Below are 461,373 nucleotides of genomic sequence, written 5' to 3' on the forward strand. Positions count from 1 at the left end.
GCCTTGTCCGGCAAGAACCTGTCGCCGATGTAACGTGCCGACAGCTCCACCGCAGCGGTGATCGCCTCGTCGGTGTAGTGGACCTTGTGGTGATCCTCGTACCGACTGCGCAGTCCGCTCAAGATGGCGATCGCGTCCTCGATCGACGGCTCTCCGACCTGTACGGGCTGGAAGCGCCGCTCGAGCGCGGGATCCTTCTCGATGTTCTTGCGGTATTCGTCGAGCGTGGTGGCGCCGACGATGTGCAGTTCACCGCGAGCGAGCTTGGGCTTGAGGATGTTTCCGGCATCCATCGCACCTTCGGCGCCGCCTCCGGCACCGGCGATGGTGTGCATCTCGTCGATGAAGACGATCAGCTCGTCCTTGTGTGCGGTGATCTCGTCGATCACCTTGGTCAGCCGTTCCTCGAAGTCTCCGCGGTAGCGAGTACCCGAGACCATGCTCGAGAGTTCGAGCTGGACTATCCTCTTGCCCACCAACGATTCCGGGACATCCCCGTCGACGATGCGCTGGGCGAGACCTTCGACGATGGCAGTCTTGCCGACGCCGGCCTCACCCACCAGGACGGGGTTGTTCTTGGTGCGGCGGGAGAGGATCTCGATGGTCTGTTCGATCTCGTCGGCGCGGCCGATCACCGGATCGACGCCGCCGTTGCGTGCGCGATCGGTGAGATCGACGCCGTACTTGTCGAGCGTCGGTGTGGTGGACTCGTCTTCGACTGGACCGGCTGCAGGATTCTGAACCGCTGCCTGCAGCTTCTCCGGCGTGATGCCGGCCGAAGCGAGCAGACGACCCGGAACATGATCGGGGTCACCAGCCAATGCGATGAAGAGGTGTTCGGGATCGATGTACGTCGATCCCAGGGCTCGGGCCAGTTGATGAGCCTCGAGTAGAGCGGTTTTCACGGCGCTGCTGAGCGCAGGAGCAGAGTAGGCCCCCTGCTCACGGCCTTGTGGCAGCCGCAGGTCGACGGCGTCGACCACGGATTTCGGGTCGGCTCCGGCGCGCTGCATGAGCGTGCGGACCGGATCCTGCTCCGCCATGACGCGGAGAACGTGCAGTGCATCGAGATCCGAATCACCGCGAGCAGCCGCTACACGTGCAGCGTCAGCCATGAGTTGCTGGGTGGCCCTGCTCATGAGCCGGGAAATATCGATGCGACCGGGACCCTCGGGCCCGAAGAATGCTGGCATTCCGAAGCCTCCTTGCAGAAAGTTGAGCGTTACTGACTCAATTAACGTGCATGGGGCTCGATCAATTCCCGCGGGCTCAGATTTGTTTCAACACCTTCGGGCCACAGATCGTTCTCAACTACCGAAGGATCCGGTAGATCGACCGACCGGGTACGCCTCGACGTGCATGATCACCGATCCCTCGCAGGGACCACTCGCGATGTCGGTACGCCACGAACCTTTCAGACTGCCATCGGGCTGAGGTGTGTAATACGCCTCGGAGTGCGCCGGTGCCCACACCTTGGGCACGCCTTCCCCCTGGTAGCAATCCCACTCCCAGTCATAGGGGTGCACCCAACTGGTTCCGTCCCAGGTGTATCGCGCAGGCTGCGGCAACGTCGGATTGGCGGGAGCCGGACCGCCGACCACTGTGGCGATACAGACTCCGCTCGAGCAATCCGTCTCGAACGTGTATGTATCGGAGAAATCCGGCTCCCACTGGCTGGCGGCCAGACTTGTGCCCGTCTTGGTCGCGGCGAAACGCTTGAGCGAGTAATCACCGGACCAGTTCGCATCCGCAGCCCCCGCGGGCATCGCTCCGGCGACAAACCACGTAGCAACGAGAGCAACCACAAGCAATGACTTTCGCATGCGTGAAGTGAATCACAAGCTATGTCCGAATTGTCGGATACTGACCACAAGAACACCGACGACGATCAGCACCAGCGAAACCAACGGCAACGCTCCCGCACCCCTGTCCGCCAAGATCAGCCCGCCCACGACGCCGCCCGCTGCGATCGCCGCATTGAAGATCGTCACGAAAACCGATTGCGCAGTGTCCACAGCGTCGCCCGTCGTGTCGGCGAGCGCAGTCTGAAGGAGAGTGGGAGCGCCTCCGAATGCCACGCCCCATACCGCAACGCTGAGTGCGATCACTGCGAAGCTGTCACCGCCGACGCCCAACGCCGTCAAAGCTGCGGCAAAGACCACCAAGCTCAGCACGGTGAGACTTCGAAGGGCCCGGTCGACAAACACCCCGACCACACCGATGCCCACGAAGGCGAAAAGTCCGAACACGAACAAAACGATTCCCAACCGATCGCCGAAACCGATGCGATCCAGAAACGCCGCCAGATACGTGTACACGATGTTGTGCGCGAAGATCCACAAGAACGCGACAAACAGAATCGGTCGTACGCCCGGCAGGACCAGGACTTTCCGCACCAACAGCTGCCGATCCGCTTGTTGCCCGGGAAAGTCCGGCATCACCGTGAGTATCCACACGACCAGAAGTAGCGCAGCAACCGACATTACGGCGAAGACTACGCGCCAATCGGCCAGGGTCCCGAGCAATGCACCCATCGGAACGCCGATTGCCAGCGCGATCGGCTGTCCGACGGAGGCAACCGCAACGGCCCGCCCCTGCAGACGAGGGGGCGCCATCCTGCGTGCGTACCCAGCAAGCAACCCCCACACCACACCTGCTGCCATGCCCGCCAGAAACCGAACACCCAAGGTGAGAACAAGATTCGACGACAGCGCTGTCACCAGATTGAAGACACCGAATCCAACAGTCGCCGACACCAGGACAGCACGCCGTCGCAGTCCTCGGGTCAATGCGATCAGTGGTACCGCCCCGACGACGGAGCCCAACGCGTATGCAGTGACCAATTGCCCGGCGCCGGAGACAGATACGGACAGTCCTGACCCGATCTGCACCAGTAGTCCGGCCGGCATGGTTTCGGTTGTGATTGCTATGAAACCTGCCATTGCGAGTGCCGACAACCCGGCCAGCGGTAGCGTCCGGACGGAATCGGTCTCCGCCAGTGCCGAAGTCGCAGTCCCGTCCGAGTTCGCGCTCACCTCGTCGGTGTTTCGGGACTGCCTTCACCCGCCTGGCCGGAACGGACCAGTTCTGCAATCGACGCCCAGTCCATCTCGCCCTGACCGTTCGCCAGAGCCTGAGCGAGCACGCCTCGAAGTACGCCGCCGAACGGCAAATCCAGATCGACGCTGTCGGCGGCGTCGAGCGCAAGCCTCAAATCCTTGAGGCCCAGAGCGGTGGTGAATCCTGCAGGCTCGTACTGACGCGTCGCGACGAGGTTCCCGTAGCTCGAGTAGACCGGCCCCGGGAAGATCGTCGAGGTCAGCAGTTCTACGAGTTGGCTTCCGTCCACACCTGACCTCTCCCCCAATGTGATTGCCTCACCCAAGGATTGAATCGCGGCGAGGATGAGGTAGTTACCGATGATCTTGACGATGTTGGCCTGCTCCGGACGCTCACCTTGTGGCCACGTACGAGCCCCGATGACGTCGAGGAAGGGTTGCACTCGCTCGAGGAGGGAACTGTCGCCGCCGGCGATGATGTTCAACTGGCCAGCCTGAGCAACAGAAACGCGTCCGAATACCGGCGCCGCGATGTACCCGATGCCGTACTCGGCGTGCAGTGCTGCGGCGCGCTTGGCAAGGCCGACGCTGACGGTGGCCATGTTGACGTGCACGGTTCCAGTCGGAACGGATGCGAGTACGGCGGGATCCAGAATGGCCGCAGACACGGCCGAATCATCCGCCAACATCGACAGCACAACACCGGACTGGAATGCCTCGGCAACGGTTTTCGCGCCGGTCGCCCCTTCCGCGACCAATTCGGCTACCGCTTCAGGGCTGCGATTCCACACCGTCACGTCGAAGCCTGCACCCATCAGATTTCGAGCGATGGGACGACCCATCGCACCCAAACCGACCACGGAAACAGAAGTCATGGATTTCCCTCTCGAAAATGTTGAACCATCTAAGACGGTTCAACACTCTCACACAGGTACAGTTGCTGTCGAACCGGTTGAGATGGTTCGCTACAAAGGAGGATGAAAGTGAACGAAGCAGGAGCTGATCAATCCGCTCGGGACGTGTTTCGACTCGACAACGACACGCTCGCCTTCCGCTTCACCGCCACCCTCACCAATCGGAACGGCTCGAGGTTCGAACGACTCACGAGCCCGCAGCGACTCGAATTATGGTTACGCGCCAACGATCTGATGGACACCCCAGCAACCGCGACAGACGACGACCTCCGCGGCGCGCAGGATTTACGTGAGGCCATTCATCGCATCGGAACCGCCGTATGCGAGGACCGCCGCGCCTCACGCGCCGATGTCGGGATCGTCAACACCGCATCCGAACTCGGTGATGCCCACCTCGTCCTCGAGAGTGGCCGGGCCCTCTGGAAATCAGCCGGAGACAATCCGATCCGCGACGCTTTGTCGATAGTGGCTGCCGACGCGATCGCGGTGCTCGGTGGACCCGACCACGACCGCGTCAAAGCCTGCCAGGGCGACGGGTGCACCGGCCTCTACGTCGACACCAGCCGCGGCAACAACCGACGCTGGTGCTCCATGAACATCTGCGGAAACAAAGCCAAGAAATCCGCGATGACCGCTCGCGCCGACTAGCTCATCTCACCTTCACCGCGACTCCATTTCGCCGCCACTCGGTTCCACAGCTTCTCGATCGGCGTCGACAGCAGGAGAAGAAACAGCGGGAAGTACGACGTCACCGGAACGAGCACACTGACGAGCAGCGCCACCACCATGATCAGGAAAGTGACGATTTCAGCGGTGAAATGCGGCTTCGCATTCTCTTCGCTCAACGAAGGGTTGCGAACCAGACCCCACGCGACCACCGCCAGGCACGCAGCACTGGCTGCCATTGTCCCGATGTAGAGAGCCCTGGTTCCGAGATCCTGCGACGGCGCTGCAACGAGCGCAGTCGGGAACGGCAAGAACACGATGGTCATCACCCACAACCCCAGCCCGCGCACAACCACCTTGTCTCCGTCGACCACGAAACGAAGCAGCCGATGCTGCGACCACCAGAGACGGAAGATCACCAGAAAGCTCAGGGCGAACGAATAGAACTGCGCAGCGTGATCGCGCAGGAGTTCCGACGTGGTGCCGTGGTGGTCACTGGTGAGTTCGACCAGCGGCAGGACGAGCAGCGTGATCGCAATGGCGACAATCGCGTCGACGAAAGTGACGTAGCGCTCGAAGTAGCGGGTGCGTTCCGCAATCTCAGCCATTGCGGAAGCATAAGCCTCACAACAAGAAACAGACCGGCGACGCCACTTTGCGGGAGGCGGTATCCCGAAACATACAATTAACGAATCAAATTCGTTATACCCCTTGACCGAGGCAGGGCCCATCCCCATACTTAACGAATCACATTCATTAAGTGACTCGCATCACGCCATCAGGGGTCGGTTCCGCCACCCCCTTCAGGACATGGGGTTGCCCTAGTGCCAATCAACGCTTCTGCGATTACGCAGTCCGACCGGGTTCCACTCACCGCCAACCGCGGTATTGCCGTCTTCAGCATCGGTGTCATGGGATTCATCACCGCGAACCTCATCCCCCTGATGATCGTGGCAATGGTCGAGGACCTCGGTGTCACCGAATCCGCCGCCGGTGCCGTCCTGACCGCATCGCTGCTGGTCTGCGCGTTCACCTGCCTCGCCACCACTCGTATCGCATCGGGTCGGCATCGTCATCTCCTCGGCCGCGTCAGCCTGATGGCAATGGCAGCCGCATTCGGCGTTGCGGCCATCGCACCGTCCACGATGATCGCGTGTACCGCGATCATCGTCGGCGGCATCGGCGCTGGTGGATCTGCATCCGTTGGTGGAGCGGCACTGGCCGCGCTCACGAACCCGGACCGGGCGTCAAGCATCAGCGGCCTCGTGAACCGTGTCGTCGTCACAGCCGTCCTCGCTCTCATACCCATCCTCGGCACACACATGACCAACGCATTCGGCATCGTCGCAGTCCTGGCACTGGCTACCGCAGCAACGGTCACCTGGTTGCCGTCATCCCCGGTGAAAGAGGCGCCGGAGACGGCGAAGTCCGCCAAGACGACCACCACTCTCCCCGCCGGGGTAAGCGCGAAACGACTCACTTTTGCCGGAACCGCATTTCTCGCGATGCTTGCAGTCTGGGCGATCAGCGAAGACTCACTGTGGGCAGTACTCGGCATCATGGGTTCCGAGCACGCCGGACTCTCGGATCAACAAATGAGTCTCGCGCTGAGCGCATCAACGGCGGGTGGCGTGCTCGCGGCTGTTACTTTGACCGCGTTGGGTTCTCGGGTCAGTCGGACAGTATCGATCTCCGTGCTACTGATACTCGGGGCAATCCTGAAGCTGTCTGCCAGCCTCACCACCGATCCCACGATCTACCTGGTACTGGTCATCGCCTGGAACACTGTCTACGCGGCCACGTTCATCGTCTTGGTTGCCATCTCGGCCGCGCTCGACGCCGCCGGCCGATGGTCGGCCCCACTACTGGGCACCTACCTCATCGGCTCCGCGTTCGCGCCACTGTTCGGCACTTCGGTGACGGCCAGCCTCGGGTATCCGACCTTCGGAGTCATCATCTCCGGGATCAGCTTCGTTCTATTAGTCCCGTTCGCCTTGGTTTCCCGACTCTCCGCACGTACCGAGGGTGCGTATCGTCACCACAGCGCCGCCATCACTACTACCGTCATCGCGTAAGGATCACGTAGAAGTCATGAATGACAGCATCACTCACTACCGCAACGGAAAGATCTTCACGGCTGCCGACGACGGATGGGCCGAATCGATAGTCGTCGAGAACCACAAGCTCAGATTCGTGGGCGAAACCGTCTATGCCGATATCCTGGCTCCCGACGCCGAGGTGATCGATCTCCAAGGCGCCGTCGTGCTACCCGGTTTCGTCGACGCCCATACACATTTGGTCATGATGGGATTCGCGCTGCAGAAGTTGGATCTGCGTGATGCCACCGATCTCGCCGACATTCAGTCCAGCATCAAGCAATTCGCGGAATCGAACCCGGACGCACCACGCCTGCTGGGTCGCAGTTGGTTGTTCTCCGCGCTGGATGGAGGGCACCCGACGCGAGAGATGATCGACGCCGTCGTGCCCGATCGCCCGGTGTACCTCGACGCCAACGACGTACATTCGGTCTGGGTGAACACTGCAGCACTGCGAGAACTCGGCATCGACGCGGACACGCCCGATCCGATCGGCGGTCGTATCGGCCGGGATCCGGACACCGGAGAAGCCACCGGAATGCTGTACGAGACGGCCATGATGCTCTACGTCTGGCCGAAACTGGCGGAGCTCGCATCCGACGAGGACCGGGACGCCGCCCTCGCGCTCGCGTTCCGCCACTATCTCGAGGACGGCGTGACCGGCGCGGTCGACATGGCTCTCGGCGCGGACGAATTAGCTTCGCTGGAAAGAGCATTGGATGCAGGAGACGGCACATTGCCGCTGCGCGTCGCGGCTCACTGGCTGATGACCCGCGAGGACAACGAGGCTGACAACGTCCGACAAGTTCACGACGTGATCGAACTCCACGAGCGCGTCCAAGGTCCGTGGCTCCGTATCGCCGGAATCAAGATCATCATCGACGGTGTGATCGACAGCTGCACTGCCGCAATGAAAGAGCCGTACTCTGACGGCACCAACGCCGAGCCCATCTGGGATCTCGAGTCCTTGATCCCCGTCGTGACAGCCGCTGACGCCGCAGGCCTGCAGATCGCGATGCACGCGATCGGCGACGAGGCGTCGGAGATCGGATTGACGGCACTCGAGTACGCGATCGCCGCCAACGGAGACATTCCCCGCAGGCACCGAATGGAACACTTGGAGTCCATCACCCGGGACAACGTCGAAAGGCTTGCCCGCCTGGGAATCATCGCCTCGATGCAACCGGTTCACGCTGACCCTGCTATCCAAGAGAACTGGCAGGCGATGCTCGGCGACTACCGGGTGAATCGCGCGTACCCCTGGCCCGAATTCACCGAGGCCGGAGCGGTTCTGGCGTTGGGTTCGGACGCTCCGACGGCGCCCCACCCGCCGCTGCCGAACATGTTCATCGCCACCACCCGTCGATCCGCAATCGATCCGTCACTGGCACCCAACCTGCCGGGGTACGCACTCCCCCTCGCGGACGCGCTGGCTCACGCAACCCGCGACGCTGCCTACTCGTGCCGGTGGGAAGATGTGACCGGCCAACTGGTTCGGGGAAAAGCAGCCGATTTTGTCGTACTGAAACAAGATCCGTTCGCCGAAGGGGTCGATTCTCTCCTGACCACGGAAATCGCGATGACCGTGGTTGCCGGATCCGTGCGATACGACTCCGCTCGAGCCACAAACACCGAAGCCGTCAACACCGAAGCCCGATAGCTGATCGTTATCAGTTGTTCGATAACGCACGCATGCGGCCCAGCGACAGAACGAGGGAGGGACTTGAACACGTGAACCCACACTCTCTGGAGGACGCATGCGCAGGAAAGCTCCGATTTCGGCCGCCGTCGCTGTCTCGGCACTGGTGACGGCCACTGCCCTGATGGTCGCCGGTTGCGGGTCGACCGAAGGAACACCCGAGGCGGCGGCTAGTTCAACAGCGTCAAGCTCAACGGCGTCGGCGACCTCAACGGCGTCGGCGACCTCGACGGCAAACGAATCCGGGACGACGGTAACGAGTTCTCCCCCGCCGCAATCGGGCACCCCAGCAAGCGAATCCGTGCCGGCGACGACGCCTGCAGTCCCGGCTTCAGGTCCCTGTGTCGACGTCGACTCCCCGGTCGTCACGGACGCAATCGGCACCTTGGGAACCGACGTCAACGGCGGCAGCTGGATACCGAGATCCGCGAGCGAGGAGCAGATCGGTAATTGTCCTGACCTGCTCTGGGTTTCGGTCGATGGTGACGGCGTGGGCGATGCGACGTATCAGTCACACGTCCTGTTCTTCCACGACGGGACTTACCTGGGCACGGCTACCAGCAAGCCGTACTCGTACACACACGTCATCGACAGCAACAGGAATTCGGTGTCCGTCCAATACCGATGGTTGCTCGACGACGACGCATTCTGCTGCCCTCAAGGCGGACCGAATATCGTGAATTTCACGTGGAACGGCAGCGCTGTGGTCGCCGACGGCCAGTTCCCGCCCTCCTGAACCCGTTTCCGTACGATACAGCTCTGAATACAACTGTGCCCCAGCGACAACGGTCGCTGGGGCACAGTCTTCTTCGATCTACTCGCTGACGCTCCTACTCACCGATACCGAGTTCGCGCAGGCGAGTCTTGTACAGCTCGATGTTGCCGAGCTTGATGTCCTCGTAGCCGCGAACCACGTCCGGCAGCGCCGCGATCTCGACGGCGCGATCGTATCCGTCGGTTGCGAGCGTACGAGAGAGATCAGCGATCATGGCCTCGTACTCGGCGAGCAGTTCACGCTCGACCTTGCGGACGTGCATGTAGCCGAAGGGATCGAGCTTGGTACCGCGCAGCTTCTTGCCCTTGGCCAGAACCTTCAGTGCAACATGCGACTTGGGCCCGAGGCCGATCTTCTTCTTGCGGCCCATCACTCGGAGGATCGGGGGGTGGAGCTTGTAGGTCAGGTTCTCCCCGGCCGGCACCTGCGACTTGACGTCTTCGATGAAGGCAGGATCGACCAGCATGCGAGCAACTTCGTACTCGTCCTTGTACGCGGTGAACTTGAACAGGCCGCGGGCGACCGCTTCACTGAAATCGGTCCGCTCGGTTGCGGCACGTTCAGCAGTCCAGACTGCCTGAACCTGATCGATGTAGCGCTGGGCGATCTTGACGGACTGGAACTCGATGAGCTGTGCCGCACGCAGTTCGACCAGTCGCAGGGTTTCACCGGTGAAGGTGGTTCCGGCGAACATGTGAGCCGGTGCGACGACGGGTTCGCGGACGGACTTGGCCGGCGTGGTGACGGCCGAGAACGCTGCAGTGTCGGCAATTGCTGCACGGCCCCAACGGAATGCCGCGATGTTCGCTTCCACGGCAACGCCGTTGATGCCGATCGCTTCTTCGATGGCCTCGGCCGGCAGACGAAGTCCACCGCTCTGGTAGGCAGCACCGATCAGCAGGAAGTTGGCGGCTGCGGTGTTACCGAACAACTCCTGTGCCGCGGCGAGTGCGTCGAACGAGCGCAGGGTGCGCGACACCTTGTCGAGACGGGCGAGGAGTGACGTCTCCTCGGGGTAGCGAACAGCCTTGTCGTAGACCATGTCTCCGGTCGGCGTCTGCGACGTCGATGCGATGGAGACCGTCTTCTCGGCGTTGCCGTAGTCGAGGTTCTTGTTGTCCGTCGCGGTCAGCAGGTCGAAGGCGACGATGCAATCCGCGCTGCCCGGGGTGAGGCGGTTGGACGGCTCGAGCGCGCTGGAGCTGAAACGCAGGTGCGAGACAACCGGTCCGGCCTTCTGGCTCAGTCCGATCTGGTCAAGGCTCTCCACCTCGAGGCCGGCGCGCAGTGCCGCCGTTGCGAGCACCTGGTTGACGGTCACGATACCGGTGCCGCCGATGCCCGCGAGGAACACGTTCTGCGTGCTGGTGAGCGGTCCGAAATCGGGATCTGCGACGACGGGCGGGACGGGACGTGCGGCCTTGGGAGCCTTCTTGCCCGGCACCAGTTCGACGGTCACGAATGAGGGGCAATCGCCGTCCATGCAGGTGTAGTCCGTGTTGCAGGACGTCTGGTCGATCTTCGTCTTGCGACCGTACTCGGTGTCCACAGGCTGGACCGAGAGGCAGTTCGACTTCACACCGCAGTCACCGCAGCCCTCGCACACTGCCTCGTTGATGACGACGCGAGTGTTGCGAGTGGGCAGCGTGCCACGCTTGCGCTGGCGACGAGCGTCGGCCGCACAGTGCTGGTCGTAGATCAGTACGGTGACGCCCTTGATCTCGCGAAGCTCCTTCTGAGCCTCGTCGAGGCGATCGCGGTGCCAGAGCTTGGTGCCCTTGGCCAGGGCGCGCTTGTTGTGGCGCGAAGGCTCGTCGGCGCAGATGATGATCTGCTTGACGCCCTCGGTGGTCAGCTTGTGGCTGAGTTGAGCAACGGAGAGGGCCCCTTCTGCGTCCTGTGCACCGGTCATCGCCACTACTTCGTTGTAGAGCAACTTGTAGGTGATGTTCACGCCTGCGGCGATGCATGCCTGGACAGCCAACTGACCGGAGTGGAAGAAGGTGCCGTCGCCGATGTTCTGGAACAGGTGAGGCACGTCGGTGAACGGTGCCTGCCCGATCCACTGGCTGCCCTCGCCGCCCATCTGCGTCAGGCCGGTGACAGCGCTGTCCTCACGGCCGGACATGGTGACGAGTGTGTGGCAACCGATTCCGCCGCCGCCGATTGAACCCTCGGGGATAGCGGTGGAACGGTTGTGGGGGCACCCACTGCAGAAGTACGCGGTTCGCTTGGCGGAGAGCACGTTCAGTGACAGCGGTGCCGGGAGGGTGCGCTTGAGCTCGACGTGCGGCTTCAGTACGCGCCGCAACGGGGCGAGCAGCCGGCCTGCGGTCAGTTCACCACTGGCAGGCATGAGCAGACGGCCCTGGCCGTCACGCTTGCCGATGATGCGAGGAGCATCGTCGGTGCCGTACAGGACTTCCCGGATCTGAGCTTCGATGAACGCGGTCTTGTCCTCGACCACGACGATCTGCTCGAGACCTTCGGCGAACTCCCTGATCTTCTCGCCCACGACGGGGTAGCACATTCCGATGCGAAGGAGACGGATCCCGGCGCGGTGCAGCGCCGCATCATCGACGCCGAGGTCTGCCAGAGCTTGGCGGACGGAGTCGAAAGTTGTACCGGTGGCGGCGATACCGATCTTCGCACCGGAGGGGTTGACCTCGATCACATCGAGATTGTTGGCAGTTCCGTACGCGTGAACAAGATCCCATCGCGGGCCGTACAGATCTGCCTCGGCGATGACACTGTCCGGCGGCGCAGCCATCTGACGCTGCTTGTAGACGAAGGGCTTGCCCTCGAACTGAACTTCCGGAACCACGATGTCGAAGTCCGCGATGCTGCCGTCGATCGTCCAGGCACCGTCGGCGACGTCGGCGACGATCTTCAGCGCTACGACGCAACCGGACACCCGCGAGAGTGCAACGGCGTGCATACCCATCGTGATGATCTCTTCGGCATTGCGCGGAAAGAGAACCGGCACACCCATCGCGGCAAGCGAGCGCTCGCTGACGGCCGGCACCGTGGAGGACTTCGACGCCGGGTCGTCGCCCACCAGCAGGACGACGCCGCCCTTGGGGTTCACGCCGTACATGTTGGCGTGGCGAATGGTGTCGGTAGCGCGGTCGACGCCGGGGCCCTTGCCGTACCAGACGCCGGTCACGCCGTCGTGGGTCGCGGTTCCGGCGGGGAGATCCGTCTGGCTTCCCCATACCGCGGTGGCAGCGAGCTCCTCGTTGAAACCGGGGATGAAGGTGATGTCGTGTTCCGCGAGAACCTTGGGCATGCCGTGGAGCATCTTGTCGACGCCGCCGAGGGGGCTGCCCTGGTAACCGGAGACAAAAGTGGCAATACGCTTACCCGCCCGGATGTCGCGAACGTGCTGCTCGACGAAACCGCGTGCGATTGCCTGAACACCGGTCAGCAACACCGGTCCCGATCCCGACCGGTACCGATCATCGAGGTCATAGGGCTTGGCCTGGGCTACGCCCGACACCAGTTCAGTCATCGTGGACCACCGTTCCGTCTGCAGTGCATTTCAACTACCGTGCGTTTTCAACAACCGCGTAACTCGATCTGTTCAGATGATCGTGGTCGAGGTATGTGAAAGCGTCAACAGAGGCTTGTCCAACTATTCAAATTGGCAATTTGTGAGCCAAATCACGTGACCTAGGTCATCGAATCAATCAGTTGGAGACCCGTTCGTGGCGATACGGCGAAACGGACATAAAACGTTCCCGACAATGCACACCGAGAACTTTCTTGACATTGACGCAACGTCAACTTGCATGCTGAATGAGCACAACCGATCCGAGAGTAGGAACTCCACGTGAGCGAATGGTCCATCCAAGAACTCGCCAAATCCGCCGGTACCACCAGCAGAACGCTGCGCCATTACGGCGATCTCGGACTCCTGGAACCAAGCCGCATCGGCGCCAACGGCTACCGCTTCTACGACGAAGACGCCCTGGTGCGACTGCAACGCATCCTGCTGCTTCGGGAACTCGGACTCGGATTGCCGGCCATCGCCGAAGTCCTCACCGGTGAACGCGACACGGCCGCCGCGCTGCGTACGCACCTCGAACTCCTCGAGCAAGAGCGCACGCGGATCTCGAGACAGATCGAATCGGTCAACAGGACGTTGAACAAGACGAAGAAAGGTGAATCACTCATGCCGGAAGATGTTTTCGACGGGTTCGACCACACCCGATACAAGGACGAGGTCATCGAGCGTTGGGGCAAGGACGCCTATACCAGCGGCGACAACTGGTGGCGGTCGATGTCCGAGCAGGACCGGAAAGCACATCTGCAAGCTCAAGCCGACATCGCAGCGGCATTCGGAAAAGCACTGACAGCGGGCCTACCCGCGAAAAGCGACGACGTCCAGACGATTACCCAGAGACAGTTCGAGTGGATAAAAATCGGTTGGCAGGGAAGGACTCCCAGCGCCGACGCCTTCACCGGACTCGGCCAGATGTACGTCGACGATCCCCGCTTCACTGCAAACTACGACAAGTACGGAGAAGGCACCGCTTCGCTGGTCCGTGACGCGATGAAGATCTACTCCGAGCGCAATTTGCACTGACGTCGATCAGTCCTGCCCACTGCCGAGGAGGTTGTGTCGGTGCGCTGCCGCGACGGCCTCTTCGCGGGAATGCGCACCGAGTTTGCGATACAGGGCTCGCAGGTGACTCTTCAATGTGTTGTTGGATACGAACAACTTTCGCGCTATCTCGCCGATCGGAATGCCGAGACCCAGTTCCACGAGAACGTCCATCTCCCGCTTCGTCAATTGGACTTGAACGATAGCCGCCGGATACATCTGCGGCACTTCGGATTCGAGAAAGCTTGCGACGGCACTGCTCGGGCCCTCGGCCCGCTCTTCCAGTTGCCTGATCAGATCACGCGGTATGGTCGCCAGCGCCGACAGGACACCTGAGGTTTCGAGCAGTCCGCGAGCCTCCTCCCACGGACTGGCGGCAGCGGGGATTCTCCCCAGTTCGCACAGCGCAGCGCATTCGATCAGCAGGGACTCGAGCCGAAACCTCGTGAGATACTGCTCGCTCCAGTCAATTTCGCGACACAATTCCAATGCCTGTGACGGAGCCCCCGTCAGGAGATGCGCACGAGCGACAGAAACCGTGACAACAGCAAACGTATGTGACGCAGCGACTGATTCCTCCAGCGCCTTGGTACCCTCCCCGGACGCCAACAGAAGATCGATACGCGCCGCGGCGAGAAGTGCGTCACCGAGTGATCGTTCACACGGATTCACGTGCCCGTGCGTTGCCACTGCGCGCTGGAGCGAAATCAGCCCCGAGAACGGATCCGATTGCAGCAGTGCGAATCTGGTGTACGTGTAGGCCGCGAACGCCCACAGGTCGCCCGGCGGTGTGATCTCGGCGAGCGCGTCCATCGCGGCAGCGCCGGCATTCAGGTCCACGCGATCGCACGCCACCAGTGCCCGCGCGATCGCTCCCCCCATGTGCGAGGGCGGTCCCAACCATCCCGAAACGTCCGGGTGTGTGCTTTCGAGGTGAAGCCAGTCTGTCGCGTGCGCGACGTCCCCGATCAGCGCGGAGTTGAGCGCGGCATTGCCAGCGGCGTGCCGCAGGACGAACTCCGGACCGTGTTCCATCGCACCCTGATAGGCGAGTCGCAATTCCACCGCGGCATCACCGAGGTCACCGGTCAGTTGATGCGAAACACCCCAGATCAGGCGCAGGGCGGGCAGTTGAGACCCCAACGCGCCCAACGACTCGTCACCGAGTCCGTACACGACGTGAGCCAACTTGCGCGTGATCTCGGTAGAGCGTTGGTACTTACCGGATGTTCTCAGCACAACCGATTGGACCGTCCCGACGTTCAACAAGCTGTGCGCATGCGAACTACCACCTATCGCACGCAATTCCGCCGGTTCCGTCGGCAACGAATCGCCGTTGACCAACTGCGGCCGTAGGCGTGATTCGAGCAGGTCACGGCCCACCAGAATCGAAGAGTTCGAACTGAGTACGTCGCCGGGTATGGATTGCAACGCAGTCCGGACCAATCCGGTGTGATCGACCAGAAGATCGGCCCAGTGACGCTCGAGTATGTCGAGCACCCTGGTCCAATGGCGTCCGTCCAAGGCGTAGTGAACGGCACCGGCTATATCCGAAGTCCCGAGAGCGTGATCGACGAGAACCTGGAAGGGATCGTCGAATCCATCCCCTTGTTCGGTCCGTATCTGCATGAATGCCAGTCGAACTGACGGCGCAAAGTACCAGGATGCTTCTCCCTCGGGACCGTCCCGAAAGATCAGACCGAAAGACTCGAGCAAGTCCAGTTTGCCCTCCACGTCAAGATCGTCGGACAAGACACGAGCGATCTCTGGTGTGACGGTGCGGGCGGCGGCGATCGTAGTCGCGAAGTCGAACAACTCGAGCGACTTGCCCGATCGAGGAGCGGTCCGACTGACGTACGCGTGGATCGCCTGGTCCACTCGCTGCTGAACGCGTTCGCGCCCACGACTCGGTTCACTCAGCCCCGCAACCGCACTCAGAGCAACCTTCATCAGCACAGGAACGCCGGCAACACGCTCGCAGATCGAATGGACGATGCCCGAGGGAAGGTGGATCCCTGCCTCCGCGAACAGAACTGTGGACTCGTCGAGCGTGTACCTGAGGTCGTTCGCGCACAGGTACTCGTCCACGCGGACGTCCTCGAGTAAGTCCGTCGCAGACCGATCCTGCAGCGTGACGATTACTTTCAATCCGGGAAGCCGCACGATCAGATCCACGATTCGGCGTCCCACCTCGTCACCCTCAACCAGGTCGATGCGGTTGAACACCAACACGAATGGAGTGGGCGACGAGTCGAGTAGTGATTCGATTGCCCCCACCGGATCCTCGCGCATTCGTGGCGGGGCCTCGAGTGATTCCAGAGAATCTTGAATCACTGCGAGCGCAGTGTTCCAGTACTCGAGGGGGGTCATCCGATTCGATGGCGCCGGCACCCAGACAACTGGTCTGATGGGCATGTGCCCGAGAGTCGTGAGCCACAACGCGGCGAGGTCCGTCTTCCCGAACCCCCGCGGCGAATCGATGACCGTCAAGCCCGCCGAGCGTTCCATCAACCCGAGCAGACGAGGACGAATCGCCGTGGCTCCACGCCCGGCGAGCCGTCTTTGCAGCGTGCCCCTTCCTCGAGGATTTCGCTTTGCTCGAGATAGCTGCGACCGATTCGAAGTGGATGTCATGATGGCCGACAAACGAGCAGTCGATCCCCGCCGAACTCGAGATTTCGTTCGAGCATCGAACTCCCAACCTGTCCACCCATAACGAACAACATAGACAGAATCACCGCGACACGCGAGCACTGGCCGTCTCACAAATACGCCCGATTTGTCTCATTATGTGGGCTCGGTCACTATTGACATTTATTTGCGGGAGAGTGACTGCGACCTGCGGGATCTGACATATCATGCCCGCGTGCCGATGAATTCCGCCCGCATTCGCGTGTCGACTCGATCGGTGGACCCTGCGGACGCCAACGACTTCTGGCGTGTCGTCACGCGTCCGTTCTTCGTCACCGAGCCGATAGGCGCCGACACGCCCCTCCAAGGCTCGATCTCCGCCCTGCCTATCGGGACCTCGCTGATCGGTGAAACGACCTTCAACGCGCAGAAGTACCACCGCAGCAAAGTTGTGATCGCCGAGAGCGGACTCGACGATCAGTACATGATCCAGGTCGTTCTCGGCGGACAGGTCAGTGGTGACGCCGACGGAGTGGATTTTGTCGCCCGCCCGGGGGACATCGCGTTCTTCGACCTCGGGCGAACCTGGACTGCTGACGTCGAAACCGAGGCGACCGGACGCACCATCACACTCCTGGCACCGCGCTCCCTCGTCGAAGCGGAGTCGAAGGGTCGTTCTCTACACGGGACGGTACTGCGCGGAGTTCCTGCCGTCGTGCTCGCTCAGTGCATGCAATCGGTCGTACTCGCGCTACCGCATCTCGATCCCGATGCTGCGGCCGGCTACGAGGACGTCGTCGCTTCCCTCCTGCGTGTCAGTTTGGGTATCGCCGAACCTGATCTGTCGCCGCGGCCCGATCACTCTCTCCGCGATCGTGCGTACGCCTACATCGCCGAGCATCTCTCGGAGACCTGGCTCGGCCCGACGAGCATGTGCGCAGCATTGTCGGTCTCCCGAGCACAGCTCTACCGCGCATTCGCATCCGACGGCGGAATTGCTCTTGTCATACGGCGCAAGCGCCTCGAACTCGTCTACCGCGAGTTGACCAGAGCCGAGATGTCGAACGAAACGACCGACGCGTTGGCCCTGCGATGTGGCTTCACCTCGAAATCCCAATTGGCGCGCGCGTTCAAAGACTTCTACGGGATGACTCCGAGCCAAGCTCGTACCGATGGCAGGCGCACGATCGGGGACCCGTCGATCGCACGGCTGCACCGTCGACTCGAGTTCTTCAGCCCCTGAATCCGAAATACTCCACAGCCTCGGGATCGCGCCTGTGTTCTAGTTGATCCATGAGCTGGGTCGACAAGGATTTCCGACGTCCTTGATCGTACTGGCGGTCATCGCCGCAGTTACGTACGTGTTCTCCTACCTGCTCGCCCCCGCCCAGGCCTCCCAGACCCCGTAAGAACCTCTGCTTCATCACGATTCGGCCTCCGAACCGCGGTGGAGATCAATAACTCCTTGCCAGGCAGCGAGCTCAGATCACTTCAGCTGGAAATGAACCGGAGAACAAACTGCTCGATGCCTTCCGAAATGACTTTGGTCAGCGCAGTGAAGTCGTTCGACCAACGTTGAATATCCAAGCTGCTCATTACTTTCCTCCGGTCTACGACCCGGTGCCTGTGACCGCACAACGTATGCGAGGCATCGGTCGTGCATTAGAACTATCTGCGAAAATGCGGTTTCCGTTACCGCTGGACCGACCGAACAGCGACGCAGGTTCACTCGAACCTGATATTGCAAATTCGTCGAACGGTTGCAACAACGCCGAGCAGAGTTCGAGCGAAAAGCACTATCCACCAAAAGTATTAGCTTGAAAGAACTACGATTCACTCGATCCCTGGACACACGACACTCGACGCGCCGACTTGCGATAGGGGCGAGTTGGCAGGCAACAACCGGGACAAAGCCATCCGACGATCATGCACGAAATACGGCCACGCCACTCCAGGAATTATTCGAAGTCTCCCAAGGGATCGGCTCTGCTCACTCACTTCGCTGATTTCGCCTGGCGACGATGGCGAAGTTCAAAGGGATCCGCGGAGAGTGGCTCGGCAGAGTCCATCCGTTGGCGCATGGAACGAGTTCGGGGAAGGCCGGCCAGTCCATGTAGGGAAGTTCCGAAACTGATTCGATATGAAGACCCACATCCAGCAAGGAACCAATGACCTCGCCTAGGTCGTGGCGCCATTCGTGGTTGGCGGTGTGCGCTATCTGTCCGTCGGAGTTCCCGGTATAGGTCGCCGAGTCTTCGTACGATCGCATGCCGCCTCCGGAGAGGTAGTCGTCGGTGATCATCCACGGCTCGAATGCCATTGCGCCGAGGATCGGATGATCGTCCCGGATCTGAAACACCCCACCCGGCTCGAGGAGGTCGTGGATCGACTGGGCCCAGGTGGCGAGTTCCGGCAACCAGACGATTGTCCCGGCGCTGGTGACGATCGTGTCGAAACGTCGGTCGATCAGCGTCGAGGCGAATCGCGCATCACCTTCCACCCACGTGATCTCGCGGTCGTCGGCCTTCGCGATACGCGCTGCGTGGCGCAGAGAGTTGGGCGAAAGATCGAGCCCGTGCACCTCCACCGCACCAAGGCGCGCCCAGGAAATGGTGTCGATACCAATGTGACACTGCAAGTGCAGGAGCGAGCGATCCCGCACTCCCGACGCCGGCAGATGCGTAGACAGACTCGACAGATCGTTCTGCACGACTCTGGAAATGGCCGCTCTGTCGGCGAGAAACCCTCCGACGTCATACATTTCGGAGCGCACATGCACCTCGGCGCGATCGTCCCAATTCGACCGGTTGCCGGCGATGGCTTCTGCCTCGTGCTTCGCTTGGCCCTCGTGCACCATTGACCCTCCGCCATCGACTTGAAGTGTCTTTTTAACACGTCTGTGTTCGTGTTCGCGTTCCAGTTTTCGAAGGGCTGTGGTTTTCGAATCAGACGGTCACTTCTTCGGCAGGTTTCCCCTCGTGGCTCGCCGCGCCGAAGACGGCTACGGCGACGGCGCCCGCGATCGCTCCGACGAATCCGACGATGGCAAGCCATTCCAGGCCCGGTCGCGACGCATCGCCGAGCACCACGACGCCGACGATTCCCGGAACGACCGTCTCGCCTACAACCAGTGCCGCTGTCGCTCCGTTGACGGATCCCAGTTGCAACGCCACCGTGTGCAGATAGAAACCGCCCAGGCCCGAGACGAGGATTGCCCAGCCGGCCGGATCGCGGAGCATCGTGCCGATTTCGAACGGATCGATTCCGTAGACCACGCGTACGGCAATGGCCAGACAGCCGAACAACACACCCGAGATCAACCCGGCGACAACTGCTGCGCGTGAGCCCAACCATCGGATCAAACCGATACCGATCGACAAGATCAACGCCGAGCCCACCAGGACACCCCAGTGGACGACGTCGTTGGAACTCCCGCCGCCCGCGTGACCCGAAGACAAACCGAGCAGCAGGAGCGATCCGATCACCGCGGCGATCGCGAACCAGTCGCGACGATGCAACTGGATGCCCAGGACCACGGTCCCCAGCACTGCCGTGATGACGAGATTGGCACTGACCACTGTCTGCGACAAGAACAGTGGAATGAGCCGCGCGGAGATGGCACTACCGGCGAATCCGACCGCATCGAGCACGGTGCCCAGGATGAACGACGCCGTCAGCGCTGCGGCGAACGTCGAACGCAAGGTCGGGCCACCCGTCGCCGTCACGTGTCCGGCCTCGCCTCGCTGCTCGGCGGCCGCTGCCGACTTGCGCGCGCCGTACGCCTGCAACACCGACGCCACGCCGTATCCGACGCACGCCACGATCGCGGCAATCAGTCCGATCAGCATCGAAATTCCACACGAAGTTCATGGGCAATGGTCATAGAGATAGACCCTGCCCTATTTTCCCAGGCCTGACATCACCCTCAGGTATTCGAACAAGTGCTACCCGAGAAGTACACCGACCGACCCTGACCGGTACCTGGGGACACCCCGACCCCTAGTGGAATTGCTTGAGAGCCCTGATCTTGTTCATGACGTCGAGCGCCGCCACCTTGTACGCCTCGGACAGTGTCGGATAGTTGAAGACGGCGTCGACAAGGTATTCGACGGTCCCGCCGCACCCCATCACCGCTTGGCCGATATGCACGAGATCCGTTGCACCCGAGCCGAAGATATGAACGCCGAGCAGTTTCAGGTCATCCGTCGACACCAGGATCTTGAGCATCCCGTAGGTGTCGCCTGCGATCTGCCCGCGCGCGAGTTCACGGTATCGGGAAACCCCGACCTCGTACGGCACCGATTCCTTGGTCAGATCGACCTCGGTGGCGCCTACGTACGACACCTCGGGAATCGAGTAGATGCCGATCGGCTGCAGATCCATCAGCTTCGCGCCTGGTTCGTCGAAGGCGTGGTAGGCCGCGAGTCGACCTTGATCCATCGACGTCGCCGCCAACGCCGGGAAGCCGATGACGTCACCGACGGCGTAGATGTGTTCGACCTTGGTGCGGAAATTGTCGTCGACGTAGATGCGGCCACGTTCGTCGGCTTCGAGCCCGGCGTTCTCCAGCGCGAGTGGCGCTGTGAGGCCTTGCCGTCCCGCCGAGTACATCACGGTCTCGGTGGGAATCTGCTTGCCGCTGCGCAGCGTCGTAAGTGTTCCGTTCGCTCCGACGTCGACGGCCGTCACTTCTTCACCGAATCGGAAAGTGACCGCCAGATCGCGTAAATGGAACCGAAGCGATTCGATGACCTCGGGGTCACAGAAGTCCAGCATCGACGTTCTCTTCTCGACGACGGTGACCTTGGTGCCGAGTGCCGCGAACATCGACGCGTACTCGATACCGATCACTCCCGCGCCCACCACGACCATGGTGGTCGGGATGGAGGTCAGATCGAGGATTCCGTCGGAGTCGAGCACCCGGTGACTGTCGAAGGACACCCCCGCCGGGCGGGCAGGCAACGTTCCGGTCGCGATCACAACGAATTTTGCCGTGATCGTCATCTTGTCTCCGCGCGAGGCGTCCTCGACGAGGATGGTGTGCTCGTCGACGAACGAGCCGACCCCTACCAACAATTCGACGCGGTTACGCAGGAGCTGAGATCGCACGACTTCGATTTCTTTGGTGATGACATGCTGGGTTCGCGCCAGCAGGTCGGCCGGAGTGATGTTCTCCTTGACGCGGTAACTTGCGCCGTACAGTTCGCGTTGGTTCATCCCGGTGAGGTAGAGAACCGCCTCGCGCAACGTCTTCGACGGAATGGTGCCGGTGTTGACGCACACTCCCCCGAGCATGTTGCCCTTCTCGACCATCGCTACCCGTTTACCCAGCTTGGCCGCCGCGATGGCAGCCTTCTGACCACCCGGGCCGGAGCCGATCACAACCAGGTCGTATTCCATCGGATCAGTCATCGCTTACAAATACCGTCTGCATACGACCGGCAGATGCCGAGCATGTCAATACTCGGTGAACAATCCGCGCGCCGAACGGGCACGACGGCTGTACACGAACCCTGTTGCAATTAAAAGAGATACAGTCAAACCCATACGAAAATTGCTACACACAAACATATTCCGACATTCGCATGCGCACATTCTTCGCCGTCCGACGGAGTTCACAACGGTCTGTTGAAATTTGTTTCACCCCAGAGTGATTGATCGATCAACTGACAGGTGACCAGGGTCGTAAACCGGATGTCCAGTATTCGAATTGTCCGAAATAACGAGCAGAATGTTCCTCGTCACATCCCGCACCGAAGCAGTTGCGCGGAGCCTCAGGTCGCGTTCTACTTGCCTTGACTAATCATCTGTCACTCTCGGTTACAAACATCCGCCCCGTTCACGATCCCCACCTTTCGCCATCTCGAGAGATCAGGTTTCCCAATGGAATTCACGGAACTTGCCGACTATCCCCTACCTCCTGGGACCGTCACCGAGTGGACTCCTGCCGCAGTGAATCCGCCCGAGCTGTGGCCTGTCGACCAGCGTCCCGCCAGCTACATACACGAGGCACACTTGAAACATGCCGAGCAGGCGAAACGGCAGGCGCACCATCACAACGACGGATGCACTCCGTCGTGGCTGGGTACCTCGTTTCGTATCCACGACCGACTCGACCGAAGGATCTGGGCGGCCACTCTCGATCACTGGATCGATCGCCACGAAGTGCTCCGAACACGAGTCGCCATGGAGGGCGAAGCGATAGTCCGACGCACCGCGGGTCCTGGAGACGTCCGAATTCTGGGTAACGAAGTCGGACATCTTGCGTCCTCGATGTCCGTCTTCACGCATCTGCAGCAACTGCTCGACCGGTCGACCGATCCACTTGTGTGGCCTGCGTACCAGTTCGCGACAATTGAAGGTCCCAACCATTTCACCGTGGTCTTTGCCGCTGATCATGCTCTGCTGGACGGATATTCGGTGGCGTTGACCGCGCACGAACTGCAGACGATCTACCGTTCGTCGAGCGAGGGAAGCCCTCCCTCGCCGCCGGAGACCGGAAGCTACATCGACTTCGGCACCAGGGAACGAGATCTCGTGGGACACGCGGACTGCTCTCACCCGGCGGTGCAGACGTGGCGCGAGTTCTACGCGCAGGGCGAGGCTCCGCTCTTTCCAGCGCTGCCCGAACCGGTCGCCGGACGCCGAGGCCCTCAGCAGAGCCTGTCCGCCTGGCTTCTGAGCGCCCGGGGAGCCGAACGCCTGGCAGAAGCGAGCAAGCGCAGCAACCAAGGATTCCTGGCCGCGATACTCGCGTGCGCGGCCAAGGTGACCGGCGATCTCACCGGTGCAGACGAATTCCGCGTCGTGGTGCCGCAACACACCCGTTCGGAGCTTCGATGGGCCGCGTCGCTGGGATGGTTCATCGGTGTTGTGCCGGTGAGGATCCCGATTGCTCCCGCAGCAACCGTGAGCGATCTGGCCAAGGTTGCCGGCACGGAGATGCGACGCGTCCGCCCCGCAGCGGCCCTGCCGTACTCGAAAGTGTGCGAGCTGATCGACTCCCCGCAGCACCTGCCGTTCGTGCTCTCGTACATGGACGTTCGTCACGTTCCTGGTGCCGAGCAATGGACGAGCTGGCAGACCAGAGGCCTTCGTAGTCGCGATCATTCGGGAACCGACGTCTACATCTGGCTCACACGGACTCCCGAAGGGCTCAATCTGGCCATACGCCACCCAGGCAACGCGCGCACAAGCCGCCACATCCATCAGTTCGCGGGACTCCTACGCCGCGAAATGGAGGACTTTGCCTTCTCGACCGACACATGCACACCTCCGACCAACACCGCTGTACCGATCAACACCGCTGTACCGATCAATACCGCTGCACCGATCGAGGAGAACTCTCATGGAAATGACACCCATCGATCTCTGGGCACCGAAAGCCGGGACGCTCACCGAGTTCAGGCCTACTGAGCAGTCCCTGACGGCAGCATCTCGAGCACCACTGAGCGACCAACCTCTCTCGTTCCTCCAAGAGGGACACATTCGTACCGCCGATCACAAGCGCGCACAAGGCGTCGACTGGTCACCGTGGATCGGATTCACGTTCACTCTGCCCGGTGATCTCGATCGGGAGGCACTGCGTCGGGCTGTCCAGGCGTTTGTCTTGCGGCACAACACACTTCACAGTTGGTTCGAGGTGAGACCATCCGAAGATCCTGGCGGCAGCGGGGTCATCGACCGTCATGTGGTGGATGAATCGACGATCGAACTCGCGCCGCACAGCGTCGGTTCCCTGAACACGACCGATGCGGTTCGCGAGCATGTCAGCCGAAGTTTCGCAGGCGATACCAGCCCACTGCAATGGCCTTCGTTCACCAGTGGCGCCGTCGAGCACGGCACCGGCGCCGGTTTCACCATCTACTACGGCGTCGATCACTCGCACACCGACGGCCTGTCGCTGATGCTGGGCGTCGAAGAACTTCGTGCGCTGTACATCGCCGAAAGCGCCGGCATCGACGCTCAACTTCCCTCTCCCGGTAGCTACGTCGAGTACAGCGGCGAAGAACGGGCAGCGGCGAAGAACCTCGACCTAGCCGCAGAACCTGTGCAGCAATGGATTTCGATTCTCGCCGCCAACGCCGGACAACTCCCGACGTTCCCCCTCGACCTCGGCGTCGCGCAGGGCGAACAGACCCGGTCGACCCGCACACATATCGACGTTCTCGACAGCGACGAGTCAGCCGCGTTCGCAGCGCTGTGCAAGTCCAATGGCGTCGGATTCTCCACGGGGATCTTCGCAGCCCTCGCCCTCACCGAGATCGAAGTTGCTGACAGAGCGAACTACTTCGCGCTCAACGCAGTCGGTACTCGTTCCGATCCGAGATACCTGTTTTCTCAAGGCTGGTTCATCAATCTCGTCCCGGTCTCGTTCACGCTGAGTGGTGTCACCACCTTCACCGATGCACTCCCCCTTGCTCACGCTGCTCGCGCAGCCGTGAAGGGACTCGCGGACGTGTCTATTCACTCGGTGATCGCCCAGGTGTCGAAGTTGACCGGATCCGACATCGGCGGAACCTCGGTCCCGCCGATGGTGTCGTACATCGACATGCGCCTGATTCCAGGTGCCGAGCACCACGACGAACTCGAAGCGCGCGCACTCGGTGGGCCAGGAACGACGGGTGATCTGTCGATGTGGATCAACCGGAAGGAAGACCGTACGTACGTGATGGTCAGTTTCCCCGATACCGAGCAAGCGCACACATCGGTGGATCGGTACCTTCGACACCTCCGCAACGTCCTGAGAACGGTCGCCGATACCGGCGACTACCGTGTCGTTCGTCAGGCGGATGCACGTCAGGAAGTGGAGACCGCCTGATGCACATCACCTTTCTCGACAGGTTCGAGGCACGGCCGGGCCGCATCCTGCAGTGGACGCCGAGCGAAATCTCCACCGGATCGACGTATCCGGTTCCTCCGACCTCGAATCAGCAGCTGCATCTTGCCGGGAGCCGCGGCGATACGACTTGGCTCGCCGCCACTTTCGACGTTCCCGGCCCGATCGACACGGACGCACTCCGGGCCAGCTTCGAGGAATGGACGTCCCGTCACGACGCCCTGTCGTGCTCGTTCTCCCAGGCCGAAGAAGCGGATGAATCCTCGGCGCTGTTCGTCGACGTCGCCGATGTCGTCGATCTGCGCCTCCGTGAGGAAACAGTGGCGGACGCGCGAACGCCGGAACAGGTGCGAGAACTCTTGGGCGAGCGCTTGGATCGATGGTGCAATCCTTTTGCGTTTCCCGCCTACTTTCTCGGGGCCATCACCCGCGAGGACCAGTCGACAGTGATCTGCGGATTCGACCATGCCATCTGCGACGGCTGGTCCATGAGCATCGCAATTACCGAGATCAGCACTCTGTATCGTGAATACACGCGGGCGGAACGTAATCCGATCGCGTCGGATCTCTTGCCCGAGCCCGGGAGTTTCCTCAACTACTGCTTCCGTGAATCGGCAACCGCGGATCCAGAGCCCGGCGACCACCGCATTTCGGGGTGGCGGTCTTTCCTTCGATCTTGCGGGGGTGACACTCCCCATTTTCCCGTAGATCTGGGGCTGCCCGCCGGGACCATGTCGCCCCAGGGCACAGACACCCGAATGCTCCTCGACGCCGACGAAGCAGAGCTGTTCGACCAGAACTGCGCCGATCATCGACACTCGTCGTTCGGTGCGATTCTTGCGTCGATCGGTTTGGCCACAACACAATTGACCGACAAGAGAGACACACGCCTTCTGTTCCCTGTTCACACGCGTCGGGAACCGCGGCACAACCACACCTTCGGCTGGCTGGTGGCCAATGCACCCATCACCGTGACGAGCATGGATGATCTTCACAGCACGGCTCGGGCAGTCAATCTCGCTTTCCACGAGTCACTTTCACTGTCGTCCGTGTCGTCGAGACAAGTGTTGAGGAGCTTGGGACCCGAGGTTTCGCCCACTCGCCGAGACATCTTCTCGGTGTCCTACGCCGACTACCGGACCATGCCCGGTGGATCTCGCCCTCGCGAATCACGGCCCGGCGACTCACAACCTGCGCCGATCAATCCGCAGCAACTCAGTCGCGTGTCGAGCGCCGACGACGTTCAGTTCTGGTTTTCGCGCACCCACGACGGGCTGGCAGTGCGCACCCGATTTCCGGCACCCGCGGCCCAGGCAGTGCTCACCTTCCTCGAGTGCGTATCCGAGATTCTGTCGACGCCGTAACCAGACGGCTGTGCATCCGCAGATCTATTTGACACTTCTTTGTTGTGCACAACTTAACTGTGCGCTACAGTTGTTCTCGTGACCAACCCACTCGCTCTCGAACGCCAGGTCTGCTTCGCCCTCTATTCGGCGTCGCGGGCCACTACGGCCGCGTACCGGGCAATGCTCGACGACCTGGGAATCACGTATCCCCAGTACCTCGTCCTGTTGACACTCTGGGAACGAGACGGCCGGGGCGTGCGTGAGATCTGTGAGGCACTCGATCTCGATACCGGAACTCTGTCGCCGCTGCTCAAGAGGCTGGAGGGTCTGGGATTCATCGAGCGCCGACGCCTCACCACGGACGAGCGTCGCGTCGAGATTCACCTGACCGAGGCGGGTTCCACCTTGCGCAGCAAGGCCGAGGACATCCCGGCCAAGCTCGCAGGCGCCACTGGTCTGAGTAACGACGAACTCACCGAACTCCGAGACGTTCTCACTCGTCTCGGTGAGTCACTTCAAGCATCCAACGCCCACTCCGACGGAAAGAAGAAGTCATGAATATCGTCTACACCGCAGAAGCACTTGCCACCGGCGAAGGCCGCAACGGTCACGCTCGCACTTCGGACGGACGCCTCGATCTCGGCCTCGCCATTCCCAAGGAAATGGGTGGCAGTGGCGAAGGCACCAACCCCGAGCAGCTCTTTGCCGCCGGATACGCAGCATGCTTCCACTCCGCTCTGCAGATGGTCGCCCGCGCCGAGAAGGCCAACGTGGCTGATTCCGCAGTCGGCGCGCGGGTCGGCATCGGCCCCAACGGTGCAGGAGGCTTCGGACTCGCTGTGACGCTGGAGGTTTCACTCCCCCATCTGCCCCATGATCAGGCCGTCGAGTTGACGGAGAAGGCGCACCAGGTGTGCCCGTACTCCAATGCAACTCGCGGCAACATCGAGGTCACCCTCGAAGTAAGTAAGGACGACGAATGAGCACCACCACTGTCAGCCGGGAAATCCGTCTCGCTTCACGCCCGAACGGTTGGCCCACCTCGGAGAACTTCGCCACCGCCGAAGTAGAACTCCCCGAACTCGAAGACGGCCAGATCCTGGTCCGCAACATCGCCATCTCCGTCGACCCGTACATGCGCGGCCGAATGAACGACGTGAAGTCCTACCTTCCGCCGTTCCAGGTCGGTGCGCCGCTCGACGGTGGTGCTGTCGGCGAGGTCGTCGAATCCAAGTCGGCTGATCGCGCTGTGGGCGACGTTGTCGTCCACGGCCTCGGATGGCGTGAATACGCCATCCTCGACGGATCCGCAGTGACTCCGGCCGACACGTCCATCGCGCCGGCGACGGCCTACCTGGGTGCCCTCGGCATGACTGGCCTCACCGCGTATGCCGGCCTAACCGCGGTTGCGGAGTTCAAGGAAGGCGATACCGTATTCGTCTCCGGCGCAGCCGGTGCCGTCGGATCGCTCGTCGGTCAGATCGCCAAGTTGCTCGGAGCGAAGCGAGTAATCGGTAGCGCCGGTTCACCGGCGAAGGTTGCCCGACTTCTCGAACTCGGATTCGATGCGGCATTCGACTACCACGACGGCCCGATCACCGAACTGCTCGCCGCTGCCGCCCCTGACGGCATCGACGTGTACTTCGACAACGTCGGTGGCGAGCATCTCGAAGCCGCCATCGATGCCATGAACCAGGGTGGCCGGATTGCCCTGTGCGGAGCCATCGCTCAGTACAACACCACCGAGAAGCCCACCGCTCCCCACAACCTGGCACTGGTGATCGGCAAGCAGCTCACACTGCGCGGATTCCTTGTGGGCGGCTACCGTCACCTCGGTGGCGAATTCCGCACCCACATGGCAGGGTGGCTCGCCGACAACAAGATTCAGTGGGACGAGACCATCGTCGAAGGCCTGGAGAATGCACCGCAAGCGTTCATCGACCTGATGCGCGGCGCAAACACCGGCAAGATGGTTGTCACGCTGTAACCCGAACAACATCTGGCTCGAACGAATATGAAGGTGGCCGCGAACTTCTCGAAGTTCGCGGCCACCTTCATATCTGAATCAGATCCCGAACGAGACTCCGGTCAACTTCTCCGACAGCGTCCACAAGCCCGAGGCTGTCTTCGAATCGTGTGACTTCTTGTTCGACCCCACGACCTTCGGATAACCTCGCTGCTCGAACGGACCGTCCGGTCCGATGTAACTGCCGCCGAAGGCATCCGGCGCGGTTGCCGCCCACAGTTCGGGAAGGGCACCCATCTCCGCAGACTGCGCGAAGATCGAATTGCCGATTCCCATCAGCTTGTCCTGGATCGACTCGGTGTGCCCCTGCAGGTTCGTCGACGCGTATCCCGGATGCGAAGCAAGCGCTTTGAGCGAAGATCCCGAGGCCGCAAGCCTGCGTTGAAGTTCGTACGTGAACAACAAATTGGCAAGTTTGGACTGCCCGTAGGCCAACCAGCGGTTGTACTTCCGACGCTCGAAATTGAGATCGTCCAGATCGACAGTTCCGAGCTGATGCAGGGCACTGGACATCGTCACGACACGGTCGGTGAGCTTGTCCTTCAGCAATCCGGTCAACGCGAAGTGCCCGAGATGGTTTGTGCCGATCTGCATTTCGAATCCGTCGACAGTCCGGCGAAACGGAACCGCCATCACGCCGGCGTTGTTCACCAGGACGTCGACCTTCTCCGTTGCGTCGGCAAAGGCTCGTACCGACGACAGATCCGAGAGGTCCAATTTACGGACAACCGCGTTGCGTCCGATCTCGGCGGCTACGGCGTCGGCCTTCGTGGTGTCACGACAGGCGAGGACGACGTCGGCCCCGGCTTTGCCAAGCGCCCGTGCGACTACCTCACCCAGTCCGCTGTTCGCCCCCGTGACGACAAATGTGCGGCCGGTCTGATCGACTACGTCTTCTGCGGTCCATTTGGTCATGTATTCCAGCGTACGTGCCTTACCCGCCGGTAGGGAGGGGTCGATTTTCTGTCATCGCTTGCGTTTGGCGCGGATCGGCTTTGCACCCGGCAGCGGCGGTGCTGCAGCCACCCTGGGCGACGGGGGCGCAGTCACTCCGGGTGTCGGCGACGATTCAGCTTCCTTCTGCTCCGCCGCGATCCGGCCGTAGACCAAATGCTGTTGTCCCAGCGTCCAGCAGTTGTTACTCACGAAATACAGCAGGATCGCCACGGGCGCGAAAGCACCGAAAGCGATCACACCCACCGGAAACACCCACAATGCGAGCTTGTTCATGATCGCTGTTTGAGGGTTGACGGTTCCGGTGTCCACTTGGCGCGCGATGGACGCCCGCGACGTGAAATGTGTAGCGACGGCGGCGAAGATCATCAGCGGTACGGCAACCAGAATGATGGAGATACGGCTGACGTCGCCGAACGCTTCCAGTTGCGCTGCCGGACTCGAAATCATGGCAGACAACGGCGCGCCGAACAGTTTGGCGTCGAGAAACGACTGCACGTCCGAGGCACTGAAGAAGTAGTTGGCCGTATTCGCGTTGTCCGCCACCGACATCGGTTCGGTCGGGCTCAGAAACGGGACGTGCGATGCCGCTCCAGTCCGATTGAACGATCGCAGGACGTGATAAAGGCCGATGAACACCGGTGCCTGAACGAGCATCGGCAGACAGCCGAGCAACGGACTGTAGTTGTGTTCCTTCTGCAGCTTGGCCATCTCGACAGTGAGTTTCTGCCGGTCACCCGAATACTTCTTCTGCAACGCCTTGATCTGAGGTTGCAGCTTCTGCATCACCAGTTGGGTGCGGACCTGCTTGACGAAGGGTTTGAACAGCAAAGCCTTGAGCGTGAAGACCAGAAATACGACCGACAACGCCCATACGACGCCGTTGTCGGGTGATCCGGAGATCAGTGAAAAGACCTTGTGCCAGAACCAGAGGATTCCGGACACGGGGTAGTAGACAAAATCGAGCATGACGAATGAACCTCACCGAGAGGCACGCTCACAGGAGATGAGAGCGCGGGAATGGTCGTGGACGCAAGACGTCTGACCGACCTACGACGAGTTCACTCCCGCCGACGGCCGATCTACAGACCGATTCCCGGAGCTCGAGGCTGTGGACGGCCGGGCGCGTCCGGGCTGCTCTGCCTGCGGAAAGCGCCACGCAGGCAGCGTTCGTCATCAGAGGGGCCAGTGGCCGAAACCGCGCACAGCTGCAGAAGTTCGTACTTCGACGACGTTGCGAGGGCTGCGACCACGAAGACGGCAATCGCAGTTCCCAGCACCGCGGCGCTACCCGACGATCCAAGCGGAGGCACGGCGAGAAGAGCGATGAACGGCAGCAGAAGCAGCAACAGTGACCGTGTCACCGTTCCCGTGCTCCGCTGTTGCATGACTGCGAGAGTACAGAACATCTGCCGAATCCAGCTAGACGCTTGCCTCACGTACTTGTTCGCGCAGCCATTTGTGTGCTGGATCATGGTCCAGCCGACCGTGCCACTGTTGGTGGATGGTGACGGCCGGTAGTTCGGTCGGCACCGCAAACCAGGCGACATCGAGGCGAGCGGCAAAGTATCGGGCAAGCCTTTCCGGCACCAGTGCAACGAGATCGCTGTCGGCCGCCATGAGCGCCGCCGCAACGGGCGAGGCAACCACCGCGATCACCCGCCGGCGCATTCCGACTGCGGACAACGCGTCGTCGATCGGTCCGTGTGTCCGGCCACGTCTGGATGTCGAGACATGTGGATGCTCACACAACTGCGCGAGTGTCGGCTGAGCCGTGCGGGCCAACGGCGACGACTTCGATACCAAGCCCACATGACCCTCTCGGTAGAGAATCTCACTGCACACATCAGAGGACGGCAACGGATCAGCGCCGATATCGAGATCGATCGAACCGTTCCGCAGCGACTCGACGTCCTCGTTTCCCTCTCCGACACAACGGATTACAGCGTTCGGCGCTTCCGCCGCGAAACGCCTGACCAGAGCCGGGGTGAGGCTGGCCGCCGTGCCCTCGTTGATTCGGATCACGAAAGTCCGCTCGAGCTCTGCTGGTTCGAAGTTCTTGCGGTCGATCAACAGGCCTTGCGCCCCTTCCAGGAGCGATCGGACCTGAGGTGCTGCACGCAACGCAAAGGGCGTCGGTACCAACCCACGCCCGGCACGAACAAAGATCGGGTCATCCATCGCACGCCGGAGACGCCCCAAAGCCCTACTGGTTGCCGGTATCGACAAGTTCAATCGCTCGGCCGCGCCGGTGACACTGCCCTCCGCCACCAGAGCGTCGAACACTCTCAAAAGATTGAGGTCCATATCCATCGCCATAGTTGCACCATACGCAACTATCTACTGCAATCTTTGCAGTAGACGCACGTTACCGAGATCCCTACTGTCGTTTCAGTAGCCGAATTGGCTGTCGATCAACAACTCCCGCAATAGAACAAATTTCCGCAAAGAGGTGCGTCTTGTCCACAAATACTTCGATACCGACGGAGAGTCGGGCGAACTCGGACGCGCGACAAGGATTGGTGCTCGCAACGTTGTGCGCGGTCACCGTCCTCGTTATTGCGTTCGTCGCTGCCATCAACCTGGCAGTTCCGCTCCTGACGTCCGGGTCTCTGCATCCTTCCTCGACGCAGCTTCTATGGATCGTCGATTCCTACGTCACGGTCTTCGCCTGTCTGGTGATCCCCTGCGGGGCACTCGGTGATCGCTTCGGACGCAAAGGGGTGCTGACCATCGGGTTGATCCTCTTCGCAGCAGGCGCCGCCGTGTCCGCGAGTTCCCCCACAGTGGCGGTGATGCTGATCGGCCGCTGCGTCACCGGAGTCGGAGCCGCCTGTGTTCTGTCGAACAGCCTCGCAATCCTCATGCACGCGACTCCCCCACAGAAGCGTCCTCGCGCAATTGCCATTTGGGCATCGTCGACCGGATTCGGCGGCGTGGCAGGGAATGTCGGTGGTGGCGCGCTTCTGCAGACCGGGTCCTGGCGCTGGTTGTTCGTCGCCGTCGTACCCATCGCGTTGGCAGGTGCTGCCGCAGTCGCCTATCTCGCTCCTCGCACCCCTCGAAATCACCGCGGTCTCGACCCTGTCGGAACCGTCTTGCTGACGGCGGCGACGTTCGGGTTGCTGGTCGGTGTCATCGAAGGACCCGAAAGTGGTTGGGGCAGCATCACGGTGATCTCAGCATTCGTCGCGTCGGCGGCGCTTTATGCGGCATGGATCATCGTCGAGCTCCGCGTCGAGCAGCCCTTGCTGGATCCGCGGTTGTTCCGCCTTCCTCTGCTGCGCGCGGGATGCCTGGGAATGACCGTCGCGTTCTTCGGTCTGTTCGCACTGTTCTACGTCAACGCATCATTTCTGCAGTACGCCAAGGGATTCAGCGTTCTCACCACCGGCCTGGCGGTGATACCGCTGACCATTCCACTGCTGTTCGGTGCTCGCTTCGTGCCGCTGATCTCGGCTCGTCTGGGTTCCACCATCACCGTGGCGGCAGCGTTCGCGTTCATCGGGGTCGGCATGTTCGGGCTGTCGACCAGCACAGCCCACACTCCCTATTTCGCCTACGCGTTGTGGCTCGTCGTCATCGGCATCGGCGCGGCAGCCGCGCTCCCCGTATTGACTCACGACATCGCGGACTCGCTGCCCCTCGAACAGGCAGGCGTCGGTTCAGGACTGCAGGCGACGGCACGAGAATTCGGCAGCGCCTTGGGCGTCGCCGTCATCGGCACCATCTTGACCAGCCGTTTCATCAGCGCATTGCCCGACTCGATGCGCGACGGAGACGGCGCCGCGCCACGCACGGTCGCAGACGGACTCGAGATGGCCGACACTCCCCTCGCTCACGACGCCGTCCTGAGTGCCTTCACCACCGGCGCGGACAGCGCCGTGTGCGTCATCGCGATCATCACCCTGATCGCCGGCTGCCTGGTCACTGCGCAATCCGCGTGGTCGAACAGAACACGAACGAAGGAGACAGAACAGGTGCACTGACAGCTCGTCCGGCCTGTGATTCCGTCAACACCTGGCCGAACAACTCCGCATCGTCGATAAGCCAATTGTGATTGCCAGGAACCTCGCGAACCTCGGGATCACCCAAGGCGGCGCAGACAGCATGAAAACTCGTTCGCGGAATCACATGATCATCAGCTCCCCACAACACGACAACAGGCATCGCGCGGACTGCGATCTCTTCGAGTGCATCGATGAGATCCGCAGTCCGCGCGAGGTTGCCCGTTTGCCACACTCCATGGGCGTTGCGTAGCGCGTTGAACGCGAACTCGTCGAGTCGAAACTGTGGGATTCTGCGAGCGTGTACCGACTCGGCAGCCTCGACCATCGCCGACACACACCAGTTCCACCACGGACGTTCGCGAATCGGGCGCTCCTGACCACCAGCACTCGACCACACGCCACCACCAACCGAGTTCACCAGATCCAAGCGCGAGACTCGCGTGGGGAAGTCCCGCGCCACTGCAGTTCAGGTGAGGTTTTTCTCCGGGTGAAGTATCGAACTCGATATTGCCGCGCACGCACCGGCGCGGCGACATAATCCGCGAGCAGATCCGGATCCGACAGCTCCCCCAACTCCACCAACCAGGTACCGTCGCTGAACACCCGCTGCAGCGCACCCGCAAGCCGGATCGCCAGACGCGTCTTGCCCACGCCCCCAACGCCGGTCAGCGTCAACAAACGGGACGACTCGAACAATCTTCTGGCGTCGGCCAACTCACGCCGCCGACCGACAAAACTCGTCAACTCCAACGGCAAGTTGCCGACAACCCGATGATCGGCTTCTGCACGCACAGCGGATGCCATCGACCGACTCGCTTTCTGCGATTCCACTCCAAAAGCAACGCTACCCCCGCGAACTGCACCCGAGAAGCGCTAACCACTGCCTGCGATCTCAGCCTCGGGAGTCGGTCTCCTGCTCGGTCGACACGAACCACGCCGCGATCTGCGCTCTGGAGGTGAAACCCAATTTGGTCAGCACATGCTCCACATGCCCCTGAGCCGTGCGAAGCGAGATCACGAGATGTTCCGCGATAGCGCGATTGGTCAGGCCCCGCGCAACCAGTTCCGCAACTTGCTGCTCACGACGAGTGAGGTGAGGTGCCTCAGTTGACGATGAACCCGGAACACTGCGACGCTCGTCGAGCGCATACGCGACAGCTTCACCCTCGGACATCACAAATCCGTTGCGAAACGACTTGTCGAAAGCACTCTTACCCATAGCCCTACGAGCAGTCTCTGCCGCAGTTTCGTGATGAGGCGACAAACCCGGCAGGCCCGCCAGCCGACCCCCGACCTTCTGCCAATACATGGCTGCCGCGCCGAGCAGAACCGCGGAATTCTTCCAATCACGTTGCGCTGCAGCAATCCACGCCAGTGGTTCGATACACCACGCCGAGTTCATCGGGGCATCGAGAATTCTCAGACTTCGCGTCAAATAATCACGTGCGTCATCTAATTCACCTCGGAGCCAGCCCACGAGCCCGAGGGTTCCCAACGCAAAAGCCTGGAACATGACTTCGTTGGCGGGCACGGTGATCGCGAGAGTCTCTTCGTTGCACTCCACCGAGCGATCGAGGGCCCCGGAAAGAAAGTACGCGATCCCCAGGGTGTCCAGGCCGATCACCACATGCAGCAGATTTTCGTCCAATCGAAACAGCGTCAACGCGGATTCCAACTTGGCTGTAGCGGTATCGAAGTTGCCTCTGAACGTATCGACGTATCCGTCACCCCATGCCGCGAGACCGCGTGAGCGCACGTCCGCCAAGGCATTCGCCAGGTGCCAACTCTCGTCGACCAGCGCTTGTGCCCGTTCGAGTTCCCCCTGCATCGCGTGATTCACAGCGTCGATGGCCAAGACATCAACGCGGAACGGGTCGAGCTCCCGATCCTCTGTATTCAGAGCTCGATCCGTCCAATACCGTGCCTGCACAAGCAATCCACCAGAAAGCCAGAATCTGTACAACCCACCGACCATTCGCGTCGCAGATCGCGCCTCTCCGGTAGTGGAAATCGAAAACTCCAGCGCGTCGTAAACGTTGTGCTGTTCGCGACCCAGCCGTGCGATCCACGCCGCTTGCCGGTCACTGATCCACTCGGCTTCCGCACGAACAACCAGCGCTTCGAACCAATCACGGTGGCGCCGTCGAAGTTCCACGTAGTCGTTCGAGAACTCGGCCTTCTCCCGTCCGTACTCCCGCAGGAGGTCGAGCAGGTGATAGCGAACGGTGCCGTCGATCTCCTCACGAATGAGGATGGACTTCTCGACCAACGCAGTGACGAGATCGAGCACTTCCGTCGAACTCGAATCCTGCCCGCACACTCCCTCGGCAGCGTCCAGCTCGAACCCGCCGGAAAATACTGTCAGCCGACCCCACAGCTGCTGCTCCGGAGGCGAGCACAAGTCGTAACTCCAATCGATCGACAATCGGAGAGTCTGCTGACGACTCGGTACGTCGCGTCCACCAGAAGTCAACAGGCGGTAACGATCCGAGAGCCGATCCATGATCTGCTCCGCCGACATACCGCGCAGGCGAGCGGCCGCCAACTCGATCGGAAGTGGGAGTCCATCCAGGTCGTGACAGATATGAGCAACGGCGCGCTTGTTCTCCTCAGTGAGGGTGAAGCCGGGGACGACTGAAGCCGCACGCTCGGTGAACAACGACACGGATTCGTACTGGGCAAGTCCCTCGAATTCGCGCGGCTGTTGCTGCGGCGTGGTGAGCGAGGGAACGCGCATCGTCACCTCACCGCCCATTCCCAGCGATTCTCTGCTCGTCGCCAAGATCTTGACACCGGCACATCGCCGTAGGACCGCACCGGCAAACAGAGCGACGGCATCGACCAGATGTTCGCAGTTGTCGAGTACCAACAGCAGACTGCGATCGGAGCAGTAGTCGATCACAGTGTGCAGCGGGTCCGACGAGGACACCGGCCGCACCCCCAAAATCACGGCGACATAATCCTCGAGGAGTTCTGGATCCGTCTGCTCCCCCAACTCCACCAACCACGCGCCGTCTCGGAACACCCGCTGGAGCGCACTCGCAAGCCGGATCGCGAGCCGCGTCTTGCCGACACCTCCGATACCGGTGAGCGTCAATAAACGGGACGACTCGAACAATCTTCTGGCTTCGGCCAACTCACGCCGTCGGCCGACAAAACTCGTCAACTCCAAGGGCAAGTTGCCGACAACTCGCTGGTCGGCTTCTGATCGCACAACGGATGCCATCGACCGACTCGCTTTCTGCCAACCACTACAAATCAACGCTACCCCCGCGTTCGTCGCCCTGAGCAGCGCTCACTTGTGCTTCGTCATCGCAGTCGAAATGTCGGCCCTCACGCATGCGATTCACGACGGCCATGCCGGTGTCACGCGCCCGAAACAACGGATTTCTACCCTGGCAGCGACGAGAAGGGAGACCGACATGCCACCGCGCCGTAGATCGGTACTACTGACGCAACTGGTAATCGATGCTCCCGGCAGTCCACAACAAACGATCCTCGACGAACTGCGCCGAGTGATTCTGTCGGGTTCGGCGCCTCCGGGTACCCCGATCCCTCTCGGCGACGTGGCTGATGTGTTCGGGGTCAGCCGAATACCAGTGCGGGAATCGCTGAAGACCCTGGTCGGAGAGTCGTTGGTCGACCACCGCCACCAATTCGGCTACACCGTTGCTCAGTTGACGCCGGCAGAACTGCGCGAGATGTACATCGTCCGCGAAACTCTCGAATCAGCTGCATTGGCCGTCGCCGTCGAGCGGGCCACCGAAGAGGATCACGAACACGCCGTCGAGGTGAATTCCCGTCTGGAGATCGCGTTGCGCTACGACGACTCTCAGTCCTATCACTGTGAGAGCCGAAACTTTCACCTCGCACTGACCCGACCGTCGCAAATGCTTCGACTTCTGCACATGTTCGAAGCTGCCTGGAACATCACCGAACCGGTACAGCCGATGGTCCATGTTGCCGGCGTCGATCGCCGGGTTCTGCACTCCGATCACACCGCGATGCTGGACGCATTCCTGCGTCGGGACGCAGCCGCTCTTCTGAGTGCTTCCGAAATCCATCATCGCCGACTCAACACCGTGATCGCGACTCTGCCGACAGACACCGGCCTACTGGCCGAGAAAGATATACCGATTGCGCAATAGCTGTGCAACACAGCGTCGATACCTTTCTCTCAACACAGTTTTCATCACTGACGCTGAGAGCTCGTGCACTGTCCGCTGATTTCCTGCACTGATGCACAGGAGCTGTCATGACCGACATTCTTCCGTCCCGAACGACCACTGCCCCAACTCCCCCAAAGGAAACCGGCTCGGCCGACCTCGTCGAAGCCGCGGGCCACCCGGTCGGCGGCGGACTGATCAAACCGGGCTACGACCCTCGTTTGACCAACGAGGATCTGGCGCCGCTTCGCAAGCAGACCTGGTCGTCGTACAACATCTTCGCCTTCTGGATGTCCGACGTACACAGCGTCGGCGGATATGTCACTGCCGGTAGTCTTTTCGCACTGGGATTGGCCAGCTGGCAAGTACTCGTCGCCCTGCTGGTCGGTATCACGATCGTTTACTTCTTCTGCAATCTCGTCGCCAAACCCAGCCAAGTTACCGGCGTACCGTATCCGGTGATCTGCCGCAGCGTGTTCGGTGTTCTCGGCGCGAACATCCCGGCAATCATTCGTGGCCTGATTGCCGTGGCCTGGTACGGGATTCAAACCTTCCTCGCTTCGGCAGCCCTCGATGTCGTACTGATCAAACTCTTTCCGTCACTCGCACCGTATGCCGTCGTCGAAGACTACGGATTCGCCGGACTCTCCGCACTGGGCTGGGGAAGTTTCATGCTCCTGTGGGTACTTCAGGCCTGCGTCTTCTGGCGAGGCATGGAATCGATCCGCCGCTTCATCGACTTCTGCGGGCCGGCTGTGTATGTCGTGATGTTCATGCTGTGCGGGTACCTCATCTACCAGGCAGGCTGGAGCGCTGTCGATCTCACACTCGGCGACGTCAAGTACTCCGGTTTCGACGCCGTGCCGGTCATGCTCGGTGCGATCGCTCTGGTTGTCTCGTACTTCTCCGGACCGATGCTCAACTTCGGTGACTTCTCCCGCTACGGGAAGTCGTTCACTGCAGTCAAGAAGGGCAACTTCCTCGGTTTGCCGTTGAACTTCCTCGTATTCTCGGTGTTGGTCGTCGTCACGGCGTCGTTGACACTGCCGGTGTACGGCGAACTGATCACCGATCCCGTCGCAACAGTGGCACGAATCGACAGCACCTTCGCCATCGTCCTCGGCGCACTCACCTTCACCATCGCCACGATCGGCATCAACATCGTGGCCAACTTCATTTCCCCCGCCTTCGACTTCTCCAACGTGAGCCCGCAGAAGATCAGCTGGCGCGCCGGCGGGATGATCGCGGCGATCGGCTCGATCCTCATCACCCCGTGGAACCTCTACAACAATCCCGACGTCATCCACTACACGCTCGAAACCCTCGGAGCCTTCATCGGTCCGCTGTTCGGAATCCTGATTGCCGACTACTACCTCGTGCGCAAGCAGAAGGTGATCGTCGACGAACTGTTCAGCATGTCGCCGACCGGAACCTACTGGTACAGCAAGGGATACAATCCTGCTGCAGTGATCGCCACCGTGGTGGGAGCCGTCGTCGCAATGGTCCCGATCCTGGGCAAGGACCTCACCGGGATGTACACCGCAGCGCAGTACAGCTGGTTCATCGGTTGCGGGCTCGGATTCGCCGTCTACTACCTACTCGCCACGCGCACTTCCCTGGCTGTCCGGAATGCTTCTTCTCCCGACACTGTGACGGTCGACTGATCGTCATGAGAATCAAGGTGATCAACCCCAACACCACGTGGGCGATGACCGCCAAGATCGAGGAATGTGCCCGGGCCGTCGCGGGCTCGGGCACATTCGTCGAGGCCGTCAGCCCTGCGATGGGTCCCGCGTCGATCGAAAGCCACTACGACGAAGCTCTCAGCATCCCCGGAATCCTGGCCGAGATCGCCGCCGGAGAAAAGAACGAAGTCGACGGCTACGTCATTGCTTGCTTCGGTGACCCAGGCCTAGATGCAGCCAGAGAGCTGGCCAAGGGCCCCGTCGTAGCTGTCGCCGAAGCGGCAATGAACTACGCAAGTTTCCTGGGACGCGGATTCAGCATCGTGACCACCCTCGGTCGAACCCGCGGCCGCGCAGCCGATCTGGTGGACCGGTACGGCATGCAGGCTCGGTGCCGGGGTATCCACTCCTGCGAGATTCCGGTTCTGGAACTCGATCGTGATCCCGACGCGCGAAAGGTGATCTTGGAAGCCTGTTTCGACGCATTGGAGCAAGACGACTCGGACGTCCTCGTGCTGGGTTGCGCCGGCATGGCGGACCTGTGCCAGGATTTGTCCGACGAACTCGGTGTCCCGGTAGTCGACGGCGTTGCCGCTGGGGTCACGATGGTTCAATCGTTGGTCACCCTCGGACTGTCGACCAGTGCGCGCGGCGAGTTCACACGGCCACTGCCCAAAATCTACACCGGCACACTGACACCGTTCTCGCTGTGAACGTGCCCGAGCGAGAGTCGAGCACCGATCGTCACCAGTGCCAGGACCGAGAACAATACTCCGGCCCAGACTAATTGGCGGGTTTCGAAATGCGCGAGAAACAGTCCACCGACCGCAGTTCCGAGCGTGATCCCCAAGTTGGAGAACGAGATGAAAAGGCTGTTGCCGAATTCAGGCGCGTCGACTGCGTCTCGCCCCATCCAACTCTGCGAAACCACCAGACCACCGGAATGCACTACACCCCAAACCAACACGGCTACAACCATCGCACCGAAGTACGGGCCTGCCAGATAGAGCATCACGTAGACGACGATGTACAGCAAGGGAAAAGCCACAACCGTGCGCACCACACTCTTGGCGAGCACCGCCCCGAAGACGAAGTTGCCGAAGATCATCACGACACCGAAAGCCAAGAGCATCGCGCTGATCCACGATCCGCTCATGCCCGTCACTCCGCCGAGGTATTCGGCGAAGTATCCGTACACCGAGAACATGGCTGCGAAGACGAAGGTGACGGAAAGGATGGTCAACCACACGCGCGGCCGGCGAAGGATCCCGACCTGTGCGCCGTACGACAGGCGTTGTGTCACCGGAGCCGAGGGCAGAAGTACGACAATCCCGAGAAACGCGAGAACATTGACCACGGCACCGAAAACGAAAGCCGTGGACACCGAGAAGTTCTCGGCCAGATACGACGTCAGCGGTACACCGAATGCGAATCCTACTGTGACACCCGCAAATACTTTCGTCACAGCTGCAGTTGCTTCCTCCGGTGGCACCAGTCGAACTGCACTCGCGAGTGCGAGCGCGAAGAAGACCGGGTGAACCACGGCGGGAATGATCCGAAATACAAACATCACCTCGAAACTCGACGTGCTCGCGTACACCATGTTGGAGACCGCAAAGACTGCAATCGCCACCAACAGAACGGTTTTCCTGTTGATTCCCGAGGTGATCAGCGTCGTGAACGGACCGGTCACCGCCACGACGAGCGCAAACACACCGACCAACCATCCGGCAGTGGACGCGGTGATACCGAACTTTTCGCTGACCTGAGGCAGAACCCCGATAATGCCCATCTCCGTAGTGATGATTCCGAATACACCCAACGCCAGAACCGGTATCAACAATTTCGACTTCACGACACACTCCTTACTACTACGCCACACAAGACAGATACATATCTAGATATATAGATATGTTTGATTGAGCAAAACCGGCCGACGAGGGCAATCCGACCGCTACAGCTTTTCGCGAACGAATTCCCTGAACTCGCCGATCACGGTTTCGTTTCGTCGGTAGTACGTCCACTTCCCGATGCGCTCGGACTCGAGCAGACCCACATCTTTCATGCCCTGCAGGTACCCCGAGATCACCGACTGGGCAAGTCCCGATCGCCCCTGAATGTCACCGACACAGACTCCGATGTGAAACCCGAGATCCTGTTGCGTGTACGAGTCCTCGTCGAAATACTTCGCCGGATGCGCGAGCCACTCCAAGATCTGCAGACGAGTCGGGTTGGACAGCGCCTTGAAGATCGCCAAAGCATCCATGGACCGCACCCCTTCTCTCCGCCAACCGGAACGCATCTACTTTTGTGGATATGTTTGGCGAAGTCAAGCCCGATTCGGACGCAAAGCTACGTACGTCACATCGACGCATTTGAAGTGAGCTGTGCCACTTACGTTTCGACGACCTGCGGAAATCTCAGCGCCGACTTTCTATCTGTGACGACTTGTTTATAGTTATCGCCAACAACGAATTGCCGGAAGTTTCCGGTTCGCCCGAGAATGCTCGCGGGTGAACACAATTCGCTCAACACCAGCCGTACCCGGCTAGTCATTCGGGAGTCGAACCATGAACACACCGCATCAGTTCAGGGCCGTCCCCACATGGTGATGTCGAAGCTCGCCAAGTGGCAGCTGGTCGCCCTCGTCGTGGTTGCACTCCTGGGTTTGATCTACGTCGGAGCGAAATACGTACGGCTGGACAATCTTCTGGGATTCGGCCAATACACGGTCAAAACCGAACTGGCGACGTCCGGTGGCATCTTCACCAACGCCGAAGTGACCTATCGCGGTGTACCCGTCGGACGCGTCGGCGACATGTCGCTCACGTCCGACGGAATCGAAGTCGACCTGTTGATCGACAGCAATGCTCCACAGATTCCCGCATCCGCGCGAGCCGTGGTGGCCAATCGCTCAGCCATCGGTGAACAGTACGTCGACCTTCAGCCCGATACCGACCAGGGCCCGTTCCTCGAAGACGGCTCGGTGATCGCCGTGGGCGACACCACCACGCCGATCCCCATCGAGAACGTCTTGACCAGCGCCAACGGTCTGGTGCACTCCGTTCCGGTCGACGCACTCCACACCGTCGCGAAGGAACTCGGCGCGGCATTCAACGGCAAGGGCGAAGATCTGCAAGTCCTTGCCGACTCGCTGTCGGGGATTTCCCAGTCGGGCCTCGACACCCTTCCCCAGACCCTCGGACTGATCCGCGACAGCCAGACGGTACTCACGACCCAGTCCGATCAATCGTCGGCGATCAAGCAGTTCAGCACCGACCTCGACGCACTGACTGCGCAATTGCGCACCAGCGACCCCGACATCCGACGCGTGATCGACAACGGCATACCGGCCAGCGAACAAGTCGGCTCTCTCGTCACCGAAGCCGGCCCCGCGCTCACGACCAACCTCTCCAACGTCTCCGCCGTTGCAGCGGCAGCCGCCCCGACACTGCCCTCGCTGCAGCCCTTCCTGCTCTTCCTGCCTGCCCTCGCCGGGGCGGCGCCCACCGTTGCACCGGGAGACGGCACAGTACATCTGGGCTTGGTACTCGAGACCAACAACCCGCTCTCGTGCACCGTCGGTTACGAAGGGACCATGGCGATCCTCGACGAGATGAAGCGCAAGGACCCGAACTTCGACGACACGACGCAGAACTTCCCGTTGAACACAGCCGCCAACTGCCAGGCACCTCAGGGCAGCGAAACGGGAGTTCGGAGCGCCAACCGCATCGCGTTCGCCGACCCGAACACCTCGCAACCGTGGGACAGCAAGCCCAAGGTGGACCCGGACAAGCTGAACCTGAACCCGATTGCCACTCAACTCGCACCGATGCTCGGTGCGACCCCGAAGTAGCCGTAAACAACTGGCACCGTCGACGCTCCGCGACGATGATGATGTGATGTCGCAAGGAACGCCTGAAGGCGAGTCACAGAGCATGTCACGAAGTTTCGAGGAACTTGTCGCCGAAGCCGAATCCGCCTCCGTCGACGGGTGGGACTTCTCGTGGCTCGACGGGCGCGCCACGGAGCAGCGTCCGTCGTGGGGGTATCAGAGGTTGATGGGTGAACGTCTCGGTGGCGCCGGCGCTGCGCTGGACATCCAGACCGGCGGCGGCGAAGTCCTCGCCGCTGCACCGACACTCCCGCCGGTGATGGCGGCAACCGAATCCTGGCCACCGAACGTAACCAAGGCCACCGCGCTTCTGCGTCCCCGAGGTGTGGTGGTGGTCGCGGATCCGGACGAGCCACCGCTACCGTTTGCCGATTCGGCTTTCGATCTGGTGACCAGTCGACACCCTGCGACGGTGTGGTGGGCCGAGATCGCTCGGGTACTCGAACCGGGAGGAACGTACTTCGCTCAACATGTCGGTCACGCCAGCGTGTTCGAACTCGTCGAGTTCTTCCTCGGTCCTCAGCCGCAGGCTCGTCGCGGACGGCACTACGAGGACGAAAGCGCCGACGCGATTTCGGCCGGGCTCACCGTCGTCGACCTTCGTTTCGAGCGTCTGCGCATGGAATTCTTCGATATCGGCGCCGTTGTCTACTTCTTACGCAAGGTGATCTGGATGGTTCCGGGATTCACCGTCGCGCAGTATCTGGACCGGCTCCGGGAACTCGATCAGCAGATCCGTCGAGACGGATCTTTTGTCGCGTACTCGAGTCGATTTCTGATCGAGGCGCGCAAATAGCCCCGCATTACGCGGGGTGAATGGTCTTCCAGTGCTCGGCGATGTCGATTCGCCGCGAGATCCAGACCTTTTCGTGTGACTGCACATGGTCCAGGAAACGCTCGAGGGCGGCAGCTCGGGCAGGGCGTCCGACTATGCGGCAGTGCAACCCGACGGAGAGCATCTTCGGTGATCCGGCCGTTCCCTCCGCATACAGCACGTCGAAGGCGTCACGTAGGTGCGCAAAGAACTGATCGCCGCTGGGAAATCCTGCTGGAGAGGCGAAACGCATGTCGTTGGTATCGAGCGTGTACGGAACGACGAGATGCTTCACCGACTCTGTGCCACGCGGAACGTCTACCCAGTACGGCAGATCGTCGGCGTACGAATCGGAGTCGTAGACGAAGCCGCCGTGCTCGACCACCAATTCGCGGGTGTTCGGTGAATCGCGTCCGGTATACCAACCGAGAGGCGCCGAACCCGTCAGATCTTGCAGAATCTGGACTGCCTCGGCCATGTCGGCGCGTTCACGCTCGATGTCCACGGATTGGTAAGACTTCCAACGTAATCCGTGACACGCGATCTCGTGACCCAACTCCTGAAAAGCACTGACTGCTTCCGGGTTACGCTGCATTGCCCGCGCCACCGCAAAGACCGTGAGAGGCAGGTTTCGCCGCTCGAAGGTCCGCAGGACACGCCACAACCCGGCCCGGGAGCCGTACTCGTACAGCGATTCCATGCTCATGTGTCGATTCGGAAATGCCTCCGCCGGAGTCATTTCCGACAGAAAAGTCTCCGAAGCCGCGTCCCCGTCGAGGACGTTGTTCTCGGCTCCCTCTTCGTAGTTGAGTACGAACTGAACCGCTATCCGCGCGTCGCCGGGCCAGTGCGGATGCGGCGGATGAGGGCCGTACCCCACCATGTCCCGGGGATAGTCGTCGCGCGGATAGTCGCTCATGGCAACAACTTTACCGTCAGCGCCCGGAGATCACAGCGCGAGCAGCGTCGGTGAGTACGCCGAATACTCTCAGCCGCGCCAGGCCACCGTCCGGGAAGATGTCCAGACGGACATCGGTGACCGGAACTTCGGAATCGATCGGAAAGCGATGGCGCGTGTCCGGACGCAGCGTCGTACGCGGCAACAGTTCGATCCACTCCCCTTCCGGAGTTCGGCCGGTCAGAGCGCCCTCACCTGGACTGTTTCCGAGGAAGTACGAGGTGTCGATCTCGACGAAACTCAACACGCCTTCACCCGCGAGTTGTACTTGCACCCAGTCGTTTCCGTCGTCGCGGCGCCTGGCGGTCTCCCACCCGTCCCCCATCGAAGCAGCGCGTCCGGGGAACAGAATGTTCTGCGGTGAGCTGTAGAACATGTTGGAGCAATCGGTCACGCGGCCACCGTTTTCGAGTGCTGCGAGGTCCAACGGCCCGGCATCGAGGAAACGCGGGTCTGGCCGTGCTTCACCGTGAACACGGAATCTCGCAACGCCGCCGTCCGGATAAATGGTCAGCTTGACGTGCGTCCATCGATCCTCCGAAACCACCGAGAACGGATTCTCCGAGTCACCGTGCACGGTCGAGCGTTCGACGATGGTTGTCCACTCGCCGGATCCGGCCAGGTCGACGGGATCCGGATACCCGTCGACGGAGATTGCTTCCACCGAGATCTCGGGCGGGTAATTGCCCTTGAACCACGCGGTGTCGACCACGACGCCTCGCACCACTCCAGGAACACCGAGGCGCACGATCGCCTCGTCATGACCTGCCACACGGCGACGACGCGTCTCCCAACCGTCGTACACCTGCCCCTTGTGTCCGAACGTCGCCGGCTGGTATCCGGCTTTACCTGGTCGGATCAGGGCCTCGCGCTCGGCGAATGCCTCGTCGTTCGCCCAGATGACGGCTCCGCCGAGGGTGCGCAGTGCCAGGTCGGGCAGCAAGGTGAATTCGGTGGTGCTCATCGGTCAGTGTTCTCCTGTGATCGGTGTGGTGCGTCCTACGAGGTGGTGGAGTGCGTTGGTGTCCGCGCTCGGGGCGAGCCGGAGAACGTCGGATTCTGGATAAGCCCCCGCGTCGAGCCCACGCAGTACCACCGCTGCCAGCGCCTGGGCAGTTGCAGGTTCGTCCATCACATCGCCACCTTGGCGCCCCAGGTACGACTGGATGCGCGGGGCAGCGGCGCCGAGCGCGTTGCGGTAGAAGCCGAACGTGGCGAGCCAGCGGGTGACCAGATGCCCGGGGTGCATGTCCCACCCCTGGTAGTAACCGCGTTCCAGGGACCGCGTGACGAGGCGGTGGTGCCGAGTGATCGCGTCGCGGATCGCCGTGGCGCTCCCGACGGGCGCGACCTGAGTTGACCCGTCGCACACCCAGACGCCGGTCTGCGCGGCAGCAGCCAACATGAGAGCCTTTGCGTGGTCTGCCACCGGATGTTCGAGCGACTGATGACGCGATGCAATTCCGCAAGCCGCACTGTAATCGTAAGTGCCGTAATGCAAACCGGTCAGACGGCCGGCACCGCGATGGATGGCCTGAGCAACTGCCACAGTTCCGTCGGCAGCGATGACCGCCTGCGGGCTCTCGATCTGCAGCTCGAACCGAAGCGAACCGGTCTCGAGTCCGTGCGCCTTCTCCAGTTCTTCGCAGAGCACCACCGTCGCCGTGACCTGCTCCACCGCGCGCAGTTTGGGAACGGTGAAGACAAATCCGTCCGGCACTCCGCCGGCCGCGTCGAGCACAAGCTCGAGCGTCCTGATCGAGCGTCGACGCTCACCGGCCGGCAGCCCTTTGAACCTGATGCCGCCCCAGTTCGGCCCGGCAGGATCAGCGCTCAACGCTGCAAGTGTCCGCCCGGCCGACGTCGCTGCTGCGTCTTCTTCTTCGTCGCTGCGGCGTCCGTACCCGTCCTCGAAATCGATCCGAAAGTCTTGGACCGGCTTGCGGCCGAGTTGAACTCGCACAGCTGCGAGCGCATTCTCCGTGTCGAGATCGGCGAACACATGCGCATGGGAATCGAGCAGCGCGATCGCCTGCTCACCCCAGAGACGAGGGGTGTCGACGGTTGCATCCGCGGCACTGACGTAAATCGTGTGCACGGGCTGGATCTCGTCACGGTTTCCCGGGTACTGGGCCGCGAGCCGCTCGTCCACCGGATCCAGAAGTCCGTCCAGACGATCGTGGACGGCGGCGGAGAGTCGGGATTCTGTCATCGGACGATCTTCGCAGAACGTCCGCGAGCCCGCAGGTTCTCACGCCGCCGATCCAGTCCGGGTCAGCGACCCCCGACGAACGGAACGTTGACGAAGCTCGGCCGATCCGCAGCCAATTCGATGTGCTGCGGCTTCAGTTGGCTGTCGGCAAGCATCGGCCCGAGCGCCAGGTATCGCGGCACGCTGGCAGCGTAGACGTCGACGCGGAGCCGGTGACCGGGTTGTAGCACTGCGTCCGTCGGGAGCATGTTGATGTCGACGGCGGTGACCTCACCGGGAACCACCGGCTGACGCGTGTCGATCGTCAGATAGTGGTGCGGTTCACTGTAGTCACCGTTGGCCGAGCGAGTGCTCTTGGAATCGTCGACCGCCCGGAGCGACGCAGTCAGAGCGCCGTTCGTGATCGGTGTCGATGTTCCGTCCGGCGCTACGTCGTTGACCGTCGCTGCCCAGAATCCGTCCGTCGCGTCCAGGACTGTCTCGAGGTGGACGTTGATCGGGCCCGAGAGTGAGGTCGGCTCCGTGACTGCCTCACCGGTGAACGTCAGACCCTCCGCTTCCTGGAATCGGGAATCCTTGGAACACGACGCACCGAGCACCACGGAGATCCCGGCAGTGCCCTGAGTTCCGTCACCGGAGCAGAAGCCTCGCAGTCCGGGTGCGACTGTCAATCGCGCTGCGGCACTGGGCTGGTCACTGGTCAGTGAACCGTCGTAGGCCGCATGGGCGGCAGTTCCGCTGGGCGCGGAGTTCAGATACATACGTTCGTACGTCGCGCCCGCTCGCGGGAACTGATCATCCGTGATCCATCCGCCACCTTGCTGGAACATCGTCACCGGACCGTATCGCTCGATTCCGTTGTCGATGCCCTTGAGCCACTTGTCGAACCACGCGCGTTCGAGTACGTCGAGGCGCGGCGGCGCACCGTCCTTGCCGAATCCTCCACCGGGAGTGACGTGATAGCCGTTGCCCATGATCAACTGCTTCTGCCCGGCCGGCAGATCGATTCCGTTGTAGATCCGCGGCTCGCTGTTGGCGAAGATGTCGTGCCAACCGCCGTAGACCATCGTCGGAACAGTGATGTTGCCGACGTCAGCGGATCGGTCCTGATAGAACTGACCGTCCTGTGCGACTTGCAGAGTCGACGGTGACACGTCCTCGATTCTCTGGGCCGTCATCGCTTGTACCAGTTCAGGAATCAGGGTGCCGGGATCCTCGAGGCGGCTCGCCAACCACAGTGGATCGAAGTTGCCTTGCAGGATGTCCTGAACGTTCGGAATGAGTTTGAGCCCGTTGACCGCGGTCAGCCACAACGGCATGAACCCGACTCCGAGTCCTCCACCGGTTCCGACGATGTCGCGTAGCAGATCGTTGCCTGGTTCGACCGGGAAGATTGCCTTCAACGCAGGCGGATTGTTACTCGCGGCCTGTACGGAGTTGATCGCGGAGTACGAGATTCCGGCCATCCCCACTTTGCCGTCGGACCACCCCTGCTTGCTCATCCAATCGATGACTTCGACCGAATCCTGTTGCTCGCGCTTGCCGAGCACGTCCCAATTACCTTGGGAGAAGCCGGTTCCACGTGCGTCGACCACTACCTGCGTGTATCCGTTCTGGACCAGATCACGGTTGACGCCGAGAACCCTGGCGCCTCCGCCGGCAATGACGCCCGTCAACTCCGAGACTCCGTCGAACGGCGCCGCGAGGTCGAGCGAGTTCGCCACGTCCATCAACGTCTCACCCACCTGCGGGATCGACAGAGCTGAATCCACCAACGTGTCCAGCAGTTTCGTGTACGGAGTTATGTTGAGAACCGAAGGCGCCTTCGATTCCACAGCGCGCCCGGACGCATCCGCCGGTCGGTACACATTTGCCTGCAGAACCGTGCCGTCACTCATCGTGATGGGTACGTCCCACTCGACGGAGACGCCCGGATACTGCGGCGCAGTCTCCGTGGCCGCGAGCCAGGTCTGTCCGTCCGACCCTCCCGTCGGATCCGCGGAAGCGACGGCGCTCGGCACCGTCAATCCCACGACGCACAGCCCCACCGCAATCGTTGTCGACCTTCGACGTAGAAGTCGTGTCCTCACGAAAACCCCAATTTTCTGTTGTGATGACCCAGCCCTGCCCCCACGACAGTGACCGGCGTCACGAACTTACCGGATAGTAACTTCCGTCCCATATGTCGTCAATAGGTCTCGATGCCGCCCGGACGGCTAGCTTTGAAGATGTGTCACGATCTCCCCTTCCCGTCCGCGACGGCCTGAACCCGAGTCGCATCCGTCAGCCAGACGACGGCATGTGGGCGACGACGCTCGACTACCTGCTCGAACGGTTTCCCCAGGACGCCGTCCGCCTACGGGAGAAAGTCGCAGCCGGGGAGGTCGTCGACGAGAAGGGCGTCGCGATCACCGAGACGAGCGGTTTCGCCCCCCGGCGTTTCGTCTACCTGTACCGCGACGCTCCCGTCGAAGCGCGGGTGCCGTTCGAGATCGACATCCTCTACCGGGACGAAAACATCCTGGTCGTGGACAAGCCGCACTTTCTCGCGAGCACGCCCCGCGGGCGATACATCGCCGAATCGGCCTTGGTGCGGTTGCGTCGGGATCTCGATCTGCCGGAGTTGAGTCCAGCGCATCGCCTCGACCGCGTCACGGCAGGACTGCTGCTGTTCACCGTGCATCAGGCGGCCCGGCGCGGCTATCAGACCATGTTCGCCGAGCGCCGCGTCACCAAGGAATACGAGGCCATCGCGCGTTACGACGCGCAGGTGAGCACTCCCGTGATCGTGCGCAGTCGCATCGTGAAAGAACGCGGCGTGCTCAAGGCCGCGGAGATCGAGGGCGAACCCAACAGCGAGTCGCGGATCGAACTGATCGAGACGCGAGACGGCTTCGCGCGGTACCGGTTGACTCCCCATACCGGCAAGACCCATCAACTTCGCCTGCACATGACCTCGCTCGGGCTCCCGATCCACGGCGACAACTTCTATCCCGACTTCTACGACGTTGCCGCAGAGGATTATTCGAACCCGCTGCGCCTGCTGTCGAAGGTTCTCGAGTTCGAGGATCCCACGACCGGCCGGCTGCAACGGTTCGAAAGTCGGCGGACCCTGTCCTGGCCGGACGAATCAGGCCGTGGCGACTCGCCGTAGGGACCCCGGACCCTTCCACTGCGCCTCCGATACCGGGAGGATGGAAGCGCAGACCGCACCGCAAGAGGAGACCAGATGAGCAAGACCGCCGTCGTACCCGAAGCCGTACGGGAGATCGAGCGCAAGTACGAGGCGCCGGCCGAGCAGGAAGTTCCCGCGCTGGGTGGACTTCCCGGTGTCGTCGGCGAACCGGTCCACGACTCGATACAGCTCTCTGCCACCTACTTCGACACCGCCGACTACCGGTTACTCGCCGAGAAGATCACGCTGCGCAAGCGTGAGGGCGGCGACGACGCGGGGTGGCACATGAAACTTCCCGCAGGCGAGGACACTAGAACCGAAATCCAGCTTCCCCCGGACGAGAGCACCGATGTGCCCTCGCCGCTGGCGAGTCTGATCCGGGCGGTCATCCGCGGTCACGATCTGGTGCCGGTCGCCCTGATCATCACCGATCGGGAGCGCACCAGACTCAACGGCGAAAACGGTGTTCTGCTTGCCGAAGTGGTCTCCGACACCGTCATCGCCTGCAAGGCAGACGGTTCCGGTGAGTCGACGTGGCAGGAAGTCGAGGTCGAACAAGGCGCAGGCGGGCAAGCCCTGGCCGATGCAATCGAGTCGGTTCTACTGGACGCGGGGCTCGAGCGTTCTGCGAGTCCGTCCAAACTCAAACGAGCACTGGGCACTTCGGTCACTCCATACGTCGGCCACGAGGTCACCACTGGCAAAGCGTCGAATCCGCGAATTCTGTTGCGTAATTACCTCATCGAACAACTGCGCGCACTGGTCGCCGCGGATCTCGGCACGCGCCGCGCCGACGACGAAGCCGTTCACGACTTCCGGGTCGCAGCACGTCGTATCCGCAGCGCTCTACAGTCGTACGCCGGTCACTCCCCCAAGACCGACGATCTCATCACGGATCTTCGGTGGATCGGTGGAAAGTTCGGTGACGCCCGCGACGTCGAGGTCCAGTGGGAGCGTCTCGTGGAACGACTCGGTGAAATCGACGAGATGCCCGAGCGAGAAGCAGTGCGCGCTCGAATCGACGAGTACTTCTCGGCCAGCGGTGAAACCGCACAGGAAACCGCCCTCGAAGCGCTCGATTCCGAGCGCTACACCACACTGCTCGATCGACTCGACGAGTACGTCGGCGACCTCGAATTCGACACTGCCGCCCACCGTGTAGGAAAAAAGGCGTCGGCACGAGAGCTGGCGCATACCCTGCGCCATCTAGCTCACAAGGTCGGTAAGCGAGTCGATCACGTCTTCGATGCCGATACCCGCACCGAGCGTGACGAGCGAATGCACCGCGCACGCAAGGGCGCCAAGCGGATGAAGTACGCGATCGAGGTCATGGAACCGGTGTCGAAGAGCCGGGCCAAGCGCGCCTTGAAGCATTTCAGCCACTTCCAGGATGTTCTCGGCGAGCATCAGGATTCCGTTGTAGCCCAACATCACCTGCTCGAAATTGCTGCGGAGCAGGAGCACACCTCGCTCACCAGTTTCGGATTGGGCATGGCCTACCGACGAGAACTGGAAATCGCCGACGGGCAATCAACACTGCTCCGCAAGACGTGGAAGGAAGCCGTCAAATCAGCGTCGTCACTCTGGTGACCAGGCTGCAACCAGTCGACCGATCTCGATCATTTCAGAGGAGTAGACATGAACACACTTGCAGGACACCAGGACGTCGTCGCCGGTATCGACGGATCCGAGGCCTCGACGGCGGCGGCCCGGTGGGCAGCCTCGGTCGCGAACGCGGTGAACTCACGACTGATTCTGGCGCATGCCCTGCCGCAGGAGGGCCCGATCTACAGTCCCGCTGCAGTGATGTTGCAGTCGCAGTTCCTCAGCCAGATCCGCGAAGACGGCGAAGCGATCATCGATGCCGCCGCCGCGGTGATTTCAGCTGAATTCCCGGAACTGACCATCGAATCCGAGATCGCACCGGGCCCGGCGTCGACGCACATCCTCGAATCCTCGGGTACCGCACGCCTGATCGTGATGGGGTCGACCGGATCCGGTGCACTGCGCTCGCGGCTGCTCGGATCGACCGCACTGAAGGTGGCAAATCACGCAACCTGTCCGGTCACCGTCTGGCGTGGTTCGGCGGAGAATCCCGGTCCGGATCAACGTCCCGTCATCGTCGGAGTCGACGGAAGTGCGTTGAGCAAGAAGGCCGTCGAGTACGCGTTTCGTTATGCCGATCAGTTCGACGCGCCGCTTATCGCGGTCCACACCTGGCAGGGTTCGTCCACCTTCCGCGAGGGCGGAGCGGGAATCCTCATCGACTGGGAGGCCGTCGAGCAGGAGGAATCGGCACTGCTGGCAGAGAACCTGGCCGGCATGGCCGATCAGTACCCGGACGTGCCGGTCACCCGCATCAGTGAACCCGGCGCCGCCGCCCCCGTCATGCTCAAGTACGCCGACGACGCGCAGTTGATAGTTGTCGGAAGCCATGGCCGCAGTGCGATGGCCGCCGCCGTGATGGGCTCGACCAGCCAGAATCTGCTGCACCATGCGCCAGGGCCGGTCATGATCTGTCGCGCCTGAATTGCTGTGCGCCTTTATTAACCCCCCGCGGTTAATAAAGGCGCACAGCAGGGGTCAGGCGAGGCCCGTCCCCACCAGCTGACCTACTCCGTAGGTCACAGCCATCGCGAGCGCGCCGCCGATCACCACTCGTAGCACCGCTCTGGTCTTGCGGGCTCCGCCGAGCGTCGCGCTGATCGTCCCGGTCAGTGCAAGTGCGATCAGCACTGCGAAGAAGGCGATGGGGACGCGGATACCCGTCGGCGGCAACAGGATTGCGACCAACGGGATCGCCGCGCCGATCGTGAACGAGATTGCCGACGAAATCGCCGCATGCCATGGATTGGTGAGATCGTCCGGGTCGATACCCAATTCGACTTCGACGTGTGCCGCAAAAGCATCGTGCTCGGTCAATTCTTCGGCGACGCGGCGGGCCGTCTCCGGACTCAATCCCTTGTTCTCGTAGATCTCGGTCAGTTCCTGGAGTTCCGCCTCCGGTGTCTCGAGGAGTTCCTTCTTCTCCTTCTGCAGGAGTGCGCGTTCGGTGTCTCGCTGAGCGCTGACCGAGACGTACTCACCCAACGCCATGGACACAGCGCCGGCAACCAGGCCAGCGAAACCGGCCGTGAAGATCGCGGAGCGCTCGGTTGTGGCTGCCGCAACACCGACCACGAGGCCTGCGGTCGAGACGATTCCGTCGTTTGCCCCCAGAACACCTGCACGCAGCCAATTCAGGCGATTGTTCAAACTCGGTGCGTGAGGTTCCGATTCCCCACCGGGCGCCCCGTCGGTCAACTGCACACTGTCTCCGGACATGGCAACAGATTAGGACGATCAGTCCGGTTGCGATAGCAATCTGAGCCTGTCCTTCGCGTACTGATATATTCCCAGACAGAACCCAACCAAGCATTTGCTAGGTTATGAACGGCACACCTCTGGAGGCATTGTGAGCGCAGCACGCACCGCTTTTGTCAGCGGCGGAACCGGTGGAATCGGGTCGGCGATCGCCCTTACTCTCGCCGAACGCGGGCACGACGTCGCCTTCACCTACCGAAACAACAAGGACGCTGCCGAGCAACTGAGCGAGCAGATTCGAGCGCATGGCGTGCTCGTCCACTCGTATTCTCTCGACTTGACCGACGAGCTGTCGATCAGCGCCGCCGTCCGCGATGCGGTCAGTGATCTGGGCGCATTGACGACCCTCGTCCACGCTGCGGGACCGCACGTCCCGATGACGCACCTCTCGCGCGTGACGCCGGCGTTCTTCACCGAACAACTGAACCAGGAAGCCGCGGCATTCTTCACACTCGTCCACACCGCCCTGCCTGCGCTGCGTGCATCCTCGGGTTCGGTGGTAGCGGTGACAACCGCGGCAACGGATCGTTTTCCCGTGCGCGACGGACTCTCCGCAGGCACCAAAGGGGCTGTCGAACAACTTGTTCGCGGATTCGCCGCAGAGGAAGGACGCTACGGCGTTCGGTTCAACGCGGTAGGACCAGGCATGTTGACGGACGGAATGGCGGAGCGACTGATCAACTCCGCCGAACTCGACCAGAGCGCACTCGACGTGACAATGAGCCGAATTCCGTTGAAGCGCTTCGGATCAGCTGCCGACATCGCCGAAGCAGTATGTTTCCTCGCAAGCGACGCGGCCGGATTCATCAGCGGTCAAAAGCTCAACGTCGACGGCGGCTACACCGTCTGAGCGCTATCCACCCAACTTGCGAAAGACCAGTCGCACGGCAAGTTCGAGGTGCGCCATCACCTCGTCCGTCGTCATCCGGCCGGCAACCCACGAGACCAGACTCGACATCCAGACGTCGTCGATGACCTTCACCGCATCCATCTGCTGTTGCGAGACTTCCTCGACGCCGATCGCCTTCGCGAACATCTCGGTCACGACCCCACCGAGCGCGTTGAGTTCCGGAGTCGCCGACGCGTCCGCGAACATGTACGCCCGAACCAACGCTTCGTAACGGAGGTGATCGGTCTCGAGGACCTCCGTATTCTTGCGCAGCACAAACAGAATCCGGTCCGACGGAGTCTCGCCCGGGATTACAAAGTCCTGGAATCTGTCACGCAAACCCTCGAACATCCACAACAATGCGACGACGAGCATGTGGTTCTTGGACGGGAAATACCGGTAAACAGTGCCGATCGCGACGCCGGCGCGATCGGCGACCGATCGCATCTGCACCGCGTCGTAGCCGCCTTCGGAGGCGGATTCCATTGCGGCGTCGACAATCCGGCGAAAACGCGCTCGTTGCGACGGCGTCGTACGACGTCCGGTCACCGAGCTACGTTCGACCACCGACTGGTCTGCCTTGTCGCCACCTGCCATGTCCACAACCCTAATTAGACGTCGTTTTGCCGACTCCCAATGTAGCCGCCCAACGCAATCGTCGGGTGCATGACTGCCCGCTTCCGAGCTGGCCGCCAGTAGGACTGGCCGAGATCAGGAAGCGCGCCGCGGCCGATCGGATCGGCCGCGTCTACGTGGATCTTCCGACCAGTCGCGCGACGGTGCGCGTCGGCCCGGCGCTTGAGTCCGGCGCCTGTCGGGTTGCGGCGCCCGTCGCTCCGGTCGGCGTTGACCAGTCGGGGCCGGCTGGGCGCGGCGAGCAGGCGGCCTACGTCGATCAGTCTGTGGCTTCTTGGCAATGCCGAACCGAGGCTTGCCGAAGACCAGCGGGATCCAACCGCGACCGCTGCTCTCGGCCGAGGCGACAGCCTCGGGCTCACGGAAGGCTGCGTGCGCGATGAGCCCGAACATCAGCAAGGTGGTGATCATCGACGTTCCGCCCGCCGAGATGAGCGGTAGTTGCAGACCGGTCACCGGAATCAGGCCAACGACGTAGGCGATGTTGATGAACGCCTGCACGACGATCAACGTCGTTGCCGTCGCCGTCATGACCTTGAGGAACGGATCGGTGGACCGCTTCGCGATTCGCAGTCCGACGATCAGAACCGCGGCGAAGAGAGCAACGACGATCAGCGCACCGACCAGACCCAACTCTTCACCGATCACGGCAAAAATGAAGTCGTTGTGCGCCTGAGGGAGGTAACTCCATTTGGCGTCGGACTGCCCCAGACCGCGACCGAAGATGCCGCCGTTCGCCAAGGCGTACTTGGCCTGAGTGCTCTGGAAGTTCAAGCCTTGCGGGTCGAGATCAGGATTGAGGAAAGCCTTGATGCGATCCGAGCGGTAACCAGCAGTAAGCCCGAGCACGAGAAATGCGACTGCGGAACCGAGCGTGAGGCTGATGAACGTCTTCATCCGGAACAGCCCGAACCACAACACCGACATGAAGATGATGCCGATCGTGATCGTGGTTCCGAGGTCCTTCTCCAACACCACCAGAACCAGAACCAGCAGCGTCGTACCGCCGATCACCGGCAGCGCACGGTTGACATCCATCCGCGCGTTCATGAACGACGCAACCGTCGCCGCGGACCAGATCGCCAGAGCAAGTTTGGCCAGCTCCGACGGCTGGAAAGAAATACCCGCGATCACAAACCAGCTGCGAGCACCCATCTGCTCCGAGCCGATACCTGGAATCAGCACCAGGACAAGCAGAACAAGACACAGGATCAGCAGCCATGGTGAGGCTCTACGCATCGTTTCGGTCGGCAGCCGCACGACCGCCACGAACATCACCAAACCGATCGCTGCGAACATGCACTGCGGCCAGAAGCGGGCGTAGGACGTCCCGGACAGAACATAGGATTCGACGCCCGAAGACGACAGCACCATCAGCAGTCCGAACGCGACGATCAGCACGACCAGACCGACGATCATATGGAAATCGAACAGTGGCCGATTCGTCCACATCGCCGTTCGAGCGCGGAAGGGTGTCGATGTGCGGTCACGTTTGTCCGACGATCCACGGGGTGAGTTAACTGGCTCTCCACTCCCGCGACCGTTGGGCTTGTCTTCACTGCGACCGGTCACCACACAAGTATCGTCCCACGACTCCTAACCCATGGGTAACACAAGTCCCATGAGTCACACGGGCTCGGCCTCCCGAGGTCCATGGAGACCCACGAAATACCAGGTCACGTCCTTCGCCGGCGTCGGTCTGCCACCGCCCCCGCCAACGAGAGCGTCAACATGACCACGCAGACGGCAAGCGCGATCCCGAACGCACGTCCGTATCCGTCGGGCGACGATCCGAGTACACCGAGATACAACCCCGATACCGCGGCCAGCGAGATGGTCGCTGACAGGCGCTGAGACAGTTGAAGGAAACCCGCCGCAACACCGTTCGCGCCCGGCGGTGCATATTCGAGAGTCAGCACCCGATTGGGCGCGTCGACCAAACCGCTGGCAACTCCCGACAACACCGCCAGGACCACCAGCACCGGGATCAGATGTTCCCGCGGAATCAGATTGACCGCTGCGATGTACCCGAGGATGACAAGGATCTCGCCGACTATGGCAAAAACCACTGCACTTCGGCCAAACCTGGCAACCAGCCGCCATCCGAGAGCCGACGTCAATGCCATCGCGAGTGAGCTACCGGTCATGATCAACGCCGCACTCAGCGGGGCGAAGCCCAAACCTTCGATCAGATAGAGGCTGAGCACCGCGTTGACGGCGAGGATGGATCCGAACCAGAAGAGTGCAACCGTCGTACCCAACCGGAAGCCCCGTGAGGCGATCAACGACGGAAGCAGTACCGGCGTCCCGCCGCGCTCGGCGTACCGACGTTCCCAGAACCAGAAGGCAACGGCAGCGCCGAACGCACCGATCAGGAAAGCCGCAGCCACAGTGACACTGGTTCGGGTCACGATGGGCCACAACAGGAGCCCGGTCGTAGTCGCCAGCAGACACAGCCCAACCGGATCGATCGATGCGCCTGATCGGGTAGTTCGATCACGGCGCAGAAAGCGAAACGCCAAAATCAGAGTGATCACGGCAAACGGCACGTTGAGAACGAGAAGCAACCGCCATCCGAAGTCGGAGTCGGAATACTTCAGCAGAACGCCACCGAGGATCGGTCCGGAAACGCCGGCCAGACCACCCGCGGTGCTGTACGCGCCTAACGCCTTCGCCCGAGCCTTTCCGGACACCCGGTCGGTGATGATGCCGAGCACCTGCGAACTGATGGTGCCTGCGCCGATCCCCTGCCCAAGACGAGCCAACACGATCATCGACGGATCCGACGCACATGCTCCGAGGATTCCCATCACAGCGAAAATGCTCAGCCCCGCCAAGAACAAGCGTCGACGCCCGACGACGTCACCGAGTCGGCCCGCCGGCACAAGGGCCAAGCCGAAAGTCAGCGAATAGCTCGCAAGGATCCACTGCACCTCGGAGGTCGACGCGCCCAGCGACGCCCGGATCGACGGAACCCCGATTCCGAGCACCGCCGAATCGAGAAGAGTGGTGAAGCCCGCGGCTACGCAGACGATGATCTCCCAGCGGACGGCCGAATCGAGCTTGGTGGATTCGGCCGCCGCTGTGACCGTGTGGGACAGGACCCGTTACCCCGCAGCTTCAGACGCGGCCCGACGCGTGAGCGGCGGTCGCAACCCCAAGTGCTCTCGCAGCGTCGACGTGGAGTACTCGGTGCGGTACGCCCCACGCTCCTGCAGTTCCGGGATCAACCAGTCGACGATCTCGTCGAGCCCGGTCGGCACCAGGTACGGCGAGATGTTGAAGCCGTCCGAAGCTCCGTTGCGCACCCAATGAACCAACTGATCTGCGACCTGCCCCGGAGTGCCCGCAAAACCCGAACGCTGCGAGGTCTCGATGGCGACCTGACGTAGGGACAGATTCTTTGCCTCGGCGAGAGCCCGCCATTCACGTGCAACCGCAATGGGGTCGTTGCCGTCTCGTGCGGAACCGCGCGTCTCGGACACCGGGCGGGCAACCGGATCTTCCTCCGGTAGTGGACCGTCCGGGTCTCGGTCGGAAAGGTCCTTCCCCCACACCAATCCGACGAGGGACAGTGCGGTTTGACCGGTGAACTGACCTTCGAGGACCCACCGCGCCTTCTCCTCGACCTCGGACTCGTTCTCCGCCAACACGATCTGCGTGCTGGGCAGGATCTTGACGTCGTCCTCCGGTCGCCCGACGCTACGCAACCGAGCCCGAATGTCGTCGGCGAAGTCGAGCGCGCCGTCGAAATGCGTCCCGTGTCGCGAGAAGATGACGTCGGCGTGCGTCGCCGCGAAATCGCGTCCAGTCGGCGAATCGCCCGCTTGAAAGATGACCGGATGTCCCTGTCTGCTGCGGGGAAGCGTCGGCGTCACGGTGATGTCGAACTGCGAAGTCTGGCGGCGTACGTCGCTCACGGCTCCCGGAGTCGACCAGTTCTCGGACGTGCGAGAGTCCGAGATCGCGTCGTCGGCCCACGAATCCCACAGTGCCCGCGCGGTTTCGATGAACTGCCCGGCACGCTCGTAGCGCAGGGCGTGGTCGAGGAAACCACCGCGACGGAAATTCTCTCCCGTCCAAGCGTTGTCGGTGGTCACCGCGTTCCAGCCGGCCCGTCCGTCGGAAAGTAGATCGAGGCCGGAGAGTCGACGGGCGAGGTCGGCCGGTTCGTTGTACGTGGTGTTCTGTGTCGCGACCAGCCCGATCTTGTCGGTGATACCGGCGAGGGCGGCCAACTGCGCAATGGCGTCGGGGCGGCCGGCGATATCCAGATCGAGAATCTTGCCGTTCTGCTCGCGAAGGCGAAGGCCCTCACCGAGGAAGAAGGCGTCGAACAGGCCTCGCTCGGCGGTGAGTACCAACCGCCGAAACGTCTCGAAGTCGATCTGGGATCCGCTCGAGGAATCGGACCAGATGGTGGTGTGGTTGACCCCTTGGAAGAAGACGCCGAAGTGAACGTGAGCGTCGGGTCGAGGTACGGCGGAGCGTGATGCAGTCATAGCCGAAATGTCCTTAGCGCGAAGTCAAGTCAGGAGGAGTGGACGAATCGATTTGCGGGCCGCTGCAGGCCGAGGTTGCCCCTCAGAGTCGATCCCGGAACCGGGCGTCGCGTCAACCCGGACTTCGACAGCGCCGGAAGCACGAATTTGGCCAGCACCGGAAGGTCCTCGTCGATCACGAGAGGGTGAAAATGAACACCGTCGAGGTGCCGGCCCAGCTCTTCGACAACTGCGGCCGCTTCCCCCGGATCTGCAGCCAGGTGCAGTCGGCCAGTGACGACGGCATTCCCGTACGAGTTCAGCTCGATCAACCGCTGCGCCGCAGACAGATTCGGCGTATCGAATGCCACATCGACCTCGGCGACCACCAATGACGCGCCCTCATCGCGCGCCTTGGCAGCCGACTGTGCAATGGCCTCCACCGAATCACCGGAAACGAGAACAACATCGGCCTGGTGTGGTTCGATGGCGCCGTAGCGGCCGAACACCACCAACTGGCCTTGCGGCGGCCGCGGAACGATTGACGGCCCCTTCACCGAGAAGGTGTCGCCCTCGAAATTGACGTAATGCAGACGATCACGCTCGAGGAAACGCCCACTGAGATAGTCACGGACGACGGCGTCGTCCTCCCACGAATCCCAGAGATCTGTCACGACGGTAACCGAATCCCGCTGCTCCTGCTGACGCGCCGACTCCGTCGTTACCGGAGCCCTCCCCCACGCCCTCGCCGCGGCATCGTCTTCGACCGGAACAGCAAGCCAGCCGCCACGCCCACGCGAGGAGTAGTCCAATGTCGCCAATTGCGAAGAGGTGTGGAACGGTTCGGCGTACGTGGTCCCGACGACGGGGACCAGTCCGATCGTGCTGGTCGTCGCCGCCACGTATGACGCCCTGGAGACGGCATCGATGCGGCCGACAACGTCACCACTCGGAGGGAGGATGGAATCGTCGAACGTCGCGAAGGTGAAGCCCGCATTCTCGGCAGCCGCGACGCGATCGCGCACAGCCTTACCCGTGAGCAACTGATCCGGGCGATGTGAGCTTCGGCGCCAGGCAGCGGGGTGAGTGCCCTCGCCGTCCAGTTCGATACCCACGGCAAATACAGTCATGTGTCCTCCATCGGTCCTGGCGGTAGCACCCACACTGCGGTTAGGTAGCGGGTTGCTGCGGCATCATCGAGCCAGGTCTCTCAGCCACTCTGGATGGTGGATGCAATCTATGCGGGCGACGCTGAACAAGTCAAATCGCACTTTACGAATCATATTGACCTACAACATATTTCAATACAATCATCCTGATCGAAAGGGTTGCGCAACGCTAGCCGACGTAGACACCAAAGAGCCCCGCCCGACTCGCGTCGGACGGGGCTCTCGGTGTGCGCTGGAACGCTACTTCGCGCCCATCCATGCCTGATCGAACAGCATGATGCCGGTTGCAGTCGGAACCACACCGTGCACGTTCTTCTGCCAAGCCCAGAACGACGTGAGCCCGCCGATCGGCGCCGACGGAACCGTCTCGTTCCACAGCGTCTGAATCTTGCCGATGATCGCCAGGGTCGACGAATTATCCTTGGCTTGTTGTAGATCTGCGATCAGCTGATCCATCGCCGGGTTCGCATATCCAGCAGTATTCGCCATCGAGGTGCTGTTGGTCGTGGAGAACAATCCGAGATCGAGAATCGACTCGTACATTCCGATGCCCGCGTGCGCCAGGTCGAAATCGTGCTTGACGTAGACGTTCTGCACGATGTCGCCGGCGTTGTTGGCCAAGATCAAGTTCACCTCGAACCCGACGGCCTGCAACAGTGACTGCACGGCGAGGCCGATCGCGTGGTCCTTGGGCTCACTGAGCACGACGTAGTCGAGAGTGCCGTCGTATCCGTCTGCCTTCGCCTGATTCAGAAGTTCCTTGGCCTTTTCGGGGTCGTAGGCAATACCCGGTGTGTCTACGTGCCATTGCGACGTCGGACCGAACAACTCCGAGCCAGGCAGTCCCTCACCGTTTTCCACGCGCTGATCGATCAATGTCGTGTCCAGCGCGTAGCCGATAGCCTGGCGAACGCGAACATCCGAGCCCGGTCGGCCTTCACGATTGTTGACAATCTCGGCACTACCGGCGTTGAGCACGTCGATGTAACCGGGGTAACCAGCGGACTTGGCGGAATTGATCGCCGAAGTAAGGCCGCGAATGTAGGCAACATCGAGCTGACCACTGTTCAATGATTCGAGATTGGCCTGCGGACCGTTAAGTGCAACCATCCGCAGTTTGTCCAGCTTGGGAGCGCCGCCGTAGTAGGACGGGTTGGCCTTGAAGATTCGCTCGACGCTCGGCGTGAAGAGATCTTCGGTAAAGGGTCCGGCACCCACCGCGGTGAACTTGTCGCCTTGCTGCGAACTCGGGGCGACGATCATCCCGTGCCCGAGAGCGAGCATCGACGGAAAGCGCATCCACGGCGTCTTCAGCTTGAAGTCGACCGTCGTGGGGCCGCTTGCCTGCGCCGATTCCACCGAAGCCAGCCACAACTCGGCGCCATTGCCCTTGCCCGCGTTGTACCGATCGATGCTTGCAATCACGGCGTTGGCGTCGAGCGCGGAACCGTCGCTGAACTTCACACCGTCGCGAAGTTTCAACGTCCACGTGCTTCCGTCGTCGCTGGTATCGAGCGATTCAGCCAACTTGGGCTCGAACTCGCCGCTCGCAGTGTCGTAACTCATCAGGACGTCGTACACCGCAGCGAAGGCCTCACCGCCGGAACCGCCGCGCGCTGCCGTCTTGGTCGGGTCAAGTGAGGGAACGAGAACCTGCACGCCGTACGTCATGGTCCCGCCGGCGACCGCGTCGCCTGGGTCCGGTTGCTCGTTGACCATGCCGGTCACGACGTCCCCCGACGTGTTCGTCGTATCGGTCCCGCTGTCGTCACCGTTGCTCGCGCAGCCCACCAACAGAACCCCGGTACCGAGCAACGCGACGGCGACCCGGCTGACTTTCCCGATGCGCCAAGATCTCGAGTGCGACACGGAGATTCCACCTCACTTCCAGTAGACGCAGCCACGGATCGGCCGCAATCGGCTAATAGTGATGTCCTCTGTGGAGTGACGCCCAGCACGTTCCCGGTGACCGGAAACATTCACGGAGACAAAGGATGCGCACAACTGAGATGATCGGGCCGAGTGGTTGACGGCGACTGACATCCGAACACGAAAAAGCTCCAACCTTATGTTCGAAGAACATGAGATTGGAGCTTGTCGATAAGAATTATGGTGGCCAGGGCCGGGATCGAACCGGCGACCTTCCGCTTTTCAGGCGGACGCTCGTACCAACTGAGCTACCTGGCCGGACGGCACCCGAACCGAATGCCTATCGCATTGCTTTGTTCTCAACCAATTGATTGAGAACAAAGCTTTGCGACCCTGACGGGACTCGAACCCGCGACCTCCGCCGTGACAGGGCGGCGCGCTAACCAACTGCGCCACAGGGCCTTGCTTTTTCCTTGCTGTGAAACCGTACTACATCTTCGAGCCGCTCCCAAACCACTGTCCTGGCCTGGCATTTGTGCATCTCAAAGCGTGTCGTGCGGGTCAAACCATACTGCATCGTTTCGCTTTCGCAAAACGTACCCCCTACGGGATTCGAACCCGCGCTACCGCCTTGAAAGGGCGGCGTCCTAGGCCGCTAGACGAAGGGGGCCCGCCGGATCTCTCCGAACTAGTACCCCAACGGCGTTCCGTTGGGAGCTTGGATAGCTTATGGCACAGCGTTCGGAAATCACAAATCGCCTGGTCATGGGCGAAAAGTGGACTATTCCGCGTCGGGGAACTCCACTTGTGGCCAGCCGTCGCGATGAAACTTCTCCAACCACTCCGGTGTGGCCATGGCTTCGAGCACCACTTCGAGGGACTCCTCGAACCACACACCCAGATCGCCACTCGAGGCAATCAGGTCCGCCATGTACCGCTGGCCGGCAAGGCTAGCTGCCAGTACGCGCGTGAATTTCTCCGGGTCCACGTCTTCGCGGAGCAAACCGTCGTCCTTGGCGCGCAATGCCAACTCGTAGGCGGTCTTTCCCCAGACCTGCCCGCCACCAGATTGCACATCCTTGTAGAACTCCGGCTCGATGATCAGCCGGAATTCCGCCTGCACGATTACCTCGGTACGGAAGACCTCGGCAATGTCGAGCACGAGCCCGTGCAATGCGACGAATGGATCGAGGTCTGTTCTCTTGGCCCAACGATCAGTGATTCCAGTGAAGGTTTCGATAGCCGAGGTCAGAACCGCTCGCGCCAACTCTTCCTTGGACTGGAAATGGAAATACATGGCGCCTTTGGTGGCGCGGGAGCCCTCGAGGATCGTGTTCACCGACGCAGCTGCATAGCCGCGCTTGGCGAATTCGACTGCAGCCGCTTCGACCAGGGCGGCGCGGGTACGCCGCGCACGCTCTTGTTGACGTGCCATTTACGGTGTTGTGCCTCTCGCAGAGTTGGTACGCAGAATCGCCGTGATCGGCGCCTGTCATCCCCCGAAACCTCACAATATCCCCTCCAACACACCCTACGTAAGGACTAGAGCGATACCCGCCAAAAGTACTAGAGGCAATCCGCTGTTCGGGGGACAACAACCGACTTTATGCTCAAAAGACACCAAGTGGTATGGTTTTGGCCGCTCGGGTGCGCTGCAGGGGGTGCGCATCCGAGCTTTTTCGTGTCCGAGATTCCGATAATCCGACCTCGCAGACGGAACTGCTTCACCGACGGATGAACGGCAATCCCAAGGTTTTAAACAACTAATGCGATTGTTTATTCCCCAGTTTTTGTCGAAACCGTGCTGGCAGCATCGAAATAACACAGTTAGACTGTCTAAATGAACGATGGCGAGGGTCGCAGCAAGACTCGTGACGAGATCGACGTACTTTGGGACGATCTGGGTGCCTTCGTCCGGCGTCTTCGCACCAAACGCCACGACCACAAACTCACGCCGAGCCAGATCCAAGCTCTCGGCCACCTCGACCGACAAGGTCCGTTGACCGCAAAAGCGTTGGCGAAATTCGAGCGCGTCACACCGCAATCCATCGCCAAGACCGTGGCCGCGCTCGAGGAACAGGGCATGGTGACGCGAAGGGCGGATCCATCGGACGGCCGCGCGGCCCTGGTCACGATGACCGAACTAGGCACATCGACCCTTCACGAAGACCGAACGAAACGCACGCAGTGGCTGGCCGAGGTCATCGACGCCGAGTGCACCGAAGCCGAGCGTGACTTGCTGCTGATCGCCGGCCGCATCCTGCGCACACTAGGCCAGGACGCTTCCCCGCCATCAGCATCGACACCGATATCAGAGGAGTCACTGATGAACCCGTGACCGCCGTCGCCGAAACGTCGACACCCCAAGCCTCCGTTCCCCTGAAACTGAGTCTTGCTCTCGGTTCGGGAACCGTCCTTCAGGCACTGAACTCGTCGATGATTGCGGTGGCAATCGTCCCGATCGCTACATACTTCGGTTCCAGTTCGGGCACAGCGTGGGTCATCTCGGCTCTCTACATCGCGACTGCAGTCACGGCACCGGCGGCTGGCCGACTCGGATCGATCCTCGGCGCCAAACGCGTCTATCTGGCGGGATTGGGTCTGATCGCTGCCGGATCGATCCTCGGCTCGCTCGCCCCGTCGCTGGGTTGGCTTATCGCGGCGCGGATTCTGCTCGGAATCGGCACGGCGACACAGTATCCGAATGCGATGACCGTCATCCGCGAATACGCTGACCGTCACCGGGCTCAAACCCGTTCAGCTATAGCAACACTCACCATTTGCGCTCAATCGGTCGTCGCGCTGGGGCCTACTCTCGGCGGGTTGCTGGTCGGCACACTCGGTTGGCAGTCGATCATGTGGGTGAACCTCCCGCTTGTCGTCGTCACTGCCATATGGGTCTTCTTCGCCGCTCCGAGCGACTCCGCCCTGCCCGACCGGGCCGGCGCCGCTGCGTTGTTCAAGTCACTCGACCCACTCGGTATCACGCTGTTTCTGGCCCTGACGACGTCGACGATGCTCTTCCTCCTGTCTCTCGCCGAGCACGCGAAGTGGTATCTCGTCCCGTCGACGGCCCTCTTCGTGTTCCTGTTCGTCTGGTGGGAACGTCGAACCACCTCGGCGTTCATCGACGTCCGTGCCATCGCCCGAAACCGCGCACTGAGCATGACTCTCGGCCGGACCCTGCTGACTTACACAGCGTTCTACTGCATCTTCTTCGGACTCCCCCAGTGGCTACAGGTAGCCCGCGGAATGTCACCGATCAGCGCCGGGCTCTTCATGCTGCCCGTCGCTGCGGTCGGGATCTTCGCGACCATGTCCGCGTCCAGGGTGTACGGGAAATTCGGCGCACGAATCACCCTCCTGATCGGCACCGCCGCGTTGGCTGTCGGCGGGATTCTGATCGCCTTTGTCGAATCTAGTTCGACTCCCCTTGTGGCACTCCTGCTGATAGCGGCGATCCTGGGCATCCCCAACGGCTTCAACAACATGGGAAACCAGAACCTGATCAACTCGGTGACCACCTCCGCCGACGTCGGGACCGCGATCGGCCTGTACCGAACAATCCAGTACATCGGCGCCAACCTTGCGGCCGTCGTCATCGAGCTGACCATGCGCGGAACCATCGACGACGCGGGTCTGCATCGCACGGGCGGGACCATCGCCGTCATCGGAATCGCCCTTCTGGTGGGGGTGGTGTTTTCACGGACTCTGCGGTCCCGTTAGACTCTGCGCCGCGCCCCTATAGCTCAGTTGGTAGAGCTACGGACTTTTAATCCGCAGGTCGTAGGTTCGAGTCCTACTGGGGGCACAAACACAGACCCGGCGCCTCATTCGGAGGCGCCGGGTCTTGTGCGTTCGTGCCACATCAATCCGTGCCACGTGAATGCATCAGCAGGTCATCGAAGCAGGAACTCGAGGGTCACGCGCTCGAATGCCTCCTTGGCTTCGATCATCACCCAGTGCCCGCAGTTCGGGAATACATGCAGTTCGGCGTTCGGAATCAGTCGCATCGGAATCATCGGCATGTCCGGTGGACACTGCCTGTCGTCGAGCCCCCATGTCAGCAAGGTCGGGCATTGCACCTTGTGCATCATCGACCAGTACGGCGGCACATCCGAGTTGGACATCATCTGCTGCTGAGCGGCAAAGGCTTTGGATCCGTACATCGCGGTCAATGCCTGGTGCGAGGCCGGATCGTTGGCCGTTTCCCATCGTTCCTCGATCCGCGCCTCGGTGACGACAGTCTTGTCGTACACCATGCATTCGAGCCATCGAACCAACTTCTCACGGCTGGGAGCGTCGGCGAAGTCCTGGAGGAGACGGGTACCTTCACTTGGGTTCTGACTGAAGATGTTCGGGCCGACGCCACCGATGGTGACCAGCCTGCAGACACGCTCCGGGAACCTCATCGCGACGTTGACGCCGACTACCCCACCCATCGAATTGCCGATCATCGCAGCCGATTCGATTCCCAGCGCGTCCATGAATCGGATCACCGACGACGCTGCCGTGATCACCGGATGGCCGTCGACGGGATCGCTCACGCCGAAACCCGGGAACTCGAGGATGTAGCAGTGGAAATGCTTCGCGAATACCTCGAGGTTCCCCCGATAGTTCCGCCAACCACTCACACCGATCCCTGAGCCGTGCAACAGGATCAACGGCGGACCATCGCCCGCCTCGTGATAGCGCAAAGTCCCCTTGTCGGTAGCGACTTCGCGTTTGGTCCCCTCATAGGTCACGTCCATCACGCAAGATTAGAACGTGTTACAGATTCAGGACGGCTGATTGCGGAACTTCGCAACCACGTCAGAAGCATCCCCCGCTACCTCGACGCCCACTGCGATTCGCGGACTTCTGCTCGCTCGGTTTCGACTTCCCCGGCCCAGCCTTCACACATCGGTTCGGGCGCCGCACTTGCTCGAAGTGTCCGGCGCTCACAACATGACCGGCCACACTCACCCGGACAGGCGTGTCTGCGCGGGCGGTTCCGACTTCCCCCGAACCCAACGTCAACGCGAATGCAGCCACCAGCACCAGGGCTACCTTCTTCGAGATCTTCATTGGCACGGCCACTGAGACACGGTTCCACTCCAGATACTGAACAGGTGCGCGCGCCGAAGGAACACGCTGAGTGTCGACGATATTCAGTACGGGTGGCCGGCCGCGATCCTTTAGCTCACCAGTATCTGAACAGTCGACAACAAAAGTTTGGGCGGCACGTCAACATCCCGAGGGCGTCAACGAGCCAACGACCAAGCTACGCACCAATACTGAGAATCACGTAAACATCGTGCAGACGCCGGGGCCGGCGCCTTTCGAAAATCCCCCAAAGCGATGTCCAGGTTCACGTCCTGCCTGAATCGTTCTGTTTGATACTTTTACCCCCTGAGGCGCACTCCTCAGATTCGCTGTCGACCCAGCACAAACGGCGTGCAGTACAAATCGGATACTGCGGCCCGCGAACGCCTTACCAAGCACTCACGAAAGCCCGGGCAAACATGACCGAAACGGAAACCACAGTGCGGGACGACCCGCCGCGGACGCCATTCGAACCCGAGGATCGCTGGGTTCCCGTCGACCGTAGATGGTTCGGCCTGGACCGAGTGACCATCATCCCGGCAGCGATAGTGCTGGCCGTTGCGATAGTCATGAGCATCATCATCCCGGCCGTCAACAACTCTGTCGCCTACGACGACGAAGTCGTGGCCGGGGATGTCATGGAACTCAAAGACGGCATCACCTTCGTTCCCGCCGTCGGCTGGGGAATCACAGACGGGGTCCGCGAAACTGATGCTCCCGTCTCCGGTTCGTTCCCGCAGCGCGCAACTCTGGTGAACAGCGGTGCACTGTTCACCGTCTACACGGCACCCTTCGCCGGTGACGCGAACGCTCTACTCGAACAGATCAAGAAGACCTCGGACGCCCTGGCAACAGCAGAGTCTTTGCGCGTCAGCGGCGACTCTTCCTCGATCACCACGGCGAGCGGCATTCGTGGTGTCATCACCAGCTACTCGAACTCGACTGCCGACGGCGTGATCGCAGCATTTGTCGTCGACGGAAAAGGCATCGAAGTTGTCTCCACCGGGCCGAGCGATGTGGCTCCGACCATCACGGACGACATTGCTCACATGATCGTGAGCATCAGCCACCGAGCCGGAGAGGGTTCCTGATGAGCACTCCCACAACACAACCCGCAAACGATCTCCTCACCCGCGCCGGTGCGATCGAGAACTCCGGTTGGGGTAGGTCGTTCACGTTCTACCAGCCGCGCAACGCCGCTTTCTGGGTTTACCTCGCTTTGGTGGTGAGCGGCGCCTTCAAATTCTTCTCGCTGCTGTCGTCGTCCGCCGGCGCTTACGGAGAAGCCATCGCGCTTTCGCTGGTGCTGTTCGGTGTGTACGGCGCCATCTTCTGGTGGTTCACGCAGCACATCGACAGGTACGCGCGCCAACCGGTCAAACTGATCGTCGTTGCGTTCCTGTGGGGCAGCTTCGCCGCTACATGGGTGATGGCCGCAAACGCCAACGACGCCATCTTGTCCTTGTACGCCAAGACATTCGGACAGGCGTGGGCATCGGACTGGGGCCCCGGCCTGACAGCTCCGTTCACCGAAGAAATCGCCAAGGGCATCGGGTTGCTCCTGCTCATCGCACTGGCATCTCGATTGGTGCGCACCGCATTCGACGGATTCATCCTCGGCGCCTTCATCGGACTCGGCTTCCAGATCTTCGAAGACGTTCTGTACGCCTTGAACTCGGCCGCGTCGCAGTTCGGAGCCGATCCGGTCGGCGCTGCAATGCCGACGATCATCCTCCGCATGGTATTCGGAGTGGCCGCACACACTCTGTACAGTGCGATCTTCGGTGCCGGACTCGTCTATCTACTGGGACGGCCGGCGGAACCGCGTCGTGTGGGGCGCGGACTCGCGCTGATGGCGACCGCGATGCTGCTCCACGGCCTGTGGGATTCCGCCGGTGCCTTGACACAAGGCAAGAATGCACTCCGCTTTCCGCTCTTCTTTGTCATGGTCGCCGCTGCATTGACCCTCGTGGTCCGCGTGTTTCGAATGACGGTTCCACGTGAACGCCAGTTCCTGAGCGACATCCTGGCACCGGAAGTCGACCGTGGTGTCATCACGGACGAAGAATTCGTCGCTCTGTGCGGCGACCACAAGGCACGCAGGGCTTTCCGCAAATCTGCAGGCGGACACGCGGCCCGTAAACGCGCCGAATACGTCCTCGAAGCCGCGGCAGACCTCGCCGACGCTCTGGCAGACTCCCACGGAACCAACACCGGCCGAGTCGAATTCGCTCGATCCGAGGTAAGTCGTATCAGGAGTGGTCAGCCGTCGGTCAAGCTCTGACCCGCTCCGAACTGGAATTCAACGCCGCGTCCCCTCGTGCGAGAGCACAAGGGAACGCGGCGTTGGCCATTGATCACGTTGCACATCCGGTTCGTCACGTCGCGATCAACCGCTGAACCGCCCCGACCGCAGCCTCGCGACGCTGAGCGACGGGACGGGACGACTTGAGCGCGAACATCCGGGCGATGTCGGTGATCAACAGAATCAACTCCGCGGGATTCCACTCGGGGTCGATGTGTCCCTCGAGTTGACCTTTGCGAATCTCGGCTACCTTCGGCCGGAACGTCTTGCTTCGTATGTCGTCCTCGCTCATGACGTCCGGTGCTTCGAGATCCGCCCATTGCTGCAATCGAGCGTTCTCGGGATGCGCGACGTAGTTGTCGAAGAGTCGACCTGCATACCCCGGCAGATCATCACCTCGTAGCGCTGTCTCCGCTGTGGTTTCGGACGTCCATTGCTCAGTGACGGCAGAAAACAACTCTTCCTTGCTCGCGAAGTACGCGTAGAGACGGTCCTTGCTGGCACGCGCTTGCGCGGCGATCCGATTGATCCGCGCGCCGGCCAGGCCGTACGTCGCAAATTCGTCCTTTGCGGCCGCCAGAATGCGGTCTCTCGTGGCTTCCCCTGCTGAGCGCATGTTCACAGCCTAGAACGAATCGACCGTTGCCGAACCATCCGGTTCGGCGTAGCGTGCAGAGTTGACGAACAATTTGGTTCGCGAACTTCGGCCAACTCACCCGCCGACGCAAGGAGAGACATGAATCTCGATGACGCTCGAACCGCATTCACCCGGCTCCGTGGATCGGAAAGTGGTGTTTCACCAGCAGAACTCGACGAAGTGTGGGCCGCGCTGGAAACCGTTGCCGCCGAAGAAATCCTCGGCGAATGGAAGGGCGACGACTTCGCCACCGGTCATCGTCTGCACGAAAAACTGTTCGCGAGCCGCTGGTACGGCAAGACTTTCAATTCCGTCGAGGATGCCAAGCCGTTGATCTGCCGAGACGAAGACGGCAACCTCTACTCCGACGTCAAGAGCGGCAATGGCGAGGCAAGTCTGTGGAACATCGAGTTTCGTGGCGAAGTCACGGCGACGATGGTCTACGACGGCGCGCCGATCTTCGACCATTTCAAGAAAGTCGACGATTCGACGCTCATGGGCATCATGAACGGAAAATCGGCGTTGGTTCTCGACGGCGGACAGCACTACTACTTCCTGCTCGAGCGAGCGTGATTCGCGCCGAACAGAATTCGACGTCCGCCATGCAGATGACAGCGGCGCTCTCACACGGCCCGCACTCCCTCTTCACACTCGACACCGTCGAGATCGACGAACCCCGCGCAGACGAGATCCTGGTTCGCATCGTCGCGACAGGCCTGTGCCACACGGATCTGTTCACGAAGACGGTGCTACCGGAAAAGCTCGGGCCCTGCGTGTTCGGACACGAAGGCGCCGGCGTGGTGCAAGCCGTTGGCTCGTCGATCGACAACATCGCGGCTGGTGATCACGTATTGCTGAGCTACCGCAGTTGCGGTGTATGCAGGCAATGCCTCAACGGCCATCGGGCGTACTGCGAAAGCTCACACGGGCTCAACAGCTCTGGCGCACGCACCGACGGCTCGACGCCGGTCCGGCGAAACGGAACTCCGATACGGTCCGCATTCTTCGGCCAGTCCAGCTTCGCGGAATACGTCATCGCCTCTGCCGACAACACCGTCGTCGTCGATCCTGCGGTGGACCTGACCGTCGCGGCTCCGCTCGGCTGCGGGTTTCAAACCGGCGCGGGTGCCGTGCTGAATCTACTTCGCCCCGAGCCCGACTCGACGTTTGCCGTTTTCGGGGCAGGCAGCGTCGGACTCGCAGCGCTGCTGGCGGCGAGGGCTGCCGGCGTTTCCACCCTGGTCGCCGTGGACCCCGTTGCGCAGCGGCGCGAACTCGCCGAGGAATTCGGCGCCGTCACTGTCGATCCCTCGAATGAAGATGCGCTCGACGCGGTCCGCGCCGCCACCGACGGAGGTTCGACGCATTCCCTCGACACCACCGGAATCGGCTCCGTGATCAATCAAGCCGTCACATCACTTCGAGCACGGGGAACACTGGCGGTAGTCGGACTCGGAGCATCCACGGTCGAGGTGAACATGGCCGACATCATGCTGAGCGGAAAGACAATTCGAGGATGCATCGAAGGAGAGTCGGAAGTCTCGACGTTCATCCCCGAACTCGTCGAACTCTTCACTGGTGGCCGGTTTCCGATCGACCGCTTGGTGACGCGCTACGCCTTCTCCGACATCAACAAAGCCGTCGAAGATCAAGCGTCGGGGCGCGTCATCAAACCCGTTCTCGTGTGGTGAGGGGCGAAATGTCTCATTCGTCGACCCGACGGAATTCGCCCTAGACTGCGCTCCTGCACTAGACGTCGGAGCAAGGTGGGGACGATGACAGAACACACCAGTACAGGCGCGGGCCACGGCCGGGCCGTTATGCCGATCATCCGGATGCGCGCACGCAGCCGCGACGAGAACCATCGCGCATCGACGCCACTCGAACTGTTCTTCGACCTGTGTTTCGTGGTTGCGGCCGCACAGGCCGGAGTTCAACTGGTGCATGCTGTTGCCGAGGGCCACTACGTCGACGGCATCGCCGGTTATATGTTCGTCTTCTTCGCGCTGTGGTGGGCGTGGGTGAACTTCACCTGGTTCGCGTCTGCCTACGACACGGACGACGTCCCCTACCGGGTCGCGACCTTCGTACAGATTTGTGGCGTGCTCGTCTTCGCCGCCGGAATCCCCGACGCATTCGACGGAACCGACCGTACGACGGCCATCGTCGGCTACCTCATCATGCGAATTGCGCTCACCTGCCAATGGCTTCGAGCCGCCAGCGGTGAATCCGGTGCAGCGCGAACCACTGCTCTGCAATACGCCGCCGGGCTCGTGATCGTCCAGGCCGGCTGGATCGTGCTGCTCCTGATGCCGGCGTCGGCGTGGATACCCGGCTTCTTCGTTCTCATGATCGCCGAACTCGCGGTGCCGGCAATCGCCGAGCGCAACCATCAGACTCCGTGGCACCCGCAACACATCGCCGAACGCTACGGCCTCTTCACCATCATCATGCTCGGCGAAACCATTGCTGCCGCCACCATCGCGGTCCAATCCGGCATTCGTGATTTCGACGCCGCCGACCTACTGATTCCGATTGCTGTCGGCGGAGTTCTGATCGTGTTCTCCGCGTTGTGGATCTACTTCGCCGTCCCGATCCACGAGTACCTCGCAGACCAGGGCAATCGCGCCGTCCTGTTGTGGGGATACGGGCACTACTTCGTATTCGGATCCGCTGCGGCCATCGGCGCCGGCATCGAAGTAGCCGTCGAGGAAGCAGTTGGCGAGGCGCACATTTCGACGTTCGCAGCATCTGCCGCGGTCACGATCCCCGCCGCGATGTTCCTGATCTTCGTGTGGCTCATGCACTCACGACACTTCAAGCGTGACAGGATCGAGCAGGCTGTTCTACCGGTGAGCGCAATCCTGGTTCTCGCCTGCACATTTGCCGGACACTGGGCGGTCCCGCTCGCCGGACTGGTGGCGGCGGGAACCGTCGGAGTCGGTGTCGGCCTGAGTACTCGGTCGAAGAGCTGACTCAGATTTCCGGGGCTGGAGCCTCGCCCTTACTCTGCGGCTCGTGTTGCTTGAGCTCACCGCGCATCTTGTCGAGATCCTTGCCACGCTTTTTGTACATATAGCCGAGCGCAACAAGACCCAGGAACAACGCAACGCCCAGGACTGCACCGACAACGGAGGCTCCGCGGAAACCGGGGCCGTCGACGTCGAGGATCCGCTCGCCCGCATGCGCTGCATTGTTGTTGCCGAGAACAACTGTCAGAGAGAGCAGGTTCGGCAGCGCGAAGATCACACCCAACGCGAGAGCCGTGATCTGGATGATTCGAGCATGCTTGCGCTTGCGCACCTGCCAGACCGCTCGGAAGAAGATGAGCGGGACCAGGGTGCAGACGAGACCGAACAGCAGTCCCCACGCGATTCCGGCGCTGAAGCTGCCGTTCGCCAACGACGCAATTCGCTGCGCCCACCAACGCGGAAGGAAGGCGGCAAGGATGAAGTAAGCGATGACCAGGACCACCGCCATCACTGCGATCCCGATGGCCTTCTTCGCCCACGGCGGCATGCCCGGTTTTTCGGTGGCCGGTGAAGTTTCCGGTGTCGTCATGACAAATCCTCGTCTAGTCGGCGTCTGTACTGACGAATCTATCCGTTACGGGCGTTCCTCATCCGCATCGAGAACGATCCGGGCAAGCCGCTTCGGAGCAACGAGGGTGAACGAGGTGTAGATCCACTCCTCCAGTTGCGACCATTTCTCCTCGGAAACGTCGGTGCCGATGTCGAGCGCAACCCACCCGTGTCGACCGAGACCGTAGCCGGCAGCGCTTGCACCTGGTTCGGTGGCCACCACCGCTTCGGCTTCCTCCTTGCTCAACTTGACGGTCAAGGAGGTGGCTTCGACGTTGCAGAACACGAAGTTCTTGCCGCGGACCCGGAAGGTCGGGTGACCGTCCCACGCTTCGATGTCGACGCGCTCCGCCTCCGGCAGGGACAACGAGATCTCTTCGAGTCGACGCATGTTGTCGGGCATGGAGACGATTCTGCACGCTCGATACCGAGCTTGACACCCGCGACACAGCTAGGCTCGGCGACGACCGCGTTACCGAACTCCGAACACAGGGAGAGTGGCATGCGCACGTTAGTTCATCTGGTTCTGCTCATTTGTGGAATCGCCGTTGCCGTCGGCTCGTTCATGTACGTACTGGCCGGGGTCAAACCCAACAACGTTCGCCTCGAGGACCTGCGGGACGGTTTTCCGGCCGGGTGGGCAATCGAGCAACTCGGCGATCAGTCCGTGACCTTCTACCGTTCGATGGCGATACTTCTGCTCGCTGCAGCCGTATTGATTCTGATCGCCGCTTTGTTCGGTTCTCGTATTTCAGCGTGGATCGGAATCATCGTGGGATTGGGAACTCTGGGCACGTTCTACTACCGAGTGAACGATCAATTCGACAATGTCATCAGGGAAAACTACTCCACGATCCTGACAAATCAGACAGGATTCATCTTGACGGCCGGCGGACTGATTCTCGCTCTCCTAGCGTGTCTGGTCCCCCGCGAGAAGACCCGAGCCTGACCGCTCGGCAACCGGAGGGTTACCGTCGACGCCGACATTCACTAGTGTCTGCAACAGCCGGGTACTGACGAGTAGTACCCCAGAAGAGGTAGGGCATCAATGGCATCGCTTGACGACCTTCTATCCCAGATCCCCATCGACCAGATCGCGCAGCAACTCGGCGTGGACCAGGCAACTGCCGAATCGGCGGTCAAGACTGCACTTCCGACCCTCGTCGGTGGCCTCGGCGCCAACGCTCAGGATCCCGCAGGCGCAGCCTCACTCGAAAGTGCGCTGCAGTCGCACGCCGACACCAGCCTTCTCGACGACGGCGTCGACATCAGCAAAGTCGACACCGCTGACGGTCAGAAGATCGTCTCGAACATCTTCGGCGGCAACACCGATCAGGTCGCCAGCGCACTGGGCGGTGTCGGTGGCGGCGGTGGAAACGATCTGGTGAAGCAGTTGCTGCCGATCCTCGCTCCCATCGTCCTGGCCTACCTCGCCAAGCAGTTCACCGGTGGCGGCGCCGGCGCGCAGACCCAGGCCTCCGGTGGCGGCGGGCTCGGGGATCTCCTCGGCGGAATTCTCGGCGGTGGCGGCAATTCCGGCGGCGGCATCGGCGGCGCACTCGGCGGCATCCTGGGTGGATCCGGTGGCGGCGGCCTCGGAGACCTGCTCGGAGGCCTCCTCGGCGGCGGCAAGAAGTAAGACGCTAGACAGAACGCACTGCGGCGATCCCGTTCGGGGTCGCCGCAGTGCTCTGTCATTCGACCGTCGAAGATCGAAACATCTTCAGCGACAATGCAAACGCAACCAACAGCAGCGCGCCCACAAAGGCACTGACCCCACCCCAACCGCCGCCCGCGTATGCGAGACCAGCGAGGGCGCCCGCCACGGACGAACCCGCATAGTAGGCAAACAGATACAACGCCGACGCCTCGGCCCGGTGATCGGTCGCGATCAGCCCCACCCAACCGCTGGCCACCGAATGTGCCGCGAAGAATCCTCCGGTGAAGAGCAGCATCCCCACGAGAGTCAACGCCAGATTGTCCGGAACGGTCAGTGCCAGACCGATACCGATGACAACAACCGAGCCGAGCAGAACACTGCGCCTACCCAGCCGGTCCGAGGCCCCGCCGGCTACCGTTGAGGTGAAAGTTCCGGCGAGGTAGAAGAGAAAGACCAGGCCGACAAGTGCTTCAGGAAGTCCGAAAGGAGCTGCCGTGAGCCGAAACCCGAGGAAGTTGTAGATCGAGACGAATCCGCCCATGAGGATGAACCCCAAGGCGAAAAGCGTGCGCAGCGACGGGTTCGCAAGGTGGCGTCGTAGATTCGACGCGATCGCACGCACCGACACCGGTTGCGGGCGAAAGAACTTCGACGCGGGGAGCTTCCGGATCATGTTGAGCGCGAACAACGCTGACAGCAAGGCCGCAGTCACCAATGCCCAGCGCCACGTACTGAAATCGACGACGGCCGACGGAACCAGCCGTCCGATCAGCCCACCGATCGTCGTGCCGGCGACGTACCTTCCCATTGCTGCACCGAGGTCCTTGCGATCGACCTCCTCGGCCAGATAGGCCATCGCCACCGCCGGGACCCCCGCCAGAGCCAAGCCTTGCGCCGCGCGTCCGATCAGCAGAACCTCGATCGTCGGACTGAGTGGCAGAAGCAAACCGATCACACAGGATGCCGACGCCGACGCGATCATCACCCGTGTGCGACCGAACCGCTCGGAGAGCGCACTGGCCGGAATGATCGCCAACGCCAACATGCCCGTCGTCGCCGAGACCGAAAGTGCAGACACCGCGGGCGAGACGTCGAAGCCTTCGGCGAACGCAGGCAGCAATGCCTGTGCCGCGTACATCGAGATGAATGTCGACAGCCCGGCCGCGAACAACGCAACGGTCACCGTGCGATACCCCGGTGTTCCGCGGCGAAGCGGCACCACTTCGGATTCGATCACATTCTCGACAGTCACCACATACCTCCAGGCATCGCTTACCTCCGGTAAGAATCCTCCCGCCGCGCTTCGACAAAAGAAAATGCATAAACTTGGAGTTCTATATGCGTCATAGGTATATAGATTGGGTTCGTGATGCTGACCGAAGACCTCGAATGGTTTGTCGTTCTCGCCGAAACCCAACAGGTGACCGCTACCGCGGATCTGACTCACCTGTCGCAGCCGACACTCTCGCGCAAACTCGCACGCCTCGAACGACAGATCGGAGTGACGCTCTTCGACCGTCAGGGACGCCGGCTCGAACTGAACCGGTACGGCGAGATCCTCTACCGACACGCTCGCACCGCTCTTCACTCACTCGACGCGGCGCAGAGCGAAATCCAGTCGCTGGCGAGCCCCGAAAGCGGCACGGTCCGGCTCGACTTCCTCCACTCGTTCGGCACCTGGTTGGTGCCGCACATGCTGCGCGGATACCGCGTCGAGCATCCCGGAGTGCGATTCGAACTGCATCAGGACAGTGCGCAGTTCCTGGTCGACAGAATTGCCGCCGGCACGTCCGACCTGGCCGTCGTCTCGCCGCAGCCGCGTGATCCGCAGGTGGCATGGATGCAGATCGCCCAGCAGTCACTGGCATTGGCTGTTCCGGCTGATCATCGCTTTGCGAAGTTGCATTCGGTCGAGCTTGCGGACGCGGCCGACGAACCGTTCATCGGTATGCATCCGAACTTCGGGATGCGAAGAATTCTCGATGAACTGTGCGCGGCCGCAGGATTCACGCCGAATTTCGTCTTCGAGAGCAGCGAGCTGGCAACGGTCGGCGGACTGGTCTCCGCGTCCTTCGGTGTCTCGGTCATGCCGGTTCAGGATCCACCGATCTGGGCCGAAGGAGTCGTCTACGTACCGATCGAAGGAGCCCAGCGAAAAATAGGGCTGATCTGGTCGAAGAGCCGCGAGCTGTCCGATCCCGCCCGGACGTTCCGCGACTACGTCGAAAGAACGACTTGGTAGTGAAAGTGCCCCCGGATAACTACGGATCGGTAACATCCCTCGAGGGGAGCAATTTTCATGCCATTCTTTTCAAACCTACGGTGCCGTAGGCTGGGGCGAAGTCGCGCATTCACTCAACATGGAGGCAAGAAATGACGAGGATTCTGACGCAGCTGGAGCTGCTACAAGAGCTGCAGCCGGTTGCCGAGGAGAACGTCAACCGCCACATCTCCATGGCCAAGGAATGGCATCCACACGACTACGTTCCGTGGGACGAGGGTCGTAACTTCGCAGCCATGGGCGGCGAAGACTGGAGTCTCGAGCAGTCACAGCTCGGCGAGGTAGCTCGCGCCGCGATGATCACCAACCTGCTCACCGAGGACAACCTGCCCTCGTACCACCGCGAGATCGCCGAGAACTTTTCGCAGGACGGCGCCTGGGGAACGTGGGTCGGCCGGTGGACCGCCGAGGAGAACCGTCACGGCATCGTGATGCGTGACTACCTCGTCGTCACGCGCGCAGTCGACCCCGTTGAGCTCGAGCGCTTCCGCATGGAACACATGACAAACGGTTACAGCGCACCCATCGACGAGGGCGACGCCGGCCTGCTGCACTCGGTCGCCTACGTGACCTTCCAGGAACTCGCGACGCGCGTCAGCCACCGCAACACCGGCAAGGCTTGCGACGAGCCGATTGCCGACAAGATGCTTCAGCGCATCGCCGCTGATGAGAACCTGCACATGATCTTCTACCGCAACATCTGCGCCGCCGCGCTCGATCTTGCTCCCGATCAGGCTCTCAAGGCTGTGGCGAACATCGTCCAGAACTTCCAGATGCCGGGCGCCGGCATGCCTAACTTCCGTCGTAACGGCGCTCTCATGGCCAAGCACGGCATCTACGACCTTCGCCAGCACCTCGACGAGGTCGTCTGGCCCGTCTTGCGCAAGTGGAACATCTTCGAGCGCAACGATTTCAGTGCCGAAGGCGAGAACACGCGCGAAGAGTTGGCGGCCTTCCTCGAGACCCTTGCCGCCAACGCGACGAAGTTCGAGGAACAGCGCGATCGCATGCTCGCACGCGAAGCCGCCAAGCGCGAACAGCAGGCTTCTTAGTTTCACCAGCTATTCTGTGCCCGGTACCGGATTCGGTACCGGGCACTTCCAATTGTCACAAGTATTTGTTCAGAGGTAGACATGTCATCCCTACGTATCGGTTCACTCGAGCTGCACAGCCCCGTGGTCCTCGCCCCCATGGCGGGCGTCACCAACGTCGCCTTCCGCACGCTGTGCCGTGAACTCGAACTCGAACGTGCAGGCAGCACGTCCGGCCTCTACGTCTGCGAGATGGTCACGGCACGTGCGCTCGTCGAGCGCCAGCCGGCCACGATGCACATGACCACGTTCGGCCCGACCGAAACGCCCCGGTCGCTGCAGTTGTACACAGTCGACCCGGATACGACCTACGCCGCGGCCAAGATGATCGTCGACGAGAACATGGCCGATCACATCGACATGAACTTCGGCTGCCCCGTCCCGAAGGTGACCCGCAAGGGCGGTGGCTCCGCGCTGCCGTACAAGCGTCGGCTGTTCGGACAGATCGTCGCGGCTGCTGTGCGCGCGACCGAGGGCACCGATATTCCGGTCACTGTGAAGATGCGCGTCGGCATCGACCCCGAACATCACACGCACCTCGACGCCGGCCGGATCGCCGCAGCTGAAGGCGCTGCTGCCGTCGCACTTCACGCACGTACCGCGTCGCAGCGCTACTCCGGCACTGCTGACTGGAACGAGATCACGCGTCTCAAGGAACACGTCACCGACGTTCCGATCCTCGGCAACGGTGACATCTTCGATGCTTCGGATGCTGCCCGGATGATGAACGAGACCGGCTGCGACGGCGTCGTCGTCGGACGTGGCTGCCTCGGACGGCCATGGCTGTTCGCGGAACTCAGCGCAGCTCTCAACGGACAACAGATCGCCACGCCGCCGACGCTCGGCGAAGTCACCAAGATCATCGCCCGTCACGCCCAGCTGCTCGCCGCACACCACGGCGAGATGAAGGGCTTGCGCGAACTTCGCAAGCACGTCTCCTGGTACATGCGTGGGTTCCCGGTCGGATCGGATCTGCGGGTCTCGATGGCGTTGGTCAGCACGTTGTCCGAACTGGACGACCTGCTCGGACAGCTCGATCACGACGTCCCGTTCCCCAAGGACGCCGAAGGTCCGCGGGGTCGCCAAGGCTCGCCCGGTCAGGTAGCACTTCCGGAAGGTTGGCTCGACGATCCCGAGGACGATCTTGTGCCGGTCGGGGCTGACATGATGCACTCCGGTGGCTAGCGAGAACACGCCGTCGGATTACTCTCATCACTTTCTGAGTGAAGCACTCAGGATTCACCAGTAATATGGCTCCAGCTTCGTCGACAACCGGTTGACGCCGGCATCTGAATGACGAGTTACTGACAGTCGACGACGGGACAGGTTGCATCGGTGGGTGATGATCACGATTCGGGCCCACCTCCGCCCGAGAGCCGCGCCCCCTGGGAACGTCCGCTCGCAGACAAGCGCTTCCGCAACGCCCGACCGGACCAACCGGCAACGCCCCAGCGCCCTGCCACACCCCAGCGACGACCAGCACCGCAACCACCCAGTCCCCCGGAGCGTCGCAGCAGTGGACGGACCGGCCGCCGGGATTCGCCTCCGACCGACGACTCTGTTTCGGTCGCCGAGTTGGTCCGACGGGTAGGCGACAAGAAGCCGCCACCTGCCCCGGCTGCGCCGCCCAAGGCAGCGCCGACCAAATCCGCGCCACCCAGGACTCCACCTCCATCAGCGTCCGCGCCGCCCCCGGCCCGGCCGATTCCCGCGCGCCCGACCGTCCCGCCTGCCGCTGCGGACTGGATCACCGAAGAACATCCCGTCACCTCCGCAGTGCCGCGGGTAGTCGGTGACACCGGCGCTACCCGTCTGGCGCAAAGCAAGATTCGCCGCCGCCATCGCGCAAAAGTGATCGGCCGATCGGCAGTAGCGTTCCTGGCCGTCATGTCTCTCGCGTTGACCGGCGTCGTCTGGGGTTATCTGCGGTCGGTCGAAGGCGGTTTCGATCAGATTGCGGCACTCGACACCGAGTCCGACGACATCATCGACGCCGGGGGCCAGCTCGGCGACGAGACGTACTTGATCATCGGCACCGATACCCGCGCCGGCGCGAGCGGTGAGATCGGCGCCGGAACCGTCGAAGACGCCGAAGGCGCCCGAGCCGACACGGTCATGCTGGTGAACATTCCCGCCGACCGAAGCCGCGTCGTCGCCGTCTCCTTCCCGCGTGACCTCGACGTCGAACGTCCGATCTGCCAGGGTTGGGACAACGACGCCGGCAAGTACACCAGCGAAACCTTCCCGGCTGCCAGTGGCGACAAGCTCAATGCGACGTACGCACTCGGTGGTCCCAAGTGCCTGGTCAAGGTCATCCAGAAGATGTCCGGCCTGAAAATCGGGCACTTCGTCGGAATGGACTTCGCCGGTTTCGAGCGCATGGTCGACACCGTCGGCGGCGTGAACGTCTGCTCCCCCGGACCGATCGAGGACGGCATCCTCGGAACCGTCCTCGCATCCGGCGGAACGCAGATGCTCGACGGCCGTACCGCCCTCAACTATGTGCGTGCGCGCCACGTCGAAGCCGAGGGTAACGGCGACTACGGACGCATCACCCGTCAGCAGAAGTTCCTGTCGGCGCTGCTCCGCTCGGCCCTGTCCAACCAGGTCCTCCTGAATCCGAGCAAGCTCAACGGATTCATCAACGCCTTCACCAGCGACACGTTCGTCGAGAACATCGACACGAAGTCGCTGGTCACCCTCGGCCGTTCGCTGCAGAACGTCGACGCGGGCGCGGTGACGTTCTTGACGGTCCCCACGGACGGCACCAACGACTGGGGAAACGAGATTCCTCGCACCGACGAGATCAAGTCCCTCTTCCAGGCGATCATCGACGACGAACCGCTTCCGGGTGAAGAGCGCGAGGACACCACACCGTCGTCGACCAGTTCCACGACAACCGCTCCTACGTCCAGCACGCCGCCCGCCGCCACTTCCGTCGAAGCGATGAGCGCCTACAACATCTCGGTCGACGTCTCCAACGCGTCGGGAATCGCCGGGCAGGCCGCGACGATCGCCGACAGCCTCGCAGCCTACGGTTTCCAGATCTCCACGGTCGGCAACTTCAGCGCAGCCACCGGCCTGGCGAATGCTCAAGCCTCGACCACCGTCGTGCGTTACGCAGCAGGTTACGAGGCTGAAGCGGTCACTGTCGCGTCGTCGATTCCCGGTGCGGTTCTCGTTCTCGCTCCGAGCATGGGAGACATGATCGAGGTCGTCGTCGGAAGCAATTTCGCCGGCACCGTCGTCGCCCCCGCGGACCCGGGGACCATCCTGGCGGCAAATCCGACATCGGTCGACACCAGCACCTCGACGGCTCTGCCCGCCGACATCGCCAGCGTCAACGCAGGCGACACCACCTGCGACTGACACGCGTTCATTCACCTTGCGTTCACCTGGTGCTTGTGACTTGGTCTTTCACGGCACGTAGGCTCTGACCTCATGCGCGTGGCTTACAACGAACAGATGACCGAGCTTGCAGACACGCTCGGCGAGATGGCAGGACTGGCAGGTGCCGCTATGGAGCGCGCCACCCAGTCCCTGCTCCAGGCAGACCTGTCCCTGGCAGAACAAGTAATCGGCGAACACGACAAGATCACCGAACTCAGCACCATTTGCGAGGAGCGCGCGTTTGCGCTGCTCGCCCTGCAGGCTCCCGTTGCCGGAGATCTGCGCTCGGTGGTCAGCGGAATCCAGATCGTCGCCGACATCGACCGCATGGGTGCACTCGCCCTGCACGTCGCGAAGATCGCGCGCCGCCGACATCCCAACCACGTACTTCCCGAAGAGGTCAACGGCTACTTCGCCGAGATGGGACGCATCGCTGTCTCCATCGGTGCGGCCGCCAAGGTCGTCCTCGAGACCCGCGACCCCGAGCGCGCTGCCCGCCTGCGCGAAGAAGACGAAGCGATGGACGACCTCCACCGCCACCTCTTCACCGTCCTCATGGACCGCGAGTGGAAGCACGGCGTTGCCGCCGCAGTCGACGTCACGCTGCTCGGCCGCTTCTACGAGCGGTTCGCCGACCACGCCGTCGAGGTCGGCCGACGCGTCATCTTCCTGGTGACCGGCAAGCTGCCCGAAGAGCCGGAAACCACCGAGAAGGTCGACAACCTCACCTCGTACCCGGATCTCTGAACCCAACCGTCCACGTGAGTAAAAGGCGGCCGCGCACTTGCGCGGCCGCCTTTCCTATTCAGTTCTCGTGTAACCAGGTCTTCAACGTGGGTCCTGCAGTTGTGGATCCCGGCCCGGGCAGCAGCGCCCCACCCTTCATCGCCTTACCCGCTCCCGGCATCGAGATCGGGATCAGCCACTTGCGTCGGCCACGGTATTTCAAAATCTCACGCGTCATGGCCGGGATCTCGAGGACCTCAGGCCCGGCGAGATCTGGAGCCCTCCCGGTCGGACCGTTCTGAGCGCACGTCACCAGAGCCTCGGCGACGGTCTTCGCCGCTATCGGTTGGGAGCGCATCCGGGGAACCATCGCGACCGGCCCCAGTCCGAAGAGCGCGATGGTCTTCTCGCCGAACTCGAACCACTGAGTGGATCGCAGAATCGTGAAGGGAATGCCCGACGCTTCCACCGCGCGTTCCTGCGCGGCCTTTCCCTGGTAGTACCCGAAGGACTCCAACTGCGGATCGTCGCAGTTCACGATCGAGAGCAGCACGTGATGCTTAACGCCTGCTCTGGCTTCGGCCGCGGCGATGTTCTTCGCTGCCGTCTCGAAGAACTCGATCGCCTTCTTGGCACTGTTGGTGACGTGATCACTCACGTCGATGACAACGTCGGCACCGACAAATGCTTCGTCCAACCCCGCACCCGTGGAGATGTCGACTCCCGTCGATCGAGCGGCGGCGACGACGTCATGGCCCCCGATTTTCGCCTGCTCGACGACCAGCTTTCCCATCTGGCCGGTTCCGCCCAGAACAACAATCTGCATGATGCCTCCGTCAAACCCGTGCGCCCGGCTCTCTTCGGCCTGGTCACATACTGGACGACGCAGCCTCCCGAAGTGTGACGGTCGGGCGAATCAGTCGCTGTACTGCTGCGAAACCCGCCCACGCCACTGCGACCAGATCGGATCCAACGCTGCGCTCGCCTCGTGTGCGTGATCGGCCACGGCCCGTGCCAGCATCCCTGCTCCCGCCAGCGGCGTCACGTGCCCTTCGACGTCGTCGGAAGTCTTGATCCCCAACAGCATGGTCGTACCGAGCACGCGATGGCCACCGAGAATTCCCGGCAGCGAACGGCCCGGCACGCTACGCAGGTCGAGTGTTTCCACGAGCAGCGCGTCACCGTCGACGGTAATGCGCTGATCCGAGCGAAGGGCACCGCCGGTTTCGCCGGTCCGGCCGAACACGATCATCTCGTCGAGCAGCGCAACCGCATCGGATTCCAGTGAAATATCCACGCGCCTGGTCACATCCGCGCCGCCCGCGACGACAAACGGTGCCGCGCGCCAGATCAGCGCCGCACCGGCGCCGACGCTCGCCGAAGCCGACCACGACGCCCGGCCGCCACGCGCGTTGTACGCGACGGTCCCCGACGGCTCGATCACCTCGAGGCACGTACCCGGAGCGACTACGAATTCGATACACAGGTCGTCGCCGGCCAGCAGCGTTGCACTGTGCCCTACCAAGGCAATTCGCACGGTGAGCCCGCGAGCGTCGACGAACCGCGGGGCCAGGAAGTCGCCCGAGATCAGCTCTCGCGCAACAGCGGTGTCACCCACTCTCTCGACGACGACCCGCGTAGCTCCGGTGCGCATCAGTGAGCGTGAGAGTGGCTGTGCCCGTGACCGTGTCCGTGGTCTTCTTCATCGGCATGGAAGTGCGGCGCCATCGGCCCCGGATCCTGCGGGGTGTGACTACCCGCGCGGTGAGCTGCGATGACCTGGCGAAGCCACGCACTGAGCTGGTCGATCGTCGCGTGATCCTTCTGGCTGAGCGCGAGAACAGGAAGTCCGTCTCGCGCGGCCGTGGCATCGGCCACCATCTGGACCGCGTCGACGTCGACGTACGGGGCCAGGTCGATCTTGTTGACCACCAACAGATCTGCCCGCTCGATTCCGGGACCACCCTTACGTGCGACGTCTCCGCCGCCCGCGACGTCGATGCAGAAGATCTGGGCGTCGACCAGTGCCGGGCTGAACGTGGCGGTCAGGTTGTCACCGCCGCTTTCCACGATCACCATGTCGAGGGGATGGAACTGACGCTCGAGGTCTTCGACCGCAATGAGGTTCGGCGTCACGTCGTCACGGATGGCCGTGTGCGGGCACGCTCCGGTCTCGACTGCGACGATGCGCTCGATCGGAAGTACGTTGGCCGCGCGCAACAGTCGCGCGTCCTCGTCGGTGTAGATGTCGTTGGTGACCACCGCGATCTCGTACTCCGACGCGAGCTCGCGGCAGATGGTGGCGATGAGGGTACTTTTGCCGGTGCCGACGGGGCCGGCAACGCCGAGCCTCAAACCTCTTGCAGCAGTGGTGGTGTTGTTCAGGTTGTCAAGCACGGAAAATCCTCCTGGATCGAGCGTGGTGTTCGAGTGACCATTGTTCGACCAACGGTCCTGTTGTTGCGGGTATATCTGTGACGCCCTCGACTGCTACGGCAGCCGCGGCGACGGTTTCGATGGTCGGGGTTGCTCGGAGCAACCATTCGACCGGTTCTGCCGGATCCACCGGCAGTAGCTTCAGTGCCGCCGACGCCACCGTTTGAGCGTCGTCGTACAAACAAGATCTAGCTGCCTGTAGGTCGTCCATCCCGGAGATCGCCGTGAAGACTCCCAACGCGAGCGGACGCATCGGATGCCCAGGCAGCGCCATGAGCATCTGCACCGCGGGGTGCTGCGGCCACAATCGCGACGCCAGCCTGGCCAGCCCACGTCCGAGCTGAATCGACGCCTCACGCAGCGGCGCGCTGGGCGTCCGAGCGAGCAGTTCCCTCGAGATGTCCTCGAGTTCGCCTGCACCACCGGCACTTACGGCCCAGCGGCGCGTGACCACCGTTGCAGCGGCCTCGACAAGTCCCACTGTTTCGAGTCGACCGCGAATGAAGTCGGGGACCTGACTCTGTAGGAGTCCGCCCGCCAGTGCCGGTTCCAACCCCGACGAGTGAGCGTGACCGCCGGTAGGCAGACGCCCGTCTGCCAAGAGCATCGATGCTATCTCGGCAGACGCCATCTCGATTGACATGGTTTCAGAACAGCATGTAGCGCTGAGCCATCGGCACTACGTCAACGGGGTTGGGAGCAATCAGGTCGCCGTTGACCTTGATGGCAAACGTCTCCGGATCGACGTCGATGGACGGCAGTGCCGTGTTGTTCGGCATATCCGCCTTGGTGAGGTGCCGCGTCGGACGAACACCGGTAAGGGTGCGCGTGAGACCGAGACGACCGGCCAGACCGTCCTCGATCGCCATCGGCGAGACGAACGTCGTGGACAGGTGCGGGGCTGATCCCGGAGTTGCCGCGATGGCCGGCCGAACGAACACCGGCTGCGGGGTCGGGATAGCAGCGTTCGGATCACCCAGCGGCGCAGCAACTATCGCCCCACCCTTGATCACGGCAGAAGGACGGACACCGAAGAACGCGGGATCCCACAGCACCAGGTCCGCCATCTTCCCGGCCTCGACCGATCCGATCTCGTGATCGATACCGTGAGCCACCGCGGGGCAGATCGTGTACTTGGCGACGTAACGCCGCGCACGCTCGTTGTCGGCCGGCATGCTGGTACCCAGCTTGCCGTACTGAGCCTTCATGACGTGGGCGACCTGCCACGTCCGCAGGGTCACCTCTCCGATACGGCCCATCGCCTGGGCGTCGGACGAGGTGATGGAGATGGCACCGATGTCGTGCAGAAAGTCTTCCGCTGCAATCGTTGTCGGCCGGATCCGGGACTCGGCAAAGGCAAGATCCTCCGGAACCCGGGGATTGAGCGCATGACACACGATGAGCATGTCGAGGTGCTCGGCAACCGTGTTGACGGTGTGCGGCAACGTCGGATTGGTCGATGCCGGAAGAACGTTCGGCTCACCTGCCGTCACGATGATGTCCGGAGCGTGCCCGCCGCCGGCGCCTTCCGCATGGAACACGTGGATCCCGCGTCCGGCGATCGCGTCCAAAGTGTGCTGTACGTAGCCGGTTTCGTTGAGGCTGTCGGCGTGCAGCGCAACCTGGAGCCCGAACTCGTCGGCTGCTCGCAGAGCTGCGTCGATTGCGGCCGGAGTGGAACCCCAGTCCTCGTGGACCTTGAATCCACCTGCGCCGGCGAGAGCTTCCTGACGCATGGCCTCATGGCTGACGGTGCTGCCCTTGCCGAGGAGAAGAACGTTGAGCGGGATGTGGTCGAGGGCCCGGTGCATCATCGTCAGCGACCAGGCGCCGGGCGTGACGGTGGTTGCCTTGCTTCCCTCGGTTGGGCCCGTTCCGCCGCCCGCCACCGTCGTCGTACCGGTCGCGAGCGCTTCCATCATCTCGATTTCACTGAGGAAGTGCACGTGAGTGTCGATCGCACCCGCGGTGAGGATCTTCCCCTCGCCGGCGATCACGTCGGTGCTCGGCCCGATGAGCAACTTGGGGTGCACGCCATCCATGATGTCGGGGTTACCGGACTTGCCGATCGCAACGATGCGTCCGTCGCGAATTCCGACGTCTGCCCGGACGATTCCCCAGTGATCGAGGATCACCGTGTTGGTGATGACGACGTCGAGAGCGCCCTGATCGCGAGTGGTCAGGCCCTGGCCCATCGACTCGCGGATGCTCTTGCCGCCGCCGAAGACCATCTCGTCGCCGGTCGCGGTGTAGTCGTGCTCGATCTCGATCCACAGATCTGTGTCGGCCAAACGGATCTGGTCGCCAGCGGTCGGGCCGTACAAGGAGGCGTAACCGCGTCGATCGATCCGGCTCATTCGGCTGTCCTCTCAACTGGCGTCGCGGCGTCATCCGGTGAATCCGCTTCGACTGGAACATCACTCACACGAACGTTCACCGAGGACGCTCGCAAAGGTTCTTCGACCTCGACACCGGGCGTGCCGAACGGCATCACGGTCTTGGGCTCACGCGCATGCGTCGGTAGGTCTTCGTCCGGCACGATCTGCAGGCCCGGAACCCTTTTGAGTCCGCCGAGCGCGATCAGTGTCACCGTCCTGCTTACCCCGGGTTCGAACCGAACCGACGTTCCCGAGGGGATGTCGAGCCGGAAGCCGTCTGCCGCTTCGCGATCGAAGGTCAGCGCCGGGTTGGCCGCTGGAAGGTGGAGATGTGAACCGATCTGAATGGGGCGGTCGCCGTCGTTGACGACGACCATCGTGATCTTTTCCGCGTCAGTACCGAACTCGAGCGGTTCGGTGGACACACGTACCTCACCGGGGATCATCGAATGGGCTCCGTCACGGTGACCAGCTTGCGACCGTCCGGGAAAGTGGCCTCCACCTGGACATTTGCAATCATCTCGGGTACCCCTTCCATCACGTCGTCGCGGGTGAGCACTTGCCGACCGGCGTTCATCAGTTCCGCAACCGTCATTCCGTCACGCGCACGCTCGAGAATCCAACACGAGATCAGGGCCATCGCTTCGGGGTAGTTCAGCAGTACCCCGCGCTCGCGGCGGTCGCGGGCGACCATGCCCGCAACGCTCAGGAGGAGCTTTTCGGTATCTGAAGGGGTGAGGTGCACTGACAAGCCCTTCCGGTTGTGAAACGACATCGATCGACAGCGTGCTGTCGGGCCGAGATTAGCATTGCCCGAAGCGTCGTCAGTATCCACGAGATTCACATCGGCGGCTACTTCAGCGCCCACTCGGCGCACTTACGCTGCTCATCGAATTATTCGGGCGCCCAACGACGCTCAGCTCTGCGCCCCGGAGTGGGAACTATCACCACAACCAAAAAGTTTCACCCCCGTCTCCTGTTGGAAACGGGGGTGAAACATCATCGTGCAGTGTGCAATCCCAGGGGCTATCCGAAGCGGCCGGAGATATAGTCCTCGGTGGCCTTCTGCGTCGGGTTCGAGAAGATCTTCTCGGTGTCGTCGATCTCGACGAGCTGCCCGGGCTTACCGGTTGCCTCGAGGTTGAAGAATGCCGTCTGGTCACTCACACGCGCAGCCTGCTGCATGTTGTGCGTGACGATGACGATCGTGAAGTCCTTCTTCAGCTCGGTGATCAGGTCCTCGATCGCGAGAGTCGAGATCGGGTCGAGCGCGGAGCACGGCTCGTCCATGAGCAGAACGTCGGGCGAGACCGCGATGGCACGCGCGATGCACAGACGCTGCTGCTGACCGCCTGAGAGGCCGCCACCGGGCTTGTCGAGGCGATCCTTGACCTCGGTCCACAGGTTGGCACCGCGCAGCGAACGCTCGGCCACCTCGTCGAGCTTCTTCTTGCTGCGCTCGCCCTGCAACTTCAAGCCCGCGACGACGTTGTCCTTGATGGACATGGTCGGGAAGGGGTTGGGTCGCTGGAACACCATGCCGATGGTCTTGCGGACGCCGACAGGATCGACGTTCGAGCCGTAGATGTCCTCGCCGTCGAGCAGGACCGAACCCTCGACGCGCGCACCGGGAATCACTTCGTGCATGCGGTTGAGTGAACGGAGAACGGTGGACTTGCCGCAACCGGACGGGCCGATGAAGGCGGTGACGCTCCGGGGCGGGACGGACAGGCCCACATCGGCGACGGCGTGGAACTTGCCGTAGTAGATGTTGACGTCCTTGAGATCCAGACGCTTGGCCATTACCGGCTCCCTACTGAGTTGTTGACGCTGTTGAGTACGAACATGTTCCGAGGCCGCATCACTTGCTTCTGACCTGTGAGAAGTGACCGATCAGCTTCGCGACGATGTTGAGGATCGCGATCAGCAGGATCAGGGTCAGTGCTGCACCCCAGATGCGGTTGGTGCCGGCGTCGGTGGGGTTGTTCATCTCGGCGACCATGACGGAAGGCAGAGTGCCCATTTCGCCGTTGAACAGGTCGAAGTTGATGAACGGCGCGTAGCCGACGAGGATCAGCAGCGGCGCGGTCTCACCGAGCACGCGGGCCAGGGCCAGCATGACGCCGGTGATGATGCCGGGAAGCGCCGTCGGCAGAACGATTTTCGAGATGGTCTTCCACTTCGGCACACCGAGCGCGTACGACGCCTCGCGCAGATCCATCGGGACGATGCGCAGCATTTCCTCGGTGGAGCGGATGACGACCGGGACCATGAGAAGGACCAGAGCCAGCGACACGGCGAACGCGGACTTGGGGAAGCCGAAGGTCGCGATCCACAGTGCGTAGATGAACAGCGCAGCCACGATCGACGGAACACCGCTGAGGATGTCGACCATGAACGTGGTGAGCTTGCCCAGCTTCGACTTCCGGTCGGCGTACTCCACCAGGTAGATCGCGACGAAGATACCGAGCGGGATGGAGAAGACCGCACACACGATGCCTTGCAGCAGGGTGCCGATCAATGCGTGATAGATACCGCCGCCGTCGGCCGACGCCGTCAATCCGCTCAGCGAGTTGGTGAACCACGTGGGCGACGTCAGAGCGGGCAGGCCCTTGGCGATGACCGTGAAGAGCACCCAGACCAACGGGATGAGCGCGATGACGACTGCCAGGCTCACCAGGATGGTCGCGATGACGTCCTTGGCACGACGACGGGCGCCGACGCCTTGGAAAGTGGGGGCCTTGACCGGCCGGTCCAGAGTGGAGGTCATGGGTCAGTCCTTCTTTCCGGCGATCACTGCGCGGGCAGCCGCGTTGACGACGAAGGTCAGTACGAACAGCACCAGTCCGGCCGCGATGTACGCGCCTGCCTGGATGTCGTTGTTGAACTCCGCGTAGCCGAGGGCGATCTTGGAGGCGATGGTCGAGCCGCCGTCGAACAGCGACCAGCCGAAGGCCTGAGAGGTGGTGCGCAGGATCAGGTACAGCGCCATCGTCTCGCCGAGTGCGCGTCCGAGACCGAGCATCGAGCCGCTGATGTAGCCGGACTTACCGAACGGGATGACCGTGGTGCGCACAACTTCCCAGCGCGTGGCGCCGAGAGCGAGTGCAGCTTCGATCTGTGAGCGCGGGGTCTGGATGAACACCTCGCGGGTCACTGCGGTGATGACCGGAAGGATCATCACGGCGAGGACGATGCCTGCGGTGAAGATGGTGCCGCCGCCGGTGATCGATCCGCTGCCGTCGGCGAAGAGCGGGAACCAGCCGAGAGTGTCGTTGAGCCACACCGCGACCGGGGTGATCGCCGGAGCGAACACGAGAAGTCCCCACAGGCCGTAGACGATGGACGGCACGGCCGCGAGGAGGTCGATCGTGTACGACAGTGGCCGCGTGAGCCACTTGGGTGAGTACGAAGTCAGGAAGATCGCGATGCCCAGTGCGATCGGCATCGCGAGCACCAGCGCGAACAGCGAGACCAACACAGTGACCTGGAAAAGATCGAGGACACCGAACGCCATCGCGTTAATGTTCTGCGTCACCCATTCACGGCTGGTCAGGAAGTTGACCTGGTTCCGGCTCAAAGCAGGAACAGCACGCCAGATCAGGAACGCGCCGATCGCCGCGATGACAACCGTGATGAAGATTGCCGAACCGGATGCGAGCGAGCTGAAGATGCGGTCACCCGGACGGGTCACCGTCTTGCTGTTGCCGCTTCCCGGACCGTCACCCTTCGGAGGATGCTCGGTTTCTGGAGCCTTGGTGGAAGTAATCGTGTCCTCCGTGGTGCCGTTCGGACCGCCCACCCCGGCCCCGCTGGTTGCGGGGCCGGGAGAACGAGATGTCGAGGTGATGGGCGCGTCACTCATGTGCGCTCACTTCCTTCACGTCTGAATGTAGATCCATGAGCTTGTCCGCACGAGTCTCTAGGTCAGCTGATTGCCGTGATGGACGCGTTGAGGCGATCCTGGACGTTGGCCGGCAGCGGGACGTAACCCTGCTCGGCCAGGTTGGCCTGACCCTCGTTGGCCGCGCTCGTCAGGAACGACTTCACTGCTGCGGTGGTGTCCGCGTCGTAGCCCTTGGAGCAGACGATCGAGTACGTGGCGAGAACCAGCGGGTATGCGCCGGCTTCGTTGGTCTTGAAGATCGACGCGAGGTCGAGCGTCAGGTCGCCGGTTGCGTCGGACTTGAACTTCGCGCCTGCGATCGACTTTGCGGCCGAGTCGTTGGTCAGTGCGACTGCCTCGGAGCCGGTGTTGATTTCTGCAACCGAGAGCTTGTTCTGATCGGCGAACGACTTCTCGACGTAGGTGATCGAACCCGGTGCCGTGGCAACTGCCTGTGCAACGCCCGCCGAACCCTTGGCGCCCTCACCGACGCCACCGGTGAAGTCGGACCCTGCGCCCGACGTCCAAGCACCGTTCGATGCCGCGTCGAGGTACTTCTGGAAGTTGTCGGTGGTGCCCGAGGAATCGGAGCGGATCACGGTGGTGATCTTCTCGTCGGGAAGCGAAGCACCGGAGTTGAGCGCGGCGATTGCCGGATCGTTCCACTTGGTGATGCCACCGTTGAAGATCTTCGCGAGAACCTCTGCGTTGAGAACGAGCTTGTCGACGCCGTCGAGGTTGTATGCAACTGCGATCGGGCCGAAGACGAGGGGAAGGTTCCAGGCTTCGCCGCCGACGCAACGCTCCTTGGCCTTGTCGGCCTGCTCGTCCTTGATGGCCGAGTCGGAGCCGGCGAAGTCGATCTGGCCGGCGATGAACTGCGTGCGACCGTCGCCCGAACCGCTGGGGTTGTAGGCGACGTTGACGGTCTTGCCCTTTTCCTGGCACACGGAGATGTAGGTGGCGACGAACTGGTCCATGGCATTCTTCTGTGCCGAGGAACCAGCGGCAGAGAGGTTGCTCTTGCCTTCGCACGTTGCGTTCGATGCGGACGCGTCCACACCCGTCGACGACGAGTTGTTGTCGCTGCCACATGCGGCCAAGGTCATGGCGCCCACGGCCACTACACCGAGCAGGGCACCACTGCGCTTGAGATTCACCAAGATCCTCCGGAAATCGCTACCGCCACGCCCACGATCGGGCGGCGACATGAGATGCAAAATGATTGAAATCTGCATCAGGCAACACGGCGCTGCCCACAGAGAAAAGTAGGCGGGCGCGGTGTCCGGTTGGACCACACATGGTTAACAGAGAATGAACAGACTGGACATTTCTGCGTGTTCGACTGTGACGTCAGAGCGCGCGAGCGTAAGCCATGTCCACGTGGAACCGATCGAAGCCGAGTCGCTCGTACGTGTGGAGGGCGGCAGTGTTGTCACCTTCGACGTACAGAAGGACCGTTCCGAGGCCGCGATCGCGCAGGTAATGCATGCCTGCGAGAGTCAGCACTCGGCCGAGACCACGTCCCTGCGCCGCGGGATCGATACCCACGACGTACACCTCCCCCAACTCCGGATCGTCACCTTCGGGTGCGTGCACCTTGGTCCAGTGAAAGCCGAGAAGAGTATCGGGATCGGTGTCCGCGAACGCCATGAACAGACCGGCCGGGTCGAACCAGCCTTCGGCCGTTCTCTCGTCGATCTCCGCCTGGGTCCAGCCACCCTGCTCGGGATGCCAGGAGAAGGCCGCATTGTTGACGCGAAGGATCTCGGAATCGTCTTCGGGCCCACGGTACGTCCGCATCGTTACACCTTCGGGCACAACGATTTCCGGAAGCTGCGGAGCATCGAGCGGTCGACGCAGCTGGAGGAGTTCACGAACGCTGACCAAATCGAGGCTCTTGGCGAATTCCACTGCGGCGTCGATGTTTCCGTGCGCCCAGACTCGCGTGCCCGGCCGACCTTCGTCGAATACCGCTGCGGCAAGCCTGGTTCCGATACCGCGGCGCCGCGCCTGCGGGTCGACCACCAACTCGGCCATGTCGGGATGCTCGTCCGAACCGGCTTGCAGCTGTGCATAACCGACGACCGTATCGCCGTCGAGTTCGAGAAAGTGTCGTGCTGCGCCGCGCCCGGCAACGGCATGGCGCCCCTGTTCCGACACGGGCGCCTTGCCGTCGAACTCGGTTGCGCGATCGAGAAGCGCGGAAACCTGCTCGGCGGATCCGGCCGGCAGTGAATCTGTCCAACCCACGTCAGACCACCGATCCGTCGGCCGCGTCGTAGTCGACGTCTTCGTCGTCCTCGAACTGAACGGGAGCAGCTGCGCCGCCCTTGGCCCTGGTCGGACGCACTGCCTTGTATCCGACATTTCGGACTGTACCGATCAAGGACTCGTATTCGGTGCCGAGTTTCGCCCGCAGACGACGCACGTGGACGTCGACCGTCCTGGTGCCGCCGAAGAAGTCGTAGCCCCACACTTCCTGCAACAGCTGTGCCCGGGTGAATACCCGACCGGCATGCTGCGCGAGGTACTTGAGCAGCTCGAATTCCTTGTAAGTCAAATCAAGGGGCCGTCCACGCAGTCGTGCCGTGTACGTCCCCTCGTCGATAACCAGTTCGCCCAGCGTGATCTTTCCCGACGCTTCCGGACTGGCAACACCGCCGCTGCGGGCGACCAACAACCGCAATCGGGCGTCCACCTCAGCCGGACCGGTACCGGGAAGCAGGATGTCGTCCAACCCCCAGTCGGCGTTGACGGCAACGAGTCCGCCTTCGGTGAGGACGGCGACCACAGGTACTGCGGATCCTGTGCTTCCGAGCAATCGACACAACCCGCGTGCGGCAGCTAGATCAGTGCGCGCATCCACCAATGCCACGTCCGCGGAACTTGCCTCGAGTAGCGAGGAAACCTCTGTGGGGGCAGGCCGAACCGAGTGCGCCAGCAACGCCAACGCCGGTAGTACAGCTTCCGGGTTGGGGTCGGAGGTGAGGAGGAGCAGTTCCACACGGCCTCCTATCTAGTAGCCCGCGCAACCCCTGAGGGCAACGCTCGAGTAGTTCGACGCTTTTGGTCGGTCCCTACATTAGCGTGCCTGGTACCGGGGCCGTCGCATCGAACCCCGACCGGAGTCCGTCACAATGGTGCGGTGCGCAAACTGATCATCGGCATCGTCTTTCTCCTCGGCCTCGGACTGGTGGCCGATTTCGGCGCTGCCGCGTACGCCGAGTACCGGGTTTCCCGCGAGCTCCGAACCGGCGCATCACTCGAGTCGGATCCGGAGGTCACCTTCAACGGGTTCCCCTTCCTCACCCAAGCACTCGGCGGGAAATACAAGGACGTCTACGTCAGGGCTACCGGCGTCCAGAGCGACGTGGTCGGCGAAGTGACCGTCGAAGCCAACCTGCGCGGGGTCACCGTTCCCTTCTCCGACATCGTGAACGGCAATGTCACCCAGCTCCCCGTCGACAAACTCGACGGCCGGATGGGAATCAACGCCACCGACCTCGGAAAGCTGCTCAACATCCCTGACCTGCAGGTATCTTCGCCGCCGGCCAACAAGTCGGATGGCACCGGGGGCAGCGGTGGAACGGGCGCGAGCACCGCGGGGGCCGTCGTGCTGACCGGAACGGTTGCCGTCGGTCCGGTCGAGACTGCAGTGAGCGTCCAGGCCAACCTGGTTCTGGAAGGTGGGCAGGTCAAGATCGTCGCCAGCAACCTGTACTTCGGTCCGGAGGGCAAAGCCGATTTCTCGATCCCCGCAGCACTCGAACCCGTGGTCCTCGGATTGTTCAGCTACACGATCGATCCGCAGGCACTCCCCTACGGAATTCAGCCGAGCCTGGTCTACGCGGAAGGCGGAAGAATCGTGATCGAAGGCAGCGCCGAAAACACGACGATCGATCTCGCAGAGCTGCAGAACCGATGACCGGGATCACAATTCTGCTGGTCGCGCTTGTCGCCGTCGTCTCGGTCGGGCTCTTTCTCAAGTCACGCAACGGAGCAGTCCGAGCCACCACCGCGGCATCCGGCACCACCAACAGCCGCCTCGAACTGCTGAGTTCTGCCGGAGTCTCTTCGCCGAACGGCGGACCCGTCGTACTGCATTTCTCCGCCGACTGGTGCGGACCGTGCGCGGCAGTACGCCGCGTCGTCGGCCAGGTTGTGGTTTCGATGGCGGACGCTCCCCGTCCGCCGGTGGAGATCGAGCTCGACATCGACAAAGAACCGGCTCTGGCACGCGAAATGAGCGTCCTGTCGCTGCCCACCACGTTCATCCTCGACGGTGGCCTGGAGGAACAGTTCCGAGTGTCCGGTGTGCCGTCCGCAGCCGATCTGAAAGCTGCGCTCGTACCACTATCCGGACCCCACGAGCCAAAATCCGAGAATTCGGGGTAAACTCGCCGACGTGCAAACCCGCCACGAGCTGATGCTCACCCGACGCCGCGCAGTAGACCTGTGCCGCCTCGGGGGCTGTTGCTGTACCTGTTGCTGATCACCACATCCGTCAGATCTCTCTGACCTTCGAGCTTTCGCTCACGTGATCAATCCACCGAGTGGGACTTTTGCGTCCCCTTTTCTCGGTCCAGGCAAGCACCATGCAATCCAGCGCAGGAGCACTCCCGATGTCCACAACCACAGCCCAGCTCGAGCAAGTCGACGTCCGCGGACCTCGGTTCGCCGCGTGGGTCACCACCGGCGTTCTCGTTCTCACGCTCATCCTCTCGACCTTCTCTCTGCCCGCCGCCACCGTCGTTCTCGCATTGCAGGCGATCGTCTTCGCAGTCGGAGCGGTACTCGGCCCCAAGCGCAGCCCGTACGGCCAGATCTTCGGCAAGTTCGTCGCCCCGCGACTCTCGCCGGTCAGCGAACGCGAACCCGTGGCGCCGCTGCGCTTCGCTCAGTTCGTCGGCTTCGTCTTCGCCTTGGCAGGCACGGTCGGTTTCCTGGCCGGGTCGACGATCGTCGGCACCGTTGCCACCGGCTTCGCCCTGTTCGCGGCCTTGCTCAACGCCGCGTTCGGCATCTGCCTCGGCTGCCAGATCTACCCACTCGTCGCCAGGCTGCGAAATACCGGCCGCGCGACCACCGCATGAAAACGCTTGCCACACAACCCCGCTGAACCCCTGCTAGATATCGACCGATGCAAGACCACATCGAAAGGAACACCATGGCTCGCTCCGACGTCCTAGTCTCCGCTGACTGGGCTGAGCAGAACCTCAACACCCCCAAGACCGTTTTTGTCGAGGTGGACGAGGACACCAGCGCATACGACGGCGGCCACATCGAGGGTGCAGTCAAGCTCGACTGGCGCAAGGACCTCCAGGACGGCGTCCGACGCGACTTCCTGAACCAGGAGCAGTTCTCGGACCTGCTCTCCGCCAAGGGCATTACGAACGACGACACCGTCGTTCTCTACGGTGGCAACAACAACTGGTTCGCCGCTTACGCGTACTGGTACTTCAAGCTGTACGGCCACCAGGACATCAAGCTGATCGACGGCGGCCGCAAGAAGTGGGAACTCGACGGACGCCCGCTCTCCAAGGACGCAGTCAACCGCGAAGCCACGCAGTACAAGGCCGAGACCCCCGACTTCTCGATCCGCGCATTCCGCGACGAGGTCATCGACGCCATCGGCAGCAAGAACCTCGTCGACGTTCGTAGCCCTGACGAGTTCTCCGGCAAGATCCTCGCTCCCGCCCACCTTCCTCAGGAGCAGGCGCAGCAGCGTGGCCACGTACCCGGAGCCATCAACATTCCGTGGAGCACCACCGCCAACGAGGACGGCACCTTCAAGTCGGACGACGACCTCACCAAGCTGTACGCGGAGAAGGGCTTCGACGACACCAAGGAAACGATCGCCTACTGCCGCATCGGCGAGCGCTCGAGCCACACCTGGTTCGTACTGCAGGAGATCCTCGGCAAGAACAACGTCAAGAACTACGACGGCAGCTGGGTCGAATACGGCTCACTCGTCGGCGCACCGATCGAATTGGGAGCCTGATCATGTGTGGAGCACCTACCCAGGGGCAGACCCTGCCTGCCGGCGTCGACGTCGAGAAGGAAACGGTCATCACCGGCCGCGTTCTCGCCGCTGACGGCCAGCCCATCGGCGGCGCATTCGTGCGTCTGCTCGACGGCTCCGGAGAGTTCACGGCCGAGGTCGTGGCATCGGGAACCGGCGATTTCCGCTTCTTCGCCGCTCCGGGCGAGTGGACCGTGCGTGCACTGTCCAGCTCGGGCAACGGCACATCCACCGTCGCTCCCGAGGGCTCGGGCGTGCACAACGTGGACGTAACCGTCAGCAAGTAATTCCTGCTTTTTCAGGCGGCCCCGCACCCCTTCGGTGCGGGGCCTTCTGCATTCCGGCTCCCGATTTTTCCGGTCGGTCGCCGAGGTCTAAGATGTACCCGTGGTCATTTTCTTCGAGGTACTCCTCGCACTCGCATCCGTCATGATCGCTTGGTTCTCCGTGTACGTCGTGTACCGCTTGGTCACCGACGAGTCGTGAGTCAGGCTCCGGATTCAGGGTCCGACGCGACCGCTGACGATTCCGCCGCTGCAGGTGCCGTAAGGCGCGGCAGCGGGGACGAAGCTGTCGCCATCGCCGTCGAGCGCTCCAAGTCGACGGCATCGCTCAACATTCCGACCCTGCCGGACCTTCCGTTGCCCGAGGACACCGCAAACCTGCGCCTCGGCCCGGACATCAATCCCGAACTCCTCGCACTGCTCCCCCTCGTCGGTGTCTGGCGCGGCGAAGGTGAAGGGCACGACGAGACCGGCGACTACGCCTTCGGTCAGCAGATCGTCATCTCTCACGACGGCGGCCCCTACCTCAATTGGGAGTCCAGATCTTGGCGTCTCGACGCCGAGGGCAAGTACGTGAGCCCTGATCTGCGCGAGAGCGGTTACTGGCGCATGGGCGGCGACGGCATCCCGGGCAGCGTCAACCAGGAAGTCGTCGAGCTCCTGCTCAGCCACAGCTCCGGCGTCGTCGAAATGTACTACGGCCGTGCGCTTACCCAGGCGTCGTGGGAACTTGCCACCGACGTGGTGATCCGCAGCCAGTCCGGTGCACTGTACGGCGGCGCGAAGCGCCTCTACGGCATCGTCGAAGGCGGCGACCTCGCGTACGTCGAAGAGCGGATCATGTCTGACGGTGGCCTGGAACCGCGCCTCTCGGCGCGGCTGACCCGCTACATCGGCTAGTTCTGCTGTGCGCCTTTATTAACCCCCGGCGGTTAATAAAGGCGCACAGCAGATCCATCCACAGGCACCGACAAATTCCACAGGCGGGCTCTGGAGCGGCAGTTTCGACCGATTCCTGTCGGACCGCGATCTCACGGTATTCGCATGAACTGCGACTACATCGATCCTGATCTCCGAAGACTCTTCGACTTCCAGCACGGGCTCGCGACCAATAAACAGCTGCGCCCTTTCGGCTATTCACCGCGGCGCATCGAACATCTGGTCGAATCGGGTCAATGGACTTCCGTCCTCCACGGCGTTCAATCCAGCACCAACGGCCCACTCAACCGAGCAATGATTCTCGAGGCCGCCCTTCTCTTCGGCGGCGGAGAGACCTACCTGAGTCACCGGACTGCAGCTGAAGAGTGGGGGCTCACGCACATCGAGTCCGAACTGCCGGTCCACATCACGGTCCGATACGGCAGATCCTCACGCTGTCAGAGGCCGACGGTCAGACCCGAACGCTCCCCGGCGCGCCCCGTTCCGTTGGGGTGGCCCACTGCCCATCCCGGAGTGATCGTTCATCGTTCACGCGCTCAGGCCCACATCGGCGTTGCCACTCAGCCTGCTCGTACTTCGCTGGCCGACACCGCAATTGACCTGGCGGTTGCAGAGCCGTCGGCTCGCGACGCCGCTCGTTCTCTGGTCCGATCGGCCACGGCGTGCAAGGTGTCCCGGATGGAACTACGCACCCGAATGGAATGCCGCCGGCCGAGGCGATATGTCAAAGCGCTGTCCTCGACGTTGGACCTCTTGGATCGCGGCGTCCAGTCGGTACTCGAACATCGCTACGCAATCGAAGTCGAGCGCGCACACGGTTTACCGGAAGCGCGACGGCAATCGCCGGTCCTCGTCGATGGGAGAACTCTCTACGAGGACGTCGACTACCGCAATTGCGGTGTCGCACTGATCGTTCGACTCGACGGTTTTGCCTTCCACTCTTCTCGGGCGACTGCACTGCGGGATCGGCGGCGAGGTAACGCATCCGAACTGTCAGGCAACGCCACACTGGTCTTCGGTTGGGAGGAGGTGGAGGGGGCCTCGTGCCGAACTGCAGCCGAGGTCAGAGCGATCCTCGAGCGCAGTGGATGGTGGGGGCCTAATCCTTGTCCACGCTGTGCGCCTTTATTAACCGCCGGGGGTTAATAAAGGCGCACAGCACGAAGCGACCCCCGAGCCACACCCACGCTTTCGCGCGGATCCCGGTCGGACTGATCGGGGGCTCGGGGGTCGGGTGGCTGCCTGGGATTCGCCGGCCGCTCACGCGGTAAGTGAATTCCATCAGCGATTGCGGCTAGCTGGCAGCCACCTCACGCGTCCGTCTGTACTTCAATTTCAGACCACCTCCTTCCTTGTGTAAAGGAGAAAGTACGCCCACTTCACGACGACGGCAACGTATTTTCCACAGAAACTTTTCCGACGCATATCACCTGGTCAGCTGCTGCGCCGTCCGGAAGTTGGTGGGTGACGACAACAACGGTTCGCGAAGAATCGACCAGCGTTGCGTCGCGACTGAGCAACTCGCGGAGCAACTGAGCGCCTGCCTCCGCGTCCATGTGCTCGGTCGGCTCGTCGAGCAGCAGCACCTCCGCAGGCGAGACGATCGCGCGTGCCAACAGCAACCGACGACGCTCACCGCCCGAAACCGCTCGCATACCGCCGACCAGGTAGGTATCGAGCCCTTCCGGCAGTTCCGACAACCAGTCGCCGAGACCAACTGCGGCAAGTGCCTTCTCCGCGTCCTCGGCGGTGAGGTCACCCCGCGCAACGCGCAGGTTCTCGAGTACCGACGTCTCGAAGAGGTGTGCGTCTTCGGCGAAGTACCCGACGTGCCTGCGCAGTTCGGCCGGATCGATATCCGAAATATCCACTGCGCCAACGCGAACTGTTCCCGCGACGGGCGGCAGCAACCCCGCCGTCGTCATCAGCGCGGTGGTCTTTCCGGATCCACTCTCCCCGACGACGGCAACGCGGGCACCGCGAGGAAGATCCACGGAGAGCGGTTCGGTCACTTTTCCCCCGGGCCAACCCGCCTGCAATGCATGCACGCTGAGAATCCCGTTCTCCGGCCACGCACGATTTCCTTCGACGTGTTCCGCGTCGGCTCGATCGAGTACCGCCATGATGCGAGCCGACGCCAGCCGCGCCTTGGTCAGTGCCACCGCCGCGCTGGGCAGTATCGCGGTTCCCTCGAAAGCCGACAGCGGAAGCAGTACAAGGATTCCCATGGACATCGGTGACATGTCGGTGGTTCCGTACAGCGCAATTCCGATCAGCAGGGCACCGAGGACGCTCACGCCGATTGCCAGGGGCGTCGCAGCGGCGGCAAAGGCACTCGGTACCGCCGCGCGATCGGTTGCATCGACCACCTCGTTCTCGGCGGACACAGCCTCGCTCACCGCCTGATCCAAGCGACCTGATACTCGAAGCTCAGCGGAATGGTCGAGCGCGGTAACCGCCGACGCACTGAATCGCGCTGCGGCAGCTGAACTGTCGGCCTCCGCAAGTCGAGCAGCTCGCGCCGACAGCCAGGGCGCCGCAATCCCGGACACCGCCAGCGCAACAGCCAGAATGAGTGCGGCCGGAACCGAGATGAACAACAGGATTCCCACCGCGGCGAAGGCGAGGGCAACCGAAACAGCAATCGGGATCAGCGCTTTGACGACGACGTCGCCCAGCGCGTCCACGTCGGAGCCCGTACGGGAGAGCAGGTCACCGCGTCGTAGTCCGGCGGCGGCCGCGGGATCTCCCGCTGCCAACTGCTGGTAGATCCTCGACCGCGCTGCGGTGGTGCCGCGCAATGCGACGTCGTGCGTCGTCAATCGTTCGAGATAGCGGAAGACACCACGTGAGATTCCCAACGCGCGTACGGCAACCACGGCGACGCTGAGATCGAGAACGGGAGGCATCTCCCACGCGCGCGTGATCAACCATGCGGACAGCGCCGCCAAGGCGAGTGCGCTACCGAGTGTTGCCACACCGGCGGCCACCGCCGTCAGTACGCGTCGTGGTCGAAGTTCCAGTAGCCGAAGAGCACGCAGAAGCGGATCGTGAGCGTCACTTCTCATGAGCGCGCACCTCGACGATCCGGTCAGCTGCGGCGAGCACACTCGGACGGTGGCCGATCACGACAACAGTGTCGCCGCGCTCCGCCCGTGCTCTCAGAGAAGCCAACACTGTCCCTTCCGAATCGGAATCGAGGTGAGCGGTGGGTTCGTCCAGGACAAGAACTGCGCGGTCGGAGGCGAGCACGCGTGTCAGCGCCAGTCGTTGTCGCTGCCCCAGCGACAAACCTGTGCCGCCGACGCCGATAACGGTCTCGACACCCGCAGGCAGCTCGGCCAATACCGCGTCGAATCCCGTCGCAGCAGCGGCGCGAGCCAATGCTTGCGCATCGACGACCCCGGTGAGATCGAGATTTTCACGAACGGTGCCGGGTAGGAGGACCGGATGTTGGGGAAGCCATGCCAACTGACTCCACCACGCGTGCTCGTCCAGGTCTCGGACATCGACGCCGGCGACCGTCACGCGGCCACTGCTCGGTTCGATCAGTCCGAGCAGCGCGTGCACTGCCGTCGACTTGCCGCAGCCGTTGGGACCGGTGAGCACGGTGATCGCCCCTGGTGACGCCACGGCGGAAAGTTGAGACGGTGCGACTCCCCCACGAGAGGTCACGCCGAGTCCGTCGAAGACGATGTCGGCGCCGCAAGCGACCACCGTCGTGCTACCACCCTCCGGTGCCGCAGAATCCGCCTCGATCACCTCGAATGCCTTGTCGGCTGCTGCCATTCCGTCCTCGGCGGCGTGGAACTGGGTTCCCACCATCCGAAGTGGCAGATACACCTCGGGCGCGAGGATCAACGCGACTATCCCCGGCTCGAGTGACATGTCCCCGTACACGAGTCGCAAGCCGATGCTCACGGCCACCAATGCGACGCAGAGTGTTGCGAGCAGTTCAAGCACCATCGAGGACAGGAACGCTACGCGCAGAGCAGACATGGTCGTCCGTCGATGGGCGTCACCGAGTTCACGGACACGCTCGGCAGGGCCTTGCTGACGACCGAGCGCTCGCAGCGTCGGCAGTCCGGCAAGTAGATCGAGCAGCTGCGAAGACAGCGTGGTCATCGCTGCCAACGTCTTCTCCGACTTACCCTTCGTCAGCAAGCCGATCAGAATCATGAAGATCGGGATCAGCGGCAGCGTCACGAAAATGATGACCGCGGACGTCATGTCCTGCACCGCAATGACTATCAGGGTGATAGGCGTCAGTGTCACCGACAGAACCAGAGCCGGAAGGTATCCCGTCAGGTACGGGCCGAGGCCGTCGACACCGCGGGTGACCACGGTCGCGATCTCGTCACGCCGAGGATCCAGATCGCGCGGACTCATCGCCGTCGCCGACGTCAGCACGCCGTTCTTGATCTCGGCAACGACGCGAGTCGACGCCCGGTGCGCATACCTGGTCTGCAACCAGGTCCCCAGAACCCTGACCGTCACAGCTGCGGCCAGAACAACCAATTCGGTTGTCCACGAAGAAACATCCACAGTTCGAGTGGTGATCACTCCGGCCAAGACTCGGCCGATCATGAGCGCCGCGACGATGACCATCACGACGTTCACCATCGACAGAGCGACCGTCAGGATCAGATAGCCGCGCGCAGAAGCGGAATGGCGCCACAGTCGCGGGTCGATCGGCCCCCGGCGACGCTCCCGAGTGGTGGGAGCGTCGCCTACTTCGATAGTCACGTGAATTCGACCGTCAGTTCTTTCGTGTTTCGAATCTTTTGTGATTGCGGGTTTGCCACTACCACGTCTTCTCCTTGAATCGCAGACCGATCGACGCCGGAATCTGCTTGGAGGAGATGCGCTGTCGGAACACCCAGTACGTCCAACCCTGGTAGATGATCACCACCGGCGTCATGAATGCCGCGGCCCACGTCATCACCTTGAGCGTGTACGGACTCGACGACGCGTTCTCGATGGTCAGGCTGTACGCCGGATCGAGCGTCGACGGCATGACGTTCGGGAACAGCGAGGCGAACAGCAGCACGACGGTGGCGATGACGGCCACACAGGTGAGAACGAAAGCCCAGCCTTCTCGCTCGGCCCGCGTCAGGAAGACGACGCCGATCAGTGCAGCAGCAGCGGCGGCTACCAGAATCCACGTCCATCCCTTGCCGTAGGCGAGCTGCGTCCACAGGACGAATCCGCCGGCGACAGGAATAGCCGGAATTGCGAGTCGTGCAGCAATTTTCACTGCGTCTTCACGAACCTCGTCTGCACTCTTGAGCGCCAGGAACACAGCGCCGTGGAGAGCGAACACCAGTGCGGTGGTCAGACCGCCGAGCAGTGCGTACGGATTGAGCAGATCGAAGAATCCCGACTCGACCTGCTTGTCGGCGTTGATCGCCACGCCCCGAACGATGTTCGCGAAAGCCACGCCCCAGAGAACTGCCGGGACCCAGGAGCCGAAGATGATGCCCCAGTCGCAGCGCTGACGCCATTTGTCGTCGTCGATCTTGCTTCGCCATTCGATGGCACAGATTCGAACGATCAAGGCCACCAGGATGATCAGCAGCGGTAGATAGAACCCGGAGAACAATGTCGCGTACCACTCCGGGAATGCCGCGAACATCGCGCCACCGGCGGTGATCAGCCACACCTCGTTGCCGTCCCACACCGGGCCGATCGTGTTGAGCGCCACCCGTCGACGCGTATCTGCCGGGAGGTCACTGCCTCTGCCGACAATCGGCATGAGCATTCCGACACCGAAGTCGAATCCTTCGAGGACGAAGTAACCGATGAACAGTACTGCGACGAGCACGAACCATACTTCTTGAAGTCCCATGATCGCCTCCTAGTACGCGAACGACAGTTGTTTGGGCTTGTCCGGATCTTCCGGCTCGTCATGATCCGTATCGCCCGGTGGATGCATGTCGTGCTCCAACGGACCTTCCTTCGCGTACCGCACGATCAGCTTGAACCAGACGACACCCAGCGCTCCGTACAGGAGGGTGAAGGTGATCAGCGAAGCCCAGACGGTAGCCGACGCGTGGTCCGAAACACCTTGGTCGACAGTCAGTCTGATCATGTCGACGCCGGTTGGATTGGGATGCACCACCCAGGGCTGACGGCCCATCTCGGTGAAGATCCAGCCCGCGCTGTTCGCCATGAACGGAGTGGGAATCGCGACGAGACTGAGGATTCCGAACCACTTCTGGTCCGGGACCCGCCCCTTACGTGTGACCCACAGTCCCGCGAGAGCCAGTGCTGCCGAACCGGCGGCGAGGCCGATCATGGCGCGGAAAGACCAGTACGTGACAAAGAGATTCGGTCGGTAGTTGCCCGGTCCGAAGTCCTGCTCCGCCTGCTCCTGCAGTTGGTTCACGCCTTGCAGTTCGACGCCGGTGAACTTGCCCTCGGCCAACCACGGTAGAACGAACGGCACCTTCAGAACGTGCGTCACGCTGTCACAGTTGTTGTGTGTACCGATGGTGAGAATCGAGAAATCCGGATCCATCTCGGTGTCGCACAGCGATTCTGCCGACGCCATCTTCATGGGTTGCTGCTGGAACATGAGCTTGCCTTGGACGTCACCGGTGTAGATGATGCCGATCCCGGCCACGATCATGACGAGCAAGGCGAATCGTGTTGCCGGGCGGTACATCGTTCGCGCGTCGGTTTCGAGACGCTCGGCCTCGGCGGCCTCAGCCTGCTTGGCGCGGCGCATGTTCCGCACCATCCACCAACCACTGATGCCGGCAACAAACGTCGCCGCCGTCAGGAAGGCGCCGGCAACCGCGTGCGGGAAGGCAGCAAGAGCGGTGTTGTTGGTCAACAGCTCCCAGATGCTGGTGAGTTCGGCACGACCCGTTTCAGGGTTGTACGTCGCACCGACCGGATGCTGCATGAACGAGTTGGCCGCGATGATGAAGAACGCCGACGCGTTGACGCCGATCGCCACGAGCCAAATGCACGCCAGGTGTACAAGTTTGGGAAGCCTGCCCCAACCGAAGATCCAGAGTCCGATGAAGACGGACTCCATGAAGAAGGCGACAAGGCCTTCCAACGCGAGTGGAGCTCCGAAGACGTCACCGACGAATCGCGAGTACTCGCTCCAGTTCATGCCGAACTGGAACTCCTGCACGATGCCGGTGGCTACACCGAGTGCGAAGTTGATGAGGAAAAGCTTGCCGAAAAACTTGGTGAGCCGATACCAGTGGTCCTTTTTGGTGACCACCCACATCGTCTGCATGATCGCGATCATCGGTGCAAGTCCGATGGTCAGCGGAACAAGGATGAAGTGGTAGACGGTAGTGATACCGAACTGCCACCTGGAGACGTCCAAAGTATCCATTGGCTACTCCGAGAGTAGGGCCCTGGGACAGGCTTCGGGGTTCGAGACGCGGGCAGTCGCTCGGCCCCTGCGGACACGGTACTGCTGTCCGGTTTGGACCGCAGGACTTTGCTACTACCAAATGTAGTAGAGACCTGTCGCGATTCCTATTCGCCTATCGCCCTGCTGAATCCGAATCAATTGCACGTTCAACCAATTCCGCGAATTCCTCGGAGACCTTCGGCTCTGGCAATGCGAGCCCGTCGAGTGTATTGACGCGTGCGGCCAGCGTGACGCTCGAAACCATCCACACTCCGTCGGCCGCAATCAAATCCGCAGGTCGGAGGGTTTCGTATCGGCAATCGAAGCGAGCACTGCCGGCAACGTCGAAGAGGGCACGCTGCGTCGTACCCATCAAAATGCCCTGTGCGGGAGGCGGTGTGATCAAAGTCCTGTCCCGAACGATCACCACCGTCGAGCGTGGCCCCTCCAACACATTGCCCTCGGAACTGACGAAGATCACATCGTCGGCACCCAAATTCGCCGCATATCGGAGCGCTGCCATGTTGGTTGCGTAGGACAACGTCTTCGCGCCCAGTAGCTGCCAGGGTGCCCGGGCAGAGAGATCGACCGAGAAACCTCGCTCGAGAGTCATCACCGACAGCCCCGATTCGCGGACCTGTCTGACCCGATCGGCCACCGGACCGACCATCACGAAGGCTGTCGGCTTGTCGCCGCTCTCACGGCCGCGGGTCAGAACAAGACGAAGAGCGCCTTCCTTCTCTGTCCCCCACTCCTCGGCTGCAATCTCGATCGCCAGACGCCAGTCATCGAGAACGGGGGCGGGCAGACCCAGTGCCCGCGCGCTCAGAACCAGTCGACTCAGATGTCCCTCGACCACCCGCGCCCTACCGTCGCGTACCAACAGCGTCTCGAAGACTCCGTCGCCGCGCACCACCGCCAGGTCGTCGGCGTGCAGAAACGGTGCGTCAGCATCGAGCACCTCATGGTCGAGAGTCACCAATACGCGATCAGGCATGCCATCAACCCTAACGATCCGCCAAGCCGCCGGGGCCGCCCTGTAACCGCGATCCCGCCCACACTCCTAGACTGGTCTTGTGGTCGACAACGCTCTTGTGCCCAACAGCCCACTTCTGACTTCCCCCGGCGCGGTCACCGCACCGGACGGTTCGGCCGACATCGGTGTCGCATGGCACTACGGCGATCCCCTCGGTGAACAGCGAACCGCGCAGCGCGCAGCAGTGGTGGTCGACCGCAGTCACAGATTCGTGATCGCCATTCCCGGCGACGAACGCCTCACGTGGCTGCACACGATTTCGAGCCAGCACATCGCCGCGCTCCCCGACGGCAAGAGTGCCGAGAACCTGAGCCTGGATGTCAACGGACGCGTCGAGCACCACTTCGTGCAGACGGACCTGGCCGGTGTCACCTGGATCGACACCGAAGCCGACCGCGGACCCGACCTCCTCTCCTTCTTGAAGAAGATGGTGTTCTGGTCCAAGGCCGAACCTCGAGACGGCAACGAACTCGCGGTATTGAGCCTGGTCGGTCCCGAATCCCCGGCTGTCCTCTCCGCGATCGGCGTGCAGACACCAGCCGATGCCTACGACGCTCTCGCGCTGGCCGACGGCGGGTTCGTCCGCCGCATGCCGTGGCCCACCGAGGACTCTTTCGATCTGCTCGTCCCACGTGAGCAACTAGCGGCGTGGTGGACCAAGCTGACCGATGCCGGTGCCAAGCCCGCCGGAAGTTGGGCCTTCGAGGCGCTCCGCGTCGAAGCGAGGAGGCCTCGCCTAGGACTGGACACCGACGAGCGGACGATCCCGCACGAGGTCCACTGGATCGGCGGGCCGGCCGAACACGGCGCCGTCCACCTCGACAAGGGCTGCTACCGCGGTCAGGAAACCGTCGCCCGGGTTCACAATCTCGGCAAGCCCCCGCGCCATCTCGTCATGTTGCACCTCGACGGCAGCGCCGAAGCGGTCCCGGAACCGGGTGACCCGATCACGGCGGGCGGACGAGCAGTCGGACGTGTCGGGACCGTCGTCAATCATCACGAACTCGGCCCCATCGCGCTCGCTCTGATCAAGCGCAACATTCCGGTCGACACCGAACTGATGGCCGGCCCCAGCGCTGCGTCCATCGATCCGGATTCGATCGTCGCGGACGACGCACCCCAGGCCGGACGTGAGGCTGTCAACCGATTGCGCGGAAAGTGACGGGCATGGTCGACGCGGTCTGCGTCGTCCACACCGAACGTGACAGTGGCGTCAGGCGAGTCCCCCGGACCGCGATCGACAAGCGTCCCGTCGACGGCCGCGTAGCGGTCGGCCGACTCGGCCTGGGTGGCGACTACGTCTGCGACACCGAGTTCCACGGCGGCGCCTTCCAAGCTGTCTACGCGTATCAGCGCGACGAAGCGCAGCGATGGTCGGACGAGTTGGGCCGACCGCTCGCCCCGGGGTGGTTCGGCGAGAACCTCCACATCAGCGGAATGCTCGTCACGGACGCCGTGATCGGCGAGCGTTGGCACATCACCGGAGCCGAGGCGTCGGACGTTCTCGAACTCGAGGTAACCGCTCCCCGCGTCCCGTGCGGCACCTTCGGCATCTGGGCCGCGGAAAAGGGCTGGGTCAAAAGATTCACCGAGCGGACCGACGTCGGCGCCTACCTTCGCGTCAACCGGACCGGCACGATCGCCGCGGGCGACTCGGTCACCCGAGTCCACGTACCGGATCACGGAGTGACTGTTCGAGAAGTCTTTGCCGGAACCGACCCCGAGAGACTCCGACGGCTCCTCGCAGAACACACCGATCTTGCACCGAACGTCGCCGCGCGCGTCCAGAGGTTCGTCGAACAAGCAGAAGCGCAGGTGCACTCGTGAGTATCGAATTGGTGGAAGTGGTCCGCTCCGGATTCCGCGAATGCGTGCATCGCGGATCGGCCGTCATTCTCGGCGCAGACGGCGAGGTCGTTGTCGGACTTGGGGAAATTCACACACCCATCTACCCGCGCTCGGCGAACAAGCCGCTGCAAGCCGTCGCTGCGCTTCGTAACGGCTTTGCACCCACCAGTCCGGAAGAGTTGGCCGTCGCGTCGTCCTCACATGCGGGCGAGGCCGATCACATCGAACTGGTCGCCGCGCTTCTCGCTCGCTACCAACTCGGTGTCGACCAGTTGCAGTGCCCCTCCGATCTGCCGGGCAACGAACTGGCCCGAGCCGAACTGATCGCAGCGGGCGAGCTTCCCAGTCCGATCTACATGACCTGCTCGGGCAAGCACTCCGCGATGCTCGCGACGTGCGTCGTGAACGACTGGCCACTCGAGACGTACATGGAGCCGACCCATCCCCTCCAACTCGCGATCCAGGAGACGATCTTCGATCTCAGCGGCGAGGAAGAGCAGGAACTCGGCATCGACGGTTGTGGTCTCCCGATCGTCCCGCTTTCGCTCACGAACCTGGCTCGGGCATTCGGACGCCTGCCCTCGGCTGAGCCGGACTCCCCCGAACGGGCTGTGGCCGACGCGGTCCGCGAAAACCCCTTCCTCGTCTCGGGCACGGGCCGCAACGATCAGCGCCTGATGTCCGCCGTGCCGGGGCTGTTCTCCAAGACCGGATACGACGGCATCTACGCCGGAGCGCTTCCCGACGGTTCCGCTTTTGCCCTCAAGATCGACGACGGCCACGAGCGGGCGCTCCTGCCATTGGCGGCAGCTCTGCTCAAGCGAATGAACACCGAGTGGACCGAGGAATTGGCGGCTCTCGCATCCGCTCCGGTCTTCGGCGGCGACGCCCGAGTGGGGACGATTCGCGCAATTCCCGGAAACTTCTGAGCAGTTCTCACAAAGTTCTGACGAGTTCTTTCAGCATCCTGGCAGCTCGCGGCCATAGTGAGAGCAATCAGACACGGCGGTGAGGCGTTCGTGGAAGCGGAAGCGACTTTTCCACGCTAGAGTGTGTGTCAGGAAACTTACACACTCAAACGGGGCCGCCAAATTCCCCAGGCCGCCCCGCGAAAGCGCGAGGGGGTCAGCCATGGGCCGCGGCCGGGCTAAGGCAAAGCAGACCAAGGTTGCACGCGAATTGAAGTACAGCGTACCGACCACGGATTTCGACAGCCTGCAAAGAGAGCTCGCAGGTGGATCGACCAACTCGCATCGGAGCAGTGTCCGATCGGACCAGACTTCCGATAGGGAAGGGCATGCGCGAGAGGACGACTACGACGACTGGCGGCGTTGACCGCGCACTGCCACCGCGCAGACTGTGAAATGAGGAAGAGCTGATCGCTCTTCCTCATTTTTGCGTTCCATTTTCTGCCCCGCGCCTGCTTGTACGGACACACAAAACTGCCCCACCGGATCTCTCCGATGGGGCAGCTGACGTTGCGGCCTAGAAGCGCGGGTGGTCTCCGGCCAGGAACGCACGCTCTGCAGCGGCGTCCGACGCCTTCTTGACGCTACCGAGCGTCCAGCAGTCGATGTGGCGTGCAGTCAGGACGGCAAGTGCGCGGTCGACGTCCTCGGGCGCCACGACGGCAACCATGCCGACACCCATGTTGAAGGTCTGCTCCATCTCGGCGCGCTCGACGCGTCCGCGCTGCGCGATCATCGCGAACACCGGAGCGGGGCTCCAGGTTCCGCGATCGAGTTCGGCGACCAAGCCCTTGGGCATGACGCGTGCAAGGTTGTTGGCGAGGCCGCCACCGGTGACGTGGCAGAAGGTGCGCACGTCGGTCTCGGCAGCGAGTGCCAGGCAGTCCTTGGCGTAGATCTTCGTGGGCTCGAGCAGTTCCTCACCGAGCGTGCGGCCGAACTCGTCGACGTGTGCGCTCAGGTTCATGCGGTCGATCTCGAGCAGGACCTTGCGGGCCAGCGAGTAACCGTTGGAGTGCAGTCCCGACGAGCCCATGGCGATGACGACGTCGCCGGGGCGAACGCGGTCCGGTCCGAGCAGCTTCTCGGCCTCCACGACACCGACGCCGGTGGCGGAGAGGTCGTAGTCACCGTCAGCCATGATGCCGGGGTGCTCGGCGGTCTCGCCACCGAGGAGAGCGCAACCGGCCTGGATGCAGCCCTCGGCGATGCCGCTGACCAATTCCGCGACGCGCTCGGGGATGACCCGGCCGACAGCGATGTAGTCCTGAAGGAACAGCGGCTCGGCGCCACAGACGACGAGGTCGTCGACAACCATGGCGACGAGGTCGAGTCCGACCGTGTCGTGCTTGTCCATCGCCTGCGCGACAGCGAGCTTGGTTCCGACGCCGTCGGTCGATGCGGCGAGCAGCGGCTCCTTGTAGTCACCCTTGAGGGAGAACAAGCCGGCGAAACCACCGAGGCCACCCATGACCTCGGGGCGGCTGGCCTTCTTGGCCAGAGGGGCGAAGAGTTCCACCGCCCGGTCGCCTGCGGCGATATCGACTCCTGCTGCCGCGTAGGAGGCGCCTGCGGTGCGGTGACTGTCCTCGGTCATCGGGTTACTACTCCAGCCTTGTATTTCTCGCGAGCACGTATTGCTCGTGCACAGGTAAGTGGTCTTGCAATGTGAAGTGTTTGCAATCCTCGTGACGCGAGATGGATCGTTCGACTCGAGACCCAGAGCGCGCACACAAATACCGACGATTACGCCCATACGCTACCGGACCGGCCCCCTCGGTGAGACCTCGCGTACCCCGAGACGTCAGTTCTGCAGCCGCGCACCGATCGAGGAGTGCAGCGCTCGCAGACTGTTCTGCCCGAGTGCAACGGTCTCGGATTCGATGTGTTTGAGGAGGTGCCCGTCGTGGACGACCTTCTCGCTCGACTGGATCAGCACCGTGCCGGCTCCGGTGAAATCGAACTGGCGTTCTTCACCGGTATTCGCGCCGAACATGCTTCCCCGAACCGCGCCCAGGAAGCTCTGCATCCAGTCCGCATCGAAGTGATGGGACGGCGACGGGCAGTCGGCCCAACCCACCAACGCCTGCGGGTCGATGCGCAGCGGCGGCTCCGCGAACATGACCGGGCCGTTGGACGACGCCAGGAACTTGCCCGTTCCCAGCAGCGTCAAAAAGCCTGGGACGATGGACTGTTTGAGGTCCAGGCTCGTCTCGAAGGCGAGGAGATTGGCCGCGCGAATCGTGAGGTTGCCGTCGTCGAGGTCGTAGGAATTGATGTTGAATCCGCGGTCGCCGAGGATCAACTTGCCCTGCCCCTGGGCGAGCACCCAGTCGTCCGCGTAGAGCGGCGAAGAGAACCTGGCCGCGACGATCGCCGTCATGCTCGTGCGCCCGAGCGGCTCGAAGTTGATGCTTCCGTAGTACGCGATCATCGCGCCCTTGGACGTGAACCACGGTTGTCCGGCCATCTCGACGCAGAAGGCGTAGTCGTTGCCCGGGACGTTGTCGTTGGCGGGCAGAGTTGCCGGATTGTGAATTTCGATACCCATGCTCGTTGCCCTCTCAGAACTTCTGCTCGGACGCCTGGACCCAGACGGTGCCGGCGCCGGTCATCTTCAGCTGGATGGACTCCCCCGAGCCCTTGCCGACGGCCTCGCGCCAGCCGACGTTCGCGGAGATGTCGACGTTGATCTGACCGATGTGGCACACGTATGCCTGCGGGTCGACGACGACCTGAGGATTGTTCGGACCGACCTGCAACGGAATCGCGCCCCCGTGCGAGAGAACCGCGACGCTTCCCTGGCCGTGCAACTGCGTCGTGAACAGTCCTTGACCGGTCATCGCTCCGCGTACCGCTCCGCGCACACCGCCCTGCGACGTGAGAGCGACTATCGAACTCTGGAGGTAACCGTCGTGTGCGAGGAGTCGGTCGGCTTCGACCGTGAGCATCGACGAACCGTCGAGGTGGATGACCTCGACATACAAGCCGGCATGCCCGTAGAAGACCTCACCGTTTCCCTCGGCCGCCATCATGCGTGCATGCTCGCCGGACATCATGCGGCCGGCCATCCCGGCGATACCGCCCATGTTCGGCATGGCGCCTGGCCCACCGCCCATGCTGTGCGGGATGAAGCGGACGTCACCGGTGTAGTAGAGCATCGACCCGGTGCGGGCGAGCACGTTCTGGCCAGGCGCGAGGGTCGACTTGACGACCTTGCTGTTCACCAATTCCAACGGCATGGTTCAGCGCTCCTCGGGCTGGATGTAGACGACTCCGGATCCGTCGAATCGCAGCGAGAACGCTTCACCGCTGCCACCGCCGATCGCGGAGCGCCAGGTGACGTCGGTGACGAAGCTCTGGTTGAGCTGGCCGCGGTGAGCGACGAATGCGTCGGGATCGGCAACCAGCGGATACTGCGGGCTGACTTCGAGCGCGATGATCGGTCCGCCCTTCGACAGCACGGCCACCAGACCGGTGCCGCTGACGACCGTCGTGAACAAGCCCTGTCCGGAACCTGCGCCGCGGAGGCCGGCAAATTTCACATCGGTTCGCAGCTGTCCGACCAGTGCGAGCAACTGTGACGCTTCCACGTGCAGAGCGTCGTTGTTGAGTTCGATGATCGTGATGTCCTGGGCGTCGACCGCGAAGTAGACGGTGCCTTGTCCGCTGACTTCCATCAGGGACAGTGATTCACCTGCCGCCTTCTGTTTCAGCGCGGCACGTAACCCTCCGCCACCGCCCATACCGGCGTTCTTGAAGGTGATCGCCCCCTCGTACGCCACCATCGAACCGTTGATCGCTTTGATGGTGTCCCCCACCAGGTCTGCGACCAGTACCCGGTGCCCATCCATTCTCAGTTGCGCCACGGAGGGCACTATGCCAGATGCTCACGACGTATGCCGTGTCGTCGAACGGAAAGTCGTGGAACAGAAAATCTGCCGCCCACATGTTGTGGACGGCAGATTCTCGGCTATCGATTTTCGGCGCTTTGCAGCTTTCGGTGTTCAGGGGCGGCTGAGCGCGCTCGCGTTGTCGTTGTCGCGAGTGGCCGTCGAACCTGCGGTGCTCTCGAGCATCCCCTCGAGGACGTTCTTGCCGATCGACGTTTCCTTGGGAAGCGCGATCGGGTAGGTCCCGTCGAAGCATGCGGCGCACAGACGGCTGGCCGGCTGCTCGGTCGCGGCGATCATGCCTTCGGTGGAGATGTATCCGAGCGTGTCCGCTCCGATGGAACGACGCACACCGTCGAGCATTTCCTCGAACGTCGCATCCTGTCCGCCTGCGCCGTTGGCAATCAATTCGGCCGGTGAGGCGAAGTCGATGCCGTAGAAGCAGGGCCACTTGACCGGCGGCGAGGCGATACGGACGTGAATTTCAAGGGCGCCGGCTTCGCGGAGCATCCGGATGAGCGCACGCTGAGTGTTACCGCGGACGATCGAATCATCCACCACCACAAGCCGCTTGCCGCGGATGACTTCCTTGAGCGGGTTGAGCTTGAGCCTGATACCGAGCTGACGGATCGTCTGCGACGGCTGGATGAAGGTACGGCCGACGTAAGCGTTCTTCATCAAACCCTGGCCGTAAGGAATGCCCGAACCCTGGGCATACCCGACGGCGGCGGGGGTGCCGGACTCGGGAACGGGGATGACCAGATCGCCTTCGGCGGGGTGCTCGCTGGCGAGCAGACGGCCGATCTCGACGCGGGTCGAGTGGACCGAACGGCCACCGATGACGCTGTCGGGACGTGCGAGGTAGACGTACTCGAAGACACAACCCTTGGGAGTCGGGTTCGCGAAACGCGAGGAGCGGACGCCGTCTGCGTCGATCGCGAGAAGCTCACCGGGTTCGATGTCGCGAACGAACGACGCGCCGACGATGTCGAGGGCTGCGGTCTCGCTGGCGACTACCCAACCGCGGTCGAGTCGACCGAGGCAGAGCGGGCGGATGCCGTGCGGATCGCGCGCTGCGTACAGCGTGTGCTCGTCCATGAAGGTGAGGCAGAACGCGCCCTCCAACGTGGGAAGCAATTCCATCGCGGCCTGTTCGATGGTGCTGTCGCCGGCAGCGTGTGCCAGGAGACCACCGATGAGGTCGGAGTCGGAAGTCGCGGCATTGGGGCGCTTGTCGTTGACCAGGCCGGCTGCACGGGTGCGGCTCGCGAGTTCAGCGGTGTTGACCAGGTTGCCGTTGTGGCCGAGCGCGATGCCGGTACCGGCAGTGGTCGTACGGAAGATGGGCTGCGCGTTCTCCCACGTCGTGGAACCGGTGGTGGAGTAACGGCAATGTCCGACGGCGACATGTCCTGGCATCGCTGCGAGAGTCTGCTCGTCGAATACCTGGCTGACCAGGCCGAGATCCTTGAACACCAACACCTGGGAGCCGTCGGCTACCGCAATGCCGGCAGCTTCTTGACCACGGTGCTGAAGTGCGTACAGGCCGTAATAAGTGAGCTTCGCCACATCCTCTCCCGGCGCCCAGACGCCGAATACACCGCATTCTTCGCGGGGCTCGTTCTCGTCCTCGTCGGACGGGTTCGAAGCGAGGAGATTTGGACTGTTGACCGACAGATCGGCACGAGTCACCGGGCGCTCCCTTTGTGGGCAGGGGTTGGGGGGCATCCACAGTCTACGGCCATTTTGGGACACACTTCCCCTGAGGGCAGCCTTGGGCCTCAGATCACGCCGAAGCGAACCGGATGGTCTCTGTCACTACGCCAACCGGAGCAGTGGGAGCCAGTGCGCAATTTCGGGGGCGCGGCTACCTGATGCGTCGACTCGTCCGTCACCTGCGGCCTCGGAGAACTCGAGCAATCCGGTGACCATCTGCAACCACGTGCGAGCGTCCGTCTCGACGACGTTGGGCGGGGTTCCGCGCGTATGACGTGGACCTTCGATGCATTGCACGGCGACAAACGGCGGCACCCGCACCTCGACGCTCGATCCGGGGGCGATCTGTTCGAGAGTGCGCGCACTCATCTTCACTGCGGCGCCGAGTTCAGCGCGAGAAGGCTTCGGAAGTTCCGGATCGCGAAGCCACGGGCCGACAGCCAGGACTGCGGCACGGAATTCGGCGGGGTCGACGGCGCGGCGGGGCGGCATCAGTTCACTCCCTGTCTTCGAGTAGCGATACGAACGGCAAGTGCGCCACCGGCATTGGTCGCGAGGTGCAGCAATGCCGGTGCGAGGACGCTGCCACCCCTGCGATGCAGCCACTCGAACAGCAGTGCCGACGCGCCGGTGAATGCCACTGCAGCGGGAACGTTGTCGCCGGCACCGCGGGCCGGGGCGACGTGCCACAACCCAAAAGTCAGTGCATGAACAGCCTGCGCGGTGGGACGGTTCAGCTCACGATTCCAGACTGCGGACATCGCGCTACGGAACAACAGTTCCTCGGAAAGCACCGTGCCGAAGGGGATGTGCAAGATGATCCATTCGAGGAAGTCCTCACGGCCGTCTGCTCGCTCGTCGGCAGCGAGTGTCGCACGCAAGGACGGGACAACCAGAGCGGCGCTGTAGCCGGTGAGGACCGCCCCGGCCGCGGCTCCGCCGAACTGGGCACCACCACGAATTCCGGTGTGTGCCAATCCGAGTTCCTCGCGGGTGTAACCACGTGCGAGTAAGACTCCGATGGCCGACAGACCGGCCGCGGTGTTGACCACGGCGCGAGCGCGAGGCGAAAGACCGAATGCCGGAAGCACGACGTTGCTCCAGGTGATCGCGGCGGCGGAGAGCGCGATCGAGGCGACTCCCCTCACTTCTCGGGGCCCTCGGATTTCACGGCGACAACCAACGCCGACCGCACCCGCTCGGTTTCTGCGGCCGTCCATCCCTCGGGCTGGGCGACGCTGATCCAGGCGTCCAGAACGGAGGTTCCGTAATTGTGACCGTGACCGTCCGGAACTCCCGCGGCGTTACCGAGGTCTGCAGACACCTGCCAGAACGTCACGACCGGGAACCATTTCATCGACGGTGAGCGGTCGAATCCCGGTACTTCCTTGAGCCACTCGGGCCGGTTGAACATGAGGTCGGGTGACCACCACACCACCGGATCGGAAGGATGCTGGACAAACAGAACTCGCGGCTGCGGCCACGTCATACCGTCGGTCGGAATGTCTGCGGAGCGATCCGCGAACCGGACTCCGGCCAGACCGTCCGCGTACACGGGCGCCACTTCGGGAGTGCCGGGATCGCGCCTCTTCTCGATCGAACGCCACAACTGCGTCGCGTTCGGTGGACCTACCCACAGAATTCCGTCGGCGGTATCGCGCGCCGCTTGCAGTGTGTCGAATGCCCCCGCGCCAGCCATGACGCCGAGGCTCTCGCCGTAGACCATGAACTTCGGCCTGGTGGCTTCCGGTTCCTGAAGCCATCTTTCGTGTACCCGCTCGATCAACAGACGACCGGCAGCTTGCGCCTTCTCCTGGTCTGCGAGGAACGAGATCCAACTCGGCAGGTACGAGTACTGGCTGGCGACGAGAGCAGTGTCGCCGCCATGTACAAGCTCGATTGCCTGTGCCGCAGTGGGATTGACCCACCCTGTACCTGTCGTCGGAATGACCACGAGGACCTTGCGTTGGAAGGCGCCGGTTCGCTCCAGTTCCTTGATGACCAGATCCATACGCTCTTCGGGATCTTCGGCGCTTTCGAGTCCGGCATACACGCGAATCGGATCCATCGCAGGGTTACCGGTTGCCGCTTCGAGTTCCTGGGCGTCCAGTCCACGCGAGACGAAGTTGCGCCCCTCGAACCCCAATGTGTCCCAGGGAGCAGCAGATTCGGGGCTGCCCGATTTCATCGGATCCTGCGGTTCGACGACGCCGTCTCGAGTGGTCGAGTTCTGCAGACTGAAGATCGAGTTGGTCGCGGCATAGATTCCGCGGACGAGGACGCCGTCGACCAACATGAAGAACAGAACGGTGACAACCAGGACGCCGACACCATTGGCCACAGACCGCGACCAGTGGAACCGCCGCATCAGCTGTCGGGCAATCAGTTTCACCAGATCGTGGAGGACCCGCCAGATCGAGATGAGCAGGCCGCCGATGAAGAGGCTCAATCCGAGGGTTCGGATGTAGCCGGAGGTGGTCGTGCCTTCGGCGTCGGTCAGCGCCGCAATTTCGCGTTGCCACCCGGCGGCGTAGACCAACATGATGATCGCCGCGACGATGGATGCGACCGGTACGAAGACCTTGATCGCGGAAGGCACCGGCTCGGGGAGGGGCCACCACCGTCGACCGCTGAGCAGGTATCGCTCCACAGCCCAACCGATCGCGGTGCCGACGCCGTAGCCGATGGCCGAGTTGATGCCGCCGATCAGACCCTGGAAGAGCCAATCGCGCGGCAGCAACGACGGCGTCAGAGACCAGCAGAAGAAGAACGCGGCAAACGCGATGCCGGTGAAGTCGAGTTTGAGGAGCCCCCACGCCCACTCGGTGAAGCGGTTGTCGAACTTCTCGAGAGATGCGGGAACAGCCAGCCGCAGGTGGTGTTCCTGCGGCTGGCTGTCAGACGAAGTAAGTTCTCCGGAATCGACCATCTATCACCCGAACAGTGCGGGCAGCGTTCCCTCGAAGGCCTCACGGAGCTTAGCCATCGTGACGGAGAAGTGTCCCTGGACCTCGACGGAGTCGCTGCCCTCGTCGACGACCCCGATACGCGTCCACGGCAAGCCGCGAGCGGTGCACATACCGGTGAAGCGGGTCTCCTCGGTGCGAGGAACCGCAACCAGGACGCGTCCGGACGATTCCGAGAACAGGGTCACGAACGGATCTGCGCCCTCGGGAATCAGGATGCGGCAACCGGTTTCACCGGCCAGCGCGGCTTCGACGACAGCCTGGGCCAGTCCACCCTCGGAGAGGTCGTGAGCTGCGGTGACCAGTCCGTCACGCGAGGAGGCGAGCAGGATGTCCGCAAGCAGCTGCTCCCGGGCGAGGTCGACCTTCGGCGGCACGCCACCGAGGTGACCGTGCTCGACCTGCGACCAGATGGAACCGTCGAACTCGTCGTGGGTGTCGCCGAGCAGGATCAGCGTCTCGCCAGGCTCGAGTCCGAGGCCCGTCGGGATACGGCGGTGAACGTCGTCGATCACACCGAGGACGGCAACCACCGGCGTCGGCAGGATGGCCGTGGATCCGGTCTGGTTGTAGAAGCTGACGTTGCCGCCGGTGACGGGGATGCCGAGGGTGGCGCAGCCGTCGGCGAGGCCGCGAACGGCCTGCTGGAACTGCCACATGACACCCGGGTCCTCGGGCGAACCGAAGTTCAAGCAGTTGGAGACGGCCTTGGGCGTTGCGCCCGTGACTGCCACGTTGCGGAAAGCCTCGGCCAACGCGAGCTGCGCACCGGTGTACGGATCGAGCGCGGTGTAGCGGCCCGAAGCGTCGGTGGACAGTGCGATTCCGCGTCCGGTCTTCTCGTCGATGCGGATGACACCGCCGTCGGCGTTCTCGGCCAGGACGGTGTTACCGCGGACGTAGCGGTCGTACTGCTCGGTGATCCACTTGCGGCTGCACAGGGCAGGCGAGGCGATCATCTTCAGCAGGGTCGCTTCGAGCTCGGCGTCGGTTTCGGGACGCTTCAGTCCGGCGGTCGTGTTCGCGATCAACGCGTCCTGGCTTGCCGGGCGCTCTACGGGACGGTTGTAGACCGGGCCTTCGTGAGCGACGGTGCGCGGGGGAACGTCGACGACGGTCTCGCCGTGCCAGGAGATGGTGAGGTGCTCACCGTCGGTGACCTCGCCGATGTCGGTGGCCAGGACGTCCCACTTCTTGCAGACCTCCATGAACGCATCGACGTTCTCGGGCGTGACCACGGCGCACATGCGCTCCTGCGATTCGCTGGAGAGCACCTCGGCGGGGGTCATGCCGGTGGCGCGCATCGGAACCTTCTCGAGGTTGATGTGCATGCCGCCGTCACCGGCTGCAGCCAGCTCGGAGGTGGCGCAGGACAGTCCGGCGCCGCCGAGGTCCTGGATACCGACAACGAGGCCGGCCTTGTAAAGGTCGAGACAGCACTCGATGAGCACCTTCTCGGTGAAGGGGTCGCCGACCTGAACCGCAGGGAGCTTCTTACGTCCGCCGGTGTCTCCACCCTCGTCGTCGAACGTCGCCGACGCGAGGACCGAGACGCCGCCGATGCCGTCGAGACCGGTGCGTGCGCCGAACAGGATGATCTTGTTGCCTGCACCCGAAGCGAAGGCCAGATGCAGATCCTCGACGCGCATGACGCCGGCTGCCAGTGCGTTGACCAGCGGGTTGCCTGCGTAGGACTCGTCGAAGACCGTCTCGCCGCCGATGTTGGGGAGGCCGAGGGAGTTTCCGTATCCACCGACACCACGCACGACACCGTCGACGACGCGACGGGTATCGGGGGCGTCGGCAGCACCGAACCGAAGCTGATCCATGACGGCGATCGGACGAGCACCCATGGCCATGATGTCGCGGACGATGCCACCGACACCGGTTGCCGCACCCTGGTAGGGCTCGACGTACGAGGGGTGGTTGTGGCTCTCGACCTTGAACGTGACTGCCCAGCCGTCACCGATGTCGACGACGCCGGCGTTCTCGCCGATACCGGCCAGCATGTTGGCGCGCATCTCGTCGGTGGTGGTCTTGCCGAAGTATCCGAGGTGGACCTTCGAGGACTTGTACGAGCAGTGCTCGCTCCACATCACCGAGTACATCGCCAGTTCGGCGTCCGTGGGACGGCGGCCCAGGATCTCCTTGATGCGTGCGTATTCGTCGTCCTTGAGACCGAGCTCCTTGAACGGCTGAGCGGCATCGGGATCAGCCGATGCGTGCGTGACGGTATCGACCTGGTGAGCAGACACTGGAGAGTGGTCCCTTCCCTACGGGAGTCAAGAGGCAAGCCGGCGCGGAGCGGGACACCACGAATGTGCCCAACGAAAGAACGTGCCGGGGGACAGTCTATCGGTGTGGGCCGACGACTTCCGCAGACGGCAGCACCCGCAACACCTCCGGGCCTGCGAAGTATCGCCCGTCACACCCGCCCCGGTTTGGGTAATCCGGTCGGTTTTCTTAAGGTCAGGCCGGTTCATTCTTTCCCTCGAAAGGTCTCGCATGCCCCAGGATGTTCGTCAAGCCGACCTCACGGCACAGTCCCAGTCGGTGACCACTCCCCTCACTCCGGCTGCAATTTTCCTGGTCGCGACCGTGAGTCCGGGTGGCGAGAACACCACACGAGAACTGCTCGCCGATGTCGCCGGTCTGCAGCGGGCTGTGGGGCTGCGCGTCCCTGGATCGGGTTTGGACGTCGTGACGAGCATCGGTTCGCTGGCCTGGGATCGACTGTTCGCCGGTCAGCGCCCTGCGCTGCTGCACCCCTTCACCGCTTTGCAGGGTGACGTTCACTCGGCGCCGTCGACTCCCGGTGATCTGCTCTTCCACATCCGCGCGATGAGTATGGACGCGTGTTTCGAGGTGGCTCGGCAGATCACGAAGCGACTGCACGGCGCGGCCACGGTGGTCGACGAGGTTCACGGCTTCCAGTACTTCGAGAACCGCGACCTCATCGGCTTCGTCGACGGCACCGAGAATCCGGTCGGCCGCGACGCCGTCGCCGCAGTGACCGTCGGCGACGAGGATCCTGCGTTCACCGGCGGCAGCTACGTCCATATCCAGCGCTACATCCACAAGATGCGCGATTGGGAAGCAATCACCGTCGACGAGCAGGAGCGTGTGATCGGGCGCAGCAAGCTCGAGGACATCGAGATGACGTCCGACGTGAAGCCGGCCAACTCGCACGTCGCGCTCAACGCGATCAAGGACGAGAACGGCAAGGCTCTAGAGATCCTGCGTGCCAACATGCCGTACGGGCGCCTCGGTGACGACGAGATCGGCACCTTTTTCATCGGCTACTGCCGCACGCCTGCGATCACCGAACGGATGCTGGAGAACATGTTTCTCGGCGACCCCCGCGGCAACTACGACCGACTACTCGACTTCTCGACGGCCGTGACGGGCTCGATGTTCTTCACACCGAGCGCCGACTTCTTCGAGGGTCTCCCGGCCGCACCCGCCGGGCTCTCAGCACTTTAACTACGCGACCTCTAACTTCGAGGCGTGAGGAAGGCACCGAGCGCGTCGGCATACATGCGGACGTCTGCCGCGCCCATCAACTCGCGGGCCGAGTGCATCGCGAGCTGGGGCGCGCCGACGTCGACGGTGGACAGTCCGGTCCGTGATGCCGTGATGGGTCCGATGGTGGAGCCGCACGGCAGATCGGCGCGGTGGACGTAGCGCTGCATCGGCACTCCCGCCTGATCACACGCGAGCGCGAATTCGCCTGCACCGGCCGCATCGGTGGCGTATCGCAGGTTCTGGTTCACCTTGAGTACAGGCCCACCGTTGATCTCGATCCGATGAGCGGGCTCATGGCGGTCCGGGTAGTTGGGGTGCGTCGCGTGAGCCATGTCGCCCGACGCACACACCGAGCCCGCCATCGCCTGCAGGAATTCTTCGCGGCCACCACCGCGCCCCAACACGATCCGTTCGAGCACGGTGTTCAGCAGATCTGAGAAAGCTCCACGGTCGGACATGCTGCCGACCTCTTCATGATCGAAGAGTGCGAGCACCGGGACCTGCTGACCGGGCGACTCGACTGCGGCCAGAAGTGCTTGTGTCCCTGCATAACACGTGCCCTGATTGTCCAGCCGAGGGGCGCTGACCAATTCCTTGTCCACCCCCACGACTGCGCTGGGCGCAAGATCGTGTGTCATCAATTCCCAGCCGAGAACCGACGACGCGGCTACACCCGCACGCTCGGCGACAAATCCGATGAACGACTTGGGTTTCGAACCCACTCCCCAGATTCCGTTGACGTGCCGCTGCGGATCCAGCGTCACGCCCTTGCGATCTTCGGACAGGTGGATAGCCAACTGCGGAACACGCAGAATCGGGTCGTCGATGCGAACCAGCTTCTGCTCCACCGTGTTTCCCACCCGGACACTCAATCGGCCGGAGATACCGAGATCGCGGTCGAGCCAAGAGTTCAGCCACGCACCGCCATACGGTTCGAGGCCCACCATCTGCCACCCGGCCGAAGTGAGGTCGGGATGCTGTTTGACCCGCAGATTCGGGCTGTCGGTGTGACCTCCGACGATCCGGAACGGAGCGGTGTTTCCCACGCCCTCGGTGCTCCAGGCAATCAGCGAACCACCGCGCACGAGGAAGTACCGTCCGGGCTCGGCGGGCCACGACTGCGTTTCGTGGACTTCGACGAACCCGCCGGCCGTCAGCTCGGTCGCCACCGTCGCGCACACATGGAACGGCGACGGTGACGAATCGACGAAGCTGCACAGGCCGACTGCGTCGGCCCCGGTCCGAGAAGTCTGAGAAGTCATGCCCCTCATCATGCCCGAATCGGTGCCCGCGAAATCAGTGGGCACGAAATCAGTGGGCGCGAATCGGGTGAGCTCAGAACCTGTCAGCTCAGGCGTGAGGACCGGACACGCAGAACTGGTTCCCATCAGGATCGAGGAGCGTCACCCAACGGAAACCGTCCATGTTCTCGCGGTGGTGCTCGGTTGCTCCGGCCTCGACGAGCCGCGCCACCTCGGCGTCGAGATCCGGACTCCCCAAATCGAGATGGATGCGATTCTTGCCGGCAGTGGGGTCCGGGACCTTCTGGAATGCGAAGTTGGTGGCGCTGTCAGGGACCGCGACGATGTAGAACCAACCGTCGTTCTCCTCGACGATGTTTCCGCCCAACTGCGCCGCCCACCACGTTGCGAGCGGACCGGGATCGAGACTGTCGAAAGTGATCATGCCGAGTGTGAGAGTCATGCGCACAAGCTAATGCAAGCCACCGACAAAGACTCTCGATCTCGGGCTGAGATGAGACGATCCTCGAATGCGATTCACAACGCTGCGCGACCGTGTTGCAGAACCACTCTTCGCAGTTTTCATCGCGACCGGATTACTCCTGAGCGTCCTGATCACCTTCACCGCAACAGGTCTTGCCGTCGGCCTTCTCGCGGCCGCCCTGCTTTATGTCCGGAACTACTCGCTCACACGAACGAACTAGCGGGCGCGGAGATCACTCGACCGCTTCGAGTTCCGCGACGCTCCCGTCCGAGATCACTCGGACGTGGCGGGTGATCTTCTCGATCGGCCAGTCCCACCATGCAATTCGCACCAACTTCTCGATGTCTTCAGCGCTGAAGCGGCGCTTGATCTCCATTGCCGGGTTGCCGCCGACAATTGCGTAGTCCGGGACGTCGCGTGTTACGACGGCGCCAGTGGACACGATCGACCCGTGGCCGATCCGGACACCGGGCATGACTGTCACGTTCCCGCCGAACCACACGTCGTTCCCCACGACGGTGTCACCGCGCGACGGCAAATCCTGCACCAAATCAATGTGCCTGGCCCAATCGCCGCCCATGATCGGGAACGGGTAGGTGGAGACACCGTTCATACGATGGTTCGCGCCGTTCATGATGAAGGTGACACCGGTGGCCAGGGCGCAGAACTTTCCGATCACCAGTTTGTCGGGACCGTAGTGATGCAACACGTTTCGAGTCTCGAACTCTTCGGCGAACTCCGGATCGTCGTAGTAGGTGTACTCCCCTACCTCGATCAACGGGTTGTCGATCAACGGCTTCAGCAACACCACTCGTGGTTGCCCGGCCATCGGATGAACATTTGTGGGATCTGGCGCGTTCACTGCTTACTCCGATCCGTCGGCGCGGTGTCGCCGACCGCAGCAAGACTATCCGGTTCCTGCTGCGGTCGACCGACCAGCGAAAACGTTCCGGTATCAGCCCAGGAGGCCCTTGGCGATATGGGTGACCTGAATTTCGTTGCTGCCCGCATAGATCATGAGCGACTTGGCATCACGCGCCAACTGCTCCACTCGGTACTCGGCCATGTAGCCGTTTCCACCGAACAGCTGCACGGCTTCCATCGCGACCTCGGTCGCTGCGCGCGACGAGTACAGCTTCATCGCCGACGCCTCCGCCAGGCTCACTTTGTCTCCGGCCGCGGTGCGTTCGATCGCGTTGAAGACCATGTTCTGCACGTTGATTCGAGCGACCTCCATCTCGGCGAGCTTGAGCTGGATGAGCTGGAACTGCCCGATCTCACGTCCCCACAGTTTGCGGGACTTCGCGTATTCGATGCTCAGACGGTGGCATTCGTTGATGATGCCCAGCGAGAGCGATGCGATGCCGATGCGTTCGGCGGCAAAGCTCTCCTTGGCGCTGGACTTTCCGTCGGACTTTCCGCTGTCCTCGGTTTCGCCGAGCAGACGATCCTTGGTGATGCGGACGTTGTCGAAGAACAGCTCACCGGTGGGCGAGGAGTTCATTCCCATCTTCTTGAACGGCGGGCTCTGCGTGAGCCCCTCCATGCCCTTGTCGAGGATGAAGGCGAGCACCTTGCGGTCACGACGATCAACCGACGCGTCCCCCTCGTCGAGCTTTGCGTAGACGATCATCACGTCGGCGTACGGACCGTTGGTGATGAAGGTCTTGTTGCCGTTGAGGATGTAGTCGTCACCGTCGCGGCGTACGTAGGACTTCATACCGCCGAAAGCATCCGAGCCGGAGTCCGGTTCGGTGATCGCCCATGCACCGACGGTTTCGAAAGTCACCAAGCCGGGGAGCCAGCGTTCCTTCTGCGCGAGTGTGCCGCGGCTGCGGATAGTTCCGGCGGCCAATCCGAGGCTGACACCCAACGACGCGACAAGACCGAGGCTGACGCCGGCCAATTCGCTGTTGAGCACAACGCCCATGCTGCCTGCGCCGCTGAAGGCGCTCGACTTCTCACCGTCACCGGACGGAGTATCGCCGCGCTCGCGTGCGAGCGACTTCTCGAGGCCCTCGCGTGCCATGTCGGCCAGACCGAAGGTCGAGTACAGCTTGCGAATGATGTCGAACGGCGGCAGCGCACCACTTTCGAGCTCGTCGACGTGAGGTCGCACCTCTTTGTCGATAAAGCCCCGCAAGGCGTCGCGGAACATCAGGTCGGTGTCGGACCACTCGTACATGTGCCTGAACTCCAGTCGGTGAACGATCGAGAGACTGCCGAACGGCAGCCACACACCGAATATAGAACACGTTCCAAAACCGGAACAGGATTCAGCTGATCAGACCCATTCGCTGCGAGATCCACGTCAGCTCCTGCTCGACGCCGGCCGACCACACCGAAAAGCTGTGACCACCGGGAAGCTCGAGATATCTGGCGTCCATTCCGGCCGCTTTGGCCGCTTCGTACACCTTTTGCTGGCCGGGCTTGAACTCGTTGTCATCTGTTCCGACCACAAACACTCCGCCCGAGTTCGGGAACTTCCGGGTCGCCAGCAGGTCCATCGGATTCACCTTCACGAATGCCGCCTCGTCGCCGCCGAATATCTCGTCGACGGTTCGCTGTCGGTCACCGAGCGAGGGCTCCAACTGACCGGAGAGATCGAGGAACGTCGGATACACGTCGGGGTAGTTGGTAGCCATCTGCAGTGAGCAAGTACCACCGTAAGAGAGGCCACCGATGGCCCACGCCCTCGGGTTCGTGTCGATCTGGAACGCATTCGCCACCGCAGCGGGCAAGTCCTTTGCCAGGTACGTGCCGACCTTGCCCTGCGACGAGTCGGTGCACAGCGGATTGGCCATCTGCGAACCTGTTCCGTCGGCAATGACTACGACCGGAGCCAACCCCTCGTGATCCCGGGCAAAAGCATCCATTGTCGCGGTGAGCTTTCCGCCCTGAAGCCAGTCCTCCGGCTTGCCAGGCTGACCGGCCATGAGCACCAGGACCGGCAGTAGTGGACGCGGATTGGTGAAGTACGACGGCGGCAGATACACCTGGGCGTCGCGTGCGGAGAATCCCGAAATCGTTCCGGGAACAGGCAAAGTCGTGACTCGTCCGCGAATCGGCATGCCTTCCGGCGCTTTCCACACCGTGTCGGTGGGATCGCCGGTGACAACAGGATCCGTCGGACCGGGAACTTCGCTGAGTGAAATGCGGTCGAAATCGTCGTGTCCGAACGCAATTCCCACAGTCGGGTAGGCAGCGAACACCAGGTTGATCTGCGTCGCGGCGGTGACGATGACCAGCAAAGTCGCAACGACGGACACCACCGCCTTCGCGATCGTTCCGCCCGCCTTGATTCGCGGCCCGAGAAGTAGCAACGCGTAGATACCGATTCCGATCCACACGTAGATCGACATCTCGATGGGATCCGGGAACGGCACGATCACCTTTTCGACGGTGATCCAGACGGCGATCATGATCACCAGCGCGATCAGCCCCGCGATCGGCACCGCTCTGCGGTAGTACCAGCGAACGCTCGAACCGAGCAGCCACACACCACCCAGGACCCCGAGCACAGTCAGGATCACCGGCAGTGGTCCCGAGATCAAACTGATTCGGTAGAGCCAGTCCACGTCAAGCCTCTCGCACGTAGAAATGTCGCACGCACGAGGCTAGACGACGACGCTGGTACGGCGACGACGCTAGTACTGTGTATCAGGTGACATTCATCAAGGTCTGTGGGCTGCGGGACGCTGACACGGTCGACCTCGCGGTGGGCCTGGGCGTCGACGCCATCGGTTTCGTCTTCGCCGAGAGCGTCCGCAAAGTCGACCCCGCACTCGCAGTCGATCTTCTTGCACGAATCCCCGAACACATCCGGGCAATCGGAGTATTTCTCGGCAACCCGATCGATCAGGTCCTCGAGATCGCCGAGATCACCGGTCTTCGTACCGTGCAGATTCACGATCTGGTCGACGCCGAGCAAGTGCAGCGCTTGCACGACGCCGGCCTCACTGTCATCCGCGCTGTTGTCTCCAGCAACGTCCGCGACGGTTACAACCTCGACCTCGGTGAGGACGAGCTCCTGATCGACGGCGCCGACGCCGGATCCGGGGTGCCGTGGAACTGGGCACAACAGCAATCACGCCCGCACGGCCAGTGGATCCTGGCGGGCGGACTGTCCCCGGAGAACGTGCGCGACGCGCTGGATGCCACCGGTGCCTGGGGCGTCGATGTCTCCAGCGGCGTCGAATCGTCGAGGGGCGTCAAGGACCACGCTTTGATCGAGAAGTTCGTCAGCGCTGTCCGGCAGACCGATCACTCGAAATAGGACGCGTAGTCACTGAAGGCGACTTGACCGGTGGGACTCGCCTTCACGGCGTCGGCAACGGCAGGCGGAATGGGAGCCCAGTGCGCAGGCATGGCCGCCGCCAGTGACGGCTTCAAGATGTAGAGCAATGCGAAGTTCACTATCCAGAGCGGCGGCGCCATCGACATGCCGACTTCCGAACTCACATCGCCTTTGGTGTTGGTCACCAGCTGCGCTGCTCCCGAAATCTGTTGCGCTGCAAATCCGTAGACTGCCTGCACCGTGTATGCCGACTGATAGAGCGCAATCAGAGTGTGCGTCGCACCGTTGTTGCGCAACCAGGTGCCCACAAAACCGCCAGGGGCGATCAGCGTATTCACCTGTCGCGTCGGCGCATCCGCGTTGGCCGGACTCTCCAGCAATCCGTCGGGATTCACGTACAACCCGTAACTGGCCAGAACCGACGGCGTAGTGCCGGAATAGAGGGGCCGCCCGTTCGTATTGGTGAGAATCCGGGCGCATTCGTCGATCACCTCGGCATCCTCGAGATTGCCACCGACCCCACCGCCGGCCATGAGGTCGCGATACTGCTCCTCGGTCAAAGCGTCGGCTGGCTCGAGTCCGATCTGCGCGGCAATCTTTTCCGCAGTCTGCTGACCGAGCGGCTGGTTGAGTTGATCCGGAGTAGTCATCTGCGTGGGCGCGACGCTCTCGTAGACCGGTGCCCCGGCAAAAGGGATCACGAACCCGGTATCGACATTCTCTGCAACCGGTTGCGCGCCGGCCATCTGAGTGGTGGCAAACGAAAGTACGCACACCCCAAACAAAGCCAGAACCGAGACGGTCCCGCGATGAGACCTTGCTCGGTGAGATTCTTGTCCACGTCTACAGCCCTCGCCTGAGAAAGCCTTGCCTGCAATTCCATTGCCGCGCATAGGTCAACCTCCCGGGACACAGTCCGGCGAATCAACTCGAGCTTGCATCTCAGTCAAACGCTGTGACCAGCGCCGTGTCAAGACACTGGTCAGGTCGAGGCACCTACGGCGACAGCTCGCTCGATACAGTCGACAGCTCGCCCGCTACAGTGATGCTTCCATCTGAAGTGACCTCACCCCATTTGAATTGCAGGACATCTCTGGAGGCGAGCAGTGTCTGACAAGCGCGGGACCGTGTTGATCACCGGCGTCGGCCGGAGCAAGTCGATCGGAGCAAGCCTCGCATTGGGTCTCGCCGAGGATGGTTGGGATCTGACGATCGGCTACTGGGCGCCTTATGACGAACGCGTCGGGTTCGTCCGCGGAGCGCACGATCCGCAGGACGTTGCCGAGAAGTGTCGCGCACTCGGGAGCCGTGTCGACCTGGTTCCCGGAGATCTGGCCTCGCCGGATGCGGCCGCACAGCTCGTTGACGCTGCCGCATCGCGGAATGACCTTCGTGGGCTGGTGCTCTCGCACTGCGAAAGCGTCGACAGCTCGATCCTCGATACCACCGTCGAGAGCTGGGAACGACATTTCGCGGTCAACGCCCGCGCCTCTTGGCTGCTGATCAAAGCGTTCGCTGAACGCCTTCCGGAGCAGCGCGACGTCAGTCAGGTGACCGGGCGGATCATCGCACTCACCAGCGACCATGCGGCCCACAATCTTCCGTACGGGGCCAGCAAGGGCGCTCTCGACCGCATCGTCATCGCCGCCGCAGTCGAACTTGGGTCACGCGGTGTAAGGGCAAACGTCATCAACCCAGGACCGATCGACACAGGGTGGATGACACCGGAGATCAGACGGGCCGCAACCCTCCAGACCCCTGCCGGCCGGCTGGGTACTCCCGGCGACACTGCAGACCTCGTTCGATTTCTGATGTCCGACGCCGGAGGCTGGATAACAGGGCAACTCCTTCACTCCAACGGTGGATTCCGCACCAGCTGAGCAGGCAGACTGGGCCCGCGCCCGGACTCAGGTCAGGCCTTGTAGGTCGGTAGCGTCTGCCCGAGCCTCTTGCCCATCTCGGCAGCCAATGCGGCGAGCCCGCTGGCCGGACGCACCATGACCTCGAAATCGACGATCTTGCCGTCCTCGTCGAATTCGACCATGTCGATTCCCTTGAGGCTCTTGTCTCCGATGTTCGCACTGAATTCGAGAACGACCTGCCGACCGTTGGCTCCGGCGAACTGACGGTGGTACTCGAAATTCTCGAACACCTGGATCACCGTATTGAGAATGAGCACAACGGCATCCGCGGACTGGTACGGCTTGAATCCGGTGGGCGATCGGAACTGCGCGTCGGGCGCGACAATGGTCGGTAGTGCCGACAGGTCACCGGTTTCGATCATGTTGTGCCACAACTGCAGTGCAGCTTCAACTTTCGGTTCGAGCGTCAATTCCGTGCTCATGCTTCTACCCTTTCCTCGATGTTACCTGCCGCTTGATTTACCGGCACTTGACTTGCGACGGCCCACGCACTCAACACAGTTCGCACCCCGGTCACGAGTTGCAACGGCTGATCGATCATGACGTGATGGCCGGCTTCGGGAATCTCCGCCACGATGGCCTCCGGTCCGAACAGTCCGCGCATGTGCTCCATGAGTCGATCGGACACGATACCGTTCTCAGATCGGAAATAGGCTACGCGGCAACGCGGTTCACTGTCGAGAACATCTTCGGCGCCAACTCGGAGAAAGAAGTTCGGATCGAATTTCCATGACCAACCGCCATCGACTTCCTCCATGGACGTGGCTGCCACATGGTCACGCACCGCAGGCAGTCCCGAATCCTGGGGCGGAACGAAGCGGAATCGACCCATCGCGTCTTCCCTGGTGGGATAAACTTTCTTGGGGCCGAACGCATTCTGGCGTCGAGCTGCCTCCTCTTCGGGCGTCCGCGCCTTGAGTGGCGAATCGATGATGACAACGCCGTCCAACAGTTCGCCGTGCAGATGCGAGGCCACGAAGGAAACAATCCCACCCATACTGTGCCCCACCAGAATCGGCTTGCCGTCGATTCCCCCGGCCTCGGCCGCCGCCAGCACCTCGCGAGCCCACTGGGATATCGCGTAGGCATCGCGAGTGTCACTGTCTCCGTGGCCCGTCAAGTCGAGAGCGACGACGCGCCGCCCCTCGGCGAACTGCGGCGCGATGTGATCCCACCAGCGACTGTGGGCTGCGCCGCCGTGGATCAGCACAATTCCCGGCCCCGCCGACCCCCAAGCCCGAAAATGCACCGAAGCGCCCTCGACCTCCACCGACCCCGTCTCGACCGGCGCTTCCAGCGCCCGAGTGAACCAACCAGGCGCGTCTTCGACGACATTGCTCATCGATCGAACATACATAGTCGTCAATCGGTTCATCCAACTCTTCCCAGTTCGTGATCCATCACCTATATTGAATCCGGCCTCAAGTTCAATTCGTTTCGCCGAAGGGGAGAGATGACCAACCGCCAAGTACGCCTCGCCGCCCGCCCGACAGGACTTCCCGACGCTTCCACCTGGGAATATGTCGACGCCGAGATCCCGTCCGCCGGGCCGGGTGAGTTTGTCGTCAAGGTCGAATACCTCTCCCTCGACCCCGCGATGCGCGGTTGGCTCAACGACGTCAAGTCGTACGTTCCGCCGGTCAAGCTCGGTTCCGTCATGCGCGCCCACGGCGTCGGACGCATCACCGAATCCCAACACCCCGATTACCAGGTCGGGGACATCGTGGCGGGATCGTTCGGCGCTTCCGAGTACGGAGTGTCCGACGGAACAGATGTGACCCGGGTCGACGAATCGATCGCTCCCCTACCGACCTGGCTCGGAGCTCTCGGATTCCCCGGCGTCACCGCATATTTCGGACTGCTCGACGTCGGAAAGCTGAAAGACGGTGACACCGTCGTCGTATCCGGTGCTGCGGGCGCGGTCGGCAGCCTGGTCGGTCAGATCGCAAAGCTCCACGGATGCAAGGTCATCGGCATCGCCGGCGGTCCGGAGAAGTGCGCGTGGCTCACCGAGGACCTCGGCTTCGATGTCGCCATCGACTACAAGAACGAATCCGTCTACAAGGCGCTCAAGTCCAACGCTCCCGACGGTATCGACGTGTACTTCGACAACGTCGGCGGAGAAATTCTCGACGCTGCTCTCTCCCGTTTGCGCCTGGGCGCTCGGGTGGTCATCTGCGGCGCCATCGCGGGTTACAACGCCACCGAGCCTCAGCCAGGCCCCGCGCACTACCTGTCACTTCTCGTCAATCGGGCCACGATGGCCGGCTTCGTGGTCTTCGACTACCTCGATCGCTACGCAGAAGCGCAGGAGCAGATCGGAAGGTGGATCAAGAGTGGCGAATTGACTGCCCGCGAGCACGTCGTCGACGGGGGTATCGACGCGTTCGGCGACAGCCTCAACCTTCTCTTCGCCGGTGCGAACACCGGAAAGCTGGTCCTGAAGGTCAGCTGAGTCACCCACACACGCAGATCGGCCACCGGGTATTCCGGTGGCCGATTCGCTTGGGTCAACTGATTCCCGACGGAGTGGGAACGCTGTCCTCCCCCAACCGCGGCGGGGCCGACCGATAGGTTGCCGGTGTGCCGCTCATCCGAATCGGATTGGCTACCTGCCGGGTCGGTGCATCGCGACGCAGGTCGTCGATGGACACCACCGGATCGAGATTCAGTCGCTCCGCCAGCGCTATCGCGTCGGCGATGTCGTTGAGAGGTCCACACGGGACACCTCGCTCGGTCAGCGCCTCGAACCACGAGTCTGCAGTGCCCTTGGCCAATGCAGCAGTGACGGCATCGAACAACTCTTCTCGATGCGCGACCCGATCCCGGTTCGAGATGAACCGCACATCCGCGGCAAGTTCGGGAACTCCGAGAACCTCTGTCAACGAACCGAATTGCCGGTCATTGCCGACAGCGAGGACCAGCGGACGGTCCGCGGTGTCGAATACCTCATATGGTGCGATGCTCGGATGTCGATTGCCCATTGCCTGAGGCACCACGCCCGCGGCAACGTAGCCGGACGACTGGTTGGCGAGCGCGGAGAGCAACGAGGACAACAGATTGACCTCGACGTGCTGTCCTTCGCCCGTTCGATCGCGATGGCGCAGCGCTGCAAGGATTCCCACGCTGGCGTGTAGGCCCGTGATGACGTCGACCACCGCGACGCCGACCTTGGTGGGAGTCTTGGAATCGGGGCCGGTGATACTCATCAATCCGCCCACCGCCTGGATCAACAGGTCGTATCCCGGCAGAGAGTTGTTGCTACCGAAGCCACTGATCGAGCAGTAGACCGCACGCGGATTCATTTCTCGCACAGAGTCGTAGCCCAATCCGAGCCGGTCCATCGTTCCCGGCAGGAAGTTCTGAACCACTACATCCGCGCCGCGAACCAACTCACGCGCACTCTCCAGATCCTCCTGCTCGCGCAGATCCAGAGTGACCGACTTCTTGTTGCGGTTCACCGACAGGAAGTAACTCGACTCGTCCCCGACCCATGGCGGACCCCAACTACGAGTGTCGTCGCCGACACCCGGACGTTCGATCTTGACTACCTCCGCGCCGAGGTCGGCGAGAATCATCGTGGCGTACGGGCCGGCGAGGACGCGACCGAAATCAGCGATCACCAGCCCGTCGAGTGCTCCGACAGCGTCGACCGTCACCGGAACGCTTCTTCACCGGTGAGAGCGCGACCGATCACGAGCTGGTGAACCTCGGAGGTGCCCTCGTAGGTGAGAACGGATTCGAGGTTGTTGGCGTGCCGAATCACGGGGTACTCGAGCGTGATGCCGTTGGCGCCCAAAATGGTGCGGCATTCACGGGCGATCTTGATGGCCTCGCGGACATTGTTGAGCTTGCCGGTGCTGACCTGCTCGGGGCGAACCGTCCCGGCGTCCTTGAGGCGTCCGAGGTGGATGGCAAGCAACTGCCCCTTGCCCAATTCGACTGCCATGTCGGCGATCTTGGCCTGGGTGATCTGGTACGCAGCGAGCGACTTGTCGAAGACCTTGCGATCACGCGCGTAGGAAATCGCGGTCTCGAGGCAGTCATGTGCGGCGCCCATCGCGCCGAAGATGATGCCGAAGCGTGCCTCGTTGAGGCAGCCGAGGGGCCCGGAAAGTCCGCGTGCCTTGGGCAGCATCGCCGAGGCAGGAAGACGCACGTCCTCGAGCACCAGTTCCGAGGTGACCGACGCGCGCAGCGACATCTTGTTCTTGATCTCGGGGGCGGAGAATCCCGGAGTGTCGGTGGGAACGACAAATCCGCGCACGCCGTCTTCGGTTCGCGCCCAGACCACGGCGACGTCCGCGATGGAGCCGTTGGTGATCCACATCTTGGTGCCGTTGAGGATCCAGTCGTCGCCGTCGCGCTTGGCGTTGGTTCGCATACCGCCGGGGTTGGATCCGAAATCGGGTTCCGTGAGACCGAAGCAGCCGATGGCTTCACCCGCCGCCATCCGCGGGAGCCATTCTTCCTTCTGCTCTTCACTTCCGTTGTGGTGGATCGCGAACATGGCCAGTGAGCCCTGGACCGAGACGAGGCTGCGAATGCCCGAATCGACAGCTTCGAGTTCCTGGCAGGCCAACCCGTACGCCGTGGCACTCATTCCGGCACAGCCGTAGCCCTCGAGATGCATGCCCAGAACGCCGAGCGCGCCCAGTTCCTTGGCCAGCTCACGCGCCGGCAGTGCTGCCGCTTCGAACCATTCACCTATGTGCGGGCGAATGCGATCGTCGACCATCTTGCGGACCGTGTCGCGGATCGCGATCTCCTCGGCGTCCAGCAGGGTGTCGATGGCAAAAAGCTCGGACAGGGACTGCGGCGTGGTCACGGGGCCTCCAGTGTTCTCGGGCGCAATCCTTTGCGAGAACGATTGCGCAATCGTTTGCATCGCCTAGAGTAGAGCCCGGTTGCACACCCGTCAATCCCCGGACGGCCAACCGACTCAGAACCAGCTCAGAACCGACGCACACCAGGAGCCCCGACGCAGATGACGCCCGATCCGTCGAACCGCAGCAACGGCCGTCCGCCAACGCTGCGCGAAATCGCCGACCAGGCCGGGGTCCACATCTCGACGGCGTCGCGGGTCCTCCGTCAGCCCGAGCCCGCCGACGGTTGGTCCGACTCCGCACTCCGAGTTCGTCAGGTTGCCGAGGAACTCGGTTACCAACCGAACCTGTGGGCGGCCAGCCTGCGTACCCGCAAGACCACCACCATCGGCGTCGTGATGCCGAGGCTGACGGACGTCGTGGTGGCCACGATGTTCCAAGGCATCGAGGAAGCCGCCACCGCAGCCGGGTACTCCGTCCTTCTCTCCAGCCCACCCGACGATCTGGACGCGCAGCGCAAAGCGGTCGAGTTCCTGGTCAGCCGACAGGTCGACGGTCTCATGCTGAGCAGCATCCACCTGCCGGGTACCGATTTCGTCGACTCGCTCCCCCTGCGCTCACTCCCGATCCTGCTGCTGAACCGGCACATCGACTCGGCGACGTCGTCTCCGAACCGAGGTCTTCCCTTTGTCAGCGGCGACGACCGCCTCGGCGGCTACCTCGCGGGGAAGCATCTTCTGGACTGCGGCTATCGCGATCTCGGAGTGATCGCGGGGCCGGATCACGCCAGCACGTCGCGGGAACGCGTCGCGGGTTTCCGCGATGCCCTGACCGAAGCCGGTCTGGAACTGCCGCCGAACCGAATAGTGGCGTCCGAGTTCGAAGTTCAAGGGGGTGTCGATGCGGCGGCCACATTGCTCGGTGGGGATTCACGCCCCGACGCCGTCTTCACGGTGAGCGACACCATCGCGATCGGCGTACTCGGTGTGGCCCGTGATCTCGGGTTGAGCATTCCCGACGATCTTGCGCTGGTCGGCTACAACGACATTCCGGTTGTCTCGCAACTCCCGGTGCCCCTGACAACGGTGAGGTCCCCCGCCCGAAAGATTGGCGCGACCGGGCTCGAGCACCTACTCGCACTTATCTCCGGCAAGAACGTCGAATCCGTGAAACTTCCCGTCGAACTGATCGTGCGAGCCTCCACCAGAAAGCCTGCCAGTCGCAAACTCTGAGCAGCTACCAAACCTGAGATTCGTCGATGCCCAACTGTCGCGCGTAACCGGAGTTGAGTGCGTCCCAGCCGTACTCGCGCGCCCGTTCGCCCACGATCGGTCCGAAGGGCTCGCCTGCCAGAAGGGCATCGAGTACGTCGAAGCACAAATGCCATCCGGCAGCGAGTGCCGACGCCATCCCCTCGGCGCGCGACCTCTGCGTAAGTGCGACGCGGGTGCCGCCCTCGACCGAGGTCAGGTCCCACACCAATTCGTCCGGGCCCCACTCGTGTTCGAGCCGCCGAGTGGTCTCCACAACGTGAACGGTGACCGGCAGCGACATTTCGGGGGCACCGTCCTCGGTGAGCATGGTGATCACGGCGTCACCGGTACGGCTCAGATTCCGATCGGCGGTGTACGGCGTCCATTGCGCCAACATCTCCGGGTCGGTGATCGCCTCCCACACCTTCTCGACGGGATACGGCAGCACCCGAGGGAAGCTGACGACTGTGTCGTCCCCGTCGACGCTCACCGTGACGTCGGACAGGGCACTGGGCTGATACGGCTGGGCACTCATGATTCGATCTCACCAGGAACCACCGACACGGGCAACTGCCCGCTCGGCGTTCAGAACACGAACAAAGCCGATACGGCCGCGACTGTCGCCTCCACCACCGGAAATTTCACCACGGACAAGTCGTGTCGCGCTCCTTCGAACTCCACCAGACGTGTCGCGGCGGGAACCAGGTCGAGTGCTGCCTGTATCTCCTCCGTCGTCGCGAACTCGTCCTTCGATCCGTGGACGACAACGGCGGGTGTGTTCAGGTCGGGCAGGTGTTCGGTTCTGAGCTTCTCGGGCTTCTTCGGTGGATGCAGTGGATAGGACAGCAGGACCAGGCCGTCGACAAGTCCCGGGTTTTCCGCTGCCAGCATCGACGCCTGCCGACCGCCGTACGAATGTCCGCCGAGCAGAACGGGTCCGGGCACCGAGTAGTCCGAGCGAACAGCGGCAATCACCTCGGCAATGCCCGCACGATCCTCCGCAGCACGCGACGGATGCGGCGGCCCCGAAGCTCGACGCACCCGAAACGCGAGATCGAAGCGCAGAACTTGCACTCCTGCTGCAGCAAAGCCGTCGGCGACAGCACGCAACAGCACAGTGTCGCAATTACTTCCGGCGCCGTGGGTCAATGCCAGGGTTGCGACGGGCACTGACTCGGGGCGGTGCAGGAAACCGTGCACCGCGCCTTCGTCGACCGTTTCGACAGTACTCATGGACGCATCCTTGTCCGGCCCGCTCGGGCCTGTTCGACTGCGGCAGCCAAGCTGCCTTCGTAGACCGGCCCGTGTCCGGGAAACAGCGCGCCGGCGGGCGCAGCGGCAATATTGTCCAACGCCTGGTCCGTCGCTCCACGGTCATGGTTGAAGGGGCACACCAGAAATTGTGGTCCGGCGACGCTCGACGTCGCATGTCCGGTCACCAGAGCGTCACCCGACGCGATGACTCCTGCCTCGGGGACAAGGTAAGCGCTGTGGCCGTCGGTATGCCCGTGGGTAGGAATCGGTACGATCCGACCGGGAACGTCCAGCGCACCACCTGCCGCAAAGGCCTGTGCGCGAGGCAGTTCCGCGCCTCTCAATGCGCCTGCTCCGATCACGTCGAGTAGCCACTTCGGAGCGCCTCGCCGCCACAACAGCAACGGAACTTTGGCCGGCGACAACTGCTGCAGGTACTCCCGCTTCGCGTGGGGCACTTCCAACGGATCCATCAGGACCGGAACCTGGAGCCGAGTCACGATGTCCGCGATTCCACCGATGTGATCGACATGCGCGTGAGTGACGAGGATTGCCCGAACATCCCCGAGCTGGTGACCGATCTGCTCGATCGAGCGTTCGACGTCGGCGCCGTTGGCCGGGTATCCGCCGTCGATCAACGTCAGATCGGCCCCCTCTTCGACCAGGACCCAATTGGCGTGACCGCACCGAACCAGATGTGTGTTCTCGATCTGCGTGAGCGACAGTGCCGCAGTAGTCATGCTTGGTAGTCTGCGCCACGTGTCGGAATCCGTGAAGCAGGCCAGCAGCCGCAGCATTCGAGATCGCGCCGAAGCGTCCTTGGTAGCAGCCGCATTCGCGCTGCCCAGCGCGGTGAAACGTCGAATCACCGGGCCACCCGTCGTCATCGAGGGCAACACGCTCGACGCCGACGCACACCTGCTGCTCACGCTTGCGAAGACGCGGCCACTCCCCTCACATTCCACCGATCCCCAGTCACTCGCCGCTGCTCGCGCCAATCTCACCCGAACCGCGATCATGATGGGCGGCCGACCCGCGCAGGTCCGCACCGAAGAGATCTCCGTTTCGGGCTCCGACGGCCCGCTCCGCGCCCGGCTCTACGTTCCGACTGCCGACTCCGGCGCTCTGCTCGCCTACTTCCACGGCGGCGGCTGGGTACAGGGCGGCATCGAATCCCACGACGCTCCGTGTCGCCTGTTGGCCGAGACCTCCGGCGCACGGGTCATCTCGGTCGACTACCGGCTTTCACCCGAATTCGCTTTCCCCACACCGGTAAACGACGCCTATTCCGCGTACCAGGATATCGTCGACCGCGCCGAAGAGTTCGGGGCAGACCCGACACGCATCGCTGTCGGAGGAGACAGTGCGGGCGGGCACCTGTCCGCGACGGTGGCGTTGCGTGCCCGCGACGACGGCAAGACCCCACCGGCAGCACAGCTGTTGATCTACCCCGCGACCGACTTTCACGAGAAGGCTCCCTCGAGAACGACGTTCGGTGAAGGCTTCTTCCTGACCGAGGCCAATATGAACTTCTACGAGTCCAGCTTCCTCGGCAAGGATGCCGATCGACTCGACCCGTTGGTGTCGCCGCTACGCGCCCCCGACGTGGCCGGACTGCCACCAGCCATCGTGATCACGGCGGGATTCGATCCACTCCGAGACGAAGGCGAAGCGTACGCAGCACGATTGCGAGACAACGGTGTTCATGTCACGGATCGACGCTATCCCGGCTTCATCCACGGCTTCGTCAACATTCTGGGGCCCAGTGCCGGATCCCGTGCAGCGGTCGCCGAGATCGGCGGCATGCTCCGCGCACTCCTCAGCCGCCCGACAGAATCTCCCGCACCGTATCCACCAGCGGATCGACGGGAAGCTCTGGGCTGATTGCGCGCTGTAGCCCCAAACCGATTCCGACGCTGAGCATTCGCAGCGCGGCTGCGTCCGGATCCAGCGTCGGCGTCACCCCGTTGGATTCCGTGAGGTGTTGGACCAATCCGGCGATCAGTCCCCGCACCTGGTCTGCACCCGCCGCGATCTTCTCCCGAATGTCCTCGCTGTGCCGCGATCTCACCGAGAACTCGACCTCGAGCAGCGTCCACCTCTGGTCCCCGATTGTTCGCTCGGCCCACCGCGCGAATTCAGCCACCGCATCGTCGAGGGTTGATTTCGCCCCGAGTTGCGCAGTGATCTCACCGACCTTGGTCAGCCTGATCCGGCCGAGAACTTCGGCACACAATTCATCCTTGTTCTTGAAATTCGAGTACACCGCCCCCTTGGAGTACCCGGCGTCCTCGGCGATCTGATCGAGAGAGGCCGCGGCGTATCCGCGATCGAGAAAGTGCTCGACGGCCGTCGCCAACAGGGTCTCGCGGGTCAGCGCCTGCGCTTCCTGCCTGGTCAATCGCGCCATCGGAACCTCCCAGTGGTCCTCGGTATCGAGATTCCCACGGTAGCCGAATACCGCGAACGGTTGTCGAGTGGAGTACTGAAACCAATTTTGGGGTACCAACGTTATTCGGATACTGATAGTCTCCGAAACATGACTTCAGATGTGACCGGTACCACCGTGCGCCAAAACAGCGCACCGAGACGCGGCTTGGCCATCGGCTGCGGCGGCACTCTCGGTTTTGCCTGGACTGTTGCCGCGCTCGCCTCGGTCCGGGATGCACTCGACTGGGACCCACGGGAAGCCACAGCCATCATCGGGACGTCCGCCGGCGCCGAGTTCGTGACGATGCTCGGCAGCGGAGTCGGTGTCGACGAGTTGGTTGCCATGCAACTCGGCAACGCCGCCGCACGCCCCGAGCTCCTCACCCACATCGCGTCGGCGCCCGGAAAGCTCCCGCCACTTCCGAGACTGGGCGTCGGCAATCCACGACTCCTCACGCGTCGAGACCTTCCGGTTCTGAGCCGGATGAGCGGCATCGCACCGGTTGGTGGCGGCGACCCGTCCTGGCTCACTACGCTCGCCGAATCACTTGCTCCGGGCGATTCGTGGCTCCCACATCCGAACGCGTACATGGTATCCATGGACTACAGAACGGGGCGACGGGTCGCATTCGGGGCACAGGGGGCTCCGAAAGTGACCGTCGGTGAAGCGCTCCGAGCGTCATGGGCGATTCCCGGCTGGTTTCCACCCGTCACGATCGACGGCGTCAGGTACATCGACGGCGGCGCCGCATCCACGGCTTCGGTAGACCTTCTGCTCCCCCTTCAACTGGACGAGCTGGTTGTACTGGCGCCCATGGCTTCTCGAACCCTGAGGCCGGCGCGCGGCGCCGCCCGTATCGAACGCAGTGCCCTGCGCAATGCCATGTCCAAGGGGCTCGATCAGGAGATCGAACTGGTCCGCTCCGCGGGTACCAGAGTCATACGAATCGATGCCACCGACGACGACCTTGCCGTGATGGGCGCCAACTTCATGGACGGCCGCCGACGGCTCGCCACCTTCGAATCATCGCTGCGTACAACACGTGCGAGTGTCAAGCGCGAACTCGATGTGCACCCGTTCCAGCCCACTCGTTCCCACCAGTGAAAGCGCAGACTCAGTGAACAACGAATCTGACCACTTCGAGGTCGTGATCATCGGCGGTGGAATTTCCGGAATCGGCGCGGCTATCCACCTGCAGCGTCTCGGAATCGACAACTTCGCACTCCTCGAGAAGGCCGACTCCCTCGGTGGAACCTGGCGCGCCAACACCTATCCCGGGTGCGCCTGCGACGTTCCATCCGGTCTGTACTCGTACTCCTTTGCCGCCAATCCGGATTGGACGCGCTTGTTCGCGGAGCAACCGGAGATCCGCGAATACATCGAGAACACGGCGGGCACGCACGGAGTGGACAAACACGTTCGCTTCGGGGTCGAAATGCTCTCCGCGCGATGGGATGCGTCGCAATCACTGTGGAAGATAACAACTTCCAGCGGCGAACTGACTGCTCGCTTCGTGATAGCCGCTGCCGGCCCATGGAACGAGCCCCTGACACCGGCGATACCCGGACTGGAAGCGTTCGAGGGAGAGGTGTTTCATTCCTCGCAGTGGAATCACGACTACGACCTGACCGGAAAACGCGTCGCCGTCGTAGGAACCGGAGCCTCGGCAGTCCAGTTCGTTCCGCGCATCGTTTCCCAGGTCTCCGCCCTTCACCTCTACCAGCGAACCGCTCAATGGGTTCTTCCCAAACCCGATCACTACGTACCGCGGATCGAAAGGTCCGTCATGCGATTCGTGCCGGGAGCACAGAAAGCCTTGCGCAGCATCGAATACGGAATCATGGAAGCGCTCGGATTGGGATTCCGTAATCCGTGGATCCTGCGAATCGTGCAGAAACTCGGGTCAGCCCAATTGCGCCTGCAGGTACGCGATCCGAAGCTGCGCAAGGCATTGACTCCCGACTACACCCTCGGTTGCAAGCGACTGCTCATGTCGAACTCGTACTATCCGGCCCTCGGCAAACCCAACGTCAGCGTCCATGCCAACGCCGTCGAGCAGATCCGCGGTAACACCGTGATCGGCGCCGACGGAGTGGAGGCGGAGGTGGACGCCATCATCTTCGGAACGGGCTTCCACATCCTCGACATGCCCATCGCATCCAAGGTATTCGACGGAGAAGGTCGATCACTCGACGATCATTGGCAGGGAAGCCCGCAGGCGTACTTCGGTTCCGCCGTCAGTGGATTCCCCAACGCGTTCATTCTGCTGGGCCCCAGCCTCGGCACCGGGCACACATCGGCGTTCATGATCTTGGAAGCCCAACTGAACTATGTGGCGCAGGCAATCGGCCACGCCCGTCGTCACGGCTGGCAGACCATCGACGTGCGAGAGGAAGTTCAGGCAGCCTTCAACTCTCAGGTTCAGGAGGCATTGGGGACCACGGTCTACAACGCCGGTGGTTGCGAAAGCTATTTCTTCGACGTCAACGGCCGCAACAGTTTCAACTGGCCGTGGTCGTCCGGCGCCATGCGTCGACGGCTACGGGACTTCGATCCGTATGCCTACAACCACACGTCGAACCCTGAGTCAGACAACACGCCCCCTGAACCCACGCCGTCTGAACCCACCACCAGTCCGGAACCGGAGTACACCGCATGAGCCTCTTCGGCACCACCTACCCGCCGATCGATCTCGACGGAGCGGTCGTCGTCATCTCGGGCGGTGGCCGCGGAATCGGCAGGGCGACAGCCAAGTTGTTCGCTGCTCGCGGTGCACTCGTATGCGTCGGCGATCTCGACGAGGAGACGGCCGTCGACACAGCGGAGTCCATCGGCCCACGTGCCCGCGGTTACCTGCTGGACGTCACCTCGCGCGATTCCTGGGATGTGTTCGCCTCCAAGGTGATCGGCGAATTCGGCCACATCGACATTCTCGTCAACAACGCGGGAGTGATGCCGCTCGGCAGCTTCCTCGACGAGTCCGACGCCACCAGTCGAGTCACCCTCGACGTCAACATCTGGGGGCCTATTCACGGGATGCGCGCCGTGTTGCCCGGCATGGTGGATCGACGACGCGGGCACGTCGTCAACATCGCATCGATGGCAGGCAAACTTCCGGTACCCGGGATGGCCGTGTACAACGCCAGCAAGTTCGGCGCAGTGGGTCTTTCGGCTTCTGCCCGTGTCGAATTCGCAGGTTCCGGGGTCAGCGTCAGCGCGATCCTGCCCAGCGCGGTGCGGACCGGCCTCTCGTCAGGCGTGCCACTCGGAAAGGGAATGCCGACGGTTGAGCCCGAGGTAGTGGCCAAGGCCGTCGTCGACACGGTCGCGCATCGGCGAGCCGAAACTGCAGTTCCCCGTTACCTTGCGGGCTGGGATCTCGTCGACGCACTGGTCCCCGAATGGATCATCAACATCGGCCGCCGGGTGATCGACGATCGCCGCGCACTGACATCGGTAGATCCGAACGGGCGTGCGGACTACGAAAAGCGAGTGGCACGTCAGGCCGAAAATGGGGAGCACAATCCGAAGTGAACCGGGTAGTTTCGTGGCCATGTACATCCGCCGCGAAACTTCTTCCGACCGTGACGCCATCTATTCACTGCTCGGGGCGGCGTTTGGCGACCAGGCACCGCCCGGCGAGACTCCCTACGAGATCGAACTGACACGCCAACTCTTCGCCTCGGACGACTACTTACCGAAGTTGTCGCTGGTCGCCGTAGCCGGCGGTGAGATCGTCGGCTTCGTGATCGGGACACGCGGATGGGTCGGTCCCGTGGAGGCTGTTGGCCTCGGCCCGCTGGCTGTCACCCCGGGCAACCAGCGCAGCGGGGTTGGTTCGGCACTGATGCACGCGGTGGTCGGCGCGTGCGACGCCCTGGACGTGCCGCTGATCGCACTCTTGGGCAGCACCGAGTACTACCCGCGGTTCGGATTCGTCACCAGCACGGACGTCGGAGTGGAGTCTCCGGAAGCTGAGTGGGGCGCTCACTTTCAGATCAGAACGCTCACCACACATCGCGCTGATCAGACGGGGAAGTTTTCATACGCAGCGCCTTTCGGAATCGCGTGACCCGGAGCGCGATGTAAGAGTTCTTTGACATACGGCGTGCGTGAATCTACGCTCAACCCTGTCAAAGAACTCTTACATCCGGGAGGCTTCATGAGCACCACGGCACGGTGGAGCCTGGTTATCGGCATCGGCGTCGCAGTAACGCTGACCCTCGGCTTTTTCGCAGCACTGACCGCCGGCGACCAGAAGACGTTGACCTTCGTCGTCTTCGCAATCGTCATGGCGCCGGCTTGCATCGGATCGGTATGGGCCCTTTTCCCATCGGAAAAGAACAAGGCTCCCGCCTATCCCGAGGACACCGTCGAAACAGAATGGAGTCGCAAGGCCGGATTCGGCGCGTTCACAGACTTGATCACTGCCATGGGAATCGCGCTGATCGCGCACAATGTCTTCGGCGCTCCCGAACTGCCGCTCCTGATCTTCACTGCCCTCGGCCTGGTCGACTTCGGAATTCGGTACTGGGCGGTGTCGAGGGACCGCACCCCCACGATCGAGATCTGATGCGCAACAATCTTCAAGAACTCAGGACGGCGGCCGGATTGTCACAGCAAGCGTGCGCCGACGCACTCGGAATCACGCGCCAAACCGTCATCTCGATCGAGAAGGGACACTTCGACCCGCGTCTGTCGCTGGCGTTCCGAATCGCCGAGTACTTCGACAAACGCGTCGACGACGTCTTCTCCAGCTGACGCCGTCTCGGGCTGACAGAAGGTCAGTCGAACAGGGTAGGCGACCCGTTTTCGTCTTTCCCGTCGTCGACCGCCGTCGTCTTCTTGCCCGAGCCCTTGCGGACGACGGTCAACGTCGTCGTTCGACGCGACAACCTGTGCCCGTCACTGTGTTCGAGCAACGCCATGCCCTGGCGAACTTCGACTACCGTCCACGGACCCGCATGGCCGGCTGCCTGCACGAGGTCACCGGACTCCACCTCAGTTGCCATGACCACTCCTTGTTCGTCGTGTCCTGCACGTTCTCCTTCCTATTATCGACGCGGCCACCTGGTAGTCGACGCGCAGGGTACCTACGCTGCAGCAGCAACCTTGACCGCATGGCCGACTTCGGCTCGGAATGCCGCGTATTCGGGTGAGCCTCGGAGATCGTCGGGATCGACGCCGGTTCGTGGCAGATCGATTTTCAGGTCCAGTGCGACCTTGCCGGGCCGGCTTGTCAGAACTACGACGCGGGAGCCGAGAAAGGCCGCCTCGTCGGCACTGTGAGTGACGAAGACACTTGTTCGCCCCGATTCGGCACTGACACTGCGGAGGTCCTCTTGCAGACGCTCGCGAGTGAGGGCGTCCAATGCGGCAAAGGGCTCGTCCAGCAACAGCAACGACGTTTCGGCCGCCAAGGCCCGGGCAATTGCCACCCGCTGCTGCTGCCCGCCGGATATTTCCCAGATACGCCGGTCCGCTGTGCCGCCCAGACCGACGCGGTCGAGAAGCTCGTCGCGCCTTCGCCCGCGTTCGCTCTTCGTCACCCCGGCATATTTGAGTGCCAGATCGATGTTGCCGCCCACCGATTTCCACGGAAACAGTCGTGGTTGCTGAAACACCACGCCGGCACTCGACCCGGGAATCGGGTCGGATCCTGATACCTGAACTGTTCCACTGGAAGGATTTTCGAAACCCGCAATCAGCCGCAGCAACGTGCTCTTGCCGCAACCCGACGCTCCGACGAGGACCAGAAACTCACCAGGGGCGACGTCGATCGATACCGGCCCGAGTGCCGTGACGGACTCTCGACCGTGGCCGTACTTGTGCGAGACGGTGTCGATTCGGATCGCGCCCGGGCGGTCGGCAGCGAATCCTCCCGCGGCCTGCTGTGCGGTCTCGCTACTGGTCAAGGACATCGGGAAGCCCCTTCACATAGAGAGCATTCTGAAAGACCGCCAGATCAGGCACACTGTCGATCTGCTTCTGCTCGGCCAGGAATTGCGCTGCACTCTGCAGGTTCACTGCAAGATTCCCGGGAGCGCCTTCGGTGCCCAGCCATTCCGGCGAGGAGATCTGCTCGGGAGTGAGGAACACTCCCTGCTTCAGCTGCGCTGCCGCGTCTTCCTTCGAGGCACCCAATTGCGCGGCAACAGCTTCCGCTGCCGCGTCCGGGTCTGTGGCGATTGTCGTGAGCGCGCGGGCCTGAACCTTTCGCCAGGTGTCGACGATCTCGGGGTGGTCCTTGGCAAACGCGGTCGACACCACACCAAGATCGAGTGTCGGCTTTCCAGCCGTCGCGAGCTCGCGGCTGGCGATCAACTGTGTTCCGTCCTTACGGAGTTCGTCGAGCGTGGGCAACCAGGTGTAGACGGCATCGATGTCACCGCGCTGCCAGGCAGCGAGGGATGCTTGCGGCTGGAGATCCACCAACTGGACGTCGTCAGCACTGAGTCCGGCCTGGTTCAGTGCTGCCAGCAGACTGTAGTGCGCGGTCGAGGCGAATGCCGTGGCCACTTTCTTGCCACGCAGATCTGCGACGGTCTTGATTCCGGTTGCGTTGCGCGCCACCAAGGCTTCGTTGTCGCCGGCCACGTCGAGAACAAACGCGACCTGGTACGGAATGTTCAGCGGTGCCGAGAGGCCACGAGCAACCGGACTCGAACCGATTGCGCCGAAATCGATTTCACCGGCGATGAAGGCGGTGTTGATGTCGGCTCCCGAATCGAACTTCGTCCACTTCACGTTGTACTCGGGCAGTGCGTCTTCGAGCCAGCGATTGTTCTTGACTATCAAGTCGCCGCTCGGGAACGACTGGTAAGCGATACGGATCGTTTCCTTGGACGAATCCTGGCCCGAATGATCCACCGAGCACGCACCGAGAACAAGGGCAAGAACGCCGATCAGCACCGTGAACGCCGTCCGGGAAGCCCTTCCCTCGTTGCGGTTCGGATTGCTGTTGCGCTTCAGATTGCCGCTGGGCTCGGAAATGCTGCCATATATCTCATTGTCGGTCATACTTTTCCCCTCCAGGGAACGGCGCGGCGCTCAGCAGCCCGCAACAGTCCGTCGATGATCAAACCGGAGAATCCGATGGCGAAAATCCCCACCAGCACTACCGGAGTGTTGTTGTAATTGCTTGCATCCTTGACCATTCCGCCGATTCCGGGGATGCCGTTGAACAATTCGGCCGCGACAACTGACGAGTACGCCATACCCACCGACAAGCGAATGCCCGTGAAAGTTTCAGGCAGCGCCGATGGGACAACCACGTCTCGGATCACCTGCGCCCGTGAGGCTCCCAGCGCCCTGGCAGCTTCGACCAGCCCGACGGGTGCCGCGACAACAGCAGCTGTGGTGGCCACTGCTGCCGGCGGGAGCGCAGCCAGCGCCAGAAGCGTGATCTTCGGCGCCTCGTCGATTCCCAGCCAGATCACCAGCAGGAAGAAGTACGCCAAGGGCGGCAGTGCCCGCAGGAAGGTCAACCACGGTTCGAGCAGGCTCCGCAGCCATGTCACCGATCCCATTGCCAAACCTAAGATCACGCCCAATCCGACGCCGATGATCACACCGACCAGCACCCGTCGCAGCGTCATGTAGAGGTGCTCCCAGAGCAAATACCCCTGGTAGCCACGCACTCCGTCGTGCGTGGTCATCGTGTTGACGAAGGCATGCCAGACCGTGCTCGGAAAGGGCACGAAGGTCTCACTCCAGGTGCCGCTCGCCGCGGCGACCTGCCACACGGCCAAGAATGCGATCACGGAAAGCACCGGCAGTCCGACAGTGGTCACACTCGAAGTCCACGGCCGACGCGGTTCACGGTTCGGTTCCGCGACTGATGTTGGTTCTATTGCTTCGACAGGAGTCGACATCGCTGTTCTTCCTCGACGTACGGAAAATTCCGGCACACATGCAGCAACGAGCGCACATGCAGGGGCGAAGGCGCACAGAGCGGCGCCGTTCTCACTCAGGAGAGTCGGAAGGAATCAACAGCAACAGCAGTTGGCACCAAGACGGCACAGGTCGACGGCGATGCGTCGTGTCAGTGGCGTCGTGGGCATGGGGGTAATTACTACCTGTGTCTGCAATTACCCGCAAATGCGGGGGAAATAGGCGTCAGTCGGCCAAGCGAACAGACAGCGAATACATCAGCGGTATCTCTGGTCGTCCGGCCGGGACTCCCCAACGCTTGCCGCCGAGTTCTGCCATCTCCTCGAATCCTTGCCAACCGTTGGCGTACGGGTACTCGTCGAAGGACTCGAGCGTCAATCCGGCACGCCGCAGGGCGCCGAGCACCTCGGCGATGGACCAGTTGAATTCACATGAAGGGAAGGGATTTTCGAAGTTCTCGACTCCGTCTCCCTGAGCGCCCGGCAAGACGAGATCGGCTGAATCTGCCACGTAGTCGCCAACGCCACCGGGTTCGGTCACGGGAGTCCCGCCTCCGTACGGGTATGTCAGCGACCACTTCTCGTCGAAACACATGGCAAACGGATGAAACTCCACCAGAACGAATCGACCGTTCGGCGCCAGAACACCGGCAATCCCCTCGGCCCACTCGTCGAGATCGGGTAACCAGATCACCGTTCCGTACGAAGAGAAGACTCGATCGAACTTCCTCCCGGCAGCGCCGGCATCTCGGAGCCACGCAGATACATCCGCTCGCTCGAAATCAGCGGCAATGTCGGATTCCGCAGACAACGTTCGCGCGAAGTCGATCGCAGAATCCGAGATGTCGACGCCGGTCACCGCGGCACCGAGAGCAGCCAAACTCAACGAATCCTGACCGGAATTGCACTGCAGATGAAGAATCGAGGAGCCGTCGATCTCGCCGAGCAGCGCCACTTCTTCCGGAAACAAGGTCGACCCGCCGTTGCGAAGGAATTGTGCTTGGTCACCTTTGTGACTGTTGTGAGCGACGGTCGCCGCATTCCACGACAACCGATTCATCTCCGCTGCATCCATCTCTACTGCATCCACCTCTCGGCCCACAACAACTCCGCCCGAGTTCACCACGCCTCCGGTCACGTCGGCAATCGATTTACTGGGCTGGAAACCTATCCGAACGAAGATGCAACAGGTTACAGTTTTTCGACGGACCATCGAAGGAGAACCAGTGCGCTACGGACTCAGCCTGTTCACCAGTGATCGCGGCATCCGCCCTGCCGATGCAGCAAAGGCTGCGGAGGCGAATGGATTCGACGCCTTCTACGTTCCGGAGCACACTCACATCCCCGTATCGAGGGATTCCGATCACCCCGGAACCCAGTCGGCAGAATTGCCCGACGACCGTTACATGCGCACACTGGACCCCTGGGTTGCCCTCGGCACCGCCGCGTCGGTCACGAGCACCATCCGATTGGGCACCTCGGTGGCCCTCCCGCTCGAGCACGATCCGATCACTCTCGCGAAAACCATCGCATCGCTGGACCATCTTTCCGGCGGACGCGTGGTTTTCGGCGTCGGATTCGGCTGGAATGCAGAGGAACTCGCCGACCACGGCGTACCGCCCAACAAACGCCGGACCGCACTCCGGGAGTATCTCGAAGCCATGGGTGAACTGTGGTCGAAGGAAGAAGCTTCGTACGACGGCCAATTCGTGAAGTACGGGCCAAGTTGGGCCTGGCCCAAGCCCGTTCAGAAGCCCCGTCCCCCCATCTTGTTGGGCGGTGGCGGTAACGAGAAGACTTTCAAGTGGATCGCAAAGTCTGCCGACGGGTGGATCACCACACCGATCGAGCAGGAGATCGACGGAAACGTGGAACTGCTCCGAAAGATATGGGCCGAAGCAGGTAGAGTCGGCGAGCCTGAAATAACCGTCCTGGCAGGCAAACCCGATCCGGAGAAGCTCGCCCACTGGGCAGATATCGGTGTCACGGAGGCGATGTTCGGCACTCCGGACAAGAGCCCCGAAGAGGTGGTCGGATACATGGAACGTCTGGCAGCCAAGCTCGGACGGTGAGGTCCGCCACAGCACCTTGACCTCAACTGCACTCGAGGTTTTAACGTCGGTATTGCACAAGACAGTGCAACGACAGCAAAACCCGAGTCAGAAGAGGTGCTAAGTGTGACGACAAAACTGGTTGGCACCCAAACTGTTTCGGACGTCGCTGTTGATTCGGCGCCGTCCATCCGAAGCGCATTCGTCGAGGCATTCCGAAATCATCCCGCCGGCGTCTCGATCATCACCGCAACGGGCGATGACGGCCCGGCCGGCATCACGTCGTCTTCGGTGATCTCGATCAGCGCCGATCCGGCAGTTCTGGCGTTCTCCCTGCAGTCGTTGCGTGGTTCTGCGAGCGTCATTGCTTCCGCAAGCAGTTTTGTTGTTCACCTGGCAAATTCGGCGAACGAGCGACTGGCGGCCACGTTCGCGACCCGCGGCGCTGTGCGCTTCGGAGACGACATGCGCTGGTCGTTTCTGTCGACGGGTGAACCATTCCTGCACGGCACGGGCCACGCCTTGCGGGCGGTTCCCTTGAATGCCACGACGTGTGGCTCCGCAGTGATTGTCACCGCCCGCGTCGTCGACGTCATCGATCCGCAGCACGTGTCAGCGCCGCTCGTCTATCACGATCGAACCTATCGAAATCTCTCGTCTCACAACATTTCCTCAAAGGAAGGCATGTCACATGACTGAATACGTTCTCCCCGAGCTGGACTACGACTACGCCGCGCTCGAACCGCACATCTCCGGCGAGATCATGGAACTGCACCACAGCAAGCACCACGCCACGTACGTGGCGGGCGCCAACAGCGCAATCGAGCAGTTGGCTGCTGCACGCGAAGACGGCACGATCACTGCGAAGGCGCCGCTGCTCAGTAAGAACCTCGCCTTCCACCTCGGCGGCCACACCAATCACTCGATCTTCTGGAAGAACCTCTCCCCCAACGGCGGTGAGCGACCAGAAGGCGAGTTGGCAGCCGCGATCGACGAGCACTTCGGTACCTTCGACGCATTCGTCAACCACTTCTCCGCTGTAGCAACGACTTTGCAGGGGTCTGGCTGGGCGGTACTGGCCTACGACACGGTCGGGCAGCGCCTGGTCATCGAGCAACTCACCGACCAGCAAGGCAACATCAGCATCGGTATCGTTCCGTTGCTCATGCTCGACATGTGGGAGCACGCCTTCTACCTGCAGTACAAGAACGTCAAGGCCGACTACGTGAAGGCCTACTGGAACGTCATCAACTGGGAAGACGTTGCACAGCGATACGCGACGGCCACAGCCTCGACCGGCTTGATCGTCCCCGCCTGATCGTCTCCGCCTGATCGTCCCCACCTGATCACTGCCATATCACCCCGATCAGCCCAGCTCGGCACGGTGGCTCCGTTGCCGAGCTGGGTTTTTGAACCCCCGAGATCGATGTATGTGAAGGCAGGTAACATACACCGAGCGCGGCTGACTCGGCCGTCCGCCGATTCGACTCCGAGGGGAACCAGTGCTCGATATCAGTGGTTTGATCGCGACGTGGCGTCCGACGCTGGACACCGCAGCGCGCAATGCATGGGGACTCTCGTTCGGCGACGGTGTCGAAAAGGCCGAACGCACGCCGTCGGTACTGATCAGCGAAGGTCTACACCGCGATCTGTATCGCTTCGGCGCATTGTGGACGCCCAGAGGCAATCCGGTTCTCCTCGTACCTCCCCTCGCGGTTTCAGCCGACTGCTACGACCTTCGTGCAGGCCAGAGCCTCGCCGCACACCTACTGGATGGCGCAAACACGCCCTACCTCCTCGACTACGGGACCATGCGGTACTCCGACCGCGGAATGGGTTTCGAGGCCTGGGTCGACGACATCATCCCGGAAGCGATCCGTACGATCTCGGACTTACATGACGGCGCACCTGTTTCGCTGATCGGGTGGAGCCTCGGCGGGACCATGTCTCTGCTCACGGGCTCCGCTCACTCCGACCTTCCGATCGCATCGATCACGGCAATCGGCACGCCAATCGACTACACGAAGATTCCCGCTATCAGCCCGTTGAGGCTGATCGGCAAATACACGGGCGATACCCCGCTCACCTCCGCGACCAATCTGGTCGGCGGACTACCTGCTCCACTCGTTCAGGCGAGTTACAAGGTGACGGCGTTGCAGCGCGAGGTCCTCAAGCCATGGTTCATCGTCCGCAATCTTCACAACACCGAGACCCTGGCTCGCATGGAATCGATAGACAAGTTCATGGCAGCCATGCCTGGATACCCTGGCAAGGCATTTCAGCAGATCTGCGAACAACTCATGCTCGGCAACAATCTCTACAACGACGCCGTCACGCTTGCCGGACGCGAGATCAAACTGTCAGCTCTGAGCGTTCCCGTTCTCGCGGTCGGCGGCACCACTGACGTGATTGCACCCATCGCTTCGGTGGAAGCAATCACGTCGGTCCTCACCGGCGCGCCGTCGGTCCGGTTCGAGAAGGCGCCGGGAAGTCACCTCGGGCTCGTTGCCGGCCCCACCGCGAGAGACTCCACCTGGGCGCACATCGACGAATTCTTGAAAGAGAATGCACCGCAGTTGGTTTCGACCAGCTAAATCACGGCGTCGTGATGCCCGCGGCTACAGCTGCCTTGTGCCAATCCGGGAATTCACTCAGCAAACGGGTGTACAACTGGGCGTCGTCGACAGTGTCGATGTCGTCCAGCGCGAAGAATCCGGCATTGTCGACCACCCTGCCGTCGAGGTCGTCGAGCTTCTCCAGCACTCCGTAGTTGGCCTTGCCGATTCCGACGAACTGCCAAAAGGCCGGGAGCCCAGACGCTTCGCGCATCAACTTCGTGATTTCCTTGCGCTCGCTGAAGCCACCGTCGGTGAAGAACAGGACGAGCGTCGGCGCCGAACCACGTGTCAGGCCGGAGAGAATCTCAGTCATGATCGGCACTTCACGATTTGCGGCGCCGATCTTGTCATAGTTGAATCCGCCGTGCGAGCCGCGCAAGTGCAGGTAGGTATCCGACCACTCTTCCGCGTCATGGACAGAGATCTCGGGAAGCTTGACGAAGCTGACTGCATACAAGTACGGCTCGAGCTTGCCGTCGTCATCGAGTTGGATCGCAACGGGAACCATGCGTTCGACAACACGATGCACCACTCTGGTGCGGTACTGCTTGGCCATACTTCCGGTTTTGTCGATCACCAGGACCACTCGCGCCCGAATTCCGTTGCCACCCTTGGTCAGCAGGACCTTGGCCACTTCGCGCTTTCGGAGGTCCAGTTTTTCCCGCTTCACCATCGAGAGTTTGGCTTCGTCGGGCACGGTCCGAATGCCATCTGCCGATTCAGCCGAGTCGGGTCGGCTCTGCGGTTCCTCGTCGACCGAGACTCCGAATGCAGTGACCAGATCTGCCAATCCACTGTCCCAACCCGCCGAAACGTTCCGAACCTTCCAGTCCGTGCCGCGGCGATAGATCTCGACGAGGACCGCTGCCCTCTCACTCGTCAAACCCAAAGCCTGAGCCACGATAGCGGTGGAACCAGCCTGCTCCACCACGACACCAAGGCCCCCGACAGCAGAAAGGGTTCCGTTTGCCGCCGAATCAAGCGCCACGGCAACACTCAGCTGGTGGATGTCGGCGGGCAACCTCGCAATGTCGATTTCGATGACGCCGCCGGACTCCAAGCGCACCGCACCTTCGGGCGACACCGGCTGATTGAAGAAGACAAAATCTGCGTCGTTCCGCACCTGGTTCCGTTCGTCGAGCTGGAACACCATCAGGTCCACCGTGCCCGGGGCGCTACCGTTCACCGCCACCTTCAGCGAAGTTCCGTCAACGACTGTGTTCGCTCCACGCGCCAGCTCCATGCCTGAAGATTAGCGGGCCACCAAAGAATCAACGGCCCCGCGGTCGGAAGAATCACAGCACACTTTCAGCAATCGCCAGGATTCTCGAGGCAGACTGTTCGTGGAAGATTTGTCGCACGCGGGACCAAGAGCCTGAACATCGACAGAATCTTAGGGTCGATCAGGAGGTCACCAAATGCCGCACGGCCAGGCGCGCACCATCCCGATGTTGCCACTCCTGCCACCACTGACGAATTTCGACGACGCCAGTCGCTCGATCGTGTCCTACCTCGACGAATATCTTCCGCTGGCACTGTGGTCGATCACGCGGTTCGACGGGTCGAATCAAATCTTTCTCACCGTCTCACCCAACCCACTTCACATCGAAGTCGGCGAGACCCGGACTTGGCAAAACACCATGTGCAGCGAGGTAGTCCTCGGAAATGCGCCGCCAGCCTCATCGAATCGCGCACTCGTACCTGCACTTTCCCGAGATGACAGGTGGGAAGGCATAGGCGCATACGTCAGCATCCCAATCCTTCACAACGACGGCAGTCTCTTCGGCACTCTGTGTGGCGCCGACCCGATTACGGGCGACTCCGTACTCGAGGACAACCTGGCCCTCCTCACTCTCCTGTGCCGACTCCTCGGAACGATTCTCGATGTCGACTATCAGCGCGCGCAGTCAGTGCGACTGGCCGAAACTGCGCAACTCGATGCCGAGACCGACCCGTTGACAGGTCTTCTCAATCGGCGCGGGTGGAACCGCATCCTCGAGGCCGAGCAAACTCGGTACCGCCAATTCGCCGATCCGGGATCTATCATCATCGTCGATCTGGACGGCATGAAGACCATCAACGACGAACTCGGTCACGCCGCGGGTGACGAATATGTTCAACGGGCCGGCAAGATCTTGGCAGCATGCGCGCACCCTGGTGCGGTGGTTTCACGGTTGGGCGGAGACGAGTTCGGAATCGCTCTGCCCGATACACAGCCGCGCGCCGTCGACTACCTGGTCGAGTGTTTGGAGAAGGCGTTCCGGAATGCCGACGTCTGTTGTTCGATCGGTCGAGCCGACTTTTCCATGGCCCAAAGCCTTTCCGAGACTTGGGATACGGCCGATGCCGAGATGTACCGCCACAAGCGCTCGAAGCACTGATTCGACTCCCCCACGGCCTGTTGGCACCGCATCGGAGGATCCCTTCGATGCGGTGCTGGCCCGTGTTCTGTTGTGCCTGAGGTTCTTCTCAGGTTTTGAAGGTGGTGTTCGCCGGCCGCGGGTGCTGGCCGGGGTCGATCGAGGGTGGTGGGATGAACCACGGTTTGTTGTCGACGCCGATGCGGATCACCCATTTCCCGACGAACCCGGCTTTCCGGTGCATCAACCGGTGATGTGAACGGCACAGCAGGACAAGGTTGTTCATCACCGTCGGGCCACCGTTGGCCCAGTGCCGAATATGGTGCACATCGGTCCAGGCGGGCACGCACGTGCAGCCGGGGAACGCGCAGCCTTTGTCCCGGGCGATCAACGCCACTCGCTGTTCGGCGGACACCAATCGCTTTCCGGGTTTCGCATCGAGCGGCGCGCCGTGACCGTCGAGCAGCACCGTGGACAGGAAACAGTCACAGCCGAGAAGCCTTGTCTGCGAGACCGACAGTGGTCCGAGCCAGGGCATGTGCCCGACATCAAGATCCGACACAGCCACTCCACCACCATCGGGCGAGGGTGCGGCGGCGCAGTCCCGGTGCTCGGCAAGATCGCGGGCGTTGATGTGCACGTTCACGTGCGGACGTTGACCACCATCGACACCGGTTTTCGCGCAATCCAGATACCGCCGAATCAGTTCGGTGAACCCGTCCGCGGTCCGCTTCGCTGCCGACCGGGCATCGGGGGTTCCATCGGGTGCTGGGGTCGGCATCGTCAGATTCGACGGGGCGGAGAGCAGCATTTCGCCGGTGAGGGCGTCGAACTCGCCGCGCACCACCACCCGGCCGTTCAGTGTCGATGCGATCCGCAACTCGTTACGATCCACATCCTCGGCGGGCGGAATGTCATCCGATTCGAACACTCGCTCCAAGGTCGCGATCACGTTTCGCACCTTCGTCGTTGTCGCCTCCACGCCCGACGCGGCAGCCAACAACAAATCGATACAGCGAGGGAGCGCCTCCTCCGGCATTCCGTTCGGCGGTGATTCGCAGAACGCCACGATCAACACGGCATGCTCGAACGAGCAGTCCCCGACATCGAACCGGGCCGCCACCGCCGGAAACGGCCGCAGCGCCGCACCCAGGGCGGCGATCTTCTTCCCGTCCCGAACCTGCAGCATCGTGCTCGAGGCCAACCAGCAACCCACCCCGCGGCTCGCAATCACCTGATCATCAGGACGCATCGAGAGTTCGTCGACCACCGCCACACGAACAGCCTCGAGACGAAGAATCTCCGCACTCGCCCCGATAGCAGCAGCACGCAACTCAGAAGCAGACAACCGCCACAGGCGTCCGCGCAACCCCACCGCAGAACCAGACACCACATCCGACAACAGAACACTCATTGAATCCCCCGATCCCCACCCTCAACATTACTCGAACACGTGTTCGAGTCAATACCTTGCTACCAGCACAAATGAGAGCGGGGAATAGTTCGATCGATCCAGGCGTATTATTTGAGTAAGCAATACTTGCGAGCGCAAATAAATGGAGGCTGTCACCGATGACTACCGACGAACGTCGACGCGGTTCCGTCTGGCGTGACCTAGTGGTCAGCCACAGCGTCATCCTCGGCAAGATGGAGGCGGACCTTCGAACCACCACCGGGCTCACCCTTGGCCAGTACGACGTTCTGCTCCGACTGCACGAAGCGCCGGGAAACACGATCCGAATGGGCGATCTGGCCGAACTGGTCCTGGTCACCACCAGTGGCGTGACGCGCGTCGTCGATCGATTGGTCGAGGCAGGTCTGGCAGAGCGCGTTCGACCGGACAACGATCGACGCGTCGTGACGGTATCGATGACGCCTGCGGGCAAGAAGACGCTTCGAAAAGCGTCCGCCATACACACGCGAGGGATCGCCGAATACTTCTCCGATCTCATTGAAACCGAGGAGCTTCCGGTACTCGAACGCTTCTTCTCCCGACTTGCCGCACATCACACGAATCAAGGCGGCGCATGCGATGCGCACGTAGAACAACTTTCCATCACCCCCACGAACAGATAGCGAGAAACAACATGGCTTTCGAATTGGGCGTCTACCATTTCGGTGAACTCACCCCAGATCCCACTACCGGCGCGATGATGAATCCCGGTGTCCACCTTCGCCATTTGGTGGAGCAGGCAACCGTTGCCGATCAGGTTGGACTCGATGTCTTCGGCGTCGGCGAGCACCATCGCACCGACTTCGCAGTCTCAGCCCCTGCAGTTGTGCTCGCGGCAATGGCTCAGGCTACCGACAACATCAAGCTGTCCAGCGCCGTAACCGTACTCAGTTCCGACGATCCCGTACGTGTGTTCCAACAGTTCGCGACAGTTGACCTGCTTTCCGAAGGCCGTGCCGAGATCATTGCCGGCCGAGGTTCGTACACGGAGTCATTTCCGCTTTTCGGGTACGACCTGTCCCAGTACAACGAACTCTTCGCCGAAAAGCTCGATCTACTACTGAAACTGCGCGACGAGAACCCGATCAACTGGGAAGGACAACTTCGCGCACCACTGATCGACGGTGACGTGACGCCCCGCCCGGACCGTCAGATTCCGGTGTGGATCGCAGTCGGAGGTACTCCGGCCTCTGTCGTCCGTGCCGCGAAACTGGGCCTACCCCTCTCACTGGCCATCATCGGTGGAAGCTACCAACAGTTCGAACCGTTCGTCGATCTATACCGCAGGGCTGCAGCGGAGTTCGGACACGATCCGAAGAAGCTCGCTGTCTCGATTGCTTCGCCAGGATTTGTCGATACCTCGAAGCAAACAGCACTCGACACGTCGTACCCGTACTTCCAGGCCGGGTGGATGCAGAATCATCATCAGCGGGGAAACGGAGTTCCCATGCCGCGCAGGGCATACGAGGCGCAGGCAACCACCGCGGGTGCGTTCTTCCTCGGCGGCCCGCAGGAAATCATCGACAAGACGATGGCGCAGTACGAACTGTTCCATCATGACCGCATCATGATCCAGATGGGGTTCGGCAACGTGCCACAGAAGGACATGCTGCGTGCGATCGAGATCCTCGGCACCGAAGTAGCCCCCGTTGTGCGTAAGGAAATCGAATCACTGAAGTCGTCCCAAGAATAGGAGTTTCGATGAGCACACCGCTCAAAATTGTTGCCGTTGTCGGCAACCTTCAAAAACCCTCCAAGACTCGTGCCCTCGTCGACCTGATCGTCGAAACCTTGGGAGACTTCGAGCAGATCGACACACGAGTTTTCGAGATCGTGGATCTGATTCCAGGTCTTGCATCTGCTCTGGATCGCGATCACGTCGACTCAGTGACCGCCGAAGCGCTGGCAGCAGTCGAGTCCGCCGATATCGTCATCGCGGCGTCACCGGTGTTCCGCGGCTCGTACACGGGAATGTTCAAGCATTTCTTCGATCTCGTGGACCAGTACGCGCTTGCCAACACTCCGGTGATTCTTGCTGCGACAGGTGGCAGCGACCGCCACGCTCTCGTGTTGGACCATGCCCTGCGTCCACTGTTCGCTTTCTTCCAAGCGCTGACCGCTCCGGTCGGGATCTATCTCAGCTCCGGTGATTTCGACGGAACGACTATCCTCAACCCCGAGGTATTCGAGCGTATCGAGATGGCAGCAAAGGACGTCCTGCCGGTAGCGAGGATGCTCGCGGAGCGGGATCGAGTTGCGCTGACGTGAACGCCCCTCATTCGCACAACACGGCAACAGTTGCCGGTCTGAGGATGATCGAACAGCTACGTCAGGTTCACGAACCTCTACGAGCCGATATCGAGGTACTCGAGAATGCCCTGCAACTGTTGTCGGACGAAACCGCCGATCTGACTCGGATACCCGAGATGATCGACAATCTGACGATCGCGGATTTCGTCTGGCAACTACGGGTCAACTGCGACTTCTACTGCAACACGCTGACTCTGCACCACACCATCGAAGATCAACGTATGTTCCCCGTAATGACCAGGAACTTTCCCGAGTTGGCCCCTGCGGTCGAACGACTGCAGGCAGAACACAAGCTTGTCGGGGAGATCGTGTCGGAAGCCAAGCGTGCGTCACTCGCACTGAGCACCGAATCCTCCACGGTCAATCGGGCATACGCCGCAATCTCCGAATTGGCGGATCATATGCAGTCGCACCTCGATTTCGAGGAGGCCACACTCTTTCCGTACTTCCGACGGATGGATCGCGACTGGCATTACGGCTGATCGTGCACACTCAGTGATTCTTCAGCGCCATCGCAGTAGCGTCGAAAGGGCCACCTCATGTCAGGAGCCCCCAATGACCACCCCGGATCAACCCACCGTCCAGCAATCCGTTCCTCAGCACCCGATTCGACCGCCCGTCAATGCGGGTTGGGCGGTGGTCTCGCTGCTGTTCTTCTGGCCGCTCTCCTTCTCCGCTTTCACGCACGCCTTCAACGTGTATCCGCTGTGGGCCGACGGCGATGTGGCCGGGTCGCGGTACGCGTCCGATCGAGTGAAACGACTCGGTCAGATCTCGCTGTGGATCGCAGGCGGGCTACTACTCCTGGTCTGCATCCTGTACGCGATTGCGGCAATCGTGTGGTTCGCCAACGGTGGCCACGATTACGGGCCGCGACGTATGCGCTGAACAACCACCCTGAAACAACAAACTGCAACAACAACACCGCAACAACAACACCGCCGAACATCACCTCATCAATCGATCGATGAATTCCATGGTCTGGTCCATCGAAGCGACCGTCGTTTGGCCGTGGCTGATTCCGCTGAGTTCTTGATACTCGAACTGCGTTCCTCGCGAACGCATGTCGACCAGTTGCGCCCAGGTAAGGGCGACAGGAACCGTTGTGTCCGACACGCTCTGCACCACACGCAGTGACCGGCCGTAGCCGTCGACCGGCACCTGCATCATCTCGCGAAACAGATCGTGGAAGCGTGGCGTCCACACCGACCGAGAAAACAACGAGCTCAACTGGATTCGTTCGGCGCGAATGTGGCGGCCGAGATCTCCGGCGCACAGTGTCCGAGCCTTTTCCATCCACTCGATCCCCTGCGGCGAGAGAACCTCCCGAATGTTCTCTTCGGGTCGTTGATCGTCGATCCCGGCCAGAACGTACAGCGCGTATCCCACCAACCCGGTGATGCCGATGTCGGGAAACAGCGGTCCGCCCAACGGAAACAAACCTTCCATATGGGTGGGGCCGGCAACAACGACCGAGCCGCGGAAATCCAATTCCGGTGCACGAGTGGTGGCCTCGTGTCCCGCGAAGTACGCCGCATGACCGCCTTCGGACAAACCCGCAACCATCCACCGCGGACTCAGCACACTGCCGTACAACTCGTGCGCAGCCCGCACGATGTCGACCGCATTCGCGCCGGCGGCATGTCCGTCGAGATAGGCCAGCACCCCGTCGGTACCAAGTCCCGAGTAGTCGGTAGCTACTACCGCGTATCCCTCTTCCAACCAGCGTTCGATCGGTTCGATCTCGCCCGGACCGAATCCGGTCGACGAGGGTGCACACTGATCCGCACTGCCCAAAGTTCCGTGGGCATAGGAGATGACGGGCCAACCGCCCGCCGGTGGGGCACCTTCCGGCAGAAACACGGACCCTGACGACTCCCCCCATCTGTCAGCGGTACGCAGAGTTCGATACACGACCCGCTGCGTCTCACCGGCGCCGACCGGAAACACTGCGGCCGAGAGTTCGCCATAGGACTCCAGCGCGCCCGCGACTTCCGGTTCGTCCGTCGTCGCCGCGGCAGCACCTGACCCCCACCCGAGACTCGACAACAGAATGCTCGCCACCACGGCCGCAACAAAGGTTCTACCCGAACGACTCACCACGCCAACCCCTCCCGACCTGTGCAGAGCATGATGTCGATATGCAGATCATCATCACCGGTCACAGCCTGCCCGGACGTGAGTGTTCCGAAACCGCAACCTTCGAAGGGCGCAGCAACATCCACGTCGGCGTTCAGCGCCGAGGCAAGCCACACGAAATCCTCGACCTCGTACCAGGAGATACCGAGACAGTGCGATGGGAACTGACAGCGAGTCTGGAGCGAAAGTCCGGTGCCTGGGACATTCTCGGTCCACACATCCAGGGTCCACCTCGCGGACGCTTCATCTACCTGTCCTGGGTGACGGTATCCGATGACCAGACGCTCGAGATGTTTCGGCGCGCAAAGCTGATGCTCGACGCGATCCCCGAGCACATCGTCGAGCAGGCCGACGCTTCCGGTGCGCTCCACGGAGACCTCGGGCTCACCGACGCCGCAGGTAAACCACTGTGCGCGGCAATCCGACCACCAACGATCACCTGGTCCCCCTCGCCTTACTGAGCATCGTTCAGTAGTGTGGTGATCGAGCACTAACTCTGCCGGTGGCCCCACATAGTCGATACGGAGTCCGAACTGATGAGCACCGAACACCTCGATGTCCTGATCGTCGGCGCCGGCTTGTCCGGCATCGGTGCTGCTTATCGACTCCAGACCGAGCTCCCAGGAAAGTCGTACGCAATCCTCGAGGCCCGAGCGAACAGCGGCGGAACCTGGGACCTCTTCAAGTATCCCGGCATCCGATCGGATTCCGACATGTTCACGCTCGGCTACCCGTTTCGCCCGTGGACAGATGCCAAAGCAATCGCCGACGGTGATTCGATCCTCCGGTACGTGCGCGACACCGCGCGAGAGAACGGGATCGACAAGAAGATTCGGTACAACCGGAAGGTGACGGCCGCATCATGGTCGTCGGCGGACTCGACCTGGACAGTCACGGTCACGACCGGCGACGAAGACGAAACATTGACCTGTAACTTCCTCTATCTCTGCAGCGGGTACTACAGCTACGAGGGCGGATACACCCCCGACTTCCCCGGACGTGAATCGTTTGCCGGTGAGGTAGTGCACCCCCAGTTCTGGCCCGAAGAACTCGATTACTCCGACAAGAAGGTCGTTGTGATCGGAAGCGGCGCCACCGCAGTCACTTTGGTCCCCACGATGTCACGGGACGCAAGCCACGTCACGATGCTCCAGCGATCACCGACGTACATTCTGGCGCTTCCGTCCAGCGACAAATTATCGGACACCATTCGCGCGGTACTGCCGAATCAACTCGCGCACAGCATCGCTCGATGGAAGAGCGTCGTAGTGAACCTGAGTTTCTACCAACTGTGCCGACGGAGTCCGGTGCGCGCAAAGAGGATGCTGAACCTCGCGATCAGTCGTCAACTCCCGAAAGACATCCCCCTCGACCCTCACTTCACACCCTCCTACGATCCCTGGGACCAGCGCTTGTGCGTCGTACCCGACGGCGATTTGTTCAAAGCCCTCCGATCCGGCAAGGCCTCGATCGAGACCGATCACATCGACACCTTCACCGAGACCGGGATTCGTCTCGCGTCAGGTCGCGAACTCGAAGCTGACATCATCGTCACTGCAACAGGATTGAAGATGGAGGCGTGCGGCGGGATGTCCATCGAAGTGGACGGCGAACCCGTCACCCTCGGTGATCGTTACGTCTACAAGGGCATGATGATCAGCGACGTACCGAACTTCGCGATGTGCGTCGGCTACACCAACGCCTCGTGGACTCTGCGAGCAGATCTCACGTCGATGTACGTGTGCCGACTGCTGACGGAGATGGACAAGCGCGACTATTCGAAGTGCGTGCCGCACGCGACCGAAGAAATGGACCAGCGGCCGATCCTGGATCTGGCGTCGGGGTATGTCATGCGTGCCGTGGAACAGTTCCCGAAGCAGGGATCGAAGTCACCGTGGAACATGCGTCAGAACTACATCCTTGACCGTCTTCACTCCACGTTCGGGAGCATCAACGACCACATGACGTTCTCGAAGGCACCAGCTCGACATTCGACGCCGGTACCGAGCAAGAGTTGAGCGGACCACGAACAACCAGGTAGAGCAGTCTGGCGAAGCCACCAATCGATCCGACGACAAAGAACACGCCAGAACCTGCGACCACGGCACAGAGCGCACCGAGAACGATGATCGTCGACGCCTCTACCATTCGACCGGCTGACTCCGATCCCAGAACGTGTATTTCATCAACTCCTTCGTTCATAAAGCTATTTTCAGCCAACCGTCCAGCCGGTTTGTAGGGACTTTAGTCACGAGTCGGGTCGAAATGGACTCATAATTGCAGGTCAAGCGTTCAGTTGGCCACGGCCGGTCGGATGAACTGCAGACCGTTCCGTAGTGTGCGCATCACAGAAAGTGGAACCAACGCCGGGGGGAACATCATGAAGGTCGTCGTTTTCGGGGCAACAGGAATGGTCGGCAACAGCGTCCTGAGGGAATGCCTCGACGATCTACGAATCGACGAAGTCGTGACCGTCGGCCGCAATCCGTCCGGTACAACCGCCCCGAAGATCGTCGACATCGTTCACCGCGACATGCTCGACTTCTCGGCGATCGAAGCCGATCTGACCGGCGCGGACGCCTGCTTCTTCTGCCTCGGTGTCTCCTCTGCCGGCATGAACGAAGCCGACTACACCCGCATCACGCGTGACATCACGCTTGCCGCCGCCACGACACTGTCGGGTGTGAACCCTCAGATGGTGTTCGTCTACGTGTCCGGCGAAAGCGCCGACTCCACCGAGACCAGCAAGACCATGTGGAAGCGAGTACGTGGCGCGACCGAGAATGCGCTACTCGCACTCCCTCTCACGACCTACATCCTCCGGCCGGGATTCATCCGTCCGCGCCCGGGATCGCCGTCGAAGACGTGGTGGTACAAGGCCTTCTATCAAATCTCCGTGCCTCTCTACCCACTCTTGCGCAAGGTTTGGCCCAGCAGCGTGACCACCAGTGAAAACATCGGCAGGGCAATGATCACCCTCGCGGCAAACACGCCCGATCTTCCCGACCGCGTCCTTCGCAGCGACAAGATCAACGAACTCGCGCAGGCCTGACAGTCTTACCTCGAAAGACGAAGCCGCGGGCGACGAGTTCCAACGCCACGGCGACCGAGCAGGTTTGCGCCAACAGCAGCCCTGCCAGCACAAGAATTTGCACGGCACCGGCTTGAACGGCCGACCCCGTCGCGAGCAAAACGCCGACAAAAGCTCCCGGCAATGTCACGAGGCCGACGGTGCGCGTCTGGTCGACTCCCGGTAGCAGGGCGTCGGAGGCTGCGGTGCGGGCTACTTCCCACCGTGCATCGCGCTGGGAAAATCCAAGGCTCAGTGCGGCTTCGACTTCCCCGTACCGGTCGTCGACGGCGTCGAGTCCGCGTTTGGCTGCCATCGATGTTGCAGTCATCGCGCCGCCCAGAACAATTCCGCCGATCGGCACCAGAGCGATGCCTTCCAGCGGAACCACTCCGGACAGCAGCATCAGTGGCAGAACCACACCGATTCCCGACGCCAAGGCGATGGTCAGCCACGCTCCGGACGTTCCTGCGCCGCAGCGTCGTGCCGCGGTGAACGACGCCGCAGCGAACATGCCGACGAGCACGAGGAGCGCTGACCAGATGTGAGCCAAGGCTGCGGCGAGGATCAACGAAATCGCAGCCAACTGAAGAGCGCCACGAGCGAGTGCGCCTGGGACTACCCGAACGCTACCGAGAGAGGTGAATCGGTAGACGAGCGTGGCGACAAGAGCCATGACGATGCAGAGGACAGCCAGACGGATGCCGGAGTCGGCTATCGAAAGGCTCATAGGTCACAGTGTTCCCTACGAGCCGAGTCCGACTCGAATTCGAGAACCGCTCAGAAAACCCAACCGCGAAGGGCGACAAATCGCAGGCCACCGACAATTCCGCTCACTGCGATCACAAGCCCGGCTTGAAGAAGTCCGTCGGCGCCGGGGAGAAGGAAGCCGAGCGCACTGATGGCGGCCGAACTGGCGATCAACCCGACCAGAGCGAGTCCACCGCCTTCCCACTGCGCGGTGAACCAGTTGACGCGATCCGCGGCATGGAAGGTGAGCCGGCGATGCAGCTCGTTGGCCAGAATGGTGCTCAAGACTGCACCAACGGCGTTGGCGACCAGCGCTCCGTCACCGCGCAGCGCCAGAAAAGCGGCAAAGTACAAGATATTGCTGGCTCCGCCGACAAGGGCAAAACGAACGAGCTGAGCAAAGGCGCCGTCGCCGGCAAGAGCGCGAAGCCTCGTTACCGCGAAACCTGCACTCCGCGTACCCACCATCGAGATCGGATTGCTCCCGACCCAGATGTCAGACGTGCTCATATCGGCTTCTCTCATACGGACAATCGGAACCACACGTTCCGCTTAGTAATATAGCACTAACGGAATCGATCATTCCGCTTAGTGCCGTAGACTGTGAGGATGCCGACAACACACCCCGACGCTTCTCATGCGGGGACCTCGGCCGACTGCTCACAGCCGCGCCTTCGGTCCGACGCCAAGGCCAACCTCGAGCGCATCCTCAACTCCGCTCGCGAGGTGTTCGCCGCCCAAGGACTCGACGCCACGCTGGCGGACGTCGCCAAGCACGCCGGCGTCGGCGTCGGCACCGTCTATCGCCGGTTCGCCAGCAAGGACGAGCTGATCCAGGCCCTGTTCGACACACGGTGCTCCGAGATCGAAACGATTGCCGCCACCGCCCGGGAGATGCCAGACGCCTGGGAAGGTCTTGTCTACTTTCTCGACGTGATCTCCCTGCGCATGGCAGACAACCGCGGATTCGGCGATCTCCTGATGGACGGGCGCTTCGCGTCCGACACTTTCGCTCGCGCGCGCGCCGGGATCGCTCAGCACACCGCGGCACTTGTCAATCGCGCCAAGGAACAGGGCACCCTGCGGAGTGACTTCGAAGTCAACGACATTCCGCTTCTCATGCAGGTCGTCAAGATGGCCCAGAAGTTCGGCGGCGACGAGGCCCCTCAGGCTTACCGCCGCGCACTCGGCTTCATGATCGACGGACTCTGCGCGTCCCGCACCGGCCATCGCGAGTTGCCCGTCCCGGCGCTTTCCTCCGAACAACTCGATCACGTCCTTCATCGGTTTCAGGCATCGCCCGATAAGAACTGCTGACTCGATTTCGGGGTCGACGCCGCAATGGCGTCGACCCCGAAATTTGCTGTCAGTGAGCGATTACCGGTTCACCTTCCGGCGAATCCGGAAGCAGTCCACTCCGAAGAACCAGTCCGGTCAAGACCGCACCGACCGCGAATATGCCTGCGGCCCAATAGAACGTGGTGGTGTAACTCTCGACGGCAGCCTGTGCCTGGGTCAGCGGATTCATCTCGCGGCCCACCAGGTAGTTGGTGGAAGCCGAGGCTGCAATCGTGCTGAGCAGTGCAGTTCCGATCGAGCCGCCCACCTGCTGCATCGTGTTGACCGTGGCAGATGCGACGCCGGCATCTTCGTGATGCACGCCTGAAGTTGCTCCCTGCATCGACGGGGCGAAAATGCTGCCCATGCCGAGTCCGGTGACAACGAGCCCCGGCAGAATGTGGACTGCATAGGTGCTGTCCACGGAAATCTGGGCCAGCAGCGTCATTCCGATCGCCGCGATGACCATTCCGCTCACGATCAGCACTCGCGGACCGACGCGCGGTAGCAAAACCGCTGTCGAAAGCGTTGCCGCTGTCACGATTCCGAACACCATCGGCATGAATGCGAGGCCGGTCATGATCGGGCTGTACCCGAGGATCAGCTGCATGTAGTACGTCAGGAACAGGAAGACTGCGAACATGCCTGCGCCGGAAAGGAAGATCGCCAGGTACGAGCCAGCCCGGATTCGGTCGAGGACCACCCGCAGCGGAAGGAGCGGGTGCTCGGACTTGGTCTGCCAGTAGATGAACGCCGCCATGAACACGACGCCGGCAACGAGCCACGAGATGGTGGGAGTTGCACTCCACCCGTCCGATTCGGCCTTCGAGAATCCGAAGACGATGCTGAACAAGCTGATCGACACCAGGATCGTTCCCGGGATGTCGAGCTTGGGTCGCGAGTCACTGGTGTGCGGCGCGAGCAACAGGACTGCTCCAACCAGGGCGATCGCCGCGAAGAAGAGATTCACGAAGAGGCACCAGCGCCAGTCGACCCACTCGGTGAGTGCGCCGCCGAGCAGCAGTCCGATGGCGCCACCGCCGCCGGCAACGGCACCGAAGATACCGAAAGCCTTGGCACGCTCACCTGGATCCGTGAATGTCACGGACAGCAGCGACAGGGCTGCCGGGGCAAGGAGCGCACCGAATACGCCCTGGCCGGCACGAGCGGCAACAAGCATTTCGAAGTTGACGGCTGCGCCACCGATGGCGGAAGCCACTGCGAAGCCGATAAGACCGACGATGAAAGTTCGCCTGCGCCCGAACAAGTCGCTCAATCGACCGCCGAGTAGCAGCAAGCTGCCGAACGCCAATGCGTATGCCGTGATGATCCACTGGCGGTCCGAATCACCGAACTCCAGTGAGCGCTGCGCAGCAGGCAGCGCGATGTTGACGATGGTGGCATCCAAGACCACCATCAGCTGCGCAATTCCCAGAACCGCGAGAACCAGCCACCGCTTTGCGTGGTTGTCCCCTGAAGGCGCTGAGGACTGCTCGAATTCAGTCCGTTCAGCAATGTCTGACATAGTCCCTCGCCCAACCTATGCGGAGATGGCTTCTCCGGTTAGCAAAAACGCTACACGAAAACGGAGAGGCTGTCTCCACTTGGCGGGTAGAGTGGGGACATGAGTACCGCAATGGAGCGCCCCCTTCGCGCCGATGCTGCACGTAATCGGCAGTTGATCATCGACGCCGCACGTGAACTGTTCGCCGAAGAAGGGATCGACGTCACACTCGACGACGTCGCCCGGCGCGCGGGTGTCGGCGTCGGAACGGTCTATCGGCGGTTCGCCAGCAAGGAAGAATTGATCGACGGAGTCTTCCAACAGAACTTCGCCGACATGGCGGCGGCCGCGGACGCGTCACTCGCCAATCCGGATCCGTGGGACGGCCTTGTCACCTTTGCCGAATTCGCCTGCAGCCGTATGTCGGTCAACCGCGGACTCAAAGACGTCCTGAACGGAACCGACGAGGGATGCGAGCAAGTCGCATGCCAACGATCCATCATCGAACCGTCGGTCGAGAGGATCTTCTACCGGGCCCAGGAGGCCGGGATGCTGCGCCCCGACGCCGTACCGACGGACCTGTTCGGCCTCATCTTCATGGTGGGCGCAGTCACCGAATTTGCTCAGCCCGTCAACCCGACCGTGTGGCGTCGATACCTCTCGGTGATGCTCGACGGCCTACGCACGGAGGGCTTGCACCGTGACGCACTCCCCCTTCCTCCGCTGAGTTCGGAGGAATTGCACGAGGCCAAGCAATGCCTGAAAGACCGCCGCCGTTGAGCGGTTCGGTCAGATCTGCTCACGAGGAATGAAAATCCACATCACGATGTAGATCAGAAACTGCGGGCCGGGCAGCAGGCACGAGAGCACGAACAGCAAGCGGACAGTCGACGACTTCCAACCGAAGTATCGAGCGATTCCGGCGCACACCCCACCGAACATTGCTCCCGAGCGGGCGCGGGTGAGCTTGCGGGTCTTCATCGGGGAGGTCATGTGCTGTTTCCTTTCAACGGAACTCGCGGTTCATCCGCGTCGACCTCCACTATCCGCTGCCGATCCACCTGTGCGCATCAGGCCATGGACCCATCTTTTCCAACGCGGTGTGTCCTCAGGTACGAGTCCGTCCCCGCGTCTGACTCAGGGTTCTCCCCCACACCCCAGCCTCGTACCTCAGCAGGGAAACATGCGTCGAAGCCGTTTCGGAGCCGCAAAAGGTTGCCAGTTGTCCACGTCCTGCGCCAGACGATCGGCAACCGTCCACAACGCCGACGGGTTGTGGGTCAACCCCATATGACTGCCTTGCACCGCAATGCTTTCCGACAGGCCTGCCGAGGTTTCACAGCACGCTTGCCATGGAACGATACCGTCGTGCCTGGAGTAGACCGACGTGGCAGGAACGGAAATAGGCGATCCCTGTTCGGATTCGATGCCGTCGACCGGAGGCAGTATCGCGTGATTACCGGACAAACGAGCGTAGAGAGATCCGACTCTCGTCTGCTCCAGACTGGTGAGAGCGAAAGGACTTCCGAGTGTCACTACCTGACGTACGGAATCCGGCAGATCCCTCGCCAGCTTTCGAGCGTAGATACCGCCCAAACTCCAGCCGATCACCGACACCTTCTGCTCGTATCGATCAGCTACCTCGGCCAATGCGGCAGGCAATCCGTCGACCACCGTCGCCGTCGGACCGGTGTTCAGACCCAGATTCCAACCGTGAACCCGGTATCCGAGAAAGCTCAGGTACGTCCTCAAGGCGAGAGTCGACACGTCCGAAGTCAGCAATCCGGGGAGAACGAGGACCGGATGCCCGTCCCCACGCGGCGATCGAAGCAACCAAGGAGCCGCGAGAAGCAGTGAAGCGATGTCGACCAGTCCGCGCGTCGGCTCGCTCAGACACATCGCCAAGGATGGTGGCCCCGGAACGAGTGGGTCGACTTCACGAATCCGCGTCGATCGCTGCGCCCAATCGAATTCGGTCTCCGCGAAATCAATCGCCGAGACTTCCGCAACTACTGACACCTGAACTCCTGTCGGCCGGTGCCCTTGCCGGGGCGCGTGGTGGGGCGGTTCCGCGAGCTGTGTGCTCAACCCGCGGAACCTTGCCCTCATCCACCACCGGTAGCGAACCAGGACCCGTTCTGCCCACAGATTCGTGACCAAAGGCCTCTCGACCACACGAACACTGTGTGATTCAGAACACTAGTTTTGATTACGTTGCATCTACGTTGCGTACGTGTTTCGTCCCCGAAGGAGAACAGATGGCATTCACGGAAGAAGAAATCGCATACATGCAGTCGCAGCCACTGGCGCGCGTTGCGACGCTCTCACCACACGGGCAACCAGACGTCGTTCCATTGGCCTTCGAATACGACGGGGCCCACTTCTGGATCGGCGGGGGCGGCCAGAGCGTCCTGAAAACCAGGAAGTTCCGCAATATCGGGTCAGGACAACTCGAAGTAGCCCTCGTCATCGACGACATGCCGTCATTCGAGCCGTTTGTCGCGCGCGGGATCAGGATCTACGGAATCGCTGAACAGCCGATCGAAAGGGTAGGAATGGTCGGTCCCGGAATCTATTCACGCATCACGCCGACAGTCTCGTGGAGTTGGAACTTGGCGGGAGAACCGGCAGGTGACACCTGGTACGAATCTCACAAGACTGTTCACACGCAATAGGTCAGTTCGGGCAACTCTCGGGTGGCAGGTTTTCGGCGGCCCACGTTGTCAGTTCACTGAGAGCGGGGAGCAGCGCCTGCCCCGACGCCGTGAGTTCGTACTCCACAGCGATGGGCGGGCCGGCGTCGACGGTCCGCGTGACCAGGCCCGCACCAGCCAGTTCGGTCAATCGGTCCGAGAGCACGGAGTCGCTGATCTTGCCGACTGCACGCTTGAGTTCCGCAAATCCCGCCGGACCACCGAGGAGCGTCGCCAGGATCACACCGTTCCAGCGTTTGCCGAGAAAGCTGAAAGCGCGAGCCAACGCCGCGTCACAGACGCGTGGTTGGTGCTCGGCTTCACTCTTCCCAGGCATTGCTTCATCCTAGGCCCGAGGCCACGGTGGCCCGTCAACTCGCCGCAAGAGGGACTCCTGGGCGACGGTTGCAGCCAAGACGCCGTCGCGTGTCCAGAAGTGGCCGGTCGAGAATCCCCGGCCGTCAGTGGCGGAGTTGCTTTCCTGAGCGAAGAGCATCCACTCGTCGGCCCGGAAGGGTCGGTGAAACCAGATCGCGTGATCGAGTGACGCCATCAGCACTCGCGAAGGTCCGACCATCAACGACCGGTGGGGCTGGACGTCGAGTGAGGCCGTCGATGCCAAGGACAAGTCCGACGCGTAGGTGAGGACCCCGGCATGGAACAGCGGTTCGTCGGGAAAGGTGTGATTCGGTTTGAACCACACCGACTGTGCGACCGACCCCCGCTCGCACTCACCCTCGTCGGCAACGAATCTCATGTCCATCGCACGATGTGTCTTGTTGTCGCGGAACTCGTCGGCGCGCGCACTCGCCCAGCGCTCGTATGGATCGGGAAGGTCCTCCGGAGCAGGTACGACGGGCATCTCCCCCTGCCGATCGGTGCTGTCCTCCGGAAGTTTGAAGGACACGGACAGTGTGAAGATCGGCGTGCCCAGTTGCAGGGCAGTGACCTGACGGGACCAGTACGTACGTCCGTCACGAAGACGACCGACTTCGTAGGAGATGGGCTGCCGCGGATCGCCTGAGCTGAGGAAGTATCCGTGAAGGGAATGCACCACCGCAGTCGCAGGCACTGTCCGACCAGCGGCGGTCAAACCCTGCGCCGCCAGATGCCCACCGAAGATACGCCCGGGAGAACCTGCGTGACAGTAACCCTGAAATCTGTCGGAGCCGCGATCCTCCAGGCTCAGCAACGTGTGCAGGTCGAAGGACTCGAGTTCTCGCGATTCGGTGAGCGTCACGTCCACAACGTCCCTGCATCGACGGCTTCAGCGGCGGGGGCCGACGGCAGACCCGGATCGGAGCGGGAAAATCGCGGCGCCGGACGATGCTGAGTGACCCCGTCCAGTTCCACGAGCGAACCACGCTGGGCAACATGGGGATTGGATGAGGCTTCCGCAAACGTCAGAACCGGTGTCGTACACGCGTCGGTGCCGTCGAAGATCGCCGCCCACTCGTCGCGTGTCTTGGACGCGAACACATCGGCAAACACCTTCTTCGTGTGCGGCCATGCACTCTTGTCGTTCTGGCTCGGCAACGTCGCGGGATCAAGTCCCAAACCGGCCAGAAGTAGTGCATAGAACTGTGGTTCGACGGCACCGACTGCCATGTATCTGCCGTCGGATGTCTCGTAAGTGTCGTAGTACGGGGCGCCGGTGTCGAGCATGTTCACACCGCGTTCGTCAGACCAGCGTCCGAGACCCCGGAAACTCCACATCATGTGTGACAGCGCCAGCGTCCCGTCGACCATTGCGGCATCGACAACCTGACCCTGCCCGGACTTCTGTCGCTCGAAGAGCGCGGCAAGTATTCCGAACAACAGAAACATCGAGCCACCACCGAAGTCCCCCACCATGTTCAGCGGCGGAACCGGACGCTCACCGGCACGACCGATCGCGTGCAGGACGCCGGTCAGCGAGATGTAGTTGATATCATGTCCGGCAACCTGCGACAGCGGCCCCTCCTGACCCCATCCTGTCATCCGGCCGTACACCAGGGCCGGATTCCGTTCCAGCGCAACATCCGGGCCGAGACCGAGCCGCTCGGTGACCCCGGGACGGAAACCCTCGATGAGCACGTCCGCACGCTCGATCAATCCGAGAACAATGTCGACGCCGGCAGGGTCCTTGAGGTCCACCTCGCAGATACGACGCCCACGCTGGGTCTGATCCCGTGGCTGACCGGGACCGGGGATCCGACCGGCGCGCTGAACACGGACGACGTCAGCGCCGAGATCAGCGAGCAACGTCGCTGCGTGGGGACCTGGACCGATTCCGGCAAGCTCTACGACGCGAAGTCCGGCGAGCGGTCCGCGGCCTGTGGTGGTACCCATGATTGTCCCTCGGTTTTCTCTCGTCTCGAAATATTTGTGTAAGTACGGGTTTCAGCCGAGCAATGACGGCAGCGCCCGGGCGAGGTTGCGTTCGTGAATCTGGGAGGCGCCCTCGTAGATTCGCAAGGCACGCACATCCCGCCACATACGCGGTACCGGGTGATTGCCGACGATGCCGACCCCGCCGAGCACCTGCACCGCCCGGTCCCCGACCACCGACGCCATCTCGGTGCAGTACAGCTTTGCCGCGGCAATCCGATGACGCGGCGGCGTTCCGCGGTCGAACTCACGGGCGCAGTCGAGGATCATCGCTCGTCCTGCCTCGAGTTCCGCATAGCTGCGTCCGAGCATCGCCTGCACGGCACCGAACTCGGCCAAAGGTTGGTCGAACTGCTCACGAGAACCCGCGTATTTCATTGCCTCCGCGAGCATCCGAGTCGCCTGACCGACTGCGGTCGCGGCAACGTGGGTGCGAGCCTGGTTGATTCCGCGCATCGCGTGAATCATCCCCAAACCTGTTGCACCGCCGATCAACCGGTCGGCGCTCACCACAACGTCACGCAAGCTGATCTCGGCGACTGGGCCTTCGGCATGACCGTTCATCAATTCAGGCACCCGGGTCTCTACCCCCGGCGATTCCCGATCTACGAGGAAGGATGAAATCTCGCCGTCCGCGGTGCGGGCGAACACCACCAGAACATCAGCCCACGCTCCGTTGGTGATGAAGCGCTTCTCACCGTTGATGACGTAGCCGTCCGGGGTGTTGGTAGCGGTGGCGCGCACGGCGGAGGCGTCACTACCCGCCTGCTCCTCGGTGAGAGCAAACGCCATGACGCACTCCCCCGCCGCCATCGCCGGTAGATACTGTTCACGCTGAGCGTCGGTGCCGTATTCGAGGAGGATCTGCGAAGCCAGTCCGATACTGGTCGAGAATCGGGAACGGTACACCGCCGATGACCGGGTGAACTCGAAAGTCAGCAGCACCTGCTGTTCGACGGTCCACCCCAATCCGCCGACGCTCCTCGGAAGCGTGATGCCGAATAGTCCGACCTCGGCCATCCTTGTCACGAGGTCAGCGGGAACCTCACCAGCAGAGACCATTTCGTTCTCACGAGGAATGAGCTCATTGTCGGTGAAGTCGCGGATCACCTGCCGGTAGGCGTCGAAATCGAGGTCGCGAATCTGTGGGTCGATCACGGTTCTACTCCTGGAAGCATGTTGGGAAGATGGCTGTGTCACCGGTAGGTCTCACGCAGAGTGCGCTTGAGGATCTTCCCTACCGGCGACAGCGGGAGTGCGTCGACAAAATCGACCGACCGCGGCGCCTTGTACCGAGCTATACGCTCACCGACAAAATCTCGGAGTTCATCACCGCTCGAATTGTTTTCAGGTGTGCGCACCACCACTGCATGGACGCGTTCTCCCCATTTGTCGTCGGGTACTCCGATGACCGCGCAACTGCTTACACCGGGATGCTGGGACAGGGCGGCTTCGACTTCGGCACTGTAGACGTTCTCGCCGCCCGAGATGATCATGTCCTTGAGTCGGTCTACGAGAAACACGTAGCCATGCTCGTCCATGAAGCCGAGGTCACCGGTATGCATCCATCCACTGCGCACCGCGTGCGCCGTCTCCGCCTCGTTGTTCCAGTAACCCATCATGACGTTCGAACCCCGCACGACGACCTCACCGATATCGCCGCGCGGAAGCTCTGTGCCGGTTGCGTCGACAATCCGCACCTCGGTGTGTGGCGCAGCACGTCCCACTGATCGAAGTCGTTCCGGGTGATCAGGATTGCGGTGGTCGTCGTCGCGGAGAAGTGTTGCTGCCGGGGCCAACTCGGTCATTCCGTAGCCCTGGCGCAGTCGAAGATCAGGTGATCGTTCGATCAAGCGCCGAACCAGTGGTTCGGGCATCGGCGATGCGCCGTAGGTGATCGAGGTGAGACTGTCGATCGGCAGACCTGTCCGATCAGCGTATTCGAGCATCGCTTGCACCATTGTCGGCACGAGCAGAGATTGTGTAACTTCTTTCTCTGCAATGGTTTCGACGAGTTTCTCGACGGTGAAGTCCCCCATCAAAACGTGCACGGATCCGGTAACCGAGGCCTGGACCAAACCGGCGAAGGCTGCGAGGTGGAACAGGGGCGCCACGTGCAGGGAGCGGCCTGGCAGATTCGGCTCACCACTACCGGCAAGGACTCCGAGCACCGATGTCAGGATCTGGCCTGCGCTCAGCATGACACCTTTGGGGCGGCCTGTAGTTCCGCCGGTGTACATGAGCAACGCCAAGGCATCGGGATCTGCGTGAGTATCGGGAATCGGACCGTGCAGCGCCAAAGCAGAGTCGTAGTCGACCGTATCGCCGGGGAGATCCGCCGCACCGAATACGATCACGGTCTCCAGTACAGCGCACCGATCACGCAGTTCCAGCGCAGCGGGCAGACGCGGTCCGTCCACGAGAAGCACTGTGATTCCGGCATCTTCGATGTGAAATGCCATCTCGTCGGGACTCCAGCGGTTGTTCACCGGGGACGCGACCATCGACGCCCAGGCACAGGCGAAGGGGTATTCGATATACTCGAGACAGTTCGTGGCCAGTATTCCTACCCGGTCACCTCGGTCGAGCCCGTACGACGTGAACATACCGGCCAATCGCGCAACGCGACTCTCCAGTTGAGCGAACGTCAACTGGCGCTGCCCGTCAACGACGGCGATCGCGTCGGGTTCGCGCTGGACCGACCGATGTAAACCCTGAGTCAAGTACATTCTCGTTCACTCTCCTGATCCCGATAACAATGTGTTCCAGTTCTTTTCAGCGGCCCGTGAAGTGCGGTACTCGTTTCTCGAGGAATGCCGAGCGCGCTTCCTCCACGTCTTCGGAATACGCGCACGTGATCAGCCGGTCGGCTTCGTCCATCAAGAATTCGGACAGCGGCCGCGACATCGCCGAGGTTCAGCTTTGCACCACGCACTGCCAACGGTGCCGAAACAGAGAGCCGCTGAACAATTTCCGTAGTCCTCGCTTCCAGCGATTCTTCGGCGAAAGCCTCGTGAATCATTCCGAACGAGGCAGCGCGATCAGCTTTGATTCGTTCGGACAGCAGCATCAATTCCCGCGCCTTCGATGTGCCCGCTGCGCGGGTCAGCAACCACGCCATTCCCATGTCACCGGACATTCCAGCCCCCAGGAAGGCCGTGTTGAACATCGCATCGGCTCCGGCATAGCGAAGATCGCACGCCAGAGCGAGACTCAAGCCGGCGCCCGCACAGCCACCGCGAATCACCGCCACCGTAGGCTTGGGATGCTGCACCAAAGTTGGTATCACCCGTGAAACATCAAGCAAGCGAGTGCGATCCTCTTGCTGTGAATCACCCCGCACTACACGGCTCGACCGATCACCGGACTGATCGCGACCGACCGAAAAGTTCCCTCCAGCGCCCGTGAGCACGACGACTCTCACGGCCTCGTCACCGGCCGCCGACGTAAGCGCGTTCTGCAGCTCGGTGAGCAGCGTGTACGTAATCGCGTTGCGTCGATCCGGTCGGTTCAGAGTCATCGTGGCGACACCGTCATCGACGTCGTAGAGAAGCTCTGCCATGGTTTCCCTCGATTCGTTCAGAACCCGGCCGCTTTGGCGATGATCGTCTTCATCACTTCGTTGGTTCCGCCGTAGATGCGCGACACACGGGTGTCCGCGTACAGACGCGCGATGGGGTATTCCAGCATGTAGCCGTAGCCCCCGTGAAGCTGCAAGCACTTGTCGATGACCTCGGCTGCCGTCTCGGTGCAGAACAGCTTTGCCTTGGCGGCGTCGGCAACACTGAGGTCGCCGGTCTCGTGTAATTCCAGAGCCCGGTCGACCATGCACTGAGCAGCCTCCACCTTGGCGATGCACTCGGCGATGACGAACTTGGTGTTCTGGAACTCCGCCACCGCCTGGCCGAACACCTTGCGGTCACGCACGTAGGCAGAGGCGAAGTCGATGGCTCCGACGGCCGCCGCAGTTTGGGTGACTGCGATCATCAGTCGCTCTTGCGGAAGGTTGTTGGCCAGGTAGCCGAAGGCAGCCCCCTCCTCACCGAGTAGATCCTCGGCCGGCACCCGTACGTCGGTGAAGGAAAGCTCTGCCGTGTCCGAAGTGCGCATGCCGATCTTCTCGAGCTTGCGACCGACCTCGTAGCCTTCGCTCGACGTGTCCACCGCGAGGATGCTCAACCCGGCGCGACGATTCTCTACCGTCGGCGGTGACGTACGGCAGATCACGAGAACCCGATCGGCCTGAACGCCGCCGGTGATGAATGTCTTTGCGCCGTTGAGAACATAGTGAGTGCCGTCCTCGGACCGTTTGGCCGTGGTCTTGATGCCCGCCAGGTCCGAGCCGGTGCCCGGTTCGGTCATCGCGATGGCAGTCATCATGTCGCCACTGATGAAATCGGGCAGCCAACGCTGCTTCTGCTCTTCGGTTCCGTAGGTCAGGATGTATGGCAGGACCAGGCCGGTGTGTACACCGAATGCGCCAAAGCTGACTGCCGCACGAGCCGTCTCTTCGGTCAGGGCAGCCTGGAACTTGAAGCTTGTTTCACCCGCTCCGCCGTACTGCACGGGAACCGTCATTCCGAGAACGCCGAGCTTGCCGAGCTGGCGATAGAAGTCGCGGGGCACCATGCCCTCGCGCTCCCAATCGGAGAAGTTGGGCACTACCTCGGCTTCGATGAAGCTACGGATGACTTTGCGGAAATCCTCGTGCTCTTCGTTGAATACTGTGCGCTGCATTGTTTCTCCTGGATATTGTGAAATGAAAGTGAGTAGTGCTCAGCCGAGGATTCGCACCCGATCGCGGGTGGCGTTGACGGCGCAGAGCGCGATGACGGCACCGATGACAGTCGCGATTCCGAAGATCTGGAATGCGGTGGCGTATCCCTCGGCCGGGGTTGCGGCGCTGTCGACGATGACGCCGGTGAGGTAGGGAGCGATCAGACCGCCGGTGGCCATCAGAGCCATGAAAACACCCAGTACCGAGGCCATCTGCTGCGGCGGGCAGATTTCGGAGATCGCTGCGTTGAACTGCGGAATGATGACCGTCCCGATGCCGTAACCCACTGATACCACGAGCACCGCAACGATCGGAGTCTTGATGAACGGCATGCTGACGAGGGCAAGCCCACAGATCAGCAGGGCAATTCCGGGAACGATACCGCGCAGGATCCGAGAGCTGGCACCGCGCGCCATCAGCCTGTCACTGATCGACGTGCACAGGAACATGAAGAACAGTCCCGCGATGCTGGGAATGCCGAACATGGTTCCCGCCTGAACCCGCGAGTATCCAAGTCCCACTTCGAAGTACGACGGCAGCCACGTGAGCACCACCGTGATGAGAGCGTACATGGTGAACACCGCGGCAAGCGCACCGAGGAATGTCGGCGTGAAGAAGATCTTCGTCAGCGGCACCTTGGCGACAACCACCGAGTCTGTGGCCGTTGTGGTCTCCCGCTCGGACTTCCTGACCGGCCGCTGCATGTACGGCCCCTCTTTCCAGGTGAACAACCACAGGACGCACCAGACCACGCCGACCCCGGCAAGGATGATGAACGTTGCTCGCCACCCCCAACTGGCTACAGCCAAGGCCATCAGCGGCGCGATCGCAATCTTCGCGATAGAGGCACCGGAAGCCAGGAAAGCTCCTGGCAGACCACGCTTTTCCGCAGGATGCCACGAGTAGACACCCGTGTGAACCAGCGCACCCGCTGGTCCCTCGAAGAATCCGAGCATCATGCGCGTGAACAGAAGCATGCCGAAACCGGCAACCACGACGAGCGGGATCATCGACGCTGCCCACCCCAGTGAGAGCAGAACCAGCAACCACCGCAGCGACATCCACTTGTGCAGTACCCCGGCAAAGAAGCCACCGACGGTGAAGGCCAGGAAGAATGCACTGCCGACCAGTCCGATCTGTGCAGAGGTCAGTCCGAATTCCTTGGCCAGCGGCTGTGCAACCAGGCCGAAGACTGCCTTGTCAGCCCAGTTGACGACGACAAGGAGAACGAGAACTCCGGTGAGCCCCCATGCCCGCACTCGGGATTCCCCTACTTCTCGCGGTGGTGCGGCGGTGGGAAGAGCCGGCTTGCTCAACGTCATTCTCATCGATCCTCTCAGGCAAGTGCGACAACTGCGCCACGGAGTGAGCGCAATGCGAAACAGAAGCTGGGTGAACTGATCTCAGCACCGAAGTACTGGATGCGGGACTCGGAGACCGGTCCGGTGCGAACCCGATGTGGTCGATTCGTGGTCGATTCAACCGCCGGGCACCTACTCTGTGACGCACGCCACCTTGCCGCCCAGAAAGTAAATCATCAATCGACACTTCGACGCAATAGCCTCGTGAAATTGTCCACCTTCGTCGACGATCTGTCGGATATCGCGACGAAAGTACCTCGTAAATAGGCATTGTGACCCAGTAGACAAAACTCGAATCGTGGTCTTAAGTAAATCTTCATCCGATCATTTAGGAGACAATCGTGACCAGAGAAGTCCATGTTGCCGGAGTGGGAATGATCCCGTTCACCAAGCCGGGCAAGAGTGAGAACTACAACGTCATGGGAGATACGGCCGCCCGTGCCGCCCTCGACGACGCCGGTATCGACTACTCGCTGGTCCAGCAGGCCTATGCCGGCTACGTTTACGGCGACTCCACTGCCGGACAGGCCGCCGTCTACGGCCTCGGATTGACCGGCATTCCGGTCATCAACGTCAACAACAACTGCGCCACAGGATCTTCGGCCCTTTTCCTCGCACGCCAAGCCGTCGCCAGCGGCGCCGTCGAATGCGCATTGGCTGTCGGCTTCGAGCAGATGAAACCCGGCGCACTCAAGCGGGTCTGGGACGACCGCCCTGCCCCGATGTACCGTTTCGACGATCTGATGACCGAGATCCAAGGCGTCCACGACGCACCGCGCGCAGCCCAGATGTTCGGTGGCGCAGGACTTTCGCACATGGAGAAGTACGGCACCAAGCCCGAGACCTTCGCAAAGATCTCGGTCAAGGCACGTAAGCACGCGGCCAACAATCCCAACGCGGTCTTCCGTGATCTTCTCACCGAAGAGCAGGTACTGGAGTCACCGCACATCTTCGGCCCGCTCACTCGTTACCAGTGCTGCCCACCCACCTGTGGTGCCGCTGCCGCTGTCGTCTGCAGCGAAGAGTTCGCCCGCAAGCACGGGCTGGCGGCTGACGTAGTGATCGAGGCACAGGCCCTGACCACCGATACACCAAGCACTTTCGAGGACCGCGACATGATGAAGGTCGTCGGCTACGACATGACGGCTGCCGCAGCTGCGCAGGTTTACGAAGCCGCCGGCATCGGACCTGAGGACGTTCAGGTCGTGGAACTGCACGACTGCTTCTCCGCCAACGAACTCATCACGTACGAAGGTCTTGGCCTCACGCCCGAAGGTACTGCCGAGAAGTTCATCCTGGACGGCGACAACACCTACGGCGGACGAGTAGTCACCAACCCGTCGGGAGGCCTGCTGTCAAAGGGCCACCCCCTCGGCGCCACCGGTCTTGCCCAGTGCGCCGAACTGGTCTGGCAACTGCGCGGTCAGGCCGGCAAGCGGCAGGTCGAAGGAGCACGAATCGGACTGCAGCACAACCTCGGACTCGGCGGTGCGTGTGTGGTCAGCATCTTCAAGAAGGTCGGCTGACATGGCGCTCGATCCGTCCGTCGTCGGAACGATCATCCCGGGCCACGAGGCACTGGTCGAGCGCGGACGCCTGCGCTTCTTCGCCCAGGCCATCGGTGAGACCAACCCGATCTACGGAGACGTCGAGGCCGCCAAGGCTGCGGGGCATCGTGACCTGGTGGTACCGCCGACATTCCTGTTTTGCCTCGACATGGAAAAACCGGACCCGTTTGCCCTGGTCCGATCGCTGAAAATCGACATGAGGTACGTCCTGCACGGCGAGCAGTCCTTCGAATATCACGCACTCGCCTATGCCGGCGACACACTTGCCTACAACGGCAAGGTCACGGACGTGTACTCGAAGAAGAACGGCGCCTTGGACTTCCTTGTCCGGACCGCCGAGGTCACCCGCGACGGCGAGTTGATCGCCCGCCTCACCAACACCCTGGTCGTTCGAAACCCTAAGGCGCAGAAATGAAAACAGGAGACGTTCTTCCCTCCCTGGAATTGCCCGAGATCAGTCGCACCACTCTCGCGCTCTACGCCGGCGCTTCGGGTGACCACAACCCGATGCACATCGATCTCGACGTCGCTCGCTCCGGCGGAATGGACGACGTGTTCGCACACGGCATGCTCTCGATGGCCTACCTCGGTCGATTGCTGACCAATTACGTTCCGCAGGAACGCATCCGCACCTACAGTGTTCGCTTTGCCTCCATCACACCGCTGCACGCCAAGCCGACGTGCACCGGGACCGTCACCAAGGTCGAGGACGGCCTGGCCCATCTCGATATTGCCGTCACTCTCTCCGACGGCACCGTCACCCTGCGCGGCGACGCCGTCGTAGCCGCTTGAAAACTCTCTCTACCGAAAGGAACCCCGACATGGGCAAGCTCGACAACAGGACAGCACTCGTCACCGGATCCGGCCGCGGTATCGGCCGCGCCATCGCCATGAAGTTCGCCGCGGAAGGCGCGAGCGTCGTAGTCAACGATCTTGATCCGGGCCCGGCCAAGGAGACGGTCGAGGAGATCATCGCGGCCGGTGGCAAGGCAGTGGCGTGCGTCGGTTCGGTCACCGAAGAAGGTTTTGCGGATCGATTCGTCAACACCGCAATCGATACCTTCGGCGGCCTCGACATCATCGTCAACAATGCCGGGTTCACCTGGGACAACGTCATCCAGAAGATGACCGACGAGCAGTGGGACACGATTCTCGATCTGCATCTGAAGGCACCGTTCCAGATCCTGCGCGCCGCTCAGCCCTACATCAAGGCCAATCCCACCGACTACCACCGCAAGGTCGTCAACATCTCGTCCAACGCCGGAGTGGTCGGCAATGCCGGTCAGTCCAACTACGCAGCCGCCAAGGCCGGCATCATCGGCTTGAGCAAAACCCTCGCGCGTGAGTGGGGTCGTTACAAGGTCAACGTGAACGCCGTTGCGTACGGTCTGATCAACACCCGCCTGACAGAGGCGTCGGCCGACGGCAACTCCACCATCGACGTCGAGGGTCGCGAGATCAAGGTCGGAGTGAACCCGCAACTCCTGGCGGCAGCCGAGCGGACCATCCCATTTGGCCGCGCCGGACGTCCGGACGAAGCGGCCGGCGCGGTGTTCGCACTGTGCCTGCCCGAAACCGACTACGTCAGCGGCCAGTGCCTGGTGTGCGACGGCGGCAGTCGCTAACCTCACGTTTCCAGAAAGGAGCGGTCCCCATGTACTTGACTCAGTCTCTGCAACGATCAATGCAGCAACGCCCTGACCAGCCCATGACCGTGTGTGGGGACCGTATCCGCACCTGCGCCGAGGTCGGCGGGAGAGTAACCCGTCTTGCGGGCGCTTTCCGTGACCTCGGTGTGCAGGTAGGCGATCGCGTCGCGATACTGTCGCTCAACTCCGATCGCTATCACGAGTACTTTTTTGCCACCTGGTGGATGGGAGGCGCTGTCAATCCGCTCAACACCAGATGGAGCGCTGCCGAGATCGCTTTTGCGCTGGACGATTCCGATACACGAGTGCTGGTCGTCGACGACACCTTTCTGCCGCTACTCGACGAGGTACGGGTGTTGTTCCCACAGCTCGCCGTAGTGATACATGCCGGCGAACTGCCGACGCCGGCCGGCGCTCTCGACTACGAGAATCTGATCGCCTCGAGCGAACCCAAACCGGACCTGCGACTCGGCGGCGACCACTTGGCCGGAATCTTCTATACCGGCGGAACCAGCGGTCACCCCAAGGGGGTCATGCTCACCCACGCCAACCTCGTGACGTCGAGCCTCGGCGCAGTGGCCAGTAATCGAACGCCTGGTACCGACGGCCTGGCTCTGATCACCGCCCCGATGTTTCATCTTGCGTCGCTGGCAAATTGGATCGGTCGTAACACTGTCGGGGCGACGTTGGTGATTCAGCCAAGTTTCGAACCGGCCACCGCACTGCGCTTGATCGAGCAGCACAAAGTTACGTCGATGCTGTTGGTACCCACGATGATTCAAATGCTGATTCGTCATCCGGACCGGACGAACCGGGACCTGTCCAGCATCCTGGCCGTGCAGTACGGTGCTTCCCCGATCTCCGAAACCTTGCTTCGGCAAGCGCAACAGGCTTTTCCGCAGGCAGCCTTCATGCAGGGGTACGGCATGACCGAGGCCGGACCCGGACTCACCAGCCTGAGCGCAGAAGATCACGTCGACGCGACCCGCCTGAAATCTGCCGGTCGGCCGATGGGACACGTCGAGATTCAGGTGGTCGACGAGAACGGCAACGAGCTTCCTCGCGGTGAGGTCGGCGAAATCATCGCCCGCGGCGGCAACATCATGTGCGGCTACTGGAATCGGCCGGAAGAAACACGATCGGCATTGCGCGACGGTTGGCTGTACACCGGCGACGGAGGCTACATGGACGAAGCCGGGTATCTCTTCGTCGTGGATCGGCTCAAGGACATGATCATCTCGGGTGGCGAGAACGTCTATTCGACGGAGGTCGAAAACGCTCTGGCCACACATCCGGACGTGATCAGTTGCGCTGTGATCGGCGTACCCGACGATCAGTACGGCGAACGAGTCCACGCGGTCCTGGTCGTGCGTCCCGGGGTGTCTCTGACGTGCGAAGAAGTCCGCGCACACTCGAAGACGCTGATTGCCGGCTACAAGTCTCCGCGAAGTATCACCATCGTCGAGCAAATGCCCGTGTCCCCGGCTGGCAAGATACTCAAGAGAGAACTCCGCAGGCAGTTCTCCGACTTTGCAACCAGCACCATCACCTGACCACGCCACCGACCTCGAGGGCCCCATGACGATCGATACATCGGACGGCACACCTGCGGCCTCGCCGGACCGGCCGGCCACGCCGAAAACGACCCCGAAGAAGACGCTGCGCCCACGCAACCGCAAGGCGCAGATCATCACCGTGGCTCGTGAACAGTTCGGCCGCTCGGGGTACCACAACGTCAGCATGGAAGGCATCGCGTCTGCGGTGGGCATCACCGCAGGCGCGCTGTACCGCCACTTCCCGAACAAGCAGGAACTCCTCGCGCAGGCGATGCTCGACGGCTCGTCTTCGATCCTCGCGATCCTCGACGAGGTCGATCGAACCGATTCCAAGGTGGTCTTCACGGCACTGGTTCGTTACGGACTCGACAACAACTTCCGTAGTCTTCTCTTCGATCAGGAGGCCCGTAACCTGACCCCTGAGCGCAGAACGGAGGCGCGTGCCGGAGTTCGGGAAGTCACGAGCCGGGTCGCAGTCGCCCTTCGACACGAGCGTCCCGACCTGTCGGTTCCCGATTCCGTCGTTCTGGGGTGGGCACTCACCAGTATCGCGTTCAGCCCCGCTCGACACCGCACGACGCTTCCTCGAAAGCGCTTCGAGGCTCTGTTAGCCAGGTTGTTCGATGTCGTTCGTACCGCTCCGGTCCTTCCCGAGGAGCCGGCGGCACAGCCGCAGCCGACTTCGAACTTCAGCCACACTTCGCGTCGCGAAAGTTTGATGGGCGCCGCAATCACGCTGTTCGATCAACGCGGCTACCGATCCGTGACAATGGACGACATCGGCAGCGCCGCCGGTGTTCCGAGTTCGAGCATCTACACCCATTTCGGAAGTAAAGCCGAAGTGCTGCAAGCAATTCTGGCCCGCGGGAACGAAACACTCCGGCTCGGCCTGGTCCAGGCTTTGAGGAACGCAGACTCACGGGAAGACGCGATTGCCCGCGTCGTACATTCGTACACCAATTCGGTGATCTCACCTGACAGCGCGATTGCCATTCTCATCGAAGAAACAGCGAACTTGCCCGAAGAAGCGCAGGCCTCGACGCACATTGCACAACGCGAGTACATCGACGAGTGGGTACACCTGCTCGGTAACGAAACCGCGGATGCACGGGCGACGGTGTTGGCAACCATCAGCATGATCAACGACCTCACGCGCGTCCGACTCGAATCACGACAGTGCGCGATCGAGGATCTGGCGGTGAGGATTCTCGCCACCCAGACGGTCTGACTCGTCACTCCCCAGCGCTGAACCCTACGACTGGTGCTACCGTATCCAAGTACTTTCTTTTTACTAGCAACTAGCTTTACCGGGTAACGCTCGGATGAGCTACAACGGAAACGGAACCACCGATGTCACTCGACGCAGCCACCCCATTTACCGCACAGCAGCTCGACGCAGCCGGCCGTGAACTGCTCTTCACAGCAGCCCGCACGGCAAACTCCTTCTCCAACGAACCGGTCACCGACGACGAACTGACTGCGATCTGGGAGCTCGCGAAGTGGGCACCGACCGCGGCCAACACCAATCCACTGCGCGTGCTGTTCGTGCGTACGGAGGAGGGCAAAGCGCGCCTCGTCGAGCACATGTCCGACGGCAACAAGGCCAAGACCGCATCGGCGCCTGCTGTCGCGGTTCTTGCCGTTGACACCAAGTTCTACGAGCATATTCCGGCACTGTTCCCCATCCGTCCGGAGATGAAGGACTACTTCGAGTCCGACGACGCTGCCGCCACATCGAGCAGCAAGTTCAACGCCGCACTGCAGGCTGGTTACGTGATCCTCGCGATTCGGGCGCAGGGCCTGGTCGCCGGCCCGATGGCCGGCTTCGACGCCGACGGCATCGACGGCGAGTTCTTCGCGGACGGACGCTTCAAGACCACCCTGGTGGTCAACATCGGCCATCCCGGCGAGAACCCGTGGTTCGACCGTCTGCCGCGGCTGTCCAATGAGGATGCGCTCAGCTGGGCCTGAGGCCGACTCGTACAGTTCCCACAATGCGGGAGGGTTCTCCGGAGCCCTCCCGCATTGCTGTCTCGAGCGTTTGCTGTCTCCAGCACGTTTCAACTCCGCACGCAGTGGGTACGTACCCGCGTCCCGCAAAATCTCACGTCCAGAACAACATCCGACACGCTGCAATCGGAATTAGTTGCAGTATCTCAGTTTTTGGACGACAGTCGAGGGAAACCCCTCGGCCTACGGAGGCTGCGGGGAAAGCCCTTGTGCGCCGGTCGGTGTCGAGGGAAGACGTTCGAGCGAGCAGAAGTCCGAAGAAAGTGGGTTCGGAAATATGGGCGCCCTATGGGATTTTGTCGTTGCACGACGACAACAATTGATGACCGACTCGTACCTACATGTTTCAGCAGTTATCCAGTCCGTGATCATCGCGACGATTGCCGCCGTGATCATCGGCATTCTCGTCTACCGGAGCCCGGCGGGATCCTCCATCGCTACGGCGTTGGCCAGCACGATCCTGACGGTTCCTTCATTCGCTCTCCTCGGACTGCTCATTCCGATTCTCGGTCTCGGCGTCGCTCCCACGATCACCGCGTTGATCTTGTATGCCCTGCTCCCGATCATTCGGAACACGATCATCGGTCTGGATGCGGTCAACCCGGCGATCACGGACGCAGCCCGCGGTGTCGGAATGAATCGCATGCATGTTCTGAGTCGAATCGAGCTGCCGATCGCGTGGCCGTCGATCCTCACCGGCATGCGGGTCAGCACACAGATGCTCATGGGCATCCTCGCCATCGCGGCGTACGCCAAGGGTCCTGGTCTGGGAAACCTGATCTTCTCCGGACTCTCGCGTGTCGGTAGCCCGAACGCTGTTCCTCAAGCGCTGGTCGGCACCGTACTGATCGTCATTCTGGCTCTGATTCTCGACGGAATCTACGTCGTCATCGGTCGTCTCACTACTTCGAAGGGGCTGCAATGACTGAAACCATTCCGTCTGACGTATCTGCAGATCAGAAGGTATCCGGGGTCGAGATCGTTCTCGAATCCGTGACCAAGCGTTACCCGGGCCAGAAAGCTGCAGCGGTGGACAATGTTTCACTGACTGTTCCGGCCGGTGAGATCGTGGTCTTCGTCGGACCTTCGGGTTGCGGCAAGACGACGACGATGCGCATGATCAACCGTCTGATCGAACCCACCTCGGGCAAGATCACCATCGACGGCAAGGACGCGCTGTCCATCGACCCGGACAAGCTCCGCCGCGGCATCGGCTACTCGATTCAGCAGGCAGGATTGTTCCCGCACTTCACCATTGCGAAGAACGTCGCGACGGTGCCCGGCCTCATCGGTTGGGACAAGAAACGTATCGCAGCTCGCACCGACGAGATGCTCGACCTCGTCGGCCTCGATCCCGATACCTATCGCGACCGCTACCCTCGCCAGTTGTCCGGTGGCCAGCAACAGCGTGTGGGCGTGGCGCGGGCGCTGGCTGCAGATCCCCCTGTCTTGTTGATGGACGAGCCTTTCGGTGCCGTCGACCCGATCACCCGCGGCCTGCTGCAGGACGAACTGATGCGTCTGCAGTCGGAGTTGGGTAAGACCATCGTCTTCGTCACCCACGATTTCAACGAGGCAGTCAAACTCGGTGACCGTATTGCCGTGCTGGGCAATCAGTCCAGCATCATGCAGTACGACACTCCGGAGGCGATTCTCGCCAATCCCGCAAACGACATGGTCGCGGGATTTGTCGGGGCGGACGCCTCGCTCAAGCAGCTGACCCTGACACGCGTGCGCCAGATCAAACTCAAGCAGTGCCTCACCGCCCGCGAAACCGATTCGGTCGATGATTTGAGAACCGCACTCGCAGCGCGTAAGTGGAAGTGGGCCCTGATTCTCGATCAGCGTGGACGGCCGCTTCGCTGGGTCTCGCCCGGCCACCTCGCCCATGCGTCGACGCTTCGAGGTGTCGGTAACGAGATCGGCGAAGCCGTGTCCATCCAGTCCACCCTGCAGGATGCCTTGGAGGCTCTTCTCGCCGAAAGCAATGCGTCCACTGTGGTCACCGGACGGCGCGGCGAGTATGTCGGTCTCATCACCATCGACACACTGGTCAGCCATCTCTCCGAGATGCGCGAGGAGCATGCGCACGACCACGACGAAGAGCCAGACACCGAGAACGTCGAGGGTTGAACATGACTGCCACGACAGAGGAGCGCGTCTCCGCGCCTGAGATGGAACCGGACGCCCCCGATCTGGGTGCGGCCGAGAACGCCGCCACGCGCCGTGCGGAACGGATGCGACTGTATGTGCAACCGGTCATCGTCCTGATCCTGGTTGCGGGCGTGTTGATCTGGGCATTCAGCCGAGATCTCAACGCGACGCAGAAAGCGAGCATCAATCTCGACAACATCGTCACACTGACCTGGCAGCACGTACTGATCACGGCCGCCGTGGTCATCATCGTCGTCGCCATCGCGGTTCCACTCGGAACCCTGCTGACCAGGCCGAAATTCACCCGATTGGCACCGTTCTTCGTGGGAATAGCCAACATCGGAGCCGCAGCGCCGGCCATCGGCCTGCTCGTGCTGTTCTATCTCGCAACAAGAACGACGGGCTTCTGGATAGGCGTGTTTCCCATCGCGTTCTATTCGCTGCTCCCGGTGCTGCGCAACACCATCCTCGGCTACCAGCAAGTGGACAAGACCTTGATCGATGCCGGGCGCGGGCAGGGAATGTCTTCGCTCACGGTCCTGCGTCAACTCGAATTCCCGATGGCCGTCCCGTACATCCTTGCAGGACTGCGCACTTCGCTCGTTCTGGCAGTCGGCACCGCGACGCTGTGCTTCCTGGTCAGTGCCGGCGGACTCGGCATTCTGATCGACACCGGATACAAGCTCCGCGACAACGTCACCCTCGTGGTCGGTGCCGTACTGGCGGTGTCGTTGGCCTTGCTGATCGACTGGCTCGGCGCGCTCGCCGAAACTTATCTCGGGCCCAAGGGATTACGATGACCAAGACTTCGATCACCAGAACGTGGGGCTGGAAAGTCGCGGTTGCCACGATCGGCCTCACACTTGTCGCTTCGTGTGGCCTCGAGTCCGGTGGCGCACTGCCCCTGGCTGTCGGCCCCGGCAGCATCGAGCCGGTTCCCGAGCTCGAGGGTGTGAAGATGACCGTCGGCTCCAAGGACTTCACCGAGCAGATCGTGCTCGGATACGTCATCGAATTCGCGATGGCCGCTGCGGGCGCAGATGTTCGAGATCTCACGAACATCCAGGGCTCGAACAGCACCCGTGACGCACAGTTGAACGGGCAGATCGACCTTGCGTACGAGTACACCGGGACCGGCTGGATCAACTACCTCGGCAACGAGACTCCGCTTCCCGATTCGCAGGCGCAGTTCGAGGCCGTCCGTGATGCGGACCTTGCTGTGAACGACATGGTGTGGACCGATCCGGCGCCGATGAACAATACGTATGCATTGGCGATGAGCAAGGAGACCGCTGAGAAGACCGGCGTCAAGACGGTTTCCGACTACGCGAAGTTGGTCGAATCCGATCCCGGCGCCGCGGTGACGTGCGTCGAGACCGAGTTCAACGTCCGCCAGGACGGATACCCCGGCCTGGCAGCGAAATACGGTTTCGACGCCTCGCGTGCCCAGCGCCAGATCCTGCAGACCGGCATCATCTACCAGGCGACAGCCGACAGCGATCAGTGCAAGTTCGGCGAGGTGTTCACCACCGACGGTCGCATCATCGCACTCGATCTCGTTCTGCTCGAAGACGATCTGCAGTTCTTCCCGAAATACAATCCGGCGTTGGTCATGAAAAAGGACTTCGCGGAAGCACATCCGGAGGTTGCCGAAGTCATGGCGCCGATCTCGGAGAAACTGACCAACGAGGTGATGACCGAGCTCAACCGGCAGGTCGACGTCGACGGCAAGGAGCCGGCGGACGTGGCTCGCGACTGGCTGGTCTCGGAAGGTTTTGTCACCGCTGAGTGATCGGCGGACCGCAGCACAGCCGAGTAGTTACCGCTTGCGTCCCACGCAGAACACCCGCCGGAACGGAAACAGCGTTCCGGCGGCTGTTGCGGGATACGCCTCCCGCAGCAGATCCGAATACTGGCGCTCGAACTCCGGAGCGTCGGCCTCGCCGAGAACGTCCAGCACCGGCCGAAGTCCAGTCCCCCGAACCCATCCGAGCACCGGATCGGCACCGGCCAGCACGTGTACGTACGTCGTTTCCCAGGCGTCGACGTCGAATCCGTGCTCCTGCAGACGCTGCGCGTACGCAACCGGACTGTCGACGCCTTCCGGGCCGCGTAGGACGCCGCCCAGTCGCTCGCTCCATTCCGCGGACTCCGCGAGGCTTCGCATGAGCGCATGTGACGGTGCATCGAAGTTTCCCGGAACCTGCCACGCCAGCCACGACCCGGATGCCAGGGTGTCCGCCCACTGGTCGATCAGCTCACGGTGGCTCGGAACCCACTGCAATGCAGCGTTACTGACGACCACGTCGTAACCCGTGGCATCGAAGGACATGATGTCCCCCAACTCGACGGTGACGTTTCCCGGTAGGTCTGTCGGGGCCTGCGCCACCATTTCGGGAGACGAATCGAAACCGGATACCGAGGCGTCCGGCCATCGTTCCCCCAGCATCGCGGTCAAGCTACCTGATCCGCAACCGAGGTCGGCTACCCGCGTCGGGTCTTCGGTCGCCACCCGTGACACCAGGTCCACGAACGGGCGTGACCGCTCACCCGAATAGCGGCCGTAGACTTCGGGATTCCACGTGACAGTGCGCATGAACCCATCCTGCACCCAGTTCCTGAGAATTGCCGCCCTCTAGATCACCGACGCGGCACCACGGTGGACAGTACGTTCGGCAACCTCGACCAGTCCGCGGTGATGTAACTTGCGTGATCACCCGCCAACCGGTCGAGACGCTCGCTCGCCTCGGCTTCGGTGGCATGCGCACCGTCGATCTGTGGAGCGACCTTGTGCGCGTCGGTCATGACGAGCAGGTAGCCACGATCGTGGTACCACTGCGGATCCACAACGCCCGAGGTGTAATCGAGGGCGTCGCCGTCGAAGATCACGAACCACGGGCGGATGCCCGGGTCGGCGTAACGGTCGATTCGTGGGTCTCCCGGTGACGCCCGGTGAACAGCGGGAAAGGCGGCGCCGAGTTGGACGAGTCCGGCAGCGGACAGATCTCGCAAGTGTGTCGCGTACTGCCGGTCGGTCCACTCCGTGTCGAGCGGGTTTCCCTCCTCGATCGTTCCCGGAATCAGCTCGAACAGAAATTTGCCGCTCATCTCGGACATGCTCGGCCATCCACGGTCGGTGACGGCGTCATCCGGGGTCGAGTAGGACTCACCCATCAGATCGGATGGAGTGAAGACCGCGTCCCCGAGAGTCCCGAGGATCAAGGCGTCGAGATCGGCAGGTCCGCGTCCGTAGCCGGTGGTGAAACCGTCCTTGAGTTCCAACTTGATCATCACCGGAGGATGCTCGGGGTCGGCTTCGTGCCACGCCCGCATGTCTGCCAGGCATCCGCGCAGTCCCTGATCTCGCTGACCACTTCGCAACCCGGATGCGTCCTGCGCACCGACGCAGTTGCTGTCGCTCGCCACCGGATTCATGTGCGAGACACGCCAGTCCGGACTACCGCCGTCGGTCCACAGATCCAATTCGAGCAGCGAGGCCCCGGAGTCCAAAGCGTCGGCGAAGTACGGAAACGTCGCCTTCTCGTAGGAGTTGTGGACGCCGACGGACGTGGTCTCGGAGAACGAGCGAGCTCGGTCCGCAGTCGCCTCGGCACCGGCCGTGGGAGCCGAGACGACCGAGACGATGGCCGTGAATGCACTCACACCGGCTACCAGAATTCCACGCATGTTCGACACTCTCGCAGAAATCACGCCGTCGCAGGACGGAATCGGAAGAGGCAACTGGACGAACGTCCTAGACGGCATCGAGGGTGAGGCGCGGTCTCAGGCGGTGAGTGAAGGAAATTATCAGGCAAATAGCATCATGGCTGGAACTGATCCGAGTCGGAGCACTCGGCCCACACCCGCAGAAGGAATCGCATGCAGCTGACTCAATTCGTTCACCGATCCCTGCGAGCATCACCCGATGCGGTGATGACGATCTTCGACGGCCGACTGCGCACGTGCCGGGAATCGGTGGACCGGACGAGCAGACTCGCCGGAGGGTTTCAGACTTTGGGCCTGCGCACCGGTGACAGAGTCGCAATCTTGGCATCGAACTCCGACTACTACCACGAGGCACTCCTGGCCTGCTGGTGGTTCGGAGCAGTGGCCAGTCCGGTCAATTCTCGCTGGAGCACGGCGGAAATCACGTACGCCCTGGAAGATTCAGGATCGACGGTATTGCTCGTGGACGAGAACTTTGCTTCCGTCGGATCTACCCTTCGCGAGGCGTGTCCAGGCCTGACCACTGTCGTCTACTGCGGCAGCGGCCCGGTTCGCGACGGAATGCTCGACTATGAACGGGTGATCGCGGAGGCGACTCCGGTCGACGATCTGCGCGTCGGCGGCGACACGCTGGCACTACTCCTCTACACCGGCGGGACCACCGGAGTGCCGAAGGGCGTGATGATCAGTCATCAAGCGCTGATGACCTCGGCGCTTGGTACTCTCGCGGCAGGCAGCGTGGCTGTCAGCAACGGAACGAACCTCGCGATCAACCCTCTGTTTCACATCGCCGGGATAGTCGGATGGTTGGCTCAGTCGCTGATGGGTGGCACCCAAGTGTTCATGCCGAACTTCAGCCCACGCACGTTCCTCGAGGCCGTTGATCGCCATCGCCCGACAACTGTGGGTCTGGTGCCGACGATGCTTCAGATGTTGGTCGACTACGAAGACTCGACCACCTATGACTTGTCCAGCGTCAGGATCCTGAGATACGGCGCCTCGCCCATTTCGCCGACGCTTCTCGAACGAGTCATGCAAATGTTCCCCAACAGCTCGTTTGTGCAGGGCTACGGGATGACTGAAACCGCGCACATCAGCATGCTGAGCCCGGCTGATCACCTCGAAGGTGGTGACCTCCTCCGCAGCGCCGGTCGAGTACTGCCGCACTGCGAGGTGAAAATCGTCGACCCGACCGGCGCGGAACTCCCACCCGGCGAGGTGGGCGAAATCGTCACGTTCGGCAGCCACGTCATGCTCGGATACTGGAACAAACCGAAAGAGACCGCAGAAGTGCTCCGCGACGGGTGGATGCATACCGGCGACGCCGGATACCTGGACGCCCGCGGTTACCTGTTCATCGTCGATCGCATCAAGGACATGATCGTCACCGGTGGCGAGAACGTCTACTCCACCGAGGTCGAAAACGCTCTGGCACAACATGAATCCGTCGCGTCCTGTGCCGTGATCGGCCTGCCCGATACCCAGTGGGGCGAGCGTGTCCATGCCGTAGTCGTCCTTCGGCATGGTTTCGACGCCGACGCCGACGAACTGCGCGCTCACGTGAAAACGCTGATCGCCGGTTACAAATCTCCGCGTACCTTCCAATTCGTCGATGCATTGCCACTGTCGGCAGCAGGCAAGATACTGAAGCGCGATCTTCGTTGCAACGCAACGTAATCCTCTACGACAGTCAGGATTACAGCTGCAATGTCGGTTCTGGATCAGTGATCAAGCGGTGCAGTGACGGCGATGCAGCTACGGCCTCTCCCAGTTGCGTAGCGCTCGCGATTTCGTCGCCGAACTCCGATCGCCAGGCATGCAGTCGTCGGGTGAGTTGTTGCAAGCGGTATTCGCGGGTCATGCCGATCGCACCGTGTGCCTGGTGGGCGGCGCGCACGCTCGCGAGCGCATTTTGTGAAACCACCAATTTGGTTGCGCTCACTTCGAAGTCGGCGTCGCGCCGGGTGAGCGCGTGCGCCGTGCGATCCACGGCCAGTGTGGACATCGATGCCATCTGAGCGAGAGTGACGATATGCTGCTGGACGGCTTGGAACTGCGCGATGGGCCTACCGAACTGCACCCGCTCCGACACGTAGCGACGGGTCAACGTCGACACCGACTCCATGGCTCCTGCCATCTGTACCGAGCGCAAGAACGCGCCGAGCCTGTTGAGAATCCGCGGGTCGACCAAGTTGTCGCCATCGACAATCCGCGCTTCTGCGAACGTCAGGCTCTGACGCGGTTGCCCGGCAAGATCCGTCCCTCCACCGATCTCGGCGCCGGAGATGTTCAGGAGTACAACGCGATCACCGAGAACTGCTGCCAGCACTGATGCGGCGCTACCCCACGGCACATCGTGAAAGGTGCCCGACAGGAAACCGTCGTTGGTGCGACGCACATCGTCGCGCTGCGATCCCGGCGCGACGGTTGCGATTCCGGAGGGCACCGGTAGCCCGGCCGCTGCTGCCAGCCTGCCCGCTAGGTACGTCTCGGCGAGCGGCAACGGCGCAGCGTGCCTCGCCGCCGCGCGCTGGACAGTCACGGCGTCGAGGAGCGAGCCACCGGAACCACCAACGGATTCGGGAAGACCGACCAGCGGCAACCCCAGTTCGACTGCCGCGCTCCATAATCCGGTGGACAGACCGTCGATCTCCGCCTGCGCTACCACCTCGGTGCCGGACTTCTCGGCGAAAAATTGTTCTACCATCGATTCGAGGTCGGCGTCGAATGTGTACGCGTTGATCTCTGACCCCGAATTCATCGGTTCAATCCTTTCACGATCACGGTGCGGAGAATTTCGTTGGTTCCACCGCGAATCGACCACGACGGCGCCACCAGCACGGCCCGGGCGAGCAGCGACTCGTACGGATCGTCGGAGGCAAGGTCTGGAGCCCGGCCGAGGTGCCGCGCGACGGTCGCAACACAGTCCTGTTCGAAGCGTGTTGCCATCTCCTTGATCAGCGCGGCCTCCGTGACCGGCGAGCGACCGGAGTCGACCATCCGTGCAATGGACAGCGACATCCCACGAAAAGCCCAGCAGCGCGCCGTAATCGAGCCCAGATCGGCGAGGGCAGAGGGACCGCCCTGCGCCGCCTGGTTGGCTGCCCAGTTCTCGAGGACCGGCATCAGCGACATCCAGCGGTCGACGCCACCTCGCTCGAGTGCGAGTTCACCGGTGTTTTGTCCCCAGCCCGCTCCGACGTCTCCGAGGCGACGCGAGTCCGGCACGAAAACGTCCTGGAACGACACCTCGCAGAAGTCCTCGCTTCCGTCGATGAACGGAATGGGTGAGACGGTCAGGCCCTCGCTGTCGCGATCGACGATCAGCTGAGTGAGTCCGTTGTGCTTGTCTGCCGAGGTTCGAAGCAGAGCGAGTATGTGTGTGGCATGGAAGGCACCGGTGGTCCAGATCTTGGTGCCGTTGACTTTCCAGCCACCATCGACACGTTCGGCGCGAGTGCGTACCGATGCCAGGTCCGAACCCGAGTCGGGTTCACTCATCCCGATCGAGAACGAGAACTCACCGCTCGCGATACCGGGAAGGAAGTACCGCTTCTGTTCTTCCGTGCCGTTGGCGGCGATGCTCGGACCCGACTGTCTGTCTCCGATCCAGTGATAGCCGACCGGCGCTCCCCGCGCGAGAAGTTCTTCGACGACGACCAATCGATCCACTGCTGACCGTCCGCCCCCGCCGTATTCCTTCGGCAGCGACATGCCGAGCCACCCACGGCTACCGAGATCTCGCGAGAACGCCGGATCCACAGCCCCGGACATCCCGAGTCCGAGGGGGTAGCTGCCCGGGGTTAGCCGCTTGTCGAGGTACTCCCGCACTTCGGCCTGAAGCGCGAGTTCCTCGATCGTCAGTTCTGTTGCGTCGAAACGCATGGACGTACTGCGTACCACCATCGTGACTTTCTCCTTCGCGGCAGCGGACAGGCTTCAGGGTACCGAGCCGAGGAACGAATGCATGAACCGAACCGTCTGCAGCAGCGACCGACCCGCCGCACTGTTCACGAACACGGAACCCTGCTCAGGAGCAGACGAACGACTCGACCATCCGTCGTTCGTCTGCCCTGTCGGCCAGTGGCCACGCCAACAGCATCAACACGATCCGAACCACCCACTGCGACTGTTGACCTTCGGGATCCAATCCAGCAAGTTCGAGTGCAGTACGCGGTAGCAACGGAGAAGACACGAGATACTCGTCGATACCGTTGGCCCGCGCCGCCGCAAGGCCATGGCTCATGGCGGCGTCGGCTCTGATCGCGTCGACGGCGACGAGGATCGACTCCACGATCCGCTGGTCGCCACGCAGTGATTCGACGGCAGCCGCAACCTGGCTCGCCACGGACGCCGCACCTCGCGACAACAGCCCCTCACGGATCGCGGACTTGCCACCCACGTAGCGGTAGAGCGTCGCCCGCGAACAGCCTGCGCGGGAAGCGACGTCGTCGGCATTGAACCGATCGAATCCCTGTTCTCGAATCAGCTCTGCTGCAGCCGCGAAGATGCGCTCGGTTGCGAGTTCACGGCGGTTACCGCCGGCCAACCAGTCGGCGGCGCGGCGCTCGTTTGCACCGGTCACTCTCCGTCACCTCGTCTCACTCTGAGACAGATTCAATCAGAAATCTCAAGGCTACGGAAGGCCGCGAGCCTCTGACCTGGGAGAAGTACGAGGGGGTTGAAGTGCGTGAGATTTTCTCAAAATGCCAGTTCAGAGGCATTTTCCACCTGTTGACTTCTCCTCGACGGCCGTGAAATCTTCCATTCGTGACACCACCGACGCTGGACATTAACCCCTTCCTCCCGTCGAATATCGACGACCCTTACCCGCTCTACGACGTACTCCGGCGCGAGCACCCCGTGTATCGAATACCCGATACCGACTTCTATCTGGTGTCGACGTGGGAACTGGTCACCGAAGCCGTTTCCCGTACCGAGGACTTCTCCTCCAACCTCACCGGCGTACTGGTTCGAACACCGGACGGATCGGCCGTGACGTTCGACATGAACGGCGGCGGGCAAGCCGCTCATGTCCTCGCGACCGCCGACGAACCGAACCATCAGCACCATCGCAAACTTGTCCTGCCGACACTGGTCGCCAAACGAATACGAGCACTCGAGCCGACGATGCACGGGTACACGCAGCAGTTGTGGGACAACGGCTTCGACGGTCGCCACATCGACTGGGTCACGTCGATTGCGGACACCCTCCCACTGCAGATGGTTGCCGCACTGATCGGCTTGCCGACAGCCGACGTCCCCCAATTGCTGGCGTGGTCTTACGACAGCACCAAACTTCTCAGCGGCATCGTGACGGCGGAACAGTTTACGGACGTCGTCACCTCGGCGGCCGAGCTCACCGGGTACCTCTACAGCAAGTTTCGTGAGGCGCGGACAAACCCGGTCGACGATCTACTCGGAGACCTCGTCCGTTGCTGTGACGCAGGCGAACTCAGCGAAGACGTGGCCGTGCTGATGCTGGTGCAACTCGTCGGTGCAGGCGGCGAATCGACCGCCGGACTGATCGCCAACTCTGCACGGCTACTCGCCGAGCGCCCCGAGATACAGACGCAGCTGCGCGAGGACCCCCTACTCGTGAGCGCATTCCTGGAGGAGACGCTCAGACTCGAGTCGCCTTTTCGCGGACACCACCGACATGTCAATGCGGACACAACCCTCGGCGGAGTGGCGCTACCCGCCGGCAGTCATCTCATACTGCTGTGGGGCTCGGCGAACCGCGACCCGGAGTCGTTCGCCGAGCCACACGCGATGAACCTCGACCGGGCCAATCTCCGAGCGCATTTCGCCTTCGGCAAGGGAGCACATTTCTGTGTCGGGGCCGCGCTGGCCAGGCTGGAAGCAAAGACCGCCATCGCCGTACTTCTCGAAAACAGTTCGCATGTCACAGTCGATTCCGAATTCCCGCCACGTTGGGTCCCCAGCATGTTCGTACGGCGCCATCAGAGTTTGCGTCTCGCTGTCACCGGATAGTTTCACTCAGTTGTCGAAATTGTGGGCTATCCAATCGATTGTCTGCATTCCGAACAGGTCTGTCCCCCAACCGAATGGATCCGCGACTGCGCGATCCATACTGCAGTCGGTGGGCTGATAGCTCACGTCCGTCCCTCGGCTTCTGTACGTGTCCGCCAGTTCTCGCGCATCAGCTGCCGGTACAAGTGACATCGGGGAGTCGTCCTTTGCACACGAAGTTATCAATACCTTCGACGCCGGAGCACCGTGACCCAATACGTTGTCGTCGTACGCACGCTGGAAGCTGGGTTCTGTGATCGGATCGATTCCCGGCTCGAAAAGGCTTGCCAACGGCACGAACGGAAGCGTGAAGTACGCCGGCATCTGGCACTCACCCCGGTACACGTCGGCAATCGCTCGGCCCACGGGATTGAGCTTGTCGTTCAACTTCATCTCGGGATACCACGGTTCGAGACCGAGGAGCGTCGCAAATCCGAAGCCTGCGCCGACCGAGGAATCTGTTGTCTCCATGAATGTTCGGGGCTTGATCACCATGCCCTCGAGGACTGTCGAGACGATATCGAGTTCCGGCGCGTAGGACTGCGCAGATTCTGCGGCGAATGCCGAACCGACTCCACCACCAGCGATTCCGAACAACGCAATCTCCGCCTCCGGATTCAGCTCGGAATCCTGCAGGTGAAATGCTGCGCGCACTGCATCCAACTGGGCGTGCCCGGCGAACTTACCCGCGAAGACACCGTGGGGATCACGGTCTCCGTTGTTCCCGACGTCGGAAATCACTACGGCATAGCCTTTTCCGAACATCAGCGCCAGTGGACCCAAGGCCGACCAGGAGGCGCCGTCCAGCGGATCGCCGCCGGTCCAGTGTGAAGTCGGATGACAGTAGCCGCCGACGCTGTCGTTGGCCTCCTGATAGCTGATGATCTTCTTCTCCGACGCCGGCGTTCCGTCGATCGGGATCATCATGATTCCAGTGCTCACTACCGGCGTCGAACAGTCGATTCCGGTTGTGACATACATGATCTTGTAGGCGTCGAGCTGTCCCGGTTTGTATCCGGTGAACAGTACATCCACCTTCTTCGACTTCACGAGATCACCGGGACGCTCGGCGCCGGTCAACACCGGCTCGTCGTAAAACGGATCATCGGCGGTGAGAGCAGTGAAAATCTCCTCTTCGGATGCGAACTCCCCTGAACTGAGAGCACCGACGGTGAACCCGTTGAATACCTCTCCCAGTGTTGGGGTGTCGGTCCGAAACTCCTCGGATACAGGAGTTTGCACGTCTTTCGGGACATCACTGTCTGGCACCTCAGCTCCAGCCGTTGCTGGCAGGACCAGCGCAACGGTCAGCGCTACCAGCGGCGCCAACCTTCGGAATGTGGCCGACGACATCACTGAACCGTCACTTTCAACTGGAGAGGGCAGATTCGAGAGTTTGTGGGAGGGTCATCATCGGGCGGTGGCTCTCCAATTGAATTTCGTAGGGAACACTCAATGTCGCTACGAGCCGTGGCCAATCTTCTTCGACCATCGCTCGGTACTTCGGCAATAGCTGTGAGGTGATGTAGTCCCACCGGTCCCCGTACACCGACCAGTTCCAATCCGGCAGTGGCATCGTCACGTTCGCGGTGCGTCCGTCAGCAAGTGTCGTCGTGAACTCGAGGGGCCGGAACGAGCGAGGCGGGACCACGCCGGCGACCGAGGGCGAGCCGGCAACGGTCGATGCGTAGGTGATCGCTTCTCCCACATCACCTTTGTAGGCGCGCACGGTATCCCACTGGTCGCGGATGATCACCCCTTGCTCACGTTGGAGCAGCGCAACGTTCCCCAGTGCGATCCGATTCGGATCGCCGGACGCGACATCGCGCCAGGCGTCCATGACGTCGTGGCCGAACAATCCCGCGTGCTGCATTTCCTCCAGCGCCGAAAGTCCTTCATCCACGTACGCCTGATGCATCGGCATCAGATCCGAGAAGATGTTCTTCTGCATCACCAGGATCATCCCCAGCACATAATCCAAGTCGTCCGCCGTGACGTTCCTGCCCACCGCCGCGAGTGCGCGCAGCCCTGCCGGCAATTGGTTCAGCGCTTGCACGCCAACCTGATCCGTGACCTGAGAAGCTATCGAATTGGCAACCTGCTGGAGATTCGGAAACGAGTACACGTCCGCCATCAGTTCGAAGTCGATCAGTCCCCCGCCGAAGTCCGCGCCTACCTGTCCGCCCATGCCCGCCCACTGCAGTTCCGGGTGACCGAGTTGCAGATCCTCGTAGTAGCGGTACGACTTCACCAGGTTCGTGCGATTAGCCGACACTCCGGCGCGCGGATTCCACGATGAGAGATCGATTCCGGCGGCTTCCGTGGCAGCGACCAATCGATACTGAAACAGCAAGGCCGCATAGGATTCCGGACTGCGACCACTGGCGCGGGCTTCTTCCACAAGGGCCTGCAAGGTGCCGAGATCAGTCGGCAACGCGGGATGGACACCGCCCGGACCGTGTTCGGCACTGCGATTCACAAGGGGCAAATTCACATACTCGTGCAGTTCGGACGCCGACGCCGATATCTGGACCGACAGCAACGCGGACATCGCCAGCGCACATGCCGCCGTGGCTGCCAATACGTCTCGCGCCCAATGACGTCGCCGAACTACGGCCCCCAGGTTTAACCGCATATCGGTCCTCGTACTCAGGTCGGCAATCGCCCCGATCGATTGCCGACACGAAACTTACTTTGCAGTAAGATAGCTCGAGACCTGAAGGAATACCAATTCCGTACGAGCACTCTTGACACCTCTACACGTCGTCGCCACCTGCAGTTGCTTATCCCGTTCCCGAATCGCCGAAACCTCACCAGCGAGCGACCGGCCGGTTACCTGTTGCCCGACACGATCAGAGCATGCGGATCCACGCCTGTGCCCCCGGATCCGGAGACTCGGGGGCACAGGCGAGAGATCGAGTGATCAGCTGCTACGCGAAGTCAGGCATGTTCTGCCCGCTGTCCTTGTAGAACTTCCACGTGCCGTCCTGCGGCGACTCCATGATGCGGTAGACCTCGGTTGCCCCGACAATCCACAACTGGCCGTCGTACCAGTGCAGAGTGGAACCCGATTCGACACGGCCACTTGCGAGTTCGTTGCCGTTGGCGTCGACCACTGCAACCTTGTTACCACCCGCAGTCCAGCCGCCGGTGAGGCCGCCACTCTCGACTGTGTCCGTCAGAACCGGCTTCGGATCCGCCGAGGGAGTGGTCTCCGGCGACGTGGTTTCCGGGGTGGTCGGTGCCGGAGTCGTCGTGCTCGGTGCCGTCGTGGTCGTGGCCTCGGTTGTACTGGTCGGCTCGGTGGACGTTGTCGGATCGACGGTCTCGCTCGTGGACGGAGCTTGGGTAGTGGTCGTCTCCAACGCATCCGGCTCGTTCGGCACCATCGCTTCGGCCTGCATCCTGCTCAGAGGGTTCGCCCCGTTGGGTGCCGGTGTCGTCGGATTCCAGGTGGAGACGTTCTCCCAGGCTTGGTTGGCCAACTCCGGACCGGTACCACCCTGGCATTCGGTCCTGTTGGACGTGAGGTCCTTGTGGGTGATCTCGACCGACGTCTTGTATCCCGACGAGATCACGGAACCATTTACGGTGTGAACCCGGGCGTACATCAGGTTCCGATCACCATGGGTGATTCCGGTGATCGACGTCTGGCTCGCCGGCAGATTATCTACTCGAACAACATAATTGGGATCAGATTTCCGGACGAAGACCACCTTGTAGCCGGTCGCGCCTGCGACCGGAGGCCAGGAAATTGAAACTCGCCTACCTGTGATGGTGTCGTACCAGGGCGCCTCGTACCAGCAGGAGATCGGACCCGACGTCAACGGCGTCGGATAGAAGTTGCCCGTCGCCACCTGTGCACCAGTCGAATTGACCGCGTCAGTTGGATTGGCCAACGTCCCGGCGGTCTGAGCCAGGCCGAAAGCCATTGCAGCAGCGCCGCCGATGGCGATCAACGACCGCAGCGACTTCATGCGGGTGCTAGCCCGACGCATTTCAATCATTATGAGCCTCCTGAAGCTCCCCGCAGGTTTCGTCAGCATCGACGCGGGCGTCATTTGTAGTGGCGGCGCGGGCATTCTCCAGACGCCGGTCTTTAGTTCGTCCAAATGCGATGACCAGCACCGCGCCTACCAATCCGCCACCGAGGAAAGTTGCGAGCGGACTGGAAAGCCAAGCAACGACATAGCCGAGCCCACCGACACTGGTGAACACGCGGTCCGCCTCGGTGATGGTGTACGGCAGCCGATCAGCCACATTGTTGGCATCGCCCTTGAGCGTGGCGAGCACGGTGTCCGCTCCTGCCGATTCGAGTTCGACCACGCGGTGGGTGATGCGCACGCCTTGGTCGTTGTCGACGCTGATCACGTCGCCGACAGCGAGTTCAGTTGCAGGCACGGTCTTCGCCAGCGCCAGCGCACCGGTGGAGATTGCAGGTTCCATCGAACCCGAGCGGAACACCAGTGGTTTGATCCCGAATATCAGGGACGCGAGAGTGGCGATTATGCAGATGAGCCCGGCGACCGCAGCCACATTCAGGGCAATTTCCTTGCCGCGACTGCGTCCCACGGTCACCTCCTCATCGGTGCTGTCCATCGCGATGATCACTGCCCCGTTGCGGTGAAGTTGAAGCCCAGATCGGCGATCTTGAACTGCTCCGTCTGACCTGCGGTCGAATCGACGGTCACCTTGATACACACCTGCTCCGAAACACCGGCAGCGAGTGATCTGCCGGAGACGAGTGTCGGGTTGCCGGAGAACGCTTGCTGCGTCCCGATGATCGGTCCTGAACAGGTACTGCCGTCGTTGGCACCGCTCTGATGTAGAGAAACCTTGAGCTTCCCGATCAGCGCGGACGAGCCGGTGGCCGTTGCCGATACTGCCCACTGGAAGTTGGCCGTTCCGGTGTTCTGAACCGTCAATGCCCCGGCCTCACTCTGGCCTGGCAGCATGCTGTTGCGCTTGAGTTCGGTGAATTGGTGTGCGGGCCGCTGGTTGTCGACTTTCAGCTGGACCGACGAAGTGCTGAACATGCCGGTGGTCGCGGTAGCGCTGTCGGACCACGCCGCCATCGTGCCGACCGCTCCGAGGCCCAGGACCATGCCGAGAGAGAGCACGGCCCGGGTGCGTATCCAACCGGTCTCGCCCAGACGGCTTCGCATCCGCGCCCCGAGACGCGCGCCGCCGCCCGATTTCTGTTCTGTAGACATTCTGCTGTCCTATTTCGATTCGGAGTTTGGTGCCGATGGATCGGCGGGCAATACCGGCGCGCCGAGTTCAGGGCCGGAAAGAGTCGGGTCGGTGCCACTTTCGTCGTCATCGGCCTTGCCCCGCTTGTCGCGGATGCCACTGACGACCATCCACACGGCATATACAGCCAGGCCCGCAGCCACTCCCGTGGTGAGAATCGAACGCGATTGCCCGTTGATCACCGAGTTCACCCGGCCCAGATACGGCACCGAGTAGATGACCCGACCACGGATCTGCTCGGGCACCAGCGACCACGAGTCGGCGACGGGGTTGTTGTCGCCGCGAGTGTGGATGCGACGCTCCCCTTCCCCGGTGTAGTAGATGCCCTCGATGCGGTGGGTGACCACCGCTGGATCGCCGGAGACGGGCTGGAACGTGATCACGTCCCCGGTGGTCAGATCCTCGTTGGGAGTCGGCTTGACCACTATGAGCGTGCCAGGGGGCATGGTCGGTTCCATCGAGCCGGTGAGAACCGTGTACGCGGTGGAGCCGGTGAGTCGAGGGATAACGACCATCACCGCGAGAACGCCGATCATCAACAGCAACAGCACCCACGAGACGATGGTGCGAGTCCACCACCAGAGGGTGGTCTTCTCTCCTGAGTCTTGTTCGGGATCATGTTGCCGCTCAGATGTTTCCACGTGTGCGCTGTGCCGGGGTCGATACTCGGCACGTTCGCCCGCGCGCCGGCTTCTCGCGGTGACGGTCATGACTGGCTCACTGAGCTTGCGTCGAAGGTGAACGTCGCGTTGGACTGTTGGCTCGCTGCCGCGCCCTGGCCCAGCGTGGCCCGCAGGCACAACACCTGCATCTGCCCGGCCGGAACCAGCTGCTCCGAAAAGGCCGCACCGTCCATGGCACCGTTGTAGAGCTCAGTGCCCACGTCACCAGTGGCGGTGCAGGCCGCCTCGTTGGCTACCTTGGCCACGCGCAGGCTCAGCGGCGGTGGGGTGGCGCCGTTGAGTACAACATCGGAAAGCACGTAGTTCATCTGCACATTGCCGGAGTTGATCACCGGCAAGGGCATCTGAATGCTGTCGCCCGGGCCCTTGTTGTCCAACTTGAACCCATCGAGGTTGAACTGCTTGACCCCTTCACCGCCGGCAGAGATATCGAGCATGCCTGCCTGAATAGTGCCGCCGGTCGATTCTGCGGTATCGCGCCACAGCGCGCCGGTCTGCTGCACCGAGACGAACCCGATGAGCAGAACCGACGACGCTGCGATCGCCCATTTGTATTGGGTCTTCACGTGACCTTCTTCTGGTTACGGATTAACTACGGGGTGAGCGTCTGCTCGAGGAGGATCGTTCCGGCACCGATGGTGGCGGTGCCGGCGGCGCCGACCTGACCGGTCGTATCCGCCTTGAACTCCACCTCGGTGGTGAACGAGATGGGGCCGGACGCGGTAATCGGCGAGACGTTGGTGCTCGACGGGCTCACGGTGAGCAGATCCGCGTCCTTGAGCGAGCCGGTCAGGTTGCCGAGGGTGGGAGTGAGGGTGGCCTTCAGGTTGGTGCCGTTCAGGGTCACCTGGTACACCGAGGTGTAAGCGACCTTGTCGCCCGGAACCAGCTTGTCGGTGGGCGCAAACGCCTGTCCGGCCTTGCTGCCGCCGACCCACTTCCAGGTGCCGGCCGTGGTCTCGGAAACTGCCATCGATCCTGCGGTCACCGTGCCGGCGCCCGTGGTGTTGGTGGACGCGTTCCACGCGGCCATGGTTCCGGCACCGCCTGCAAGCAGAACGGCAGCCGCACCAGCGGCGATCGCACCCTTTGTGGTCTTGTTCATCTGGTATTCCTCCTGTGCAGTTCGCGGCGGGACATCCGACGCGCTTGGTTGAGCCCGGGCCGTGCGGATGTGCACTCCGGTGAAACAGCCCCAGGAAGGGGCATGGGAAATGAAGCCGCCGAGTTGAATTCGGTGACCGAGAATGCCGGCGATGCGCGGAGATGGTCGAGATCGCCCCGCGCATCGCGAGTTCTAAGTGGCCGGTTGGGGCGGAGTGGTTATCCGCCGAGGCTTCCGAAGAGGTCCAGGCTTCCGAGCGAACCGGTGCTACTGCCGAGCGAACCGCTGCTGCTGCCACCCGGATCGGTGGTTTTCGCCGTGACCTTGACCGTGACTCCCGCGGAGGCGGGGCTGGTCCCACCCGCATTTGTCGCAGTGGCGGTGATCGGATGACTGCCGGGTGTGGTGATAGTCAGGTTGCAGCTGAAGTCCCCACTCGCATCCGCGGTGGCGGTGCAGGTGGCACCCCCTCCGGTGACAGTGACGGTGCTGTTCGGCTCTGCCTTGCCGGAGACCTTGACGGGTGTACCCGCCTCTACCTCGGCGGCGCCCAGAGACAAGTCGGTCGGAGCACTGGGGGCGACCACAGCAGGCTCGCCCTCCACCAGGACCAGACCCCAGCCGGGGTTGATCTCGTATCCCTGCAGGACTTCGCTGGCCGGGATACCAATCATGAAACCGACCATCACGTTGACGTTCTGCGCGAGAGGCGTCTTCACCAACTCGATCCGAGTCGCGGAATTCGCATCCGGTCCGATCACGAATTGCTGGCCGACCTGGCTGCCGATTTTGCCCCGCACTGTCGCGGTGCCGCCGCCCGAGACGGACCAGCCCTCGCTGAAGAGTGTGAGCGTGGCGGGAAGGTCGCAGACATTGCGGACGTCGAAGGCCATCTGCGTGCCCTCATCTCCGGGGATCGGGATGTAGTCGGTTCCATTGGGCCCGAAGGCTGGCGGCTTGACCCAGGGTCCACCGTTCTGGGACATCTCCAGGCACTGGTCAGTGATGTCGTCGCCCGGGGCAGCCACGGCGCTACCGGGAGCAAGCAGCGCACCCGAGGTCGCGAGGAGCAATGCAGCCGGCAGCGCAGCCAACACAGCAGTGGCGCGCCGGGGGAGACGGGATTCGCGTCCGTCCCCGACCGGGAAAAATCGAGGCATGTGAAGACTCATTTCGTCTGTCCCGTTGCCGGGCATTGGGGTGATAAGACGACAGATCCAGGTACATCCGCCATCGGTGCCGAACATGTTGCAGAAGGCTTGCGAGCCGAACCGTGACGCTGTGCATGCCCTCGCTCATACATAGCTACTGCTCCGCTTCGGATCAATTTTTATCACACGTATCAGCTTTCGTGGCGGTTTTACTGGTCAAACGTTCAGGAGGAATTCGAACACTCCATGCGGATGAATTAAGCGCGCTGACCAGTACTGTTAGAAACAGTTAGCTGCGCTTCGTAACTTGTTCCCGAAAACCCTTTGGCGTCGAACGGGCGATTCGTTCCGCTCGATACGAGAACACGTTCTACATACTCTTGGTATGTCCGAGGATATTCACGAACGAACTCGTCGAGAACAGCGACCCTCGAGCAAACAGAAGGATCGAACCGTTTCGAGCACGTGCTGCATTTCGTTCACGAACGCCACGGACACGGGCATCATCGATCGCCGCGCCTCGCCGGATCAGACGGCCACGACAAACCCTCACACGCTCCGAAACCAGCACTCCACCAATAACTTTGTCCGACCATTGAATAGCGACTGCCCCTGGTGCGTCCAAAGCTGTGGGCCGGGAAGCAAATTCGCTACCCGGCCCACGTGCGTCTACAGTTGCGAAGCCGGTAAGGAGTTGACTACCGGCACCCAATCCCAAGGTAAAACTACGAGCACCTACACCTCGAAGACGGTCTCACCGCCGACAACCGTGCGCAGGACCGACAGTTCGTTCAATTCCTGAGAAGCGCTCCGCAACGGATCTCCTTCGAGCACAACAAAATCCGCCAAAAGTCCCACCGCTATCCGACCTTTGTCCGATGACTCACCGGTGAGACGGGCGGCAGCGCTTGTGTAACCGGCCAACGCATCGGACGCGGAAACCCGTTGCTCTGCACCCAGAACATGACCTTCTCGCGTCACACGGTGTACGGCTGTGTTCATCGTGAAGAGCGGGTTCACGGGAGTGACAGGGCAGTCGCAATGCAGCGCGTAGGCAAGCCCCGCCGCCACGACCGACGCCACGGGGCTGATCCGCTCGCCGCGACCCGGTCCGAGGAACCGATCACGGTGCCGGTCGCCCCAGTAGTAGACGTGGTTCACGAAGATCGACGCCACCACCCCGAGGTCGACCATCCGCGCGATCTGATCTTCCCGCAACGTCTGAACGTGCTCGAGTCGATGCGAAACTTCGACGTCCGGGTGTGCCGTCCGTGCCGCTGCAATTGCGTCCAGTGCAAAATCGATGGCTTGATCACCGTTGGTATGGATCGCAACCTGCCGGCCGGCAGCGTGATGTTCCGCGACGAGCACCCCGAGTGCACCTGCCGGGATTGCCATTCCGCCGCAGTGGCATCCGCCCAGATCGTGGTACGGCTCGGTCAGCGCAGCGGTGTGCAACTGAATCGACCCGTCCGAAATGAGTTTGACGCCGCCCACACGAACTCGATCTGTCGAATCGGCGAGTTCACCCAATTGATCGTGAACCCCGTGGCCGAGGTAGAGGCGCGCACGCAGCCTCAAGTCACCATCGGCGTCGAGTTGCCGGTACGCCTCGTACATCTCGGCTGTGACGTACATGTCGTGAAAACTTGTCACGCCCACCGAAGCCATGACTTCCTGCGCCCGCAGCATCGCGACCTTGGACGCATCCGGGTTCATATCCGGAACAAGTCCGTGTACCAGAGACATTGCCGGAACCTCGCACAGTTCACCGGTGGGTACACCGGCGCTGTCCCGAACGATGACACCACCCTCCGGATCGACCGTGGTGGCATCGATCCCGGCCTTCTCCAGTGCGACCGAGTTGACATAGATCCCGTGAGCAGACAAGTGCCGCACCAGAATCGGATGCTCGGTGGATGCCTTGTCCAGATCAGCTGCGGTCAGACCTCGATCCTCCGCCACGAGGCTGTCGTCGAAGCCCCACGCTCCTATGGGCTCGCCAACTGGTGTGATCGCGGCCCGCGCGGCCAACGCCGTGATCAACTGCTCGATGGTCGGGCACGCACTCGTCGTTGCGTCGACCCCACTGAGCATCAAACCCCACATCATCGGATGAAGGTGCGTCTCGATGAACCCCGGAACAACAACTGCTCCGGCAAGATCGACAACGGAGGTTTCGGAATCGGTCAGCGCCGAGATCTCGGCATCAGTTCCGAGGGCGACGAATCTGCCGTCCTTGACTGCCACAGCGGTCGCGTTATCGCCGACCGCACCGTCCATGGTCCTGATCTCGCCGTTGATGTAGATGTGGTCAGCCACCGGTGTCATACGCTTGTCTCCATTCGTTTTCCGACTACAGTCGTCGAGGACTTCTTCGCAGGTATCCGCGTCGCCACAACCACTCCGGCCAAAATCATTCCGGCACCTGCAAGTTGGACGAGAGTTGGGGTCTGCGCAAGCATCACCGCGCCGAACAGCAGTGCCGACGCCGATTGCAACACCAGGCTGGCGGCGACTGCACTGGCAGGCAGACGCTGACTGGCGCTGGCCACCAGAAGCCACCCGATCACCTGAGATACCAACGCGAGCAGCACAAGCCAGCCTTGAGCTACGAGCGAAGGGGTCAGATCCAAAGTTCCACTCACGAGGCCGTATGCACCTGCAGTGAGGGCAGTGGCTCCCGTCGAGACGAACATCGGCAGAGCCGTTCTACCCGCCGCCCGAGTAGCCAGACCCATCAGGAAGATGTAGACCGCGTAGGCGCCTGCGGCGATCACGGCAAACGACACTCCGACAGCAGGATTCGCCCCGGTGAGCGTTGTGCTCGTCCCGGCTACCAGAGCAACTCCGACGAAGAGCAACGGAAGGCTGGCGACCAGTTCCCGGCCGATCCGTTGGCGCAGAACAACGTAGCCGAGGATTGCGACGAACAGCACTTGCAAATTCAGGATCACAGTCGAAAGACCTGCCCCGATCGAATGAATCGACTCGTGCCAGAGCACAAGATCGATTCCGAGGAACGCGCCGGCAAGCAATGACTTCACGATCCAGGGCGCCGAGATCGAAGACCGGGATGACCGACGACGCTGAACGAGCACGAGTATGCCGAGAGGGATGAGCGCATAGAGACACCGAAAGAAGGCACCCGTCGACGGAGACACTCCTGAGAGTTCATAGAGCACCGAGGTCAACCCGAGGATGCATGCACCGGTGACGACTACGCGCAGGTCACGACGGCGTAGTTGATCGCCGGACGGCACGCGTGGCGATACTTCATCACTCATGGTGATAATGTATCACCGACGCAAAGCCTGTCATACAGGGAAGATGCGTGCATGAGAACTCCGGTTACCCGTGAACGCGTGATCGCTGCCGCAGCCGACCTGGTCGACAGCAAAGGCGCCGACGCTCTGGTACTGAGTCAACTCGCCGAGACCCTCGACGTCCGGCAGTCAGCCCTGTACAAACACGTCGACGGGGTCGACGACGTCCACCATCAACTCAGCCTCCTCGCACGCAACCTTCTCGCCGAACAACTGCGTGCCGCCGCGGTTGGTCTCTCGCGCGACGACGCCGTCATGGCGCTCGCAGACGCATGGCGTGCCTTCGTCCGGGTGCACCCCGGGCTCTACGCCATCACCGACCGCTACCCCACTGCTCCGCATCCCGATCTGGTCTCCGCCGTCGGCGAGGTGGTAGACGTCATCAACAAGGTGATCGCGGGATACGGTCTGAGCCCGGATGATTCGGAGCAGGCGGCGTGGTCTCTTCGTAGCGCGCTGCACGGTTTCTGCATCCTCGAATCGGTAGAGGGTCAACCGGCCGGCACCGACCCGGATCGGGTTTACCGAAGACTGGTCGAACTTCTCTGCGCCGGTATTGCTCGTATGTAAATACCGGCTCCTGTTATCGTCGGATGAAACGACACAGACCAAAAGGATCAGACATGGTTGGTGAACTCGACATCTCCGGATAAAACCGGGCATGACGGCCACCGGCAGACGCCTCGGAGCGCTGCCGTAGTGGCCATGTTGTCGTTCACTTACCCGACTTTTTGCGGAGCAGCGTTGCCGCGCCCGCACGACACCTGAGGTCTATTCATGTCCGATACCTACATCGTTTGCTCGAATCTGTCTTTTGCCTGGCCGGACGACACTCCGGTCTTCGACGAATTGTCCTTCACCGTGCCCGGTGGCCGAACCGGGCTGGTTGCCCAGAACGGCGTCGGGAAAAGCACTCTGCTCAGATTGATCGCCGGTCAACTCCGCCCACGCGCCGGCAGTGTGTCCGTCGACGGCGTTCTCGGATACCTTCCGCAAGACCTTCCACTGACGGGCGATCTGACCGTTGCCGAGGTCTTGGGCATCGCCCCGACGCTCGCTGCGCTGGACGCTGTCGAATCCGGAGACACACGAGAAGAACACTTCACGACAATCGGGTCCGACTGGGACATCGAAGAGCGGACCCGAGCCCAACTCGGCCGACTCGGTTTGGCCGACATGACGTTCGATCGTCGTCTCGACACTCTGAGCGGCGGGCAGGTCGTCTCGCTCGGACTGGTAGCTCAACTCCTGCGACGCCCCGATGTCCTTCTCCTCGACGAACCCACCAACAATCTCGACCTTGACGCGCGCCGCAGACTTTACGACGTTCTCGACGACTGGAGTGGCTGTCTGTTGGTAGTCAGCCACGATCGAGGACTACTCGACCGTATGGACCGCATCGCCGAACTTCACAGCGGCGAGATCAGCTTCTACGGTGGCAATTTCACCGACTACGAAGCTGCGGCACGCTCGGCTCGCGAGGTGGCGGAGAAGAACATCCGCAACGCCGAGCAGGAGGTCAAACGCGAGAAACGCGAACTACAGCAGGCCCGAGAACGCGCTTCACGACGCGCAAGTAACGCTGCCCGCAATCTCGGGAACGCGGGCTTGCCCAAGATCTTTGCGGGGACCCTGAAGCGCAATGCTCAGGAATCGGCCGGCAAGGCGAACGAGACACACCTCGCCCGGGTCGATGCGGCAAAGGACCGACTCGACAGAGCGGGCCGCGCTCTTCGAGACGATCAGACGATTTCGCTCGAACTGCCAGGTACTCACGTACCCGCCGGACGCATGGTGTTCTTTGGTGAGCGAATGCAATTCGCGTTCGGCGATCGTGAGATCTTCGCCGACCCCGGCATTGACCTGGCCATTCGAGGACCGGAGCGTATCGCGTTGACCGGGCCGAACGGCGTCGGAAAGTCGACGCTACTTCGCATCGTCAACGGGGATGTTGCGCCGACTTCCGGTGAGGTCAAGCGAGCCGACGGCCGGGTGGCATATCTGTCGCAGAGGCTCGACCTACTCGACCCCGCACGCACCGTCGCCGAGAACTTTGCATTGTCGGCTCCAGGCCTTCCGGCCCCGGAACGCATGAACATCCTGGCGCGCTTCCTCTTTCGGGGTGCGGGTGCTCACCTACCCGTCGCTGCACTCTCGGGCGGTGAACGGCTGCGGGCTACGTTGGCATGCGTTCTCTTCGCCGATCCGGCCCCGCAATTGCTTCTTCTCGACGAGCCGACCAACAACCTCGACTTGGTGAGCGTTGCTCAACTCGAAAGTGCCCTGAATGCATATCAGGGAGCGTTCGTGGTGGTCAGCCACGACGAGAGATTCCTGGCCGAGGTCAAGGTCGAACGCTGGCTCAGGCTCTCGGACGGCCGTTTGACCGAGGTCGCCGCACCGGACGCAGTGGGCTGACACGACCAGTGAACAGGCGAAAGGCCTTCACACACATCGTGTGTGAAGGCCTTTCGTCTGCACTACTGGTCAAGGCGTCCTGGTGTACACCGGATCGTCGAAGGATCGGCGTTGGGTCACCCAGTCAGTGGGCAGAACGTTTTCGATCACGTCTTCACGGGATTCGTCGAACACGACGATCCGATCGGCGATTCGCCACTCACCACGGCGCCTTTCGAACCTGTCGACGTAACGGCACTTGATCGTGGCAAGCGTCTGCACCGAATCCGTACCGGAACGCTCCTGCCGCAGAAAACACAAACAGTACGACTCACACTGAGCGACATCGCCGTTGACGTCGATCAGTATGTTGGAAATGCAGTGGATCGACGAGTCGATCGTCTTGTGTCTGAGCTTCATGTCTTCGATGAGCCCGTCGACGGTTCCGATGTAGCCACCGTGGTTGTCTATCGCGTCGTCGAAGTAGCAGAGAGCTACGCTGTCGAAATCTTTCCGATCCACGGCCCGAGCGTAGCGATACAGAACTTCGGTGATTTCTTGCTTATCAGCGAGGGACACAACACGTCTCCTGTTCTCCCGAGGTGATCAATCAACCTGCAGTTCAACGCCCTTGGTCTCCTTGATGAAGAAGACCGTGACGAGGGTGATCACGGCACAGAACACGAAGTATCCGGCCGGGGCGAGAGAGTTACCGGTCAAGCTGATGAGATAGGTGGCGATGAAGGGCGCGGTGCCACCGAGGAACATGTTGGTGACGTTGTTGCCCAAGGCCAGACCGCTGTACCGCACAGATGCTTTCAGCATTTCGACATAGGTCACGTACGAAGCACCGTTGACAACGGAAACGCAGATGAAGAGCACCGACTGACCGACAACCGCCTGCCAGATACCAGAACCGGCCATCATCATGAACATCGGGATTCCGAGAACCACTGCGGCGGCACTACCGGCGAACAGCACCGGCCGACGCCCGTACTTGTCTGCCATGTATCCCGAGATCGGCAACGTGATGACGCCGAGAACCAGCGCAAGAGAAGTGGAAAGGAAGGCAACGCGCGACGAGTGACCGCCGGTGGTCTGCAGGTACGTTGCGGCATACACCGAGGCGATGTAGTAGCCACCGGTGATGAGTGCGCCCAGCAGGATGATCTTGACGACGCTGCCGCCGGAGGTACTGAGCAGCTCACGGATGGGAAGCTTCTTGGTCTCACCCTTGTCCTGCAGTTCTTCGAACTGAGGAGTGTCTTCCATCTGGCTACGGATCCAGATACCGATGCCACCGATCAGCAGGCTGAGCAGGAACGGGATACGCCACGCCCACTCGAGGATCTGCTCTTGCGAGAATACCGACGTCAGGCCGAGGGCCATGAGCGAAGCAGCCAGCGAACCCAGGTAGGTGCCGGTATTGACCATCGAGGTCTGCGTTGCACGCCACCGCTTGGGAGCGGACTCGGAGACAAACGCGTTGGCACCGCCGAGTTCACCGCCGGCCGCGAAGCCCTGAAGGCAACGAGCCAGAACGAGGATGGACGTGGCCCACACACCCAGCGTGGCGTACGTCGGTAGCAAGCCCATGCCTGCTGTCGCCAGAACCATCAGAAGGATGGTCCAGGAGAGAGCATTCTTTCGGCCGTACTTGTCGCCGATGTGGCCGAAGAAGATTCCGCCGGGCACGCGTAGAAAGAAGGCCACGGCGAATGCTGCAAAGGTACCGAGCAGTGCTGCGTTCGGGTCGTGGGAAACGAAGAACAGCGCGGCGATTGTCGTGGCCATGTATCCGTAGATACCGAAGTCGTAGTACTCGACGACGGTACCGACGATGGCCGCGCGAATTACCTTCGTCGTCGACTGTCGTTCGGTTGCCACGCTGCTGCCCTCGGTGAATTCGGCTCTCGCCATGGTCTCATTCTCTGACATGTTGTTCCCTGCCTGGATTGGATACTGACTGGATTCGGTGCCGCGCAGACGTCGGACGTCAGGAGTGCGCGATGGAATGGACCGGTGCGCTCTCAGCGCTGGTCCTGGTGTAATTCGCCGCATTACGTCCCGCTACGCGGCCCATGGTCAAAGCGTTGGCAACTGCATTGCCGCCGCCCACGTATCTCAGTCCGAGGATTCCGGCGCCGGCCTCACCGGCCGCGTACAGACCCTCGATAGGTACTCCGGTGCTGCCGAGTACGGCCGCATCGGTGTTGATCTCCATTCCCGCGTGCGTGCATACGAGCTCCGCCGGAAGGATTTTCGCGGCATAGAACGGTGCTGTCGCAATAGGATCCGGGTTGCCGACGGCACCCTTGTTTCGCAGCGTGCGATGACGGAGGAAGTCGTCGTCGTGACCGCTGGGCAGTTGGTCGTTCCATCGACGCAGGGTTTGCGTCAACGTCGCAACCGGAACACCCGTAGCCACTGCGAGGTCTTCGATCGTATCCGCGCGAATCGTGCCACCGGCGGCAACTTCTTCCTCGATGCGTTCGGGATTCCAATCCGCATATCCCGGAGCCAGATTCACGCGAGCGTTCTCGTCGAAGATCATCCAACCGTATCCACCCTGATGGTCGATGATGCCGGTCGAGACGGCGTACGAGCTGTCCTCGTCCATGAATCGACGGCCGTCCTGGTTGACATAGATCCGCGACTTCGGCGGAAAACCGGCCTGCCAGTGATGGAATCGCTGGAAGTAGACCGTGGGCAGCATCAGACCCCAGCCGTCGCCCGCCACGGAAGCACCGAGGTTTTCGGCAAAACGAAGATGGTCTCCGCGACTCCCCTCCGCTGCGACGACGAACAAGGCGTCTCCGGCCTTGTTCGCGTCCGGGAAGTGGCGCGTCACCAAGCCCGGATCTTGCGCGAATCCACCGGAAGCAACAACGACGGCGCCCGCATGTACCTCGATGTCGTCGGCGACAACACCGACAACCCGACCGTCTTCCTCGATCAGCTTCTGCACCCGTGTTCCGAAGATGACCTCGATCCCGTGCTTACGACGAGCCTTGTCCAGCACCTGAATCAGTCCGTATCCCTGATCCTTGGGCACATGGCCGCGCCAGACGTCCTCGACGCCGGCCTGGGCGAGTCCCGGTTGGTGAGCGTTACCCGAGATCGCCGCTGGAATCTCGACGCCGAGTCCGATGAGCCATTCCAGTGTCGGACCGGCATTTTCGCAGAACGCACGAATCAATCCGGGTGAGAGCATCCACTGGTTGAGGTCCATGTAGTGCTGGAAGAACTTCTCTGCCGAGTCGTCGACTCCGAGTCCGGCCTGCACGCTTGTTCCGGCGGCCGTGAAGATTCCGGCCGAAAGCGCAGTGGATCCACCGAGTTCGGTTTCGGACTCGAACAGCAGAACGGATGCGCCTTCTTCAGCTGCCGACACCGCAGCGGCGAGACCGGCTCCGCCGCCACCGATGACAACGACGTCCCAGTGCTCGGTCATGAAAGTTCTCCAGTCTCCGCGATGATGCGGTGGTAAAGACCGTTCGACACCAACCCGCCGTCGACGGTGAGCTCCGTACCGGTGGTGTAGGTCGAACTGTTCGAGAGCAGGAACAGCACTGCTTCGGTGATCTCGTCGAGAGTTCCCATGCGTCCGAAGGGAACCGACTTCAGTGACGCGGCGACGAAGTCGTTTGCGCCGCCGAGCAGCGCCGTACCGACCAGTCCCGGGTGCACAGAGTTGACGCGAATCCCCCACTGCGCGAAGTTGCCCGCGGCCGACTTCGACAGACCGGTCAAACCCCACTTACTCGACGAGTAAGCCGGAGAGAAGTATCCGATCTGACCGGCGATGGACGAGATGTTGACGATCGATCCGCCACCACTCTCGCGCATCAGCGGCGCCACCGCCTTCATACCGTAGAACGGACCGAAGAGGTTGATCTTCATGGTCAGTTCCCAGATGTCGTTCGGGGTGTCCATGAATTCGAGCCGACGCGAGATGCCGGCGTTGTTGACCAGTCCCCCGAGTTCCCCACGGGTGGTGCGAATTTCGTCGACAACCCGGTCCCAGGCCTCGGCATCGGTGACGTCTAGAAGATGAGCGGACGCCGATCCGCCGGCGGAGACAATGTCGTCGACCACGCCGGATGAATCCGAAACATCGGCAATGCAGACATGCGAACCGCGCGCGGCGAGAGTGCGCGCGTGATGCGCTCCCATCCCGGCAGCACCGCCGGTAACGAGAACGACGCCGGGATATTTCGTGGACTCAGACATGCCGCGAACCACCGTCCACCGCAATGCTGTGCCCGGTGACGTAGCGCGCGCTGTCCGAGAGCAGGAACAGCAGCGGGCCGAAGACCTCCTCGGGCGAGCCCAGACGATGCAGCGGCACCGCGTCGAGTGCGTTCGCGAGCGCGATCGGATCTTCTTGAACCCACTTCGTCATCGCCGTGTCGATGTAGCCGGGCGCAATGGAGTTGACCCGAATACCCTTGTCCCCGAACTCCACTGCGAGAGACTCCGTGAGGTGCGCGACGGCAGCTTTCGACGTGCAGTAAGCGCCTCGCCCCTTCCGCACACGCAGCGCAGATACCGAGGACATGTTGACGATGGCGCCGCCGGGACCGAGGTGGCGTGCCGCAGCCTGAGCACCGTAGAGCACTCCTTCGACATTGACACTCAGCGTTGCGCCGATCTGCTCCGGGGTAATCTCCTCGGCCAGCGCGAACGGGAAGATACCCGCATTGTTGATCCAGAAATCGACCCGGCCGAACTCCTTCAACGCCAACTGCGCAAGCAGTTCGTGCTCGTCCGGCTTGGTGACGTCGACCCGAGCTCCGACGACGCGACCCGGCTTGTCCGCCAGTGCATTCGATTCCAGGTCCGTATTGATTCGTGCGGCCGTGGCGAGCATCTGCTCTTCGTTGATGTCGGCGCCGACGACATGTACGCCGCGTGTTGCCAGCCCTTCGGCGAAGGTCGCACCCATACCCTGAGCCGCGCCGGTCACCACTGCGACCTTGCCTGCCAACTCCGGGTACACCGCCGACATCTGCGTCACAACGGTGCGGCCCGGGTTCGTCTGGTCAGAGCTTTCGGTCATGATGTACTTCTCCTACTGAATATTGTTGTGCAAGAAACATTTCGGTACTTCAGCCGTGTTCGGACACTCGAGGTGCGTCGTCTCGGGAGACGGTGCGGCGGGCGATCTTCCATTCCTCACCGACCCGAACCACGCGGTCATCGACAGTCGTCATCCGCACCAGTCGCGATTCACCGCCGCGAGCGGTGGCAACTATCTGCAGGTACCCGCGCACTGCGAGAGCACTCTCGTCCACCGCCTCGACGACGAGATTGGTCAGAACGTGCCGATGCACCTCGTCGACGGCTTCCGCAGCAGCGTAAAAGCGAGCAGCAAACGCTGCAAGGTCGCCGAAACCGACCACGGGTTCCGGATAACTGGGTGAATGAAATTCACCGTTGTCCGTGAATGTCTGCGCCCAATCCTGCTGGCGCCCAGAGTCTATGCAATGACTCTGGTGGCCGTACAGCTGTTGGATTGCGACAACATCCTCCGTTGCCACGACGCGATAGTTGCTCATGAAGGTTCTCTCCGAACACGCTGCGCTGCATCCACCCGAAGGTTGTGCAGCTCCGTAAAGTGTGCGATAATCGCACACACTGTGCGATATGTTCAAAGCGTAGGTGGCATACCTCACAAACGTCAAGAAAGGGATTTGATGTCAGAGCTGAGCGAGGAACACCGTCCGCGCAAAAGCGCAGTTCAAGTGGACTCGAGCATGTCGAAAACGCTGCACCACGGACTCGAGATCTTGGAACTCCTGACGTCCTATCCGCACGGTTTGTCAGTCACGGACATTGCCGACGGAGTGGGAGTCCACCGGACTGTCGCACATCGGTTGATCCGCACACTCGAGGCTCATCACCTGTGCCGCAAGGACTCCTTCAAGCGCGTCACTCTCGGCGCCGGACTGGTCACCCTCGCCGAACCGGTGGAACAAGATTTGCGAACCCTGGCCCGCCCGATACTTCAAGAACTTGCCGAGGCCACCGAGGCGACAGCACACCTGGTGGTCCGCGAGAGCGACACCGAAGTGCGCGCACTGATGGTGGTCGAACCGCGCAGCGCCAAGGTTCACGTCGCGTTTCATCCGGGGCAGGTTGATCCGATCGACCGCGGCTCCGCCGGGCTTTCCATTCTTGCCTCACTCCCACCGGTGAGCGGGGAACGAGAGGAAGTGACGGCTGCCCGCGCACGGGGTTATGCAGTGACCGTCGGGGAGGTCATCCCGTCCGTCCTCGGAATCTCGGCAGTCATCCCCGGTAGACGCCGCGACGCCATCTCCAGCCTCGGAATTTCCGTGTTCGACTCCGAGGATCAAGCAGCCCTGGGCGCCGAGGTCATGGCAGCGGCAAAAACCCTCGGCAGCATGTTGCGCTGATCCAGACAACAGGCTGATCCGAACACCAGCCGAGCCCCGGGAATACCCGGGGCTCGACTTTGTTGACTCCGAATGAGATAGTTGAACAATCAACTACCTGACATCAGCTTCACGGATACAAGGAGTACGACATGCCTGCTGTGACAGTCGAGAACATCTTGGCCCTGCCCCGCCTCGACGAGCCGGCAGAGTCAGCAGTCGACCGCCCCGTCAAGAGCATCACCACCGCACCGGTCGGATACGAAGGTGAAGGCTTTCCCGTTCACCGCGCCTTCGCCGGAATCGACCTCTCCGCCCTCGACCCCTTCATCCACATGGACCAGATGGGCGAAGTCAACTACGCACCCGGAGAGCCCAAGGGCACTCCGTGGCACCCGCACCGCGGCTTCGAAACCGTCACCTACATGATCGACGGCATCATGGAGCACCAGGACTCCAACGGTGGCGGCGGTGTGATCGGCGGCGGCGACACCCAGTGGATGACCGCGGGTGGCGGCATCCTTCACATCGAAACTCCGCCGGAGCACCTCGTCCTCAGCGGCGGCCTGTTCCACGGCGTCCAACTGTGGGTCAACCTGCCTCGCGACAACAAGATGGCATCTCCGCGGTACCAGGACATCACGGGCAACAAGGTGGCCCTGCTTTCCTCGCCGGACGGCGGAGCCTTGGTGCGCGTCATCGCCGGAGACATCGCCGGCCACGCCGGACCCGGATCGACGTACACACCCATCGCGCTCTCCCACACCACTATTGCCCCGGGTGCGAGCCTGACTCTGCCCTGGAACCCCGAGTTCAACGCCATCGTCTACGTGCTCGCCGGCGAAGGAACGGTCGGAGCCGAGCGTCGACCCATTCGAGTAGGGCAGACGGCTGTCTTCGGACGCGGTGACTCCATCACCGTCGCCGCTTCCGATCGCCAGGATTCGCGGACCGAATCCCTCCAGGTATTCATCCTCGGTGGCAAACCGATTCGTGAGCCCATCGCGATGGCCGGGCCGTTCGTCATGAACACCAAGTCCGAGGTCATGCAGGCCTTCGAGGACTTCCAGGCCGGACGCCTCGGATCCATCCCGGCAGCACACGAAAAGCTGAGCTGACATGTCGTCGGTGGTCGTCCAACGAGCAGCCGAACGTGCGCACCTCAACTACGGCTGGCTCACCGCGCGTCACAGTTTCCCCTTCGCCGGAAACTTCGATCACGCCGCGTACGCGCACGGACTTCTGTTGGTGAACAACGACGACATCATCGAAGCCGGCTCCGGTTTCGACACTCATCAGCACCGCGATACCGAGATCGTGACGTGGGTGCTCAGCGGATCTCTGGTTCACCAGGATTCCGCTGGGCACTCCGGCGTCATCCATCGCGGACTCGCGCAGAGAATGAGCGCCGGTACCGGAATCCTGCACTCCGAGCGCAACGATCGCTTCCGGGCCGACGGCTCACGCGTCACCGAACCCGTTCACGTCGTTCAGATGTGGATACCGCCGGACGAATCCGGAGTGACCCCGAGCTATCAGGAACTCGACATCAACTCCGAACTCGACGGCGGTGGCCTGATCACCCTGGCATCGGGGATGCCTGCGCATCGCGGTCACAGCGCCATCGGCCTGCACAACAAACATGCGGCACTACATGTTGCTCGCCTCGAGACCGGCGGGTCGGTATCTCTTCCGGATGCGCCGTACGTGCACGGGTTCATCGCCAGCGGCACTGTCGACGTCGAGGGAGTCGGATTGCTGGGACCAGGAGATTCGTTGCGACTCAAGGACACTGGCGGTCAACGAGTCGAGGGAATCGACGATGCGGAGATACTCGTGTGGGAGATGCACGCGTCGACGAACTGACGACACCACCGAGTACGCCCAATGTTCGGACTACACAGCAGGTTCGTCGTAGGGTGGATGCCGGTAGTGGTGGATCCGGTAGTGATGGATCCCGGTGGCACAGAAGGAGGAGCCATGGCATCTGGTCGAGCACAGGCCCCACGGACGACACCGCACATCGATGTGCACCGCTCCGGTGATCGCTTGAAATCCCGCGTCTCCTGGCTGGATTCGAAACATTCGTTCTCGTTCGGACAGCATTACGATCCGGACAACACTCATCACGGATTGCTGCTCGTCAACAACGACGACACCGTCCTTGCGGGAACCGGTTTCGACACGCACCCGCACAAGGACATGGAAATCGTGACGTGGGTACTTCGCGGTTCGCTCGTGCACCAGGATTCCATCGGCCACACCGGCGTTATCTATCCAGGCCTCGCCCAGCGCATGAGCGCCGGTACCGGGATCATGCACAGCGAGAAGAACGATTCGTGGCGTATTGGCGGCGAACAGCATTCCGACCCCGTGCATTTCATCCAGATGTGGGTGGTACCGGACGAAGGTGGACTGACCCCCGGCTACGAACAACTCGAGATCGACGACGAACTGCTGCGCGGCGGTCTGATCCCGGTGGCCTCCGGAATGGAGCGCTACAAGGATCACTCGGCGATTCGCATCAACAACAAGAACGCCGCCATGCACGTCGCGCGGATTCTGCCCGGCACCTCCGTGAATCTTCCCAGCGCACCGTTCCTGCACGTCTTCGTTGCGCAGGGCACTGCCGAGATGGAGGGCGTCGGCACACTGTACGAGGGTGATGCCGTCCGGTTGAGCGATTCGGGTGGGCAGCAACTGACCTCCGACGCCGGGGCGGAAGTCCTCGTCTGGGAGATGCATTCACGTATCGGTGGTTGAGACCCGGTCTCGGCAGGACTGGGCGCGCTGGAGATACTCGACGGATGAGCATCGACAACTCCGCCGCACCCGTCACGCAACTTGACCCCCTCAACACCTTGATGGGTGTGCGCGCCGTATCGGTCGTGCCTGGCGACTTGGCCTTCGCGCAGGCAGTCGGCCCGCGCTTCCACGATCACCGTGGCAAGACGGTGCTCGGTTCCATCGGCGTCATGATCGACGGTGCCATGGGCGGCGCGGTGTACTCGGGACTGACCTCGGGCCATCAATCCGTGCTCGCGCAGGTCACGGTCAGCGCGGGCGCCGACATTCCCGCTCTCGCAGACGTCGGCGCCACCGGCACGCTCGTGCATCTCGACGACGGCGTCGGGCTCGCGTCCGGTCAACTTCGCGACGAGAACGGCACCCTGCTGGCCGTGATGGCCGGCCGCGCAATGGTGGTCTCGCGTCCACCCGTCGTCGGAATCGACGACTACGTGGACGGTGAGCCGCTACCGGTCCCGACGCCGGAGAAAACGAGCAACCTGAGTGGGTTGTCGGGGTCCGACGTCGTCGAAGGTATCCGAGGCGGCACGCTCGAACGCGGACCGCTCGCCGGGCTACTCGATCTTGCTGTCGTCGACGTGACGCCAGGTTCCGTCGTCGGGGAGTTCGCACCCGTCGCCTGGATGGCCAACCCGCTGGGCGCCGTGCAGGGCGGTGTCCTCATCTCGGCAGTCGACGCCGTTACGGGACTGGCAGCACAGACCCTGACCAGCGCCGATCAGGACTATCGCGTCCTCGACCACAAGATCGACTTCCTGCGCTCACCCGACATCGGTGGGCCGATCATGCGCGCCGAAGCCTCCGTGATTCGCGCCGGGCGCAGGCTCGCCCTGATCGAAACTCGCATCGTCGACGCCGGCGGGCAGGTCTACGTGCGGGCCACCTCGAGCATCCAGATGCTCTCCCAGCAAGTTCACAGCGGATAACCAGTTCCGCACCAGGTCGCCCGTCCACCATTGAGACAACAGCCCACACAATGGAGGTACAGCGGCGTGAACAAAGACATCGAAGCGAGCAGGCTACGCGTGAGCCGTCGACGGGCCCTCGCTCTCGGCGGAACCATCAGTCTCGGCGGGCTCATCGCAGCCTGTTCCGGTAACAGTGGCACCGCCACGACGACTTCGGCCGCGGCTGCATCGACGACAACCACTTCCGGCGCTTCCGCAGCGGCCACGTCCGGCGATGCCGTCACCGCACTTCTGGCCAAAGCACCGCAGTGTGTCATGAGCAAGGAAGAGACGCAGGGTCCCTACTGGTTCGACGTCGACTCCATTCGCGGCGACATCCGCGAGGACCGTCCGGGCACCACGCTGCAGGTTGCGATGCGCGTGCAGGACAACAGCCAGTGCAACGTCGACGGCAGCATCGGCGCGGTCTCCAACGCCGTCGTCGAGATCTGGCACTGCGACGCCGGCGGCGTGTACTCCGGCTTCGAATCCGGTTCGCTGAGCGCCAACGGCGGCGGCGGAACTCCCCCGGCCGGCGGGATGGGTGAACCTCCGTCAGGTGCACCCGGAGGTGGAATGGGCGAACCTCCGTCAGGCGCACCCGGAGGAATGGGCGGCGGCATGGGCGGTTCCGGAGAGACCTCCGACGGTTCGTACAGCGTCGGCGACACCGAAGCCACCACCACCGACGACGGCACCTACCTGCGCGGCGCCCAGACCACCGATGCAAACGGCATCGCGCAGTTCACCACGATCTTTCCCGGCTGGTACATGGGCCGCACCACTCACATTCACGTCAAGGTGCACATCGACAAGAAGACGGTCCTCACGTCGCAGACCTTCTTCGACGAGACCCTTCTCGACGAGGTGTACTCGCAGTCCCCGTACAGCGAGCACACCGGTCGTGAGAACAACACGAACAACGCCAGTGACGGCATCTACGACGACACCGGCCTCATGACCGTCGAGAAGCAGTCGGACGGTTCCTACCTCGCCGTCATCAACCTGGGTATCGACGCCTGAGGTAGGAGCCGACTCAGCCGCCGACGTATGCCGCGAGGTGCTTTCCGGTGAGGGTGGAGCCGTCGGCGACGAGCTCCTCGGGAGTGCCTTCGAAGACGATCCGACCGCCGTCGTGACCGGCTCCAGGGCCGAGGTCGATGATCCAGTCGGCGTGCGCCATCACGGCCTGGTGGTGCTCGATGACGATGACGGACTTACCGGAATCGACGAGTCGATCGAGTAGACCGAGCAGCTGCTCGACGTCGGCCAGGTGCAGTCCGGTGGTCGGCTCGTCGAGGACGTACACGCCACCCTTCTCGCCGAGGTGCGTCGCCAGCTTGATGCGCTGACGCTCACCGCCCGACAGCGTCGTCAGCGGCTGGCCGATCGTGAGGTACCCGAGCCCCACGTCGACCAGTCGGACGAGGATCTTGTGCGCAGCGAGCGTCTTGGCCTCACCGTCGCCGAAGAACTCCTCGGCCTCGGCCACCGACATCGTGAGAACCTCGTTGATGTCCTTGCCACCGAATTTGTATTCGAGAACTTCCGCCTGGAAGCGCTTGCCTTCGCACTCCTCGCAGAGAGTGGCAACGCCGGCCATCATCGCCAGGTCGCTGTAGATGACGCCGTTGCCGTTGCACGTCGGGCAGGCGCCTTCGGAGTTGGCACTGAAGAGCGCCGGCTTCACGCCGTTGGCCTTGGCAAATGCCTTGCGGATCGGGTCGAGCAGCCCGGTGTACGTTGCCGGGTTGCTCCGACGCGAGCCGCGGATCGCACTCTGATCGACCGACACCACGTCTTCGCGTTTCGCGAGCGAGCCGTGGATCAGCGAACTCTTACCCGATCCGGCCACACCAGTCACCACGACCAGTACGCCGAGAGGTACGTCGACGTCTACATCTTGGAGGTTGTGTGAGTTCGCTCCACGAATCTCGATTGCTCCGGTGGACTCCCGCACGGTCTCCTTGAGGGCGGCCCGGTCGTCGAAGTGACGCCCGGTGACCGTATCGCTGGCTCGCAAGCCATCGACTGTGCCCTCGAAGCAGACGTTTCCGCCGGCGCTACCCGCGCCTGGACCGAGGTCGACGATGTGATCGGCGATCACGATCGTCTCCGGCTTGTGCTCGACAACGAGCACGGTGTTGCCCTTGTCCCGCAGGCGCAGCAGAAGATCGTTCATCCTCGCGATGTCGTGCGGATGCAGGCCGGTAGTGGGCTCGTCGAATACATACGTGATGTCGGTGAGCGAGGAACCCAGGTGACGAATCATCTTGGTGCGCTGAGCTTCACCACCGGACAGCGTTCCCGACGGACGGTCGAGACTGAGGTAGCCGAGTCCGATCTCCACGAAGGAGTCGAGCGTTTCGCCGAGCGTCGTGAGCAAAGGCGCGACCGATGGTTCCTTCAGACCGCTGACCCATTCCGCGAGATCGCTGATCTGCATCGAGCAGGCGTCGGCGATATTGACGCCCTTGATCTTCGACGACCGCGCACCCTCGCTCAAACGCGTCCCATCACATTCGGGGCAGGTGGTGAACGTGATCGCCCGCTCGACGAACGCCCGGATGTGGGGCTGCATCGCGTCGACGTCCTTGGCCAGGAACGACTTCTGAATCTGCGGAATCAGACCCGTGTATGTCAGGTTGATGCCTTCGACCTTGATCTTGGTCGGCTCTTTGTAGAGCAGATCGTTCAGTTCCTTCTTGGTGTACTTCTTGATCGGCTTGTCGGGATCGAAGAAACCGCAGCCGCGGTAGATCCGGCCGTACCAACCCTCCATGCTGTAGCCGGGGACCGTGATCGCACTCTCGTTGAGCGACTTGGTGTCGTCGTACAACGCGGTCAGATCGAAATCGTTGACCGCCCCTCGTCCCTCACATCGCGGACACATGCCGCCGGTGATCTTGAAGCTACGACGCTCTTTCGTCTGACGTCCGCCGCGTTCCATCGTGACCGCGCCTGCTCCGGAGATCGAGGCCACGTTGAACGAAAACGCCTGAGGCGAACCGATGTGAGGCTTTCCGAGACGGCTGAACAAGATGCGGAGCATCGCGTTGGCGTCGGTGGCGGTTCCGACTGTCGAGCGCGGGTCGACGCCCATCCGCTGTTGATCGACGATGATCGCGGTGGTCAGGCCGTCGAGAACATCGACGTCCGGCCGCGCGAGCGTCGGCATGAATCCTTGAACGAAAGCGCTGTAGGTCTCGTTGATCATCCGCTGCGATTCCGCGGCGATCGTACTGAACACCAGCGAGCTCTTTCCCGAACCGGAGACGCCGGTGAATACCGTCAGCCTCCGCTTCGGGATCTCGACGCTGATGTCTTCGAGATTGTTCACCCGCGCGCCTTGCACGCGGATCAAATCGTGGCTGTCTGCAGTGTGCAGGGCAGTCATCGTGTCTCCATCTGTCAGTCGATCGCCGACGGTCTCAGCGCAGTTGACGGTCTCAGCGCAGTTGACGGGCTCAGCGCAGTTCTTGAATACGGATCAGGTTTCCCGCTGGGTCGCGGACGGCGCAATCGCGAACGCCGTACGGCTGCTCGGTCGGTTCCTGGACGACGTCGATGTCGCCGGCCTGAAGCCGCTCGAACGTATCGTCCAGATCTTTGGTGGCCAGAAGAAGTCCGCCGTACGTGCCCTTGGCCATCATCTCGATGATGGTGCGGCGCTCGTCGTCGGTGATTCCGGGATCGACGGCCGGAGGATGCAACACGATGGAGGTGCCGGGCTGGCCGGGCGGCCCCACCGTGATCCATCGCATCCCGTCGTATCCGACGTCGTTGCGCACCTCGAACCCAAGGGTGTCGCGGTAGAAGTTCAGGGCGGCGTCAGGGTCGTCCTGCGGAAGGAAACTCGAGTGAATGGTGATGTCCATGGCGATCACGTTAATTGCGGTTGTGGGTTCTGCGCTTCTCGATTCCTGATCGGTCTGGTGACTTGTTTGGACACACAGGACGGCATTCCGGCCGTCGACTGTTCGGCCTCGCGCCGATAGACGCTGGGCGGGACCCCTACCAATTCGGTGAACTTACTGCTGAAAGTGCCGAGAGAGCTGCAGCCGACTTCGAAGCAGACGTCCGTGACACTGAGATCTCCGCGGCGCAGCAACGCCATTGCGCGCTCGATTCGCCTGGTCATCAGGTATGCGTACGGCGGTTCGCCGTACGCCTGACGGAATTGGCGACTGAGATGCCCCGCAGACATGTTCACTCCCCGCGCGAGCGCCTCCACGTCCAGAGGCCGCGCGTACTCCCGGTCGATACGGTCACGCACGCGTCGTAGTCGCGCGAGGTCCTGCAGGTGCGGATCTGCGGCAGGTCTGCTGGTCACGTATTCGATCGTGCCATGCGGTACCGACGTTGCCCAGCACAAGAGATGAACTGGGGTGTGGAGCGATCACGCACACACCGAGCAGTTCGTCATGATCGTGTAAGGATGGAGAAATGACCACGGCTCATCGCTCAGGCATCGACCTCACCCACCTCGACGGCGACACACGGGCGCAGGACGATCTGTTCGTCCACGTCAACGGAAAATGGCTCGCCGAATACGAGATTCCGGCAGACCGCGCAGTCGACGGGGCCTTCCGGACGCTCTACGACAAGGCCGAAGAAGACGTACAGACCATCATCACCGAAGCCGCGGAGTCCAACTCTGCCGCCGGTACCGATGCACAGCGCATCGGCGACCTGTACTCGAGCTTCATGGACGCCGACGCCGTGGAGGCCGCGGGCCTCAGCCCCATCGACGACGAACTGGACGCCGTCGCCGATGCGCCGGACCGGTCGTCGTTGGCCACCGTGATCGGACGCCACCAGCGCGTCGGCGTCGGCGGTGCCATCTCGCATTACGTCGACACCGATGCCAAGAATTCCGAGCGGTACCTGATCCACTTCAGCCAGTCGGGAATCAGCCTGCCCGACGAGTCGTACTACCGCGAGGACAACTACGCGGAGATCCGCGAGAAGTACGTCGCGCACATCGACAAGATGTTCACCCTCGCCGGCGTCGGCTACGACGCACAGCGTGTGTTCGAACTCGAGAAGAAGATCGCGGCCGGGCATTGGGACGTCGTCAAGCGTCGTGACGCAGATCTGAGTTACAACCTCGTGGGCTTCGAGGAACTGACCGAGCAGAACCCCGGTTTGGACTGGGCGGCATGGTTGTCCGGTCTCGGCGCCGATTCGGAGAAGTTCGCCGAGATCGTGGTCCGTCAGCCCGATTTCCTGCACACCTTCACCGCACTCTGGGCGTCGGAGTCACTCGACGACTGGAAGGCATGGGCAGCGTGGAAGGTGCTGCACGCTCGCTCCCCCTACCTGCATTCGGCGCTGGTCGACGAGACCTTCGCTTTCTACGGAACCACGCTCTCGGGTACCGAAGAGAACCGTGAGCGCTGGAAGCGCGGAGTCAGCCTGGTGCAAGATCTGCTCGGCGAGGCCGTCGGCAAGCTCTACGTCGACCGTCACTTCCCCGCTGAGGCGAAGACCCGCATGCTGGAACTGGTCGCCAACCTGCAGGAGGCGTACCGCCGCAACATCTCCGACCTCGAGTGGATGAGCCCGCAGACTCGTGAGGCCGCGTTGGCCAAGCTCGAGAAGTTCACCCCGAAGATCGGTTACCCCGACAAGTGGCGTGACTACGCCGGTCTCGATATCTCGGCTACCGACCTGGTGGGCAACTACCGTCGTGGATACGCCGCCGAGTACGACCGTGACCTGGCCAAGCTGGGTGGCCCCGTGGACCGTGACGAGTGGTTCATGACGCCGCAGACCGTCAACGCCTACTACAACCCAGGCATGAACGAAATCGTGTTCCCCGCAGCCATTCTCCAGCCGCCGTTCTTCGACGCCGCAGCCGACGATGCCGCCAACTACGGGGGTATCGGCGCCGTCATCGGCCACGAGATCGGGCACGGCTTCGACGATCAGGGCGCCAAGTACGACGGCGACGGCAACATGGTCGACTGGTGGACCGACGAGGATCGTAGCGAATTCGGCAAGCGCACAAAGGCTCTCATCGAGCAGTACAACGAGTTCGAGCCCAACGAACTGCCGGGCCACCACGTCAACGGTGAATTCACGATCGGCGAGAACATCGGCGATCTCGGCGGGCTGTCGATCGCGATCGCGGCGTACAAGATCGCGACCGAAGGTACCGAACCTCCGGTCATCGACGGACTCACCGGTCTGCAGCGCGTGTTCTTCGGGTGGGCGCAGGTATGGCGCACGAAGGCCCGTGAGGCCGAAGCGCTTCGCCGTCTGGCCGTCGACCCGCACTCGCCGCCGGAGTTCCGGTGCAACGGCGTCGTCCGCAACCTCGACACGTTCCACGAGGAGTTCGACGTCAAGCCCGGTGACGCACTGTATTTGGAGCCGGAGAAGCGTGTGAAGATCTGGTAGCAAGGGCAAGCCCCTGTGCGCGCTTAAGGACCCCCTGGACTCCCTGAGCGCGCACGGGGCCGAAGGCCCTACCGGGCGTACATGATCACCCCGACGCCGACCAGACAGATCAGCGCACCGGCGATGTCGAAACGATCCGGGCGGAATCCGTCCATCACCACCGCCCACAGCAGTGAACCCGCTACGAAGATCCCGCCGTACGCGGCGAGGATGCGCCCGAAGTTCGCATCGGGTTGCATGGTCGCGACCAGACCGTAGAGACCGAGCGAGATGACGCCGAGCCCTACCCAGATCCAGCCCTTGTGCTCGCGAATTCCCTGCCACACCAACCACGCGCCCCCGATCTCGAGCAGCGCGGCGAGTACGAACAGCAAGAGCGAACGTGCGACGGTCATGCCGCACACAGTATCGCTACAGACGTACCCCGGTCTCCGCGGAAAAGAAGTACACCTCGCCGGCCTTGGGCAGCAGATGAAGCGACTCCCCCGGTGCCACCGACATCTTCCGATCGACGCGAATGACAATTCGGCCGGATCGGCTCTGCCACTGCGAATCCGGGGCACCCTTTGCATAGACGAACGATTCGGCGCCCAGCTCTTCAAGCAGGTCGGCATCCACGGCCAGCGAGCCCTTTCGCCACGCTCCCACCAGATCCCACGACTCGGGACGCACTCCCACGACGACCCGCTCCCGCTCGGACGCCCCGGTGGGCAGCGGAATCCGCAGGTCACCGAGCACTGCGACGGTACCCTCGACCGGCGCTTCGATCAGGTTCATGCCGGGCGATCCGATGAAGGCGGCCACAAAGGTGTTGACGGGGTTGTCGTAAAGTTCCCGCGGCTTCGCCACCTGCTGCAAACGACCGTCCAGCATCACCGCCACCCGGTCCCCCATCGTCATCGCCTCGACCTGATCGTGGGTGACGTAGACCGTCGTGGTGCCGAGTCGACGCTGTAAGGCAGCGATCTGCGACCGCGTGCTCACGCGTAGTTTGGCGTCCAGATTGCTGAGCGGCTCATCCATGCAGAACACCTTGGGATGGCGAACGATGGCCCTACCCATGGCAACTCGCTGACGTTGCCCACCGGACAACTTTGCCGGTTTACGTCCGAGCAGCGGTTCGAGTTCAAGCATCCGTGCTGCCTCGAGTACCCGCTCCCGCCGTTCGGACTTTCCCACTCCCGCGTTCTGGAGCGCAAAACCCATGTTCTGCTCGACGGTCATGTTCGGGTACAGCGCGTAACTCTGAAACACCATGGCGACGTCACGTGCTCGCGGCGCGAGATGCGTGACGTCCGTGCCGCCGATCTCGATCCGGCCGTCCGACGCGGATTCGAGACCGGCGAGCATTCGCAGGCTGGTGGACTTACCGCAACCGGAAGGCCCTACGAGTACCAGGAACTCACCGTCGGCGATGTCGAGGTCGAGACGGTCGACTGCCGGTCGATCGGTTCCTTCGTAGCGGTGCGTGACTCCCGCGAATTGCACGTTGGCCATGAGTGTTCTCTCCTACTACTTCGGCAGCTTTGGGGTGATCTGCCGGTCGATGATCTGCTGCAACTGGGTGGCAACGCCGGCGAATGTCGATGCGACGTCGGCTTTCTGGAGAGCAATCTGCTCGAGTCCGGTGCCGATGATCTGATCGCCACCCGGGACGAACACGCGTGCGTAGTCCTGCGAGCGCGTACGCGAAAGCTGATCCACAGCGGTACGGGAGTTCGGATTCGCGTCGAGGAATGCCTTCATGCTCGGCTCCGACGTTGCCGACTTGCGGACCGGCATGTAGCCGACGTTCTGCGAGAAGTACGCCGTGTTCTCACCATTGGTGATGAAGTCGATGAACTTGAGCGCGTTCTTCTTACGCTGATCGGAGATCTTGGACGGGATGGCAAGTCCGGCGCCGCCGGTGGGGCAACCGGGAGTTCCGTCCACCGCCGGGAGGAACGCGGTGCCGAAGTCGAAGTTGGCAGTCTTCTTGATGCCGGACAGGTCACCCGTCGACGCGATGGTCGACGCCAGGATGCCCGTACCGAATTCGTTTGCGATGTCAGTGGAGACCGCGGCGTACTTCTTGTCGTGAATCATGCTGGAGAGGAACTGCCCTGCGGCAATGGTCTTCTCATTGTCGAGCTGCAAATTCCACTGGTCGGAGTACGATCCGCCGAAGGTCCAGATGGGGCCTTCGTAGGTCCAGCCGAGGTAATCCTTCGCGTTGCCCCACCCGTGTGCCAACTTGCCGTTGCCCACGACCTTCTGCAGCTCAGGTCCCCACTCGTCGAACTCCTGCCACGTTGCAGGCCCACGGTCGGGAAGTCCGGCCTGCGACCAGACCGCCTTGTTGTAGTAGAACAACGGCGTCGACCGCGCATAGGGAAGTGCGTAGTGCTTGCCCTGGAACAGGTAGTCGGCGAGCAACGAGTCGACGTAGTCGGCCGAGTCGACGCCCACCTCGGAGAAGAGTCCGTCGAGCGGCTCGATTGCCCCGGCAAGTGCGTAGTTGAACCACCAGACATCCGACAGCACAACCACATCGGGAACATCTCCGCCGGAGAGAGCAGCGTTGAACTTCTGCGCCACCTCTTCGTAGTTCTTGCCGCCGTCCACCAAGTTGACCTTCAAGTCCGGGTACTTGGTCTGGAAGCGGTTGATCAATTCCTTCTCCACGTCGGTGGACTTACCCGGGTGGTTCGACCAGAAGGTGATGGTGTTGGACTCACCCGACGCACCGGATGTTCCCGCAGCATCAGCACTGGAACCACCGGATCCCGCGCACGCGGTCAGTGCTGCGCCGGCGGCGATTGCACCGCCGAGGCTCAGAAATCCGCGTCTGTTCATGTTTGCCATTACTGCTCCTCGAGAAAGAAATGTGACGGGAAAAGCTGTCAGCCCTTGACCGCACCGGAGGTGAGGCCTTTGATCATGTGTCGTTGCAGCAGAAGGAAAATCACCAGGATCGGTAGCATCGTCAGTACCGTTCCTGCCATGACGGGACCCCAGTTGGTGAGTCCGTCGTTGTTCTGCAGTTGGGTCAATCCGATCGGCAGCGGCGCCACCGAGGAATCGTCGGACATGAGGAACGGCCACAGGTACTCGTTCCATTCGTTGACCACCGTGATGATGCCGAACGCCACCATCGTGGGCCCGGAAACGGGGAGCACCACTCGCCAGAGAAGCCGCCAGTGGCCGGCGCCGTCCATCCGCGCTGCCTCGATGATCTCCGAAGGTATCGAGAGAAAATGGTTGCGCATGAGGAACGTACCGAAGGCTACACCCGCAAGCGGAACTATGATGCCCTGGAACGTGTTACGCCAGCCCCACTCTGCCACGAGCGCGTAGTTCGAGATCACGGTGATCTGGTTCGGAACCATCAATGCGGCGATGATTCCGAGAAAGACGAAGTTCTTCCCCGGGAAGCGCAGGAACACCAGCCCATAGGCGCTGAGAGTCCCCAGAACGAACTTCGCCGCGGACAGTATCGTCGTGATCACTATCGAGTTCCGCAAAAACATCCAGAACGGAACCGATGTCGTTGCTTCGGAATAGTTTTCGGGATGCAGCGATGACGGCCACCACGTTGCAGGCTGCGTGTAGATCTCCGGACGCTCCTTGAACGAGGTCATCACGATCCAGTAGAGCGGCAGGACGATGATGACCAAGGCGATCACCATTGCCGCGTAGCCGAGGATCTTCACACCGACCTCACGCCGGTCCACGTTCTTGCGATCCGGCCCGGGTCGGACGACGGAAGTCGGAGCAGCGCTTTTCTTTTCCTCTACCGCTGTCATTTCTCTTCTCCCCGATCCATGGCACGAACCTGGTAGACGGTGATGATCAGCAGGATCAAGAACATGATGGTGGCAACCGTCGCGCCGTAGCCCGCCCGGAAGTTTCGGAATGTCTCGTTGTACACCTGGTAGACCATCGTCGTCGTCCCTGTACCCAGCGGGCCACCACGGGTCATGACGTTGATGATGTCGAAGACCTGGAGCGAGTTGAGCATGACGGTGATGGAGAGGAAGAACGTCGTCGGGCGCAACTGAGGTAGGAGCACCCGGCGGAACTTGGTCCACGGCTTGGCACCGTCGATTTCGGCGGCTTCGTTCAATTCTTGCCGAACTCCTTGCAGCGCAGCGAGATAGATGACAAACGTGTAGCCGAGGTTCTTCCACATGTATGTCACCGTCACCATGAACAGCGCCCAGTGGGGGTCCTGATAGAAGTCGGGCGATTGGAGTCCGACGCGGTGCAGGAGATCCTGGATCAGACCGAAGTTGGGGTCGAAGACGAACTGAAACGCGACACCGATCGCTGCACCGGAGATCACGAACGGCGCGAAGATCGCCGACCGGACCAGGTTTCGCCCGACGAGCTTGCGATCGAGCAGCATGGCCAACGCCAGACCGATGACCATCGAACCCACCACTGTGACCAATGTGAATACCACTGTGTTGGTGACGATCTGCCAGGTGTCGCTTCGTCCGAACCACTCGCGGTAGTTGCTCAGCCCGATGAACGTCGCCTTCGGGTCCGCAATGTTCCAGTCGAAGAACGAAAGTCGGATGTTGTCCACCAGCGGGCGATAGGTGAACAAGATCAGCAACGCGAGATTGGGACCTACCAAGAGCGCAAAGAGCGCGTAATCACGCCATGGTCTGCCCCACAGACCTGGCTTGCCTGAAGTGGGCAGCGTTCTTTCCGGACTCGATCTCACTGAGGCAGTCTGACCGCTCGCAACGAATGAATGGTGAACGTACAAGACACTCGAGCTGAACGCGACACGAAAAAGGCCCTGCGCGAATACTTCTCGCGCAGGGCCTTCCTCGTCGATGTCTAGCGGTTCCAATCACCCAATCCGTCGGCGCCGCTGAGGACTCCACCTGCGGTGTTCTGCACGATCACCGGGTCACCCTTGCCTGCGTTCTCGAAGAACCACTTGGCGTCTTCGGTGCTGACATTGAGGCAGCCGTGGCTGACGTTGGTGAAACCTTGTTGCGCTACCGACCACGGAGCGGCATGGACGAAGATGCCACTGTAGGAAATTCGTGTCGCGTACTCGACGTAGGTGCGGTAACCCTCGGGAGAATCGATCGGAACGCCGTACGTGGACGAATCCATGTACATGTCGCGCAGCTGCTCGCCGACGATGTACGTGCCGTTCGGTGTTTCGTGCCCCGGCTTGCCGAACGACGTCGGCATGGTGCGCACGACCTCACCGTTGCGGGTGACGGTGACCTGCTTGGTGTTGTCGTCCGCGACGGTGACGAGTGCGTCACCGATGTTGAACGTGGAGTGCGAATCACCGGCGTCGACGGTCACGGAGATGTTCGCCGGCCAGAACTGTGCCGGCTTCCAACGGACCTGGCTGTCGTTGATCCAATAGAAGCTGCCATCGACCGGAGGATCGGTGGTCACGCGAATCGCGCGCTCGGCCGTGGCACGGTCGCCGACTGCCTCGTTGAAACGAATGATGATCGGCTGCGCGATGCCGACTGTCTCACCCGCCGACGGGTTGAGCGACGGCGCGGAGAAGTTGGGAGCGCCGATGGGAGCCTGAATCGGTGTACCCGGGATGCCCGGAACCGGAATCGCCGGATCGAGGTACGGAACGCCGGGAATGACGGGCAATGGAATGTCCGGTCCACCGGGGAAGAGAGGAACGGCCGCGGAAGGTCCGGCGAGAGCCAGGCCGGCAGCCACCGCTCCGACGATTGCCACGGCAACCCGTGACGTCCGACGACCCTGTTTGCTGCCCATGTCACTACCTTCGCTCGAATGACCACGTACTCACGTGGATTTTGCGCGGCCGGCATCGATACCCGCCTGGTCCCGATGCCGATGCACCATCCGGACGCGCCCGCCGGGCGCACACCTACACACCCGAGCACGCCAAAGAGAGCAAACCGCACATTTCCATAGTCATTAACACACAAATGCGGCAATCGAGCAATTCGGATGTTCGCCCAAACGTTGCTATCCCTCGCTGCGAGCAGCCGCCAACATCGATTCGATGGAGATGAGTTTGGTTCGCGGTCGACCGGCGGCGGCACCGGATGCTCGTTCTGCCTTGTCGATCCGCTGCCAACCTTGGTAGTCCACCTGATCCGGCGACCGATCTGCCAGCAGAACCTGCAACTTGTCAGCGTCCTCGGTCGGCGTGGCGAGGCGCCCACCAGCGAAGTCGTCGAAGATCATCGACACAGTCTCGGCGGAGCAGTACTTGTTGGTGCCGATTACGCCGGTCGGTCCGCGCTTGATCCAACCCGCGACGTAGACACCCGGGATCGGCGTGCCGGTGTGGGTGTCGATCACGCGACCGTTCTCGTTGGGGATCACGCCGCGAGCGTCGTCGAAGGGCAAGTCGGCCATCGGTGTACCGCGGTATCCGACCGACCGAAGCACCAGGGAGGTGTCGATCGTCTCCTCGGTTTCGGTAGGCCGGGCGGAGAGTTGACCGGTCGGCGTTGCCACCAACTCGTTTTTCACGATCCGCACCTGCGCGACTGCGTCGTCACCGAGGATCTCGACGGGCGAGGTGAGGAACCGGAGAACGATCCGCTTGCGGGAAGGATCTGCGGTACGGGAAGCAAATTCCTGCGCCTGCTTGACCTTGAGCAGCACGGACGGCTCCGCGGCATCGCTGTCCACGAACGCCTGACTGGCCTCGTCGAGTTCGGCTTCGATCGGGTCGACGACTACGTCCACGTTCGCCATCTGTCCGAGGGCCAACAGTTCGGGATTGGTGTACGCGGCCTGCGCCGGCCCGCGACGCCCGAGAATGACGACCTCACGAATCTTGCTGTTACGCAGCGCTTCCAATGCGTGCTCGGCGAGGTCCGTCTTCGCCAGCTGGTCAGGGTCGGTCACCAGGATGCGTGCGACGTCGAGTGCGACGTTGCCGTTTCCGACGATCACCGCTCGCTCGCCGGACAGATCGAAAGTCCGATCGGCATATCCCGGGTGCCCGTTGTACCAGGCGACGAACTCGGTGGCAGCATGACTTCCCGGCAGTTCCTCGCCGGGGATCTCGAGCTTGCGATCCCCGGCAGCGCCGACCGCGTAGATCACTGCGTGGTGATGGTCCAAGAGTTCCGAATGCGAGATGTGGGTACCCACCTCGACGTTGAAGTGGCAGCGCACGGTCTTTTTCGCGACCACGGCGCGGAACTGGTCGGTGACGCCTTTGGTTCCGGGATGATCCGGCGCCACGCCGGCGCGCACCAATCCGTAGGGAGTGGGAAGCCGATCGAACATGTCGACCTCGACGCGAGGCTTGCCGGTCAGTTCCATCGCCGCATAGCAGGCTGCGGGGCCGGAGCCGATGATCGCCACTTTCAGCGTTCCCAGTTCGGGATCGATCTTGGCCATCGTGATCGGCTCGGGCCAATCCGGGCCCATCGGATGCTTCTCGAAGTACGACGCGTTCATCTGCAGGTACGGCGCGTCGTCCTCGTCGAGTTCGTTGTCCGGGAAGATCGCCTCGACCGGGCACTCGTCCACACACGCACCACAATCGATGCAGGTGTCGGGATCGATGTAGAGCATTTCGGTGGTCGCGAACGGAGCTTCGTCCGGTGTCGGGTGAATGCAATTGACCGGACACACGTCAACACACGAGGCGTCGTTGCAGCACGGCTGCGTGATCACATACGCCATGACATTCCCCTATCCCTGAAACACGAAGCACGAACTGATTCCCAGACTATAACGTGTTCCAATTTGGCGCGAGAATCGTTTTCAGATCACCCCATTGCGCTTCAGCAGCCATACCGCCTGCACGGTGGCGTGACCTCGCCATTCCAACGCCGCGGCGGGCGAATAGCTGTCGAAATCCACCGCCCAACCGCCGTCGTCGTTTTGCCGTGCAGCGAGCGCGGACAGTTCGGAGTCGATCACCGCTGCATCGAACAACGCGCGGGTCGGACCGCCAGGAAGCGGTGAGAAATCGAGGGGCCGCATGAATTCGCCCTCGGCTCCCCCGTCCACGTGAACCAAGCCGTCAGCCGGGATACGCGAACCAAGAGTGCTCACCAACGACGACGCTTCGGGACTGTTCCGGTGAACCGCGTCGAGAAACTGCAAGGCAAAGGCGAGCTCGAGGGCATGCAGAGAATCCGCCCCGTCGATCGCGTCGAGGCAATATCGAACGGCAGAGGCGAACCACGGATGTTCGGCGACGGCCTCGTCGAATTCGGCAACGCGAGCCGCTGCAGCACACACGATGCTGGTGATCTGCAACGACGGCGCCGACGGATCCGCGCTCACCCAGAAGGGCGCACACCCGGCTGGGTCGGCAATCGGGAAGGCGAAGGGTAAACCGCCGCCTGCCAGCGAATTGGTCTGCAACCAGTCGCACAGTTCGACCGCTCTGGGCGTCGGCGTTCCGATGTCGGCAAAGGCTTCGAAGGCATGCAGCGCTCCGCCAGGTTGGCTGGTTGCCGAGCGAAGATCCGGTTCGAGTCCCCAGCCGTACCCACCGTCCGGGTTGCGATAACCGTCCACGGCCGCACAAGCCGCGGCCCGGTCACCCTGTCCAAGAATCAAATTCAGCCGATGCCGATCGAGAGTCCTGGCATGTCCCGCCATGAACCCGACGGCTGCCGCGAGATCAACACTCATGAAGAACGGTTCAGGATTCGTCGCCGTCGAGCCGGAAGCCGACCTTCAACGTGACCTGGAAATGCGCTACGGCGCCGTTCTCGATGTGGCCGCGAGTTTCCACCACCTCGAACCATTCGAGGTTGCGCACCGTCTCGTTCGCCCGGGCGATGGCGGTGCGAATTGCCGCGTCACTGCTCTCGGTGGACGAGCCGACGATCTCGGTCACCCGGTACACGTTGCTGCTCATGGCATTCCCTTCGTGTCAGATTCGACGAACCAACTCCTGCGCCTCGGCGCCGAGCCTCGCAAGGCGAAGATCACCGAGAGCTGTCACAGCACTACCCAACCTGTTGGTGGTGAAACCGAGCGAGAGTCCGCTGGACAGGTCCGCATACGCGCCTGAACCGCCGACTCCGTAGTGGCCTATCGCATTCCGCGGCTGCCGCCGCGCGGCAATGATCGGCGGGTGGTAACCGAGAGTCCAGTTGGGCCGCACCGCCAGCACGTAATCCCGATCGCGAGTCTGGATGGTCGACATCTGGTCGATGGTCGATTCCTTCAGGAACCGCTTCCCGTCGATCACGCCGCCGTTCGCGATGGCGCCGTACATCTTCGCGAGAGCACGCGCGCTGAACACTCCGTTCCAGCCCGGCATGACGGCGTCGTGGACAGCCGGGTTGCGCACCATGACGTCGAAACCGTCCGGCATCGCGGCCTCCGCGAGTCCGCGAGTCGGACCGACGTGTGAGAGCACGGTAGACGCGAAGGCCCAGTTCAAGCCCGCAGGGTTGATATGTGGGAACAGCTTCGCGATCCGTGGGCGCTCGGTTTCGGGTACGCGGTACCAGAATTCGTCGACTCCGAGGGGCTTCGCTATCTCCGCTTGTACGACGTCGATGAACGGCTGACCGGACACCCTGGCCACAAGTTCGGCTACCAACCAGCCGTAGGTCACAGCGTGATAGCCGGGGCCTCGAAGCCGACGCGGATCCGGCTTCTCGGCAGCCAGGGCGGCAACGACCGCGTCGTAGTCCATCAGGTCGAGGGGATGCGGCATCAGGCCGCGAACGCGGTGAAGGCCCGCGCGATGTGACATCAGTTCCCGGACGGTGATCTTGTCCTTGCCGGCCCCTGAGAATTCGGGCCAGTACTGAGCAACCGGAGCGTCGTAGTCGATCAGCCCGCGTTCGGCGAGTCGATGAACGACGGTGCTGGCCACGCCCTTGCCGGTCGAGAAGGAAAGCGACACCGTGTCGTGGTCCCAGCGCCTGTCGCGGTCGGCATTGCCGGCCCAGATGTCGAGAACTTTCTCGCCGCCCAGGTACACGACCAGCGCGCCGCCGCCTTGTTGCGGTTGGCGATACATCGCGAAGAAGCGGTCGGCCAAGGGAAGGAATCGCCGGTCCACATACAGCTCGGTGCGCGAAGGCACCTCCACCCGGGCGAGCGAACCCCGTCGTGCATTGGGAGCCATCGCGTCCTCCGATCCCCGCTGATTCAAGTTGTCCGGTCACCGGATCGGTGGCAGGAGCTTGACACCATTGTGACCACTGTCACGCAAGAGGCTCAGGACCGGGGTGCACTCACGGGGTGACCCACGTCGAAGTGCCGTCGCTGACACATCCCTGACCTGTGGCAAGGTTGAAAACAAGGGTGGGACCACCCGAGCAGATCGCCCCGACGTCCGCGTCACCCACCGCCGCTCTGCCGCCAGGTCCGCTGAGCACCACGGCAAAGGGTGAGGAGTCTGTGCGACCGAGTGCGAGCGAACCCGGGCCGTACGCAACGGCGGCAAGCAGCCCACCGCGCGACTCCGCTGCAGCAACGCCGCCGAAGAGTCCGACGCCCGCCGACCGGCCACCGTCTCGCGAATCGGCGACGCCGACGCCATCGCCCTCCACGTGTGAAATCGCGTAACTGGAGGGATCTGCCACCGCTCGGCATGCGGATGACCCGTCGACGATCGTCTGATCTTGGCCGCGCGCCGAACAATCCAACGTCGCGGCCGACGCTGTTCCGCTACCGAGTGACAATCCGAAGGCGGCAAGAATCACGCCACCCGCCGCTAAGCCTGCTGCTCGCATTTTCCGGCGATCCATATCCAACCCCCACAGTGCATTCGACGTGACCGTACATTCGACGTCTAATCGAATTACCCGATATGTCCGCCTCTGACGCTACCCGTCTTTGTTCTTCCGATCGCGGTCCTTGCTCGGTTGAACTCGTTTGGGTTCACCGGGCATTTTGGGATAGTTCGGCGGGTACGGCAGATCGCCAAGTCCCGCCACCAGATCCTTCTCCCACATCTCCAACAGAACGTCGAGGGCAAAGGCCTTGTCGTGCATCGCTTCCATCGGATCACCACGATCGGCGAGCAAGCCGGGAACCGTGGCGATGGTGCAGTCGTCTGGATGCACGTCCCGCAGTTCGTCCCAGGTCACCGGCGTGGACACAGTTGCGATCGGCGTCTTACGAGCCGAATACGCCGCCGCGATCGTCCGGTCTCGGGCATTCTGATTGAAGTCGATGAAGATCCGTTCACCCCGCTCTTCCTTCCACCACGCGGTTGTGGCGCGATCGGCACTACGCCGTTCGACTTCACGGGCGAGGGCGATACCCGCGTGGCGGACCTCGACAAAATCCCAGCGCGCCTCGAGCGGGATGTAGACGTGAAGGCCTCGGCCACCGGACGTCTTGGGAAATCCTTCCAATCCCAACTCGGCGAGCAGAGGGCGAAGGACCTCGTCCGCGATGGCAACGGCCTCGTCGAACCCGGTCCCCGGTTGCGGATCGAGATCGATGCGGAGTTCGTCGGGGTGGTCGGTGTCCGGGCACCGCACGGCCCAGGGATGAAACGTGACAGTCCCGAGATTGGCGGCCCACACGATGTTCGCAGCACTTCGCACTCGAAGGACGTCAGCCTTGCGACCCGACGGGAACGTGACCTCGCAGGATTCGACGTGCTCGGGCCGCTTTGCCGGCAGCCGCTTCTGGTAAACCTCTTCGCCCTCGATGCCGTCGGGGAATCGCTGAAGATGCGTTGGCCGATCTTGGAGCGCCCGCAACGCTGCACCCTGCAGCGCCACCGTTCGGTAGTACTCGACAAGATGCCGTTTGGTTCCGCCGTCCTCACCCAACTGCGGATAGTAGATCTTGTCCGGGCTCGACAACCGGACCGCGATCCCGTCGACGTCCAGTTCCTCTGCGGGACTCGCCATCACTTACCACCTGCAAGAACATCCGCGAAGTCGTATCGCACCGGAACCTCCAACTGATCGAAAGTGCATTCGTCGGGCACCCTGTCCGGACGCCAGCGCAGGAACCGTGCGGCGTGCCGAAAGCGTTCCCCTTCCATCTGGTCGTACGCCACTTCCAGCACCCGCTCAGGACGAAGCGGAATCCAGGAGCGGTCTGCGGCCGATCTCCACCGGCTGGCCTCTCCCTCTGCCACAACGTCGTCCCCGAGGCGCAAAGGTTCGAGTTCGGCCAACAACTCGATCCGCCGCGCCGCGGTGAAAGCCGAAGCGCCACCGATCATCTTCAATTCGGAACCGTCGAACAGACCCAGAAGCATCGACCCGATACCCGGCTGGCTCTTGTGTGGACGGTAGCCCAGCAGTACGACATCCGCGGTCCTGGCGTGTTTCACCTTGATCATCTCGCGTTTGTTCGGCAGGTACGGTCCCGCCAGCTTCTTGGCGACAACCCCATCGAGGCCCGCGCCTTCGAAGGTTTCGAACCAGGCCATTGCTTCGGCGCTGTCGGCCGTCGCTGCCGTGACGTGGCAACTCGGCCCGCCACCGACGCAATCGAGGAGCAACGCACGTCGCACACCGAAGTCCTCGATCGAGACGTCGCGATCCCCGAGCGCCAGTAAATCGAACCCGACAAATTGCGCGGGCGTCTGTTCCGACAACAATGCGACGCGGCTCGCGGCGGGGTGAATCCGCTCGGAGAGCGCTTCCCAACTCAGGCGCGTCACACCGTCGATCTCACGGGGAACCACCAGTTCTCCGTCCACCACACATTTTTCGGGCAATTCAGACTTGACGGCTTCCACCGCCTCGGGAAAGTACCGCGCCAAGTCCTTTCCTCCTCGCGACCCGAGCACCACTTCGTCACCGTCACGAAAGATGATTGCTCGAAATCCGTCCCATTTCGGCTCGTACGACCACGTCGGGTCACCGGACTCGGGCTGAGGCGGCACAGTGGCCGCAGCCTTCGCGAGCATCGGGGCAAGCGGCGGCATCAGGGGTAGCTCCACCTACCCATACTGACAGTCCGGTTGGCAATTCGACTACCGATGTATTGGAATAGGTCCCGAACAATCTACGAACCAACAGAATTATCCAAGAATCAACAAAGGGGTCCTTATGTCCGGAATCGTCCGGCGACTTTGCACTGCGGTGATCGCAACTTCTGCAATCGCCGCCTTCACCGTCGGTTGCGGTTCCGACATCGAGCCGAAAGCCATTGCGGAATCATCTTCCTCGGTTGCCGATTCGACCACTACGTCCGCAGCCCCGACCACCTCGAAGATCACCGGCCAGGAGGGTTCGGACGACGGCGGCGACGTCGACATCGACGTGTCGATCGGTGATTGCGTCAAGCTCGGCGGTACCACGACGGCCGCGGAAATCGACAACGCGGACTGCGGTAGCAAGGATTCCAACTACAAGGTGGTCGCCAAGGTTCCCACCTCTGATCAGTGTGCCTCCGATGTCGACTCGTACTACTACGAGACCCTCGCGGGTGACGAGCAGGGCGCTGTCTGTCTCGACGTCGACTGGGTAGTCGGCGGATGCATGGACCTCGGCAGCGGAATGGACGAGCCCGCCCGCATCGAATGCTCGGATACCAGCGGCACCAATGTAGTCGAGGTCGTCGAAATCCTGCAGAACTCCACGTCGATCGACGAATGCGGTTCGGGGGCAGACTCGGGATTCGAGCACCCGGAACGTAAGTTCACGGTCTGCGTCGCAACGCTCTGATTCGAGCGCCCTCCCGAAAAACACCTGTGCGCCTTGCCAACCGATCTCGGTTGGCAAGGCGCACAGCGCTTTCTACAGCCAGTGCCTTCTACAACCAGCGCTTTCTACAACCAGCCCCGACGTTTGAAGATCGTGTAGAGACTTCCACACGTCAAGAACATCATCGAGAGCGCAAACGGATAGCCCAAGTGCCAGTGCAGTTCCGGCATGTCGTCGAAGTTCATTCCGTACACGGTTCCGATAAGCGTCGGCGCGAAGAGAATTGCCGCCCACGCCGAGACCTTCTTGATCTCCTCGTTCTGCGCGTAGCTCGCCTGCGTCAGATTGCGCATCTCCTCGTTCTGGTTCTGCGACACCAGAGTTGCGTTCACCGTGAGGATGTTTCCGAGCAACTGACGAAAGCCGTCGGCCCGCTCCACCACAGTCGTCGCATGGTCGGTGACGTCGCGGAGGTAACGCTGGAGTTCCTCGTCCGTGTGGTACTTGTCGAACCCCGCCGACAACCCACGCAGCATTCCCAGCAGCGGACGCGTCGCCCGCTGGAATTCGATCACCTCACGGGTCAGTTCGTAGATGCGACGCGAAACTCCGGGATCGCCACTGAACACTTCGGTTTCGATCTCGTCGATGTCGTTCTGCAGGCCGGCCACCACCGGGGCGTACCCGTCGACGACTGCGTCGAGAATGGCGTAGAGAACGGCCTCGGTACCCAACCGCAACAGGTCAGGATCGTTCTCCATGCGAGTCCGCACCGCCGAGAGATCCGGCGATTCACTGTGACGGACGGTCAGAATGAAGTTCGGACCACAGAAGATGTGCAACTCGCCGAATTCGACCCGCTCGGTCTCGTCGCGGTACCGCGCAGCACGCAGGACCACGAACAGTGTCTTGCCGTAGCGCTCGAGCTTGGGACGCTGGTGCGCGACAATCGCATCCTCGACCGCCAGTTCGTGGAGGTCGAAATGTTGTGCAGCGGCATACAACTGGGCGTCGTCGGGCCGGTACATGCCGATCCACGCCATCGACTGCGAATCCGGAAGGCATGACAGCGCTTCCGCCAGCGTGGACGGCGACGCTATCCGCTCGCCGTCGCGGTACACGCCACTGTTGACGACGGTCGATTCGACGGGCGCCACCGCCTCGGGCGGGGCAGCCTTGACGACGGTGCGTGCGGCACGCGAGTGCCCGGGATGTGAGTCACCGAGACCCGCGGAACGACGTGGCAGTACCGAACGTGAACGACGAAATTCGCGCATGCTGAACAGCTTTCGAGGGAAGAGTGAACGACGACGCTTGCTTCACAGCAAAGCCGAAGCCGATGAACACACGATGAAGCTGCAGCAAAATACCGGAACAACCCGGGCGGCTACAGCTTCAGTTGGTACTCGGAGGTTGGCCACGCATTACAGCCACACCTCCTCTTCCCTGAATTCCTACGCAAGTCCGCGCACGACGCCAACATGCTACCCCGACTGTCAGAGCGGGACAAACCGAACGACAAGCCGCAGGACAGCACGAACCGGTCGGAGGAAACCCGCTCGACGAATGCAGCTTTCAGTCAGTTCGCAGCGCGCAATCCGCCGATCAAGAGTTCGACGATCTGGTCCGCCAACGACTCCGTCTCCGCCAAAGTCTGCCCTTCACGCCTTCGGTACCAGAGGTCGATGCCGTTGAGACTGCTGAGGAGTACTTTTGCCGCCATTCGCGGCGAGCTCGCACGAATGGAACCATCCGCGACACCTTCGGTCATCACGTCGACGAACAGATTCTCGTAGTCGAGTCGCAGCGAATTCAGTTCCACGAGGACTTGCTGTTGCCTCGGCTTGAGCGCGGAGTTCATCTGGCCCCGGACACCTTGGTGGATCGTGTGGTGGTACCCGAGATGTGTCATGAGATTGACCAGGTGGGCGTGCGACATCGCTTCGAGACGCGCGAGGCCGCTGTCTGCCCCGTCGATCCGAGACTCGACCTCGGCGCGGAGCAGGCTCATCCCGCGCTCGTAGATTGCCAGGTAGATGTCGAACTTCGAACGAAAGTGGTAGTAGACAAGACCTTTGGTGGCCCCGATTCGATCGGCCAGCAAATCCATGGTCGTGGCCGCGTAACCGTCTTCGGCAAAGGCGTCGGCGGCGCTGGTGATGATCGCGGATCGCACGTCCGGAAGATCACTACTCATTCGACTTCCACTCCCATTCGCACTGCCTGCCGGCCCTTGACTGTTTCCACGCTATCGCATAGTAATACTGAGTAGTATCCCAGATCAGAGAGGTTTTCCAATGTCGTTGGATTTTTCCGGCAAGGTAGCGATCATCACAGGCGCAGGCGGCGGACTCGGCCGTTCACATGCATTGGCCCTCGCCGCACGCGGCGCACGCGTCGTCGTCAACGACATGGGTGGCTCGGTCAACGGCAGTGGCGGCGCTGATACCGCAGCAGCGAAGGTAGTGGCGGAAATCGTCGAGCTGGGTGGCGAGGCCATCGCGGACCACTGCGACATCACCGACGTCGACGCCGTCGCCGCCATGGTCGCGACGGCCGTGGACAAGTGGGGCCGCGTGGACATCCTGATCAACAACGCCGGAATCCTGCGCGACAAGTCCTTCATCAAGGCCGAGCTCGACGACTTCCGCAAAGTCATCGACGTGCATCTGATCGGTTCCGTCATCTGTTCCAAGGCAGTCTGGCCGCACATGGTCGAACAGAACTACGGACGCATCCTCATGACTACGTCGGCATCGGGAATTTACGGCAACTTCGGCCAGGCAAACTACGGCGCCGCGAAGTCCGGCGTCGTCGGCCTGATGAACGTTCTCGCCATCGAGGGCGAACGCAAGGGCATCCGCGTCAACTCGCTGGCCCCGACCGCCGCGACCCGCATGACCGAAGACCTCCTCGACGAGAAGACTCTCGCTCTGCTTGCACCCGAATCGATTTCACCTGGCGCACTGTTCATGGTCTCCGATGACGCACCGACCAAGACCATCCTCAGCGCCGGTGCCGGTGTCTTCGCGATCGCTCGCATGGAAGAGTCGCAGGGCGTGTACATCCCCGAAGGCGCACTCTCCCCTGAGGTCGTCGCCGAACGGTGGTCCGAGATCAGTGACATGACCAATTCCGTCCAGGTGCCCGCGGCGTTCGATCAGACCCGCCGGTTCGTCGAGAAAGCTGTAGCCGAGCAGCCGGCCAACTGAGCTGGGCAACCAGCCGACTGATCGATCCTGCTCCCCCTAAGGTGTGGTGGTGACCACACCAACGGGAGTTTCGATCGTCGACATCGTCGACAGACTGGGAATGACGTTCCTCAGCGGAGGCGACACCGTCGACGACGCCCGCACTGTCAGCCGAGTGACCCTGCACGAAGGGTCCGGAGTCACGCAAGGCAGTGCGGGCGCCGTCGTGCTCGGCGCAGGACTGGCCGAGTCGGCCGACATTGCCACTGCAGTAAAAGAATACGGTTCGGCCGGAGCCGTCGCGCTGATCGTCAGGGAGCCATTGGCCGTCGACGAAAGCGTCGCACGGGCGGTCGCCGAAGCCGATATCGCACTACTTGGAATGGTCAAGGATGCAAGCTGGCTGCAAAGTGCGTCGCTGATCAACGAGATCCTCGAATCCGGCAACAACGGGGACCGCACGTCCGCCGCCGACGCCGACCTGTTCGATCTTGCCAACTCGATCGCTCAGGTATTGAACGGCCCGGTCACCATCGAGAATCAGTCGAGCCGGATCCTCGCGTTTTCGGCGGATCAAGCCTTCGGTGACGAGGCACGTAAGCAGAGCGTCCTCGGACATCAAGTGCCGCAGCACTATTCCGACCGGCTCAGGTCAATGGGGTACTTCAACAAGATCTACGGCTCTACCCTGCCGGTATTTCTACCGGGTATCGGGCCGGGCATCAGGCCCCGGGTCGGCATGCGAATACATGCGGCATCCCAGATCCTCGGTTCGATCTGGGTGATCTTGGACGAGGAGCCGAACGAATTGCAGGTCAAAACGCTCGTCGAGGCGGCGGGCGTAGCCGCGATGAGTTTGCTTCGCGCCAAGCTGGCCGCCGATTCCGCACGACGGCTGAGGTTGGGCGAGGTGATCACGCTACTGAGTGGCGGCACTTCGGCCAAGGAAGCGGCCGAGAGACTGGGCTACGGCCGCTCGAAAGCAAACGTACTTGCGGCCGGCTTCCGTAGCGGCGCCGGCGCATCGTTGGAGGCCGAAGCCGACGTCGATCAACTGGCCCTGACACTCAATACCTATCTCGACCAAGTATTTCCGTTGTCGGTGGCGGCAGCGATCGGCGGCACCGTCTACGCCGTCATCCCACACACCCGGCACCAGACCGACGACGACTACGTGCGTAGGATCGCGTCGGAGTTCGCAGACCGTTCCCGTTCGGAAAAGTCGGTGGTCATCGGAATCGGTGCGACAGTGGCCGACGTGATGACGCTGGAGAAGTCACGCGACGAAGCCGACCGAGCGCTTCGCGTTCTGAGGTCGACGTGGAATTCCTCGGGCCGGACCGTCGCGCGCGCCGACGACGTGCAGATCAATTCCCTACTTCTGCGCCTCTCCGACGCTCTGGCGGACGAGAACGAGACCGCGTCGGGTCCGCTCGCGGTACTGCGTGAGTACGACCGCACTCACGACATCAACCTCGTGGACACCCTTCGAGCCTGGCTCGACACGTTCGGCGACATTCCGGCGGCTGCGTCGTTGGTTCACATCCACGTCAACACGTTTCGGTACCGCCTCAAGAAACTTGCCGGGATTGCCGGAATCGATCTCGATGATCCGGAAACTCGATTCAGCCTGATGCTCCAGCTTCGTCTCTTCTATCCGACAGCGTTGTAGCGATCTACCAAGTCTCACGAAACATTCGTAAATCCGGACGATGTTCTCCTCCTTTTGTTGGGTGAGGATTCAAGCAATCGTTTTTTGCTCCTGACCCGACAGACCTCGCGTCACTCGGGCGGGACTACACCTTCCGGAGGCACCATGAAACAACGGTCCTACGCACTGCTGGCTGCGGCAACTGGCACCGTTCTTGCCCTGACCGCGTGCTCATCGGGTGGCTCGTCGGGTTCGGGTTCGGGCGGGGGTGAACCCGTCACGGACGGCACCTTCAAATTGGCTCTCGTGGCCGACCCCGGCGCTCTGAATCCGCTGATGACGGCCGCATCGCCGGCGCACCAGCTGGCGCGTCTGAGCTACGACTATCTGCTCCACCCGGATCCCGATACCGGTGTCACCAAGCCATGGCTCGCCGAGAAATGGGAAGAGACAACCACTTCCGCGTCCTTCACCATTCGCGACGGCGTCACCTGTACCGACGGATCCGCTCTGACTGCCCAGACTGTCGCCGACAACGTCAACTTCATCACCAATGCAGCAAACAAATCTGCTCTCCGCGGGGTGTACGCACCGGCAACTGCGAGCGCCACCGCCGACCCGGCGACACGGACAGTGACGGTCACGACTCCGGAGCCCTCTCCGTTCCTGCTTCTCAACCTGGCGCGAATACCGATCATGTGCGAGGCCGGGTTGAAGGATCCGACGGCGGCAAACAAGACGACCTTCGGGTCGGGCATGTTCCAGATGACAGAGGCAGTCGCGAACGATCATTACTCCTACGTTCGGCGCGACGGCTACAACTGGGGACCGGACGGCACCACCTCGGATACGGCCGGAGTACCCAAGAATGTCGTCGCGTCCATCATCACGAACAACAGCACAGCGGCCAACCAGGTGTTGTCCGGTGATCTGAATGCCGCAGCAGTTTCGGGCCCCGACCAGGATCGCATGAACGCCGCGAACCTGGATACCGTCAAGCAGCCCGCTCCGGCGGGCGAGATGTTCTTCAACCACAGTCCCGGCAATCCGACGAGCGATCCTGCCGTCCGCAAGGCTCTGGTCCAGGCTCTCAATCTCGACGACCTCGCCGAGATCTTCACGGCCGGTCGCGGAACCAGATCGACCACGATGGTGTCCATCGAACCGCGGGCCTGCATCTACGACTCTGTCGCCGGAAACCTGCCGGAATTCGACACCAGTGCAGCCGCAGCAACTCTCGAGTCTGCGGGCTGGAAGGTCGGCGCGGACGGTAAGCGCAGCAAGGACGGCACACCGCTCCGAATTCGGATGGTCTACGAGACGTTCGGTGACGCGACCGATGCTGCCGCCGACGTCGCGGTCAACGCGTGGAACGACCTGGGCGCCACCATTGAACTCACCAGCGGCGACTCGAACAAGATTCTCGATGTAGCACTCAGCGGCAAGGACAACACGGCGTGGGATGTTGTGTGGGAGCCGATCAACGTCGCGCTGCCCAGCATGCTGGTCCCCTTCCTCTCCGGTCCTGTGCCCGCTGCGGGAATGAATTTTGCGTCGATCTCCAACCCTGCCTACGACGCAGCCGTCACCAAGGCTTCCGGGCTGACGGGCGAGGACGCTTGTGCCGCTTGGGCAGACGCTGAGTCCGAGATCATCAAAGCAAACTCGGCGGTACCTTTTGCCGACAAGATCACGACTCTCTACTTCAACAATGCGGGTCTTGCATTCGGCCGCAATTTCATCGGTTCAGCCCTGCGCCTGTACCAGTAGACCGCCGGTAGCGACCGGGGAAATCGTCGTGTTTCGCAGGTCGCTGTCGGTATACGGACAGGTATTCACCGATCCAGGCGGTTTTCGTGGGAGCGGACGAAAATCGACTCGATTTTCGTGAGGATCGACAGAGATGCGCGTCACGTCATGCGCCAAGATTTAGCAGTCAACACTCAATCGCGCCCTCACGTTTTTCGCTCGGGCCCCAGCTCCATCCCGGAGGCACCATGAAACACCGCTCCTATCCAACACTTGCGGCAGCCGCAGGGCTCACGCTTGTGTTGTCTGCTTGTGGCTCGGGAGGCACGTCCTCGGGCGCCAGTGGCGGTGAACCGGCCACGGACGGGACCTTCCGGTTCGCGATGCAGGCCGATCCGGGCGCACTCAACCCGATCATGGCGGCGTCCTCGGCAACTGGCGAGATGTCGAAGTTAGCGTACGACTACCTGATCTACCAGGACCCCGATACCAGTGAAATCAAACCGTGGTTGGCAGAGAAGTGGGAGGAGACCCCTACCTCGGCGTCCTTCACCATCCGCGAAGGTGTGACCTGTACCGACGGATCAACACTGACCCCGCAGACCGTTGCCGACAACATCAATTTCGTGGCCAACCCGGACAACGGTTCACAGTTGCGCGGCCAGACCGTGCCGACTGGCGCGACTGCAACCGCCGATCCGGCAACGCGCATTGTCACGGTGACCACTGCGGCGCCGAGCCCGTTCCTTCTTCTGAACGTCGGCGCCCGTCTGGCGATCATGTGTGACGCCGGGCTCAAGGACCCGACCGCTTCGAACAAGAAGTCTCTCGGTACCGGCATGTTCGAACTCACCGAAGTTGTCCCCAACGACCACTACACGTTCCAGCGTCGTGAGGGTTACAACTGGGGCCCGGACGGAACCACCTCCGACACCCCCGGTGTCCCCAAGACCGTCGTCGCCGCCATGGCACCCAATGTCAGCACCGCCGCAAATCAGCTTCTCTCGGGTGAGCTCAATGCCGCCCCGATCGCCGGGCCGGACAAGGACCGCGTCGACGCCGCCAACCTGGACTCAGTCCTGAGGCCGAATCCCGCCGGTCAGATGTACTTCAATCAGATCGCGAGCAATCCCACCAGTGATCCCGCAGTGCGTAAGGCACTGATCCAAGCAGTCAATCTCGACGACCTCACCCAGGTCATCACTGCAGGGCGCGGTGTCCGGGCCACCAGTCTCGTCGGCGTCGAACCGCGCGCCTGTGTCTACGACTCTGTCGCAGGCAACATTCCGGACTTCGACCTCACAGCTGCAAAGGCAACACTGGACGCTGCGGGTTGGACCGCCGGTTCTGACGGCAAGCGAAGCAAGGACGGAAAGCCGCTGAACCTTCGCCTCGTGTACGACGGCACCGACGATCCGCGCAATGCAGCAGCAGAACTCGCTCAGTCGGCGTGGTCCGAACTCGGTGCAAACGTCGAGGTGACCGGGGGCGACTCGAACAAGATCATCGACGTCATCCTCAGCGGTAAGGACAACACTGCCTGGGACATCGCCTGGGTCCAGATCAACACTCCGCTCCCCAGCACCTTCGCCGCGTACTTCGCCGGGCCGGTTCCCGCAGCAGGCAAGAACTTCGCGTCGATCAGCAACCCCGCCTACGAAGCAGCAGCCACCAAGGCTTCCGGTCTGACCGGTAGCGACGCTTGTGACGCCTGGGCCGACGCCGAGTCGGAGATCACCAAGACGATCTCGGCCGTGCCCTTCGCAGATTCCGTCATGAACGTGTACTTCAACAAGGCCGGACTCGCATTCGGTAAGTCCTACACCGGTTCTGCGTTGCGTCTGTACCAGTAGGCAGCATCCCGCACTGAAGATCTTCCCGCCCCAGCATCCCGCCCTCCGGAAAGACAGCCCATGAGTCAAACTATTGAAGCCGCGAAACCAGAAGCGGCGCCTCAGGCTCGAGCAAAGTGGCTCGAGTCCGACAGCTGGCCCGCATATCTTCTGCGTCGTTTCGGCACCTTCGTGATTTCACTCTGGGCGCTGGTGACTGCGGCGTTCCTGATGCTCCAACTGATTCCGGGCGACCCGGTTCGGTTGGCTCTGGGAATGAACGCACCGGTCGAACTGGTCGAGACAACGAGGTCTCAGCTCGGTTACGACCTTCCCTTGTGGCAGCAGTACTTCCGATTCGTCGGCGGGTTGCTGAGTGGGAATCCCGGTGACTCGATCACCTTGAGGACTCCGGTCTTCGAGGTGATCGCGTCCCGCCTCCCTGCAACACTCGAACTGGCTGTACTCACAGTCGTCACGGTGCTGCTACTGGGCATTCCGATCGGCCTCATCTTCGCTGCACTGACCCGCAACGGTCGACGACGCGGAGTCGAGATCGGTTACACCGCAACGTCAGGCACTATCGCCGTGATCCCCGAGTTCATGTTCGGTACGGCGCTGGTCTACCTCTTTGCCGTCACGTTCCCGGTACTGCCCGTCGCCGGCCGAGGTGGACCGGAAAGCTACATCCTCCCGGTCGCGGCCATGTCGATCGGTGCCATCGCCTCGATGTCGCGCATCGTCCGTGCAGAGGCACTCGGTGTGTTGGACATGGACTACATCCGTACGGCGCGCGCCAAGCGAATGCCCGTGGCAAGAATCTACTTCCGTCATGCAATGCCCAACCTCATGACGTCGACGCTGACGCTCGCCGGACTCCTCCTGGGTGGTCTGATTGCCGGCACCGTGCTCATCGAGAGCATCTTCGCCTGGCCCGGTATGGGCATGGCGCTGGTCAAATCCATCACCGAGAAGGACTACCCGCTCGCCCAGACACTGGTCGTGATCTACGGCGCCATCGTCCTTCTCATCAATTTCATCGTCGACGTGGTGCTCGCTCTCATCGACCCACGATCCACAATTCGGGAGAACTGAGTTGAGCACCTCACCTACGGCCCCCACTGCGGCCCCCAAGACGCCCCCGCGACGACACTGGATCGTCGGAACGTTCCGCACCCCATTGGGAATCCTGGCCCTCACCTTCCTGACCGCTCTGATCGCCCTCGTCATCTTCGGACCGATGATCTGGGGTGACGCCGCTGTCGCAGCCAACCCGAAGGCACTGTCTCAGGGACCGAGTTCCGAGCACATCTTCGGCACCGACGCCGGCGGGCGTGACGTCTTCGCGCGCACGATGACCGCCGCGAGACTGTCGGTGCTCATGGCTCTCGGAGCCGTCGCACTCGGTGTCACAATTGGCCTGATACTCGGTACGCTCCCGACGCTCGCTCCCCGCTGGGTCGGACGCATGGTCGTGGCATTCCTCAACTTCGCCATCGCATTCCCCGGACTGCTCCTCGCGATCTTCCTGTTGGTCGTTCTCGGACAGGGTGCGGGCAGCGCGGTGATCGCCATCGGCCTCGCCCTGGCCTCGCCGTTCGCGAGGTTGACGTACGCACTGGCTTCGTCGGTCAACGGACGCGACTTCATCGACGCAGCACGCATCCTCGGGGTCACCAAGCCGGGGCTGCTGTTCCGCCACATTCTCCCCAATATCCGTGAACCACTCATCGTCAATGCCAGCATCGCTGTCGGCAGCGGCCTGGTGGTCTTCGCCGGACTCTCGTTCCTCGGCTTGGGCATTCAGCCACCTGCATTCGACTGGGGCCGGATGCTCAACGAAGGTCTGTCGAAGATCTTCGTCAACCCGGCCACCGCACTTGCCCCCGGCATCGCCGTCGTGCTCGCCGGCTTGACCTTCACGCTGCTCGGCGAGGCCATTGCTCGCGGCGCGGGAGTTCGCAGCCCGATCAGCAGTCGCCTGCCGAAGTGGAAGCCGATCAACCGGAAAACTGCTCAGGCCGATTCGGCGCCCAGCGACGAGGACGCAGTTCTCACCGTCCTCAACATGTCCGTCGCAGTCCCCGCGGGTGACGACTGGCGTCGCCCCGTCGACAACATCAGTTTTACAGTTCATCGCGGCGAAACCGTGGGCATCGTCGGTGAATCCGGCTCCGGAAAGTCACTGAGTTGCATGGCAATCGCGCAGCTGACCGACCACCCCACCGTGGTCGACGCCGGGCTCATCGAGTTCGACGGCACCGTGCTGATGAAGGACGGGAAGCGGCCGGACAACGCGGCTTCGCGCAAGGTTGCCCGCCAACTCGGCACACGTATGGCGATGGTGTTCCAGGATCCGATGTCGTCCATGAATCCGTCTCTCAAGGTCGGATACCAGGTCGCCGAGATCGGTTGGCTCCACGAAGGTATGAGCAAGGTCGACGCGAAGAAGGCGGCAGTCGAGCGACTGAACGCCGTCAAGATCCCCGACGCGCCCAGGCGTGCGAAGCAGTACCCCCACGAGTTCTCCGGCGGTATGCGTCAGCGCGCGATGATCGCCATGGGTCTGATGGGCAAGCCCGCTCTGATCATCGCGGACGAACCCACCACTGCGCTCGACGTGACCGTTCAGCGTGAGGTTCTCGGACTGCTCCACGAGGTTCGCGAAGAAACCGGCGCCGCAATCCTTCTCATCTCGCACGATATGGCCGTCATCACCGGCATGTGCACCCGTGTCCTGGTCATGTTTGCCGGCGAAATCGTCGAAGACATCGCAGTCGACGATCTGATCGCCGGTCGTGCAAAGCATCCGTACACCCGCGCGCTGATCGCCGCGGTCCCCACCATGAGCACCGATCGCGACAAGCCGCTTGCCACCGTCGACGAAGCCTGGCAGGTGGAGAGCCTCGACGCCGAGGAGAGCACCGCCGACATCGAGTTGGAAGAACTGTTGGCTGTTGCAGAGGAGATCCGATGAGCAGGCTCGAATTCCGTGACGTCAACGTCCACCTCGGTAGCGGTTCGAAAAAATTCCACGCCGTCAAGAACATCAATCTCGACATCCCCTCCGGATCGGTGGTCGGTCTCGTCGGTGAATCGGGTTCCGGAAAGTCGACACTGGCGCGAGCAACTGTCGGCTTGGCCGAGCCCAGTTCCGGCCAGATCCTTCTCGACGGTGTGGACGTCGCTCACGCCCGCGGCGCGACCGCTCGTCTGCGCCACCGGATCCAGATGGTCTTCCAAGATCCGTACTCGTGCCTCGACCCGCGAATGACCATCGGCCAGTCACTCGCCGAGGCGCTGCGGTCCACCGAGCGTCGTGACAAAGCTCGCCGCAGCCGCGGCGACCGCGCTGCCGAGGTGGCTCGACTCCTCACCACCGTCCAACTGCCGGTGGAGAAGGCGCACGAATACCCGTCGTCGTTGTCTGGTGGTCAGCGCCAACGCGTTGCCCTAGCTCGGGCTTTGGCAGCCGCACCGGCAGTTCTGCTTGCAGACGAAATCACCTCCGCTCTGGACGTGTCCGTGCAGGGCGCGGTTCTGAATCTGTTGGTGGATCTGCAGAAGCAGCTAGGTCTGACGGTTCTGTTCGTCAGTCACAACCTGGCGGTGATCCGCTATGTCTGTGACCACGTCGCAGTCATGCTCGGCGGCGAAATCGTCGAGCACGGGCCGGTTCTCGACGTGATCGATTCGCCCAAGGAGCCGTACACGGCAAAGCTGTTGTCCGCGATCCCGACCTTCGGGGAGCCGATGTTCCAATGACAACGCCGACCACTCTCGACTCCCCCGCTGCCGTAGCCCGTGCCGAAGAACGTCGTTCGGCGAGAATCCAGGATTACGCGTCCGTGGTTACACCGACCAGCATCGCCGTCTCGGCGTCGGGACGCATTGCATACGTACGTACCGAAGCGAATCCGGCCGCGGATACCAACGAGCACTCGATCTGGTTGGCTTCCCCGCAACTACAGCTCACCGCGGGACCTGCCGACACCTCGCCGGCATGGCATCCCGTTTCCACGCTGTTGGTCTTCGTTCGGCCGGATTCCTCGGGCACACCGCAACTGTGGAAGGTCGACGCCACCGGCGGGCCCGCCGTTCAGATGACCACCACGGCGCAGCTCCCGCTCGGCGCTGGGGCACCAGTGTTCTCTCCCGACGGTGCTCGAATCGCCTTCAGTGCCCCGGTCGACCGCACTGCCGCCGGATCGTCACACCTCTTGGTGGCGAAACGCCTCAACTACAAGGTCGACGGATCCGGTGTCCGGGGCAGCGTTCGGGCGCACTTGTTCGAGTTCGATCTGGCCGCCGGCTCGCTTCGGCAACTGACGGACGGCGATTGGGACGCTTCGCATCCCGCGTACAGCCCCGACGGCACCGAACTTGCTTTCACCGCGGCGATGGACGGCAATGCCGATCTGACACGGGCGAGCTCCGCGTGGACCGTATCGCTGACTGATCTCGCCTCGGCTCCGCGGATGCTGGGGCACGCACGCGGCATCGCCGGACCACTTACGTGGACACCTGTCGGCGACGCCGTCGTAGCAGTCGGTTGGCACACGCCGATCATTCACAACAACGAACTTCTTGTCCTGCACCGCGACCAGCGAGTGGAAGACCGCAGTCTGACATCCGAACTCGACCGAAACGTCATGCCTGGCGGGACCGGTTATCCCGGTGGCGCACCGTGTTTCACCGCCGACGGCGACATCGTCTTCTGCATCCGCAACCACGGCTCCACCGAACTGCACAAGGTCGATTTCGGATCAGGCTCCGTCTCACCACTTCTCACCGGAGAACAGACAGTGGTCTTCGGTCTTGCCCTGACGTCCGAGAAGGCCGTCGTCGCGCTTGCAACGGCGACGTCCTTCGGTGAGGTCGCCGTCATCGACCTCGAGACTCGTGCAGTCGAAACCGTCACCGAATTGAACACGGAACTGACAACTTCCGTCGCGTTTCCAGTCGCCTCCGAGCGTTGGTTCGACATCAGCGACGGCACCCGTGTTCAGGGTTGGATCCTGCGCGACCCGAACGTCACGGGCGCCGGTCCGCTGGTTCTGGACGTCCACGGCGGACCACACAATGCCTGGACCGGTACACCCACCCCGATGCACGCGTACCACGCGGAACTGGTCGCGCTCGGATACACGGTCTTGATGATCAATCCGCGGGGAAGCGACGGCTACGGCAACGAGTTCCTCGACGGTGTGCGTGACGGTTGGGGTGAGGCGGATCGCGCCGACCTGCTCGAACCAGTCGAAACCCTTGTCGCCGAAGGGATGGCCGATCCGAAGCAACTGGTGCTCACGGGCTACAGCTACGGCGGATTCATGACGTGCGCCCTGACGTCCGTCACCGATCGGTTTGCCGTCGCAGTCGCTGGCGGCCTTGTCTGCGACATCGCGAACACGGCGGGCCCCTCGGACGAAGGCATCTTGCTGCAGACGGTCGAATTCGACCCGCAGTCATCTCGGGTACAGGAACTTTCGCCGCTGGGGCGAGTCTCCCAGGTGACGACACCGACGCTGATACTTCACGGCGGTAGCGACGTCCGCTGCCCGGTCAACCAGGCAGAACAGTGGTTCGGTGGACTGCGTTTGGCCGGCACCCCGACCGAACTGGTGGTCTTCCCGGGCGCGTCGCATGCCTTTGTGCTGACGGGTCGACCCTCCCACCGTCTGGATTACAGCACCCGTCTCGTCGACTGGATCGAACGTCATCTCTCGCCTACGCCGGCACTGACCACGGTCGATCCCGACTACTGGCAGTACCGACTCGACACCCTGAGCGCGAAGTACGGGGTACCCGGTGCTTCGCTCGGAATTCTGACCACTACCCGCAGCGGTTTCGACCGCACCGTGGTGACGTCCGGTGTCGTCAGTACCCGCACCGGTGTCGCGGCCACTCCCGACACGTTGTTCCAGATGGGTTCGATCAGCAAGGTCTGGACGGCCACCCTGATCATGCAACTCGTCGAAGAAGGATTACTGGACCTCGACTCGCCTGTCCGGAACATTCTGCCGGGCTTCGCAGTTGCCGACGCGGTAGCCACTGAAACGGTCACCACTCGCCACCTGTTGACTCACACCAGTGGCATCGACGGTGACGTCTTCATCGACGGCGGACGCGGCGACGACTGCGTCGAGCGATACGTCGCAGCCCTGACATCTACGGTGCAGCTCTTCGCACCCGGTACCGATTGGTCGTACTGCAACACCGGCTTCGTCATCGCCGGACGAATCATCGAGGTTCTCCGAGGCAAGAGTTGGGACGCGGTTCTGCGTGAGCGGATCATCGAGCCGCTCGGCCTGACCAAGACCACGACCTTGCCCGAGGAGACGGCACTGCACCGCGCTGCGGTCGGGCATGTCGGCGGTGCCGACAATCTCGCGCAGACACCACAATTCCTCATCCCTCGCTCGATGGGCCCCGCCGGTCTCATCAACAGCACCGCCGAGGACCTTCTTCTGTTCGCGCAGGATTCGATGCGCGAGGATCCGATTCTGCTTCAGCGGTCCACCCATCTGGCGATGCTCGAGGAGCGCCGCCAGATCGGAGAGGTGTCGTCTGCAGACATCATGGGAACCACGTGGCTGCTGCACAATTGGGACGGGGTGCTTGCGCATGGTCACAACGGTGGAACCCTCGGACAGCAGTCCTTCTTGCGGGTGGTCCCGTCCTGCGGCATTGCGGTAGTCCTGATGGCCAACGGCGGTGCGATGGACGCTCTCTCGGGCGACCTTCTCACCGAAGTGATCGGTTCCATCGGCGGCGTCGCCGTGACACCGGCATTTTCGCCTGGAGACCCCGCCACCCGCACCACGTCCTCACCTGAGGAACTCGATGCGCTGTGCGGTCTGTACCGCGATGCTGCTGCCGATTTCGTCCTGGAAAGAACCGGGAGTTCCTTGACCGCCCGCCGCACTGACCACATCGACCCTTCGGTCAACGCCGAAAGCGCAGAGTCCGTCTCTCTCAGCCTGATCGAAGTTCAGCCTGGAGTATTCGCGACCCAACTACCTCAATCAGCGGGTTGGATCCGGATCACTTTCTCCGACACCGGGAGTACACAATTGCTACACGTCGGAAGCCGCGCGTATCCGCGAGTGAACAACCGATGACCATTCTCCGCGATCTGGCCGAGCGCCAACTTCCTCAGATCCTCGAGGACGCCATCGCGCTCATCGAAGTCGAGTCGCCGTCGCACGATCTCGAAGCTGTTGCCCGCAGCGCGAAGTGGACGTCAGACCTTGTCCACGAACGACTCGGAGTGACACCGGAGTCGATAGTGACGGAAGGCCGAACCCATCTGGTGACCCGTTTCGGCAGCTCACCGACGCGGCTGATGTTGCTCGGTCACCACGACACCGTGTGGCCGATCGGAACCCTGACGCGCCTACCCGCAGCGGTCACCGACGGCGCACTTCGAGGTCCGGGTGGCCTCGACATGAAACTTGGTGTCGTTCAGGCAATCCACGCCCTCGCCATCGTCCGAGAGTTGCACGGCGACGATGCACTCGACGGAATCACACTCCTGGTCACCGGTGACGAAGAAATCGGTTCGCCCACGTCGCGGTCACTGATCGAGAAACTCGCGGCGGGCGCGGTACTGGTTCTCGAGGCCGGCGGTGACGGCGGCGAACTGAAGACTGTCCGCAAGGGAGTGTCGCTGTATCGGATCCATGTTGCCGGTCGCGCCGCGCACGCCGGGCTGGAGCCGGAAAAGGGCATCAATGCTGCAGTAGAACTGGCTCGTCTCGTGATCGCGGTCAACGACTTGTCCTCGCCTGCGCAGGCAACCACCGTCACCCCGACTGTCATTTCGGCCGGAACCACCACCAACACCGTTCCGGCAGAAGCCTTTGTCGATGTGGACGTGCGCGCAACCAGCGCTGCCGAGCAGGAACGGGTCGATGCGAATATCCGAGCCCTGCAGGCAATCCACCCCGAAGCCGTAGTCACGGTCTCGGGTGGCGTCAACCGTCCACCTCTCGAAGCGACGATGTCCGCACCGTTGCTGGCGTTGGCGGAACGTGTTGCGCTCGAGCATGATCTGACTCCTCCCGTCGGGCTCGCCGTAGGCGGAGCCTCGGACGGAAACTTCACTGCCGGTATCGGTATCCCCACCCTCGACGGCCTCGGTGGCGTCGGCGGCGGTGCACACGCCGAGACCGAGCATGCGCTCGTGTCCGCGATCGCCCCGAGGACGGCGTTGGTTGCGGGCCTTATTCGTTCGATCACGTCTGAAGGGGGCCCTCGTGTCGAAAAGCAAAGCGGTTGAGTTTCGAGAGCTGGTCGACAATCGCGAAATAGCCGATCTATCCGCCGTTTTCGATGAGATCTGGGCTACCAGCCCCGGACCGGCTCATTTCGGCACGGCGATGTTGGTTGCGCTTCATCACGGTGGTCACTACGTGGTGGGAGCCTTTTCCGAAGGCGAAATGATCGGTGGTTGTGTCGGATTCTTCGTCGAGCCTCTCGGCGAGGTTCTGCACTCACACATCGCCGGAGTACTACCGGGACACGCAGGCAAGGGAATCGGCCGCGCCCTCAAGCATCATCAGCGAGACTGGTGCATCGAGCGCGGTGTCAGGACGATCCGGTGGACCTTCGATCCACTGGTCGCACGAAATGCCTATTTCAACATTCAGCGTCTCGGTGCCGCACCGACCGAATACAACCCGGATTTCTACGGTTCGATGGCAGACGGCATCAACGCAGGCGACGCCAGCGATCGTATGCTCGTCAGTTGGGATCTCGACGTCGATGGATCTCCGAGTTCTGATGTGGCCGTGAATGATACATTCAAGGTGCTTCAACCCACCGAGGACGGTACGCCTCGAATGCTCCCGATCCCGCCCGACTGCATCGATATCGCAGTCGGAATACCCCGAGACATCGAGCATCTGAGAACAGTCGACCGCGCCTCTGCCTTTGCCTGGCGACACGCGCTTCGCGAGTACCTCGAACCACTGATCGCCTCGAAGGAATGGCAATCGACCGGCTTCGACCCCAGCGGCTATTACACGTTCACGAAAATCTGCGAGACAACCGGAGAAGAGCAAGTCCATGCACATTGAGTCCGTCGAATTGCGCGAACTGCGCATCCCTCTCGTCTCCCCCTTCACCACGTCATTCAGCACCCAGCTCGAGCGCAACACCCTCGTCCTGAAGGTGAGCGGCACCACCGACGGCCCCAACGGTCCGGTGGAGACTGTCGGCTGGGGCGAGTGCGGTTCGCTCAGCGATCCGTACTACAACTCGGAGTACACCGCTGGTGCGCGGGCGATGCTTCGCGAGTATCTCGTTCCGACGCTACGTAAGTCGCAGTCGGATCAGCCGCTCTCGGCCGAGACGGTCGGCAGCGTACTTCACCACATCGTGGGCCACCAGATGTCCAAGTCGGCTATCGAAATGGCAATTCTCGATGCTGAATTGCGCGCTCGCGGACAGTCTTTCGCTCGGTACCTCGGTGCCACTCGCACGCGAGTTCCCTCGGGAGTGTCCGTCGGCATCCAGGACAGCATCCCTCAGCTGCTCGAGACCGTCGGCAACTATCTGTCGCAGGGGTACGTGCGAATCAAGCTGAAGATCAAGCCGGGCTGGGACATCGCTCCCGTGGCTGCGGTGCGCAAGGAGTTCGGCTACGACGTTCCTCTGCAGGTCGACGCAAATGCCGCGTACACCCTCGTCGACGCGCAGTTGCTCCGTCGCCTGGACGAATTCGCACTGCTCCTCATCGAACAGCCGCTGGCCGAGGACGATTTGGTGCAGCACGCCAAGCTCGCCCAGTCCCTCTCGACTCCGATCTGCCTCGACGAGTCGGTCGAGTCGGCCAAGGATGCGGCGGATGCCATCACGCTCGGTGCCGCTTCGGTCATCAACATCAAGCCGAGCCGTGTCGGTGGATATCTGGAAGCCAAGCGCATCCACGATCTCGCCTCGGCACACGGTATCGCGGTGTGGTGCGGCGGAATGCTCGAGACCGGAATCGGCCGCGCCGCCAACGCGGCCCTCGCGGCGCTGGACGGGTTCACGCTGCCCGGCGACATCTCGGCGTCCGATCGCTTCTACAAGGAAGACATCACCGAACCGTTTGTCATCGAGGACGGCCACATCGCCGTGCCGCAGGGACCGGGCTTCGGTGTGACTCCACGTGAAGACGTCATGGATCGCTTCACGGTCGGAACCGAGACTCTGTAGGTCCACACAGTCACGCAGCAGCCACCTCCACCTTCACCCGGCGGAGGTGGCTGTTCGTCGTTTCTGTCGGTAGGGAGGTGCATAGTGATTCGGACATGACGTTCTGCACCGAAAGGCCCCCGATGAGTAGCTGGTCCGATCGCCCGATCTGCGCGTTCGACCTCGAGACCACGGGGCGGGATCCGTCGACCGCTCGCATCGTCAGTGCCTGCGTCGCGGTCATCGACGGTTCGAATGTCGAAACACGCACGTGGTTACTCGATCCCGGCGTCGATATCCCCGCCGACGCTTCGGCTATTCACGGAATCAGCACCGAGTACGCGGCGCGGCACGGCCAGAACTACGCCGAGGGCTACGAAGAGATTCGCGATGCTCTGCACAATTCCTGGGCGCGCGATCACGCTGTCGTGGCGTTCAATGCCTCCTATGATCTGACGGTCATGCATGCCGAGGGTCTGCGCATCGGCAAGCCCGCATTCGTTCCCGGGTTGGTGATTGATCCGTACGTGATCGATCGGGCGATGGATACGTTCCGCAAGGGCAAGCGAACGCTTGCGGCTGTGTGCGAGCACTACGGAATTTCATTGGAGTCGGCGCACGAAGCCGAGGCCGATGCCAAAGCGGCGGCGGCGTTGGCCCGCGAGTTGGCCGTGCGGTTCCCCGACCTCCTGGGGCTCGATCTCATGGTCGATCAAGCCGATTGGCACGCCGAGCGCCAGCGTGATTTCGCCGAATACCTACTCAGCCAGGGCCGGGACGTGGGAGACGTCAACGGCCAGTGGCCGATTCGCGTTATCGCCTGACCTCACCCCGCCGCGATCCTCGTCCCGACGGTATGGACGATCTGCACGTCCGGGTTCCACGGAATCAGTGCGTCGATCGATGCCTCCAGTTCATCCAGTGGGGGAAGGGTTTCCGGGCCGAGCACATCGATGGTGGCGGTGCTGCCCTGCCAGGTGACATCGGTGACCTCGGCTCCCGGAGTGTTTGCGAGCCACTGTTGCGCCGCGCTCCCGATCTGCCTCGCCCACAACGACGACAGGGAATTGCCGACCATCGGAATCGCGACGACGATCAACAGAGCGGCAAGCACGAGGTATGCCCGCCGCCGCGACGTCTTCAAGATCCCGGCGTCGCGCGCGTACCCAGCTGCGACGAACACGCCTGTCGCAGTGATGATCATGGCAACCACGTTCGATGTGAACAGTACAAACGCGCCCACCGCCAAACTCGGTGACCCCGAGCCGAGACAGACACCTACCACCGCCAACGGTGGGACAAGCGAAATTGCAATGGCGACACCGGGAAGTACGTCGCCGACATCTTTGCGCGCGATCGCGATGGCCCCGACCAAACCGGTCGCAAGTGCCGCCGTCAAGTCCATCAACGTCGGCGAAGTACGCCCGAGCACTTGGGAATTGGTCAGCACGTTGGAGGGATTCGGCAATACCTGAGCGAACGCGACACCCAATACGACGACGAGGCAGATACCACCGACGACATAGACCAGGCTCCGCCCCACCAAAGCGCCTTGGCCAGTTGTGATGCCCAGCCCGACCCCGAGAATCGGCGTCGACAAGGGAGCGACGATCATCGCTCCGATGACGGTTGCCGTGGAATCGCCCACGACACCGGCCACGGCGATCACGGCAGACAGCGTCAGCATCACCCAGAAGGCGGATCGCTTCGAATCTCGGTCCCCCACCGAGAAATTGAGCTTTTCGTCGAGCTCCGCCAATGTGCGCCGTTGTGCTTGCGGAACCACCCCGTTCACGGTCGATACTCCATCACACGCCGATACGGCGGGTGGTCTGCGCTGACCCTGCGACCCCGGTGAGCAACGAGACGATCGCGATTCCGACGACGAAGTAGATTGCGGCGCTGGCGACTCGCGATGCGGTGGTCGCTGCGATCGTGAACGGCCACAGCGCGGTGGCGATCGTTGCGAGGATTCCGATCCACGCGAAGAAGTTCGACGCACGTGGCGTCGACACCATCAACGCATGCAGAAGTGCGGTAGCGACCAGCGCTGCGATCGCGGCACTGAGGGCAAGCGAGCCGGCTTGGGAATTCCCCGGCATGCGCTCCGGTGTGATGACCGGAGTGTCGAGGATTCCCCGCACGATCAGTAGTCCGACGACCGCGGCCAGGGCCGCGACGAGCGCAGTTGCGGCCCCGCCCGCCCACAGTCGTTTTGCATTGACGGCGGGAGTCGCCGGACTGTCTGGTTGGAACTGGCTCATCGAGAGACTCCTTCACCGATACCGGATAGGGCTGTCCTTCCGAACTGTATGCGTTTCGGGACGGCCCACATTCACCCTCGACGGGTGAAAAGTACGGTGTTCTCGACTCTTCGACGGTGCCGGGGCTACGCCGGGACGGGCGGCCACACCGGGGCAATGCTCCACGGGCGCGCCACCTCGAGCTGCGACGCAACCCGGATCAGCAAATCTTCACGCCCGAACGCACCCACCAACTGCACGCCGATAGGAACGCCGGCCGTGTCATGACCCATCGGCAAGGAAATCGCAGGCTGACCTGAACTGTTGAACGGACTGGTCAAACCGCTGTACCCGGCCGAATGCTCCCAGATCGACATGGGATTTGCCGTATCGAGCAGACCGAGCGGAGCTGCCGGTCGAGCCATCGTCGGCGTCAGCAACAGGTCGTGATCGACAAAGAACGCACCGATCACCTGGGCTGCCCGCTCGAGTTCCTGCAATGCCTTGACGACGTTCGTCGCACTTTCGGACTTCGCGCGGTCGTAGATCATCCGAGCCATCGGCTCGAGGTCGTCGTCGCGGATTGCGCGGTTCAGGGCCTCGAGTCGTTCGTCGACCTCGATCGTCATCGGAATGCCCATCAACACCGAAAGCCCGGCAGTGAGCGCATCGAGCGGAAAGTTCGGGGCACTCTCGGTGACATCGTGACCGAGGTCTTCGAGCAGGCCGGCAACACTGGTTGTGACGGCCGAGCACTGCGGGTCCACCGGGGTCCCATCAGGAAGAGTGTTACTCAGACCGATCCGCAACCGTCCGGGATCCGCACCCACTTCCTCGATGTACGGCCGCTTCGGCGCCAGGATCACGTAAGGATCACCGACAGTCGGCCCGGCGGAGAGATCGAGAAGCAGTGCAGTGTCGCGGACACTTCGGGTGAGTGCGTGATGAACACTCATCGGCGACGAGAACAGCGTGCGCGCCGGTGCCGTCGGAGTACGTCCACGGCTGGGCTTGAGGCCTACCAAGCCACAGGCCGATGCGGGAATACGGATCGATCCACCGCCGTCACTGGCATGGCCGCCGGGCACGATCCCGACGGCAACAGCTACAGCTGTGCCACCCGAAGATCCGCCGGGTGAACGATCAAGGGCATAAGGGTTGCGGGTAGGCCCGAACAGCGCAGGTTCGGTACTCGCATTCTTACCGAACTCCGGGGTGTTCGTCTTGCCGATGACAACCAGACCAGCCTCACGGTACCGCTCCACGAGCGTCGAATCTTTTTCTGCCACAGCATCGGCGAACAATCGAGATCCGTTGGTGCTCGGCAATCCTGCGACGTCCATGCCCAGGTCTTTGATCACGAACGGGACGCCGTGCAGTGGACCTTCCGGCAAGCCGCCTGATACCTCGTTGCGTGCCTCCTCGCGACGCTCACTGATCACCGCGTTGACTGCCGGGTTGCGCTCGTCGAGTCTGTCCAGGCTGAACTCGAGAACTTCCTTAGCGGAGACGTCGCCGCTCTTGATCGCTTCGGCCAGGCCGGTCATGTCGTTGTTGTCGAACAAATCCTGCATCGATGCCCTCATCACTCGTGTCGAACTCTGCCGATAGTGAGGTCCGTCATACCAACCATGGCGAAGGCGTAGCTTTGAAATTCCGCTTGGCGGGACCGGCCCACCGATTCAGCCTTACAGAATCAAGCCCTGCCGCCGCGCTTCCACAACTGCTTCGTGCCGACTGCGGACGTCGAGTTTTCCCATCAGATTCCGCATGTACGTCTTGATCGTTTCGACGCTCAGGGACAACCTCTCGGCGATCTCGGCATTGCGCAGTCCCAGAGCTACGTAGCCCATCACCTCCCGCTCGCGGGGCGACAGGACAACGGTGTTCGCGACTGGAGTGTTCGCGGAAGGTTTCGGCGACGCCAACGCCCGCAACTTTGCCTCGACGGCGAGGACCTGCGCGCTGAGAGCCATGTCCTCGAGGTTCGCCGCGATCTCGCCGAGCGCCAGGACGCTCTCGGTCAACCCTTCGGATATCTGGGCATCGCGATTCGAACCATGTTCCACCGCAGCGGTATCGAGCATCGCCACCCGACGATCCACTTCGTCGCGAATCTCGAATTCGCGGGCCAACGCGTACGACGATCGCATCATCGTCTCGGCGATCACGTCGCCGATCGGCAGGTTGGCGCGCAGTCCTCCGTAGATCGCTCCGCGAGTAACCCCGCGTACGACGATCGGGACTGCCATCAAGGATTCGATGGCTTCGGTGCCCACTTCGTAGTCGTAGTCGTGGGTGATGTGCGACGAGTTCGCGTAGTCCTGCACCGCGCCCGGTCGTTGTTCTGCGATCGCACGACCACCCAGTCCGCATTCGGCGTCGATCTTCAAATTTCGCAGGATGTTGCTACGAGTCCCGACGTAGCCGGTGATGGTCAGCGACCGGTCGTCGACACAACCGCCGAACAGAACCGGCAACTCGGTTCGAGGGTGCAGTCGACGCAGTTCGGCGCGCAACGCGTCGTCGTCGCTCGGTCTCAGTACCCTGCTCACTCTCACCTCCACATACCCAATTCAGAGGGTAGCGGCACCTTTGACTGGGCAATAGCGTGCATCCAGGCCATTTGTAGTGCCGATCACAACTACCGTGACACCAACCGTGTCACGTCGCCTTCGGAGGAACCGTGTCTGTCTCGACAGCTCTCGCAGCCAACAACACCCCGCTCAGTCCGCTGCGCTTTCTCGAGCGCAGCGCTGCGGTGTTCCCCGATCGCACCGCCGTCATTCACGGCGACCGGAGCTACACGTACCGAGAGTTCGGTGACGAGGTCGCAGCGCTGGCCCGTGTCCTGCGTCAACGCATTCAGCCCGGTGACCGCGTTGCGTACCTGGCGCCGAACGTTCCCGAGATGCTGTTCGCGCATTTTGCCGTCCCACTCGCCGGCGGAGTCCTGATCGCCCTGAACTCACGCCTCGCCGGTCCCGAACTCGAGTACATCCTCGATCACTCGGGAACCACGATCCTGTTCGTCGACTCCGAATTCGTCGGCTCGGTCACCTCGTCCAAGGCGAACGTGACGAGCCTGCGCGAGATCATCGAGATCCCGGACTCCACCGTGCCCTACCCGGAGGTTCCCACCGGAATCGTCACCGGGCAGTACGCCGATCTGATTGCCGAAGGTCAGGCTCTCGCCGATCAGCCACTGTACTGGGGCGTCGACGACGAGCAGCAGTGCATCGCCATCAACTACACCTCTGGCACCACCGGAAAACCCAAGGGCGTCATGTACTCCCACCGCGGGGCATACCTGAACTCGCTCGGCGAGACATTCCACAACGGCTTCGACGGAGCGACGAAGTATCTGTGGACACTGCCGATGTTCCACTGCAACGGGTGGTGCACGCCGTGGGCCGTCACTCAGGCCGCGGGCACACATATCTGCCTGCGCGCGGTCCGCGCCGACGCGATCTGGGACGCCATCGACAATCTGGGCGTGACGCATCTGTGCGGCGCTCCTACCGTCTGCTCCACCATCGCCGACGCGGACCAGGCCCACAAGGTCGAAGCCCTGCGCATCACCACCGCCGGCGCTCCCCCGTCACCGACGATCATCGGAAAACTCGAAGACATCGGTGTCACCGTCGTCCACGTCTACGGTCTCACCGAGGTATACGGCCCGTACACGATCTGCGAGTACCAGGAAGCCTGGGACGACAAGCCGCAGTCCGAGCGCGCCGCACTTCTTTCCCGTCAGGGAGTCGGCATGGTGCAGGCCGAAAATGCTCGCGTTGTCGATGCCGAGATGAACGACGTTCCCGCCGACGGCCAGACCATGGGTGAGATCGTGCTCCGCGGCAACAACGTGATGCTCGGTTACTACCGTGACGAGGCCGCGACCGCCGAAGCATTTGCCGGTGGTTGGTTTCATTCCGGCGACCTCGGCGTCATGCATCCCGACGGTTACATCCAGCTCAAGGACCGCGCGAAGGACATCATCATATCGGGCGGTGAGAACATCTCCACCGTCGAGGTGGAGCAGGCGATCATGAGTCACCCTGCCGTGATCGACGTGGCAGTCGTCGGCGTTCCCGACGAGAAGTGGGGCGAGCGCCCGAAGGCATTCGTGGTGCTGGGCAAGGGATTACAGGCTTCCGCCGAAGATATCGTCGAGCACACCCGTGCATTGCTGGCCGGGTACAAGGTTCCCCGCGACATCGTCTTTCCACTCGACCTTCCTCGCACCCCGACCGGCAAGGTTCTCAAGTTCCAATTGCGTGCGTCGAAGTAATTCGGCCGTAGGGTCTCAGCGCACCGAAGTGTGACGTCGGCGCAGATCGACAGGTTGCCCGTCCGAAGGGAACGGCAAGGACGTGAAGTCGAGCGGAGCGACGTAATCTGCGTCGACGTTCCAGTCGAAGCGCATGAGGAGGTGGTGCATGATTGCCTTGATCTCGGCGCCGGCAAAGTGCATTCCCAGACATTTGTGCACTCCACCGCCGAACGGTTCCCACGCGTACCGATGAACCTTGTCTTCGCGTCGATTCTCGGCGAAACGTTCGGGATCGAAACGCTCGGGATCAGGCCAGTACTGCGCCATGTGGTGCGTGAAGTGAGGGGCGACAGAAACATACGTTCCCGCAGGCACGAAGTGACCCCGTACTTGAGTGTCGCGGACCGCTCGCCGCGCCATGACCGGTACGGGAGAGACGAGTCGGAGGCATTCCTTCATCACCAGGTCAAGGCTGCTCAGGCCGTCGAGATCTGCATAGCTGGGCGTCGAGGTCCCCAGAGCGAGCGACTCGGCACGGCACCTGTCCTGCCACTTCGGATGTTGACCTAGATATTGCATCATCGTGGAAAGGGTGATCGTCGAAGTGTCGTGTGCGGCCATCAGGAGGAAGATCATATGGTCGATCACTTCGTCGTCACTGAAGCGTTGTCCTGCTTCGGATTCGATGTGACAGAGCACGGAGAACAAATCATCGGTTGCGCGAGCTCGACGCGCCGGCAGGTAGCGACGAAAGAAGTCTTCGAGGACCCGGCGGCCGTCGAGTCCTCGCTTCCATCTGGTCCCCGGCACGCGGTAGCGGACCAGAGAAGTAGCCGCCTGCACACAATCCACGAAAGCCTTTTTCACCGAAGATATTTCGCTTTCGGTACTTCCTTCCGCACCGCCCATGAAGATGTCGGTGGCGAGATCGAGGGTGAGTGTCTTCAGCGCTGTGTATGCACGAAATCCGTCAGTGGGGGTCCATGTGTCGAGCGCCGAGTCGATTGCCGGATTGAGAACGTCGACAGACTTCTCGATCCGAGTCCGAGTGAACGCCTGCTGCATGATTCGACGATGCCGTAGATGTTCTTCCGAATCGAGAAGCATCAGCCCACCGTGAAAAAAGGGGCCGATAAGCACCGACCAGCCGTCGCTGTTCACAAAAGCCCGATCTTTGTTCTGCAGCACTTCCTGGCACGCGTCGGGTCCGAGAACAGCGATCCACTGCCGACCGACCATCGAGAACCAAGAGACCTCGCCGTATCGATCCCAGTTCTCTTGCATCAATGCGAGTGGATCGCGGATGTATGCAAGAGCGTGCCCGACGAGAGGCAGCCCGGAACGGCCCGAAATCGGGTGCAACTGCGAGTTCACGGGGGGACGAGCCAGGATCTTGGACACTGCGACCTCTACTCTCGCTCAATCTGACAGTGCATCCTGTCAGATGGACTGTAGTCTGCGTCACAGTGGTTGCGTCTGTCAATATCGACCTATGACTTCTCCGACGCCGCGGCGGTATGCCGGCCTCAGCGGCGACCAGCGCTCAGCATTGCGGCGCGAGAGCTTGCTAGAGGCAGGGCTGGAACTATTCGCTGTCGCAGGCAGTCGAGGCGCCACGATGACCGCGATCTGTGCGCGAGCCAAGTTGACGGAACGCTACTTTTACGAAAGTTTTTCCAGCAGAGACGAACTGCTGAAAACAATCCTGGACGGAATTGCCGACGAGGTTCGCGACGCCGGCCTGACCGCACTACGAGCGAGCGACGGAACGCTCGAGCAGCGCGTACGAGATGCCATCACGTCGTTCGTCACCCTCCTCACCGACGATCCCCGCAAGGGGCGTGTGGCAATGATCGAATCCGCTGCATACGAGCCCCTTCGCGCACACCGGCGCGCGGTACTGCACGGCTTCGCGCAAATGGTCGCGGACGAAGCCTCGCGAATGTACGGCGACCGAGCTTGGCCATCTCATCAAGGTCAGATCAACGGACTGCTCTTCGTCGGAGGCCTTGCCGAATTGGTCACCGCGTGGCTGAACGAGGAGATCGCTATTACCCCTGACGAGATCGTCGAGGCGGCAACCTACCAATTCACGTCCACCGCACACCGTTGAGATGGAACCGATCGGCATGCGGTTGCTGCCCGCCACACCGGAATGGCGCGAACAGGCGCAATACTTGTCCCCATGAGTGAACGCGCAGACCTGCCCGGAACTGACCCCACGCAGTTTCGGGTACACGTCGCGTCTCAAGCGATCCGGTTGTTCTCGGAGAACGGGTACGAAGCCACCACCGTCGAGCAGATCGCCGCTGCCGCCGGTGTGTCGCGCCGGACGTTCTTCCGGCAGTTCCGCTCCAAGGAAGACGTGATCTTCGCCGATCACGAGTCCCTCCTCGAACACGTGGCCGAGTTCCTCGCGTCCGATTCCGCCGACCCCTGGGCGTCGGTGTGCGAGGCAGCGGGACTGGTCTTCGATTTCTTCCGCCGGAACCGTGACCTGTCGATGCGGCGATACCGCGTCGTACAGCATGTTCCGGCTCTTCGCGACCGCGAACTCGTCACCGGATTCCGCTATGAGCGCCTCTTCGTCGACTACCTGCGCAGCGCTGTTCCCCGCGAACCGGTCCTCGAGGTTGTCGGTTTTGCCGCAGCTGTCACCGCGTGCCACAACTACCTCTTGCGAAGCATGATCAAAGGCGACGAAGACGCCACAGCCGAAGCGCTGAGCCAGGCATTGCTCGACGTTCGGCGGACGTACGGCGTGGCACCCGGGTCCAAGACCAGCACGCCAGAATCGAAGTCTGTGCTGGTAGTAGCATTTCCCCCGGGCACGTCCGCCGAGGAGATCAGCAGAAAAATCCACGAACAACTCGGCTGACACCGCTCGTGCACCGGAACTTCACACTCCCATCCCTTGACCTGGCACTCAGTGCCGTGTTTGACTGGGGTCATTGGCACCGGTCTGTCCGCGAATCTCGTCGGTAACGCCGGAGCCGCACCGACCGCCTTCAAGCAACCTTCACCAAGGAGCGTTCCCATGGCAGGAAACCCGGATTTCAATCTCTTCGCACTGAACGAAGAGCACGACGAACTGCGGGCTGCTATCCGCGGACTCTCCGAGAAGGAAATCGCGCCGTACGCCAAGGACGTCGACGAGAACGCACGATTCCCCGAGGAAGCGCTCACCGCCCTCAACGCGTCTGGCTTCAACGCCATCCACGTTCCCGAGGCTTACGACGGCCAGGGCGCCGACTCCGTCGCCACCTGCATCGTCATCGAGGAAGTCGCCCGCGTCTGTGGCTCCTCCTCGCTGATCCCCGCCGTGAACAAGCTCGGCACCATGGGCCTGATCCTCAAGGGTTCCGAAGAGCTCAAGTCCAAGGTGCTCCCGGATCTGGTCAACGGCGGAATGGCGTCGTACGCGCTGTCCGAGCGTGAAGCCGGATCCGACGCGGCCTCGATGCGCACCCGTGCGAAGGCTGATGGTGACGACTGGATCCTCAACGGCTCCAAGTGCTGGATCACCAACGGCGGCAAGTCGACCTGGTACACCGTCATGGCTGTCACAGATCCCGACAAGGGTGCAAACGGCATCTCCTCCTTCATGGTCCACAAGGACGACGAGGGCTTTGTCGTCGGACCGAAGGAAAAGAAGCTCGGCATCAAGGGCTCCCCCACCGCTGAGCTGTACTTCGAGAACTGCCGCATCCCCGGCGACCGCATCATCGGCGAACCGGGCACCGGCTTCAAGACGGCACTCGAGACCCTCGACCACACGCGTCCCACCATCGGCGCTCAGGCTGTCGGCCTGGCCCAGGGCGCACTCGACGCGGCTCTGGCATACACCAAGGATCGCAAGCAGTTCGGCAAGTCCATCAGCGACTTCCAGGCTGTTCAGTTCATGCTCGCGGACATGGCAATGAAGGTCGAAGCCGCACGTCTGATGGTCTACACCTCCGCTGCTCGCGCCGAGCGCGGCGAGAAGAACCTCGGTTTCATCTCCGCTGCGGCGAAGTGCTTCGCTTCGGACGTTGCCATGGAGGTCACCACCGACGCCGTGCAGCTGTTCGGTGGCGCCGGCTACACCACCGACTTCCCGGTCGAGCGCATGATGCGCGACGCCAAGATCACGCAGATCTACGAAGGCACAAACCAGATTCAGCGCGTCGTGATGTCGCGTGCGCTACTGAAGTAGGGCCTCCGGCCCTGTGCGCGGTCAGGCAGTCCATAGACTCCTTAACCGCGCACGGGGGCTTGACCCCTGTCTGAAGAATCTTGAGGAGAATCGTGGAACTCGTAGGCGTAATCGGCGGCGGCACCATGGGTGCCGGCATTGCCGAAGTTTGTGCAAAAGCCGGTAGCTCGGTACTGGTGCTCGAAACCAAGGAAGAATTTGCCGCCGCTGCTCGCGAACGGATCGCCAAGTCGATCAACCGCGGCGTAGCCAAGGGCAAGATCACGCAGGAAGACGCCGACGCCGCCATCGCACGCGTTCGCGTCACCCTGGACATGGAAGAGTTCGCCGATCGCGACCTGGTGATCGAGGCGGCTCCCGAGATCGAAGCTCTCAAGTACGAGATCTTCGGCAAGCTCGACAAGATCGTCAAGCCTGCAGGCATTCTGGCGACCAACACCTCGTCGATCCCCGTCATCAAGATCGCCAAGGCCACCTCGCGCCCCGGCCAGGTTGTCGGCGTTCACTTCTTCAACCCCGTGCCGGTCATGCCGCTCGTGGAGATCGTGGTCAGCCTCACGACGTCCGAAGAGACCGTCCTCGCCGTCACCGACTACGCCAAGAACACCTTGCGCAAGAAGACGGTTCGCGCGGGCGACCGCTCGGGCTTCATCGTCAACGCTCTGCTCATCCCTTACCTGTGCCAGGCAGTCCGGATGCTCGAATCCGGCTACGCCACAGCAGAAGACATCGACGAGGCCATGAAGGGCGGCTGCGGCTACCCGATGGGTCCGCTGACGCTGCTCGACACCGTCGGTCTCGACATTGCCCTCGCAGCGGCAGAGTCCCTGTACGCGGAATTCGCAGAACCGCACTACGCTCCGCCGGCGCTGCTTCGCCGCATGGTCGACGCCGGTCGTCTCGGCAAGAAGACCGGTCGCGGGTTCTACGAATACGCCTGAGTCCGACCGCTTCACTCTTCCGGCCCCTCACCTGTTGCAGGTGAGGGGCCGGAGTTGTTTTTCGGACAGATCTTGTCGAATCGATTGACAAATTCGTGTAGCGCGGCAAAAGTCATCATGTGACAACAACCGTTGTCACATGATGGCAGGCGGAGGGGCACCCAGATGAGCAGCGATGCGGACACCGGTACTCGTCGGCCGAAGCCCCGGGAACTACCCAAGTCCCGAGAACTGCGAGCCGATCCGATCGGCCCCGGCTCCCTGACATGGACACACTTCGGCGACGTTCGCGGCCTGCTGTACCTCGGACGCGCAGGCACCCTGCAGAACATGCACCCCGCGGTAAGCGGAGCACTGCAAGATCATTCGAATTTCTTCGACAACCCGCTCGACCGCCTGTTCCGCTCACTGCCGCCCATCTACGGCGTCGTGTACGACCGGACCGAAGAGGGCACAGGCACGCTCGTTCGCAACTTCCACACCGATCTCAAAGGAATCGACGAAACCGGCGGGCGCTACCACGCCCTCACTCCTGACACTTTCTGGTGGACACACGTCACGTTCTTCGAGGTGATTCTCGATTTCAACGAGCGATTCGCGTACAAGAAGTTCACGCAGGAGCAGAAGGACCAACTTGTCCGTGAGGCCGTAACCTGGTGGCGCTGTTACGGACTCACCGATCGGCAGGCTTTCGACGACTACGCCAGCTTCCGCATGTACTGGGAAGACATGCTCGACAACCAGTTGATCAACACCCACACCACGAAGTGGTCGACACACATCGCCGAGCACGACATCGCACCGGCTCCGAAGGTTCCGACATGGCTGTGGCGTCTTAGCTCTCGCCCCACGATGGCCGTGGCGAACTGGATCGGCAAGGCACTGATGCCGGAGAAGGCACGCAAGACCCTTGAATGGGAATGGACTCCGCGCGACGAACGGATGTACTTCTGGTTCGCCCGCTTCCTGACATTGACAGATCGGTTCTGGCATCTGCTGCCGCTACGACTGCGGTATGCACCGCGCGCCTACTCGGGCATCCGCGCGCAGGGTCTGTGAGCACTCGTCGGTAGGCTGGAGTGCGTGCCAGCCCAACTCCCCTCCGACGCGATCAGTGTCCGCGTGGACAGCTGGACGTGGGCGGTTCGGCTGTTCAAGACACGCTCGCAGGCGGCGACCGCCTGCCGATCGGGACACGTTCGGGTCAATGGAACGTCGGCAAAGGCGGCTCAGCAGGTGAAAGCCGGCGACGAGGTGCGGGTGCGTGTATCCGGCATCGAACGCATTGTCGTCGTGGTCAAGCCGATCACGAAGCGAGTCAGCGCGGTGCTGGCCGCCGATTGCCTGCAGGACAATTCGCCACCCCCACCACCGCCCGAACTGATTGCGTCCATTCCGCGACGTGATCGCGGCGCCGGCAGACCGACCAAGCGCGAGCGACGTGACCTCGAGAAGTTGCGCGGCCTCGAGCCCTGATTGCTACCTCGAAACAGGCTGACGCAGAACCGTCTTCAGTTTCTCGGGCGGCGTCCGGCGCGCATCACTGAGGTAGATCTCGTGATGATCGCCGTTGAAACTGAAGCCGTTCGACGGGATGAACGTGTTGTGCAAGCGGTCCAGGGTGGGAGCTTCGTCGTCGTAGGAACCTACGTGAAGAATCTGGACGGACAGGCCCTCCTCCAATTCGAGGAACCTGACCTTGTCCAGAGCGGCCACGTTCTTCTTGGCCCGGACGGCTTTGGCTCGGACTGCTGCAATCGCCGCAGACAGTTCGGCCGCCGTGATCCACTCCGGTTGCGAGATCATCATCGTCCAATCCCACGACGCCTTGTCCCGTGTCACGAACACCTCGGGGTCATCTGCCCGCCACAACCCTTCCAGCGGGCCAACGACGAAGTCGCGATCCAATTCCTTCTTGCTCGCGAATTTTGCCGAGTAGGACACCGAATACAGCGCTTCGAGCGCCTCGGAGTACTCGGTGGCAGTGTTGGGGTCGCCGTGACCGTCGACGGCGAAGTAGCCGAAGCGGGGAACGGTCACGAGGGCAAAATCGCGGCGCCCAGGCGAGTAGAGATCCTTGTATGCCTTCTTGACGTCGTACTTCTCCATGCGCCACCCACCTGATCACTGGCCGAGTTTCAACGTTCGGAAACCTATCCGAGAACACCGACATCCCGATAGCGGACCACTGTCCCCTTGTTAATAGACCAGTGGACCTTTACTCTGGACGGGGTGACTACACCCCAGGCGACCGACGTCGCTCGAGTTCCGCGCCGCAGACCGTTGCGGATCGTTGCCATATCCGCGATTGTCGCGTCGATCTTGGCTCTGTTGTTCGTGTACCCGTGGTGGAGCTTGTTCATCCGGCCGGACTGGCCGACGGCGGTGGCAGTTTTCGGCACCGTTCTGTTTGCCACCCTCTTGATCGCCCTGCCTGCCAGTATGGTGCTCAGCCACGGACACACCGACCGCGATCCAGTTCGCCTGATCGGCGACGCCCTCCTCGGAATCATCTGGGTCGTGTTCGTGTGGACCCTGCTCGGCGAAGTTCTGAGGCTCGGACTGCTCGTCGGCGGCGTGGATGACCCGCTTCGATCGAGAATTGTCGCCGTTGCCGCACTGATCATCTCGGCCCTTCTGCTGATCTGGGGCTACCGGGAAGCCATGAGACTGCCACGGATCAAGCAGGTCGACGTCACCATCCCCCGCCTTGGTGCGGGGATGGACAAACTTCGGGTAGTCGCGATCACCGACACTCACTTCGGGCCGATCAATCGCGAGAAGTGGTCCGAGCGCGTGATCGCGGCAGTCAACGATCTCGACGCCGACATCGTGGCCCACGTCGGTGACATCGCCGACGGAACGGTAGAGCAGCGCCTCGGCCAAGCGACCCCCCTCGCATCGGTCGAAGCCGGGCTCGCTCGCGTCTACGTGACCGGCAATCACGAGTACTTCCACGAGGCTCAGGAGTGGCTCGACTACATGACCTCGATCGGCTGGGACGCGCTGCACAACCGCCACCTCGTCGTCACCAAGGGCGGAGACAGACTGGTCATCGCCGGAGTCGACGATGCGACAGCGTTGGGATCGAAACTGGACGGGCACGGCGCGAACTTCGACATGGCCCTGGCCGGCTCCGACCCCGAATCGCCGATCCTGATGCTCGCCCACCAACCGAAGCAGGTTACTCAGTCCGCTTCCGCGGGAGTGGATCTGCAGCTCGCCGGTCATACCCACGGCGGACAGATCTGGCCCTTCAACTTTCTGGTGAAACTCGATCAACCGTCGGTGCACGGGCTTACCAGGCACGGAGAACGTACGCAGCTGTACACCAGCCGGGGAACCGGATTCTGGGGTCCACCCTTCAGGGTGTTCGCACCGAGCGAGATAACCGTTCTGACGCTGCACAGCGCCTGATCGTTCTCAGCTCGTTCGGATTGCCGCTCGCGCCGACAACCCGACGAGCTGGTTGATCAGACCTTCACGCAGGCCGACTGCGAACATGTCGGAGGCCGGGGGCGCCTGCATCTCGTTCAGTACGACGACCATGGATTCAGTCGGCTCGGCAGTCGGCCACAAGCCGGCAACGATCACCAGGGTTACCTTGGCGAATTGAGCGGCGTCGCCCTCCGAGAGATGGGGCAGTTGCGAATGAACCAGCGACGCAAACCTTCCCGAGTTGACCGTCGCCCGCTTCTTGAAGTCACGGGCGAAGTCGACGGAGATGTTTCTTTCGAGGACACCGGCCATGACACTCATCAACTCGCACAGTAACCGCTGTGAGACAAGCGATTCCGCAACCGCGGATGCCACATAAATTTCAGCGGCAAACGGTGAGTCGCCACCGGTCGGAGTCAACGATTCGGACAACCCGTCCAGCCACGCTACCCAGTTCTCGTCGAGCACTTCGAGAAAGATGGCCTCGCGACTGTCGAAGTATCGGAGCACGTTCGACTTCGCGAGGCCGACGCTCTCACTGAGCTCACGCAGGCTGATGTCTGCGACTGGCTTGGACCCGAGCATCGCGCGAGCTGCGTCGAGAATCGCGCACCGACGTGCTTCGATCTGCTCGGGCCTGCGCGCGCGCTGGAATCCATGGGTCGCCACCATCACGCAAGATTATCAGACCATCGTTCTATTGTTTGCTGTACTGCGGGTCAATTGTCCGAAGGTGCATGCTGCGCCACGACTCCCCTCGACGCCAGTTCGCGACGCAGCGAATCGGTATCGACGGACGCGAGATCGACTTGGTGCGTGCGGGTGGCCAAAGCTCGGACCTCCACGGACAGATCTGCCACCTGCTTACGCGTCGCGACCTGCCCTGCCTCGTCCTGTTCCGCCACTCGCTCGACCAACCAGGAAGCGAGTGTGGCAGTCACGATGCCCAGCAATGCAATTCCGCCGATCATCAACGCTCCGGCGATCAGGCGCCCGGTTGTAGTGACAGGAGCCATGTCTCCGTAACCGACGGTCGTAACCGTCTCCATCGCCCACCACAACGCCGTCCCGTGCGACGTGATGGCGGCGCCCTCAGCGTGCCGCTCGGCGTCGAGCATGGCCAGTGCCGCGACACCGATCAGCAAGGCCGTGGCCCCGGTGGCGTAGACAACCACTCGCCCACGCAAGCTTTGCCCGCTCGAGCGGTGGACTATTGCAAGCAGGGTGACCAACCGAAGGAGGCGCAAGGGACGCAGCATGGGTAACACCACCATCGCCAAATCCAAGAGATGCCTGACGAACCAGCGACCGCGTGCAGGAGCCAACCACAGGCGAACTGCGTAGTCGACAGCAAATACGACCCACGCGGCCCACATGATCCATTCGGTCAGGCGATGCGGGAAGCCAGTCGGTTGCGCCAGGACTTGGTACGCGTACGCCACCAAGAACAGGCAGGCCGCAGCGGTCAAGGGGATGTCGGTGGTGAGCTGCCACCGCTTCGACGTCCACGCAGTGCGGTGGTGCACCGACCTCCTTGATTCGTTCATCCGAGAAGTCTTACACCACTGCTACCGCGTGACCGGCAGAACCAACTCAGATCCGAGTGTGCGTCAAGATGTTGAGCGCCATGGGAACTGCCTCGATCGTGATGGGCAACGGCCCCACCCGATCACCGTCCGCGTAGGCGATGATGCCCTCGGAGACCAACCGCACCTTCCTCGACCGATACGTCTGTACCGCATCCAAGGAGACGTGAGTTCCCTTGTACACCCGCGGAAACAGGCGCACCAGACGCAACCTCGAACCGTGCCCGACGACGGTCAGATCCAGCAACCCATCAGACTTCGACGCGCCCGGAGTGATGAGCATGCCGCCACCGTACGAGCGCCCGTTGCCGACAGCCACGAGCGTCGCGTCCACCGTGATGACCTCGTCGTCGAGTTCGATCCGGTACGGCAGCGGCTTCATCTTCGCCAACTCGGCGAGCATCGCCAAGTTGTAGCGCATCGGTCCCTTGGGCCACGACATCCGATTGGCCCGTTCACTGACCAGCGAATCGAATCCGCTGGCGATGATCGTTCCCGACCAGACGACGGAACCGTCGGCAAGCGTGATCTTCGCCAGGTCGGACTGCTGCACGACGCCGTCGGCGATCACATCGGCGGCTGCCTCGGGATCGCCTGTGGGAATGCCGAACTCACGGGCGTGATCGTTACCGGTGCCCGCCGGGATGAGCCCGATAGGAGTATCGGTCAACGCGGCAGCCTGCAATCCGATGCTGATGGCACCGTCACCGCCGACCACCACCAGCGCGTCGGTACCCTCCTCGATCGCACGACGCGCCAACTTCTTGGCGTCGTCGGCATCGGTTCCGATGATCTCGGTGACGGCAACTCCCCGAGCACGCAGTCGCGCAACACCTTTGCGTCCGGCTGCAGGCGCGTGACCATGTCCCGCCATCGGATTGATCAGGACGGTAACCTTCTCGATCTGACTGCGGGTTTCGGTCACGGAATCAGCTTTCCAGGATTGAGGATGCCGGCAGGGTCCACTGCATTCTTCACTGCGCGAAGGATATTCGCGCCCAATTCGCCGATCTCGTCCTTCATCCACGGGCGATGGTCAGCTCCGACTGCGTGATGATGGGTGATCGTGCCACCGGCGGCGATGATCGCATCGCCAGCGGCAGTTTTCGCCTTGTGCCACTGAGCGATCGGATCCTCGGTCTGCGCGCTGACTACTGTGAAGTACAGCGAAGCACCGGTCTTGTAGGTGTGCGAAATGTGGCACATCACGAGCGGCTGAGTCCCCTGCTCGACGAGAGCCTTGGTCAGCGCTTCGGTGACCGAGGAGCGCAGGTTCGCGAGGTTACCCCAGGTGGTTGCTGTCTCGAGGGTTTCACACAGTGCGCCGACGTCGAGAAGAGCGTCACGCAGATACGGCGCATCGAATCGCCCGTGTTCCCAACTGTTTCCGGGCTCCTCACCGAGCGAAGTCCCACCGTGAGCGGTGAGAATTGCTCGGGCCTCCGCCACCCGTTCAGCGGTGTGCGAAGCGGTGCCCTCGTAGGTGGTGATGCCGAGGCAACCACCCGTGAAAGCGTTCTCGCCGATCTTGTCGGTAGTCGCCAGATTCACGCCACTCTCGGCCTCGTCGGACAACCGCAATACTGTCGGAGCCGATCCTTCCTGGACCAGCTCACGCAATGCTGCTGCGCCGGTGGCGAAGTCGGGGAAGCTCCACCCTTCGCGCACGGTGGTCTCGGGCAGGCGGTGAACCCGCACACGCACGTGCGTGATGACGCCGAATGTCCCCTCGGAGCCGACAAAAAGCTCACCCAGATCGGGGCCTGCGGCAGATGCCGGCGCACGCCCGGTCTCGATCACACCACTCGGGGTGACAACGGTGAGGCCCTGAACCATGTCCTCGAAACGTCCGTATCCAGCCGACGCCTGCCCCGAAGAACGGGTGGCGGCAAACCCGCCCAGAGTGGCGAACAGGAAGCTCTGCGGGAAGTGCCCGACCGAGAAACCGTGCTCACGCAGAAGCTCCTCGGCGCGTGGGCCGGTGGTTCCGCCGCCGAACGTCGCGATGCCCGATTCCTCGTCCAACCCGACGAGCTGATCGAACCTGCGCAGATCGAGAGATAGAACTGCGTCGAACCCGTCACGAATGGGATCGAGCCCGCCGACGACGCTGGTGCCACCACCGAACGGGACCACTGCGATCCGGTTGGCAGAGCAGTATCGGAGAACATGCTCGACCTCTGCGTCTGTCCCTGGAGTGACGACTGCGTCCGGTGCGTCCTGCGGCTCGGCGCTACGACGGCGAAGCAGATCCGGGGTGCTCTTGCCACCGGCCCGAAGGATTCGATCCGAATCCTCGGTGCTGACGTACTCGGCCCCGACCAGCCCAGCCAGCGCCTCGACGTGCGACTGAGCCAGGGCGGACGGAGTCACCTGAACGTCTTCGATGGCGAGGCGCGAGCGAGTCGGTGCGGACACACCGAGAAATCCGGTCAACAATGATGTGACTGCGTCCGACAGTTCACGCTTCTTGGCCGGATCGCCCCAGGCGTCCCACTGCATCGGCGGTTGCAAGGCAGACTTTTCGGTGCTCATAGACACTAGTGTTACATATTTGTGTGATGTGTAAACATCCCGGTTGATCGAGCTGTCGATCAACCCATCGTCTTGGATCCGTCGATGGCTTCACGAAGCATGTCTGCGTGGCCCGCATGCTGGGCCGTCTCGGCGATGATGTGCAGCAATGCGCGCCGCGCTGACCAGCGAGCGCCGGCTTCGAACCACGGAGCGCTCGGAAGTGGATGAGAGATGTCGAGGCTGTCCAGCGAGGCCACCAACTGGTCGGTCCTGGCCGCGATCCCTTCATACTCGGAAACGATGCTTGCCAAGGTTTCACCCTCGACCATGGCAAATTCGTTCGCCCGTTCCTGTTGCATCTCTTCCGACCACTGGGTCGGGTCGAAGTCCCCGCCAAGTCCGGCCGGCCCTTCCAGAATGAAGTCGACCCAACCCTTCTCCGCCTGACCCACATGCTTGATCAATCCGCCTAGGCACAGTTCGCTCACGGTCGGCCTCGAAGCAGCCTGCTCGTCGGTGAGGTCCTTGACCGTGAAGAGAAGGAATTCACGATGTTGACGCAGGCTCTGGAGGAGATCCGCGCGCTCGCCGGTGACGGTGGTGGTCGGTGCGTTCATGATGTTTTTCCTTCGCTCGTGGGTTCTTTGCCCTGTGAGAACTACGTTAGAAGTCATTGCGGACAGAAACGGTCCTCATTAGAAAACGATCAAAGAAAAAACTCCCGGCACTCACCAATGAGGGTGAGTGCCGGGAGTTCGAGCGAGCTAGAACGAGATCAGACTGTGCGGGCCAAACGATCGGCCAGCAGGCGCGTGAAGTGCGCCGGGTCGCTCAGCTCGCCGCCCTCGGCAAGCAACGCCATGCCGTAGAGCAACTGAGCCGTCTCAGTCAGGTTCTCCGCATTGTCTTTGGCGGCCTGCGCCTCCCGAAGACCCGAGACAAGCGGGTGCTCCGGGTTGAGCTCGAGGATGCGCTTGCTGTGCGGAACAGGCTGACCCGAAGCCTTGTACATCTTCTCGAGCGTCGGAGACATGCTGAACGCGTCGCCGACGATGCAGGCAGCCGAGGTGGTCAGTCGCGTCGAGAGACGCGTTTCCTTGATGTCGTCGGACAGGGTTTCGGTCAGCCACGTCAGCAGCTCGCCGAATTCCTTCTCCTTCTCTTCGCGCTCGGCCTCGGCCGCCTTCTTCTCGTCCTCGGTGTCGAGGTCGACCTCGCCCTTGGCGATCGACTGGAAGGTCTTGCCGTCGAAGTCCGAGACAGCGTCGACCCACATCTCGTCCACCGGGTCGGTGAGAACCAGAACCTCGAGGCCCTTGGCCTTGAAAGCCTCCATGTGCGGAGAGCTTTCGATCAGGTGACGAGATTCGCCCGTCATGAAGTAGATCTGTTCCTGACCGTCCTTCATGCGCTCCACGTACTCGGCGAGAGTGGTCACGCCCTCTTCGCTGTTGGTCGAGGCAAACGAAGAGATGTCGAGCAGCGTCTTGCGGTTGTCGGCATCGGCCATCAGGCCTTCCTTGAGCGCGCGCCCGAACTCCGTCCAGAAGGTCGAGTACTTCTCGGGCTCGTTCGCCTTCATGTCCTTGATGGTCGAGAGGACCTTCTTGGTCAGACGACGACGGATGGCAGCGATCTGCCGGTCCTGCTGCAGAATCTCACGAGAGACGTTGAGCGAGAGGTCTTGTGCGTCGACCACACCCTTGACGAAGCGCAGGTAATCGGGCACCAACTCTTCGCAGTCGTCCATGATGAAGACGCGCTTGACATAGAGGTGGATGCCGGCCTTGCGCTCACGCATGAACAGATCGAACGGCGCCGTCGACGGAATGAACAGCAGCGCTTGGTATTCGAAAGTACCTTCGGCCTTCATCGGGATGACCTCGAGAGGCTCGTCCCAGGAGTGGCTGACGTGCTTGTAGAACTCCTTGTACTCGTCCTCGGACACCTCGTCCTTGGAGCGAGTCCACAGAGCCTTCATCGAGTTGATCGTCTCGGTCTCGATGGTGACCTCGGGCTCTTCGCCCTCCGCCGGCGTCGACGTACGAGCGACATCCATGCGGATGGGCCACGCGATGAAGTCGGAGTACTTCTTGACCAGTTCCTTGATCTTCCATTCCGACGTGTAGTCGTGCAGGCCGTTCTCGGAATCCTCGGGCATCAGGTGCAGGGTCACGGAGCTACCCTGAGGCGCCTCGTTCACATGCTCGAGCGTGTACGTGCCTTCGCCGGTCGACTCCCAGCGCGTCGCGTGATCTTCACCGGCGCGGCGGGTCAGCAACGTGACCTTGTCCGCCACCATGAACGTGGAGTAGAAGCCGATGCCGAACTGACCGATCAGTTCTTCCGATGCCGCTGCATCCTTGGCTTCCTTGAGCTTACGACGCACCTCGGCGGTGCCGGACTTGGCGAGCGTGCCGATCAGGTCGACGACCTCGTCACGCGACATGCCGATGCCGTTGTCGCGGATGGTCAGGGTGCGTGCCGCCTTGTCGATGTCGATCTCGATATGCAGATCGGAGACGTCGACGTCGAGGTCTTTGTCCTGGTACGACTCGAGGCGGAGTTTGTCCAGCGCGTCCGAAGCGTTGGAGATCAACTCACGAAGGAAGCTGTCCTTGTTCGTATAGATTGAATGAACCATCAGATCCAGCAGCTGACGTGTTTCTGCTTGGAACTCGAGCTGCTCGGTATGCGCGGTCACTTCGATCCCTTTCTCTTCTCGGACTGATCACAGGGATTTTACTCGACCTCGAATACCGCGGGCCGGCCCCCGCACAGACAAGGGAGGCCACGCGACCTGCGCATGACCTCCCGTTATCTTCACCCACCGATCTACTCGGTGACGTCCACCATCGAATAGTTCGAGACGCCGCCGGCCAGCACTCTGAGGTGATCGTCCGATGCGCCCAAAGTGTGTTCGATGGCCACCAGCCGCGAGACGTAGTGCCCGACCGGATACTCGGCTGTCATACCGATACCACCGTGCATTTGAATTGCTTCCTGACCGATCTGATGCGCGGCACGACCGACAGCCAGCTTCGCTCGCGACGCGATGGTCGGATCGATCACACCGTCGGCGATGGCCATGGTCGCGTACAGACTCATGCTGCTCGCCAGTTCGAGCGCCACGTACATGTCGGCCGCACGATGAGTCAGCGTCTGGAACTTCGCGAGCGGAACACCGAACTGCTTGCGCTGCTTCAGGTAATCCGTCGTCAGTCGCAGCGCCTCGGTCATGATTCCGATCGCCTCGGCGCACAGAGCTGCCTGCGCCCGGACCTCTGCGTCAACGATCGCCGCCGTGACATCGCCGCCCTCACCAAGTTGTTCGGCCGCGGCATCGGTGAACGTGAACTGCGCACCGCGACGGCCGTCGTGGGTGGCGTACGTGCTCCGTGTGACACCCGCACCTTCCGCATCCACCAGGAAGAGCCCGGTGCCGCCGCCTGGAAGTGTGGCACTGACGATCACGACGTGCGCGCTGTCGCCCTGCAGAACCGGGTTCTTGACGCCGGTGATCGTCCACCCCGATCCCGCCTTCGATGCCGCGGTCGTGACAGTGGCGACCGGCCAGCGCGTGCCAGGTTCCGTATGGGCAAAGGCCGACAACGTGGTCCCGTCGCTGAGCGCCGGCAGGAGTCGCGCCCGCTGATCTGCCGAACCGATCGCAGCAATCAACCCACCGGGGATCAGAACACCACCCAAATACGGCTCGGGTGCAAGCGCCCGGCCCAGTTCGGTCATCACCACCATGGTCTCGACCGGCCCAGCGCCCATCCCGCCATCGGCCTCCGCGAATGGCAGGCCGAGCAGCCCGAGCTCGGCGAACTGCTTCCACACCGAGGCATTCCATCCCTCGTCAGTGGCCGAGGTGGCGTTGCGCTTCTCCGCGTCGTAGCTGCGGCTGAGTAATTCGCGCGTTGTGTCGCGAAGCATCGTCTGTTCGTCGTCGAGTTCGAAATTCATGTCAGATGCTCACAATCCGAGGATCGAGGAGGCAATGATGGAGCGCTGCACCTCACTTGATCCGCTGTAGATGGAAACCTTCCGGTAGTTCAAGTAGCGCGGCGCCGCCTGCTGCGCCCACTCCGGCGAATCGATGTCGGCGATATCTACCGGCAGAGAGTCCGGTCCGGCGACATCCATCAGCAATTCCGTTGCTGCCTGCTGCAATTCGGAGCCACGGAGCTTGAGCAGCGAGGATGCCGGATTCGGCTTTCCGTCTGCCGAACTCGCCACAACTCGCAGTTGAGTCAGATCCAGTGCAAGCAATTCGTTTTCCAACTCGGCCAACCGAGCCGCGAACAACGGATCCTCGAGGAGGGTGCCGGTTCCGACGCGAACCTCCCGCGCCTTCTCTTTTGCCGTGGCGACAAGGGTTTTGGAGAACCCGACCCGTGTGACCCCCGTGCGTTCGTTGCCGAGCAGGAACTTGGCGTAGTCCCAGCCCTTGTTCTCCTCGCCGACAAGATTTTCCGCAGGAACACGGACGTTGTCGAAGAACACCTCGTTGACCTCGACGCTGCCGTCGATCAGTTTGATGGGACGAATCGTGATGCCGGGAGTCGCCAAATCGATGAGCAGGAACGAAATTCCTGCCTGACGCTTCTGGGCACTGGCATCTGTCCGAACCAGACAGAAGATCCACTCGGCGTGCTGCGCGAGAGTAGTCCACGTCTTCTGACCGTTGACGATGTAATCCGCGCCGTCACGGACAGCAGCCGTCTTGAGTGAAGCGAGATCCGAACCGGCTTCTGGTTCCGAAAAACCTTGGCACCACCAGATATCGGCGTTAGCCGTCGCCGGGAGAAACTTTTCCTTCTGCTCCTGCGAGCCGAAGGCTGCGATAACGGGCCCAACCATGCTCACGTTGAACGGCAACGGGTTGGGTACCGACGCCAACTGCATTTCCTCGGAATAGATGTGGCGCTGTACCGGAGTCCAGTCCTTGCCACCCCATTCGACCGGCCAGTGCGGAACCGCCAGTCCGTGTGCGTTCAGAATCTGTTGGCCCGCAACGATGTCTTCACGCGTCAGCTTTCCGAATCCCGCTGCACGTGCACGAAGTTCGGGCGAGAATTCGGTGGTGAAGAACTTTCGCATCTCCTCGCGGAACGCAACTTCCTCACCGGTCAATTCGAGATTCATATGGAGTCTGCTTTCTTCTGGCAGGATTTCAGAACAAGATTCGTGCGACGGTCTGCGCAACAACGGCTGGCTTGTCCACGCCTTCGATCTCGACGGTGTTGGTGATCTGACTCTGCAGCGAACCGTTCGGCAACTCTTCGATCGCAGAGAGCACTGCAGTGTTTCGAACCTTGGCTCCGACCGGCACCGGACTCGGGAATCGAACCTTGTCGGACCCGTAGTTGATGACCATCTTCGCCCCGTCGATGCGGTACACGGACTTCGACAGAAGCGGCAGGAGCGAGAGAGTCAGATACCCGTGGGCAATCGGACCGCCGAAAGGTGATTCACGCTTTGCCCTTTCGTCGTCGACGTGAATCCACTGATGGTCACCGGTCGCGTCGGCAAATTGATGGACCATCTCGCGGGTGACCTCGACCCACTCGCTCGAGCCCAGCGTTTCACCGACCGCCCCCAGGAGATCGGCCTTGTTCTCGAACACCCGCGTCATCTGATCCTCCACGTTCCCGAACACTGTTAGGTTAATTGGATAATAAACTCACGGTGTAAGGTTGTCCAGTACTTTCACACGAAAGGGTGTGCGATGGCGCGACCGCGGATTCCACTACTGAGCAAGCCGATCATCAGGGACACCGCCCTGAAACTGGTCGACGAGCACGGTTTGACCGACTTCTCGATGCGCAAACTCGCCACCGTTCTCGGCGTGCAAGCACCATCGCTGTACAGCCATTACGCCAACAAGGACGAGCTACTCGACGACGTCGCGAACGTCATCATGGAGTCCGTCGACGTGAGCGGCTTCGACTCTGACGATTGGCGCGGTGCGCTGTGCACGTGGGCGCGGTCCTACCACGCCGCCCTGGGCAAGCATCCCAATATCGTTCCCTACTTGGCCTACGGTCCGAGCGTCAGGCCCATCGCCCTTGACCGCGCCAACGCCATCCACGGCGGCCTGGTGCGGGCCGGATGGCCGCAGCGCACGGCAACGCTGATCGGCGCTTCCGTCAAGTACGTGGTCATGGGTGCTGCGACAGCGACGTTCTCCGGCGGATTCGTAGACGATCCGGCGATCTACGCCGAGCGTTACCCGCACCTCACGCGAGCACATCTGTTGCGCGAGCGTGCTACGGAAATCGACGGCGCCAGTTTCGAACTCGCGCTGGAATCCCTGCTGGACGGGCTGGAAGCCAAATATGCACTGCTGCAGACCACTTCAGAGTTATCCCTTGAAAACTGAGGGTTGCTACTTTCGGTCAAGCACGCCGAGCATCGCAACAAAGGCCGCCTGACGATCCCCGAGAGCGGCAAAGAATTCCCGATCCGATGCTTCGACCGCACGATTTGCCTTGCCTGCCAGGGCCGCACCCGCCTGGGTCACCACCACTGAACGAGCCCGAGCATCGGTCGGGTGTGGACGTCGTTCGACCAATTTCTTGGATTCGAGGGTCCGTATCACCTGTGACGTCATCATCGGATCGGTGCGCGCGTACTCGGCAAGATCGCGTTGAGTTATCGGCGTTTCCGCGTCCAGCCAGGTCAGTGCGGCGAGCAAAACGAACTGCACGTGCGTCAGGTCGAAAGGCCGCAGCGCCGCGCGAATCGAGGCCTGCCACGCGTTGGTGACACGCCACAACATCAGCCCCGGACTGTCGCCAGCATCCTCGAAGTCGGTTTCCAGTTTCTTCGCCACAGCGTCAGTGTGTCAGCTCGTTGCCGAGCGCAGAATCTCGACGTCGTTGCCATCCAACGGAATCAAGCCTCGGCGGAGCTGATACCCCCAGTTCGGTGTCGAGGTCAATGCCAATCGACTCCGTACGTCGCCGAGAGGAACGGGCGTGAACTGCTCGTATCGCACTCGCCGCCGAAACGGCTTGAAGCACCCCTCGTCCGCCTGCCAGATCTCACCCTCTTCGATCACACCGAGGGCTGTGAACTCGCGCAACGGATCTCGATCACCAATGGACTCGACCGGCGAATAGTAGACAAGCACATCGCCCGCCTTCATCCGCGCCAATCCGGACCTCTTCCCGTGCCCGATCTGCGCGATCCCAAGATCCACTGCGCGACGCACATGTTCGGCCGAGACAACCCCTAACCAGGCGTTCATCGCCGACCACCTGGCGAACCGAGCGCAAGTTCAATCATGATTTTAGTATGCGCGCTTATTATATTCCTCGCAACAGATCGACTCTTGAACGTGTTCAACTTCAGGTACGCTGAACTTGAACACGTTCAAAGAAGGGGAGCCCATGAGCAGTCGCGGGATCGAAACCAGGGAAAAGCTGGTGGCAACAGCTTTGCGGCTCTTCCGCGACGAAGGCTTCGCAGCGACGACCATGCGCAAGATCGCGACCGAAGCGGAGGTCTCCCTCGGGAATGCCTACTACTACTTCGCCAGCAAGGACGAACTGGTTCACGAGCTGTATCTCGTCATCCAACGTGATCACCGAGAGCGTGCGCTTCCACTCCTGCGGCAGGGTGGCTCACTCGCGGAAAATCTCGCGATCGTTCTGCACACCGGACTCGATGTCATGGGGCCATATCACGGGTTCGGTAGCGCGTTTCTGCACGTCACCCTGCCCACCGAATCGCCGTCCAGCCCGTTCTCGGCCGAGTCGAGTGCTGCGAGATCGATGGCCGTCGAATTGATGCGCGAAGCACTGGCGGCGTCGAAGCAGAAGACGCCGGCGTCCTCGGAGACCCAGCTCCCCACACTCTTGTGGCTCAGCTACCTGGGCGTGACGCTGCATTGGGTCACCGACTCGTCTCCGGGGCAAACTCGTACCCGATCCCTGGTCGACGGCTTGGTCCCGATCATCGCCAAAGCGCTCACCCTCGCGCGACTACCAGTGGCCCGCGGCCTGGTCGGCGACGTCGCCGCCCTGATGACCAAAGTCGTTTCTCCAGAGCGGAACAAAAAATCATGAAGACTGTCGTTGTATGTGGGGCGTCGGGTTACATAGGGCAATCTCTCCTTCGAGCGCTCGAATCGAACGGGGTCGAGATTCGGACGATCGGCCGCGGAGGAACGAGCGATGCCACCTGGTCCGACGAGCAAGGTGTCGCCGACGTACTCAGCGGCGCGGATCTGCTGATCAACCTCGCCGGACGCTCTGTGAGCTGCCGATACAACAAGCGCAATGCCGACGAAATCTTCTCCTCCCGCGTGGAAACGACCGCACTGTTGGGTCGCGCACTGGCCCGTACACCGCAGCCACCCTCGCTCTGGGCGAATGCCAGTACCGGCACGATCTACCGAGACGCGCGGGATCGACCGATGGACGAGAAGAACGGAGAGCTGGGTAAGGGATTCTCCGTCGCGGTCGCGCGGGCGTGGGAGCACGAATTGTTCTCAGCCCCAACCCCCGTTCGCAAAGTGGCGTTACGAATGCCGATCGTTCTCGGAGCCGGCGGCGGAGCAATCAACCCCTTCGTGAACCTGGCCCGAATCGGTTTTGGCGGAAGAATGGGCGACGGACGACAAATGTTCAGTTGGATACATATCGCCGATGTCGTTCGCTCGGTCATCCACATCTACGAGCATCCGGAGATCTCAGGCCCGGTCAATATCGCATCCCCGTATCCGGTAACCAACACCGACATGATGCGGATGGTACGAGCGAAACTTGGCCGACAATACGGGTTTCCGACGCCGGGCTGGATGCTCGAGTTCGGCGCACGAATCATCCGCACCGAGGCTGAACTGGTAACGAAGAGTCGCTGGGTTTTACCAGGGGTGCTCGCGGACAGCGGCTTCCAGTATCAATTTCCGACGTTGGAGTCTGCGCTGGAACAGATCGCTCAGGAGACCCCGCGAGGGCTGCTTCCGGTGACACTCGGCTGAGTATCCTGCTCTCCGGTCCGCCCGCCGTACGTCGCAATCTTGTACTCCGTCGCAGCCAAAGACAACGTGAGCTCCTTGATCTGCCGACGAACGGTGTCCCGGTGCTCGAGCAGCATGTCGAGCCTCTCCGGAACTGTCCCTTCACCGGCGTCGACCAGTTCGACGTAGTGCTGCAGGTCACGAATCGCCATGCCTGAGATACGCATGCGGGTCAGAAATACCAGCCTGCGAATAGATTCCGGCCCGTACACACGATGTCCGCTCGAATCACGATCCACCGCAACCAAGCCGATCTTCTCGTAATAACGCAGGGTATGTGCCGAAACATCCAGCAGGTCTGACACTTCGGCGATCGACATCGGGTCCTGAACATCCCCTGTATCGACGAGTCGATGGATCACCTCGATCGACATGGGCCCGTCCACTTCCCCAAGTGCCTCGAGTGCCTTGCGCATCAAGTCTTCGGTAGCCATGCTTCTCAGCCTAGAACGGACGGACGGGTCCGGCAGCATCCGCGAAGTCGGCACTGCGAGCCAGATCAGCCCAGACTGCTACCTCGGCCAGATTCTTCCGATACGACGCGGATATCCGCTCCACGGCTTCCTTTCCGAGCGGCAAGCGAAGTGGCACATTCTCGCTGTGCACCAGCGAGGTGATGATCTCTGCTGCCTTCTCCGGATCACCCTCCTGAACACCGTCTGCCGCCGCCATGTCCCGCAGAACAGGATCGAGCAAATCACGGTAGTCCGAGGATGATTCGGCGAAGCTCAGAACGCCAGGTGTGTTGAATGCTGTACGGAATCGGCTGGGCTCGACGATCATGACCCGGATGCCGAACTGCCCGACCTCACCGGCAAGGGCCTCCGACCAGCCTTCAATCGCGAATTTGGACGCCGAATACGCCCCGACGCCGGGAAACGACATGCGGCCGCCTTGACTGCTCATCTGCACGATCGTTCCGCTGCCCTGCGCTCGCATCGAAGGGAGGACGGCGCGCACCAACGCGGCGGGTCCGATCAGGTGCAGTTCCATGAGATCCCGCAAGGTCGAATCGTCCACCATCTCCGCCGCGCCGACCATCCCGCGACCGGCATTGTTGACCAGCACGTCGACACGACCGAAATGCTCGAGCGCATGTTCGACGACGCTGGGTGCCGCCGCGGTGTCGCGGACGTCGAACGTCACCGCCGAGAACCGATCCGGATGCTCCGACGCGATATCTGCAACGGACTCGGGCCTACGAACTGCCGCGACTACCGCGTCCCCGGTTCGAAGTGCGGACACTGCAAGCTCGCGGCCGAAACCCTGAGAAACTCCAGTGATGATCCAGGTTTTTGTTGTCATGGTCGGCAACGCTAGGGGTTAGAGCGCGCTCCAACGCAGGCCTTTGGTTCTACAGCCGAGCTACACGCCGGCCCAAACCGGTCGCTCGCCGCGAAGGAAACCGTCGACACCGGCTTTGAAGTCGTCACTGCTGTAGATCATGCGCATCAGATCATCGTTGTCGGTGATCGATCGGGTCCTGATGCGGCGCAGGGACTCTCGAATCGTCCACACGGTCATCGGGGCAGCCGCAAGGAGTTCCCGCGATACCTGGGCAGTCAGGCTCGCGAACTCGGTCTCTGTTGCACAGTCGCTGAGGAAGCCGTTCCGCAGAGCCTCGTCGCTCGACATGACCCCCGCCCGAGCGACCAACGACATCAGACGCGAACTGCCGATCCTGTCCGCCAGCAACGCCACGGAATGGACCGACAACGAGTTTCCGAGCGTGCGCGCGATCGGAAGGCAGAAGCGGGACCCGTGCGTCGCGATCCGCACATCGCACGCTGCCGCTAACAACAGCCCGGCTCCCGCGCACACACCGTCGATGACCGCCAGCGTGGGAACCCGCACTTTCTCGAGTTCGGTCAGCACGCCGACGAACCGACTTTCGTAGTCGAGCCCGTCGTGAAAACTCGAGAAGGTCTGAAAATGGCCTATGTCGGAACCCGCCGAGAACGCCTCTCCCCCAGCACCTCGGAGAGTGAGTAACCGGATCTCGCGGTCGGAGTCGGCGCTTCGGCAGGCTCCGGCAATGGCGTCGTACATCTGAGGAGTCAATGCGTTGTGTTTTTCCGGCCGGTTGAACACGACGTCAAGCGTGTCGCCATGACGAATGATCGAGATGTCTTCGTGCGTTTCAGTCATGACACTGACGCTATTACCGGCAAGGAACAAACGAAACACATTGCACTCGAGTATCTTTGCGAATATTCGGTGCGAAGTTGCAGATAGTGCGAACGGAGAGGCGTCGACGAGGCCAGGAGACGGTGATGCCAGAACCGAACCTCGCCGACGCAGCATTAGTGGGGTGTCATGCCACGATTGTTGAAAGCGTTATGCCACAACGGTCCGCTGCGGCACACCGGAGTACTGACTCAGCGGCCTGATCAGTGCATTCGACTGCCCCTGCTCGATGATGTGCGCCGTCCATCCGGTGATGCGGCTCATCACGAAGATCGGCGTGAACATCTCGACGTCGAAGCCCATAAGGAAATACGCAGGGCCCGTGGGGAAATCGAGATTCGGCTTGATTCCGGTGGCACTGACCATCGTCTTCTCGAGGATCTCGTACATCTGCACCCACTTCTCGCCGTCCGTCGCTGCCGCTACGTCGAGGAGCGCCTGCTTCATGGTCGGAACACGCGAATCACCGTTCTTGTAGACACGGTGCCCGAAGCCCATGACCTTCTCTTTGGCAGCCAATTTCTCCGACATCCAGGCTTCTGCGCGGTCGGGGTCGTCGATCTCGAGCATGTCGTGCATGACAGCTTCGTTTGCGCCGCCGTGCAACGAGCCCTTGAGCGTGCCGATCGCAGCCGTCACTGCGCTGTAGATGTCCGAAAGTGTGGACGTCACAACACGAGCGGCAAACGTCGAGGCGTTGAAGGAGTGCTCCGCATACAGGATCAGCGAGACCTCGAAGGCCTTTACGATCGCCGGCTCCGGAACAGCACCGAAGCACATGTTCAAGAAGTTTTCGGCGAAACCCAGGTCCGACTGCGGCGCGATGGGATCCTGGCCGCGCCGGCGGCGGAAATCGGCTGCGACGATGGTCGGAAGCACAGCCGTCATCCGCAGTGCCTTGGCCAGATTGGCCTTCTCCGAGTTGTCGTCCTCCGCCGGATCCTCGGCGCCGAGGTAGCTGATCGCCGTACGGACCACATCCATGGGGTGGCAGTTGTCCGGCATCTTGGTCAGGAGCGAGAGCAGTGATCGATCGGCACGGCGAGCCGCACGCTCACGCAGACAGAGCAATTCGAGCTGCTCGGGTGTCGGCAGTTCGCCGTACCACAGCAGGTGCGCAACTTCTTCGAAGCTACAATTCGCGGCGAGGTCCTGCACTGCGTAACCGCGATACGTCAACGAATTCGTCTCGGGCACAACCTTGGAGATAGCCGTCGTGTCGACGACAACCCCGGCCAAGCCCTTGTAGATCGTCGGAATCTGTTCGGTCATGTCCTACTCCCCTCCACGCTGAAATTGAAAATGCCACTGTCGAATTCGTTGTAACGCTCGTACTCGAGAATCTCGTACAACCTGCTGCGCTGCTGCATCTCGCCGAGCAGTCCTTCTTGCGTGCCCTCCGCAAAAATCTCGCGCAGACCCTTTTCGATAGCGAACATCGCCAGACGAAGGGTGGTCACGGGGTAGATGACGGCGTTGAAACCGATCTCTTCCAATGTCCTCGCCGAAATGAGGTTCGACTTTCCGAACTCGGTCATGTTGGCGAGCAACGGAGTGTCGACTGCTGCGCGGAACTTCTCGAAGTCGGCCTCGGTGGCAAGAGCCTCTGTGAAGATCAAATCAGCGCCGGCATCCGCGTAGGCCTTTGCTCGCTCGATCGCTGCGTCGATACCGTCGATTCCGGCAGCATCGGTACGCGCGCAGATGACGAAGTTCGGGTCACGACGTGCCGAGACTGCAGCACGAACTCGGCGAACCATGTCTTCGGTAGGCACGATCACTTTGCCGTCGAGGTGCCCACAGCGCTTGGGGTTGATCTGATCCTCCAGGTGCAGACCGGCTATACCGTCGTCCTCGAAGACCGTGACCGTGCGGGCAGCACTCATGGGTTCACCGAAACCGGTGTCGGCATCGATCAGCGTCGGGAGGTCGGTGACCCGCGCGATCTGCTTGCTGTGGGCGGCGACCTCGGTCAACGTGGTCAGCCCGATGTCGGGAAGCGCCAATCCGGCGGAATACGCACCACCCGAAACGTAGACACCTTCGAACCCGATTTCCTGAATCAGCTTGGCTGTCAGCGGATTGATGGCACCTGGCAAGCGCTGAATCTTTCCGCACGTCAGCCCCGCCCGGAAGGCAATCCGCTTGTCGGCCGCGGACGTCGATGCTGCGATGAGGCCCGACATCAGAAAAGTCCCTTGGCGACCTTGGGTGCCCGAGCAAGGACGTCTTCGGAAACGGTGAAGGTCAGCTGATCCAGTTCGCCTGCCTTCAATTCGGCGGTGCGCTGAGCCGCGTCGAGGAAGCGGTCCTGTTCGCTCGGCTCGATGACGCCCTCGGCGAGGGTGCGGAACTTCGCGACGTACTGATCGCGAGCGAACGGACGTGCGCCGAGCGGGTGTGCATCGGCCACCGCAAGCTCGTCGACGATGACCTCGCCGCTCTTCAAGGTGATCTCGGCGCGAGCACCGAAAGCCTTCTCGTCCGGATCAGTCGAGTGGTAGCGGCGTGTCCATTCGGGATCTTCGCGCGTGGAGATCTTGTTCCACAGCTCGATCGTGTCGGGGCGCTGTGCACGCTCGGGCGCGTAGGAATGCTCGTGGTGCCACGTACCGTCCTGCAGCGCAACGGCAAAGATGTACATCACCGAGTGGTCGAGGGTTTCACGCGATGCGGTGGGGTCGAACTTCTGCGGATCGCCGGAACCGGTGCCGATGACGACGTGGGTGTGGTGACTGGTATGCAGGACGATCGAGGCGATCTGATCGAGATCACCTACGCGGGCACGCATCCGACGAGCGAGGTCGATCGGTGCCTGGCTCTGGTACTCAGCGGAGTGTTCCTTGGTGTACGAGTCGAGGATGGCGCGCTTCGCCTCACCCGAACCGGGAAGCGGAACGTGGTACTCCTTGTCCGGGCCACCGAGCAGCCAGGCGATGACGCCGTCTTCGCCTTCCCAGATCGGTGACGGTGCACCTTCACCGCGCATCGCACGATCGACTGCCTCGACGGCAACCTTGCCGGCCAGCGCGGGCGCGTATGCCTTCCAACTTGAGATCTCGCCCTTGCGGGACTGACGTGTCGCCGTCGTGAGATGCAGCGCCTGACCGATTGCCTGGTAGACCGTCTCGGTGCCCAGGCCCAGCAAAGTTCCGATACCTGCCGCAGCCGAGGGGCCGAGGTGTGCGACGTGGTCGATCTTGTGCTCGTGCAGACAGATAGCCCGAACCAGGTCGATCTGAATCTCGTAGCCGGTTGCGAGACCACGAATCAGGTCCTTACCGTCACGGCCGGTGTGCTGAGCGACGGCGAGGATCGGCGGGATGTTGTCACCGGGGTGCGAGTACTCGGCGGCGAGGAACGTGTCGTGGAAGTCGAGTTCGCGAACCGCGACGCCGTTCGCCCAGGCGGCCCACTCCGGCGAGAAAGTACCCGAGATACCGAACACGGTGGACCCGGGCGTGTACGGATGTGACTGCGCCTGTGCACGCGCATTCACCACGGGTCGACGGACCAGGGAAGCTGCGGCAACTGCCGCGTTGTCGATGATCCGGTTGACGATCATGTCGGACGTGGCGTCGGTGACCTCGACGGAATCCGTCGCAACTTCCGCGATCTTCCACGCGAGGTGGTCTTCCTTGGGGAACTCTTCGGCAGAGCGGTGGGTGCGTACGAGATGCGTCTTCATCGATCCTCTTCTCACGTGCTTCGGTATCTATTTGCACGCTACGCAGCTCATTAACCTCGGGATAGGCCCTCGCAACTGCCTATTTGTGCAATAACGATCCTGCAATGTTGCGAATGTTGCGAATGGCTCCTCGGTAGGGTGAACGCGAGCGGCACCGAGGAGATTCGATGAAGAAGATGTACGCGGGAGCGCGGCTGCGACGGCTGCGGGAAGAACGAAACCTGTCACAGTCCGCACTGGCGAAGGCACTCGAACTCTCCCCCAGCTATGTCAATCAACTAGAGAACGATCAACGACCGCTGACGGTCCCCGTCCTTCTCAAGCTCAACGCCGAGTTCGATCTCGACGTGCAATTCTTCGCCTCCGATTCCGACGCACGCCTCGTGGCTGACGTTCATCACGCCTTGGCCGAAACCTCGGAATCCGGGGAGGTATCGCTGGCAGAGGTAGACGAATTGGTGGCCCGAATGCCCGCGGTCGGACGCACCCTCGTGATGTTGCACCGTCGTTTGCACGCCGCAACCGAGCAGTTGGACCAGTTCTCGACGCAATTGTCCGGCGAGGCCGCATCTGATGTGTCGCTCGTACCCATGCCCTACGAGGAGGTTCGGGACTTCTTCTACGACCGAAAGAATCACATCGCCGTTCTGGACGACGCTGCCGAGCAGATGTTCGTGGACAACGGATTGTCCGTTGGCGCAGTGGATTTGCAACTGGCACGACTACTTCGCGATCAGCACGGCGTCACCGTGACGATCCGTACCGACGAACCAGACAAGCTCGGCCCCAAGCGTTTCTACGATCCGGACAAGTCGGTACTCACCCTCGCCCGTCGTCTGTCGGCAGGGCAACGCGCGTTCCAGATCGCGATGCAGTTGGCCTTCTTCACCCAAGCCGACGTGATCGATTCTCTTGTCGCCGAGGATGAATCATTGAGTGCCGAATCCGCAGCTCTCGCCCGCATCGGACTCGCGCATTACTTCGCCGGCGCGCTACTACTGCCGTACACCCAATTCCTGGAATCCGCTGAGGCCTTGCGATACGACATCGATCTGCTGAGCCTCAAGTTCGAGGTCGGCTTCGAGACCGTCTGCCACCGGTTGTCCACACTCCAACGGCACGGCCAGCGCGGCATTCCCTTCTTCTTCGTCAGAACCGATCGCGCCGGAAACATCTCGAAGAGACAGTCCGCTACCGCTTTTCACTTCTCCAGAGTCGGCGGCAGTTGCCCGCTGTGGGTCATCCACGAGGCGTTCACGAGCCCAGGGCGCATCCTCACCCAGGTCGCGAAGATGCCCGACGGCCGGACATACCTCTGGGTGGCGCGCACTACCCACAGCGGCGGGCTCGGGTACCTCGCCCCCGAGCGGAACTTCGCCGTCGGACTCGGTTGCGACATCGGCTACGCCGATCGCATGGTCTACTCCCACGGAATCCAGACGGACGACCCCGCGACCATCGTGCCGATCGGCGCGGGGTGCAAAGTCTGTGACAGACCGGCGTGCTCTCAACGCGCCTTCCCCCAACTCGGCCGCTCGATCTCCGTCAGTCAGAACAGCAGCAGCCATCTGCCGTATCCGCAACAGTAGGGCGCAAACAATAGGGCGCACCGACTCCACCTGCGCTTCCCCGGAGCTACGGCGCCTTTCTGCTTCGATGGATGTCATGCAACCCGATACCGTGACCCCTCGTCGACTGGTTCTTCGCCGCCTTTCGGCCGTGGTTGGTGTGGCCGGAATCGTGACGGGTTTGGTTGCCTTGATCGCAACTCAGCTGGACGTCGATCACAACATCGTGATCGTTCTGGCGTCAGTGGCACCCTTGTTGATGATTGCTCCGCTGATCGGTGCCGTCGTCTCGGGTATCGGGCTTCAGTGGATCGTATGTGCCGCATCCCTTGTCGTCCTTGCACTGTTCGGATGGTCTGTGAGCCCGCTGTACATCGGCGGAACTGGGGAGTCGACGTCTGCGAACGGTCCATCGATTCGGTTGATGCAGGCCAACTTGATGGTCGGTGCAGCGGATCCGGAGTCGCTTGTGGCGATGGTCCGCGAACGCAACGTCGACGTGGTGACGGTCCAGGAGTTGACGTACCAGGAAGCCGAGGCGCTCGAAGCCGCCGGGCTTGAAGAGGTTCTGAGCCACCAGTTCCTGATCCCCTACGCCGACGGCGGTGGCGGGGCCGGAATCTACAGTCGCTTTCCTCTCTCCAATCCACGTAGCCTCGACGGGTTCTCACCCGAAACGCTGTCCGCAGAGCTGAATGTCGGCTTGGCGCAGCCAGTCACATTGTTCGCCGTGCATCCGGCACCTGCGTACATCTCGCCGGCTTCGGTGTGGGCGGCCGAGCAGCAGAAGCTTGGGTCTTACATGGACGAAGTCGCCGGGATGGACAATGTGATAGTCAGCGGCGATTTCAATGCGTCGTACTCGAACAAACAGTTCCGGAATCTCCTCAGCAACGGATACACCAGCGCCGCCGATCAATTGGGTTCCGGCCTGATCCCGACGTACCCGACCGACAAGTGGTATCCGGCGGTGGTCGGTATCGACCACATAATCACCAAAGGCGCCGTGGCGACATCCTTGGAACGGATCGAGATCAAGGGATCCGATCACCACGGCCTGATTGCCGACATCACGTTGTCTTGACTAAATCCTGGATTGAGCGAGCACCGGGGCATGGTTGTGCCCGGTGCTCGCGTCTCGAGTTATTTCACTTCAGGCTGTTGTCGGTGGGCTGTTCCCGCCGATCGGCTGCTGATACGGATCAACCGACATCGGCGGATAGAACACCGACTTCCGATCCGGGCCGATCTCCACCCGCCACTCGGTGTGGTGCACCGTCCGGTGGTGATGACCGCACAACAAGATCAGGTTGTCGAGATCTGTTGGGCCACCATCACCCCAGTGAACAATATGATGGGCATCGCACCACCCCGACGGAGTCCCACACCCCGGAAATGCACACCCGCCATCACGAACCGCCAACGCCCGCCGCTGCGGCACCGTCGCCGTTCTCGCTTCCTTACCGCAGACGAGCGGAACACCGTTCTCGTCCAGGAGGATCCGGGTGACGGTGCAGTCGCACGCCAGCATCCGGGCAGTGTCGAGACTGATCGGCCCTACCCAATCCGTCCACGCAAATCCCAGCTCCTCGGTGGACGGCAACAGGTCTTTCAGAACTTTAAGGTCCGTCATGTCTTTCGCCGATGCGGTGACCGTGATGTGTGGTTTCACCCCGCCCTCGATCGGACCCAACCCCGCCCGCTCGTACCGGCGCAACAATTCGCAAAACCCGTCCGCCCGCCGTAGCGCCGGAGTACGGGTGTCCTTCACGCCATCCTTCTCCGGCGTCGGCGCCGACAAACTCGACAACAACGTGATCAACCGCGCCCCGTTCACAGCATCTAGGTCGCCCTTCACAGTCACCCGCCCGTACAAGCCTTTCGAGGCGTAGAACTCATTCCGCTCCGAATCTTCCCCGACCGGAACGCCATCCTCGCGTTTTCCGTACTGCTTCTCGATCCGCCGAATCGCTGCCCGCACCGCATCACAATCCGCGATGTTCTTCGACGCCAACCCGAGCAGAATCCCGCGGGCCTTATCCACATCCGCCAGGGTCATGTTCTTGGGCGGATGCTGACAAAACGACGCCACCTGCCGGGCTTTCAACGCATCCACATCGCCACGGTGAAACGCATCGCCCACAACGGGTTCGAGCATCAACAACCGCGCCAACCCGACCAGCAGACTGCACTCACCGATCTCCAGATTCGTCGAACCGTGCAACCACTGCGCGATCGCCCGAAAACCCTTCCCGCCGAGAACCTCACGGGAAAACATCTCCACGATCAACAACACCATCCGCGACTGCAACTCGTGCCGGGCGCGCACCAGATCGAGAACCTCACTCTTGAGGTCCTCACCATCCAGCTGCCACGCATCCCGACTGTTCATACCGAAAGTTTAATCGAACACACTTTCGATAACCAGAGACAAAACGGACAACTTCACGAGCGCCCAGAACTCGAGACTCGTTGAAATACAGCCTCATTCAACTGCCACACGCTGCTACGTCGGCGTGACTATCGCAAAGTTCGGATCAGGCTCGTCGAGGTGCCCCGCAAGTTCTGCGAGCTTCGCCGGGTCGCCGGCCACCGTGATACTGCCATTCGCAATCTCGGCGCCCAGGTCCGCACCACCGAGCAGCACACCGAGTAAGCCGAGACGACTCAAACTGAACGTCGCATCCACAGACCCAGCATCTGCAGACCCACCTTCCACGTCGAAATGGATCAGCACTCCGTTGCTCAGTTCCGTTCGGTGCACGATGTTTTCGTCGGTGATGTTCCAATCGATGACGATGTGGGAATTCGCTGCACTCACTCCGTCCACGCGGAGCGACACAGCGTCGAACACCTGCTTCACCGACAACGCTGCGGTGATATCAGGAGCTGCAGCAACTGTGGGCGTACCCACCGAACCGTTGCGCAGTTCGTATGCACCCGTGAGGTAGAAGTTTCGCCAGGTGCCGTTCTCGGCGCCGTACCCGAGTTGCTCGAAGGTATCGGCCTGCAGGGTCTTGGCCTCCGCGTTGTCCGGTTCAGCAAAGATGACGTAGTTCACCACCTGCGCGACCCACCGAAAGTCTCCGCCCTCGTACGATTCCCGAGCTTTTCGGAGCACCTCTGCCGATCCGCCCATGAACTCCACGTGACGCTTGGCCGATTCGACGGGTGGATGCTCCCACAGGTGCGCTGGGTTGCCGTCGAACCATCCCATGTAGCGCTGGTAGATGGCTTTGACGTTGTGACTGACGGAACCGTAGTACCCGTGTGTGTGCCACGCCTGCGCCAAGGCGGTTGGCAGTTCGATGGATTCGGCGATCTCTAGACCGGTCCACCCCTGATTGATTCGACGAAGTGTCTGATCGTGAAGGTACCCGTAGAGGTCGCGCTGCAATGACAGGAACTCGGTGAGCCGTTCGGTCCCCCACGTCGGCCAATGGTGGGATGCAAACACGACGTCGGATCGTGAGGCGTAGCGATTGATCGATTCGGTCAGGTACGCCGACCACACATGCGGATCTCGCACCAACGCTCCACGAAGTGTCAGTAGGTTGTGCAGATTATGAGTTGCGTTCTCCGCCATGCACAGTGCGCGAAAGTCCGGGAAGTAGAAGTTCATCTCGGACGGCGCCTCGGTGCCTGGGGTCATCTGGAACTCGATCCGAACGCCGTCGATCGTCTCTGTATGACCAGTCTTCGAGATCGACACCGTCGGTGAAATCAGCGTCGGTGTACCGGTGGAGGTGGTCTGGCCCAATCCTGCACCGACGCCACCTCGAGGACCTCGAGGCAATGCCGCCCCGTACATGTATGCCGCACGTCGAGCCATTGCCGTTCCCGCATAGACGTTTTCCTCGACGGCATGCTCTACGAACCCCGTTGGCGCAAAGATCACGCATCGCCCGGCAGCGACGTCGTCTTCGGTGGTCACCCCCTTGACCCCACCGAAACGGTCGATATGCGAATGCGTGTAGATCACCGCGACAACCGGTCGATCACCACGATGCGCCCGATACAACGCAAGACCGGCGGCCGCGGTTTCCCGAGAAATCAGTGGATCGATGACGATGATCCCGCTCTCCCCCTCGATAAGGGTCATATTCGACAGATCGAGGCCGCGTATCTGATAGATCGAATCCGTCACCGCAAATAGTCCTTGCTTGGCCACCAACCTCGATTGACGCCACAAGCTCGGATTGACGGTCGGCGGGCACTCTTCATCCAGGAATGAGTACGAGTCGTTGTCCCACAGCACTTTTCCGTCGGGTCCGGTTACCACGCCGGGATCGAGCGCGCCGATGAACCCGCGCTCGGCATCGGTGGAATCGGTCTTGTCGGAGAACGGCAGGGTCTCGGTGACTCGGGAGTTCGCCGCTTCGATTGCGGCCGATGCTGCGCGTGGGTCGATCATAGATCAGCCTTTCATGCTCAATTGCCTGGTGTGGTAAACCCGTTCAAGGCTTCAAGAACCAGCGGGGACTAGCTCAGCAACTGCGACTTTGCCGCGGCGAACTCCGCGTCGGTCAACACGCCGGACTGATGAAGCTGACCCAGCTCCTGCAGCTTGGAGACCAGATCGTCAGCGCCAGAAGGGGGAACGGACTGCACGGGTGCGACCTGCGGCGGCGGCTGTTGCTGCTGGTACTCCTGCTGGTATTCCTGCTGCTGCTCGCTGGCCTTCCGTTGACTCCGTCTATCCATGGCGTTGGACGTCGCTTTTGCGGTTCCAGCCACTACCGCAGTGCGCGCCACCGTGCCGAGCAACCCCGGCCGCCCTCTGCGTCCACCTCGAAAAACCATGCCGAACTCCTTGGGTAATTGTCGCTACTGAAATGCTGCTTCGACCGCTGCGACGACTACCTCGCGCGGTATCTGAACGTGAAGGACTACATCGCCGCCGCCACCGCGAACCGTCGACGCGAGCTCACGCGCCCACGTCTGCTCGTAGACGATGACTGCGGCGGACGTTCCTGGTTCGAGTGACTCACGGACCACGTCCAGATCCTCGTCACTGATCAATGCCTTGGCTTCGATGGACAGAATCGCCAGTCCGATCTCTGTGAGATCTTCGTCGACGTCGATCTGTGACACCTGTCCGTCGGCGTCCTTGGCGATGTACACGAGGTCGAGCAGGGTGACAAAACCTCGTTCCACCACGTTTTGCAGCGCGGCGACGGCTTCAGGATCCACAGTGGAACCTGGGAATGCCAGCACCACGAGCTCGACCGGTCCGATGTTCATTGCGTCGTTCATCCATCAAGCCTGGTGGCTCGGACGCTTGGGAACCTCACCCGCAGGGGATGAATTACCCGATGCGATCGAGTTATTTGTTGCGACGAATGACTTCGCGAATCGGCCGTACGTGTACGCCTTCTGCCGCGAGGGCTCGCCGGGCTTTGCCTCGAGTGACGAGCACACCGACGATGCCGAGAATCCAGACCGGATATTGCACCATCCAGGCGACGCGGAATCCGTCGAACGTGTACCCGCCCATGTGTCCGAGGATTACGCCCATCACTTGAATCACGATGAGGGAAGCGAGGAATCCACCGATGTTGACCATGCCCTGTGCGGTGCCCATCGCCGAACTCGGGTTGGACGTACGCGCGTAGTCGAAGCCGATCACCGAACCCGGCCCACCCACCGAGATGACGACCACCAGGATCGTCAACAACCAGAGCGGAGACGGTTCGCTTCGTGAAAGCACGATCGTCCACATGAGCGCGCTGGCCACCATGATGGTGAGAACCAACCACGATCGACGCATGGGATAGCGACCGGTGAGAATGCCGAGGATCGGGCCGGCCACGATTGCCGAGATGACCGACAGCGTCAGCAGCGAGCCGACCGTCGTGGAGTCGAGGCCTTGAGCCGATTTCAGGTACGGCACACCCCACAGCAGCGCGAACGTCGTAATCGAGAACTGAGTCCCCATGTGACTGAAGAACCCGAGACGGGTGCCGGGCCGCATCCACACCGTCTTGATCTGTCGCCCGATCTCCTTGGCGCCGGCCGGCACGGCGACCACGTCGGCACCGGGCGGCGCGTCGCGGATGACACTCAACGCCAGTGCAAACGCCAACAGTCCGACAGCGGCAGCGCTGCCGTAGGCAAAAGTCCAGCCCGGCCCGGACAACAGCAACATGAACGGGAGCGCAGACATCACCTGGCCCAGCTGACCGAGGATGCCCGTGAACTGCGAGACCAACGGCACCTGCCGGGGCGGGAACCACTGCGGTACCAACCGCAACACCGAGATGAAGGTGAGTGCATCCCCGGCACCGACGGCAATACGTGCACCGATCGCGACGGGCAGCGATTCGGTGAAGGCGAGAGCCAACTGCGCGGACATCATGATGAACGCACCGACTGCGATCATGATCCGCGAACCGTAGCGGTCGAGGAGAACTCCCGCCGGAATCTGCATACCGGCGTACACAACGATCTGCAGCACGACGAAGCTCGACAGAACGCTGGGTGAGATCGAGAACCGATCAGCAGCAGACAGACCCGAGACACCGAACGAAGTGCGGTGAAGCACGGCGATCACGTAGGCAAAAACACCGACACCCCAGACCAACCACACTTTTTTCATCGGGTCTGTATGTTACTCCTGTCTTTCGCAAGGCTCAGGACATGATTATTCGCGGCCCTGAGAGACCCAATTCAAATCAGCCGAACGGAAGCCTTCGGTAATCGCGGCGAGGGAGTCGAGGCGAGCGATCTGGTCTTCGCTCAGAACGATGTCCAACGCTCCGGCGTTTTCCGTGACTCGTGCAGCGAACCGCGTGCCGGGAATCGAAACGGAAGGCAACCCGTACTGACGGCCCTTGGCATCGAGCCATGCCAGGGAAACCTGTGCAGGCGTCGCGCCGAGCTCCTCACCGACGGCGCGGACCACGTCGAGAACCTTCTGATTAGCAGGGAGCGCGGAGTCCGAGAAGCGTGGGAAGCGTCGGCGTAGGTCGTTGTCACCGAGCGTCTCCGCATCGAACGATCCCGCCAGGAAGCCTCGGCCCACAGGTGAGAAGGGCACGAATCCGACTCCGAGTTCCGCGGCGGTGGGTACTACCTTGTTCTCGACGTCCCGACTCCAGATGCTCCATTCGGACTGGATCGCCGCGATCGGATGCACCCCGTACGCACGACGCAGTTCATCGCCGGTCGCCTCGGACAGGCCGATGTTGCGGACCTTGCCCGCCTTCACCTGCTCTGCGATCGCGCCGACGGTGTCTTCGATCGGAACGTTCGGGTCGACCCGGTGCAAGTAGTAGAGGTCGACATGATCGACGCCGAGTCGTCCCAGAGACTCGTCGAGTGCCTGCGGTACGTAGGCCGGGTCTCCGTTGATCCCGCGCTGACCGTTGGCGATGTTGCCGACCAGACCGAACTTCGTCGCCAACTGCACTTCGTCCCGGCGGTCTTTGAGAAGCTCTCCCACCGCACGCTCGCTCGAGCCCTCCCCGTACACGTTGGCGGTGTCGATGAACGTGATCCCGATGTCCACCGCATGGTGCAATGTGGCAAGCGCCTCGGCCGGATCCACCGGGCCGTAGACAGGGGCGACGGACATCGCGCCGTATCCCTGAGCGCTGACAGTGAGACCTTCGGCCAGAGTGACGGTGGGGACGGTCATGAAAACTCCTCGATTCGACTAAGCGACAACCTCGACAGTCTTCACCGAATCGAAGCCTCACGCACCGATTAACGTCACGCTGATCGGGTTACCCTCGAGTGATGGCATTCGATTGGCTCGAACTCGTGCTCACCGCCCACCGCGAATTCGGTTCACGACTCGCCGCAGTCGAGGACTGGAACGCACCCACGCCCGACTCCGACTGGCACGTCGAACACCTCGTCCGCCACGTCATCGAGGAGCAGCAGTGGGTACCGCCGCTCCTGGCCGGACTGACGGTCGGCGAGGCGACACCGGACATCGTTCCCGTCGGGGACGACCTGTGGACCGAATGGCAGAAGTACTCCGATGCCGCCATCAAAGCGTGGAAATCGACGGACCTCAGTGCCCACGTTCACCTCTCGTACGGCACAGTGAAGGTGGAACCCTATCTGCGCCAGCAGACCTCGGACGTCACGATCCACACCTGGGATCTCGCGCGAGCGGTCGGAGCAGACGAGCGACTCGATCCAGACCTCGTCGAGGCCGTCTGGTCCGACCTCGACGGGCAGCGCGACATGCTCGCCGAGAGCGGCCTGTTCTCCGCTCCCGTCGATCTTCCTGACGATGCGTCGTTGCAGGACAAGCTGATTGCCCTGACCGGCCGCGATCCTCGTTAGACGTTCAGCGTCACGCCCGTCGTGCGGGCGACGCCGTCCCAGCCGCCGGCAGGTGCACCGAGGCCGAGCAGAGCCGCAACCGTCGGCGCGACGTCGATCGTGCGAGCCTGCGTGTCGATCTTCCGTCCACCGTCGAGAGCGGGATGCCCGCCGCTGAGGAAGAACGGGATGGGCAGTGTCACGAAATGGCCGTGGTTGCCGGGAATCGGGTTGGACAGTGGAGTCGGATCACTGAACCGCCAGCCCTGAGCGCAAAACGCAACGACGTCACCGGCATTGGTGCCGAGATCGAATTCGGCGGGGAGGTGGCTGGATTCGACGCCGTCCACACCATCCACGATCTGCTGAATCCGGCTGACGGCTTCCGCCCGTTCGCCATCGGGTCCGACGAAGTAGATCAGGTGTGCGCCACCGTTCTGGGCGATTCGAATCTTGCCTGCCAGCAACGGGTCCGCGTTCAGCGGTCGATCGAGTCCGATGAGCCGCGCGGGCTCCGACCAGTCCATGGAGTGGTCGGCCAACACGATCAGAATGCTCCGATTCCAACGACCCGTGTCATGAAGGAAGTCGACGAAGCGGCGAACCTGGTTGTCGGTGTTCTGAAGTGCGGCCGTGCGAGCGATCCGGATGGACGGACCGGACAGATCCAGGTGCCCAACCCGATCGACGTCACCGAGGTTGGTGAACGAGAGCCGCGGCGAGTTCCCGCCGACGATACGGATCAAGGCGTCGATCGTGAAGTTGTCCGGCGCGTGCTCCGTGCCGGGAACGAGCGGCTGGGGATCCCACACCAGTGAGGCGCGGTCACCGAACAACCCGTGAAGGTAGCGCTTCGACAGCACACTCGCAGTGGTCAATCCGAGTTCGGCGCGCACCCGATCCAGAACCGTCGATGCCTGCAGGTCGGAAGGCCGATCGAGGTCACGCTTCTTGTCGATGGACGGATCGTAGACGGAGTTTGCAGGCACTCCCGAACGCGCCGGCAGCACTCCCGTCATCATCGCCGTGTGATTCGGCAGCGTTTCCGCGATCGTGATGGCGCTGGCGTCCGGGTAGTGAATACCGCCGGCCGCAAGCCCGGTCAGCGTCGGGGTGAGCTCCGATCGCAGCTCGTCCGGACGCATGCCGTCGACGACGATGACATGCACGTCCAGGTCTGGGATGCCTGCGCTGGTGGGAACGCTCGCGCGAGCGGGCGTTCCGAGCAATGCCGTTCCGGCGACAACACTTCCACCGATCAGAACGCTACGACGCGAAACTTCGATACTCACTGGTCGACTCCTGGTCGGTACGAGGCCTGATCGAGGGCGGCCGAGGTGGGTGAGACTCTACTGCCCGCGCCTGCCGGAAGACGGTAGCTCACGGCGTAGTGCGCATTGCTCTGCGGATTGGTCAGATCATCGACGTAGTACCAATCCATCTGAGTACCTTCGCGGGCGATTTCGAATACGCCGTAGCCGTGCGAATCCAGTTCGACGTACCGCACGTGCCGGTTCACGGCCTTGAATGCTTCTTCTGCCGCAACGGTTACCGTGCGCGGCGGCACTTTCAGCATGTCGTCGATGTTGGGCGACGTCACCGACGGGACGACGAACTCAGCGCCGACAGTCGGCCCGCCTGGGTAATTCGCGGCATTGGTCGGTAGGTCGCAAGCCCACGACGTGTGGATGTCACCGGTGATGAAGACGGTGTTGTCCACACCGTTCGAGGTGATCGCATCGAAAAGCCTGGTGCGGTCGGCGGTGTACCCGTCCCACTGATCCGTGTTGTACGGGACACCGGCCTGCGGCACTCCCACCAGTTCGGTCAACGCCGCGGTGGTCGCCGGTTCCAGCGGCGGGAACACGCAGGGCGTGATCATGACCGGATTGCCGACGATCTTCCACTGCGTCGGGGAGGTGACGATTCCGCTGGTCAACCAATCCATCTGTGCGCGTCCGGTAATGGTGCGTGACGGATCGTCGACCTGCTTCATCGTCGGCTGCTCGTCGCGGTAGGTACGCAGGTCGAGCATCGAGATCTCGGCCAGATTCCCGAAGCGGAACCGTCGATACAGCTGAACGCTCGAACCACTACCCGACGGGCGGACAGGCATCCACTCGAAATATGCCTTGGCCGAGTTCGCCTTTCGATCTGCCCAATCGCCTTCGATACCGGGAGTGTGATTTTCGGCGCCGTCCCGGTACGCGTTGTCGGCCGATTCGTGATCGTCCCACGTAGTGATGAACGGGAGTTTCAGGTGAAGAGCAGCCAGATCCGGGTCGGTCTTGTACTGCGCGTGCCGAATTCGGTAGTCGGCCAGCGAAATGATCTCGTGGGCCGGCTCGTGAAGGCGAACGGATCCGTTCCGCGCGCCGTACTCCCCCTGCCCGTACTCGTAGATGTAGTCACCGAGATGAATGATCGCGTCGAGGTCTTCGCGGAATGCGAGGTGGCGATAAGCACCGAAATATCCTGCTTCCCAGTTGGAGCAGGACACGACGCCGAAGCGGAGACGATCGAGATCTGCCGAGTTCGACGGAGCCGTGCGGGTGCGTCCCACCGGAGAAACAGCCGAACCCGCAGTGAATCGGTACCAGTACGTCGTCGACGAATCGAGTCCGGTGACGTCGACCTTCGCGGTGTGATCGGATTCTGCCGAAGCAGCAACACTTCCCGACGCCACAACGCTCGCGAACCCCTCATCGGTCGCGACCTGCCAGTTGAGCGTCACCGCCGCCCCGACGCCCGAACCTGGCGTTGCGTCTGCCGTTGGGGTGATGCGGGTCCAGATGATCACGGCATCCGGCAACGGGTCACCGGATGCCACGCCGTGCGCGAATCCCGGGCTGCCACCCGGAACCTCGGCACCGGCGTGGCTCGCCGAAGCGACACCGAGACCTACTGCGCCGGCGAGAGCCGCCGATCCCTGCAGTAGGCCACGTCTGGATATTCGATCGAAGGCATTCGTGTGCACGCTAGGAGTGAACCCGCACCTGAACGGCCGTTCAAGAGAGCTTCGGGATGTTCACCCAGGCTTCGCCTGCGATTCTCTGAAAGTTTGACCGAGTCGATCCCGATCACAACCGGTAGTCGAGGGCCGAGCCTCGAACCACACCGACCTTGACTCCGATGTAACCGCCGAGTGCACCCCCGGCCGCGATCAGGATCCAGAACGCCGGCGGAATCAGAGCCTCGGACCCGTCGATCTCGGAGAACGCGGAATAGCCGGCGATCAACGCACCGAACAGCACAGGCAGTATCAGCAGTGCGGCAAAGAAAGTCACCCACACCGATACGAAGCGGCCCTTCCACCGGGCAATCTCGTGCAGAACCGTCAGAACAACCAGGAAGACACCACTACCGGTCAAGACGGCCGCCAGAACTGCAAACCCGAAAGCTGAAATCAGTTCCGACTCCACCTGAATCCCCCTGTACGTCAATCACCTGCACACTCAGCCCCGACTGCGATGCGACGAGTCTATTCACGACGGACGACGTCTGTTGGCAACTCGAGTCGCTCGTCTGCCGGAAAGACATCCTGCTGACGCCTATGCTTGGAAAATGACCGAACCCGACATCAAGCCCAGAAGTCGTGACGTCACCGACGGACTCGAAAAGACCGCAGCGCGCGGCATGTTGCGTGCAGTAGGAATGGGTGACGACGACTGGGTCAAGTCGCAGATCGGCGTCGCCTCGTCCTGGAACGAGATCACACCGTGCAACCTGTCCCTCGATCGCCTGGCCAAGGCCGTCAAGGAAGGTGTCCGGGAGGCCGGTGGATTCCCCCTCGAATTCGGCACCATCTCCGTTTCCGACGGCATTTCGATGGGTCACGAGGGCATGCACTTCTCCCTCGTCTCCCGTGAAGTGATCGCGGACAGCGTCGAGACCGTCATGCAGGCCGAGCGCCTCGACGGATCGGTTCTTCTCGCCGGCTGCGACAAGTCGTTGCCCGGCATGATGATGGCGGCGGCCCGCCTCGACCTCGCCAGCGTGTTCCTCTACGCCGGTTCCACCCTCCCCGGCGTCGCCAAACTTTCCGACGGCAGCGAGCGGGAAGTCACCGTCATCGACGCGTTCGAGGCTGTGGGCGCCTGCTCGCGCGGACTGATGAGCCGCGCCGACGTCGACACCATCGAACGGGCGATCTGCCCGGGCGAAGGCGCGTGCGGCGGCATGTACACCGCAAACACGATGGCCAGCGCCGCCGAGGCCATGGGAATGTCGCTGCCCGGCAGCGCTTCACCGCCCGCGCCGGACCGTCGCCGCGACGGATTCGCCCGCGAGAGCGGCAAAGCCGTTGTCGAACTCCTTCGTCGGGGCATCACCGCCAGGGACATCCTCACCAAGGAAGCGTTCGAGAACGCCATCGCGGTGGTCATGGCGTTCGGCGGATCCACCAATGCGGTGCTCCATCTCCTCGCGATCGCGCACGAAGCGTACGTTCCGCTGACGCTCGACGATTTCGCTCGCGTCGGCGCGAAGGTCCCGCACCTCGCCGACGTCAAGCCCTTCGGAAAGCACGTCATGACGGACGTCGACCGTATCGGCGGCGTCCCCGTCATCATGAAGGCATTGCTCGACGCGGGACTCATGCACGGAGATTGCCTGACCGTCACCGGCAAGACTGTTGCGGAGAACCTGGCGCACATCACCCCGCCCGATCCGGACGGCAAGGTCCTGCGGGCGATGAACAAGCCGATTCACCCGACCGGAGGCATCACGATCCTGAAGGGGTCACTTGCGCCCGGCGGCGCGGTGGTCAAGTCGGCAGGATTCGAGTCTGATGTATTCGTCGGCACTGCACGGGTTTTCGAACGTGAACGTGCCGCAATGGACGCGCTCGAAGACGGGACCATCACTGGTGGCGACGTCGTTGTCATCCGCTACGAGGGCCCGAAGGGCGGTCCCGGAATGCGTGAGATGCTGGCCATCACGGGCGCGATCAAGGGTGCGGGTCTCGGCAAGGACGTCCTGCTGCTGACGGACGGACGATTCTCGGGCGGCACCACCGGCCTGTGTGTCGGACACGTTGCGCCCGAGGCCGTCGACGGCGGTCCCATCGCGTTCGTTCGCGACGGCGACCAGATCCGGCTCGACGTGGGTACCGGACAACTCGAGTTGTTGGTCGACGACTCCGAATTGGAAGTCCGCAAGAAGGGCTGGGAGCCGTTGCCGCCTCGCTACACACGTGGTGTGTTGGCCAAGTACTCCAAGCTCGTGGGATCAGCCTCGGGTGGAGCAGTGTGCGGCTGATCCCAGCTCGCAGCTAGATGGGCCGGTACCCGGCGCCGACGCCTCCGTGGGCATTGATCGTGTCCACGATGGAGGTCATGTTGGTGCCGAGTTCCGGCCCCAGGCACGGTACCCAGAGGTAGGCGTTGACCATCGCGACCAGCGTCGTGCCGACCGTGACCGGGGCTCCCGAATCACCGTGGTCGACGCAGATCTGAGTCCAGGTGGATGCGTCGGCGCTCAGGTCTCCCCAGACGACGCCGCAGGTGGTGCCCGTCGTACGGCCTTCCTTGCAGGCTGTAGCCGGGAAGCTGGCCGGAGCGCCGATCGAGGTGATGGTTGCCGCGCCCACCGTTCGAACTGGTGTGACCTTGCCCGGATCGAACTGGATGACCCCGTAGTCCAGGTCCGGGTTCGACTCGACGAACGTGCCGACCACGCCTGCGTCCTCGTTGCTTTCCGGGATCACGAACGATCCAGGACCACCGCAGTGACCTGCGGTGATACCCACGAGTCTGCCGCCGTTGTCGTGCCCGATAGTGGTCAACGTGCAGACCAGCTGATTGTCGATGATGATGCCCGAACCACCACCCATGGGCGTGGGTGCAGCAACCGCGTTGCTGCTGACGATGAACCCGAGTCCGAGTGCCAAGACCAACGCTGCCAGAGCCGAAACAATTCGCTGCAACATCACAATCTCTCCGCCGGTAATCTCCCCGCTGCAAAAAACGCATACCCCGGAAAGTGCGGACCTACGCAGCGTTTCTAGTCGGTAGCTCCGAGCGCTTCGAGCATCTTGCGTGCCTCCTCGAGTTGACGACTCAACTCGTCGACTCGCGCTGCAGCCATGTCCCGTGCAGCGACGATGATGGACTCGACAGCTTCGATGGCGGTGGGCTCACCCAACTCGCGGACAGCTCGCTCGACTGCATCGGGTGCGACCGGAACTGCTTTGCCCGGACGCTTGGCGCCCTGTGTGACCGTCACGCTCCAGTCGTTGTCCGCGCCCGCATGGATGGTGACGCTGATTCCGGCCGGCAGTTTCTTCGCACGCTTGACGGCCGGACGAGGTGTCGCGGCAGGGGCAGCAGTGGTAGTCGGTACCGGAGCGGGTGCAGGCTGCGCACGCGGCTTCGGTCGAACAGGCTCTACGAGTGGCTCCATCAGGGGCTCGGACTCCACAACTGGTTTGGGCCGTGGCGCCGGTTTGGCCGGTGCCGCGGAGACGCGGTTGATGCGCAATTCTTCTGCCTCGAAAGGTAATTCGTCGTTCACGCCCTTGGGGCGGATCATCACGGTGTTGCCGTCCACCGACACGACTTTCGCCGAGGTACCGGCTTCGATCCCCAGGCTGGGAGTCGCCTCGCGCAGATAGACGGTGGCGCGCTTGCCTTCGGCGACAGCCGTGGCGAGCGCTGCCAGATTGTCCGCAGTGAGGTGATCCGGCGTTGATGCGGCAGCGCCGGAACGTCTACGGGGTGGCATGCGCAGGTCCTTTCAGAAGTATCTCGTGCATTTCAGTATCGACAGTGCTTTTCTCGGGGCAACTCTTGCACAAGCCACCGACGTGTTGACTCTCACCGCCCGCCTGGGCCCGAGGATCCGTAGCCGGTTCGGCCAATTCAGTACTGTTCTCGGGGCACCGCGTGGAAGATGGTGGACAGAAATTCGTTGCGGCAAGAAGGAGCACGGTGAGCAGTTCGGAGTCAGAGTGGATCGACGAGGTCACCGAACCCGCCCCTGCTGAATCTCACGCTGCTGAACCTCACCCTGCTGAGCCGGTCGATGTCGATGCGCATCTGCTCAGCCGGATTCAAGCCGACATCGAGGAGTCCCTCCTCGGCGGACCGCGCTGCTTCACACAGTCGCAGATCGCGGAATTCGCCGGGGTGACACGCGAGCGCGCCGATCGTCTGTGGGTGGCGATGGGCTTTGCCGTCGACGAGGATCCCGACGCGGTCATGTTCACGCAGCAAGACGCCGACGCCCTCAAGACCATCACCGACATGGTCAATCGAGGCGTCATCTCGCAGAACAGTGAGGTGGCAGCTGCCCGTTCTCTCGGACAGTCGATGTCGAGGTTGGCGGAGTGGCAGGTATCGCTGATCAGCACACACATCATCGATCAGCTTGCGGACTCGGTGGATCACGAACCCGACGCCATCAGAAATGTCGTTCTGAGCCTCGGCGCCGAGATCATTCCCGCTGTCGAATCTCTGCAGACGTACGTATGGAAGCGTCACGTCGCGTCGTCGACGGGCCGCAACGTGGGAAACCCGGGCGAAGAAGTCGCGAGTCGTGTTCTGGTGGTGGGTTTCGCCGACATCGTCGGGTACACCTCGCTGACTCGCGGACTCGACTCCGCCGAACTCAACGATCTGCTCGAGCGGTTCGAGTCCGCGTCCACCGAAATCATCGGACGCAACTACGGCTGGGTGGTCAAGACCGTCGGTGACGAGGTCATGTTTGCCGCCGAGAGTCCTCATCACGCCGCCGAGATCGCCTTGCAGATCCAGCAGGCGGTCCTCGCCGATCACGACGATCCACAGCTTCGGGTAGGTCTGGCCATGGGTCCGACGTTGGTTCGCTTCGGAGATCTCTACGGTTCGGTGGTCAACAAGGCCGCGCGCCTGACCAGCTCCGCTCGCCCCGGCACCGTGCTGATCGACTCCGAGCTGGCCACCCAGCTCGGCTCGGACGCCAATTTCAAACTGCGACACCTTCGTCCGCGACGAGTGCGCGGCATCGACCGCCTCGAGCAGTACGTGCTACGACGCAATCTGGAGCCGTGAGCTGTCAGCTCGACACTCCGCGTGCAGCCAGAAAATCGTCCACGATCTGCTCACACGCGGCCTCCCCGAGAGGCGTCAGCGTGGCCAGCTTGGTGAGCACCAAAGGTCCGACCAACTGAGCAAGTGCGACGTCGTAGTCGTACTCCCCCAACGCTTCGATCGCATCCGGTGAGCGCAGGATCCGATCGAACGCGTGACGGTACTGCTCGAAGACCGTCTGGCGCAGCGATCGCAATTCGGGCTTGTCCGTCGACAGCGCGTCGACGCTCGAGTAGCCCTTCAGCTCCGGCCCCAAGCCGAGCCAGCACATCGCCGTCACCTGGATCGGTGCGCTTTCGATGGCCTTGGCCTGACTGGTCAACAACTCGAGCAATTGCGCGCGGAGGTCACCTTCCCCGGACATCTCGGGCACCGGCGGTAAGAGGCGAGCAAATGCCGCGGCGAGTAACTCCGTGCCGCTGTCGAAATGCCGATACAGCGTCGCACGTGCGACGTTGGCCAATTTGGTGACGGCATCGATCGTCACCGCGTCCACGCCGCCTTCTGCCAGCAGCTTGGTCGCCGCGTCGAGCAACCTGGACCTGGAACGCTGTTTACGCGGATCCTCGTCGCTGACCTGCTTGTCGATTTCCTGCTTGTCGATTCCCGCCGTCACAACCTCAGTTATACCCACTTGGGGGTTGTGGAACTGCTGTTCTTGTAACGATACTGATGGTCTTGTTTCTATCGGGAGGTTTCGTGAGTAGCGATACGACGCTCGAACAGTCCACGTGGACCATCCGACAGATCTGGATGCTGACGGTCGCGTGCTGCGCCGTCGCGCTGGTCGTCGCAGCGATGGCCGCTCTCAACACGGCCCTTCCCGACTTGGCCCGTGATACCGGTGCAACACAGAGCCAGCTCACGTGGATCGTGGACGGGTACACGCTCACGCTGGCTTGTCTCTTGTTGCCGGCGGGCGCACTCGGCGATCGATACGGTCGACGAGAACTGCTCATGTTCGGACTACTCGTTTTTGCTGCCGGCTCGTCGATTCCGGTCTTCGCGGACGAACCGTCGTGGATCATCGTCTCCCGCGTGATCTCCGGCGTCGGCGCCGCATTTGTCATGCCGGCGACGCTGTCTCTACTCACTGCAGGTTTCCCGCCGGCGCAGCGTGCCCGTGCCGTCGGAGTCTGGTCCGGCGTCGCAGGGTCCGGTGCAATCGCCGGACTCGTCGTCTCCGGGCTACTCCTCGAAAAATGGTCCTGGCATTCGATTTTCGTCAGCCTGGCCGTCGTCTCGGTCCTCATCCTCGTGGTGTCGTTCACGATCGTGACGTCGAAGGACACGGAGGCAACTCCACTCGATCTACCTGGTACAGCGCTGATCGCCGGCTCGATCGGACTGTTCGTCCTGGGGATGATCGAGGCGCCGGCCCGTGGTTGGCTCGATCCGGTAGTTCTCGCGTTGCTGGTCGGCGGAATTGCCATGGCCGCGGTATTCAGCTGGGTCGAATTACGTACTCGCCATCCACTTCTGGACGTGAGACTGTTCGCCAATCGCGCATTCGGCAGCGGCGCAGCGTCACTGACCCTGCAATTCCTGGCGACTTTCGGCTTGTTCTTCCTGATCGTGCAGTATCTCCAACTGGTGCTCGACTACTCCCCCCTGCAATCGGCGCTCGCCCTCATGCCGATCGCTGTGCCGGTGATGGCGCTGTCCGTGGTTGCTCCCCTACTGATTCCGCGTATCGGCCTTCGCGCTCTCACCGCCACCGGTGTTGCCTTCCTCGGAACCGGAATTGCACTCTTGACGCGCTTGGACGCCAGTTCGACCTACGCCGAAGTCTGTGTCCCCTTGGTAGTAGCCGCTATCGGATTGGGCTTGTCGACAACCCCCGCCACTGCTGCGATCGTCTCCAACGCACCAGACTCCAAACAGGGTGTTGCCTCAGCAGTCAACGACGCAACCCGTGAGATCGGCTCTGCCATCGGCGTTGCACTGGCGGGAAGTATCCTCGCCGCCGGCTACGGCAATCACGTCCAGCCCGCGGTCGACTTGCTGCCCGAACCCGCCAAGGAACCGGTATCCGGTTCTCTGGCCGCCGCTCTCCATGTCGCCGAAGCAGCCGGGCCGCAGGGTGCCCAGTTGGCCGAATTCGCCCGTGAAGCCTTCATCAAAGGCATGGATCAAGGAGCACTCACGCTCGCCGCGATCATGTGGGTATCCGCGATCGTTCTGGGATTCTGGGCTCCGGGTCGTCAGCGAGACTGACCGCCTCGTCGGTACGCCGGGGCCTTGGTCGTCTGCTCCGATTGCAGAGTCTGCAGTAGGGGCATCGACCGGAGCGGCACCACAACCGAGAGAACCATGACGCTGGTCGACCGGGTGGCTATCCCCGACCGATTCAGTTCGAGCAGCGTCGCTTGCAAATCCTCGTGCGACGCAGCGGCAATCCGGCACAGCACGTCGCCGGAGCCGGTGGTGGCAAAGGCTTCGAGCACACCGGGGATTGCCTCGAGTTCCGCGGTGACGGTGTCGAGCGCCCCCTGGGCGATCTGCAAAGTCACGAATGCTTGTACTCCGAAACCCGCTGCAGCCAAATTGATGTGCGGCGCGTATCCGGCGATGACGCCCGCATCTTCCATCCTTTTCAATCTCGCCTGCACTGTCGCCCGCGCAACCTTGACCTGACGCGAAAGCTCCAACGCACCGGCTCTCGGGTGCTTGTTCATCGCGTCCAACAGAGCCAGATCCACTGCGTCGAGATTCACGTCTGCTCCACTCGTCGTTTAACTATGCAAATTGCCTACAAAACAGTGCCACCATCTTCGCATTCCGGCGCTGTGTCTACTTTCAACTACCTCCGTTGACTACCCAACCTCTGAAGGACTTATCTGTTTGTACTGGCAGTGCCGAACATAACTCGAGCACCGCGCTGTGTACATCGCACTCAGAGGGGACTCATCATGACCGTCGAACAGACTCTCACCGACGACGAACAGCTGGCCGGCCTGGATCTGGAGCAATTGCGCCAGTTGGTCGGCTTGGTCGAGTACGACAGCGATCACGATCCCTTCCCCGTGAGCGGTTGGGACGGCCTCGAATGGATCGTCGGAAATGCCACGCAGACTTCACATTTCTTCCAGTCCGCGTTCGGCATGGAATTGGTGGCCTATTCAGGCCCGTCGACGGGAAACCGCGACCACCACGCGTTTGTACTCAAGAGTGGGGCGGTGCGGTTTGTCGTCAAGGGCGCTGTGGATCCGGCAAGTCCGCTGATCGAACATCACAGCCGTCACGGCGACGGTATCCGCGACATCGCGCTCAGCGTCCCTGACGTGGACAAGTGCATCGCACACGCCATCACCCAAGGCGCGACGGTGTTGAGCGAACCGCACGACGTCACCGACGAGCACGGCACCGTTCGCCTGGCCAGCATCGCGACGTACGGCGAGACTCGGCACACCCTCGTCGACCGTTCCCGCTACACCGGCCCTTACCTTCCCGGATACGTTGAACGGACGTCGTCGTACCGCAAGCGTGACGGCGCGCCCAAGCGAATCTTCCAGGCCCTCGACCACGTCGTCGGCAATGTCGAACTCGGCAAGATGGACCAGTGGGTCGACTTCTACAACCGGGTCATGGGATTCACCAACATGGCCGAGTTCGTGGGCGGCGACATAGCCACCGACTACTCCGCGCTGATGAGCAAGGTCGTCTCGAGCGGCAATCACCGAGTCAAGTTCCCACTCAACGAACCTGCCATCGCGAAGAAGCGGTCACAGATCGACGAGTACCTCGAGTTCTACCAAGGTCCCGGCGCTCAGCATCTCGCGCTTGCGACCAACGACATCCTCGGAGCAGTCGATGCTCTGGTCGACGAAGGAATCGAGTTTCTCTCTACTCCTGCTTCGTATTACGAGGATCCCGAATTGCGCGCGCGTATCGGAGAGGTTCGAGTTCCGATCGAGGAATTGCAGAAGCGAGGCATCCTCGTCGACCGCGACGAGGACGGCTATCTTCTTCAGATCTTCACCAAGCCGATCGGAGATCGTCCCACCGTGTTCTTCGAGATCATCGAACGCCACGGCTCACTGGGATTCGGGCTGGGAAACTTCAAAGCCCTGTTCGAAGCGATCGAGCGTGAGCAGGCCGCGCGGGGCAACTTCTGAGGTAGGTCAGCTGTTTTCGGTCCACGCCCAGACCACCGCGGGTCGCCCGGTGGCACTGACCCGGACTCGTTCGTCCGTACGTTCCAGCCCTGGCAACGCTTTGAGCGTCCGGTTCAAGTTGCCCGGGTCCGGACGCACACCGGAAAGCTCCTCCGCCACGGCCAGTGCGTACGACGCCGGAAACGACGGACCCAGTAGTGCCCGCGTGAAAGCCTGATCTCGCCACAACAGGGTGTCAGCAAGGATCGGGCGGGTATCGGCGACTATCCGATTGTGGTCGAACGCAAGGTCCCCCGGGTTGTCCCAGCTCACCCATTCGGCCGAACCCGGCACCTCGTCCGACGAGATCACTGCCCACATGGTCACCGAGAGCGTCGGACCGCGGGGGTCTCGATTGGGTTCGTCGAACACGGTCAATTGACCGCTGACGAGGATCTTCTCGTCGGGAATTCCGAGCTTGGTGGTCACGGCTCGCCTGGCGGCGTCCTGCAACCGCTCACCGGCGCCCAGCAGTACACCGGGCAGCGCCAACTGCCCGGTGTACGGCTCCGCTTGCCGCGGAGTGACGGCAAATCGCAACATCCCGGGTTCCGGATTGCCGAACCGGAGCGCGATGACATCGATCGAGACAAGTGACTGGTCCACACCGTCCATCATGCAGGCACTGGGCATCGCACCTGACGATCGACCCGGTCGGCACCGTTCGCGGTCAGCACTACCGGCGCACCCATTTCCTCGCTCAGATACCGGGCGAAATCCTCCGGGTCGGCCGGAAGTTCCTTCGGCACGACCCCTACGGCTTTCAGGGAATCTGTCAGCGCCTGCTGGTGATCGAGATCCTTCCACTCTCCGGCGGGAACGAACGGCAATCCTTCGTACGCGTGCACCCCGTGGATCGGGATGCTTGCAGCCCGCGCGCGATCCATCGCATCGAGATGAGTAAGCGCTAAGCCGTCGACGCCACCGCTCACCTCGATTGCGTAGTGCAACAACAACTCGTCGAGGTGGCCCGTCCGGAATCCGCCTTGATACTCACCCGTCCCGTTGTGCAGCTCGGGCAACACCTTCGCCAGCTCCGGATCCTCCGTCGGGAACGGCCCAGCTCCGTGTCGTGTCATGTAGGTGCGGGTGACGCCGAGTACGTAACTGTCCCGGCCCAACTCGTCGATCATCGCTCGCGCGTTGGACGGCTCGACCGTCGACCACGTGGTGTGCGGGTGAAACCCCCGCCACTCGTCGAGAAGGACACCTTGTGCCCCCTCGAACACCAGACGACCACCGGCACCCAACGCGCCCAGCGCATCCGGGTCGGAGATGTCCACGACGGCACCGAATTCGGCGTACATGTCGACCATGTCGTCGATCGGCGGAAACCCGTGGCGACTCTCCGCGATCAACGGTCCGTAGAATGTGGCCAACGCCGACAACTTACGACGCAAGGAATCAGGTCGCCGGCAGTCTCCCACCGTAGGCGCACTCGCAACTTCGAGCGCATACGCCGCGGTCTCACCGATCCCCTTGCCACACGAGCCGTGTCGGTTACCGCCGCGAGCATCCTCGCGGGCCCTGTTGGCGGCCACGTGGATCGGTGTCGTCAACAATGCGCGCGCGTCGATCCGTATCAGATCGAACGGATTTCGAACTCCGAGCGCTTCCAGTGCACGCGCTTCCCGTGCGAGCGCGATGGGTTCGACCAACACGAATCTCGAGAGAAACGTCGGGACGCCGGACAGCGTTCCCGAGCCGAACTGCGAAAACGTGTGGTGGCGCTCGCCGACCGTCACGTTGTGCGCTGCCTGTGCCCCACCGTTGAAGCGGACCACTGCGGCCACATTCAGATCGGCTCGATCGGAGCAAAGCCAATCGACGGTTGCCCCCTTCCCTGCATCTCCGAACCCGAGGTCTACGACGACGATATCGCGGTCTTCGAACGGCTCCATCATGTTCTCCTTCTAGGCGAAATCGACATCGTCCGTGCCGGTTCCGAGATCGCGGGGCAACCCGGCCACCGTCGCGGTGCTGCGCCCTGGGATCAGGGCGAGAGCCTTGCCGACAGTCTCGGCTTCAGCTCTTGAACCGATGTCGCGGAGATCCGCCAGTCCGTCACGCAGGTCGATGCGGTCCTCGCCGATTCCGACCGTCAGCGCGATCAGTTCGCACACCGCGGCGGGATCGTCGAGTTTGACGAAGCGTTCACCGAGCAACGTCTTCCAGTGATCCGCGATTTCCGGATCGTTGAAGTACGACGACTGATCCGGCAGAACGAAGTAGACGTTCCATCTTTCTTCGAGTTCACTGTAGATCGACGGCACCGACACGTCCTGACGTACCTTGTCCCCGATCACCGAACGGATGTGACGAGCCGAGAGCCGCGGCTTGTTCAGCTCGTCGCCGATGATGAAGAGGTAGCCTTTCCTTCCGCGCTTCTCCCAGGCATCCGTACTGGTGTGACGTGCCATGAAATATGCTGCCAATTCATAGCTTTCCGATTTCTGACCACCACCGTTGCCCTCGAGGAAGATGGCCCGAAGCTGCTCGTCCATCGCGTTTCCCGACTCGAACTGGCCGACTTGTAGTGGCACCTGATCGGAATCGGCGTCGCCGATACCACCGAACAGAATCTGCGGATCATCCGCATATCCCTTGCGTTGCAGCAGCCCGTGCAGCTTTCCGAGCTTGTCCTGCATTATTCGAGGAACAGCGCCCATCGAGCCGGTGACATCGAAAAGCACTGCTATCGGGAGAGAATCGGGGTGCCCGTCCGAGTCTCGGCATTCACGCTTGTCGACGCCGAAGGGGTCGAGGGTCGGGTCCGCTTTCCAACTGCTTCGCGGACGCGACCGAAGCGAATCGGTGTAACCGAAATCGTCGACACCGCGTGCGGCACGAAAAGTCTTGCCCGCCAAATAGGTGTTGTCGTCCCAGTATCCGTAGCCCATGACAATCACTGTCCTTTCGTGGATGGAACGGCGAACGGACGAAATGTCCGCTGGCCATAGAGAAGATCGAGGAGTTCGTCGAACTCGCCAAGTAGGTCGACCGCGTCGGGACGCAATCTCGGGTTGTCCTGCATGCAGCCGTCGGCAAACGCCTTCATCCGTTCGTGGGTCTGCTCGCCCAGCATTCGGAGCATCAAATGATGAGCCATGTAGACGTCCCAGGCCGGAGACGCTCCTTCGCCGAGTTCCGGTGGGTACGAATCACGATCGGAACCGATCGTCGCCACCGGGCGACTGCCCGTACGGGTGGCAAAGGACCAGCCGACCAGCACCACCCCGTGCCGGTCAGGCTCGATAAGCACGTTATCCGCGGTAATCGCGGTGTGCACCCAACCAGTCGTATGCGCTGCTGCCAGAGCCCGAAGTAGCCGTCGGTGCATCCACGCCCAGTCCCGTGGATCGAGGCCACCTGGATACGCCTCACGGACGTCGGCGAGACTCACAAAACCTTCGGTCAGATCGTCCAGCACATCGATCTGACGTCTCGTGCCGCTGCCCACATGGGTGAGTTGATCGATCAATCGCGGGAAGTACGAGACTGCCCAACCGGCTTCGCACGAATTCTCGATGTCCGTCAACACATTCCGTTCGGCCTCGATCATCGAGTTCGCCCGAGGGTTTCGCGGAATCTTCAGTACGACACCGGCATCGGACCGGTACAGGTTAGCGACCGAGCCGCGCGCTACCAGTCCACCCAACGTGTACTCACCCCGCTCGCCGACATAAACGGGTCGAGAATCTGCCGGTTCGAACTCCGCTGCCCAACTGCGGTAAAGCTCGTTCAACCGAGATGTTGCGGCCGAGTATCGCACCCGATCTTCGGGCTTCGCCCGGTCCGGATGGATGGCGGAGGCGAGCCGATGAAAACGACGCTTTGCAGCGCGACGGGTGTCGAGATCGCTGGAGTCTCCCCCGAACACATCGGCCGAAACTCGTGCCGCCTCGACGATTTCAAGTGCCGTGCTGATCGTTTTCATGGTTTTAGTCTAACTGACTAAAACGAAGACGGCAAGAATGCGTATTTCATCCGAGTACATGCGCATCACATCAGGACACGGCAATCACCTGGCGGCACCGAGGGCTGAAACAGCTTTGCGTAGCTCGATCACTGCCGGACTGCTGTCGCCCTCGCGGGTACACAGATCGATCGAACACTGCTCGATGTCGGAAATGCGCACGAAACTGATATCCGAGCGGGTGTAGTACTCGGCAATGGTTGCTGCCGTTATCACCACCGCCCGACCGTTGGCGACAACCTCGAGTGCTTCGTCCATCGTGCGGACCGAGGGACCGTACCGGACGGGTACACCACTCGGGCGCGGGTCCACCGACCACCATTTCACCCATTCGGGTGGTGCGCCGTCACTCGAAACCTGCACAGTCCCATCTATTTCAGAAATCTCGATGCTCGCGCGACCCGCCAGTTGGTGCCCTCGAGGCAGAGCCACCACCCGCGGTTCGACGCCTATCCGTTCGAGCACCACACCGTCGAGCACCGGCAGTGGCGGTCGCACAAAGGCGGCATCGACGGTCGCGCTCGCCACCGCCGAAACCTGTTGGGACCAGTCCAATTGGACGAGCTCCACCTCCGCATGCAACGAATCGATCACCGCACGCCCCAAACTCCCGGCAGCCCCGTTGATGAATCCGATCCGCAACCGCCTGGCCCGCCGACGCTCGAGTGCGTCGAGACCGTTCATCGCGCGAACGGCAAACTCGAGAGCGGGCCGCGCATCCGCGACGAACACCTCACCCGCGGCGGTGAGCACCACCGGATGCGAACTGCGATCGACCAACTCGACTCCCACCTGCTCCTCGAGTCGACGAATCTGCTGACTGAGGGCGGGCGCGGTGACGAACAGCCGGTCTGCCGCTCGCCCGAAGTGCCCTTCCGCCACGACGACGAGCAACGAGGACACCAAACGCAGATTCAGATCTTCGCCTCTTCTCGCCTTCTTCATTACCGTCCATTCGGTTGTTTTCGGCCCGCCGCTCGACTTAAAGTGACGACCATCACGGTATCTGAACAGCGGAGTTAAGCAAACTGGCAATTCTCGAACGAAGATCTACATGTACAGCGAATGCCTCGCCAGGTCACAGTTGTCGCAGATCCGGACAGCCCGCCGAATCTGCGAAACCAGGAGATGTGATGAGCAAGTACGAGCACGAATTCGTCCACATGATGGATGGCGTCGAAAAGCAATTGGAAACCATCGACAATCCGCGGCACCAGAAGATCCTCCGTAACTACCGACGCCACGCCTTGCTCGAGGTCTCCGGTCGCTACAAGGAAATCCTCTCGCCGGACATGACCGTCGAAGAACCCGTCTACCGGTTGTTCGAAGACGGTCAGTCGATTGTCCTCGACGGCATGGACGCCGTCACCAACTTCTACCAGTCACTCGCCGAGACGGACACCCTTGTCATGTGGACCGGGAAGTCCGACTTCGCGGTATCGGACAGCGGGTTCTCGGGTGAGACACTCTTCAGTCAATTCGTTCCTGGATCGATCCTCGGAGACGGGGTGTTCGGCGCGGTGCACGAATCGGGCGGATCCACGTCCGCAGCCCCTGAACAGTCGTCGGGCATCGACTCCGACGGTTGGTATCTCGTGCGTCGGACCTTGGCATTCGTCTGGCCGTACGACGAGCACGGTCGACTCATCGGTGAGCACGTCTACGAAGATTCTGCTTCGAAAGTCGTCACCAAGGTGGATCCGAGCGAGGTCATCACGGCAGCGCGCGCAGCCGAACTGCTTGCCCCACTGCTCGAAACGCACCTGCCGTGAGCGCGCCCGTAGCCATTGTCACCGGCGCAGCGGCCGGGTTGGGCGCCGCTATTGCCGAGCGGCTTGCCGAGGACTTCGGCACCCTGCTTCTACTCGACATCGAAGAGGCTGCACTCGCCGACACCGCAGCACGCCTGGAAAGCCTTGGCGTCGATCGGTGCCCGCTTGGGCGGTGACATGCTCGCGCACTACGGGCCGTCGAAGGCCGCCGTGATCGAGATGAGTCACAGCGTCGCCCGGATCGGCGCGACTCGAGGGCTCCGTTCGAACACGGTCATGCCCGGGCTGATCCTCACCGACATGTGGCTGCGAACCATCAAGGAACTGCGTCGGCGCGATGCTGCACTAGCGGGCGTTTCCGATGCTGATGTCTTCGATTCTTTTGTTGCCCAAATGGTTCCGATGGGTCGAGCCCAGACGCCCGGAGACATCGCCGAGATGGTCGCGTTTTTGCTCAGCGACAAGGCTCGCAACGTCACCGGGCAGACGATTGCCGTCGACGGCGGCGCCGTGATGACCTGATCGGGTCGATGGCGGTCAGCCCCAGCGCGACTGACCGCCGTCGAGCGGGATCGTGGCACCCGTCAGATAACCGGCGTCTTCACTGACGAGGAAGACGACGGCACGACCGATGTCGGTCTCGGGATCTCCGACGCGTCCCAGCGGGATACCCGCGACAAAAGCCGCCGCCTCTTCCGGATTCTTGTCCATCCACCACTGCAACGCGGGGGTCTTGGCGTGCGGGGCGACGTTGAGAACGCGGATGTTGTCCTTGCCCCATTCGCAGGCGGCAGCGCGGGTCAACGAGCGCATGCCTTCCTTGATGGAACCGTAAGCGCCGTAGTTACTGGCATCCCAGCGCACGGCTGCCGAGGTGACCATGTTGATGATGACGCCACCGCCACGACTGTTCATGTGCGGGTACGACGCCTGCATCATGCGCAGGGTGGCGAGTGGGCCCGTCGCGAAAGAACGCTCGAAGTCTTCGTCCAGCACGCTCAAGAGCGGGCCGGGCTTGCAGTCGTTGGCGTTGTTGACCAGGATGTCGATTCCGCCGAACAGTTCGACGGTTCGGTCCACGGCCGCCGTGATGTCGTCCTTCTTGCTGACGTCACAAACCACGGCCTCACCGCGCGCACCGATGTCAGCGAGTAGTCCGCAGGTGGTGTGCAACTTGGATTCGGTGCGACCGGCAACGGCGATCACGGCGCCCTCTTTGGCCAAGGCCAGGGCAATCCCCTGCCCGATTCCCTGACCCGCACCCGTGATGAGTGCAACTTTGCCTTCGAGCTTGCCCATGTGACTACTCCAATGTCTGTCGACGCAGAGGTCCCTTTGCGGGAAGGACCGGTCGATTCTGGTGACTGCCGCCGTTTGTCGTCTACACTCGACCTACAAAACAACCAAGCACTTGCTTGACCCTAAGGTGTGCGACCACGTCGCGTCAATCACATTGGGCGGCAATTCAGCTCGGCACCGCACCAGGAAGGCTCCACCGTGACACTGCCCAACCCCGTCGATTTCAGCGGACGCTCGGTGATCGTCACCGGCGGCACCAAAGGCATCGGCTACGTCATCGCCGAAACCTTCCTCGCCGCGGGTGCGAACGTGCTGGTCTGTGGCCGTAACGAGCCCGAAAACCTACCCACCGCCGACGGCCGTAGCGCAGCCTTTCGCGCCACTGACGTCCGCGATCCCGCCGACGCCGCAGCCCTCGTCCAGGATGCCGTCGAGCGCTTCGGCCGTCTGGACGTCCTGGTCAACAACGCCGGCGGCTCCCCCGATGCCGATGCTGCGACGGTGTCACCCCGCTTCGTCGAGAAGATCGTGGCCCTGAACCTGTTGGCACCCTTCAACGTTGCCCAGGCCGCCAACGCAGTGATGCAGACTCAGGACGACGGCGGTGCCATCATCAACATCGGCAGTGTCTCGGCAATCGATCCGCAGCCCGGAACCGCGGCGTACAGCGCAGCCAAGGCCGGCCTCCTCGTTCTGACCAAGGCATTGGCCCTCGAATGGGCGCCGAAGGTCCGGATCAACCACATCACCACCGGCCTGATCCGTACCGAGGCTGCCGCCGAGGTCTACGGCGCCGACGGCGGCGCGGCGGTCACCAGGACCATTCCGATGGAGCGCATGGCCGTCCCGGCCGATATCGCAAACTCCTGCCTGTTCCTGGCGAGCCCACTCTCCTCGTACGTCAACGGCGCCGACATCGCCGTTCACGGCGGCGGTGAGTACCCGGCTCGCTACATGGCGACCCATCAGGACTGAACACAAGCACAGAGCAGCCCCTGAGCGAATCGCTCAGGGGCTGCTTCTTCGTGCAAACAACTGCGGGGCGCGACAAGGGGTCAAGCACCCCGCAGTTGAGTCTGGAGGGACTAGTGAGCGGAAAAGCTCACTCGTGCACCGGTAATCGCTACCTGATCACCCTTGGTGACCTGGAAGGCCAGGTCGTCGGGAGTTCCCCACGCAACGATGGACGGCGACTCACCCGGATGGATCGCCGCAGCGAATCGGCCCTCGAGACTGACAAGATCAGCCGGATGCACTCCGGCGACCCGAGCAAGCTCGAGTGTGCTGGCGGCCAACGTGCACAGCCCGTGCATGATCGGACGCGGCTGGTTGATCCGCGCCGCAGCCTCGGGATCGATGTGGATGTGGTGTTTGTCGCCCAGGAGCCGGTACATCGCCGTCTGGTTCTTCGCTGTGGTCAGCACACCGGTCAGCGAAGGCTCACCGGTCGGCTCCGCCGGACGTGAGGGTCCACGTTCTCCGCCGAATCCACCGGCACCGGGAGCAAAAAGTGACCAGGTCGCGACGAAGTACTCGCATTCCACCTTCACTTCGAACACCGCTGCTGCGCCCTTGTCCCACACCTCGCCGACCGAAGCCTTCAACGTCACCTCACCGCTACGCGGAAGCGGAGCAAGCACTTTCAACTCTTGCGAGCCGTGCAGTGCCGTCGAGGTGTCGAAGGCGCCCGCCGAGCCCAGAGCGTCGGGAGCCCACTGTGCCAGCGTCAGAGCAAAAGTCGGCAGTACCCGAAGCTGATCCTCGAAGACGAGGTCCAGCTCGGTTGCCTTGGCGCCCACGGCGAGTGCGTACAAGATCGCGTCGCGCTCGGTGTACGCCACGGTGCGGGTACCGAGATCGGCTCCGCGCCAATCGCCGGCGGTCTTCGCAGCTTCCGAAGTTATCACTGTCATTTCCTCTCTTAAACAGCGCCTAGAACGAGACCGCTGGTGGGCACTGCCGTTCCGGCTGTGACCAAGACGTTTTCGACGCCGTCGGGCTGATTGGTCGACGTTCCTCGGACCAGTCGCACACCTTCGGCAATTCCGTTGACGCCGTGCAGGTATGCCTCGCCGACCTGACCACCGTGAGTGTTGGACGGCAAGCGTCCACCGATCTCGAGGTTGCCTTCGCGAATGAAGTCCTTGGCTTCGCCTGGCTTGCAGAAGCCCAGTTCTTCGAGCTGCGGAAGCACCAACGGGGTGAAGTGGTCGTACAGAATCGCGGCGTTGATGTCATCAGGGGTCAGGCCGCTCTGGCCGTACAACTGACGAGCAACCAGGCCCATCTCCGGGATACCCGAGATGTCAGGACGGTAGTAGCTGGTCATCATGTGCTGATCCTTGCTACTGCCCTGAGCGGCGCCCTTGATGATGACGGGCTTGTTGGCCAGATCCTTTGCGCGCTCGGCAGAGACGATGACCAATGCCTGGCCGCCGTCGGTTTCCTGGCAGCAGTCGAGCAGGTGCAGAGGCTCGGCGATCCAGCGCGAGTTCTGATGGTCCTCGAGTGTGATCGGACGCTCGTAGAACCAGGCAGCCGGGTTGTTGGCGGCATGCTTGCGCGCCACCACTGCAACTCGTCCGAAGTCCTCACTCGTCGCACCGTACTGGTGCATGTAGCGGCGGGCGAACATGGCGACCCACTGAGCGGGAGTCGACAATCCCTGCGGAGTCATCCACGCATATGCCGCGCGATCCGCGGTGCTGTCCATGGGTCGATCGTGCTGGCCAAGGCCGTAGCGCACACCGGAGCGCTCGTTGAAGGCGCGGTAACAAACCACGACGTCGGCAACACCCGTCGCAACTGCCATAGCGGCCTGCTGCACGGTGGCACACGCGGCGCCGCCACCGTAGTGAATGCGCGAGAAGAACTTAAGCTCGCCGAGGCCACAGTTGCGAGCCACGATCGCTTCGCCGTTTGTCTCCGACGTGTAGGTGGACAGACCGTCGACCTCGGACGGATCGATACCGGCGTCAGCGAGTGCCGCGACGATGGCCTCACACGCCAACTGCAGTTCGGTGCGGCCGGAGTTCTTGGAGAACTCGGTGGATCCGATGCCGACGATGGCGGCGGCTCCCGAGAGTGGGCTGATCGCCATCAGAGCCTCTCCTCTTCCTTGAAAGCGACTGCGACGGTGCCGGATGCATGGTTGCCGAGGCTGTTTGCACCCTGCACCTTGATCACGACCACTCCGTCTTCCTTGGACACGACCTCACCGGTCATCGTCATGGTGTCACCCGGGTAGTTGGGCGCGCCGAGACGAATGGCGATGCGGCGCAAGGTCGATGCAGATCCGGCCCAGTCCGTGACGTATCGACCGACAAGACCGTTGCTCGTGAGGATGTTCATGAAGACATCCTTGGATCCGCGCTCCTGGGCCAGGCTCGGATCGTGGTGCACGTCCTGAAAATCGCGAGTGGCGATTGCCGTGGCGACGATCAACGTGCGGGTCAGCGGGATCGCCAACTCGGGCAATGCCTCTCCGACAACGACGTCTGCGTAGCTACGACCGGCAAGAACGGTCATGCGAGCACCTCCACACCGGATGCGAGCTGCGCACCCAGACGCGCGAGATCGGAGCTGGAGCCGCCGAGGGTGGCAGCAATCTGCTTGCCCCACAAGAGGTGACGGTGAACCGGGTAGTCGGTGTCGACGCCCATACCGCCGTGGACATGCGTGGTGCGATGCACGACGCGCTGTCCGCCGTCGGTTGCCCACCACTTGGCGACCAGTACCGAGGTGCCGAGATCCAGTCCCTCGGAGATACGCCAGGCGGCCTGCCACAGTGTCACCCTCATCGCTTCGAGATCGATGTAGCAGTCAGCGAGTTGATGATTGACGGCCTGGAAGGTCGCCAGCGGACGGCCGAACTGCTTGCGGCCGTTCAGGTACGTGACAGCCTGCGCGACTGCACCCGAGCCGACACCCCATTGAATTGCGGCCAATGCCAGCTCAACTCGGTCGATCAGCCACGGAACCGTGGTGCCGTCAGCCGCACCGATCAGCTGCGCGGGGGCACCGACAAAGGTGACGTTGGCACAGATCTCCCAGTTGGTGGACTGCGTCTGTTCGAGCGTCACTCCTTCGGCATTCAGGTCCACAAGCAGCAGTGCCGTACCGGTGGAAGCGGTTGCCGAAACGAGAGCAAGGTTCGCGACGTGAGTCATCGGCACTACTGCCTTCTCACCCGTCACGGTCCAGTTGCCGTCGGCATCCTGCTCGGCCGTGGTCAGCGGGTCGCCGCCCGTGTACGGACCGAACTCTTCGAGACCGACGGTCAGGAATCGACTGCCGTCGGCAACACTCGGAAGGAGCTCGGCACGAAGGGAATCGGAGCCGAATTCATTGACAGCCAATGCCGCAAGGGTCGTTTCCCAGATCGGCACGGCGGCAACGTGACGGCCCTGCTCCTCCAGCAGTGCGTACAGCTCGGACAAGCCGAGTCCGCCGCCGCCGAACTCCTCGGGCAGGGCGATACCGAGCAGGCCGGTGGTCGCGAGTTCGCGCCACAGTTCACGGTCGACGCGCTCGGCGGAGAGTTCGATCTCCTTGGTGCGCTCGATCGTTGCCTTGCTGGTGAAGACCTCGTCGGCCAGTGAGCGAATCGCGTCCTGCTCTTCGCTGAAATTGAAGTCCATCAGTGCTCCTCGCGTACGGCCGGCCGGAACGCGGGAAGCGTCAGATCCGGGTCGGCGTCGATCCAGTCAAGTTCCACGGGCATGTCGACCACGACATCTTCGGGCGCGATACCCACCATGTTGGCGATCAATCGGGTTCCCTCTTCGAGTTCGATTACCGCAACGATGAGCGGGTAGTCGAACGCGTCGATCTTGGGGTGATGATTGACCACGAAGCTGTACACCGTGCCCCGCCCCGACGCGTCGATCGTGTCCCACTCGAGTGACTGGCACTCCCCGCACATCGGGCCGGTGGGATGACGCAACGTCTTGCAGGACGTGCAGCGTTGGATCACCAGACGGTGCTCTTTGGCCGCTTCGAACCAGAAAGCATTGTCCGCGTTGAGAGCCGGACGCGGACGCAATGCGCGCGGAGCCTCCGGAGCCTTGGCTTCCTGCGGCTTGAACCGCAGTGTCCGCCACCGCTGCGTGCCGACAACTTCGTCGTCGCCGTTGCGGTACGTCTTGAGCGTCGTCACGAAGTGTCCGACGCCGAGGCCGGTCTTCTTTTCCGGGGAAATCGACTCGATGACCTCGGTGTAGTTCACGCGATCGCCTGGGCACAGTTCGGCGAAGAACTCCTGATCGGAATCGGTGGCCACGACGGAGCTGTAGCCGGCCGCGTCGAGGGTGGCGATCAGATCGGTCCACACCTGCGACGGGTCGTTGCCCGCCATCTTGTCGGTGAACGTCCGCATGATCCAGACCTGGAGCATCTGAGCGGGAGCGACGACGCCGTCACGGCCGGTGGCGCGGGCAGCGTCGTCGTCGAGGTAAACGGGGTTGGTATCGCCCATGGTCTCGGCCCAATGCCGGATCATGGGGATGTTGACCTCGTCTGGCCCCCAGGTTGTGGGAACAAGCGTCTGGCCGACAAAAGCGTCGAGTTGCGCCGAAATGTCGCTCACTTGACCCTCTTTTCGCGAACGAGTCCCAAGCCGATTGTGCCGACCATGTCACGCAGAACCTCGTTGACGCCGCCGCCGAAGGTGTTCACGACACCCTGACGCGAGATCTGCTCGATCTGACCGGCAAGCAAAGCGCCCGGAGACTCGGGGCGGATGCGTCCGGCGGAGCCGAGAATTCCGAGCAGGGTGCGGTAGACGTCGACATGAGTCTCGGTCCCGTACGTCTTGGTAGCGCCGGCGTCGGCTCCGGAGAGCGTGTCCTGCGCGACGGCTGCCGTCATCTTCCAGTTCAGCAGTCGCATGGCCTCGAGCTTGGCGTGTGTACGAGCGAAGTCCTGCTGCACCCACGGGATGTTGATGGCACCGTTTTCCTTGGCCCAGTCCAGAACCAGGTTCCACAGACCGTAAGTGCGACCACCGATGGCCGCCAAGCCGATTCGCTCGTGATTGAGCTGAGCCGTGATGAGCTGCCAGCCGCCGTTGACCTCGCCGACAACGTCCTTCGACGGAACACGAATGCCGGAGTAGTACGTCGACGTCACCATCAAACCGCCGACGGTGTTGATCGGTGACCACTCGAAGCCTGCGTCCTCGGTGGGGACGATCAGGATCGAGATGCCCTTGTGCTTGGGGGCGTCCGCGTCGGTGCGGCAGGCCAGCCACACGTAGTCGGCGGTGTTTGCGCCACTGGTGAAGATCTTGTTGCCGTCGACGATCCACTCGTCACCGTCGAGAACCGCACGAGTCTTGAGTGATGCGAGGTCGGTGCCGGCCTCGGGCTCGGTGTAGCCGATGGCGAAGACGATGTCGCCGGCAAGAATGCCGGGCAGGAATCGTTCCTTCTGCTCTTCGGTGCCGTACTTCATCAACGTCGGTCCGACGGTATTGACCGTCACGAAAGGGAACGGCAGACCCGCGCGCTGAACCTCGTCGAAGAACACGAATTGCTCTTCGATGGAGCGTCCCTGGCCACCGAATTCCTTGGGCCAGCCGATGCCGAGCCAGCCGTCCTTACCCAGCAACTTCACGATCTCGCGGAAGTACTCGCCGCCCACACCTTGCTCGCCGGCCGCGCGACGCTTCTCTTCCGGCAGCAGCGCCGCGAAGTACGCGCGCAACTCCTTGCGGAGCTCCTGCTGCTCGGGCGATTCCCTCAGATCCATCGCTGTTTCTCCTATGGCATTCATGGCTGGCAACTCTTGGTCTGGACGCTAACCAGATGCCCAGGTGGGCGCTGTGAATGTCTCGTTGAGCGGGAAGCCGAAACATGAGCGGCGTCACATAGGGTGAGATATGCGCATGGACTCCTCGGATCGCGTCGCTCTCACCGACTTGGCCGCCAGGTATGCACAGGCCGTCGACCGCCGAAACACCACCGCGCTTGCGGCTCTCTTCACTGACGACGTGGCATTCGTCTTGCCGCCGGCATTGAACGGAACGGATGCGCCGACGGAGATACGTGGGAACACCGTCGTCAGCAGTTCGGTGGTCGATGCCGTCTCACATCTGCACTCGACCCGGCACATCGTCGAGCAGCAGATCCTCGACCTCGACAGCCCCACCACCGCGCACGGTGAGGCCTACTGCTCCGCGCACCACATCTATCCGCGGGGCGAGGGCCACCGGGACAACCGGATCGAGATTCGTTATCAGGACAGCTTCGAAAAGGTCGACGGCACCTGGCTGTTCTCGCGTCGCGAATTGGTAGTCGATTTTGCCGAGGACGTTCCGATCATCCTGCTCGGACAATAGGTACAGGAAAAAATCGCGGTGATTCTGTATCTCCTCACGGGAGGTTTACCGGGCTAGCGTTCAGCAACTGTCACGCCATCTCGGCGTGACGTTCGGCTATGTCTTGGAGATTCACATGTCACGCTCGCGCACCAGAAGATTCCTCGCTGCCTTCGCAGTGGCCGCCGTCGCAGTCGGAACCGTCGCAGCGTGCTCGAGCGACAACTCCTCCGATGAGAACGCGCCCCTTCGCATCGTCGCTTCTTCGGTTCCGCACGCCGAGATCTTGAAGTTCGTCGAAGAAAAGGGCCTGCTCGGCGACACCAAGATCGAGGTCAGCGAGATCACCGGCGACCTCGACGCCAACGAGGTGCTCGAAGCGGGCGACACCGACGCCAACTTCTTCCAGCACGTGCCGTACCAGGAATCGTGGTCGAAGGAAAAGGGTGTCGACGACCTGGTCGCCGTGGCGAAGGTCCACGTCGAGCCCCTTGGTGCATATTCCAAGAAGGTCACCAACGTGGCCGACCTGCGCCAGGGCGCAACGGTCGCTTTGTCCAACAACGTGACGAACTTCGCCCGTGGGCTGTACCTGCTGCAGCAGGCCGGTTTGATCAAGCTCGATCAGCAGTTGGGCGCCCCCGGCACCGACATCACGCAGATCAGCGAGAAGAACATCATCGACAACCCCAAGGGACTCACGTTCACCCAGGTCGATCCCCCGCAGCTTCCGCGCACTCTCGACGACGGAAATGTCGATCTCGCAATCATCAACGGCAACTACGCAATCGAAGGCGGCCTCAATCCCGCCAAGGACGCACTGGTGCTCGAGAAGGCCGAGGGCAACCCGTACGCCAACGTCCTGACGGTTCGCACCTCCCTCGAAAACGATGCGCGAGTGCAGAAGTTGGCCGAGGCGTTGACGTCCACCGACGTCGCGACGTTCATCGAGCAGACCTACCAGGGCTCGGTCATTCCGGCCAGCGCTACCTGATCGAGACCCGTCATGGTCTTCTCGATCGAATCGGTCTCCAAGGAATACGGCAGCGGCACAAAAGTTCTGCATGCACTCGATTCCGTGTCCCTGAAAATCGAAGACGGCGAAATCTTCGGCATCATCGGCAAGAGCGGCGCCGGTAAATCGACTCTGCTGCGCTGCCTCAACCTGCTCGAACGCCCGACCAGTGGCCGGATTCTGTTGGGCGACACCGATCTGACCGCGTTGAGCCCCGCGCAGTTGCGCGATGCACGCAAGCGGATCGGTGTCGTGTTCCAGCATTTCAACCTGCTGCACTCCCGCTCGGTCGCCGCCAACATCGCCTTTCCTCTCGAAGTGGCGGGGTACTCGCGGGCAGATCGCCGTGCCCGCGTCGACGAGCTGATCGAGTTGGTCGGCCTGGAAGACCGACGTGACGCCTTCCCTTCGCAACTGTCCGGCGGACAGAAACAACGGGTCGGGATCGCGAGGGCCTTGGCGGCTTCTCCCGATGTCCTCCTGTGCGACGAAGCCACGAGCGCCCTCGACTCGGATACGACCGATTCGATCCTCGACCTGCTCGCCGACCTCAATCGACGTCTGGGTGTGACCATCGTTCTGATCACCCACGAGCTCAACGTGGTTCGACGGATCTGTCACCGCGCCGCCCTGATCGACCAGGGACGCATCGTCGACGAGGGAACGCTCACCGAACTGGTTGCGGACCCGGACTCACCCCTCGGCGAGGCGCTACTGCCGACCGGAACGGTGCGAACGTCCCCGACCGGAATTCCGGCACTCCTCACCTTTGTCGATTCGCTGTCGACCTCGCCCGTGATTTCCCAACTCTCGCGTGATCTCGATGTCGACGTCACCGTGATCTCCGGCGGTATCGAGGACATCGGAGCCCATCAGGTCGGCCGCCTTCGCGTGGAGTTCGCCTCGCACACCGGACTCGCCAACGACGAAGAGACAAGAAAGTCTGTCGAAGAACATCTTTCGCAGCGCGGAGTGAAGGTGACGTTCTCATGAACAAGACGTCCTGGCAGGATTCCCTGGGCGAAGCATGGGAAGCCCTACTCGACACGCTCTACATGGTCGGCGTCTCGTTCGTGCTCACCGTGATCATCGGTATCGCCCTCGGCGTTCTGTTGCACGCGAGCGCGCCCGACGGAATCCGTCCGAACCGCGTTCTCAATTCGGTACTGGGCACCGTGGTGAACATCGGCCGTTCGCTGCCGTTCGTGATTCTGTTGGTCCTCCTCATCCCGGCGACGCGGGCGATCGTCGGAACAGCGCTCGGGGCGACGGCAGCGCTCGTCCCGCTGACCATCGGCTCGGTGCCCTTCTTCGCTCGCGTCGTCGAGAACGCACTGCGTGAGGTCGATTCCGGACGCGTCGAAGCAGCACGATCCATGGGCGCCACCGACAAGGACATCATCGTCAAAGTGCTACTGCCCGAATCAGTTCCGGGATTGGTAGCCGGAGCAACCCTGACGGCGGTGATGCTGATCGGTTTCTCGGCCATGGCAGGCGCCATCGGCGCCGGCGGTCTCGGCGACTTCGCAATCAAGTACGGCTACCAACGATTCAACACACCGGTGCTGTTCGTCGCTGTCGTGATCTTGATCGTGTTGGTTCAGGCGATCCAGTCGACCGGCGATCTCGTAGTTCGTTCGATGGCCCACAAGCGGTAACCGATCAGCTCGACACCATCGCGATCGCAGTTCGCAGGCCGCGCCGCTTACCGGTCTGCGGATCGACGCCGAAGACTTCCTTGATTCCGCCGCGGATGCGGAACTTCAACTCCGAGTGCGTCTCCGGAGCATCGTCCTGGGACGCGGAGAGAAACCTGTTGGGCAGCGACAACTTCCAGATGGTCCGCAACGTCAATCCGTACTGCTTCCACAGCGGCCCGGTGGTGTACGGGAGGTCGTACTTGTCACACAAGTCCCGCAGCGGCACCGCGATTTCCGAGTACCGATTGCTCGGCAGGTCAGGGAAGCAGTGATGCTCGATCTGGTAGCAGAGGTTGCCGCTCATGAAGGCCATGACGGGACCGGCATGAAAGTTGGCGGACCCCAGCATCTGTCGTAAGTACCACTGAGCGCGGGATTCGTTCTCGAATTCCTCGAGCGTGAACTTCTCGGCACCGTCGGGGAAGTGCCCGCAGAAGATGACGGCGTAACTCCAATAGTTGCGGATGAGATTTGCAACGGCGTTGGCCGTCAACGTGGTCTTCCACGCCGGGCCGGTCAGGGCGGGGAACAGGATGTAATCCTTCGCCACCTGACGCGCGATCTTCTTTCCGACGTCCTTGGCCATCTCCGATTTCTCGGACCACTTCACCTCGCCCTTGCGAAGCTTGTCGGTCTCGAGGTGATGCAGTGCGACGCCCCACTCGAAGAGGGTCGCCAGCACGAAATTCGTGATCGGTTGGAAGAGATAGTCGGCGTGCCACTTCTGATCGCGCGTGACGCGCATGATGCCGTAGCCGACATCGTTGTCGAGGCCGACGATGTTGGTGAACTTGTGATGAGTGAAGTTGTGCGAGTGCTTCCATCCCGAGGACGGGCAGGTGTTGTCCCACTCCCAGTTGCTCGAGTGAATCTCGGGATCGTTCATCCAGTCCCACTGACCGTGGATGATGTTGTGGCCGAGTTCCATGTTCTCGATGATCTTGCCGACCCCAAGCAGCGCAGTCCCCAGAATCCAGGCAGGCTTCTTCTTGCTGGCGAACAAGACGATGCGGCCGGCCACCATCAGAGAGCGTTGAAACGCGATCGTCCGCTGGATGTATCGAGCATCGTGCGCGCCGCGCTTCTCCTCGATGTCGAGCCGAATGGCGTCCAACTCGCGCCCGAGCGCTTCGACGTCTTCCTCGGTGAGATGGGCATATTCCTTGATGTCGGTGATCGCCACAGTGTTTCTCCGTATCGGTTTTCTCCGTGCCGCAGGACTGGTCCGTCGGGCGGTACCCCTGGGAGCCGGTGCGGAAACGTCAGCCCCGATATTCATGTGCGTCTTCACGCAATCTATGCCAAAGTCGATATACGTGAGCCCCGAAAACAAGATCACCATCCGCACCGCTACCGAGAGCGACTGGCCGGCTCTCCAACTACTCGACTCGGTGGGGTTCGGTTTTCACCCGTCTCCCGCGGTCAGCGAACTGACGAAGGCGCTCTACAAGCCCGAGGACATCATCCTCGCCGTCGACGGTGACCTACCCGTCGGCGTGGCCATCGAAATCGACATGGAATTCACCGTGCCCGGCGGACACCAGCTCCCCACGCGCGGGATCACCTGGGTATCCGTCGCACCGACTCACCGTCGCCGTGGCGTCCTACGCTCGATGTTCACTGCACTTCACGCCCACATCGAGTCGACCGGAGCACCACTTGCCGCCCTGACGGCCAGCGAGGCCGGCATCTACAACCGCTTCGGATACGGCCCGGCCACCTTCAGCGAGGGCATCACCCTCGATCGCCGCTTCGCGCGGTTCCGCCCCGAGGTGCCCGACAACGGTGGCGTGTCGATCGTCGACGTCAAAGCTGCCTCGACGCTTCTACCCGAGATCTACGATCGCTGGCGACTGCTGACACCCGGCGCTCAATTGCGTCCGCAACCGCTCTGGGACCATATGTTCGCCGACCCGTCCGAGGATCGTGACGGCGCCTCCGGACTGTTCTTTCTGACACACGCGGACGGATACATCGCTTACCGGCACACGAGCGAGGGCCGCGACAGCATCGCCCGGATCGACGAGTTCGTGACGATCACCGAAGACGCGCACGCGGCGCTGTGGCGCACGATCTGCGGCCTCGACCTCGTCACCCGGATCGAGACACGCCAACATCCTGCCGGTCCACTCCGGCTGATGCTGACGGACTACCGTCTTGCCCGGACGACGACGCGCTCCGATCGACTGTGGCTGCGCATCATGGACGTGCCCGCGGCTCTCGAGGCTCGTGAATATGCTGCTGACCTGGACACCGTCATCAAGGTCGAAGATCCGTTCCTGAAGGCCGGCGGAACTTTTGCACTTCAGGTCAAGGGTGGCAAGGCCACCTGTACGGCCACTGACGCGGAGCCCGCGATCACGATGCCCTCTGATGTCCTGAGCAGCTTGTACCTGGGCGAGCACCAGGCCAAGACCTTCGCGGCGGCGCACCGACTCCACGCGTCCGATCCGCGGGAGATCCGGAATTTCGACTTCGCTTTCAACGCAGAGAAGCCCGCAATTCTCGGGTACGGATTCTGATGATCTTGCCGACACGGGCATCGACGATTTGTGCCGTCGGTCGTATTCAGGGTTAGCCTCGAACAATGGCGTTTGTCGAAAAGATGGTCAATAGGCTTCCTGAGCGGGTTCTCGTGCGCGTCCTGCCGCACGCAGAAATGCTCAAGTTCCTGGTGGTCGGCGGCATCGCCTTCATCGTCACCACGGTGCTGTTCTTCGGCATCAAGTGGACGGTTCTGCCTCAGCACCCGGTGACGGCCAACATCCTTGCGGTCCTGATCGCGACGGTTCTGTCTTACGTCCTCAACCGCGAATGGTCGTTTGCTCAGCGCGGTGGTCGACAGCGCCATCACGAGGCCGCTCTGTTCTTCATCGTCGCGGGTATCGGTTTGGCCATCAACCAGGTACCTCTCTGGACCTCCAGGTACGTGTTCCACCTGCGTCAACCCGAGGTGTCGGTATTGATGGAGAACTTCGCGGACTTCATCAGCGGATCGATCATCGGGACCCTGCTGGCGACGGCCTTCCGCTGGTGGGCCATGCGTCGGTACGTCTTCCCCGAAGAAGCCACCGACAGCCAGGTCGTTCTCGACATCGAAGCGACTCCCGGCACCAAGACGCCGACAACCGACGCCACCGCCCTCGACTGACTTCCCGGATCGACGCACCCGATCGCTCGCGCTTCGATCAGAGTTCGTCGATACCGATCAGCCCGTCCTGAAGGGCCCGTGCAAGCAGCGCCATCTTCGTCGGGGCTGTCCGGCCCACTTCGTCGTACTTCCCTCGAATACGCGCGAGATGCGTATTCACCGTCCCCTCCGCGATGTACAACTCACGGGAGACTTCGGCTTTCGAGTCGCAGCGAATCCAGGTCAACAGCACCTGTACTTCACGTCTACTGAGGCTGGGTGAGTCAGCAGTCTTCATCGGTGGTGTCCCTAACTTCCAGGCTTTTCGCGCGGTCGAACTCCCATGGAAACGGAGCATGGTCGCAGGGTCACTCCGTTTGTTGACTGAGATAACTCTCGAGCGAGAGTGAACACTCTCAGAACACCACTCGAGTGGGCCTTGACCTCGGTAGAGTCTTGTTTGCCCGTTATGTGCGGGAGAGACTGTCGAACGACCGAAGGACCGGCGATGACTGACCGCGACGCCTCCACCATGCAATTCGTCGATGCCGGCGTGACGTCTCTCGTCGAGGCCCCTCGAGACATTCTCGAACGCGGACTTCGGAGCGAACAGGTCGTCAACCAAGCCGGTGCGTCGCAGGCCACGTTCTTTCGCAAGTTCCGCACCAAATCCGAATTCATCGAGGCCGTGATCACCAGCCTCACCGAATCGACCTTGCACAGCGCAGACAAAGTGAAGCAGACCGTGCGCGCACAGCTGGCCGCAAACGACGACGCGCTTCGTCCGACGGTCACCACTCTCGTCAAAGAGGCATTCGACGCAATCGTCAACGACGCGTCGACTGCAAGAAGCCTTCTCTCACACATTTTTGCGGGCTCACACCGGCGAACCTCCACCGCTCTGGAAAACGAATATCGTCGACGCGACGAGCTCGTATCCGCGGCCTACGAGGCCCTTTTCGAGAAAACCGACGCAACACTCCGAAGGCCGTTCACCACCAAGACCTTCGCTGTCACGGTCAACGCGGTGATCGACGGCTTCCGCATTCGTAGCCGCATCGATTCCCGCTCCGTCTCACCCGACATCATGTCCGACGCACTGCTCGCGATACTGGGCGCCGTCGTCGACACGTCCGGCCTTCACCAACACCTCGATGACGTTGTCGGTCCCATCGACCAGCCCGCTGAGCCGCGTCCGCTGCCGCGTGATCCGCGAGCGGCGTTTCTCGCCGCTGCGCGTAGCGAATTCGGCAAGCGCGGATACTTCATGACGCAGATCAACGACATCGCCGACACGGCGGCAGTTCCCCGCGCCGCCGCCAACAAACTGTTTCCCACCAAGCCCCACATCTTGGTGGCAGCCCTTCAGAGCCGCGTGGACTCACTGCGAGAGACCGTTGCCGACGACATCCTGATCGGTCTCGGTGACGTCGCGATCATCGAGAACTTCCTACTCCGCTGCGCACAACTAGCCTCTGACGAAACAGAGTTCATGGATGCACTGCTGGTTGCCGTTGCCCACGACACCTACGGCGAGCCCGAGAGCCTGCTCTCGCTCAAAGAGAAACTCAACATTCCCTCGATCATCGCGCCGATTGTGCAGCGCGGCCAGGACAACGGAGCGATGTCGACCATCAGTGCTCCGATGGACATCGCCGCAGGCATCACCAACACCCTCCTACTGAGGTGCTTCACCCGCCGATCGGACAGCCCAGCCGACAACGCTGCCTTCGTCGGCGCGATGGTCCTGAACGGGCTGGCGCATCCCTGATCAGAGAAAGGACTACGCGCCGAGCCCCAGCCGCTTCGAGCATTCAGCCATTTCGTCGATGATCAATTCCAACGACGTGCCACGACGGCTCGCGGACAACACGATTCGATCGGCTCCCAACCCGCGTGCCCAGTCGAGTTTCGCTTCGTCGAGCCTGGGCAGTGTCGCACCGAGTACCAGCGATACGTCGGCAGGATCTCGATCTGCCTTCACCGCAGCCGCTTTCATCGCCGCTACAGCCTTGTCGAGATCTTCACCGGCCAGTCCCAGCGGCTGGAAACCATCACCCAACCGGCCTGCTCGCCGAGCAGCAGCGAGACTGTGTCCACCGATGTAGAGCGGAACTCCGGATTCGCGGTGCGGCTTCGGCCAGCTGTACGCACCCTTGAACGAGAAGTAATCGCCGTCGAAATCGACTGCTTCCTTGCCCTCCCAGAGTGAACGCATCACCGCGATGGCCTCATCGGCTACCTTGCCGCGGCGCTCGAAGTCACCGCCGCACGCTTCGATCTCTTCTTTCATCCAGCCCAGACCGAGACAGATGCGCAATCGCCCACCCGAAAGTCGATCCAGCGTCGCCAAGCGCTTGGCAAGCACTACCGGATTGTGGTTGGGAAGCACCAGAACTCCGGTGGACAGACCCAAAGTCGTTGTGGCGCCGGCAACAAATGACAGTAGTTCCAGTGGATCCGGGATGTCACAGTCATCGGGTAGGTGAGATTTTCCGGTCGGAGAGTACGGGTATTCGCTCGCCGTATCCGCGATGACCACCGAGTGCTCCACGGCCGAGATCTCGTCGAAACCCAACGATTCAGCCGCACGGGCGAATTGCAGAATCCAGTCGGGATCTCCACTTCGACCCAATTCGACCGGAACAACTACGCCGAGCTTCATACCGTTTCCTCCAGTGTCGCCATCAATTTCGGACCGTCCACGACGCGACCGAGGAACCGGTCCGCATCCGGATCTGTTGCAAGCCACACCGCAGCAGCGGCGGGCACGGATGCCGGTGTGGCCGCAAATCCGGCTTCCACTATCGCGTCCGCGCCACCACGGGCTTTCCCTGATTCCGTGATGACAAATCCCGGACTCAGGTTGAACGCTTTGATTCCGGCGCCTCGATACTCCGAGTTGATCGCTCCGGCGATACGTCCGAACGACGCCTTCGACGCGGCGTACGACAAACCCCAACCACCCTCGCCGGGAGGCGCAGGCGGATCCAGGGTCGCCGAACCAGATGCGAGGTTGACGACCACCCCGTTGCCGCTCTTGATCATCGACGGCAGTATCACCTGAATCAACGCAAGCTGGTGCAGATAGTTGCCGATCGCCATCGCCTGGGCGTCGTCGATCTCGATGTCGAGCACCCGGTCCATGTTTCCGACCGTCTGTGCGTAGGCGTTGTTCACCAACACGTCGACATGTCCCCACTCCGCCAGCACCCGTTCACCGGCGCCGCGGACGGAGGCCAGATCGAGCAGGTTCATCGGAACGGCCAAGGCGCGCACACCGAAGGACTCGATCTCGGCAACCGTCGTCTCCAGACTGCCGGGTACCGGAATGACCTGCTCCCCCTGCCTCGTTCGCGGGGCCGCCCGCCCTTCGCCTTCACGAACGGTGCGAGCAGTGATTGCAACGTCGAATCCGGCGCGCGCGAATGCCAGCGCGCACTCACGGCCGATCCCCCGGGAAGCGCCGGTAACCAGCGCAACACCACTCATAGGAACCGCGTGCGGCCGTGTCATAGGAACCGCGTGCGGCCGTGCGTCTCGAACTCCTTCTCCAGGTCCACCACGTCAGCTTCGGTCATCAACGTGTATTCGGGAGTACCGCGGCCCACCCAGTGGAACACTGGTTCGTCGGTCCGCCAGCGGTCGGCTTGAAGTTCACGTTTGAGTACCTTGTTGGAGCCCGTGACGGGCAGATCAGTCGAAACACGAACAAATCGCGGCGCTGCCTTGGTACCCAAATCCGCCTGCGCGGCAAGATAGGCGGCGAACTCGGCCGGATCGAAATCGGCAAAGTCGGCGACCTCGACAGCTGCCATCACCTGATCGCCCGAACGCGGATCCGGTACCGCGAAGACACCCGTGGCAATCACTTTGGGGTGCCGACGCAAGATGTGCTCGATCATCAAAGCCGAGGTGTTCTCACCGTCGACGCGGATCCAGTCACCCTTACGTCCGGCGAAGTAGATGAACCCGGCCTCGTCGACGTAGCCGAGATCGCCTGTCCAGTACCAACCGTGGCGAATCTTCTCGGCAATTGCGTCTTCGTTCTTGTAGTACCCCTCGAACTTCTTCGATCCGGCCTTGTCGACCATCTCGCCGATGGATTCGTCGGGGTTCAGCACGTGACCGTGCTCGTCGAGAATTGCGCGGGGTCGCTCTTCGCGGGTATCGGGATCGACGATGACGATGTTCTCGCTCGCGGGACGGCCAAGCGCGCCGGCAGGTTGGTTCGGATCGAGCACGACCGAACCGGCACCTTCACTCGAACCGTATCCCTCGAAAAGCTGCGCACCGAAACGGCGGATGAACTCTGCCTTGTCCCCCGGCGACGCCTCGGTCCCGAAGCCGTGCGTGAGGGTGTTCTCGATGTCGTCGGGCAGTTCCGGCGTCGCCATGAGATACCCCAAGGCCTTACCGACGTAGGTGAAATATGTTGCGCCGTAGAACCGAACGTCCGGCATGAATCCCGAGGCGGTGAACTTACGAACGAGGCAGACCGTAGCTCCCTGCGAAAGGGCCGGCGCCCACAGAGCCATCAACGCGTTGCCGTGGAAGAGCGGCATGCAGCAGTAGCAGACGTCGTCGCGGTCGATGTCGTACTTGGCGCAGTTCGCGTAGGCCAACCGCGTCAGACGCCCCTGGCTGCACCGCACTGCCTTGGACATTCCGGTGGTGCCCGAGGTGAAGAGAAGCAAGAACAGCGTCGACGCGTCGACGCCGAGGTCGATCTGAGGCGACTCGACCTGGTGAGCGGAAATCTTGTCCGGGTATGACGCGTCGTCGACCAGAACAAAACGATCTTCGGTCAGTCCGAGGTCAAGGCCGGACAACTTCTCGTAGCCCGCTTTGTCGGTGACGATCAGCTGGCAGTCGACGTACCGAACCTCAGCCTCGAGTTCAGCTCCACGCCTGGTCGGATTGATGCCGACGATCGTGGCCCCGGTCAGGGCCGCGCCGCCGAGCCAGAACAGGAACTCGGGATCGTTCTCCAGAAGTACTCCGACGTGAAACGGTCCAGGCGCGCGAAGCGACTTCGCAAGCGAGCCGCGCGCCGCGCTCTCGCGCACCACCTCGTCCCAGCTCCAGTCCTGCGTCCGCGTCCGCAGACCCAGGTGCTGATCACCGAGACGGTCGATCAACATCTGCGCGACGTCCTCGCGCTGAGGAGCTGCAAGAGCTGCATTCGAAGATGCTTCGGTGGCGGTGTTCGTCATCGTGTCCTGTGTCCTAGTCGATATCGGAATGTCGATTACTCCAACTGCGATACGACTCGAACGTATCGACGCCTCAATGCCGGAACCGTCCCAGTCTCGCTCAGTGGTAACCACCGCCACAGATATGATTTTCTCGTGAGATTTTGTGACGTGAAAAGCGCCACAATACGAAAGGCCATTCCATGACTGCCCCCGCAGATCCGCAGTTGCTTCTGGACCAGGCGGTCTCACGCCTCACCGGTCCAGGTGGGCCATTCGAGATCGTCGAAGAAGAGGTTCTCGGCACCATAATGCCCGTGATGAAGAACCGTGGTCACGCCATCGGTGAACTCATCTCGGCATCTCGCGCCTGGGGCGACGGCGACTATCTCGTCACCAGCGATCGTCGAATCTCGTTCACCGAGCACGCCGATTCCGTCGCCGCGCTGGCAACTGCTCTGCGGGACAAGTACGGAGTCCGCAAGGGCGACCGTGTGGGCATCCTCGCTGCCAACACTCCCGAATGGGTCATGACGTTCTTCGCGACGCAGGCGCTCGGCGCGATCGCTGTCGGTCTCAACGGTTGGTGGGTTCCGCGCGAGGTCACCCACGGGATCGAGCTCTCACGTCCGAAGGTTCTGGTCGTGGACGCCAAGCGCGGCGCCGCCCTCCCCGAACTGCCGGCAGACATCACGGTCCTCACCATGGAAGAGGATCTGCCCGCGCTCATCGCGGAATATACAGGCTCCGACGTGCCGAGCACCGACATCGACGAGGACGACCCCGCCGTCATCCTGTTCACCAGCGGTACCAGTGGCCGCCCCAAGGGCGCACTCCACTCGCACCGCAACGTGATGGCCGTCGTCGACTACCACAAGTACAGCGACGCGATCGGCGCTGCATTCACCGGCCGTGAGTACGACGCTTCCAAGCCGAGCCCATTGCGTTATCTACTCACCTCCCCGCTCTTCCACATCGCCAGCCTGCACAATCTGGTGGTCCCCCGTCTCGCGACAGGCAGCGCCGTCATCCTGACCGAGGGCGGCTTCGACGTCGACAAGGTGCTCGGGTTGGTCGAACGCGAGCGCGTCACCAACTGGGGTGCTGTCCCCACGATGGCATCGCGGCTACTCGAACACGGCAACATCGCCAAGTACGACGTCTCTTCGTTGACTGCATTCTCGCTGGCGTCTGCGCCGTCGTCGCCCGCGTTCAAAGAACGCCTCAAGGAGCAGGTGCCGTTCGCACGCAATGCTCTGGTCGACAGCTACGGCCTCACCGAATGCAGCACCGCAATTGCGGTCGCCGTCGGCGCCGAACTCGAAGAGTTCCCAGGCACTCTCGGACGTCCGATCATCACCGTCTCGATGGAGATTCGTGATCCCTTCGGCGAGTGGCTGCCGGACGGCATCGAAGGTGAAGTGTGCGTGCGCAGCCCGTTCGTCATGCTCGGATACTGGGAGAACGACGAGGCGACTGAGTCTGCAATTGCACCTGGACGCTGGCTCCGCACCGGCGATTTCGGCGTCATCGAGAACGGACGTCTCCGTCTCACCGGTCGTCGTTCCGATCTGATCCTGCGTGGTGGCGAGAACGTCTACCCCACCGAGATCGAGCAGACGCTCGACGAACACCCCGACGTGATCGAGTGCGCTGTCATCGGCATGCCGCACCCCGACCTCGGCCAGGAAGTGTCCGCCGTGGTTGTACTGCGTCCCGGGGCTGCCACCACGGAGGCGGAGCTGCGCGACTATGCCGCCGAGCGACTTTCCTACTTCAAGGTGCCGTCGAAGTGGCGCATCACCAGCGATCTGTTGCCTCGCAACGCAACCGGCAAGATGGTTCGGCGCGAGATCACCGTATGACCGCGGAGCTGTCACGGATCGTCGCCGAGTCTGCGATCCGTGACCTGCTCTGTGAGTACACGCATCTGATCGATCAGGGCAGATTGGGTGAAGTCGCTGCATTGTTCGCCCAGTCCGACTACGGGCAGTGCGGACCGGACGGGGTTGCCACCACACTCATTTCGTCCGACGCCGACGCAGTGTTCGCAGCCTGCAGCGGCTTCATTCGGATGTACGGAGATCCGCCGGTTCCACGCACCAAACATCTGCTGACCAACACGCGAATCTCGGTCGACGGTGAATCAGCGACGGCGCTCTCGTACGTCACGGTCATACAAGGTACCGAAGATCTTGCCCTGCAACCCATTTTGTCGGGACGCTACTTCGATCGCTTCTCGTGCATCGACGGGTCCTGGCAGTTCAGCTCGAGGCTCTTCTGTTGGGACAACATGGGCGACATGTCCGCTCATGCCAAGCGGGCACTGTAGAGGAACGACTGTGGAAATCGGTGTCAATGTTTTGGGTCTCGAGGCCCTGTTCGACGGCAAGGTCCGCCCGGTCTTGGACTTCGCCGCGGGTGCTGACAGTGCCGGGATCGATCTGATCTGCACCGGCGACCACCTCGGGTTCAATGCCGACGCTCACGCCCAGCGGGTAGTCGAACACAACTTCCTGTTCCCGTTGGATCACCCTTGGTACGAACCGATTTCATTTCTGTCTTCGATCGCCGCGGTGACGGAACGAGCTCGCCTCGGAGTATCGGTTCTGATCGCCACTGTTCGCCCAGCGGCCCTGCTTGCAAAGCAGGTTGCCACTCTCGACTCATTGTCCGAAGGTCGAACTGTCATGGGTTTCGGCGTTGGATGGCAAGAAGCTGAATACACCGCCACCAACATGCCTTTCGACGCGCGATTCGGGCGCATGGAGGAGACCGTCGCAGCCTGCCGCGAACTGTGGACCAATGCACCGGCCACCTTCAAGGGTCGCGACTTCGCTTTCGAGAACTACCACAGCCTCCCGCTGCCGATCCAACCCCGAATACCGGTGCTCTTCGGTTTCGGACCAAGCCGGCGGAACTTCGACCGCATCGCACGCGTCGCAGACGGCTGGACCGTGAACCCGACCGATCTGCGAACGTTCACCGACAGTGTTGCACTGTTGCGCAACACGTTCGAAGCCCACCAACGTGACCCGGAGTCGGCGCGCGTGCAAGTGTCTGCGGCGCCGGTTCGACGCGACAACGGGTCCGTCGACCTCTCGGCAACCGCAGACAAGGCCCGGGACTGGTTCGCCCGCGGCGCGTCCGTCGTCGTTCTCCGACCCGCCGTATTCGATTGCGCCGCCGAAGAACTACCAGAACTACTCGACTGGATGACCAGTATCAAGGAGGCGTGACATGGACCGGGCACTGCAAGATCTCATCGACAAGCAGGCAATCCGTGAGGTGGTTCTGACGTACTGCCGTGGCATCGACCGCCTCGACTTCGATCTCGTCCGCAGCGCCTACCACCCGGATGCGATCGACCATCACACCGGATTCGACGGCAACATCGACGAGTACATCGCCTGGGTGACACCAAAACTCTCGGCGATCGGCGGCACGATGCATCACATCGGCAACCATCTGGTCGAGCTGCACGGCGACCACGCGATCAGCGAGGCGTACTCGATGTCCACACACTGGGGTGGGCCCGAAGGCATCGGGATGATCAACTTCACCAGCGGTGCGCGATTCATCGACCACATGGAGCGTCGCAACGGTCGCTGGGCGATCAAGGAGCGATGGGCCGTACGAGAGTGGACTCGCTCGGACGAGGGCCGCTTCGTCAACCCCGAAGGTCCTGGTCCGCGTGGGCGTCGTGACGCCTCGGATCCTCTGAGCGCACTACGACAGGCCTTGGAAATTCGCTGAGAATCAGAAAACTCGGACTATTCCGACTGATTTGAGAATTCAGTTCATATCGAACACACATTCGAATAGAATGGATGCATGTTCAACCCGACAACAGAGCTCTTCGGTATCTCAGCGCAGCTGACCGGTACCGAAACTGATTGTGCGCTGGTTGATCTCATGACAGATCTGCACGCATGTGAGGCGATGCTGGTCGAACGCAAGCTCGCTGTGATTGCCGAGTTCTTTTCGCGGCGAAGCTCAGAGCATGCCGCCAGTGGTGCGTGGTCGTCGACCTCACACGAGTTGGCTGAATCGGAAGTCGGTGCGTCACTGACGATGGGCCGCGCGGCTGCAGGCAAGCTGATCGGGTTGGGGTTCTCGTTGAAGACTCGTTTGCATCGCACTCGAGCGGCGATGGCGCGTGGCGAGTTGGATCTGTACCGAGTTGGTTTGATCGATTCCGCGACCGCGAACGTGAAAGACGAATTGATCGACGAAGTGGAACGACTACTGCTCGAGCAGGTTCTCGCCCCACCAGTAGCCGGCGGAACGGGCTTGACGGGAAGGCGACTGACAGCGGCGATCGATCGGATCGTGGCGATGGTGGACCCGGAAGGTATGCGAGAACGTCGACGCCGTGCTCTCACCGATCGGTTCGTCGGGGTCAGCGCTGCCGAGGACGGGATGGCAAAGATCTTGGGCAGCATTCCGGCAGAGCAGGCTCGGGCATTCGACGGCCGACTACGCGAGTTGGCAATGTCGGTATGCCGAAACGACTCTCGAACATACGAGCAGCGATGAGCCGACGCGCTCTTCGAGTTGACCAACGGATCACCGTTCTTGCCGTGCAACTGTGACCGAGATGATTGCCCGCAGGATCGTAGCGGTGGTGTTGTCGTTCGTCGGCCCGTGGTTCACGTCGTGATGACTGATTCAACTCTGCGCGGAGGCGGCGAGCCCGCTCACCTCGACGGGTACGGGGTGATCAGCGCTGAGCATGCTCGCGACATCGCCCAAGACGCCGTAATTCGAAACGTCCGAGTACCCGCTGGTACCACCACCGAACCGGTGCCTGCTTCGGCGTACGTCTACCGGCCGGGTTCAGTTCTCGATACCTGGTTGCGGATCATCGCGGGCAGCTGCCAATGGCTGCATTGTGATGTCCCGGCCTGGAATTCCGATCTGGACCACAATGAACCGTTCCATCATGGCGACCCCGAACGCGGCGGCAAGACAGTCGAATCGAATATGAGTGCGTTCTGCCGCAACCACCATCGCCTCAAGCATTCCGACCGGTGGCAATTCGCGTCGAACCAGGATCGGACCATGTCGCTGACATCGCCGACTGGGCATTGCTACCGAACACGCCCCGCAGGGTTGATGGCCGGGCCGCACGGCCCGATGCCGCCGCAGTGCGGTCGAGATCGGCGGACCCAGGCGGAGAACAAGGCCGCCCGTATCCAGTCCGAACGCAATCGTCAACGCCGACGGATACAGAAACGAGCTGAGGAGCACGTTCAATGCAAGCGGCGGAAATCACCGCGAGCCCACCGAGAACCCATCGACTACGGGGACGACCCACCACCGTTCTGAGATACCGAGCGGCGTCGAGGCGCGTCGACGTGTCGCAGGGGTCAGGTCGACGTGTCGCAGGGGTCAGTCCGAGACAGGCTTGGTGTCGTCATCTCCCGCTGGAGGATCGTCTTCACCAAACGGATCGATGGTGTCGACACCTTCGAGGACGGTCAGCTCTTCTTCAACCTCTGCCAGGAGGCCCTTGGCTTCAGCTTCGAACTTCTTCTCCCAATCGGACATACCGAGCCTCTTCTCTTCCGAAGCGAGTTCCCGCTGTATCTGAACTCAGACTACGTCGCCGGCGACGAGTTTCGCCGTCCCCTCGAGTCAGTACTCATGACCGAGTACTCATGATTCACGACGGACGGAGCCCCCATGCCCGGACAGTTGGAAGGCAAAACCGCACTGATCACCGGAGCCGCCCGAGGTCAGGGCCGAAGCCATGCCGTGCGATTGGCGCAGGAGGGTGCGGACATCATTGCACTCGACATCTGCCGCCAGATCGAATCGGTGGCCTACCCGATGGGTACCGCCGAGGATTTGAGGCAGACAACGGCAATGATCGAGGCGGTCGGGCGAAATGTCGTCGCGCGAGAAGTCGACGTTCGCGATTTACCCGCGCTGGGAGCTGCGGTATCCGAAGGTATCGCAGTGTTGGGCAGCCTCGACATCGTCCTGGCCAACGCCGGTATCGGCATGATGTCCCCGGACATCGACGATGCCCGCGCCTTCCGCGACCAGATGGAGGTCAATCTTTTCGGCGTCTGGAATACCGTCCAGGCCGCAGCGCCCGCGATGATCGAGCAAGGGACAGGCGGCGCAATAGTCCTGACCGGATCAACACTGGGACTTGTCGGCCGCGGAGGTGATGGAACCGGCGGATCCGACGGCTACTGCGCGAGTAAACACGCCATCGTCGGGTTGGGGCGCACGTGGGCGCACTGGCTTGCTCCCCACAACATTCGTGTCAACTCCGTGCATCCGGCGGGAGCGAATACACCGATGGTCGTCAACGATGCCGTCGCGAAACTGTTCGCAGACTCCCCCGCATCGAGCGGAGCCGACGTCGGCAATCTCTTGGACGTCGGGCTGATCGAAGCTTCCGACGTCAGCAACGCGATAGCCTGGTTGGTCTCGGATCAGGCTCGATACGTCACAGGTATCGCGTTGCCGGTCGATGCGGGATTCACGGCCAAATAGACGCCGGATTCTCGAGCCGAATTACTGCCGATCAGTCGACGGTCGGCGCCCACTGAACACCGTTGATATGCCCACCACCGTCGACGAAGAGAGTGTTGCCGGTGACGTAACGGCTGTCGTCGCTCGCCAGGAAGGCCGCAACGGGGCCGATGTCGTCGAGGGGATCGCCGATCCGCCCCATCGGGTTCTGTGCGGCCATCACTGCCGCGTTTTCCGGATTGGCTTCGGCGACACGCTTGTACGCCGCACTCTGCGCACCGGGACAGATGACGTTGCAGTTCACGTGCTTGGGAGCCCACTCGCGGGCAGCAGTGCGAGTCAGCGTTCGCAATGCTTCCTTGGCCGCGTTGTACTGGACCGAGTACATGTGAGCATTCACGCCGTTGAGGCTGCACATGTTGATCACGCGGCCGGTGCCGTGACGTTCGAGTTCCGGCAACGCAGCCTGCATGGCCCAGAAAGCGGCCATCACTGCCATGTCGAAACCGCCGCGCAATTGCTCGTCGGTCATCTTCTCGAGCCGAGCGAAACCGAAAGTCCGCCAAGCATTGTTGACCAGGATGTCGAGGCGTCCGAACCGCTCGACGGACTTGTCGACCATGGCAACAACCTGAGCTTTGTCGGTGACGTCGGTCCGGACGAATTCCGCCTCCGCGCCCCATTCGTCCCGCAACCACTGGGTCGTTTCGAGGCCCGCTGCCTCGTCGATCTCGGCAACCAACACCGACGCGCCTTCACGCGCGAACGCGCCTGCCACTCCGCGCCCGATGCCCATACCGGCACCGGTGACCACTGCTACACGTCCGTCGAGCTTGCCCACTGGGCCCTCCTTCATCAGAACCCCTACCTGGGGCGCGGCACGGTCTTGTCGATGAACAATCCCTCTACCGACACACACAATTCGCCGTCCGCAGTCTTGATCTCACCGACGGTGTGAATCTTGCGGCCGTCCTTGGAAAGGAATTTGCCGCTGATCGTGAGGGGCTCGAACAGTGGAGTCGGGCGATGGTACCGAGTGCTCAATTGTGCTGTCATGCCGGAAGTTCCACCCCAGGCGTTCGCGACGCCAAGAACGTGATCGAGCAGCAGCGCCGAAACACCGCCGTGTACATGGCCGGGAGGGCCCTGGTACGGCAGCGTCAACGTGACCACTCCATGCACCGACCCGTCAGCGAGCCCTTCAAGAACCAGCGGCGGCGCAATGGCATTCTCGGGACCGGTCACCGGATCGTGACGAGTCACGCCCTCACCGTTCCACATGTCGATCAAGCGATCGGCCACCTCGGGCGAGTGCTGCTCGAGGTGCTCGGCAATGCTGTTGAGCTCCTCCGCAACCCGATCCAGATTGGCGTTTCCGCGGTCGGTGCGCAGCATCGCGTCGACAACGCGACGCGCTGCTGCCGTGGCCCGGTCGACCGGGGCGTCCTGCGGCGGCGACGTCAAAATCGTGCCGCCCGGGTGTGTGGCTGCCGTGGGGTGCGTGCCGAGGTCCATCAGTTGATCTCCATTGTTGCGTGTGTGAGAACCGGGGAGTTCTCGCGCTCGGGGCACGTCGCCGCCAAGGTCAGTGTGTTGCCGTCCTGCCAAACCGAGGTGGTGATGGATTCGCCGGGGAACAGCGAACCGGCAAACCGCACCGAATAGTTCTTCACCCGCGTCGGATCTCCGTCGAGAATTCCGTCGACCACCGCCTTGCAGACGATGCCGTACGACGCCAGACCGTGCAGAATCGGAGCGTCGAATCCCGCCATCTTCGCGAAGGATGGATCAGCGTGCAGCGGGTTCATGTCGCCACTGAGTCGGTACACCAGCGCTTGTGAGGGACTCGTGCTCGACGTCAGTACCTTGTCGGGCGCCCGGTCAGGCACCCCGGCAACAACTTCGGGACCGGCGCTGCCGCCGAAGCCACCTTCACCGCGGGCCCAGATCTGCATTCCGGTGGTCCACAACGGATTCCCGTCAAGGTCCTCGGCCGCCGTCTCGAGCACGATGACGGCAGCCTTGCCCTTGTCCCACACGTCAGCGATGCGAGTGGAAATACGAGCAGCACCCGTCGACGGGATCGGCGCGTGAAGTGTCAGCGACTGCCCACCGTGCAGAATCTTGCGCAGGTCGATGTCGATTCCCGGCATACTCATCGACGCTGCGGGCAGTACACCCGCCGAAACTCCCTGGCCTGCAACCATTGCAAAGGTCGGGAGCACTTTCAGACCCTTTTCGTACACCCAGGTGAGCTCGGCGGGATCCAGAGCGTTCACGCCGGCGCCGAGCCCCAACTGGTAGAGCATGACGTCGCGGTCGGTCCACGACGCTTCGCGCACAGTCGGTTCGGCGGACAATGCCACCTCGAGATCGATAGCCATCAGTTCTCCAAAGTTCCGGCTCGGTAGACGGTCACGACGCACGCGCCGCCCAGTCCGAGGTTGTGCTGCAATCCGATTCGTGCGCCTTCGACCTGGCGAGCGTCTGCGGTCCCGCGAAGCTGCCACGTCAGTTCGGCGCACTGTGCCAGCCCGGTGGCACCCAGCGGGTGGCCCTTCGAGATCAGACCGCCAGACGGGTTGACGACCCACTGGCCGCCGTACGTAGTGGCACCGGATTCGACGAGCTTTCCGCCTTCACCGGCGCCACACATTCCGAGACCTTCGTAGGTGATGATCTCGTTGATCGCGAAGCAGTCGTGCAGTTCGATGACATCGACGTCGTCGATGCTGATGCCGGCTTCGGCAAAGACCTGCTCGGCGGCCGCAGCCGTCATCGGCGCGCCGACTACGTCGATCATCGACTTCTCGGCAAACGCTGCCGAGGTGTCGGTGGTCATGGCCTGAGCGACGATCTCGATCGCACGGTCCTCGAGTCCGTGCTCACGGACGAACTTCTCACTCACGACGACGGCAGCACCGGCACCGTCCGAAGTCGGTGAACACTGCGAGCGCGTCAGCGGCTCGTGAATCATCTTGTCGCCGAGCACCTGTTCGAGGGTGTACTCGTCACGGAACTGCGCATACGGATTGTTGACCGAGTGCTTGTGGTTCTTGACCGCCACGGCTGCAATCTGCTCGACCGTAGTGCCGTACTTCTTCATGTGCTCGACGGCGGCATTACCGAACAACTGAGCGGTCATGGGCGATCGGGCGAAGCCGTAGTCCTCGACCATGATCTTCAGCTGCGAGTCCAAAGTGGTGACCTTGGGCATCTCACCGGTTCCGGTCAGCGCCGTTTTGGTCATCTTTTCGAAGCCGACGGCCAGTGCGCAGTCCGCTTGTCCGGCCTGTACCCACTCGCGCGCCGTCATCAGTGCCGTCGAGCCGGTGGCGCAGTTGTTGTTGACGTTGAAGATCGGGATACCGGACAGACCCGTTTCGTACAGGGCACGCTGGCCTGCTGTCGACGCGTTGAACACGTAACCGACTGCAGCACGCTGGATCTGGTCGTAGCTGATCCCGGCATCGGTGAGTGCATTCGAGACGGCTTCGGTCACCATGTCCGGGTATTCCCAGTCGCGGGTCTCGATCTTCTCGAACTTGGTCATGCCCACGCCGATGACGAAGGTGCGATTGCTCATGTGCAGGTCACTTTCCCGGTTCGGGGTCGCGAGGCAGACCCAGGATTCGCTCACCGATGATGTTGAGCTGAACATTGGTTGTACCACCCGCGATGGACATGCACTGCGAGTTCAAGAACATCTGGGTTGCAGACATCCGATGCTGGTCGCCCAGAAGTGAACTCGGCCCGGCCCACTCCATTGCCACATCCCAGACCTGCTGGATGTGCTCGACACCGATCAACTTCGCCACCGAGGATTCGGCCCCCGGCTGCGCGCCGGTGAGCGAGCGCAGCGTGGTGCGCAGACCGAGCAGACCGCCGGATTGCGCGTCGCACAGCACCTTTCCGAGCACCGTCAGCTGCTCGTCGTCGATGCCACCGGGTAGTCCGTCGACCAGGCTCAGAAGAGCCTCACCACCCGATCCGAGAGACGAGTCGTTGGACAGCGAGACACGCTCGTTGGCCAGTGTGGTGCGAGCGAGCTTCCAGCCGTCGCCCGGCTCGCCGACCAGGCACTCGTCGGGGACGAAGACGTCGTCGAAGAAGACTTCGTTGAACAGCGCTTCACCGGTGATCTCGCGAAGCGGGCGAATGTCGAGGCCGCTGTTCTTGATGTCGATCAGGAAGTAGGACAGGCCCTTGTGCTTGGGGGCGTCGGCGTCGGTGCGCGCGAGGCAGATTCCCCAGTGCGCGTCGCGTGCCATCGACGTCCACACCTTCTGGCCCTGCAACTTCCAGCCACCGTCGACCTTGGTGGCCTTGGTGCTCAGAGCCGCGAGGTCGGAACCTGCGCCGGGCTCGGAGAAGAGCTGACACCAGACGATGTCGCCGCGCAATGACGGCGGGACGAACTTGGCAAGCTGCTCTTCGTTGCCGTGCGCGATGAGCGTCGGGATGACCCAGTTGCCGATGATCATGTCGTGCGGCTTGATCTTCGCAGCGCGCAGTTCTTCGGCGATGACCAGCTGGCTGACGGCGTCGGCGGACTTGCCCCACGGAGCCGTGAAGTGCGGTGCGGTGTAGCCCTTTTCCGCGAGATACGTCTTCTGCGCGGCACCTTCGAGTTCGAGTGCAGGAGCGAGCTCGGCGCGGACGTCGGCGCGGATCGCCTCGGCCTCGGGCGGCAACTCGATGCTGAGCACGCGACGGGTGCCGGCAATGGTCAGCTCGGCAACGCGACGACGCCAGGATGCCGTGGAACCCAGCAGAATTCGCAGGGACTGCGCGCGGCGCAGGTACAGGTGCGCGTCGTGCTCCCACGTGTAGCCGATTCCGCCGAGCACCTGGATGCAGTCACGCGTGACGGAGAAGCCGGCTTCGAGGGCCGTGGCTCCAGCGACGGCTGCTGCGAGAGAAGCCTCTTCGGCACCGACGCCGTTGGCGGGCGTCAGTGCGCGCGCAGCGTCCCACGCGCAGACGCGCGCCTGCTCGGCAAGAGCGAGCATCCGAGCGGCCTTGTGCTTGACGCCCTGGAACTGGCCGATCGGGCGACCGAACTGCTGACGCACCTTCGCGTAGTCGGCCGAGGTCGTGACGGCCCAGTCGGCCAAACCTGATGCCTCGGCCGCGAACAGTGTTGCGGCAATGTCGAGTACACGCTGCGTATCGATGGTGAGGATCTCGGAATCGGCGAGGATCAGACCGTCGACGGTGACCTCGGAGTTACGACGTACGACGTCGTAACTGGCCAAGTCCGTGACCTCGAGGCGGTCACGTCCGAGCAGAACGAATCCGCTGTCCGTCGCGAGGAGGAACACGTCGCCGACATGGCCACCGAGAATCTGGCTGGACGTTCCGCTGAGGGTGGCGGTGTCGCCGTCGCGGGCGATCTTCAGCGAACCCGGCTGCAGTGCAACGGCTCCGAGCGTGCTGCCGTCGACCAGTCCGGCCAGCGGAGCGGTGACTCCGGCGTCGCTGAGAACGGCGCTGACCACGACTGTCGGCAGGAACGTGCCGGGAACCATGGAGCGCCCGAGTTCCTCGACGACGATCGCGAGCTCGACCAATCCGTATCCAGCGCCGCCGAATTCCTCGGCCACGTGTAGTCCGAGAAGTCCCTGCTCGGCAAGCCCGCTCCAGAGTTGGGGGCGAGTTTCGACCTTCGCCTCGACCGCTTCACGGATAGCGGTGGGTGTTGCGTGACGTGCCGCCCAGCCCCGTACGGAGTCGCGGAGGTCACGATCTTCTTCACTCAATCCAATGGTCATGTCTACCTCGTCAATTCGACAGTTTGAGTACGGGTCAGATGCGTTCGATGATGGTGGCGGTAGAGAGAGCGCCACCGGCGCACATCGTGACCAGCCCCGTGGACTTGTTCGAGCGCTCGAGTTCGTGCAGCGCGGTCGTGATCAGACGAGCGCCGGTCGAACCGACGGGATGCCCGAGTGCGATCGCACCGCCGTTGACGTTGACCTTGGACAGATCTGCGTCGTGAACCTGCGCCCAGGAGAGCACTACCGAGGCGAACGCTTCGTTGATTTCGACGAGATCGATGTCGTTCAGAGTCATTCCGGCCTTGTCGAGCACCATCTGAGTGGACTCGATCGGTCCGTCCAGGTGATAGAAGGGATCAGATCCGACCATGCCGGACGCGACGATCCGCGCGCGGGGCTTCAATCCCAACTCCTGCGCGCGCTCTTCGCTCATCAGCAGTACCGCAGCCGCGCCGTCACTGATCTGCGACGAGTTGCCGGCGGTGTGGATATGGCCTTCGATGACCGGCTTGAGTCCGCCCAGCGCCTCGGCTGTCGTCTCGCGCAGGCCACCGTCGCGCGTGACAGTGGCGATCTCACCGGTCGGCACACCTTCCTTGGTGACGACAGGAGCCTTGACGGGCACGATCTCACGGTCGAAGCGTCCTTCTGCCCAAGCCTGGGCTGCGCGGCGCTGCGATTCCAGGCCGAAGGCGTCGACGTCGGCGCGTGTGATGCCACGCTTCTCGGCGATACGCTGCGCAGAGGTGAACTGGTCGCCCATGTCGATGGTCCAGTCGTCCGGGTACGGGTTTCCCGTACCGGGCGCGTTTGCCTGGCCCAGGAACACACGGCTCATCGCCTCGACGCCACAGCCGATACCGGCCGAGATCTGACCTGAGGAAATCAGGCCGGAGATCAAATGCACTGCCTGCTGGGCAGATCCACAGGCGCAGTCGATGGTGGTTGCCGCTGTGCTGTACGGCAATCCGGCGTGCAGCCACGCTTGCCGCGTGACGTTGTTGGACTGCTCACCTGCCTGGGTGACACAGCCACCGATGATCTGCCCGATGTCTTCCGGTGCGACGCCTGCTCGTTCGAGAACGCCGAGTTGCGCTGCTCCCAGAATCTCGGCGGGGTGCAGCCCCGCCAGGGCGCCGCGACGACGGCCGATCGGTGTCCGAGCGGCCTCGACGATGACTGCATGACCCATGATGTGCGCTCCTTCGTGGAGTTTTCGGTCGGTGAGCTGACTCACCGTCAACTTTTCTGTAATGTATTCTATTGTTGATGTCAGGGCAATGCCGGAATGAACGTCATCTTTGAACCAAGTCTGACTCAAATAATAGAATTGATTTCAATTTTGAGAACACGACGAACCCACCCCGAGAAGGGGCGAGGTCACGTCAGTGTCGTGAGAGATTCACCAAAAGCAGGTCGCACCCCTTGCGGATGTCGTACTCCGCATCCGGGATGGAAATTCGACCGTTGAGGCACGATTGGATGACCCCGAACCACAGCTGCATCAGCAGACGCAACCCGGTGTTGTCTTCCTCGGTCGGGTTCTCGATCCCGGCCGCATCGAGGATGATCTGCCGGAAGCCGCGATCGATCTTGCCCACGTCCGGCACCGTCGCGACGTTGGCGGTACTGGACGACTGCAGCATCGCAGTCGAAAGGGCCGGCCGACGCAGTAACCCGCGAGTCGCGCGCACCAGGACCTCGTACACGGCGTCCTGCGGATTGGCCGACTGCACCTGATGCTTGGCAAAACTGTCGCCGATCTGATCGATCTGCTCGACCATCACAGCAACGAAGAGGTGCGTCTTCGAAGGAAAATAGCGGTAAAGAGTGCCGATGGCCACGCCTGCCCGCTTGGCAACTTCGTGCATCTGAACCCGTGAGAGTTCTTTCTCGGTCCCCAATTCGGCGGCCGCTTCCAGCATCCGCACATGGCGCGCCCGCTGCTCGTCCGAACTGGGCTCAGCAGCGTCCCTGACCTCGGCAATTCTCGGCAACGTCGCCCCCATCATCGATTATGTGTCCCGGCCGCGAACGACCGCGCTAATTCTCTCACCTGGACCACCCATCTCGGCATATTGCCCGCTCAGTGGGACCTGGCATGGCCTTCCAGTGCCGTGCGGTATTCCGTGGACACCCCACCCTCTTGGAGTAAGGACGCAATGATGCAGGACTGGACCAGCGAGTGCGACGTGTTGGTAGTCGGCTCCGGCGGCGGAGCGCTGACCGGCGCATATACCGCCGCTGCTCAGGGATTGACGACGATCGTCCTCGAGAAAACCGATCGTTTCGGCGGGACCTCCGCCTACTCGGGCGCCTCGATCTGGCTCCCAGGTACCCAGGTGCAGGAACGCGCCGGACTTCCCGACTCGACCGAGAATGCCCGCACCTATCTGCGCGCGTTGCTCGGTGACGCCGAGTCCGAGCGCCAGGACGCCTACGTCGAGACTGCTCCCGCTGTCGTCGCTCTACTCGAGCAGAACCCGAACATCGAATTCGAGTTCCGTGCGTTCCCCGACTACTACAAAGCCGAAGGCCGGATGGACACGGGACGATCCATCAACCCTCTAGATCTCGATCCCGCCGACATCGGTGACCTCGCCGGCAAGGTGCGTCCGGAACTGGACCAAGACCGCACCGGTCAGGATCATGCTCCCGGCCCGATGATCGGTGGGCGCGCACTGATCGGCCGTCTGCTGGCCGCAGTTCAGAGCACCGGTAAGGCAGAACTTCGCACCGAATCCGTCCTCACCTCCCTGATCGTGGAAGACGGCCGTGTTGTCGGCGCCGAGGTCGAATCCGGCGGCGAAACCCAGCGAATCAAGGCGAACCGCGGTGTCCTGATGGCAGCAGGCGGCATCGAAGGCAACGCCGAGATGCGTGAGCAGGCAGGCACCCCCGGCAAGGCGATCTGGAGTATGGGTCCCTTCGGCGCCAACACCGGCGACGCGATCTCTGCCGGTATTGCTGTCGGCGGCGCAACAGCCTTGCTCGATCAGGCGTGGTTCTGCCCCGGCGTCGAGCAGCCCGACGGCAGCGCCGCCTTCATGGTCGGCGTTCGCGGTGGGCTCGTCGTCGACAGCGCCGGTGAGCGCTACCTCAACGAGTCGCTTCCGTACGACCAGTTCGGACGAGCCATGGATGCTCACGACGACAACGGCTCTGCCGTGCCGTCGTTCATGATCTTCGACTCGCGCGAGGGTGGCGGACTGCCCGCCATCTGCATCCCGAACACGGCGCCCGCAAAGCACCTCGAAGCCGGAACGTGGGTCGGTGCCGACACTCTCGAAGAACTCGCTGCCAAGACCGGACTACCGGCCGACGCATTGCGCAGCACTGTCGAAAAGTTCAACGATGCCGCAAAACTGGGCGTCGACGAAGAGTTCCATCGCGGCGAAGACCCGTACGACGCGTTCTTCTGCCCACCCAACGGCGGCGCGAATGCGGCACTGACGGCCATCGAGAACGGTCCGTTCTACGCGGCCCGCATCGTCCTCAGTGACCTCGGCACCAAAGGCGGATTGGTCACCGACGTCAACGGCCGAGTCCTGCGTGCTGACGGCAGCGCCATCGACGGCCTGTACGCCGCCGGCAACACGAGCGCGTCACTGAGCGGCCGCTTCTACCCCGGCCCCGGAGTTCCACTCGGCACGGCCATGGTCTTCTCGTACCGAGCAGCTCAGGACATGGCGAAGTAACCAGCACAACGAGGTCGTGGGGCAGGCAATGTCAGAATCACCTGCCCCACACTCTTTCTCACGGCGTCGCGATGTTGTATCACTCCGGGTCGAGACCGGGCAACCCGTCCACACTCTTCGCGTTCTTCTCGGCGCGATAGGCGATGAGCCGCTCCGGACCCCTCTTCTCCGCTACGCGGTCGAGCACGTCACGATCGGATTGGTAGTCCATCAGCGGTACTGCGTATCCGCACGAATCCGAAATGCGCGTCAGATCGACCACGACGATCGACCGCAGTCCCGGGTGCTCGGGGAACCTACCGACAAGCTCGTTGAACGGTTCCGACCCTGCGGGCAGAACTTGTCCGTGACCGTGCAGTCGAACGATCTTCGGTGGTCCGTCAAATGCCATGAACATCAGGGTTATTCGCGAGTTCTCGCGCACGTGCGCGATGGTTTCCACACCGCTGCCAGTGAGATCGAGGTACGCCACGCGGGTGGATGTCAGCACCACGAACGATCCGACTCCCCCTTTGGGTGAGCAATTGATCAACCCGTCAGGAGACAAAGGTGCGGTAGCAACGACGAACAGCGGTTGGGCCTGCAACCACGTGGTGAGCTTTTCATCGATGCCTTCGTAGACGCGCCCCATGTCGAGAGTGTAGTTCGCGCCGACTGGACGTCACGGGGCAGACGCTGCGGCGGCTCGAATCTCCTCACACATCGCTGCGAAGGCGCGGTCGTCGGCGGGATCCGCCGGCACTGCCAGTGCAATGCCGTCGCAGAGACTCGCGTATTTCGAACTCAGCACCCCGGGGAGTTCGGCGTAGGTGCATTGCGTGACCAAGATGTCGAGAACATCGTCCGTGAGCACAGCTGGTAGTCGAGCCCAATCACCCGTTCGTGCCATCGCAGTCAGCTTCTCGCCGATCCCCGCCAAGCCGAGAACCTCGAGCGCGGTTCGATATGCCGGTGTGGAGTAGAGAAAGGCAAGTTCACTGCGTACCGCTTCTCGTCGAGCAAGTATCGCGGCACGATCTTTGCCGGTGATCGTATTCGGAACGGCAATCAGCCGCGGCTTCCTTCCTCCTGCCGTCAATGATGGAATGATCCTCTCCGCGAGCACCTTCGGATGGGAGCTGGTGGGGTGAGCAACAAAGCCGTCGGCGACGGCTCCTGCCAGTGAGCACATGCGGGAGTTCACTCCCCCGGTCCAGATCTCGGGAGCTGGAACGTCGAGCGGCCCCGGATTGAAGTAGGGCTGCAGTCGGTTGAAGGTGTAGTGCGAGCCGGCATAGTCGAGTTCGCCGCCCGTCTGGAACGCTTGAAATATCTCCCTTACAGCACTGACGTAATCGCGCAGTTGTGCAACAGGATTGGTCCACGGCATCGAGTACCGCCCGACGATGTTCCCGCGCACCTGCGTTGCGAGCCCCAGTTGAAATCGCCCACCCGAGAAACCTGCAAGATCCCAGGCAGCCAAAGCCGTCACCATGGGACTGCGCGCAAACGCGACAACCATCGACGTCCGGACAGTGAGAGTACTGCTGTGCTCGACGGCCAGTGCCGCCACGGCAAAGGGGTCGCGAATGGTCTCGGAGATGTGCACCGTGTCGAAACCGAGGTTCTCGATGCGTTCGACGTGCTGAGCCACCTGCCGCAGCGGAGTGTCGGCAGGTAGCGAGGTCACCAATTCCATGTCAGCCCAAAGGCTCCAGACGAATCGACAGCAGCTTTCCTTCTGTTGCCACCTTGCGAGCGTGTTCGTTGAAGTCCGGGGCGGCACAGACGAACAGCGTACGACCGTCGGAACCGCCGAGCCCGCAAGCGAAGACGCCGCTGTCGAAGGCAATTTCATCGATTATCTTGCCAGACGGGTCGACGTGGAGAATTCGACTTCCGAGTGCGTCGGCCACCCACATCGAATCGTCTCCGTCGATGCAACATCCGTCGGGCGCAACGACGATCTCAGCGAGGGTGGTCTCCATCTCGGGTCCACCAGGTACCGGCCCGAACGACGCCCAATCACGGCGTTCGCCCAGAGAGCCGTCGGGCCGGACGGCAAACGCACTGATTCGATTTCCCAGCGTTTCGTCCACGAGCAGATCTCCGGTCGACGTCAGAGCCATCCCGTTGGGGAAGTGGAGATCTCGCGCCACGACGTGCACCGATCCGTCCGGGTCGACGCGGAGGAGATCTGCCGTCTCGACGGGGGCCAGGTTCATCAGGTCGAACCCGAAGTTGCCCACGTACGCTCGTCCCTGCGCGTCGACCAGCATGTCGTTGACGTTGGCACTCACGTACCCGGACAAGTCTGCGTGCACCACCAAATCGCCATCGAATTCTCGCCGCAGAATCTTCTGGTCCCGCATGGAGACAACCAGTAATCTGCCGTCCGGAAGCCACCCTAACCCGGACGGCTGCCCTGGAATCTCCGCCTCGACGCGTACGTCGGTCCCGTCCTCACGGGCCGAAATCACCTGGTAGGTATAGAAGTCCGACACCCAGATTCGGTCCTCGTGCCAGCGCGGGCATTCGAAGTAGGTATATCCCTCGAGAACTACCGCAACCTCTGGTGCCATCAGGCTCTCCCACGTCGGTGATTGAATGGTGTGTTCACTCCATTCAATCACCGGTGCCCCGGTGGCGGTGTCCGATTCCCGACTACTCGCCGCGGTATACCTTGTCCAGCACGTCGAACGCGGATTCCCACCCGTCGTAGACGTTGCCGTCGCCCTTGAAACCCGGGATCCCGACCAGATGGAATGTCATCTCGGTCTTGTCTCCCCGATCTGCGAGCGTGACCGTGATTCGAGGCGCGGTGTCCACCGAATCTCCCGGATCCCCCCAGGTGAAGACTAGCTTCTTCGGCTCGTCGACCTCGAGATAGGTTCCACCGGTAGGAAACTCGGCACCATTCTCGTCGTTGATCATCAGGTAGCGGTACGTTCCGCCAACTCTGGGGTCGATCGTGACGTGCTCCCGAGGGCTGCTGACACCCTCGGGGTGCCACCACCGCGCCGCCTCGTCGGGATCGGTCCACGCTTGCCAGACAAGGTCACGCGGCGCATCGAAGATCCGGGTGATGGTGAATTCTGCGGTGGCATCGGCATTCTGGTCACTCATTGTCCTTCTCCTTCTTCGGTCGACGTTGCTTCAGCTCACGTAGACGCTCGTCGAGGAGGTCGAAGCGTTCGTTCCAACCGCGCCGGTGTTCGTCGACCCATGCGCTGGCGTCGTCGAGCCCCTCTGCTCGAAGGGTGCAGGTGCGCCATTGCGCGGTGGCGGTTCGTTCGATGAGACCGGCTCGCTCGAGCACCTTCAGATGCTGCGAGATGGCGGGCCGACTCATCTCGAACGGCTCGGCCAGCTCACCGACGGTCATCGAACCATCCGTCAGGCGAGAGAGCATTTCACGCCTCGTCGGGTCGGCCAGTGCGCTGAACACTGCATCGAGTCGACCACTTCGCTCGTCCATGTAAGCAACTCCTTAATTAAGGAATAACTTAAACATAGAACTCACGATCCTAAGCGTCAACCCCTTCAACTCCAGGTGTATCGAAGCCTCTCGACGGTTGTCGCCTCGTCCATCTGGGAGAACGTCTCCTGCTCAGCTCCCTTCACGGACACCATCGCTTCGATGATCGACTCCCCGAAGATTTCCCTCGCCACCGAGGAGGAGTTGAACTTCTGCACGATCTCGCCGAGATCGGTGGGGACTCGGGTCACCCCGCGCTCATCACGTTCCGCCTCTGTGAGAGTCGACGGGTTCACCACGATTTCAGGCGGCAATGGCGCGGCATTGTCGATACCGATCTGCGAAAGACCGAGTACCGCAGCGGTGGCCAGATACGGATTGGCCGATGGATCGATGATCTTGACTTCGGCGTTGGCGCCGTGTGGATTCGACAGTGACTCCGTGCAGAACCTCAGTGCCGCTTCCCGGTTCTCGAGCCCCCAACAGACGTAGGCCCCCGACCAATTGTCCGGACGCAGCCTGAGGCCGGAGAGCGGCGAGGAAGCAAAGACGGCCGTGAATTCCGTGAGGTGAGAAAGGATTCCACCCAAAGCTGATGATCCTTCGTCGGTCATCCCGTAGTCCTGACCACCACCGGAGAAGACGGGCCGCCCACCTGAGATCAACGAAAAGTGCTGGTGTGCACCGTTCCCTGCACCTCCGATCGTAGGTATCGGTGAAAACGATGCCGCCAATCCATGGGCTCTGGCAGTGCGGCTGATCAAGATCCGGGCAAGCACCACAAGATCGGCCGCTTGAACAGGAGCGCTCGGAGCGATGGAGATCTCGAATTGATCCGGTCCGTACTCCGCATGAACTTGCTCGATATGAAGTTGTGCGCGTTCGGCATTGCGCAGAAGGTCCTTGAGGAAGTCCTCGCGGCGAAGGACTGCACCTAACCCGTACGCCGACCACGCTCCGTCGCACGCATCACCGAAAAGAGTGAATTCGATCTCGTGACCCACGCGAGCTTCCAGTCCGTAGGCAGCAAGCCGCGCCACGACGGCAGTGAGTGCGGACCGAGTGCACACGGCAGCCGTCGAACCGTCTTGCTCGTACAAAGTGGCCGGCGCCCACGACACGCCCCCGCCGAGATCGCGGAGGTCGGAGCGGTCGATACGCAACCGGAGATCACCCACGACGGAAAAGGAATCGGTGAAGGCAATCCGATCGTCGCTGCAGAAAACATTCCAACTCGGCGAGACCCCCGCACCGACTTCCTCGAAGACACCGCTTCGGCCTGCCGGCATCACTTTCGCCCGCGCGACACCCGCCATGTCCACGATCGAGCCGATAGTCAGCGCCGGAACTTCCCTCATCCAGAGGCAAATACCCCACTCGGCGGCGCGCCAACCGGTCAGATCAGGTTGTCCTCCACCGGCAGTCCGAACGCCGCCCGGCCGTACAGCGCCAACGCGCGCTCGGGTTCGTTGGCAACGTGAACGCTGCCCGCATGAACGTCTCGCCACGCACGCTCGATCGGGTTTCCGCGAGAGAGGGAGTTCCCGCCTGCTGTCTTGAACAGCATGTCGATCGCCTCCACCGAACGTTCCGTCGCGCGAACCTGATCACGACGCGCGCGCAGCCTCATCGAGAGCGGAAGCTCCTTGCCGGCGACAGCAAGTTCGTACATCTCCCGGATATTGCGATCCATCTGCAGAATCGCGGCATCGATCTCCGACGACGCACGCGCGACGGCAACCTGAGCGAACTGGTCCTCACTGAACCGTCCACCACCCAAGCTCAGACGGACCCGCTCACGCATCACGTCCAGGTATCCCTCGTAACAACCTGCGACGATGCCCACACACGGAGCCGCGACCGTCGAGGTGAAGATACTCCCGAACGGAAGCTTGTACAGCGGACCAGGATTGACTGCTTGGCCTGGGCCGCGAAGTTGTGCGGTCTCGTAGTTGCGCTTCAATCGGTGCTCGGGCACAAAGGCCTTGTCGACCACGATCTCGTTGCTCGCGGTGCCGCGCATCCCCACGACATCCCAGACATCTCGGATCTCGTAATCCGTACGCGGCACCAACACCGTCATGAAATCGACCGGCCGGCCGTCCATCCCGACCACCATCGCGCCCAGCAATGCCCAACTCGCGTGATCACAGCCGGAAGAGAAGCCCCACTGGCCCGACAGTTCGTAACCACCGTCCACCGCCGTCAGTCGACCGACCGGCGCGTACGCGGACGAGATGAGCGTCGTCTGATCCTCTCCCCACACGTCGGCCTGTGCCTGGTCGTCGAAAAGCGCCAGATGCCACGGGTGCACTCCCACCACCGACGCGACCCAACCGGTCGAACCACAGGCAGCGGAGATTGCCCTGACCACTTCGTAGAAGTGGACCGGGTCGCTCTCGGCGCCCCCATATCTCTTGGGCGCCAGCATGGAGAAGACGCCGGCTTCGGAAAGCTCCCGGATGGTCCGTTCGGAGATCTTGCGCGAATCGTCGACCTTCTGAGCGCGGGCCGCGATCTTCGGAAGCAGATCACGGACTGAGCTCAGAACCTTGTTGACCATGGAAGACACTCCTCGCACCGAACCGTGAGGGAGCGGATCGGCAGATAGACATAACGGCTGCCCCGTCACGATATGTCGGTCACGCGTTCCGATGATCGGAAGTCCCGGAGGCCGGGATTAGCCGCCGGATCCACTCGCTCGCCGCTGGTCCCGGCCAGTGAGACGAGGCCCCAGCGGTAATTCACGCTCCCCTAGCGTCGGGCGTCGACACTGACCCTGGAAAGGACGGGACTCATCGTGACGATCAATCAGTCCGACAACGACGAAGTTCGCGAGATCCAAGCTGGAACCGCGCCTACTCGCTTTGCACGTGGATGGCACTGCATTGGGCTCACGGAGTCCTTCAAGGACGGCCAGCCGCACTCCATCGAGGCGTTCGGCACCAAGCTCGTCGTCTTCGCCGACAGTGAAGGCAACGTCAAGATCCTCGACGCGTACTGCCGTCACATGGGTGGCGACCTGAGCCAGGGCACCATCAAGGGCGACGCCATTGCCTGTCCGTTCCACGATTGGCGCTGGGGCGGCAACGGCAAGTGCCAGAAGATTCCCTATGCACGCCGCGTTCCCCCGCTGGCCAAGACGCGCGCATGGCAGACCCTCGACCAGGACGGCATGCTCTTCGTCTGGCACGACCCCGAGGGCAACCCGCCGACCGACGACGTAGCCATCCCCCGTATCGAAGGCGCGCTCAGCGACGAGTGGAGCGACTGGGTCTGGTACACCACGACCGTCGACACCAACTGTCGTGAAATCGTCGACAACATCGTCGACATGGCGCACTTCTTCTACGTGCACTACTCCTTCCCGACGTACTTCAAGAACGTCTTCGAAGGCCACGCCGCAACGCAGTACATGCGCGGCGTCGCTCGCTCCGATATGCGTCCCCACGCAGCAGGCACCCCGAAGATGGTCGGCAGCAACTCGGTTGCCACGTACTTCGGCCCCTCCTTCATGGTCGACGACCTGACCTACGAGTACGAGGACTACAACGTCGACTCTGTGCTCATCAACTGCCACTACCCGGTCAGCGCTGACAAGTTCGTGCTCCAGTACGGCATCATCGTCAAGAAGTCGGATCGCTTCCAGGGTGAAGCCGCCGATGCGATGGCCGCGAACTTCGGCACGTTCATCGCCAAGGGCTTCGAGCAGGACGTCGAGATCTGGAAGAACAAGACTCGCATCGAGAACCCGCTCCTGTGCGAAGAGGATGGCCCGGTCTACCAGCTCCGCCGCTGGTACGAGCAGTTCTACGTCGACGTCGCGGACATCGCTCCCGAGATGACCGAACGCTTCGAATTCGAACTCGACACCGCGCGACCCGTCGCCGCCTGGCAGAAGGAAGTCGAAGACAACCTCGCTGCGAAGAAGGCAGACGAAGATGCAGCCTCTTCAGTGCGCTGAGTGCAAGGCGCAGGTCCTGGTCCAGAAGAACAGTTGGGAACACACCACCGTTCAGTGGAGTGACCAGGCCCGCGCCCAGTGCCTCGAAATCGCCGACGACCGTGAATTCGGGCAACGTGAGGGACGACCCGGTGCTCCCCGCAAGGAGTGCGGCGCCTTGATCGCGTCCATCGTGAACGCTGCAACGGCCGGCAAGCTCGAGATTCTCAACGACGAGCCGGTGCCTCAGCCGATCGTCGACGACAGCGAACCAGTACCCGCTCCGTTTCACTAGCCGAGCCAACATCTTTCGAAGAAGGTAGTAATGATCGATCCCCAGTACTACGGCCCGTGGGCAGTCATCGCCGGCGGTTCCGAAGGTGTCGGCGCAGGGTTCGCCGACGAGCTCAGCAAGATCGGCATCAACCTCGTTCTCATCGCCCGCAAGCCGGGGCCGCTCGAGGAGACTGCGGCCAAGGCACGCGCCAACGGCGTCGAAGTACGCACTCTCGCACTGGATCTATTGGTTCCCGACGCGCTCGACCAGATCAAGGCTGTCACCGACGACGTCGAGGTCGGCCTGCTCATCTTCAACGCCGGCGCCAACAGCTACGGCCACGAGTTCGTGACCGGTGATCTGACGGGATTTGCCGGAGTCATCGAGCTGAACATCAACAAGCAACTCGAACTCTCGCACCACTTCGGCGGTTTGATGAAGGATCGCGGACGAGGCGGCATCATGCTGCTCGGTTCGCTGGCCGGATTCATGGGCTCCGAGCACCAGAGCATCTACGCGGCCTCGAAAGCTTTCGGTCGCATCTTCGCCGAAAGCCTGTGGCTCGAACTCCAGCCGTACGGCGTTCACGTCGTCGAGTTCATTCTCGGTGTCACTCGCACGCCGGCCATGATTCGCGCGGGATTGAACTTCGACATCCCGGGCATGAACGTCGCAGAGCCCGAGGACGTTGCACGCGAAGGCCTCGAACACCTTGCCGACGGCCCGATCTGGGTTGCTGCAGGAAACTACGAAGGCGCCAAGAAGCGCAGCGGCTTCCCCCGAGACAAGATGGTCAAGGGCGCTGCCGAAGCGATGCGCAAGCTGCTGAACCGCTGACTTCTGCTGTGCGCCTTTATTAACCCCCCGACGTTAAGAAAGGCGCACAGCATGGGCGTCGACATCACCACTCTTCTCGACGAACGCGAGATCACCCGCTCCATTTTCGAGTTCGCCCGAGCCATGGACGCGCGGGACTGGGATGAACTCCACCGGATCATGACTCCGGACGCTACGGCAGAACTGGGAACCGGAACTCTTCGTGGACCTGCTGAGGTTGTGGCTTCCATCCGCTCGTTCCTCGACGAGTGCGGTCCCACCCAACATCTGATCGGCAACGTGCTGGTCGAGGTGGTCGGTGATATTGCCACCAGCCGCTCCTATGTCAGCGACATGCATGTGGGCACCGGGAGCAAAGCTCACCTGAACTTCTTCACCCTCGGCGACTACCACGATTCTTGGACCCGAATCGACGGAAGGTGGCGAATGACGCACCGCACCAAGCATTCACACGCCAGTCAGGGATCCATCGAGGTTCTGGGCGCCGGCCCCAGCGGTTGGCGGAGCTGACTCAGCTCAACATCGACGAACGGCCGGTCGCGAGTGGACTCTTGCTGGTGAGTCCACCGTCGACCACCAAGGTCTGCCCCGTCATGTAGCGAGATTCGTCCGACGCCAGGTAGAGCATGGCGTGTGCGATGTCTTCGGGCTCACCGAGGTAGGGCAGCGCGTTTGCCTGCTTCATGCCGTCGATGACATCAGCGGGGATGTTTTCCACGAGTGCGGGTGTCATGATCGCGCCCGGCGCTACGGCGTTGCACCGAACACCGTTTGCTCCGTACTGGACTGCTATGTACTGCGTCAGACGAATGACTGCCGCTTTGGCGGATCCGTAGGCAGACTGCAGGGAATCCCCGATCAATCCACCGACCGAGGCCGTGTTGACTATCGATCCTCCACCGGCACTGTTCATGTGCGGAATGGCAAGTCGTGAAGCGACGACAGTGCTGCGGACGTTGAGCGACATCACGCGATCCCACTCGTCCAGGTCCATCCGGAGCAGGTCGAGATCCTTGCGCGGATTACTACCGCCCACGTGATTGCACAAGACGTTGATGCCACCGAATTCGGCGACCGCCCTTTCGATCATCGCTGCCAGGGACTCCTCGTTCATGACATCGACGCCGAAACCCAGCGCAGTGCCGCCGCTCTCGCGTATCGCCGCCGCTGCTTCCTCCGCTCGAGCTGGATCGAGGTCGGCGACCAGCACCTTGGCGCCTTCTGCCGCCATGAGTTGTGCTGCTGCACGCCCGATTCCGCTGGCGGCGCCGGTGATCACTACATTTTTGCCTTCGAGCCTGTTCATATTCATTCCCTTCGCGGGGAATCGCCGTACCCGGATCTCATGTGCCCGAAATTGACAGCTCGGCGATTACCCGATCACTACCAGTGAACGCAGGATCGACAGCCGCGTCCAACTTTCTTGAATGAACTCACAAGTACGTGACCACGGCCCGCGCACCTGCTACACCGCCGAAATCGAGTGGCGACAGAAGACTCCACTGTGCTGAAGTGGCACTATGCAGAATTCTGTTCGACCGCTGTCCATCGACGACCTCGACCGTGCCGCCGAGGTTCTCGGCGAGGCTTTTGCCGACTATCCCTGGACGAACTGGTGCGTCGCCGAAGACTCTCACGCGGAACGGGTCGCCGCTCTGCAACGGATCTACCTCGAACACCTGGCACTACCGTTCGGACGTTCATACATCGATGATTCAGGCAACGGCGTCATCGCAGTCCTGCCGCCCGACGCCCCGGAGCCTGATGAAGCGACTGTCGAGAAGATCGTGGAACTGCACGGAGATCGGTTCGAGCGCGTTCTCCAGGCTGACGAACAACTGTCTGCGCTTCCCGCCCTCGAGCACGCGTGGTCGTTGGCAACGATCGGTACGACACCGCGTTCGCAGGGCAGTGGATTGGGCTCTGCACTACTGAAACATGCTTTGGCGGAACTGGATCGAACCGAACAGGCTTGCTGGCTCGACACGTCGACCGAACGAAATCTCCCGCTGTACCAACGGTTCGGTTTCACGATCGTCGGCCAGACCTCGCTCCCCGACGGACCGGACGTATGGCGGATGCATCGACTTCAGGGCTGATTGTTCGACTTCAGCACTCGCCGAATCATTTTCGACAACGACGTGTATTGGGTGATCGTGTTGACGGCGATCCACCTCGAGACCGGCCACGTCCGGGTCCACGAGAAAACCCCGACCGACAGCAGTTGATCGTCTTCGAGAGTTCCCACGTATCGACGCAGCGCTGCGACAGCCGCGCGCAAACGATCCCGAAGCTCTCGAACCGAGGTACCTGCACTCGCCTCGACCACCGACTGGTTCAGCGCGGGTGTTTGCGTCCACTTGTAACCCGCAGCCGGCGTCTGCGGTGTCTCGTCTTGCAGTCCGGCACCTATCCACTCTACGACGGCCTCTGCCCACCAGACACGCACAGCGAGTACGTCGTGCACCGTCCACGCATCGACGGCAACGGCGTCGAACGCATCGGCCTCGGCGACGCCGTCGAGTAACGCGTCGAGTTTCGAATACGCCGAGTCCAGCGCACTCGCCAGTTCCTCACGTGACAAGGTCTGCGCCACAATGCCTCCGAACGATCAGTAGAGAAAGAAGAAGCGGGACCATCTCGACTCGATGGCCCCGCATTCAACATTAACGTCCTACGAGTTTCAGTTCAGCTCGCCCAGGAACCTTTCGAGGTTCTCGGCGATCTCCTTCGACTTGGTGTGGTGTAGGTAGTGGTCTCCGTCCAGCAAGACCAATTCACCATGATCGACCGATGCTGCCTGTCCTTCGTGCAGCTCTGTCCAGCCCTGGACCTTGGAATTCTGTACAGCGAACAACAGAATCGGGAGATCGGCAGGGAACGTCTTGCCGATCGCCGCGGCGAAGTTGCTGGAAAGGTGATCCATTTCGTTGAGATACGTGTCGCTGAAGTTGTTCTTCGCGACCAGTCGGCTCATCTCTGCCTTCTCGGCTTCATCGAGGTAGGCATCGGTTTCCTCACTGCCACCGAGTTTCGCCAGAACGTCGGAGAAGCCCAATTTCTTTGCAACGCGGAAGACTTCGATCGGGAACTTGGTGTCCATGTTCGGCTGCCCCGGGACGCTGCTGTCGATGCCCACGAAAGCGGTGACCTCGTCGCCGTACTTCGCGGTGTAGTCCAAGGCATAAACACCTGTGATGGAGTGACCCATGAGGATGTATTCGTCAATCCCCAAGGCCTGCACAGCCTCGTGTATCTCTTCGACGATGTTCTCAGCCGTGCGGTCCTTGTCGGTTGCGTCGCTGTATCCGTAGCCGAAGGGCTCGATCGTGACAACGCGGTAGTCAGGTGCAAGCTCGTCGATGAGTGATTTGAAGTCGAGGATCGGTGCGGACGTTCCGAACCCGGGCAGCAGCACGATGGTCCGATCACCGCTGCCGCGAATCGAGTAGCTCATGTTCTTGCCGTCGACGGACACGAACTGGTTGCCCGTTTCCGCGGTCGGAACGTTCGCCTTGCTGGAGCCGACGTTGAATACGAGCGCTATCGATACCAGCACAACCAGAACTACGGACACCGAAGCAACCACCTTCAGTGCAACGGTACGAATCTTCTTCATTCTCATCCTCATCTTCTCGGGCGTCGATACGGCTAGGAAAGGCTCGATATCGAGGCCGCACTGGTCTCGTCGAGCACACGCAACACGTTGTTGCCCATCAGCTTTGCCAAGTCCTCCGCGGACCAACCGCGTTCCGCCAGACGGTCTATCAACACCGCGAAACCGGATACGTCCTGCATACCGTCCGGAAAGTCGTCGAACCCATCGTAGTCACTTCCCAAACCGATGTGGTCGATGCCCGCGACGTCTCGGGCATGCTCGACGTGATCGGCCAGATGGTCCACCGTCATCGCCGGCCGTGGGCCGACCCGCCCGCCTTTGAACCACTCGTTGTACTCGGAAGAAAGGAACATGGGCACAAAGGCGATCATGATGACCCCGCCGTTGTCCGCGAGCAGCCTCATGACGTCGTCGGGAACATTGCGGGGGTGACCGCATAGCTGAGTGCAGGACGAATGGCTGAAGATCACCGGCGCCGACGACGTCTCGATGGCATCTCTCATCGTTTCCACCGAGACGTGCGACAGATCGACGAGCACGCCGAGCCGGTTCATTTCGCGCACGATCTCGCGACCGAAGTCGGCCAGCCCGCCGTGTACGCGCGTGTCCGTCGCGGAGTCCGCCCACCCGGTGTTGTCGTTGTGCGTCAGAGTCATGTACCGAAGACCAAGGCGCGCCATCATTCTCAGGACGCCGAGCGAACTGCCGATGCTGTGACCGCCCTCCGCGCCTAACAATGACGCGACCTTGCCCTCGCTCCAGATGCGACGCACGTCGTCACCGGTGCGCGCGAATTCGAAAGTATCCGGGTACCGCTCGATCATCCGGTACACGTAGTCGATCTGCTCGAGTGTGTACTGAACAGCCTCGGCCTCCGTCCTGTCACACGGGGTGTAAACCGACCAGAACTGCGCACCGACGCCACCGCGACCGAGTTTGTCGATGTCGGTTTGGAAGATGGAATCCTTCTCCAGATTTTCCACCGAGTATGCGGCAGTTTCGCGAGCCGTCCATGCCAGATCGTTGTGACCGTCGATGACCGGCGCAAGGCCGTAAGCATCCAGTGCCGCTGGGTGATTCACGTCCGGAAAAGGAGCGAGAGGTTTCAACATGAGTTTTCCTCGAGAAAGTAGTGCGGGCAGGTCGAGGGCCCTCATCGCCCTCGACCTGCCCGAGATTTCATTCAGCGGAGAGAATCATCTCGCCGCGGCTAGCCGGAAATCTTCTTGAAAAGCCGTGTCATGTACAGATATTCCTCGCCATCGATCGTGAGGTGAGCCATCTCGCCAGAAGCGCTCTCGTTACTGATCGAGAACCGGGAAGCAGACAGAGGCACGACCTTGGTGGGCGGGGCCGGCGGCTCGCCGTCGATCTCGACCTTGGCGAAGTTCTGAACCTGGAATCCGCCGTCGTCGCCACGCGTGAGTTCGATTCGAACGGTTGTCGATTCATAGGTCCCGAGAATGTGAGACAGATCGATGTCTGCTGCATCCGGTTCGGACTTCGGCTCCGGCAGAACGAGATCGAGTTCCTTAGCGATCTCCTTCTCGATGTCGTGAGCCAGGGCGCCGCCACCACGCGAGTTGGTGACAACTGCCATGGCCAGGCCGAGCTCGGGGAAGGTGTGAAAACGAGTGATCTGGCCGATCGTCGCACCACCGTGCTGCGCGGACGTCACACCGCCCCAGTCGGACAGGATCCAGCCGAGCCCCCAGGCCTGATCGACGCTCGAAACCGCGGTCAGGTCGAACTGTGGGGTGCGCATCAGACGCGCGGATTCTTCGGACAGGATGCGTTCACCCGTCAACGCGAGGCCGTCACGCATGTGTGCAGCACCGAAGGTCAGAAGCGAGCTGACGGATCCGGTGATGATCCCGGCCGGACCGATACCGCGCGGAAGCAGCCACTGCTTGGTCGGAACCACCTTGTCCGGCGACGTCCGATCCGGGTTCGCCACATGACCGACGGCGGTGCGGAACAGCGGGGCATCCTTGGCCTTGGTGATGATGTGCGTCAATCCGAGTGGCTTCCAGAGGTATTCGACCAACGCCTCGTCCCACGTCATCTCACGAAGAACCTCGACGATACGGCCGGCAACGGCGAAACCTGCATTGCTGTAACTCAGATGCCCGCCGGGCTCGGTGACGCTGATCGCGGTCGCGAGTTCGTCGACGTACTTCTCGACGCAGTCGTCGCCGTCGCCGGTGTCGTTGAACAGGTCTCCGTCGATACCGCTTGTGTGCGTGAGCAACTGGCGGATCGTGATTTCCTTCGTGTTGGAAGGATCCGCGATCGTGAACTCCGGAAGCACCTCCACCACCAGGGTGTCCAGCGTCAGCTTGCCCTCGTCGACGAGCTGCATGATCAGCGTCGTCGTCCAGATCTTGCTCGCGGATCCGTACTGGAACAGGGTGTCGGCGTCGACGTCGACACGCGTGTTCAGGCTCGTCACTCCGGTGGTGATGACACGGATATCCGCTGCACCGTCTTCGCCCAGCGCGATCACACCGACCTGCGCGCCAGGTACCGAATGCTTGGCTGCCAGTTCGTCGAGGCGTTCCTGCCACTTCGGGGCGACAAGTAGGTCCTTGGGCAAGTCGGTCACAGGTCGAACTCCTTCGATCATGGAAGCCAGTGGCGTAGACAGCGTTGCGGCGATCCGCTCAGGTCTCACTCGTCGGGAAGTGAGGTTGCGGAAGCAATAACCGTCCACCCATGATCTCAGTGTGCTCGCAGTCACGTCCTGGTCGATTGCACCGAACTCGACCCCGAAAATGGTGCGATCGGACGAGCCTGCGTTCAGGACTCCCCACTCGAAACGATCAGCGCTCGAAGGTTCCTTCCAAGCGATTGCGTGAACCGGGGTGGATCAAGCGCGCCGCACTGACCAACCCGTTGGCCGACCAGGTGCGGCGGCGAATCAACAGACACGGTTCCCCTCGATCGATGCGGAGCAGCTCGCATTCGTCCGGGCTCCCTAACACTGCTTCCACGACATGCTCGCCGCGAACCAGAGGCGCAACGTCACTCAAGTAGTTGTTGGGGGTGATCGCGGTGAAGTCCTGGCGCAGATAGTCGGGCGCCTCGTTCGGATTCACGAACCGGTCTTCCACCTGAATCGGGGTTTCGTCCTCGAAGTGCACCATCAGCGAATGGAACACCCGTTTGCCCACCGATTCACGAAGGAACGTCTGCCCGTGGTCGGTTTCTTCCTCACGAACGAACACGACCTCGGTTCGATGACGGTGGCCGCGGCGCTGAATCTCGTCGGCGATGTTCTTTACTTCGAACAGCGGGGACGCGGTCTTCGTGGCGGCGACAAAAGTACCGACCCCCATCATCCGCACGATCAGACCGTCGCTGGTGAGTTCACGAAGCGCTCGGTTGATCGTCATACGTGACAACCCAAGCGCACTGACCAGTTGATTTTCCGAAGGCAGCTGATCGCCTTCGGTCCACCGCCCCGAATTGATCTGCGAGACCACGAGGTTCTTCACCCGTTCGTAGGCAGGGGCGGACTCGCCGCCTACCTCGTTGAACAGCACGGCGAGTTCTGCGTCCACTTCAGCAATCGCCATCGCCACCACCCGTTCGTCGAAAACCACCGAGTCGGTTCTCCCGTTCGGCCTTCGAAGTCTATCCGTCTCGCGCACCTTTCCGATCAATCCGCGGGCGTCCGCGCCGGGCCTAGCCCACCATGCGCCGCAATTGGCTCGTCGCAACCGAAAGCGCAGCAAGATCGTGTTGCCCCGATGCCTCGATCTCGGCGAGCGCGAGAGTTGACCTCTCGATTCTCGACGCATTCCTTTCTTCCCACCTGGAGAGTTTTTCCGCTGTCGAGTCACCCGCTTCCGCGTCGGCCAAGACGTCGAGGGTCAAGGCCCGCACCGTCGAGTACAACTCGTCCCGCAGCGACAACCTCGCCAATGCGTTCCATTTTCCGTCCTTGCTCAATGCCGACACTCGATTGAGCATCGGGACGAGCCCAACATGCTCACCGAGCCGGAAGTAGAGTTCACCGGTCTCCGAGATTGCGCGATCGGCGAGGTCAGCGATCTCCACCACATCGAGCAGTCCGAACTGATCGAGCAATATCTCCACTCGCCTGACCAGGTTCTCCGGCGCGCCCTTGTCCGTGATGAGGACCGTTCGCGCAGCCAGGTTCCGCTGATCTGCGCCTACCAGCCAGTCATCGAGCTCGGTCGACGCCTCCGCGATGCGATCACCGAATCTGCTGATCTCGGCCCCGACGGCCAGCGGTTGCGGCCGACGCGTCAGCATCCACCGTGACGCCCGGTCGAGCAGTCGCCTGGTGAGCAGGATCAACTCGTCGGATACGGCGGTCGAGATCGAGGCTTTGCTGATGTCGTGCCACAACTTCCACAGTCCGAACACCTCGGAAACCACGGTGAAGGCACGTACCGCGTCTTCCGGATCAGCGCCGACCTCTTCACCGAGCCGATACGCATAGGTGATGCCGCCCCGATCGATGACGTTGTTCGTCAGCACGGTCGCGACGATCTCGCGCCGCAGTGGGTGCCGGTCGAGGGCGTCGCCCCCTGCATCTCGAACGCCCTCCGGAAAGTAGTTCACCAGCGCCTTGCGGTAGATCTGGTTGTCGATCGAGCTTCCAGCCAACAGCGTGGATTTCAGATCGAGTTTGACGTGGGCCATCAGTGTGGCGAGTTCCGGCGACGTCAGCCCCGTTCCCGTCTTCTCGGCCGCGGCGAACTGCTTCTTGGTCGGAAACCCTTCGATGACGCGGTCGACGATTCCGCGAGATTCGAGGTTCGAAATCACTCTGCCGTGCACGCCGATCATTGCCCCCGCATCCGCACGCGTGGTGCCCATCAGTTCGTTCTGTGAACGGTTGTCTGCAAGAACGAGTTCGGCGACCTGATCGGTCAACGATTCGAGCAGTGCGTCGCGATGTGAGTCCGCGACGACGCCTGAGCTGATCAGGGAGTCGAGAAGGATCTTGATGTTCACCTCGTGATCGGAGCAATCGACTCCCGCGGAATTGTCGAGGGCGTCTGTATTGATCCGTCCGCCGATACGCGCGTATTCGATTCGTCCTGCTTGGGTGAGGCCGAGGTTGCCTCCTTCACCGATCACACGTGCACGCACTTCGTTGCCGTTCACCCGAACCGCGTCATTACTCTTGTCGCCGACTTCGAGGTCGGACTCACCGGAGGCCTTGACGTACGTTCCGATGCCGCCGTTCCACAAGAGATCTGCCGGGGACCGCAGAATCGCCCGAACCAGTTGCGGTGGAGTCAGTTCGGTGACGTCGGCGTCGAGACCCAGTGCCTGTCGCATCTCGTCACTGATCGGAACGCGCTTCGCCGAGCGTTCCCACACTCCGCCACCCGCACTGATCAAGGTCGGGTCGTAGTCGGCCCACGACGATCGTGGGAGCGAGAAGAGACGTGATCGCTCGTCGTACGAGCGCTCAGGTGACGGGTTCGGGTCGACGAACACGTGCCGATGATCGAACGCCGCGAGGAGACGAATGTGCTTGCTGCACAACATACCGTTGCCGAAGACGTCACCACTCATGTCTCCGATCCCCACCGCGGTGAAGTCGTCGTGCTGGGTATCGACGCCGAATTCCCGGAAGTGCCGCTTGACACTCTCCCAGGCGCCCTTCGCCGTGATACCCATGGCTTTGTGGTCGTAGCCGACCGATCCGCCGGATGCGAAGGCGTCGCCGAGCCAGAATCCGTACTGCGCGGCAACGTCGTTCGCGATGTCGGAAAACTTTGCAGTGCCCTTGTCCGCGGCGACAACAAGATAAGTGTCGTCCCCGTCGTGGCGAACGACCCTTCGCGCCGCGACAGCGGCGCCGCTCTGTTTGTCGACGTTGTCGGTCAGATCGAGTAGTCCGCGAATGAAGGATCGGTAGCACTCGATCCCGGCCGCCAACGTGGCTTCTCGGTCTGCGTCTACACCCTGTCCTGGAACCGGCGGGCGTTTGACGACAAATCCGCCCTTCGCACCGACAGGCACGATGACCGCGTTCTTGACTGCCTGCGCCTTCACCAATCCCAGGACCTCGGTGCGGAAGTCCTCTTTCCGATCCGACCAGCGCAAGCCGCCGCGGGCAACCGTACCGAAGCGAAGGTGCACACCTGCTACATCGGGTGAGTACACGAATATCTCGAACTTCGGTCGAGGGAAGGGCAATACGGACAGCTTCTCCGAATCGAACTTCAACGAGAGTGCGCCGAGCGATTCGGTGCCATAAACGAAGTAGTTGGTACGCAACGTGTTACGGACCAGCTCGGACAACGCGCGCAGGATCCGATCGGCGTCGAGTCCTTGCACTTGTGCCACGGCTGTTTCCACCTCCGCTGCTGCACGCGCACCTCGATCTCCGTCTACGACGTCGGGATCGAAACGGCTCTCGAACAATTCGCACAGACCGGCGGCGATCTCGGGATGATCGGCAAGTACCTCGGCGACGCGACTGGTGCTGTACGGAAATCCTGCTTGCTGCAAGAACTCCGCGTATGCCCGCAGCACCACTACTTGTTTCCAACCGAGTCCGGCGATCGCGACAAGTTCGTTGAACGAGTCCGGCTCGGCGGAGCCGTTTCGAACCGCGGCAAACGTCGCCGCGAACCGCGCGGCAAAGTTGTCGAAGCCTTCGACCGGCGCACTCGGATAGTCGAGCGTGAACTCGTAGATCCAGGACTGTTCCGAACCTGCCGAGACGAGCTCGTACGGACGCTCGTCGACCACGTCGACGCCCAGGCTCTGCAATACGGGCAGAACCTCGCCCAGCGAGAGCGGGTCACCTGATACGTACAGCCCGAGTCGGTGAGTACCGGGTCCGTCGACAGATCGGGCCAACCGTGGGCTCACCTCTCCGAGTTCGAGTCCGTCGAATACCGCCATGTCCTCGGCGGCGCGGACGGCGTCGAAATCCTGCTTGTATGCCACCGGAACTTGCTCGGCGAACTGAGCACGCCTGCGCTGCTCGTCGTAGTGCGAAGCATCCAGAACGAATCGCTCGTCCCACGTCAGGCACGCGTCGACGACGAGATCCCGAATCTCCCGCGCTTGTCGCGCCGATGCAAAGTTCGCGCCGCCGCCGACTGTGGCCGTGAAATGCACGACGGCCAAGGGAGATTCCGATACTCGGCTGGAGAACTCGATGGTGCGGGCACCGAGCGCCTCGGCGAGTACCGACTCGGCCGTTGTTCTGATCGTCGTACTGAATTTCTCGCGCGGAACGAACAGCAAAGCCGACAGCTCCTGGTCTTGCCCCGTCGTCGGAGAGCATCCAACGGGTTGCAGAAACAGATGGAACGACGTGCGGCCGTCCACAGAAGTGAGTTCGTCCAGTGCGTCCGCAATTCGGGCCGGGTCGGCGGCAAAGAGGACTGTGATCGGAATCGACTGAATCACCGCCAGCATCGATTGTCCGACAAACGAATCCACGGTGGATCCGGAGGCGTCGAAGATGTCTGCGACGCGCCCTCGCACGAGGGGGGTCCGCCTGACGTCTGCGACAAGTCCGGTCGAGGTGAAGGACCCGATGAATCGGTATTCACGGTCACCGACGGACACGTCGATCTCTGTGGCGTATGCGGATCCACCGAACCCTTGCCCGAGGTACACCACTCCGATCGAGAGGGGCACCGCCTTCGAATCCGAAGAGTGGGTTGGATCGGGGAGCACGCCGAGTGTGTACGGCTCGTGCCTGTCGATTGTTCGCGCACCGCCGACGACACTGAAGTTTCCTGCACTGCACCACTGGAGGAAGTCAGCTTCTTCGGCGTGACCGCCCGAGGTCAGTTGCCCGCGCGCCTCGTCGACGAGATCTCGCAGGGGCACGGAATCGCGGAAGGCACGCGCGATACGGTCGAGGATTCCGCCGACGTCATCAGCGATCACCTGCGCCTGCGCGTCCGAACAATGTGCGGGTAGTCCTATGTGGATCCATGATTCGGCACGCTCCCCGACCCGGGCGTCTTCGGTGCTGTGCGCCGGATGCACGACTGTGCGAAGCACAGGGTGCACCACGAATTCCGGCTCCATGCGCGCGCGGGCAAGTGTCGCCAGTACCGCTTCGACGAGCTGCGGCATGTCGTCGCCGACGTATTGAATTGCCGGCCCGTCCCCCAGCTCCCCGGCCGGCGCGAGTCTCGAGATCGACGAGTTGTGTCCCCGTCGGCGCGAAAGATCCATGTGCGCGGCGACCATCGCAAGCTTGCGGTCTTCGGCGAGCGCCGCGTATCGATCAGCCGACAAGCCCTCGAAATACCTACTGCACACCCTCCTCACATTCTCGGAGTCCGGTGTCATGTCGACTGAAACGAGGCTCATGTCAGCACCTTCCGCCGAAAGCCACGCTGCTTCCGACTTGTAGTGGGTTCGATCCGCGATCAACTTGTCTATACAGGTTTAGACAAGTTGATCATTGCAGAACGTGAGCCGCGACACAACAGCTCCACCCCTGGACAAATTCGCCACCCTCAGCCATAGTCAGTCGTGCCAACTAGTGGCAATTAGATTCCATTAGATGAAATTCGTGAACGACCTCGCTTCGAAGGAGCCCCCCGTGACCACCCAGACCGCGCACGACATCGACAGCGTTGATCTCGCTGAGTTCCGCAGCACCGTCCGAGCCTTCGCCAACGCCGAGATCCAACCCGGAGCAGCCGCACGCGACGAATCCAAAGAGTTCCCGGCGCAGCTGGTCAAGCGCCTCGGACAGCAGGACCTCACGGGCATTTCCGTGCCGGAGGAATTCGGCGGTCTGGGCCTGTCGACACGAACCCAACTGGTCGCCATCGAGGAGGTTGCACGCACCGACGCCGCTCTGGCGTCGATCTACACCGCGCACTACCTGGGCCTCGAGCCGATACTCGTCGGCGGTTCCGAAGAGCAGAAGCATCGCTGGTTGCCCCAGCTCGCGTCGGGCGAACTGCTGGCCGGATTTGCACTCACCGAACCCGACGCCGGATCAGACATCGCGTCGATGCGTACCGTCGCTCGACGCGAGGACGACGGCTGGCATCTCTCCGGGTCCAAGACGTACATCTCCAACGCAAAGGAAGCCGACCTGGTCGTACTCTTCGCCAAGACTGACCCGAGCGCAGGATTCCGCGGCATCACCGCCTTCGTCGTCCCCAAAGGCACACCGGGAATCAGCTACTCGGAGCCGCAGGACAAGATGGGAATTCGTTCGGCTCCGACATACACCGTCTACCTCGACGACGTCGTCCTGCCGCTCGACTCGGTGATCGGCGCCGAAGGCCGCGGCGGCAACATCGCCTTGACCGCACTTAACCGCGCGCGCATCGACGTGGCGGCAATGGCGAACGGCATCGCTTTGCGCGCTTGGGAACTGGGACGTGAGTACGCCACCGAGCGAAAGCAGTTCGGCACGCCTATCTTCGACTTCCAGGCAATTCAGCTCCTCCTCGGTGGCTGCGACGCGCAACTGGTCGCATCACGTGTCACCGCAGACTGGGCCGCCGACGTCAAGGACGCCGGTCAGGACATCCGCCGCGCCGCATCGATTTCGAAGTACGTCGCCACCGAGGCCTGCTTCTCGATCGTCGATCAAACCGTGCAGATCCACGGTGGCGCGGGATTCATGCGCGAATCGGAAATCGAACGCCTGTACCGCGATTGCCGCATTCTCCGCATCTTCGAGGGCACCTCACAGATCCAATTGCTCACCATTGCCGGCAACGCTCCGTCGCCGCGTTCCACCGATTTCTGAAAGGCACGGACATGTCTGCACTTCCACCACTCGACGGCCTCCGGGTCATCGACCTCTCGCGCGTCCTCGCCGGACCCTACTGCACCGCACTGCTTTCCGACGCCGGTGCGGACGTCGTCAAGATCGAATCCGAACACGGTGAAGACTCGAGGCACCTCGGCCCGTTCCGCGACGGCGAGAGCATCTACTTCAACGTGCTCAATCGTGGCAAGCGTTCGGTGGCACTCAACCTCAAGAACGACGAGGACCGTGAGGCGCTGCTGACGCTCATCGAGACCGCCGACGTCGTCGTCGAAAACTTCCGCCCGGGCGTCACCAAGCGCCTGGGAATCGACTACGAGGCTGCGCGGGCTCGCAATCCGCGGATCGTGTACGCGTCCATCTCCGGTTTCGGACAGGACGGGCCCATGTCCGGCGCCGCCGCCTACGACCTTGTAGTCCAGGCTCTTTCGGGAATCATGAGCATCACCGGTTCGGAAGAATCCGGCCCGACACGGTTGGGTGAGTCGTTCGGAGACCTGGTCGCCGGGCTGTTCGCTGCCTGGGGAATCAGTACCGCCCTGCTGAGTGCACGGGCGACCGGACTCGGGCAGCACCTTGACGTCGCGATGTTCGACAGCATGCTCGCCATGCTGCCGACAGCACACAGCCAACTGCAATCCACCGGGTTCACTCCCCCACGCGTCGGTAACCGTCATCCGGTGTCGACACCATTCGACACCTATCGGGCCGACGACGGACTCTTTGTCCTCGCGGTTGCGAGCCAATCCGGCTTCGAGAAATTGGCGCAGACGATGAATCGCATCGACCTGATCGCAGATCCTCGATTTGCCGACGACACCGCCCGGACCGAGAACGAGCCGGCACTGCGCAAGGAGATCGAAAACTGGGCTGCCGGAAAGACCGTCGCCGACGTGGTCGGCATTCTCGGCGACGCGGGCCTCGCCGGCTCGGAGATCTGGGACGTCCAGCAGGCACTCACCTCCGCACAGGCCGAGTATCGCGGAGTCGTCGAATCGTTCGAGCACCCGGTAGCAGGAAAGATCTCCTACGTACGACAACCCGTCGTGTTCGGTGAGAGCCAACGCCCCGATGTCCGCCGCAGTCCCCTGCTGGACGAGCACCACGGTGAGGTACTGCCGGGCTCGCGATAGATTCAGCGCAGACATCCCTCGGCACTTGGAGTAGGACATGGCCCCCGGCGACGTGACCCGCAGCGCGAATCGCACGTTCGAACTTCTCGGTGCGATCGTCGAGCACGGCGGATTGACGCTCGGCGACGCCGCCAAGGCAACCGATCTGGCAACCAGTACCGCCCTTCGCCTGATCAGAAGCCTCGAACAAACCGAGTTCGTCGTTCGCGGCGAGGACAACGTCTATCGCGTCGGCCCGCGGCTACTGCAGATCGGAGCTCGCGCTCTCGGTGACAATCAACTGTTGCCGAGAGCCCGGCCCGCGATGAAGGCCATCGCCGAAACCACGAGGGAATCGACCTACCTGTCGACGATGGGACCGAAAGACACTGCGCTGTATCTCGATCAGATCGAGGGCACGCACGCGATCCGCCACATGGGGTGGGTGGGACAGAGCGTTCCCCTGGACGGCACCGCCGTCGGCGCAGCGTTGAGCGGCAAGGTAGGCGAGAGCGGGTACGCCATTGCGCACGACACCATCGAGGATCACTCGACCGGAGTTGCCGCGCCGATCTACAACGCAGTCGGTCAGATAGCCGGAGCGCTCAGCGTCGTCGGCCCGACATTCCGTCTGACGGACGAGGTCTGCGCCAGCCACGGTCGCGTCTTGGTGGAGCACTGCGCACGGTTGTCCGCGGAACTCGGCAGCCAGACTCCCTGACTACCCCGAGCGCTTGGCGATTCAGTCTCGTATCCGAGACAATGTGGTTCCCCACTCCCTCCTCCGACCTACCTGTAAGGACACACCCCATGAGCACGAGCCGCGTGAAATCCGCTGAGCGTGTGCTCGACGTGCTCGATCTGCTGGCTCGCCGGGGTGTGCCGCTGGCGACCGCGGACATCTCCAGCGCCCTCGACCTGCCGAAAAGTACGACGCATCATCTCCTCAATGTCATGCGGGATCGACGGTTCGTCTCGTACTGGGCTGATCAGCGCGCCTGGACCCTGGGCGTCTCGGCGTTCGAAGTCGGTGCGTCGTACATGCGCTCGGGCCCACTTCACCGTGAGGGCCAACGATTCATGCTGGCACTCACTCAGTCGACGGATGAGACGTCCCATCTGGCGGTACTACAGGGCTCTGACGTCATCTACCTCGACAAACGTGAACCACTGAAGCCGGGCGTGCGATTGGTGACCGAAATCGGGACTCGCCTTCCAGCGCATCTCACCGCAGTCGGGCGCGCGATTCTGAGCCGTCTGGACGTGGAACAGATCAGCGCGCTCTACGAGGGATACACCTGGCCGACGCGGACCGGAACGGGACCGTCGACGCTCGCCGAACTGCGAGAACTGCTCGCCGCAGCACGTGAGAGCGGATATGCGGTCGAAGAGAATGCGACGACATCCGGGATCAATTGCATCGCCAGCCCCGTGATCACGCGGGACGGTCGTCCGGTCGCAGCTCTCGGCGTCACCTTCCTCTCCGGCTCCAAATCGGCCGAGGAGAGTGGCCTGATCGCCGACCGAGTGCGCGCCGTCAGCGCCGAGTTCTCCGCCGATCTCGGAGATCGAATGGTGGAGACCCCGCCCGCAGACATGTAGCCAATTTCTCCGCTGCGTACTTTGCGGGCCTTGTTTTCGTCTCATATTCAAGACTAGAGTCTCGTATACAAGACTTGCTGGAACACCGCCGCATCATCATTGGAGTCCCATGAACGCCACCCCTGCCACCCATACAGCCACCCGAACCATTGAGGTCGGAATCGGCGCTGTCACCATCGCCGACGTCGTCGACGTCGCGCGCAACGGTTACGGCGTCGCATTGACCGCCGAATCACTGACCGCGATCGCCGAAAGTCGTGCACGCATCGAGGCCCTGGCCGCAGATCCCACGCCGGTCTACGGGGTTTCCACCGGATTCGGCGCACTTGCCACCCGGCACATTCCGGCGCATCTGCGGACGCAGTTGCAGCGCAGCCTGATCCGCTCACACGCGGCAGGTTCGGGACCGGAAGTCGAACGCGAAGTGATCCGGGCCTTGATGCTTCTGCGCCTGTCGACGCTCGCCACCGGAAGGACCGGAGTGCGCCCCGTGGTCGCACAGGCGTACGCCGACCTACTCACCGCAGGCATCACCCCGGTGGTGCACGAATACGGCAGCCTCGGATGCTCGGGAGATCTGGCACCACTGGCTCATGTGGCGATGGCAATCATCGGCGAAGGTTCCGTCCGCACCGCCGACGGTGAACTCACCGATGCGGCAACGGCATTGGCTGCCCATGGCCTCGAACCGGTGGTTCTGGCCGAGAAAGAAGGCCTCGCACTGATCAACGGTACCGACGGGATGCTCGGCCAACTGGCCCTTGCGATCACCGATCTCGATCATCTGCTCAAGTTGGCCGACATCGCTGCCTCCATGAGCGTCGAGGGCTTGCTCGGCACAGATCAGGTGTTCGCCGCGGACCTCCAAACGCTTCGCCCCCATCCCGGCCAGGGCGCGGCCGCGTCGAACATGGTGCGTCTGCTTGCCGATTCCCCGATCGTCGCCAGCCATGCGGGCCCTGACTGCACCAGGGTTCAAGACGCGTACTCACTGCGGTGCGCACCGCAGGTCGCCGGCGGCGCACGCGACACCGTCGATCACGCCCGCCTCGTCGCCGGGCGCGAATTGGCCAGTGCTGTCGACAATCCCGTTGTCACCCTCGACGGACGGGTTCGATCCAACGGTAACTTCCACGGAGCTCCCGTGGCTTACGTCTTGGACTTCCTCGCCATCGTGACCGCGGATGTCGCGGGTATCAGCGAACGCCGAACCGACCGCTTCCTCGATGTTGCGCGCAACCACGGTCTGACTCCCTTCCTTGCCGACGACCCCGGAGTCGACAGCGGACTGATGATCGCGCAGTACACACAAGCTGCCGTCGTGTCCGAACTCAAGCGACTCGCGAGCCCCGCCAGCGTCGATTCGATTCCCTCCTCGGCCATGCAGGAAGATCACGTCTCCATGGGATGGTCGGGTGCACGTAAGCTCCGCCGGTCCATCGACGGTCTCACCCGAGTTCTCGCGATCGAGATACTCACTGCAGCACGAGGAATCGATTTGCGATCCCCACTCGAGCCCTCACCAGCCACCGGAGCCGTCCTTCGGACCCTGCGCGAGAAGGTGCAGGGGCCGGGCACCGATCGCTTCCTGTCCCCCGAGATCGAGGCCGCGGTGGACTTGGCGGCATCCGGTGCACTCGTTGCGGCCGCGGAGAACGCGATCGGCGCCCTGGCATGAGCGCGCCCGGAGCGCTGCGGCCTCGCCCCCGACCCGAAATCGAAGCACTCCCTCGATACTCCAAAGCCGCCGGCCTCGAGCAGGTTCGGTGGCGGGCGTCGAGCAACGAGTCGACGGTTGCACCCTCGGCGGCAATTCTCGAGGCCGTCAATCTCGCGGCCTCACACTCGCACTTGTATCCGTCGCTGTTCGGCGACACGCTGATCGCCCGGTTGAGCGACCGCCTGGGCGTCGGCGACGACCAGGTATTGGTCGGCGCCGGGTCGTTGGCACTGCTCCAGCAGGTATTGACCGCATACACGGGCCCGGGCACCGAAGTCGTCTACCCGTGGCGCAGCTACGAGGCGTACCCGATTCTGATCGGAATCGCCGGGGCGAGCGGTGTACCCGTCGCACTCGATTCCGAACATCGGCACGATCTGAGTGCAATGGCGGCAGCCGTGACTCCGCAGACCCGCGCGGTACTCGTCTGCAACCCCAACAATCCGACCGGAAGCGAGTTCTCGACCGCCGAGTTCGTCTCGTTCGCCCGCTCGATCCCGGGTGACGTCCTCATCCTTCTGGACGAGGCTTACCGGGAGTTCGCGACCAGCGATGTCGACGGCGTCGACCTGCTTCGAGCCTTTCCCAACATCGTCGTATTCCGAACCTTCTCCAAGGCTTACGGATTGGCCGGCCTTCGGGCCGGCTATGCCATCACCAATCCGGCGATCGCAGCGGATCTTTCCAGCGCGGCACCGCCCTTCGGGCTCAGCGCCGTTGCCGAGGCCGCGGCCTGCGCAGCGTTGACCGATCCGGCGCACACCGATTCGATAGTCGAAACGGTGACGCAGGGTCGCGCTCACCTACGTGAGCAATTGGCTCTGCGCGGCGTCGAGTCCGTCCCCAGCGGAGCGAACTTCGTGTGGATCCCTCTCGGCGAGAGAGCTTCTGCACTAGAAGCGGCTTGCGTCGCCCAGGGTGTCTCGGTCCGGATGTTCCCTGGCGAGGGGGTGCGGGTCACCGTCGGCGAGCGGGACGCAGAAGACGCCGTGATCTCAGCTGTGGACGCTCTCGCACAAAACCTTTGACCGACTGGAGAAAAGAATGTCCGTCCACGAACTCGCTCGGTCGATCGGTTCGAGTCGCCTGATCACCGACCCGGCGGTAATGGACTCGTACCGTCGCGACGAGGCCCATCTCGCCGAACCCGGCCATCCGGCAGCCGTCATGCTCGCTGAAACTGCGGCCGACATTTCCGAGGCTCTGAAATGGGCTACTGCTCACCGTGTCCCGGTGGTAACCCGTGGTGCGGGGACCGGTTTGGCGGGCGGCTCGACAGCCGTCGAGGGCTGCCTGGTCATCTCGACCACTCGCATGCGCTCGATTCTCGAGGTCAATCCGGACGATCAGCTGGCTGTCGTGGAAGCCGGGGTGATCAACGCTGACATCAGTCGAGCAGCAGACGAGTACGGGCTGATGTACGCCCCCGATCCGAGCAGCTTCGAGATCTCCACGATCGGCGGAAACATCGCCACCAACGCCGGTGGGCTGCGTTGCGTGAAGTACGGCGTCACCCGCGATTCAGTCCTGGGTCTCGAGGTTGTGCTCGCCGACGGTCGGATCGTGCGGACAGGCCGAAGGACCGTCAAAGGTGTTGCGGGATACGACTTGACCAGTCTTCTCGTCGGTTCGGAAGGAACACTCGGAGTCGTCACGAGTGCCACGCTCAAGTTGCAGCCCAAGCCCAAGAGAGCACCGGTCACCGTCGTCGGCAGTTTCGATTCTCTCCGCTCCGCAGCGGACGCGGTTGCCGCGGTCGTTCGCGACGGGATCGGGCCGAGCCTGCTGGAGCTGATCGATCGAGCAACCCTTCGCGCAGTCGACGACTGGAAACGAATCGGGTTGGAAGACAACACTGCCGCGATGCTGATCGCACAGGCCGATGGGGTCGATGCTGACGCAGCAGCCGCGGCGATGCAGAAACACTTCGAGCAGGCCGGCGCCGATTTTGTCGCCGTCTCACAGGACGCAGCAGAAGCCGCACAGCTACTCGAGATTCGCCGACTCGCCTATCCGGCATCCGAACGACTCGGGCAATGTCTGGTGGAAGACGTCGGGGTTCCGCGGTCGAAACTGCCCGACATGCTCGAAAGTATCGACCGGGCGGCCGCCGAGCACTCGGTCAAGATCATGACCGTCGCGCACGCGGGTGACGGCAACGTCCATCCGACCTTCGTCTTCGACCGCACTGCCGACGGCTCGGTCCCCGAAGCCGTGTGGACCGCCGCGGACGAGGTCTTCCGGCGCGCTCTCGAACTCGGCGGAACTCTGACCGGAGAGCACGGCGTCGGCGTTCTGAAGCGTCGCTGGCTCTCTCTCGAGCTCGGTGAGGACAGCATGCAACTGCACCGATCGATCAAGGCCGCGTTCGATCCACTCGGAATCCTCAACCCTGGTAAGGGTTTCTGATTCTCGAGCGGTGTTACACAGCATTTACGCGAAATCGGGTTTCAGGTATTGACGCCTGTATATACAGGCATATACATTTATCCGCAGTGGCAGTGACCCAGCGCACAGAGCACCAGGCGCAAAGCACCAAGCACGAAGAAGGTGGGCAATACCCCGACGTCGATTCCGTCGCTCGACGGGCTCGCAGCAGAAAGACAGGCCTATGACTCACGATGGACCGGCCGAGGTCATCCTCACTCCGGAACGACGCACTATCGACGTCGTCCCGGATGCAGAACGACACGGCACCCCGCGCAGCCAGTTCACTCTCTGGTTCGGCGCCAACATGCAGATCACGGCAATCGTCGACGGTGCTCTCGCCGTCGTATTCGGCGCGGACGCCATCTGGGCAATCGTCGGACTTCTGATCGGCAACATCTTCGGTGGCGCTGTCATGGCGCTTCACTCCGCACAGGGCCCGCGCATGGGCCTCCCCCAGATGATCTCGAGTCGCGCCCAGTTCGGCGTCAAGGGAGCCGTCGTACCGCTTGTTCTCGTCATCCTGATGTACCTCGGCTTCGCTGCCACCGGCACCGTGTTGGCCGGCCAAGCCGTCAACAAGATCCTGCACATCGACAGCCCCACCGTCGGCATCGTCGTCTTCGGTCTCCTCACCGCATTCGTCGCGGTCACCGGCTACAAGCTGATCCACATCGTCGGCAGGATCGCCACCGTCGTGGGCATCGTCGGATTCTCCTACCTGGCCGTTCGACTGTTCCTCGAGTACGACGTCGCCTCGTACGTCGGTATCAAGGGCTTCGACATCGTCACCTTCCTGCTCGCGATCTCGCTGGGCGCCGGTTGGCAGCTCACGTTCGGCCCGTACGTCGCCGACTACTCGCGTTACCTGCCGCGCAGCACCTCCGAGAGCACTACCTTCTGGTCGACGTTCCTCGGTAGCGTCATCGGATCACAGTGGTCCATGACCTTCGGCGCCCTCGTCGCGGCCTGCGCCGGCGACGCGTTCCTGGGTAACCAGGTCGGCTTCATGGGAGATCTGGCCGGACCCGCTGCCATCGCCTTCCTGATCTACTTCGTCATCCTGGTCGGCAAGCTGACGGTGAACGTGCTCAACGGGTACGGCGGATTCATGTCGATCCTGACCACCGTCACAGCCTTCAACGGCCAGTCGCGAATCTCGAGCACCGCCCGTACCCTCTACATTCTCGGGTTCACCGCCGTCTCGGTGTTGATCGCGATCGCCGCCAGCGCCGACTTCCTGGACAACTTCAAGAACTTCGTCCTGGTGTTGCTGATGGTGTTCACGCCGTGGAGTGCGATCAATCTGATCGACTACTACCTGATCTCCAAGGAGCGCATCGACATTCCGGCGCTCTACGACGTCAACGGTCGATACGGAGCATGGAACTTCACCGCATTGGCTTGCTACGCCGCCGGCGTTCTCGCCCAGATCCCGTTCCTCGCCCAGAAGATGTACACCGGCCCCGTCACGGACATGCTCGGCGGCGCCGACATCTCCTGGATCGTCGGCATCGTGTTCACCGGGCTGATCTATTACCCGCTCGCCAAACGCACCAGCAATCCACCTTCGTCGATGATCTACCCCGATCACACCGCGATGACCGACTCTCGCGTCTGATCCCCCAACATCTTTCGAACTTCAGTTAAGCAAGGAGAACACCATGGAAATCAGCACCCCCGGCCACGAGCCGCGCCCCGTCCGTGCTCCCCGCGGCCCCGAGCTCACGACGCTCGGTTGGCAGCAGGAGGGCGCCCTGCGCATGCTCATGAACAACCTCGACCCCGATGTTGCCGAGCACCCGGACAGCCTCGTCGTCTACGGCGGAACCGGTCGCGCAGCACGTAGTTGGGCGGCATTCGACGCCATGGTCGCCACACTGAAGACGCTGAAGAACGACGAGACCATGCTGGTGCAGTCCGGCAAGCCGGTCGGTGTCTTCCGCACCAACGAGTGGGCACCGCGAGTGCTGATCGCCAACTCCAACCTCGTCGGTGACTGGGCGAACTGGGAAGAGTTCCGCCGCCTCGAAGACCTCGGCCTGACCATGTACGGCCAGATGACCGCAGGCTCCTGGATTTACATCGGCACCCAGGGAATCCTGCAGGGCACCTACGAGACCTTCGGCGCCATTGCGAAGAAGCGCTACAACGGATCGCTCGCCGGAACGATCACGCTCACTGCAGGTCTCGGCGGAATGGGCGGCGCCCAGCCTCTCGCCGTCACCATGAACGACGGCGTCGCGATCTGCGTCGACTGCGACATCACCCGCATCGACCGTCGTATCGCCCACAAGTACCTCGACACCAAGGCCGACAGCATCGAGCACGCGCTCGAACTGGCGACAGCGGCACGCGACGCCAAGAAGCCGCTCTCCATCGGCCTCGAAGGCAATGCGGCAGAGATCTTCCCGGCGCTGCTGGAGATGAAGGCCCCCATCGACATCGTCACCGACCAGACCTCGGCGCACGATCCCCTCGCCTACCTGCCGATCGGGATCGACTTCCCCGACATGAAGATCATGTCGGAGAAGGATCCGCAGAAGTTCACCGAAGATTCCCGCAACGCGATGGCCGCCCACGTCAAGGCCATGGTCGGATTCATGGACGCCGGCGCCGAGGTGTTCGACTACGGCAACTCCATCCGTGACGAGGCCCGCAAGGCCGGCTACGACCGCGCTTTCGACTTCCCAGGATTCGTTCCGGCCTACATCCGCCCGCTCTTCGAAGAAGGTCTCGGCCCCTTCCGCTGGGCAGCTCTCTCCGGTGATCCCAAGGACATCGAGGCCACCGACAAGGCCATCCTCGAACTCTTCCCCGAGAACGAGCACCTGCGTCGCTGGATCACCATGGCAGGCGAAAAGGTTGCCTTCGAGGGCCTTCCGGCCCGCATCTGCTGGCTCGGATACGGTGAGCGCCACCTCGCGGGCCTCAAGTTCAACGAGATGGTCGCCTCGGGCGAACTGTCCGCGCCGATCGCCATCGGCCGCGATCACCTCGACTCGGGATCGGTCGCCTCGCCGTACCGCGAAACCGAATCGATGATCGACGGGTCCGACGCGATCGCCGACTGGCCGCTGCTCAACGCCCTGGTCAACACCGCGTCCGGCGCTTCGTGGGTTTCACTTCACCAAGGCGGCGGCGTCGGTATGGGGCGCTCCATCCACGCGGGACAGGTGTGCATCGCCGACGGCACCGAACTCGCAGCCAAGAAGCTCGAAGCGGTTCTCACCAACGATCCCGGGATGGGCGTCATCCGGCATGCGGATGCAGGATACGACCACGCCATCGACACGGCGGCCACGCGCGGCGTCCGTATCCCGATGACCGAGAACTGAAACAGCTCCACCACCTCACCCTGAGTTAGGAATGACATTGACCACGAATGGTTCTCGAACCACAGTTCTGACCAACATCGGAACCCTCGTCACCAATGACCCGACTCTGGGTGAGGGCAAGCTCGGCGTACGACACGACGCGGCAATCGTTTTCGACGACGACGGCGTTGTTGCTTGGGTCGGCGATTCCGCCGACGCCCCGGCTGCCGATATCGGTCAGGATATCGGCGGTCGGGCCCTGCTCCCCGGCTTCGTGGAGAGTCACTCACACCTGGTGTTCGGTGGCGAGCGGGCTGAGGAATTCGCGGCTCGCATGGCGGGCGAGAAGTACGCCGCCGGCGGCATTCGCAACACCATCGAAGCGACGCGCTCGGCCACCGACGAACAATTGCAGGCCAATGTTCGGCGCCTACTCGACGAATCCCTGCGCTCGGGCAGCACAACCGTCGAATGCAAGACCGGGTACGGGCAGAACACCGAGAGCGAACTACGCAGCGCACTGATCGCCGGGCAGTTCACCGACGAGGTCACACTGCTGGCCGCCCACGTTCCACCACCCGAATATGCCGGCCGCGCCGATGATTACGTCGCCATGGCGTGCGACGAGATGATCCCTGCCTGTGCGCCACACGCGAAGTGGATCGATGTCTTCTGCGAGCGAGGAGCATTCAACCGCGAACAGGCTCATGCAGTCCTGAGCGCAGGCGTAGCCGCCGGACTGATCCCCCGCGTCCACGGCAATCAGCTCGGCGAAGGGCCAGGAGTTCAGCTCGCCGTCGAGATGGGAGCAGCGTCCGTCGACCACGTCACGTACGTCACCGCCGAGGACATCGACGCCCTGGCTCAGAGTTCCACCGTCGCAACACTGTTGCCCGGCGCCGACTTCTCCACCCGCAACAAGTACCCCGACGCCCGCGCACTGCTCGACGCCGGAGTCACCGTAGCTCTGGGCGCCGACTGCAATCCCGGTACCTGTTACACCACGAGCCTTCCGTTCTGCATCGCAATTGCGGTGCGAGACATGCACATGACGCCCGCTGAGGCAGTCTGGGCAGCCACTGCAGGTGGCGCTCGGGCGCTGCAGCGCACCGACGTCGGAACCCTTTCTCTCGGAACACGTGCCGACGCCATCGCGCTCGATGCACCGTCGTACCTCCACCTCGCCTACCGCCCGGGCGTGCCACTGGTGCGCGAGGTCTGGAAAAACGGCGCACTCGCCACAAGCTACTGAAATACACTCACCGGGAGGCCGTCGTGGCACATCAGATCGCAGTCGACATCGAACCCAAGCCGTGGACCGGGCGCTCCGACGGCACCATTGCCGAGCATCTGCGGTGGCATCATGCCGTGCAACCGTATTCAGCCGAAACAGCTCCCGGCGACTGTGTTCTGATCGGATTCTCCAGCGACGAAGGAGTCCGCCGCAACAAGGGCCGCCGCGGCGCCGCGGATGGCCCGGACGCATTGCGAGCCGGGTTGGCTTCCATGGCGCTGGCCGAACCACTGCAGATTCAGGACGCGGGAACCGTTGCCGTGTCGGGTGAAGAACTCGAGGCCGGTCAGTCCGCACTCGGGAACGCCGTCAGTGCCGCGCTCGATTCGGGACACTTCCCCGTGGTTCTCGGGGGAGGACACGAAATCGCCTACGGTACATACCTCGGCGTCGCGGGCTCCGAGTTGCGAACAGCCGGAGCCAAACTCGGAATCCTCAACTTGGATGCGCACTTCGATCTACGTGGCGACCCGATCCCCAGTTCCGGCACGCCCTTTCGTCAGATCGCCGAGGACGAAGCCGCGGCAGGCACCTCACATCAGTACAGCGTGATCGGAATCAGCCAACCGAGCAACACCACTGCTCTGTTCGACACGGCTCACCGCCTTGGCGTTCGCTATCTGCTCGACGAAGAATGCGGAGTGATCGGTCGAGGCGTCGTGGATCAGTTCCTCGCAGACTTCCTCGACGACGTCGATCTGGTCTACCTGACCATCGACCTCGACGTGCTTCCCGCCGCCGTGGCGCCGGGCGTCAGCGCACCCGCAGCCTACGGCGTCAGCCTGGAAACAATCCAATACGTATGTGATCGAGTCACATCCAGCGGAAAGCTCGCGGTTCTCGATGTCGCCGAACTGAACCCGAGCCTCGACATCGACAATCGCACTGCCCGCACCGCTGCTCGCCTGATCCACCGGATAGTCACCAAGCACGTGCCGGTTCGGCGCTAGCCCCGAGCACATTCGGCAGCACTGAGAGGATCTACGGAACGGCCTGAAAGCTGATACCGCGAGATCTGTCAGCACATTCCAAACTATGACCTTCGAGCTCGCTGGCGGTTGCAGTCAAGACGCTGCACAGCCAGCCGTCGAACTCCGCCGACCAGGTATTTCCGGCATGGCTGAGCGACGTGTCGTTCAGGTACCTTTCGGCGGTGTGCATCGCCACCTCACAAGTGATGCCGCCTTGCAGATTGTCGATGGAGGCGACAACGCCTGTCTCGGGGTACGTGATCGTTCCGCACCCCTCGGATGTGGATGCCGTCGTGAATCGAAAAGCCGATCAACCCTCCGGGGTTGCCATTGCCGACTTGCCCCGGATCACCGGTGGTGACGAAGATCGATTCGCCTGACTCGGTCTGAATCGTCATTGTCGAATGATCGTTGCCGTAGGCCGATTCGATTTGAGCCACGGTGGAGCCGTCACCGACGCCGCGGTCAGTCAGCGTTCCCGGCGGTGATTCGATGACGGTGACGCCCGCGCTGGTGAGAAGTGCCCGCCCAGGGCCACCAGGTGTCGTGAACGGAACTACAGCGCAACTCGGAAACTGCATGGGCGTTCCAGCCTGATTCCAGACACACGCCGGCCACTACAACCGTGGTTGTAGTGGCTGCGCCGTTCCGAACTCGGTCAACTGGTGTGCGCGGTCGGCTTCTCGGCATGTCGGCATCCTTGGTGGGAACGGCTCCCCGCGAGGTCGAGGCATGCCTGACTTCGCGACGTTACCCCGGGCGGCGGCGTGTCGATATCGTCTGTTCGACCGACGACAAGAACGCCACCCGGCCTTCGATCATGGCACCAAGGAGTTCTTCTGCAACCAGTCCTGAGCGATGTCACTCATGTCGTCGAGATCGGCAACGCGCTGGTTCATCTCGATGAGGTCTTCAGTCGTCAGTGCCGCCGAAACCCCCGCGAGCACGGATCGGACGTCATCGCGAGCCTTCAACTCGTTGATGATCGGCGTGATGTTCTCCGCGAGGAAGAGGTGCTTCGTGTCCTCGAGCGCAACCAAGTTCTCCGAGCGCATCGCGGGATCGGTGCTGAAGACATCGGCTACCTGTATCTGCCCGCTCAGAAGCGCATTGAGCGTGAGGGGTCCACCTGCATCGAGTGCCAGGAACTCCCGGAAAGTCAGGCCGTATTTGGTCTTCAAGCCGGCAACACCGTTTTCGCGCGTCTTCCATTCCGGCGGTCCGCCGAGAGTCAACTCGTCGGCATGCTGCACCAGATCCTCGACGGTCTCCAGCGAATACTTGTCCGCAGTCTCCTGTTTGACGGCAAGTACATCCTTGTCCTCTGCGGGCGACGGCTCGAGAGCGACCAGACCCTTGGGCAATTTCACATCGATTTCGGCGGATACTTCGTCTGAAGCCGTCGCCGTTGTCTTGCTGTCCAGATATTGCAACAAGGCGCCGGAATACTCGGGGATCAGATCGATGGAACCGTCGCGCAATGCCGGTACATAGAGTTCTCGGCTACCGATGTTCAACTTCTCGGTCACGTCGATACCGTTGGCGCGAAGCGCTTCGGCGTAAATGGTCGCAATCAGTTGGCTCTCGGGAAAATCGGCGGAACCGATCACGATGGCGCCCTCAGCACTACCGCCGCCGTCCGTAGCCAAGGGGTCCTTGCCGATTCCGCAGCTGGACAACGCAACCGCTGTCACGCCGACCAACGCGGCGATCAATACCTTCTTCATTTCGAACGTCCTCAGATCGGTGCGGGCTCAGGCACAGCAGTGCGCTGTGAGGGGGCGGCGGTCTTCTCGGTCTTCTTCTTCCGATCGCGCCTGGTCAGGCCAGGCGAAACGACCCGCGCAGTCAGTGCTCCGATTCCGAGATCGAAAACCAGGGCAATCAGCGATACCAGTACGGCTCCGGCCGCCATCTGGCCGTAATCGCTCTGAGCTTTTCCGTCGATCAACAACCGGCCGAGTCCGCCCAACGAAATGTAGGCGGCGACAGTCGCAGTGGAGACGATCTGAAGCACGGCACTTCTGATGCCGGACAACATGAGTGGTAGGGCACATGGAATCTCGACCTCGGTCAAGATCCGCATCGACCGAAATCCCATCCCCCGCGCGGCGTCGACTGCAGCCTGATCGACCGCTCGAACTCCGGCGTACGTGTTGGTGAGAATGGGAGGGATCGCGAGAAGCACCAGGACGATGAGGCTGGGGATCAGATACGCGAGTTTGTTCGGGAATGACGGCGCGATGATGAGAACCAGCAGGATCAGCAGACCGATCGTCGGAAGCGCTCGTAGCGAGTTCGCCAGTCCAGCAACAACAACGGATCCTCGGCCGGTGTGTCCGATGTAGAGACCGAGCGGGATCGCGATAACCGCAGCCACCACCAGCGCGGCGAATGTGTACATCAAATGCTGAACGAGAAGGGTGGGGATGCCGTCCGGCCCGGTCCAGTGGGATCCGTCGAGAAGGTAGCTGATCATGATGTAGTCACTTTCGGGGTCCACGGCGTCAACAGCCGATTCGCCAACATGATGAGGAGATCAAGGATCAACGCCACCACCAGACACAGAGCGATACCCGCGATGATGGGCGTGTAGAAACGCAACTGAAATCCCTGGGTGAACAACGAACCTATCTGCGGAATACCTAGGAGTGCGCCGAGCGAGACAAGACTGACGTTCGAGACGACTGCGACGCGCAAACCCGCACAGATCACCGGAACTCCGACTGGCAACTGCACTTTCAACAGCGTCTGATACGGCCGGTAACCCATTGCCGTCGCTGCCAGAACCGTCTCCGGCGGAACCGAATCGAGCGCGTCGGCCACTACCCGCACGAGCAGAGCAACGGTGTACACGGTGAGCGCCACGATGATGTTCATCGGATCCAGAATCTTGGTTCCCAGAATCGGAGGTAGGAGCACGAACAGCGCGAGCGAAGGGATCGTGTAGAGCAATCCGGCCGTGCCCACCACGTAGGGATGCAACCGACGACTGCGATAGGCGACCCAGCCGATCGGCAACGCGACCACCAAGCCGATCACCAAGGGAATCAACGACAGTAGAACGTGCCATCCCACCAGGTCCATGATCCGGTCGGACTGACGTCCGAGCCATTCGAAGTTCATCGGAGTGCCCTCCCCGCGTCAGCCAGGTCGGCGGCCTCGATGGCTTCCACTGCAGCGTGCGCGGTGACGGTTCCCACCAGGCGTCCGGTATCGTCCACGACAACGCCACGCTTGCTCGGCGCTGACAGCGCCGCATCCAGCAGAGCGCGCATCGTCCCGGTGGAACCAGCAAGTGTTCCACTGAGATTCAAGTCATCCGGGCGAATACAATCCGTGAGTGCGTCCGGCCTCACCCACCCGAGCGGCTTGTTCGCGGGATCCACTACCAAGAGCCACGTATCGCCCGTGAGTGCGCGAGCCGCCGCAGCGGAATCGCCCAGATGCGCGACGGGTTCTGAAACTGTCGGCAGCTCGCCGTCCAATGTCGTGAACCCCAACGATCGGTACCCACGGTCACGCCCGACGAAGTCGGCAACAAATTCGTCGGCAGGTTGAGTCAGCAATTCGAGGGGCGTCGCCGCCTGCGCAAGAATGCCGCCGGTACGCAGAACCACCACTTGATCCCCGAGTTTCAGCGCTTCGTCGATGTCGTGAGTGACGATGATGATCGTTTTTCCGATTTCCTTCTGCAGACGGAGAAACTCGTCTTGCAGCTGGCCGCGAACAACCGGATCAACGGCGCTGAACGGTTCGTCCATCAGCATGAATGACGGATCCGCGGCCAGTGCGCGCGCGACACCGACTCGTTGCTGCTGTCCGCCGGAGAGCTGCCACGGATAGCGGTCGGCGAAGTTGGTTGTCAGACCAACAGTTTCGAGCAATTCCATAGCGCGAGTGCGAGATTCCTTTTTACTCGCACCGAGCAATCGAGGCATGGTCGCGATGTTGTCGACGATGGTGCGATGGGGAAAGAGACCCGCGTGCTGGATCACGTACCCGATGCGTCGACGCAGAAGAGCCGGATCCATTCCCGCCGTGGACTCGCCGTCGAGCGAAATCGTGCCTGACGTCGGTTCGATCAGCCTGTTGATCATGCGGAGTGAGGTCGTCTTGCCGCAGCCGGAAGGACCCACCAACGCGGTGATCTTTCCCGTCGGGCACTCCAGATCGAGAGCATCGACGGCAATGGTTCCGTCTGGATACGCCTTGGTGACCTTGTCGAATTTGATCATCTACGAACTACTTTCGTGTCGACCTGAGTCCGGACGCACCCAGGAGAAATGGTCGAGTTCCGTTCGAGCACACACCTACTTGTGATTCGGTCCACCTGCTTACTGGTCGAGCGGTTGAGAAAGAAAGTTCACTGCGGCACTCAGATCTGCACTGAGTGGCCGGTCTTCGGTCCTCGCGTCCAGCACCAAACGCGCACGCGCGAGGTACGCACCGAGCTCGGTCGCCGGATCCAGCTCACGCTGTTGTTGCGAGAGTGCGCGAACCGCCGAGATCAGTTCGCACGCGAGCACCAATCGAGATTGGGTAAGAATGTCCGCCAATTGAGTTGCAGCTTGGGATGCGAAACTTGCGTGATCCTCGGTGCCTCGCGAAATTACAGTGTGGCCCAACGACCCCGGTGCCGCCGACGAGCGGATCTCGGCGATGGCAGCAGAAGTCGTGTATTCGAGAAGCATGGTTCCACTGCTGCCGTCTGGACCGTCTGCGAGGAACGCACGAAGGCCGGTGACAGCAGGGTCGGAGAGGTTGGCGAGCCGACATTGCGAGAGCAGGGCAGCACTGGCGACCGCCAACTTCGCCTCGTCAACTGCAAGGGCTATTGGCATTGCGTGGAAATTTCCGTTGTGGAACACCATGTCGTCTTCGACCGACACCAGCGGATTCTCCGAAGACGAATTCATCTCGATACTCAGCGTGTTCTGCAGTCGATGCACCGCTTGCCAGGTGGCACCCAAGATTTGCGGTAGGGCGCGAAACCCGAACGAGTCCTGAACTCTCACAGGTGTGATGTCGTGTGGTGCCAGCAGATCGCGAACCCGCTCTGCGACTTCCGCTTGACCGAAGTGCATTCTTGCCGACTGTACTTGTGCAGCAAACGGTTCGATCGAACTACGCGACGCAAGCACGGAAAGAACACTGACAACCAAGCAGTGCTGAAGCCAACCCGCGACTTCGATACTGGTATCGCCGGCGATCGCCACCGTCATCGCGTTGGTGGAGATGAACGGAAGCGCATCACCGTGGTGCGGAGTCCAACTGACTCCGGTGCGTCCGTCGCGAAGCGGGCTCTCACCGATCAGCCCCATGGCGATTTCGGAGAACGCACTCAGGTCACCCGTTCCGATCGCACCGCGTGCGTGCACTGTCGGCAGGTTCTGCGAAGCAACAGCAGCAACCAGACCGCCGATGATGTCGGGATGCATACCTGAGCCGCCGTTGAGGATCTGATTGGTGCGGATGACGATCGCGGCGCGCACCACCCGGTCGGGGAGCCTGGGGCCCGATCCCGTCGCGTGACTTCTCAGAAGCCTCAGATCCTGCTGCACACCGTCGGAGACGGATGTTTCGCGATTCCCGCCTACCCCGGTAGTGCGCCCGTACACCGCCTGACGAGAGGAAACCCGAACCGCGGTCTCCCATGACCGCCGAGTGAGCTCCAGCGCGGCGTCGGCAGGTCTGATGAAGGCCGGCTCTCGAGCAATTTCATTCACCCGATGAACCGAGAGCCTCCTCCCGTCGAGCAGGACACTGTTGTCTCCCGTCCGGTCTTCCTCAGGAAGACGTTCAGTCATCAGAACTCCATCGATCGAAGGACTCGGCCACCGCGGGCGTGCATCACATCATCTACGCAATGTGCCTTGGGTCACTTTTGATGAATGTATAGTCCTGTATATACAGCCACTTGTCAATAGGGACACTGCAGCTCACCCGCGTGCACACACCTTGCGTCACCTCAGTAAGGGTGAGCAACTGGACACGAATCGTCGCTATTCGAGGACCGGTGCCGCCGATCCTCGACGCGCCTCCAGCGCATCGAGGATGAGATCGAGACCGTAGGCGAACTCACTCGTGTGGTCGTAAGCCGGACTCAGACCGTGATCGACGATCATCTCGTGAAGGAAGGGCAACTCTTCAGCCGGAAGGCGCTCGAGGATGTCACTCGCAACTTCTTCGACGTCGACGGGCCCGCTGATCGGCAGATTCGCCTCCTGGAGAACATATCCGCCGGTGTAGCTGTCGATCAGCGAGACTCCGTGGGCGGCCATCGGGAGTGTGAACCCGGCCTTCCGGAGCACTCCGAGCACAGCGTCGAGATGACGCAGGGTCGCCGAGCCAGGGTTGCGTCGCGAATCCAGCAAACCGAGAGCCCAACGGTGCTGCGACAGGACTGTGCGAGCGGAAAAGGCGCGTCCACGGATTGCATCTCGCCAATCCGCACACTCGCCGTCGGGTAGGTCGATCGCCTCGAAGACCGCATCGACGAGGCCGTCGAGAATCGCATCTTTGTTGGGCACGTGGTGGTAGAGCGACATCGCCTCGATACCCAACTCCTGGGCCACCCGTCGCATCGTGACGGCCTCGACACCACCCGCGTCGGCAACGCGGATCGCACCCTCGATCACGCGAGTCCTGTTCAGCGACTGTCGCGGTTGCCGTGACACACAGACTCCCCTCCGAGGAACGAATACGTTGACAACCTTACATCCGTAAGTCACCCTTACAGGTGTAAGCCAGCCTTACGTTCGTAAGGCACTCGCGAAGGGAGATCGCAATGCCTATGCCGAGATGGTGGGGACACGTCAACAAGCGAGTGTTCAATCCTCGCGCGATCTCGAGCGGGAAATGGCCGATACTGACACACGTCGGACGCACATCCGGCACGACCTACCGGACACCTCTCGACGCCTATCCGGTCGAGGGTGGCTATGTCTTCATTCTGGTGTACGGATCAGGCTCGGACTGGGTGCAGAACGTCTTGAAAGCGGGGAGCGCTCGACTGTCGGTCGACGAGACGGAGGTGAGCCTCGGCGCCCCGCGCCTCGTCGCGAAAGACGAAGCATTTCAAGCACTTTCCTCAGATGTGTCCCAACCCCCGAGACTGCTCCGCATCACCGAGTACCTTCGGATGGATCTGATTACGGCCTGAGGCTGCCCGTCACGCGAGGACCTCACGCACGGCGGACCTGACTTCGTCCATGCTGCAACCGGATTCGATCAGTTCAGTACCCGTATGCACCAGCGAGTTGATCAACTTGGCGGTGAGCTTCGGGTCCGACACGCCACGGAGGCGAAGGGCCTCGACAAGCGGAAGCACAAGACTGTCGTGCATTTCCATGATCCGCGAATCTCGAAACGTTTGCGGGGTCAGCGTCGCCAGCGCTCCGACTATCGCATGCTCCCCGTCGGCTACCAGTTGGAGGTTTGCCTCGACGTACGCCCATACCGGATCGTCTGCGCCTGCCATCGCCTCGACGATCTTGTCGTTCCAGCGCGGGAACATGTCTTCGACGACGGCACTGAGGAGATCTTCTCGGGACCGGAAGTAGTGGTAGGCACTCGACCTGGCGAGCCCGGCCTTCGCTGCCACCTCACCGAGCCCCGGCGGCCGGTCCGGGGTCTCGGACAGAAGAGCGTGTGCAGCGTCGAGGAGGGCACGCCGCTGAGCAGCACGATGCTCGACCACAGTGGGGGCATCGATCCTCGGCACCGAATCTCCTCCAGTCCCCTTGCGGGCTTACTCGCTCTGACGCAATCGACCGTCAACCATTTCGAGGATGCGGTCGCAGTGCCCGAGCACGTCGTGATCGTGGGTCACCATGATCGTAGCGACGCCGGCCTCGTGAGTTTCGCGCGAGAGCAGTTCAACCACCTCATGGCTACGTTTTCGGTCGAGAGCAGCCGTCGGTTCGTCGACGAGCAGTAGCGAGGGATTGCTCATCAATGCCCGAGCGATACCGACGCGCTGTCGTTCGCCGCCGGAGAGTTGACCAGGTCGACGATCCGCACGGTGGCTCATACCGACCGAGTCGAGCAATTCCTCGGGATCGCGCCCCGGCCGCCCCGTGAGCTTGGGAATCAGCCGAAGCTGATCGCGCGCCGTCAGCGCTGGAATCAGATTGCCGGATTGAAAGACGAAGCCGACCTTGTCTCGTCGAAGTTTGGCCAATGCACGGGCCGGCATCGCCGACACGTCGACGCCGTCGATGACAATCGTTCCACTCGACGGCCGACCGAGTCCGCCGGCCACAGCGAGCAAGCTCGACTTTCCAGCCCCTGACGGCCCGACGATCGCGACGAGTTCGCCGCCCGCGACCTCGAGGTCCACGTTGTCGAGGGCGAGCACTGTGGAGTCACCGTCACCGAATCGAAGACTGACAGCGGTCAATACCAGTCCGGTAGTGGTTTTTTCGACTGTGGTCATCGGTTTTCCCCCAATGCGGTGAGCGGGTTGACACGCGTAACGCGGACGATGGAAACGGCTGCGCCGATCAGCCCGAGTACCGCCAAGAGCACTGCGCCGTTGACGACAGGGCCGGACTCCAGAGCGAACGGCATCCCACCGCCTTCGAGTCCCGAGCCGAGCCCCAAGCCCAGCAACACACCGATGCCGATGGAACCAAGCAGCACTACCAGTGCCTGTGCCATGCCGTCGCGAAGCAGAAAGCCGGTGGAGGCTCCCATCGCACGCAACACTGCGAGTTCGCGACCACGCTGAACTGTCCAGATACTGAAGAATGCGCCGACGACCAGTGCGGAGATCGCGTACAGAAACGCCTTGATCATCGACATTGTCATCATTTCCGCGGAGAAGCCCGGTGAGGAGTCGAAAGATTCCTCGAGCGTCTTTGCAGACGTTCCCGCCGCCGCATCTCCCGACACGAGGTCCGGCACTACATCGTCCAGGCCCCGAATCGCAACGACACTCGCTTCGGAATAGGCACTGGCGTTGGCGGTTTCGCCGATCTTGGCACCGGCGTGAACCTCCTGCCAGGTACGCAGGGGCAGGTAGGCGACGTCTACGTGCCCGAAAGTGCGCTTGTCTTCGGTGAATCCGACAACTGTCAGCTCCGTACCGAGTCGATCGAGTATCACCGTGTCACCGATCGCAACACCATCATCACGGAAGGTAGAGCTGACGATGATGTCCGTGTCGGCTTGCAGTCCCCTCCCGTCGGCGGTGACGGGCTCGAGGAAGGAGCCAGGTTCGATACCGAAGAGCGTGAGATCGACAGGCGTGCCACTGCGAGTTTTTGCATTGACGATCATGTTGCCGAAGAGCTCGGCGTCTTGGACATCGGGTTGCATGCGCCATGCCTGCGCCTGCTCTTCGGTGACGACCGAGCGCGAAAACGCCGAGTCGGCTTTGGTGTCCGGGGCGAAGGCAAACGCCTGGATCGGCGTCCGCTGCAAAGCGGAGACACCGTCGTTGACCAGGCCGGACGAGAGGCCGGACAGGATCACCATCAAGATCGAGATGAGGGCAACCACGGCGCCCATCAAGAGGAATCGGTTTCGCGCAAACCACAGTTCACGCAGGGCGAGGAACATTCGGGAAGCTCCAAAGTCGTCGGTGCGAGTCACGCCGACTTTTATCGACGCCTTGTCGAAATCATATCGACAAGGCGTCGAAAAACTATGTGAGGTGCGTTACTACTATTCGTAGTAGACATCGTGAGGCGCTGAGCGTCGTATCAGTCCCCGACGCCCACTGGCCGATCGCCGACAATCGAGATTCGATCCATCACACGACGAGCCGGGAAGTAGTCACTGGCCGCGTAATGCTGGCAGGTCCGATTGTCCCAGAAGGCAACAGTATTCGGCTCCCACTTCAGTCGGACCTGGAATTCCGGACGATTGACGTGGCGATACAGCATCGTGAGAAGTTCGTTCGATTCCTCTTCGGATACGCCCAAGATCCGTTGCGTGAAGGTCATGTTGACGAACAACACCCGCCTGCCGCTTTCCGGAATGACCCGAACCACCGGATGCTGCACCGCGGGGAACTTCGGACGCAACATCTCGACCGCATCCGCCGGCATCGACCTGCCGAACGAGTTGATCCAATCATGTTCTGCAACAAGCGGGTCGATACGCTTCTTGACGTCTTCCGGAAGCAGATCGTAGGCAGCAGCGGTGTCAGCCCACAACGTGTCACCACCCACCTCTGGCACCTCGACTGCACGAAGTACGGCGGCAAATGAAGGAAACTCGTGCCACGTCACGTCGTTGTGCCAGTTGTTCTCGACGCCGCCGACCATCGCATCCTTGGCCAGCGTCGTGACATCGACGTCCGTCTGCCCTGGCTGCGTGTACTTGAAGAACGGATGCTGTTCGAGATCGCCCCAACGCTCGGCAAAAGCTCGATGTTCCGCTCGGCCGAGGTCCTGATCCCGAAAGAAGAGGACTTTCCATTCGAGGAGAGCGCGGCGAAGTTCCGCAATCACGGCATCAGACAGGTCCCCACCGAGTCGAATACCGGAGATTTCCGCTCCGATCGTCGGCGTGACCGCCTTGACCGCACAGTGTTCGTACGGCGCCGCAACTACCGACTCGGGATTCCGGCGAGCGACAAGTGGACCATAGGCAGCAAGCGGATCGGTGGGGATCGGAAAGATCGTTGCCGCAGGCAAAAGGGTAGCCATCAAGGCACTTCCTCGGAATCGACGGTGTCGTAACGGACAAAATCCAGATTAAGGTTATCTCCTTAAAGTGTCAACGGTCACGTTGTCCGGCGCGCACCTTGACCCTGACGCCGCGTCAGGGTTGGAGAATGGTTTCCACAGACGAAATCCGAATCGACAAACGGGAGGGCGAGGCGATGATGACCATCGGCGAGCTGGCGAATCTGGCCGGCACCACCGTCAGATCCGTGCGCTACTACCACTCGAACGGGCTTCTCGAAGAACCACAACGCCAACCCAACGGCTACCGCATGTACCGGGCGGTGGACCTGGCACGACTGAGCCGCATCCGCCGCCTGCGCGATCTGGGGATTCCTGTTGCCAAGATCGCCGAACTGCTCGACGGCGACGCTCACGACACCCGGTCCGCACTCGACGCACTCGACAAGGAACTGGCAGCCAAGGCCGAACAGATCGCGGTTCAACGTGCTCACATCGAGTCGCTACGCCGCAACGCCGATCCCGAACTACCCGACGCGTTTTCGGAAGTGCTCGCACAGTATGTCGTTGCCGGTGCACCGACAGCGTGGATCGACAACGAGCGCGAACTCCTGATCCTCGCGCTCACCGTCTCCGGGGTGATCCCGAAGTCTGCGATTCACTCCTGAGCGCACACCGCCGGGCGTTGGCGAAGCCGAACCGCAAGCAGGCAATCGAATTGATTACTCGCATGTACGCCCTCACCGACGCTCCTGCGGACGCCGACACGATTGCGGCCCTTGCCATTCAGTTCTGCGATTTCACCGAGAGAGTGCTTCCTGAACAGGCCGCACCGGAACGCCCTTCACCCACCCGGTTGGTAGCGGTGCTGCGCGAGCACCAAGCAGATCGAAGAACCCCGACCCAGGAAAGATTCGCGAAGGCTGTAGCGGCCGAGTTCGCTGCCCGCCAGTCTCGACCCTGAAACTCCGCCACTGAATCCCCACATCGGAAGTGGGGTGATCAACGCTGCCCGAAAATGGGCTCGAAACAAGGACACGACACGACAATGACTGGATCCATCATGCCCAGATCACGCACGCCTCGACCACTAAAGTGGCTGGCTACCACAATCGCCGCTGCCGCACTCGCAGTACCTGCACTGGCGGCGTGCTCGGATCCTGCTGCTCCGCAGGAAGATCCACAATCGAATCTCAGCGCGTTCTACGACCAGGATGTCGAATGGGGGCCATGCGCCACAGACACCGGAACATCGACGGCAAGTGACTGCGCCATGGTCACAGTACCTTTGGACTATTCCGCACCTGACGGCAAGACGATCGAAGTGGCGATCTCGCGGGTCGCGTCCACCGACCCTGCACAGCGACGCGGGATCTTGCTCACCAACCCTGGCGGCCCGGGCGGCCGCGGTCTGGGATTGCCCGAGATTCTGAATGCCGGGATGACACCGGAAGTCGCAGCGGCATACGACGTCATCGGCATGGACACCCGAGGACTCGGCAAGAGCACGCCGATCGACTGCGGCGTCGAGCAGATGACATGGATGCGTTCACCGGGTACCACAGAGGAAGGGTGGAACGAAAGTGTTGCGCTCGCACGCGAGGCCGCTGACACATGCTGGGACAAGTACCCGGACTATCTGCCGCACATCAATACTCAGAACATCGCCCGCGACCTCGACGTGATTCGTGGTGCCCTCGACCAGGAGAAGGCGTCGTACTTCGGGTGGTCGTACGGCACATACCTTGGTGCGACCTATGCTCAAATGTTCCCAGACAGGATCGACCGTGTGGTTCTCGACAGCGCACCGGACCCGAAGAAATACGGATACGAGATGTTCCAGGACATGGGCCCGGCCAATGAGAAAGCGATCGACGGATTCTCACAGTGGGCAGCAGACCACAACTCCACCTATGCACTCGGATCGACGCCCGCCGAAGTTCGCGCCCTCATCGAGAAGCTGATCTCGGACGCTGCCACCACTCCGATTCAGATCGGTGACTACGCCGTCGACGATCACGTCCTTCCATTCCTGATGTACGTCAACGGAACCGGGGACACCGAAAAGGAAAGCGAGGCATTCGCGCAGGTATTGGTTCAGTTGCGCGAACTCGCCGCAGGCAAGACCGTCGAGGACATCCATCCCCAGCTGACGGGACTGATGCAGGCGTGGTTCCAGACCGAATTGGGGACCGGCCCTGACTATGCCGGAACAATCGCCATTGTCTGCGGAGACGTGTCGATGCCGAGCGATCCCGCGTGGTATCGCAACAAGTTGGAGGAGCACCGTGGTGATCAGCCGATCTTCGCCGGCACGCACAACACGATCATGCCCTGCGCGTTCTGGCGCAGTGAGGCCCCGAAGCGGATCGACATCGACAACAACGTTCCGGCATTGCAGATCCAGGCAACCGGTGACACCCGCACGACGTACGACGAAGGCCTCGGCATGCACGAAGCGATGAAAGGCTCACGGCTCGTGACAGTTCCAGGCCGCACTCATGCGGTGTTCCCGGGCTACGCGAATACTTGCGCAAACGCCGCCGTCAACTCGTACCTGCTCGACGGCTCACTGCCCGCCGAAGACGTGGTGTGCGAGTCGTGATCTCAGCCAGTCAGCTCGCTCTTGATCTCGTTCTTGAGAACTTTGCCGACCTTGGAGCGAGGTAGATCGTCCCAGACGATGACTTGCTTCGGAGTCTTCACACTTCCGATGCGAGACTTCACGAAAGCCATCACCTCGGCGCCGTCGATGTCTGCGCCGAGGTGTGGCTGCACCACTGCCACAACACGTTCGCCCCACTTGTCGTCCGGCAACCCGATCACTCCGCAGTCCTGAATCCCCGGATACGCCATGAGTGCCTGCTCCACCTCGACCGAATAGACGTTGAAACCGCCGGTGATGATCATGTCCTTCGCACGATCGACGATGAACAGGAAATTGTCCTCGTCCAGGTACCCGATGTCGCCGGTGTGATGCCAGCCGTGGGCTGACGCTTCCGCGGTTGCGTCGGAGTTCTTGTAATAACCCGCCATCACCAACGAACTGCGAATCACCACCTCACCACGCTCGCCACGTCCGAGCAGCGCGCCTTTGTCGTCCATGATCCCCACGGTCACCAGCGGCGACGGTCGACCCGCCGACGAAAGTCGTGACGTTGCGACAGTGCCGTCCGGGCCGAAATGCTCCATCGGTGACATCGTCGAGATCATCATGGGGGCTTCGCTCTGCCCGAACAGCTGAGCCATGACCGGTCCGATCTTGTCGATCGCCTCCTCGAGCCTGGTCGGGGAGATCGGTGCCGCGCCGTACCAGAAACACTGCAGCGAGCTACGATCCGTTACCGCGAGGTCCTCGTGCTCGAGCAACATGTAGATGAGCGTCGGCGGCAGGAAGGTGTGAGTCACCTTGTGCTTCTGAACGTTCGCGAGGAAGTACCCGAGATCGGGCTTCGGCATGATCACCACTTCGCCGCCGAGGGCCATGATCGGGAAGCACAAAACACCGGCGGCGTGAGTCAACGGCGCCAACGCCAGATACACCGGGCGCCCCTCGAATGGATAACTCATCAAAGTGATTGCGGTCATCGTCTCGATGTTGTGCCCGGTCAACATCACGCCTTTGGGGCGGCCCGTCGTACCACCGGTACCGACCAGCATGGTGACGTCGTCGGGCGCCGCGACATCGAGTTCTTCTTCCCCGAGCCAGCTTTCGAGGGACTGTGCCGAATCCCATTCGCCGTCGATACAGACGAGCGTCACCAACTGTGGAAGCGCGTCCTTGATCTGGTCGACAAGCGGCGCATAGGACTTCTGGAAGAACAGAGCGCGACAATCGAACAGATCCAACAGGTCTCGGTTCTCCGCAGCTTCGTTGCGGGGGTTGATCGGGCACCAGACCGCGCCAGCCCTACTGATACCGAATACGCAGGAGAACGAGATCGGGTCATTGCCGGACAAAATCGCGACCTTCTCGCCCGCCGCGATGCCCGAAGCAGCGAGCGAAGCTGCGAAGCGTCGGCTGAACTGTTGCACCTCGCCGTAGGAGAGAGTGCGCTCCCCCATCGTCAAACACGGTGCGGTGGAACCAAGAGAGGCTCCCTTGTCGAGATAGTCGGTCAAACGCATGGGGAGCCTCCAGGGCGGGGCTCCCGGCGCGATGCACGCCGGGAGCCGTGAACATGATAACGAGGGCGACGAGCTAGGCGTTGATGGTTACTTCCGGCTCCAGAGCCAGCCCGAAACTACGTAGCGCGCCAAGCAGTTCGCGATGGCCGAACGCCTGGCAGGCCGAGGCAAGCCCGGTCCGCTTGGGCGCCTGCTGAAGCAACGAATGCGCTGCATAGGCGTGCAGGAGGCCCGTCTGCTTGTAGTTGCAGTTTCCGTGAATCACGACGTGCGAGCGACCCAGCGGACCCGACGCGTAGACCGAGTCGAGTGAGGTGTTGATGCGCGGATTTTCACGAGGGGGCATACCCGCCTGAACCGAACCGGCGATCTCGGCCAAGGCGGCTTCCTGCTCGTCGGCGGGCAGGGTCTTGATCTGCTCCTCCACGATCTTCTGTGTCGCGACAACACCTTCCATCACGGTGCGGTCGAACACCCCACCCGCAGCCTTGACGTTGGAAACTCGCGGATCGTTCTTGAACCACACCGGGTGGCAAGTTCCGCCCCACGGCAATGCAAGCGCAGTTTCGTGCTGGCCGGGAACGACGACGTCGAAAGTCTGGCCGGGCGCCCACTGCACGTACTTGTTCTGCTCGAGGTAGTACCAGTTCGCTTTGAGGATGGTGAAGATCGTCTGAGTGGAGGCATAGGTGGGAAATCCCTTCCACAGCACGAGAATGTCGAGCGTATCGAGACCCGGCGTTTCCAGTGCGATGTTGGCCGCGATCTCACCGGTGGTGTACATCTGCGCGATACCGGGCGAGAGAAGCAGACCCTTCTCCTGGTACTTGTCGCCGAATTTCTCCTGGACGTCGAGTACCCAGTCCTGCTCACCGGTGGTGTCCATGTAGTGGCAACCGGCATTCAACGCAGCCTCGACGACGGTGCCGCCAAGCTTGATGAACGGCCCGACCATGTTGCTGACAACCTGTGCGCCGGTGAACAGTTCAGTGAGCGCCTCGACGGTGTGCTCGACCTCGACGACCTCGTGATCGACGGTGTCCAAACCGGGGATCTTGTCGAGGACCTCTTGGATGCGAGCGGCGTCGCGACCGGCTGCGATGAACGGGATGTTGAACTCGCGCAGGTATTCACACACCAGACGGCCGGTGTACCCGGAGACGCCGTAGACGATGACTGGCTTCTTTTCGGACATGTTCGTGGAACCTTTCGAAGACGTGAGGAGGGTGTACGTGCGAATGGGGAGGGCGAGTTACATGCCCATGCCACCGTCGACCGGTAGGCCGATTCCGGTGATGAATCGCGCGGCGTCGGAGGACAAGAACACCACGGCGTCAGCCATGTCGTTCACTTCACCAAGGCGGCCGAGCGGGGTGAGACCGATGACGTCGCCGACTGCCGCTTCGGCACTGGGCCACAGGCCGAGCTTCTCCATGTCCGCCGCGAGTCCGAGACCCATCTCCGTGGCGACGAGGCCCGGATAGATGCAGTTGACGCGGACTCCGTAGCCGAGCTTGCCCGACTCGGCGGCGGCAACTCTGGTGAAGCGATCGACCGCGGACTTGGTCGCGGAGTATCCACTGATCCCGGGAAACGGAATGGTTGCGGCCACTGAAGAGATGTTGATGATGGAGCCGCCGGTTCCGGCTACGCCACCCGGACGCATGCTGCGCAGTCCGTGTTTAGTTCCGAGCGCTGTTCCGAGGATGTTGACCTCACACATACGGCGGATGTCGCCCGGATCGAGGTCGACCACCAGCGAGGAAATCTCGATGCCTGCGTTGTTGACGAGGATGTCGAAGCCGCCGAGAGTCTCCGCGGTGGCGGCGACTGCCTCTTCCCAGTTGGCGTCGTCGGTGACGTCCAGCTTTACGAAGCCGGTTTTGACTCCGCCCGAACCAACGGCCTCTGCGGTGGCACGACCTTCGTCTTCGAGAACATCGCCGATCATCACCGACGCCCCCGCCTTCGCCAACGCCTCAGCCATTCCGGCTCCGAGCCCCTTGGCACCACCTGTGACCAGTGCTTTTCGTCCCTCGAGATCAAACACGCTCATTTTCGACTGCCTCCATGACTGAAACGACTCTCGCGATGCCACCGTTCACAGCGACGCTGCCAAGTGGTGTGAGTCACAGAGTATTCAACTTTGGACGAGTGTCAAGAGAAATCTTGACGACTGTCAAGATTTTGTTACACGCTCGTCAAAGACCAGGGGTTACACTGATTCGGACGCGGCGATCGTGCCGCTGTGGAAACCGCAGGGAACAGGACGTGCCATCGTGACCACGACAGTCGAGAAGCCAAGTGGGGCAGGAAAAAAGGCGGTTCCTGTCTCTTCGGAGAAGCGGTCCAACGCAGACAAGGTGTCACGTCGTCAGGTCGACAAATTCTCCGAGCGACGTGATCAACTGGCCGAGGCCGCACTGCAAACGCTGGCCGAACTGGGCTACGCACGCACGAGCCTGCGCGAAATCGCCCAGAATTCGGAGTTCTCCCACGGCGTCCTGCACTACTACTTCAGCGACAAGGTCGATCTCATCACCCACTGCGTGCGCCACTACAAGGCACGCTGCGTCACCCGCTACGACGGCATCGTCGCCACCGCTCAGACGCCGGAGGAACTGAAAACGGGTTTCGGCGCACTGCTCGCCGAGACCATGATCGACGAGCCGACGATGCACCGCCTCTGGTACGACCTGCGCGCGCAGTCGATGTTCGAGGAGTCGTTCCGAACCGACGTGGCCGCGATCGACGAGAGTCTCGAAAACATGATCTGGCGCATCGTTTCTCGCTATGCCGAGCTTCTCGACGTGGAGCCCTCGGTCACCTCGCCGGCGATGTACGCGATCTTCGACGGCCTGTTCCAGCAGAGTCTGCTGCGCCATCTGTCCGGTGATCAGACTGCCGCGAACTATCTTTCGGAGAGCGTCCAGCAGATGCTGCCCCTGGTAGTGCCCACACCCTGAGCCGGCACCACGTCCTGAGTCGGCTCAGCGAGCAGCGATGCCTTCCGCGACGTACCTGGCACCGCGATCGAATTCGCCGACCACGTCGTAATCGGCGTCTTGCCGCCAGAAGCGAACCAACGCTCCGTACGTACCGCCGATCATCTGCGCGAGAAACAGCGGCGGGTAGTCCGATCTAACTTCGCCGGCTTCGATACCGGCAGTGACGATCCGCAGAAGTTCCACATGGAACCGATGATCGTGTGCCGCCCCCGCTCCGGAGGAGGCGAAGTCGCGCTCGAGTTCTGCAGTCACCATGCGCAGATAGCGCGGATGCATGATCGCTTGTTGCGCAAAGTCCTGAAAAATCCGGGAGATCCGATCAGAGGTCGGCATCGGAGATTCCATGAGCTGATCCACCAGTGCCGCAAGCTGATCGAGATGATCACTGTGCAGCGCCTCGAGAACCGAGTCCTTGCCCTGGAAGTAATTGAAGAAGGTGGCTCGCGACACCTCGGCTCGCTCGGCGATGTCGTCGACGGTCGTGCTGGCGAAACCCTTTGCCGAGAACAGAATTCGAGCAGCTAAGAGCAACCTGTCGTTGGTATCGCGCTTGTTCTGTTCTCGTTTGGAAATCACGTCGACCTGCCTTTCTCCGCCTCAGGACACAGTCTTCGCCACAGTCCGGAATGTGTCCAATGTCGGTCTCGCCAGTTGACGCACCACCCCTTCGATAGATGGACTACAGTCCAATTATGTCGACTGTTTCCACAGAACGCCACGACCGCGTTCTCATCGTCAGAATCGAACGCGAAGAACGTCGTAATGCGATCAATCGTGAAACTGCCGAGGGAATCGAAGCCGCACTGAACCTTCTCGACGACGACCCTTCTCTGTGGGTCGGCATCATCACCGGAACCCCCAACATCTTTTGCGCCGGAACCGATATCCGAGAGCGAGCCGACCTTCGCATGCCTCGCGGCGGTGAGTACGGCGTCATTCGGCGTCAGCGAAACAAGCCTCTGATCGCCGCAGTGGAGGGATACGCGCTGGGCGGCGGCTTCGAAATCGCATTGGCCTGCGATCTGATCGTCGCTTCCGCCACAGCCCAATTCGGTCTACCCGAAACCAAACGCGGTCTGGTTGCGACGTCCGGTGCGCTCTTTCGGGCGCCACGTGCCCTTCCGATCAATGTCGCTCGCGAACTCCTGATCACCGGGCGCACTCTCGATCCCGATCGGGCCAAAGATCTCGGCGTCGTCAATGCAGTGACTGCCCCGGGTAAGGCGCTCGACGAGGCTCTGGTGATGGCGGCCGAGATCTGCGAGTCCTCTCCGACCTCGGTAAGCCTGAGCCTGAAGGCAATCGACGCTCTCTACGCCGAGGCCGATACTGCCGGATGGACCATCACCGACGACGCCAAGGACGCGGTGCTCCGATCGCCGGACATCGCCGAAGGACTCGACGCTTTTGCGAGCCGTCGGACGCCGCAGTGGAGCGGACTGCCGCCCACATGAGCGACCACGATCCGAGACGGATTTCCTATAGGGCTGGTCGGAAAGGGTGTGAACCGGTTACAGTCTCTTCCGTGACGGGAATTGGCGCATACGAGACGGGCACGCTGCTGACGCGGCGACGCCATGTCGATTTTGCGCACGTCTGTACATCCGGGTGTCCGATCTACTGATCGGACCTACGACGTGAGCGCCGCTCACGTCGATACTCGTATGTACACCCAGATCAGGGGACATTTCTGTCATGACCACCGCTTCGATCTCGCACCTGAGTTCCGTCGTAGCAGCCAATGCCGACGCCATCGACAAGGACGCAAGCAAAGCGCACGTCGTCTTCAAGGCATCCGCTCAGGCGCACGACGCCGTTGCCAGCACCATTTCTCTCGGTAAGTACAGCGTCGAGGTCGACGAGCCGCCGGCCCTCGGCGGCGAGAACACCGCAGCCAATCCCGTCGAGTACTACCTCGCATCCCTGCTCTCCTGCCAGGTGGTCACCTACCGTGTGTGGGCGGACAAGCTTGGTATCGCGCTCGACGACATCTCGGCCAGGGCAGAAGGCGACCTCGACGTTCGTGGATTCTTCGGATTCGACGATGCCGTCCGCCCGGGATTCTCCGAGGTTCGCGTCGTGGTGACCCTGACCGGTCCGGAAACTCGCGAGCGATACCTCGAGTTGCAGGAGACGGTCGACGCCCACTGCCCCGTACTCGATCTCACCCGAAATCCCGTCCCAGTGCATACAGTCGTCGAAACCGCCTGACCCGCACCAACCCACCTTCACCACGGAGTATGAATTCATGAGCGAGAACACCCCCGTCGACACCGATCCGACCGCAGATTGGTCGTTCGAAACCAAGCAGGTCCACGCCGGACAGGGCCCGGACAGCGCTACCAACGCTCGAGCGCTTCCGATCTACCAGACCACCAGCTACGTCTTCGACAACACCGACCATGCGGCGGCGCTCTTCGGCCTCGCCGAGCCGGGCAACATCTACACCCGCATCATGAACCCGACGCAGGACGCCGTCGAGCAGCGCATCGCCGCTCTCGAAGGCGGAGTCGCGGCTCTGCTGGTTGCGTCCGGTCAGGCCGCCGAGTCCTTCGCGATCCTCAACCTCGCCGAGGCCGGGGACCACATCGTCTCCAGCCCTCGCCTGTACGGCGGCACGTACAACCTCTTCCACTACACGCTGCCCAAGCTCGGCATCACCGTCGACTTCGTCGAGGACCCGGACAACCTCGATCACTGGCGTGAGGCAATCCGTCCGAACACCAAGGCGTTCTACGGCGAAACCATCTCCAACCCCAAGAACGACGTGTTCGACATCCCCGGCATCAGCGCAGTCGCTCATGAGCACGGTATCCCGCTGATCGTGGACAACACGGTTGCAACTCCGTACCTCATTCAGCCGCTGAAGCACGGCGCCGACATCGTCGTCCACTCCGCCACCAAATACCTTGGTGGACACGGCACCGCGATCGCCGGCGTCATCGTCGACGGCGGCACGTTCGACTGGACCCAGGGACGCCACACCAACTTCACGACCCCCGACCCCAGCTACCACGGCGTCACCTTCGCCGATCTCGGTGCACCCGCCTACGCCCTCAAGGCACGCGTTCAGCTTCTGCGCGACCTCGGCTCGGCCATCGCACCGTTCAACGCCTTCCTCATCTCGCAGGGCATCGAGACACTGAGCCTGCGCATCGAGCGCCACGTGTCCAACGCCCAGAAGGTCGCGAAATTCCTCGAGGGCCGCGCCGAAGTCACGTCGGTCGCGTACGCCGGACTGGAATCCTCACCCTGGCACGAGCGTGGAAAGCAGCTGGCTCCCAAGGGAACCGGCGCCATCGTCGCGTTCGAGCTCGCCGGTGGAGTCGACGCAGGCAAGAAGTTCGTCAACGCACTGACGCTGCACAGCCACGTCGCCAACATCGGTGACGTTCGCTCACTCGTCATCCACCCCGCGTCGACGACGCACTCGCAGCTCACCCCCGAGGAGCAGCTCGCTTCGGGTGTCACCCCGGGGCTTGTCCGCCTCGCGGTCGGTATCGAAGGAATCGACGACATCCTCGCCGACCTCGAAACCGGTTTGGCAGCAGCAGCTTCCTGATCGAGCACAAGAAAAAGCTCGGTCCCGACAGGCGTCGGGACCGAGCTTTTTTGTTGCGTCAGAACTAGCTCTTGGGTGTGAACGCGGCCAGCGGTTCACTGTCGGACCAGTCATGGCCCCAGTAGCTGTCCGCCGTGATTTCCTCAGCGGTGTAGAAGGTTTCGTCGACAAGCGTGCCTTCGCAACCGAACTCGAGATCCCAGCCACCGGGTGCGCGCACGTAGAACGAGACCATCTTGTCGTTCGTGTGGCGACCCAACGTCGAGGAGATCGAGAAGCCGAGCTTGGCAACACGATCGAGAGCCTGACCGACGGCGTCGAGAGTCTCGGCTTCCATCATCAGATGCACGAGACCGGGTTCGTCAACCGGCGGCGCCGGGCACAGCGCCAGGCTGTGGTGGCGCTGGTTGACACCCATGAAGCGAACGCGGCGAGCCGGCGGCGGCGCATCGATTCCGCCGAGACGGATGGAACCGCGCGGGAGGAATCCGAGCACCTCGGTGTAGAAGGTGTACGCCTCGTCGAAACGCGTAACCGGAAGCACCACATGGCCGAGTCCCTGATCACCGGTGACAAAGCGGCCGCCGTGCGGGGTGACCAACGGGCTGTGGTCGAGTACCGGTCCGAAGAAAACCTCGACGCGGTTGCCGTTGGGATCGTCGAATGCGATGACCTGCTCGGCATCGCGGTAGCTGGCGTCGACCTCGGAAAGAACCTCGACCTCGACTCCGGCCTTCTCGACCTCTTCACGAACACGCTGGAGCGCGAACTGATCTCGCACTTCCCAACCCACTGCGAGAGCCTTGTCCGTCTCACCGGGCAGGACGATCAGTCGCGCACGACGCTCGTCCAGGCGCAAGTAGAGGCCGTCGGCTTCCGGGCCACTACCGACCGCGAGGCCGAGTCCGTCGACCACGAGCTCGCGCCAGCGAGCCACGTCCTGCGTTTGGATCCTGAGATACCCCAGGCCCCGAATTTCAGTCATGCCTAACCGTCCTTGCTTCGAGAGTGATTGTGGGACTAGATCATCGAGCGGTGGATGCCCTGCGGTTCGCCACCGAGCTGCGAGAGCGTCGACGCGTGGAAGATGGAACCGGGTACGTGGATCGCGTGCGCGAGACCGGCATGAGCGTCACGCCAGAACCGCTGCATCGGCGTGTTCAACTGCAACGCGCCACCACCGGAACGAGCAAAGATCTCGTCCACCGCCCGCACCGCACGCCACGCCGCAGCAGTCTGCGTACGCCGACCGATCGCACGAAGCTCGAACGAAACTTCCTGACCCTTCTCGGTCATGTCCCAGAAACGATCCACCGTCTCCAAGATCGCAGCCCGAGAAGCAGCGATCTCGGCCGCCGCCTCACCGATCGCGAACAGCACGTACGGATCTTCCTTGATCGGAACACCACTGACCGTCACACGCTCACGCTGCGCCGCCATGTTGCACGCCAACGCACCCTCAGCGATACCGATCAACGACGAAGTGATCCCCAACGGGAAAATGCAGGAGAACGGGAACTTGTACAACGTCTCCGTACGGCCCGCTTCCTTCCACGCCGTCCCGTCGTACACCTTTCCGGCGTCGATCGTGCGGTAGGTGGGCAGGAACGCGTCCTTGACGATCAGGTCCTTCGACCCGGTTCCGCGCAGCCCCACGACATTCCAGCTGTCCTGGTCGATGTCGTAATCGGAGCGCGGCAGCAGTACGTGCAGGTGCTTCGGCGGCATCAACGGCTTACCGGACTCGTCACCGACCATCGCGCCGATCATGATCCAGTCACAGTGATCGGTACCGGACGAGAACGACCAGCGACCGTTGAGGATGTAGCCACCCTCGACCGGCCTCGCCACGCCCATCGGCGCATACGGTGACGCCATCCACGTATCGGGATCGGTTCCCCACACCTCTTCCTGAGCCTTGCGCTCGAAGAACGCAAGCTCCCACGGATGAACACCGACGATGCCGCTGACCCAGCCCGTGGCACCGTCCATCGCACCGATAGCCATTGCCGTCTCGGCGAATTCACGCGGATGTGCCTCGAGGCCTCCGAACTCCTTCGGCTGGAACATCCGGATGACGCCGGAGTCGCGCAGGCGCTTCGCGCTGCCGTCCGTCAAGCGCATCAGCTTGTCGCCCTCGACTCCGTCGGCGCGGATCTCGTCGGCGAACTGTGAGATGTTGTCCAGAACCTGACCCATGATTTTTCCGGCTTTCTGGTTTCGCTACCCGGCGAGTGCCTGGGCAGAATGAAAATCTGTTGGTGAAACGGTGGCAGGTAGCCCGCCGAAGTGCAGAAACGCTTCCCGGTGAGTGGGAGCACCCCCTGTGCGCCTTTTTGGTAGTGGGGGCTACCAAAAAGGCGCACGGGGGCGAAGCCCCTTACTTGCCTTCTGGACGCGTCAGGAATGCCAGAACGGACGCGACCCAGGCGTCACGGGCTTCGATCATCGTCCAGTGTCCGCAGTTGGGGAAGATGTGAACTTCGCCGTTGGGGATATCACGCATCGGCAGTATCGCCATGTCCACGGGGCTGACGCGGTCGTCGCGTCCCCAGGTCAACAGCGTCGGCGCCTTGATCTTGTTCAGCTGCGCCCAGTACGGCACGGCGGTCGACGCAGCGCCAGCCGCGCCCATGGCGGCCATGGCCTTGCTGCTGTACATACGTCGGGCGATTTCGAGCGTCGTCGGCTCGGTGGCCAGAGCCCAGCGCTCTTCGATCAACTGCTCGGTGACGACGGCGCGGTCGAAGACCATCGAATGCAACCAGCGGACGAGAGCTTCGCGAGTGGGGTTGTCGGTGAACTCCATGAGAAGTTTGATGCCTTCACCGGGGCCCGGCGAGAAGGTGTTCTTTCCCATGCCGCCGATGGTGACGAGCTTGCTCACCCGGTGCGGTTCGTCGATCGCGACCTTGGTGGCGACGATGCCGCCCATGGAGTTGCCGATCATGTGGACAGGTCCGAGGCCGAGGCCGTCGAGGAACATCCCCACCGATGCCTGCGCCATCATCATCGGGTGGTCGGGGCCGGGATCGCTGACGCCGAATCCGGGGAACTCGAGAACGTAGCAGTGGAAGTGCTCCGCGAAGTCCGCGAGAACGCCGCGGTAATTACGCCAACCCGTGACACCGGGGCCCGAACCGTGCAGCAGCAGGAGCGGCGGGCCGTCGCCGGCTTCGTGGTACCGGAGCACACCGAGATCGGTCTGCAGTTCCTTCAGGGTTCCCTCGTAGCTCAGTTCAGTCGTCATGGTCCGAACGGTGCCATCAGTACCGCTGAGCTGCTATGACTCGTCCCGATCAGCGAGACAAGTCGATCAAAATACGTCAGATCCAGTGGTCGGACGACGCTGCCAGCAGGCGATCCATCGTCTCCGCCGAGAACGTATTGGTCGGAACGGGAGGCGTCTTGCGGCCGCGGCGAGGAGCACCCAGTTCGGGGTACAACGTCCGCGAGACCTCGCGAGCCGCGTCGACGACCAGCGGAGCAACTCGCTCGAGCTGAGCGGTCCGCATGTCACCACACAACGCGATGCTGCCGACGGGGCCCTCGTGTCCGCGAATTGCCGAAGCCACACATGCGACTCCACGCGCCGACTCCCCGCGTTCGAAGGCCAGTCCCCGACGCTGACGGATGCGGTTCAGTTCCTGATGGAGCACGGCGACGTCGGTGATGGTGTTCTCGGTGCAGCGGGGAAGTGCCGACCCGAACAGAGCGTCGACGCGCTCGGGGTCGATCCATGCCAGCATCGCCTTGCCGCCGGCCGTCGAATGAGCGAGCACTCTGCCGCCGACGCGGGACGGCAGCGCCGCGGCGAATCGTCCGCCGACCTTGTCGAGGTAGACGCTCTCGCGTCCGTCGAGCACCGACAGGTGAACGACCATGCCGGTCTGCAGGTGCAGTTCGTGCAGAAGCGGTGCTGCGGCTTCGCGGATCTGGCTGTGGCCGCCGTCGCCACCACCGAGGCCGAGCGCGCGGCGCCCGAGGCAGTAGCCGAACGATGCGTGATCGACCCAGTCCAGCTTGACGAGCTGATCGAGAATGCGGTGGACGGTGGACCGCGGCAACTGAGTGCGGCACGCGACTTCTTCCAGCGTCAGCCGCGCGGCGCGGCCGTCGAAGGCGTCGAGAATCAATGTCATCCGCTCGACCATCGACGGCGGCAGATCCTTCTTGGGTTGCCCGGCGGCGTTCTGGACGGTGGACAGTGTGTCGTTCATGTCAACGATGGTCATGGACGCCTCCCGAAAACTGGAATTGATTCTACCGACTATAACCCAGGTCACAGTTTCTGGAAAGTGAATCGGTCGTTTCGATCCCGATCAGCGGTAATTCACCCGCCGCCGCGTCGGTGGGAGCGCTATAAACGCCCGATGCACCTGGGAATCGTCACGCCGGTCCTGATTCAGCACCCGAGCACGCGTTCGGAGTGGGAGGCGAGTGCTGACATCGGCGAGATCGCCACAGTGGCTGCCACGGCGGATCGACTCGGTTTCCATCATCTGACCTGCAGTGAACACGTGGCGGTTCCCGAGGAAATTGCCGCCGAACGCGGCGGAACCTATTGGGATCCGCTCGCCACGCTGGGCTACCTGGCCGCACGCACGTCGCGGATCCTCCTGGCGACGCAGGTGCTGGTACTGGGTTATCACCACCCCCTCGAGATCGCCAAGCGCTACGGAACGCTTGATCGCGTCAGCAACGGACGCCTGATACTCGGTCTCGGAGTGGGGACTCTGAAACAAGAATTCGATCTCATAAATGCTCCGTTCGTCGACCGAGGAGCACGTGCCGACGACGCTCTGGCAGCACTTCGAGCATCACTGTCGACTCCGACTCCGGAGTATCACGGCGAGTTCTACGACTACTCCGGATTTGTCGTCGAACCCCATGCCGTCCAGAAACGTGTGCCCCTCTGGATCGGCGGCCGGACAAAGAGATCGTTGCGCCGGGCCACCACACACGGCGACGGGTGGGTGCCGTTCGGGCTGCGATTCTCCGAACTGAAGGAAATGCTCGACGCCACGACACTCCCCGACGGATTCGACGTAGTGCTTCCCGCCGGTGCTCCGCTCGATCCCCTCGGCAATCGCGAATCCGCCCTTCGCGCCTTGACACGCGTCCGTGACGCCGGGGCGACCATCGCCAGTTGCTCGGTCGGCGCTCGAAGCGTCGAGCACTACTGCGAACAACTCGAAGAACTTCACCGAATCGCCCTCGCCGAGGGCTTCTCTTTCACCACTTCCTGATTTGCCGACAATCCAATGCAAAGGACGTACCGATGACCGACTCGACCGCCCTGATCGAATCTCTGCTCGCCCGAGTGGAATTGCTCGAGGACAAGCTCGCGATCACCGAACTGCTGACCACGTACAGCCCTGCCGTCGACAGTGGATCAGCCGACGAGGTCGCGAACCTGTGGCTCGAGGACGGTGTCTACGACGTCGACACCGGCGCGATGCACGGCCGCGGCGAACTGCGCGCGATGGTTCACAGCGCCTCTCACCAGAACTGGATCATGAACGGCGCGGCTCACATGATGACGCCCGCGCACATCCGCATCGACGGCAACAAGGCCGTCGCGACCTGCCATTCGCAGTTGGTCATCAAGGACCCCGAGAACCCGACGGGGTTCAAGGTCCTCCGCATCACCGCGAACCGCTGGGAACTGATCAAGACCGACGGCGAGTGGAAGGTCGAACTGCGTACCAACGCGCTCCTCGACGGCCGACCCGAGGCCCGCGCTCTCCTGGCCGCCGGGGTGACTGCCTAACCCCTGTGCGCGGTTAGGGACCCTCTGCGGTCGCTGACCGCGCACAGCTGTTGAAAGTTCGGCTCCCCGAACTCTATAGTTCACATATTCGAACCAACAGGTCCGAGTACGTGTGACCAGGAGACCGATGAGCACCAGTACGCAAGAGCCGACGACTCCGCGCCGACGACCTACGGGGAGATCCATCGCCCTGCTCGGTCCGGCGTTCGTCGCGGCAATCGCGTACGTCGATCCGGGCAACGTCGCCGCCAACCTGACCGCCGGCGCGAAGTACGGCTATCTCCTCATCTGGGTGCTGGTACTCGCCAATGCAATGGCCGTCCTGGTGCAGTACCTGTCCGCGAAACTCGGGCTGGTCTCCGGCAGATCCTTGCCCGAAATGCTGGGTCAGCGCCTGCGTAAGAACAACCGCCGCGCCTTCTGGCTCCAGGCCGAGATGATGGCGATCGCGACCGACGTGGCCGAGGTCATCGGCGGCGCCATCGCACTCAACCTGCTCTTCAACATCCCGCTCTTCCTCGGCGGGCTGATCACCGGATGCGTGTCGATGGTGATCCTGACGATCCAAAGTCGGCGCGGACAGCGCACTTTCGAGTTCGTGGTCATGGGATTGCTGGCCATCATCACCATCGGCTTCCTGACCGGGCTCGCCTTCACCGACGTCTCCGGCAGCGAAGCGGTCGCCGGACTGGTCCCCCGCTTCGAAGGAACCGAGACCGTACTGCTCGCCGCCAGCATGCTCGGAGCAACGGTCATGCCGCACGCGATCTACCTTCACTCCGCATTGGCACGTGATCGCCACGGCCACATCAAACCCGGGCCACGGTTGCAGCGACTACTCAAAGTCACCCGTTGGGATGTCGTAGTCGCGTTGATCATCGCCGGTGGCGTGAACATCGGCATGCTGCTTCTGGCCGCTTCGGCGCTGCGCGGAGTACCCGGCACCGACACCATCGACGGCGCGCATGCCGCGATCGAGAATTCACTCGGTCCGGGTGTAGCCGTGGTGTTTGCGATCGGACTCCTCGCCTCCGGACTCGCGTCGACCTCCGTGGGGTGCGCGGCCGGCGCCGAGATCATGCATGGTCTTCTGGCCATTCGCATTCCGGTGATCACACGCCGAATCGTCACTCTCATCCCGGCACTGATCGTGCTCGGACTCGGCGTCGACCCGACGCTGGCACTCGTGCTCAGCCAAGTGGTCTTGAGCCTGTGCATCCCCTTCGCGATCATCCCGCTGGTGCGAATGACCTCGGACCCCGAACTCATGGGCGACGCGCGCAATGCCCCGTTCACGACCGTCGCGGCATGGATTGCGGCCGGCTTGATCGTTGCACTCAACGTCGCTCTGCTGGTTCTGACGGTGACAGGCTAGAGCACCAGAGCCACCCAACGCGTCCCTCACAAACGCGCTGGATGGCTCCGGCCGGACTAGGAAACTTGCTCGGCGAGAGTGGCCTTGGCCCAGCGATAGTCGGCCTTTCCGCTGGGAGAACGCCTGATCGACGGAACGTTCATGACGGTGCGCGGCACTTTGTACCGAGCGACCTGCGACGCGCAATGCTCACCGATCTCGGCAGCGTCCGGGACGTCGAAGCCTTCGCGGGTCGTGATGACCGCAGCGACGCGCTCACCGAACTTCGCATCCGGAATTCCCGCGACCAGAGCGTCGAGCACCGCCGGGTGACTCTTGAGTGCCTGCTCGACCTCTTCGGGGTACACCTTCTCCCCGCCGGTGTTGATGCACTGAGAACCACGCCCCAGCAGGACGATCGAGCCGTCGGCTTCCACGCGCCCGACGTCGCCGAGCACCGACATCCGCACCCCGTCGATCACCGGGAACGTAGCCGCGGTCTTGACCGGATCGTTGAAGTAACCGACCGGCACGTGACCACTGCGAGCGATGTAACCGGTCTCGGGCGATCCCGGCTCCAGTGGCCGCATCCTTTCGTCCACGACGCGGGTCTCGTCGCGAGCGGCGATGCGCATCAGGCCGTCTTCGCCGATTTCGAGATTGCCGTCGACGCCCGACTCCGAGGAGCCGAATCCGTCGCGGATCACCAGGTTCGGAAGTATCGACTTGAGCTGCTCCCGCAGTGAGAGCGAGAACAAGGCCCCGCCGGACGAGACCATGCCGACCGTGCCGAGGTCGTAATCTGCTGCGTTTGCTGCCAATTCGTCTGCGAGCGGACGGGCCATCGCGTCTCCGACGACGGTGATGGAGACGGCCTTCTCACTCCCGGCGAGCTGCAGGGTCGTCTTCGCGTCGAACCGCGCCATGAGAATTGCATTGGCGCCCATGAAGAATCCGGTGAACAGCGAGTACGACGCCGCACCATGCATCAGGGGTGCGGTACTGAGCATGTTCATCGCGGGAACGTTCGGCACCGCGGCGAACAGAGCCTCTGCGGTCGTGTGCGGCGGACCGAACGGATTTCCGCCGGTGAGCGCCGCGAAGTAGAAGTCTTCATGACGCCACATGACACCCTTGGGCATACCCGTCGTGCCGCCGGTATAGATGACAAAGAGGTCGTCGTTGCTGCGGGGCGCGAAGTCACGAGTGGCGGGCTGCTCCGCGGCAGCGTCGGCAAATCGAACGACGTCAACGCCTTCGATATCGCGGACGGCTGACTCGCCGACGACAACGACGTGCTTGATGCCGGGCGCGGCCGGGAGAACCGTCTCCACGACGGAAACGAACTCCTCGTCCACGATCAGTGCCACCGACTGCGAATCGTTGTACAGGTAGGTCAGTTCGGCGTCGACGTAGCGATAGTTGACGTTGATCGGGACCGCACGAATCTTGAGGCAGCCGAGCAAACTCTCGACGAACTCGACGCTGTTGCGCATGTGCAGAGCGACGTGATCGCCCGGCCCGACACCGACACTCGCCAAGTGGCGGGCAATGCGGTTCGAGCCCTCGTCCAGTTCGACGTAGGTGCGGCGACGGCCATCGCACACGAGCGCCGTGCGGTCCGGAATCAGATCCGAAATGCCCTCGTACAGATCTGCCAAATTCAGTGACACTGCTGGTGCCTTCCTTGATGTCCGGCCCGGTGAATTCGGGGCCGACCGTACTGCGTTTTCGGTGAGAACTATCCGACCCTGGAGCCGACGAGTGCGGCCGAGAACTGAGCGGATCGGTGGTGACGCAAACGCGTACGCGGTGGGATCGCCGCGTCGACCCAAGGTGGCATGCAGCGCTCGTGACCCAGATCACCGCTCCCGCTGAGTGAGACTGCTCCTCAGTTGGTCAAACTTCTGCTCAAAACTAGAACTAATTCTGATTTCGCTCGAATGATTTTTTCGGAAAGACTGCCGAACTCTCGACTTCAAATTAGAATGAATACTAATTTTGCTGTACCTACCCGGCAGACCGGATCGAAGGAGCACGACATGACGCAATCACTGAGCTTGGAAGGCAAAGTTGCCGCCGTCACCGGCGCCGGCGCCGGCCTGGGTCGCGCCGAAGCACTCGGACTCGCGGCTGCCGGTGCAGCCGTCATCGTCAACGACATGGGTGCAGCGGCCAACGACGTGGTCGACGAGATCAAGGCCGCAGGTGGACAGGCACTCGCCATCACCGGCGACGTCTCCGACTGGTCGCTCGGCGGGCGCATCATCGAAGAGGCTGTCAAGAACTTCGGATCCTTCGACATCCTCGTCAACAATGCAGGCATCCTGCGCGACAAGATGATCTTCAACCTGACCGAATCCGATTGGGACGACGTCATCCGCGTGCACCTCAAGGGCCACGCCGCCACCTCGCACGCAGCCGCAGTCCACTGGCGCGCAGCCAGCAAGGCAGCCGACGCACCGGTCTACGGCCGCATCATCAACACCTCTTCCGAGGCCTTCCTCTTCGGCAGCGCCGGACAGCCCAACTACTCGGCAGCCAAGGCCGGCATCACCGCTCTGACGCTCTCGAGCGCAGCAGGTCTCTCCCGCTACGGCGTCCGCACGAACGCGATCTGCCCCCGTGCCCGCACCGCCATGACGGCAGAAGCCTTCGGCGAGAACAACACCGGCGTCGTCGGCCTCGATCCGCTTGCACCCGAGCGCGTCGCGACCCTGGTCAGCTACCTCGCATCCCCCGATTCCGACGAGATCAACGGACAGGTCTTCGTCGTCTACGGCAAGATGGTGGCGTTGATGGAAGCACCCAAGGTCGAGAACCGTTTCGACGCAGCCGGATCCGCGTTCACCGTCGAAGAACTCGGTGGCCAGCTCTCGTCTTACTTCTCCGGCCGTGGGCCGTACGAAACCTACGCTGCCTACAGCATCGCCGGCCTCGAAAAGATCGCACTTGCAGTCGACGAGACCGCAACAGTTTAAGCAGCACTTACGAAGAGGAGCGTTTTCATGAGGTTGAACGGCAAGGTAGCGATCGTCACCGGCGGCGCCGGTGGAATCGGTCGCGCCATCACCCGAGTCTTCGCCCGTGAAGGCGCGAAGGTCCTGTTCGTCGACATCAACGACGAGCAGGGCCAGGCCCTCGAACAAGAACTGGCCGGCTCCGGCAAGTTCCTGAACGTCGACCTTGCTGCCGCCGGTTCGGCCGAGCAGATCCGTGACGCCGCGCTCGAGGCTTTCGGCAAGCTCGACATCCTGGTGAACAACGCTCACGCGTCCCGTCAGGCTCCGTTGCTCGAAACCACGCAGGACATGTTCGACCTGTCCTTCAACACCGGTTTCTACCCCGTTGTCCACCTCATGCAGGCGTGCCACGACGAACTCGCGAAGACCAAGGGTTCGGTCGTCAACTTCGCATCGGGTTCAGGTTTGGACGGAATGCCCACCCAGACGTCCTACGCTGCGGCCAAGGAAGCTGTGCGAGGCCTGACGCGCGTCGTCGCCAACGAGTGGGCGCCGGAAGGCATTCGGGTCAACGTGGTCTGCCCGTTCGCCGCCACCGAAGGCGTCGTCAAGTGGCAGGAAGCCTTCCCCGAGCGCGCAGCCGCATCGGTTGCCAAGGTACCTCTCGGACGCATCGGTGATCCCGAAACCGACATCGCTCCCGTCGTGGTATTCCTGGCAAGCGAGGATTCCAAGTACATGACCGGACAGACGTTGATGGCCGACGGCGGCAGCATCAAATTGCGATGAGCGAAATACTTCTCGGTGGGCTCAGCTCACCGAGAAGAGTTTCGCAGCGTTGTCGTGCACGACGGCTCGCAGCCATTCGTCTCCGAGATCGAAGCGCGTAACCGCTTGCAAGGCTGTGAGATACGGGTACGGAATGTTCGGGAAGTCGCTACCGAACAGAATCCGGTCCTGCATGTCGACGAGCCGTGAAACGTCTGCCTTCGGGAAGGCGCACTGCTCTTCCGTGAAATCGGTGAACGCCATGGTCGTATCCAGGCGGACGTTGCCGTAAGCCTCTGCCAGATCGAGGAATTCGCTGTACTCGGGCATCCCCATGTGGGCGACGATCAAAGACAGGCGCGGGTACCGTGCGAGCAGCGAAGCAATGCGATCGGGTCCCGTGTACTCCCCCGGCGCCGGTCCCGATCCACAGTGAATCACGATGGGCGTCTCGGAGTCCTCGAGCTGACCCCAGACCTTGTCGAGCAGAGGGTCGTTCGGATCGTAGTTTCCGACCTGGATGTGGGACTTGAAGATTCGCGCGCCCGACTCCAGGGACTTTCCGACGTACGACGCCGCCGACTCCTCGGGATAGAACGTGGCCGTGTGCAGGCAATCAGGTGTTTGCGCGGCAAATTCGACGGCCCACTGATTGAGCCACTCGGCCATCGCGTGCTTGTGCGGGTAGATCATCGACGTGAAAGCCCGGACACCGAACTCGCGGAGACGGTGTACCCGCTCCTCCTCGGCAAGTCGGTACGCGATCGGCCATGGTCGACCGATCATCGGTCCCGCTGAATCGAAGTAGCCCCACACCTTGTCCATGACGCTCTTCGGCATGAAATGGGTATGGACGTCGATCACGCCAGGAACACCCAACTCGCGCCAGAAAGCCCGAACCTCGGCGATCTCCTCCGGTCCGGTCGATGGGACCTCTTCGGTACACACGTCTGACACCCCTTTCGTTCGCTCGACCATACCGAGTGCCGTCGCGCTCACCGGGACAGGTCGTTGACGGCCCGCGCTGAGCACCCGAATGTGAACCCATCTTGCCGATCACCGTTGGAGGTTGAATGTCTCAGGCCGAGTCCGAAGTGGGATCGATCAGTGCCGTCGAGGAACTGCTCGCAATCGAGGAAATCAAACGTGTCTTCGCCGCGCGCCTACGCTGCATGGACACCAAGCAGTGGCACGTCTACCCAACCCTGCACACCGCAGACGTCGTCAGCGAGACGTGGGGCGGACTCCCGACAGACAAGCAACCCAAGACCGGTGACACCTCGAACCAGGTAGTGGGCATCGACAAACTCACCGCGGCAATTCGGAACATGCTCGACGGCGACATCCCCCTCACCACGGCGCACCACGCACACACTCCCGAAATCGTGCTGACGTCACCCACCACCGCAACCGGTATCTGGGCGATGGAAGACATGCTGTGGTGGAACGACGGCGAGAAAGAACTACACCTGCACGGCTACGGCCACTACCACGAGGAATACCGCAAAGAAGACGGCAAGTGGCTGATCAGCTACCGAACCCTCACCCGGCTCCGTGTCGACCAGGACCCCGGATTCTTCCGATTCATGAAAGCGCTGTGACGAAGTGACCAACCCGCTGTTCCAACCGCTCCGCATCCGTTCGCTCGAATTGTCCAACCGCATAGTCATGTCGCCGATGACGCGCACGTACTCCATCGAGGGCGTGCCTGGCCGCGACGTCGCCGACTATTACCGCCGACGCGCCGAGGGCGGTACCGGACTGATCGTCACCGAAGGCGTCGCGATCGATCACGAGACTGCTGTCGACCACGCCAACGTCCCCAACCTCCACACTCCCGCGGCTCAGTCCGGATGGCGGAAGGTAGTCGACGACGTGCACGCTGCGGGCGGCAAGATCGTGCCTCAGCTCTGGCACGTCGGGCCTCTGTGGGGCGCGATGACGCAGATGGACCCTTCGCTCAAGCCGATGCGTCCCTCGGGCGAGTGGGGTCCGCTGGGCGTCACCTCGTACTCCGCGGCCTACGTCGAACGCGCGCAGGCGAGCACCGAAGCGATGACCGAGCAGGACATCCAGGACGTCATCGACGCGTATGTCCGTAGCGCGAAGCACGCCGTCGAACTCGGCTTCGACGGTATCGCGATCCACGGCGGTCACGGCTACCTCCTCGATTCCTTCTTCTGGGAGGGCACCAACCAGCGCGACGACGCGTGGGGCGGCGACCTGGAGCGTCGAACCAAGTTCCCGGCCGCCGTCGTCGCTGCGATCCGCGCGGCCATCGGACCGGATCTGCCGATCATCTACCGTTTCTCGCAGCACAAGCAGCAGGATTTCACCGCGAAGATCGCGGAGACCCCCGAGGAGTTGGGCGTCATCCTGGGCGCGCTGGTCGACGCCGGAGTCGACGTTCTCGATGCCAGCATCAGGCGCTTCGACGTCCCCGCCTTCGAAGGCAGCGATCTCTCGCTGGCCGGCTGGGCGAAAAAATTGACCGGCGCCGTCACGATGGCCGTCGGCAGCGTCGGTATCGGAAAGTCGCTGCGGGACAGCCGCATCGAAGGCGTCGCCCCTGTCGTCGACAACATCCCACAGCTCGAGGAGCGCATCGGCAGTGGAGAGTTCGATCTGATCGCGATCGGCCGTCTCCACCTCGCCGATCCGGCATTGGCGACAACCCTGCGCGACGGTAGTCCGCTGCCCGCATTCGATCGAGCGGTGCATGAGGGCAGCTTGATCTAGGGGCTCCGCCCCTGTGTTGATCTAGGGGCTCCGCCCCTGTGCGCCTTTCCGGTAGTTCGCACTACCGAAAAGGCGCACAGGGCCGAAGGCCTTTATGTTCGACCCATGACTACTTTCAACGCCTGGGTCGCCCGCGAAAGCGACGGCACCATCGACTTCGCCCCCGAAACCGTCGACGAATCCTTCCTCCCGGCAGGTGAGGTCACCATTCGCGTCGAGTATTCGAGCGTCAACTACAAGGACGCGCTCGCGGTCACCCCGAAAGGCGGGGTGGTTCGCGAGTACCCGATCGTCCCCGGCATCGACGTCGCCGGCGAGGTCATTGCCTCCGAGTCCGACGCATTCGCCCCGGGCGACAAGGTCGTCGCACATGGCTACGAGATCGGGACCGCCCGCAACGGCGGCTACGCCGAGATCGCCCGTTTGCCTGCCGAGTGGGTCGTGAAGCTCGACGGCATTTCCACCGCCGACGCTGCTGCAATCGGCACGGCAGGATTCACCGCAGCCATGAGCGTCCAAGCCATTCTGGCCAGCGGAGTGAAGCCCGCCGACGGTCCCGTCCTGGTGACGGGCGCGAGCGGCGGAGTCGGCACCGTCAGCGTCGACCTTCTGGCAAGCGCAGGCTTCGACGTGGTCGCCTCCAGCGGTAAGCCAGGCGCGGCAGACCTTCTGACGTCACTCGGTGCGTCTTCGGTGATCGGCCGGCTCCCCGAAGATCCCGACGCCAAGCCTCGCCCGCTCGGAAAATCTCAGTGGGCGGCGGCCGTCGACTGCGTCGGTGGAAAGACCCTCGCTCACGTTCTGAGCACGATCAACTACGGCGGTGTTGTGGCCGCCAGCGGTTTGACCGGCGGCGCCGCGCTGCCAACGACCGTGCTGCCGTTCATTCTCCGCGGAGTCTCACTGCTGGGCATGGACTCGGTATTGATGCCGATCGAACCCCGTCGCGCGCTGTGGGCCCGTCTGGGCTCCGACTTGGCCCCACGTCATCTGAAGGAGATCTTGAACCTCGTTGCCGTCCGCGACGTCGTCTCGGTGATCGATCAGGTACGCGAAGGCAAGTACACCGGCCGGGCGCTGGTTCAGGTTGCCGACGGTTTCTGAACCGCTCAGAAAAGTGTGAACAGATCTGCCGGTTCTTCGGCCGTCGTGGACTTCTCCTTGTAAGGGGAGTTCACGGCGGTCGGTTCCTTCTTCACCGGGGCAGCAAGCGGGACCGATGCGATGTCCCCCGAGACGATGGCGCGTGCGGCTTCGCCGGCCAGCTTGTCTGCCATTTCGTTGTAGTGGTTGCCGACGTGCCCGCGCACCCAACGAAAGCGCACCGGACCGACTCGATCGGTGATGGCTCGGTCGATGCTCTGGACCAGTTCCAGGTTCTTGACCGCCCCACCGCTCGCGGTCTTCCAGCCCTTGCGCTTCCAACTCGGCAGCCATTCCGACGCGCACTTGATGGCGTACTGCGAGTCGGATTCGATGAGCAGAGGATCAGCACCGGGATGGGCGACGACGGCCTCGAAGAGCGCACGCAACTCGGCAATCTGATTGGTGCCGGACGCTTCTCCGCCGGACATGCTCGGACCCTCGTGATTGACCCACGCCCAGCCGATAGCCCCGCCGGGGTTTCGCAGACAGGATCCGTCGGTGCTCACGATGATCATGGCTCGGACAATACGTTGCGCCACCGACACACGCCTTAACGGAGGATGGACGGTGGCGATACGCTGACCTCGATGACGCCGCTATCTCCGGTCGACGAAGTCACGGTGACTTCTCAGCGACCGCTCGATGCCGCGCTGACGCTCAGCCCGCATCAGCGCGGACCCGGCGACCCCGCACATCGACGGTCAGCCGACGGAGCGATCTGGCGAGTTTCCCGCCAACTTTCGGGTCCTGTGACCTACCGCATCACGCAGTCGGATCGCCATACGGTCCGGGTACAGGCCTGGGGTCCCGGCGCCACGGAATTTCTGACCGGCGCCGAAGCTCTGCTCGGTCTCGACGACGAGGCCGAAGATTTTGCGCCCGAGCATCCCAAGCTCGCCAAAGCTCATCGACGCTTCCCTCATCTGCGCATCGGCCGCACCGGACGCGTCATGGAAGCCCTCGTTCCCGCGATCCTCGAGCAACGCGTCCACGGCATCGACGCGTTTGCCGCATGGCGCCGGCTGCTGACCAAATTCGGGGAGCGCCCACCCGGCCCCGCGCCCGACGGAATGCGAGTTCCACTCACCGCGGACCAATGGCGACGAATGCCGTCGTGGGAGTTTCATCGCGCAAATGTCGATCCCGCGAGATCCAAGACGATCGTTCAGTGCGCTCGGGTCGCCGACCGCCTCGAGCAGGCGTCATCGTTCCCCCGGGCCGAAGCGACCAAACGATTGCGAGCGGTGCCCGGCGTCGGGATCTGGACTGCCGCGGAAGTGGCTCAGCGCGCCTTCGGCGATTCGGACGCACTCTCGGTCGGCGACTACCACCTCGCTGCGGTCGTCGGCTGGTCGCTCCTGGGTGAACCGATCGACGACGCCCAGATGGTGCAGTACCTCGCTCCCCTCCAACCGCATCGATACCGTGCCGTGAGGCTTCTGCAGGTCAGCGGCCAAGCCGTCAAACCCAAGTTCGGTCCGCGAACTGCCGTTGCCGACCACCGCTGGCACTGAGCACCAGGAGATAAAGAATGTCGACCCGATACGCACACATCGCCTTCTCCCCCGCTGCGGTGGAGCGTCAGCGGTCGACCGGGAGTTTCACCGTCTACGGTTCAAAGCTCGATCAGCCCGACGAAGGCCCGATGGAATTCGATTTCCGCGCTCAGGGATTCGTGAAATCCGTGGATTCCTTCTTCATGTCCACTGTGACGCCCGACGGTTGGCCGTACGTCCAACATCGCGGCGGCCCGCGCGGATTCCTGCATGTGTTGGGCCCGAATCGAATCGGATTCGCCGATCTCCCCGGCAATCAGCAGTTCGTGACGCTCGGCAATCTGGAAGAGAACAATCGCATCTCGCTGTTCGTCATCGATTACCCGACGCGAACGAGATTGAAGATCTACGGGCGTGCACACGTGATCGAAGCGGACGAGGACCCTGAACTGCTGCAACAACTCTTGCAGGTCCCCGGCGGCACCATGACAGCAAAAGCGCAGCGCTCCATCGTCGTCGAGGTCGAAGCGTTCGACTGGAACTGCAGTCGAAACATCACACCTCGCTTCGACAAGGAGCGCATGGACGAATCCCTCGCTCTGGCACGCCAACCCCTGCAAGCCGAGGTCGATCGGCTTACTGCCGAGGTCGAAGAATTGCGCGCGCGGTTGTCGAAAAACGAATGAGACTGGGCGGTTTCAGGGCCCCCTGAGTCGGGTAGCCACCAAACACGGCCCGTCGCGCGGAGACGACGGGTCCCGTTGTGCCCGAGGAGGTCCGCACGATCGATCCAGACGGTGGAGTTCTGGTTAACGAACTGCACCGCCACCATTCACGACTGGTTCCACACAGACAGATTGGCCGTCCCCATGAAACTGTCCCGAACTCTCACCATGTCCGTACTCGTCGTCGCCGCTGTCGGCGCCGGAGCCGGCACCGCGGTCGCAGCGCCCCCGAATGCGGGCTTCGATCCGTCCCAACCCCTACTGACACCGACCGCCGAGTCGAACAGCCAGGCGGCGTTGATGCTCTTCCCCGGTAACGATCCGAAGCAAGCCGCGTTCGACACGATGGCCAACGAGGTCAATATCGGCTGGAACAACGGCGGCGTGCAGTCGACGCTCATCGGAGCCAACCTCGGCGTCGGAATCGGCTGCCTGTCGATCTTCCCGAACTTCATCGCCGGCTGCATCGTCGGTGGAGTCATCGGCACGGTTGCCGGAGTCGGCGCGGGAATCACCAACGGAAACCCGAACGCTGCGCCGGCCGTCGAGAAGTTCTTCGCGACTCCTTGAGAGACGCTCAGCTGTGCGTGTGCCCTGGGGTGGGTGTCTCGTCGTGAAAATGTGTGGCGCCGATCGAATGCAACAGCTGGTGAACGGTGTCGTCTGCCAGTTGGTATCGCATCGATCGGCCGTCGCGCGTCGCGCTCACCCACCCCTGGCTACGCAGTAGCCGCAGCGCATGTGAGACGGCTGTGCCGCTCATCCCCAGCGCCACGGACAGATCCGTGACGCAGATACCCGGTGCGTGGTGAAGGCAGAGCAACAGACGCAGACGGTTGGCGTCGGAGAGAAGCTCGAAGCGACCGGACCAACTGGTGACATCGAGACCCTCGAGTGCAGCCCTGGCGCGACGAACATCCTCGACGCTCAGCGCGCCACTGGTGTCTGCTGCGCCTGCATTCGTCAACCGACTGCCTCCGTAGAACTTCCGATCCCCCGCCGCAAGTGTACCCAGAAGCGAACCTCGTCAGGCAGACTCCACCACGGCTGCCATGCCCTGGCCACCGCCGATACACATGGTCAACAGCGCTTTTCCGCCGCCGCGACGGCCGAGTTCGTGAAGCGCAGTTGTTGCCATACGCGCACCCGTCGCTCCCACGGGGTGCCCGAGCGAGATGCCGGAACCGTTGACGTTCAGTCGATCGAGGTCCTCGAAACCCCATTCCTTCACTACGCCGAGAACCTGGCAGCAAACGCCTCGTTCAGCTCGACCAGATCGAAGTCGGCAAAGCCTGCCCCTGTGCGAGCAAACAGTTTCGAGACGGCGGCAACCGGTCCGAGGCCCATCAGCGCCGGTTCACAACCGGCCGCGGCCCAACTGTCGAGGAACCCGATGGGTTCCAGCCCCAGCTCGTCCAGACGATCCTCGGCGACCACCAACATCGCTGCCGCAGCGTCATTCTGTTGGCTGGCGTTACCGGCGGTCACGACGCCTCCCTCGGTCACCGCACGCAGCCGTGCCAGGGTTTCGAGTGAGGTATCCGGACGGATCCCCTCGTCAGCACGAAACTGTGTGACGTTCCCTTTTCGATCCGTCAGTTCGGCGGCGACGATTTCGGCATCGAATCGGCCGGATTCTCTTGCCAGTGTAGCTTTTCGGTGACTCTCGACAGCGAAGGCGTCCGACTCTTCCCGCGTGATCCCGCAGCGTGTCGCGACGTTCTCGGCCGTTTCGATCATTCCGCTGATCCGGCCGAATCGCCACTCGGGTTGCGAGCGCTCTCGACCACGATCGAGGCGGTCGAACAGTTGCAGCCCACCGGATTTGGTGCCCCACCGCGCTCCGGTGGTGTAGTGCTCGATCCCGCTCATCGATTCGACGCCGCCCGCGAGAACCACGTCGGCAGCACCCGTCTGGACCATCATGGCCGCGGTAACGATGGCCTGCAGACCCGTTCCGCATCGGCGATCCGTCTGGAAGCCGGCTACCGAAATCGGCAACCCGGCCTCGAGCGCCGCCCACCTTCCGATGCACGGTGCCTCCGAATTGGCATACGACTGCCCCATCGCGACGTCGTCGATGCGGGACGGATCGATTCCGCTACGACGCACGGTCTCCTTGACGACAGTGGCAGCCAAACTTTCCGCAGGCACGTCACGAAGTGCCCCTCCGAAACGGCCCACCGCGGTTCTGACCGGCGCGACCAATGCTGCTCGTTTCACAACTGACCTCGAATCTCGTTCTGGAAGAATGGAAAAGGATTCAGGAGACCAACAGGCGCACGGTATCCGCCACCAGCGCAGGTTTACCTGCTCCTTCGATTTCGATCGTGTACCGCACGACAATCGTCGCGCCCTTCGCGGTGCGCTCGAAGGAAAGAATCTCCGCACCTGCCCGCACCGAAGAACCGACCTTGACCGGTTCGGGGAATCGCACCTTGTTGCTGCCGTAGTTCACGGTCATGGAGATTCCGTCGACACGCATCACCTGAGCGCCGAGCACCGGCAACAACGAAAGAGTCAGATAGCCGTGGGCGATGGTGCCGCCGTACGGACCCTGCGCTGCGCGCTCGGGATCCACGTGAATCCACTGGTGATCCTCGGTGGCGTCGGCGAACTTGTCGATCCGATCCTGTGTGACCGGAAACCACGCGCTGTAGCCCAAGTGCTCACCGACAGCCGTCTCAACTTCGTCGATTCCGTTGAAAATTCGCATAGTTCTCTCCTGAAAGGTGTTGAACAGCAAAGAAAAGTGCAGCGCTAATGTGCGCCGCGGCGCAGCGTGACCCGATACGTGTACTGCTCCGGCAAGAAATAGCTCACCGACAACTCGTTGGCAACGCCCTGCGCGTTGGAGTACAAACGGTCCACCCGCAACATGGCGTGGCCGATCTCGCAATCGACATCCCTGGCAACGTCTGCCGTTGCCGGGGACACCGTGATCGATTGTGCTGCTTCGACAATCGGACTGTCGATCAGCGGTTCCAGCAGACCGATCACCGTATTGGCGCTCACCGCACCGGCCGCCATGGCGGGCAGGTCGATGATCTGCCGAGCTATCGCCTCCGGCAGATGCGCCGTCGTCTGCACGAACGGAACTCCCTCGTGTATCCGTCGGAAGACCACGGTGTACACGACGTCGGTGTCGAGCCGAAGTCGACTGGCCGCCTCGATGTCCACGCGCCGTTGCAGCGGTGACACCACTTCCATCGTCGTGTCCCGCGAAAGGTTCATGAGATCTTCGATGGATCCGAGATGACGGAGGTAGCGGCCGCTGTTCTCGGTCACGAAAGTTCCGCGCCCGGGTACTCGGTACACGATGCCCTCGGCAACAAGATCGTGAAAGGCTCGGCGGACCGTCTGCCGACTCACGCCGTGATGCTGCGCCAGTTCGGATTCGGTGGGCAGTTGAATGCCGTCGCGGTAGGTACCGGCAGAGATCTGCTGACGAAGCTCACGAGAGAGGCGTTGGTACGCCGGCTCCGTCTCTCTTTCCTTACCGCTCATAGCGACATGATCCTACTTGCTCACCGGTCCGTCACAGACCGCCGCGGGCAACCAGCTGCGAAACGATCACGTTGCGCTGAATTTCGTTGGTTCCCTCCCCGACGATCATCAGTGGTGCATCACGGAAATACCGCTCGACGTCGTACTCCGTCGAGTAGCCGTAACCGCCGTGGATGCGGACGGCGGACAACGCGATTTCCATCGCCACTTCGGAGGCGTACAGCTTGGCCATGCCTGCCTCCATGTCGCACCGCTCGCCGCTGTCGTACATCTGCGCCGCGTGCCAGGTCAGCTGCCGCGCGGCCGTCAGCTTCGTTGCCATGTCGGCGAGGTAGTTGCCGATCGACTGGTGCTTCCAGATCGGCTGGCCGAAGCTCTCGCGCTGCTGCGCGTACGCAAGTGAATCTTCGAGTGCGGCCGTGGCGACGCCCAGTGCACGGCAAGCCACCTGGATACGGCCGGTCTCGAGCCCCTTCATCATCTGCCCGAAACCCTTTCCGGGAGTACCACCCAGAATGGCCGACTCGGCGATGCGGTAATTGTCGAAGGACAGTTCACAGCTCTCGACGCCCTTGTATCCGAGCTTCGGGAGGTCGCGGGACACGGTCAGGCCTTCGCCGTGCTCGACGAGAACGATCGAGATGCCCGCATGACGAGGGCTTGCGCTTGGATCGGTCTTGCACAGCAAGGCGATCACGCCGGATCGGCGGGCATTGGTGATCCATGTCTTGGCGCCGTTGACGACCAGATCTGTGCCGTCGCTCTTGGCATTGGTTGTCATGGCCTGCAGATCGGAACCACCGCCGGGCTCGGTGAGGGCCATCGTTGCCCGGATCTCGCCGGTTGCCATTCGCGGCAGGTACTTCACCTTCTGCTCTTCGGTACCGAACAGCGAGATGAGCTTGGCGACCACTGTGTGTCCACCCATCGCTCCTGCCAGGGACATCCATCCGCGCGACAGTTCCTGCGTCACCTGCGCATAACAGGGCATGGACACCGGTGATCCGCCGTACTCCTCGGGAATCGCGAGGCCGTAGATCCCGATCTGCTTCATCTGATCGATCCACTTCTCGGGATACTCGTTCGCGTGCTCCACCTCCTGGACCGTGGGCTTGACCTCTCGGTCGACGAACCGGCGCACGGTTTCGATCAGGAATGTCTCTTCGTCGTTGAGCTTGAGCATGAATCCGCCTCGACTTGAAATAAGTTTGTACGGCCATATTTCGATATTGTTCGCGCAATGTCAATACCGCGCCTTGACATCGATACGCAGCAACTGCCAGCATCGAGGCAGTTCGCTGCACATCAACGCCGTTCACGGCAGCACATCTATTTCGCAACTGGCCGTACATTTGATCACCAGATCGAGGTAATCGACACACTATGGACGAGAACCACTACCGCGCGACCAGACGCCGCGCGTCCCTGGTCGCTCCGGGTTCAGACGAGCGCAAGGCCCGCAAGGCACTCTCTTCGAACGCAGACGAGGTGATTCTCGACCTCGAAGATGCCGTCACTTCGGCGAACAAGGACCTTGCGCGAACCCTCGCGAGCTCCTTGGTGCACGAGTTCGGCAGGGCGCGCACCATCTCGGTCCGAATCAACGGCCTCACCACGCCATGGGCCCGCGACGACCTGATCGCCTGCGGCACCCTCGGAGAATCGCTGACGAGCGTGATCGTCCCTAAGGTCGAGTCCGCCGACGAACTCCTCGAGGCCGAGCGCATCCTCTTCACTGCCGGTGGGCACCACACCACCCTGCAAGCCCTGATCGAAACTCCGCTCGGCGTCCAGAATGCCGACTCCATCGCCCGCGCGACTCCTCGTCTGCAAGCCGCGATCATCGGATACGCCGATCTCGGTGCAGCGCTGGGTCGCTCACGCTCCGCACTGCCCGAACACTGGCTTGCCGTCCAGGACAGAATCCTGATCGCCTGCCGCGCAGCCGGCGTCGCCGCCATCGACGGACCCTTTCTCGGCATCACCGACGACGACGCCTTCCGCCGCGCCGCGCACTGGACCAGCGCTCTCGGGTTCGACGGCAAATGGGTCATCCACCCGGCGCAGATCGACTCGGCCACTACCGCATTCACTCCTTCGGACGACGCCGTCAATGACGCCAGACGGGTGTTGACCGCACTCGAAGAAGCCGAAACCCTGGGTTCCGGCGCCGCCCAGCTCGACGGCCAAATGCTCGACGAAGCAGTGGCCGTGGCAGCGCGTCGTACGCTTGCCCGAGCCGAAGGAGTCACCGTATGAGCGAGCACTACGTGGGCGGACCGTACTTCGACGAACTCACCCACGGTCAGATCTTCGACGAAGCACCAGCGGTGACGTTGACCAGTGGACTCGCCGCCTCCCATCAGTCGATCCTCGGTGACCGCATGCGCTTGCCTCTCGACGCACACCTGTCGTCGAGCGTCACAGGTTCCGCTGCACCAGTGGCGAATCCAGGACTGGTCACCGACGTCGCCATCGGCCAGTCAACCGTGGTCACACACCACGTCAAGGCAAACCTCTTCTACCGCGGACTGCGATTCCACCGTTTCCCGGTACTCGGTGACACCCTGTACACGCGCACCGAGGTTGTCGGTCTACGCGAGAACTCGGCCAAGCCGGGACGCGGCGCCACCGGACTTGCCGCGCTACGGATGACGTCCGCTGATCAGAATGGCAACACGGTCCTCGACTTCTACCGCTGCGCCATGCTCCCCCTGAGCCCCGACCCGATCGAGACGAGAACTCGCCACGCCGACGACCTCTCCGTGATCGGTCCGTCCGAACCTGCGCCGTACGTATCACCTGACGGCTGGGACCTCGACATATATCGCGAGAGGGTACCCGGCAGGCACTTCGAGTCGGATATGGTGGGCTCGGTATTCCGTAGCAGCGGCGACGTCGTCACCAGTGCACCCGAACTTGCCCGGCTGAGCTTGAACATCGCAGCGACGCACCACGACGATCGCGTCGGCACCCACGGTCGCCTCGTCTACGGCGGCCACACCATCGGAATTGCACTTGCCCAGGCAACTCGCGCTCTGCCCAACGTGGTGACGGTTCTCGGATGGCACTCGTGCGATCACACCGGGCCCGTTCACGAGGGCGATACCCTCACGAGCGAACTGCACGTCGAAAGTTCGTCGCCCCTCGAACACGGAACCGCAGTGCAACTGCGTTCACTCGTGTTCTCCCACAATGCTTCTGCAACACAGACTCCGGTTCTCGACTGGCGTTTCACCGTGTTGATGGCATGATCGCACACTCTTCTATCACGGAGGACCACAGATGACTCAGACTTCAGGCCCGCTGTCCGGGCTTCGCATCGTCGAGGTCTCGAGCTTTGTCGCCGCGCCCCTGTGCGGACTGACTCTCTCCCAGCTCGGCGCCGAGGTAATCCGGATCGACCCGATCGGAGGTGCCTCCGATTACAAGCGCTGGCCCGTCACCGACACGGGTGAAAGCATCTACTGGACCGGACTCAACAAAGGCAAACGGTCACTGTCAGTGGACATGCGCGCCGAGCGCGGCCAAGAACTGATTCGCCAACTGGTCACGGCTCCGGGACCTGGCGGCGGAATCCTGGTCACCAATGCCGGCGGTCGCACCTGGATGAGCCACGACTCCCTGGCCCAGTTGCGTAGCGACGTCATCACCCTCGAGGTTCTCGGACGCCGCGACGGCAGCCCCGGGGTCGACTACACGGTCAACGCCGCGTTGGGATTTCCACAGATCACCGGCCCCGCCGACTACGCCGGAGTTGTCAACCACGCACTGCCCGCCTGGGACGTCGCCTGCGGGCTCTATGCCGCCCTGTCGATCACTGCCGCTGTGCGCCAACGCGACTCGACCGGACACGGCACGCAGATCACGCTGCCACTCGAAGACGTCGCATTGGCCACCGCGGGAACCCTCGGCTACCTCACCGAAGTACAAGTGAACGGTCGCAGTCGCGAGTCCGGCGGGAACGCCGTCTACGGCACGTACGGAATCGATTTCGTCTCCAGCGACAACGAACGGTTCATGATCGTTGCACTCACTACCCGCCATTTCCGCGACCTTGCGTCGGTCACCGGCACCACGGCGGCTGTCGACGCCGTCGAAGGTGCCCTCGGAGCGGACTTCTCCACCGAAGCGGATCGCTACCGTCATCGAGAGGTACTCACTGCTCTGTTCTCACATTGGTTCCGGGAACACAGCGGCGCCGAGATCGCTGCAGCGCTGGACACATCGTCGGTTCTGTTCGAGAGGTACCGCAGTTTCGAGGAAGTGGTGAATTCCGGTGAACTGGAGAACAACCCAATGTTCTCTGCACTCGATCAGCCTCGAATCGGAAGTTATCTGGCTGCCGCGAACCCAGCCTCGTTCGACGGCGCCCACCTGAGCGCCGGACCGGCCTCCGAGGTCGGCGGCGATTCGATTGCGGTGCTCGCGGATGTCCTCGAAACCACTGCTGATCACGCTTCGGCACTGATCGCGGACGGCATCGTCGGCGTTCCGGCGAACTGATCTACCTGGAACATGTTTTCGGCCTCGGAACAAATGTTCCGAGGCCGAAAACATGTCGAGAGTGCGTCAGAGACCAAGATCCTTCGCGATGATGGTCTTCATGACTTCACTTGTGCCACCGTAGATTCGTGTGACACGCGTGTCTGCGTAAAGACGCGCGATGGGATACTCGGTGATGTAGCCGTACCCGCCGTGCAATTGGAGGCACTTGTCGATCACTCGACCTGCTGCCTCGGTGCAGAACAGTTTCGCCTTCGCGGCGTCGGGAATCGTCAGAGTGCCGCGGTCATGACATTCGAGTGCGTTGTCGGACACCAGCTGGATGGCATCAACCTCGGTAGCACATTCGGCCAGAACGAATTTGGTGTTCTGGAATGCCGCGACGGGCTTACCGAACACCTTGCGGTCTTTGACGTAGTCGATGGCAAAGCGAAGCGCTGCACTGGCAGTGGCGGCCGCTCCGAAAGCGATGGTCAACCGCTCCTGAGCCAGGTTGTGGGTCAGATAGCTGAATCCGTCGCCCTCTTCTCCGAGCCGGTCCTCGACGGGCACCTGTACGTCGACAAACGAAAGCTCCGCAGTGTCGGAGGTCTTGAGACCGATCTTGTTGATCTTGCGCCCCACCGAGTATCCGGGCGACGACGTGTCGACCACCAGGATCGACAACCCGGTGCGTCGGTTCTCCGCTGTGCTCGGCGCGGTGCGGCACACTACCAGGACGCGATCGGCAAGTACCCCGCCGGTGATGAACGTCTTGGAACCATTGACCACGTAGTGCGTACCGTCCTCCGACAGCTTGGCCGTCGTCGCGATGTTCGCCAGATCCGACCCTGTTCCCGGTTCGGTCATCGCAATCGCGAACATCAGATCACCGGAGGCGAAGCCCGGCAACCAGCGGCTCTTCTGCTCGTCGTTCGCGTACTCGAGCAAGTAGGGCAGGATCAGGTTCGTATGCACCGACTGCGAGCCGAAAGACGCCCCGGCGGCAGCAACCTCCTCGGCGACGACGACGTTGAACTTGAGCGACTTCTCGCCGCCTCCGCCGTATTCCTCCGGCACCTGAATTCCGAGTACGCCAAGCTCTCCGAGTCGTCGGTAGAAGTCACGGGGCGGGTGACCGTCCACTTCCCACTTCTCGTGGACCGGGGTTACTTCCTTCGCGATGAAATCGCGGACGGTAGCCCGGAATGCCTCGTGATCCTCGTTGAACACGGTGCGCTGCATGTATGAACTCCAGTCGGTCAAGGGAACAGGGTGATCCTGATCTCACCTTGCCTCAACGTTCCGTATTCGATCCAACACTCATCGGCTATGCGTCCGATAGGGCGTACCAATATGGCCTGACCTGCGATACATAGGCAACCGCTATCGTTCCGATCATCGACGCGACATTGCTCAAAGTGATCCAGAACACGTTGAATGGGTCAGCCGGCAAACACAACACCACCGATCGCTTCGAGGCCGCGCTTCGAGCACGATCGCATCCGCCCACCAGTCTCGAAGGGACGCCACGTGACCCCCATCGCGCCACAGCGTAACGACGTCCAGCCCGAAGCAACAGCAACGCCAGATTCGTCAGCAGTCCCCGTCTTCGGTACCCGCAAGCGTGCGTGGACGATGACCGGGCTCGTCGTCTTCCTCTACATCGTCAACTACGCGGACAAAGCAGTCCTCGGAATCATCGCTCAGCCCCTCGCTCGCGAGCTCGGACTGAAGTCTTCGCAAATCGGCATGGTCGGCTCGCTGTTCTTCCTGATGTTCTGCATCGGCGGATTTCTCGCCGGACCGCTCAACAAGTACCTGACCCTACGTTGGGCGCTGTTGATCCTGGCCGCAATCTGGTCCGTGGTCATGCTCCCCCTCGTTCTCGGTGCCAGCCTCGCGATGTTGATCGTCTCGCGCATGCTCCTCGGATTTGCCGAAGGCCCCAGCTCGGCGCTGATGCACACCGCCGCGTACTCGTGGCACCCGCCGGCCAAGCGCGGCCTTCCCGGTGCAATGCTCGCCGGATCCGCCTCCGTCGCGAAGATCGCCCTCGCGCCCGTACTGACCTTCATCGCCGTTCACTACGGCTGGCGCGCAGCGGTTCTCTCGCTCTCTGTCCTCGGACTCGTGTGGATGGGTTGCTGGCTGGCCGGTTGGTCCGAAGGCCCGTACACGAGCAAGGCCGTCAAGGCGACCAAGACTGCAGATACAGAAGCAACCGAGGCGACCGGGACGGCAACGAAGGCAGTCACCGAGCCCAACGTTCCGTGGCGCAAGATCCTGCTCTCCCGCACCTTCGTCAGCTGCTGCTTCCTCATCGCCACCATCTACGCACTGACCACCGTCGTTCTCACCTGGTTGCCGTCGTACTTCGAGGTCGGCCTCGGATACAGTGCGATGCAAGCCGGTTCGATGTTCGCACTGCCCTCGATCGTCGGCCTCGTCCTCATGATCACCTCCGGTTCCGTCACGGACAAGTTGATCGGCCGCGGCTTCACCTCTCGCACGGTTCGCGTCATCGTTCCCTGCGTCGGCGTTCTGATCTGCGGATCGATTCTCCTGTTCCTGCCACAGATCTCCACTCCCATCGTCGCTGTCGCCATGGTCTCGATCGGCTACGGATTCTCGGCAATCACCTTCCCGCTCATCAACGCTGCGATCTCCGAACTGTGCCCGCCGCAGCAGACTGCAGGCACCATGGGATTCTTCCTCGCCATCATGTCGATCGGCGGCCTGATTGCTCCCTACGCAACGGGAGTCATCGTGGACAACGCAGCAACCCCGGCCGACGGTTACGCCCAGTCCTTCCAGGCAATCGGCATCATCGGAGTCGTCGCCGCGGTTCTGGTCCTCGTCTTCGCCAATCCCGAGCGCGATCGCAAGCTCATCCGCGGCTGAATGCTCCACGTATAGCCATTCGCTAACAAAGCCATTCACCGAAAGACATTGCCGGGTCGACCCGCTCGTGATCGACTCGAGGCACGCCCCGACCGCACAATCGCAACACCGGGCACGAACAGCAGGAGAGATACATGCGAGATGCCGTCATCGTCGACGCAGTACGTACACCGATCGGCCGTCGAGGACGCGCCCTCTCGGAGATCCATCCGGCCGAACTGTCCGCACATGTACTGCGTGCACTCGCTGAACGGACCGGACTCGACGCGGCCACGGTCGACGACGTGATCTGGGGATGCGTCAGTCAGGTCGGCGAACAGGCCGGAAGCATCGCCCGCACAGCGGCACTCGCCGCCGGCTGGCCCGACAGCGTTCCCGGCGTCACATTGACCCGGGCCTGCGGATCGAGCCAGCAGGCAGTTTCCTTTGCTGCGGCCACCGTCATCTCCGGTCAGAACGACGTGGTCGTAGCCGGAGGCGTCGAATCGATGTCGCGAGTTCCGATGGGAACCGCCAGCAAGAACGGTGAGCATTTCCCGGCTTCGGTACTCGAACGCTACGGTGTGGACAGTTTCAGCCAGGGGACCGGCGCCGAGATGATGGCCCGGAAATGGGCACTCACCCGAACGGCCCTGGACGAATATTCCCTCCGCTCACACGAACTCGCGGCCAGTGCCACCGATGCAGGAGCATTCACCGGGCAAATCACTCCGATCGCCGGGTTGTCCCAGGACGAAGGCATTCGGCGAGGCGGAAGTCTGGAGTCGCTCGCGAAGTTGCCCCCGGCCTTCGACGCCGACGGTGTCATCCACGCCGGCAACTCTTCTCAGATCTCCGACGGGGCGGGCGCCACACTCGTCACGACCAGCGAGTACGCCCGGGCACGCGGTTGGAAGCCGCTCGTTCGTATTCACACCGCAGTGGTCGCAGCCGACGACCCGGTCATCATGCTCACCGGTCCGATTGCCGCCACCGCAAAGGCGCTGGACCGCTCCGGGTTGTCCATCGACGACATCGGCGCCTTCGAGATCAACGAGGCATTCGCCCCCGTCCCGCTTGCCTGGCAGGCTGAAACCGGCGCAGCCATCGATCGTGTGAATCCGCTCGGCGGCGCTATCGCGGTCGGCCACCCACTCGGCGGATCAGGTGCGATCTTGATGACTCGCCTGGCACATCACATGCGCGACAACGGAATTCGATACGGTCTCCAGTCGATGTGTGAGGCCGGCGGCATGGCCAATGCGACCATTCTCGAATTGATCTGACCCGACAACGTTTTCGGGCCGACACGTCATCCAGCAGGAAAGAAGAATTGATCCATGAAACTCGAGGGACTTTCCACCGCGATCACCGGCGGCGCTTCAGGTCTCGGCCTGGCAACCGCTCGACGGCTGCTCGACGCCGGAGCGCAGGTCACGTTGATCGATCTGCCTTCGTCCGACGGTAAGCAGGTGGCGGCCGATCTCGGAGCTGCCGCGCAATTCGCCCCGGCCGACGTCACCGACAGCGAACAATTCGCCGAAGCACTCGACGCGGCCCACGAGCGCGGCGGCCTTCGCGGCGTCGTCCACTGCGCGGGTGCCGGGCGTCGCATGCGCATTCTCGACAAGGACGGAAAAGCCGGATCGGTCGAAGATTTCGAGTTCGTCGTCAAACTGAATCTTGTCGGTTCGTTCAACGCACTCCGTCTCGGCGCCGAGCGGATGGCAGAACTCGATGCCGTGGACGGTGAGCGAGGAGCCATCATCATGACGGCGTCGGTCGCAGCATTCGAAGGTCAGATCGGTCAGATCAACTACACGGCGTCCAAAGCCGGCATCGTCGGTATGACGGTCACCGCTGCGCGCGATCTCGCCAGCCGCGGAATCCGCGTCAACACCATTGCTCCCGGCATCATGGACACTCCCCTGCTGGCGCGCCTGCGCGAAGATGTGCGCACGGCCCTCGAAGCCTCGGTTCCCAACCCCTCCCGGCTGGGTCGCCCGGACGAGTTCGGCCAGCTGGCCGTCTCGATGCTCGAGAACGGCTATCTCAACGGCGAAACCATCAGACTCGACGGCGCGATCCGAATGGCTCCCCGGTGACGGGCATCAGCGTGATCGCCAATCCACAACTGCGCCACAACATGAACTACCCGGACACCACCATGGCCTACTGGGCACCCAGCATGGCGGCGCTCTACGGTGATCGCCTCGCCGTCGTGGACGGCGAGCGCACGTGCACGTTCCGCGAACTCGGTCAGCGCAGTGCACAATTCGCCGGCGCACTGCGGCAGGCCGGGGTCGGCGTCGGCGACGTCGTGTTGCTACATCTCGGGAACTGCGTCGAGTTCCTCCAGGCCTACTACGGCTGCCTGCAGGCCGGGACGACCGTTACATTGGTCAATCCGCTGCAGCCAGAACTTGGACTGCGCAAGCAGATCGAGGAGACGTCCGCCGTTGCTGCGGTCACTCAGAGTTCGCAGCTGCACACACTGCTCGCGGCCTCTTCCGGAACCTCCGTACGTACGATCGTGATGGTCCAGGACACCGAGGGTGCGCTCGACACACCGGAGTCGGTCGTCGCGTTCGACGCCTTCATCGCCGATCTACCCACCGAATTCACCCCTGCCTCCGTCCGAAGCGACGACATCGCACACATTGCGTTCACCGGCGGAACCACCGGAGTATCCAAAGGTGTTCGTGTTCTTCACCGCAACGTCGTCGGCAACATCACGCAGATGTGTGGGTGGAGAACCGGGCACGAGTTGGAGGCAGGTCCTGACGGTCTCGTCACGCCTCGACGCATCGACGGCCTCGACGTGCTCGGTCCGACGCCGGGAACAGGGGCGACCATCGTGGTCTCACCTCTCTTCCACGCACATTCGTTGCTCAACACGTCGTTCCTGTTGATTTCCGGTCTCACCCAGGTATTTGCCGGTCGGTTCGAACCCGGCCGGATGCTCGAACTGATCGAAAAGCACGAGGCCACCTATCTCACCGGGTCGCCCGCCATGTGGCATGCACTGTCGGTTCATCCCGACGCTGCGGTGCGCAACACCGACAGCGTGTGCGTCGTATCTTCGGGCGCTGCCCCGATCGACAGCGTCACGCTCGCCGCACTCCGCCGGGCATTTCCCAAAGCGCTCGTCGTCGAGGGGTACGGGCTGACCGAGGCCACCTGTGTGGTCACGGCAGCTCCGCTGATCAACGGCTCGGAATACCGGCAGAGCAGCGTCGGCCTCCCGATCTTCGACACCGAAATCCAGATTCGCGATCAGCTGGACCGGAAGACCGTTCTGGGCGAGAACGAACGCGGCGAACTGTGGGTGCGTGGGCCTCAGGTCACCGACGGCTATCTCGGACACCCGGAAACCACCGCAGAACAGTTCGTCGACGGCTGGTTGGACACGGGTGACATCGCGTACCTGGACTCGGACGGATACCTCTTCATCTGTGACCGGGCGAAGGACATGCTCATCTACAAGGGGTACAACGTCTATCCGCGTGAACTCGAAGAGATTCTGGTTTCGCACCCGGCGATCTCGACTGCCGCGGTTGTCGGCCGCGAAGTGGGGAGCAACGGCCAGGAGCCCGTAGCCTTCGTGGTGATGATTCCGGGCGCCGAGTTCGACGCCGAGCAGATCAAGGCGTTTGTCGCCGAGCAGGTGCTGCCGTACAAGAAGATTCGCGAGGTCGTCGAGGTAGAACTCCTTCCGACATCGGCTGCCGGTAAGGTCCTCAAGACCGACCTCCGCTCGAGACTTCTCGAATCCGTCGATCAGAAAGGCGGTTCCAGGTGACGACCTTCGCAGACCTGACGTCGCAACTGCGTGTCCCGGTTCTCGCTTCACCGATGTTCATCATCTCGACTCCTGACCTCGTCATCGCGCAGTGCACCGCTGGGATCATCGGGTCCTTCCCGGCACTGAATGCTCGTCCGCAGTCGGCACTTCGGGATTGGCTCAAACTGATCACGGTCGCTCGTGAGGACCATGATCGTGAGCACCCGGAAAATCCGTCGGCGCCATTTGCCGTCAACCTCATCGTCCACCGGTCCAACAACCGCCTGGAAGAGGACCTGGCGACCATCGCCGAGTTCGAAGTTCCGATCGTCATCACGTCCCTCGGCGCTCGCACCGACATCAACGACGCCGTCCACGCATACGGTGGAATCGTTCTTCACGACGTCATCGACAATCGCTTTGCACGCAAGGCGATCGAGAAGGGCGCCGACGGACTGATCGCGGTAGCTGCCGGGGCCGGTGGTCATGCCGGTAGGCAGTCGCCGTTTGCCCTGATTCGGGAGATTCGTGAGTGGTTCGCCGGTCCACTGCTGTTGTCAGGTGCCATCGCTCATGGTGATTCGATTCTCGCTGCGCTCGCGGCCGGAGCCGATTTGGCATACGTCGGATCAGCTTTCATCGCAACCGAAGAGGCTAACGCGGATCCTGCGTACAAGGAGATGATCGTGGGTTCAGGGGCCTCCGACATCGTCTATTCCAACCTGTTCACCGGAGTACACGGAAACTACCTGCGGGGCAGCATCGTTGCCGCCGGCTTGGACCCCGACAACCTAGCCGAATCCGATCCTTCCGCAATGAGTTTCGCGACCACCGACACCGATACCAAGGCGTGGCGTGACATCTGGGGCGCCGGACAGGGCATCGGAGCGATCGACGCCGTACTTCCGACGCATGCAGTAGTAGAGCGTCTCGCCGCCGAGTACGCTGCCGCTCGAGAACGCATCTGCCGACTCTAGTGCTGTGACCGGTGTTCGTCGGACAGGGATTCGTCGGACAGGTACTCGTGGATCAGGTTCACGAATACCTGTCCCACCGGCGACAACGTCGAGGGGTCGAAGGCGAGACCGTACGCACGCAGGAATCTCGGCTCACAGGCCCGTTCCACCACCTGACCAGGCATCGATTTCGCCACCGAGCGCTCGACCAACGAACCGCCGAGCCCGGCGATGACCATCGGGAGCCTCGACTCCCGTTGCTCGGTCACTACCGCGAGTTCCGTTCTAATACCGGCCTTTCGGATCGAATCTTCGATCGCGTCACCCATTGCTGCCCCGCGAGGAACGAATACCATGGGAATGTCCGGCATTTCCGAAAGGCGTACCGGCCCCTCGGGTAGTTCTGTTCCCGCCGGGTAGACCAGGCGGTACTCCTGCTCCCCCAATTCGACGATCTCGAGCCCTTCGCCCGCTTCGAGTGGCAGATGAGCCACCGCGAATTCGCAGTGGCCGTCCCGGATGAGACTTTCCAGATTGTCCTCACGCTCGAGTTCCGAGAATCTGACTCGTGCTTGCGGATAGCGTCGACAGAACTCCGCAATCAGATCGACGATCGTCCCCGAGGTCAGTGCAGGGAAAGCCATGATGTCGAGGCGACCGACGATGGCGCCATCGGATGCCGTCAACTGTTCAGCCGCCGAAGCTACGTCTCGCAAAACCTGTCGACTCGGGCCGACCAGGCTGCGACCGGCCGCACTGAGCACCATGCCGCGCCCGATGCGATGGAAAAGCCTCACTCCCAGTTCACGTTCGAGCCCGCGCAACGCTTGTGACACGGTCGGCTGAGCAACTCCCAATGCAGCTGCGGCGCCGTTGATTCCCTTGTTTTCGACGACCGCGAGGAAGTACTCCATCTGCCGGAATTCCACAGTTCACTCCTCTTCCTTGGACGGAACGGCGGAGGTGGCCATTTCCGCAGCCGTCGCGATGAATGCGGCGGCGGCCGGGGATTGCTCGCCCGAGCGATAGACGATGCCGACGTCGCGTGTCAGCGGCGGATCGAAGGAGAAGGCGCAGACGTCTGTCATCTGCTGCTGTGCAACCCTTCTCGGCACGACAGTGGCGCCGATTCCGCGGCGAACCAGTTCCCACGTGGTCACAGGGTGGACACAGTCCACTACTACGTTCTCGGCGCCTTCGCTGAGTAGACCCCGGAACTGATTCGATTGATCACCGAGATCGACCACCAGCGGCAAACTGTGCAAGAGCGTTCGCGGAACCGGATCCGCCAACGGCGTTGCAAGCCGGCCGGACAACGACGCATGGGTGGCGAGTACCAACTCCTGAGCGGCAATCGGAGCCGTGACCAAACCTTCGTACCCGATACTCAGATCGCTGACGCCGACCTCGGCCGACCCTCGCCGCAACGCATTGTCGACCCCGGCCGGCCCGTAGGTGTCGAGGACGCGCACGACGATCTTCGGAAAGTTGGCCCGGAATCGACGAACTAACTCGACCATCGGATCGATGGAGAACGCCGAGTACGAGACGACGTCTACCCGGCCGAACTCGAGTTCGCGAACGGCGGTCACTTTAGCCTTCGCGCGCTCGACGTCGGCAAGGATTCTCCTGGCCGCGAGATCGAACGTGCGGCCCGCGTCGGTAAGAACCAACCGCCTACCGGTCCGATCGAACAGCGTGGCGCCGAGTCGACGCTCGAGCGTGCGAATTGCCTGTGACAGCGAGGGCTGCGAAATGTAGAGAGCCTGAGCGGCCTTCGTTATCCCACCGTGGTCGACGACAGCGACGAAGTAGGTAACGAAGTGCAGATCCACTCATCCATCATACGACCAGCGATCTGACGCTCACTCCACTCGAGTTAGCCCTGGTACGGCCCACTCTCCGGTGAAGACCGGCTCCCGCTTTTCCACGAAGGCACGAACCGCGTCGGTAGCATCCGTCGCAAAATTGACCGCTTGCGCCCTCGCCTCGTTGTCCAAGGCTTCCCGCAACGAGAGTGAAGTGTGATGTTCGAGCATGGCGGCAGACTGACTCAATGCGGCTGGCGGACCGTCAGCGAGCCGCTGCGCAAGCTTCGACGTGTGTTCGTCCAGTTCACCCGGCCCGACCAGATAGGTCACCAGCCCGAGCTCGTAGGCTTCCTGTGCGTCGATCGTCTCGGCGAGCATCACCAGTCGCTTCGCTTGCTGGAGGCCGACCAGTCTCGGCAGGATCCACGAACCCCCGAAGTCGACAGACAACCCCCGTTTGGCAAAGATCTGGCTGAACTTCGCACCCTTGGCTGCCACGACGAAGTCGCAGAGCAACGCCATGTTCCATCCGGCTCCGACGGCAAACCCGTCGACCTTCGCCACCAGAGGCTTGGGAAACTCACCCAGTGCGATGGCCGTTGCGTTGATGACACGCATGCGATCGAGCGGGTGCGACGAGCCGCGTTTGTCCAGATCGGAGCCCGCACAGAAGGTCCCGTCCGCGCCGGTCAGGATCACAGAGCGAATCTGCGAATCCTCTTGAAGTTCGAGGACTGCTTCACGTAGAGCGATCCAGGCGTCGAGATCGAGAGCGTTGCGGCGGTGCGGCCGACACAGAACAATCGTCGCGACAGCACCGTCACGTTCGATGCTTACGGCCGCGCGCTCGATCGTCTCGGCACTCATGAACCACTCCACACGGGAGAGCGCTTCTCGGCAAATGCCGTTGCACCTTCCTTGGCGTCACGTGAGGTGAAGACCGGATCGATGAATTCGCGTTGCGCGACAAAGGCATCCGGGTCGGTGTACTTGGCGGACATTGCCAGTACCTGCTTGGTCGCGCGAACAGCCAGTGGACCGTTTGCCGCTACTCGGGCCGCAAGCTCGCGTGCGACGGTCAGCGCCTGTCCAGGTTCGGCGAGCCGATTGACCAAGCCGTGATGATGCGCCACGGTGGCACTGAGCGGATCCCCCGTGATCGCGATTTCCATGGCCAACTGATACGGGAGGATCTTGGGCAGACGCAGAAGGCCACCGGCGGCCGCGGCAAGTCCCCGCTTCACCTCGGGCAAGCCGAATTTCGCGTCGGTGGACGCCACGATCAGATCGGCTGCCAACGCCAGTTCGCACCCGCCGGCGAGGGCCCACCCCTCGACGGCTGCGATCAGCGGCTTCGACGGCGGAGCCTCGGTCAGACCGGCAAAACCACGACCGGGCAGCGATGGCCGTTCCCCTCGCGCAAATCCCTTGAGATCCATACCAGCGCAGAAGGTTCCACCAGCTCCGGTCAGAATGCCGATGGTGAGATCGGCCCGTTCCTCGAACTCGTCGATGGCCGCAGCCAAGGCTTCGGCAAGTTCGAGATTGACCGCGTTCTTGGCCTCGGGACGATTGAGGGTGATGACGGCAACGCCCTCGGCGAAGTCGGTGAGCACGACGCTCATGTTCGGTTCCTACTTCCGTGATGAGATTCTTGAAAGGTCACTGCGCGCGAATGCTCCAGCGCACGGGTGTGCCGCCGGACGGTGTCACGATCTCCCGCTTGGCCAAAACAACGAGATGAGCATGGGTTTCGCGGACTGCCAAGCGAAGTAGTCGCGGCGACATCTGTTCGAACGGGCGAGACCAGGAGATCGTGCGTGAGAGTTCCCAGGCCGTGGATTCGGGCTCATCCTGAACCGCAGCCACGATCTCCGCCAATCGCTCCTCGTGGTGCCCCATCAATTGACGTGCACGATCGGCGATCCCACGGAATCGATATTCATGTGCCGGAAGCACTTCGCACTCGCCCAGTGTTGTCGTCGCCTCGAGCGAGAGAAGATAACGATGAAGCGGGTTCTCGAGTTCACCGGGAATCGTGGAGATGTTCGGGCTGATCCTCGGCAGCATGTGATCGCCGCTGAACAACAAGCCTCTGTCCTCTTCCACGAAGCAGAGATGTCCGGGAGTGTGCCCCGGTGTCCACTGAGCCCGGAGATTCCACCCGGGAAGATCGAGTGAATCACCATCTCCCAGAACAATGTCGATGGTTTCGTGCTCAGCGAACCGCACCAGGTCGACCCGAGACGCGTCGAGCACTTCGGCCGGTGCGCCGAGTTCGGACAATTGCAGGTTCCAGCCACTGATGTCGTCGCGGGTCTGCTCGGGACCGTGGTATCCGAGGAGCGTCGCGTCGGCCACGTGCATCGCAAGCGTTGCGCCGCTGACCTGCCGAAGACGCGGCGCCAGACCGAAGTGATCGGGATGCAGGTGCGTGATTGCCGCATAGCGCACTTCGGAAACGTGGTATCCGATCGATGCTATGCCGTCGACGAGAGCCTGCCACGACTGTTCGTGATCCCAACCGACGTCGATGAGGGCAAGTCCGTCGTCGAGCGCGAGTGCGTAGACGAGCACGTAACGCAAAGGGTTGTCCGGCATGGGAACAGGGATCGACCACAGTCCGTCCCGCACCTGTTCCACCGGTGGAAGGACTTTGTTCGCCCACGCCTCACGTTGTGCGACACCGACGTCTTCGGTCACGATCATGATGCTTCTCCGCTCGCGTTCAGCATGGTCCGCAGGCTCGACTTGAGCAGTTTCCCGCTCGCGTTGCGAGGCAAGGAGTCCACGAAATGGATCTGGCGAGGTTTCTTGTACGACGCCAACTTCGCTGTGCTGAACGCGATCAACTCGTCGACGCTCGGCACGTCGGCACCGTCGACCAGTTTGACCACCGCGGTGACGGATTCACCCCAGCGCTTGTCCGGAACCCCGACCACCGCGACCTCGGCAACCGAGGGGTGTTCGGCCAGAATGGATTCCACCTCGATCGGATAGACGTTCTCACCGCCGGTGATGATCATGTCCTTGAGGCGGTCGGTGACGAACAGATACCCCTCGTCGTCCAAATGGCCGGCGTCGCCTGTTCGGAGAAAGCCGTCCTGAGTGAACAATTCCGCGGTCTCTCGGTCACGTCGCCAGTACCCGCGAGTGTTGTTTCTGCTGCGCGCAACGATCTCACCGGATTTGTTGGGCGGCAATACCTCACCAGTTGTGACGTCTCGAATGGAGATCTCGACGCCGATCATCGGTTTTCCCGCCGAGCGGAGCAACTCCGAACGCGGACCGCTCACATGATGGTCGAAGGCACGAAGGACGGATACCGAACCCGTTGTCTCGGTCATCCCGTATCGCTGGACGAATTTGCAGTTCAAGACAGTCATCGCATGAGCGAGGAGTGCCGGAGTGATCGGCGACGCCCCATAGGCGACCACCTCCAGGCTGGTCAGATCGAAACTGTCGAGAGTGGGCAGATCTACCAGCGTCTGAATGACGGCAGGCACCAGAAATGCGTGGGTGACATGGTGAGTCGCGATGGCATCAGCGACCCGAGCCGGCGCCATGTCTCCGAGCAGCACCAATGGCACGCCGGCCGACAAGCACGTACTCATCCAGCCGGCGCCGGCGATGTGAAAGAGGGGAAGTGCGTCGAGTGCGACTGCATTCGAACCGAATTCGTAAACATCGAACCCCTCGGGCTCGTTGTACAGATTCCGGTGCGTGGCCACGACGCCCTTGGGCCGGCCGGTTGTCCCGGAGGTGTACAGCTGCAGAACTGCTGCGTCCGGATCGTGCCCCTGTCCGGGGTCGACGCCGTTACCGGAGGCCACGAACTCCGCCCAGGTTCGCGAATCCGGCAGGTCCCCTGCAGCTCCCACGGTTATGACCTCGATCTCCGGCAACGCTGCGGACATCGCCGCCGCCCCCGCGGCGAACTCGTCATCGACGATCAAGACGTCGAGCTCCGCATCCTCGGCGATGTCGACGAGTTCGAGTGGGTTGAGCCGCCAGTTCAACGGGATGAACACAGCGCCTGCCTTCGCACACGCGATGAAGGTTTCCGCACCTTCGAGCCCCATCCGCAGTAGCGCACCGACGCGAGCACCGGCTGCGGTCACTTCTGCCAGCGCGCTCGCCAAGGTACTGGTCTCGCCATCCAGCTCAGCCCATGTCAAAGTTCGGTCGCCGCACGTGATCGCCGGATCGGACGGCCGTGTCGACGCCGAGTGGCGTATCCGGTTGGGTAGGTGAAGCTCGCTCACATCACGCTCCTGTGTTCCAGGTACTCACCGAGCACGAACCGCGGTCGGTGGTACTGGAACAGTCGACCATCGCTATGGCCTGCGCCACAAAGACGAGAAGGCGCACAGAGCCATAGCTGAGACCTATGTCTGCAGGTCGCAGCAAGTCACCGCCGCCAAGGTCGGTCATCTGGGAGAATTTGCCAGATGCAGGCACCCGGGATGGACATACGCAGCGCGCAGTATCTCGTCGCCGTCGTCGATCACGGCAGCGTCACCGCCGCCGCGGACGTCCTGCGTATCTCGCAACCGTCACTCTCGCAGGCCGTACGCAACCTCGAACGAGCACTCGGAGCCACACTCTTCGAGCGCACCACTCGCGGTCTGGCTCCCACCACAGTCGGACTGGCAATTACCGATTCTGCACGTGCGTTGCTCGCCGACGTTGCTCGGGCCGAAGCCGCGGTGGCCGCAGTAACCGCTTTGCGCGCCGGCGAACTCGCCATAGCTGTTCAGTCCGATCTTGCCATCGACCCTGTCGCAGAGGTCGCCGGACGCCTCCATCTGACGGCGCCCGGAATTCGGTTCTCCACGAACGCCGTCCCGAACGCACAGGACGTGCGCGCGCTGGTCAGAGCGGGCACGTGTGAACTCGGGTTTCTCGAGACCCACCCGGGTACCGATGTCTCCGACGGGCTTCGAGAAATTGCCGTGAGTACCCAGGAAACGGTCTTGTCGATCCCCGTTCGCCTGGCCACAGACCTCCCCGATCCGGTTCCGCGCGCCGTGGTTGCGCGCCTGCAGATGGTGGTCGAGGCATCGACATTTCGGCGCGGGCGTTCGATCGACGGCGATCTGGAGCTCACCAACGTCGTCGTGGAAGTACCTGATCGCCTTGCCGTCCGGGAAATGGTCGGGCAAGGTGTAGGCGCCGCGCTGCTGCCCAGATCGATCGCCGAACAAGACTCCCCAGCATCTGAGGTTCGCTCGCTTCTCCCACCGATCACGCGGCAGACGATCTTGGTCTACCGCGACGGCCCGCTCTCGCCGGCCGGGTCTGCGTACATCGAGAACGTCTCCACACGTCACAAGCCGCCTACGAACAGCCTGCCCAACGGCGAGAGCGTCTCCGGATCGAACTCGATGCCGTAATTCAGTGAGATCGCCGGCTCCACCGGAAATATCTCCGCGCCGGACGCGACCGATCTCTCGGCCAACGAACGCTCCATGAATGCCATGCCCAAACCCGCAAAGACGAACGCGCCGACGGTCTCCCGCTGCGCCAACTCCGTCGACATCCGAGTCCGGGCCCCGGCGGCCTGCAGAGACGACTCGATGGCAAGCCGAGCCCGCGAGTGTTTGAGCACACCCACCACGGGGAGATCGGGCAATGCCGTCAATGACACCGGCTCTCCCGCAGCGGGTTTAACACCATTCGGCCAGACGTCAGGATGAACCCCCGACGGCACTGCCAGCCAGTATTCGTTCACCCCGATCACTTTCGTGGACAGCGCCGACATGTCGGGTGGCCAATAGCTGAAGACCACCTCGCATGCGCCGTCTGCCAACACCTGCTCAGACGTTGCGCCCTGCGGCAGTTCACCGACCCGAACGGTCACAGCAGGCCACCGCTCACGAAAGTCCGCCACGATGCGTGCGATCGGACCTTCGAGACCATGTGCCGCGGAGCAGATGTCGAGCCGCCCACGAGGCTCGTCGGCCGTCCCGGTCGCGACATTGAATGCGGCCGCACTGCTGCGCATCATCTGCCTCGCCGGCCCTACCAACGCCCGACCTGCCGCCGTCAGAACCAAACCGCGACCGACACGGTGAAACAATTCGACTCCGAGTTCACGCTCGAGACCACGAATACCCTGCGACAGCGACGGCTTGGTGACCGACAGATTCTGCGCAGCCGTCGACAAGGACTCCCCACCAGCAACGGCAAGGAAGTACTCGATCTGACGTAGGTCCACGCCATCGACTTTGCCATAAGCGCAGCCGACAGTACCGCCGGCAAGCGCGGACGGTGTTCATACACGCTTCACTAGTCGGACATACAGGACACACCTTTTTCTACCCGGCGCCACCTAGCGTAATTGGTCCAGACCAATTACGGATGGGTCTGAACCACCGCGTCGAAGACAAGGAATCCTCGTGAGACGTACGACCATCGCGATAGCAGCCGTGACCGCGGCTCTCGCCGTTCCCGGCATCGCCCCCGCCGAATCCCAAGCCGAACCCAGCTGGGGCAGTTCGTCCTTCGAATGGGGTAGCTCTTCGGGCGAGAACAACACGCCGCCCGCAGCGCCCGGCGTCAGCGTCCCCGGCGGACGGTACGAGCACCCTGTCGATCTGACCTTCACCGCCGAGCGCGGCGCCACCGTCCGCTACACCTTGGACGGAACGACACCCACCACCGACAGCCAAGCTGCCACACCGGGACGTCCGCTGCAGATCGCACAGGACACCAACGTCACTGTCGCCGCTTTCCGCGGCGATCACGCGAGCGCGGCCGTCTCGTTCGGCTACCTGATCAAGACCTCGGAGAAGCCGCTGGCTCAGGTCGTCGTGATGTCCGACGTCCACGTCGGCGACCACGCGAACAACGACAAGAAGTACGAAAGCTTTTTCGACACAATCGGTTCCATCTTCCCGAAACCCGACGCGATCCTCTCCAACGGCGACATGATCAACGACAACGGAGACGGCAAGGGGCCTGACCACAAGATCGTCGCAGAAATCTTCCAGGCAAACCTCGCCAGGAAGGGCATGAACGACACACAACTCCTGATCTCCAACGGCAATCACGATGCAAGTCTCGCGGCGATCAGAGCCGGATATCCGGCGGAGTGGTTCCCGGATTCCGGTGGCGGATACTACGAGTCCGACGTCAGCGGTGTCCATCTCTTCACGGTCAACACCGAGACATACAACAATGATTCAGCGCAACGTAGTTGGCTGAAGTCCCGCCTGACCGAAATCACCGCGGAGTCCGGGAACCTGACCAAGCCGATCCTGGTCCAGGGACACCGACCGGCAAGCAACACAGCCATGGACGGCCAGCAGGCGTCGAACCCTCGACTGACCGAAGACTTGAGCGCCTTCCCTCAGGCAATCTTCTTCTCCGGGCACTCGCACCTGAACAACAACGACGACCGGTCGATCCATCAACGCGACTTCACGGCGGTCAACGACGGCTCGATGTCGTACATCGAAATCGATCACGGCTACCAGATGGTGACCGAGTCCGGTCTCGCGAACCGTTTCGAATCACCCACTGCCCAAGCGCTCTTCGTGGAGGTCTACCAGGACCGCACGGAAATCAACCGCATCAACATGGCGGCAGACAAGCACGACATCTACACCGGAGGCGCGTGGTCAGCCAACTGGCAGCCGCCGTACTCGAGCGCGGGCACGCTGAGCGGTTCGGGGTGGACGGTCGAACTCGACGGGTCGACCAACCAGCAGATCAAGGACAACTTCCGCTACACCTCGGGTGCACGAAACACGAATGCACCGGAATTCACCACGGCCACCCCACTCTCGGTGAGCACCGGAGCGAACGGTGAAACTGCGCTACGGATCGCGCAGGCGAAGGACGACCAGATGGTCCATCACTATGCCGTCGAGATCACGGACACAGCCACCGGAGCGAAGGTGGTCTCGTCGAAGGTGCTCTCCGACTTCTACTTCATGCCACGGCCGAACAGCCTCGACATTCCGATTCCCGATGCCGCAGCGGGCACCGCATACGAAGCCCGCGTCGAAGCCGTTGACGCATACGGCAACCGGTCACCGGTGACAACCCTGGCCTTCACCCGCTGACCCGACACGACAAAGCGGCACCGCGCATGTTCGCGGTGCCGCTTCTCGGCTCAGTTGTACGTGCGAAGCAGGCCCTTGCTGATGATCTGCTTCTGGATGTCGCTGGTGCCTTCACCGATCAGAAGGAACGGCGCCTCACGCATCAACCGCTCGATCTCGTATTCCTTGGAGTAGCCGTATCCACCATGGATACGGAAGCTGTCCTGCGTGACCTCCGAGCAGAATTCACTCGCCAGATACTTCGCCATACCCGCTGCGACGTCGTTGCGCTCACCCGAGTCCTTGAGCCTGGCAGCGTTGACCATCATCAGATGCGCCGCTTCGACTTTGGTGCCCATTTCGGCGATCCGGAACGCGATGGCCTGATGCTCGGCGATCGGCTTACCGAACGTCTCGCGCTGCTTGGCGTAGGTGACAGCCAGTTCGAAAGCGCGCTGGGCGATTCCGCACGCACGCGCGGCGACGTTGACCCGGCCGACCTCGACGCCGTCCATCATGTGCCGAAATCCCAAGCCGGGAATGCCACCGAGGACCTCTTCGGCTCCGATCTCGAAGCCGTCGAAAATCATCTCCGTGGTGTCGATTCCCTTGTAGCCCATCTTCTCGAGCTTGCCCGGAATGGTCAGGCCCGGGAGTACCTCGCCGAAACCTGCGGGCTTCTCGATCAATATCGTCGTCAGATTGTTGTGCGGCTTCTCCGCGCCCTCGTCCGACTTGACGAGGACTGCCACCAACGTCGACGAACCACCGTTGGTCAGCCACATCTTCTGGCCGGTGATCACGTAATCGCCGGACTCCGTACGCTTCGCCTTGGTCGATATGGCAGCAACATCGGAACCCAGGGCCGGTTCCGACATGGAAAATGCGCCGGTGAGTTCCCCGGACGCCAGACGTGGCAGGTACTTCGCCTTCTGTTCCGGCGTCCCGTGCGCGGAGATCATGTGAGCCACGATGAAATGCGTGTTGATGACGCCGGACACGCTCATCCATCCACGGGCCAGCTCTTCGACGCAAAGCGCGTAGGTGAGCAATGATTCGCCGATACCCCCGTACTCGGGGTCGATGGTCAGTCCGAACAGACCCATGTCCTTCATCTGCTTGACGATGTCGGTCGGGTACGTATCGGAGTGTTCGAGCTCCTGCGCCGCGGGGATGACCACACGATCGACGAACTCGCGTACCGCCCCGACGATGTCGCTCTGGGTCTCGGTCAATCCCGCCGTCTGCGCCAAACGAGTCACTGTTCCACCTGTCTGTCGGTACTTCGTGCTCTCCTGTCGACGAAACTGATTCGACTCCAGGAACTTTCACCCCACCGCGACATGTGTGCGGCAGAGACGCTGCATCCATTCAATCCCCGAACGGTATATGTGTCAAAGTCGATTTCGCATACGAACCGTATGGCGGAAACTATGTCCGAACAGGTCGTTCCTGCTGTTGACAACCGCGCCACGCGTGCTGGATATTCGAGTGGCCAGGTCGCTATGGGGCCCTTCGATCGGCCCGTTCACGCGACGCATTCCCCACCTCTCCTCGAGACAGGCGCATTCCATGCACGACGCAGTCATCTGTGAACCCGTTCGCACCCCGGTGGGCGGATTCGGCGGAGTCTTCAAGGACGTTCCCGTCACCACTCTCGCCAGCACTGTTGTGCGTGGCCTCGTCGAACGAACCGGCATTGCGTCCACCGATGTCGACGACGTCATCTTCGGTCAGGGTTACGCCAACGGAGAGGCCGCGGCCATCGGACGAATCGCGGCACTCGACGCCGGTCTGGACGTGTCCGTTCCCGGAATACAACTCGATCGCCGTTGCGGTTCGGGATTGCAGGCGATCATCTACGCCGCGATGCAGGTACAGACCGGGATGAGTGATCTGGTCATCGCCGGCGGCGCCGAGAGCATGAGCGGAACCGAGTTCTACTCCACCGATATGCGTTGGGGCACAAAGCGCCCTTCGGTCGAGTTCCACGACCGATTGGCCAAACCGCGCACGAACTCCGGCGGAGTCAACTTCCCGGTCGAAGGCGGCATGATCGAGACCGCCGAAAACTTGCGCCGGGAGTACTCGATCACCCGCGACGAGCAGGACCGATACGCGGTGCGATCGCACGAACGGGCCGTTCATGCCCAGGACAGCGGGTATTTCGACGACGAGACCATTCCCGTTTCGGTGCGCGGGCGCCGTGGTGAGCAGACAGTCGTCACTCGCGACGAGCATCCACGCCGAGGGATTCAGCTGTCCGATCTTGCTGCACTGCGCCCCATTCGAGGTCGAGTCGACCCCGAAGCCACAGTCACCGCCGGAAACGCCTGCGGCCAGAACGACGCCGGAGCCGCGGCCATCGTCACCACTGCGGCCAACGCCGAACGCCTTGGCCTGCGACCGTTCGCGAAACTGGTCAGCTGGGGTGTGGCGGGTGTGGAGCCGAACCGGATGGGCATCGGACCGGTGCCTGCCGTGGCGAAAGCTCTCTCCCGTGTCGATCTGTCGCTCGACGACATCGACCTCATCGAAGTCAACGAGGCATTCGCCGCACAGGTTCTCGCGTGCGCCAAGGCTTGGGGATTGAGCGCGCAGGACATCGAGGAGCGCTTCAACGTCAACGGTTCCGGGATCTCGCTCGGACATCCTGTCGGTGCCACCGGTGGGCGGATCCTCGCCAATCTGCTGCGCGAACTCGACCGGCGCCAGGGACGGTACGGGATCGAGACCATGTGTATCGGTGGCGGACAAGGGATTGCAGCGGTGTTCGAGAACCTGCGACGCTAGAAGCGTTAACCGATCGATCCGTCGCGGCGAAGGTCCGCGATCTGGTCTCCCGTACGCCCCAACTCGGCCAGCAGAGAATCCGTCTGCTGGCCGAGTGCCGGAACGTCACCCATGCGCATTTCGACGTCCGAGTACGTCATCGGAGGCAGCACGGCATCGATCGGTCCGTTTTCGGTGCCCACGGACCTCCACCTGGCACGCTTCTCCAACTGCGGATGTTCCAGTAGACCGGCCATGTCGTTGAGTGCAGCGGCCGGGACACCGGCGGCGGCAAGGCGTTGATCCAGATCTGCCGTCGAATACAGACGAGTCAGGGAACCCACCAATTCGTCTACCTCGCCGCGATTTTCGACGCGCACGATGTTGGTGGAAAAGCGCGGATGGTCGACCAGATCCTCTCGCTCGAACACGTCCACCATCAGTGCACGCCATCCACGATCGTTCTGGACGCCGATCAGGATCTCGCCGTCGGCCGTGGGATACGAATCGTAGGGAACGATCGCCGCATGGCCGAGACCGACCCGCGGAATCTGCTTGTCCGCATACATTTTCATGTACATCGGATGCCCGAGCCACTCGACGGTGGAATCGAACATCGAGACCTCGACGAGCGCTCCCTTACCCGTTCGCTCTCTACGGAACAGGGCGCTCAGAATCGAAGTCAGCGCGTACATTCCTGCGGCGATGTCCGAGACCGGGATACCCGTCTTGGTGGCCGTCTCCGGTGTGCCTGTCACGGAGATCATTCCGGTCTCGGCTTGGACCAGCATGTCGTACGCCTTGCGCTCGCGCCGCGGGCCGGCACTGCCGTAGCCGGACATGTCGATCACGATGAGCCGTGGGTATTTATCGCGCAGTTCCTCCGCGCCGAACCCCAGTCTCGCGGCAGCGTCGGGAGCCAGGTTCTGCAGGAACACATCGGCTCGCGCGACCAGATCGAGAAGGATCTGCCGGCCGGCTTCCGACTTCACATCGACGGCGATCGATTCCTTGGAACGATTGAGCCACACGAAGTGTGATGCCTGACCGTGAACCGCCTGGTCGTAGTGACGCGCGAAGTCACCCTCGCCGACGCGTTCTATCTTGATCACCCGCGCACCCATGTCCGCGAGATGTCTGGTGGCGAGCGGTGCCGCCACCGCCTGTTCGAGTGCAACTACGGTGATTCCGTCGAGCGGAAGATCCGAGTTCGGCTGTCCCATGTCAGTAGTCACCCCAGAAGTTTTACACCCAGAATTCTCACACTCTGAATTCTTGCACTCGAACAGGACGGATCAGATGTGGCGGCCGCCGGTGATCTCGAGAACCGTGCCGGTCATGTAGCTCGAGAGGTCGCTCGCGAGGAACAGTACAACCGAAGCAACCTCCGAGGGCTCGGCCGCACGCCCCATCGGGATCTCGGCAAGCTTCTCGTTCCAGATCCGTTCGGGCATCGCCTCGGTCATCGCCGTGCGGACAAGTCCGGGCTGAACTGCGTTGACGCGAACGTTCTTGAACGCGACCTCCTTTGCCGCGGCCTTCGTCAGACCGACGATGCCGGCCTTGGCGGCCGAGTAGTTGGTCTGCCCGAGCATGCCCACCTTGCCGGAGATCGACGAGATGTTCACGATTGCGCCCGTCTCACGCTCGCGCATGCGGGCGGCGGCAGCGCGTGTTCCGTTCCAGGCGCCCTTGAGGTGAACCGCGATCACGTCGTCGAAGTCCTGCTCGGTCATCTTCCGCATCGTGGCGTCGCGCGTCATGCCGGCGTTGTTGACCATGACATCGACTGGACCGAAAGCACTTTCGGACAGATCGAGCATGGCCTCGACCTGTCCGGAATCACGCACGTCGCAGGAAGCGAAACGGGCGACCGACTCTCCACCGAGTTCGGCGACCGCAGCCGTTCCGACGGTTTCGTTGATGTCGCCGAGAACGACGGTCGCGCCTTCCTTGATGAAGGTGCGCGCAATTTCGAGCCCGATGCCCTGCGCTCCGCCGGTCACTACCGCAACCTTGCCGTCCAACAATCCCATGTCCACTCCGTTCGTGAGGTTAAAGCTCGTCAGGTAAAGGTGTCAGCGCTGGTTTTGCTTTTTCGCTTGCGCCACGAGCCCACCGCCGAGAATCAGTCGCTGGATCTCGCTGGTTCCCTCGTACAGGCGCAACAGGCGAACTTCACGGTAGATGCGTTCGACCGGCACACCGCGCATGTACCCGTTGCCACCGTGG

At 62.2% G+C, this 461,373-nt stretch carries 444 protein-coding genes, 4 tRNA genes, 3 pseudogenes and 1 riboswitch (2 of these 452 cut by a window edge); of the genes and pseudogenes, 195 read left to right on the plus strand and 256 right to left on the minus strand.

Going from position 1 to position 461,373, the window contains the following annotated elements; all coding sequences use genetic code 11:
* The 4 genes from GJB56_RS16070 to GJB56_RS16085 all read right to left on the minus strand — a co-directional run.
* Positions 1–1,193 carry the 5' portion of an ATP-dependent Clp protease ATP-binding subunit gene (locus GJB56_RS16070; protein WP_029256076.1) on the minus strand. It extends 1,231 nt beyond the left edge of the window, so 1,193 of the gene's 2,424 nt are visible here — the first part of the coding sequence; its start codon is at positions 1,191–1,193; its stop codon lies off the left edge, out of view.
* Between the two features lie 114 nt (positions 1,194–1,307).
* Positions 1,308–1,823 (minus strand): hypothetical protein, encoded by a 516-nt coding sequence (locus GJB56_RS16075; protein ID WP_019745018.1) that lies wholly within the window; start codon positions 1,821–1,823, stop codon positions 1,308–1,310.
* Between the two features lie 12 nt (positions 1,824–1,835).
* Positions 1,836–3,035 (minus strand): MFS transporter, encoded by a 1,200-nt coding sequence (locus tag GJB56_RS16080; RefSeq protein WP_113683320.1) that lies wholly within the window; start codon positions 3,033–3,035, stop codon positions 1,836–1,838.
* Positions 3,032–3,934: an NAD(P)-dependent oxidoreductase gene (locus tag GJB56_RS16085; RefSeq protein ID WP_113683321.1), complete on the minus strand. Its 903-nt coding sequence runs from the start codon at positions 3,932–3,934 to the stop codon at positions 3,032–3,034. The genes GJB56_RS16080 and GJB56_RS16085 overlap by 4 nt, the downstream gene beginning before the upstream one ends.
* A gap of 102 nt (positions 3,935–4,036) precedes the next feature.
* On the opposite strand from GJB56_RS16085, the gene GJB56_RS16090 reads away from it, so the two are divergent.
* Positions 4,037–4,621 carry a CGNR zinc finger domain-containing protein gene (locus GJB56_RS16090; RefSeq protein ID WP_153211744.1) on the plus strand — a complete coding sequence of 195 codons (585 nt, stop codon included), beginning with the start codon at positions 4,037–4,039 and terminating at the stop codon, positions 4,619–4,621.
* Here the strand turns inward: GJB56_RS16090 and GJB56_RS16095 are convergent.
* The gene (locus GJB56_RS16095; protein WP_019745022.1) at positions 4,618–5,247 is read right to left on the minus strand and encodes a TMEM175 family protein; all 630 of its coding nucleotides are present in this window, start codon (positions 5,245–5,247) and stop codon (positions 4,618–4,620) included. The two genes, GJB56_RS16090 and GJB56_RS16095, sit on opposite strands and share 4 nt — an antisense overlap.
* Positions 5,248–5,463: 216 nt before the next feature.
* Between GJB56_RS16095 and GJB56_RS16100 the strand changes: the two genes are divergently transcribed.
* The 3 genes from GJB56_RS16100 to GJB56_RS16110 all read left to right on the plus strand — a co-directional run bounded on the left by GJB56_RS16100 (position 5,464) and on the right by GJB56_RS16110 (position 9,170).
* Positions 5,464–6,714: an MFS transporter gene (locus tag GJB56_RS16100; protein WP_113683322.1), complete on the plus strand. Its 1,251-nt coding sequence runs from the start codon at positions 5,464–5,466 to the stop codon at positions 6,712–6,714.
* A 16-nt stretch (positions 6,715–6,730) separates the two neighbouring features.
* Entirely contained in the window at positions 6,731–8,395 is a 1,665-nt protein-coding gene (locus GJB56_RS16105) for an amidohydrolase (protein WP_113683323.1), read from the plus strand.
* Positions 8,396–8,492: 97 nt separating this feature from the next.
* The gene (locus GJB56_RS16110; protein ID WP_113683324.1) at positions 8,493–9,170 is read left to right on the plus strand and encodes an LppP/LprE family lipoprotein; all 678 of its coding nucleotides are present in this window, start codon (positions 8,493–8,495) and stop codon (positions 9,168–9,170) included.
* Between the two features lie 94 nt (positions 9,171–9,264).
* On the opposite strand, the gene GJB56_RS16115 is transcribed toward GJB56_RS16110, so the two are convergent.
* Positions 9,265–12,720 carry an indolepyruvate ferredoxin oxidoreductase family protein gene (locus tag GJB56_RS16115; RefSeq protein ID WP_154606690.1) on the minus strand — a complete coding sequence of 1,152 codons (3,456 nt, stop codon included), beginning with the start codon at positions 12,718–12,720 and terminating at the stop codon, positions 9,265–9,267.
* 321 nt (positions 12,721–13,041) lie between these two features.
* Between GJB56_RS16115 and GJB56_RS16120 the strand changes: the two genes are divergently transcribed.
* Entirely contained in the window at positions 13,042–13,797 is a 756-nt protein-coding gene (locus tag GJB56_RS16120) for a MerR family transcriptional regulator (RefSeq protein ID WP_113682452.1), read from the plus strand.
* Between the two features lie 6 nt (positions 13,798–13,803).
* Here GJB56_RS16120 and GJB56_RS16125 read toward each other — a convergent pair whose 3' ends face one another.
* Positions 13,804–16,323, minus strand: coding sequence for a helix-turn-helix transcriptional regulator (locus GJB56_RS16125; RefSeq protein ID WP_097386978.1), 2,520 nt, complete (start codon positions 16,321–16,323; stop codon positions 13,804–13,806).
* A 364-nt stretch (positions 16,324–16,687) separates the two neighbouring features.
* Here GJB56_RS16125 and GJB56_RS16130 point away from each other — a divergent pair, with 364 nt between their 5' ends.
* Positions 16,688–17,689 carry a helix-turn-helix domain-containing protein gene (locus tag GJB56_RS16130; protein WP_230091222.1) on the plus strand — a complete coding sequence of 334 codons (1,002 nt, stop codon included), beginning with the start codon at positions 16,688–16,690 and terminating at the stop codon, positions 17,687–17,689.
* Between the two features lie 747 nt (positions 17,690–18,436).
* Here the strand turns inward: GJB56_RS16130 and GJB56_RS16135 are convergent.
* The 3 genes from GJB56_RS16135 to sthA all read right to left on the minus strand — a co-directional run bounded on the left by GJB56_RS16135 (position 18,437) and on the right by sthA (position 21,858).
* On the minus strand, positions 18,437–19,303 hold the full coding sequence (locus GJB56_RS16135) for a class I SAM-dependent methyltransferase (protein ID WP_060938116.1): 867 nt from the start codon (positions 19,301–19,303) through the stop codon (positions 18,437–18,439).
* A gap of 88 nt (positions 19,304–19,391) precedes the next feature.
* Positions 19,392–20,294: a hypothetical protein gene (locus GJB56_RS16140; RefSeq protein WP_019745033.1), complete on the minus strand. Its 903-nt coding sequence runs from the start codon at positions 20,292–20,294 to the stop codon at positions 19,392–19,394.
* Positions 20,295–20,445: 151 nt separating this feature from the next.
* Positions 20,446–21,858, minus strand: a complete 1,413-nt coding sequence (gene sthA, locus GJB56_RS16145) for a Si-specific NAD(P)(+) transhydrogenase (protein WP_113682454.1) — start codon at positions 21,856–21,858, stop codon at positions 20,446–20,448.
* A 471-nt stretch (positions 21,859–22,329) separates the two neighbouring features.
* Between sthA and GJB56_RS16150 the strand changes: the two genes are divergently transcribed.
* From GJB56_RS16150 to GJB56_RS16175, 6 genes are all read left to right on the plus strand, one after another.
* Entirely contained in the window at positions 22,330–23,862 is a 1,533-nt protein-coding gene (locus GJB56_RS16150) for a condensation domain-containing protein (protein ID WP_113682455.1), read from the plus strand.
* On the plus strand, positions 23,795–25,267 hold the full coding sequence (locus GJB56_RS16155) for a condensation domain-containing protein (RefSeq protein ID WP_029536943.1): 1,473 nt from the start codon (positions 23,795–23,797) through the stop codon (positions 25,265–25,267). The genes GJB56_RS16150 and GJB56_RS16155 overlap by 68 nt, the downstream gene beginning before the upstream one ends.
* Positions 25,267–26,649 (plus strand): condensation domain-containing protein, encoded by a 1,383-nt coding sequence (locus GJB56_RS16160; RefSeq protein WP_113682456.1) that lies wholly within the window; start codon positions 25,267–25,269, stop codon positions 26,647–26,649. Before GJB56_RS16155 ends, GJB56_RS16160 begins: the two co-directional genes overlap by 1 nt.
* Before the next feature lie 78 nt (positions 26,650–26,727).
* A complete protein-coding gene (locus GJB56_RS16165) occupies positions 26,728–27,189 on the plus strand; it encodes a MarR family winged helix-turn-helix transcriptional regulator (RefSeq protein ID WP_003940568.1) in 462 nt (153 codons plus the stop codon).
* Positions 27,186–27,614: an organic hydroperoxide resistance protein gene (locus tag GJB56_RS16170; protein WP_003939720.1), complete on the plus strand. Its 429-nt coding sequence runs from the start codon at positions 27,186–27,188 to the stop codon at positions 27,612–27,614. Before GJB56_RS16165 ends, GJB56_RS16170 begins: the two co-directional genes overlap by 4 nt.
* Complete coding sequence (locus GJB56_RS16175) at positions 27,611–28,618, plus strand: NADP-dependent oxidoreductase (protein WP_019745038.1); 1,008 nt, start codon at positions 27,611–27,613, stop codon at positions 28,616–28,618. Before GJB56_RS16170 ends, GJB56_RS16175 begins: the two co-directional genes overlap by 4 nt.
* A gap of 78 nt (positions 28,619–28,696) precedes the next feature.
* Here the strand turns inward: GJB56_RS16175 and GJB56_RS16180 are convergent, their stop codons facing one another.
* From GJB56_RS16180 to GJB56_RS16195, 4 genes are all read right to left on the minus strand, one after another.
* Positions 28,697–29,572: an oxidoreductase gene (locus tag GJB56_RS16180; RefSeq protein ID WP_113682457.1), complete on the minus strand. Its 876-nt coding sequence runs from the start codon at positions 29,570–29,572 to the stop codon at positions 28,697–28,699.
* A 51-nt stretch (positions 29,573–29,623) separates the two neighbouring features.
* Entirely contained in the window at positions 29,624–30,580 is a 957-nt protein-coding gene (yidC, locus tag GJB56_RS16185) for a membrane protein insertase YidC (protein WP_020908879.1), read from the minus strand.
* Positions 30,581–30,693: 113 nt separating this feature from the next.
* Positions 30,694–30,999 (minus strand): DUF6412 domain-containing protein, encoded by a 306-nt coding sequence (locus GJB56_RS16190; RefSeq protein ID WP_029256089.1) that lies wholly within the window; start codon positions 30,997–30,999, stop codon positions 30,694–30,696.
* Positions 31,000–31,033: 34 nt separating this feature from the next.
* Positions 31,034–31,930 (minus strand): LysR family transcriptional regulator, encoded by an 897-nt coding sequence (locus GJB56_RS16195; RefSeq protein ID WP_113682458.1) that lies wholly within the window; start codon positions 31,928–31,930, stop codon positions 31,034–31,036.
* Between the two features lie 203 nt (positions 31,931–32,133).
* On the opposite strand from GJB56_RS16195, the gene GJB56_RS16200 reads away from it, so the two are divergent.
* Positions 32,134–33,600: an MFS transporter gene (locus tag GJB56_RS16200; RefSeq protein WP_230090992.1), complete on the plus strand. Its 1,467-nt coding sequence runs from the start codon at positions 32,134–32,136 to the stop codon at positions 33,598–33,600.
* Here the strand turns inward: GJB56_RS16200 and GJB56_RS16205 are convergent.
* From GJB56_RS16205 to GJB56_RS16215, 3 genes and pseudogenes are all read right to left on the minus strand, one after another.
* Positions 33,539–34,081 (minus strand): alpha/beta fold hydrolase, encoded by a 543-nt coding sequence (locus GJB56_RS16205; RefSeq protein ID WP_162793409.1) that lies wholly within the window; start codon positions 34,079–34,081, stop codon positions 33,539–33,541. The two genes, GJB56_RS16200 and GJB56_RS16205, sit on opposite strands and share 62 nt — an antisense overlap.
* 50 nt (positions 34,082–34,131) lie before the next feature.
* A pseudogene (locus tag GJB56_RS16210) lies at positions 34,132–34,425 on the minus strand (ATP-binding protein); the annotation flags it as partial.
* An 88-nt stretch (positions 34,426–34,513) separates the two neighbouring features.
* Positions 34,514–36,847, minus strand: coding sequence for an ATP-binding protein (locus tag GJB56_RS16215; RefSeq protein ID WP_113682460.1), 2,334 nt, complete (start codon positions 36,845–36,847; stop codon positions 34,514–34,516).
* A gap of 196 nt (positions 36,848–37,043) precedes the next feature.
* Here GJB56_RS16215 and GJB56_RS16220 point away from each other — a divergent pair, with 196 nt between their 5' ends.
* From GJB56_RS16220 to GJB56_RS16230, 3 genes are all read left to right on the plus strand, one after another.
* Positions 37,044–37,769 (plus strand): GntR family transcriptional regulator, encoded by a 726-nt coding sequence (locus tag GJB56_RS16220; RefSeq protein WP_047889864.1) that lies wholly within the window; start codon positions 37,044–37,046, stop codon positions 37,767–37,769.
* A 107-nt stretch (positions 37,770–37,876) separates the two neighbouring features.
* Positions 37,877–39,451: an NCS1 family nucleobase:cation symporter-1 gene (locus tag GJB56_RS16225; RefSeq protein ID WP_113682461.1), complete on the plus strand. Its 1,575-nt coding sequence runs from the start codon at positions 37,877–37,879 to the stop codon at positions 39,449–39,451.
* A gap of 5 nt (positions 39,452–39,456) precedes the next feature.
* Positions 39,457–40,185, plus strand: coding sequence for an aspartate/glutamate racemase family protein (locus GJB56_RS16230; RefSeq protein ID WP_019745045.1), 729 nt, complete (start codon positions 39,457–39,459; stop codon positions 40,183–40,185).
* On the opposite strand, the gene GJB56_RS16235 is transcribed toward GJB56_RS16230, so the two are convergent.
* Complete coding sequence (locus GJB56_RS16235) at positions 40,152–41,327, minus strand: MFS transporter (protein ID WP_031333776.1); 1,176 nt, start codon at positions 41,325–41,327, stop codon at positions 40,152–40,154. The two genes, GJB56_RS16230 and GJB56_RS16235, sit on opposite strands and share 34 nt — an antisense overlap.
* A 99-nt stretch (positions 41,328–41,426) precedes the next feature.
* Positions 41,427–41,738, minus strand: coding sequence for an ArsR/SmtB family transcription factor (locus tag GJB56_RS16240; protein ID WP_021345375.1), 312 nt, complete (start codon positions 41,736–41,738; stop codon positions 41,427–41,429).
* 339 nt (positions 41,739–42,077) lie between these two features.
* Here GJB56_RS16240 and GJB56_RS16245 point away from each other — a divergent pair, with 339 nt between their 5' ends.
* Together GJB56_RS16245 and GJB56_RS16250 are read left to right on the plus strand one after the other, a co-directional pair.
* Positions 42,078–43,328, plus strand: a complete 1,251-nt coding sequence (locus GJB56_RS16245) for an MCE family protein (RefSeq protein ID WP_397509872.1) — start codon at positions 42,078–42,080, stop codon at positions 43,326–43,328.
* An 82-nt stretch (positions 43,329–43,410) separates the two neighbouring features.
* Positions 43,411–44,163: a class I SAM-dependent methyltransferase gene (locus GJB56_RS16250; RefSeq protein ID WP_029256099.1), complete on the plus strand. Its 753-nt coding sequence runs from the start codon at positions 43,411–43,413 to the stop codon at positions 44,161–44,163.
* Between the two features lie 7 nt (positions 44,164–44,170).
* On the opposite strand, the gene puuE is transcribed toward GJB56_RS16250, so the two are convergent.
* The 4 genes from puuE to GJB56_RS16270 form a co-directional block, all read right to left on the minus strand.
* Complete coding sequence (gene puuE / locus GJB56_RS16255) at positions 44,171–45,100, minus strand: allantoinase PuuE (RefSeq protein WP_020908892.1); 930 nt, start codon at positions 45,098–45,100, stop codon at positions 44,171–44,173.
* Positions 45,101–45,116: 16 nt separating this feature from the next.
* Positions 45,117–46,103, minus strand: a complete 987-nt coding sequence (alc, locus tag GJB56_RS16260; protein ID WP_020970582.1) for an allantoicase — start codon at positions 46,101–46,103, stop codon at positions 45,117–45,119.
* 3 nt (positions 46,104–46,106) lie between these two features.
* Positions 46,107–47,351, minus strand: coding sequence for a DUF6986 family protein (locus GJB56_RS16265; RefSeq protein ID WP_113682462.1), 1,245 nt, complete (start codon positions 47,349–47,351; stop codon positions 46,107–46,109).
* Positions 47,352–47,413: 62 nt separating this feature from the next.
* Positions 47,414–49,441, minus strand: coding sequence for a CocE/NonD family hydrolase (locus tag GJB56_RS16270; protein WP_047889858.1), 2,028 nt, complete (start codon positions 49,439–49,441; stop codon positions 47,414–47,416).
* A 140-nt stretch (positions 49,442–49,581) separates the two neighbouring features.
* Between GJB56_RS16270 and GJB56_RS16275 the strand changes: the two genes are divergently transcribed.
* From GJB56_RS16275 to GJB56_RS16285, 3 genes are all read left to right on the plus strand, one after another.
* Positions 49,582–50,505, plus strand: a complete 924-nt coding sequence (locus GJB56_RS16275) for a pseudouridine synthase (protein ID WP_082148549.1) — start codon at positions 49,582–49,584, stop codon at positions 50,503–50,505.
* 75 nt (positions 50,506–50,580) lie between these two features.
* Positions 50,581–52,116, plus strand: a complete 1,536-nt coding sequence (locus tag GJB56_RS16280; protein WP_113682463.1) for a CYTH and CHAD domain-containing protein — start codon at positions 50,581–50,583, stop codon at positions 52,114–52,116.
* Positions 52,117–52,164: 48 nt separating this feature from the next.
* Positions 52,165–53,055 carry a universal stress protein gene (locus GJB56_RS16285; RefSeq protein WP_019745056.1) on the plus strand — a complete coding sequence of 297 codons (891 nt, stop codon included), beginning with the start codon at positions 52,165–52,167 and terminating at the stop codon, positions 53,053–53,055.
* Between the two features lie 54 nt (positions 53,056–53,109).
* Here the strand turns inward: GJB56_RS16285 and GJB56_RS16290 are convergent, their stop codons facing one another.
* The gene (locus GJB56_RS16290) at positions 53,110–53,850 is read right to left on the minus strand and encodes a VIT1/CCC1 transporter family protein (protein ID WP_019745057.1); all 741 of its coding nucleotides are present in this window, start codon (positions 53,848–53,850) and stop codon (positions 53,110–53,112) included.
* Between the two features lie 130 nt (positions 53,851–53,980).
* On the opposite strand from GJB56_RS16290, the gene GJB56_RS16295 reads away from it, so the two are divergent.
* Positions 53,981–54,739 carry an SDR family NAD(P)-dependent oxidoreductase gene (locus GJB56_RS16295; protein ID WP_021332128.1) on the plus strand — a complete coding sequence of 253 codons (759 nt, stop codon included), beginning with the start codon at positions 53,981–53,983 and terminating at the stop codon, positions 54,737–54,739.
* 3 nt (positions 54,740–54,742) lie between these two features.
* Here the strand turns inward: GJB56_RS16295 and GJB56_RS16300 are convergent, their stop codons facing one another.
* The 10 genes from GJB56_RS16300 to GJB56_RS16345 all read right to left on the minus strand — a co-directional run bounded on the left by GJB56_RS16300 (position 54,743) and on the right by GJB56_RS16345 (position 64,368).
* Positions 54,743–55,375 carry a TetR family transcriptional regulator gene (locus GJB56_RS16300; RefSeq protein WP_019745059.1) on the minus strand — a complete coding sequence of 211 codons (633 nt, stop codon included), beginning with the start codon at positions 55,373–55,375 and terminating at the stop codon, positions 54,743–54,745.
* Positions 55,376–55,489: 114 nt separating this feature from the next.
* Positions 55,490–56,866, minus strand: coding sequence for a putative lipid II flippase FtsW (ftsW, locus tag GJB56_RS16305; RefSeq protein WP_020908900.1), 1,377 nt, complete (start codon positions 56,864–56,866; stop codon positions 55,490–55,492).
* 224 nt (positions 56,867–57,090) lie between these two features.
* On the minus strand, positions 57,091–58,404 hold the full coding sequence (locus GJB56_RS16310) for an MFS transporter (protein WP_230090993.1): 1,314 nt from the start codon (positions 58,402–58,404) through the stop codon (positions 57,091–57,093).
* Between the two features lie 117 nt (positions 58,405–58,521).
* Positions 58,522–59,916 (minus strand): NtaA/DmoA family FMN-dependent monooxygenase, encoded by a 1,395-nt coding sequence (locus GJB56_RS16315; RefSeq protein ID WP_113682465.1) that lies wholly within the window; start codon positions 59,914–59,916, stop codon positions 58,522–58,524.
* Between the two features lie 29 nt (positions 59,917–59,945).
* Positions 59,946–61,025, minus strand: a complete 1,080-nt coding sequence (locus tag GJB56_RS16320; RefSeq protein WP_020908903.1) for an LLM class flavin-dependent oxidoreductase — start codon at positions 61,023–61,025, stop codon at positions 59,946–59,948.
* 4 nt (positions 61,026–61,029) lie between these two features.
* Positions 61,030–61,125: riboswitch (SAM riboswitch) on the minus strand.
* A gap of 179 nt (positions 61,126–61,304) precedes the next feature.
* Entirely contained in the window at positions 61,305–62,933 is a 1,629-nt protein-coding gene (locus tag GJB56_RS16325; RefSeq protein ID WP_019745064.1) for an ABC transporter substrate-binding protein, read from the minus strand.
* A 241-nt stretch (positions 62,934–63,174) separates the two neighbouring features.
* Positions 63,175–63,251, minus strand: a tRNA-Phe gene (locus GJB56_RS16330).
* 70 nt (positions 63,252–63,321) lie between these two features.
* Positions 63,322–63,395, minus strand: a tRNA-Asp gene (locus GJB56_RS16335).
* Positions 63,396–63,530: 135 nt separating this feature from the next.
* A tRNA-Glu gene (locus GJB56_RS16340) sits at positions 63,531–63,603 on the minus strand.
* Positions 63,604–63,714: 111 nt separating this feature from the next.
* Positions 63,715–64,368: a TetR family transcriptional regulator gene (locus GJB56_RS16345; RefSeq protein WP_019745065.1), complete on the minus strand. Its 654-nt coding sequence runs from the start codon at positions 64,366–64,368 to the stop codon at positions 63,715–63,717.
* Between the two features lie 405 nt (positions 64,369–64,773).
* On the opposite strand from GJB56_RS16345, the gene GJB56_RS16350 reads away from it, so the two are divergent.
* The 3 genes from GJB56_RS16350 (at position 64,774) to GJB56_RS16360 (ending at position 66,744) form a co-directional block, all read left to right on the plus strand.
* The gene (locus GJB56_RS16350; protein ID WP_019745066.1) at positions 64,774–65,271 is read left to right on the plus strand and encodes a MarR family winged helix-turn-helix transcriptional regulator; all 498 of its coding nucleotides are present in this window, start codon (positions 64,774–64,776) and stop codon (positions 65,269–65,271) included.
* Positions 65,268–66,659, plus strand: a complete 1,392-nt coding sequence (locus tag GJB56_RS16355) for an MFS transporter (protein WP_113682466.1) — start codon at positions 65,268–65,270, stop codon at positions 66,657–66,659. Before GJB56_RS16350 ends, GJB56_RS16355 begins: the two co-directional genes overlap by 4 nt.
* Positions 66,660–66,671: 12 nt before the next feature.
* A tRNA-Lys gene (locus GJB56_RS16360) sits at positions 66,672–66,744 on the plus strand.
* Between the two features lie 88 nt (positions 66,745–66,832).
* Here the strand turns inward: GJB56_RS16360 and GJB56_RS16365 are convergent.
* Complete coding sequence (locus tag GJB56_RS16365) at positions 66,833–67,684, minus strand: alpha/beta fold hydrolase (protein ID WP_047889850.1); 852 nt, start codon at positions 67,682–67,684, stop codon at positions 66,833–66,835.
* A gap of 61 nt (positions 67,685–67,745) precedes the next feature.
* Positions 67,746–68,012 (minus strand): hypothetical protein, encoded by a 267-nt coding sequence (locus tag GJB56_RS16370; protein ID WP_020908909.1) that lies wholly within the window; start codon positions 68,010–68,012, stop codon positions 67,746–67,748.
* Positions 68,013–68,437: 425 nt separating this feature from the next.
* Between GJB56_RS16370 and GJB56_RS16375 the strand changes: the two genes are divergently transcribed.
* Together GJB56_RS16375 and GJB56_RS16380 are read left to right on the plus strand one after the other, a co-directional pair.
* The gene (locus GJB56_RS16375; RefSeq protein ID WP_020908910.1) at positions 68,438–69,109 is read left to right on the plus strand and encodes a hypothetical protein; all 672 of its coding nucleotides are present in this window, start codon (positions 68,438–68,440) and stop codon (positions 69,107–69,109) included.
* Complete coding sequence (locus tag GJB56_RS16380; protein WP_113682467.1) at positions 69,109–70,302, plus strand: PrsW family intramembrane metalloprotease; 1,194 nt, start codon at positions 69,109–69,111, stop codon at positions 70,300–70,302. Before GJB56_RS16375 ends, GJB56_RS16380 begins: the two co-directional genes overlap by 1 nt.
* 94 nt (positions 70,303–70,396) lie before the next feature.
* On the opposite strand, the gene GJB56_RS16385 is transcribed toward GJB56_RS16380, so the two are convergent.
* The gene (locus GJB56_RS16385; RefSeq protein WP_029256113.1) at positions 70,397–70,939 is read right to left on the minus strand and encodes a TetR/AcrR family transcriptional regulator; all 543 of its coding nucleotides are present in this window, start codon (positions 70,937–70,939) and stop codon (positions 70,397–70,399) included.
* 120 nt (positions 70,940–71,059) lie between these two features.
* Here GJB56_RS16385 and GJB56_RS16390 point away from each other — a divergent pair, with 120 nt between their 5' ends.
* The 3 genes from GJB56_RS16390 to GJB56_RS16400 all read left to right on the plus strand — a co-directional run bounded on the left by GJB56_RS16390 (position 71,060) and on the right by GJB56_RS16400 (position 73,935).
* Entirely contained in the window at positions 71,060–71,533 is a 474-nt protein-coding gene (locus GJB56_RS16390) for a DUF4334 domain-containing protein (RefSeq protein ID WP_019745072.1), read from the plus strand.
* A gap of 29 nt (positions 71,534–71,562) precedes the next feature.
* Positions 71,563–72,651, plus strand: coding sequence for an NAD(P)-dependent alcohol dehydrogenase (locus GJB56_RS16395; protein ID WP_162793416.1), 1,089 nt, complete (start codon positions 71,563–71,565; stop codon positions 72,649–72,651).
* A gap of 84 nt (positions 72,652–72,735) precedes the next feature.
* The gene (locus GJB56_RS16400) at positions 72,736–73,935 is read left to right on the plus strand and encodes a low temperature requirement protein A (RefSeq protein WP_078377362.1); all 1,200 of its coding nucleotides are present in this window, start codon (positions 72,736–72,738) and stop codon (positions 73,933–73,935) included.
* Position 73,936: 1 nt separating this feature from the next.
* Here GJB56_RS16400 and GJB56_RS16405 read toward each other — a convergent pair whose 3' ends face one another.
* Positions 73,937–74,521, minus strand: coding sequence for a hypothetical protein (locus GJB56_RS16405; RefSeq protein ID WP_019745075.1), 585 nt, complete (start codon positions 74,519–74,521; stop codon positions 73,937–73,939).
* Positions 74,522–74,566: 45 nt separating this feature from the next.
* Positions 74,567–74,944, minus strand: coding sequence for an MmcQ/YjbR family DNA-binding protein (locus GJB56_RS16410; protein WP_007733864.1), 378 nt, complete (start codon positions 74,942–74,944; stop codon positions 74,567–74,569).
* 99 nt (positions 74,945–75,043) lie between these two features.
* Here GJB56_RS16410 and GJB56_RS16415 point away from each other — a divergent pair, with 99 nt between their 5' ends.
* Positions 75,044–75,490, plus strand: coding sequence for a hypothetical protein (locus tag GJB56_RS16415; RefSeq protein ID WP_020970602.1), 447 nt, complete (start codon positions 75,044–75,046; stop codon positions 75,488–75,490).
* 99 nt (positions 75,491–75,589) lie between these two features.
* Entirely contained in the window at positions 75,590–76,180 is a 591-nt protein-coding gene (locus GJB56_RS16420; RefSeq protein ID WP_003940105.1) for a DUF937 domain-containing protein, read from the plus strand.
* Positions 76,181–76,235: 55 nt separating this feature from the next.
* Here the strand turns inward: GJB56_RS16420 and GJB56_RS16425 are convergent, their stop codons facing one another.
* On the minus strand, positions 76,236–77,453 hold the full coding sequence (locus GJB56_RS16425; protein WP_113682867.1) for an MFS transporter: 1,218 nt from the start codon (positions 77,451–77,453) through the stop codon (positions 76,236–76,238).
* Positions 77,454–77,567: 114 nt separating this feature from the next.
* Here GJB56_RS16425 and GJB56_RS16430 point away from each other — a divergent pair, with 114 nt between their 5' ends.
* From GJB56_RS16430 to phoU, 5 genes are all read left to right on the plus strand, one after another.
* A complete protein-coding gene (locus tag GJB56_RS16430; protein ID WP_021332119.1) occupies positions 77,568–78,443 on the plus strand; it encodes a LysR family transcriptional regulator in 876 nt (291 codons plus the stop codon).
* A gap of 131 nt (positions 78,444–78,574) precedes the next feature.
* Positions 78,575–79,534: an acyl-ACP desaturase gene (locus tag GJB56_RS16435; RefSeq protein ID WP_003940492.1), complete on the plus strand. Its 960-nt coding sequence runs from the start codon at positions 78,575–78,577 to the stop codon at positions 79,532–79,534.
* 81 nt (positions 79,535–79,615) lie between these two features.
* Positions 79,616–80,758 (plus strand): tRNA dihydrouridine synthase DusB, encoded by a 1,143-nt coding sequence (gene dusB / locus GJB56_RS16440; protein ID WP_003939756.1) that lies wholly within the window; start codon positions 79,616–79,618, stop codon positions 80,756–80,758.
* A gap of 150 nt (positions 80,759–80,908) precedes the next feature.
* The gene (locus tag GJB56_RS16445; RefSeq protein ID WP_230090994.1) at positions 80,909–82,942 is read left to right on the plus strand and encodes an LCP family protein; all 2,034 of its coding nucleotides are present in this window, start codon (positions 80,909–80,911) and stop codon (positions 82,940–82,942) included.
* A 72-nt stretch (positions 82,943–83,014) separates the two neighbouring features.
* A complete protein-coding gene (gene phoU / locus GJB56_RS16450; protein WP_003940130.1) occupies positions 83,015–83,710 on the plus strand; it encodes a phosphate signaling complex protein PhoU in 696 nt (231 codons plus the stop codon).
* Between the two features lie 58 nt (positions 83,711–83,768).
* On the opposite strand, the gene GJB56_RS16455 is transcribed toward phoU, so the two are convergent.
* The 13 genes from GJB56_RS16455 to GJB56_RS16515 form a co-directional block, all read right to left on the minus strand.
* Positions 83,769–84,515 (minus strand): SDR family oxidoreductase, encoded by a 747-nt coding sequence (locus tag GJB56_RS16455; RefSeq protein ID WP_113682469.1) that lies wholly within the window; start codon positions 84,513–84,515, stop codon positions 83,769–83,771.
* Positions 84,516–84,605: 90 nt separating this feature from the next.
* Entirely contained in the window at positions 84,606–85,343 is a 738-nt protein-coding gene (locus GJB56_RS16460) for an urease accessory protein UreD (protein WP_230090995.1), read from the minus strand.
* Positions 85,343–86,086, minus strand: a complete 744-nt coding sequence (gene ureG / locus GJB56_RS16465) for an urease accessory protein UreG (RefSeq protein WP_020908922.1) — start codon at positions 86,084–86,086, stop codon at positions 85,343–85,345. The genes GJB56_RS16460 and ureG overlap by 1 nt, the downstream gene beginning before the upstream one ends.
* Positions 86,079–86,768 (minus strand): urease accessory protein UreF, encoded by a 690-nt coding sequence (locus GJB56_RS16470; protein WP_113682471.1) that lies wholly within the window; start codon positions 86,766–86,768, stop codon positions 86,079–86,081. The genes ureG and GJB56_RS16470 overlap by 8 nt, the downstream gene beginning before the upstream one ends.
* 4 nt (positions 86,769–86,772) lie before the next feature.
* Positions 86,773–88,482 (minus strand): urease subunit alpha, encoded by a 1,710-nt coding sequence (locus GJB56_RS16475; protein WP_019745084.1) that lies wholly within the window; start codon positions 88,480–88,482, stop codon positions 86,773–86,775.
* The gene (ureB, locus tag GJB56_RS31995) at positions 88,479–88,949 is read right to left on the minus strand and encodes an urease subunit beta (RefSeq protein WP_020908924.1); all 471 of its coding nucleotides are present in this window, start codon (positions 88,947–88,949) and stop codon (positions 88,479–88,481) included. Before ureB ends, GJB56_RS16475 begins: the two co-directional genes overlap by 4 nt.
* A complete protein-coding gene (gene ureA / locus GJB56_RS16485; RefSeq protein ID WP_003939800.1) occupies positions 88,946–89,248 on the minus strand; it encodes an urease subunit gamma in 303 nt (100 codons plus the stop codon). Before ureA ends, ureB begins: the two co-directional genes overlap by 4 nt.
* A gap of 281 nt (positions 89,249–89,529) precedes the next feature.
* A complete protein-coding gene (gene pstB, locus GJB56_RS16490) occupies positions 89,530–90,306 on the minus strand; it encodes a phosphate ABC transporter ATP-binding protein PstB (protein WP_019745087.1) in 777 nt (258 codons plus the stop codon).
* A gap of 58 nt (positions 90,307–90,364) precedes the next feature.
* The gene (pstA, locus tag GJB56_RS16495) at positions 90,365–91,273 is read right to left on the minus strand and encodes a phosphate ABC transporter permease PstA (protein ID WP_003940100.1); all 909 of its coding nucleotides are present in this window, start codon (positions 91,271–91,273) and stop codon (positions 90,365–90,367) included.
* A gap of 3 nt (positions 91,274–91,276) precedes the next feature.
* On the minus strand, positions 91,277–92,368 hold the full coding sequence (gene pstC, locus GJB56_RS16500) for a phosphate ABC transporter permease subunit PstC (protein WP_007733846.1): 1,092 nt from the start codon (positions 92,366–92,368) through the stop codon (positions 91,277–91,279).
* Between the two features lie 62 nt (positions 92,369–92,430).
* Positions 92,431–93,549, minus strand: coding sequence for a phosphate ABC transporter substrate-binding protein PstS (pstS, locus tag GJB56_RS16505; RefSeq protein WP_019745088.1), 1,119 nt, complete (start codon positions 93,547–93,549; stop codon positions 92,431–92,433).
* A 193-nt stretch (positions 93,550–93,742) separates the two neighbouring features.
* The gene (gene mshD / locus GJB56_RS16510) at positions 93,743–94,642 is read right to left on the minus strand and encodes a mycothiol synthase (protein WP_113682472.1); all 900 of its coding nucleotides are present in this window, start codon (positions 94,640–94,642) and stop codon (positions 93,743–93,745) included.
* Position 94,643: 1 nt separating this feature from the next.
* Positions 94,644–95,396, minus strand: a complete 753-nt coding sequence (locus GJB56_RS16515; protein ID WP_003939728.1) for a winged helix-turn-helix transcriptional regulator — start codon at positions 95,394–95,396, stop codon at positions 94,644–94,646.
* Between the two features lie 141 nt (positions 95,397–95,537).
* Here GJB56_RS16515 and GJB56_RS16520 point away from each other — a divergent pair, with 141 nt between their 5' ends.
* The 8 genes from GJB56_RS16520 to GJB56_RS16550 all read left to right on the plus strand — a co-directional run bounded on the left by GJB56_RS16520 (position 95,538) and on the right by GJB56_RS16550 (position 100,783).
* A complete protein-coding gene (locus tag GJB56_RS16520; protein WP_113682473.1) occupies positions 95,538–96,317 on the plus strand; it encodes an LmeA family phospholipid-binding protein in 780 nt (259 codons plus the stop codon).
* Positions 96,314–96,787 (plus strand): thioredoxin family protein, encoded by a 474-nt coding sequence (locus tag GJB56_RS16525; protein WP_113682474.1) that lies wholly within the window; start codon positions 96,314–96,316, stop codon positions 96,785–96,787. The genes GJB56_RS16520 and GJB56_RS16525 overlap by 4 nt, the downstream gene beginning before the upstream one ends.
* Positions 96,788–96,818: 31 nt before the next feature.
* Positions 96,819–96,884, plus strand: coding sequence for a putative leader peptide (locus GJB56_RS32095; RefSeq protein WP_371734792.1), 66 nt, complete (start codon positions 96,819–96,821; stop codon positions 96,882–96,884).
* Positions 96,885–97,014: 130 nt separating this feature from the next.
* On the plus strand, positions 97,015–97,485 hold the full coding sequence (locus GJB56_RS16530) for a DUF4395 domain-containing protein (protein ID WP_080909652.1): 471 nt from the start codon (positions 97,015–97,017) through the stop codon (positions 97,483–97,485).
* A gap of 74 nt (positions 97,486–97,559) precedes the next feature.
* A complete protein-coding gene (locus tag GJB56_RS16535; RefSeq protein WP_031333783.1) occupies positions 97,560–98,393 on the plus strand; it encodes a sulfurtransferase in 834 nt (277 codons plus the stop codon).
* A gap of 2 nt (positions 98,394–98,395) precedes the next feature.
* Positions 98,396–98,701, plus strand: coding sequence for a DUF1416 domain-containing protein (locus GJB56_RS16540; protein WP_003939797.1), 306 nt, complete (start codon positions 98,396–98,398; stop codon positions 98,699–98,701).
* 291 nt (positions 98,702–98,992) lie between these two features.
* The gene (locus tag GJB56_RS16545) at positions 98,993–99,598 is read left to right on the plus strand and encodes an FABP family protein (RefSeq protein WP_170320401.1); all 606 of its coding nucleotides are present in this window, start codon (positions 98,993–98,995) and stop codon (positions 99,596–99,598) included.
* Between the two features lie 144 nt (positions 99,599–99,742).
* Positions 99,743–100,783, plus strand: a complete 1,041-nt coding sequence (locus tag GJB56_RS16550; RefSeq protein ID WP_113682475.1) for a type IV toxin-antitoxin system AbiEi family antitoxin domain-containing protein — start codon at positions 99,743–99,745, stop codon at positions 100,781–100,783.
* A gap of 233 nt (positions 100,784–101,016) precedes the next feature.
* Here the strand turns inward: GJB56_RS16550 and cydC are convergent, their stop codons facing one another.
* The 5 genes from cydC to GJB56_RS16575 form a co-directional block, all read right to left on the minus strand.
* The gene (cydC, locus tag GJB56_RS16555; RefSeq protein WP_113682476.1) at positions 101,017–102,705 is read right to left on the minus strand and encodes a thiol reductant ABC exporter subunit CydC; all 1,689 of its coding nucleotides are present in this window, start codon (positions 102,703–102,705) and stop codon (positions 101,017–101,019) included.
* Entirely contained in the window at positions 102,695–104,383 is a 1,689-nt protein-coding gene (gene cydD, locus GJB56_RS16560) for a thiol reductant ABC exporter subunit CydD (RefSeq protein WP_113682477.1), read from the minus strand. Before cydD ends, cydC begins: the two co-directional genes overlap by 11 nt.
* Before the next feature lie 58 nt (positions 104,384–104,441).
* On the minus strand, positions 104,442–105,485 hold the full coding sequence (gene cydB, locus GJB56_RS16565; protein WP_003939727.1) for a cytochrome d ubiquinol oxidase subunit II: 1,044 nt from the start codon (positions 105,483–105,485) through the stop codon (positions 104,442–104,444).
* A gap of 9 nt (positions 105,486–105,494) precedes the next feature.
* Positions 105,495–106,994: a cytochrome ubiquinol oxidase subunit I gene (locus GJB56_RS16570; RefSeq protein ID WP_020970618.1), complete on the minus strand. Its 1,500-nt coding sequence runs from the start codon at positions 106,992–106,994 to the stop codon at positions 105,495–105,497.
* A gap of 154 nt (positions 106,995–107,148) precedes the next feature.
* A complete protein-coding gene (locus tag GJB56_RS16575) occupies positions 107,149–108,012 on the minus strand; it encodes an aminodeoxychorismate lyase (RefSeq protein ID WP_029256127.1) in 864 nt (287 codons plus the stop codon).
* A gap of 79 nt (positions 108,013–108,091) precedes the next feature.
* Here GJB56_RS16575 and ygfZ point away from each other — a divergent pair, with 79 nt between their 5' ends.
* The 4 genes from ygfZ to GJB56_RS16595 all read left to right on the plus strand — a co-directional run bounded on the left by ygfZ (position 108,092) and on the right by GJB56_RS16595 (position 111,234).
* A complete protein-coding gene (gene ygfZ / locus GJB56_RS16580) occupies positions 108,092–109,213 on the plus strand; it encodes a CAF17-like 4Fe-4S cluster assembly/insertion protein YgfZ (RefSeq protein ID WP_029256128.1) in 1,122 nt (373 codons plus the stop codon).
* A complete protein-coding gene (locus tag GJB56_RS16585) occupies positions 109,210–109,878 on the plus strand; it encodes an MOSC domain-containing protein (protein WP_020908935.1) in 669 nt (222 codons plus the stop codon). The genes ygfZ and GJB56_RS16585 overlap by 4 nt, the downstream gene beginning before the upstream one ends.
* Positions 109,875–110,828, plus strand: a complete 954-nt coding sequence (locus GJB56_RS16590; RefSeq protein ID WP_003940365.1) for an asparaginase — start codon at positions 109,875–109,877, stop codon at positions 110,826–110,828. Before GJB56_RS16585 ends, GJB56_RS16590 begins: the two co-directional genes overlap by 4 nt.
* Before the next feature lie 202 nt (positions 110,829–111,030).
* On the plus strand, positions 111,031–111,234 hold the full coding sequence (locus GJB56_RS16595) for a DUF3073 domain-containing protein (RefSeq protein ID WP_003940337.1): 204 nt from the start codon (positions 111,031–111,033) through the stop codon (positions 111,232–111,234).
* A 150-nt stretch (positions 111,235–111,384) separates the two neighbouring features.
* On the opposite strand, the gene purM is transcribed toward GJB56_RS16595, so the two are convergent.
* The 9 genes from purM to purL form a co-directional block, all read right to left on the minus strand.
* Positions 111,385–112,464, minus strand: a complete 1,080-nt coding sequence (gene purM / locus GJB56_RS16600) for a phosphoribosylformylglycinamidine cyclo-ligase (RefSeq protein ID WP_003940225.1) — start codon at positions 112,462–112,464, stop codon at positions 111,385–111,387.
* Positions 112,465–112,671: 207 nt separating this feature from the next.
* Positions 112,672–113,418: an AIM24 family protein gene (locus GJB56_RS16605; protein WP_113682478.1), complete on the minus strand. Its 747-nt coding sequence runs from the start codon at positions 113,416–113,418 to the stop codon at positions 112,672–112,674.
* Between the two features lie 13 nt (positions 113,419–113,431).
* The gene (locus GJB56_RS16610; protein ID WP_003939918.1) at positions 113,432–114,109 is read right to left on the minus strand and encodes an AIM24 family protein; all 678 of its coding nucleotides are present in this window, start codon (positions 114,107–114,109) and stop codon (positions 113,432–113,434) included.
* A gap of 3 nt (positions 114,110–114,112) precedes the next feature.
* Positions 114,113–114,721 (minus strand): AIM24 family protein, encoded by a 609-nt coding sequence (locus GJB56_RS16615; RefSeq protein WP_003940441.1) that lies wholly within the window; start codon positions 114,719–114,721, stop codon positions 114,113–114,115.
* Between the two features lie 153 nt (positions 114,722–114,874).
* The gene (gene purF, locus GJB56_RS16620; RefSeq protein ID WP_003940541.1) at positions 114,875–116,452 is read right to left on the minus strand and encodes an amidophosphoribosyltransferase; all 1,578 of its coding nucleotides are present in this window, start codon (positions 116,450–116,452) and stop codon (positions 114,875–114,877) included.
* 126 nt (positions 116,453–116,578) lie between these two features.
* Positions 116,579–116,968 carry a sterol carrier family protein gene (locus GJB56_RS16625; RefSeq protein ID WP_003939745.1) on the minus strand — a complete coding sequence of 130 codons (390 nt, stop codon included), beginning with the start codon at positions 116,966–116,968 and terminating at the stop codon, positions 116,579–116,581.
* Positions 116,968–117,624 (minus strand): CPBP family intramembrane glutamic endopeptidase, encoded by a 657-nt coding sequence (locus tag GJB56_RS16630; RefSeq protein WP_019745102.1) that lies wholly within the window; start codon positions 117,622–117,624, stop codon positions 116,968–116,970. The genes GJB56_RS16625 and GJB56_RS16630 overlap by 1 nt, the downstream gene beginning before the upstream one ends.
* Entirely contained in the window at positions 117,621–119,405 is a 1,785-nt protein-coding gene (locus tag GJB56_RS16635; RefSeq protein WP_092764268.1) for an alpha/beta hydrolase, read from the minus strand. The genes GJB56_RS16630 and GJB56_RS16635 overlap by 4 nt, the downstream gene beginning before the upstream one ends.
* Before the next feature lie 3 nt (positions 119,406–119,408).
* On the minus strand, positions 119,409–121,697 hold the full coding sequence (gene purL, locus GJB56_RS16640; protein WP_019745104.1) for a phosphoribosylformylglycinamidine synthase subunit PurL: 2,289 nt from the start codon (positions 121,695–121,697) through the stop codon (positions 119,409–119,411).
* 250 nt (positions 121,698–121,947) lie between these two features.
* Between purL and GJB56_RS16645 the strand changes: the two genes are divergently transcribed.
* On the plus strand, positions 121,948–122,925 hold the full coding sequence (locus tag GJB56_RS16645) for a Dyp-type peroxidase (protein ID WP_113682479.1): 978 nt from the start codon (positions 121,948–121,950) through the stop codon (positions 122,923–122,925).
* An 11-nt stretch (positions 122,926–122,936) separates the two neighbouring features.
* Here GJB56_RS16645 and GJB56_RS16650 read toward each other — a convergent pair whose 3' ends face one another.
* Positions 122,937–124,229 carry a M18 family aminopeptidase gene (locus GJB56_RS16650; RefSeq protein ID WP_024487294.1) on the minus strand — a complete coding sequence of 431 codons (1,293 nt, stop codon included), beginning with the start codon at positions 124,227–124,229 and terminating at the stop codon, positions 122,937–122,939.
* Between the two features lie 88 nt (positions 124,230–124,317).
* Complete coding sequence (locus tag GJB56_RS16655; protein ID WP_020970627.1) at positions 124,318–124,671, minus strand: VOC family protein; 354 nt, start codon at positions 124,669–124,671, stop codon at positions 124,318–124,320.
* Between the two features lie 67 nt (positions 124,672–124,738).
* On the opposite strand from GJB56_RS16655, the gene GJB56_RS16660 reads away from it, so the two are divergent.
* Positions 124,739–124,912: a hypothetical protein gene (locus GJB56_RS16660; RefSeq protein ID WP_153211690.1), complete on the plus strand. Its 174-nt coding sequence runs from the start codon at positions 124,739–124,741 to the stop codon at positions 124,910–124,912.
* A 12-nt stretch (positions 124,913–124,924) separates the two neighbouring features.
* Here GJB56_RS16660 and GJB56_RS16665 read toward each other — a convergent pair whose 3' ends face one another.
* The 3 genes from GJB56_RS16665 to GJB56_RS16675 form a co-directional block, all read right to left on the minus strand.
* Entirely contained in the window at positions 124,925–125,521 is a 597-nt protein-coding gene (locus GJB56_RS16665) for a CatB-related O-acetyltransferase (protein WP_230090996.1), read from the minus strand.
* Between the two features lie 126 nt (positions 125,522–125,647).
* A complete protein-coding gene (locus tag GJB56_RS16670) occupies positions 125,648–126,877 on the minus strand; it encodes an acyl-CoA dehydrogenase family protein (protein ID WP_020908942.1) in 1,230 nt (409 codons plus the stop codon).
* Positions 126,878–126,968: 91 nt separating this feature from the next.
* Positions 126,969–128,270: an alpha/beta hydrolase gene (locus tag GJB56_RS16675; protein ID WP_113682481.1), complete on the minus strand. Its 1,302-nt coding sequence runs from the start codon at positions 128,268–128,270 to the stop codon at positions 126,969–126,971.
* An 86-nt stretch (positions 128,271–128,356) separates the two neighbouring features.
* Here GJB56_RS16675 and GJB56_RS16680 point away from each other — a divergent pair, with 86 nt between their 5' ends.
* Positions 128,357–128,968 carry a phosphoribosylanthranilate isomerase gene (locus tag GJB56_RS16680; RefSeq protein ID WP_024487295.1) on the plus strand — a complete coding sequence of 204 codons (612 nt, stop codon included), beginning with the start codon at positions 128,357–128,359 and terminating at the stop codon, positions 128,966–128,968.
* Here the strand turns inward: GJB56_RS16680 and GJB56_RS16685 are convergent.
* The gene (locus tag GJB56_RS16685; protein WP_080909538.1) at positions 128,956–129,882 is read right to left on the minus strand and encodes a hypothetical protein; all 927 of its coding nucleotides are present in this window, start codon (positions 129,880–129,882) and stop codon (positions 128,956–128,958) included. The two genes, GJB56_RS16680 and GJB56_RS16685, sit on opposite strands and share 13 nt — an antisense overlap.
* A gap of 213 nt (positions 129,883–130,095) precedes the next feature.
* Here GJB56_RS16685 and GJB56_RS16690 point away from each other — a divergent pair, with 213 nt between their 5' ends.
* Positions 130,096–130,869 (plus strand): SDR family oxidoreductase, encoded by a 774-nt coding sequence (locus GJB56_RS16690; RefSeq protein WP_113682482.1) that lies wholly within the window; start codon positions 130,096–130,098, stop codon positions 130,867–130,869.
* A gap of 32 nt (positions 130,870–130,901) precedes the next feature.
* On the opposite strand, the gene GJB56_RS16695 is transcribed toward GJB56_RS16690, so the two are convergent.
* On the minus strand, positions 130,902–131,333 hold the full coding sequence (locus tag GJB56_RS16695) for a nuclear transport factor 2 family protein (protein WP_113682483.1): 432 nt from the start codon (positions 131,331–131,333) through the stop codon (positions 130,902–130,904).
* Positions 131,330–132,253: an alpha/beta fold hydrolase gene (locus GJB56_RS16700; protein WP_113682484.1), complete on the minus strand. Its 924-nt coding sequence runs from the start codon at positions 132,251–132,253 to the stop codon at positions 131,330–131,332. The genes GJB56_RS16695 and GJB56_RS16700 overlap by 4 nt, the downstream gene beginning before the upstream one ends.
* A 111-nt stretch (positions 132,254–132,364) precedes the next feature.
* On the opposite strand from GJB56_RS16700, the gene GJB56_RS16705 reads away from it, so the two are divergent.
* A complete protein-coding gene (locus tag GJB56_RS16705; protein WP_113682485.1) occupies positions 132,365–133,366 on the plus strand; it encodes an NADP-dependent oxidoreductase in 1,002 nt (333 codons plus the stop codon).
* A 55-nt stretch (positions 133,367–133,421) separates the two neighbouring features.
* On the opposite strand, the gene GJB56_RS16710 is transcribed toward GJB56_RS16705, so the two are convergent.
* Positions 133,422–134,570, minus strand: a complete 1,149-nt coding sequence (locus tag GJB56_RS16710; protein WP_113682486.1) for a CaiB/BaiF CoA transferase family protein — start codon at positions 134,568–134,570, stop codon at positions 133,422–133,424.
* The gene (locus GJB56_RS16715) at positions 134,567–135,739 is read right to left on the minus strand and encodes an acyl-CoA dehydrogenase family protein (protein WP_113682869.1); all 1,173 of its coding nucleotides are present in this window, start codon (positions 135,737–135,739) and stop codon (positions 134,567–134,569) included. The genes GJB56_RS16710 and GJB56_RS16715 overlap by 4 nt, the downstream gene beginning before the upstream one ends.
* A 159-nt stretch (positions 135,740–135,898) precedes the next feature.
* On the opposite strand from GJB56_RS16715, the gene GJB56_RS16720 reads away from it, so the two are divergent.
* On the plus strand, positions 135,899–136,969 hold the full coding sequence (locus GJB56_RS16720) for a LacI family DNA-binding transcriptional regulator (protein WP_020970637.1): 1,071 nt from the start codon (positions 135,899–135,901) through the stop codon (positions 136,967–136,969).
* A gap of 4 nt (positions 136,970–136,973) precedes the next feature.
* Here GJB56_RS16720 and GJB56_RS16725 read toward each other — a convergent pair whose 3' ends face one another.
* From GJB56_RS16725 to GJB56_RS16735, 3 genes are read right to left on the minus strand one after another with little or no spacing between them, the layout of a single operon-like run.
* Positions 136,974–137,525 carry an SRPBCC family protein gene (locus GJB56_RS16725; protein ID WP_029256137.1) on the minus strand — a complete coding sequence of 184 codons (552 nt, stop codon included), beginning with the start codon at positions 137,523–137,525 and terminating at the stop codon, positions 136,974–136,976.
* Positions 137,526–137,575: 50 nt separating this feature from the next.
* Positions 137,576–138,223 carry an alpha/beta hydrolase family protein gene (locus tag GJB56_RS16730; protein WP_113682487.1) on the minus strand — a complete coding sequence of 216 codons (648 nt, stop codon included), beginning with the start codon at positions 138,221–138,223 and terminating at the stop codon, positions 137,576–137,578.
* Positions 138,220–138,984, minus strand: coding sequence for an MBL fold metallo-hydrolase (locus GJB56_RS16735; RefSeq protein ID WP_113682488.1), 765 nt, complete (start codon positions 138,982–138,984; stop codon positions 138,220–138,222). The genes GJB56_RS16730 and GJB56_RS16735 overlap by 4 nt, the downstream gene beginning before the upstream one ends.
* A gap of 19 nt (positions 138,985–139,003) precedes the next feature.
* Between GJB56_RS16735 and GJB56_RS16740 the strand changes: the two genes are divergently transcribed.
* Positions 139,004–140,128, plus strand: coding sequence for an alpha/beta hydrolase (locus GJB56_RS16740; RefSeq protein ID WP_230090997.1), 1,125 nt, complete (start codon positions 139,004–139,006; stop codon positions 140,126–140,128).
* Here the strand turns inward: GJB56_RS16740 and GJB56_RS16745 are convergent.
* On the minus strand, positions 140,064–140,654 hold the full coding sequence (locus GJB56_RS16745) for a TetR/AcrR family transcriptional regulator (protein WP_019745124.1): 591 nt from the start codon (positions 140,652–140,654) through the stop codon (positions 140,064–140,066). The two genes, GJB56_RS16740 and GJB56_RS16745, sit on opposite strands and share 65 nt — an antisense overlap.
* Positions 140,655–140,783: 129 nt before the next feature.
* Here GJB56_RS16745 and GJB56_RS16750 point away from each other — a divergent pair, with 129 nt between their 5' ends.
* The 6 genes from GJB56_RS16750 (at position 140,784) to GJB56_RS16775 (ending at position 145,436) form a co-directional block, all read left to right on the plus strand.
* Complete coding sequence (locus GJB56_RS16750; protein WP_047889620.1) at positions 140,784–141,779, plus strand: patatin-like phospholipase family protein; 996 nt, start codon at positions 140,784–140,786, stop codon at positions 141,777–141,779.
* Between the two features lie 13 nt (positions 141,780–141,792).
* A complete protein-coding gene (locus tag GJB56_RS16755) occupies positions 141,793–143,334 on the plus strand; it encodes a flavin-containing monooxygenase (protein ID WP_070795748.1) in 1,542 nt (513 codons plus the stop codon).
* Positions 143,331–144,209: an SDR family oxidoreductase gene (locus tag GJB56_RS16760; protein WP_113682490.1), complete on the plus strand. Its 879-nt coding sequence runs from the start codon at positions 143,331–143,333 to the stop codon at positions 144,207–144,209. Before GJB56_RS16755 ends, GJB56_RS16760 begins: the two co-directional genes overlap by 4 nt.
* 19 nt (positions 144,210–144,228) lie before the next feature.
* Positions 144,229–144,747 carry a GNAT family N-acetyltransferase gene (locus GJB56_RS16765; RefSeq protein WP_020970645.1) on the plus strand — a complete coding sequence of 173 codons (519 nt, stop codon included), beginning with the start codon at positions 144,229–144,231 and terminating at the stop codon, positions 144,745–144,747.
* Between the two features lie 90 nt (positions 144,748–144,837).
* A complete protein-coding gene (locus tag GJB56_RS16770) occupies positions 144,838–145,248 on the plus strand; it encodes a hypothetical protein (RefSeq protein WP_029256143.1) in 411 nt (136 codons plus the stop codon).
* Positions 145,248–145,436 (plus strand): helix-turn-helix transcriptional regulator, encoded by a 189-nt coding sequence (locus GJB56_RS16775; protein WP_019745129.1) that lies wholly within the window; start codon positions 145,248–145,250, stop codon positions 145,434–145,436. The genes GJB56_RS16770 and GJB56_RS16775 overlap by 1 nt, the downstream gene beginning before the upstream one ends.
* Before the next feature lie 23 nt (positions 145,437–145,459).
* On the opposite strand, the gene GJB56_RS16780 is transcribed toward GJB56_RS16775, so the two are convergent.
* The 5 genes from GJB56_RS16780 to GJB56_RS16800 all read right to left on the minus strand — a co-directional run bounded on the left by GJB56_RS16780 (position 145,460) and on the right by GJB56_RS16800 (position 149,705).
* The gene (locus tag GJB56_RS16780; RefSeq protein WP_021345436.1) at positions 145,460–145,687 is read right to left on the minus strand and encodes a hypothetical protein; all 228 of its coding nucleotides are present in this window, start codon (positions 145,685–145,687) and stop codon (positions 145,460–145,462) included.
* Between the two features lie 81 nt (positions 145,688–145,768).
* Positions 145,769–146,596 carry an ABC transporter ATP-binding protein gene (locus GJB56_RS16785; protein WP_019745131.1) on the minus strand — a complete coding sequence of 276 codons (828 nt, stop codon included), beginning with the start codon at positions 146,594–146,596 and terminating at the stop codon, positions 145,769–145,771.
* Positions 146,580–147,695 carry a taurine ABC transporter substrate-binding protein gene (locus tag GJB56_RS16790; RefSeq protein ID WP_069145662.1) on the minus strand — a complete coding sequence of 372 codons (1,116 nt, stop codon included), beginning with the start codon at positions 147,693–147,695 and terminating at the stop codon, positions 146,580–146,582. The genes GJB56_RS16785 and GJB56_RS16790 overlap by 17 nt, the downstream gene beginning before the upstream one ends.
* Positions 147,692–148,549 carry an ABC transporter permease gene (locus GJB56_RS16795; RefSeq protein ID WP_084324876.1) on the minus strand — a complete coding sequence of 286 codons (858 nt, stop codon included), beginning with the start codon at positions 148,547–148,549 and terminating at the stop codon, positions 147,692–147,694. Before GJB56_RS16795 ends, GJB56_RS16790 begins: the two co-directional genes overlap by 4 nt.
* A gap of 244 nt (positions 148,550–148,793) precedes the next feature.
* Positions 148,794–149,705: a class I SAM-dependent methyltransferase gene (locus tag GJB56_RS16800; RefSeq protein ID WP_113682491.1), complete on the minus strand. Its 912-nt coding sequence runs from the start codon at positions 149,703–149,705 to the stop codon at positions 148,794–148,796.
* An 88-nt stretch (positions 149,706–149,793) separates the two neighbouring features.
* Between GJB56_RS16800 and GJB56_RS16805 the strand changes: the two genes are divergently transcribed.
* From GJB56_RS16805 to GJB56_RS16820, 4 genes are all read left to right on the plus strand, one after another.
* Complete coding sequence (locus tag GJB56_RS16805) at positions 149,794–150,639, plus strand: LLM class F420-dependent oxidoreductase (protein WP_080909546.1); 846 nt, start codon at positions 149,794–149,796, stop codon at positions 150,637–150,639.
* A 105-nt stretch (positions 150,640–150,744) separates the two neighbouring features.
* Entirely contained in the window at positions 150,745–151,317 is a 573-nt protein-coding gene (locus GJB56_RS16810) for a flavin reductase (protein WP_113682492.1), read from the plus strand.
* A complete protein-coding gene (locus tag GJB56_RS16815) occupies positions 151,310–151,936 on the plus strand; it encodes a superoxide dismutase (protein WP_003940303.1) in 627 nt (208 codons plus the stop codon). The genes GJB56_RS16810 and GJB56_RS16815 overlap by 8 nt, the downstream gene beginning before the upstream one ends.
* Positions 151,937–152,120: 184 nt before the next feature.
* Positions 152,121–153,212, plus strand: a complete 1,092-nt coding sequence (locus GJB56_RS16820) for an alpha/beta fold hydrolase (protein WP_113682493.1) — start codon at positions 152,121–152,123, stop codon at positions 153,210–153,212.
* 1 nt (position 153,213) lies between these two features.
* On the opposite strand, the gene GJB56_RS16825 is transcribed toward GJB56_RS16820, so the two are convergent.
* Positions 153,214–154,479, minus strand: a complete 1,266-nt coding sequence (locus tag GJB56_RS16825) for a vWA domain-containing protein (RefSeq protein WP_113682494.1) — start codon at positions 154,477–154,479, stop codon at positions 153,214–153,216.
* Between the two features lie 175 nt (positions 154,480–154,654).
* Here GJB56_RS16825 and GJB56_RS16830 point away from each other — a divergent pair, with 175 nt between their 5' ends.
* Complete coding sequence (locus tag GJB56_RS16830) at positions 154,655–155,617, plus strand: GGDEF domain-containing protein (RefSeq protein WP_019745140.1); 963 nt, start codon at positions 154,655–154,657, stop codon at positions 155,615–155,617.
* 88 nt (positions 155,618–155,705) lie between these two features.
* Here the strand turns inward: GJB56_RS16830 and GJB56_RS16835 are convergent, their stop codons facing one another.
* Positions 155,706–157,010 carry an HNH endonuclease signature motif containing protein gene (locus GJB56_RS16835; protein ID WP_113682495.1) on the minus strand — a complete coding sequence of 435 codons (1,305 nt, stop codon included), beginning with the start codon at positions 157,008–157,010 and terminating at the stop codon, positions 155,706–155,708.
* Positions 157,011–157,168: 158 nt separating this feature from the next.
* On the opposite strand from GJB56_RS16835, the gene GJB56_RS16840 reads away from it, so the two are divergent.
* The 5 genes from GJB56_RS16840 to GJB56_RS16860 all read left to right on the plus strand — a co-directional run bounded on the left by GJB56_RS16840 (position 157,169) and on the right by GJB56_RS16860 (position 160,247).
* Entirely contained in the window at positions 157,169–157,672 is a 504-nt protein-coding gene (locus tag GJB56_RS16840) for a MarR family winged helix-turn-helix transcriptional regulator (RefSeq protein ID WP_020970654.1), read from the plus strand.
* 11 nt (positions 157,673–157,683) lie between these two features.
* Positions 157,684–158,742, plus strand: a complete 1,059-nt coding sequence (locus GJB56_RS16845; protein ID WP_020970655.1) for an LLM class flavin-dependent oxidoreductase — start codon at positions 157,684–157,686, stop codon at positions 158,740–158,742.
* An 8-nt stretch (positions 158,743–158,750) separates the two neighbouring features.
* Complete coding sequence (gene msuE / locus GJB56_RS16850) at positions 158,751–159,317, plus strand: FMN reductase (protein ID WP_019745144.1); 567 nt, start codon at positions 158,751–158,753, stop codon at positions 159,315–159,317.
* Entirely contained in the window at positions 159,314–159,841 is a 528-nt protein-coding gene (locus GJB56_RS16855; RefSeq protein WP_113682496.1) for a hemerythrin domain-containing protein, read from the plus strand. The genes msuE and GJB56_RS16855 overlap by 4 nt, the downstream gene beginning before the upstream one ends.
* Positions 159,842–159,914: 73 nt before the next feature.
* Positions 159,915–160,247 carry a CD225/dispanin family protein gene (locus tag GJB56_RS16860; protein ID WP_007731480.1) on the plus strand — a complete coding sequence of 111 codons (333 nt, stop codon included), beginning with the start codon at positions 159,915–159,917 and terminating at the stop codon, positions 160,245–160,247.
* Between the two features lie 60 nt (positions 160,248–160,307).
* Here the strand turns inward: GJB56_RS16860 and GJB56_RS16865 are convergent, their stop codons facing one another.
* On the minus strand, positions 160,308–161,462 hold the full coding sequence (locus GJB56_RS16865; protein ID WP_113682497.1) for an alpha/beta hydrolase: 1,155 nt from the start codon (positions 161,460–161,462) through the stop codon (positions 160,308–160,310).
* Between the two features lie 38 nt (positions 161,463–161,500).
* Between GJB56_RS16865 and GJB56_RS16870 the strand changes: the two genes are divergently transcribed.
* The 3 genes from GJB56_RS16870 to GJB56_RS16880 all read left to right on the plus strand — a co-directional run bounded on the left by GJB56_RS16870 (position 161,501) and on the right by GJB56_RS16880 (position 164,550).
* Positions 161,501–161,959, plus strand: coding sequence for a DUF5990 family protein (locus GJB56_RS16870; RefSeq protein WP_113682498.1), 459 nt, complete (start codon positions 161,501–161,503; stop codon positions 161,957–161,959).
* A gap of 75 nt (positions 161,960–162,034) precedes the next feature.
* Positions 162,035–163,516 carry a flavin-containing monooxygenase gene (locus GJB56_RS16875; protein ID WP_113682499.1) on the plus strand — a complete coding sequence of 494 codons (1,482 nt, stop codon included), beginning with the start codon at positions 162,035–162,037 and terminating at the stop codon, positions 163,514–163,516.
* Positions 163,517–163,878: 362 nt separating this feature from the next.
* Positions 163,879–164,550 (plus strand): NAD(P)H-binding protein, encoded by a 672-nt coding sequence (locus tag GJB56_RS16880; protein WP_113682870.1) that lies wholly within the window; start codon positions 163,879–163,881, stop codon positions 164,548–164,550.
* Here the strand turns inward: GJB56_RS16880 and GJB56_RS16885 are convergent.
* Positions 164,528–165,298, minus strand: coding sequence for an ABC transporter permease (locus GJB56_RS16885; RefSeq protein WP_020970661.1), 771 nt, complete (start codon positions 165,296–165,298; stop codon positions 164,528–164,530). The genes GJB56_RS16880 and GJB56_RS16885 overlap by 23 nt on opposite strands.
* 50 nt (positions 165,299–165,348) lie before the next feature.
* Positions 165,349–165,786, minus strand: coding sequence for a GtrA family protein (locus GJB56_RS16890; protein ID WP_044480100.1), 438 nt, complete (start codon positions 165,784–165,786; stop codon positions 165,349–165,351).
* Between the two features lie 141 nt (positions 165,787–165,927).
* On the opposite strand from GJB56_RS16890, the gene GJB56_RS16895 reads away from it, so the two are divergent.
* Positions 165,928–166,635, plus strand: coding sequence for a TetR/AcrR family transcriptional regulator (locus GJB56_RS16895; protein ID WP_020970663.1), 708 nt, complete (start codon positions 165,928–165,930; stop codon positions 166,633–166,635).
* A 49-nt stretch (positions 166,636–166,684) separates the two neighbouring features.
* Here GJB56_RS16895 and GJB56_RS16900 read toward each other — a convergent pair whose 3' ends face one another.
* Positions 166,685–168,181 carry an MFS transporter gene (locus tag GJB56_RS16900; protein WP_003940566.1) on the minus strand — a complete coding sequence of 499 codons (1,497 nt, stop codon included), beginning with the start codon at positions 168,179–168,181 and terminating at the stop codon, positions 166,685–166,687.
* Positions 168,182–168,280: 99 nt separating this feature from the next.
* Here GJB56_RS16900 and GJB56_RS16905 point away from each other — a divergent pair, with 99 nt between their 5' ends.
* Positions 168,281–168,940, plus strand: coding sequence for a TetR/AcrR family transcriptional regulator (locus GJB56_RS16905; RefSeq protein WP_019745154.1), 660 nt, complete (start codon positions 168,281–168,283; stop codon positions 168,938–168,940).
* Between the two features lie 9 nt (positions 168,941–168,949).
* Here the strand turns inward: GJB56_RS16905 and GJB56_RS16910 are convergent, their stop codons facing one another.
* Complete coding sequence (locus tag GJB56_RS16910) at positions 168,950–169,153, minus strand: PspC domain-containing protein (protein WP_019745155.1); 204 nt, start codon at positions 169,151–169,153, stop codon at positions 168,950–168,952.
* A 177-nt stretch (positions 169,154–169,330) separates the two neighbouring features.
* On the minus strand, positions 169,331–170,179 hold the full coding sequence (locus GJB56_RS16915) for an alpha/beta fold hydrolase (protein WP_019745156.1): 849 nt from the start codon (positions 170,177–170,179) through the stop codon (positions 169,331–169,333).
* Between the two features lie 239 nt (positions 170,180–170,418).
* Between GJB56_RS16915 and GJB56_RS16920 the strand changes: the two genes are divergently transcribed.
* Positions 170,419–170,835 carry a PPOX class F420-dependent oxidoreductase gene (locus tag GJB56_RS16920; protein ID WP_029256158.1) on the plus strand — a complete coding sequence of 139 codons (417 nt, stop codon included), beginning with the start codon at positions 170,419–170,421 and terminating at the stop codon, positions 170,833–170,835.
* 1 nt (position 170,836) lies between these two features.
* Here the strand turns inward: GJB56_RS16920 and GJB56_RS16925 are convergent, their stop codons facing one another.
* Genes GJB56_RS16925 through GJB56_RS16960 form a run of 8 tightly spaced genes read right to left on the minus strand, consistent with a single transcriptional unit; the run spans position 170,837 to position 179,259 of the window.
* On the minus strand, positions 170,837–171,190 hold the full coding sequence (locus GJB56_RS16925; RefSeq protein WP_019745158.1) for a winged helix-turn-helix transcriptional regulator: 354 nt from the start codon (positions 171,188–171,190) through the stop codon (positions 170,837–170,839).
* 9 nt (positions 171,191–171,199) lie between these two features.
* A complete protein-coding gene (locus tag GJB56_RS16930) occupies positions 171,200–172,093 on the minus strand; it encodes an acyl-CoA thioesterase (RefSeq protein ID WP_230090998.1) in 894 nt (297 codons plus the stop codon).
* On the minus strand, positions 172,090–173,184 hold the full coding sequence (locus GJB56_RS16935) for a CaiB/BaiF CoA transferase family protein (RefSeq protein WP_113682500.1): 1,095 nt from the start codon (positions 173,182–173,184) through the stop codon (positions 172,090–172,092). The genes GJB56_RS16930 and GJB56_RS16935 overlap by 4 nt, the downstream gene beginning before the upstream one ends.
* A 51-nt stretch (positions 173,185–173,235) precedes the next feature.
* The gene (locus GJB56_RS16940) at positions 173,236–174,381 is read right to left on the minus strand and encodes an acyl-CoA dehydrogenase family protein (protein ID WP_029256162.1); all 1,146 of its coding nucleotides are present in this window, start codon (positions 174,379–174,381) and stop codon (positions 173,236–173,238) included.
* 38 nt (positions 174,382–174,419) lie between these two features.
* A complete protein-coding gene (locus tag GJB56_RS16945; RefSeq protein ID WP_113682501.1) occupies positions 174,420–175,952 on the minus strand; it encodes an acyl-CoA synthetase in 1,533 nt (510 codons plus the stop codon).
* On the minus strand, positions 175,943–176,785 hold the full coding sequence (locus GJB56_RS16950; protein ID WP_113682502.1) for an enoyl-CoA hydratase/isomerase family protein: 843 nt from the start codon (positions 176,783–176,785) through the stop codon (positions 175,943–175,945). The genes GJB56_RS16945 and GJB56_RS16950 overlap by 10 nt, the downstream gene beginning before the upstream one ends.
* Positions 176,786–176,802: 17 nt before the next feature.
* The gene (locus GJB56_RS16955) at positions 176,803–177,960 is read right to left on the minus strand and encodes an acyl-CoA dehydrogenase family protein (RefSeq protein ID WP_020970671.1); all 1,158 of its coding nucleotides are present in this window, start codon (positions 177,958–177,960) and stop codon (positions 176,803–176,805) included.
* A 39-nt stretch (positions 177,961–177,999) separates the two neighbouring features.
* A complete protein-coding gene (locus GJB56_RS16960) occupies positions 178,000–179,259 on the minus strand; it encodes an MFS transporter (RefSeq protein ID WP_081098313.1) in 1,260 nt (419 codons plus the stop codon).
* 443 nt (positions 179,260–179,702) lie between these two features.
* Between GJB56_RS16960 and GJB56_RS16965 the strand changes: the two genes are divergently transcribed.
* The 11 genes from GJB56_RS16965 (at position 179,703) to GJB56_RS17015 (ending at position 190,090) form a co-directional block, all read left to right on the plus strand.
* A complete protein-coding gene (locus GJB56_RS16965) occupies positions 179,703–180,887 on the plus strand; it encodes a lipid-transfer protein (protein WP_113682503.1) in 1,185 nt (394 codons plus the stop codon).
* 1 nt (position 180,888) lies between these two features.
* The gene (locus GJB56_RS16970) at positions 180,889–181,344 is read left to right on the plus strand and encodes a MaoC family dehydratase N-terminal domain-containing protein (protein ID WP_020970674.1); all 456 of its coding nucleotides are present in this window, start codon (positions 180,889–180,891) and stop codon (positions 181,342–181,344) included.
* The gene (locus tag GJB56_RS16975) at positions 181,341–181,721 is read left to right on the plus strand and encodes a MaoC/PaaZ C-terminal domain-containing protein (RefSeq protein ID WP_020908992.1); all 381 of its coding nucleotides are present in this window, start codon (positions 181,341–181,343) and stop codon (positions 181,719–181,721) included. The genes GJB56_RS16970 and GJB56_RS16975 overlap by 4 nt, the downstream gene beginning before the upstream one ends.
* A gap of 29 nt (positions 181,722–181,750) precedes the next feature.
* Positions 181,751–182,554, plus strand: coding sequence for an SDR family NAD(P)-dependent oxidoreductase (locus GJB56_RS16980; RefSeq protein WP_113682504.1), 804 nt, complete (start codon positions 181,751–181,753; stop codon positions 182,552–182,554).
* Between the two features lie 29 nt (positions 182,555–182,583).
* Positions 182,584–184,131, plus strand: coding sequence for an acyl-CoA synthetase (locus GJB56_RS16985; protein ID WP_113682505.1), 1,548 nt, complete (start codon positions 182,584–182,586; stop codon positions 184,129–184,131).
* Between the two features lie 25 nt (positions 184,132–184,156).
* Positions 184,157–185,362 (plus strand): TetR/AcrR family transcriptional regulator, encoded by a 1,206-nt coding sequence (locus GJB56_RS16990; RefSeq protein WP_020970677.1) that lies wholly within the window; start codon positions 184,157–184,159, stop codon positions 185,360–185,362.
* Between the two features lie 122 nt (positions 185,363–185,484).
* Positions 185,485–186,105, plus strand: a complete 621-nt coding sequence (locus tag GJB56_RS16995; protein ID WP_020908996.1) for a malonic semialdehyde reductase — start codon at positions 185,485–185,487, stop codon at positions 186,103–186,105.
* Positions 186,106–186,421: 316 nt separating this feature from the next.
* Entirely contained in the window at positions 186,422–187,069 is a 648-nt protein-coding gene (locus GJB56_RS17000; protein WP_019745160.1) for an ABC transporter permease, read from the plus strand.
* The gene (locus GJB56_RS17005) at positions 187,066–188,277 is read left to right on the plus strand and encodes an ATP-binding cassette domain-containing protein (RefSeq protein ID WP_020908997.1); all 1,212 of its coding nucleotides are present in this window, start codon (positions 187,066–187,068) and stop codon (positions 188,275–188,277) included. Before GJB56_RS17000 ends, GJB56_RS17005 begins: the two co-directional genes overlap by 4 nt.
* Before the next feature lie 2 nt (positions 188,278–188,279).
* The gene (locus GJB56_RS17010) at positions 188,280–189,098 is read left to right on the plus strand and encodes an ABC transporter permease (protein WP_003939758.1); all 819 of its coding nucleotides are present in this window, start codon (positions 188,280–188,282) and stop codon (positions 189,096–189,098) included.
* Positions 189,095–190,090, plus strand: coding sequence for a glycine betaine ABC transporter substrate-binding protein (locus GJB56_RS17015; protein ID WP_113682506.1), 996 nt, complete (start codon positions 189,095–189,097; stop codon positions 190,088–190,090). The genes GJB56_RS17010 and GJB56_RS17015 overlap by 4 nt, the downstream gene beginning before the upstream one ends.
* Positions 190,091–190,117: 27 nt before the next feature.
* On the opposite strand, the gene GJB56_RS17020 is transcribed toward GJB56_RS17015, so the two are convergent.
* Together GJB56_RS17020 and GJB56_RS17025 are read right to left on the minus strand one after the other, a co-directional pair.
* Positions 190,118–190,894, minus strand: coding sequence for a trans-aconitate 2-methyltransferase (locus GJB56_RS17020; protein WP_020908998.1), 777 nt, complete (start codon positions 190,892–190,894; stop codon positions 190,118–190,120).
* Positions 190,895–190,938: 44 nt separating this feature from the next.
* Positions 190,939–191,985, minus strand: coding sequence for a phosphatidylinositol-specific phospholipase C domain-containing protein (locus GJB56_RS17025; protein ID WP_230090999.1), 1,047 nt, complete (start codon positions 191,983–191,985; stop codon positions 190,939–190,941).
* Between the two features lie 192 nt (positions 191,986–192,177).
* Here GJB56_RS17025 and GJB56_RS17030 point away from each other — a divergent pair, with 192 nt between their 5' ends.
* On the plus strand, positions 192,178–193,701 hold the full coding sequence (locus GJB56_RS17030; protein WP_113682508.1) for an acyl-CoA synthetase: 1,524 nt from the start codon (positions 192,178–192,180) through the stop codon (positions 193,699–193,701).
* A gap of 19 nt (positions 193,702–193,720) precedes the next feature.
* On the opposite strand, the gene GJB56_RS17035 is transcribed toward GJB56_RS17030, so the two are convergent.
* The 3 genes from GJB56_RS17035 to GJB56_RS17045 form a co-directional block, all read right to left on the minus strand.
* Positions 193,721–194,785 (minus strand): acyl-CoA dehydrogenase, encoded by a 1,065-nt coding sequence (locus GJB56_RS17035; protein ID WP_113682509.1) that lies wholly within the window; start codon positions 194,783–194,785, stop codon positions 193,721–193,723.
* Positions 194,782–195,930: an acyl-CoA dehydrogenase family protein gene (locus GJB56_RS17040; protein WP_225989617.1), complete on the minus strand. Its 1,149-nt coding sequence runs from the start codon at positions 195,928–195,930 to the stop codon at positions 194,782–194,784. The genes GJB56_RS17035 and GJB56_RS17040 overlap by 4 nt, the downstream gene beginning before the upstream one ends.
* A gap of 124 nt (positions 195,931–196,054) precedes the next feature.
* Entirely contained in the window at positions 196,055–196,609 is a 555-nt protein-coding gene (locus GJB56_RS17045) for a TetR/AcrR family transcriptional regulator (protein WP_113682510.1), read from the minus strand.
* Between the two features lie 185 nt (positions 196,610–196,794).
* Between GJB56_RS17045 and GJB56_RS17050 the strand changes: the two genes are divergently transcribed.
* Positions 196,795–198,018 (plus strand): cytochrome P450, encoded by a 1,224-nt coding sequence (locus tag GJB56_RS17050; RefSeq protein ID WP_113682511.1) that lies wholly within the window; start codon positions 196,795–196,797, stop codon positions 198,016–198,018.
* Between the two features lie 6 nt (positions 198,019–198,024).
* On the opposite strand, the gene GJB56_RS17055 is transcribed toward GJB56_RS17050, so the two are convergent.
* The 11 genes from GJB56_RS17055 to GJB56_RS17105 all read right to left on the minus strand — a co-directional run bounded on the left by GJB56_RS17055 (position 198,025) and on the right by GJB56_RS17105 (position 209,536).
* Positions 198,025–199,410 carry a lipase family protein gene (locus tag GJB56_RS17055; protein ID WP_397509864.1) on the minus strand — a complete coding sequence of 462 codons (1,386 nt, stop codon included), beginning with the start codon at positions 199,408–199,410 and terminating at the stop codon, positions 198,025–198,027.
* 16 nt (positions 199,411–199,426) lie between these two features.
* Positions 199,427–200,692 (minus strand): hypothetical protein, encoded by a 1,266-nt coding sequence (locus tag GJB56_RS17060; protein ID WP_113682513.1) that lies wholly within the window; start codon positions 200,690–200,692, stop codon positions 199,427–199,429.
* A 295-nt stretch (positions 200,693–200,987) separates the two neighbouring features.
* Positions 200,988–202,055, minus strand: a complete 1,068-nt coding sequence (locus tag GJB56_RS17065; protein WP_230091000.1) for a hypothetical protein — start codon at positions 202,053–202,055, stop codon at positions 200,988–200,990.
* Position 202,056: 1 nt separating this feature from the next.
* Positions 202,057–202,668, minus strand: a complete 612-nt coding sequence (locus GJB56_RS17070; protein WP_080945719.1) for a signal peptidase I — start codon at positions 202,666–202,668, stop codon at positions 202,057–202,059.
* Positions 202,665–203,270, minus strand: coding sequence for a SipW-dependent-type signal peptide-containing protein (locus GJB56_RS17075; RefSeq protein ID WP_021345457.1), 606 nt, complete (start codon positions 203,268–203,270; stop codon positions 202,665–202,667). Before GJB56_RS17075 ends, GJB56_RS17070 begins: the two co-directional genes overlap by 4 nt.
* Before the next feature lie 9 nt (positions 203,271–203,279).
* Positions 203,280–203,951, minus strand: coding sequence for a signal peptidase I (locus tag GJB56_RS17080; protein ID WP_223257981.1), 672 nt, complete (start codon positions 203,949–203,951; stop codon positions 203,280–203,282).
* Positions 203,952–204,016: 65 nt separating this feature from the next.
* Positions 204,017–204,559 (minus strand): hypothetical protein, encoded by a 543-nt coding sequence (locus GJB56_RS17085; RefSeq protein WP_019745195.1) that lies wholly within the window; start codon positions 204,557–204,559, stop codon positions 204,017–204,019.
* Between the two features lie 26 nt (positions 204,560–204,585).
* Positions 204,586–205,098 (minus strand): alternate-type signal peptide domain-containing protein, encoded by a 513-nt coding sequence (locus GJB56_RS17090; RefSeq protein WP_175470320.1) that lies wholly within the window; start codon positions 205,096–205,098, stop codon positions 204,586–204,588.
* A gap of 218 nt (positions 205,099–205,316) precedes the next feature.
* Entirely contained in the window at positions 205,317–206,258 is a 942-nt protein-coding gene (locus GJB56_RS17095; RefSeq protein WP_037133753.1) for an Ig-like domain-containing protein, read from the minus strand.
* A 726-nt stretch (positions 206,259–206,984) separates the two neighbouring features.
* Positions 206,985–208,580, minus strand: a complete 1,596-nt coding sequence (locus GJB56_RS17100; RefSeq protein WP_113682515.1) for an amidohydrolase — start codon at positions 208,578–208,580, stop codon at positions 206,985–206,987.
* The gene (locus GJB56_RS17105; protein WP_020970706.1) at positions 208,577–209,536 is read right to left on the minus strand and encodes a DMT family transporter; all 960 of its coding nucleotides are present in this window, start codon (positions 209,534–209,536) and stop codon (positions 208,577–208,579) included. The genes GJB56_RS17100 and GJB56_RS17105 overlap by 4 nt, the downstream gene beginning before the upstream one ends.
* A gap of 51 nt (positions 209,537–209,587) precedes the next feature.
* Between GJB56_RS17105 and GJB56_RS17110 the strand changes: the two genes are divergently transcribed.
* Positions 209,588–210,145: a TetR/AcrR family transcriptional regulator gene (locus tag GJB56_RS17110; RefSeq protein WP_003940110.1), complete on the plus strand. Its 558-nt coding sequence runs from the start codon at positions 209,588–209,590 to the stop codon at positions 210,143–210,145.
* Between the two features lie 207 nt (positions 210,146–210,352).
* Positions 210,353–211,993, plus strand: coding sequence for an ABC-F family ATP-binding cassette domain-containing protein (locus GJB56_RS17115; RefSeq protein WP_113682516.1), 1,641 nt, complete (start codon positions 210,353–210,355; stop codon positions 211,991–211,993).
* Positions 211,994–212,062: 69 nt separating this feature from the next.
* Here GJB56_RS17115 and GJB56_RS17120 read toward each other — a convergent pair whose 3' ends face one another.
* The 6 genes from GJB56_RS17120 to GJB56_RS17145 form a co-directional block, all read right to left on the minus strand.
* A complete protein-coding gene (locus tag GJB56_RS17120; RefSeq protein ID WP_113682517.1) occupies positions 212,063–212,551 on the minus strand; it encodes a nuclear transport factor 2 family protein in 489 nt (162 codons plus the stop codon).
* 27 nt (positions 212,552–212,578) lie between these two features.
* The gene (locus tag GJB56_RS17125) at positions 212,579–213,892 is read right to left on the minus strand and encodes an MFS transporter (protein WP_113682873.1); all 1,314 of its coding nucleotides are present in this window, start codon (positions 213,890–213,892) and stop codon (positions 212,579–212,581) included.
* 76 nt (positions 213,893–213,968) lie between these two features.
* The gene (locus GJB56_RS17130) at positions 213,969–215,426 is read right to left on the minus strand and encodes an FAD-dependent oxidoreductase (protein ID WP_113682518.1); all 1,458 of its coding nucleotides are present in this window, start codon (positions 215,424–215,426) and stop codon (positions 213,969–213,971) included.
* Positions 215,423–216,205 carry an SDR family NAD(P)-dependent oxidoreductase gene (locus tag GJB56_RS17135; RefSeq protein ID WP_020909036.1) on the minus strand — a complete coding sequence of 261 codons (783 nt, stop codon included), beginning with the start codon at positions 216,203–216,205 and terminating at the stop codon, positions 215,423–215,425. The genes GJB56_RS17130 and GJB56_RS17135 overlap by 4 nt, the downstream gene beginning before the upstream one ends.
* Complete coding sequence (locus tag GJB56_RS17140) at positions 216,198–217,034, minus strand: SDR family NAD(P)-dependent oxidoreductase (protein WP_007731420.1); 837 nt, start codon at positions 217,032–217,034, stop codon at positions 216,198–216,200. Before GJB56_RS17140 ends, GJB56_RS17135 begins: the two co-directional genes overlap by 8 nt.
* Before the next feature lie 49 nt (positions 217,035–217,083).
* Complete coding sequence (locus tag GJB56_RS17145) at positions 217,084–217,533, minus strand: nuclear transport factor 2 family protein (protein WP_113682519.1); 450 nt, start codon at positions 217,531–217,533, stop codon at positions 217,084–217,086.
* Between the two features lie 138 nt (positions 217,534–217,671).
* Here GJB56_RS17145 and GJB56_RS17150 point away from each other — a divergent pair, with 138 nt between their 5' ends.
* The 6 genes from GJB56_RS17150 (at position 217,672) to GJB56_RS17175 (ending at position 223,151) form a co-directional block, all read left to right on the plus strand.
* Positions 217,672–218,394, plus strand: coding sequence for an IclR family transcriptional regulator (locus GJB56_RS17150; protein WP_029256190.1), 723 nt, complete (start codon positions 217,672–217,674; stop codon positions 218,392–218,394).
* A gap of 131 nt (positions 218,395–218,525) precedes the next feature.
* The gene (locus tag GJB56_RS17155) at positions 218,526–219,491 is read left to right on the plus strand and encodes a pirin family protein (RefSeq protein WP_113682520.1); all 966 of its coding nucleotides are present in this window, start codon (positions 218,526–218,528) and stop codon (positions 219,489–219,491) included.
* 1 nt (position 219,492) lies between these two features.
* Positions 219,493–220,239 (plus strand): pirin family protein, encoded by a 747-nt coding sequence (locus GJB56_RS17160; protein WP_020970713.1) that lies wholly within the window; start codon positions 219,493–219,495, stop codon positions 220,237–220,239.
* A gap of 114 nt (positions 220,240–220,353) precedes the next feature.
* Positions 220,354–221,136, plus strand: a complete 783-nt coding sequence (locus GJB56_RS17165) for a pirin family protein (RefSeq protein WP_020970714.1) — start codon at positions 220,354–220,356, stop codon at positions 221,134–221,136.
* 44 nt (positions 221,137–221,180) lie between these two features.
* Positions 221,181–222,107 carry a PaaI family thioesterase gene (locus GJB56_RS17170; RefSeq protein ID WP_113682521.1) on the plus strand — a complete coding sequence of 309 codons (927 nt, stop codon included), beginning with the start codon at positions 221,181–221,183 and terminating at the stop codon, positions 222,105–222,107.
* A gap of 66 nt (positions 222,108–222,173) precedes the next feature.
* The gene (locus GJB56_RS17175) at positions 222,174–223,151 is read left to right on the plus strand and encodes an intradiol ring-cleavage dioxygenase (protein ID WP_080909580.1); all 978 of its coding nucleotides are present in this window, start codon (positions 222,174–222,176) and stop codon (positions 223,149–223,151) included.
* A 13-nt stretch (positions 223,152–223,164) separates the two neighbouring features.
* Here GJB56_RS17175 and GJB56_RS17180 read toward each other — a convergent pair whose 3' ends face one another.
* From GJB56_RS17180 to GJB56_RS17190, 3 genes are all read right to left on the minus strand, one after another.
* Entirely contained in the window at positions 223,165–225,525 is a 2,361-nt protein-coding gene (locus tag GJB56_RS17180) for an ATP-binding cassette domain-containing protein (RefSeq protein ID WP_019745212.1), read from the minus strand.
* A 70-nt stretch (positions 225,526–225,595) separates the two neighbouring features.
* Complete coding sequence (locus tag GJB56_RS17185; RefSeq protein WP_020909044.1) at positions 225,596–226,006, minus strand: VOC family protein; 411 nt, start codon at positions 226,004–226,006, stop codon at positions 225,596–225,598.
* 5 nt (positions 226,007–226,011) lie between these two features.
* On the minus strand, positions 226,012–226,461 hold the full coding sequence (locus GJB56_RS17190; protein WP_019745214.1) for a helix-turn-helix transcriptional regulator: 450 nt from the start codon (positions 226,459–226,461) through the stop codon (positions 226,012–226,014).
* Positions 226,462–226,574: 113 nt separating this feature from the next.
* Here GJB56_RS17190 and GJB56_RS17195 point away from each other — a divergent pair, with 113 nt between their 5' ends.
* The gene (locus GJB56_RS17195; RefSeq protein WP_113682522.1) at positions 226,575–228,533 is read left to right on the plus strand and encodes a M13 family metallopeptidase; all 1,959 of its coding nucleotides are present in this window, start codon (positions 226,575–226,577) and stop codon (positions 228,531–228,533) included.
* A 68-nt stretch (positions 228,534–228,601) separates the two neighbouring features.
* On the opposite strand, the gene GJB56_RS17200 is transcribed toward GJB56_RS17195, so the two are convergent.
* The 13 genes from GJB56_RS17200 to GJB56_RS17260 form a co-directional block, all read right to left on the minus strand.
* A complete protein-coding gene (locus GJB56_RS17200; RefSeq protein ID WP_003940244.1) occupies positions 228,602–228,928 on the minus strand; it encodes a YnfA family protein in 327 nt (108 codons plus the stop codon).
* 16 nt (positions 228,929–228,944) lie between these two features.
* On the minus strand, positions 228,945–230,030 hold the full coding sequence (locus GJB56_RS17205) for an ABC transporter ATP-binding protein (protein WP_019745216.1): 1,086 nt from the start codon (positions 230,028–230,030) through the stop codon (positions 228,945–228,947).
* A gap of 15 nt (positions 230,031–230,045) precedes the next feature.
* The gene (locus GJB56_RS17210) at positions 230,046–231,377 is read right to left on the minus strand and encodes an ABC transporter substrate-binding protein (RefSeq protein WP_019745217.1); all 1,332 of its coding nucleotides are present in this window, start codon (positions 231,375–231,377) and stop codon (positions 230,046–230,048) included.
* Positions 231,378–231,415: 38 nt separating this feature from the next.
* Complete coding sequence (locus GJB56_RS17215) at positions 231,416–232,318, minus strand: carbohydrate ABC transporter permease (RefSeq protein ID WP_097386916.1); 903 nt, start codon at positions 232,316–232,318, stop codon at positions 231,416–231,418.
* Entirely contained in the window at positions 232,315–233,289 is a 975-nt protein-coding gene (locus GJB56_RS17220) for a carbohydrate ABC transporter permease (RefSeq protein WP_019745218.1), read from the minus strand. The genes GJB56_RS17215 and GJB56_RS17220 overlap by 4 nt, the downstream gene beginning before the upstream one ends.
* Positions 233,290–233,363: 74 nt before the next feature.
* Positions 233,364–234,287 (minus strand): L,D-transpeptidase, encoded by a 924-nt coding sequence (locus GJB56_RS17225; protein WP_019745219.1) that lies wholly within the window; start codon positions 234,285–234,287, stop codon positions 233,364–233,366.
* Between the two features lie 216 nt (positions 234,288–234,503).
* Positions 234,504–236,186, minus strand: coding sequence for an FAD-dependent oxidoreductase (locus tag GJB56_RS17230; protein WP_113682523.1), 1,683 nt, complete (start codon positions 236,184–236,186; stop codon positions 234,504–234,506).
* Positions 236,187–236,267: 81 nt separating this feature from the next.
* Complete coding sequence (locus GJB56_RS17235) at positions 236,268–237,149, minus strand: hypothetical protein (RefSeq protein ID WP_113682524.1); 882 nt, start codon at positions 237,147–237,149, stop codon at positions 236,268–236,270.
* Positions 237,150–237,159: 10 nt separating this feature from the next.
* A complete protein-coding gene (locus tag GJB56_RS17240) occupies positions 237,160–237,378 on the minus strand; it encodes a dodecin (protein ID WP_003939815.1) in 219 nt (72 codons plus the stop codon).
* A gap of 15 nt (positions 237,379–237,393) precedes the next feature.
* A complete protein-coding gene (locus GJB56_RS17245; protein ID WP_047889667.1) occupies positions 237,394–238,605 on the minus strand; it encodes a serine hydrolase domain-containing protein in 1,212 nt (403 codons plus the stop codon).
* Between the two features lie 109 nt (positions 238,606–238,714).
* Positions 238,715–239,215 carry a DUF6764 family protein gene (locus GJB56_RS17250; RefSeq protein WP_019745223.1) on the minus strand — a complete coding sequence of 167 codons (501 nt, stop codon included), beginning with the start codon at positions 239,213–239,215 and terminating at the stop codon, positions 238,715–238,717.
* Positions 239,216–239,308: 93 nt separating this feature from the next.
* Entirely contained in the window at positions 239,309–240,349 is a 1,041-nt protein-coding gene (ligD, locus tag GJB56_RS17255; RefSeq protein WP_042952883.1) for a non-homologous end-joining DNA ligase, read from the minus strand.
* Positions 240,349–241,395 (minus strand): ATP-dependent DNA ligase, encoded by a 1,047-nt coding sequence (locus GJB56_RS17260; RefSeq protein ID WP_019745225.1) that lies wholly within the window; start codon positions 241,393–241,395, stop codon positions 240,349–240,351. The genes ligD and GJB56_RS17260 overlap by 1 nt, the downstream gene beginning before the upstream one ends.
* A gap of 109 nt (positions 241,396–241,504) precedes the next feature.
* On the opposite strand from GJB56_RS17260, the gene lppU reads away from it, so the two are divergent.
* Complete coding sequence (gene lppU, locus GJB56_RS17265) at positions 241,505–242,122, plus strand: LppU family putative lipoprotein (RefSeq protein WP_019745226.1); 618 nt, start codon at positions 241,505–241,507, stop codon at positions 242,120–242,122.
* A gap of 104 nt (positions 242,123–242,226) precedes the next feature.
* Here the strand turns inward: lppU and GJB56_RS17270 are convergent, their stop codons facing one another.
* Positions 242,227–243,378 (minus strand): magnesium and cobalt transport protein CorA, encoded by a 1,152-nt coding sequence (locus tag GJB56_RS17270; RefSeq protein ID WP_007731382.1) that lies wholly within the window; start codon positions 243,376–243,378, stop codon positions 242,227–242,229.
* Between the two features lie 302 nt (positions 243,379–243,680).
* Entirely contained in the window at positions 243,681–244,298 is a 618-nt protein-coding gene (locus tag GJB56_RS17275; RefSeq protein WP_020970727.1) for a TetR/AcrR family transcriptional regulator, read from the minus strand.
* A gap of 100 nt (positions 244,299–244,398) precedes the next feature.
* Here GJB56_RS17275 and GJB56_RS17280 point away from each other — a divergent pair, with 100 nt between their 5' ends.
* The 12 genes from GJB56_RS17280 (at position 244,399) to GJB56_RS17335 (ending at position 261,530) form a co-directional block, all read left to right on the plus strand.
* Positions 244,399–245,313, plus strand: coding sequence for an SDR family NAD(P)-dependent oxidoreductase (locus tag GJB56_RS17280; RefSeq protein ID WP_113682525.1), 915 nt, complete (start codon positions 244,399–244,401; stop codon positions 245,311–245,313).
* Between the two features lie 49 nt (positions 245,314–245,362).
* Complete coding sequence (locus GJB56_RS17285) at positions 245,363–246,964, plus strand: PucR family transcriptional regulator (protein WP_037120543.1); 1,602 nt, start codon at positions 245,363–245,365, stop codon at positions 246,962–246,964.
* A gap of 144 nt (positions 246,965–247,108) precedes the next feature.
* Entirely contained in the window at positions 247,109–248,713 is a 1,605-nt protein-coding gene (locus GJB56_RS17290) for an ABC transporter substrate-binding protein (protein ID WP_084324841.1), read from the plus strand.
* A gap of 227 nt (positions 248,714–248,940) precedes the next feature.
* On the plus strand, positions 248,941–250,545 hold the full coding sequence (locus tag GJB56_RS17295) for an ABC transporter substrate-binding protein (protein WP_113682526.1): 1,605 nt from the start codon (positions 248,941–248,943) through the stop codon (positions 250,543–250,545).
* Between the two features lie 60 nt (positions 250,546–250,605).
* Positions 250,606–251,619 carry an ABC transporter permease gene (locus tag GJB56_RS17300; RefSeq protein WP_019745232.1) on the plus strand — a complete coding sequence of 338 codons (1,014 nt, stop codon included), beginning with the start codon at positions 250,606–250,608 and terminating at the stop codon, positions 251,617–251,619.
* 1 nt (position 251,620) lies between these two features.
* On the plus strand, positions 251,621–253,501 hold the full coding sequence (locus tag GJB56_RS17305) for a dipeptide/oligopeptide/nickel ABC transporter permease/ATP-binding protein (RefSeq protein ID WP_230091001.1): 1,881 nt from the start codon (positions 251,621–251,623) through the stop codon (positions 253,499–253,501).
* A complete protein-coding gene (locus tag GJB56_RS17310) occupies positions 253,498–254,289 on the plus strand; it encodes an ABC transporter ATP-binding protein (RefSeq protein WP_003940215.1) in 792 nt (263 codons plus the stop codon). Before GJB56_RS17305 ends, GJB56_RS17310 begins: the two co-directional genes overlap by 4 nt.
* On the plus strand, positions 254,286–257,645 hold the full coding sequence (locus GJB56_RS17315; protein WP_113682528.1) for a serine hydrolase: 3,360 nt from the start codon (positions 254,286–254,288) through the stop codon (positions 257,643–257,645). Before GJB56_RS17310 ends, GJB56_RS17315 begins: the two co-directional genes overlap by 4 nt.
* Positions 257,642–258,805, plus strand: a complete 1,164-nt coding sequence (locus GJB56_RS17320) for a M20/M25/M40 family metallo-hydrolase (protein ID WP_070386409.1) — start codon at positions 257,642–257,644, stop codon at positions 258,803–258,805. Before GJB56_RS17315 ends, GJB56_RS17320 begins: the two co-directional genes overlap by 4 nt.
* Positions 258,783–259,604 (plus strand): GNAT family N-acetyltransferase, encoded by an 822-nt coding sequence (locus tag GJB56_RS17325; protein ID WP_113682529.1) that lies wholly within the window; start codon positions 258,783–258,785, stop codon positions 259,602–259,604. Before GJB56_RS17320 ends, GJB56_RS17325 begins: the two co-directional genes overlap by 23 nt.
* Entirely contained in the window at positions 259,594–260,727 is a 1,134-nt protein-coding gene (menC, locus tag GJB56_RS17330) for an o-succinylbenzoate synthase (RefSeq protein WP_020909062.1), read from the plus strand. Before GJB56_RS17325 ends, menC begins: the two co-directional genes overlap by 11 nt.
* A 122-nt stretch (positions 260,728–260,849) precedes the next feature.
* Entirely contained in the window at positions 260,850–261,530 is a 681-nt protein-coding gene (locus GJB56_RS17335; protein ID WP_019745237.1) for a 3'-5' exonuclease, read from the plus strand.
* Positions 261,531–261,532: 2 nt separating this feature from the next.
* Here the strand turns inward: GJB56_RS17335 and GJB56_RS17340 are convergent, their stop codons facing one another.
* The 4 genes from GJB56_RS17340 to GJB56_RS17355 all read right to left on the minus strand — a co-directional run bounded on the left by GJB56_RS17340 (position 261,533) and on the right by GJB56_RS17355 (position 265,504).
* Positions 261,533–262,501 carry a TIGR00341 family protein gene (locus tag GJB56_RS17340; protein ID WP_113682530.1) on the minus strand — a complete coding sequence of 323 codons (969 nt, stop codon included), beginning with the start codon at positions 262,499–262,501 and terminating at the stop codon, positions 261,533–261,535.
* A 13-nt stretch (positions 262,502–262,514) separates the two neighbouring features.
* Entirely contained in the window at positions 262,515–262,970 is a 456-nt protein-coding gene (locus GJB56_RS17345; protein WP_019745239.1) for a DUF6069 family protein, read from the minus strand.
* Positions 262,971–263,095: 125 nt separating this feature from the next.
* Positions 263,096–264,523, minus strand: a complete 1,428-nt coding sequence (locus GJB56_RS17350) for an amidase (RefSeq protein ID WP_113682531.1) — start codon at positions 264,521–264,523, stop codon at positions 263,096–263,098.
* A 114-nt stretch (positions 264,524–264,637) separates the two neighbouring features.
* On the minus strand, positions 264,638–265,504 hold the full coding sequence (locus tag GJB56_RS17355) for a helix-turn-helix transcriptional regulator (RefSeq protein WP_042952912.1): 867 nt from the start codon (positions 265,502–265,504) through the stop codon (positions 264,638–264,640).
* A gap of 131 nt (positions 265,505–265,635) precedes the next feature.
* On the opposite strand from GJB56_RS17355, the gene GJB56_RS17360 reads away from it, so the two are divergent.
* Entirely contained in the window at positions 265,636–267,240 is a 1,605-nt protein-coding gene (locus GJB56_RS17360) for an acyl--CoA ligase family protein (RefSeq protein ID WP_113682532.1), read from the plus strand.
* A 15-nt stretch (positions 267,241–267,255) separates the two neighbouring features.
* Here the strand turns inward: GJB56_RS17360 and GJB56_RS17365 are convergent, their stop codons facing one another.
* On the minus strand, positions 267,256–268,623 hold the full coding sequence (locus GJB56_RS17365; protein WP_113682533.1) for a cytochrome P450: 1,368 nt from the start codon (positions 268,621–268,623) through the stop codon (positions 267,256–267,258).
* Between the two features lie 91 nt (positions 268,624–268,714).
* Between GJB56_RS17365 and GJB56_RS17370 the strand changes: the two genes are divergently transcribed.
* From GJB56_RS17370 to GJB56_RS17395, 6 genes are all read left to right on the plus strand, one after another.
* Positions 268,715–269,335 carry a TetR/AcrR family transcriptional regulator gene (locus GJB56_RS17370; RefSeq protein WP_021345503.1) on the plus strand — a complete coding sequence of 207 codons (621 nt, stop codon included), beginning with the start codon at positions 268,715–268,717 and terminating at the stop codon, positions 269,333–269,335.
* A gap of 72 nt (positions 269,336–269,407) precedes the next feature.
* Positions 269,408–270,100, plus strand: coding sequence for a TetR family transcriptional regulator (locus GJB56_RS17375; protein ID WP_113682534.1), 693 nt, complete (start codon positions 269,408–269,410; stop codon positions 270,098–270,100).
* Positions 270,101–270,259: 159 nt separating this feature from the next.
* The gene (locus GJB56_RS17380) at positions 270,260–271,417 is read left to right on the plus strand and encodes an acyl-CoA dehydrogenase (RefSeq protein WP_003939784.1); all 1,158 of its coding nucleotides are present in this window, start codon (positions 270,260–270,262) and stop codon (positions 271,415–271,417) included.
* Positions 271,418–271,509: 92 nt separating this feature from the next.
* A complete protein-coding gene (locus GJB56_RS17385; RefSeq protein ID WP_020909078.1) occupies positions 271,510–272,358 on the plus strand; it encodes a 3-hydroxybutyryl-CoA dehydrogenase in 849 nt (282 codons plus the stop codon).
* Between the two features lie 165 nt (positions 272,359–272,523).
* Positions 272,524–273,417, plus strand: coding sequence for an oxygenase MpaB family protein (locus tag GJB56_RS17390; protein WP_113682535.1), 894 nt, complete (start codon positions 272,524–272,526; stop codon positions 273,415–273,417).
* Positions 273,418–273,441: 24 nt separating this feature from the next.
* A complete protein-coding gene (locus tag GJB56_RS17395; protein ID WP_029256216.1) occupies positions 273,442–273,834 on the plus strand; it encodes an RNA-binding S4 domain-containing protein in 393 nt (130 codons plus the stop codon).
* Between the two features lie 3 nt (positions 273,835–273,837).
* Here the strand turns inward: GJB56_RS17395 and GJB56_RS17400 are convergent, their stop codons facing one another.
* On the minus strand, positions 273,838–274,467 hold the full coding sequence (locus GJB56_RS17400; protein WP_084324831.1) for a GyrI-like domain-containing protein: 630 nt from the start codon (positions 274,465–274,467) through the stop codon (positions 273,838–273,840).
* A gap of 123 nt (positions 274,468–274,590) precedes the next feature.
* Here GJB56_RS17400 and GJB56_RS17405 point away from each other — a divergent pair, with 123 nt between their 5' ends.
* Positions 274,591–275,775, plus strand: coding sequence for a metallophosphoesterase (locus tag GJB56_RS17405; RefSeq protein WP_113682536.1), 1,185 nt, complete (start codon positions 274,591–274,593; stop codon positions 275,773–275,775).
* A 6-nt stretch (positions 275,776–275,781) separates the two neighbouring features.
* On the opposite strand, the gene GJB56_RS17410 is transcribed toward GJB56_RS17405, so the two are convergent.
* The 9 genes from GJB56_RS17410 to GJB56_RS17450 all read right to left on the minus strand — a co-directional run bounded on the left by GJB56_RS17410 (position 275,782) and on the right by GJB56_RS17450 (position 285,540).
* Complete coding sequence (locus tag GJB56_RS17410) at positions 275,782–276,468, minus strand: TetR/AcrR family transcriptional regulator (RefSeq protein ID WP_113682537.1); 687 nt, start codon at positions 276,466–276,468, stop codon at positions 275,782–275,784.
* A 47-nt stretch (positions 276,469–276,515) separates the two neighbouring features.
* Positions 276,516–277,343, minus strand: a complete 828-nt coding sequence (locus GJB56_RS17415) for a potassium channel family protein (RefSeq protein WP_113682538.1) — start codon at positions 277,341–277,343, stop codon at positions 276,516–276,518.
* A gap of 46 nt (positions 277,344–277,389) precedes the next feature.
* Positions 277,390–278,256 carry a diacylglycerol kinase gene (locus GJB56_RS17420; RefSeq protein ID WP_153211966.1) on the minus strand — a complete coding sequence of 289 codons (867 nt, stop codon included), beginning with the start codon at positions 278,254–278,256 and terminating at the stop codon, positions 277,390–277,392.
* Between the two features lie 47 nt (positions 278,257–278,303).
* Positions 278,304–279,884, minus strand: a complete 1,581-nt coding sequence (locus tag GJB56_RS17425) for an FAD-binding oxidoreductase (RefSeq protein ID WP_113682540.1) — start codon at positions 279,882–279,884, stop codon at positions 278,304–278,306.
* A gap of 92 nt (positions 279,885–279,976) precedes the next feature.
* Positions 279,977–280,516: a DinB family protein gene (locus tag GJB56_RS17430; RefSeq protein ID WP_097386903.1), complete on the minus strand. Its 540-nt coding sequence runs from the start codon at positions 280,514–280,516 to the stop codon at positions 279,977–279,979.
* 158 nt (positions 280,517–280,674) lie between these two features.
* Complete coding sequence (gene htpG, locus GJB56_RS17435) at positions 280,675–282,603, minus strand: molecular chaperone HtpG (RefSeq protein WP_113682541.1); 1,929 nt, start codon at positions 282,601–282,603, stop codon at positions 280,675–280,677.
* A gap of 131 nt (positions 282,604–282,734) precedes the next feature.
* Positions 282,735–283,868: an acyl-CoA dehydrogenase family protein gene (locus tag GJB56_RS17440; protein WP_070386402.1), complete on the minus strand. Its 1,134-nt coding sequence runs from the start codon at positions 283,866–283,868 to the stop codon at positions 282,735–282,737.
* A gap of 9 nt (positions 283,869–283,877) precedes the next feature.
* Positions 283,878–285,050 (minus strand): acyl-CoA dehydrogenase family protein, encoded by a 1,173-nt coding sequence (locus GJB56_RS17445; RefSeq protein WP_060938003.1) that lies wholly within the window; start codon positions 285,048–285,050, stop codon positions 283,878–283,880.
* A 28-nt stretch (positions 285,051–285,078) separates the two neighbouring features.
* Complete coding sequence (locus GJB56_RS17450) at positions 285,079–285,540, minus strand: MaoC family dehydratase (protein WP_020909091.1); 462 nt, start codon at positions 285,538–285,540, stop codon at positions 285,079–285,081.
* Between the two features lie 93 nt (positions 285,541–285,633).
* On the opposite strand from GJB56_RS17450, the gene GJB56_RS17455 reads away from it, so the two are divergent.
* Complete coding sequence (locus GJB56_RS17455) at positions 285,634–286,287, plus strand: TetR/AcrR family transcriptional regulator (protein ID WP_029256223.1); 654 nt, start codon at positions 285,634–285,636, stop codon at positions 286,285–286,287.
* A 6-nt stretch (positions 286,288–286,293) separates the two neighbouring features.
* On the opposite strand, the gene GJB56_RS17460 is transcribed toward GJB56_RS17455, so the two are convergent.
* Positions 286,294–286,740, minus strand: coding sequence for a MarR family winged helix-turn-helix transcriptional regulator (locus GJB56_RS17460; RefSeq protein WP_029256224.1), 447 nt, complete (start codon positions 286,738–286,740; stop codon positions 286,294–286,296).
* 12 nt (positions 286,741–286,752) lie between these two features.
* Positions 286,753–287,157 carry an EVE domain-containing protein gene (locus tag GJB56_RS17465; RefSeq protein ID WP_047889683.1) on the minus strand — a complete coding sequence of 135 codons (405 nt, stop codon included), beginning with the start codon at positions 287,155–287,157 and terminating at the stop codon, positions 286,753–286,755.
* Between the two features lie 142 nt (positions 287,158–287,299).
* Here GJB56_RS17465 and GJB56_RS17470 point away from each other — a divergent pair, with 142 nt between their 5' ends.
* Positions 287,300–287,977: a TetR/AcrR family transcriptional regulator gene (locus tag GJB56_RS17470; protein WP_113682542.1), complete on the plus strand. Its 678-nt coding sequence runs from the start codon at positions 287,300–287,302 to the stop codon at positions 287,975–287,977.
* Positions 287,974–288,894 (plus strand): TIGR01777 family oxidoreductase, encoded by a 921-nt coding sequence (locus GJB56_RS17475; RefSeq protein WP_113682543.1) that lies wholly within the window; start codon positions 287,974–287,976, stop codon positions 288,892–288,894. Before GJB56_RS17470 ends, GJB56_RS17475 begins: the two co-directional genes overlap by 4 nt.
* On the opposite strand, the gene GJB56_RS17480 is transcribed toward GJB56_RS17475, so the two are convergent.
* The 6 genes from GJB56_RS17480 to prpD all read right to left on the minus strand — a co-directional run bounded on the left by GJB56_RS17480 (position 288,852) and on the right by prpD (position 294,808).
* Positions 288,852–289,367 (minus strand): MerR family transcriptional regulator, encoded by a 516-nt coding sequence (locus GJB56_RS17480; RefSeq protein WP_070795684.1) that lies wholly within the window; start codon positions 289,365–289,367, stop codon positions 288,852–288,854. The genes GJB56_RS17475 and GJB56_RS17480 overlap by 43 nt on opposite strands.
* Before the next feature lie 10 nt (positions 289,368–289,377).
* A complete protein-coding gene (locus GJB56_RS17485) occupies positions 289,378–290,238 on the minus strand; it encodes an SDR family NAD(P)-dependent oxidoreductase (protein WP_060937998.1) in 861 nt (286 codons plus the stop codon).
* A gap of 60 nt (positions 290,239–290,298) precedes the next feature.
* Positions 290,299–291,081, minus strand: a complete 783-nt coding sequence (locus GJB56_RS17490; RefSeq protein WP_029256232.1) for an enoyl-CoA hydratase — start codon at positions 291,079–291,081, stop codon at positions 290,299–290,301.
* Between the two features lie 189 nt (positions 291,082–291,270).
* Positions 291,271–292,392 carry a bifunctional 2-methylcitrate synthase/citrate synthase gene (locus GJB56_RS17495; RefSeq protein ID WP_060937997.1) on the minus strand — a complete coding sequence of 374 codons (1,122 nt, stop codon included), beginning with the start codon at positions 292,390–292,392 and terminating at the stop codon, positions 291,271–291,273.
* Complete coding sequence (gene prpB, locus GJB56_RS17500) at positions 292,389–293,306, minus strand: methylisocitrate lyase (protein WP_080909607.1); 918 nt, start codon at positions 293,304–293,306, stop codon at positions 292,389–292,391. Before prpB ends, GJB56_RS17495 begins: the two co-directional genes overlap by 4 nt.
* A complete protein-coding gene (gene prpD / locus GJB56_RS17505) occupies positions 293,306–294,808 on the minus strand; it encodes a 2-methylcitrate dehydratase PrpD (RefSeq protein WP_113682544.1) in 1,503 nt (500 codons plus the stop codon). Before prpD ends, prpB begins: the two co-directional genes overlap by 1 nt.
* 167 nt (positions 294,809–294,975) lie before the next feature.
* Between prpD and GJB56_RS17510 the strand changes: the two genes are divergently transcribed.
* Complete coding sequence (locus GJB56_RS17510; RefSeq protein ID WP_113682545.1) at positions 294,976–296,397, plus strand: short-chain fatty acyl-CoA regulator family protein; 1,422 nt, start codon at positions 294,976–294,978, stop codon at positions 296,395–296,397.
* A 67-nt stretch (positions 296,398–296,464) separates the two neighbouring features.
* A complete protein-coding gene (locus tag GJB56_RS17515; protein ID WP_046379279.1) occupies positions 296,465–297,460 on the plus strand; it encodes an endonuclease/exonuclease/phosphatase family protein in 996 nt (331 codons plus the stop codon).
* A 69-nt stretch (positions 297,461–297,529) separates the two neighbouring features.
* Here the strand turns inward: GJB56_RS17515 and GJB56_RS17520 are convergent, their stop codons facing one another.
* The 6 genes from GJB56_RS17520 to GJB56_RS17545 form a co-directional block, all read right to left on the minus strand.
* Positions 297,530–298,768: an HNH endonuclease signature motif containing protein gene (locus GJB56_RS17520; RefSeq protein ID WP_113682546.1), complete on the minus strand. Its 1,239-nt coding sequence runs from the start codon at positions 298,766–298,768 to the stop codon at positions 297,530–297,532.
* A gap of 114 nt (positions 298,769–298,882) precedes the next feature.
* Positions 298,883–300,790, minus strand: a complete 1,908-nt coding sequence (locus tag GJB56_RS17525; protein ID WP_113682547.1) for an alkyl/aryl-sulfatase — start codon at positions 300,788–300,790, stop codon at positions 298,883–298,885.
* A gap of 68 nt (positions 300,791–300,858) precedes the next feature.
* Entirely contained in the window at positions 300,859–301,179 is a 321-nt protein-coding gene (locus GJB56_RS17530; protein ID WP_019745273.1) for an SHOCT domain-containing protein, read from the minus strand.
* A 24-nt stretch (positions 301,180–301,203) separates the two neighbouring features.
* Complete coding sequence (locus GJB56_RS17535) at positions 301,204–301,632, minus strand: DUF6325 family protein (protein ID WP_020909115.1); 429 nt, start codon at positions 301,630–301,632, stop codon at positions 301,204–301,206.
* Between the two features lie 70 nt (positions 301,633–301,702).
* Entirely contained in the window at positions 301,703–302,974 is a 1,272-nt protein-coding gene (locus tag GJB56_RS17540) for an MFS transporter (protein ID WP_007732605.1), read from the minus strand.
* A gap of 45 nt (positions 302,975–303,019) precedes the next feature.
* A complete protein-coding gene (locus tag GJB56_RS17545; RefSeq protein WP_019745276.1) occupies positions 303,020–304,015 on the minus strand; it encodes an aldo/keto reductase in 996 nt (331 codons plus the stop codon).
* A gap of 101 nt (positions 304,016–304,116) precedes the next feature.
* Between GJB56_RS17545 and GJB56_RS17550 the strand changes: the two genes are divergently transcribed.
* Complete coding sequence (locus GJB56_RS17550; protein ID WP_020970773.1) at positions 304,117–304,674, plus strand: TIGR03086 family metal-binding protein; 558 nt, start codon at positions 304,117–304,119, stop codon at positions 304,672–304,674.
* On the opposite strand, the gene GJB56_RS17555 is transcribed toward GJB56_RS17550, so the two are convergent.
* The 3 genes from GJB56_RS17555 to GJB56_RS17565 form a co-directional block, all read right to left on the minus strand.
* Positions 304,671–305,945 (minus strand): alkaline phosphatase family protein, encoded by a 1,275-nt coding sequence (locus tag GJB56_RS17555; protein ID WP_113682548.1) that lies wholly within the window; start codon positions 305,943–305,945, stop codon positions 304,671–304,673. The two genes, GJB56_RS17550 and GJB56_RS17555, sit on opposite strands and share 4 nt — an antisense overlap.
* On the minus strand, positions 305,942–307,630 hold the full coding sequence (locus GJB56_RS17560) for an alkaline phosphatase D family protein (RefSeq protein WP_080909613.1): 1,689 nt from the start codon (positions 307,628–307,630) through the stop codon (positions 305,942–305,944). The genes GJB56_RS17555 and GJB56_RS17560 overlap by 4 nt, the downstream gene beginning before the upstream one ends.
* Before the next feature lie 103 nt (positions 307,631–307,733).
* Positions 307,734–308,075 carry a hypothetical protein gene (locus tag GJB56_RS17565; protein ID WP_019745280.1) on the minus strand — a complete coding sequence of 114 codons (342 nt, stop codon included), beginning with the start codon at positions 308,073–308,075 and terminating at the stop codon, positions 307,734–307,736.
* Between the two features lie 142 nt (positions 308,076–308,217).
* Here GJB56_RS17565 and ilvD point away from each other — a divergent pair, with 142 nt between their 5' ends.
* Positions 308,218–309,912 (plus strand): dihydroxy-acid dehydratase, encoded by a 1,695-nt coding sequence (gene ilvD, locus GJB56_RS17570; protein WP_020970776.1) that lies wholly within the window; start codon positions 308,218–308,220, stop codon positions 309,910–309,912.
* Between the two features lie 13 nt (positions 309,913–309,925).
* Here the strand turns inward: ilvD and GJB56_RS17575 are convergent, their stop codons facing one another.
* Together GJB56_RS17575 and GJB56_RS17580 are read right to left on the minus strand one after the other, a co-directional pair.
* Complete coding sequence (locus GJB56_RS17575) at positions 309,926–310,582, minus strand: S1 family peptidase (RefSeq protein WP_007732621.1); 657 nt, start codon at positions 310,580–310,582, stop codon at positions 309,926–309,928.
* A 74-nt stretch (positions 310,583–310,656) separates the two neighbouring features.
* Entirely contained in the window at positions 310,657–311,376 is a 720-nt protein-coding gene (locus GJB56_RS17580) for a DUF6319 family protein (RefSeq protein WP_003940205.1), read from the minus strand.
* 161 nt (positions 311,377–311,537) lie between these two features.
* Between GJB56_RS17580 and GJB56_RS17585 the strand changes: the two genes are divergently transcribed.
* The gene (locus tag GJB56_RS17585; RefSeq protein WP_113682549.1) at positions 311,538–312,683 is read left to right on the plus strand and encodes an adenylate/guanylate cyclase domain-containing protein; all 1,146 of its coding nucleotides are present in this window, start codon (positions 311,538–311,540) and stop codon (positions 312,681–312,683) included.
* Positions 312,684–312,687: 4 nt separating this feature from the next.
* Here GJB56_RS17585 and GJB56_RS17590 read toward each other — a convergent pair whose 3' ends face one another.
* Complete coding sequence (locus GJB56_RS17590; protein ID WP_019745284.1) at positions 312,688–313,338, minus strand: TetR/AcrR family transcriptional regulator; 651 nt, start codon at positions 313,336–313,338, stop codon at positions 312,688–312,690.
* A 56-nt stretch (positions 313,339–313,394) separates the two neighbouring features.
* Between GJB56_RS17590 and GJB56_RS17595 the strand changes: the two genes are divergently transcribed.
* Complete coding sequence (locus GJB56_RS17595; RefSeq protein ID WP_019745285.1) at positions 313,395–314,939, plus strand: MFS transporter; 1,545 nt, start codon at positions 313,395–313,397, stop codon at positions 314,937–314,939.
* Here the strand turns inward: GJB56_RS17595 and GJB56_RS17600 are convergent.
* Entirely contained in the window at positions 314,927–315,400 is a 474-nt protein-coding gene (locus tag GJB56_RS17600) for an Lrp/AsnC family transcriptional regulator (RefSeq protein ID WP_044479472.1), read from the minus strand. The two genes, GJB56_RS17595 and GJB56_RS17600, sit on opposite strands and share 13 nt — an antisense overlap.
* 234 nt (positions 315,401–315,634) lie before the next feature.
* Here GJB56_RS17600 and hppD point away from each other — a divergent pair, with 234 nt between their 5' ends.
* Entirely contained in the window at positions 315,635–316,840 is a 1,206-nt protein-coding gene (hppD, locus tag GJB56_RS17605; RefSeq protein ID WP_007732631.1) for a 4-hydroxyphenylpyruvate dioxygenase, read from the plus strand.
* A gap of 6 nt (positions 316,841–316,846) precedes the next feature.
* Here hppD and GJB56_RS17610 read toward each other — a convergent pair whose 3' ends face one another.
* The 5 genes from GJB56_RS17610 to GJB56_RS17630 all read right to left on the minus strand — a co-directional run bounded on the left by GJB56_RS17610 (position 316,847) and on the right by GJB56_RS17630 (position 321,800).
* Entirely contained in the window at positions 316,847–317,497 is a 651-nt protein-coding gene (locus GJB56_RS17610) for an NUDIX domain-containing protein (protein ID WP_020909123.1), read from the minus strand.
* A complete protein-coding gene (locus GJB56_RS17615; protein WP_397509856.1) occupies positions 317,494–318,783 on the minus strand; it encodes an adenylosuccinate synthetase in 1,290 nt (429 codons plus the stop codon). Before GJB56_RS17615 ends, GJB56_RS17610 begins: the two co-directional genes overlap by 4 nt.
* A 9-nt stretch (positions 318,784–318,792) precedes the next feature.
* Entirely contained in the window at positions 318,793–319,779 is a 987-nt protein-coding gene (locus GJB56_RS17620) for a hypothetical protein (RefSeq protein ID WP_113682874.1), read from the minus strand.
* A 5-nt stretch (positions 319,780–319,784) separates the two neighbouring features.
* Entirely contained in the window at positions 319,785–320,816 is a 1,032-nt protein-coding gene (locus tag GJB56_RS17625) for a hypothetical protein (RefSeq protein WP_113682551.1), read from the minus strand.
* An 84-nt stretch (positions 320,817–320,900) separates the two neighbouring features.
* Complete coding sequence (locus GJB56_RS17630; RefSeq protein ID WP_020970785.1) at positions 320,901–321,800, minus strand: LysR family transcriptional regulator; 900 nt, start codon at positions 321,798–321,800, stop codon at positions 320,901–320,903.
* A gap of 188 nt (positions 321,801–321,988) precedes the next feature.
* Here GJB56_RS17630 and GJB56_RS17635 point away from each other — a divergent pair, with 188 nt between their 5' ends.
* The 3 genes from GJB56_RS17635 to GJB56_RS17640 are packed head-to-tail and all read left to right on the plus strand — an operon-like array spanning position 321,989 to position 323,149.
* Positions 321,989–322,627 carry a hypothetical protein gene (locus GJB56_RS17635; RefSeq protein ID WP_113682552.1) on the plus strand — a complete coding sequence of 213 codons (639 nt, stop codon included), beginning with the start codon at positions 321,989–321,991 and terminating at the stop codon, positions 322,625–322,627.
* Positions 322,624–322,803 carry an SDR family NAD(P)-dependent oxidoreductase gene (locus GJB56_RS31655; protein WP_020909129.1) on the plus strand — a complete coding sequence of 60 codons (180 nt, stop codon included), beginning with the start codon at positions 322,624–322,626 and terminating at the stop codon, positions 322,801–322,803. The genes GJB56_RS17635 and GJB56_RS31655 overlap by 4 nt, the downstream gene beginning before the upstream one ends.
* A 1-nt stretch (position 322,804) precedes the next feature.
* Positions 322,805–323,149, plus strand: a complete 345-nt coding sequence (locus tag GJB56_RS17640; protein WP_019745294.1) for an SDR family NAD(P)-dependent oxidoreductase — start codon at positions 322,805–322,807, stop codon at positions 323,147–323,149.
* Positions 323,150–323,164: 15 nt separating this feature from the next.
* Here the strand turns inward: GJB56_RS17640 and GJB56_RS17645 are convergent, their stop codons facing one another.
* Positions 323,165–323,926 carry an SDR family NAD(P)-dependent oxidoreductase gene (locus tag GJB56_RS17645; RefSeq protein ID WP_020909130.1) on the minus strand — a complete coding sequence of 254 codons (762 nt, stop codon included), beginning with the start codon at positions 323,924–323,926 and terminating at the stop codon, positions 323,165–323,167.
* A 198-nt stretch (positions 323,927–324,124) separates the two neighbouring features.
* Here GJB56_RS17645 and GJB56_RS17650 point away from each other — a divergent pair, with 198 nt between their 5' ends.
* The gene (locus GJB56_RS17650; protein WP_003940546.1) at positions 324,125–324,901 is read left to right on the plus strand and encodes an SDR family oxidoreductase; all 777 of its coding nucleotides are present in this window, start codon (positions 324,125–324,127) and stop codon (positions 324,899–324,901) included.
* Positions 324,902–325,011: 110 nt separating this feature from the next.
* Here GJB56_RS17650 and GJB56_RS17655 read toward each other — a convergent pair whose 3' ends face one another.
* From GJB56_RS17655 to GJB56_RS17680, 6 genes are read right to left on the minus strand one after another with little or no spacing between them, the layout of a single operon-like run.
* Complete coding sequence (locus GJB56_RS17655) at positions 325,012–325,839, minus strand: MaoC/PaaZ C-terminal domain-containing protein (RefSeq protein WP_113682553.1); 828 nt, start codon at positions 325,837–325,839, stop codon at positions 325,012–325,014.
* An 8-nt stretch (positions 325,840–325,847) separates the two neighbouring features.
* A complete protein-coding gene (locus GJB56_RS17660; RefSeq protein WP_020909132.1) occupies positions 325,848–327,026 on the minus strand; it encodes a lipid-transfer protein in 1,179 nt (392 codons plus the stop codon).
* Complete coding sequence (locus GJB56_RS17665; RefSeq protein WP_113682554.1) at positions 327,026–327,454, minus strand: MaoC family dehydratase; 429 nt, start codon at positions 327,452–327,454, stop codon at positions 327,026–327,028. Before GJB56_RS17665 ends, GJB56_RS17660 begins: the two co-directional genes overlap by 1 nt.
* Positions 327,451–328,566, minus strand: a complete 1,116-nt coding sequence (locus tag GJB56_RS17670; RefSeq protein WP_113682555.1) for an acyl-CoA dehydrogenase family protein — start codon at positions 328,564–328,566, stop codon at positions 327,451–327,453. Before GJB56_RS17670 ends, GJB56_RS17665 begins: the two co-directional genes overlap by 4 nt.
* Positions 328,566–329,513: a bifunctional MaoC family dehydratase N-terminal/OB-fold nucleic acid binding domain-containing protein gene (locus GJB56_RS17675; RefSeq protein ID WP_113682556.1), complete on the minus strand. Its 948-nt coding sequence runs from the start codon at positions 329,511–329,513 to the stop codon at positions 328,566–328,568. The genes GJB56_RS17670 and GJB56_RS17675 overlap by 1 nt, the downstream gene beginning before the upstream one ends.
* The gene (locus GJB56_RS17680) at positions 329,510–330,676 is read right to left on the minus strand and encodes an acyl-CoA dehydrogenase family protein (protein WP_020970792.1); all 1,167 of its coding nucleotides are present in this window, start codon (positions 330,674–330,676) and stop codon (positions 329,510–329,512) included. Before GJB56_RS17680 ends, GJB56_RS17675 begins: the two co-directional genes overlap by 4 nt.
* A 130-nt stretch (positions 330,677–330,806) precedes the next feature.
* Between GJB56_RS17680 and GJB56_RS17685 the strand changes: the two genes are divergently transcribed.
* From GJB56_RS17685 to GJB56_RS17700, 4 genes are all read left to right on the plus strand, one after another.
* Positions 330,807–331,265, plus strand: a complete 459-nt coding sequence (locus tag GJB56_RS17685) for a nuclear transport factor 2 family protein (protein ID WP_042952936.1) — start codon at positions 330,807–330,809, stop codon at positions 331,263–331,265.
* A 115-nt stretch (positions 331,266–331,380) separates the two neighbouring features.
* A complete protein-coding gene (locus GJB56_RS17690; protein WP_042952942.1) occupies positions 331,381–332,238 on the plus strand; it encodes a MetQ/NlpA family ABC transporter substrate-binding protein in 858 nt (285 codons plus the stop codon).
* 12 nt (positions 332,239–332,250) lie between these two features.
* Positions 332,251–333,252: a methionine ABC transporter ATP-binding protein gene (locus GJB56_RS17695; protein WP_020970795.1), complete on the plus strand. Its 1,002-nt coding sequence runs from the start codon at positions 332,251–332,253 to the stop codon at positions 333,250–333,252.
* A complete protein-coding gene (locus GJB56_RS17700) occupies positions 333,249–333,917 on the plus strand; it encodes a methionine ABC transporter permease (RefSeq protein WP_113682557.1) in 669 nt (222 codons plus the stop codon). The genes GJB56_RS17695 and GJB56_RS17700 overlap by 4 nt, the downstream gene beginning before the upstream one ends.
* A gap of 4 nt (positions 333,918–333,921) precedes the next feature.
* Here the strand turns inward: GJB56_RS17700 and GJB56_RS17705 are convergent, their stop codons facing one another.
* On the minus strand, positions 333,922–335,142 hold the full coding sequence (locus GJB56_RS17705) for a fatty acid desaturase family protein (RefSeq protein ID WP_003939858.1): 1,221 nt from the start codon (positions 335,140–335,142) through the stop codon (positions 333,922–333,924).
* A 133-nt stretch (positions 335,143–335,275) separates the two neighbouring features.
* Between GJB56_RS17705 and GJB56_RS17710 the strand changes: the two genes are divergently transcribed.
* Positions 335,276–336,481 carry an enhanced intracellular survival protein Eis gene (locus GJB56_RS17710; RefSeq protein ID WP_397509854.1) on the plus strand — a complete coding sequence of 402 codons (1,206 nt, stop codon included), beginning with the start codon at positions 335,276–335,278 and terminating at the stop codon, positions 336,479–336,481.
* A 65-nt stretch (positions 336,482–336,546) separates the two neighbouring features.
* A complete protein-coding gene (locus GJB56_RS17715; RefSeq protein ID WP_003939753.1) occupies positions 336,547–337,110 on the plus strand; it encodes a GtrA family protein in 564 nt (187 codons plus the stop codon).
* A gap of 37 nt (positions 337,111–337,147) precedes the next feature.
* Here GJB56_RS17715 and GJB56_RS17720 read toward each other — a convergent pair whose 3' ends face one another.
* Complete coding sequence (locus tag GJB56_RS17720; protein WP_020909141.1) at positions 337,148–337,387, minus strand: LuxR C-terminal-related transcriptional regulator; 240 nt, start codon at positions 337,385–337,387, stop codon at positions 337,148–337,150.
* Positions 337,388–337,597: 210 nt separating this feature from the next.
* On the opposite strand from GJB56_RS17720, the gene GJB56_RS17725 reads away from it, so the two are divergent.
* A complete protein-coding gene (locus tag GJB56_RS17725) occupies positions 337,598–338,860 on the plus strand; it encodes a TetR/AcrR family transcriptional regulator (protein WP_113682559.1) in 1,263 nt (420 codons plus the stop codon).
* Positions 338,861–338,872: 12 nt separating this feature from the next.
* Here the strand turns inward: GJB56_RS17725 and GJB56_RS17730 are convergent, their stop codons facing one another.
* From GJB56_RS17730 to GJB56_RS17740, 3 genes are read right to left on the minus strand one after another with little or no spacing between them, the layout of a single operon-like run.
* Positions 338,873–339,754: an LLM class F420-dependent oxidoreductase gene (locus tag GJB56_RS17730; RefSeq protein ID WP_046379290.1), complete on the minus strand. Its 882-nt coding sequence runs from the start codon at positions 339,752–339,754 to the stop codon at positions 338,873–338,875.
* Entirely contained in the window at positions 339,751–340,581 is an 831-nt protein-coding gene (locus tag GJB56_RS17735) for an SDR family NAD(P)-dependent oxidoreductase (protein WP_020909144.1), read from the minus strand. The genes GJB56_RS17730 and GJB56_RS17735 overlap by 4 nt, the downstream gene beginning before the upstream one ends.
* A gap of 20 nt (positions 340,582–340,601) precedes the next feature.
* On the minus strand, positions 340,602–342,233 hold the full coding sequence (locus GJB56_RS17740; RefSeq protein ID WP_029537023.1) for an AMP-binding protein: 1,632 nt from the start codon (positions 342,231–342,233) through the stop codon (positions 340,602–340,604).
* Positions 342,234–342,487: 254 nt separating this feature from the next.
* Between GJB56_RS17740 and GJB56_RS17745 the strand changes: the two genes are divergently transcribed.
* The 5 genes and pseudogenes from GJB56_RS17745 (at position 342,488) to GJB56_RS17765 (ending at position 347,615) form a co-directional block, all read left to right on the plus strand.
* Positions 342,488–344,149: a class I adenylate-forming enzyme family protein gene (locus GJB56_RS17745; RefSeq protein ID WP_113682560.1), complete on the plus strand. Its 1,662-nt coding sequence runs from the start codon at positions 342,488–342,490 to the stop codon at positions 344,147–344,149.
* The gene (locus GJB56_RS17750) at positions 344,146–344,616 is read left to right on the plus strand and encodes a nuclear transport factor 2 family protein (RefSeq protein WP_113682561.1); all 471 of its coding nucleotides are present in this window, start codon (positions 344,146–344,148) and stop codon (positions 344,614–344,616) included. Before GJB56_RS17745 ends, GJB56_RS17750 begins: the two co-directional genes overlap by 4 nt.
* 10 nt (positions 344,617–344,626) lie before the next feature.
* Positions 344,627–345,523 (plus strand): TIGR03619 family F420-dependent LLM class oxidoreductase, encoded by an 897-nt coding sequence (locus tag GJB56_RS17755; protein ID WP_113682562.1) that lies wholly within the window; start codon positions 344,627–344,629, stop codon positions 345,521–345,523.
* Position 345,524: 1 nt separating this feature from the next.
* Positions 345,525–346,040, plus strand: coding sequence for a nuclear transport factor 2 family protein (locus GJB56_RS17760; protein ID WP_042952939.1), 516 nt, complete (start codon positions 345,525–345,527; stop codon positions 346,038–346,040).
* 186 nt (positions 346,041–346,226) lie between these two features.
* Positions 346,227–347,615 (plus strand): annotated as a pseudogene (locus tag GJB56_RS17765) (DUF222 domain-containing protein).
* 63 nt (positions 347,616–347,678) lie between these two features.
* Here the strand turns inward: GJB56_RS17765 and GJB56_RS31410 are convergent.
* Complete coding sequence (locus GJB56_RS31410) at positions 347,679–347,837, minus strand: hypothetical protein (RefSeq protein WP_195849549.1); 159 nt, start codon at positions 347,835–347,837, stop codon at positions 347,679–347,681.
* Between the two features lie 135 nt (positions 347,838–347,972).
* Here GJB56_RS31410 and GJB56_RS17770 point away from each other — a divergent pair, with 135 nt between their 5' ends.
* The gene (locus tag GJB56_RS17770) at positions 347,973–348,797 is read left to right on the plus strand and encodes a mycofactocin-coupled SDR family oxidoreductase (RefSeq protein ID WP_113682563.1); all 825 of its coding nucleotides are present in this window, start codon (positions 347,973–347,975) and stop codon (positions 348,795–348,797) included.
* 31 nt (positions 348,798–348,828) lie between these two features.
* On the opposite strand, the gene GJB56_RS17775 is transcribed toward GJB56_RS17770, so the two are convergent.
* From GJB56_RS17775 to GJB56_RS17805, 7 genes are all read right to left on the minus strand, one after another.
* Entirely contained in the window at positions 348,829–349,617 is a 789-nt protein-coding gene (locus GJB56_RS17775; RefSeq protein WP_029256266.1) for an SDR family NAD(P)-dependent oxidoreductase, read from the minus strand.
* Positions 349,618–349,640: 23 nt separating this feature from the next.
* Complete coding sequence (locus GJB56_RS17780; RefSeq protein ID WP_113682564.1) at positions 349,641–350,291, minus strand: PaaI family thioesterase; 651 nt, start codon at positions 350,289–350,291, stop codon at positions 349,641–349,643.
* The gene (locus tag GJB56_RS17785; RefSeq protein ID WP_046379299.1) at positions 350,291–351,160 is read right to left on the minus strand and encodes a MaoC/PaaZ C-terminal domain-containing protein; all 870 of its coding nucleotides are present in this window, start codon (positions 351,158–351,160) and stop codon (positions 350,291–350,293) included. The genes GJB56_RS17780 and GJB56_RS17785 overlap by 1 nt, the downstream gene beginning before the upstream one ends.
* Positions 351,160–352,362, minus strand: coding sequence for a lipid-transfer protein (locus GJB56_RS17790; RefSeq protein WP_019745320.1), 1,203 nt, complete (start codon positions 352,360–352,362; stop codon positions 351,160–351,162). Before GJB56_RS17790 ends, GJB56_RS17785 begins: the two co-directional genes overlap by 1 nt.
* Positions 352,363–352,369: 7 nt before the next feature.
* A complete protein-coding gene (locus GJB56_RS17795) occupies positions 352,370–354,550 on the minus strand; it encodes an acyl-CoA dehydrogenase (RefSeq protein ID WP_047889699.1) in 2,181 nt (726 codons plus the stop codon).
* 34 nt (positions 354,551–354,584) lie between these two features.
* Complete coding sequence (locus GJB56_RS17800) at positions 354,585–355,748, minus strand: steroid 3-ketoacyl-CoA thiolase (RefSeq protein WP_047889710.1); 1,164 nt, start codon at positions 355,746–355,748, stop codon at positions 354,585–354,587.
* 193 nt (positions 355,749–355,941) lie between these two features.
* Positions 355,942–356,568 (minus strand): TetR family transcriptional regulator, encoded by a 627-nt coding sequence (locus GJB56_RS17805; protein ID WP_019745323.1) that lies wholly within the window; start codon positions 356,566–356,568, stop codon positions 355,942–355,944.
* Positions 356,569–356,721: 153 nt separating this feature from the next.
* On the opposite strand from GJB56_RS17805, the gene GJB56_RS17810 reads away from it, so the two are divergent.
* A complete protein-coding gene (locus tag GJB56_RS17810) occupies positions 356,722–358,254 on the plus strand; it encodes an FAD-dependent oxidoreductase (RefSeq protein WP_020909157.1) in 1,533 nt (510 codons plus the stop codon).
* 79 nt (positions 358,255–358,333) lie between these two features.
* Here GJB56_RS17810 and GJB56_RS17815 read toward each other — a convergent pair whose 3' ends face one another.
* From GJB56_RS17815 to hsaA, 7 genes are all read right to left on the minus strand, one after another.
* On the minus strand, positions 358,334–358,885 hold the full coding sequence (locus GJB56_RS17815; RefSeq protein WP_019745326.1) for a pyridoxamine 5'-phosphate oxidase family protein: 552 nt from the start codon (positions 358,883–358,885) through the stop codon (positions 358,334–358,336).
* Between the two features lie 30 nt (positions 358,886–358,915).
* The gene (locus GJB56_RS17820) at positions 358,916–359,932 is read right to left on the minus strand and encodes a TIGR03617 family F420-dependent LLM class oxidoreductase (RefSeq protein ID WP_113682565.1); all 1,017 of its coding nucleotides are present in this window, start codon (positions 359,930–359,932) and stop codon (positions 358,916–358,918) included.
* Between the two features lies 1 nt (position 359,933).
* Entirely contained in the window at positions 359,934–360,815 is an 882-nt protein-coding gene (locus GJB56_RS17825) for an SMP-30/gluconolactonase/LRE family protein (RefSeq protein ID WP_031330807.1), read from the minus strand.
* An 82-nt stretch (positions 360,816–360,897) separates the two neighbouring features.
* Positions 360,898–361,359: an SRPBCC family protein gene (locus GJB56_RS17830; RefSeq protein WP_021345567.1), complete on the minus strand. Its 462-nt coding sequence runs from the start codon at positions 361,357–361,359 to the stop codon at positions 360,898–360,900.
* Positions 361,352–361,711 (minus strand): ArsR/SmtB family transcription factor, encoded by a 360-nt coding sequence (locus GJB56_RS17835; protein WP_003940373.1) that lies wholly within the window; start codon positions 361,709–361,711, stop codon positions 361,352–361,354. Before GJB56_RS17835 ends, GJB56_RS17830 begins: the two co-directional genes overlap by 8 nt.
* 65 nt (positions 361,712–361,776) lie before the next feature.
* On the minus strand, positions 361,777–363,069 hold the full coding sequence (locus tag GJB56_RS17840) for a glutamine synthetase family protein (protein WP_021331970.1): 1,293 nt from the start codon (positions 363,067–363,069) through the stop codon (positions 361,777–361,779).
* Between the two features lie 38 nt (positions 363,070–363,107).
* On the minus strand, positions 363,108–364,274 hold the full coding sequence (hsaA, locus tag GJB56_RS17845; RefSeq protein WP_020970820.1) for a 3-hydroxy-9,10-secoandrosta-1,3,5(10)-triene-9,17-dione monooxygenase oxygenase subunit: 1,167 nt from the start codon (positions 364,272–364,274) through the stop codon (positions 363,108–363,110).
* 237 nt (positions 364,275–364,511) lie between these two features.
* Here hsaA and GJB56_RS17850 point away from each other — a divergent pair, with 237 nt between their 5' ends.
* From GJB56_RS17850 to GJB56_RS17865, 4 genes are read left to right on the plus strand one after another with little or no spacing between them, the layout of a single operon-like run.
* Positions 364,512–365,675: a Rieske 2Fe-2S domain-containing protein gene (locus GJB56_RS17850; protein WP_019745333.1), complete on the plus strand. Its 1,164-nt coding sequence runs from the start codon at positions 364,512–364,514 to the stop codon at positions 365,673–365,675.
* Positions 365,653–365,949: a hypothetical protein gene (locus GJB56_RS17855; RefSeq protein WP_019745334.1), complete on the plus strand. Its 297-nt coding sequence runs from the start codon at positions 365,653–365,655 to the stop codon at positions 365,947–365,949. Before GJB56_RS17850 ends, GJB56_RS17855 begins: the two co-directional genes overlap by 23 nt.
* 30 nt (positions 365,950–365,979) lie before the next feature.
* Entirely contained in the window at positions 365,980–366,768 is a 789-nt protein-coding gene (locus tag GJB56_RS17860) for an SDR family NAD(P)-dependent oxidoreductase (RefSeq protein WP_020909164.1), read from the plus strand.
* A 51-nt stretch (positions 366,769–366,819) separates the two neighbouring features.
* Positions 366,820–367,278, plus strand: a complete 459-nt coding sequence (locus tag GJB56_RS17865; protein WP_021331968.1) for a nuclear transport factor 2 family protein — start codon at positions 366,820–366,822, stop codon at positions 367,276–367,278.
* A gap of 1 nt (position 367,279) precedes the next feature.
* On the opposite strand, the gene GJB56_RS17870 is transcribed toward GJB56_RS17865, so the two are convergent.
* Entirely contained in the window at positions 367,280–368,074 is a 795-nt protein-coding gene (locus tag GJB56_RS17870) for an SDR family NAD(P)-dependent oxidoreductase (protein WP_113682566.1), read from the minus strand.
* A gap of 214 nt (positions 368,075–368,288) precedes the next feature.
* Between GJB56_RS17870 and GJB56_RS17875 the strand changes: the two genes are divergently transcribed.
* Complete coding sequence (locus tag GJB56_RS17875) at positions 368,289–368,867, plus strand: GNAT family N-acetyltransferase (protein WP_047888947.1); 579 nt, start codon at positions 368,289–368,291, stop codon at positions 368,865–368,867.
* Here the strand turns inward: GJB56_RS17875 and GJB56_RS17880 are convergent.
* The 6 genes from GJB56_RS17880 to GJB56_RS17905 all read right to left on the minus strand — a co-directional run bounded on the left by GJB56_RS17880 (position 368,858) and on the right by GJB56_RS17905 (position 378,721).
* Positions 368,858–369,364: a ClbS/DfsB family four-helix bundle protein gene (locus GJB56_RS17880; protein WP_047888946.1), complete on the minus strand. Its 507-nt coding sequence runs from the start codon at positions 369,362–369,364 to the stop codon at positions 368,858–368,860. The genes GJB56_RS17875 and GJB56_RS17880 overlap by 10 nt on opposite strands.
* 87 nt (positions 369,365–369,451) lie before the next feature.
* Entirely contained in the window at positions 369,452–370,387 is a 936-nt protein-coding gene (locus GJB56_RS17885) for an alpha/beta fold hydrolase (protein WP_020970826.1), read from the minus strand.
* A 32-nt stretch (positions 370,388–370,419) separates the two neighbouring features.
* Complete coding sequence (locus tag GJB56_RS17890; protein ID WP_113682567.1) at positions 370,420–371,499, minus strand: dipeptidase; 1,080 nt, start codon at positions 371,497–371,499, stop codon at positions 370,420–370,422.
* Between the two features lie 98 nt (positions 371,500–371,597).
* Positions 371,598–372,992: a serine hydrolase domain-containing protein gene (locus tag GJB56_RS17895; RefSeq protein WP_021331962.1), complete on the minus strand. Its 1,395-nt coding sequence runs from the start codon at positions 372,990–372,992 to the stop codon at positions 371,598–371,600.
* 217 nt (positions 372,993–373,209) lie between these two features.
* Positions 373,210–373,965: a histidine utilization repressor gene (hutC, locus tag GJB56_RS17900; RefSeq protein ID WP_180279588.1), complete on the minus strand. Its 756-nt coding sequence runs from the start codon at positions 373,963–373,965 to the stop codon at positions 373,210–373,212.
* 109 nt (positions 373,966–374,074) lie between these two features.
* The gene (locus GJB56_RS17905; protein ID WP_230091002.1) at positions 374,075–378,721 is read right to left on the minus strand and encodes an NAD-glutamate dehydrogenase; all 4,647 of its coding nucleotides are present in this window, start codon (positions 378,719–378,721) and stop codon (positions 374,075–374,077) included.
* Between the two features lie 235 nt (positions 378,722–378,956).
* Between GJB56_RS17905 and GJB56_RS17910 the strand changes: the two genes are divergently transcribed.
* The 11 genes from GJB56_RS17910 to hutG all read left to right on the plus strand — a co-directional run bounded on the left by GJB56_RS17910 (position 378,957) and on the right by hutG (position 392,569).
* Entirely contained in the window at positions 378,957–380,126 is a 1,170-nt protein-coding gene (locus GJB56_RS17910) for an acyl-CoA dehydrogenase family protein (protein WP_113682875.1), read from the plus strand.
* 11 nt (positions 380,127–380,137) lie between these two features.
* A complete protein-coding gene (locus GJB56_RS17915; protein ID WP_113682569.1) occupies positions 380,138–381,280 on the plus strand; it encodes a CaiB/BaiF CoA transferase family protein in 1,143 nt (380 codons plus the stop codon).
* A gap of 37 nt (positions 381,281–381,317) precedes the next feature.
* Positions 381,318–381,980 carry an IclR family transcriptional regulator gene (locus GJB56_RS17920; RefSeq protein ID WP_019745346.1) on the plus strand — a complete coding sequence of 221 codons (663 nt, stop codon included), beginning with the start codon at positions 381,318–381,320 and terminating at the stop codon, positions 381,978–381,980.
* An 89-nt stretch (positions 381,981–382,069) separates the two neighbouring features.
* A complete protein-coding gene (locus GJB56_RS17925; RefSeq protein ID WP_113682570.1) occupies positions 382,070–382,861 on the plus strand; it encodes an IclR family transcriptional regulator in 792 nt (263 codons plus the stop codon).
* A gap of 109 nt (positions 382,862–382,970) precedes the next feature.
* Positions 382,971–384,539, plus strand: coding sequence for a histidine ammonia-lyase (hutH, locus tag GJB56_RS17930; protein ID WP_046379310.1), 1,569 nt, complete (start codon positions 382,971–382,973; stop codon positions 384,537–384,539).
* Positions 384,536–385,609, plus strand: coding sequence for a histidinol-phosphate transaminase (locus GJB56_RS17935; RefSeq protein ID WP_070795659.1), 1,074 nt, complete (start codon positions 384,536–384,538; stop codon positions 385,607–385,609). Before hutH ends, GJB56_RS17935 begins: the two co-directional genes overlap by 4 nt.
* Before the next feature lie 16 nt (positions 385,610–385,625).
* Positions 385,626–386,990: an FAD-binding oxidoreductase gene (locus GJB56_RS17940; RefSeq protein ID WP_113682571.1), complete on the plus strand. Its 1,365-nt coding sequence runs from the start codon at positions 385,626–385,628 to the stop codon at positions 386,988–386,990.
* 202 nt (positions 386,991–387,192) lie between these two features.
* Positions 387,193–388,629, plus strand: coding sequence for a purine-cytosine permease family protein (locus GJB56_RS17945; RefSeq protein ID WP_113682572.1), 1,437 nt, complete (start codon positions 387,193–387,195; stop codon positions 388,627–388,629).
* A 43-nt stretch (positions 388,630–388,672) separates the two neighbouring features.
* A complete protein-coding gene (gene hutU, locus GJB56_RS17950; protein ID WP_019745352.1) occupies positions 388,673–390,346 on the plus strand; it encodes a urocanate hydratase in 1,674 nt (557 codons plus the stop codon).
* 37 nt (positions 390,347–390,383) lie between these two features.
* Complete coding sequence (hutI, locus tag GJB56_RS17955) at positions 390,384–391,577, plus strand: imidazolonepropionase (RefSeq protein WP_021331956.1); 1,194 nt, start codon at positions 390,384–390,386, stop codon at positions 391,575–391,577.
* Positions 391,578–391,600: 23 nt separating this feature from the next.
* Positions 391,601–392,569 carry a formimidoylglutamase gene (hutG, locus tag GJB56_RS17960; protein WP_113682573.1) on the plus strand — a complete coding sequence of 323 codons (969 nt, stop codon included), beginning with the start codon at positions 391,601–391,603 and terminating at the stop codon, positions 392,567–392,569.
* Positions 392,570–392,787: 218 nt separating this feature from the next.
* Here the strand turns inward: hutG and GJB56_RS17965 are convergent, their stop codons facing one another.
* The 7 genes from GJB56_RS17965 to GJB56_RS18000 all read right to left on the minus strand — a co-directional run bounded on the left by GJB56_RS17965 (position 392,788) and on the right by GJB56_RS18000 (position 399,270).
* Complete coding sequence (locus GJB56_RS17965; protein ID WP_113682575.1) at positions 392,788–393,171, minus strand: hypothetical protein; 384 nt, start codon at positions 393,169–393,171, stop codon at positions 392,788–392,790.
* Between the two features lie 237 nt (positions 393,172–393,408).
* Entirely contained in the window at positions 393,409–394,317 is a 909-nt protein-coding gene (locus GJB56_RS17975) for an ABC transporter substrate-binding protein (protein ID WP_113682576.1), read from the minus strand.
* A gap of 11 nt (positions 394,318–394,328) precedes the next feature.
* Positions 394,329–395,069, minus strand: a complete 741-nt coding sequence (locus GJB56_RS17980; RefSeq protein ID WP_113682577.1) for an ABC transporter permease — start codon at positions 395,067–395,069, stop codon at positions 394,329–394,331.
* The gene (locus GJB56_RS17985; protein WP_113682578.1) at positions 395,066–395,716 is read right to left on the minus strand and encodes an ABC transporter permease; all 651 of its coding nucleotides are present in this window, start codon (positions 395,714–395,716) and stop codon (positions 395,066–395,068) included. The genes GJB56_RS17980 and GJB56_RS17985 overlap by 4 nt, the downstream gene beginning before the upstream one ends.
* Complete coding sequence (locus GJB56_RS17990) at positions 395,713–396,828, minus strand: ATP-binding cassette domain-containing protein (RefSeq protein WP_070386361.1); 1,116 nt, start codon at positions 396,826–396,828, stop codon at positions 395,713–395,715. The genes GJB56_RS17985 and GJB56_RS17990 overlap by 4 nt, the downstream gene beginning before the upstream one ends.
* A 99-nt stretch (positions 396,829–396,927) precedes the next feature.
* Positions 396,928–398,400: an aromatic amino acid ammonia-lyase gene (locus GJB56_RS17995; protein WP_113682579.1), complete on the minus strand. Its 1,473-nt coding sequence runs from the start codon at positions 398,398–398,400 to the stop codon at positions 396,928–396,930.
* Between the two features lie 195 nt (positions 398,401–398,595).
* Positions 398,596–399,270: a TetR/AcrR family transcriptional regulator C-terminal domain-containing protein gene (locus tag GJB56_RS18000; RefSeq protein WP_113682580.1), complete on the minus strand. Its 675-nt coding sequence runs from the start codon at positions 399,268–399,270 to the stop codon at positions 398,596–398,598.
* Positions 399,271–399,380: 110 nt separating this feature from the next.
* Here GJB56_RS18000 and GJB56_RS18005 point away from each other — a divergent pair, with 110 nt between their 5' ends.
* On the plus strand, positions 399,381–399,755 hold the full coding sequence (locus GJB56_RS18005) for a nitroreductase family deazaflavin-dependent oxidoreductase (protein ID WP_019745356.1): 375 nt from the start codon (positions 399,381–399,383) through the stop codon (positions 399,753–399,755).
* 9 nt (positions 399,756–399,764) lie between these two features.
* On the opposite strand, the gene GJB56_RS18010 is transcribed toward GJB56_RS18005, so the two are convergent.
* The 4 genes from GJB56_RS18010 to GJB56_RS18025 form a co-directional block, all read right to left on the minus strand.
* Positions 399,765–400,316: a TetR/AcrR family transcriptional regulator gene (locus GJB56_RS18010; protein ID WP_021331952.1), complete on the minus strand. Its 552-nt coding sequence runs from the start codon at positions 400,314–400,316 to the stop codon at positions 399,765–399,767.
* A 27-nt stretch (positions 400,317–400,343) separates the two neighbouring features.
* On the minus strand, positions 400,344–401,030 hold the full coding sequence (locus GJB56_RS18015) for an ABC transporter ATP-binding protein (protein ID WP_021331951.1): 687 nt from the start codon (positions 401,028–401,030) through the stop codon (positions 400,344–400,346).
* Positions 401,027–402,157, minus strand: a complete 1,131-nt coding sequence (locus GJB56_RS18020; protein ID WP_031330803.1) for an ABC transporter permease — start codon at positions 402,155–402,157, stop codon at positions 401,027–401,029. The genes GJB56_RS18015 and GJB56_RS18020 overlap by 4 nt, the downstream gene beginning before the upstream one ends.
* A gap of 143 nt (positions 402,158–402,300) precedes the next feature.
* Positions 402,301–403,251, minus strand: coding sequence for a TauD/TfdA dioxygenase family protein (locus tag GJB56_RS18025; RefSeq protein WP_113682581.1), 951 nt, complete (start codon positions 403,249–403,251; stop codon positions 402,301–402,303).
* Positions 403,252–403,379: 128 nt separating this feature from the next.
* Here GJB56_RS18025 and GJB56_RS31660 point away from each other — a divergent pair, with 128 nt between their 5' ends.
* The 3 genes from GJB56_RS31660 to GJB56_RS18035 all read left to right on the plus strand — a co-directional run bounded on the left by GJB56_RS31660 (position 403,380) and on the right by GJB56_RS18035 (position 405,835).
* A complete protein-coding gene (locus tag GJB56_RS31660; RefSeq protein ID WP_230091004.1) occupies positions 403,380–403,898 on the plus strand; it encodes a helix-turn-helix domain-containing protein in 519 nt (172 codons plus the stop codon).
* A gap of 17 nt (positions 403,899–403,915) precedes the next feature.
* Positions 403,916–404,194: a hypothetical protein gene (locus tag GJB56_RS31665; protein WP_230091005.1), complete on the plus strand. Its 279-nt coding sequence runs from the start codon at positions 403,916–403,918 to the stop codon at positions 404,192–404,194.
* Between the two features lie 84 nt (positions 404,195–404,278).
* Positions 404,279–405,835, plus strand: coding sequence for an alpha/beta fold hydrolase (locus tag GJB56_RS18035; RefSeq protein WP_113682582.1), 1,557 nt, complete (start codon positions 404,279–404,281; stop codon positions 405,833–405,835).
* Between the two features lie 2 nt (positions 405,836–405,837).
* Here GJB56_RS18035 and GJB56_RS18040 read toward each other — a convergent pair whose 3' ends face one another.
* The 3 genes from GJB56_RS18040 to GJB56_RS18050 all read right to left on the minus strand — a co-directional run bounded on the left by GJB56_RS18040 (position 405,838) and on the right by GJB56_RS18050 (position 409,414).
* The gene (locus tag GJB56_RS18040; RefSeq protein WP_042952969.1) at positions 405,838–407,358 is read right to left on the minus strand and encodes an AMP-binding protein; all 1,521 of its coding nucleotides are present in this window, start codon (positions 407,356–407,358) and stop codon (positions 405,838–405,840) included.
* Between the two features lie 73 nt (positions 407,359–407,431).
* Positions 407,432–408,553: a DUF5938 domain-containing protein gene (locus tag GJB56_RS18045; protein WP_019745371.1), complete on the minus strand. Its 1,122-nt coding sequence runs from the start codon at positions 408,551–408,553 to the stop codon at positions 407,432–407,434.
* 57 nt (positions 408,554–408,610) lie between these two features.
* Positions 408,611–409,414, minus strand: a complete 804-nt coding sequence (locus tag GJB56_RS18050; protein WP_019745372.1) for an SDR family NAD(P)-dependent oxidoreductase — start codon at positions 409,412–409,414, stop codon at positions 408,611–408,613.
* A gap of 307 nt (positions 409,415–409,721) precedes the next feature.
* Between GJB56_RS18050 and GJB56_RS18055 the strand changes: the two genes are divergently transcribed.
* Complete coding sequence (locus tag GJB56_RS18055) at positions 409,722–410,324, plus strand: TetR/AcrR family transcriptional regulator (RefSeq protein WP_020909198.1); 603 nt, start codon at positions 409,722–409,724, stop codon at positions 410,322–410,324.
* Between the two features lie 24 nt (positions 410,325–410,348).
* On the opposite strand, the gene GJB56_RS18060 is transcribed toward GJB56_RS18055, so the two are convergent.
* The gene (locus tag GJB56_RS18060) at positions 410,349–410,942 is read right to left on the minus strand and encodes a TetR/AcrR family transcriptional regulator (protein ID WP_019745374.1); all 594 of its coding nucleotides are present in this window, start codon (positions 410,940–410,942) and stop codon (positions 410,349–410,351) included.
* Between the two features lie 116 nt (positions 410,943–411,058).
* Between GJB56_RS18060 and GJB56_RS18065 the strand changes: the two genes are divergently transcribed.
* The 3 genes from GJB56_RS18065 to GJB56_RS18075 all read left to right on the plus strand — a co-directional run bounded on the left by GJB56_RS18065 (position 411,059) and on the right by GJB56_RS18075 (position 413,928).
* Complete coding sequence (locus GJB56_RS18065; RefSeq protein ID WP_029537047.1) at positions 411,059–411,820, plus strand: enoyl-CoA hydratase-related protein; 762 nt, start codon at positions 411,059–411,061, stop codon at positions 411,818–411,820.
* A gap of 241 nt (positions 411,821–412,061) precedes the next feature.
* Complete coding sequence (locus GJB56_RS18070) at positions 412,062–412,577, plus strand: OsmC family protein (RefSeq protein ID WP_007732784.1); 516 nt, start codon at positions 412,062–412,064, stop codon at positions 412,575–412,577.
* A gap of 37 nt (positions 412,578–412,614) precedes the next feature.
* Positions 412,615–413,928 (plus strand): bifunctional o-acetylhomoserine/o-acetylserine sulfhydrylase, encoded by a 1,314-nt coding sequence (locus tag GJB56_RS18075; protein WP_019745377.1) that lies wholly within the window; start codon positions 412,615–412,617, stop codon positions 413,926–413,928.
* 64 nt (positions 413,929–413,992) lie between these two features.
* Here the strand turns inward: GJB56_RS18075 and bphC are convergent, their stop codons facing one another.
* The 4 genes from bphC to GJB56_RS18095 form a co-directional block, all read right to left on the minus strand.
* Entirely contained in the window at positions 413,993–414,913 is a 921-nt protein-coding gene (gene bphC, locus GJB56_RS18080; protein ID WP_020909199.1) for a biphenyl-2,3-diol 1,2-dioxygenase, read from the minus strand.
* A gap of 35 nt (positions 414,914–414,948) precedes the next feature.
* Complete coding sequence (locus GJB56_RS18085; protein WP_113682583.1) at positions 414,949–416,127, minus strand: acyl-CoA dehydrogenase family protein; 1,179 nt, start codon at positions 416,125–416,127, stop codon at positions 414,949–414,951.
* Between the two features lie 181 nt (positions 416,128–416,308).
* Entirely contained in the window at positions 416,309–417,178 is an 870-nt protein-coding gene (locus GJB56_RS18090) for an alpha/beta fold hydrolase (protein WP_113682584.1), read from the minus strand.
* Positions 417,179–417,254: 76 nt separating this feature from the next.
* Positions 417,255–418,163 carry an IclR family transcriptional regulator gene (locus GJB56_RS18095; RefSeq protein ID WP_020970849.1) on the minus strand — a complete coding sequence of 303 codons (909 nt, stop codon included), beginning with the start codon at positions 418,161–418,163 and terminating at the stop codon, positions 417,255–417,257.
* A gap of 138 nt (positions 418,164–418,301) precedes the next feature.
* Between GJB56_RS18095 and GJB56_RS18100 the strand changes: the two genes are divergently transcribed.
* From GJB56_RS18100 to GJB56_RS18110, 3 genes are all read left to right on the plus strand, one after another.
* The gene (locus tag GJB56_RS18100; RefSeq protein ID WP_113682585.1) at positions 418,302–419,177 is read left to right on the plus strand and encodes a TIGR03619 family F420-dependent LLM class oxidoreductase; all 876 of its coding nucleotides are present in this window, start codon (positions 418,302–418,304) and stop codon (positions 419,175–419,177) included.
* A 32-nt stretch (positions 419,178–419,209) separates the two neighbouring features.
* Entirely contained in the window at positions 419,210–419,701 is a 492-nt protein-coding gene (locus GJB56_RS18105; RefSeq protein WP_003939809.1) for a nuclear transport factor 2 family protein, read from the plus strand.
* Positions 419,702–419,828: 127 nt separating this feature from the next.
* Positions 419,829–421,076, plus strand: a complete 1,248-nt coding sequence (locus tag GJB56_RS18110) for an Nramp family divalent metal transporter (protein WP_021345600.1) — start codon at positions 419,829–419,831, stop codon at positions 421,074–421,076.
* Positions 421,077–421,132: 56 nt separating this feature from the next.
* On the opposite strand, the gene GJB56_RS18115 is transcribed toward GJB56_RS18110, so the two are convergent.
* The gene (locus GJB56_RS18115) at positions 421,133–422,728 is read right to left on the minus strand and encodes an acyl-CoA synthetase (protein ID WP_080909927.1); all 1,596 of its coding nucleotides are present in this window, start codon (positions 422,726–422,728) and stop codon (positions 421,133–421,135) included.
* Between the two features lie 369 nt (positions 422,729–423,097).
* Between GJB56_RS18115 and GJB56_RS18120 the strand changes: the two genes are divergently transcribed.
* Together GJB56_RS18120 and GJB56_RS18125 are read left to right on the plus strand one after the other, a co-directional pair.
* Entirely contained in the window at positions 423,098–424,036 is a 939-nt protein-coding gene (locus GJB56_RS18120; protein WP_007729451.1) for a 3-oxoacyl-ACP reductase, read from the plus strand.
* Between the two features lie 27 nt (positions 424,037–424,063).
* Positions 424,064–424,807, plus strand: a complete 744-nt coding sequence (locus tag GJB56_RS18125; RefSeq protein ID WP_019745385.1) for an SDR family NAD(P)-dependent oxidoreductase — start codon at positions 424,064–424,066, stop codon at positions 424,805–424,807.
* A gap of 21 nt (positions 424,808–424,828) precedes the next feature.
* On the opposite strand, the gene GJB56_RS18130 is transcribed toward GJB56_RS18125, so the two are convergent.
* Positions 424,829–425,734 (minus strand): amidohydrolase family protein, encoded by a 906-nt coding sequence (locus GJB56_RS18130; RefSeq protein WP_195849550.1) that lies wholly within the window; start codon positions 425,732–425,734, stop codon positions 424,829–424,831.
* 125 nt (positions 425,735–425,859) lie between these two features.
* Here GJB56_RS18130 and GJB56_RS18135 point away from each other — a divergent pair, with 125 nt between their 5' ends.
* The 3 genes from GJB56_RS18135 to GJB56_RS18145 all read left to right on the plus strand — a co-directional run bounded on the left by GJB56_RS18135 (position 425,860) and on the right by GJB56_RS18145 (position 428,629).
* Positions 425,860–426,387 carry a nuclear transport factor 2 family protein gene (locus GJB56_RS18135; protein ID WP_019745387.1) on the plus strand — a complete coding sequence of 176 codons (528 nt, stop codon included), beginning with the start codon at positions 425,860–425,862 and terminating at the stop codon, positions 426,385–426,387.
* Positions 426,388–426,391: 4 nt separating this feature from the next.
* Positions 426,392–427,525, plus strand: a complete 1,134-nt coding sequence (locus GJB56_RS18140; protein ID WP_113682586.1) for an oxidoreductase — start codon at positions 426,392–426,394, stop codon at positions 427,523–427,525.
* Positions 427,526–427,630: 105 nt separating this feature from the next.
* Positions 427,631–428,629, plus strand: coding sequence for an acrylyl-CoA reductase family protein (locus GJB56_RS18145; protein WP_113682587.1), 999 nt, complete (start codon positions 427,631–427,633; stop codon positions 428,627–428,629).
* A gap of 5 nt (positions 428,630–428,634) precedes the next feature.
* Here GJB56_RS18145 and GJB56_RS18150 read toward each other — a convergent pair whose 3' ends face one another.
* Positions 428,635–429,186 (minus strand): ribonuclease H family protein, encoded by a 552-nt coding sequence (locus GJB56_RS18150; protein WP_007729467.1) that lies wholly within the window; start codon positions 429,184–429,186, stop codon positions 428,635–428,637.
* A 45-nt stretch (positions 429,187–429,231) separates the two neighbouring features.
* On the opposite strand from GJB56_RS18150, the gene GJB56_RS18155 reads away from it, so the two are divergent.
* The 3 genes from GJB56_RS18155 to GJB56_RS18165 all read left to right on the plus strand — a co-directional run bounded on the left by GJB56_RS18155 (position 429,232) and on the right by GJB56_RS18165 (position 431,462).
* Positions 429,232–430,185 (plus strand): DNA-3-methyladenine glycosylase family protein, encoded by a 954-nt coding sequence (locus GJB56_RS18155; RefSeq protein ID WP_113682588.1) that lies wholly within the window; start codon positions 429,232–429,234, stop codon positions 430,183–430,185.
* Positions 430,186–430,202: 17 nt separating this feature from the next.
* The gene (locus tag GJB56_RS18160; RefSeq protein WP_019745391.1) at positions 430,203–430,853 is read left to right on the plus strand and encodes a pyridoxamine 5'-phosphate oxidase family protein; all 651 of its coding nucleotides are present in this window, start codon (positions 430,203–430,205) and stop codon (positions 430,851–430,853) included.
* Between the two features lie 111 nt (positions 430,854–430,964).
* Positions 430,965–431,462, plus strand: coding sequence for a glycine zipper family protein (locus GJB56_RS18165; RefSeq protein ID WP_019745392.1), 498 nt, complete (start codon positions 430,965–430,967; stop codon positions 431,460–431,462).
* A 7-nt stretch (positions 431,463–431,469) separates the two neighbouring features.
* Here the strand turns inward: GJB56_RS18165 and GJB56_RS18170 are convergent, their stop codons facing one another.
* From GJB56_RS18170 to GJB56_RS18190, 5 genes and pseudogenes are all read right to left on the minus strand, one after another.
* Complete coding sequence (locus GJB56_RS18170) at positions 431,470–431,859, minus strand: ArsR/SmtB family transcription factor (protein ID WP_019745393.1); 390 nt, start codon at positions 431,857–431,859, stop codon at positions 431,470–431,472.
* 60 nt (positions 431,860–431,919) lie between these two features.
* A pseudogene (locus GJB56_RS18175) lies at positions 431,920–433,115 on the minus strand (acetyl-CoA C-acetyltransferase).
* Between the two features lie 40 nt (positions 433,116–433,155).
* Complete coding sequence (locus GJB56_RS18180) at positions 433,156–433,608, minus strand: MaoC family dehydratase (protein WP_003940415.1); 453 nt, start codon at positions 433,606–433,608, stop codon at positions 433,156–433,158.
* 44 nt (positions 433,609–433,652) lie between these two features.
* Positions 433,653–434,399: a GntR family transcriptional regulator gene (locus tag GJB56_RS18185; protein ID WP_003940169.1), complete on the minus strand. Its 747-nt coding sequence runs from the start codon at positions 434,397–434,399 to the stop codon at positions 433,653–433,655.
* A 31-nt stretch (positions 434,400–434,430) separates the two neighbouring features.
* A complete protein-coding gene (locus tag GJB56_RS18190) occupies positions 434,431–435,582 on the minus strand; it encodes an acyl-CoA dehydrogenase family protein (RefSeq protein WP_019745395.1) in 1,152 nt (383 codons plus the stop codon).
* Between the two features lie 200 nt (positions 435,583–435,782).
* Here GJB56_RS18190 and GJB56_RS18195 point away from each other — a divergent pair, with 200 nt between their 5' ends.
* From GJB56_RS18195 to GJB56_RS18205, 3 genes are read left to right on the plus strand one after another with little or no spacing between them, the layout of a single operon-like run.
* Complete coding sequence (locus GJB56_RS18195; protein WP_113682589.1) at positions 435,783–436,658, plus strand: HpcH/HpaI aldolase/citrate lyase family protein; 876 nt, start codon at positions 435,783–435,785, stop codon at positions 436,656–436,658.
* On the plus strand, positions 436,655–437,653 hold the full coding sequence (locus GJB56_RS18200) for a MaoC family dehydratase (RefSeq protein WP_113682590.1): 999 nt from the start codon (positions 436,655–436,657) through the stop codon (positions 437,651–437,653). Before GJB56_RS18195 ends, GJB56_RS18200 begins: the two co-directional genes overlap by 4 nt.
* 31 nt (positions 437,654–437,684) lie before the next feature.
* The gene (locus GJB56_RS18205; RefSeq protein ID WP_113682591.1) at positions 437,685–438,905 is read left to right on the plus strand and encodes a CoA transferase; all 1,221 of its coding nucleotides are present in this window, start codon (positions 437,685–437,687) and stop codon (positions 438,903–438,905) included.
* A 66-nt stretch (positions 438,906–438,971) separates the two neighbouring features.
* Here GJB56_RS18205 and GJB56_RS18210 read toward each other — a convergent pair whose 3' ends face one another.
* The gene (locus GJB56_RS18210) at positions 438,972–440,129 is read right to left on the minus strand and encodes an acyl-CoA dehydrogenase family protein (RefSeq protein ID WP_113682592.1); all 1,158 of its coding nucleotides are present in this window, start codon (positions 440,127–440,129) and stop codon (positions 438,972–438,974) included.
* Positions 440,130–440,324: 195 nt separating this feature from the next.
* On the opposite strand from GJB56_RS18210, the gene GJB56_RS18215 reads away from it, so the two are divergent.
* From GJB56_RS18215 to GJB56_RS18235, 5 genes are all read left to right on the plus strand, one after another.
* The gene (locus GJB56_RS18215) at positions 440,325–441,788 is read left to right on the plus strand and encodes an MFS transporter (protein ID WP_176450530.1); all 1,464 of its coding nucleotides are present in this window, start codon (positions 440,325–440,327) and stop codon (positions 441,786–441,788) included.
* Positions 441,789–441,922: 134 nt separating this feature from the next.
* Positions 441,923–443,053, plus strand: coding sequence for a thiolase family protein (locus GJB56_RS18220; protein WP_046379329.1), 1,131 nt, complete (start codon positions 441,923–441,925; stop codon positions 443,051–443,053).
* Between the two features lie 54 nt (positions 443,054–443,107).
* Positions 443,108–443,872 (plus strand): SDR family NAD(P)-dependent oxidoreductase, encoded by a 765-nt coding sequence (locus tag GJB56_RS18225; protein ID WP_007729494.1) that lies wholly within the window; start codon positions 443,108–443,110, stop codon positions 443,870–443,872.
* A gap of 41 nt (positions 443,873–443,913) precedes the next feature.
* A complete protein-coding gene (locus GJB56_RS18230) occupies positions 443,914–445,569 on the plus strand; it encodes a class I adenylate-forming enzyme family protein (protein ID WP_195849624.1) in 1,656 nt (551 codons plus the stop codon).
* A gap of 53 nt (positions 445,570–445,622) precedes the next feature.
* Entirely contained in the window at positions 445,623–446,528 is a 906-nt protein-coding gene (locus GJB56_RS18235; protein ID WP_250884952.1) for an NAD(P)H-dependent flavin oxidoreductase, read from the plus strand.
* Here the strand turns inward: GJB56_RS18235 and GJB56_RS18240 are convergent.
* Genes GJB56_RS18240 through GJB56_RS18265 form a run of 6 tightly spaced genes read right to left on the minus strand, consistent with a single transcriptional unit; the run spans position 446,525 to position 452,583 of the window.
* The gene (locus GJB56_RS18240; RefSeq protein ID WP_113682594.1) at positions 446,525–447,436 is read right to left on the minus strand and encodes a LysR family transcriptional regulator; all 912 of its coding nucleotides are present in this window, start codon (positions 447,434–447,436) and stop codon (positions 446,525–446,527) included. The genes GJB56_RS18235 and GJB56_RS18240 overlap by 4 nt on opposite strands.
* A 3-nt stretch (positions 447,437–447,439) precedes the next feature.
* Complete coding sequence (locus GJB56_RS18245) at positions 447,440–448,342, minus strand: LysR family transcriptional regulator (protein WP_113682595.1); 903 nt, start codon at positions 448,340–448,342, stop codon at positions 447,440–447,442.
* 30 nt (positions 448,343–448,372) lie between these two features.
* A complete protein-coding gene (locus tag GJB56_RS18250; protein ID WP_113682876.1) occupies positions 448,373–449,185 on the minus strand; it encodes an enoyl-CoA hydratase/isomerase family protein in 813 nt (270 codons plus the stop codon).
* Entirely contained in the window at positions 449,182–449,943 is a 762-nt protein-coding gene (locus tag GJB56_RS18255; protein WP_020909221.1) for a crotonase/enoyl-CoA hydratase family protein, read from the minus strand. The genes GJB56_RS18250 and GJB56_RS18255 overlap by 4 nt, the downstream gene beginning before the upstream one ends.
* Before the next feature lie 37 nt (positions 449,944–449,980).
* Positions 449,981–451,027, minus strand: a complete 1,047-nt coding sequence (locus GJB56_RS18260; RefSeq protein WP_003940131.1) for an MBL fold metallo-hydrolase — start codon at positions 451,025–451,027, stop codon at positions 449,981–449,983.
* Complete coding sequence (locus GJB56_RS18265) at positions 451,024–452,583, minus strand: long-chain-fatty-acid--CoA ligase (protein WP_113682596.1); 1,560 nt, start codon at positions 452,581–452,583, stop codon at positions 451,024–451,026. Before GJB56_RS18265 ends, GJB56_RS18260 begins: the two co-directional genes overlap by 4 nt.
* A gap of 186 nt (positions 452,584–452,769) precedes the next feature.
* On the opposite strand from GJB56_RS18265, the gene GJB56_RS18270 reads away from it, so the two are divergent.
* The gene (locus GJB56_RS18270; protein ID WP_113682597.1) at positions 452,770–453,714 is read left to right on the plus strand and encodes a LysR family transcriptional regulator; all 945 of its coding nucleotides are present in this window, start codon (positions 452,770–452,772) and stop codon (positions 453,712–453,714) included.
* Here the strand turns inward: GJB56_RS18270 and GJB56_RS18275 are convergent.
* Positions 453,648–454,538: a LysR family transcriptional regulator gene (locus tag GJB56_RS18275; RefSeq protein WP_021331928.1), complete on the minus strand. Its 891-nt coding sequence runs from the start codon at positions 454,536–454,538 to the stop codon at positions 453,648–453,650. The two genes, GJB56_RS18270 and GJB56_RS18275, sit on opposite strands and share 67 nt — an antisense overlap.
* 181 nt (positions 454,539–454,719) lie before the next feature.
* Here GJB56_RS18275 and GJB56_RS18280 point away from each other — a divergent pair, with 181 nt between their 5' ends.
* The gene (locus GJB56_RS18280; RefSeq protein ID WP_060937946.1) at positions 454,720–456,390 is read left to right on the plus strand and encodes a chitobiase/beta-hexosaminidase C-terminal domain-containing protein; all 1,671 of its coding nucleotides are present in this window, start codon (positions 454,720–454,722) and stop codon (positions 456,388–456,390) included.
* 50 nt (positions 456,391–456,440) lie between these two features.
* On the opposite strand, the gene GJB56_RS18285 is transcribed toward GJB56_RS18280, so the two are convergent.
* Positions 456,441–457,631, minus strand: coding sequence for an acyl-CoA dehydrogenase family protein (locus tag GJB56_RS18285; protein ID WP_069145558.1), 1,191 nt, complete (start codon positions 457,629–457,631; stop codon positions 456,441–456,443).
* Positions 457,632–457,941: 310 nt separating this feature from the next.
* On the opposite strand from GJB56_RS18285, the gene GJB56_RS18290 reads away from it, so the two are divergent.
* Entirely contained in the window at positions 457,942–459,162 is a 1,221-nt protein-coding gene (locus GJB56_RS18290; RefSeq protein ID WP_020909227.1) for an acetyl-CoA C-acetyltransferase, read from the plus strand.
* A 5-nt stretch (positions 459,163–459,167) separates the two neighbouring features.
* Here GJB56_RS18290 and GJB56_RS18295 read toward each other — a convergent pair whose 3' ends face one another.
* From GJB56_RS18295 to GJB56_RS18305, 3 genes are all read right to left on the minus strand, one after another.
* Entirely contained in the window at positions 459,168–460,364 is a 1,197-nt protein-coding gene (locus GJB56_RS18295) for a CaiB/BaiF CoA transferase family protein (RefSeq protein ID WP_069145556.1), read from the minus strand.
* Between the two features lie 72 nt (positions 460,365–460,436).
* A complete protein-coding gene (gene fabG / locus GJB56_RS18300; RefSeq protein ID WP_113682598.1) occupies positions 460,437–461,177 on the minus strand; it encodes a 3-oxoacyl-ACP reductase FabG in 741 nt (246 codons plus the stop codon).
* Between the two features lie 42 nt (positions 461,178–461,219).
* Positions 461,220–461,373, minus strand: the end of a protein-coding gene (locus tag GJB56_RS18305; protein WP_019745415.1) for an acyl-CoA dehydrogenase family protein. Its footprint extends 1,013 nt past the window's final position; the window shows 154 of its 1,167 coding nt (coding positions 1,014–1,167); its start codon lies off the right edge, out of view — the gene reads right to left on this strand; its stop codon occupies positions 461,220–461,222.

This window comes from Rhodococcus sp. AQ5-07, assembly GCF_009707305.1.
GTDB classification, from domain to species: domain Bacteria; phylum Actinomycetota; class Actinomycetes; order Mycobacteriales; family Mycobacteriaceae; genus Rhodococcus_F; species Rhodococcus_F erythropolis.

Excerpts from the sequence above, each read along its gene's own strand:
- GJB56_RS17525 (WP_113682547.1), bottom strand. The coding sequence starts at position 300,790 with ATGATCGACCCACGCGCAGCATCGGCCGCAATCGAAGCGGCGAACTCC.
- GJB56_RS18150 (WP_007729467.1), bottom strand. The coding sequence starts at position 429,186 with ATGATCATCGTGAGCACCGACGGATCCTGTCTGCGAAACCCCGGCGGG.
- GJB56_RS16390 (WP_019745072.1), top strand. The coding sequence starts at position 71,060 with ATGAATCTCGATGACGCTCGAACCGCATTCACCCGGCTCCGTGGATCG.
- GJB56_RS17095 (WP_037133753.1), bottom strand. The coding sequence starts at position 206,258 with ATGCCTCGATTTTTCCCGGTCGGGGACGGACGCGAATCCCGTCTCCCC.
- GJB56_RS16470 (WP_113682471.1), bottom strand. The coding sequence starts at position 86,768 with ATGTCAATCGAGATGGCGTCTGCCGAGATAGCATCGATGCTCTTGGCA.
- GJB56_RS17670 (WP_113682555.1), bottom strand. The coding sequence starts at position 328,566 with ATGGACTTCAATTTCAGCGAAGAGCAGGACGCGATTCGCTCACTGGCC.
- GJB56_RS17725 (WP_113682559.1), top strand. The coding sequence starts at position 337,598 with ATGACTGACCGCGACGCCTCCACCATGCAATTCGTCGATGCCGGCGTG.
- hutC (WP_180279588.1), bottom strand. The coding sequence starts at position 373,965 with ATGGCGATTGCTGAAGTGGACGCAGAACTCGCCGTGCTGTTCAACGAG.
- GJB56_RS16315 (WP_113682465.1), bottom strand. The coding sequence starts at position 59,916 with ATGACTGCATCACGCTCCGCCGTACCTCGACCCGACGCTCACGTTCAC.
- GJB56_RS16570 (WP_020970618.1), bottom strand. The coding sequence starts at position 106,994 with ATGGATACTTTGGACGTCTCCAGGTGGCAGTTCGGTATCACTACCGTC.
- GJB56_RS17350 (WP_113682531.1), bottom strand. The coding sequence starts at position 264,523 with ATGCAGGATTTGTTCGACAACAACGACATGACCGGCCTGGCCGAAGCG.
- GJB56_RS18020 (WP_031330803.1), bottom strand. The coding sequence starts at position 402,157 with ATGTTCCTCGCCCTGCGTGAACTGTGGTTTGCGCGAAACCGATTCCTC.
- GJB56_RS17135 (WP_020909036.1), bottom strand. The coding sequence starts at position 216,205 with ATGTCTGAGTCCACGAAATATCCCGGCGTCGTTCTCGTTACCGGCGGT.
- GJB56_RS18070 (WP_007732784.1), top strand. The coding sequence starts at position 412,062 with ATGACCACCGCTTCGATCTCGCACCTGAGTTCCGTCGTAGCAGCCAAT.
- GJB56_RS16345 (WP_019745065.1), bottom strand. The coding sequence starts at position 64,368 with ATGGCACGTCAACAAGAGCGTGCGCGGCGTACCCGCGCCGCCCTGGTC.
- GJB56_RS18180 (WP_003940415.1), bottom strand. The coding sequence starts at position 433,608 with ATGCGAATTTTCAACGGAATCGACGAAGTTGAGACGGCTGTCGGTGAG.
- GJB56_RS17300 (WP_019745232.1), top strand. The coding sequence starts at position 250,606 with ATGAGTCAAACTATTGAAGCCGCGAAACCAGAAGCGGCGCCTCAGGCT.
- GJB56_RS31660 (WP_230091004.1), top strand. The coding sequence starts at position 403,380 with ATGGTTTCCACAGACGAAATCCGAATCGACAAACGGGAGGGCGAGGCG.
- GJB56_RS17840 (WP_021331970.1), bottom strand. The coding sequence starts at position 363,069 with ATGAGGGAAGTTCCGGCGCTGACTATCGGCTCGATCGTGGACATGGCG.
- GJB56_RS16365 (WP_047889850.1), bottom strand. The coding sequence starts at position 67,684 with ATGGACGTGACCTATGAGGGGACCAAACGCGAAGTCGCTACCGACAAG.
- GJB56_RS17310 (WP_003940215.1), top strand. The coding sequence starts at position 253,498 with ATGAGCAGGCTCGAATTCCGTGACGTCAACGTCCACCTCGGTAGCGGT.
- GJB56_RS17115 (WP_113682516.1), top strand. The coding sequence starts at position 210,353 with ATGTCCGATACCTACATCGTTTGCTCGAATCTGTCTTTTGCCTGGCCG.
- GJB56_RS18290 (WP_020909227.1), top strand. The coding sequence starts at position 457,942 with ATGCACGACGCAGTCATCTGTGAACCCGTTCGCACCCCGGTGGGCGGA.
- GJB56_RS16240 (WP_021345375.1), bottom strand. The coding sequence starts at position 41,738 with ATGGATGCTTTGGCGATCTTCAAGGCGCTGTCCAACCCGACTCGTCTG.
- GJB56_RS17615 (WP_397509856.1), bottom strand. The coding sequence starts at position 318,783 with ATGATGGAGCCGTTCGAAGACCGCGATATCGTCGTCGTAGACCTCGGG.
- GJB56_RS18210 (WP_113682592.1), bottom strand. The coding sequence starts at position 440,129 with ATGCAGCGCACCGTGTTCAACGAGGATCACGAGGCATTCCGGGCTACC.
- GJB56_RS17735 (WP_020909144.1), bottom strand. The coding sequence starts at position 340,581 with ATGAGTGGTGTTGCGCTGGTTACCGGCGCTTCCCGGGGGATCGGCCGT.
- GJB56_RS16840 (WP_020970654.1), top strand. The coding sequence starts at position 157,169 with ATGACTACCGACGAACGTCGACGCGGTTCCGTCTGGCGTGACCTAGTG.
- GJB56_RS16535 (WP_031333783.1), top strand. The coding sequence starts at position 97,560 with ATGGCTCGCTCCGACGTCCTAGTCTCCGCTGACTGGGCTGAGCAGAAC.
- GJB56_RS18085 (WP_113682583.1), bottom strand. The coding sequence starts at position 416,127 with ATGGGTCAGGTTCTGGACAACATCTCACAGTTCGCCGACGAGATCCGC.
- GJB56_RS17165 (WP_020970714.1), top strand. The coding sequence starts at position 220,354 with ATGGCATCTGGTCGAGCACAGGCCCCACGGACGACACCGCACATCGAT.
- dusB (WP_003939756.1), top strand. The coding sequence starts at position 79,616 with ATGTCATCCCTACGTATCGGTTCACTCGAGCTGCACAGCCCCGTGGTC.
- GJB56_RS16990 (WP_020970677.1), top strand. The coding sequence starts at position 184,157 with ATGACGATCGATACATCGGACGGCACACCTGCGGCCTCGCCGGACCGG.
- GJB56_RS17140 (WP_007731420.1), bottom strand. The coding sequence starts at position 217,034 with ATGACCGAAAGCTCTGACCAGACGAACCCGGGCCGCACCGTTGTGACG.
- GJB56_RS17580 (WP_003940205.1), bottom strand. The coding sequence starts at position 311,376 with ATGCCACCCCGTAGACGTTCCGGCGCTGCCGCATCAACGCCGGATCAC.
- pstC (WP_007733846.1), bottom strand. The coding sequence starts at position 92,368 with ATGAGTGACGCGCCCATCACCTCGACATCTCGTTCTCCCGGCCCCGCA.
- GJB56_RS17410 (WP_113682537.1), bottom strand. The coding sequence starts at position 276,468 with ATGGTGGCGACCCATGGATTCCAGCGCGCGCGCAGGCCCGAGCAGATC.
- GJB56_RS16170 (WP_003939720.1), top strand. The coding sequence starts at position 27,186 with ATGAATATCGTCTACACCGCAGAAGCACTTGCCACCGGCGAAGGCCGC.
- GJB56_RS16085 (WP_113683321.1), bottom strand. The coding sequence starts at position 3,934 with ATGACTTCTGTTTCCGTGGTCGGTTTGGGTGCGATGGGTCGTCCCATC.
- GJB56_RS16795 (WP_084324876.1), bottom strand. The coding sequence starts at position 148,549 with ATGTCGACTCCTGTCGAAGCAATAGAACCAACATCAGTCGCGGAACCG.
- GJB56_RS17280 (WP_113682525.1), top strand. The coding sequence starts at position 244,399 with ATGTCGTTGGATTTTTCCGGCAAGGTAGCGATCATCACAGGCGCAGGC.
- GJB56_RS16350 (WP_019745066.1), top strand. The coding sequence starts at position 64,774 with ATGAACGATGGCGAGGGTCGCAGCAAGACTCGTGACGAGATCGACGTA.
- GJB56_RS16945 (WP_113682501.1), bottom strand. The coding sequence starts at position 175,952 with ATGTACTTGACTCAGGGTTTACATCGGTCGGTCCAGCGCGAACCCGAC.
- GJB56_RS16730 (WP_113682487.1), bottom strand. The coding sequence starts at position 138,223 with ATGAGTACTGTCGAAACGGTCGACGAAGGCGCGGTGCACGGTTTCCTG.
- yidC (WP_020908879.1), bottom strand. The coding sequence starts at position 30,580 with ATGCTCGATTTTGTCTACTACCCCGTGTCCGGAATCCTCTGGTTCTGG.
- cydC (WP_113682476.1), bottom strand. The coding sequence starts at position 102,705 with ATGAGAAGTGACGCTCACGATCCGCTTCTGCGTGCTCTTCGGCTACTG.
- GJB56_RS18050 (WP_019745372.1), bottom strand. The coding sequence starts at position 409,414 with ATGAGCGTGTTTGATCTCGAGGGACGAAAAGCACTGGTCACAGGTGGT.
- GJB56_RS17750 (WP_113682561.1), top strand. The coding sequence starts at position 344,146 with ATGACCGCGGAGCTGTCACGGATCGTCGCCGAGTCTGCGATCCGTGAC.
- GJB56_RS17420 (WP_153211966.1), bottom strand. The coding sequence starts at position 278,256 with ATGGCGGGACATGGTCACGCGCCTGCAGCCGGACGCAAAGGTGTTGCG.
- GJB56_RS17640 (WP_019745294.1), top strand. The coding sequence starts at position 322,805 with ATGCTCGCGCACTACGGGCCGTCGAAGGCCGCCGTGATCGAGATGAGT.
- lppU (WP_019745226.1), top strand. The coding sequence starts at position 241,505 with ATGTCCGGAATCGTCCGGCGACTTTGCACTGCGGTGATCGCAACTTCT.
- GJB56_RS16320 (WP_020908903.1), bottom strand. The coding sequence starts at position 61,025 with ATGACTGTATTTGCCGTGGGTATCGAACTGGACGGCGAGGGCACTCAC.
- GJB56_RS17795 (WP_047889699.1), bottom strand. The coding sequence starts at position 354,550 with ATGACCATTGGATTGAGTGAAGAAGATCGTGACCTCCGCGACTCCGTA.
- GJB56_RS17055 (WP_397509864.1), bottom strand. The coding sequence starts at position 199,410 with ATGTCGTCGGCCACATTCCGAAGGTTGGCGCCGCTGGTAGCGCTGACC.
- GJB56_RS17200 (WP_003940244.1), bottom strand. The coding sequence starts at position 228,928 with ATGACCGTCGCACGTTCGCTCTTGCTGTTCGTACTCGCCGCGCTGCTC.
- GJB56_RS16605 (WP_113682478.1), bottom strand. The coding sequence starts at position 113,418 with ATGGGTATCGAAATTCACAATCCGGCAACTCTGCCCGCCAACGACAAC.
- GJB56_RS17025 (WP_230090999.1), bottom strand. The coding sequence starts at position 191,985 with ATGCGTGGAATTCTGGTAGCCGGTGTGAGTGCATTCACGGCCATCGTC.
- GJB56_RS16195 (WP_113682458.1), bottom strand. The coding sequence starts at position 31,930 with ATGGCGATGGATATGGACCTCAATCTTTTGAGAGTGTTCGACGCTCTG.
- GJB56_RS16265 (WP_113682462.1), bottom strand. The coding sequence starts at position 47,351 with ATGACAGAATCCCGACTCTCCGCCGCCGTCCACGATCGTCTGGACGGA.
- GJB56_RS17860 (WP_020909164.1), top strand. The coding sequence starts at position 365,980 with ATGATCGATCCCCAGTACTACGGCCCGTGGGCAGTCATCGCCGGCGGT.
- GJB56_RS17785 (WP_046379299.1), bottom strand. The coding sequence starts at position 351,160 with ATGGCTATCGATCTCGAGGTGGCATTGTCCGCCGAACCGACTGTGCGC.
- GJB56_RS16995 (WP_020908996.1), top strand. The coding sequence starts at position 185,485 with ATGTCACTCGACGCAGCCACCCCATTTACCGCACAGCAGCTCGACGCA.
- ftsW (WP_020908900.1), bottom strand. The coding sequence starts at position 56,866 with ATGTGGACGAATCGGCCACTGTTCGATTTCCATATGATCGTCGGTCTG.
- GJB56_RS18205 (WP_113682591.1), top strand. The coding sequence starts at position 437,685 with ATGACTCAGACTTCAGGCCCGCTGTCCGGGCTTCGCATCGTCGAGGTC.
- GJB56_RS16105 (WP_113683323.1), top strand. The coding sequence starts at position 6,731 with ATGAATGACAGCATCACTCACTACCGCAACGGAAAGATCTTCACGGCT.
- GJB56_RS18025 (WP_113682581.1), bottom strand. The coding sequence starts at position 403,251 with ATGGCTACCCTTTTGCCTGCGGCAACGATCTTTCCGATCCCCACCGAT.
- GJB56_RS18125 (WP_019745385.1), top strand. The coding sequence starts at position 424,064 with ATGAGGTTGAACGGCAAGGTAGCGATCGTCACCGGCGGCGCCGGTGGA.
- menC (WP_020909062.1), top strand. The coding sequence starts at position 259,594 with ATGCACATTGAGTCCGTCGAATTGCGCGAACTGCGCATCCCTCTCGTC.
- purM (WP_003940225.1), bottom strand. The coding sequence starts at position 112,464 with ATGACCGAGGACAGTCACCGCACCGCAGGCGCCTCCTACGCGGCAGCA.
- GJB56_RS16860 (WP_007731480.1), top strand. The coding sequence starts at position 159,915 with ATGACCACCCCGGATCAACCCACCGTCCAGCAATCCGTTCCTCAGCAC.
- GJB56_RS16140 (WP_019745033.1), bottom strand. The coding sequence starts at position 20,294 with ATGCTGATCGGACTGATTGCCGCGATCGTGGCGTGCGTCGGATACGGC.
- GJB56_RS16150 (WP_113682455.1), top strand. The coding sequence starts at position 22,330 with ATGGAATTCACGGAACTTGCCGACTATCCCCTACCTCCTGGGACCGTC.
- GJB56_RS17440 (WP_070386402.1), bottom strand. The coding sequence starts at position 283,868 with ATGAATTTCGAACTCGACGACGAACAGACGATGCTTCGCGACACAACG.
- GJB56_RS17680 (WP_020970792.1), bottom strand. The coding sequence starts at position 330,676 with ATGGATCTGAGGGAATCGCCCGAGCAGCAGGAGCTCCGCAAGGAGTTG.
- GJB56_RS17920 (WP_019745346.1), top strand. The coding sequence starts at position 381,318 with ATGGCCCCCGGCGACGTGACCCGCAGCGCGAATCGCACGTTCGAACTT.
- pstA (WP_003940100.1), bottom strand. The coding sequence starts at position 91,273 with ATGACCTCCACTCTGGACCGGCCGGTCAAGGCCCCCACTTTCCAAGGC.
- GJB56_RS17455 (WP_029256223.1), top strand. The coding sequence starts at position 285,634 with ATGGCGCGACCGCGGATTCCACTACTGAGCAAGCCGATCATCAGGGAC.
- GJB56_RS16955 (WP_020970671.1), bottom strand. The coding sequence starts at position 177,960 with ATGCAGCGCACAGTATTCAACGAAGAGCACGAGGATTTCCGCAAAGTC.
- GJB56_RS17790 (WP_019745320.1), bottom strand. The coding sequence starts at position 352,362 with ATGAGCAATCGCACCTTCGTCATCGGCGTGGGCATGACCAAGTTCGAG.
- GJB56_RS16280 (WP_113682463.1), top strand. The coding sequence starts at position 50,581 with ATGAGCAAGACCGCCGTCGTACCCGAAGCCGTACGGGAGATCGAGCGC.
- GJB56_RS17250 (WP_019745223.1), bottom strand. The coding sequence starts at position 239,215 with ATGCGAGCAGCAGGCTTAGCGGCGGGTGGCGTGATTCTTGCCGCCTTC.
- GJB56_RS17160 (WP_020970713.1), top strand. The coding sequence starts at position 219,493 with ATGTCGTCGGTGGTCGTCCAACGAGCAGCCGAACGTGCGCACCTCAAC.
- GJB56_RS18215 (WP_176450530.1), top strand. The coding sequence starts at position 440,325 with ATGGGTCAGCCGGCAAACACAACACCACCGATCGCTTCGAGGCCGCGC.
- GJB56_RS17600 (WP_044479472.1), bottom strand. The coding sequence starts at position 315,400 with ATGAACAAGCACCCGAGAGCCGGTGCGTTGGAGCTTTCGCGTCAGGTC.
- GJB56_RS17195 (WP_113682522.1), top strand. The coding sequence starts at position 226,575 with ATGACCACGGCTCATCGCTCAGGCATCGACCTCACCCACCTCGACGGC.
- GJB56_RS17685 (WP_042952936.1), top strand. The coding sequence starts at position 330,807 with ATGCGCATGGACTCCTCGGATCGCGTCGCTCTCACCGACTTGGCCGCC.
- GJB56_RS17700 (WP_113682557.1), top strand. The coding sequence starts at position 333,249 with ATGAACAAGACGTCCTGGCAGGATTCCCTGGGCGAAGCATGGGAAGCC.
- GJB56_RS17170 (WP_113682521.1), top strand. The coding sequence starts at position 221,181 with ATGAGCATCGACAACTCCGCCGCACCCGTCACGCAACTTGACCCCCTC.
- GJB56_RS17660 (WP_020909132.1), bottom strand. The coding sequence starts at position 327,026 with ATGGCGATCAGCCCACTCTCGGGAGCCGCCGCCATCGTCGGCATCGGA.
- GJB56_RS16110 (WP_113683324.1), top strand. The coding sequence starts at position 8,493 with ATGCGCAGGAAAGCTCCGATTTCGGCCGCCGTCGCTGTCTCGGCACTG.
- GJB56_RS17720 (WP_020909141.1), bottom strand. The coding sequence starts at position 337,387 with ATGAAGACTGCTGACTCACCCAGCCTCAGTAGACGTGAAGTACAGGTG.
- GJB56_RS16225 (WP_113682461.1), top strand. The coding sequence starts at position 37,877 with ATGACCGACATTCTTCCGTCCCGAACGACCACTGCCCCAACTCCCCCA.
- GJB56_RS16645 (WP_113682479.1), top strand. The coding sequence starts at position 121,948 with ATGCCCCAGGATGTTCGTCAAGCCGACCTCACGGCACAGTCCCAGTCG.
- GJB56_RS16285 (WP_019745056.1), top strand. The coding sequence starts at position 52,165 with ATGAACACACTTGCAGGACACCAGGACGTCGTCGCCGGTATCGACGGA.
- GJB56_RS16655 (WP_020970627.1), bottom strand. The coding sequence starts at position 124,671 with ATGACTCTCACACTCGGCATGATCACTTTCGACAGTCTCGATCCCGGT.
- GJB56_RS16380 (WP_113682467.1), top strand. The coding sequence starts at position 69,109 with ATGAGCACTCCCACAACACAACCCGCAAACGATCTCCTCACCCGCGCC.
- GJB56_RS17335 (WP_019745237.1), top strand. The coding sequence starts at position 260,850 with ATGAGTAGCTGGTCCGATCGCCCGATCTGCGCGTTCGACCTCGAGACC.
- GJB56_RS17485 (WP_060937998.1), bottom strand. The coding sequence starts at position 290,238 with ATGACAACAAAAACCTGGATCATCACTGGAGTTTCTCAGGGTTTCGGC.
- bphC (WP_020909199.1), bottom strand. The coding sequence starts at position 414,913 with ATGACTGAAATTCGGGGCCTGGGGTATCTCAGGATCCAAACGCAGGAC.
- GJB56_RS16870 (WP_113682498.1), top strand. The coding sequence starts at position 161,501 with ATGCAGATCATCATCACCGGTCACAGCCTGCCCGGACGTGAGTGTTCC.
- GJB56_RS17905 (WP_230091002.1), bottom strand. The coding sequence starts at position 378,721 with ATGAGCCTCGTTTCAGTCGACATGACACCGGACTCCGAGAATGTGAGG.
- GJB56_RS17060 (WP_113682513.1), bottom strand. The coding sequence starts at position 200,692 with ATGCGGTTAAACCTGGGGGCCGTAGTTCGGCGACGTCATTGGGCGCGA.
- GJB56_RS16090 (WP_153211744.1), top strand. The coding sequence starts at position 4,037 with ATGAAAGTGAACGAAGCAGGAGCTGATCAATCCGCTCGGGACGTGTTT.
- GJB56_RS16415 (WP_020970602.1), top strand. The coding sequence starts at position 75,044 with ATGCGCACGTTAGTTCATCTGGTTCTGCTCATTTGTGGAATCGCCGTT.
- sthA (WP_113682454.1), bottom strand. The coding sequence starts at position 21,858 with ATGACTGATCCGATGGAATACGACCTGGTTGTGATCGGCTCCGGCCCG.
- GJB56_RS16895 (WP_020970663.1), top strand. The coding sequence starts at position 165,928 with ATGCCGACAACACACCCCGACGCTTCTCATGCGGGGACCTCGGCCGAC.
- phoU (WP_003940130.1), top strand. The coding sequence starts at position 83,015 with ATGCGCGTGGCTTACAACGAACAGATGACCGAGCTTGCAGACACGCTC.
- GJB56_RS17780 (WP_113682564.1), bottom strand. The coding sequence starts at position 350,291 with ATGGACCTCGGCACGCACCCCACGGCAGCCACACACCCGGGCGGCACG.
- GJB56_RS17290 (WP_084324841.1), top strand. The coding sequence starts at position 247,109 with ATGAAACAACGGTCCTACGCACTGCTGGCTGCGGCAACTGGCACCGTT.
- pstB (WP_019745087.1), bottom strand. The coding sequence starts at position 90,306 with ATGGCCAAGCGTCTGGATCTCAAGGACGTCAACATCTACTACGGCAAG.
- GJB56_RS16250 (WP_029256099.1), top strand. The coding sequence starts at position 43,411 with ATGTCACGAAGTTTCGAGGAACTTGTCGCCGAAGCCGAATCCGCCTCC.
- GJB56_RS17530 (WP_019745273.1), bottom strand. The coding sequence starts at position 301,179 with ATGGTTTTTCGAGGTGGACGCAGAGGGCGGCCGGGGTTGCTCGGCACG.
- GJB56_RS17815 (WP_019745326.1), bottom strand. The coding sequence starts at position 358,885 with ATGGGGCGCGTCTACGAAGGCATCGATGAAAAGCTCACCACGTGGTTG.
- GJB56_RS17015 (WP_113682506.1), top strand. The coding sequence starts at position 189,095 with ATGACCAAGACTTCGATCACCAGAACGTGGGGCTGGAAAGTCGCGGTT.
- GJB56_RS16650 (WP_024487294.1), bottom strand. The coding sequence starts at position 124,229 with ATGACTTCTCAGACTTCTCGGACCGGGGCCGACGCAGTCGGCCTGTGC.
- GJB56_RS16775 (WP_019745129.1), top strand. The coding sequence starts at position 145,248 with ATGCGCAACAATCTTCAAGAACTCAGGACGGCGGCCGGATTGTCACAG.
- GJB56_RS17000 (WP_019745160.1), top strand. The coding sequence starts at position 186,422 with ATGGGCGCCCTATGGGATTTTGTCGTTGCACGACGACAACAATTGATG.
- GJB56_RS16760 (WP_113682490.1), top strand. The coding sequence starts at position 143,331 with ATGAGCCTCTTCGGCACCACCTACCCGCCGATCGATCTCGACGGAGCG.
- GJB56_RS16625 (WP_003939745.1), bottom strand. The coding sequence starts at position 116,968 with ATGCCGCCCCGCCGCGCCGTCGACCCCGCCGAATTCCGTGCCGCAGTC.
- GJB56_RS16160 (WP_113682456.1), top strand. The coding sequence starts at position 25,267 with ATGCACATCACCTTTCTCGACAGGTTCGAGGCACGGCCGGGCCGCATC.
- GJB56_RS17575 (WP_007732621.1), bottom strand. The coding sequence starts at position 310,582 with ATGTTGCAGCGAATTGTTTCGGCTCTGGCAGCGTTGGTCTTGGCACTC.
- GJB56_RS17445 (WP_060938003.1), bottom strand. The coding sequence starts at position 285,050 with ATGAATCTCGAATTGACCGGTGAGGAAGTTGCGTTCCGCGAGGAGATG.
- GJB56_RS17990 (WP_070386361.1), bottom strand. The coding sequence starts at position 396,828 with ATGATCAAATTCGACAAGGTCACCAAGGCGTATCCAGACGGAACCATT.
- GJB56_RS17830 (WP_021345567.1), bottom strand. The coding sequence starts at position 361,359 with ATGAGTGACCAGAATGCCGATGCCACCGCAGAATTCACCATCACCCGG.
- GJB56_RS16880 (WP_113682870.1), top strand. The coding sequence starts at position 163,879 with ATGAAGGTCGTCGTTTTCGGGGCAACAGGAATGGTCGGCAACAGCGTC.
- GJB56_RS16845 (WP_020970655.1), top strand. The coding sequence starts at position 157,684 with ATGGCTTTCGAATTGGGCGTCTACCATTTCGGTGAACTCACCCCAGAT.
- GJB56_RS17665 (WP_113682554.1), bottom strand. The coding sequence starts at position 327,454 with ATGACCGTTCTTGCCGGTCGTAGCTACGCAGACGTCGTTGTCGGAGAG.
- GJB56_RS18225 (WP_007729494.1), top strand. The coding sequence starts at position 443,108 with ATGAAACTCGAGGGACTTTCCACCGCGATCACCGGCGGCGCTTCAGGT.
- GJB56_RS18220 (WP_046379329.1), top strand. The coding sequence starts at position 441,923 with ATGCGAGATGCCGTCATCGTCGACGCAGTACGTACACCGATCGGCCGT.
- GJB56_RS18015 (WP_021331951.1), bottom strand. The coding sequence starts at position 401,030 with ATGACCACAGTCGAAAAAACCACTACCGGACTGGTATTGACCGCTGTC.
- GJB56_RS17690 (WP_042952942.1), top strand. The coding sequence starts at position 331,381 with ATGTCACGCTCGCGCACCAGAAGATTCCTCGCTGCCTTCGCAGTGGCC.
- GJB56_RS17205 (WP_019745216.1), bottom strand. The coding sequence starts at position 230,030 with ATGGCCAACGTGCAATTCGCGGGAGTCACGCACCGCTACGAAGGAACC.
- GJB56_RS17760 (WP_042952939.1), top strand. The coding sequence starts at position 345,525 with ATGGACCGGGCACTGCAAGATCTCATCGACAAGCAGGCAATCCGTGAG.
- GJB56_RS16420 (WP_003940105.1), top strand. The coding sequence starts at position 75,590 with ATGGCATCGCTTGACGACCTTCTATCCCAGATCCCCATCGACCAGATC.
- GJB56_RS16230 (WP_019745045.1), top strand. The coding sequence starts at position 39,457 with ATGAGAATCAAGGTGATCAACCCCAACACCACGTGGGCGATGACCGCC.
- GJB56_RS17730 (WP_046379290.1), bottom strand. The coding sequence starts at position 339,754 with ATGAAGCTCGGCGTAGTTGTTCCGGTCGAATTGGGTCGAAGTGGAGAT.
- hppD (WP_007732631.1), top strand. The coding sequence starts at position 315,635 with ATGACCGTCGAACAGACTCTCACCGACGACGAACAGCTGGCCGGCCTG.
- cydB (WP_003939727.1), bottom strand. The coding sequence starts at position 105,485 with ATGGGACTTCAAGAAGTATGGTTCGTGCTCGTCGCAGTACTGTTCATC.
- GJB56_RS17740 (WP_029537023.1), bottom strand. The coding sequence starts at position 342,233 with ATGTTGATCGACCGTCTCGGTGATCAGCACCTGGGTCTGCGGACGCGG.
- GJB56_RS16695 (WP_113682483.1), bottom strand. The coding sequence starts at position 131,333 with ATGAGCACGGAATTGACGCTCGAACCGAAAGTTGAAGCTGCACTGCAG.
- GJB56_RS17470 (WP_113682542.1), top strand. The coding sequence starts at position 287,300 with ATGAGCAGTCGCGGGATCGAAACCAGGGAAAAGCTGGTGGCAACAGCT.
- GJB56_RS18235 (WP_250884952.1), top strand. The coding sequence starts at position 445,623 with ATGTTCATCATCTCGACTCCTGACCTCGTCATCGCGCAGTGCACCGCT.
- GJB56_RS17475 (WP_113682543.1), top strand. The coding sequence starts at position 287,974 with ATGAAGACTGTCGTTGTATGTGGGGCGTCGGGTTACATAGGGCAATCT.
- GJB56_RS17655 (WP_113682553.1), bottom strand. The coding sequence starts at position 325,839 with ATGACAGTGATAACTTCGGAAGCTGCGAAGACCGCCGGCGATTGGCGC.
- GJB56_RS17610 (WP_020909123.1), bottom strand. The coding sequence starts at position 317,497 with ATGATGGACGGTGTGGACCAGTCACTTGTCTCGATCGATGTCATCGCG.
- GJB56_RS17105 (WP_020970706.1), bottom strand. The coding sequence starts at position 209,536 with ATGAGTGATGAAGTATCGCCACGCGTGCCGTCCGGCGATCAACTACGC.
- prpD (WP_113682544.1), bottom strand. The coding sequence starts at position 294,808 with ATGAAGACGCATCTCGTACGCACCCACCGCTCTGCCGAAGAGTTCCCC.
- GJB56_RS18195 (WP_113682589.1), top strand. The coding sequence starts at position 435,783 with ATGGACGAGAACCACTACCGCGCGACCAGACGCCGCGCGTCCCTGGTC.
- GJB56_RS17180 (WP_019745212.1), bottom strand. The coding sequence starts at position 225,525 with ATGACTGCCCTGCACACTGCAGACAGCCACGATTTGATCCGCGTGCAA.
- GJB56_RS18075 (WP_019745377.1), top strand. The coding sequence starts at position 412,615 with ATGAGCGAGAACACCCCCGTCGACACCGATCCGACCGCAGATTGGTCG.
- GJB56_RS17945 (WP_113682572.1), top strand. The coding sequence starts at position 387,193 with ATGACTCACGATGGACCGGCCGAGGTCATCCTCACTCCGGAACGACGC.
- GJB56_RS17465 (WP_047889683.1), bottom strand. The coding sequence starts at position 287,157 with ATGAACGCCTGGTTAGGGGTTGTCTCGGCCGAACATGTGCGTCGCGCA.
- GJB56_RS17010 (WP_003939758.1), top strand. The coding sequence starts at position 188,280 with ATGACTGCCACGACAGAGGAGCGCGTCTCCGCGCCTGAGATGGAACCG.
- GJB56_RS17825 (WP_031330807.1), bottom strand. The coding sequence starts at position 360,815 with ATGGCACCAGAGGTTGCGGTAGTTCTCGAGGGATATACCTACTTCGAA.
- GJB56_RS17065 (WP_230091000.1), bottom strand. The coding sequence starts at position 202,055 with ATGCGTCGGGCTAGCACCCGCATGAAGTCGCTGCGGTCGTTGATCGCC.
- GJB56_RS17630 (WP_020970785.1), bottom strand. The coding sequence starts at position 321,800 with ATGAAGAAGGCGAGAAGAGGCGAAGATCTGAATCTGCGTTTGGTGTCC.
- GJB56_RS17520 (WP_113682546.1), bottom strand. The coding sequence starts at position 298,768 with ATGAACAGTCGGGATGCGTGGCAGCTGGATGGTGAGGACCTCAAGAGT.
- GJB56_RS17645 (WP_020909130.1), bottom strand. The coding sequence starts at position 323,926 with ATGGGCAAGCTCGAAGGCAAAGTTGCACTCATCACGGGTGCGGGTCAG.
- alc (WP_020970582.1), bottom strand. The coding sequence starts at position 46,103 with ATGAGCACCACCGAATTCACCTTGCTGCCCGACCTGGCACTGCGCACC.
- GJB56_RS16700 (WP_113682484.1), bottom strand. The coding sequence starts at position 132,253 with ATGAGCAATGTCGTCGAAGACGCGCCTGGTTGGTTCACTCGGGCGCTG.
- GJB56_RS16460 (WP_230090995.1), bottom strand. The coding sequence starts at position 85,343 with ATGCGCACCGGAGCTACGCGGGTCGTCGTCGAGAGAGTGGGTGACACC.
- GJB56_RS17185 (WP_020909044.1), bottom strand. The coding sequence starts at position 226,006 with ATGGACATCACCATTCACTCGAGTTTCCTTCCGCAGGACGACCCTGAC.
- GJB56_RS16725 (WP_029256137.1), bottom strand. The coding sequence starts at position 137,525 with ATGAGTGCCCAGCCGTATCAGCCCAGTGCCCTGTCCGACGTCACGGTG.
- GJB56_RS16835 (WP_113682495.1), bottom strand. The coding sequence starts at position 157,010 with ATGAGTGTTCTGTTGTCGGATGTGGTGTCTGGTTCTGCGGTGGGGTTG.
- GJB56_RS16610 (WP_003939918.1), bottom strand. The coding sequence starts at position 114,109 with ATGCCGTTGGAATTGGTGAACAGCAAGGTCGTCAAGTCGACCCTCGCG.
- GJB56_RS17090 (WP_175470320.1), bottom strand. The coding sequence starts at position 205,098 with ATGAACAAGACCACAAAGGGTGCGATCGCCGCTGGTGCGGCTGCCGTT.
- GJB56_RS17430 (WP_097386903.1), bottom strand. The coding sequence starts at position 280,516 with ATGAACGCACCGACCACCACCGTCACCGGCGAGCGCGCGGATCTCCTC.
- GJB56_RS18190 (WP_019745395.1), bottom strand. The coding sequence starts at position 435,582 with ATGCTCAAGCTCAACGACGAAGAGACATTCCTGATCGAAACCGTGCGC.
- GJB56_RS17940 (WP_113682571.1), top strand. The coding sequence starts at position 385,626 with ATGTCCGTCCACGAACTCGCTCGGTCGATCGGTTCGAGTCGCCTGATC.
- GJB56_RS16705 (WP_113682485.1), top strand. The coding sequence starts at position 132,365 with ATGACCAACCGCCAAGTACGCCTCGCCGCCCGCCCGACAGGACTTCCC.
- GJB56_RS17400 (WP_084324831.1), bottom strand. The coding sequence starts at position 274,467 with ATGGAGAAGTACGACGTCAAGAAGGCATACAAGGATCTCTACTCGCCT.
- GJB56_RS17835 (WP_003940373.1), bottom strand. The coding sequence starts at position 361,711 with ATGGACGAGCGAAGTGGTCGACTCGATGCAGTGTTCAGCGCACTGGCC.
- GJB56_RS17320 (WP_070386409.1), top strand. The coding sequence starts at position 257,642 with ATGACCATTCTCCGCGATCTGGCCGAGCGCCAACTTCCTCAGATCCTC.
- GJB56_RS18250 (WP_113682876.1), bottom strand. The coding sequence starts at position 449,185 with ATGAGTGCCGAGACGATCGAGCGCGCGGCCGTAAGCATCGAACGTGAC.
- GJB56_RS18100 (WP_113682585.1), top strand. The coding sequence starts at position 418,302 with ATGCACCTGGGAATCGTCACGCCGGTCCTGATTCAGCACCCGAGCACG.
- GJB56_RS16540 (WP_003939797.1), top strand. The coding sequence starts at position 98,396 with ATGTGTGGAGCACCTACCCAGGGGCAGACCCTGCCTGCCGGCGTCGAC.
- GJB56_RS17295 (WP_113682526.1), top strand. The coding sequence starts at position 248,941 with ATGAAACACCGCTCCTATCCAACACTTGCGGCAGCCGCAGGGCTCACG.
- GJB56_RS17535 (WP_020909115.1), bottom strand. The coding sequence starts at position 301,632 with ATGAACGACGCAATGAACATCGGACCGGTCGAGCTCGTGGTGCTGGCA.
- GJB56_RS17145 (WP_113682519.1), bottom strand. The coding sequence starts at position 217,533 with ATGAGCAACTATCGCGTCGTGGCAACGGAGGATGTTGTCGCAATCCAA.
- GJB56_RS18095 (WP_020970849.1), bottom strand. The coding sequence starts at position 418,163 with ATGACCATCGTTGACATGAACGACACACTGTCCACCGTCCAGAACGCC.
- GJB56_RS17770 (WP_113682563.1), top strand. The coding sequence starts at position 347,973 with ATGCCCGGACAGTTGGAAGGCAAAACCGCACTGATCACCGGAGCCGCC.
- GJB56_RS17345 (WP_019745239.1), bottom strand. The coding sequence starts at position 262,970 with ATGAGCCAGTTCCAACCAGACAGTCCGGCGACTCCCGCCGTCAATGCA.
- GJB56_RS16135 (WP_060938116.1), bottom strand. The coding sequence starts at position 19,303 with ATGGTGCACGAGGGCCAAGCGAAGCACGAGGCAGAAGCCATCGCCGGC.
- GJB56_RS17865 (WP_021331968.1), top strand. The coding sequence starts at position 366,820 with ATGGGCGTCGACATCACCACTCTTCTCGACGAACGCGAGATCACCCGC.
- GJB56_RS16750 (WP_047889620.1), top strand. The coding sequence starts at position 140,784 with ATGACTTCAGATGTGACCGGTACCACCGTGCGCCAAAACAGCGCACCG.
- GJB56_RS18145 (WP_113682587.1), top strand. The coding sequence starts at position 427,631 with ATGACTACTTTCAACGCCTGGGTCGCCCGCGAAAGCGACGGCACCATC.
- GJB56_RS16215 (WP_113682460.1), bottom strand. The coding sequence starts at position 36,847 with ATGGCATCCGTTGTGCGATCAGAAGCCGACCAGCGAGTTGTCGGCAAC.
- GJB56_RS18090 (WP_113682584.1), bottom strand. The coding sequence starts at position 417,178 with ATGACGACTGAACTGAGCTACGAGGGAACCCTGAAGGAACTGCAGACC.
- GJB56_RS18040 (WP_042952969.1), bottom strand. The coding sequence starts at position 407,358 with ATGCGTTTGACCGACTATCTCGACAAGGGAGCCTCTCTTGGTTCCACC.
- GJB56_RS17240 (WP_003939815.1), bottom strand. The coding sequence starts at position 237,378 with ATGAGCAGCAACGTGTACCGGGTGACCGAGATCGTCGGCTCGTCCACC.
- GJB56_RS17915 (WP_113682569.1), top strand. The coding sequence starts at position 380,138 with ATGTCTGCACTTCCACCACTCGACGGCCTCCGGGTCATCGACCTCTCG.
- GJB56_RS16975 (WP_020908992.1), top strand. The coding sequence starts at position 181,341 with ATGAAAACAGGAGACGTTCTTCCCTCCCTGGAATTGCCCGAGATCAGT.
- GJB56_RS17490 (WP_029256232.1), bottom strand. The coding sequence starts at position 291,081 with ATGACTGAAACGCACGAAGACATCTCGATCATTCGTCATGGCGACACG.
- GJB56_RS16685 (WP_080909538.1), bottom strand. The coding sequence starts at position 129,882 with ATGCGCGGCAATGGAATTGCAGGCAAGGCTTTCTCAGGCGAGGGCTGT.
- GJB56_RS17695 (WP_020970795.1), top strand. The coding sequence starts at position 332,251 with ATGGTCTTCTCGATCGAATCGGTCTCCAAGGAATACGGCAGCGGCACA.
- GJB56_RS17230 (WP_113682523.1), bottom strand. The coding sequence starts at position 236,186 with ATGGCGTATGTGATCACGCAGCCGTGCTGCAACGACGCCTCGTGTGTT.
- GJB56_RS16780 (WP_021345436.1), bottom strand. The coding sequence starts at position 145,687 with ATGGCAACTGAGGTGGAGTCCGGTGACCTCGTGCAGGCAGCCGGCCAT.
- GJB56_RS18105 (WP_003939809.1), top strand. The coding sequence starts at position 419,210 with ATGACCGACTCGACCGCCCTGATCGAATCTCTGCTCGCCCGAGTGGAA.
- GJB56_RS18005 (WP_019745356.1), top strand. The coding sequence starts at position 399,381 with ATGCCTATGCCGAGATGGTGGGGACACGTCAACAAGCGAGTGTTCAAT.
- GJB56_RS17100 (WP_113682515.1), bottom strand. The coding sequence starts at position 208,580 with ATGACACCGGTGGCTGACCACATCTACATCAACGGCGAGATCAGGACC.
- GJB56_RS17935 (WP_070795659.1), top strand. The coding sequence starts at position 384,536 with ATGAGCGCGCCCGGAGCGCTGCGGCCTCGCCCCCGACCCGAAATCGAA.
- GJB56_RS17155 (WP_113682520.1), top strand. The coding sequence starts at position 218,526 with ATGCCTGCTGTGACAGTCGAGAACATCTTGGCCCTGCCCCGCCTCGAC.
- GJB56_RS18185 (WP_003940169.1), bottom strand. The coding sequence starts at position 434,399 with ATGAGCGGTAAGGAAAGAGAGACGGAGCCGGCGTACCAACGCCTCTCT.
- GJB56_RS16765 (WP_020970645.1), top strand. The coding sequence starts at position 144,229 with ATGTACATCCGCCGCGAAACTTCTTCCGACCGTGACGCCATCTATTCA.
- GJB56_RS16635 (WP_092764268.1), bottom strand. The coding sequence starts at position 119,405 with ATGGTCGATTCCGGAGAACTTACTTCGTCTGACAGCCAGCCGCAGGAA.
- GJB56_RS17635 (WP_113682552.1), top strand. The coding sequence starts at position 321,989 with ATGAGCAAGTACGAGCACGAATTCGTCCACATGATGGATGGCGTCGAA.
- GJB56_RS17005 (WP_020908997.1), top strand. The coding sequence starts at position 187,066 with ATGACTGAAACCATTCCGTCTGACGTATCTGCAGATCAGAAGGTATCC.
- GJB56_RS16980 (WP_113682504.1), top strand. The coding sequence starts at position 181,751 with ATGGGCAAGCTCGACAACAGGACAGCACTCGTCACCGGATCCGGCCGC.
- GJB56_RS16935 (WP_113682500.1), bottom strand. The coding sequence starts at position 173,184 with ATGGGTACCACCACAGGCCGCGGACCGCTCGCCGGACTTCGCGTCGTA.
- GJB56_RS16550 (WP_113682475.1), top strand. The coding sequence starts at position 99,743 with ATGAACTGCGACTACATCGATCCTGATCTCCGAAGACTCTTCGACTTC.
- GJB56_RS16075 (WP_019745018.1), bottom strand. The coding sequence starts at position 1,823 with ATGCGAAAGTCATTGCTTGTGGTTGCTCTCGTTGCTACGTGGTTTGTC.
- GJB56_RS17855 (WP_019745334.1), top strand. The coding sequence starts at position 365,653 with ATGCAGCCTCTTCAGTGCGCTGAGTGCAAGGCGCAGGTCCTGGTCCAG.
- GJB56_RS17020 (WP_020908998.1), bottom strand. The coding sequence starts at position 190,894 with ATGCGCACTGTCACGTGGAATCCCGAAGTCTACGGCCGCTATTCGGGT.
- GJB56_RS17965 (WP_113682575.1), bottom strand. The coding sequence starts at position 393,171 with ATGCAGTTTCCGAGTTGCGCTGTAGTTCCGTTCACGACACCTGGTGGC.
- GJB56_RS18035 (WP_113682582.1), top strand. The coding sequence starts at position 404,279 with ATGACTGGATCCATCATGCCCAGATCACGCACGCCTCGACCACTAAAG.
- GJB56_RS17820 (WP_113682565.1), bottom strand. The coding sequence starts at position 359,932 with ATGGAATTGGTGACCTCGCTACCTGCCGACACTCCGCTGCGGCAGGTG.
- GJB56_RS17110 (WP_003940110.1), top strand. The coding sequence starts at position 209,588 with ATGAGAACTCCGGTTACCCGTGAACGCGTGATCGCTGCCGCAGCCGAC.
- GJB56_RS16910 (WP_019745155.1), bottom strand. The coding sequence starts at position 169,153 with ATGACCTCCCCGATGAAGACCCGCAAGCTCACCCGCGCCCGCTCGGGA.
- GJB56_RS17270 (WP_007731382.1), bottom strand. The coding sequence starts at position 243,378 with ATGCGCGAATTTCGTCGTTCACGTTCGGTACTGCCACGTCGTTCCGCG.
- GJB56_RS17995 (WP_113682579.1), bottom strand. The coding sequence starts at position 398,400 with ATGACTGAACGTCTTCCTGAGGAAGACCGGACGGGAGACAACAGTGTC.
- GJB56_RS17275 (WP_020970727.1), bottom strand. The coding sequence starts at position 244,298 with ATGAGTAGTGATCTTCCGGACGTGCGATCCGCGATCATCACCAGCGCC.
- GJB56_RS17545 (WP_019745276.1), bottom strand. The coding sequence starts at position 304,015 with ATGACCGTCCCCACCGTCACTCTGGCCGAAGGTCTCACTGTCAGCGCT.
- GJB56_RS17150 (WP_029256190.1), top strand. The coding sequence starts at position 217,672 with ATGTCAGAGCTGAGCGAGGAACACCGTCCGCGCAAAAGCGCAGTTCAA.
- GJB56_RS17450 (WP_020909091.1), bottom strand. The coding sequence starts at position 285,540 with ATGACGCGGGTGTTCGAGAACAAGGCCGATCTCCTGGGGGCGGTCGGT.
- GJB56_RS16660 (WP_153211690.1), top strand. The coding sequence starts at position 124,739 with ATGCGATTCACAACGCTGCGCGACCGTGTTGCAGAACCACTCTTCGCA.
- GJB56_RS16985 (WP_113682505.1), top strand. The coding sequence starts at position 182,584 with ATGTACTTGACTCAGTCTCTGCAACGATCAATGCAGCAACGCCCTGAC.
- GJB56_RS17510 (WP_113682545.1), top strand. The coding sequence starts at position 294,976 with ATGAAGAAGATGTACGCGGGAGCGCGGCTGCGACGGCTGCGGGAAGAA.
- GJB56_RS16920 (WP_029256158.1), top strand. The coding sequence starts at position 170,419 with ATGGCATTCACGGAAGAAGAAATCGCATACATGCAGTCGCAGCCACTG.
- GJB56_RS16575 (WP_029256127.1), bottom strand. The coding sequence starts at position 108,012 with ATGCCTGATCGCGTATTGGTGACTCTCGACCATGAGGTGCTCGATGCT.
- GJB56_RS18295 (WP_069145556.1), bottom strand. The coding sequence starts at position 460,364 with ATGGGACAGCCGAACTCGGATCTTCCGCTCGACGGAATCACCGTAGTT.
- GJB56_RS17805 (WP_019745323.1), bottom strand. The coding sequence starts at position 356,568 with ATGATGGGGGCGACGTTGCCGAGAATTGCCGAGGTCAGGGACGCTGCT.
- GJB56_RS16300 (WP_019745059.1), bottom strand. The coding sequence starts at position 55,375 with ATGGCAGGTGGCGACAAGGCAGACCAGTCGGTGGTCGAACGTAGCTCG.
- GJB56_RS18200 (WP_113682590.1), top strand. The coding sequence starts at position 436,655 with ATGAGCGAGCACTACGTGGGCGGACCGTACTTCGACGAACTCACCCAC.
- GJB56_RS17975 (WP_113682576.1), bottom strand. The coding sequence starts at position 394,317 with ATGAAGAAGGTATTGATCGCCGCGTTGGTCGGCGTGACAGCGGTTGCG.
- puuE (WP_020908892.1), bottom strand. The coding sequence starts at position 45,100 with ATGAGCGACTATCCGCGCGACGACTATCCCCGGGACATGGTGGGGTAC.
- GJB56_RS16405 (WP_019745075.1), bottom strand. The coding sequence starts at position 74,521 with ATGACGACACCGGAAACTTCACCGGCCACCGAAAAACCGGGCATGCCG.
- ilvD (WP_020970776.1), top strand. The coding sequence starts at position 308,218 with ATGACCGAACCCGACATCAAGCCCAGAAGTCGTGACGTCACCGACGGA.
- GJB56_RS16825 (WP_113682494.1), bottom strand. The coding sequence starts at position 154,479 with ATGGAGCTGGCGCGTGGAGCGAACACAGTCGTTGACGGAACTTCGCTG.
- GJB56_RS17875 (WP_047888947.1), top strand. The coding sequence starts at position 368,289 with ATGCAGAATTCTGTTCGACCGCTGTCCATCGACGACCTCGACCGTGCC.
- GJB56_RS16530 (WP_080909652.1), top strand. The coding sequence starts at position 97,015 with ATGTCCACAACCACAGCCCAGCTCGAGCAAGTCGACGTCCGCGGACCT.
- GJB56_RS17225 (WP_019745219.1), bottom strand. The coding sequence starts at position 234,287 with ATGGGCAGCAAACAGGGTCGTCGGACGTCACGGGTTGCCGTGGCAATC.
- GJB56_RS16290 (WP_019745057.1), bottom strand. The coding sequence starts at position 53,850 with ATGTCCGGAGACAGTGTGCAGTTGACCGACGGGGCGCCCGGTGGGGAA.
- GJB56_RS16130 (WP_230091222.1), top strand. The coding sequence starts at position 16,688 with ATGAATTCCGCCCGCATTCGCGTGTCGACTCGATCGGTGGACCCTGCG.
- GJB56_RS17870 (WP_113682566.1), bottom strand. The coding sequence starts at position 368,074 with ATGAACAGGCTCGAAGGCAAAAATGTAGTGATCACCGGCGCCGCCAGC.
- GJB56_RS16190 (WP_029256089.1), bottom strand. The coding sequence starts at position 30,999 with ATGCAACAGCGGAGCACGGGAACGGTGACACGGTCACTGTTGCTGCTT.
- GJB56_RS16885 (WP_020970661.1), bottom strand. The coding sequence starts at position 165,298 with ATGAGCCTTTCGATAGCCGACTCCGGCATCCGTCTGGCTGTCCTCTGC.
- GJB56_RS17315 (WP_113682528.1), top strand. The coding sequence starts at position 254,286 with ATGACAACGCCGACCACTCTCGACTCCCCCGCTGCCGTAGCCCGTGCC.
- GJB56_RS31410 (WP_195849549.1), bottom strand. The coding sequence starts at position 347,837 with ATGTCCGATTGGGAGAAGAAGTTCGAAGCTGAAGCCAAGGGCCTCCTG.
- GJB56_RS18110 (WP_021345600.1), top strand. The coding sequence starts at position 419,829 with ATGAGCACCAGTACGCAAGAGCCGACGACTCCGCGCCGACGACCTACG.
- GJB56_RS17210 (WP_019745217.1), bottom strand. The coding sequence starts at position 231,377 with ATGGCAAACATGAACAGACGCGGATTTCTGAGCCTCGGCGGTGCAATC.
- GJB56_RS18065 (WP_029537047.1), top strand. The coding sequence starts at position 411,059 with ATGTCGACTGTTTCCACAGAACGCCACGACCGCGTTCTCATCGTCAGA.
- GJB56_RS17550 (WP_020970773.1), top strand. The coding sequence starts at position 304,117 with ATGGCATTCGATTGGCTCGAACTCGTGCTCACCGCCCACCGCGAATTC.
- GJB56_RS17715 (WP_003939753.1), top strand. The coding sequence starts at position 336,547 with ATGGCGTTTGTCGAAAAGATGGTCAATAGGCTTCCTGAGCGGGTTCTC.
- GJB56_RS18120 (WP_007729451.1), top strand. The coding sequence starts at position 423,098 with ATGACGCAATCACTGAGCTTGGAAGGCAAAGTTGCCGCCGTCACCGGC.
- GJB56_RS16385 (WP_029256113.1), bottom strand. The coding sequence starts at position 70,939 with ATGCGCTCAGCAGGGGAAGCCACGAGAGACCGCATTCTGGCGGCCGCA.
- GJB56_RS16245 (WP_397509872.1), top strand. The coding sequence starts at position 42,078 with ATGGTGATGTCGAAGCTCGCCAAGTGGCAGCTGGTCGCCCTCGTCGTG.
- GJB56_RS16950 (WP_113682502.1), bottom strand. The coding sequence starts at position 176,785 with ATGGCAGAGCTTCTCTACGACGTCGATGACGGTGTCGCCACGATGACT.
- GJB56_RS16970 (WP_020970674.1), top strand. The coding sequence starts at position 180,889 with ATGGCGCTCGATCCGTCCGTCGTCGGAACGATCATCCCGGGCCACGAG.
- fabG (WP_113682598.1), bottom strand. The coding sequence starts at position 461,177 with ATGGGATTGTTGGACGGCAAGGTTGCGGTAGTGACCGGCGGAGCGCAG.
- ureB (WP_020908924.1), bottom strand. The coding sequence starts at position 88,949 with ATGATCCCCGGTGAGGTACGTGTGTCCACCGAACCGCTCGAGTTCGGT.
- GJB56_RS18155 (WP_113682588.1), top strand. The coding sequence starts at position 429,232 with ATGGACGGTGGCGATACGCTGACCTCGATGACGCCGCTATCTCCGGTC.
- prpB (WP_080909607.1), bottom strand. The coding sequence starts at position 293,306 with ATGTCGGGCCTCATCGCAGCATCGACGTCCGCGGCCGACAAGCGGATT.
- GJB56_RS16890 (WP_044480100.1), bottom strand. The coding sequence starts at position 165,786 with ATGGTGGGTACGCGGAGTGCAGGTTTCGCGGTAACGAGGCTTCGCGCT.
- GJB56_RS18260 (WP_003940131.1), bottom strand. The coding sequence starts at position 451,027 with ATGATCGTGACCGAAGACGTCGGTGTCGCACAACGTGAGGCGTGGGCG.
- GJB56_RS16220 (WP_047889864.1), top strand. The coding sequence starts at position 37,044 with ATGCCACCGCGCCGTAGATCGGTACTACTGACGCAACTGGTAATCGAT.
- GJB56_RS17030 (WP_113682508.1), top strand. The coding sequence starts at position 192,178 with ATGCAGCTGACTCAATTCGTTCACCGATCCCTGCGAGCATCACCCGAT.
- GJB56_RS16785 (WP_019745131.1), bottom strand. The coding sequence starts at position 146,596 with ATGTCCTTGACCAGTAGCGAGACCGCACAGCAGGCCGCGGGAGGATTC.
- GJB56_RS16115 (WP_154606690.1), bottom strand. The coding sequence starts at position 12,720 with ATGACTGAACTGGTGTCGGGCGTAGCCCAGGCCAAGCCCTATGACCTC.
- GJB56_RS16400 (WP_078377362.1), top strand. The coding sequence starts at position 72,736 with ATGACAGAACACACCAGTACAGGCGCGGGCCACGGCCGGGCCGTTATG.
- GJB56_RS17235 (WP_113682524.1), bottom strand. The coding sequence starts at position 237,149 with ATGAGTGTTGATCTCGCGGCAGCCGTCGGGTTCATGGCGGGACATGCC.
- GJB56_RS16670 (WP_020908942.1), bottom strand. The coding sequence starts at position 126,877 with ATGTACGAGTGGTCCGACACCGACCTGATGTTCCGCGACGCCTTGCGG.
- GJB56_RS18045 (WP_019745371.1), bottom strand. The coding sequence starts at position 408,553 with ATGTCCGAAAAGAAGCCAGTCATCGTCTACGGCGTCTCCGGGTACACC.
- GJB56_RS17540 (WP_007732605.1), bottom strand. The coding sequence starts at position 302,974 with ATGAAAAAAGTGTGGTTGGTCTGGGGTGTCGGTGTTTTTGCCTACGTG.
- GJB56_RS17035 (WP_113682509.1), bottom strand. The coding sequence starts at position 194,785 with ATGAATTCGGGGTCAGAGATCAACGCGTACACATTCGACGCCGACCTC.
- hutU (WP_019745352.1), top strand. The coding sequence starts at position 388,673 with ATGGAAATCAGCACCCCCGGCCACGAGCCGCGCCCCGTCCGTGCTCCC.
- GJB56_RS17215 (WP_097386916.1), bottom strand. The coding sequence starts at position 232,318 with ATGACAGCGGTAGAGGAAAAGAAAAGCGCTGCTCCGACTTCCGTCGTC.
- GJB56_RS16900 (WP_003940566.1), bottom strand. The coding sequence starts at position 168,181 with ATGTCAGACATTGCTGAACGGACTGAATTCGAGCAGTCCTCAGCGCCT.
- GJB56_RS16475 (WP_019745084.1), bottom strand. The coding sequence starts at position 88,482 with ATGAGCCGGATCGATCGACGCGGTTACGCCTCCTTGTACGGCCCGACC.
- GJB56_RS18255 (WP_020909221.1), bottom strand. The coding sequence starts at position 449,943 with ATGAGCGTCGTGCTCACCGACTTCGCCGAGGGCGTTGCCGTCATCACC.
- GJB56_RS17810 (WP_020909157.1), top strand. The coding sequence starts at position 356,722 with ATGCAGGACTGGACCAGCGAGTGCGACGTGTTGGTAGTCGGCTCCGGC.
- GJB56_RS17415 (WP_113682538.1), bottom strand. The coding sequence starts at position 277,343 with ATGAACGAATCAAGGAGGTCGGTGCACCACCGCACTGCGTGGACGTCG.
- GJB56_RS17890 (WP_113682567.1), bottom strand. The coding sequence starts at position 371,499 with ATGTTGAAACCTCTCGCTCCTTTTCCGGACGTGAATCACCCAGCGGCA.
- GJB56_RS17425 (WP_113682540.1), bottom strand. The coding sequence starts at position 279,884 with ATGCAGTGGGACGCCTGGGGCGATCCGGCCAAGAAGCGTGAACTGTCG.
- GJB56_RS17040 (WP_225989617.1), bottom strand. The coding sequence starts at position 195,930 with ATGGTGGTACGCAGTACGTCCATGCGTTTCGACGCAACAGAACTGACG.
- GJB56_RS16595 (WP_003940337.1), top strand. The coding sequence starts at position 111,031 with ATGGGCCGCGGCCGGGCTAAGGCAAAGCAGACCAAGGTTGCACGCGAA.
- GJB56_RS17980 (WP_113682577.1), bottom strand. The coding sequence starts at position 395,069 with ATGATCAGCTACCTTCTCGACGGATCCCACTGGACCGGGCCGGACGGC.
- GJB56_RS16175 (WP_019745038.1), top strand. The coding sequence starts at position 27,611 with ATGAGCACCACCACTGTCAGCCGGGAAATCCGTCTCGCTTCACGCCCG.
- GJB56_RS17130 (WP_113682518.1), bottom strand. The coding sequence starts at position 215,426 with ATGACCGAGCACTGGGACGTCGTTGTCATCGGTGGCGGCGGAGCCGGT.
- GJB56_RS16720 (WP_020970637.1), top strand. The coding sequence starts at position 135,899 with ATGACGCCCGATCCGTCGAACCGCAGCAACGGCCGTCCGCCAACGCTG.
- GJB56_RS17515 (WP_046379279.1), top strand. The coding sequence starts at position 296,465 with ATGGATGTCATGCAACCCGATACCGTGACCCCTCGTCGACTGGTTCTT.
- ligD (WP_042952883.1), bottom strand. The coding sequence starts at position 240,349 with ATGGCGAGTCCCGCAGAGGAACTGGACGTCGACGGGATCGCGGTCCGG.
- GJB56_RS16455 (WP_113682469.1), bottom strand. The coding sequence starts at position 84,515 with ATGCAGATTGTTGTTCTGGGCGGAACCGGCCAGATGGGAAAGCTGGTC.
- GJB56_RS16615 (WP_003940441.1), bottom strand. The coding sequence starts at position 114,721 with ATGGATGGGCACCGGGTACTGGTCGCAGACCTGGTGGGGGACACCATC.
- GJB56_RS16875 (WP_113682499.1), top strand. The coding sequence starts at position 162,035 with ATGAGCACCGAACACCTCGATGTCCTGATCGTCGGCGCCGGCTTGTCC.
- GJB56_RS16095 (WP_019745022.1), bottom strand. The coding sequence starts at position 5,247 with ATGGCTGAGATTGCGGAACGCACCCGCTACTTCGAGCGCTACGTCACT.
- GJB56_RS17800 (WP_047889710.1), bottom strand. The coding sequence starts at position 355,748 with ATGGGTCATGCAGTCATCGTCGAGGCCGCTCGGACACCGATCGGCCGT.
- GJB56_RS17985 (WP_113682578.1), bottom strand. The coding sequence starts at position 395,716 with ATGAACTTCGAATGGCTCGGACGTCAGTCCGACCGGATCATGGACCTG.
- GJB56_RS18160 (WP_019745391.1), top strand. The coding sequence starts at position 430,203 with ATGTCGACCCGATACGCACACATCGCCTTCTCCCCCGCTGCGGTGGAG.
- GJB56_RS17075 (WP_021345457.1), bottom strand. The coding sequence starts at position 203,270 with ATGTCTACAGAACAGAAATCGGGCGGCGGCGCGCGTCTCGGGGCGCGG.
- GJB56_RS17245 (WP_047889667.1), bottom strand. The coding sequence starts at position 238,605 with ATGGCTCCCAATGCACGACGGGGTTCGCTCGCCCGGGTGGAGGTGCCT.
- GJB56_RS16815 (WP_003940303.1), top strand. The coding sequence starts at position 151,310 with ATGACTGAATACGTTCTCCCCGAGCTGGACTACGACTACGCCGCGCTC.
- GJB56_RS17925 (WP_113682570.1), top strand. The coding sequence starts at position 382,070 with ATGAGCACGAGCCGCGTGAAATCCGCTGAGCGTGTGCTCGACGTGCTC.
- GJB56_RS16735 (WP_113682488.1), bottom strand. The coding sequence starts at position 138,984 with ATGACTACTGCGGCACTGTCGCTCACGCAGATCGAGAACACACATCTG.
- GJB56_RS16410 (WP_007733864.1), bottom strand. The coding sequence starts at position 74,944 with ATGCCCGACAACATGCGTCGACTCGAAGAGATCTCGTTGTCCCTGCCG.
- GJB56_RS16375 (WP_020908910.1), top strand. The coding sequence starts at position 68,438 with ATGACCGAAACGGAAACCACAGTGCGGGACGACCCGCCGCGGACGCCA.
- msuE (WP_019745144.1), top strand. The coding sequence starts at position 158,751 with ATGAGCACACCGCTCAAAATTGTTGCCGTTGTCGGCAACCTTCAAAAA.
- GJB56_RS16905 (WP_019745154.1), top strand. The coding sequence starts at position 168,281 with ATGAGTACCGCAATGGAGCGCCCCCTTCGCGCCGATGCTGCACGTAAT.
- GJB56_RS17125 (WP_113682873.1), bottom strand. The coding sequence starts at position 213,892 with ATGGCGAGAGCCGAATTCACCGAGGGCAGCAGCGTGGCAACCGAACGA.
- GJB56_RS16435 (WP_003940492.1), top strand. The coding sequence starts at position 78,575 with ATGACGAGGATTCTGACGCAGCTGGAGCTGCTACAAGAGCTGCAGCCG.
- GJB56_RS17625 (WP_113682551.1), bottom strand. The coding sequence starts at position 320,816 with ATGAAAACGATCAGCACGGCACTTGAAATCGTCGAGGCGGCACGAGTT.
- GJB56_RS17375 (WP_113682534.1), top strand. The coding sequence starts at position 269,408 with ATGAGTGAACGCGCAGACCTGCCCGGAACTGACCCCACGCAGTTTCGG.
- GJB56_RS16180 (WP_113682457.1), bottom strand. The coding sequence starts at position 29,572 with ATGACCAAATGGACCGCAGAAGACGTAGTCGATCAGACCGGCCGCACA.
- GJB56_RS17380 (WP_003939784.1), top strand. The coding sequence starts at position 270,260 with ATGGCAGGAAACCCGGATTTCAATCTCTTCGCACTGAACGAAGAGCAC.
- GJB56_RS17390 (WP_113682535.1), top strand. The coding sequence starts at position 272,524 with ATGAGCAGCGATGCGGACACCGGTACTCGTCGGCCGAAGCCCCGGGAA.
- GJB56_RS16395 (WP_162793416.1), top strand. The coding sequence starts at position 71,563 with ATGCAGATGACAGCGGCGCTCTCACACGGCCCGCACTCCCTCTTCACA.
- GJB56_RS17480 (WP_070795684.1), bottom strand. The coding sequence starts at position 289,367 with ATGGCTACCGAAGACTTGATGCGCAAGGCACTCGAGGCACTTGGGGAA.
- hsaA (WP_020970820.1), bottom strand. The coding sequence starts at position 364,274 with ATGGTCAACAAGGTTCTGAGCTCAGTCCGTGATCTGCTTCCGAAGATC.
- GJB56_RS17620 (WP_113682874.1), bottom strand. The coding sequence starts at position 319,779 with ATGGGCTACGGATACTGGGACGACAACACCTATTTGGCGGGCAAGACT.
- GJB56_RS16790 (WP_069145662.1), bottom strand. The coding sequence starts at position 147,695 with ATGACCGACAATGAGATATATGGCAGCATTTCCGAGCCCAGCGGCAAT.
- GJB56_RS16770 (WP_029256143.1), top strand. The coding sequence starts at position 144,838 with ATGAGCACCACGGCACGGTGGAGCCTGGTTATCGGCATCGGCGTCGCA.
- GJB56_RS18135 (WP_019745387.1), top strand. The coding sequence starts at position 425,860 with ATGTCTCAGGCCGAGTCCGAAGTGGGATCGATCAGTGCCGTCGAGGAA.
- GJB56_RS16925 (WP_019745158.1), bottom strand. The coding sequence starts at position 171,190 with ATGCCTGGGAAGAGTGAAGCCGAGCACCAACCACGCGTCTGTGACGCG.
- GJB56_RS16830 (WP_019745140.1), top strand. The coding sequence starts at position 154,655 with ATGCCGCACGGCCAGGCGCGCACCATCCCGATGTTGCCACTCCTGCCA.
- GJB56_RS16125 (WP_097386978.1), bottom strand. The coding sequence starts at position 16,323 with ATGGAACGCTCGGCGGGCTTGACGGTCATCGATTCGCCGCGGGGGTTC.
- hutH (WP_046379310.1), top strand. The coding sequence starts at position 382,971 with ATGAACGCCACCCCTGCCACCCATACAGCCACCCGAACCATTGAGGTC.
- GJB56_RS17595 (WP_019745285.1), top strand. The coding sequence starts at position 313,395 with ATGGTCTTGTTTCTATCGGGAGGTTTCGTGAGTAGCGATACGACGCTC.
- GJB56_RS17495 (WP_060937997.1), bottom strand. The coding sequence starts at position 292,392 with ATGACCGAACAGATTCCGACGATCTACAAGGGCTTGGCCGGGGTTGTC.
- GJB56_RS16525 (WP_113682474.1), top strand. The coding sequence starts at position 96,314 with ATGACCGGGATCACAATTCTGCTGGTCGCGCTTGTCGCCGTCGTCTCG.
- GJB56_RS17370 (WP_021345503.1), top strand. The coding sequence starts at position 268,715 with ATGACTTCTCCGACGCCGCGGCGGTATGCCGGCCTCAGCGGCGACCAG.
- GJB56_RS18270 (WP_113682597.1), top strand. The coding sequence starts at position 452,770 with ATGCAGGCACCCGGGATGGACATACGCAGCGCGCAGTATCTCGTCGCC.
- GJB56_RS17745 (WP_113682560.1), top strand. The coding sequence starts at position 342,488 with ATGACTGCCCCCGCAGATCCGCAGTTGCTTCTGGACCAGGCGGTCTCA.
- GJB56_RS18230 (WP_195849624.1), top strand. The coding sequence starts at position 443,914 with ATGAACTACCCGGACACCACCATGGCCTACTGGGCACCCAGCATGGCG.
- GJB56_RS17885 (WP_020970826.1), bottom strand. The coding sequence starts at position 370,387 with ATGAAGAAGATTCGTACCGTTGCACTGAAGGTGGTTGCTTCGGTGTCC.
- GJB56_RS16155 (WP_029536943.1), top strand. The coding sequence starts at position 23,795 with ATGGAAATGACACCCATCGATCTCTGGGCACCGAAAGCCGGGACGCTC.
- GJB56_RS16665 (WP_230090996.1), bottom strand. The coding sequence starts at position 125,521 with ATGGCCGGGCAACCACGAGTGGTGTTGCTGAAGCCGTTGATCGACAAC.
- GJB56_RS16745 (WP_019745124.1), bottom strand. The coding sequence starts at position 140,654 with ATGGCGCGATTGACCAGGCAGGAAGCGCAGGCGCTGACCCGCGAGACC.